The 453,436-nt window shown below is 61.4% G+C and carries 424 protein-coding genes, 3 tRNA genes, 2 other RNA genes, 3 pseudogenes and 1 riboswitch (2 of these 433 running past the window's edge); of the genes and pseudogenes, 238 read left to right on the top strand and 194 right to left on the bottom strand.

Features of this window, described 5'->3' with window-relative positions:
- From fixJ to GH983_RS24555, 3 genes are all read right to left on the bottom strand, one after another.
- Nucleotides 1-235, bottom strand: the start of a protein-coding gene (gene fixJ, locus GH983_RS11245) for a response regulator FixJ (protein ID WP_069041063.1). Its footprint begins 377 nt before the window's first position; only the first 235 of its 612 coding nucleotides appear in the window; its start codon is at nt 233-235; the stop codon falls past the left edge of the window.
- Nucleotides 225-1,322 carry a PAS domain S-box protein gene (locus GH983_RS11240; RefSeq protein ID WP_371418337.1) on the bottom strand — a complete coding sequence of 366 codons (1,098 nt, stop codon included), beginning with the start codon at nt 1,320-1,322 and terminating at the stop codon, nt 225-227. The genes fixJ and GH983_RS11240 overlap by 11 nt, the downstream gene beginning before the upstream one ends.
- Nucleotides 1,323-1,405: 83 nt before the next feature.
- A complete protein-coding gene (locus GH983_RS24555; RefSeq protein ID WP_371418336.1) occupies nt 1,406-1,831 on the bottom strand; it encodes a hypothetical protein in 426 nt (141 codons plus the stop codon).
- A 345-nt stretch (nt 1,832-2,176) separates the two neighbouring features.
- Here GH983_RS24555 and rnk point away from each other — a divergent pair, with 345 nt between their 5' ends.
- From rnk to GH983_RS11225, 3 genes are all read left to right on the top strand, one after another.
- Entirely contained in the window at nt 2,177-2,596 is a 420-nt protein-coding gene (gene rnk / locus GH983_RS11235) for a nucleoside diphosphate kinase regulator (RefSeq protein ID WP_069041064.1), read from the top strand.
- A gap of 140 nt (nt 2,597-2,736) precedes the next feature.
- Nucleotides 2,737-3,276 (top strand): hypothetical protein, encoded by a 540-nt coding sequence (locus GH983_RS11230; RefSeq protein WP_069041065.1) that lies wholly within the window; start codon nt 2,737-2,739, stop codon nt 3,274-3,276.
- A 68-nt stretch (nt 3,277-3,344) separates the two neighbouring features.
- Nucleotides 3,345-4,262, top strand: coding sequence for a DMT family transporter (locus GH983_RS11225; RefSeq protein ID WP_069041066.1), 918 nt, complete (start codon nt 3,345-3,347; stop codon nt 4,260-4,262).
- 275 nt (nt 4,263-4,537) lie between these two features.
- Here GH983_RS11225 and GH983_RS11220 read toward each other — a convergent pair whose 3' ends face one another.
- On the bottom strand, nt 4,538-4,867 hold the full coding sequence (locus GH983_RS11220; RefSeq protein WP_069041067.1) for a helix-turn-helix domain-containing protein: 330 nt from the start codon (nt 4,865-4,867) through the stop codon (nt 4,538-4,540).
- A gap of 125 nt (nt 4,868-4,992) precedes the next feature.
- On the opposite strand from GH983_RS11220, the gene GH983_RS11215 reads away from it, so the two are divergent.
- Nucleotides 4,993-5,883, top strand: a complete 891-nt coding sequence (locus GH983_RS11215; RefSeq protein ID WP_069041068.1) for a LysR family transcriptional regulator — start codon at nt 4,993-4,995, stop codon at nt 5,881-5,883.
- Nucleotides 5,884-6,195: 312 nt separating this feature from the next.
- Here GH983_RS11215 and GH983_RS11210 read toward each other — a convergent pair whose 3' ends face one another.
- Both GH983_RS11210 and GH983_RS11205 read right to left on the bottom strand, forming a co-directional pair.
- The gene (locus GH983_RS11210) at nt 6,196-7,797 is read right to left on the bottom strand and encodes a type IV secretory system conjugative DNA transfer family protein (protein WP_069041069.1); all 1,602 of its coding nucleotides are present in this window, start codon (nt 7,795-7,797) and stop codon (nt 6,196-6,198) included.
- Between the two features lie 2 nt (nt 7,798-7,799).
- Nucleotides 7,800-8,111, bottom strand: a complete 312-nt coding sequence (locus GH983_RS11205; RefSeq protein WP_069041070.1) for a mobilization protein — start codon at nt 8,109-8,111, stop codon at nt 7,800-7,802.
- Nucleotides 8,112-8,313: 202 nt separating this feature from the next.
- Between GH983_RS11205 and traA the strand changes: the two genes are divergently transcribed.
- The gene (traA, locus tag GH983_RS11200) at nt 8,314-11,751 is read left to right on the top strand and encodes a Ti-type conjugative transfer relaxase TraA (protein ID WP_069041071.1); all 3,438 of its coding nucleotides are present in this window, start codon (nt 8,314-8,316) and stop codon (nt 11,749-11,751) included.
- Nucleotides 11,752-11,883: 132 nt separating this feature from the next.
- On the opposite strand, the gene GH983_RS11195 is transcribed toward traA, so the two are convergent.
- The 4 genes from GH983_RS11195 to GH983_RS11180 are packed head-to-tail and all read right to left on the bottom strand — an operon-like array spanning nt 11,884 to nt 15,293.
- Complete coding sequence (locus GH983_RS11195) at nt 11,884-13,122, bottom strand: ABC transporter substrate-binding protein (RefSeq protein ID WP_236759399.1); 1,239 nt, start codon at nt 13,120-13,122, stop codon at nt 11,884-11,886.
- Between the two features lie 46 nt (nt 13,123-13,168).
- Nucleotides 13,169-14,215, bottom strand: a complete 1,047-nt coding sequence (locus GH983_RS11190) for an aldo/keto reductase (RefSeq protein ID WP_069041072.1) — start codon at nt 14,213-14,215, stop codon at nt 13,169-13,171.
- A gap of 1 nt (nt 14,216) precedes the next feature.
- Nucleotides 14,217-14,567, bottom strand: a complete 351-nt coding sequence (locus tag GH983_RS11185) for a TIGR04076 family protein (RefSeq protein ID WP_069041073.1) — start codon at nt 14,565-14,567, stop codon at nt 14,217-14,219.
- Between the two features lie 12 nt (nt 14,568-14,579).
- Nucleotides 14,580-15,293 carry a GntR family transcriptional regulator gene (locus GH983_RS11180; protein ID WP_069041074.1) on the bottom strand — a complete coding sequence of 238 codons (714 nt, stop codon included), beginning with the start codon at nt 15,291-15,293 and terminating at the stop codon, nt 14,580-14,582.
- A gap of 95 nt (nt 15,294-15,388) precedes the next feature.
- On the opposite strand from GH983_RS11180, the gene GH983_RS11175 reads away from it, so the two are divergent.
- Genes GH983_RS11175 through GH983_RS11155 form a run of 5 tightly spaced genes read left to right on the top strand, consistent with a single transcriptional unit; the run spans nt 15,389 to nt 20,288 of the window.
- Nucleotides 15,389-16,201 carry an ABC transporter ATP-binding protein gene (locus GH983_RS11175; protein ID WP_069041075.1) on the top strand — a complete coding sequence of 271 codons (813 nt, stop codon included), beginning with the start codon at nt 15,389-15,391 and terminating at the stop codon, nt 16,199-16,201.
- Nucleotides 16,198-16,944: an ABC transporter ATP-binding protein gene (locus tag GH983_RS11170; protein WP_069041076.1), complete on the top strand. Its 747-nt coding sequence runs from the start codon at nt 16,198-16,200 to the stop codon at nt 16,942-16,944. The genes GH983_RS11175 and GH983_RS11170 overlap by 4 nt, the downstream gene beginning before the upstream one ends.
- The gene (locus tag GH983_RS11165) at nt 16,941-17,852 is read left to right on the top strand and encodes a branched-chain amino acid ABC transporter permease (protein ID WP_069041077.1); all 912 of its coding nucleotides are present in this window, start codon (nt 16,941-16,943) and stop codon (nt 17,850-17,852) included. The genes GH983_RS11170 and GH983_RS11165 overlap by 4 nt, the downstream gene beginning before the upstream one ends.
- Entirely contained in the window at nt 17,849-18,808 is a 960-nt protein-coding gene (locus GH983_RS11160; protein ID WP_069041078.1) for a branched-chain amino acid ABC transporter permease, read from the top strand. Before GH983_RS11165 ends, GH983_RS11160 begins: the two co-directional genes overlap by 4 nt.
- Before the next feature lie 10 nt (nt 18,809-18,818).
- Nucleotides 18,819-20,288, top strand: a complete 1,470-nt coding sequence (locus GH983_RS11155; protein ID WP_069041079.1) for an aldo/keto reductase — start codon at nt 18,819-18,821, stop codon at nt 20,286-20,288.
- A 230-nt stretch (nt 20,289-20,518) separates the two neighbouring features.
- Here GH983_RS11155 and GH983_RS11150 read toward each other — a convergent pair whose 3' ends face one another.
- The gene (locus GH983_RS11150) at nt 20,519-21,265 is read right to left on the bottom strand and encodes a hypothetical protein (protein WP_069041080.1); all 747 of its coding nucleotides are present in this window, start codon (nt 21,263-21,265) and stop codon (nt 20,519-20,521) included.
- A 517-nt stretch (nt 21,266-21,782) separates the two neighbouring features.
- Here GH983_RS11150 and GH983_RS11145 point away from each other — a divergent pair.
- Entirely contained in the window at nt 21,783-22,478 is a 696-nt protein-coding gene (locus GH983_RS11145) for a hypothetical protein (RefSeq protein WP_069041081.1), read from the top strand.
- A 23-nt stretch (nt 22,479-22,501) separates the two neighbouring features.
- Here GH983_RS11145 and GH983_RS11140 read toward each other — a convergent pair whose 3' ends face one another.
- From GH983_RS11140 to GH983_RS11130, 3 genes are read right to left on the bottom strand one after another with little or no spacing between them, the layout of a single operon-like run.
- The gene (locus tag GH983_RS11140; protein WP_150127363.1) at nt 22,502-23,560 is read right to left on the bottom strand and encodes a trypsin-like peptidase domain-containing protein; all 1,059 of its coding nucleotides are present in this window, start codon (nt 23,558-23,560) and stop codon (nt 22,502-22,504) included.
- Between the two features lie 7 nt (nt 23,561-23,567).
- The gene (locus tag GH983_RS11135) at nt 23,568-24,542 is read right to left on the bottom strand and encodes a hypothetical protein (RefSeq protein ID WP_069041083.1); all 975 of its coding nucleotides are present in this window, start codon (nt 24,540-24,542) and stop codon (nt 23,568-23,570) included.
- On the bottom strand, nt 24,532-25,266 hold the full coding sequence (locus tag GH983_RS11130) for a hypothetical protein (protein WP_069041084.1): 735 nt from the start codon (nt 25,264-25,266) through the stop codon (nt 24,532-24,534). The genes GH983_RS11135 and GH983_RS11130 overlap by 11 nt, the downstream gene beginning before the upstream one ends.
- Before the next feature lie 222 nt (nt 25,267-25,488).
- Between GH983_RS11130 and GH983_RS11125 the strand changes: the two genes are divergently transcribed.
- The 3 genes and pseudogenes from GH983_RS11125 to xerC all read left to right on the top strand — a co-directional run.
- The gene (locus GH983_RS11125) at nt 25,489-25,866 is read left to right on the top strand and encodes a hypothetical protein (RefSeq protein ID WP_069041085.1); all 378 of its coding nucleotides are present in this window, start codon (nt 25,489-25,491) and stop codon (nt 25,864-25,866) included.
- Between the two features lie 295 nt (nt 25,867-26,161).
- Nucleotides 26,162-26,431 carry an AlpA family transcriptional regulator gene (locus GH983_RS11120; RefSeq protein ID WP_083229527.1) on the top strand — a complete coding sequence of 90 codons (270 nt, stop codon included), beginning with the start codon at nt 26,162-26,164 and terminating at the stop codon, nt 26,429-26,431.
- A pseudogene (gene xerC / locus GH983_RS24550) lies at nt 26,328-27,374 on the top strand (tyrosine recombinase XerC); the annotation flags it as partial. The gene GH983_RS11120 and the pseudogene xerC, both read left to right, overlap by 104 nt.
- A 200-nt stretch (nt 27,375-27,574) precedes the next feature.
- On the opposite strand, the gene GH983_RS11110 reads toward xerC, so the two are convergent.
- A tRNA-Ile gene (locus GH983_RS11110) sits at nt 27,575-27,650 on the bottom strand.
- Between the two features lie 193 nt (nt 27,651-27,843).
- Here GH983_RS11110 and GH983_RS11105 point away from each other — a divergent pair.
- Nucleotides 27,844-28,587, top strand: coding sequence for an SIMPL domain-containing protein (locus GH983_RS11105; protein ID WP_153762441.1), 744 nt, complete (start codon nt 27,844-27,846; stop codon nt 28,585-28,587).
- 73 nt (nt 28,588-28,660) lie between these two features.
- Here the strand turns inward: GH983_RS11105 and GH983_RS11100 are convergent, their stop codons facing one another.
- A complete protein-coding gene (locus GH983_RS11100) occupies nt 28,661-29,917 on the bottom strand; it encodes an AGE family epimerase/isomerase (RefSeq protein ID WP_153762440.1) in 1,257 nt (418 codons plus the stop codon).
- A 157-nt stretch (nt 29,918-30,074) separates the two neighbouring features.
- On the opposite strand from GH983_RS11100, the gene metH reads away from it, so the two are divergent.
- Nucleotides 30,075-33,836 (top strand): methionine synthase, encoded by a 3,762-nt coding sequence (gene metH / locus GH983_RS11095; protein ID WP_153762439.1) that lies wholly within the window; start codon nt 30,075-30,077, stop codon nt 33,834-33,836.
- Nucleotides 33,837-33,850: 14 nt separating this feature from the next.
- On the opposite strand, the gene GH983_RS11090 is transcribed toward metH, so the two are convergent.
- The 10 genes from GH983_RS11090 to GH983_RS11045 all read right to left on the bottom strand — a co-directional run bounded on the left by GH983_RS11090 (nt 33,851) and on the right by GH983_RS11045 (nt 43,649).
- Entirely contained in the window at nt 33,851-34,513 is a 663-nt protein-coding gene (locus GH983_RS11090) for a hypothetical protein (RefSeq protein ID WP_153762438.1), read from the bottom strand.
- 260 nt (nt 34,514-34,773) lie between these two features.
- A complete protein-coding gene (locus tag GH983_RS11085; protein ID WP_153762437.1) occupies nt 34,774-35,304 on the bottom strand; it encodes a GNAT family N-acetyltransferase in 531 nt (176 codons plus the stop codon).
- A 74-nt stretch (nt 35,305-35,378) separates the two neighbouring features.
- Nucleotides 35,379-36,248, bottom strand: a complete 870-nt coding sequence (locus tag GH983_RS11080) for a hypothetical protein (RefSeq protein WP_153762436.1) — start codon at nt 36,246-36,248, stop codon at nt 35,379-35,381.
- A 74-nt stretch (nt 36,249-36,322) separates the two neighbouring features.
- Nucleotides 36,323-37,480, bottom strand: coding sequence for a PotD/PotF family extracellular solute-binding protein (locus GH983_RS11075; protein WP_054151630.1), 1,158 nt, complete (start codon nt 37,478-37,480; stop codon nt 36,323-36,325).
- A gap of 102 nt (nt 37,481-37,582) precedes the next feature.
- Nucleotides 37,583-38,626: a zinc-dependent alcohol dehydrogenase family protein gene (locus GH983_RS11070; RefSeq protein WP_054151631.1), complete on the bottom strand. Its 1,044-nt coding sequence runs from the start codon at nt 38,624-38,626 to the stop codon at nt 37,583-37,585.
- Between the two features lie 74 nt (nt 38,627-38,700).
- On the bottom strand, nt 38,701-39,753 hold the full coding sequence (locus GH983_RS11065; protein WP_054151632.1) for an ABC transporter ATP-binding protein: 1,053 nt from the start codon (nt 39,751-39,753) through the stop codon (nt 38,701-38,703).
- Nucleotides 39,754-39,765: 12 nt separating this feature from the next.
- Nucleotides 39,766-40,548 carry an iron ABC transporter permease gene (locus tag GH983_RS11060; protein ID WP_054151633.1) on the bottom strand — a complete coding sequence of 261 codons (783 nt, stop codon included), beginning with the start codon at nt 40,546-40,548 and terminating at the stop codon, nt 39,766-39,768.
- Nucleotides 40,545-41,435, bottom strand: coding sequence for an ABC transporter permease subunit (locus GH983_RS11055; RefSeq protein ID WP_006728769.1), 891 nt, complete (start codon nt 41,433-41,435; stop codon nt 40,545-40,547). Before GH983_RS11055 ends, GH983_RS11060 begins: the two co-directional genes overlap by 4 nt.
- Before the next feature lie 98 nt (nt 41,436-41,533).
- Nucleotides 41,534-42,592 (bottom strand): ABC transporter substrate-binding protein, encoded by a 1,059-nt coding sequence (locus GH983_RS11050; RefSeq protein ID WP_371418486.1) that lies wholly within the window; start codon nt 42,590-42,592, stop codon nt 41,534-41,536.
- A gap of 181 nt (nt 42,593-42,773) precedes the next feature.
- Nucleotides 42,774-43,649 (bottom strand): MurR/RpiR family transcriptional regulator, encoded by an 876-nt coding sequence (locus GH983_RS11045; RefSeq protein WP_371418485.1) that lies wholly within the window; start codon nt 43,647-43,649, stop codon nt 42,774-42,776.
- A 184-nt stretch (nt 43,650-43,833) separates the two neighbouring features.
- Between GH983_RS11045 and GH983_RS11040 the strand changes: the two genes are divergently transcribed.
- The 8 genes from GH983_RS11040 (at nt 43,834) to GH983_RS11005 (ending at nt 52,785) form a co-directional block, all read left to right on the top strand.
- Nucleotides 43,834-44,604 (top strand): N-formylglutamate amidohydrolase, encoded by a 771-nt coding sequence (locus tag GH983_RS11040; protein ID WP_054151636.1) that lies wholly within the window; start codon nt 43,834-43,836, stop codon nt 44,602-44,604.
- A gap of 105 nt (nt 44,605-44,709) precedes the next feature.
- Entirely contained in the window at nt 44,710-45,219 is a 510-nt protein-coding gene (locus GH983_RS11035) for a TRAP transporter small permease subunit (protein ID WP_054151637.1), read from the top strand.
- Nucleotides 45,216-46,565, top strand: coding sequence for a TRAP transporter large permease subunit (locus tag GH983_RS11030; protein ID WP_069041093.1), 1,350 nt, complete (start codon nt 45,216-45,218; stop codon nt 46,563-46,565). Before GH983_RS11035 ends, GH983_RS11030 begins: the two co-directional genes overlap by 4 nt.
- A gap of 105 nt (nt 46,566-46,670) precedes the next feature.
- The gene (locus GH983_RS11025; RefSeq protein ID WP_054151639.1) at nt 46,671-47,711 is read left to right on the top strand and encodes a TRAP transporter substrate-binding protein; all 1,041 of its coding nucleotides are present in this window, start codon (nt 46,671-46,673) and stop codon (nt 47,709-47,711) included.
- Nucleotides 47,712-47,798: 87 nt separating this feature from the next.
- Nucleotides 47,799-49,166, top strand: coding sequence for a glutamine synthetase family protein (locus GH983_RS11020; protein WP_153762435.1), 1,368 nt, complete (start codon nt 47,799-47,801; stop codon nt 49,164-49,166).
- Between the two features lie 104 nt (nt 49,167-49,270).
- The gene (locus GH983_RS11015) at nt 49,271-50,656 is read left to right on the top strand and encodes an aldehyde dehydrogenase family protein (protein ID WP_153762434.1); all 1,386 of its coding nucleotides are present in this window, start codon (nt 49,271-49,273) and stop codon (nt 50,654-50,656) included.
- Nucleotides 50,653-51,798, top strand: coding sequence for an iron-containing alcohol dehydrogenase (locus tag GH983_RS11010; protein WP_054151642.1), 1,146 nt, complete (start codon nt 50,653-50,655; stop codon nt 51,796-51,798). The genes GH983_RS11015 and GH983_RS11010 overlap by 4 nt, the downstream gene beginning before the upstream one ends.
- A 267-nt stretch (nt 51,799-52,065) precedes the next feature.
- Nucleotides 52,066-52,785 (top strand): ParA family protein, encoded by a 720-nt coding sequence (locus tag GH983_RS11005; protein WP_054151643.1) that lies wholly within the window; start codon nt 52,066-52,068, stop codon nt 52,783-52,785.
- 17 nt (nt 52,786-52,802) lie between these two features.
- Here the strand turns inward: GH983_RS11005 and GH983_RS11000 are convergent, their stop codons facing one another.
- Nucleotides 52,803-53,444 (bottom strand): alpha/beta hydrolase, encoded by a 642-nt coding sequence (locus tag GH983_RS11000; RefSeq protein WP_153762433.1) that lies wholly within the window; start codon nt 53,442-53,444, stop codon nt 52,803-52,805.
- Nucleotides 53,434-54,789: a L,D-transpeptidase gene (locus tag GH983_RS10995; protein WP_069041095.1), complete on the bottom strand. Its 1,356-nt coding sequence runs from the start codon at nt 54,787-54,789 to the stop codon at nt 53,434-53,436. Before GH983_RS10995 ends, GH983_RS11000 begins: the two co-directional genes overlap by 11 nt.
- 187 nt (nt 54,790-54,976) lie before the next feature.
- Here GH983_RS10995 and GH983_RS10990 point away from each other — a divergent pair, with 187 nt between their 5' ends.
- The 4 genes from GH983_RS10990 (at nt 54,977) to GH983_RS10975 (ending at nt 57,102) form a co-directional block, all read left to right on the top strand.
- Nucleotides 54,977-55,429: a MarR family winged helix-turn-helix transcriptional regulator gene (locus GH983_RS10990; RefSeq protein WP_246727543.1), complete on the top strand. Its 453-nt coding sequence runs from the start codon at nt 54,977-54,979 to the stop codon at nt 55,427-55,429.
- Nucleotides 55,426-56,253, top strand: coding sequence for a DUF4432 family protein (locus GH983_RS10985; protein WP_153762432.1), 828 nt, complete (start codon nt 55,426-55,428; stop codon nt 56,251-56,253). The genes GH983_RS10990 and GH983_RS10985 overlap by 4 nt, the downstream gene beginning before the upstream one ends.
- An 86-nt stretch (nt 56,254-56,339) precedes the next feature.
- Nucleotides 56,340-56,678, top strand: a complete 339-nt coding sequence (locus GH983_RS10980; protein WP_153762431.1) for a TIGR01244 family sulfur transferase — start codon at nt 56,340-56,342, stop codon at nt 56,676-56,678.
- An 82-nt stretch (nt 56,679-56,760) separates the two neighbouring features.
- Nucleotides 56,761-57,102 (top strand): RidA family protein, encoded by a 342-nt coding sequence (locus GH983_RS10975; protein ID WP_153762430.1) that lies wholly within the window; start codon nt 56,761-56,763, stop codon nt 57,100-57,102.
- A gap of 82 nt (nt 57,103-57,184) precedes the next feature.
- Here the strand turns inward: GH983_RS10975 and GH983_RS10970 are convergent, their stop codons facing one another.
- Nucleotides 57,185-58,120 carry a DMT family transporter gene (locus tag GH983_RS10970; RefSeq protein WP_153762429.1) on the bottom strand — a complete coding sequence of 312 codons (936 nt, stop codon included), beginning with the start codon at nt 58,118-58,120 and terminating at the stop codon, nt 57,185-57,187.
- Between the two features lie 114 nt (nt 58,121-58,234).
- Between GH983_RS10970 and GH983_RS10965 the strand changes: the two genes are divergently transcribed.
- On the top strand, nt 58,235-58,819 hold the full coding sequence (locus GH983_RS10965) for a bifunctional transcriptional activator/DNA repair enzyme AdaA (protein WP_069043768.1): 585 nt from the start codon (nt 58,235-58,237) through the stop codon (nt 58,817-58,819).
- An 84-nt stretch (nt 58,820-58,903) separates the two neighbouring features.
- Here GH983_RS10965 and GH983_RS10960 read toward each other — a convergent pair whose 3' ends face one another.
- The 3 genes from GH983_RS10960 to GH983_RS10950 all read right to left on the bottom strand — a co-directional run bounded on the left by GH983_RS10960 (nt 58,904) and on the right by GH983_RS10950 (nt 62,839).
- Complete coding sequence (locus GH983_RS10960) at nt 58,904-60,556, bottom strand: thiamine pyrophosphate-binding protein (protein WP_153762428.1); 1,653 nt, start codon at nt 60,554-60,556, stop codon at nt 58,904-58,906.
- Nucleotides 60,553-61,752, bottom strand: a complete 1,200-nt coding sequence (locus GH983_RS10955; RefSeq protein ID WP_153762427.1) for a CaiB/BaiF CoA-transferase family protein — start codon at nt 61,750-61,752, stop codon at nt 60,553-60,555. Before GH983_RS10955 ends, GH983_RS10960 begins: the two co-directional genes overlap by 4 nt.
- Before the next feature lie 160 nt (nt 61,753-61,912).
- Nucleotides 61,913-62,839: an alpha/beta hydrolase gene (locus GH983_RS10950; RefSeq protein ID WP_153762426.1), complete on the bottom strand. Its 927-nt coding sequence runs from the start codon at nt 62,837-62,839 to the stop codon at nt 61,913-61,915.
- Nucleotides 62,840-63,085: 246 nt separating this feature from the next.
- Between GH983_RS10950 and ettA the strand changes: the two genes are divergently transcribed.
- The 4 genes from ettA (at nt 63,086) to metF (ending at nt 69,348) form a co-directional block, all read left to right on the top strand.
- Nucleotides 63,086-64,735, top strand: a complete 1,650-nt coding sequence (ettA, locus tag GH983_RS10945) for an energy-dependent translational throttle protein EttA (RefSeq protein ID WP_054151653.1) — start codon at nt 63,086-63,088, stop codon at nt 64,733-64,735.
- 242 nt (nt 64,736-64,977) lie between these two features.
- Nucleotides 64,978-67,263 carry a methyl-accepting chemotaxis protein gene (locus tag GH983_RS10940; protein ID WP_246727541.1) on the top strand — a complete coding sequence of 762 codons (2,286 nt, stop codon included), beginning with the start codon at nt 64,978-64,980 and terminating at the stop codon, nt 67,261-67,263.
- 168 nt (nt 67,264-67,431) lie between these two features.
- Nucleotides 67,432-68,439 (top strand): metalloregulator ArsR/SmtB family transcription factor, encoded by a 1,008-nt coding sequence (locus tag GH983_RS10935; RefSeq protein WP_069041102.1) that lies wholly within the window; start codon nt 67,432-67,434, stop codon nt 68,437-68,439.
- The gene (metF, locus tag GH983_RS10930) at nt 68,440-69,348 is read left to right on the top strand and encodes a methylenetetrahydrofolate reductase [NAD(P)H] (RefSeq protein ID WP_194842818.1); all 909 of its coding nucleotides are present in this window, start codon (nt 68,440-68,442) and stop codon (nt 69,346-69,348) included.
- Between the two features lie 510 nt (nt 69,349-69,858).
- Here the strand turns inward: metF and GH983_RS10925 are convergent.
- The 4 genes from GH983_RS10925 to GH983_RS10910 all read right to left on the bottom strand — a co-directional run bounded on the left by GH983_RS10925 (nt 69,859) and on the right by GH983_RS10910 (nt 73,970).
- Nucleotides 69,859-71,046 (bottom strand): lytic murein transglycosylase, encoded by a 1,188-nt coding sequence (locus GH983_RS10925; RefSeq protein WP_153762425.1) that lies wholly within the window; start codon nt 71,044-71,046, stop codon nt 69,859-69,861.
- 98 nt (nt 71,047-71,144) lie between these two features.
- Nucleotides 71,145-71,924 (bottom strand): GH25 family lysozyme, encoded by a 780-nt coding sequence (locus GH983_RS10920; RefSeq protein WP_153762424.1) that lies wholly within the window; start codon nt 71,922-71,924, stop codon nt 71,145-71,147.
- A 130-nt stretch (nt 71,925-72,054) separates the two neighbouring features.
- Complete coding sequence (locus tag GH983_RS10915) at nt 72,055-72,723, bottom strand: class I SAM-dependent methyltransferase (protein ID WP_153762423.1); 669 nt, start codon at nt 72,721-72,723, stop codon at nt 72,055-72,057.
- Nucleotides 72,720-73,970 (bottom strand): DUF3419 family protein, encoded by a 1,251-nt coding sequence (locus GH983_RS10910; RefSeq protein ID WP_153762422.1) that lies wholly within the window; start codon nt 73,968-73,970, stop codon nt 72,720-72,722. The genes GH983_RS10915 and GH983_RS10910 overlap by 4 nt, the downstream gene beginning before the upstream one ends.
- A gap of 140 nt (nt 73,971-74,110) precedes the next feature.
- Here GH983_RS10910 and GH983_RS10905 point away from each other — a divergent pair, with 140 nt between their 5' ends.
- Both GH983_RS10905 and GH983_RS10900 read left to right on the top strand, forming a co-directional pair.
- Entirely contained in the window at nt 74,111-75,679 is a 1,569-nt protein-coding gene (locus GH983_RS10905; RefSeq protein ID WP_194842817.1) for a bifunctional diguanylate cyclase/phosphodiesterase, read from the top strand.
- A gap of 90 nt (nt 75,680-75,769) precedes the next feature.
- Complete coding sequence (locus GH983_RS10900; protein WP_153762420.1) at nt 75,770-77,137, top strand: serine hydrolase; 1,368 nt, start codon at nt 75,770-75,772, stop codon at nt 77,135-77,137.
- A gap of 9 nt (nt 77,138-77,146) precedes the next feature.
- On the opposite strand, the gene GH983_RS10895 is transcribed toward GH983_RS10900, so the two are convergent.
- From GH983_RS10895 to GH983_RS10885, 3 genes are all read right to left on the bottom strand, one after another.
- The gene (locus tag GH983_RS10895; protein ID WP_153762419.1) at nt 77,147-78,112 is read right to left on the bottom strand and encodes a lytic transglycosylase domain-containing protein; all 966 of its coding nucleotides are present in this window, start codon (nt 78,110-78,112) and stop codon (nt 77,147-77,149) included.
- Between the two features lie 133 nt (nt 78,113-78,245).
- Nucleotides 78,246-78,881: a LysE family translocator gene (locus GH983_RS10890; RefSeq protein WP_153762418.1), complete on the bottom strand. Its 636-nt coding sequence runs from the start codon at nt 78,879-78,881 to the stop codon at nt 78,246-78,248.
- A 45-nt stretch (nt 78,882-78,926) separates the two neighbouring features.
- The gene (locus GH983_RS10885; protein ID WP_153762417.1) at nt 78,927-80,141 is read right to left on the bottom strand and encodes a pyrophosphate--fructose-6-phosphate 1-phosphotransferase; all 1,215 of its coding nucleotides are present in this window, start codon (nt 80,139-80,141) and stop codon (nt 78,927-78,929) included.
- A gap of 319 nt (nt 80,142-80,460) precedes the next feature.
- Here GH983_RS10885 and GH983_RS10880 point away from each other — a divergent pair, with 319 nt between their 5' ends.
- The 28 genes from GH983_RS10880 to ligA all read left to right on the top strand — a co-directional run bounded on the left by GH983_RS10880 (nt 80,461) and on the right by ligA (nt 113,420).
- Nucleotides 80,461-81,198, top strand: a complete 738-nt coding sequence (locus GH983_RS10880) for a DnaJ family molecular chaperone (protein WP_153762416.1) — start codon at nt 80,461-80,463, stop codon at nt 81,196-81,198.
- Nucleotides 81,195-81,956, top strand: coding sequence for an N-acetylmuramoyl-L-alanine amidase (locus GH983_RS10875; RefSeq protein WP_153762415.1), 762 nt, complete (start codon nt 81,195-81,197; stop codon nt 81,954-81,956). The genes GH983_RS10880 and GH983_RS10875 overlap by 4 nt, the downstream gene beginning before the upstream one ends.
- 258 nt (nt 81,957-82,214) lie before the next feature.
- Nucleotides 82,215-82,739, top strand: a complete 525-nt coding sequence (locus GH983_RS10870) for a lytic transglycosylase domain-containing protein (protein ID WP_054151667.1) — start codon at nt 82,215-82,217, stop codon at nt 82,737-82,739.
- 85 nt (nt 82,740-82,824) lie between these two features.
- Nucleotides 82,825-84,015 (top strand): FAD-binding oxidoreductase, encoded by a 1,191-nt coding sequence (locus tag GH983_RS10865; protein WP_153762414.1) that lies wholly within the window; start codon nt 82,825-82,827, stop codon nt 84,013-84,015.
- A 79-nt stretch (nt 84,016-84,094) separates the two neighbouring features.
- Nucleotides 84,095-84,493: RNase P RNA component class A (gene rnpB / locus GH983_RS10860), an RNA gene on the top strand.
- A 382-nt stretch (nt 84,494-84,875) separates the two neighbouring features.
- Complete coding sequence (gene mraZ / locus GH983_RS10855; protein WP_153763597.1) at nt 84,876-85,313, top strand: division/cell wall cluster transcriptional repressor MraZ; 438 nt, start codon at nt 84,876-84,878, stop codon at nt 85,311-85,313.
- 17 nt (nt 85,314-85,330) lie between these two features.
- The gene (gene rsmH, locus GH983_RS10850; RefSeq protein WP_054151670.1) at nt 85,331-86,356 is read left to right on the top strand and encodes a 16S rRNA (cytosine(1402)-N(4))-methyltransferase RsmH; all 1,026 of its coding nucleotides are present in this window, start codon (nt 85,331-85,333) and stop codon (nt 86,354-86,356) included.
- Between the two features lie 2 nt (nt 86,357-86,358).
- Nucleotides 86,359-86,745, top strand: a complete 387-nt coding sequence (locus GH983_RS10845; RefSeq protein ID WP_153762413.1) for a hypothetical protein — start codon at nt 86,359-86,361, stop codon at nt 86,743-86,745.
- Nucleotides 86,745-88,490, top strand: a complete 1,746-nt coding sequence (locus GH983_RS10840) for a penicillin-binding protein 2 (RefSeq protein WP_153762412.1) — start codon at nt 86,745-86,747, stop codon at nt 88,488-88,490. The genes GH983_RS10845 and GH983_RS10840 overlap by 1 nt, the downstream gene beginning before the upstream one ends.
- Nucleotides 88,491-88,549: 59 nt before the next feature.
- On the top strand, nt 88,550-90,004 hold the full coding sequence (locus GH983_RS10835) for a UDP-N-acetylmuramoyl-L-alanyl-D-glutamate--2,6-diaminopimelate ligase (RefSeq protein ID WP_153762411.1): 1,455 nt from the start codon (nt 88,550-88,552) through the stop codon (nt 90,002-90,004).
- Nucleotides 90,001-91,434 (top strand): UDP-N-acetylmuramoylalanyl-D-glutamyl-2,6-diaminopimelate--D-alanyl-D-alanine ligase, encoded by a 1,434-nt coding sequence (locus tag GH983_RS10830; protein WP_054151674.1) that lies wholly within the window; start codon nt 90,001-90,003, stop codon nt 91,432-91,434. The genes GH983_RS10835 and GH983_RS10830 overlap by 4 nt, the downstream gene beginning before the upstream one ends.
- Nucleotides 91,435-91,458: 24 nt before the next feature.
- Nucleotides 91,459-92,559, top strand: coding sequence for a phospho-N-acetylmuramoyl-pentapeptide-transferase (mraY, locus tag GH983_RS10825; protein WP_153762410.1), 1,101 nt, complete (start codon nt 91,459-91,461; stop codon nt 92,557-92,559).
- Nucleotides 92,560-92,566: 7 nt separating this feature from the next.
- Nucleotides 92,567-93,976, top strand: coding sequence for a UDP-N-acetylmuramoyl-L-alanine--D-glutamate ligase (gene murD / locus GH983_RS10820; RefSeq protein ID WP_153762409.1), 1,410 nt, complete (start codon nt 92,567-92,569; stop codon nt 93,974-93,976).
- 1 nt (nt 93,977) lies between these two features.
- A complete protein-coding gene (gene ftsW / locus GH983_RS10815) occupies nt 93,978-95,132 on the top strand; it encodes a putative lipid II flippase FtsW (RefSeq protein ID WP_054151676.1) in 1,155 nt (384 codons plus the stop codon).
- Between the two features lie 6 nt (nt 95,133-95,138).
- A complete protein-coding gene (gene murG, locus GH983_RS10810; protein ID WP_069041118.1) occupies nt 95,139-96,260 on the top strand; it encodes an undecaprenyldiphospho-muramoylpentapeptide beta-N-acetylglucosaminyltransferase in 1,122 nt (373 codons plus the stop codon).
- Entirely contained in the window at nt 96,257-97,669 is a 1,413-nt protein-coding gene (gene murC / locus GH983_RS10805) for a UDP-N-acetylmuramate--L-alanine ligase (RefSeq protein ID WP_153762408.1), read from the top strand. The genes murG and murC overlap by 4 nt, the downstream gene beginning before the upstream one ends.
- Nucleotides 97,670-98,644, top strand: a complete 975-nt coding sequence (gene murB, locus GH983_RS10800; RefSeq protein WP_153762407.1) for a UDP-N-acetylmuramate dehydrogenase — start codon at nt 97,670-97,672, stop codon at nt 98,642-98,644.
- A 69-nt stretch (nt 98,645-98,713) separates the two neighbouring features.
- The gene (locus GH983_RS10795) at nt 98,714-99,568 is read left to right on the top strand and encodes a GGDEF domain-containing protein (protein WP_153762406.1); all 855 of its coding nucleotides are present in this window, start codon (nt 98,714-98,716) and stop codon (nt 99,566-99,568) included.
- Nucleotides 99,569-99,773: 205 nt separating this feature from the next.
- Entirely contained in the window at nt 99,774-100,700 is a 927-nt protein-coding gene (locus GH983_RS10790; protein WP_153762405.1) for a D-alanine--D-alanine ligase, read from the top strand.
- Nucleotides 100,688-101,620: a cell division protein FtsQ/DivIB gene (locus tag GH983_RS10785; protein ID WP_371418466.1), complete on the top strand. Its 933-nt coding sequence runs from the start codon at nt 100,688-100,690 to the stop codon at nt 101,618-101,620. The genes GH983_RS10790 and GH983_RS10785 overlap by 13 nt, the downstream gene beginning before the upstream one ends.
- A complete protein-coding gene (gene ftsA / locus GH983_RS10780) occupies nt 101,617-102,948 on the top strand; it encodes a cell division protein FtsA (protein WP_054151683.1) in 1,332 nt (443 codons plus the stop codon). The genes GH983_RS10785 and ftsA overlap by 4 nt, the downstream gene beginning before the upstream one ends.
- A 96-nt stretch (nt 102,949-103,044) precedes the next feature.
- The gene (gene ftsZ / locus GH983_RS10775; protein ID WP_153762404.1) at nt 103,045-104,793 is read left to right on the top strand and encodes a cell division protein FtsZ; all 1,749 of its coding nucleotides are present in this window, start codon (nt 103,045-103,047) and stop codon (nt 104,791-104,793) included.
- Between the two features lie 261 nt (nt 104,794-105,054).
- Nucleotides 105,055-106,011, top strand: coding sequence for a UDP-3-O-acyl-N-acetylglucosamine deacetylase (lpxC, locus tag GH983_RS10770; protein ID WP_153762403.1), 957 nt, complete (start codon nt 105,055-105,057; stop codon nt 106,009-106,011).
- A 279-nt stretch (nt 106,012-106,290) separates the two neighbouring features.
- Nucleotides 106,291-107,097: an outer membrane protein assembly factor BamD gene (locus tag GH983_RS10765; protein ID WP_371418484.1), complete on the top strand. Its 807-nt coding sequence runs from the start codon at nt 106,291-106,293 to the stop codon at nt 107,095-107,097.
- A gap of 33 nt (nt 107,098-107,130) precedes the next feature.
- Nucleotides 107,131-108,804 carry a DNA repair protein RecN gene (gene recN, locus GH983_RS10760; protein WP_153762402.1) on the top strand — a complete coding sequence of 558 codons (1,674 nt, stop codon included), beginning with the start codon at nt 107,131-107,133 and terminating at the stop codon, nt 108,802-108,804.
- Nucleotides 108,805-108,862: 58 nt separating this feature from the next.
- Nucleotides 108,863-110,311 (top strand): cardiolipin synthase, encoded by a 1,449-nt coding sequence (gene cls, locus GH983_RS10755; protein ID WP_153762401.1) that lies wholly within the window; start codon nt 108,863-108,865, stop codon nt 110,309-110,311.
- 76 nt (nt 110,312-110,387) lie between these two features.
- Nucleotides 110,388-111,200: an endonuclease/exonuclease/phosphatase family protein gene (locus GH983_RS10750; RefSeq protein WP_153763595.1), complete on the top strand. Its 813-nt coding sequence runs from the start codon at nt 110,388-110,390 to the stop codon at nt 111,198-111,200.
- A gap of 63 nt (nt 111,201-111,263) precedes the next feature.
- A complete protein-coding gene (gene ligA, locus GH983_RS10745; protein ID WP_153762400.1) occupies nt 111,264-113,420 on the top strand; it encodes an NAD-dependent DNA ligase LigA in 2,157 nt (718 codons plus the stop codon).
- 2 nt (nt 113,421-113,422) lie between these two features.
- On the opposite strand, the gene GH983_RS10740 is transcribed toward ligA, so the two are convergent.
- The 5 genes from GH983_RS10740 to GH983_RS10720 form a co-directional block, all read right to left on the bottom strand.
- Nucleotides 113,423-114,271 carry a GGDEF domain-containing protein gene (locus GH983_RS10740; RefSeq protein WP_069041128.1) on the bottom strand — a complete coding sequence of 283 codons (849 nt, stop codon included), beginning with the start codon at nt 114,269-114,271 and terminating at the stop codon, nt 113,423-113,425.
- A 249-nt stretch (nt 114,272-114,520) separates the two neighbouring features.
- Nucleotides 114,521-114,931 carry a hypothetical protein gene (locus tag GH983_RS10735; protein ID WP_069041129.1) on the bottom strand — a complete coding sequence of 137 codons (411 nt, stop codon included), beginning with the start codon at nt 114,929-114,931 and terminating at the stop codon, nt 114,521-114,523.
- 11 nt (nt 114,932-114,942) lie between these two features.
- Nucleotides 114,943-115,812, bottom strand: a complete 870-nt coding sequence (locus GH983_RS10730) for a TIGR02587 family membrane protein (RefSeq protein ID WP_054151692.1) — start codon at nt 115,810-115,812, stop codon at nt 114,943-114,945.
- Between the two features lie 143 nt (nt 115,813-115,955).
- Nucleotides 115,956-118,067 carry a DEAD/DEAH box helicase gene (locus tag GH983_RS10725; protein ID WP_153762399.1) on the bottom strand — a complete coding sequence of 704 codons (2,112 nt, stop codon included), beginning with the start codon at nt 118,065-118,067 and terminating at the stop codon, nt 115,956-115,958.
- Nucleotides 118,068-118,235: 168 nt separating this feature from the next.
- A complete protein-coding gene (locus GH983_RS10720) occupies nt 118,236-118,769 on the bottom strand; it encodes a GNAT family N-acetyltransferase (RefSeq protein WP_153762398.1) in 534 nt (177 codons plus the stop codon).
- 247 nt (nt 118,770-119,016) lie between these two features.
- On the opposite strand from GH983_RS10720, the gene GH983_RS10715 reads away from it, so the two are divergent.
- Together GH983_RS10715 and GH983_RS10710 are read left to right on the top strand one after the other, a co-directional pair.
- Entirely contained in the window at nt 119,017-119,658 is a 642-nt protein-coding gene (locus GH983_RS10715) for a 3'-5' exonuclease (RefSeq protein ID WP_153762397.1), read from the top strand.
- A gap of 43 nt (nt 119,659-119,701) precedes the next feature.
- Nucleotides 119,702-120,190, top strand: a complete 489-nt coding sequence (locus GH983_RS10710) for a CreA family protein (RefSeq protein ID WP_153762396.1) — start codon at nt 119,702-119,704, stop codon at nt 120,188-120,190.
- A 210-nt stretch (nt 120,191-120,400) separates the two neighbouring features.
- Here GH983_RS10710 and GH983_RS10705 read toward each other — a convergent pair whose 3' ends face one another.
- From GH983_RS10705 to GH983_RS10690, 4 genes are all read right to left on the bottom strand, one after another.
- Complete coding sequence (locus GH983_RS10705) at nt 120,401-120,760, bottom strand: hypothetical protein (RefSeq protein ID WP_054151696.1); 360 nt, start codon at nt 120,758-120,760, stop codon at nt 120,401-120,403.
- Between the two features lie 219 nt (nt 120,761-120,979).
- The gene (locus tag GH983_RS10700) at nt 120,980-121,444 is read right to left on the bottom strand and encodes a chemotaxis protein CheW (RefSeq protein ID WP_006725961.1); all 465 of its coding nucleotides are present in this window, start codon (nt 121,442-121,444) and stop codon (nt 120,980-120,982) included.
- A gap of 2 nt (nt 121,445-121,446) precedes the next feature.
- Complete coding sequence (locus tag GH983_RS10695; RefSeq protein WP_153762395.1) at nt 121,447-123,414, bottom strand: methyl-accepting chemotaxis protein; 1,968 nt, start codon at nt 123,412-123,414, stop codon at nt 121,447-121,449.
- A 194-nt stretch (nt 123,415-123,608) separates the two neighbouring features.
- The gene (locus GH983_RS10690; RefSeq protein WP_153762394.1) at nt 123,609-124,397 is read right to left on the bottom strand and encodes a DUF2189 domain-containing protein; all 789 of its coding nucleotides are present in this window, start codon (nt 124,395-124,397) and stop codon (nt 123,609-123,611) included.
- Nucleotides 124,398-124,448: 51 nt separating this feature from the next.
- Between GH983_RS10690 and GH983_RS10685 the strand changes: the two genes are divergently transcribed.
- From GH983_RS10685 to GH983_RS10675, 3 genes are all read left to right on the top strand, one after another.
- The gene (locus GH983_RS10685) at nt 124,449-124,691 is read left to right on the top strand and encodes a hypothetical protein (protein WP_153762393.1); all 243 of its coding nucleotides are present in this window, start codon (nt 124,449-124,451) and stop codon (nt 124,689-124,691) included.
- A gap of 119 nt (nt 124,692-124,810) precedes the next feature.
- Complete coding sequence (locus GH983_RS10680; RefSeq protein WP_069041137.1) at nt 124,811-125,410, top strand: SCO family protein; 600 nt, start codon at nt 124,811-124,813, stop codon at nt 125,408-125,410.
- Nucleotides 125,411-125,496: 86 nt separating this feature from the next.
- Nucleotides 125,497-126,381, top strand: coding sequence for a 50S ribosomal protein L11 methyltransferase (locus GH983_RS10675; protein WP_153762392.1), 885 nt, complete (start codon nt 125,497-125,499; stop codon nt 126,379-126,381).
- 153 nt (nt 126,382-126,534) lie between these two features.
- Here GH983_RS10675 and GH983_RS24105 read toward each other — a convergent pair whose 3' ends face one another.
- Nucleotides 126,535-126,708 (bottom strand): hypothetical protein, encoded by a 174-nt coding sequence (locus GH983_RS24105; RefSeq protein WP_006725966.1) that lies wholly within the window; start codon nt 126,706-126,708, stop codon nt 126,535-126,537.
- Between the two features lie 264 nt (nt 126,709-126,972).
- Between GH983_RS24105 and GH983_RS10670 the strand changes: the two genes are divergently transcribed.
- Nucleotides 126,973-128,808 (top strand): aminopeptidase P family protein, encoded by a 1,836-nt coding sequence (locus GH983_RS10670; protein ID WP_153762391.1) that lies wholly within the window; start codon nt 126,973-126,975, stop codon nt 128,806-128,808.
- A 3-nt stretch (nt 128,809-128,811) separates the two neighbouring features.
- On the opposite strand, the gene GH983_RS10665 is transcribed toward GH983_RS10670, so the two are convergent.
- Together GH983_RS10665 and GH983_RS10660 are read right to left on the bottom strand one after the other, a co-directional pair.
- On the bottom strand, nt 128,812-129,123 hold the full coding sequence (locus GH983_RS10665) for an AzlD family protein (protein ID WP_054151704.1): 312 nt from the start codon (nt 129,121-129,123) through the stop codon (nt 128,812-128,814).
- Nucleotides 129,120-129,830, bottom strand: a complete 711-nt coding sequence (locus GH983_RS10660) for an AzlC family ABC transporter permease (RefSeq protein WP_153762390.1) — start codon at nt 129,828-129,830, stop codon at nt 129,120-129,122. Before GH983_RS10660 ends, GH983_RS10665 begins: the two co-directional genes overlap by 4 nt.
- Before the next feature lie 170 nt (nt 129,831-130,000).
- Between GH983_RS10660 and GH983_RS10655 the strand changes: the two genes are divergently transcribed.
- On the top strand, nt 130,001-130,249 hold the full coding sequence (locus GH983_RS10655; RefSeq protein ID WP_153762389.1) for a DUF2164 domain-containing protein: 249 nt from the start codon (nt 130,001-130,003) through the stop codon (nt 130,247-130,249).
- On the opposite strand, the gene panB is transcribed toward GH983_RS10655, so the two are convergent.
- The 3 genes from panB to pncA all read right to left on the bottom strand — a co-directional run bounded on the left by panB (nt 130,250) and on the right by pncA (nt 132,668).
- Nucleotides 130,250-131,077, bottom strand: a complete 828-nt coding sequence (gene panB, locus GH983_RS10650; protein WP_054151707.1) for a 3-methyl-2-oxobutanoate hydroxymethyltransferase — start codon at nt 131,075-131,077, stop codon at nt 130,250-130,252.
- A gap of 2 nt (nt 131,078-131,079) precedes the next feature.
- Nucleotides 131,080-131,952 (bottom strand): pantoate--beta-alanine ligase, encoded by an 873-nt coding sequence (panC, locus tag GH983_RS10645; RefSeq protein ID WP_153762388.1) that lies wholly within the window; start codon nt 131,950-131,952, stop codon nt 131,080-131,082.
- A gap of 89 nt (nt 131,953-132,041) precedes the next feature.
- On the bottom strand, nt 132,042-132,668 hold the full coding sequence (pncA, locus tag GH983_RS10640; protein ID WP_153762387.1) for a bifunctional nicotinamidase/pyrazinamidase: 627 nt from the start codon (nt 132,666-132,668) through the stop codon (nt 132,042-132,044).
- Between the two features lie 192 nt (nt 132,669-132,860).
- Between pncA and GH983_RS10635 the strand changes: the two genes are divergently transcribed.
- The 3 genes from GH983_RS10635 (at nt 132,861) to GH983_RS10625 (ending at nt 136,337) form a co-directional block, all read left to right on the top strand.
- A complete protein-coding gene (locus GH983_RS10635; RefSeq protein ID WP_153762386.1) occupies nt 132,861-135,200 on the top strand; it encodes a glucose/quinate/shikimate family membrane-bound PQQ-dependent dehydrogenase in 2,340 nt (779 codons plus the stop codon).
- A gap of 140 nt (nt 135,201-135,340) precedes the next feature.
- The gene (locus GH983_RS10630) at nt 135,341-135,622 is read left to right on the top strand and encodes a DUF6074 family protein (RefSeq protein ID WP_153762385.1); all 282 of its coding nucleotides are present in this window, start codon (nt 135,341-135,343) and stop codon (nt 135,620-135,622) included.
- A 115-nt stretch (nt 135,623-135,737) separates the two neighbouring features.
- Nucleotides 135,738-136,337 (top strand): thymidine kinase, encoded by a 600-nt coding sequence (locus tag GH983_RS10625; protein ID WP_054151712.1) that lies wholly within the window; start codon nt 135,738-135,740, stop codon nt 136,335-136,337.
- A 39-nt stretch (nt 136,338-136,376) separates the two neighbouring features.
- On the opposite strand, the gene GH983_RS10620 is transcribed toward GH983_RS10625, so the two are convergent.
- On the bottom strand, nt 136,377-137,159 hold the full coding sequence (locus GH983_RS10620; RefSeq protein ID WP_069041144.1) for a glycosyltransferase family 25 protein: 783 nt from the start codon (nt 137,157-137,159) through the stop codon (nt 136,377-136,379).
- A gap of 76 nt (nt 137,160-137,235) precedes the next feature.
- The gene (locus GH983_RS10615; protein WP_153762384.1) at nt 137,236-139,713 is read right to left on the bottom strand and encodes an ATP-dependent helicase; all 2,478 of its coding nucleotides are present in this window, start codon (nt 139,711-139,713) and stop codon (nt 137,236-137,238) included.
- A 279-nt stretch (nt 139,714-139,992) separates the two neighbouring features.
- On the opposite strand from GH983_RS10615, the gene GH983_RS10610 reads away from it, so the two are divergent.
- From GH983_RS10610 to GH983_RS10595, 4 genes are all read left to right on the top strand, one after another.
- Entirely contained in the window at nt 139,993-141,213 is a 1,221-nt protein-coding gene (locus tag GH983_RS10610; RefSeq protein WP_153762383.1) for an efflux RND transporter periplasmic adaptor subunit, read from the top strand.
- Nucleotides 141,210-144,359, top strand: coding sequence for an efflux RND transporter permease subunit (locus tag GH983_RS10605; protein ID WP_153762382.1), 3,150 nt, complete (start codon nt 141,210-141,212; stop codon nt 144,357-144,359). Before GH983_RS10610 ends, GH983_RS10605 begins: the two co-directional genes overlap by 4 nt.
- A gap of 117 nt (nt 144,360-144,476) precedes the next feature.
- Nucleotides 144,477-145,886: an FAD-binding oxidoreductase gene (locus GH983_RS10600; RefSeq protein ID WP_153762381.1), complete on the top strand. Its 1,410-nt coding sequence runs from the start codon at nt 144,477-144,479 to the stop codon at nt 145,884-145,886.
- A 73-nt stretch (nt 145,887-145,959) separates the two neighbouring features.
- Complete coding sequence (locus tag GH983_RS10595) at nt 145,960-149,694, top strand: AsmA-like C-terminal region-containing protein (protein WP_153762380.1); 3,735 nt, start codon at nt 145,960-145,962, stop codon at nt 149,692-149,694.
- Here the strand turns inward: GH983_RS10595 and GH983_RS10590 are convergent.
- The 4 genes from GH983_RS10590 to ssrA all read right to left on the bottom strand — a co-directional run bounded on the left by GH983_RS10590 (nt 149,687) and on the right by ssrA (nt 151,335).
- Entirely contained in the window at nt 149,687-149,965 is a 279-nt protein-coding gene (locus GH983_RS10590) for a ribbon-helix-helix domain-containing protein (RefSeq protein ID WP_153763594.1), read from the bottom strand. The two genes, GH983_RS10595 and GH983_RS10590, sit on opposite strands and share 8 nt — an antisense overlap.
- Before the next feature lie 62 nt (nt 149,966-150,027).
- A complete protein-coding gene (locus tag GH983_RS10585) occupies nt 150,028-150,216 on the bottom strand; it encodes a DUF4169 family protein (protein WP_054151719.1) in 189 nt (62 codons plus the stop codon).
- Between the two features lie 54 nt (nt 150,217-150,270).
- A complete protein-coding gene (locus GH983_RS10580) occupies nt 150,271-150,774 on the bottom strand; it encodes an SspB family protein (protein ID WP_069041150.1) in 504 nt (167 codons plus the stop codon).
- Nucleotides 150,775-150,958: 184 nt separating this feature from the next.
- Nucleotides 150,959-151,335: a transfer-messenger RNA gene (gene ssrA / locus GH983_RS10575) on the bottom strand.
- Nucleotides 151,336-151,463: 128 nt separating this feature from the next.
- On the opposite strand from ssrA, the gene GH983_RS10570 reads away from it, so the two are divergent.
- The 6 genes from GH983_RS10570 to GH983_RS10545 all read left to right on the top strand — a co-directional run bounded on the left by GH983_RS10570 (nt 151,464) and on the right by GH983_RS10545 (nt 156,947).
- The gene (locus GH983_RS10570) at nt 151,464-152,258 is read left to right on the top strand and encodes a thymidylate synthase (protein ID WP_153763593.1); all 795 of its coding nucleotides are present in this window, start codon (nt 151,464-151,466) and stop codon (nt 152,256-152,258) included.
- A 24-nt stretch (nt 152,259-152,282) separates the two neighbouring features.
- Entirely contained in the window at nt 152,283-152,804 is a 522-nt protein-coding gene (locus tag GH983_RS10565) for a dihydrofolate reductase (RefSeq protein WP_153762379.1), read from the top strand.
- A 152-nt stretch (nt 152,805-152,956) separates the two neighbouring features.
- Entirely contained in the window at nt 152,957-154,093 is a 1,137-nt protein-coding gene (gene hflK / locus GH983_RS10560) for an FtsH protease activity modulator HflK (protein ID WP_054151723.1), read from the top strand.
- A 1-nt stretch (nt 154,094) separates the two neighbouring features.
- On the top strand, nt 154,095-155,051 hold the full coding sequence (gene hflC / locus GH983_RS10555; RefSeq protein WP_054151724.1) for a protease modulator HflC: 957 nt from the start codon (nt 154,095-154,097) through the stop codon (nt 155,049-155,051).
- Nucleotides 155,052-155,055: 4 nt separating this feature from the next.
- Nucleotides 155,056-155,241, top strand: a complete 186-nt coding sequence (locus GH983_RS10550) for a DUF2065 domain-containing protein (RefSeq protein ID WP_054151725.1) — start codon at nt 155,056-155,058, stop codon at nt 155,239-155,241.
- Nucleotides 155,242-155,351: 110 nt separating this feature from the next.
- Nucleotides 155,352-156,947 carry a Do family serine endopeptidase gene (locus tag GH983_RS10545; protein ID WP_153762378.1) on the top strand — a complete coding sequence of 532 codons (1,596 nt, stop codon included), beginning with the start codon at nt 155,352-155,354 and terminating at the stop codon, nt 156,945-156,947.
- Nucleotide 156,948: 1 nt separating this feature from the next.
- Here the strand turns inward: GH983_RS10545 and GH983_RS10540 are convergent, their stop codons facing one another.
- Genes GH983_RS10540 through serB form a run of 3 tightly spaced genes read right to left on the bottom strand, consistent with a single transcriptional unit; the run spans nt 156,949 to nt 160,836 of the window.
- Nucleotides 156,949-159,324 carry a bifunctional diguanylate cyclase/phosphodiesterase gene (locus GH983_RS10540; RefSeq protein ID WP_153762377.1) on the bottom strand — a complete coding sequence of 792 codons (2,376 nt, stop codon included), beginning with the start codon at nt 159,322-159,324 and terminating at the stop codon, nt 156,949-156,951.
- 48 nt (nt 159,325-159,372) lie between these two features.
- Nucleotides 159,373-159,936: a GNAT family N-acetyltransferase gene (locus GH983_RS10535; protein WP_069043774.1), complete on the bottom strand. Its 564-nt coding sequence runs from the start codon at nt 159,934-159,936 to the stop codon at nt 159,373-159,375.
- Between the two features lie 9 nt (nt 159,937-159,945).
- Nucleotides 159,946-160,836, bottom strand: a complete 891-nt coding sequence (gene serB / locus GH983_RS10530) for a phosphoserine phosphatase SerB (RefSeq protein ID WP_153762376.1) — start codon at nt 160,834-160,836, stop codon at nt 159,946-159,948.
- On the opposite strand from serB, the gene miaA reads away from it, so the two are divergent.
- Entirely contained in the window at nt 160,835-161,749 is a 915-nt protein-coding gene (miaA, locus tag GH983_RS10525) for a tRNA (adenosine(37)-N6)-dimethylallyltransferase MiaA (protein WP_153763592.1), read from the top strand. The two genes, serB and miaA, sit on opposite strands and share 2 nt — an antisense overlap.
- A gap of 3 nt (nt 161,750-161,752) precedes the next feature.
- On the opposite strand, the gene GH983_RS10520 is transcribed toward miaA, so the two are convergent.
- Nucleotides 161,753-163,879 (bottom strand): ATP-binding protein, encoded by a 2,127-nt coding sequence (locus tag GH983_RS10520; RefSeq protein ID WP_153762375.1) that lies wholly within the window; start codon nt 163,877-163,879, stop codon nt 161,753-161,755.
- A gap of 345 nt (nt 163,880-164,224) precedes the next feature.
- On the opposite strand from GH983_RS10520, the gene GH983_RS10515 reads away from it, so the two are divergent.
- Together GH983_RS10515 and ilvN are read left to right on the top strand one after the other, a co-directional pair.
- Nucleotides 164,225-166,003 (top strand): acetolactate synthase 3 large subunit, encoded by a 1,779-nt coding sequence (locus GH983_RS10515; protein ID WP_054151730.1) that lies wholly within the window; start codon nt 164,225-164,227, stop codon nt 166,001-166,003.
- Between the two features lie 17 nt (nt 166,004-166,020).
- A complete protein-coding gene (ilvN, locus tag GH983_RS10510; protein WP_054151731.1) occupies nt 166,021-166,593 on the top strand; it encodes an acetolactate synthase small subunit in 573 nt (190 codons plus the stop codon).
- A gap of 356 nt (nt 166,594-166,949) precedes the next feature.
- On the opposite strand, the pseudogene GH983_RS24305 reads toward ilvN, so the two are convergent.
- Together GH983_RS24305 and GH983_RS10500 are read right to left on the bottom strand one after the other, a co-directional pair.
- Nucleotides 166,950-167,198, bottom strand: a pseudogene (locus tag GH983_RS24305) (metalloregulator ArsR/SmtB family transcription factor); the annotation flags it as partial.
- 162 nt (nt 167,199-167,360) lie between these two features.
- On the bottom strand, nt 167,361-168,206 hold the full coding sequence (locus GH983_RS10500) for an aldo/keto reductase (protein WP_153762374.1): 846 nt from the start codon (nt 168,204-168,206) through the stop codon (nt 167,361-167,363).
- Between the two features lie 156 nt (nt 168,207-168,362).
- Here GH983_RS10500 and GH983_RS10495 point away from each other — a divergent pair, with 156 nt between their 5' ends.
- From GH983_RS10495 to GH983_RS10475, 5 genes are all read left to right on the top strand, one after another.
- A complete protein-coding gene (locus GH983_RS10495; protein ID WP_153762373.1) occupies nt 168,363-168,956 on the top strand; it encodes a LysE family translocator in 594 nt (197 codons plus the stop codon).
- Nucleotides 168,957-168,965: 9 nt separating this feature from the next.
- On the top strand, nt 168,966-169,616 hold the full coding sequence (gene nthA, locus GH983_RS10490; protein ID WP_153762372.1) for a nitrile hydratase subunit alpha: 651 nt from the start codon (nt 168,966-168,968) through the stop codon (nt 169,614-169,616).
- Nucleotides 169,613-170,272, top strand: coding sequence for a nitrile hydratase subunit beta (nthB, locus tag GH983_RS10485; RefSeq protein ID WP_153762371.1), 660 nt, complete (start codon nt 169,613-169,615; stop codon nt 170,270-170,272). The genes nthA and nthB overlap by 4 nt, the downstream gene beginning before the upstream one ends.
- Nucleotides 170,259-170,633 carry a nitrile hydratase accessory protein gene (locus GH983_RS10480; RefSeq protein ID WP_153762370.1) on the top strand — a complete coding sequence of 125 codons (375 nt, stop codon included), beginning with the start codon at nt 170,259-170,261 and terminating at the stop codon, nt 170,631-170,633. Before nthB ends, GH983_RS10480 begins: the two co-directional genes overlap by 14 nt.
- A gap of 73 nt (nt 170,634-170,706) precedes the next feature.
- Nucleotides 170,707-171,837, top strand: coding sequence for an ATP-dependent RecD-like DNA helicase (locus GH983_RS10475; protein ID WP_153762369.1), 1,131 nt, complete (start codon nt 170,707-170,709; stop codon nt 171,835-171,837).
- Nucleotides 171,838-171,852: 15 nt separating this feature from the next.
- On the opposite strand, the gene GH983_RS10470 is transcribed toward GH983_RS10475, so the two are convergent.
- The 3 genes from GH983_RS10470 to GH983_RS10460 form a co-directional block, all read right to left on the bottom strand.
- Nucleotides 171,853-172,365: a DUF4405 domain-containing protein gene (locus GH983_RS10470; protein ID WP_153762368.1), complete on the bottom strand. Its 513-nt coding sequence runs from the start codon at nt 172,363-172,365 to the stop codon at nt 171,853-171,855.
- A gap of 106 nt (nt 172,366-172,471) precedes the next feature.
- Nucleotides 172,472-173,158: a MerR family transcriptional regulator gene (locus GH983_RS10465; protein ID WP_054151739.1), complete on the bottom strand. Its 687-nt coding sequence runs from the start codon at nt 173,156-173,158 to the stop codon at nt 172,472-172,474.
- A 181-nt stretch (nt 173,159-173,339) separates the two neighbouring features.
- Nucleotides 173,340-174,317 (bottom strand): hypothetical protein, encoded by a 978-nt coding sequence (locus tag GH983_RS10460; protein WP_153762367.1) that lies wholly within the window; start codon nt 174,315-174,317, stop codon nt 173,340-173,342.
- 243 nt (nt 174,318-174,560) lie between these two features.
- Here GH983_RS10460 and GH983_RS10455 point away from each other — a divergent pair, with 243 nt between their 5' ends.
- A complete protein-coding gene (locus tag GH983_RS10455) occupies nt 174,561-175,313 on the top strand; it encodes a pyridoxine 5'-phosphate synthase (protein ID WP_153762366.1) in 753 nt (250 codons plus the stop codon).
- Nucleotides 175,314-175,327: 14 nt separating this feature from the next.
- Here the strand turns inward: GH983_RS10455 and GH983_RS10450 are convergent, their stop codons facing one another.
- Nucleotides 175,328-176,041 carry an aspartate/glutamate racemase family protein gene (locus tag GH983_RS10450; RefSeq protein WP_069041166.1) on the bottom strand — a complete coding sequence of 238 codons (714 nt, stop codon included), beginning with the start codon at nt 176,039-176,041 and terminating at the stop codon, nt 175,328-175,330.
- Nucleotides 176,042-176,205: 164 nt separating this feature from the next.
- Here GH983_RS10450 and GH983_RS10445 point away from each other — a divergent pair, with 164 nt between their 5' ends.
- On the top strand, nt 176,206-176,670 hold the full coding sequence (locus GH983_RS10445; RefSeq protein WP_054151742.1) for an Lrp/AsnC family transcriptional regulator: 465 nt from the start codon (nt 176,206-176,208) through the stop codon (nt 176,668-176,670).
- Here GH983_RS10445 and GH983_RS10440 read toward each other — a convergent pair whose 3' ends face one another.
- The 6 genes from GH983_RS10440 to GH983_RS10415 form a co-directional block, all read right to left on the bottom strand.
- Complete coding sequence (locus GH983_RS10440) at nt 176,671-177,057, bottom strand: DUF4087 domain-containing protein (RefSeq protein ID WP_069041168.1); 387 nt, start codon at nt 177,055-177,057, stop codon at nt 176,671-176,673.
- Between the two features lie 132 nt (nt 177,058-177,189).
- Nucleotides 177,190-177,438: a hypothetical protein gene (locus tag GH983_RS10435; RefSeq protein ID WP_069041169.1), complete on the bottom strand. Its 249-nt coding sequence runs from the start codon at nt 177,436-177,438 to the stop codon at nt 177,190-177,192.
- 101 nt (nt 177,439-177,539) lie between these two features.
- The gene (locus GH983_RS10430; protein WP_153761720.1) at nt 177,540-177,788 is read right to left on the bottom strand and encodes a hypothetical protein; all 249 of its coding nucleotides are present in this window, start codon (nt 177,786-177,788) and stop codon (nt 177,540-177,542) included.
- A gap of 101 nt (nt 177,789-177,889) precedes the next feature.
- Nucleotides 177,890-178,138, bottom strand: coding sequence for a hypothetical protein (locus tag GH983_RS10425; protein WP_069041904.1), 249 nt, complete (start codon nt 178,136-178,138; stop codon nt 177,890-177,892).
- A gap of 114 nt (nt 178,139-178,252) precedes the next feature.
- Complete coding sequence (locus GH983_RS10420) at nt 178,253-178,501, bottom strand: hypothetical protein (RefSeq protein ID WP_054151764.1); 249 nt, start codon at nt 178,499-178,501, stop codon at nt 178,253-178,255.
- 103 nt (nt 178,502-178,604) lie between these two features.
- Complete coding sequence (locus tag GH983_RS10415) at nt 178,605-178,844, bottom strand: hypothetical protein (protein ID WP_054151765.1); 240 nt, start codon at nt 178,842-178,844, stop codon at nt 178,605-178,607.
- A gap of 404 nt (nt 178,845-179,248) precedes the next feature.
- Here GH983_RS10415 and GH983_RS10410 point away from each other — a divergent pair, with 404 nt between their 5' ends.
- The gene (locus GH983_RS10410; protein WP_153762365.1) at nt 179,249-179,935 is read left to right on the top strand and encodes a TetR/AcrR family transcriptional regulator; all 687 of its coding nucleotides are present in this window, start codon (nt 179,249-179,251) and stop codon (nt 179,933-179,935) included.
- A 23-nt stretch (nt 179,936-179,958) separates the two neighbouring features.
- A complete protein-coding gene (ilvC, locus tag GH983_RS10405) occupies nt 179,959-180,978 on the top strand; it encodes a ketol-acid reductoisomerase (RefSeq protein ID WP_054151077.1) in 1,020 nt (339 codons plus the stop codon).
- 73 nt (nt 180,979-181,051) lie between these two features.
- Here ilvC and GH983_RS10400 read toward each other — a convergent pair whose 3' ends face one another.
- Complete coding sequence (locus GH983_RS10400; RefSeq protein WP_153762364.1) at nt 181,052-182,239, bottom strand: GGDEF domain-containing protein; 1,188 nt, start codon at nt 182,237-182,239, stop codon at nt 181,052-181,054.
- Nucleotides 182,240-182,440: 201 nt separating this feature from the next.
- Here GH983_RS10400 and GH983_RS10395 point away from each other — a divergent pair, with 201 nt between their 5' ends.
- From GH983_RS10395 to GH983_RS10375, 5 genes are all read left to right on the top strand, one after another.
- A complete protein-coding gene (locus tag GH983_RS10395; protein WP_153762363.1) occupies nt 182,441-183,664 on the top strand; it encodes a PLP-dependent aminotransferase family protein in 1,224 nt (407 codons plus the stop codon).
- A gap of 99 nt (nt 183,665-183,763) precedes the next feature.
- Nucleotides 183,764-184,873, top strand: a complete 1,110-nt coding sequence (locus tag GH983_RS10390; protein ID WP_069043777.1) for an endonuclease/exonuclease/phosphatase family protein — start codon at nt 183,764-183,766, stop codon at nt 184,871-184,873.
- Nucleotides 184,870-185,607, top strand: a complete 738-nt coding sequence (locus tag GH983_RS10385) for an NUDIX hydrolase (protein WP_153762362.1) — start codon at nt 184,870-184,872, stop codon at nt 185,605-185,607. Before GH983_RS10390 ends, GH983_RS10385 begins: the two co-directional genes overlap by 4 nt.
- Nucleotides 185,608-185,683: 76 nt before the next feature.
- Nucleotides 185,684-186,601: a PhzF family phenazine biosynthesis protein gene (locus GH983_RS10380; protein WP_153762361.1), complete on the top strand. Its 918-nt coding sequence runs from the start codon at nt 185,684-185,686 to the stop codon at nt 186,599-186,601.
- A 149-nt stretch (nt 186,602-186,750) separates the two neighbouring features.
- A tRNA-Lys gene (locus GH983_RS10375) sits at nt 186,751-186,826 on the top strand.
- Between the two features lie 319 nt (nt 186,827-187,145).
- On the opposite strand, the gene GH983_RS10370 is transcribed toward GH983_RS10375, so the two are convergent.
- Genes GH983_RS10370 through GH983_RS10360 form a run of 3 tightly spaced genes read right to left on the bottom strand, consistent with a single transcriptional unit; the run spans nt 187,146 to nt 189,906 of the window.
- The gene (locus GH983_RS10370; protein ID WP_153762360.1) at nt 187,146-187,937 is read right to left on the bottom strand and encodes a heme ABC transporter ATP-binding protein; all 792 of its coding nucleotides are present in this window, start codon (nt 187,935-187,937) and stop codon (nt 187,146-187,148) included.
- On the bottom strand, nt 187,937-189,007 hold the full coding sequence (locus GH983_RS10365; protein ID WP_371418483.1) for a FecCD family ABC transporter permease: 1,071 nt from the start codon (nt 189,005-189,007) through the stop codon (nt 187,937-187,939). The genes GH983_RS10370 and GH983_RS10365 overlap by 1 nt, the downstream gene beginning before the upstream one ends.
- A 20-nt stretch (nt 189,008-189,027) precedes the next feature.
- A complete protein-coding gene (locus GH983_RS10360) occupies nt 189,028-189,906 on the bottom strand; it encodes a hemin ABC transporter substrate-binding protein (RefSeq protein WP_153763591.1) in 879 nt (292 codons plus the stop codon).
- A gap of 248 nt (nt 189,907-190,154) precedes the next feature.
- On the opposite strand from GH983_RS10360, the gene GH983_RS10355 reads away from it, so the two are divergent.
- The 8 genes from GH983_RS10355 (at nt 190,155) to GH983_RS10320 (ending at nt 198,264) form a co-directional block, all read left to right on the top strand.
- The gene (locus tag GH983_RS10355) at nt 190,155-190,499 is read left to right on the top strand and encodes an antibiotic biosynthesis monooxygenase (protein ID WP_054151069.1); all 345 of its coding nucleotides are present in this window, start codon (nt 190,155-190,157) and stop codon (nt 190,497-190,499) included.
- Between the two features lie 7 nt (nt 190,500-190,506).
- On the top strand, nt 190,507-191,025 hold the full coding sequence (hutX, locus tag GH983_RS10350) for a heme utilization cystosolic carrier protein HutX (protein WP_153762358.1): 519 nt from the start codon (nt 190,507-190,509) through the stop codon (nt 191,023-191,025).
- Nucleotides 191,026-191,145: 120 nt separating this feature from the next.
- Nucleotides 191,146-193,734 (top strand): mechanosensitive ion channel family protein, encoded by a 2,589-nt coding sequence (locus GH983_RS10345; RefSeq protein ID WP_153762357.1) that lies wholly within the window; start codon nt 191,146-191,148, stop codon nt 193,732-193,734.
- A 110-nt stretch (nt 193,735-193,844) separates the two neighbouring features.
- The gene (locus GH983_RS10340; RefSeq protein ID WP_054151066.1) at nt 193,845-194,117 is read left to right on the top strand and encodes a hypothetical protein; all 273 of its coding nucleotides are present in this window, start codon (nt 193,845-193,847) and stop codon (nt 194,115-194,117) included.
- 151 nt (nt 194,118-194,268) lie between these two features.
- Nucleotides 194,269-195,093 (top strand): response regulator, encoded by an 825-nt coding sequence (locus GH983_RS10335; RefSeq protein ID WP_054151065.1) that lies wholly within the window; start codon nt 194,269-194,271, stop codon nt 195,091-195,093.
- A gap of 193 nt (nt 195,094-195,286) precedes the next feature.
- Entirely contained in the window at nt 195,287-196,501 is a 1,215-nt protein-coding gene (locus GH983_RS10330; protein WP_371418482.1) for a diguanylate cyclase, read from the top strand.
- A 78-nt stretch (nt 196,502-196,579) separates the two neighbouring features.
- On the top strand, nt 196,580-197,506 hold the full coding sequence (locus GH983_RS10325; RefSeq protein WP_153762355.1) for an ABC transporter ATP-binding protein: 927 nt from the start codon (nt 196,580-196,582) through the stop codon (nt 197,504-197,506).
- Complete coding sequence (locus GH983_RS10320) at nt 197,503-198,264, top strand: ABC transporter permease (RefSeq protein ID WP_153762354.1); 762 nt, start codon at nt 197,503-197,505, stop codon at nt 198,262-198,264. Before GH983_RS10325 ends, GH983_RS10320 begins: the two co-directional genes overlap by 4 nt.
- A 9-nt stretch (nt 198,265-198,273) precedes the next feature.
- Here the strand turns inward: GH983_RS10320 and GH983_RS10315 are convergent, their stop codons facing one another.
- Genes GH983_RS10315 through GH983_RS10305 form a run of 3 tightly spaced genes read right to left on the bottom strand, consistent with a single transcriptional unit; the run spans nt 198,274 to nt 200,014 of the window.
- Nucleotides 198,274-198,975 carry a TIGR02281 family clan AA aspartic protease gene (locus GH983_RS10315; protein ID WP_153762353.1) on the bottom strand — a complete coding sequence of 234 codons (702 nt, stop codon included), beginning with the start codon at nt 198,973-198,975 and terminating at the stop codon, nt 198,274-198,276.
- Nucleotides 198,972-199,193 (bottom strand): DUF1289 domain-containing protein, encoded by a 222-nt coding sequence (locus tag GH983_RS10310; protein WP_054151060.1) that lies wholly within the window; start codon nt 199,191-199,193, stop codon nt 198,972-198,974. The genes GH983_RS10315 and GH983_RS10310 overlap by 4 nt, the downstream gene beginning before the upstream one ends.
- Before the next feature lie 35 nt (nt 199,194-199,228).
- Nucleotides 199,229-200,014: an adenosylcobinamide-GDP ribazoletransferase gene (locus GH983_RS10305; RefSeq protein ID WP_153762352.1), complete on the bottom strand. Its 786-nt coding sequence runs from the start codon at nt 200,012-200,014 to the stop codon at nt 199,229-199,231.
- A 124-nt stretch (nt 200,015-200,138) separates the two neighbouring features.
- Between GH983_RS10305 and cobT the strand changes: the two genes are divergently transcribed.
- Complete coding sequence (cobT, locus tag GH983_RS10300) at nt 200,139-201,161, top strand: nicotinate-nucleotide--dimethylbenzimidazole phosphoribosyltransferase (protein ID WP_069041187.1); 1,023 nt, start codon at nt 200,139-200,141, stop codon at nt 201,159-201,161.
- On the top strand, nt 201,154-201,576 hold the full coding sequence (locus GH983_RS10295; protein WP_054151058.1) for a diacylglycerol kinase: 423 nt from the start codon (nt 201,154-201,156) through the stop codon (nt 201,574-201,576). Before cobT ends, GH983_RS10295 begins: the two co-directional genes overlap by 8 nt.
- On the opposite strand, the gene GH983_RS10290 is transcribed toward GH983_RS10295, so the two are convergent.
- Complete coding sequence (locus GH983_RS10290; RefSeq protein WP_054151057.1) at nt 201,577-203,112, bottom strand: HAMP domain-containing sensor histidine kinase; 1,536 nt, start codon at nt 203,110-203,112, stop codon at nt 201,577-201,579.
- A 118-nt stretch (nt 203,113-203,230) separates the two neighbouring features.
- On the opposite strand from GH983_RS10290, the gene GH983_RS10285 reads away from it, so the two are divergent.
- From GH983_RS10285 to GH983_RS10275, 3 genes are all read left to right on the top strand, one after another.
- Entirely contained in the window at nt 203,231-203,797 is a 567-nt protein-coding gene (locus GH983_RS10285) for a thermonuclease family protein (RefSeq protein ID WP_069043779.1), read from the top strand.
- A 44-nt stretch (nt 203,798-203,841) separates the two neighbouring features.
- Nucleotides 203,842-204,486 (top strand): uracil-DNA glycosylase family protein, encoded by a 645-nt coding sequence (locus GH983_RS10280; RefSeq protein WP_069043780.1) that lies wholly within the window; start codon nt 203,842-203,844, stop codon nt 204,484-204,486.
- Between the two features lie 66 nt (nt 204,487-204,552).
- Nucleotides 204,553-205,041 (top strand): Lrp/AsnC family transcriptional regulator, encoded by a 489-nt coding sequence (locus GH983_RS10275; RefSeq protein WP_054151055.1) that lies wholly within the window; start codon nt 204,553-204,555, stop codon nt 205,039-205,041.
- A gap of 13 nt (nt 205,042-205,054) precedes the next feature.
- On the opposite strand, the gene GH983_RS10270 is transcribed toward GH983_RS10275, so the two are convergent.
- The 4 genes from GH983_RS10270 to GH983_RS10255 all read right to left on the bottom strand — a co-directional run bounded on the left by GH983_RS10270 (nt 205,055) and on the right by GH983_RS10255 (nt 209,159).
- The gene (locus GH983_RS10270) at nt 205,055-205,741 is read right to left on the bottom strand and encodes a DNA alkylation repair protein (protein ID WP_069041189.1); all 687 of its coding nucleotides are present in this window, start codon (nt 205,739-205,741) and stop codon (nt 205,055-205,057) included.
- Nucleotides 205,738-206,610: an NAD(P)-dependent oxidoreductase gene (locus GH983_RS10265; protein ID WP_153762351.1), complete on the bottom strand. Its 873-nt coding sequence runs from the start codon at nt 206,608-206,610 to the stop codon at nt 205,738-205,740. Before GH983_RS10265 ends, GH983_RS10270 begins: the two co-directional genes overlap by 4 nt.
- A gap of 71 nt (nt 206,611-206,681) precedes the next feature.
- Nucleotides 206,682-208,247 (bottom strand): hypothetical protein, encoded by a 1,566-nt coding sequence (locus GH983_RS10260; protein WP_153762350.1) that lies wholly within the window; start codon nt 208,245-208,247, stop codon nt 206,682-206,684.
- A gap of 93 nt (nt 208,248-208,340) precedes the next feature.
- On the bottom strand, nt 208,341-209,159 hold the full coding sequence (locus GH983_RS10255; RefSeq protein WP_153762349.1) for a class I SAM-dependent methyltransferase: 819 nt from the start codon (nt 209,157-209,159) through the stop codon (nt 208,341-208,343).
- A gap of 126 nt (nt 209,160-209,285) precedes the next feature.
- Between GH983_RS10255 and GH983_RS10250 the strand changes: the two genes are divergently transcribed.
- Complete coding sequence (locus GH983_RS10250; RefSeq protein ID WP_054151050.1) at nt 209,286-210,023, top strand: DUF2270 domain-containing protein; 738 nt, start codon at nt 209,286-209,288, stop codon at nt 210,021-210,023.
- A gap of 2 nt (nt 210,024-210,025) precedes the next feature.
- Here GH983_RS10250 and GH983_RS10245 read toward each other — a convergent pair whose 3' ends face one another.
- The 4 genes from GH983_RS10245 to GH983_RS10230 all read right to left on the bottom strand — a co-directional run bounded on the left by GH983_RS10245 (nt 210,026) and on the right by GH983_RS10230 (nt 212,983).
- Nucleotides 210,026-210,292, bottom strand: a complete 267-nt coding sequence (locus GH983_RS10245) for an usg protein (protein ID WP_054151049.1) — start codon at nt 210,290-210,292, stop codon at nt 210,026-210,028.
- Between the two features lie 175 nt (nt 210,293-210,467).
- Nucleotides 210,468-211,298 carry an ABC transporter permease gene (locus GH983_RS10240; RefSeq protein ID WP_153762348.1) on the bottom strand — a complete coding sequence of 277 codons (831 nt, stop codon included), beginning with the start codon at nt 211,296-211,298 and terminating at the stop codon, nt 210,468-210,470.
- The gene (locus GH983_RS10235) at nt 211,295-212,098 is read right to left on the bottom strand and encodes an ABC transporter permease (protein ID WP_054151047.1); all 804 of its coding nucleotides are present in this window, start codon (nt 212,096-212,098) and stop codon (nt 211,295-211,297) included. The genes GH983_RS10240 and GH983_RS10235 overlap by 4 nt, the downstream gene beginning before the upstream one ends.
- 111 nt (nt 212,099-212,209) lie before the next feature.
- Nucleotides 212,210-212,983 (bottom strand): ABC transporter substrate-binding protein, encoded by a 774-nt coding sequence (locus tag GH983_RS10230; protein WP_054151046.1) that lies wholly within the window; start codon nt 212,981-212,983, stop codon nt 212,210-212,212.
- Between the two features lie 360 nt (nt 212,984-213,343).
- Between GH983_RS10230 and GH983_RS10225 the strand changes: the two genes are divergently transcribed.
- Nucleotides 213,344-215,677: an OmpA family protein gene (locus GH983_RS10225; protein ID WP_153762347.1), complete on the top strand. Its 2,334-nt coding sequence runs from the start codon at nt 213,344-213,346 to the stop codon at nt 215,675-215,677.
- Between the two features lie 66 nt (nt 215,678-215,743).
- Here GH983_RS10225 and mobB read toward each other — a convergent pair whose 3' ends face one another.
- From mobB to GH983_RS10205, 4 genes are read right to left on the bottom strand one after another with little or no spacing between them, the layout of a single operon-like run.
- Nucleotides 215,744-216,265: a molybdopterin-guanine dinucleotide biosynthesis protein B gene (mobB, locus tag GH983_RS10220; protein WP_069041198.1), complete on the bottom strand. Its 522-nt coding sequence runs from the start codon at nt 216,263-216,265 to the stop codon at nt 215,744-215,746.
- Nucleotides 216,262-216,888, bottom strand: coding sequence for a molybdenum cofactor guanylyltransferase MobA (gene mobA, locus GH983_RS10215; RefSeq protein ID WP_069041199.1), 627 nt, complete (start codon nt 216,886-216,888; stop codon nt 216,262-216,264). The genes mobB and mobA overlap by 4 nt, the downstream gene beginning before the upstream one ends.
- Nucleotides 216,889-216,892: 4 nt before the next feature.
- Entirely contained in the window at nt 216,893-218,098 is a 1,206-nt protein-coding gene (locus GH983_RS10210; RefSeq protein ID WP_069041200.1) for a multidrug effflux MFS transporter, read from the bottom strand.
- Nucleotides 218,099-218,127: 29 nt separating this feature from the next.
- The gene (locus GH983_RS10205) at nt 218,128-219,033 is read right to left on the bottom strand and encodes a DMT family transporter (RefSeq protein WP_153762346.1); all 906 of its coding nucleotides are present in this window, start codon (nt 219,031-219,033) and stop codon (nt 218,128-218,130) included.
- A gap of 229 nt (nt 219,034-219,262) precedes the next feature.
- Here GH983_RS10205 and GH983_RS10200 point away from each other — a divergent pair, with 229 nt between their 5' ends.
- The gene (locus tag GH983_RS10200; protein WP_194842815.1) at nt 219,263-221,797 is read left to right on the top strand and encodes a methyl-accepting chemotaxis protein; all 2,535 of its coding nucleotides are present in this window, start codon (nt 219,263-219,265) and stop codon (nt 221,795-221,797) included.
- A 24-nt stretch (nt 221,798-221,821) separates the two neighbouring features.
- Here the strand turns inward: GH983_RS10200 and moaA are convergent, their stop codons facing one another.
- Nucleotides 221,822-222,808 (bottom strand): GTP 3',8-cyclase MoaA, encoded by a 987-nt coding sequence (gene moaA, locus GH983_RS10195; RefSeq protein ID WP_246727560.1) that lies wholly within the window; start codon nt 222,806-222,808, stop codon nt 221,822-221,824.
- Between the two features lie 205 nt (nt 222,809-223,013).
- On the opposite strand from moaA, the gene GH983_RS10190 reads away from it, so the two are divergent.
- On the top strand, nt 223,014-223,376 hold the full coding sequence (locus GH983_RS10190) for a gamma-butyrobetaine hydroxylase-like domain-containing protein (RefSeq protein ID WP_153762343.1): 363 nt from the start codon (nt 223,014-223,016) through the stop codon (nt 223,374-223,376).
- On the opposite strand, the gene GH983_RS10185 is transcribed toward GH983_RS10190, so the two are convergent.
- A complete protein-coding gene (locus GH983_RS10185; RefSeq protein WP_054151039.1) occupies nt 223,357-223,848 on the bottom strand; it encodes a MarR family winged helix-turn-helix transcriptional regulator in 492 nt (163 codons plus the stop codon). The two genes, GH983_RS10190 and GH983_RS10185, sit on opposite strands and share 20 nt — an antisense overlap.
- Before the next feature lie 48 nt (nt 223,849-223,896).
- Between GH983_RS10185 and GH983_RS10180 the strand changes: the two genes are divergently transcribed.
- Complete coding sequence (locus GH983_RS10180; RefSeq protein ID WP_153762342.1) at nt 223,897-224,823, top strand: alpha/beta hydrolase; 927 nt, start codon at nt 223,897-223,899, stop codon at nt 224,821-224,823.
- A 67-nt stretch (nt 224,824-224,890) separates the two neighbouring features.
- Nucleotides 224,891-225,499, top strand: coding sequence for a pyridoxamine 5'-phosphate oxidase family protein (locus tag GH983_RS10175; RefSeq protein WP_153762341.1), 609 nt, complete (start codon nt 224,891-224,893; stop codon nt 225,497-225,499).
- 13 nt (nt 225,500-225,512) lie between these two features.
- Here the strand turns inward: GH983_RS10175 and GH983_RS10170 are convergent, their stop codons facing one another.
- A complete protein-coding gene (locus GH983_RS10170; protein WP_054151036.1) occupies nt 225,513-226,577 on the bottom strand; it encodes a GGDEF domain-containing protein in 1,065 nt (354 codons plus the stop codon).
- Nucleotides 226,578-226,794: 217 nt separating this feature from the next.
- The gene (locus GH983_RS10165; protein ID WP_153762340.1) at nt 226,795-228,402 is read right to left on the bottom strand and encodes a fumarate hydratase; all 1,608 of its coding nucleotides are present in this window, start codon (nt 228,400-228,402) and stop codon (nt 226,795-226,797) included.
- A gap of 167 nt (nt 228,403-228,569) precedes the next feature.
- Between GH983_RS10165 and GH983_RS10160 the strand changes: the two genes are divergently transcribed.
- Nucleotides 228,570-229,442: a GGDEF domain-containing protein gene (locus GH983_RS10160; RefSeq protein ID WP_153762339.1), complete on the top strand. Its 873-nt coding sequence runs from the start codon at nt 228,570-228,572 to the stop codon at nt 229,440-229,442.
- Nucleotides 229,443-229,490: 48 nt separating this feature from the next.
- Here GH983_RS10160 and fumC read toward each other — a convergent pair whose 3' ends face one another.
- Nucleotides 229,491-230,879 (bottom strand): class II fumarate hydratase, encoded by a 1,389-nt coding sequence (gene fumC / locus GH983_RS10155; RefSeq protein ID WP_054151033.1) that lies wholly within the window; start codon nt 230,877-230,879, stop codon nt 229,491-229,493.
- A 448-nt stretch (nt 230,880-231,327) separates the two neighbouring features.
- Between fumC and GH983_RS10150 the strand changes: the two genes are divergently transcribed.
- A complete protein-coding gene (locus GH983_RS10150) occupies nt 231,328-233,199 on the top strand; it encodes a murein L,D-transpeptidase (RefSeq protein WP_153762338.1) in 1,872 nt (623 codons plus the stop codon).
- 67 nt (nt 233,200-233,266) lie between these two features.
- Here GH983_RS10150 and GH983_RS10145 read toward each other — a convergent pair whose 3' ends face one another.
- A complete protein-coding gene (locus GH983_RS10145) occupies nt 233,267-233,938 on the bottom strand; it encodes an HAD family hydrolase (RefSeq protein ID WP_153762337.1) in 672 nt (223 codons plus the stop codon).
- A gap of 146 nt (nt 233,939-234,084) precedes the next feature.
- On the opposite strand from GH983_RS10145, the gene rpiA reads away from it, so the two are divergent.
- The 3 genes from rpiA to gor all read left to right on the top strand — a co-directional run bounded on the left by rpiA (nt 234,085) and on the right by gor (nt 236,847).
- The gene (rpiA, locus tag GH983_RS10140; RefSeq protein WP_153762336.1) at nt 234,085-234,786 is read left to right on the top strand and encodes a ribose-5-phosphate isomerase RpiA; all 702 of its coding nucleotides are present in this window, start codon (nt 234,085-234,087) and stop codon (nt 234,784-234,786) included.
- 17 nt (nt 234,787-234,803) lie between these two features.
- Nucleotides 234,804-235,343: a DUF2059 domain-containing protein gene (locus GH983_RS10135; RefSeq protein ID WP_054151029.1), complete on the top strand. Its 540-nt coding sequence runs from the start codon at nt 234,804-234,806 to the stop codon at nt 235,341-235,343.
- Nucleotides 235,344-235,458: 115 nt separating this feature from the next.
- Nucleotides 235,459-236,847, top strand: a complete 1,389-nt coding sequence (gor, locus tag GH983_RS10130; protein WP_069041208.1) for a glutathione-disulfide reductase — start codon at nt 235,459-235,461, stop codon at nt 236,845-236,847.
- Between the two features lie 444 nt (nt 236,848-237,291).
- Here gor and GH983_RS10125 read toward each other — a convergent pair whose 3' ends face one another.
- The gene (locus GH983_RS10125; protein ID WP_153762335.1) at nt 237,292-238,149 is read right to left on the bottom strand and encodes an alpha/beta fold hydrolase; all 858 of its coding nucleotides are present in this window, start codon (nt 238,147-238,149) and stop codon (nt 237,292-237,294) included.
- Nucleotides 238,150-238,390: 241 nt separating this feature from the next.
- Between GH983_RS10125 and GH983_RS10120 the strand changes: the two genes are divergently transcribed.
- Nucleotides 238,391-239,767: a class II 3-deoxy-7-phosphoheptulonate synthase gene (locus tag GH983_RS10120; protein ID WP_054151026.1), complete on the top strand. Its 1,377-nt coding sequence runs from the start codon at nt 238,391-238,393 to the stop codon at nt 239,765-239,767.
- A gap of 82 nt (nt 239,768-239,849) precedes the next feature.
- Complete coding sequence (locus GH983_RS10115; RefSeq protein WP_153762334.1) at nt 239,850-240,245, top strand: GFA family protein; 396 nt, start codon at nt 239,850-239,852, stop codon at nt 240,243-240,245.
- Nucleotides 240,246-240,251: 6 nt separating this feature from the next.
- Here the strand turns inward: GH983_RS10115 and GH983_RS10110 are convergent, their stop codons facing one another.
- Together GH983_RS10110 and GH983_RS10105 are read right to left on the bottom strand one after the other, a co-directional pair.
- The gene (locus GH983_RS10110) at nt 240,252-241,148 is read right to left on the bottom strand and encodes a hypothetical protein (RefSeq protein ID WP_069041211.1); all 897 of its coding nucleotides are present in this window, start codon (nt 241,146-241,148) and stop codon (nt 240,252-240,254) included.
- A gap of 203 nt (nt 241,149-241,351) precedes the next feature.
- Nucleotides 241,352-243,313, bottom strand: a complete 1,962-nt coding sequence (locus tag GH983_RS10105) for an LTA synthase family protein (protein ID WP_194842814.1) — start codon at nt 243,311-243,313, stop codon at nt 241,352-241,354.
- A gap of 170 nt (nt 243,314-243,483) precedes the next feature.
- On the opposite strand from GH983_RS10105, the gene GH983_RS10100 reads away from it, so the two are divergent.
- The 4 genes from GH983_RS10100 (at nt 243,484) to bluB (ending at nt 247,365) form a co-directional block, all read left to right on the top strand.
- Nucleotides 243,484-245,163, top strand: coding sequence for an NAD+ synthase (locus GH983_RS10100; RefSeq protein WP_153762333.1), 1,680 nt, complete (start codon nt 243,484-243,486; stop codon nt 245,161-245,163).
- 2 nt (nt 245,164-245,165) lie between these two features.
- On the top strand, nt 245,166-245,501 hold the full coding sequence (locus GH983_RS10095; RefSeq protein WP_069041214.1) for a hypothetical protein: 336 nt from the start codon (nt 245,166-245,168) through the stop codon (nt 245,499-245,501).
- A gap of 19 nt (nt 245,502-245,520) precedes the next feature.
- Nucleotides 245,521-246,357, top strand: a complete 837-nt coding sequence (locus GH983_RS10090) for a TolB family protein (RefSeq protein ID WP_153763589.1) — start codon at nt 245,521-245,523, stop codon at nt 246,355-246,357.
- Between the two features lie 39 nt (nt 246,358-246,396).
- Nucleotides 246,397-246,587: riboswitch (cobalamin riboswitch) on the top strand.
- A gap of 40 nt (nt 246,588-246,627) precedes the next feature.
- The gene (gene bluB / locus GH983_RS10085) at nt 246,628-247,365 is read left to right on the top strand and encodes a 5,6-dimethylbenzimidazole synthase (RefSeq protein ID WP_153762332.1); all 738 of its coding nucleotides are present in this window, start codon (nt 246,628-246,630) and stop codon (nt 247,363-247,365) included.
- Here the strand turns inward: bluB and GH983_RS10080 are convergent.
- The 4 genes from GH983_RS10080 to GH983_RS10065 form a co-directional block, all read right to left on the bottom strand.
- Nucleotides 247,322-248,491 (bottom strand): DUF2865 domain-containing protein, encoded by a 1,170-nt coding sequence (locus GH983_RS10080; RefSeq protein WP_153762331.1) that lies wholly within the window; start codon nt 248,489-248,491, stop codon nt 247,322-247,324. The genes bluB and GH983_RS10080 overlap by 44 nt on opposite strands.
- 15 nt (nt 248,492-248,506) lie before the next feature.
- Entirely contained in the window at nt 248,507-249,148 is a 642-nt protein-coding gene (locus GH983_RS10075; RefSeq protein ID WP_153762330.1) for an acyl-homoserine-lactone synthase, read from the bottom strand.
- A 121-nt stretch (nt 249,149-249,269) separates the two neighbouring features.
- Nucleotides 249,270-249,977 (bottom strand): helix-turn-helix domain-containing protein, encoded by a 708-nt coding sequence (locus GH983_RS10070; protein WP_150127367.1) that lies wholly within the window; start codon nt 249,975-249,977, stop codon nt 249,270-249,272.
- A 115-nt stretch (nt 249,978-250,092) separates the two neighbouring features.
- Nucleotides 250,093-252,408 carry an NADP-dependent malic enzyme gene (locus GH983_RS10065; protein WP_054151017.1) on the bottom strand — a complete coding sequence of 772 codons (2,316 nt, stop codon included), beginning with the start codon at nt 252,406-252,408 and terminating at the stop codon, nt 250,093-250,095.
- Between the two features lie 199 nt (nt 252,409-252,607).
- On the opposite strand from GH983_RS10065, the gene GH983_RS10060 reads away from it, so the two are divergent.
- From GH983_RS10060 to GH983_RS10040, 5 genes are all read left to right on the top strand, one after another.
- On the top strand, nt 252,608-253,465 hold the full coding sequence (locus tag GH983_RS10060; protein ID WP_153762329.1) for a UDP-2,3-diacylglucosamine diphosphatase: 858 nt from the start codon (nt 252,608-252,610) through the stop codon (nt 253,463-253,465).
- Nucleotides 253,466-253,636: 171 nt separating this feature from the next.
- Entirely contained in the window at nt 253,637-254,788 is a 1,152-nt protein-coding gene (locus GH983_RS10055) for an ABC transporter permease (protein ID WP_150127369.1), read from the top strand.
- A gap of 10 nt (nt 254,789-254,798) precedes the next feature.
- The gene (locus tag GH983_RS10050) at nt 254,799-255,608 is read left to right on the top strand and encodes an ABC transporter ATP-binding protein (RefSeq protein ID WP_153762328.1); all 810 of its coding nucleotides are present in this window, start codon (nt 254,799-254,801) and stop codon (nt 255,606-255,608) included.
- 3 nt (nt 255,609-255,611) lie between these two features.
- Nucleotides 255,612-256,985 (top strand): MlaD family protein, encoded by a 1,374-nt coding sequence (locus GH983_RS10045; protein ID WP_054151013.1) that lies wholly within the window; start codon nt 255,612-255,614, stop codon nt 256,983-256,985.
- 26 nt (nt 256,986-257,011) lie between these two features.
- A complete protein-coding gene (locus GH983_RS10040; RefSeq protein WP_371418481.1) occupies nt 257,012-257,647 on the top strand; it encodes an ABC-type transport auxiliary lipoprotein family protein in 636 nt (211 codons plus the stop codon).
- A 113-nt stretch (nt 257,648-257,760) separates the two neighbouring features.
- Here the strand turns inward: GH983_RS10040 and GH983_RS10035 are convergent, their stop codons facing one another.
- A complete protein-coding gene (locus tag GH983_RS10035) occupies nt 257,761-263,613 on the bottom strand; it encodes a hypothetical protein (protein ID WP_153762326.1) in 5,853 nt (1,950 codons plus the stop codon).
- A 473-nt stretch (nt 263,614-264,086) separates the two neighbouring features.
- On the opposite strand from GH983_RS10035, the gene GH983_RS10030 reads away from it, so the two are divergent.
- Together GH983_RS10030 and GH983_RS10025 are read left to right on the top strand one after the other, a co-directional pair.
- On the top strand, nt 264,087-264,461 hold the full coding sequence (locus GH983_RS10030; protein ID WP_054151011.1) for a hypothetical protein: 375 nt from the start codon (nt 264,087-264,089) through the stop codon (nt 264,459-264,461).
- 118 nt (nt 264,462-264,579) lie between these two features.
- Nucleotides 264,580-264,900, top strand: a complete 321-nt coding sequence (locus tag GH983_RS10025; RefSeq protein WP_054151010.1) for a 2Fe-2S iron-sulfur cluster-binding protein — start codon at nt 264,580-264,582, stop codon at nt 264,898-264,900.
- 292 nt (nt 264,901-265,192) lie between these two features.
- Here the strand turns inward: GH983_RS10025 and GH983_RS10020 are convergent, their stop codons facing one another.
- Nucleotides 265,193-265,819 carry a DUF922 domain-containing Zn-dependent protease gene (locus GH983_RS10020; protein ID WP_153762325.1) on the bottom strand — a complete coding sequence of 209 codons (627 nt, stop codon included), beginning with the start codon at nt 265,817-265,819 and terminating at the stop codon, nt 265,193-265,195.
- Between the two features lie 178 nt (nt 265,820-265,997).
- Here GH983_RS10020 and folP point away from each other — a divergent pair, with 178 nt between their 5' ends.
- The 3 genes from folP to folK are packed head-to-tail and all read left to right on the top strand — an operon-like array spanning nt 265,998 to nt 267,671.
- A complete protein-coding gene (gene folP, locus GH983_RS10015; RefSeq protein ID WP_371418454.1) occupies nt 265,998-266,798 on the top strand; it encodes a dihydropteroate synthase in 801 nt (266 codons plus the stop codon).
- Entirely contained in the window at nt 266,795-267,166 is a 372-nt protein-coding gene (folB, locus tag GH983_RS10010) for a dihydroneopterin aldolase (RefSeq protein WP_054151007.1), read from the top strand. The genes folP and folB overlap by 4 nt, the downstream gene beginning before the upstream one ends.
- Nucleotides 267,167-267,224: 58 nt before the next feature.
- Entirely contained in the window at nt 267,225-267,671 is a 447-nt protein-coding gene (gene folK / locus GH983_RS10005) for a 2-amino-4-hydroxy-6-hydroxymethyldihydropteridine diphosphokinase (RefSeq protein ID WP_245280902.1), read from the top strand.
- 27 nt (nt 267,672-267,698) lie between these two features.
- On the opposite strand, the gene GH983_RS10000 is transcribed toward folK, so the two are convergent.
- From GH983_RS10000 to GH983_RS09985, 4 genes are all read right to left on the bottom strand, one after another.
- The gene (locus GH983_RS10000; RefSeq protein ID WP_054151005.1) at nt 267,699-268,241 is read right to left on the bottom strand and encodes a hypothetical protein; all 543 of its coding nucleotides are present in this window, start codon (nt 268,239-268,241) and stop codon (nt 267,699-267,701) included.
- 141 nt (nt 268,242-268,382) lie between these two features.
- The gene (locus GH983_RS09995) at nt 268,383-269,483 is read right to left on the bottom strand and encodes a YcjF family protein (protein WP_153762323.1); all 1,101 of its coding nucleotides are present in this window, start codon (nt 269,481-269,483) and stop codon (nt 268,383-268,385) included.
- Nucleotides 269,480-270,952 (bottom strand): YcjX family protein, encoded by a 1,473-nt coding sequence (locus GH983_RS09990; RefSeq protein ID WP_153762322.1) that lies wholly within the window; start codon nt 270,950-270,952, stop codon nt 269,480-269,482. The genes GH983_RS09995 and GH983_RS09990 overlap by 4 nt, the downstream gene beginning before the upstream one ends.
- Before the next feature lie 130 nt (nt 270,953-271,082).
- Nucleotides 271,083-271,577 (bottom strand): histidine phosphatase family protein, encoded by a 495-nt coding sequence (locus tag GH983_RS09985; RefSeq protein WP_076397573.1) that lies wholly within the window; start codon nt 271,575-271,577, stop codon nt 271,083-271,085.
- Between the two features lie 275 nt (nt 271,578-271,852).
- Here GH983_RS09985 and dksA point away from each other — a divergent pair, with 275 nt between their 5' ends.
- Nucleotides 271,853-272,272, top strand: coding sequence for an RNA polymerase-binding protein DksA (gene dksA / locus GH983_RS09980; protein WP_006726101.1), 420 nt, complete (start codon nt 271,853-271,855; stop codon nt 272,270-272,272).
- 98 nt (nt 272,273-272,370) lie between these two features.
- Here the strand turns inward: dksA and GH983_RS09975 are convergent, their stop codons facing one another.
- Nucleotides 272,371-273,837 (bottom strand): flagellar biosynthetic protein FliO, encoded by a 1,467-nt coding sequence (locus tag GH983_RS09975; protein WP_194842813.1) that lies wholly within the window; start codon nt 273,835-273,837, stop codon nt 272,371-272,373.
- Nucleotides 273,838-274,091: 254 nt separating this feature from the next.
- Between GH983_RS09975 and cckA the strand changes: the two genes are divergently transcribed.
- The gene (gene cckA / locus GH983_RS09970; protein WP_153762320.1) at nt 274,092-276,713 is read left to right on the top strand and encodes a cell cycle histidine kinase CckA; all 2,622 of its coding nucleotides are present in this window, start codon (nt 274,092-274,094) and stop codon (nt 276,711-276,713) included.
- Between the two features lie 91 nt (nt 276,714-276,804).
- Here the strand turns inward: cckA and GH983_RS09965 are convergent, their stop codons facing one another.
- Both GH983_RS09965 and GH983_RS09960 read right to left on the bottom strand, forming a co-directional pair.
- Entirely contained in the window at nt 276,805-277,731 is a 927-nt protein-coding gene (locus GH983_RS09965) for a pseudouridine-5'-phosphate glycosidase (RefSeq protein ID WP_153762319.1), read from the bottom strand.
- 29 nt (nt 277,732-277,760) lie between these two features.
- Nucleotides 277,761-278,705, bottom strand: coding sequence for a carbohydrate kinase family protein (locus GH983_RS09960; RefSeq protein WP_153762318.1), 945 nt, complete (start codon nt 278,703-278,705; stop codon nt 277,761-277,763).
- Nucleotides 278,706-278,947: 242 nt separating this feature from the next.
- Between GH983_RS09960 and recA the strand changes: the two genes are divergently transcribed.
- From recA to GH983_RS09945, 3 genes are all read left to right on the top strand, one after another.
- Complete coding sequence (gene recA / locus GH983_RS09955; protein ID WP_054149777.1) at nt 278,948-280,036, top strand: recombinase RecA; 1,089 nt, start codon at nt 278,948-278,950, stop codon at nt 280,034-280,036.
- A 152-nt stretch (nt 280,037-280,188) separates the two neighbouring features.
- A complete protein-coding gene (gene alaS, locus GH983_RS09950; RefSeq protein WP_153762317.1) occupies nt 280,189-282,846 on the top strand; it encodes an alanine--tRNA ligase in 2,658 nt (885 codons plus the stop codon).
- A gap of 137 nt (nt 282,847-282,983) precedes the next feature.
- Nucleotides 282,984-284,234 carry a diguanylate cyclase gene (locus GH983_RS09945; protein ID WP_246727538.1) on the top strand — a complete coding sequence of 417 codons (1,251 nt, stop codon included), beginning with the start codon at nt 282,984-282,986 and terminating at the stop codon, nt 284,232-284,234.
- A 5-nt stretch (nt 284,235-284,239) separates the two neighbouring features.
- Here GH983_RS09945 and GH983_RS09940 read toward each other — a convergent pair whose 3' ends face one another.
- Nucleotides 284,240-285,874 carry a SulP family inorganic anion transporter gene (locus GH983_RS09940; RefSeq protein ID WP_153762316.1) on the bottom strand — a complete coding sequence of 545 codons (1,635 nt, stop codon included), beginning with the start codon at nt 285,872-285,874 and terminating at the stop codon, nt 284,240-284,242.
- 206 nt (nt 285,875-286,080) lie between these two features.
- On the opposite strand from GH983_RS09940, the gene GH983_RS09935 reads away from it, so the two are divergent.
- Nucleotides 286,081-286,605: a hypothetical protein gene (locus tag GH983_RS09935; protein WP_153762315.1), complete on the top strand. Its 525-nt coding sequence runs from the start codon at nt 286,081-286,083 to the stop codon at nt 286,603-286,605.
- A 33-nt stretch (nt 286,606-286,638) separates the two neighbouring features.
- Here the strand turns inward: GH983_RS09935 and GH983_RS09930 are convergent, their stop codons facing one another.
- Nucleotides 286,639-287,853 carry an NADP-dependent isocitrate dehydrogenase gene (locus tag GH983_RS09930; protein ID WP_153762314.1) on the bottom strand — a complete coding sequence of 405 codons (1,215 nt, stop codon included), beginning with the start codon at nt 287,851-287,853 and terminating at the stop codon, nt 286,639-286,641.
- 220 nt (nt 287,854-288,073) lie between these two features.
- Between GH983_RS09930 and GH983_RS09925 the strand changes: the two genes are divergently transcribed.
- The 5 genes from GH983_RS09925 to GH983_RS09905 all read left to right on the top strand — a co-directional run bounded on the left by GH983_RS09925 (nt 288,074) and on the right by GH983_RS09905 (nt 292,254).
- Nucleotides 288,074-288,592: a hypothetical protein gene (locus tag GH983_RS09925; RefSeq protein ID WP_069041234.1), complete on the top strand. Its 519-nt coding sequence runs from the start codon at nt 288,074-288,076 to the stop codon at nt 288,590-288,592.
- Nucleotides 288,589-289,176, top strand: coding sequence for a hypothetical protein (locus GH983_RS09920; protein ID WP_153762313.1), 588 nt, complete (start codon nt 288,589-288,591; stop codon nt 289,174-289,176). The genes GH983_RS09925 and GH983_RS09920 overlap by 4 nt, the downstream gene beginning before the upstream one ends.
- 67 nt (nt 289,177-289,243) lie before the next feature.
- A complete protein-coding gene (locus GH983_RS09915) occupies nt 289,244-290,077 on the top strand; it encodes an RNA methyltransferase (protein ID WP_153762312.1) in 834 nt (277 codons plus the stop codon).
- Nucleotides 290,055-290,885 (top strand): glutamate racemase, encoded by an 831-nt coding sequence (gene murI, locus GH983_RS09910; RefSeq protein ID WP_153762311.1) that lies wholly within the window; start codon nt 290,055-290,057, stop codon nt 290,883-290,885. Before GH983_RS09915 ends, murI begins: the two co-directional genes overlap by 23 nt.
- A 142-nt stretch (nt 290,886-291,027) precedes the next feature.
- Complete coding sequence (locus GH983_RS09905) at nt 291,028-292,254, top strand: hemolysin family protein (protein ID WP_054149793.1); 1,227 nt, start codon at nt 291,028-291,030, stop codon at nt 292,252-292,254.
- A 244-nt stretch (nt 292,255-292,498) separates the two neighbouring features.
- Here the strand turns inward: GH983_RS09905 and GH983_RS09900 are convergent, their stop codons facing one another.
- Nucleotides 292,499-292,792 carry a hypothetical protein gene (locus GH983_RS09900; protein WP_153762310.1) on the bottom strand — a complete coding sequence of 98 codons (294 nt, stop codon included), beginning with the start codon at nt 292,790-292,792 and terminating at the stop codon, nt 292,499-292,501.
- Between the two features lie 248 nt (nt 292,793-293,040).
- On the opposite strand from GH983_RS09900, the gene GH983_RS09895 reads away from it, so the two are divergent.
- Both GH983_RS09895 and GH983_RS09890 read left to right on the top strand, forming a co-directional pair.
- On the top strand, nt 293,041-294,177 hold the full coding sequence (locus GH983_RS09895) for an MFS transporter (protein WP_153762309.1): 1,137 nt from the start codon (nt 293,041-293,043) through the stop codon (nt 294,175-294,177).
- A 100-nt stretch (nt 294,178-294,277) separates the two neighbouring features.
- Nucleotides 294,278-295,798, top strand: a complete 1,521-nt coding sequence (locus tag GH983_RS09890) for an ATP-binding protein (protein WP_194842812.1) — start codon at nt 294,278-294,280, stop codon at nt 295,796-295,798.
- A gap of 27 nt (nt 295,799-295,825) precedes the next feature.
- Here the strand turns inward: GH983_RS09890 and pepT are convergent, their stop codons facing one another.
- Both pepT and GH983_RS09880 read right to left on the bottom strand, forming a co-directional pair.
- Nucleotides 295,826-297,061, bottom strand: coding sequence for a peptidase T (gene pepT / locus GH983_RS09885; protein WP_153762307.1), 1,236 nt, complete (start codon nt 297,059-297,061; stop codon nt 295,826-295,828).
- 29 nt (nt 297,062-297,090) lie between these two features.
- A complete protein-coding gene (locus tag GH983_RS09880; protein WP_153762306.1) occupies nt 297,091-297,912 on the bottom strand; it encodes a D-alanyl-D-alanine carboxypeptidase family protein in 822 nt (273 codons plus the stop codon).
- Between the two features lie 354 nt (nt 297,913-298,266).
- Here GH983_RS09880 and rpsD point away from each other — a divergent pair, with 354 nt between their 5' ends.
- From rpsD to GH983_RS09850, 6 genes are all read left to right on the top strand, one after another.
- Nucleotides 298,267-298,884, top strand: coding sequence for a 30S ribosomal protein S4 (gene rpsD / locus GH983_RS09875; RefSeq protein WP_006726124.1), 618 nt, complete (start codon nt 298,267-298,269; stop codon nt 298,882-298,884).
- A gap of 113 nt (nt 298,885-298,997) precedes the next feature.
- The gene (locus GH983_RS09870) at nt 298,998-299,924 is read left to right on the top strand and encodes a glutaminase (protein WP_069041242.1); all 927 of its coding nucleotides are present in this window, start codon (nt 298,998-299,000) and stop codon (nt 299,922-299,924) included.
- Nucleotides 299,925-299,982: 58 nt separating this feature from the next.
- Nucleotides 299,983-300,882 carry a tRNA 2-thiocytidine(32) synthetase TtcA gene (gene ttcA, locus GH983_RS09865; protein ID WP_153762305.1) on the top strand — a complete coding sequence of 300 codons (900 nt, stop codon included), beginning with the start codon at nt 299,983-299,985 and terminating at the stop codon, nt 300,880-300,882.
- Between the two features lie 137 nt (nt 300,883-301,019).
- A complete protein-coding gene (locus GH983_RS09860; protein WP_153762304.1) occupies nt 301,020-301,850 on the top strand; it encodes an inositol monophosphatase in 831 nt (276 codons plus the stop codon).
- Nucleotides 301,851-302,059: 209 nt separating this feature from the next.
- A complete protein-coding gene (locus GH983_RS09855; RefSeq protein ID WP_153762303.1) occupies nt 302,060-303,265 on the top strand; it encodes an alpha/beta fold hydrolase in 1,206 nt (401 codons plus the stop codon).
- Complete coding sequence (locus GH983_RS09850; protein WP_054149760.1) at nt 303,262-303,843, top strand: protein-S-isoprenylcysteine O-methyltransferase; 582 nt, start codon at nt 303,262-303,264, stop codon at nt 303,841-303,843. Before GH983_RS09855 ends, GH983_RS09850 begins: the two co-directional genes overlap by 4 nt.
- A 5-nt stretch (nt 303,844-303,848) precedes the next feature.
- On the opposite strand, the gene GH983_RS09845 is transcribed toward GH983_RS09850, so the two are convergent.
- Nucleotides 303,849-304,466, bottom strand: coding sequence for a thioesterase domain-containing protein (locus GH983_RS09845; protein ID WP_054149759.1), 618 nt, complete (start codon nt 304,464-304,466; stop codon nt 303,849-303,851).
- A 179-nt stretch (nt 304,467-304,645) separates the two neighbouring features.
- Between GH983_RS09845 and GH983_RS09840 the strand changes: the two genes are divergently transcribed.
- A complete protein-coding gene (locus GH983_RS09840) occupies nt 304,646-305,473 on the top strand; it encodes an inositol monophosphatase family protein (RefSeq protein WP_054149758.1) in 828 nt (275 codons plus the stop codon).
- 55 nt (nt 305,474-305,528) lie between these two features.
- Here the strand turns inward: GH983_RS09840 and GH983_RS09835 are convergent, their stop codons facing one another.
- The 3 genes from GH983_RS09835 to GH983_RS09825 form a co-directional block, all read right to left on the bottom strand.
- Complete coding sequence (locus tag GH983_RS09835; RefSeq protein ID WP_069041244.1) at nt 305,529-306,734, bottom strand: multidrug effflux MFS transporter; 1,206 nt, start codon at nt 306,732-306,734, stop codon at nt 305,529-305,531.
- A gap of 130 nt (nt 306,735-306,864) precedes the next feature.
- On the bottom strand, nt 306,865-307,197 hold the full coding sequence (grxD, locus tag GH983_RS09830; protein ID WP_054149756.1) for a Grx4 family monothiol glutaredoxin: 333 nt from the start codon (nt 307,195-307,197) through the stop codon (nt 306,865-306,867).
- A 107-nt stretch (nt 307,198-307,304) separates the two neighbouring features.
- Nucleotides 307,305-307,535, bottom strand: coding sequence for a hypothetical protein (locus tag GH983_RS09825; RefSeq protein WP_153762302.1), 231 nt, complete (start codon nt 307,533-307,535; stop codon nt 307,305-307,307).
- Between the two features lie 122 nt (nt 307,536-307,657).
- On the opposite strand from GH983_RS09825, the gene GH983_RS09820 reads away from it, so the two are divergent.
- Complete coding sequence (locus tag GH983_RS09820; RefSeq protein WP_153762301.1) at nt 307,658-308,815, top strand: hypothetical protein; 1,158 nt, start codon at nt 307,658-307,660, stop codon at nt 308,813-308,815.
- A gap of 58 nt (nt 308,816-308,873) precedes the next feature.
- Here the strand turns inward: GH983_RS09820 and GH983_RS09815 are convergent, their stop codons facing one another.
- The 3 genes from GH983_RS09815 to GH983_RS09805 all read right to left on the bottom strand — a co-directional run bounded on the left by GH983_RS09815 (nt 308,874) and on the right by GH983_RS09805 (nt 313,011).
- On the bottom strand, nt 308,874-309,107 hold the full coding sequence (locus GH983_RS09815; RefSeq protein ID WP_054149753.1) for a BolA/IbaG family iron-sulfur metabolism protein: 234 nt from the start codon (nt 309,105-309,107) through the stop codon (nt 308,874-308,876).
- 114 nt (nt 309,108-309,221) lie between these two features.
- A complete protein-coding gene (gene purL, locus GH983_RS09810) occupies nt 309,222-311,444 on the bottom strand; it encodes a phosphoribosylformylglycinamidine synthase subunit PurL (RefSeq protein ID WP_153762300.1) in 2,223 nt (740 codons plus the stop codon).
- 148 nt (nt 311,445-311,592) lie between these two features.
- The gene (locus GH983_RS09805) at nt 311,593-313,011 is read right to left on the bottom strand and encodes a PLP-dependent aminotransferase family protein (protein ID WP_153762299.1); all 1,419 of its coding nucleotides are present in this window, start codon (nt 313,009-313,011) and stop codon (nt 311,593-311,595) included.
- A gap of 132 nt (nt 313,012-313,143) precedes the next feature.
- On the opposite strand from GH983_RS09805, the gene GH983_RS09800 reads away from it, so the two are divergent.
- A complete protein-coding gene (locus GH983_RS09800; RefSeq protein ID WP_210251772.1) occupies nt 313,144-313,353 on the top strand; it encodes a DUF1127 domain-containing protein in 210 nt (69 codons plus the stop codon).
- Here the strand turns inward: GH983_RS09800 and GH983_RS09795 are convergent, their stop codons facing one another.
- The 5 genes from GH983_RS09795 to purC form a co-directional block, all read right to left on the bottom strand.
- The gene (locus tag GH983_RS09795) at nt 313,354-313,740 is read right to left on the bottom strand and encodes a hypothetical protein (protein ID WP_153762298.1); all 387 of its coding nucleotides are present in this window, start codon (nt 313,738-313,740) and stop codon (nt 313,354-313,356) included.
- A 61-nt stretch (nt 313,741-313,801) separates the two neighbouring features.
- Nucleotides 313,802-314,473, bottom strand: coding sequence for a phosphoribosylformylglycinamidine synthase subunit PurQ (purQ, locus tag GH983_RS09790; protein ID WP_153762297.1), 672 nt, complete (start codon nt 314,471-314,473; stop codon nt 313,802-313,804).
- Nucleotides 314,470-314,727: a hypothetical protein gene (locus tag GH983_RS09785; RefSeq protein ID WP_069041249.1), complete on the bottom strand. Its 258-nt coding sequence runs from the start codon at nt 314,725-314,727 to the stop codon at nt 314,470-314,472. The genes purQ and GH983_RS09785 overlap by 4 nt, the downstream gene beginning before the upstream one ends.
- 19 nt (nt 314,728-314,746) lie before the next feature.
- Nucleotides 314,747-314,989: a phosphoribosylformylglycinamidine synthase subunit PurS gene (gene purS / locus GH983_RS09780; protein WP_069041250.1), complete on the bottom strand. Its 243-nt coding sequence runs from the start codon at nt 314,987-314,989 to the stop codon at nt 314,747-314,749.
- 18 nt (nt 314,990-315,007) lie between these two features.
- Entirely contained in the window at nt 315,008-315,772 is a 765-nt protein-coding gene (gene purC / locus GH983_RS09775; RefSeq protein WP_054149745.1) for a phosphoribosylaminoimidazolesuccinocarboxamide synthase, read from the bottom strand.
- Between the two features lie 243 nt (nt 315,773-316,015).
- On the opposite strand from purC, the gene GH983_RS09770 reads away from it, so the two are divergent.
- Complete coding sequence (locus tag GH983_RS09770) at nt 316,016-316,330, top strand: DUF1476 domain-containing protein (RefSeq protein ID WP_054149744.1); 315 nt, start codon at nt 316,016-316,018, stop codon at nt 316,328-316,330.
- Between the two features lie 38 nt (nt 316,331-316,368).
- Here GH983_RS09770 and GH983_RS09765 read toward each other — a convergent pair whose 3' ends face one another.
- On the bottom strand, nt 316,369-318,882 hold the full coding sequence (locus tag GH983_RS09765) for an EAL domain-containing protein (RefSeq protein ID WP_153762296.1): 2,514 nt from the start codon (nt 318,880-318,882) through the stop codon (nt 316,369-316,371).
- Nucleotides 318,883-319,015: 133 nt separating this feature from the next.
- Complete coding sequence (locus GH983_RS09760; RefSeq protein ID WP_054149742.1) at nt 319,016-319,570, bottom strand: alpha/beta hydrolase; 555 nt, start codon at nt 319,568-319,570, stop codon at nt 319,016-319,018.
- Nucleotides 319,571-319,737: 167 nt separating this feature from the next.
- On the opposite strand from GH983_RS09760, the gene GH983_RS09755 reads away from it, so the two are divergent.
- Both GH983_RS09755 and GH983_RS09750 read left to right on the top strand, forming a co-directional pair.
- Entirely contained in the window at nt 319,738-321,396 is a 1,659-nt protein-coding gene (locus tag GH983_RS09755; RefSeq protein WP_153762295.1) for a tannase/feruloyl esterase family alpha/beta hydrolase, read from the top strand.
- A 245-nt stretch (nt 321,397-321,641) separates the two neighbouring features.
- Nucleotides 321,642-322,433 carry a DUF2189 domain-containing protein gene (locus GH983_RS09750; RefSeq protein ID WP_069041253.1) on the top strand — a complete coding sequence of 264 codons (792 nt, stop codon included), beginning with the start codon at nt 321,642-321,644 and terminating at the stop codon, nt 322,431-322,433.
- A gap of 10 nt (nt 322,434-322,443) precedes the next feature.
- On the opposite strand, the gene GH983_RS09745 is transcribed toward GH983_RS09750, so the two are convergent.
- The 5 genes from GH983_RS09745 to rpe all read right to left on the bottom strand — a co-directional run bounded on the left by GH983_RS09745 (nt 322,444) and on the right by rpe (nt 326,058).
- The gene (locus GH983_RS09745; protein ID WP_153762294.1) at nt 322,444-322,740 is read right to left on the bottom strand and encodes a hypothetical protein; all 297 of its coding nucleotides are present in this window, start codon (nt 322,738-322,740) and stop codon (nt 322,444-322,446) included.
- Between the two features lie 79 nt (nt 322,741-322,819).
- On the bottom strand, nt 322,820-324,121 hold the full coding sequence (gene purB, locus GH983_RS09740) for an adenylosuccinate lyase (protein ID WP_069041255.1): 1,302 nt from the start codon (nt 324,119-324,121) through the stop codon (nt 322,820-322,822).
- A 64-nt stretch (nt 324,122-324,185) separates the two neighbouring features.
- Nucleotides 324,186-324,665, bottom strand: a complete 480-nt coding sequence (locus tag GH983_RS09735) for a hypothetical protein (protein ID WP_153762293.1) — start codon at nt 324,663-324,665, stop codon at nt 324,186-324,188.
- A complete protein-coding gene (locus GH983_RS09730) occupies nt 324,665-325,384 on the bottom strand; it encodes a DUF2259 domain-containing protein (RefSeq protein ID WP_153762292.1) in 720 nt (239 codons plus the stop codon). The genes GH983_RS09735 and GH983_RS09730 overlap by 1 nt, the downstream gene beginning before the upstream one ends.
- Nucleotides 325,381-326,058, bottom strand: a complete 678-nt coding sequence (gene rpe, locus GH983_RS09725) for a ribulose-phosphate 3-epimerase (RefSeq protein WP_054149791.1) — start codon at nt 326,056-326,058, stop codon at nt 325,381-325,383. Before rpe ends, GH983_RS09730 begins: the two co-directional genes overlap by 4 nt.
- Nucleotides 326,059-326,268: 210 nt before the next feature.
- Here rpe and GH983_RS09720 point away from each other — a divergent pair, with 210 nt between their 5' ends.
- Entirely contained in the window at nt 326,269-327,033 is a 765-nt protein-coding gene (locus tag GH983_RS09720; protein WP_054149790.1) for an SDR family NAD(P)-dependent oxidoreductase, read from the top strand.
- 6 nt (nt 327,034-327,039) lie between these two features.
- On the opposite strand, the gene GH983_RS09715 is transcribed toward GH983_RS09720, so the two are convergent.
- The gene (locus GH983_RS09715; RefSeq protein ID WP_153762291.1) at nt 327,040-328,134 is read right to left on the bottom strand and encodes a branched-chain amino acid ABC transporter substrate-binding protein; all 1,095 of its coding nucleotides are present in this window, start codon (nt 328,132-328,134) and stop codon (nt 327,040-327,042) included.
- A gap of 165 nt (nt 328,135-328,299) precedes the next feature.
- On the opposite strand from GH983_RS09715, the gene GH983_RS09710 reads away from it, so the two are divergent.
- From GH983_RS09710 to GH983_RS09680, 7 genes and pseudogenes are all read left to right on the top strand, one after another.
- Nucleotides 328,300-328,785: a flavin reductase gene (locus GH983_RS09710; protein WP_069041258.1), complete on the top strand. Its 486-nt coding sequence runs from the start codon at nt 328,300-328,302 to the stop codon at nt 328,783-328,785.
- 26 nt (nt 328,786-328,811) lie between these two features.
- Nucleotides 328,812-329,744, top strand: a complete 933-nt coding sequence (locus GH983_RS09705; RefSeq protein WP_153762290.1) for a MoxR family ATPase — start codon at nt 328,812-328,814, stop codon at nt 329,742-329,744.
- Nucleotide 329,745: 1 nt separating this feature from the next.
- Nucleotides 329,746-331,020: a VWA domain-containing protein gene (locus GH983_RS09700; RefSeq protein ID WP_153762289.1), complete on the top strand. Its 1,275-nt coding sequence runs from the start codon at nt 329,746-329,748 to the stop codon at nt 331,018-331,020.
- Complete coding sequence (locus GH983_RS09695; protein WP_069043790.1) at nt 331,020-331,349, top strand: XdhC family protein; 330 nt, start codon at nt 331,020-331,022, stop codon at nt 331,347-331,349. Before GH983_RS09700 ends, GH983_RS09695 begins: the two co-directional genes overlap by 1 nt.
- A complete protein-coding gene (locus tag GH983_RS09690) occupies nt 331,349-332,065 on the top strand; it encodes an XdhC family protein (protein ID WP_153762288.1) in 717 nt (238 codons plus the stop codon). Before GH983_RS09695 ends, GH983_RS09690 begins: the two co-directional genes overlap by 1 nt.
- Nucleotides 332,062-333,705, top strand: coding sequence for an NTP transferase domain-containing protein (locus GH983_RS09685; protein WP_153762287.1), 1,644 nt, complete (start codon nt 332,062-332,064; stop codon nt 333,703-333,705). The genes GH983_RS09690 and GH983_RS09685 overlap by 4 nt, the downstream gene beginning before the upstream one ends.
- Nucleotides 333,706-333,707: 2 nt before the next feature.
- Nucleotides 333,708-334,053 (top strand): annotated as a pseudogene (locus GH983_RS09680) (TfoX/Sxy family protein).
- Here GH983_RS09680 and GH983_RS09675 read toward each other — a convergent pair.
- The 5 genes from GH983_RS09675 to bcp all read right to left on the bottom strand — a co-directional run bounded on the left by GH983_RS09675 (nt 334,041) and on the right by bcp (nt 338,941).
- Complete coding sequence (locus tag GH983_RS09675; protein ID WP_054149729.1) at nt 334,041-334,448, bottom strand: NUDIX domain-containing protein; 408 nt, start codon at nt 334,446-334,448, stop codon at nt 334,041-334,043. The pseudogene GH983_RS09680 and the gene GH983_RS09675 overlap by 13 nt on opposite strands.
- A gap of 5 nt (nt 334,449-334,453) precedes the next feature.
- Nucleotides 334,454-335,956 carry a DEAD/DEAH box helicase gene (locus tag GH983_RS09670; protein WP_054149728.1) on the bottom strand — a complete coding sequence of 501 codons (1,503 nt, stop codon included), beginning with the start codon at nt 335,954-335,956 and terminating at the stop codon, nt 334,454-334,456.
- A gap of 227 nt (nt 335,957-336,183) precedes the next feature.
- Nucleotides 336,184-337,494 carry a peptidoglycan DD-metalloendopeptidase family protein gene (locus tag GH983_RS09665; protein WP_054149787.1) on the bottom strand — a complete coding sequence of 437 codons (1,311 nt, stop codon included), beginning with the start codon at nt 337,492-337,494 and terminating at the stop codon, nt 336,184-336,186.
- A 132-nt stretch (nt 337,495-337,626) separates the two neighbouring features.
- The gene (locus GH983_RS09660) at nt 337,627-338,472 is read right to left on the bottom strand and encodes a ferritin-like domain-containing protein (protein WP_069041264.1); all 846 of its coding nucleotides are present in this window, start codon (nt 338,470-338,472) and stop codon (nt 337,627-337,629) included.
- Nucleotide 338,473: 1 nt separating this feature from the next.
- The gene (bcp, locus tag GH983_RS09655) at nt 338,474-338,941 is read right to left on the bottom strand and encodes a thioredoxin-dependent thiol peroxidase (protein WP_069041265.1); all 468 of its coding nucleotides are present in this window, start codon (nt 338,939-338,941) and stop codon (nt 338,474-338,476) included.
- Nucleotides 338,942-339,063: 122 nt separating this feature from the next.
- Between bcp and GH983_RS09650 the strand changes: the two genes are divergently transcribed.
- Nucleotides 339,064-342,477, top strand: coding sequence for a DUF3971 domain-containing protein (locus GH983_RS09650; protein ID WP_153762286.1), 3,414 nt, complete (start codon nt 339,064-339,066; stop codon nt 342,475-342,477).
- A gap of 12 nt (nt 342,478-342,489) precedes the next feature.
- Here GH983_RS09650 and GH983_RS09645 read toward each other — a convergent pair whose 3' ends face one another.
- Together GH983_RS09645 and GH983_RS09640 are read right to left on the bottom strand one after the other, a co-directional pair.
- Nucleotides 342,490-343,182, bottom strand: a complete 693-nt coding sequence (locus GH983_RS09645) for a cobalt-precorrin-6A reductase (RefSeq protein ID WP_153762285.1) — start codon at nt 343,180-343,182, stop codon at nt 342,490-342,492.
- On the bottom strand, nt 343,172-344,308 hold the full coding sequence (locus tag GH983_RS09640; protein WP_153762284.1) for a cobalt-precorrin-5B (C(1))-methyltransferase: 1,137 nt from the start codon (nt 344,306-344,308) through the stop codon (nt 343,172-343,174). Before GH983_RS09640 ends, GH983_RS09645 begins: the two co-directional genes overlap by 11 nt.
- A gap of 107 nt (nt 344,309-344,415) precedes the next feature.
- Between GH983_RS09640 and cobA the strand changes: the two genes are divergently transcribed.
- Genes cobA through cbiB form a run of 4 tightly spaced genes read left to right on the top strand, consistent with a single transcriptional unit; the run spans nt 344,416 to nt 348,546 of the window.
- Nucleotides 344,416-345,273 (top strand): uroporphyrinogen-III C-methyltransferase, encoded by an 858-nt coding sequence (cobA, locus tag GH983_RS09635; protein ID WP_194842811.1) that lies wholly within the window; start codon nt 344,416-344,418, stop codon nt 345,271-345,273.
- On the top strand, nt 345,270-346,571 hold the full coding sequence (locus GH983_RS09630) for a cobyrinate a,c-diamide synthase (protein ID WP_153762283.1): 1,302 nt from the start codon (nt 345,270-345,272) through the stop codon (nt 346,569-346,571). Before cobA ends, GH983_RS09630 begins: the two co-directional genes overlap by 4 nt.
- Nucleotides 346,568-347,572, top strand: a complete 1,005-nt coding sequence (gene cobD / locus GH983_RS09625) for a threonine-phosphate decarboxylase CobD (protein ID WP_153762282.1) — start codon at nt 346,568-346,570, stop codon at nt 347,570-347,572. Before GH983_RS09630 ends, cobD begins: the two co-directional genes overlap by 4 nt.
- Nucleotides 347,569-348,546 carry an adenosylcobinamide-phosphate synthase CbiB gene (gene cbiB, locus GH983_RS09620; protein ID WP_153762281.1) on the top strand — a complete coding sequence of 326 codons (978 nt, stop codon included), beginning with the start codon at nt 347,569-347,571 and terminating at the stop codon, nt 348,544-348,546. Before cobD ends, cbiB begins: the two co-directional genes overlap by 4 nt.
- Nucleotides 348,547-348,606: 60 nt before the next feature.
- On the opposite strand, the gene GH983_RS09615 is transcribed toward cbiB, so the two are convergent.
- Entirely contained in the window at nt 348,607-349,332 is a 726-nt protein-coding gene (locus tag GH983_RS09615; RefSeq protein WP_054149719.1) for a Crp/Fnr family transcriptional regulator, read from the bottom strand.
- A gap of 189 nt (nt 349,333-349,521) precedes the next feature.
- Here GH983_RS09615 and hemN point away from each other — a divergent pair, with 189 nt between their 5' ends.
- From hemN to GH983_RS09575, 8 genes are all read left to right on the top strand, one after another.
- A complete protein-coding gene (gene hemN / locus GH983_RS09610; protein ID WP_069041272.1) occupies nt 349,522-350,871 on the top strand; it encodes an oxygen-independent coproporphyrinogen III oxidase in 1,350 nt (449 codons plus the stop codon).
- Nucleotides 350,872-350,976: 105 nt separating this feature from the next.
- The gene (locus tag GH983_RS09605) at nt 350,977-351,255 is read left to right on the top strand and encodes an acyl carrier protein (protein WP_003502893.1); all 279 of its coding nucleotides are present in this window, start codon (nt 350,977-350,979) and stop codon (nt 351,253-351,255) included.
- A 27-nt stretch (nt 351,256-351,282) separates the two neighbouring features.
- Nucleotides 351,283-351,756, top strand: a complete 474-nt coding sequence (locus GH983_RS09600; RefSeq protein ID WP_054149717.1) for a 3-hydroxyacyl-ACP dehydratase FabZ family protein — start codon at nt 351,283-351,285, stop codon at nt 351,754-351,756.
- A gap of 101 nt (nt 351,757-351,857) precedes the next feature.
- Nucleotides 351,858-353,063, top strand: coding sequence for a beta-ketoacyl-ACP synthase (locus tag GH983_RS09595; RefSeq protein WP_069041273.1), 1,206 nt, complete (start codon nt 351,858-351,860; stop codon nt 353,061-353,063).
- Between the two features lie 12 nt (nt 353,064-353,075).
- Nucleotides 353,076-354,365, top strand: a complete 1,290-nt coding sequence (locus tag GH983_RS09590) for a beta-ketoacyl-ACP synthase (RefSeq protein WP_054149715.1) — start codon at nt 353,076-353,078, stop codon at nt 354,363-354,365.
- A gap of 171 nt (nt 354,366-354,536) precedes the next feature.
- Nucleotides 354,537-355,565: a zinc-binding dehydrogenase gene (locus tag GH983_RS09585; RefSeq protein ID WP_006726181.1), complete on the top strand. Its 1,029-nt coding sequence runs from the start codon at nt 354,537-354,539 to the stop codon at nt 355,563-355,565.
- A gap of 10 nt (nt 355,566-355,575) precedes the next feature.
- A complete protein-coding gene (locus GH983_RS09580; RefSeq protein ID WP_371418479.1) occupies nt 355,576-356,499 on the top strand; it encodes a lipid A biosynthesis lauroyl acyltransferase in 924 nt (307 codons plus the stop codon).
- A 234-nt stretch (nt 356,500-356,733) separates the two neighbouring features.
- Nucleotides 356,734-357,465 (top strand): PAS domain-containing protein, encoded by a 732-nt coding sequence (locus tag GH983_RS09575; protein WP_153762280.1) that lies wholly within the window; start codon nt 356,734-356,736, stop codon nt 357,463-357,465.
- A 57-nt stretch (nt 357,466-357,522) separates the two neighbouring features.
- Here GH983_RS09575 and GH983_RS09570 read toward each other — a convergent pair whose 3' ends face one another.
- On the bottom strand, nt 357,523-358,020 hold the full coding sequence (locus GH983_RS09570) for a hemerythrin domain-containing protein (RefSeq protein ID WP_054149712.1): 498 nt from the start codon (nt 358,018-358,020) through the stop codon (nt 357,523-357,525).
- Between the two features lie 276 nt (nt 358,021-358,296).
- Here GH983_RS09570 and ccoN point away from each other — a divergent pair, with 276 nt between their 5' ends.
- The 11 genes from ccoN to GH983_RS09515 all read left to right on the top strand — a co-directional run bounded on the left by ccoN (nt 358,297) and on the right by GH983_RS09515 (nt 370,165).
- Nucleotides 358,297-359,940, top strand: a complete 1,644-nt coding sequence (ccoN, locus tag GH983_RS09565) for a cytochrome-c oxidase, cbb3-type subunit I (RefSeq protein WP_054149711.1) — start codon at nt 358,297-358,299, stop codon at nt 359,938-359,940.
- 14 nt (nt 359,941-359,954) lie between these two features.
- The gene (gene ccoO / locus GH983_RS09560) at nt 359,955-360,686 is read left to right on the top strand and encodes a cytochrome-c oxidase, cbb3-type subunit II (protein ID WP_153762279.1); all 732 of its coding nucleotides are present in this window, start codon (nt 359,955-359,957) and stop codon (nt 360,684-360,686) included.
- Nucleotides 360,687-360,696: 10 nt separating this feature from the next.
- Nucleotides 360,697-360,849, top strand: a complete 153-nt coding sequence (locus tag GH983_RS09555; protein ID WP_054149709.1) for a CcoQ/FixQ family Cbb3-type cytochrome c oxidase assembly chaperone — start codon at nt 360,697-360,699, stop codon at nt 360,847-360,849.
- Nucleotides 360,850-360,852: 3 nt separating this feature from the next.
- Nucleotides 360,853-361,719 carry a cytochrome-c oxidase, cbb3-type subunit III gene (ccoP, locus tag GH983_RS09550; protein WP_153762278.1) on the top strand — a complete coding sequence of 289 codons (867 nt, stop codon included), beginning with the start codon at nt 360,853-360,855 and terminating at the stop codon, nt 361,717-361,719.
- A gap of 167 nt (nt 361,720-361,886) precedes the next feature.
- The gene (gene ccoG / locus GH983_RS09545) at nt 361,887-363,473 is read left to right on the top strand and encodes a cytochrome c oxidase accessory protein CcoG (protein ID WP_153762277.1); all 1,587 of its coding nucleotides are present in this window, start codon (nt 361,887-361,889) and stop codon (nt 363,471-363,473) included.
- Nucleotides 363,470-363,958: a FixH family protein gene (locus GH983_RS09540; RefSeq protein ID WP_069041280.1), complete on the top strand. Its 489-nt coding sequence runs from the start codon at nt 363,470-363,472 to the stop codon at nt 363,956-363,958. Before ccoG ends, GH983_RS09540 begins: the two co-directional genes overlap by 4 nt.
- Before the next feature lie 2 nt (nt 363,959-363,960).
- Nucleotides 363,961-366,270: a cation-translocating P-type ATPase gene (locus GH983_RS09535; protein WP_153763585.1), complete on the top strand. Its 2,310-nt coding sequence runs from the start codon at nt 363,961-363,963 to the stop codon at nt 366,268-366,270.
- On the top strand, nt 366,267-366,422 hold the full coding sequence (gene ccoS, locus GH983_RS09530; RefSeq protein ID WP_006726192.1) for a cbb3-type cytochrome oxidase assembly protein CcoS: 156 nt from the start codon (nt 366,267-366,269) through the stop codon (nt 366,420-366,422). The genes GH983_RS09535 and ccoS overlap by 4 nt, the downstream gene beginning before the upstream one ends.
- Nucleotides 366,423-366,518: 96 nt before the next feature.
- On the top strand, nt 366,519-367,940 hold the full coding sequence (gndA, locus tag GH983_RS09525; RefSeq protein WP_054149784.1) for an NADP-dependent phosphogluconate dehydrogenase: 1,422 nt from the start codon (nt 366,519-366,521) through the stop codon (nt 367,938-367,940).
- Between the two features lie 75 nt (nt 367,941-368,015).
- Nucleotides 368,016-368,867: an MBL fold metallo-hydrolase gene (locus tag GH983_RS09520; protein ID WP_153762276.1), complete on the top strand. Its 852-nt coding sequence runs from the start codon at nt 368,016-368,018 to the stop codon at nt 368,865-368,867.
- Nucleotides 368,868-368,986: 119 nt separating this feature from the next.
- Nucleotides 368,987-370,165 (top strand): diguanylate cyclase, encoded by a 1,179-nt coding sequence (locus GH983_RS09515; protein ID WP_153762275.1) that lies wholly within the window; start codon nt 368,987-368,989, stop codon nt 370,163-370,165.
- A gap of 39 nt (nt 370,166-370,204) precedes the next feature.
- Here the strand turns inward: GH983_RS09515 and GH983_RS09510 are convergent, their stop codons facing one another.
- Nucleotides 370,205-371,242, bottom strand: a complete 1,038-nt coding sequence (locus GH983_RS09510; protein ID WP_054149702.1) for a LacI family transcriptional regulator — start codon at nt 371,240-371,242, stop codon at nt 370,205-370,207.
- A gap of 449 nt (nt 371,243-371,691) precedes the next feature.
- On the opposite strand from GH983_RS09510, the gene GH983_RS09505 reads away from it, so the two are divergent.
- The 9 genes from GH983_RS09505 (at nt 371,692) to GH983_RS09465 (ending at nt 383,583) form a co-directional block, all read left to right on the top strand.
- Complete coding sequence (locus tag GH983_RS09505; protein ID WP_054149701.1) at nt 371,692-372,927, top strand: ABC transporter substrate-binding protein; 1,236 nt, start codon at nt 371,692-371,694, stop codon at nt 372,925-372,927.
- A 165-nt stretch (nt 372,928-373,092) separates the two neighbouring features.
- On the top strand, nt 373,093-373,995 hold the full coding sequence (locus GH983_RS09500) for a carbohydrate ABC transporter permease (protein ID WP_054149700.1): 903 nt from the start codon (nt 373,093-373,095) through the stop codon (nt 373,993-373,995).
- Nucleotides 373,988-374,947, top strand: coding sequence for a carbohydrate ABC transporter permease (locus GH983_RS09495; RefSeq protein WP_054149699.1), 960 nt, complete (start codon nt 373,988-373,990; stop codon nt 374,945-374,947). The genes GH983_RS09500 and GH983_RS09495 overlap by 8 nt, the downstream gene beginning before the upstream one ends.
- 4 nt (nt 374,948-374,951) lie before the next feature.
- Complete coding sequence (locus GH983_RS09490) at nt 374,952-376,040, top strand: ABC transporter ATP-binding protein (protein ID WP_153762274.1); 1,089 nt, start codon at nt 374,952-374,954, stop codon at nt 376,038-376,040.
- 63 nt (nt 376,041-376,103) lie between these two features.
- Nucleotides 376,104-378,563 carry a glycoside hydrolase family 2 protein gene (locus tag GH983_RS09485; RefSeq protein WP_153762273.1) on the top strand — a complete coding sequence of 820 codons (2,460 nt, stop codon included), beginning with the start codon at nt 376,104-376,106 and terminating at the stop codon, nt 378,561-378,563.
- A gap of 63 nt (nt 378,564-378,626) precedes the next feature.
- Entirely contained in the window at nt 378,627-379,388 is a 762-nt protein-coding gene (locus GH983_RS09480; RefSeq protein WP_153762272.1) for a sugar phosphate isomerase/epimerase, read from the top strand.
- A 28-nt stretch (nt 379,389-379,416) separates the two neighbouring features.
- On the top strand, nt 379,417-380,550 hold the full coding sequence (locus GH983_RS09475) for a Gfo/Idh/MocA family protein (RefSeq protein WP_153762271.1): 1,134 nt from the start codon (nt 379,417-379,419) through the stop codon (nt 380,548-380,550).
- A 172-nt stretch (nt 380,551-380,722) separates the two neighbouring features.
- Nucleotides 380,723-381,775: an L-glyceraldehyde 3-phosphate reductase gene (mgrA, locus tag GH983_RS09470; RefSeq protein ID WP_153762270.1), complete on the top strand. Its 1,053-nt coding sequence runs from the start codon at nt 380,723-380,725 to the stop codon at nt 381,773-381,775.
- Nucleotides 381,776-381,975: 200 nt separating this feature from the next.
- Nucleotides 381,976-383,583 carry a glycoside hydrolase family 43 protein gene (locus tag GH983_RS09465; protein ID WP_153762269.1) on the top strand — a complete coding sequence of 536 codons (1,608 nt, stop codon included), beginning with the start codon at nt 381,976-381,978 and terminating at the stop codon, nt 383,581-383,583.
- Between the two features lie 107 nt (nt 383,584-383,690).
- Here GH983_RS09465 and GH983_RS09460 read toward each other — a convergent pair whose 3' ends face one another.
- The 8 genes from GH983_RS09460 to GH983_RS09425 form a co-directional block, all read right to left on the bottom strand.
- The gene (locus tag GH983_RS09460; protein WP_153762268.1) at nt 383,691-383,960 is read right to left on the bottom strand and encodes a hypothetical protein; all 270 of its coding nucleotides are present in this window, start codon (nt 383,958-383,960) and stop codon (nt 383,691-383,693) included.
- A 48-nt stretch (nt 383,961-384,008) separates the two neighbouring features.
- Nucleotides 384,009-384,842 carry an S-formylglutathione hydrolase gene (fghA, locus tag GH983_RS09455; RefSeq protein WP_153762267.1) on the bottom strand — a complete coding sequence of 278 codons (834 nt, stop codon included), beginning with the start codon at nt 384,840-384,842 and terminating at the stop codon, nt 384,009-384,011.
- 33 nt (nt 384,843-384,875) lie between these two features.
- Nucleotides 384,876-385,322 carry a YaiI/YqxD family protein gene (locus GH983_RS09450; RefSeq protein ID WP_153762266.1) on the bottom strand — a complete coding sequence of 149 codons (447 nt, stop codon included), beginning with the start codon at nt 385,320-385,322 and terminating at the stop codon, nt 384,876-384,878.
- A gap of 3 nt (nt 385,323-385,325) precedes the next feature.
- A complete protein-coding gene (locus GH983_RS09445; RefSeq protein WP_194842810.1) occupies nt 385,326-385,778 on the bottom strand; it encodes a GNAT family N-acetyltransferase in 453 nt (150 codons plus the stop codon).
- On the bottom strand, nt 385,778-386,905 hold the full coding sequence (locus tag GH983_RS09440; protein ID WP_153762264.1) for an S-(hydroxymethyl)glutathione dehydrogenase/class III alcohol dehydrogenase: 1,128 nt from the start codon (nt 386,903-386,905) through the stop codon (nt 385,778-385,780). The genes GH983_RS09445 and GH983_RS09440 overlap by 1 nt, the downstream gene beginning before the upstream one ends.
- A gap of 100 nt (nt 386,906-387,005) precedes the next feature.
- Entirely contained in the window at nt 387,006-387,623 is a 618-nt protein-coding gene (locus tag GH983_RS09435; RefSeq protein WP_153762263.1) for a GNAT family N-acetyltransferase, read from the bottom strand.
- Between the two features lie 57 nt (nt 387,624-387,680).
- A complete protein-coding gene (locus GH983_RS09430; protein ID WP_153762262.1) occupies nt 387,681-388,952 on the bottom strand; it encodes a hypothetical protein in 1,272 nt (423 codons plus the stop codon).
- Nucleotides 388,953-389,052: 100 nt separating this feature from the next.
- Nucleotides 389,053-389,985, bottom strand: a complete 933-nt coding sequence (locus GH983_RS09425; protein WP_054149686.1) for a DMT family transporter — start codon at nt 389,983-389,985, stop codon at nt 389,053-389,055.
- Between the two features lie 277 nt (nt 389,986-390,262).
- Between GH983_RS09425 and GH983_RS09420 the strand changes: the two genes are divergently transcribed.
- A complete protein-coding gene (locus tag GH983_RS09420; protein ID WP_153762261.1) occupies nt 390,263-390,700 on the top strand; it encodes a helix-turn-helix domain-containing protein in 438 nt (145 codons plus the stop codon).
- Nucleotides 390,701-390,704: 4 nt separating this feature from the next.
- On the opposite strand, the gene lipB is transcribed toward GH983_RS09420, so the two are convergent.
- Nucleotides 390,705-391,421 (bottom strand): lipoyl(octanoyl) transferase LipB, encoded by a 717-nt coding sequence (lipB, locus tag GH983_RS09415; RefSeq protein WP_054149684.1) that lies wholly within the window; start codon nt 391,419-391,421, stop codon nt 390,705-390,707.
- Between the two features lie 214 nt (nt 391,422-391,635).
- Between lipB and GH983_RS09410 the strand changes: the two genes are divergently transcribed.
- The 4 genes from GH983_RS09410 to GH983_RS09395 all read left to right on the top strand — a co-directional run bounded on the left by GH983_RS09410 (nt 391,636) and on the right by GH983_RS09395 (nt 395,445).
- A tRNA-Leu gene (locus tag GH983_RS09410) sits at nt 391,636-391,720 on the top strand.
- Nucleotides 391,721-392,145: 425 nt separating this feature from the next.
- Nucleotides 392,146-393,708, top strand: coding sequence for an alginate export family protein (locus GH983_RS09405; RefSeq protein ID WP_194842809.1), 1,563 nt, complete (start codon nt 392,146-392,148; stop codon nt 393,706-393,708).
- Between the two features lie 29 nt (nt 393,709-393,737).
- Complete coding sequence (locus GH983_RS09400) at nt 393,738-394,760, top strand: SDR family NAD(P)-dependent oxidoreductase (RefSeq protein WP_083229533.1); 1,023 nt, start codon at nt 393,738-393,740, stop codon at nt 394,758-394,760.
- A 106-nt stretch (nt 394,761-394,866) separates the two neighbouring features.
- Nucleotides 394,867-395,445: an HdeD family acid-resistance protein gene (locus GH983_RS09395; protein ID WP_069041295.1), complete on the top strand. Its 579-nt coding sequence runs from the start codon at nt 394,867-394,869 to the stop codon at nt 395,443-395,445.
- A 9-nt stretch (nt 395,446-395,454) separates the two neighbouring features.
- Here GH983_RS09395 and GH983_RS09390 read toward each other — a convergent pair whose 3' ends face one another.
- Together GH983_RS09390 and GH983_RS09385 are read right to left on the bottom strand one after the other, a co-directional pair.
- Nucleotides 395,455-395,955: a BON domain-containing protein gene (locus GH983_RS09390; protein ID WP_153762259.1), complete on the bottom strand. Its 501-nt coding sequence runs from the start codon at nt 395,953-395,955 to the stop codon at nt 395,455-395,457.
- 65 nt (nt 395,956-396,020) lie between these two features.
- Nucleotides 396,021-396,515 (bottom strand): peptide deformylase, encoded by a 495-nt coding sequence (locus GH983_RS09385; RefSeq protein ID WP_153762258.1) that lies wholly within the window; start codon nt 396,513-396,515, stop codon nt 396,021-396,023.
- 180 nt (nt 396,516-396,695) lie between these two features.
- Between GH983_RS09385 and mgtE the strand changes: the two genes are divergently transcribed.
- Nucleotides 396,696-398,108 (top strand): magnesium transporter, encoded by a 1,413-nt coding sequence (gene mgtE / locus GH983_RS09380; RefSeq protein ID WP_153762257.1) that lies wholly within the window; start codon nt 396,696-396,698, stop codon nt 398,106-398,108.
- 108 nt (nt 398,109-398,216) lie between these two features.
- A complete protein-coding gene (locus GH983_RS09375; protein ID WP_054149681.1) occupies nt 398,217-398,609 on the top strand; it encodes a MerR family DNA-binding transcriptional regulator in 393 nt (130 codons plus the stop codon).
- Between the two features lie 24 nt (nt 398,610-398,633).
- On the opposite strand, the gene GH983_RS09370 is transcribed toward GH983_RS09375, so the two are convergent.
- From GH983_RS09370 to GH983_RS09360, 3 genes are all read right to left on the bottom strand, one after another.
- The gene (locus GH983_RS09370) at nt 398,634-399,110 is read right to left on the bottom strand and encodes an isoprenylcysteine carboxylmethyltransferase family protein (protein WP_153762256.1); all 477 of its coding nucleotides are present in this window, start codon (nt 399,108-399,110) and stop codon (nt 398,634-398,636) included.
- A gap of 70 nt (nt 399,111-399,180) precedes the next feature.
- Nucleotides 399,181-400,194, bottom strand: a complete 1,014-nt coding sequence (locus GH983_RS09365; protein WP_153762255.1) for a heparan-alpha-glucosaminide N-acetyltransferase — start codon at nt 400,192-400,194, stop codon at nt 399,181-399,183.
- 69 nt (nt 400,195-400,263) lie between these two features.
- Complete coding sequence (locus GH983_RS09360; RefSeq protein ID WP_054149678.1) at nt 400,264-400,956, bottom strand: DUF599 domain-containing protein; 693 nt, start codon at nt 400,954-400,956, stop codon at nt 400,264-400,266.
- Nucleotides 400,957-401,553: 597 nt separating this feature from the next.
- Between GH983_RS09360 and GH983_RS09355 the strand changes: the two genes are divergently transcribed.
- The 4 genes from GH983_RS09355 (at nt 401,554) to GH983_RS09340 (ending at nt 405,627) form a co-directional block, all read left to right on the top strand.
- Nucleotides 401,554-402,954 (top strand): L-serine ammonia-lyase, encoded by a 1,401-nt coding sequence (locus GH983_RS09355; protein ID WP_153762254.1) that lies wholly within the window; start codon nt 401,554-401,556, stop codon nt 402,952-402,954.
- 270 nt (nt 402,955-403,224) lie between these two features.
- On the top strand, nt 403,225-403,662 hold the full coding sequence (locus GH983_RS09350) for a DUF1489 family protein (RefSeq protein WP_153762253.1): 438 nt from the start codon (nt 403,225-403,227) through the stop codon (nt 403,660-403,662).
- A 126-nt stretch (nt 403,663-403,788) separates the two neighbouring features.
- Nucleotides 403,789-404,877, top strand: a complete 1,089-nt coding sequence (locus GH983_RS09345; protein WP_153762252.1) for a DUF1176 domain-containing protein — start codon at nt 403,789-403,791, stop codon at nt 404,875-404,877.
- Nucleotides 404,878-405,009: 132 nt separating this feature from the next.
- The gene (locus GH983_RS09340; RefSeq protein ID WP_153762251.1) at nt 405,010-405,627 is read left to right on the top strand and encodes a tyrosine-protein phosphatase; all 618 of its coding nucleotides are present in this window, start codon (nt 405,010-405,012) and stop codon (nt 405,625-405,627) included.
- Between the two features lie 394 nt (nt 405,628-406,021).
- Here GH983_RS09340 and GH983_RS09335 read toward each other — a convergent pair whose 3' ends face one another.
- On the bottom strand, nt 406,022-406,600 hold the full coding sequence (locus GH983_RS09335; protein ID WP_153762250.1) for a hypothetical protein: 579 nt from the start codon (nt 406,598-406,600) through the stop codon (nt 406,022-406,024).
- 625 nt (nt 406,601-407,225) lie between these two features.
- On the opposite strand from GH983_RS09335, the gene dusA reads away from it, so the two are divergent.
- Nucleotides 407,226-408,212 (top strand): tRNA dihydrouridine(20/20a) synthase DusA, encoded by a 987-nt coding sequence (dusA, locus tag GH983_RS09330; protein WP_246727557.1) that lies wholly within the window; start codon nt 407,226-407,228, stop codon nt 408,210-408,212.
- A gap of 77 nt (nt 408,213-408,289) precedes the next feature.
- Here the strand turns inward: dusA and GH983_RS09325 are convergent, their stop codons facing one another.
- Nucleotides 408,290-408,502, bottom strand: coding sequence for a cold-shock protein (locus GH983_RS09325; RefSeq protein WP_006724570.1), 213 nt, complete (start codon nt 408,500-408,502; stop codon nt 408,290-408,292).
- A gap of 460 nt (nt 408,503-408,962) precedes the next feature.
- On the opposite strand from GH983_RS09325, the gene GH983_RS09320 reads away from it, so the two are divergent.
- Nucleotides 408,963-409,589: a J domain-containing protein gene (locus tag GH983_RS09320; RefSeq protein WP_153762249.1), complete on the top strand. Its 627-nt coding sequence runs from the start codon at nt 408,963-408,965 to the stop codon at nt 409,587-409,589.
- 304 nt (nt 409,590-409,893) lie between these two features.
- On the top strand, nt 409,894-410,187 hold the full coding sequence (locus tag GH983_RS09315) for a DUF6074 family protein (RefSeq protein ID WP_054149656.1): 294 nt from the start codon (nt 409,894-409,896) through the stop codon (nt 410,185-410,187).
- Between the two features lie 98 nt (nt 410,188-410,285).
- Here the strand turns inward: GH983_RS09315 and GH983_RS09310 are convergent, their stop codons facing one another.
- The 5 genes from GH983_RS09310 to GH983_RS09290 all read right to left on the bottom strand — a co-directional run bounded on the left by GH983_RS09310 (nt 410,286) and on the right by GH983_RS09290 (nt 420,471).
- Nucleotides 410,286-410,786 (bottom strand): hypothetical protein, encoded by a 501-nt coding sequence (locus GH983_RS09310; protein WP_153762248.1) that lies wholly within the window; start codon nt 410,784-410,786, stop codon nt 410,286-410,288.
- Nucleotides 410,787-412,409: 1,623 nt separating this feature from the next.
- A complete protein-coding gene (locus GH983_RS09305; RefSeq protein ID WP_153762247.1) occupies nt 412,410-413,867 on the bottom strand; it encodes a hypothetical protein in 1,458 nt (485 codons plus the stop codon).
- A 457-nt stretch (nt 413,868-414,324) separates the two neighbouring features.
- Nucleotides 414,325-417,357 carry an excinuclease ABC subunit UvrB gene (uvrB, locus tag GH983_RS09300; RefSeq protein ID WP_153762246.1) on the bottom strand — a complete coding sequence of 1,011 codons (3,033 nt, stop codon included), beginning with the start codon at nt 417,355-417,357 and terminating at the stop codon, nt 414,325-414,327.
- 117 nt (nt 417,358-417,474) lie between these two features.
- Entirely contained in the window at nt 417,475-418,395 is a 921-nt protein-coding gene (locus tag GH983_RS09295) for an HNH endonuclease (protein ID WP_153762245.1), read from the bottom strand.
- 66 nt (nt 418,396-418,461) lie between these two features.
- The gene (locus tag GH983_RS09290; RefSeq protein WP_245280914.1) at nt 418,462-420,471 is read right to left on the bottom strand and encodes a bifunctional diguanylate cyclase/phosphodiesterase; all 2,010 of its coding nucleotides are present in this window, start codon (nt 420,469-420,471) and stop codon (nt 418,462-418,464) included.
- Nucleotides 420,472-420,793: 322 nt separating this feature from the next.
- On the opposite strand from GH983_RS09290, the gene GH983_RS09285 reads away from it, so the two are divergent.
- Complete coding sequence (locus GH983_RS09285; RefSeq protein WP_153762244.1) at nt 420,794-421,144, top strand: DMT family protein; 351 nt, start codon at nt 420,794-420,796, stop codon at nt 421,142-421,144.
- A gap of 61 nt (nt 421,145-421,205) precedes the next feature.
- On the opposite strand, the gene GH983_RS09280 is transcribed toward GH983_RS09285, so the two are convergent.
- Entirely contained in the window at nt 421,206-421,643 is a 438-nt protein-coding gene (locus tag GH983_RS09280) for an excinuclease ABC subunit A (protein WP_153762243.1), read from the bottom strand.
- A gap of 148 nt (nt 421,644-421,791) precedes the next feature.
- On the opposite strand from GH983_RS09280, the gene GH983_RS09275 reads away from it, so the two are divergent.
- The gene (locus GH983_RS09275) at nt 421,792-422,559 is read left to right on the top strand and encodes a helix-turn-helix domain-containing protein (RefSeq protein ID WP_194842807.1); all 768 of its coding nucleotides are present in this window, start codon (nt 421,792-421,794) and stop codon (nt 422,557-422,559) included.
- A gap of 6 nt (nt 422,560-422,565) precedes the next feature.
- Here the strand turns inward: GH983_RS09275 and GH983_RS09270 are convergent, their stop codons facing one another.
- Nucleotides 422,566-422,955 (bottom strand): acyl-CoA thioesterase, encoded by a 390-nt coding sequence (locus tag GH983_RS09270; RefSeq protein WP_082347838.1) that lies wholly within the window; start codon nt 422,953-422,955, stop codon nt 422,566-422,568.
- Nucleotides 422,956-423,133: 178 nt separating this feature from the next.
- On the opposite strand from GH983_RS09270, the gene GH983_RS09265 reads away from it, so the two are divergent.
- The 4 genes from GH983_RS09265 (at nt 423,134) to GH983_RS09250 (ending at nt 428,899) form a co-directional block, all read left to right on the top strand.
- A complete protein-coding gene (locus GH983_RS09265) occupies nt 423,134-424,948 on the top strand; it encodes a methyl-accepting chemotaxis protein (RefSeq protein WP_054151375.1) in 1,815 nt (604 codons plus the stop codon).
- A gap of 164 nt (nt 424,949-425,112) precedes the next feature.
- Nucleotides 425,113-425,913 (top strand): hypothetical protein, encoded by an 801-nt coding sequence (locus tag GH983_RS09260; protein WP_069041307.1) that lies wholly within the window; start codon nt 425,113-425,115, stop codon nt 425,911-425,913.
- A gap of 423 nt (nt 425,914-426,336) precedes the next feature.
- Complete coding sequence (locus GH983_RS09255) at nt 426,337-427,155, top strand: sulfite exporter TauE/SafE family protein (RefSeq protein ID WP_153762241.1); 819 nt, start codon at nt 426,337-426,339, stop codon at nt 427,153-427,155.
- Between the two features lie 220 nt (nt 427,156-427,375).
- Nucleotides 427,376-428,899, top strand: a complete 1,524-nt coding sequence (locus tag GH983_RS09250) for a P-loop NTPase fold protein (protein ID WP_194842806.1) — start codon at nt 427,376-427,378, stop codon at nt 428,897-428,899.
- A 429-nt stretch (nt 428,900-429,328) separates the two neighbouring features.
- Here the strand turns inward: GH983_RS09250 and GH983_RS09245 are convergent, their stop codons facing one another.
- Complete coding sequence (locus GH983_RS09245; protein ID WP_006727769.1) at nt 429,329-430,354, bottom strand: GlxA family transcriptional regulator; 1,026 nt, start codon at nt 430,352-430,354, stop codon at nt 429,329-429,331.
- A 345-nt stretch (nt 430,355-430,699) separates the two neighbouring features.
- Nucleotides 430,700-430,978 (bottom strand): hypothetical protein, encoded by a 279-nt coding sequence (locus GH983_RS09240; protein WP_153762239.1) that lies wholly within the window; start codon nt 430,976-430,978, stop codon nt 430,700-430,702.
- Between GH983_RS09240 and GH983_RS24100 the strand changes: the two genes are divergently transcribed.
- The 3 genes from GH983_RS24100 to GH983_RS09225 all read left to right on the top strand — a co-directional run bounded on the left by GH983_RS24100 (nt 430,971) and on the right by GH983_RS09225 (nt 432,779).
- Nucleotides 430,971-431,330 carry a hypothetical protein gene (locus tag GH983_RS24100; protein ID WP_194842805.1) on the top strand — a complete coding sequence of 120 codons (360 nt, stop codon included), beginning with the start codon at nt 430,971-430,973 and terminating at the stop codon, nt 431,328-431,330. The two genes, GH983_RS09240 and GH983_RS24100, sit on opposite strands and share 8 nt — an antisense overlap.
- A 39-nt stretch (nt 431,331-431,369) precedes the next feature.
- Nucleotides 431,370-432,266: a LysR family transcriptional regulator gene (locus GH983_RS09230; RefSeq protein WP_153762237.1), complete on the top strand. Its 897-nt coding sequence runs from the start codon at nt 431,370-431,372 to the stop codon at nt 432,264-432,266.
- Nucleotides 432,267-432,341: 75 nt separating this feature from the next.
- Nucleotides 432,342-432,779: a thioesterase family protein gene (locus tag GH983_RS09225; RefSeq protein WP_153762236.1), complete on the top strand. Its 438-nt coding sequence runs from the start codon at nt 432,342-432,344 to the stop codon at nt 432,777-432,779.
- Between the two features lie 4 nt (nt 432,780-432,783).
- Here GH983_RS09225 and GH983_RS09220 read toward each other — a convergent pair whose 3' ends face one another.
- On the bottom strand, nt 432,784-433,413 hold the full coding sequence (locus tag GH983_RS09220) for a histidine phosphatase family protein (RefSeq protein WP_153762235.1): 630 nt from the start codon (nt 433,411-433,413) through the stop codon (nt 432,784-432,786).
- A gap of 44 nt (nt 433,414-433,457) precedes the next feature.
- Nucleotides 433,458-434,183, bottom strand: coding sequence for a pyridoxamine 5'-phosphate oxidase family protein (locus tag GH983_RS09215; protein WP_194842804.1), 726 nt, complete (start codon nt 434,181-434,183; stop codon nt 433,458-433,460).
- A gap of 64 nt (nt 434,184-434,247) precedes the next feature.
- Between GH983_RS09215 and GH983_RS09210 the strand changes: the two genes are divergently transcribed.
- Nucleotides 434,248-435,699 (top strand): PLP-dependent aminotransferase family protein, encoded by a 1,452-nt coding sequence (locus GH983_RS09210; RefSeq protein ID WP_153762233.1) that lies wholly within the window; start codon nt 434,248-434,250, stop codon nt 435,697-435,699.
- Here GH983_RS09210 and GH983_RS09205 read toward each other — a convergent pair.
- Nucleotides 435,637-436,263, bottom strand: a complete 627-nt coding sequence (locus GH983_RS09205) for a TetR/AcrR family transcriptional regulator (protein WP_153762232.1) — start codon at nt 436,261-436,263, stop codon at nt 435,637-435,639. The two genes, GH983_RS09210 and GH983_RS09205, sit on opposite strands and share 63 nt — an antisense overlap.
- A gap of 98 nt (nt 436,264-436,361) precedes the next feature.
- Here GH983_RS09205 and GH983_RS09200 point away from each other — a divergent pair, with 98 nt between their 5' ends.
- Nucleotides 436,362-436,958: an NAD(P)H-dependent oxidoreductase gene (locus GH983_RS09200; protein WP_153762231.1), complete on the top strand. Its 597-nt coding sequence runs from the start codon at nt 436,362-436,364 to the stop codon at nt 436,956-436,958.
- A 418-nt stretch (nt 436,959-437,376) separates the two neighbouring features.
- Here the strand turns inward: GH983_RS09200 and GH983_RS09195 are convergent, their stop codons facing one another.
- Nucleotides 437,377-438,123 carry a YafY family protein gene (locus GH983_RS09195; protein ID WP_246727537.1) on the bottom strand — a complete coding sequence of 249 codons (747 nt, stop codon included), beginning with the start codon at nt 438,121-438,123 and terminating at the stop codon, nt 437,377-437,379.
- A gap of 89 nt (nt 438,124-438,212) precedes the next feature.
- Here GH983_RS09195 and GH983_RS09190 point away from each other — a divergent pair, with 89 nt between their 5' ends.
- Nucleotides 438,213-438,662 (top strand): nuclear transport factor 2 family protein, encoded by a 450-nt coding sequence (locus GH983_RS09190; protein ID WP_153762229.1) that lies wholly within the window; start codon nt 438,213-438,215, stop codon nt 438,660-438,662.
- A 591-nt stretch (nt 438,663-439,253) separates the two neighbouring features.
- Here the strand turns inward: GH983_RS09190 and GH983_RS09185 are convergent.
- The 7 genes from GH983_RS09185 to GH983_RS09155 form a co-directional block, all read right to left on the bottom strand.
- Complete coding sequence (locus tag GH983_RS09185) at nt 439,254-441,287, bottom strand: ASKHA domain-containing protein (protein ID WP_153762228.1); 2,034 nt, start codon at nt 441,285-441,287, stop codon at nt 439,254-439,256.
- Between the two features lie 110 nt (nt 441,288-441,397).
- Nucleotides 441,398-442,372: a methyltetrahydrofolate cobalamin methyltransferase gene (locus GH983_RS09180; RefSeq protein WP_069041319.1), complete on the bottom strand. Its 975-nt coding sequence runs from the start codon at nt 442,370-442,372 to the stop codon at nt 441,398-441,400.
- 69 nt (nt 442,373-442,441) lie between these two features.
- Nucleotides 442,442-443,539 (bottom strand): methylenetetrahydrofolate reductase, encoded by a 1,098-nt coding sequence (locus GH983_RS09175; protein ID WP_153762227.1) that lies wholly within the window; start codon nt 443,537-443,539, stop codon nt 442,442-442,444.
- 2 nt (nt 443,540-443,541) lie between these two features.
- Nucleotides 443,542-444,141, bottom strand: coding sequence for a methylenetetrahydrofolate reductase C-terminal domain-containing protein (locus GH983_RS09170; protein WP_153762226.1), 600 nt, complete (start codon nt 444,139-444,141; stop codon nt 443,542-443,544).
- Nucleotides 444,134-444,436 (bottom strand): virulence factor, encoded by a 303-nt coding sequence (locus tag GH983_RS09165; protein ID WP_006727754.1) that lies wholly within the window; start codon nt 444,434-444,436, stop codon nt 444,134-444,136. Before GH983_RS09165 ends, GH983_RS09170 begins: the two co-directional genes overlap by 8 nt.
- 108 nt (nt 444,437-444,544) lie before the next feature.
- Nucleotides 444,545-445,330, bottom strand: coding sequence for a formyl transferase (locus tag GH983_RS09160; protein WP_153763583.1), 786 nt, complete (start codon nt 445,328-445,330; stop codon nt 444,545-444,547).
- A gap of 2 nt (nt 445,331-445,332) precedes the next feature.
- A complete protein-coding gene (locus tag GH983_RS09155; protein WP_153762225.1) occupies nt 445,333-445,980 on the bottom strand; it encodes an exopolysaccharide biosynthesis protein in 648 nt (215 codons plus the stop codon).
- Nucleotides 445,981-446,258: 278 nt separating this feature from the next.
- On the opposite strand from GH983_RS09155, the gene GH983_RS09150 reads away from it, so the two are divergent.
- Entirely contained in the window at nt 446,259-446,372 is a 114-nt protein-coding gene (locus GH983_RS09150) for an entericidin (RefSeq protein ID WP_150127522.1), read from the top strand.
- A gap of 27 nt (nt 446,373-446,399) precedes the next feature.
- On the opposite strand, the gene GH983_RS09145 is transcribed toward GH983_RS09150, so the two are convergent.
- Entirely contained in the window at nt 446,400-447,026 is a 627-nt protein-coding gene (locus GH983_RS09145; protein WP_153762224.1) for a DUF1638 domain-containing protein, read from the bottom strand.
- Nucleotides 447,027-447,064: 38 nt separating this feature from the next.
- On the opposite strand from GH983_RS09145, the gene GH983_RS09140 reads away from it, so the two are divergent.
- Nucleotides 447,065-447,226 carry a hypothetical protein gene (locus GH983_RS09140; RefSeq protein WP_054151314.1) on the top strand — a complete coding sequence of 54 codons (162 nt, stop codon included), beginning with the start codon at nt 447,065-447,067 and terminating at the stop codon, nt 447,224-447,226.
- 50 nt (nt 447,227-447,276) lie between these two features.
- Nucleotides 447,277-447,411, top strand: coding sequence for a hypothetical protein (locus tag GH983_RS24475; RefSeq protein ID WP_256367284.1), 135 nt, complete (start codon nt 447,277-447,279; stop codon nt 447,409-447,411).
- 24 nt (nt 447,412-447,435) lie between these two features.
- Here the strand turns inward: GH983_RS24475 and GH983_RS09135 are convergent, their stop codons facing one another.
- Entirely contained in the window at nt 447,436-448,137 is a 702-nt protein-coding gene (locus GH983_RS09135) for a B12-binding domain-containing protein (protein WP_054151315.1), read from the bottom strand.
- A gap of 271 nt (nt 448,138-448,408) precedes the next feature.
- Between GH983_RS09135 and GH983_RS09130 the strand changes: the two genes are divergently transcribed.
- From GH983_RS09130 to GH983_RS09120, 3 genes are all read left to right on the top strand, one after another.
- Nucleotides 448,409-449,974 (top strand): trimethylamine methyltransferase family protein, encoded by a 1,566-nt coding sequence (locus tag GH983_RS09130; RefSeq protein ID WP_069043801.1) that lies wholly within the window; start codon nt 448,409-448,411, stop codon nt 449,972-449,974.
- Between the two features lie 98 nt (nt 449,975-450,072).
- The gene (locus GH983_RS09125; protein WP_153762223.1) at nt 450,073-450,777 is read left to right on the top strand and encodes a 4Fe-4S dicluster domain-containing protein; all 705 of its coding nucleotides are present in this window, start codon (nt 450,073-450,075) and stop codon (nt 450,775-450,777) included.
- A gap of 94 nt (nt 450,778-450,871) precedes the next feature.
- Nucleotides 450,872-451,615 carry a phosphodiester glycosidase family protein gene (locus GH983_RS09120; RefSeq protein ID WP_246727535.1) on the top strand — a complete coding sequence of 248 codons (744 nt, stop codon included), beginning with the start codon at nt 450,872-450,874 and terminating at the stop codon, nt 451,613-451,615.
- 8 nt (nt 451,616-451,623) lie between these two features.
- Here the strand turns inward: GH983_RS09120 and GH983_RS09115 are convergent, their stop codons facing one another.
- From GH983_RS09115 to GH983_RS09105, 3 genes are all read right to left on the bottom strand, one after another.
- On the bottom strand, nt 451,624-451,965 hold the full coding sequence (locus GH983_RS09115) for a hypothetical protein (RefSeq protein ID WP_150127382.1): 342 nt from the start codon (nt 451,963-451,965) through the stop codon (nt 451,624-451,626).
- A gap of 122 nt (nt 451,966-452,087) precedes the next feature.
- Entirely contained in the window at nt 452,088-453,293 is a 1,206-nt protein-coding gene (locus GH983_RS09110) for an ABC transporter permease (protein WP_054151319.1), read from the bottom strand.
- Nucleotides 453,283-453,436, bottom strand: partial view of an ABC transporter ATP-binding protein gene (locus tag GH983_RS09105; RefSeq protein ID WP_054151320.1) — the final stretch only. 563 nt of this gene lie beyond the right edge of the window; the window shows 154 of its 717 coding nt (coding positions 564-717); its start codon lies beyond the right edge, outside the window — the gene reads right to left on this strand; it ends in the stop codon at nt 453,283-453,285. Before GH983_RS09105 ends, GH983_RS09110 begins: the two co-directional genes overlap by 11 nt.

Genomic DNA, 453,436 nt, shown 5'->3' with positions numbered 1-453,436 from the left:
GTATCGGCGGCGATATGCTCGAGATTTTGCGCACCAGATCGAGGCCGCTCATGTCCGGCATGCGCATGTCGGTGACCAGCACGGCGTTGCGAAGGCTCGGGGCGATTTCCGAAAAGGCGGTTGCGGACACATGAAGCCTCACGCCGAAACCGTTCACCGTGAGCATGAAGCCCAGCGATTTGCGAAGTGCCTCTTCGTCGTCAACGATATGGACGGTGAAGTCATCAGGCTGCATTCTGGTCCTCGTCGTGCTGGATAAGGGTGAAACAGAAGGAGGCACCGCCAAGCTCGCTCTTGGAAACGGTCATCTCGCCGCCATGGGCCTCGACGATGCGCCTGGAAATCGACAACCCGATCCCCATGCCTCCTGCCTTTGTCGTCGTGAACGGCTTGAAGATATCCTGGGCAACCTCTGGAGCAATTCCGGGACCGGAATCCTCGACCGTCACGGTCAGGAGCCCCATTTTGTCGGAACAGACGCTGACCCGGATTTCCTTTTTCTCGGTTTGCTTCATCGCCTCGATCGCATTGCGCATGAGGTTGGTCAGCACCTGCTGAATCTGGATCCGGTCGACGAAGACCTGGTCGTTGTCCGAAGTGAAATCGAACACGGTGCGCACGCCCTTTTCCCGCGAGCCGACGAGAGCGAGCGCTCCGGCCTCTTCGACGAGTTGGCGCAGGCTCTCCGTCCGCTTTTCCGTCTCGCCTTTGGTAACGAACTCGCGCAAGTGTCGAATGATCTGCCCGGCGCGAATGCTCTGTTCGCCCGCTTCCAGCAATGCGTCGCGGACCTGGATGTCGCGGTCGCCAACCGCGTTTTGCAGCGGGCGCGCGCAGCCATGTACGTAGTTGGCGATGGCCGACAATGGCTGGTTCAACTCGTGCGCCAGCGTCGACGCCATCTCTCCCATCTCGTTCAATCGGCCGAGCCTTGCGAGCTCGGTCTGGATCTCCTGTAGGCGGGCGGCGGATTCTTCTCGCTCCGTGAGGTCGCGAACGAACCCGGTGAAGAACCGCTTTCCGCCACGTTTGATCTCGCCTACCGCGAGCTTCATCGGAAAGGTCGAGCCATCCTTACGCTGGCCGACCACAACGCGGTCGACGCCGATGATCCTCTTTTCGCCCGTTGCCATGTAGCGACGCATGTAGCCATCGTGCTCGACGCGGTAGGGCTTAGGCATCAGCAGCTTCAGGTTCTGACCGATTGCTTCGGCTTCGGAATAGCCAAACTGGCGGACGGCTGCGGAGTTGAACGAGATGATGATTCCGTTTTCGTCACTGACGATGGTGGCATCGAGAACCGTGTCGAGGATAGACCCCATCCGGGCCTCGCGATCATCCAGCGCTTCCCTGAGCCCTGCTAGGGTCTCCCGATCCTCGTCTCTTCGTTTGGCAAACCAGACGATCAACGTCGCCAGGACGGCGAACGCGACTGCTTGGGCAATGACGATTTCCGAGCCTGATGAATGCACATTGAGAAGCCAAAGGGCGAGGCCGAAGACAGCCGCGAGCAAAGCCGGACCCGCGCCCCGATCATAGCTGTGGCGATGACCGGGATCGGCACGAGCAGGGAGAGCGCTTGCGAAGCGGCGGCGCCCATGACGAAAAGCGGCACGCCGACGATCGCGACCGTTCCGAGAACAGCAACGACATAACCCCAGGAATTGGGGAGCAATCGTCTTTCATTTCGTTGCACGTCGTCCATTTCGCCCCTGATTTCGCACACAATCAGCCAAAACAATGCAGATGGCGCAATGATCTGCGCTAATTCCGCTCGATTCGACATACGTACATGGGAAGCTAGCCCTTGTGTCCAATTGATAGAAGTCAAAAAGCTCCGAGGTCGAGTTCGTCCCCACAGATGGTCTGTTTCTTCGGCATCAGATCGCCCGCGCTGTGATACTGGCTAGGCGGCAACCGGCCTTGCTTGACTTCCGTGTCCGAGCCGGCCATCTTTCGTGCATGTTGATCGAACGCTTCCATAACATCCGCACACGGATGTGCCTCATCGCAGGCATCTGACCCCCGGCCAATCGCGTCGCGATAAGGTCGTGGGGCAGGGGTAGCGGTCCCCGCGAGGGGACAATGGGCTACGAAGCGACATTCAATACCAGTTTTTTGTTTCAGAGCGGTGCGCCGGATGCGCGGCCGCGCGTCTTGTACAGGAGGCCCGAGCATGGCTCTCGCAAAGAAACGGCAGCGCAAGCCGGCAATCATCCTCACCCGGACCGATCATGAAAGGCTTTACCGTCTCGCGGAGGCCTATGCCGGCCGGAATCCTGATGTTTCCGAGGAGCTTCTTAGCGAGCTCGATCGTGCGCGTATCGTTCAGGACACCAAGATAGGTGCCAATGTCGCACGCATGGGATCCAGGATCCGCTTCACCAGCGATCTCGGAGAAGATCGCAGCGTCACGCTGGTCTTCCCGGCTCAAGCGGATATTGCGGCTGACAAGATCTCCATCCTGACGCCAATCGGAGCGGCACTGATCGGTCTTTCGACTGGTCAGTCCATCGATTGGGTGGCACGTGACGGGCGTCTGCACCGCCTCCATGTCGAAGAGGTCGCATCCCCTGCAGTGATCGATCCGGCATGATGTTGCCTGCATTTTCCCGCCTCGCAATCCGGGGAGGTTGTCTCATCGCAGGATAGCCTCCCCTGCGCGATGTTCGTGCAGGGGTATCTCCCGCTCATGTCGATGGACGCGCTGGCGACAGCGCGATGGAGAACTGCGAAATGTCGAACGACACTTACATTCTGACCACAAAGGATTTCACCATACTCGAAGCCTTGTGTGACAACTGGCAGGGCCGCAATGATCGGCTCGTCGCGCTTTGCCGGCGCAAGATCCAAAAGGCCATCGTCGTGTTCCGCGACGATCTTCCGGGGGATGTCGCCAGCATCAACAGCCGTGTCCGCTTTCGCGCCCATGCCGGCGAGAGCGATATCCGCGTGATCTCGACCGGCCAGGCAACTGGCCCGGTCGGCCTGTTCCTGCCCATCACGACACCGCGTGGCCTCGCTCTGCTCGGACTTCGCGCAGGCCAGAAGATCGAGTTTGAAAACTCGAATGGTCTCGCGGAGACCATGTTGCTGGAAGCAGTCGAATACCAGCCCGAGGCATCGCGGCGGGAACGGCAGATGATTGGTCAGGAGGCGGGCACGAGCTTGCAGCGACCGCACTTGCGTCTCGTGCCGGGCGGCATGGATGGACGTCACGATCAACTTGTCGGTGCTTCGGACAGTCCCGACGATCCGGGTCCTTCGGCGGCCTGACTGCCATTCCATCAATCTCTCGGACGCGTGCTCTTCCCGCGCACGCGTCCGACCTGAAAGAACCGAGCATGCAGAAAATCAAGCAGTTTCAACATTCCGATTTCATCCAGGGGCTCATCTGGATGGCCCTGGGCATGATCTCTTTCGTAGGTATGTCCGTCGGATCGCGAGAGCTTGCCAGCACACTGTCGATCGAACAGGTGCTTTTCTTTCGCGCGCTGATCGGCCTTTGTGTAATCGTCGCCTTCGGCCGGATGCTGCTGCCGGAACTGCGTCATGCAAAGCTCTTCAAACTGCATATCGCGCGCAACCTCGTGCATTTCATGGCCCAGTATCTCTGGACGATCGGCGTCGTCATGCTGCCGCTCGCTTCCGTGTTCGCGCTGGAATTCACCATGCCGATCTGGGTTGCCCTATTTGCCTTCTTGTTTCTGCGCGAGAAGATGACGAGGCCAAGGATCTTCGCAACGATCAGCGGCTTCATCGGGGTGCTTGTCATCATCCGTCCCGGTATCGCGATGGCCGACCCGGCTGCAGGTCTCGTGCTGATTGCCGCCGCCGGTTACGGGCTCTCTCTGATTTTCGTCAAAAGACTGACGCGCGACGTCTCACCGGCTGCGATCGTAGTCTGGATGATCGTCATCCAGTTGCCACTCGGCCTCGTGGCTTCGCTGACCGACTGGCGGCCGGTGCATGTGGCGGATATCCCCTGGATGGTGGTTGCCGGCCTCGGAGCTCTCTGTGCCCATTACTGCCAGGCGCAAGCGCTGAAGCGCCTCGACGCTTCCGTTGCCATGCCGATTGATTTCCTGCGCGTGCCGATGGCGGCCGTCGTCGGCTCCTATGCCTATGGCGAGGCGATCGACCTCTGGGTTTTCCTTGGCGGTGCCATCATCGTGCTGGCCAACTATCGCACGGTCATGACGGAACGACGCGCCGGATCAGGATCGCTTTCCGCCAGCCCGACTCCTCCAGGATCAGCGTGAATGCCTGGTCTTGGCACCCTGTGAAGGGACCGCCGACACCATGGCGGACCTTTTCCCTGCGAACCAAAGAAACTGAATGTAGTGACGTGAAACCAGCCAGTGTGTAGAATAGCCGGTGGAGCAAACTGGCTTCTTTGGTTCCATAATTATGCTTATGACATTTTTCTGGATTTATTAATTTATATCAATGACTTGGCTTGAGATAACTGCGGGGGCCGTGTCCGTTCAGTTGTCCCAAATCTCTGCTAGTCCGAATGCCTATAGACGATCCGCACTTAGCGTTTGCTCGCAGATACCGCTTCCGCTTGGATGACCAGCAGTTCAAGTTCTCGCATATTCATACCATTAGAAGCGTTCACAAAACGATCGATTAGGCCAATCGTCTCTGGGGCCGCGGCATCTGCAGATGGCACACCCAGTAGCCAGTTAGGTGTCGTCCCGAGCGCCTCGGCGATTCTTACAAGAGTAGCTAAATCCGGCTCGCGTCTCCCAGACACATAGTGTCCAAAACGGCGCTCATCCAAACCCGAACGTCTAGCTGCCTCCGCGTTGGAAATGCCCAACTGTTTAGCGCGCTCACGAAGCTTATTTGCCAAGAGATCCATGGGAACAATATGTTCCCCAATCACACAGCTCCGACCATGAACGATACGGAGTGACAAGAGAACAAAATGTAGTTATGGTGTGGCCTGCCGTTCATTTCCACTTGCGCGAGCGCAGGAGCTGCCCGATGGAACTCCGCCAACTCTCCTATTTTGTCGCGGTTGCCGAGGAGCTCCACTTCGGTCGTGCCGCCATGCGGGTAAATATTGCCCAGCCGGCACTGAGCACACAGGTCCAGGCGTTGGAAAAGGGGCTTGGAGTGCAGTTGCTGACGCGCTCGACGCGCAAGGTCGAACTGACGCGGGCAGGGGAGGTGTTCTATGATCGCTGCATCAGAATGCTGGGAGAACTGGATCTGTCGGCGGAGATGGCCCGGGCTGCAGCGGGCAGAACCATGCGGGAGATCAGGATCGGCACGATCTATCCGGCAACGACTGGCGTACTCCCGGCATTCCTTGCCCGGATCGGCCGGAAGTTTCCCGACATCCGTCTGCATGTCTCGAATGGTTCGACATCAGAAATCATCCGGCAGCTGGAATGCGGCAAGCTGAATCTCGGCTTTATTCGACCGGTCGAGAACATCGGCTCGCTGCGCTTCTTCTCGATCGCCCATGAGCGGTACCTGCTGGCCGTGCCGATGGGAAACCCACTTGCCTCGAAGCACGAGGTGACGATCGAGGATCTGAGGGCCGAGAAGATCATCGCCTTCAAACGACAGAACCTGTCCTTCACCGAGCGCTATTTCGCCGAGACCTTCGACGAGCACGGGCTGAATGACAATATCGCCTATACCTGTGATGACACCTTCTCGCTGATCTCGCTTGTCTCCTCAGGTCTTGGCGTCGGCTTTGCGCCAGAATGGACGGCAGATCTGCCGGGCAGGGACGTGGTGCTGAAGAAGGTGACGGGGATCGATCTGAAGATCGGGCTTGGTGTCGCTTGGAGCAAGGATGATCCGACGGCCGCCCGTGATGACATCATCGATATTGCCCGGACGCTGGGAAGGCCGGGCAGGTGAGGGACGTGGTGTGGGCTACTGCGCTCACTTAGCCCACTGCCTCCTTGAAGCGGAACGCAATGGCCGGGCGAAGTCGGTCCCGCCTGACCCCAATTGGGGGTCGCTATGCTCAGGCTCCTGCGGCTTCGCTTCTTCCGGCCCTGACGTGACGAGAATTCCCGCGTTCGCGCCCTGCGGTCGCCGCTATGCTGAACGCTCCGATGTTCTTCATTGTTTGACCCGGATCTCGCGCAAGCGCGGCTTTGATCCGGGTCGGTCTCGGGCGTCGGGTGCGGTCTGCTCGCTATGTGCGCTTCGTGCGGAGTTTGTTGCTCAAGACGGGTCGAAGAGAGTGCGAAACTCTGGATCTGCGTAGTAGCGGATCTTCCGCGCGAGTGCCGGTCTCTGCCCCCTGTTGAGCAGGATCATTGCTTCGTCGGGGAGCCGCATGATCTCATCCGGAGTCATCAGGTCACGGGCAACGATATGCTCGCTCGATGTGATGCTGGGCGGCTTCCACGGCAGGTTGGGACTGTTCCAGGATTGCGTGACGTGCCGTTCGTCCATCCGGCCGATGGTTCTTGCCATCAGGCTTGCCGTCTCGATGTCGTTGACGCCGAACACCTGTAGCACGCTGGCATTGGAGAGGAAGGTGCCAGCTCGCGGTCCATAGGTCGCACGCAGCTGATGCATGTCCTGCAGGATTGGCCAGAGCTGGACGCCGTAGCCTGCCATCAGGCCCATGGCCCGTTCGACAGGTGCGAGATGTCCGAGGGCCGCGAACTCGTCGAGCAGATAGAGCACAGGCTTTGCCGGTGTTGTCGGATCGCGCGCCATGTCGGTCAGGCTCTGGGTGACGAGCAGTCGGAGCCATCTCGAATAGGTCGACAGCCGATCCGGCGGCAGGACCATGAAGACGGTTGCGGGTTCATGCTTCAGGTCGGCAAAGCGGAAATCCGATCGTTTCAGCACTTCCACCATGCGCGGACTGTCGAGGAAGTGCGTGTGGCGTTGAGCGGCCGAGAATACGCCGGCCGCCTCCCTGTCTGCCTTGCCGAGATGGCGATTGGCAGCCCGGGCAATCAGGCCATTTGCTTCCGGTATCTGCTGCATTTCCTTTAGCAGATCTGTGAACCGATGCGGGTCGGCGGTGAGATGGCGGCGGAGCGTTCCAAGATGCCGCTCGTCGGGTGGCGCTGTTGCAACGATCATCAGCATCAGTCCTGCGATCAGCGCCTTTGCCTCCTCGTTCCAGTGTGCTTCTCCTGCCATGCCCGGTTCATCGAAGACGAGGGCATCGGCAAGCGTTCCTGCATCCTCAGCGAGATCGACACTGTCGGGATCAAGACGGTCGAGAGGATTGAAGGCAGAGGTGTTGAAGGCTGTGACGGCGAAGGGATCGAGTACGTAGACCGGGCCGAAGCTCAGCCGGGCGCGTGCCGTGATCCTCGCATTCTCGCCCTTCGGGTCGATGCAGATGACCGAGCGCTCAGAGGTCAGGAGATTGGGAATGATCGTGCCCACCCCCTTGCCGGTTCTGGTCGGTGCCATGGTGAGGAGATGGCCCGGTCCATCATGGTGCAGCAGCTTTCCAGAGTGCAGGTCCCGACCGATCAGCAGCCCATCAGTGCCCCTGGTCAGCCTGTTCAGCTCCTTGGGCGTTGCCCATTCCGCCGTGCCATGGATCCATGAGGCACGAGCCCGGGCGAGGAAGGGAATGAGAAGTCCGATGGTCGCCGCAATCAGGGGCACATACTTCAGCACATCGGGCAGATTGCTGCTCAGCCAACCACGCTCTTCGCCGGGTTCTGCATTGTGCTGGATGACGACATCGATGCCGAGAATGATGCCGACCACGAGATAACCGAGGAACAGGTAGATCACGGCAAGCTTGATGCCGATTGCCAGCAGGCGAAGGCGCGTGAACAGGGTCATGGCTACTCCTCCCCGTCGGCCAGCTCGTTCGGCTTCTCCTGTTGCTCCAGCTTCTCGAGCTCAAGGATATCGTCGAGCAGCTGCCGGTCATTGTCGCGGGTGAGGAAGCCCGGCAGTTCGGCCCTCAGCCATTCATCGAGCCGGCCGTTGAGGTATCGCTCCGGCTGCCGTTCGATCCGGTCGAGCACAAGCGCTCCGATCAGGATCTTGCGTCTTGTGTCACGGGCTCTCTGCTCTTTGCCCAATCGCGCCACCAGTACCTGCTTGCGGGCTTCGAGCTGTCTCAGTCTTTCCTGAATGCTGCGTCTCGCCATCGCCTCGTCCTTTCGAAACAAGACTTAATTCGACGCGGAAGGGCAAAATCGCACAAGGTACAAATCTGTTGCCGTGAGCGACACGCGGCGAAGCTGCATCCCGGTGGCTTATGAGCGAAGCGAAGAAAGCAACAAGGGCGCACTTACGAGTTGCGGCGCAACTCAGTGCTCAGGTGACCCCGCGACGTGCTGGAGACTGCGAATGGCGATCTACCATTGCAGCATGAAGCCGGTGAGCCGCTCGGGCGGCCGCAGTGCCGTGGCCGCAATCGCCTATCGAACGGCAAGCCGGATCGTCAACGAGCGCGACGGCCTGGTGCATGACTTCACAGCCAAGGCCGGCGTCGTGCATGTGGAGATCGTACTTCCCGAGGGCTCGGAGGCGAGGTGGGCGCTCGACAGATCTGTGCTGTGGAATGCGGTTGAGTTTGCCGAGAAGCGCAAGGATGCGCGGCTGGCGCGGGAGTTCGAGGTGGCGCTTCCGCATGAGCTGAATGCGGGAGAGAGGTTGACGCTGGTTCGTGCCTTTGCCCGTGATCTTGCAGACCGACATGGGGCAGCCGTCGACTTTGCCATTCATGCGCCCGGCGGCGACAGCGACATCCGCAACAGCCATGCCCATGTGATGATGACGACGCGCAAAGTCGAGGCATCAGGACTTGGCGAGAAGACGCTGATCGAGCGGGAGAACAAATGGCTGCTGAACCACGACCTGCCGACGGCGCAGATGCAGTTGCGGGAAATCCGCCACGCCTGGGAGACGCATGCCAACCGGGCACTGATGCTGGCAGGCCATGAGGTGAGGATCGATCATCGCTCGCATCTGGAGCGTGGGCTGGAGATCGAGCCGACCGAGCGCATGGGTGTGCATGCCTCCGAGATCGACCGGCGGGGAGGATCTGTCTCCCGCACACGGATCGATGCGGAAGCGGCACGGCGCAATGCCGAGCTGATCCGCGAGAAACCGGAGCAGGTGCTGACCCTCATCACCGGCGAGAAGAGCGTCTTCGATCGATACGATGTCGCGAGGGCACTCCACCGCTACATCGACGATGCCGGCCAGTTCCGCAATGCGTTCGCCGCGGTGATGGGCTCGAAGGCCCTGGTAGAACTGCGCAAGGAGACGGGTGGTGAGCTTGCCCGCTATACGACACGCGAGATGCTGGAGATCGAGCACGCCATGGCCGTGCGTGCGGATCGCATGAGCCGCCACTCACCTTCGCAGGCCGGCTCGCACGCATCCCGTAATGGGAGTGGCCATGGCGTCGACCGACATCATGTCGACCGTGCCTTGAGGCTACAGGACGAGGCCATCAGGGCAATGACAGATGGCTCGAGCTCGCGGACAGTTGAACGGCAAATGCGAACTGTCCCTTGGGTCACGTCCCGCTACACTCCCCCAGGAGGACTGAGCGAAGAGCAGCGGCTTGCGGTCCGGCATGTCACCGGTCCCGAGCGCATTGCCGCGGTCATCGGCTTTGCAGGCGCCGGCAAGTCGACCATGCTGGCAGCAGCGCTGACAGCCTGGGAAGCACAAGGTTACCGCGTTCATGGAGCAGCTCTTGCCGGCAAGGCGGCGGAAGGGTTGGAGGAATCCTCCGGCATAACCTCCCGCACGCTCGCCTCCTGGGAGCACAGCTGGCAGGCGGGCAGGGCGGAGCTCCAGTCCGGTGACATCCTCGTCATTGACGAGGCGGGCATGGTCGGTAGCAGACAGCTCGGACGGTTCGTCGAGGAGGTCGAGCGTCGCGGCGCAAAACTGGTGCTGGTCGGCGATCACGAACAGCTGCAGGCGATTGGGGCGGGGTCTCCGTTCCGGGCGATTGCAGAGCGGATCGGTGCGGTAGAACTCTCGGAGATCCGCCGGCAGAAAGAGGAGTGGCAGCGGCAGGCCTCGATTGCCTTTGCCACCCATCGGACAGGCGAGGGATTGTCCGCCTATGCCGAACGCGACCAGGTGCGCTTTGCCGAAAACCGGGAGGGTGCACGCGAAGCGCTGATGCGGGATTATCTCGCCGATCGGGATGCACGGCCGGAGGGTTCACGCGTTGCCTTGGCGCATCGGCGTATCGATGTCCGGGCCATCAACGATGCGGTTCGATCAGCATTGCAGGCGCGGGGAGATCTGGCGAAAGCTGCTCTGGGAGACTTCGTGCAAGGCATCCGTGAAGGTCAAGGGCAGGGGGCTGACAGCGTCAACCGGGAGATCGTCTATCAGACGAATGACGGCAAGCGCGGCTTTGCGCCAAGTGACCGCATCGTGCTCCTGGAGAACAACCGGGATCTTGGCGTGAAGAACGGGATGCTGGGAACGGTGACGGCCGTCGAGCCTGACGCACTACAGTTAAGGCTCGACGGCGCAGGGCAGAATGCTGCCCGTGTCATCTCGATACCGGTCAGAAGTTACCAGAGCTTTGACCATGGCTACGCAACGACGATTCACAAGGCTCAAGGGGCCACGGTTGATCGTGCCTTCGTCATGGCATCCGCCACCATGGATCGGCATCTGACCTATGTCGCAATGACCAGGCACCGGGAGGCAGTCACGCTTTATGCCGGCCGCAATGAGCTGAAGGAAATGAAGACACTCTCCGCCAGTCTTGGTCGATCCGGCGCCAAGGAGACGGTGCTTGACTACACCGATGCGTTCGCTGCCCGGCGCGGGCTTGGGGAGGGCATTGGTGTCACGAGTGAGATCGTGATGGGCCCAACGCCACAACGGGATGCGGCACAGCGGGCTGACGATCGGATGGCGGCTCACTACGGCGCTTTGGGTGAGCGCGTTCGCCCGCCCGCCGATCGGCAGCCCTTCGAGGAGACTGCAAGGGCAGAGATAGGGCAGGCGCATCGGACGGAGAATGGTCCGTCAGCCGATGCGCAAGACGGCAAGGTCCAGCCGCTTGTGCCGGTGATCACCCACTATGCCCAGACGATCGAGGAGGTGGCGTTGGCAGAGGTATCGCGGCATCTCGAACAGGTACTCGGTGGTGTGCGCTCACTTGGGCGCGGTGTGTTTGCCAATCCAGAACAATTTGCCGGACTGGTCGCAAAGACGCTCCGTGAACGCAACGGTGATGTCGCTGATCTGGCTGACGCGGTGGCGAAAAGTCCGGAGGCATTCGGTGCGCTGCTTGGCAAGGCTGGGCTCCTGGGCGAAAATCGGGAGCGCAGGCAAGCGCGTCAACTGGCAGGCCCGTTAGGTGCCCATGTCGGACGCGCGTCACGCCACTGGACGAGGCGATATGAGGAGGCGGTGAAGTCCGAACAGTGGAAGCGGGAGAAACAGGATGTGATCGAGGTGCCGGGCTTAAGCGCCCAGAGTGAGAAGATACTCAGGCAGTTGGATGGACTCGAGCGTGCGAAGAAGCCTGCGTTTCTGGAGAAGCTTGTCGGGATGCCGGAGGGGCGGCGGGCGCTTGAGGAGGCGGAGGCGGTCGCCGATGCGATGAGGCAGCGGTTTGGAACCGACGATCTGCGCCATAAGGACCTAATCGAGCTGACGAGGAGACAGGCAGAGAGGAGGGATTTGGCACGGCTGGCCGAGATGGCGCGAATTACGCATCAGGCGAAGGAGGCCGCCAATACCAGGAAATATGAACTGGTTAGAAGTCAGATTAAAGGACTTTCGATGGGCATTTGAATGTCTCAGCCGCCCGGATATGACTGGCGGCTGAGAGTGATCGACATCCGTCTTGGCTTCGATCTTTATTGACTTGCTTCTATTCGTTGGCGGGCGTCGACTGCCCGCCCATTTCTTTGCTCGCCTTGGTGGCTACTTCGCCAGACTAGCCTTGATTTCTGCCACTTCCGACGATTCCATCTGGCCCACGGTTGTTACCTCGCCATCGGTGATCTTCCAGAGCCTGAACGGACCAGTGATGTCGCCATACTGGTCGAAGCTCACAGGGCCGATGACGCCTTCATATTTGATCGGCTTGCCGTCCTTGAGCAGGCCGAGCGCCTTCTCGAATTCCGCCTTGCCAGCGTATATCGGCGTGCCGCCAGGCGCTGTGACATCCGAAATCGCGGTCTTGATCGCGTCCTTGTCGGCCTTGCCAGCCTTGGCGATGGCGAGCGCAACAATGGCACCGGCATCGTAGGACCGATCGGCCGCCGGGGCAGACGGTTCAATCCCACCGGAGAATTCCGCGTAATTGGCGTTGAAGTATTCGGTCGATGTCGTCGGCGTCGTTCCCGACGATGTGCCGTAGGCCTCGTTCAGATATTGTGGGCCGACGCTGGCGATGAAGTCCTTGGAGTTCATGCCGTCGTTGAACAGGAATTTCTGCACGCCGCCGCCAGAAATCCAGGCGCGGGCAATCGTTGCACCGTCAACCGGTGTAGAAATGAGGTAAAGCGCGTCCGGTTCGCCTTCCATGGCGACCGAAGCCTCCGAGGAATAGCTCGCCTGCTTTTCGTTATACGGTGTCGTCGAGGTGATCGTGCCACCGAGCTTGGTGTAAGCGGCGGTGAACTCCCGCATCAGATTGTTGCCGAAGTCGTTGTTGACGTGAATGATGGCGATCTTCTTCATGCCCTGATCGAGCGCGTATTTGGCGGCAGCCGTTCCCTGCAGCGCGTCCGAGGTGATGGTGCGGAAGAAGACGCCATTGGTTTTGCCGTCACGACCAAGGGCTGTCAGCGTCGGTGAGGAGGATGCAGGCGAAACCTGCACGACGCCTGCTGGTGCCGTGACCGAGGTCAGGATCGGGATCGAGACGGAAGAAATGATGCCGCCGATGATAACAGGCACCTTCTTGATGTTGACGAGCTGTGTGGCCTGATCCACGGCGACATTGCCCTGGCTCTGGCTGTCGCGTGTGTCCATGACGAGCTTGCAGCCGTCAACGCCGCCCGCCTCGTTGAAGTCACGGAAGGCCATCTCGACTGATTTCGCGCCGGCCTTGCCATACTCGCCGGCAGGGCCGGTCAGTTCCATGACGACGCCGACCGTGATGTCGCATTCTTGTGCCGCTGCAGGTGCTGCACCGATTGCAAAGCCCGCGAGCATGGTGGACGCGAGGACGAGGCGTTTCATCTGATTTCCCTTGTTCATGTCATTCCCCTTTGTTGAGATTATATTTCATGATGCTGCCGTGGCGCCCGCTGCGGTCCCGCTCGAGCGTATAGACGTCGCCTTCCAGTTCGCGGGCGCCGGCCAGGGCGGTGTCGATCTCCGCGAGATCGGCGTCCGAGAGGACGACATTGGAGATGGCGAGGTTGGAGGCGAGGTGATCGCGATTGCGCGCGCCGACGATGACTGAGGTCACGCCTGGCCGGCGGAGCATGGCGGCACTGGCAATCGTTGCGATGTCGGTTGCATGGCGGTCCGCCACCTTGCGAAGCGTTGACAGCAGTACCTGGAACAGTTCCCAGCCACCGAGGTCATCGATGATCAGCTTGTACTTTGTCAGCGAGCGGTTCTCGAGCGGATGCTCCGGTTCGGCCTGGCCGAGCCAGCGGTCGGAGAGGAAGCCGCCGGCGACCGTGCCATAGCAGAACAGCGCGAAGTCGTGGCGGGCCGCGAGTTCCACCATGCGCTTTTCCGGGCGACGGTCGAGCAGCGAATATTGCAGTTGCAGCGAGGTCAACGGGATTCCGCCATCAAGGATTGCCGTGACATGGTCGCTGTCGAAATTTGTGGCACTGATCTTGTCGATCCGACCGTCTTGCTGAAGCTCCTTCAGCCAGCCGAGGGTGTCGAGCCAGGCAGGCATCTCGTAGTCCCACCAGTGAAACTGGACGAGATCCAGGCGCTCCATGTTCAGCCGCTTGCGCGACGTGTCGATCACGCCTTCCACATAGGCCTTCGTGATCGTCGGCAGGACGCCAAGATCGGGTACGAACTTGGTATGGACGCGAATGCGATCGAGGGCCGCCTGGCCCCGCATGTCGCGGTAACGCAGCCGGAAGCGCCCGATCAGGTCTTCCACGCCGGTGTAGATGTCTGCGCAGTCGAAGGTGGTGATGCCGGCGTCGGCGAAGGCCATCATGTCTTCAATGGCCATCTCCTCATCGATGGCACCATGGCCACCGGCAAGCTGCCATCCGCCGCGAATGACGCGGGAGATCTCGTAACCGGGGGCGATGGAGATACGCTGCATGTTACTCTTTTCCTTCGAGGGGCACGGCTGTCGTGGCGGCATGGCTGAAACGGCGAAGGCCCGTGCGCCGAATTCGCAATCGGGTGGAGCAATTGGGATCTGGACAGGCGATGTCCGCATCCGTCGTCATCCAGTCATGCGCATGGGTCGGGCGCTGCTTGGCGGCCAGCAAGGGAAGGACGGAGGCGAGGGAGTAAATCGATATTCCCTGTCCCGGCGGAAGATAGAGCATTTCACCCTGAAGCTCGAAATAGTCGCCGGGCTTGGCGCCGCAGTAGACGGTACCATTTTCGGGGACCACCACCTCGACACGCAGGTCAAAGAGCTCGAATGTGTCGTCCGTTCCGCTCATCAGTGTCTTCCCTCACGCCGCTTCTTCGCCGGCGTCGAGACGCCCTCGCACGAGATCGAACGAGCGCCCGATGTCATTGGAAAGTGCGTTGACCGCAGCCTCTTCGTCGCGCGCCTCGAGTGCCTCGATGAGTGTCCAGTGATGGTTCGTCGCAGCCAATCCGCCTTGTTCGTCGTGGATATGGGCGGCGGCCCGAACCACCGGGCCGGACTGGAGCCAGAGGCTTTCCACCATCGGGATCAGGACACGTGAGGAGGCGGCGCGATAGATCTGGAAATGGAAGCGATGGTTGATTTCAGAGGTGACTGGGCCGACGTCTTGGCCATGCCGCTCGAAAGCTGCCTCGCAATCCCGGTTGATCTGTTTCAGGCTTTCGATGTCTTCCGCCGTCAACCTGTCACAGGCGAGCGCCACCAGACGCCCCTCGATGAGGATGCGGGCACGCTCCAGGTCATCGAGGCGTTCGCGGGTGATCAGCGGGACCCTGACTGAGCGATTGGGCAGGGCTTCCAGCGCCTGTTCGGATACAAGCCGGCCGAGCGCTTCCCGCACCGGCATAGTGCTCGTCTTGAGCCGATCTGCCATGTCGACGATCCGCAGCATGTCGCCTGCGGCAAAGCCGCCGTTGATCAGCGTACGGCGCAGCTGGTCGTAGACGCGGTCCTGCAAAGTCTCGCGGCCGACAGGCGTGAGGAAGTCGTCCGATTGGCCAATCGTGTCCGTCATCCCGCCTCCAAGCCTCCCGGAAATATCGGTTGATTTTCGCGTCCACGTAAAGTTTGATCAAACATCACGGATCAAATCAAGGCTCATTTTTGAAGATGGCTGCCGCCCATTCCCAACCATCACGATCGTTTCAGAGTGCCGCAGCACCGCCTGCCATCGAAGCACGGCATCTGACGAAATATTTCGATGGGCTGACCGTAGTCTCCGACATGTCGCTCCATCTCGCTCGGGGCGAGATCCTGGGCCTGATCGGCCCGAATGGTGCGGGCAAGACCACCATGTTCAATCTGCTGGCAGGCAGCCTCAAGCCCAGTTCTGGCGAGATCTGGGTCGAGGGTCTTGAAGTCTCCAGCCAAGCGCCGGAGCAGCGCATCGCCCATGGAGTCGCACGGACTTTCCAGATCCCACGCCCTTTTCTGGAAATGAGCGTGCTTGAGAACCTGTTGGTTGGGGCGCAAAAGCAGACGGGCGAAGGCCTGTTTGCCAATTTCCTCAAAGCTGGTCTGGTGCGTCGCGAAGAAAAGGCAGCACTTGAGAAAGCGTATGCGATCCTGGAGTTCGTCACGCTTTCGCGGCTTGCCCATGAGCCCGCACGCGTGCTGTCCGGCGGGCAGCGCAAGCTTCTGGAACTCGCGCGCGTTCTGATGGCCGACCCGCAGGTGATCCTCCTCGACGAGCCGGCCGCGGGGGTAAACCCCGCTTTGCTTGAAGTGATCATGGAGCGGGTGGTGGCGTTGAATGCTGAGGGCAAGTCTATCCTGCTCATCGAGCACAACATGGACATGGTATCGAGGCTGTGCTCGAGGGTGGTGGCCATGGCGCTTGGCAAGCTGCTTGCCGAGGGCGCGCCAGCTGACGTTGCCGCTAATCCTGCAGTCGTCGAAGCCTATCTTGGCGGTGGCGCATGACCGATCCGGTTCTCAACACTGCAGCGCTGGTCGCTGGCTATGAGCCGGACCTTCCCATTGTTCGCGGCGTGGATTTTTCCGTCGCACAGGGCGAACTCGTGATCCTCTTGGGGCCGAACGGCGCTGGCAAATCCACTTTCGTCAAGGCGATCGCTGGCATGGTGCCGGTGCATTCGGGTCGAATTCATCTGGCAGGCCGGGACATCACGGATGTCGCTCCGCACCGTAAACTGGCCGAAGGTCTGGCCTTCGTCCCACAGACGGACAATGTCTTTGCCAGCATGAGCATTCTGGAAAACCTCCAGATCGCCGTGGCGCTCCTGCCGAAATCAGAGCGTAACCTTGCAATCGAGACGATGCTGACCCGATTTCCGGATCTTGCCGTAAAGCCGAAACGGCTGGCCGGCGCGCTCTCCGGCGGTCAGCGACAAATGCTGGCAGTGGCGCGCGCTCTTGCGCTCAATCCGCCGGTTCTCATCCTCGACGAACCATCTGCAGGGCTGTCGCCAAAGATCGTCGGCGAGGTCTTTTCAATGTTGAAGCGCATCAATGGTGAGGGTGTGACGATCGTTCTGGTCGAGCAGAACGTCAAGGCGGCCATGGCGATTGCCGATCGCGCTGTCATTCTGGCCGAAGGGCAGATCCGCCACGAGGGGACGCCTGCCGATCTCGCCGATGATCCCCTCATCGGCAAGATCTATCTCGGCACGACTGGTCGCGCAGCCAGTGAGGTAGCGCGATGAACCCGCAATTCCTGATGGACGGACTGATTGCTGGCGCAATTATTGGCCTCGGCGCGGTCGGTGTGACGCTCACCTATTCGATCCTGCGCTTCTCGAATTTTGCGCATGGAGAACTTCTGTCCTGGGGTGCCTATCTCGCACTCGGCATCAGCAGTGCGCTTGGCGTCCTGGCAGCGGGGCTGACCATCCCGATTGGGCCTTTTTCCTTTGGCTGGTCGCTTCCGATCGCAGCGGTGCTCGCCGTCGCATTGACGGGGCTCCTGGCGCTTGCCGTGGACGCAGCACTATTTTCGAGCTTCCGACGACGCGGCAGCGCCATCATCATTATGGTCATGGCAAGCTTTGGCGCGTCGCTTGCTCTGCGCAGCCTGCTCGAATTCCTGTTCACCTCAAAGCCCGCCTATTTTAGCCAGGCGCTGCAGATTGCCATGAAGCTGGGTCTTGGTCTCAGAGCAACGCCGGACCAGCTGGCCATGCTGGCCGTGGCGTTGGTCTCTGTCATCACAGTTCATCTCGTCATGACGCGGACGGATATCGGCCGGGCCATGCGCGCGGTCAGCGAGAATCCCGGCCTTGCCGGTATCGCCGGCATCGATGTCCGCCGGGTCATACGAACGGCTTGGTTCCTGGGCGCCGCACTCGCCTGCATAGCTGGCATCATGAGCGGCCTGATCATCCAGATCCGCCCCTATCTCGGGCATGACCTTCTGCTGCCCCTGTTTGCGGCTGCCATTCTTGGCGGTATTGGCTCGGTTCCAGGCGCTATGATCGCCGGCCTGTTCATCGGCCTTTCCGAAGCCTTTACGGTCCAGCTTATCGGGGCTGAATGGCGGGCGGCGGTATCCTTTGCCATCCTGATTGCGGTTCTTCTCGTCCGCCCCCGCGGCCTGTTCGGAAAATCGACATGAGCATCGACCTTATCGCCTATGGCGCCTTCTTCCTGACCATGGCCTTCACCTATGCAATCATCTGCCTGGGGCTGAATGTTCAGTGGGGCATGACGGGTTTGTTCAATGTCGGTATCGCCGCCTTCGTCGCGGTCGGTGCCTATACCTCGGCCATTCTGACTACACCTGAAACGGCAGAGCGCTTTGGCGGCTTTGGCATGCCGATTTTCGTTGGGTGGTTGGGGGCTGCCGTCGTCTCGGGAGCGCTTTCCTGGGCCGTTGGTGCGCTGACGATCCGGTTGAGATCCGACTACCTTGCCATCGCAACCTTCGGCGTCGCCGTCACCGTCCAGCTCTGCATGCTCAACCTGCAGAGCGTCACTGGGGGGGCCTTCGGGATCGGCTTCATTCCACGCCCCTTCGCCGATCTGCAGGGCAATGCGCTGCTCTTTAGTCTCGCCAATTGCGGACTTATGGCCCTTGTCGTGCTGGGCCTCTATCTCGGGCTGCAGCATTTGTCGCGCAGCCCATGGGGCCGCGTCTTGCGGGCGATCCGTGAAGACGAGGTGGCCGCCCAGGCGCTTGGCAAACGGCCCGTCCGCTTTCGCCTGCAGGCGTTCACCGTCGGCGGCGCCATTATGGGCCTAGCAGGGGCCGCCCAGGCACATTTCATCGGCTTTATCGCGCCCGACAACTATATGCCGGTTCTCACCTTCCAGGTCTGGGCCATGTTGATTGTCGGCGGCTCCGGCAACAATCGCGGCGCCATTGCCGGGGCCATTCTCGTCTGGGGGCTCTGGGCTCTCACGGCCGCTGCCGTCTCCGCCTTCGTACCGCCCGAGGAACAGGCACGGGCCGCCGCCTTGCAGATTGTCGCCATCGGCGTCGGGCTATGCCTCATGCTTCTACTGCGCCCGCGCGGCCTGTTCGGCGAGGTGAGCCCGCTCGCACGCCTGAGCCGTAACAAACCATCCTGACCATCGAGGAATGATCCCCGTGTCCCAGCATCCCGAACGCATCAATCTCACCCCGGACCTGTCGATCAGCCGTCTCGTCTGCGGCCTCTGGCAGGTTGCCGATATCGAAAAGAATGGCGCTACGGTCGATCCGGAGCAGGGGGCTGATGCCCTTCAGGCCTATGCGGAGGCCGGGTTCGACAGTTTCGACATGGCCGATCATTACGGATCGGCGGAGATCATCACTGGCCATCTCCTGAAACGCTATGGCGCTGGTGAGAAGAAACCGGTGGCCTTCACCAAATGGTGTCCCGAGCCCGGTCCGATGACGCGCGATGTGGTGCGCCGGGGCGTGGAGGACAGGCTTAATCGACTTGGCGTCGACAAGGTCGACCTTCTGCAATTCCATTGGTGGACCTTCGAACACCCGGCGTGGCTCGATGCCCTGCATGAAATGCAGGCGATGAAGGAGGAGGGACTGATTGGCGCCCTTGGCCTCACCAATTTTGATGCAGCCCATCTCAATCTCGCACTGTCAGACGGGATCGAGATTGCCAGCAATCAGGTCTCCTTCTCCCTGATCGACAGGCGGGCTGCGGACGATTTGTCCGCACTCTGCCTGAGGCGGGACGTAAAGCTTCTAGCCTATGGTACGCTCTGTGGCGGCTTCCTGTCAGAGAAGTGGCTGGATAAACCGGAGCCTGCGTCCATCCCCGACTGGAGCCGCTCGAAATACAAGCGCTTCATCGATACGGCCGGCGGATGGGCCGTCTACCAGGATATTCTGCGGGCAGCATCCGTGATTGCCCGCAAGCACGGCGTCTCGATGTCCAACGTGGCCAGCCGCTGGGTTCTCGAACATCCGGCCGTTGCCGCCACGATCATCGGGGCACGGCTCGGTGAAAACGAGCATCGCGATGACAATCTGAAGGTCTTCAGCTTCAAACTGGATGGTGATGATCGGGCTCTGCTCGACGGAGCCTTTGCAAAAGCTAAACCTATTCCCGGCGATTGCGGTGATGAGTATCGAAAGCCGCCATTCCTGACGGCATCTGGTGACCTTAGTCATCACCTCGATGCGATCCCGTCTGTCTACAAGTCGGTTCCCGTGCCGGGGCGCGAGGATCGCTTCCGTGTATCCTCCGGTAGCATCTGGGAGCCGCTTGCCGGTTACAGCCGGGCCGTGCGGGTTGGCGATCGAATTCTGGTATCAGGGACCACGGCGACTCACGGAAGTAACCGTTGTGTGGCACCCGGCGATCCGGGCGCTCAGGCGACCTATATTCTCGACAAGATTGCAGCATCCATTTCCGCGCTTGGCGGAAAGATGGATGATGTCGTTCGCACGCGCATCTATCTCAAGGATGCGTCACAATGGGAGCCGGTCTCGCGTGCCCATGGCCGTTTCTTTTCCGAGGTTCTTCCGGCGAATACCTTGATCGAGGCTGGCGCTCTGGTCGGCGATTATGAAGTCGAGATTGAAGCAGAAGCTGTAGTTTAGCCGAAGGCATGGAAACTGGATATTTCTGCCGGTAAAAATCAAAACTTCGACATATCCCTAGCGCTTTGATTCGCACGCACAGTTGATGACCTCAAAGTACGTGGACATGGACAGCAACGTGACGCATGTCCATTTCCCTGAGATGATCGTGTGCCGAATCTGACGGGGTAGTTGGTTGTGCCCGCGACTCTGTCGCCCTTGGGCGCCGAGGCAAGCAAAAGTGGGTGCAATCAATCGCCCAAGCTGACGAATTTCAGTGTGGAGTTCCCGTTGTTTTTGTAGCCGATCACCCTGCAGCCGTTCTTCTCGCGAATGGGGGCGGGACCTTGCAGTATTAGCGTATGCCAACCTTCGTGGCGTCCTGAAACGCGATAAGGGGCGGGCTCGCATCCCTTCTTGAACACATACGCAGTTCCTTCCACCACCGACTTTTCGTCGTAAACGTCCCAGGGGCGGTCAGCCTTGAACAGGAGGGTTCGTGGTTTGACGGTACCCGCTATGGCCGGCTTTGGTGCCCTGTAAAGGATTGTGCCGGCCTCAGGATCGACGTCCATCTCGGAACCGTTGTGGTCGAAAACAGATCGGTAGTCGATCAGATGTTGCACGTCCGAGGTGTAGTACTGGTCAAGCGGCTGAGGGCCGCAGATTTGTATCATGGTGCCGGACGAATAAAGGCGTCCGTCGGCAAGGATAGCCAGGTAGAAGCCGTAGTTGCCATAGGGGTCCATGGCGACCGGTCCGCCCAAACTCTTGTCGTAGACCGCATCAACGGACCAACTACAATTCTGTCCGTTGCCTTCAACCGAGAACTTGATCTCGACTGTCTTGCGCGACTTCATGTCATCGATATCCAACCGGCAAATTTGTTCTTCTCCGCACGGTCGCGACCATCCGCCTCTGAATTCTTCTCGTGTCGCGGCATTTGCGGCCGGGATAAGCAGAGAAAAAGCGATCAGGGAAGAGTATGCGAGCTTCATGAAATACCATTCTCTTCAGTGAGGCGCGGCGGAAAGTCTGGATTTCGTGCCGAGCCAACAGTCTATAACATGGGCACGTCGAGTTCCTTTGATGATGCAACCTCGCTGTTTCGTTTCGATTAAGTTGCTCGCTAAAAAGCTATGGGTTCAGCTGAGGACCTCTCCGTGGTGAGACTGTACGTTGCGCTCGGCCGAACATCGACTGCGGGTCGGGAAAGCGGATTTGAGCGCGCAAGAAGCACCAGCTCATGCGCATCTGCCGCGCGTCAGACGTTGCACGCCGTATACTGGAGCAGTCTGGGCCTGTCAGTTGAAATGGCCTGAACGGTGTAGCGGTTCGTTTGAAGCATTGGGGTGAAATGATCTGACGCAGCCTTAGGAGATCTGCCGTTAATCTGGCCTCAGAGCGCGCGTGATGTCCGGCGGGTCCAAGGCGTGTACGAGCAAATCGCGCAGGGACTTAACCCTAGGTTATCAAACGCTTGATAATGCTGTGACGTAATCTAGGAGCTCCCCAATGACATTTTTCTCCAAGTTGTTCGTCTCTGCAGCACTTTGTTCGTTGTCGATATCAAGCCCGGTGTTTGCGGATGCAACTGCCCGCTACGGTGAACTTCAGGCGGTCATTGATGCAATCAACGATCCCGATCCGGTGATGAGGTTGGCCCAGCTAGATGAGATCCTCAAAAAAGGCGACGCCACCGAGGTTCAGCTCGCAATCCGCACAGCATTCTCAGTCGAAGATCCGAACGTTCGCTCGCTGGCGCTTCGTGCACATTTTGCTGGTTTCAACACCTTTGTCATCACGGCTTCTCTCCCTAAGAAAATGCAGGACGCGGTCGATAGTGGTGACAAGAAAGTAATAGACGAAGTTGGAAAAAGTGATCTTGTGAGATATTTCAATGAGCGTGGGTACCAATTTAGTTTAGCATCTGATTATCCGGGAAGTAATTCGCTTGAGTTTAAAGTTAAACTTTTGAATGATAGGGAGCAATCTGAAGATTTTCGTGGCTCCGGAAATATTCGAGGTGGATTGATTACGGTGGTTGTTCCATTTAATTTCCAGGCTCAAACAAAAATTTGTAGCTTTGAATTCGATGATTACGATGGATTTACTATTCACGGGTTTGGTAGCTGCAATATAGAGAAAGGCTTTTTGTTTCCGGTCGTTTTGCACCTTTTTGATAGCGATAAGCCTGTGAGCAAGGACTAGAGAAATTTTCGGGTATTTGGCGGCTATCGATCGTCGCTGAATGGCTCAATACTGTTGATCATATAATTTGCTGTTTTAGGGCCGGTTAGCGTCAGTCGAAGGCGTGACACACGTCTGGTTGACATGCCGCATATGGTTTCGTCTGATAGCTCGCAGCGCGTACCCGGAACGAACCCCTGTCCGTCTGTGTCCGTTTCAACGATCAGCGCACCTTGACCTGACAGCCCCTGTCCGCTCAAGCGTATGCCGCTGATGTTGGATAGCCGATCCATCTCGACAAGCAGCGTCACACGATCGTCTGTCGGCGATAGATAAAGCGGGGATCTCTCCGCAAGGAAGGCGCCGATGCTGCTGTCGCGTTTCGAGATGCGTCCCTTAGTAAGCATCAGGCTCTGAAATGGGAGGTTGTGCTGTATCTGGGGCTTCACGCCGCCTGAGATCTTCTGCAGTTCGACAGCAATCTGATCATAGCGCAAGGCGACACCGATACCTTCGTCCGGATCGACCTCGTACAGCATCGCTATCGGTCTGCCGTTGTTCATGATCGTGCCGCCGCTCATCCCTTTTTGCAGCGATGCCCCAGCATCAGTGGCTGACAGTGCTATGATCTTGCCACCTTCGCTGTCTCGTGACAAAGCGCGAAAGGCAACGGTGATCGATTGCCGTTCCGTCGGCGTCGTGATTTCCAGCGTCGCCTGCTTGATGCGATCGATGATGGGCTGAAGCGGCGTCGCTTGGACCCGGTCTCTGCTACACGGCTCCTGCGTGATCGGCCCGCCGACAGTCAGAAACGCCAGGTCTAGATCTGCATCTAACGCAGGCACAGGATTTGCCGTTGGATGAAGACGGCCGAAACTGTCGAGCAAGTCCGGGGTCGTCAGCGTTCCATCAGCCGCTTCAATCACATGCCTGGGGGTTGCGATGCGGCAGTTTCCCGAGCCATCCAGGAACAGCCATCCTTGGCCGAAAGTGTCATCTCCTCGGGATAGCATCACTGTTTCCGCAGTCGCTGAAACTTGCGATAGTGAAAGCGCGAGGCCTACCAAGGCAGTGGTGCAGAGTTGGCGGGTGTTGGTTGTCATCTTTCTCTCAGCCTTCACCGATTTTGGGCCCGGCAGTATCCTTGCTCTCATCTTCGGCCTTACTGATTGCTGATGATGCAGACCTAATTAGCTCAATGGCGAACGGCCAAAGTGCAAACATGAAAATGAAGAACAGCTGAATTTTCAGGAAGCCGGGGTCGTTCAGCGCTTGAACGAACAAGCCAAGGTCAATTCTGCTGCTGTCAGCGCGCGCCCCGGGGGGAGTCAGGCGCAGTTCTCGTGACTCAGTGGATACTGATAGGGAAAAACCCGGATCCGTCTCATTCACTTCTATGAAGCCGAACATGGCGGCTTCGGCATCGTCGTTCCCTGGAACGCCTTGTCTAACGTTCGTTTCAATCAAACTGCCTGGCGGTACAGCCATCCCCTCGATGGCGGCGTAAAGAGAGCCGCCATCGCCAAGCAGAGGGAGGTTCAGGGTGCGACCAAAAACGTCGAGAGATCCAGAAACAAGGATCGGTCCTGGTCCGTCGCCACGCATTGAGAAGGGCGATCCAATCTGACCCGGCCCCCAGACGGGAAAGCGCTCCGCTTGGAGTGTGCCACATTCTTCGTTATCTCGAAAAAGTAGCAACTCGCCGTCGAACGGTACAACATTGCCCTGGGGGCTGCGAAGCTCGCCTCGGCCCTCAATAGTTATTTGAAGGGGGCCGTTTTCAGTGCGCAAATATGTTACTTGAGCACCGACGCCAGGTAGAAATGCGCCTTCAAAGCACTGGTTCTCCCGGCTCTCATCATCAGGCCAAGTGCTTACCTTTAAGCCTCGCGCGTAGATGATTGCGAGTTCAGGATTGAAGACGCTGAACGAGACGATTTCGGTGTTTGCCTTGATCGATGTCAGCGTTGTCGAGTTGGCAGAGAACCAGAACAATGCGGAGGTGGCCGCCGTTGCGAGCAATGCCGCCACGCCGAACGATGCAGCAATCGGATTGCGGCAGAGACGCTTGAATCTAGTCAACATGAATTGCGTAACGTTGTTCGGTCGCCTGTCCGGTCAATCCCTTCACGCCGATGACGAGCTTGACTGGCTTGCCTCTGGCCGCTGCTGGGATCGCAACTTGACAGATGTGGGAGTAAGTCACACGCGGACCGCCTGCAGGTTTCTTGCAGCTTCCAGATTGGAGGACGCTATGGTCCTCCGCCTCAAGTCTCGCCAGCACCTTGCTCTGGCTGACGTTGACATGCGCCAGCAGCAACTGCTCTTCATCGCTTTGGCCAATGATTCCCGGAACATAAATTTTTTCGGCTGTCTCCGCGCAGTCGGTTGCAACTGTCGCAAGCATGAGGAGACTATTTGCGCCGTAGAGGTCCAGCTGTTCTTGATACTTGGTTGGGATTGGCACCCTTGGCGGCACGCTGAATAGTCCTGTCGCACGATACATGTTGGCCGCCCAGTAGCGCCCATCGTCAGACGTCAATCGGACGCAAAGTGTTTGCGGTGCTGCATCATCTCTTCGAATAAATGCAACCTTGAGGTCTTTGAAAGCCCCAGTTGGCAGGCCACTGACATAAGACAGGCCAGAGAGAAACTGTCCGTTGACTTGAGTGTTGCCGGCGTAGCGCTCAGTGAAGCCGGGCGCATTCGCCAGTTCTAGAACTGGCGTCGGTTCGCTTGCATGTGAGATCCCGGCATAGGCGAAAAGTGCTGAGACGAGAACTGAAGGAAGTCTGGGCGATAAATGCATCTGGAACTCCGGCGAGGGATGTAGCGTCGCTCACTAGGCGCTAATTTTCGCTTAAGGACCCTTATCGGTTGTGATGCATACGCAAACATTTCAGGGCCTTGGCGATCATATCGGTTGTTCGCCGGACATTTTTCGTCTCGGCGTTTGCCGTTCGGGAAGACCACTTTAAGGATCTGCGCGGTATCCGTGGTGTGAGTGGAAGCTTTGTCGAGGAGCGCGCTTTTGAACGCCACGGAAGAAGAGGCCAAACGGCTTCGCGCTATGAATATCAGTGTGCCTGACATTTCGCGTCAGACGGGGCTTTCCGTGTTCAAGGTCTATGAAGTGACCGAGAGCCGCGACGTGGCAGTTAGAAAAATGGCTCGCCTGCATTTCCTCCGTGGGACAGGATGGCCATGGGATGAGAAGGCCTGCGATCCCGACAGCCAGAGGCCTCCATCTGGGGATCGACCGTTGGACGCTGCCCGAGCAATCATTGACCTTTTGCGCGGAACTTCTTTGGATAACCCAATCCGTATGGCATTAGATCAACTTGGCGACGATGAACGCATGCAGATGCTCGAAATCATGCGTTATCTTATCGCAGATGCAGCGAAGTAGGAGCGGTCCTGCGTCTAGGCCCGCATTGGTCTTCCGACCTTTTCTCCGTAGTGCAACGTGCCTCGAAGGCTGCGTTCAATAGAACGCGAAGGCTCAACGGGGGCGGGGCAGACAAGAGCTGCCGGGATTTCAATCACGACAAATTTGTCTGTTTACGGGCCGGGTAATGCAACCGATTATTGCCGTTTGCGACCGCTTGAAGGCGCCCTTGCTCGTCGTTGGGCAATTCCAACATGAGCGGTCGCGCTTTGATCCGATTGCCCTGTTTGAAATCGAGTAAAGCTGGAGACTTAGGATGAAGACCCATGTTTCTCGTAGTTCAGATCCGCCTCTTCTGCGTTTCGCCGTTGGCAGGCTGGAAGCTTCTAAACTCCTTGATGTGTCGCCCGGCACTTTCGACAATTGGGTTAGGCAGGGATTGATGCCAAAAGGGGTCAAGATTGGAAGTTTACGCCGCTGGGATGCTGGCCAGCTTCGGGCGTGCTGGTACGACCTTGTTGATGCGCACCAGGAAGGAGACGTCGAAGATGACCTCGAAAACCCCTTCGACAAGACGGTTGGGTAGAGCCAGCACGCCGTTTCGCTATTGCAATCGCGATGTCGACCGGTTTGGCAACGAGCGCTACTACGTCCGGATTCCAGGCTTGTCGAAATACCGGATGACGGCGCCATATCTCGATGAGCGAGGCAGCATTACGGTAGCCTTCGCTGAAGAGTATCATCGCGTTATTGCCGGCGATCGTGGCAGCAGGCCATTGCCTCCAAAGCGTGTTCAAGAGGGGACGGTTCTCTGGCTGGTGGAGACCTACTACCGGTCAAAGCTTTTCCAGACCTATTCGGCTGCGACGAAGAACGACAAGAAGAGTGTCCTTAACCGCTACTGCGCGCTTGTCGGAGACCTGCCGTTCAAGAAGATGCGGAAGTCGGACGTTGAGGCAAGCCAGATGAAGCGCAGTCAGACGCCTGGAGCCGCCGACAAACTCGTCAAGTATCTGAAGGCTTTGTTCAATTGGGCGATCAAGGAAGGTATCGCGACCTTCAACCCCGCGGAAGGCGTAACAAAAATTCATAAATCAGACGGTTTCCATTCGTGGAGCGAGATCGAACTTGATCGGTTTCGCACCGTCTATCCACTTGGGACGACGGCGAGATTGGCATTCGAGCTGATGGTGAACCTCGGTGTCAGGCGATCGGACCTTGTAAAGCTTGGTTGGCGCAACCTGTTTCGCGATCGCATCGAGTTCGTGCCGCAAAAGGGCGCGGGCAAATATGCGCAGTTTTTGAGCTTGCCGGTCACCGCAGAGCTCAACGATGCTTTGAATACCATCACTCATGACAAGCCGACCTTCCTGGTTACGGAATACGGCAAGCCGTTCATGTCCAACGGTTTCGGCAACAAGATGCGCCAATGGTGCGATGAAGCCGGGCTACCGGAATGCTCGTCTCACGGACTTCGAAAAGCTTCGGCCACAATCCTTGCAGAAGCGGGTGCCACTGAACATCAGCTCATGGCCATTTTCGGCTGGTCCGATTCGAAGATGGCTCAGCACTACACGAAAACAGCGCAGTCGAAGCGCGTTATCGATGCTGGTTTTGAGCGGCGGAGAAGCTACGTGGCCCGGCGGAATGTCCCACTTTCGGCGGGTCGGGAATTCAGTGAGACAATACAAGGAGAAAATGATGCAAAAACAATGCTGGAAAGCAGAAGTGGTGGGCCCGGAGGGACTCGAACCCCCAACCAAGCGGTTATGAGCCGCCGGCTCTAACCATTGAGCTACAGGCCCAGCCCGGCGTGATGCCGTCGGGCGGGTTATGGTCACCCCGCACCGGTCACGGGCTCTAACGCAATTTCAGGTATGCGACAAGCCTCTGCCGCATTGGCTTCACAATCACGCGTCATCACAGATGTCGGAAGGGCATCTGTGCCGGGTGAGACGAAGAGGTCCGCCGGCGCTGCGGGACACAAGGAAACATTTCATGCTGAAATTTACACGCGCGCTCGTCATGGCCACGGCTCTGTCGGGTTCGGTTCTCTCGAGCGGCTTTGTTGCCCAAGCCGTGGCTGCTGAGGGCGAGCGTCGCGAGGCGACGATCATGGTCTCGGGTGAGGGTGAGGCTGCGATCGCGCCCGATATGGCCGTCATTTCGCTTTCCGTCGTTCGCGACGCAGAGACTGCTGGCGAGGCGCTCTCGGCCAACAGTGCTGCCATGAGCGAGGTGCTGGCAGATCTCAAGGCGCAAGGGATTGCCGAGAAGGACCTGCAGACCACGGATTTCTCGATCCAGCCTAAATACAAGCAGGAAACCAGAACCGATGGCACCTACGAGGCGCCCGTGATCGTCGGCTATACCGTCAGCAACGGTTTGACCGTTCGGGTGCGTGACCTTGCCAAGCTCGGTGAGATCATCGATCGGTCGGTAAAGCTCGGCGTCAACCAGGGTGGCGGCATCACCTTCACCAATGATGATCCGGAGACGGCGATCGAGGTAGCGCGCAAGCAGGCGGTCGAGAAGGCCGCCGCCAAGGCGAAGACGCTGACGGAGGCCGCCGGCGTCAAACTCGGCCGTGTCGTTGAGATCTCGGAGAATTTCGCCCGACCGATGCCGCAGATGTATGCCGCGGCGCCGATGGCGAAGATGGCGGACGAGTCGGTGCCGATCGCATCCGGCGAAAACCTCTATACGGTGACCGTCAACGTCACCTATGCGATCGAGCAGTAAGCGCCAACGCTGTTGCGAGAATGAGAAAGGGCCGGTCTTCCGGCCCTTTTGTCTTTGCTGCATTCGCCGACGGTCAGACGTCGAGCGGGTGTTCCGAAATCATCTTGGTCAGGCTGCCGTCGGCCGGGAAAAGCGGGATCAGGCAGGCCTGCAGGGCGTGGTAGATGTCGCCCTTGCCGGGGAAGAGGCTGTTGCACGGCTTGCCGTCCTCGGTCAGTTCCTCGTGCCAACCGCCGAACTCGCGGTCGAGGCTGTTGCCGGCGATGTAGTTCCAGATCTTTCGGTAGCTCTCCTCGTGGAAGTCGCTTTCCTGATGCTGGTTGAGGAAGTGGGCAGCCGCTGCCCCTTCGCAGAGCGGCCACCAGAGCTTTGCGCGCTTGTCGGGGGCATTTTCCCAGTCGAGCGTATAGAAGAAGCCGCCCTTGTCCTTGTCCCAGCCGAGCGCCATGGACTGGAAGAACAGGCCGCGTGCCGCCCCCGGCATCCAGGTCTGTCGCTTGCCGCCGAGTACCCAGAGCTGCAGGATGAGGCGGGCCCATTCCAGCCAGTGGCCGGGCGTGGTGCCGGCCGGGCGGAACATTTCGTTCGGATGATAGTAGTTGCGGTCGACCACCCAGTTTTTATCGAAATGCTCAGCGACGCGGAAGGCTTCTTCGCGGGCGCGGCGGTTGATGATCAGGTCGGCGATGCGCTCGGCCTTTTCGAGGTAATGCCTCTCACCGGTCGCCTCAAAGGCAGCCATCAGGCTTTCGGTCAGATGCATGTTGGAGTTCTGGCCGCGATAACCGGGCACCGGCTGCCAGTCGCGTGAGAATTCTTCCGCGATGGCCCCGTGCTCGTCTTCCCAGAATTTTTCGTCGATCACCTCTGTGATGTCGGCGAGCATGGCCTCAGCGAGCGGATGGCCGGCGCATTTGGCCGAGGCGGCCGCGAGCAGGACGAAGGCGTGGCCGTAGCCTTGCTTCGTGTCGTCGGCGGCGCCTGTGTCATCAGCCTGCCAGAAGTAACCACCATTCTTTTCGTCGCGGTGGCGCTCCCAGAGATAACGCATGCCGTGATCGACGATGTCGGCCGAACCCGGCCGGCCGAGCAGGTGGCCGATGGCGTAACAATGCACCATGCGGGCGCTGGCATGGATGCCACGCGCGGGGTTGTCGAGGCTGAGCGGCTTGCCGTCGCGCGACAGGTCGTAGAAGCCGCCTTTTGGGTTGATGGCCGGGCCAGTGAAGAAACCGAAGAGCTCGTCGGCGCGTGCCAGCAGCCATCTGCGATGATAGGGGCGGGCGCTCCAGGGGGTGGACGGCAGCAGCTGTGATTGATTTTCCGACATTTCTTCCTCCCTGAAAGCAGCGTTGCAGCCTCTATAGCCGATCACCGACGCCGCTTCCACCGCCTGGCCTTTGTCACGCACAAGTGGATCAATTGTTGACATAAAGATATCTTTATGTGATTTGGGCGTGTCGCATACGCAATAGGAGAGTTCGCAGATGCTCGATCAACTGTTCGGCCGCGAGGGCGCAAACCGTGACGGGGCGGAGATCCTGAAGGCGCTCAACCAAGCAGCGCGCGAGCGTATCCTGATCCTCGATGGCGCGATGGGTACCGAAATCCAGGGTCTTGGCCTGACGGAAGACGACTTTCGCGGCGAACGCTTCCTCGGTTGCGCCTGCCATCAGCAGGGCAATAACGACCTCCTGATCCTCACCCAGCCTGATGCCATCGAAGACATCCATTTCCGCTATGCGATGGCGGGTGCGGATATTCTTGAAACCAACACCTTTTCGTCGACGCGGATTGCCCAGGCCGATTACGAGATGGAAGGGGCGGTCTACGACCTCAACCGCCATGGTGCGGAACTCGTGCGCCGGGCGGCCTGGCGCGCCGAGCGGGAGGACGGCAAGCGGCGTTTCGTGGCCGGTGCCATCGGGCCGACCAATCGTACGGCGTCGATCTCGCCCGACGTAAACAATCCCGGCTACCGTGCCGTCTCCTTCGACGATCTTCGCCTTGCCTATGGCGAGCAGATCGACGGCTTGATCGATGGTGGTGCCGATCTCATCCTGATCGAGACGATCTTCGATACGCTGAACGCCAAGGCTGCGATCTTTGCCTGCGAGGAGCGCTTCCTCGCCAAGGGCATTCGCCTGCCTGTGATGATCTCGGGCACGATCACCGATCTTTCAGGCCGGACGCTCTCCGGCCAGACGCCGACGGCCTTCTGGAATTCGGTGCGCCATGCCAAGCCGTTTGCGGTGGGCCTCAACTGCGCGCTCGGCGCTGATGCGATGCGGCCGCATCTGCAGGAATTGTCCGGTGTCGCCGACACCTTCATTTCGGCCTATCCGAATGCCGGTCTGCCGAATGAGTTTGGTCAATATGACCAGAGCCCGGAAGAGATGGCGGAGCTCGTTGCCGGTTTTGCCGAAGAGGGCATCGTCAATGTGGTCGGTGGCTGCTGCGGGTCCACGCCTGCGCATATCGCCGCCATTGCCGAGGCCGTGAAGGGCAGGGTGCCGCGCGCGCCTGCCGAGCATCGGCCGTTCATGTCGCTCTCGGGGCTCGAGCCCTTCGAGCTGACCAAGGACATTCCCTTCGTCAATGTCGGCGAGCGGACGAATGTCACCGGTTCTGCCAAGTTCCGCAAGCTGATCACGGCTGGTGATTATTCCGCAGCGCTCGTCGTCGCGCGCGACCAGGTGGAGAATGGCGCGCAGATCATCGACATCAACATGGATGAGGGCCTGATCGATTCGGAAAAGGCCATGGTCGAGTTCCTCAACCTGATCGCGGCCGAGCCTGACATTGCCAAGGTGCCAGTGATGATCGACTCGTCGAAGTTCCCGATCATTGAGGCCGGCCTCAAATGCGTGCAGGGCAAGGCGGTGGTGAATTCCATCTCGCTCAAGGAGGGCGAGGAGAATTTCGTCGCCCAGGGCAAACTGATCCGCAACTACGGTGCTGCCGTCGTCGTCATGGCCTTCGACGAGAAAGGCCAGGCGGATACCTACGAGCGCAAGGTGGAGATTTGCCGCCGCGCCTATCGGATCCTGACGGAAGAGGCGGGCTTTGCGCCCGAAGACATCATCTTCGACCCGAATGTCTTTGCGGTTGCGACAGGGATCGAGGAGCACGACAATTACGGCGTCGACTTCATCGAGGCGACGCGGACGATCCGGCAGGAAATGCCGCTGGTGCATATCTCCGGCGGGGTGTCGAACCTCTCCTTCTCCTTCCGGGGCAACGAGCCGGTGCGCGAGGCGATGCATGCCGTCTTCCTTTACCACGCCATCCAGGCGGGCATGGACATGGGCATCGTCAATGCCGGCCAGCTCGCGGTCTATGAGAGCATCGACAAGGATCTGCGCGAGGCCTGCGAAGACGTGGTGCTGAACCGCCGCAAGGACGGGACCGAGCGGCTGCTGGAGATTGCCGAACGCTATCGCGGCACCGGCGAGGCCAAGACCCGCACGCAGGACATGACGTGGCGCGAATGGCCGGTCGAAAAGCGGCTGGAGCATGCGCTTGTCAACGGCATCACCGAATTCATCGACATCGACACGGAAGAGGCGCGCCAAAAGGCCGACCGTCCGCTGCATGTCATCGAGGGGCCGCTGATGGCGGGCATGAATGTCGTCGGCGACCTCTTTGGCGCTGGCAAGATGTTCCTGCCGCAGGTGGTGAAATCGGCCCGCGTCATGAAGCAGGCTGTGGCGGTGCTGCTGCCCTACATGGAAGAAGAGAAGCGCCTGAATGGCGGCACTGGTGAGCGCCAGGCGGCAGGCAAGGTGCTGATGGCGACCGTCAAGGGCGATGTGCATGACATCGGCAAGAACATCGTCGGCGTCGTTCTCGCCTGCAACAATTACGAGATCATCGATCTTGGCGTCATGGTGCCGGCCACCAAGATCCTCGAAGTGGCGAAAGCCGAGAATGTCGATGTCATCGGTCTCTCCGGCCTGATCACGCCCTCGCTCGACGAGATGGTGCATGTGGCCTCCGAGATGCAGCGGCAGGGGTTCAATATTCCGCTTTTGATCGGTGGCGCGACGACGAGCCGGGTGCACACCGCCGTCAAAATCCATCCGCAGTACAGAGCGGGGCAGGCGATCTATGTCACTGATGCCAGCCGCGCCGTCGGCGTCGTCTCCGCGCTGCTCGCCGAAGATGGCAACGAGACCTATGTCGAGGGCATCAAGGGCGAATATGCCAAGGTGGCCGAGGCCCATGCGCGGGCGGAAGCCGAGAAGCAGCGCCAGCCGCTGGCGTCTGCCCGGGAGAATGCGGTCAAGGTCGACTGGAGCGCTTACAAGCCGACCAAGCCGAGCTTTACGGGCACCAAGGTGTTTGAGACCTATGACCTCGCCGAACTCGCCCGCTATATCGACTGGACGCCCTTCTTCCAGACCTGGGAGCTGAAGGGGCGCTATCCTGCGATCCTCGAGGACGAGAAGCAGGGCGAGGCGGCGCGACAGCTGTTTGCCGACGCGCAGGCGATGCTCAAAAAGATCATTGCGGAAAACTGGTTCCGGCCGCGTGCGGTCATCGGCTTCTGGCCGGCCAATGCTGTTGGTGATGATATCCGTCTGTTCACGGACGATAGCCGCAAGGAAGAACTCGCAACCTTCTTCACGCTGCGTCAGCAGATCGCCAAACGCGAGGGCCGGGCCAATGTGGCGCTCAGCGATTTCGTCGCGCCTCTAGAGACCGGCGTTCCGGATTATGTCGGCGGCTTCGTCGTCACCGCCGGTATCGAGGAAGTGGCGATTGCTGAACGTTTCGAGCGGGCCAACGACGATTATTCCTCGATCCTGGTCAAAGCGCTGGCCGACCGGTTTGCGGAAGCCTTTGCGGAGCGCATGCACGAACAGGTGCGCCGCGAGTTCTGGGGCTATGCGCCCGACGAGGCCTTCGCGCCCGAGGAGCTGATCTCGGAGACCTATGCCGGCATCCGGCCGGCGCCCGGCTATCCGGCCCAGCCCGACCATACGGAAAAGGTGACGCTGTTCTCGCTGCTCGATGCCACCGCTGCGACCGGCGTGACGCTGACCGAAAGCTATGCCATGTGGCCCGGCTCCTCAGTCTCGGGCCTCTATATCGGCCATCCCGACAGCTACTATTTCGGCGTTGCAAAGGTCGAGCGAGACCAGGTCGAGGACTATGCGGCGCGCAAGGGCATGGATGTGCGCGAGGTCGAGCGCTGGTTGGGGCCGGTGTTGAATTATGTGCCGAAGGCGGTGGCTGCAGAGTGATTGCGGGCGTCCGCTCAGATGTGGAAGGCTGGAGCGCGCAGAACGTTCAAGGGATTGAGATTGTCGATGGCATGAAGTGCGGATTGCATGACCTCTCTGGAGCTACCGGCAGTTCGCTCGTCGGTGGCCTGCAGGTCGTTCTCCCGGATGAGGTCCTCCAAGGACAGATCCAGTAGCGCCCGTGCTTGGTAGATTGCCGAGCGGAAGGTATCGAGGGTGTCCTGGTCGCGCTCCGTCAGAGTAGCGATGGAGGCGTTTTCAACAGGCGATGCCGTTGACGGAGGCTCTGAACTCACAATGCCATTGGTGACGGCAGTGGAACCTGGATCTCTCTGTGCGGTCTCCATGCTGTCGCGAACGAGCTCGGTATAGTCTGTCGCTGCGTTTCCAAGCTCCTTCCCGATGGCCGCTGCACGTTGCGCCAGAAAGGCCGGCGAGACGGAGAACTGACGGAGGATCCGCATTTCCTCCTTAGCCCGATCGAGGCGGTCTTCCGCGATCTTGCGACGTGTCTCGGTCAGCGCTTCTTCCAGGCCGGAAAGCAGATTGTGATCAGGCTCGGAGCCTGTTGCGTGGACGGCAACCTCGCCCCCGCCGGTCTTCAGCTCTTGTGTCTGAACGCGATCCGTTTTTCTGGCTTCCAACCGGCTTGCCGAGGCACTTTCAATGCTGATCACCGGGGCGGCCTCACTCGATTTCCTCAACACGTTCGAAAATTCAAGCGAAGTATGCACGCAGAAGATTGATTTAGCTTTACCGTTAGTTGCCTGCGTGCGGCCGTCTCTTTGTGGCTGCGTCTTCTTCTCCTCGCTTGCGGGGAGAAGGAGCCCGAAGGGTGAGGCGCAACTCGTTGCGCCGGGAATGAAGGGCTCATCCTTTCCTTCACCTTCCTCACAAACCGATTCCGAATCAGGCGGTAAGTTATTGAGGCAGATTCCTAATTGCCTTCGCGCCTGCTGCCTTTAGCCTGCCTGAGAGCAAAGGCTTCTTTACGGCTGATATAGACGAGATTTCTCTCTTCAGTCTCGGATGCCTGGGGGACCGCTCCAATCCTTTTCGCGACCGCGATGGAGGCGAGGTTCTCAGGGTGAATGACGTGGATTGCTTCGGTCCAGCCAAGTTCCTCAAACGCCCAGATAAGGCAGGCTGTCGCAGCCTCCGTCGCATATCCTCTTCCCCAGACGGTGCGATGAAACGCCCATCCGATTTCTCGCCCGGGCCAGCCGGGCGGGTACCATGCACCAGCGCGACCGACCCATCGGCCAGACGCTTTCTCGATGACGGAGAAATTACTGTATCCTTGGATGCTCCAGGCACCTGCAAAGAGGCACAGATTGCGCCAAGCTCCAGCCTCATCCTGCGGTCCGCCAATGAAACGCGTCACTTTCGGATCAGAGAGGAATGCTGTCCATGCCGAGCGATCCGAAGTGTTGGGCGGGCGCAGAAGAAGGCGTTCGGTTTCTATCATGTGGCGCCGCCTCGTTCCGGCCCGGACGTGCGTTTAGCTTTCCTTTGTCACAACAGGATGACCGTTCATTGCCTTTACGCCTCCAGCCTCAGCAGGATCGCTGTCGTGTCGTCGCTCTGCTTGTAACGCGGATATTTCAATCCGTCCGGGTCCACCTCACGCTCCATATGCCGCAGTTCTGACACCAGCGATTTCAGCCCTGTCGTCGCGGCGCGCTGGATGAGCGTGGCGGGGTCGTAGAGCTTGTAGAGAGCCACAAGATCGGCGAGGCCGTCGGAGCAGAGGAGGGCGGTGGCGCCGCCGCCGTAAACGGGGACGTCGACCAGAGCGAGGTGATCGGCGGCTTCGGGGACCACGCCGAAGGTCCAGGTCGAGCCACTTGGCGTGTTCTGCAAGGCGCGACCACGACGCAGGTCTTCCAGCGTCTGCGGGTCGTCATTGGCGACCCCGGCCGCGCCGATGCCGCCGAGGCGGGCGATGTGCTCTGCCGCCCGATGTTGCTCCCATTCATAGGCGCCTCGGATCGGGATGACGAAGTCGGATTGTCCGTTGTCATGCAGGATGTACATGCAGCTGTCGCCGAGGCCGAACCACCGGAGGCCTGATGACGTTGCCTGCAGGGCGGTCAGGCTGCAGAGCGGCCAGGCGTAGCGCGGCTGGTCGCCAGCCATTGTCGTGAATGTATCACGCGCCTCTTCTGAGACCTCTCGCAGGACAGCTTTCGGATCGGCGCCGCCATCGAGGCGTTCAGCGAAGCGGAGTGCTGCGAATTCCGCGATCCAGGCGGCGTCCGAGCCGAAGCCATCCATGAACTGGCGGTCGCCAAGGCCTGTCGCGCCGTCGATGACGAAAGCGGCATGCCTGTTGTAGCCGAGGCGATCCTCGTTTGGTCTCGTGTCTTTGCCGGGGTCTGAAATGGTGTCGATGATGGAAATCTGTGGCATGAAGGCCTCGCGCTGAAAACGTCGTGCCGGAGGTATCCGGCGCGTTTCGTGCCTAGCATGGCAGGAGGTTGGCGTCAGCCGCGGGCGGCGCGAAAGCGGCTCATGATCTCGGCGCGGGTCGGGTCCGTCATTGCGACGGCCAATCCGAATTCGAGCGGTGAAAGTCTCGCTTCATCCGGATAGATGATCTCGTCCGCGAGGATCTCTTCCGGCAGAAGCGCACGGACGCGTCGATCGGTTACCGTGCCGCCATGGACGATGTGCTCGCGGGCTGCGATCTCCGGGTCGAGCAGGTGGTTGATCAGGGCATGGGCGCCCGGCTTGTTATGTGCTTTGGCCGGGATCGCGTAATAGTCCGTCCAGATCTCGCCGCCATCGGTCGCGATGGAATAGGCGATCTCTGGCACATCTCGGTGCATCTGCGAGGCGTCATTGCTCCAGCACATGGTCATCCAGGCCTCGCCGGTGCGCATGGCAGGCTGATAATCACTGTCGACCGCCAGCAGATGCGGCCTGACCTCAATAAGCAGCTTTTCAGCGCTTTGCAGTTCAACTGGGTCAAGTGAGTTGAAGTTGTGGCCGAGGGCGACCAGAGCATTGCCGATGGCGGTCAGCTGGTAGTCATGCACGATGGTCCTGCCCGAAGCCTCCGTCATGGCGATATCGAAGAAATCGCGCCAGGTCTGCACCGGCTCAAGTTCACGGCTGTTGTAGGCAATGCCAGTCGTACCGGCGTTCTTTGGCACGCCATAGATCGCGCCTGCCCGGACGCCGGGCTTCATGAAGCGATCGGCATGCGCGGCCAGATCAAAATTCGGAAGGCGCCGGAGTTCAAGGGGCTCGAGCATGTCTCGTTGCACATAGGGCGCGATCGCATACTGGGTGGGTACGATGATGTCCCAGACCCTTCCTCTTTCAAGGGCCAGCAAGGTGCCCTCGTTGGAACCGATGATCGAAACGTCGACCTCGACGCCGTAGCGGGACGTGAAGTTCTCGAAGGTCGTGGGATCATGGTAGTTCGGCCAGGTCGCGAGTGAAACCTTCTTGCCGAGCGGCGAACCTTCCGACGTTGCCACGCTGGTCCTGCGGCTTCCTCCAATGACGAGGGCGGCCATTCCGAGCCCGGTGACAGCAAGAAAATGACGACGCGTGACGGAGCCACGTTTCAGGCGCATGAACTCTGCCATGAAACCCTTGGCGTCAATCTCCGTCGATGTCTTCCTGGCGGCCATGGCTGCTCTCGATCCGTTGCCGGTTTCGTGCCGCCGAATTTCACCACAAACGGGTTAACGCTATCACACCATAAGATGAAAACTGCTTGCGCGCCTGGGTTCTTACACCATGCGATCGATGATGCTGATGCCGTTTTCGCGGAAGCTGTCCATGGTGGCGAGCGCAGGGGCCGCTTCCGAAAGGGTGATGCGACGGCCGATCAGGCGATCGGGTGAGAGCTTGCCGGAGAGGATCATGCGCAGCATGGCATCATAGCGCCAGGACTGCATTCCGTGGCTGCCATAGATCTCGAGTTCGTGGGCAATGACGCGCGCCATCGGGATTGCCGGTGTCGCGTGATCTGCCAGCATCAGCCCGACCTGAACATGGCGACCGCGTCGGCGAAGGTTGAGGATCGAGTTGCAGCAGGTCTGGGGATGGCCGAGCGCATCGACCGAGACATGCGCGCCGCCGCCGGTCACATCACGCACTGCTTCGGAGACATCGGCAACCGAGCGGCTGTCGATGGTGACGGATGCGCCGAGCGCCTTGGCGAGTGCCAGCTTGTCCTCGGCGATGTCGATGGCGACGACATTGGCGCCAAGCGCTGCACCGATCATGATGGCCGAGAGGCCAACACCGCCGCAACCATGGACCGCCAGCCACTCACCACCCTGGAGCCGGCCCTGGTCGACCACGGCCCGGAAAGAGGTGGCAAAGCGGCAGCCGAGGCTTGCCGCCGTCTCGTAGCTGATCTCTTCCGGCAGATGCACGAGGTTCTGGTCGGCATAATCGATTGCCACATATTCGGCAAACGAGCCCCAATGGGTGAAGCCCGGCTGGAACTGTTCCTCGCAAACCTGCTGGTTGCCGGAGCGGCATTCCATGCAGTGGCCGCAACCGGAGACAAAGGGCACTGTCACGCGGTCGCCGACCTTGAACCGGCGCACGTCACGGCCGACAGCCGAGATCGTGCCAGCCAGTTCGTGGCCGGGGACATGGGGAAGGCGGATATCGGGATCGTGGCCCATCCAGCCGTGCCAGTCGCTGCGGCAGAGGCCTGTCGCCTTGACGGAGATGACCACACCGGCATTGGTCGGCGTCGGATCGGGCAGGGTGCGGATTTCGGGTGCTGCACCGAATGCTTCAAAATACATCGCCCGCATGGGATATCCTCCAGATGCGAATGCCGCCCTTGCGGACGGCATTCCGACACAATTGCCCTTGGACGTCGTTTGCCTTAGTCGGCGAGCAGGATCAAGGCAGTCGGGTCGATCTTCACGCCCACGGTATCGCCAACGGTCGGCGGTCTGGTGCCGGGGTCGTTGAAGGTGTCGAAGGACAGTGTCTTGCCACCAACATCGATGCGTGTGCGGATAACCGAGCCGAGGAACTGGCTCGATGTAACCTGGCCCCGCACCGTGGCTTCATCCGCTCCTGCGAGCGTGCCGGCCTCCGGTCGCATGGCGAGCTGGATGGTTTGGCCGTTCGCCGTGGGGATCGTCTCCTTGATCGCCAGCGTCTTGTCCCCGATCTGCACGATGCCGGCGCCCTGATCGGCGACGACGGCATCCAGCACATTGAGCGTGCCGACGAAGGAGGCGACGAAGCGGGTCGTCGGGCGGTTGTAGATCTCGAAGGGCGTGCCGATCTGGTCGGCCTTGCCGGCATTCATGACGACGATGCGGTCGGATATCGACAGCGCCTCTTCCTGGTCATGGGTAACGAAGACAGTGGTTATGCCGAGCTTCTGCTGGATCTGGCGGATTTCTTCGCGCAGCGACACGCGGATCTTTGCGTCGAGCGCCGAAAGCGGTTCGTCCAGGAGCAGGACCTGGGGTTTGGGGGCAAGCGCGCGGGCGAGTGCGACGCGCTGCTGCTGTCCGCCAGACAGCTGGTAGGGGTAGCGCTCGGCCAGATGTTCGAGGTGAATGAGGGAGAGCATCTCCTTCACGCGCGCCTCGATATCGGCTTTCGGCATGCCGGCGATCTTCAGGCCAAAGGCGACGTTGTCGAAGACGTTCATGTTGGGAAACAGCGCATAGGCCTGGAAGACCATGCCGATGTTGCGCTGGTTTGGCTTCAGGTTCGTCTGGTCCTTGCCATCGACGACGATGGAGCCGGCCGACGGGGTCTCGAAACCGGCCACCATCCGCAGCACGGTGGTCTTGCCGCAGCCCGACGGGCCAAGGAAGGAGACGAATTCGCCCTTGTCGATCGCCATGTTGAAGTCGTGCACGACCTGCGTTGCACCGAAGGATTTCTTGAGGTTGTTTAGGGTCAGAAAGCTCATGAATTGATGTCCTCAAGCCTGGCGGGGGGCTGTTTTCTGGAGGCGGGAGACGAGCTGCATCAGGCCGAGGCAGCCCCAAGTGATGCAAAACGCGATCACGGCGAGAGCCGCCGGCTCATAGGCCCTGTTGGCGCCGAGCAGCTGCATGTAGGGGCCAAAGGCTGGCTTGTTGAGAAGGGCGGCCATCGTGAATTCGCCCATGACGATGGCGAAGGTGACGAAGGCGCCCGACATGACGGCGACGGAGACATTCGGCAGGATGATGCGGCCGATGATCGTCGCCCAACCCGCTCCGAGGCTCTGGGCTGCCTCCGTCAGGGTGGCGACGTCGATGGTTCTCAAGCCCGTATCAACCGCGCGGTACATGTAGGGCAGGCCGAGCGTGGCATAACCGAACATGAGCAGCATGTTCGTGCCGGTGGAGGAGCCGGTCAGCGGCAGCCAGCTCGAGGTGTTATAGAGGCGGATATAGCCGAACACGACGACGATCGCTGGGATCACGAGCGGCAGCAGCGTGACGAATTCGATGTACGGGCGAAGGCCGGGCATCTTCAGCCGCACCCAATAGGCCGTGGGTACGATCAGGAATACGCCGAAGATGATGGTCGTCAGAGCCATCGTCACAGAATAGCTGAAGGTTTCCTGGAAGCGCGGATCGGCCAGAACCTTGGCATAGGCATCGAAGGAATACTCGCCGCGGCGCATTTTCAGCGAGAAGTTCGTCATGCCGATCAGCGGCAGGATGAAATAGAGAAGGCCGAAGATCAGCGCGGCCCAAGCCCAGAGACGTTTCATTTCATCCACCTTTCGCTGCGGGCGCGCAGCCAGATGTAGAGGCCATTGGCAATTCCGGTGACGACGATCATGCCAAAGGCGAGCGCGTAGCCGAGATGGGGGTCGCCCAGGACGTCGCCGCGGATCTGGGCGAAGAGCAGGATCGGCACGATATTCAGCGAAGAGCCGGTCAGTGCGATCGCGGTTGCGACAGCGCCGAACGCATTTGCGAAGAGCAGCGCCATGGTGCCGAGGATCGAGGGCAAAAGAATCGGGAAGGCCACGAGCCGCCAGTATTGCGCATTGGTCGCGCCGAGGATCGAGGCCGCCTCGCGCCATTCGCGCTTCAGGCCGTCGAGTGCCGGCGCGATGATCAGGATCATCAGCGGGATCTGGAAGAAGAGATAGGTGATCGTCAGTCCCCAGAAGGACAGGAGATTGAAGCCGAGAAGGCGCAGATCGATGCCAAGCTGGGTCTTGAGGAAGACGGTCAACATACCGACAGGGCCGAGCGTCGCGAGGAAGGCGAAGGCGAGCGGCACGCCGGCGAAGTTCGAGGCAACGCCGGAAAATGTCAGCAGCGGGCTGCGGATCCAGGCAGGCAGTCCGCCGAGAATGACCGCGGCGGCCACGCCGAATCCGATCAGGCAGCCGAGAATTGCCGAGGCGAGACTGATCTTGATGGAGATCCAGTAGGCGGCCATGATCGAGGGGGTGAACAGGCCAAGCACATTGTCGAAGGTGAACGAGCCGTCCGGACGCTGAAATGCGCCGATGACGATCTTCATCGTCGGCATGATCAGGAAGAGAATCACGAAAGCTGCAAAGGGCAAGACCCCGAGCCAGTGAAGTGGAAGTTTCGTTCGTGGCCGTGCCTGATGGCCCGGGCTCACCGCCTCTGTCGACATTCGATCTGCCCCTCTGTCCGTGTTTCGACGGATCTTCTTAAAATGCGAGCGCCGCCCCGACCTTAGAAAAGATCGGGGCGGCACATCAAGGTCTCGACTTACTGAACGTTGGCGCCGACGACGCTGTCCCAGCCCGCCGTAACGGCAGCCTTGTTGGCGTCGACTTCTTCGAGCGTCGGGAAGTAGGCCTTTTCGTAGGACTCAGCCGGCGGCAGGGCGTCGAGAAGGTCCTGCGGAACCTTGCCGGCCTTGACCATGGCGTTGAAGCGGGCCGGGTGGCAGTAACCCTTCAGCCAGCCGAGCTGACCTTCGTCGGAATACAGGTGTTCCATCCACAGCTTGGCTGCATTCGGGTGCGGTGCATAGGCAGAGATGCCCTGAACGTAGACGCCAGCGAGAACGCCCTTGTCCGGAACGACGACTTCGACCGGCGGGTTGCCGGCCAGCGTGTCACGAGCGGCGAGCGCGTTGTAGTCCCACATGACGACGATCGGGGTCGCGCCCTGGGCGAGCGTGCCGGACTTGCCGATGACAGGCACGAAGTTGCCGGCCTTGTTCATTTCGGCAAAGTAGTTCAGGCCTGCTTCACCGGCGTCCTTGCCGGCAGCTGCACCGGTTGCCATGCCGGCGGCGAGAACGCCGAGGATAGCCTGGTTGGAGGCGCGCGGGTCACCGGCGAGAGCGACCTGGCCTGCATATTCCGGCTTCAGAAGATCGGCCCAGTCCTTCGGCGTGTTGGCGACGAGGTCCTTGTTCACCAGGAGCGACATGACGCCGTAGTAGTCGCCGTACCAGTAGCCTTCAGCGTCCTTGATGTTATCAGGGATTTCGTCCCAGGTGGAGACCTTGTACGGCTGAAGCAGGCCTTCGGCCTTCATCTGCGGGCCGAAGGCGAGACCGACGTCAACGACGTCAGGAGCCTGCGGGCCCTTGTTGTCCTTGTTTGCCTTGATGGCTTCGACTTCGTCGGCCGAGCCGGCATCCGGGTTCAGTTCGTTGACGGTGATTTCCGGATACTTCGCCTTGAAGGCGGCGATGACTTCGCCGTAGCCGCACCAGTCGTGGGGCAGGGCGATGGTGGTCAGCATGCCTTCCTTCTTGGCAGCTTCGATGAGCTCGGCGCTCGGCTCGGCATAGGCGACGGCCGAGCTCGTCATGACCAGCGCGGTCGTGAGCGACAGGAATTTGCGAAGATTGGTTGTCACTGTAGTTCTCCTCTTGTGTTGGAAGCGATGCGGTTCACTTATGTGGCCTTTGTTATGGTTATGTGACGGATATCGGCCTTGCCTGGTCTATCGATATTGGCCCGTATCCTGAACGATCCTCCGGTTTCTTCTCTCAGCCATGTCGGGGCTTTCGGAACAGGCGTGCCTGTTCGAATAGTCCTTCGAGGGTGTTCATTCGCTCGCGCGTCTCGTCCCAGGACGAGCTCTGCACGGCCTCGATCAGGGCTTCGACGACAAACAGCGTCACGACGGAGCTGTCCCATGCCGACGGCGCCTCGATATGGAGCTTGAAACAGTGGCGGGCATGCTGTGCCACCGGCGACATCCACTGGTCTGTAAACACGATGATCTGCACGCCGTTGGCGCGCGCGACCTCCGCGAGCGTCGTCAGATCCGCCTCGTAGCGCCTGATGTCGAAGATCACGAGCACGTCGCCATCCTGCATATTGAGGACGTGCTGCGGCCATGAACTGGCATTCGATGACATCAAGGTCGTCCGGGGACGGATGACCTGCATATGGGTGAAGAAGTATTCGGCAAGCGCCCCCGTGATGCGTCCGCCGACGAAATAGATGCTGCGATGGCGGTCGCCGATCAGGCGGGCGGCTTCATCGAAGGTCGCCGTGCGCAGTTCTCCCAGCGAGTTGCGCAGATTGGCCATCACGGCTTCTGCAAAGCGATTGAGGATATGGCGATTGGGGGCGTTGGCGGCCCAACGATCGTGCTTGGCGATCGGGTTTGAGATCGTCGCCTCAAGCTCCTGGTGGAGATGCGCCTGGAATTCCGGATAACCCTTGTAGCCGAGCTTCTGCACCATGCGGGCGACTGTCGGGGTCGAGACGCCGGCATTCTCGGCAACGGTGGTGATGCTGCCCAGTCCGGAGACGGGGTAGTTCTGCAGCAGGCTTTCTGCCAGCTGCCGTTCGGCACGCGTCAGCCCGTCGAAATGGGCATGTATCACGTCCGACACCGTGGTCGACGCATTCATCAAGAACCGATTGACTCCCCTCAAGCCAGTCTGTCGCCAGCTTTTTTCGGATTAAGCCTCGCTGTCACAATTGAGTCAACTGGCCATTGAAGAGAATTTTTCAGTAGCGGATTGACAGACGCTTAACCGTGAAGAATTCTCTTCGAAAATAAGTTGGGCCAACGAGCCCTGGGGAACAATCAGCATGCTCTTGAGGTCGGGGATCCTGACAGCGTCGGACGGTGAGGTGGTTGCAGTCGATAATGCGACGGCGGCGAGCGGTCTCGTCTTTGTCTGCGAGCACGCATCTGCCGTGTTGCCGCCATCGGCAGGTGATCTTGGTCTTTCACCGGAGGCACTGTCCAGCCATATCGCCTGGGATCCGGGCGCTCTGGAGATCGCCCAGCGCCTGTCGACCTCGCTCAACGGCCTGCTCGTCCACCAGCGTTTCTCGCGACTGATCTATGACTGCAATCGTCCGCCGGAATCGCCGGCGGCCATGCCGGAAAAGAGCGAGATCTACGCGATCCCGGGAAATCTGAACCTCAGCCCGGCGGAGCGTTATGCGCGGACGGCGGCGCTCTACGTCCCCTTCCACGACCGGATTGCTGCCGAGATTGCGCGGGTCGCCGGGGAGGGCGGCAAGCCCGTCATCGTCACCGTGCATACGTTTACGCCGGTCTATTTTGGCAAACCGCGCGAGGTCGAGATCGGCATCCTCCACGATACCGACAGTCGCCTGGCGGATGCCATGCTTGAGGCCGCGGCCGGTGGTCCTTACCGTGTTGAGCGCAACTCGCCATACGGACCCGAAGACGGCGTGACCCATACGCTGCGTCTGCATGCGCTGCCGCAAGGCTTCGCCAATGTGATGATCGAGGTGCGCAACGACCTGGTTCGCGATGAAGCAGGCCTCAAGGCCATCTCCACCTATCTCGCGGACTTGATTTCAGGAGCGCTCGAAAGGGTCGCATAACTATTCAAAACGCTGAGCAAACCAAAAATCAATGAGGGAACGGATGCCGGCATACGAGATCATGAGACGAAGACCGCTTATGCGGTCCGGGCAGGCGGTAGACTGATGCCGCAAGCCCTGAAAACCTACGTGCGTATCGTCGATGCCTTCAATCGCCGCGTCGGCCGGATCGTCATGTATGGCGTCTTCGTCATGATGGGCATCTTGCTCTATTCGTCCATCTCCAAAGGCCTGTTCCTGCCAGCGCACTGGACGCTGGAAATGGCGCAGTTCGTCATGGCAGGCTATTATCTCTTGGGTGGCGCCTATTCGCTGCAACTCGACAGCCATGTGCGTATGGACCTGCTCTACGGTCGCTGGTCGCCGAAGACCAAGGCGATCGTCGACGTGATCACGATCATGATGCTGTTCGTCTACCTGTTCTTCCTGCTCTGGGGCGGTGTCTCGAGCACCACCTACGCACTGCAATATGGTGAAACCAGCTATTCTTCCTGGTCGCCCTACATGGCTCCCGTGAAGATTGTCATGGTTGTCGGTATCTTCCTCACCTTCCTGCAGGCGACCTCGATCTTCATCAAGGACCTTGCCATTGCCATGGGGAGGCCGCTTGCATGACTGAGTTCCTCAGCTACGAAATGATCGCGCTCCTGATGTTCTCATCGATGATGATGTCGATGCTGACAGGGCAGCGTGTGTTTGCGACCATCGGCTTCGTCGGCGTCGTGGCGGCTGCCGTGCTCTGGGGCAATGGCGGCTTCGAGATGGGCTTCTCGGCCGGCATGAAGCTGATGAAGTGGTATCCGCTGCTGACGCTGCCGCTCTTCATCTACATGGGCTATATGCTGTCGGAATCCGGCATCGCAGAGGACCTCTACAAGGCTTTCCATGTCTGGTTCGGTGGCATGCCGGGCGGTCTGGCGGTCGGCACGATCGGGTTGATGGTCGTGATCTCGGCGATGAACGGCCTATCCGTCGCGGGCATGGCGATCGGGGCGTCTATCGCGCTGCCCGAACTGCTGCGCCGCGGCTACGACAAGATCATGGTCTCCGGCGTCATCCAGGCCGGCAGTTCGCTCGGCATTCTGATCCCACCGAGTGTGGTGCTGGTACTTTACGGCATGATTGCCCGCCAGCCGGTGAGCCAGCTCTGGCTTGCAGGCGTCTTCCCCGGACTGATGCTTGCGACGATGTTCTGCCTCTACATCATCATCCGCTGCCGTCTCAATCCGGCGTTGGGTCCGGCCCTTCCCAAGGAAGAGCGTGACATGCCGATGCGCGAGAAGCTCAAGCTCTTGCAGGCGGGCATCCTGCCGTTCCTCATATTCTTCCTGATGATGGGTCTCTTCCTGATGGGCATCACCAGCCTCGTCGAGAGTTCGGCGGTCGGTGCGCTCGGGGCTCTCTTTGCGGCCTGGTACAAGGGACGGCTCACCAAGGCGGTCTGGAACCGGGTGCTTGAGCAGACGCTCGGCATTTCCTGCATGTTCATGTGGATCATTCTGGCAGCCCTCTGCTTCGGCGCCGTCTTCGACGGACTGGGTGCGGTCAGGGCGATCGAAAAGCTACTGGTCAATGACATCGGTCTGACCCCTTGGCAGATCCTGATCATGATGCAGCTGTCGTTCCTGGTGATGGGGGCCTTCCTCGACGATACGGCCATGCTGGTCATCGTCGCGCCGCTTTACATTCCGCTCGTCGGCAAGCTGGATCTGGGCATCGAAAACCCGCTGATCTGGTATGGCGTGCTCTACACGATCACCTGCCAGATTGCCTATATGACACCGCCCTTCGGTTATAATCTTTTCCTGATGAAGGCGATGGCGCCACCCGATTTCAGGCTGATAGATATCTATCGGTCGGTGATCCCGTTCGTCCTGATCATGATGCTCGGCATGGTGATCATCATGATCTTTCCACAGATCGCGACATGGCTGCCGAGCCAGATCTATCTCAGAGGTTAGCGTTCGAATGAAAAGAGGCCCGGCAAACGGGCCCGGCACAAGGACTACCCGCCGGACCTCAGGTCCTGCGGGCTTCAAAAGAAACGAAGAACAGAGGGAAACAACATGACCAACAGCAGACGTTCATTCCTGAAGACGGCCGCCATGGCGACCCCTGCCGTTCTGGCAGCCCCTTATGTCAAGGCACAGAACGCCAAGATCACCTGGCGCCTGCAGACCTATGCCGGTGCAGCACTCGCCGAATTCGTCATCCGGCCATCGGTTGACGCCTTCAACAAGGCGGCAAACGGCGAGATGGAAATCCAGCTCTTCACGGCAGACCAGCTGGTACCGACCGGCGAACTCTTCCGCGCCATGCAGGCCGGCACGATCGACGCTGTCCAGTCCGACGACGATTCGATGAACTCGCCTGTCGATATCAAGGTGTTCGGCGGCTACTTCCCGTTCGCCTCGCGCTACAGCCTCGACGTGCCGACGCTGTTCTACGAATATGGTCTCGCCGAGATCTGGGATGAGGCCTATACGGAAGTCGGCGTGAAGTGGCTTTCGGCCGGGGCCTGGGATCCGTGCAACTTCGCCACCAACAAGCCGATTACCAAGCTCGATGATCTCAAGGGCCTGCGCGTCTTCACCTTCCCGACGGCCGGCCAGTTCCTGTCGCAGTTCGGCGTCGTGCCGGTCACCATTCCGTTCGAAGACGTACCGGTTGCCATGCAGACGGGCGAAATCGACGCGATCGCCTGGTCGGGGATCACGGAAGTCTTCACCTCGGGCTGGGTTGATGTCACCAAGTACTTCCTGACCAACAATGTCTCCGGCGGCTGGGCAGGCTCGTTCTTTGCCAATGCCGACCGCTGGAACGAAGTCCCGCCGCACCTGCAGACCCTCTGGCAGATGTGCATGGATAGTTCCCACTACAAGCGCCTGCACTGGTACTGGGGCGGCGAAGCGCGTCTGCGTGCCGAAGGCGGTCGCCTCGAGCTCACCAGCATTCCGGATGCCGAATGGAAGACGGTCGAGGATGCGGCTCGCGTGTTCTGGGAAGAGGTTGCCAAGCAGACACCGCGCACCGGCAAGGTCGTCGAAATCCTGAAGAAGTATAATGGCGATATGGAAAAGGCCGGCAAGCCCTACCGTTACGGCTGATTGAACCGACATGGCGATCCGGCTTCGGCCGGGTCGCCTCCACAAAACAAGACGGCATAAACCAATCGCTGCCCTGGGAACACCGAGATGACCACGTACACATTCGAAGAGTTGAAAAAAGACGTCGCAGAAGGGCGCATCGACACGGTTCTGGCGTGTCAGGTGGACATGCAGGGTCGTTTGATGGGCAAGCGCTTCCAGGCGGAGTTCTTTGTCGAAAGCGCCTGGAAGGAAACGCATAGCTGCAACTATCTGCTCGCCACCGACATGGAGATGGAAACCGTCTCCGGTTACAAGGCGACGAGCTGGGAGAAAGGCTACGGCGACTACACCATGAAGCCCGATCTTTCGACGCTCCGCCGCATTCCATGGCTTGAGGGTACAGCGCTTGTTCTTTGCGACATGCTCGACCACGCAACCCACGCCGAGGTGCCGCACTCCCCGCGCGCCATCCTGAAGAAGCAGGTTGCCCGGCTGGAGGCCATGGGCATGAAGGCCTTCATGGCCACCGAACTCGAATTCTTCCTCTTCGACCAGACCTATGATGAGGCGCGGCTTTCAGGCTATCGCGACCTGAAAATGGTCTCGGGCTATAACGAGGACTACCACATCTTCCAGACAACCAAGGAAGAGGGCGTCATGCGGGCGATCCGCAAGGGTCTGCAGGGGGCGGGCATCCCGGTCGAAAACTCCAAGGGCGAGGCATCCGCCGGTCAGGAAGAGATCAATGTCCGCTATGCCGACGCGCTCACCATGGCCGACCGGCACGTGATCATCAAGAATGGCTGCAAGGAGATTGCCTGGTCGAAGGGCAAGGCGATCACCTTCCTTGCCAAGTGGCATTACAATGCCGCAGGCTCCTCGTCGCATATCCACCAGTCGCTGTGGTCTGCCGATGGCAAGACGCCACTGTTCTTTGACGAGAACGGTCAATACGGCATGTCGGAGGTGATGCGGCATTACATGGCGGGGCTGCTCGCCCATGCCGGCGAGTTCACCTATTTCCTTGCGCCCTATATCAATTCCTACAAGCGCTTCGTCGCCGGCACCTTTGCGCCGACCAAGGCGATCTGGTCGAAGGACAACCGGACTGCTGGCTACCGCCTGTGCGGCGAAGCGAGCAAGGGTATCCGCGTCGAGTGCCGCGTCGGTGGCTCTGACCTCAACCCGTATCTTGCCATGGCGGCGCTTCTGGCCGCCGGCATTGACGGGATCGAAAAGAAGATGGCGCTGGAGCCGGAATTTTCTGGTGATGCCTATGGTGCGCAGGGCGCGCGTGAAATTCCAAGGACGCTCAGGGCGGCTGCAGAGACGCTTCGTGGCTCGGCCATGCTGCGGGCAGCTTTCGGCGATGACGTCGTCGATCACTACGTTCGCGCAGCGGAGTGGGAACAAGAGGAATACGATCGCCGGATCACGGATTGGGAGGTCGCGCGCGGCTTCGAGCGGGCGTGACCAAAGGCGGCCTTGAGCCCGCCACGATCCCCGGCGTATGGGTGGAAACAAGGACAGCGGCTGCGGCCGCTGTCATCTCGTTCTAGAACAACAGGAAGACGATCATGACCATGATCCAATGCATTTCGCCGATCGACGGATCGGTTTACGCCGAGCGACCGGCCATGTCCCTGGAAGCGGCGACCGAGGCTGTGGCCCGCGCCCGTAAGGCGCAGAAGGCCTGGGCGCGCCGGCCGCTTGAGGACCGCGTTCAGCTGGTGCTGAAGGGCGTTGCCCGCCTCAACGAGATGGCGGACGAAGTGGTGCCGGAACTGGCCCATATGATGGGCCGTCCGGTGCGCTACGGCGGCGAATACAAGGGCTTCAACGAGCGCTCCAACTATGTCGCGGCGATTGCAGCCGACTCGCTTGCGCCACTGGTCGTGGAAGCAAGTGACAGTTTCGAGCGCCGCATCGAGCGCGAGCCGCATGGCGTGGTCTTCGTCATCGCGCCGTGGAACTACCCTTACATGACCGCGATCAACACGATCGCGCCGGCGCTGATGGCGGGCAACACCGTCGTCATCAAGCATGCGACCCAGACGCTGCTGGTCGGCGAGCGCATGGTGCGCGCCTTTGTCGAAGCGGGTGTTCCCGATGATGTCTTCATCAACCTCTTCCTCGACCACGCTACGACCTCGGCGCTGATCGCGGCTGGCAATTTCAACTTCATCAACTTCACCGGTTCGGTCGAAGGCGGGCGTTCCATCGAACGGGCCGCTGCCGGCACTTTTGCCGGTCTCGGCCTGGAGCTCGGCGGCAAGGACCCCGGTTACGTCATGGAAGACGCCGACCTGGAGGCTGCCGTCGATACGCTGATGGATGGCGCCACCTACAATTCCGGCCAGTGCTGCTGCGGCATCGAGCGCATCTATGTGCATGAGAGCCTCTACGACGCCTTCGTCGAGAAGTCGGTCGCCTGGGTGTCGAACTACAAGCTAGGCAATCCGCTGGATGCCGAAACAACGCTCGGGCCGATGGCCAACAAGCGCTTCGCCAAGGTGGTGCGCGAGCAGATCGCCGATGCCGTGTCGAAGGGTGCCAAGGCGCTGGTCGATCCGAAGCTTTTCCCGGCCGATGACGGCGGCGCCTATATCATGCCGCAGATCCTCGTGAACGTCGATCATTCCATGGCCTTCATGAAGGACGAGACCTTTGGTCCGGCCGTCGGCATCATGAAGGTGAAGAGCGACGACGAGGCGCTCGGTTTGATGAACGACAGCCCCTATGGTCTGACCGCCTCGCTCTGGACGCAGGATCCGGAGCGCGCCGCCCGCATCGGCCGCGAGATCGAGACCGGCACCGTGTTCATGAACCGCGCCGATTACCTCGACCCGGCGCTTTGCTGGACCGGCGTCAAGGAAACCGGCAAGGGCGGCTCGCTCTCCGTGCTCGGCTTCCAGAACCTTACCCGTCCGAAATCCTACCACCTGAAGAAAGTCACGAAATGAACATCGTCGCCAATTGGAGCTATCCCACCGCCATCAAGATGGGACGTGGCCGCATCAAGGAACTGGCGGACGCCTGCAAATCGCTCGGCATGAAGAAGCCGTTGCTGATCACCGACCGGGGCCTCGCACCGATGGCGATCACCCAGACTGCGCTCGACGTGCTGGAAGAAGCCGGTCTCGGTCGCGCGCTCTTTGCCGATGTCGATCCGAACCCGAATGAGAAGAATCTCGAAGCCGGCATCAAGGCTTACAAGGATGGCGGTCACGACGGCGTTGTCGCCTTTGGCGGCGGCTCGGGCCTCGACCTTGGCAAGTGCGTGGCCTTCATGGCCGGCCAGACACGGCCGGTCTGGGACTTCGAGGATATCGGCGACTGGTGGACCCGTGCGAATTCCGATGCGATCGCCCCGATCGTCGCCGTGCCGACCACGGCCGGCACCGGTTCGGAAGTCGGTCGTGCCTCGGTCATCACCAATTCCGTGACGCATGTGAAGAAGATCATCTTCCATCCGAAGTTCCTGCCCGGCGTTGTCATCTGCGACCCGGAACTGACCGTCGGCATGCCGAAGATGATCACGGCCGGCACCGGCATGGATGCCTTCGCGCATTGCCTGGAAGCCTATTCCTCGCCCTTCTATCATCCGATGAGCCAGGGCATCGCGCTCGAAGGCATGCGTCTCGTCAAGGAATTCCTGCCGCGTGCCTACAAGGACGGCACTGACCTCGAAGCCCGAACCAACATGATGTCGGCGGCTGCCATGGGCGCCGTCGCCTTCCAGAAGGGGCTCGGCGCAATCCATGCGCTGTCGCATCCGATCGGGGCCGTCTACAACACCCATCACGGCATGACGAACGCCGTTGTCATGCCGCCGGTCCTGAAGTTCAACCGTCACGTCATTGAGGAGCGGATTGAGCGGGCGGCTGCCTATCTCGGCATTGCGGGAGGGTTTGATGGCTTCTACGACTATGTGCTCGCCCTGCGCGCCGAACTCAACGTCCCGGCCAACCTGACGGCCATGGGCATTGCCAATGACCGGATCGATGAGCTCTCGGCCATGGCGATCGAGGATCCCAGCGCCGGCGGCAATCCGGTCAAGATGACGCTCGAAAACACCAAGCAGCTCTTCGCCGACTGCTTCTGATCTCACGCGTCGCTCGCTTGAAAGGCCCCGGCATGTCGTGCCGGGGCCTCTGCAGCCATGCTGTCGGGTCGAGCTTCTGCCTGCCCATTCCTATCAGCGAATATACTAGGCATTTCCGTCGCTTCTCCCCAATAAGGGGGAGGGGGACCTCGCACGCGTTTCCAGTTTGTTAACCATGTTTGCGCCATGATGACAGCATGTGGCACCGATGACGCAGGTTGCCAAAGAGCGATGAGCCGCTCGGATCTGACCTCCCAAGGAAACAGCATGCCAGTCATTTCTTTTGCCAATGCCAAGGGTGGTGCCGGCAAGACCACCGCAGCCCTTCTTCTCGCCACCGAACTGGCCCATCAGGGATACCGCGTCGCCATCCTTGATGCCGATCCTCAGCGCTGGATCACCCAGTGGCACGAGATCTCGGGTCCGCAGCGCAACATCGAGGTGGTCTCCGAGGTTACGGTCGCTTCCGTGCAAGGACATATCCGCGAGTTGTCGCGCAGCAACGACTACATCATCATGGATCTGGCCGGTGCGCGCGACGCCATGGTGACGACTGCGATCGGTCTCTCCGATCACGTGATGATCCCTGTCCAGGGTTGCGCCATGGACGCCAAGGGCGGCGCGCAGATCCTCGACCTCATCAAGCTGATGCAGGATGCCGGCAACCTCGTCATTCCACATTCGGTCGTGCTCACGCGCGTCACCTCGATGGTGACCACGCGCGCACTTCTGACGATCAAGGGGCTTCTGGCGGCTCGTGGCGTCAATGTCATCAACACGCCGATTGCTGAACGCAGTGCTTACCGCGAGATCTTCGACTGTGGTGGCACGCTGTATTCGATGGATACGGCGAAGATCAGCAATCTCGACAAGGCTCAGGACAATGCCAAGGCCTTCGCTTCCGAGGTCATGCGCCTGTTGCCGGTCAAGGTGATCCGCTCCAGCGAGCCGCGTCGCCTGTTCCGTCTGGTGCGCTCAGCCGCCTGATAACCCCAAATTCGACACTACAACCCGCGTTTGGCAAGCCAAGCGCGGGTTAACATTCTGTCGCCACCTTCAGGGTCAAAGCCATGGCTGCATGCCAGCTCGTGCCATTCGACCGCAGCACCGGCGGCCCTCAGCTGGTCGACAACCCCGACTGCGTCTAATCGTTCGCGCCTTTCGTCATTTTCTCCCGATACGAGAAGGAATGGTGTTCCGGCAAGATCGGGAAAGCAGTTCTGGGTGAAGGGCTTTTCTGGGCGAAGCAATACGGCGCCTGACAGCAAGGCCGTGTGACGTGCAGTCAGGGCTGCTGCCATTATCGCGCCGCTCGAAAAGCCGATCAGCAGGGCCGGCTCTCCATGCCTCTGCCCGATGATCAAGAGCAGTTGCGACAGTTCTGCAGCCCTGTCGGTAAGGTTCACCTCATCAATCGACCTGTCCGTCCGTCTTCTGAAGAACGTGAACGACGCATCTGATGGCTCGCGACCTCGCGGACAGTACGTCGGATGAGCGGGTGCTGCCTCCCTGGCAAAGTCCAGAAGTGAGAATTCATCCTGGTTGCTGCCATGCAGAAACACTAACGGTTGGTGACGGCTCTCGCCCTCGCGGAAGAGTGTCGGGAAGCCCGCAAACTCGCGAGCGCCTGAGCTGTCACTCGACAAATTCCACCGTCACGCCCGACTTGACCATCTTTGCCAGTTCCGTCGCATCCCAGTTGGTGAGGCGAATGCAGCCGTGGCTCTGGGTGCGGCCGATCTTGGAGGGCTCGGGGGTTCCGTGGATGCCGTAGGTCGGCTTCGACAGCGCCAGCCAGACCGTGCCGACGGGGCCGTTCGGCCCTGGCGGGATCTGCAGGACTTGGGTGTTGTTGCCCTGCTGGAAATTGATCTTCGGATTGTAGGTGTAGCCCGGGTTGAGCGCGATGCGTTCGATCGTGACGGTGCCCGACGGGGAGGGTGTATCGGCCGAGCCGATGCTGGCCGGGTAAGCGGCGATCAGGCCGCCATCCTCGCCATAGGCGAAGACCTGCTTCAGACCCTTGTTGGCGACGATGCGTGCCACGTTACCCTTCTTGTACGGGCCGGGCTCCACCACCTTGATCGTCGTGCCCGGGATCGAGAAGTCGACGCCGGGATTCAGTTCGCGCAGATAGCCCTCATCCATGTGGAAACGCTCGGCGAGCATCTCCGCCGTCGAGGTGTAGGACAGGGCCGGAAGCTGTGCCTTGTGTGCGTAGTCGTCGGGGATCGACGCGACAAAGGGGCCGGCGGCATCGCCGGCGGTGATCGTGTAGCTCTTGATCGCGAGGCCGCCGGAGAGACGCAGGCGCTCCAGGATGTCGTCGGCATTGTTCGGGTCGAGCGTTTCGCCGGTCATTTGCTCCCAGGCGACGATCGCCTTGTTGACGTTCTGGCCCATCTTGCCGTCGATGACGCCGGGCGAAATGCCTTCACGATCGAGGAACGCCTGGAGGGCGGTGATCTCCAGGCGGGAGAGATTGCTCTTGACCGGGATTTCAGGCGTCACCGTGCGGGCAGGGGCCGTGTCGGCAGGTGCGGGCAGATCCGGGCCGCCATACGGCATGTCCTGGGGCAGGCCGTCGAGCGGCAGGCTGTCACGCGGGTCGACGTCGGGGATCGATGCGGTCGTGACGTCGTCGTCCCAGCCACGCGGCGCAGGTGCGGGTTCGGAATAGGGATCGTAGACGCCGGGCAGGCCTCGGTTTCCGCCACGCTGGCGGGGAGGATAATAGCTTTCCGCCGGAATCTCGGTTGCGACCAGATTGCCCATGCGGTCGATCAGCACCGTGCGGCCCATTCGGTCTCGGCTGATCATGACTTCGCCGGCTTCCGGCACATAGTCGAGGATATCGCCCTCCGGCGAGACGAGCAGCATCTGGGCGTTGCGACCGTCATAGACCGATTGTGCCGAGGCTAGGCTCACAGATGTGAGAGAGGCGGCGGCCAAAACCGCAAGTATCAAGCTAGATTTCCTGAAGTCGAACACGATTCGGTTTCCTCGTCTGAGCCGGCGACAAACGCGATAAATTTGACACTAATGTGGAAAAGGTGAATTCATAATGAATTGAGAGTTAACTCGCTGTGGGGGCGGAAGAGATAACCGGGCTGGATGCAGGGTCGCAGCGCCGGGTTGAGGGGGGACAATGCAGGATAGACTGAGGATGGAGGCATTTATGCCCTTTCGGCTTTTACGCGTGGCCGAAAGCGTTGACCACGGCTTCATGCAGTTCTGCGGCCCGGAAGACGAGTTGTCATGGTCCGAATGGCAGGTTCTCTGGTCGCTCGGCGAACACACGCCGACAACGGCGAAGGCCATCTCCTCCCATTCGGGTCTTTCCAAGACAAAAATCAGTCGTGCCGTGAAGGTCCTAGAGGACAAAGGATATCTCATTCGCAAAAAGGATCGATCGGACCGGCGCTTTGAACTTCTGTCGTTAACGCTCAAGGGGCAGCACAGGTTCGAACGGCTCGCGGACGAGGCTGGGGCTTTCCAGCAGTGGCTTGAGCGCAGTGTCAACATCGCCTATCTCTCCTCGCTCGACAGCGGGCTCATCGGCCTGGAGGATCTCATCTCCACCGGTCACCTCAGGGCCCCGCAACGGCAGGCCGAGGAACCTCTTGCATGATCACTTTTTCCGGTCCCAGGGGACCGCGTCTGGCACTGGACGAAAGCTCGGTATTCGATATCGGCTCGTGCATCGTCGAGGGCGTCGATCTGTCACCCGGCCGTGCGATCCCTGATGACGGCGATCCGCGGATTGACCATTCGCTGGAAGGGTTCCTGTTTACCTGCGGGCCCGACCATATCCGTCACCGCGAACCGATCGCCGGTACGGACCGGCACTATCCTCTGCACGGCTCCTTTTCAGCCAACCCGGCGCATTCGATAGAGATGGCGGTCGAGGGAGAGGATCTCGTGGCGCGGGCCGTGGTCGATGTGACACTCGCGGCTGGCGGCCACGCGCAGTTGCGGCGGCAGTGGCGCCTGAAGGCCGAGAGCGGCGAGGTGCAGCTTTCGGATACGGTCGCCAATGTCGGCGAAACCGCCTTTCCGGCCTTTCTGATGTATCACATGAATCTGGGCGCGAAGCACTTCGACGACGAAACGCAGCTCGAAGGGGCGATGCTCGACGGCGGTGGTTTTCCCTGGACCTTCGGCGAAGCGGAGGGTGGCATCTTCTGCGTACCCGCTGGTCATGGCGGCTGGGCAGAACTGCGTCTGGGGCCGATCGCGACGATCGGCGGCAAGCGGCTGAAGGTCCGTTTCCGAACCGATACACTGCCGCATCTGCAGGTGTGGAGAAACCAGAGGCTGCCTGCCCATGTGCTCGGCATCGAGCCGGTCTCGCATCGCTGGAAGGGGCGTGCCGAGCTCGAGGCGGCGGGCGAATTCAATATCCTGCAGCCGGGCGAAAGCCGGGACTACGGACTTGCATTTTCCTTCGTCTGACGACCGATCGGTGCTCCCCCTACGATTGACGCTCAGGGATGCCCGTCGTAGATGTTTGGCCCTAAGGAAATTGACGAGGAGCCCCGATGAACATCCGCCAGATCAACGAGGAATATTCGGTCAGCGGCCAGATCACGGTCGACGAGGTCGACGAGATCAAGGCGCTCGGCTTCAAGTCGATCGTCTGCCATCGCCCGGATGGTGAAGAATTCGGCCAGCCTGAATTTGCAGCCGTTGCCAAGCGCGCGGAAGAACTCGGCCTCAAGATCAAGCATGTGCCCGTCGGGCCGAGTGGTGTCACGCCGGATGCCGTCGCCGACATGGTCGATGCGCTCGAAGAATTCGAACGTCCGATGCTCGGCTATTGCCGCTCCGGTGCCCGTTCGAACGCAACCTACGAACACGCACAGCGCCAGCGCGGCTGACGCGTCTTTTCCATTATCCTTGGCCGGACGTTCGCGTCCGGCCTGTCTGTTTTCTAAACCAGCCTCAAGCAGGAGTTATCCCATGAGCATCAAGCGTATCGAGCCCGGCAAGCGCATGAGCGGCGCCGTCGTCCACGGCAACACCGTTTACCTCGCCGGCCAGGTTGGTGAAGGCTCTACCGTGACCGAGCAGTCGAAGTCGGCGCTCGCCGAAGTCGACCGCCTGCTGGCCGCCGCCGGTTCGGACAAGTCGAAGATCCTGGAGACGATCATCTATCTCTCCGACATGTCGACCTTCGGCGAAATGAATGCCGTCTGGGAAGGCTGGATCGATCCGGCCAACCCGCCGGCCCGCGCCACCAGCGGTGCGCCGCTCGCGACGCCGGACTATCTGGTCGAGTTCATCGTCACAGCTGCTGTCTGATTTTTCAGGGCAACGCACAGAATGCGAAAGGCCGGGAGCGATCCCGGCCTTTTTTTCGTTTTCTCCGCCGGTTGCTCAGGGCTCACGGGCTGGCGGACTTGTGTCTCCTGGCAAGGAGCCAGCGATATAGGCGCCCGTCGATGGAGAGCAATCCGAGCGCGATCAGGCCCATTCCAGCGAAATGGTTGGGTGCCAGCCTTTCGCCGAGGAACAGATAGCCGAGCAGGATGGCGCTGACGGGAATGAGCAGGGTGACGAGGGAACTGTTGATCGCTCCACCGACCGCGAGGATGTGGAAGAAGAGGATGTATGCAAGCGCCGTGGAGAGTAGCCCGAGGCCGAGAAGCGCAGCGATGGTCGTCATTCCCGGCATCGGCAGATGCCATGGGCTATCGACCAGGGCGACCACGGGCATCATCATCAGCGTCGTCGCCGATACCTGGCCGAATGCACTGGTTGCCGGCGAGATGCCCATGCGCCGGAAGCGCCGGCCGAATACGCCAGCAAAGCCATAGGACAGGGCTGCGCCAAGGCAGGCGAGGAGGGGCAGGAGCGGAATGGCCTCTGTCTTCACGTGGTTTCCGGCCATCAGCACTGCGACACCCAAGAACCCAAGGGCGATGCCGACGAGCTTGTTGCGCGTGATGCCTTCGTCCGATGTCAGAACATGCGCGACGAGGATCGAGAAGATCGGAGTGGTCGCGTTGAGGATCGAGGCGAGACCGCTGGCGATCTGGGTCTGCCCCCAGAAGAGAAGCGTGAAGGGGATGAGATTGTTGAGGAGACCCATGCCCAGGAAAGCGGTCCAGATGGTGGCGTCTGCGGGGATGGGCTGGCGGCGTATGCGCAGATAGATAAACAGAGCCAATGCCGCGATCGCCACGCGGGCCAGAACCACCGTGAGCGGCGGAAGCTCGGAGAGGGCGACTTTGGAAAAGAAGAAGGAGCCGCCCCACAGCACGGACAGTGTCAGGAGGAGAGCCCAGTCTGTGAGGCCCATGGATTGGTTCGTCTGCATGCGATGGTTCCAGCTTTGATCTGATGGACATGAGTGGCGCGCCGAACCGCGATTTGCTCGCCGGATTCGGACTCTGTCCTTTTGAGGGGCCGAACGCTGATGTACTCTCTGATCATGAGCCTCGATATCCACCAATGTGAACAGGCATGGCTTGCGCGTGATCCCGAGTTTGACGGCCGGTTCTTCATCGGCGTTCGAACGACCGGGATCTATTGCCGTTGTGTCTGCCCGGTGCGCCAGCCTTATCGCTGCAATATCGAATTCCTGCCGAGTGCGGCGGCGGCCGAACTTGCGGGCTATCGCCCCTGCCTGCGCTGCCGGCCGGAAACGGCGCCGTTCAGCCCGGCGTGGAAGGGCAGTGCTGCCATCGTCGAAAGGGCAGCAAGACTGATCCGCGAGGAAGGCGCACTCGATGCACCCGGCGCGACCGTCGAGGTGCTTGCTGCCCGGGTTGGCGTCGGCGGGCGACATCTGACGCGGCTGTTTCAAAAGCATCTCGGCGCAAGCCCGCTGCAGGTGGCAAAAACGGCGCGTGTTCAGCGCGCCAAGCGCCTGCTGACCGGTACGGATATGACGATCACTGAGATTGCGCTGCAGGCGGGGTTTGGAAGCGTCAGGCGGTTCAATGCCGTCTTTCAGGAGGTGTACAAACGACCGCCGACGGCGATCAAACGGAGTTCGTCGCCACGCCCCTCGTGATCGCCTCTGTCGCGCCGTGACCTCTGGCCGAACAGAAAAATGGCCGGGGACGAGCCGGCCATCTTGTTTTGATTCAACCGCCTGTCAGGCTTTGTTGCGAATTTGAGTCAAAGTCCGTGTCGGCGTGATCGCCTCCGGGTCGAGCTTGATCTCGATGATCGAAGGCTTGCCGGAGGCGCGGGCGCGCAGGAAGGCGGGGGCGAAATCCTCCGTCTTCTCGACGGTTTCGCCGTGGCCGCCATAGGCCTTGGCCAGGGCTGCAAAATCGGGGTTGGTCAGGTCAGTGGCGCTGACGCGGCCCGGATATTCGCGCTCCTGGTGCATGCGGATCGTGCCGTACATGCTGTTGTTGATAACGAGCGTGATGATCGGCAGGTCGTAACGGATGGCGGTCGCGAATTCCTGGCCATGCATCATGAAGCAGCCGTCACCGGCAAAGCAGATGACCTCACGCTCCGGGAAGAGCTGCTTGGCAGCGACGGCTGCCGGCAGGCCATAGCCCATGGAGCCGGAGGTCGGGGCGGCCTGGGTGTTGAAGGCCTGGAAACGGTGGAAGCGGTGCAGCCAGGTGGCATAGTTGCCGGCGCCATTGGTGAAGATCGCATCCTTCGGCGTGTTGGCCTCGATCCACTCCATGACCGGCCCCATCTGGACGGCGCCGGGGCCGGCCTTCGGCGGTGTCGACCAGGCGACATAAGCGGCGTGCATGGTAACTGTGCGCTCGGCCCATACAGGGGCGGCGGGTGCATCGAGCGATGCGAGTGCTGCGACGAATTCCTCAGGCGCGGCACAGATCGCCAGATCGGCGCGGTAGACCCGGCCAAGCTCGGACGGATCCGGATGGATGTGGACGAGCGTCTGCGCCGGGTAGGGGATGTCCATCAGGGTATAGGAGGAGGACGGCATTTCCGAGAAACGTCCGCCGAGCAGGATCAGGAGGTCTGCCTCCTTCACTTCCCTGGCGAGCGCCGGATTGATGCCGATGCCGACATCGCCGGCATAGGACGGATGCAGGTGATCAAACAACATCTGGCGGCGGAAGGAGCAGCCGACCGGCAGCTTGAACTTTTCCGCAAAGGCCTGGATGCCGGCAACGGATGCCTCACTCCAGCGCGTGCCGCCGAGAACCACCATCGGGCGCTTCGCGGTCTTCAGCAGTTCGCCGAGGGCGGCGATCTGGCTCTGGCCGGGATGGGCCTCTACGGCCGTGTAGGGCTTTGCTTCCGGGGCCTCGACTTCGTCGAGCAGCATGTCTTCTGGCAGCGTCAGCACGACCGGGCCGGGACGGCCTGAGGTGGCGACGGCGAAGGCGCGGGTGACGAATTCTGGGATACGGCGGGCGTCATCGATCTCGCCGACCCATTTGGCGAACTCGGTGAAGGCGCGGCGGTATTCGACTTCCTGGAAGGCTTCGCGCTCCTTCATGTCGCGACCGATCTGACCGATGAAGAGGATCATCGGGATCGAATCCTGCTTGGCGACATGCAGTCCGGCAGACGCGTTGGTCGCGCCCGGACCACGGGTCACCATGCAGATGCCGGGTTTGCCGGTGAGGCGACCCCAGGTGTCGGCCATCATCGCCGCGCCGCCTTCCTGGCGGCAGACCAGCGTCTCGATGCCGCTGTCCTTCAGCGCGTCGAGCACGGCCAGAAAGCTTTCGCCGGGAACGCAGGACACGCGCTCGACGCCGTTGGCCTTCAAGGCTTCGACTACAAGGGCTCCGCCGGTTCTCTTCATTTGATCTTCCTTTCCAGCTCGGCCAGTTCGGCCAGAATGTCTTCGCCATGCTCGCCAATGCGCGGGCTCGGGCGCTCGTAGCGCAGGGGTGTCTCGGAGAGCACGATCGGCGTGCGCACGCTTGGGATGACCGTGCCCTTGTCGTCGGTCAAATCGATCTTGAGGCCGCGGGCCTGGACCTGCGGGTCGGCGAACATTTCCTCGATCGAGTTGATCGGTCCCGCGGGCACGGCATTCGCCTCACAGGCGGACAGCAGATCGCGCTTCTGCCATTTCTCTGTTTCTGCGGTGACGATGCGGCGGACCTCGACCTTGTTGGCGACACGGGCCTTGTTGGTGGCGAAACGTTCGTCTTCAGTGGCTGTGGGGATACCGAGGATGGTGCAAAGACGCTTGAACTGGCCGTCATTGCCGACGGCGAGGATCAGGTGGCCGTCTGATGTCGGCACGACTTCATAAGGGCTGATGTTCGGATGGGCATTGCCGAGGCGTGTCGGCGGCTTGCCGGAGATCAGGTAATTCATGTTCTGGTTGGCGAGCACCGCCGACATCACGTCGAGCAGGGCCATGTCGACGAACTGGCCCTGACCTGTTTTCATAACGTGGATAAGGGCGGCCTGGATCGCGGTCACCGCATAGATGCCGGTGAAGATGTCGGCGATCGCGACACCTGCCTTCATCGGTTCGCCGTCCTTTTCGCCTGTTATCGACATGAAGCCGGACATGCCCTGGACGATGTAGTCGTAGCCGGCGAAATCGGCATAGGGGCCGTTCTGGCCAAAGCCGGTGATCGAGCAGTAGACGAGCTTCGGGTTGATCGCTTTCAGGCTCGCGTAATCTAGACCGTATTTCTCAAGGCCGCCGCGCTTGAAGTTCTCGATGACGACATCGGCCGAGGCGCAGAGGCGGCGGACGATTGCCTGGCCTTCCTCGGTCTTCAAGTCGACGGCAATCGAGCGCTTGTTGCGGTTGGTGGAGTGGTAATAGGCCGCCGAGAGGTTTTCGCCATCGGCGCCCTCGACGAAGGGCGGACCCCAGGCGCGGGTGTCGTCTCCACCATCAGGGTTTTCGACCTTGATCACGTCGGCACCGAGATCGGCGAGCATCTGGCCTGCCCATGGGCCTGCGAGTACGCGGGCCAGTTCGATCACGCGGATGCCGGTGAGCGGGGCAGGGGATGATGGCTTGGGCGTCATTGCGCGATCCTGTGCGGCGTCGTCAGGTTCGGCGATCCGACAAAATTGGATCTCCTGCCATGACAAGAACTGCTATCGACAGAGCTATATCGCCCCATTTTGCCATTCGCACCTGATATTCTCTCATGGCATCATTCCGTTTCGGCAAGATCTGGCCAGATCAAGGGCTGAGATTGCCGAGCCAGGCGAGGAAATCGGCGATCGCCTTTTCGCGACCGATCTCGTTCAGCGTCTCATGGCGCATGCCGTCATAGACCGTGGTTTCGACATCCGTCATGCCGACATCGAGCATGCGTTGGCCGAGCCAGCGTATCTCGCGGCCCATATTGGTTGCGGGGTCCTCAGCGCCGCCGACCAGATAGACGGGGAGGCGTTGCGGCAGGCGCTCAAGACGTTCGGGGGCGGCGCCTGCGAAAGTCAGGCGAAAGATATCGCGCCACATGGAGACGCTGGCATCGAAGCCGCAGAGCGGATCGGCGATATAGGCGTCGACCTCGCGCGCGTCATGCGAGAGCCAGTCGAATGGCGTCCGATGGCCCTTGATTGCGCGGCCCCAGGCAACGAAGGTCGCCTTTGGCAGGACTAGTGACGGGACGTCGGAGCCCTTCAGCATCTGCTCAAGAGAAAGCACGGCTTGGGCGAAGCGTCCGGCAAGGCCGGGATTGAAGTTGGAATTCCAGATCGTCAGTCCATGGAAGGCTTGTGGATGTTCATTAGCGACGTTGAGCGCGATCAGGCCGCCCATGGAGTGACCGAAGAGGATGACCGGAAGCCCCGGATAGGTTTCAACGGCAAGCTCGCGCATGGCCATGACATCGGCGATCACCTTTTCGGCCCCGTTGCGGCGCGCGAATATCCCGAGTTGAGCGTCCGGTGCCGTCGTCTCGCCGTGTCCGCGGTGATCATGGGCAAAGACGTGGTAGCCATGGGCGGCCAGAGCCGAGGCGAACCCCTCGTAGCGCCGCGAATGTTCTGCCAGGCCATGGCAGATGAGGACGATACCGCGCGGCGCGATCGTCGATGGCTGGTGGTGGTAGGCAAGACGGGCGCCTGATGGCGATTGGTGAAAGGCAAGATCTGAAAACATTTGGTTCCCCCGATGGCGCGATAGGAGGTCATTTCTCTGCCATGCGCAATAGCGTCAGTGGCTTGACGCCGGATGCGCGAACAAGCCGGCGAGTAGCGACCCCGGCCGGCGAGGCGGGGATGTGGAATGATCTGAAACTTGCGAGAACTGCTGTATTTCTCGGCAGTTTTTTGTGCGCCGCATTGCCCCAAGGACGCAATTCGCCTACATAGCGGCAAATTCCCATTCCCGCCGGAGCAAGACCCCATGGCACGCCAGTTCATCTATCACATGTCGGGACTTAGCAAGTCCTACGGCGCAAAGAAGATTCTCGAGAACATCCACCTCTCGTTCTATCCCGATGCCAAGATCGGTATCCTCGGTCCGAACGGTGCGGGTAAGTCGACCGTGCTGCGCATCATCGCCGGTCAGGACAAGGAATACACCGGTGAAGCCTGGCTCGCCGAAGGTGCGACCGTCGGTTATCTCGAGCAGGAACCGCATCTCGATCCGGCGAAGAATGCGTTCGAGAACGTCATGGAAGGCGTGGCCGACAAGCAGGCCGTGCTCGACCGTTACAACGAACTGATGATGAACTATTCCGACGAGACCGCCGACGAAGGCGCGAAGCTCCAGGACATCATCGACAGCCAGAACCTCTGGGATCTCGAACAGCAGGTCGAAATGGCGATGGAAGCGCTGCGCTGCCCGCCAAAGGACGCCGACGTCACCTTGCTTTCCGGTGGTGAACGCCGCCGCATCGCGCTTTGCCGTCTGCTGCTCTCGCAGCCGGACCTGCTTTTGCTCGACGAACCGACCAACCACTTGGACGCCGAGACGATCGCCTGGCTTGAAAAGCACCTGCGCGACTACCCGGGCGCCGTGATGATGATCACCCACGATCGCTACTTCCTCGACAACGTCACCGGCTGGATCCTCGAACTCGACCGCGGCCGTGGCATTCCGTACGAAGGCAACTATTCGGCTTACCTGCAGGCGAAAGCCAAGCGCATGCTTCAGGAAAACCGCGAAGAGGCCGGCCGCCAGAAGGCGATCTCGCGCGAACAGGAATGGATTGCATCCAGCCCGAAGGCCCGTCAGGCCAAGTCCAAGGCCCGTATCAAGGCCTATGAACAGCTGGTTGATGCGGCTGAAGGCATTCGTCCCGGTGATGCGCAGATCATCATTCCGGTCTCCGAGCGTCTCGGCCAGGTCGTCATCGAACTCGACGGCATCACCAAGGGCTTTGAAGGCCGCACGCTGATCAACGACCTGTCGATCAAGCTGCCGCCGGGCGGCATCGTCGGCATCATCGGCCCGAACGGCGCCGGCAAGTCGACGCTGTTCAAGATGATCACCGGTCAGGAAAAGCCGGATGCCGGTTCGATCCGCGTCGGTGATACTGTCCATCTCGGTTATGTTGACCAGAGCCGCGATGCGCTGGATGGTTCGAAGACCGTCTGGGAAGAAATTTCGGGCGGTGCCGAAATCATCAAGCTCGGCAAGTTCGACATGAACTCCCGCGCTTACTGCGGCGCCTTCAACTTCAAGGGCGGCGATCAGCAGCAGAAGGTCGGCAACCTTTCCGGAGGTCAGCGCAACCGCGTGCATCTGGCCAAGATGTTGAAGGCCGGCGGCAACGTTCTTCTGCTCGACGAACCGACCAACGACCTCGACACGGAAACGCTGGGCGCGCTGGAAACGGCACTCGAGAACTTCGCCGGCTGCGCCATCATCATCAGCCACGATCGCATGTTCCTCGACCGTCTGGCGACGCATATCCTCGCCTTCGAAGGTGATGGCCATGTCGAATGGTTCGAGGGCAACTTCGAAGACTACGAGCAGGACAAGATCCGCCGCCTTGGCCCGGATGCGCTCAACCCGGGCAGCCAGGCTTACAAGCGCCTGACGCGCTAAATCGAGACAGGCTTTCCCTGTTGCTCGTCAAACTGGTTCAATGTGGCTCGCAATCTCTGCGGGCCACATTTCGTTTGGCCTGTCCATCGTCGCATCGAGTGCAAGACGTTCGTGTATCACGATAAACTGAATTTAAACAGTTTGTGTACCATACCAGTTCCGGGAGCCGCGCATCAGGCGCAGTGGGGAATTGGCAGAAGACGACATCAGGTCCGCCTTCTCTGTCTGGAGGGAACTGACAGGTGTCTATCCTGGGAAAAATTTCGTTTCAAAAAGCGCTGACCCTGATCGCTTTGGTGCCGTTGCTGGCCGTCACCGGTCTTGGTGGCGCGGCTGGCTATAACAGCTATCTGGAGTATCAGAAGCTCACACGCGCAGCGGCGCTCGCAGAGCTCGCCTATCAAGGCGGCGAGCTGATGATGATCATGCCGCTGGAGACGGCGCCGAATCGCATGGAGATCCGCAAACAATCGGATGCGATCTATCAGGCCATGATGGATCAGATGGCCGAGCTCGACCGGATGGGATACGGCGATCCGATCACCCTGCAGCTCCGGGCCAATCTGGAGAAGATGTATGCCCGGATGCCGGAGTATCGACAGAAACTCGATGCCGGCGACAAGGATCCGATCCTGCCGCTGCGTTACGCCCAGCCAGTCGCCGCAGCCGGACTTGAACTGACGCTCAGAACGGCGAACCTCACCGAGGATCTGACGCTCTCGTCCGACATCCGTGCGCATCATGCGCTGATGAAGGTCAATGAAGCCTATCTCGGTCTCAATCGCATGGGCCAGTTCTACATCGACAACGGCGCCTTCGGGAAAGCCGAGCTTGTCCGGTTCAGCGCGCTGCAGAGCCAGCTACGGACCTTCGACGGTCCCTTCCGTGAGCTTGCGCGCCCGGATGTGATCAGCCGCTTCTATTCCTTCTTCGATACGGCAGAGGGCAGGCAGATCAACGAAACGCTCCAGGCGATGGAAAGCCTCGAGGATTACGCTGGGGCGCGTGATCCGAAGCCTTTCACCGAAAGCATGGCGAAGCGCCGTGACTTTGCGGCCGCGATCATCCGCGACAACGCCACGGCGTTCCTCGAGGCGATCAATGATCGTCTGGCCGATGCGCGCTTCAGCATGATTTCCGTCATCGTCGGTCTTTCCAGCTTCATCCTGCTGGTCGTGGCCTTCAGCGTCTCCATCACCCGCACGTTGTCCCGTTCCATTGGGCGTGTCAGCAGTTCGATGATCGGACTGGCCAATGGCGATACGCTGCAGTCCATCCCCTTCACCGAGCGCACTGACGAGATCGGGGCGATGGCCCGGTCTGTCGAGGTCTTCCGTGAGGCTGCCATTCGCAATGCCGAGCTGGAAGCCGAAGCATCCGAAAGTCGGGTTCGCAGCGAGCGCGAGCGTGCCGAGATGCAGGCGCGTGCTGAGGCCGATGCCGAGGAACGCCTGACAAAGGCAACCGGCACGCTGGCCGCAGGTCTCAAGCGGCTGGCATCGGGCGATCTGCTTTGCGAGATCGAGGAGGAGTTTGCCCCTCAGTTCGAAGCTCTGCGTCACGACTTCAACACGTCGGTGCAACAGCTGCGTGGCGTTCTGGTCTCGGTCGGCCGCTCGGCCCATGCCGTCAGCGGTGGTTCCGGCGAGATCTCACATGCCTCCGACGATCTGGCCAAGCGCACGGAACAACAGGCAGCTTCGCTCGAGGAGACCGCAGCGGCGCTCGAAGAGATCACCTCCAACGTGACGGCCACGTCGCGGCGGACCGGAGAAGCGCGCGACATCGTGCGAAACACCCGCAGCCGTGCGGAACAGTCCGGTGTGGTGGTCGGAAACGCGGTCACTGCGATGGAGCGCATCGAGCATGCCTCCAAGCAGATCAGCCAGATCATCGGCGTGATCGATGAGATCGCCTTCCAGACGAACCTCCTGGCGCTCAATGCCGGCGTCGAGGCCGCGCGTGCGGGTGAGGCGGGCAAGGGCTTTGCGGTCGTGGCGCAGGAGGTTCGCGAGCTCGCGCAGCGTTCGGCGAATGCGGCGAAGGAAATCAAGGCCCTCATCGGGAATTCCGAAGTCGCTGTCAGCGAAGGCGTGAAACTGGTCAACGAGACCGGCGACGGCCTGACGGCGATCGCCGGCCTGGTTCAGGCGATCAACGAGCATATGGATGCCATCGCCTCTGCCGCGCAGGAACAGTCGGTCGGTCTCGGCGAGGTCAATCAGGCAGTCAACCACATGGACCAGGCGACCCAGAAGAATGCGGCCATGGTGGAGGAGATGAACGCGGCGTCCGCGGGTCTCGCTCAGGAGGCCGCAAGCCTTGCGGAGCTGTTGCAGCGTTTCCGGACGGGGCAGGGCGTGGCCTCGGCTGCTCAGGTTTCGCGCCAGACGCGTTCGATGGCTCCGGTATCGCCGCAACCAGCACGCTCTGCTGTTCCGGCCGCACAGCAGGCTGCTCCCCGTCGAGTGACACCCGCTGTGTCCGGCAATACCGCGCTCGCAAGCGAGAGCTGGGAAGAGTTCTGAGGCTTCTGTCAGTCGCTTGACGAGTGTCTCACTGATATCGCGACGGCCGCCTGAAGAGGCGGCCGTTTTCCTTTTCACCGTCAAGCTAGCGGTGGCCGCGGATTAAGGCTTGCATCACATCGAAAAAGGACATAAAGATATCTTTATGTCGTTATTGCGGTGGTGTGAATGAGACTCGGTGTCGATACTCTTGTGGAATTGCTGAAGGCGGCGGGTGAACCAACCCGCCTGCGTCTCCTCACGCTTCTGTCTGCGGGCGATCTCACGGTCACCGATCTTACCGAAATTCTCGGTCAGTCGCAGCCACGAATCTCCCGTCATCTGAAGTTGCTCGCGGAAGCCGATCTGATTGATCGCTATCAGGAGGGCGCGTGGGCCTATTTTCGGCTGAAGCAGGAAGGCTCGGGCGCGGCACTGGTTCGACTGTTGCTGGATGCTGCCGAGGAGAGCGATCCTGTCCTCCAGCGTGACCGGGATCGCCTGGCCAGCGTCAAGCGGGCGAGGGCTGAGAAGGCGCAGGCCTATTTCAGTCGCAACGCTTCCGAATGGGATGAGCTTCGCCGGCTGCATGTTAATGATGCCGATGTAGAAGCGGCTCTGCTGCGGATCGTTGGAACCGACGCGGTCGAATCCATGCTCGACCTCGGCACAGGCACTGGCCGTATCCTGCAACTGCTTTCGCCACGCTACCGCCGCGCAATCGGGATCGATGCCAGCCGCGACATGCTGGCGGTCGCCCGCTCCAACCTCGACAAAGAAGGCATCCTGTCCGCCAGCGTGCGTCATGGTGACATCCTGAACCTGCCGCTCGATGCCGGCGACTACGACCTTGTCACGATCCATCAGGTTCTGCACTTCCTTGAGGAGCCGGAACTGGCTCTCGCCGAGGCTGCGCGCATGCTGAAGCCGGGTGGTCGGCTCGCGATCATCGATCTCGCACCCCATGCCCATGAATATCTCCGGGACGAGCACGCCCATGTGCGCCTCGGCTTCTCCCATGGCGTCATGGCCGAATGGCTCGACCGCCAGGGTTTGGCCGTCGAGGACGTCATCGATCTGCCGCCGGAAACTGCGGCGGGGCGCGGGCTCACCGTGACCATCTGGCTTGCCCGGCGCGGGAGCGCTGCGGGCAGGGCCACTTCAGTACAACCCCTTGCCTTGACCGGGAGCAGATAGATGACCATGCCCGAACGGCCGATCGCCAAGACCCCTGATGCGCGGATCTCCTTCGAGTTCTTCCCGCCCAAGTCGCCCGATATGGAGGATCAGCTCTGGCAGGCGGTGAAGGCCCTGCAGCCTTACCAGCCCGATTTCGTTTCGGTGACCTATGGTGCCGGCGGTACAACGCGCGAGCCGACCCTTGCGACCGTCAAGCGGTTGATTGCCGAGACCCCGCTTGCCACTGCTTCGCATCTCACCTGTGTGGGTGCGACGCGTGACGAGGTGCGCGCGGTCGTCGAAGAGTTTCAGGCCGCCGGCGTTCGCCACTTCGTGGCGCTGCGTGGCGACCCACAAGGGGGCGTCGGCAGCCGCTATGCGCCGCATCCGGGTGGCTTCGTCAATGCTGCCGACCTCGTCTCCGGTCTGCGTGACCTCGGCGATTTCGAGATCTCCGTCTCCGCCTATCCCGAGCGCCATCCGGAAAGCGAAAACGACGACGTCGATCTCGACATGCTCAAGCAGAAGGTGGATGCGGGAGCAACGCGCGCGCTGACGCAGTTCTTCTTCGACAACGATATCTTCGAGCGCTACCTGGGACGTGTCCGCGCGGCGGGGATCACCATCCCGATCGTGCCCGGCATCATGCCGATACAGAACCTGACGCAGCTGAAGCGTTTCGCTTCTATGTGTGGCGCCAGCACCCCGTCGTTTCTCGACGAGCGCTTCCAGGGGACCGAGGGCGATGCTCAGGCGCGTGCCGCCGTTGCGGCCGACATTGCGGCGGAACAGATCGCCGATCTCGCGCGTCGCGGTATCGAGGAGTTTCACATCTACACGATGAACCGGGCGCCGCTGACCATTGCGACCCTGGACCGGCTCGGCATCACGGCGAAGGCCGCCAAGGTTTCCAGCGCTGCTGCTTGATCTGAGGTCGCCGTCGGCATGAGAAAAGGCGCATGACGGTCCGTGTCATGCGCCTTTTATTCGTTTTGAAATCATATCTGCTGGAGAGGCCTAACTAGGCCAACTCATGGGTTTCAGTTACTCAGACCCGTGTCAGATAAACAGCATCGTTGCGATGAAAACAAACGCTGCACCGACGATCAGGACATTAATTGAATTAGTCAGTCCCATGTGTGCCTCCTTGCGTTGACCGTTAGATATTATGTCTGATTTGTGTCGGCGCAAGGGTAAATCTGTGCTGCGCTGCGTCATTCTGCAGTGGATAACGTATGCCTAACATTCGATAAGCTATTCGTTTCAACGACTTGCTTCAGGTCTCGCGCTATTAATGAAGTTTAATTTCCGTGAGCGTTTGTAGGGCCGACTCAAGGCGCTGAAATCCTCAGCATCACCAGATCGACAGTTGCTCGAAACAAAAAAGCCGGGGCGTGGAGGCGCCCCGGCTCGATCATGTGGTCTTTGATGCGGATATCAGAGTGCGGCCAGCAGTGCCGGTGTCGGCCAGCCATCGGCGGGTAGGCCGACTCGCTGCTGCTCCTTCTGCACCGCGACGCGCGTGCCGGCACCGAGGATGCCGTCGATCTTGCCGACGTCGTGGCCAAGGCCCTGCAGCTTGGTTTGCAGCGCCATCATCTGGTCGGTGTCGAGGCCCGGTTCCGGATTGCCCTTCTGATAGACAGGCGCGCCGCCAAAGCGGGTGGCAAAATAGGCCGCCGAAGTCGTGTAGATGAAGGACTGATTCCATTCGAGATAGATGTTGAAGTTGGGATAGGTGATGAAGGCCGGTCCCTTGCGGCCCTGCGGCAGGATCAGCGAGGCTGGCAGGGCAGAGAAAGCTGTCTCGCCATCGCGAGGCTGAACGCCGAGCGCAAACCACTCACCTGCCGTCATCGTGCCGCCAAGGCCCGACTTCTCGAAGGGCAGGTTTTCCGGAATGCTGACTTCCTGGATCCAAGGTTCGCCGCGCTTGAAGCCGAGATGCTGAATGAAGCGCGCAGCCGTGAGAAGGGCGTCAGGGCTGCTCTGCTTGACGTTCACATGGTTGTCGCCATCGCCATCCACGCCAAAGGCGATGATGTCTTCAGGGAGCATTTGCACCTGGCCAATTTCGCCGGCCCAGGCTCCGGTGTTGGTCGCAGGGTCGAGATCGCCGTGCTCGACCATCTTGATGAGCGCCAGTAGTTGCGGGCGGAAAAGTTCCGGACGGCGGCAGTCATGGGCGAGCGTGACCAGCGCGTTGCGGGTGTTGAAGTCGCCCTGCACGGCGCCAAAGTCTGTCTCCTTGGCCCAGAAGGCGGTGATGACGCCGGCCGGTACGCCATATTCCTGTTCGGCGCGTGCGAAGACATCGGCGTATTCCCTGATCTTCTTAAGGCCGGTGTCGAGGCGCGCCTGACTGCCGGTGCGGCTCGAGAATTCCAGGAAGGTCTGGCGGAAAACGCCCTGCGAACGGTCGCGCGAGAGAACCTTCTGGTCGATGGCCGCACCCGCGAGCGCCTTGTCGGCAATCTCTGGAGGCGAGCCCGCGGCAATGGCTTCCGCCTTCACGCCTTCGAGGAAGGTCGCGAGATCGCCGCCGCATTGCTGCTGCGCCTGGGCGAAACCGGCTGAGGCAAGAATGAGGGCGAGAGGGAGCGCATGACGCAGGGCTTTGTTCATCGATCAGTCCTTCGGGTTGCGTGCCGCCGCAGGCCGCGTTTGCGCCGGCATGCGATGGCATGGGTTTGTTTCTCAGAGCCTCTAGGCTCCGTTTGCGATCATTTCGAGACGGCAGCGACCCAGTTCTGCCAGTTCTTCTGGGTGCCGGCGAAAACGTTGATATCGGTTTCGCCGCGGATGCCGGGAATGACGCCTGTCGACGTGTATTGCCAGAAGGACCAACGCCGTTCCGGATAAATCACGCTTGGATGCTGCGCGACGGCCCGGACCCAGAAGTGATGATCCTTGAACGCGCCCTCTAGGTTGTCGCGGTGGAAATCGACGGAGGTGTAGATGATCGGACGCTTGCCGAAATGGGCCTCTATGCGCTGCATGAAGCGCTGCATTTCGCTGCGCACCGTTGCGGGATCCGGCCGCAGGCGACAGGTCGGGGAGGTCGGGTTCCACTCGACGTCGAGCACCGGTGGCAGGAGGTTGGCATCGCGCGGCACGTTCTTGATGAACCAGTCGGCCTGCTCGTCGGCCGTCGAACAGAAATAGTAGAAGTGGTAAGCAGCGTGCGGGATCCCGGCATCGCTCGCGCCCTTCCAGTATTCGTGGAAGCGTGGATCAAGCATGTCCTTGCCTTCCGTCGCCTTGATGAAGACGAAGGATACGCCCGACTTTTTCACCTGGCGCCAGTCGACGTCGCCGTTCCATTTGGAGACGTCGATGCCATGCACCTCGTGACGATGCGGTGTCTTGCCATCGAAATGCTGGGGATCGGTGTCCTGGAAACGCGGAGAGAGGGAGGCTGTTTCCAACAGGTCGTAAGAGCTCGCGGTGCAGCCTGAAACTGCAAGGCAAAGCGGGAGAAGAAGTGTGGGAAGCCACCGCATCGAGGGTCCGTGATCTCATGATTAAGGCAAGTTGCCCCACAAGGTGCAACAACGACACGCGTGGGAGCCGACCGTTGTCGCCCATCATCGTCAAATCCGGAATAGATGCAATCTTGCTTGCGCGAGGCCGTCAGCGGGTGAGGACGGCGTGCCAGGCATAGCCACGCCAGAGGGGCTCGAATCGCAACTGCAAGCCCTTTGCCGCCGCCCGCTCTTCGAGAACGCTTTTCAAGTCCGGGCGGGGGCTGACGTGGAAGCGTGCGAGCCAGGCCTGCAGACCCTTCTGAAACCACTGGGGCAGGCGCTCCTGCTGGCCGAAGTCGATGATGTGCAGGGATCCCTCAGGGGCGAGCGCCTCGACGCCCCGGTCAATGGCCGCCTGCCAGTCGGGAATCATCGACAGGGCATAGGAGATCATCACCCGGTCAAAATGCGGCTGTCCGAAATCGGCGGCGCAAAATGTCGTGGCATCGGCGACCTCAAGCCTTGGGCGTGATGCCTTGCCCTCGAACTTAGCCTGGGCTGTTGCGAGCATCTCTGCCGATATGTCGAGGCCAAAGAGGTTTGCATGCGGAAAGTGCCGCCGGGCAAGGGCAAGGTTGCGACCCGTGCCGCAGCCGATTTCCAGGAGTGAGCCGCCGTTTTGCAGATCGAGACCTGCGATCATGTGGTCTCGACCGAGCAGGTAGTATTTCCGCGTCAGGTCGTAGATATGCCGCTGATAGCGATACATCTGGTTCATGCGGTCCGCGTGGTCCTGGCTGGTGGTGGCAGCGAGGGCGGCAGGGCTCTCGCTCATGCGGGCCGCTTCTCATAGATGTGGAAGCCACCATAGATGGCGGAGCGGTCCTGAGTGTTCAGGGTATGCGAGCGTTCGGGCTGATAATGCCACTGGTCGAGCAGGGCGGGTGCGAGCTTTCCGTCCAGGATGCTGTCTTCCGCCGCGGTGCGGAAGATGACGCGGGCGCCTTCAGAGGCGGTACGCGTGATTTCGGTCCACAGCTCGTTCAGCTGTCGCTCGTTCATCCAGTCCTGTGCGTCGAGCAGCACGTAGCGATCGACGCTGCCGGCTGGCTTTTTCGCCAGGAGTTCGGTGAAATTGGCGTGGTGAACGGTCACGCGATCCGCTGTGTCCCGGATGGCGCGGTAGTGCTGTTCCTGCAGATAGGTGGGCAGAACGCCTTCTTCCGGCTTCGGATAGCGGCGGAGAAATGCCTGCCAGGCGAAATAGTTGTCGCGCAGCAGAAAATGGCAGCAGAGCTTTTCCAGGCGGTGGCGCAGCACGGGAGCGATCGTCCCGTCGTTGGCCAGCGATGCGAGCTCGTCATATTGCTGCGGTGGGATGCCAAGGCCGAAGAGCGAACTCTTGCGGCGGGTCAGCCAGCGAATGAGCGGCTTGTCGAACAGCGGTGCGATGCGGCTGTCGAAAAACATCCGCTGTTCGCGCAAGGAGCGGGTTTCGGCAAGTTCTTCCAGGCGAACGCCATGGCTGCGGGCGATCAGGTGGCCGACGGTGATGAACCGCCCAAGAAGGCCGGTGCGGTAGATGTTGCGGTTGAAGACGGAAATTCGTTTGCGACCCGTCAAGCCGCGCGCTTCCCAGTGGCGCAGAGTCGCTGTGTCCAGGTTGGGCGCGATGTGGCGGTCATACATCCGGACATTGGTGCTGACGCCCTTTTCGCCAAGCAGGCGACGGACGGAGGCGTGGTCGGGCAGGTGGCGGAAGGCGGCAAGCTTCAGACGGTTGAGGGCGATATGGTTCGGGTTCAGGTCGACCACATCGATCGAGGCCGGGCGACGGCTGAGATAGGCGAGCATGTTGCAGCCGCCCGAGCCGATGGTGACGATGCGATGGCCTTCGGAAAGATCCATGGCCTGCATGTCGACCTCCGGATCCTCCCAGATCTGCGCATAGACGAGGCCGGAAAACAGCAGGCCGAAAAGCCGTTCCGAAAGGCCCGCCGGCGAAAGGGCGGCATGTTGCAGCAATGCACCCTTCAGCTTCTCGTTTCCGCGAAATCCGGCATCGGGTGCAAGCTCAGTCATGTCGATCCGCCCTCTTGTTGGGTTTCACGGCGTGTAGCGCCCGGGTGCTACAGTTTGATGACGTCGTTGACGGCGCGGCGGTAACCGAATTTCAATGCATTTTATACAAATTGTCCTCAGTTATTTTAGGGGTGTTTAACATGATGTTAAGTGAAATCCCGTTTGGGAGGCGACTGCGCTACGGTCTTGCGGGGTTTCTGGGCGGCGCTGCGGCTCCGGCAGCCATGGCTCTACCCGTTGTGGTGCAGTCCGGTTTTGTCGGTCTTTCCACAGCTTTTCTGAGTGAATGGTCCTCACTTGCGGCCATCAGCCTGCCGCTTGTCGGCGCCGCAGTCGGTTGGCGAATCGCCTCCTGGGAGGCCATGCTGCATGAGCGCATCAGTCGCCTCGAAGGTGGTGCGACGGCGCTTGAGGCTGCCTCACGTTTCGATCGTCTAACCGGGCTTGGAAACCGCCAGGCGCTGAATGAGGCACTCGAAGCCCTGCTGGCGGCACGTGGTCCTTCCGGCGGTACGCTTCTGCTCATCGATCTCGACCGCTTCAAATATGTCAACGACACGCTGGGACATGCGGCTGGCGACGCACTGTTGGTCGTCGTGGCCGAGCGTCTGCGCCAGGCTTCGGGCGAGGGTGCGCAGTTGTTTCGTCTCGGGGCCGACGAGTTCGCGGTCATCCTACCGCAAGCACTGCGCCGCCCGGTGGCAGAGTTCGTCTGCCTGGCGATCGAAGACGCGCTCGCCCGCCCCTTCGAACTGGAGCAGGGCCGCGTCATGGCCGGGCTTAGCATCGGGGCGACGCTCATCTCGCCCGAGGACCGGAACGTCACGGCCTTGTTGCAGCGAGCGGACCTTGCCCTCTATCGCGCCAAGGAGGTCTTCGGCCCCGCCCATGCCTTCTACGATGAAAGTCTCGCCCGTGAAGTGCGGGAAGGCCTCGAGCTCGAGCGCGACCTTGCGCGCGGCTTCGTCGACGGGGAATTCTATCTTGAATACCAGCCGATTGTTGCCGTGGAGAATGGCGACGTGCGATCGCTGGAGGCGCTTCTGCGCTGGCGCCATCCGACGAGAGGATTGATCACGCCTGACATCTTCATCCCTCTCGCAGAGAAGACCGGCATCATTCAGGTGATCGGCAAATGGGTCGTGCAACAGGCTTGCGCCGCAGCCGTAACCTGGCCGGAACCGACGGGCGTCAGCGTCAACGTGTCGGGCGACCAGTTCAAGGATCCGAACTTCGTGACGCATATCCTCGATTGTCTGGTGGATACCGGGCTGGCGCCCGAGCGGCTGACGATCGAAGTGACAGAGGCGGTCTTTTCCGTCGATATCGATCTTGTTTGCCGCAGTCTCGCCGAGCTTCGCTCGAGCGGCGTGCGCATCGCGCTCGACGATTTCGGCACCGGCTTCTCGTCGATCAACAATCTGCGGCTCTTCCCGCTCGACGAACTGAAGATCGACCGCTCGTTTGCGAAACAGATGCTCGAGACCAGCCAGGGTGCGAAACTCGTTGACCTGATGCACAAGCTGTCGGAGACCTTCCAGATCCGGACCACCATCGAGGGCATCGAGACGAACAGCCAGTTGGATTTCGTCAAGCGCCTCGGCATCGGCGAGGCTCAAGGGTTCCTGTTTTCAAGACCCGTTGCAGCTGCGGAGGCGCTCAACTACCTGCAGGCCCGGCTCGCGCAACGCGCAGCGCCCGTCGGTTGAAAGTCGCGGGATAACTTCAGACACGCGGCCTGCTCATCTTTCGCCTGTCATCCATTCCTGCTTCGATAGCGGCAACAGGAGGAGAGGCTTATGCGGAGACTGATGAAGTGGGGCGCACGGGTGGCGGTGGCCCTGGTCGGCATCGTTGCTGTGGCCGCAGCCTGGATCGTCGCATTTCCGCCCGAACTTCTCAGGGTCGGCACCGGCTATGCCGCCAAGATCGTCTGCTCGAACGTGTTCATAGCCGGTCGCGACGCCGACGAAGTGCTGCGCGACGATGTGCAGGCCCCCGGGCACCCCTTGCTCAAACTCGTGCGCGCCGAGGTCGATCTCGAACAGGGCCTGGTGAAAACAGCCTTGCTCGGTGTCGTCGCACCATCGGCCGCACTGCATCGCACCGGCCTGGGCTGTGCTGCAGTCAACGAATCCGAGATCGACGCGGCAAGACGCCTGTCTGCTCCGCCGGCCGAAGCGGGCTCAGTCGACACGGCCCGGGCCTGGCCGGATGGTGACGCAGTGGCGCAGAACGATCCGCGGCTCCAGGCCATGCTTTCCGATCCCGACCTTCTCGGGCCGAGTGCTCGTGCAGTCGTCGTCGTGAAGGACGGCCGGATCGTCGGTGAAGCCTATGGTCCCGGTTTCAATGCGGAAACACCGCTTCTGGGTTGGTCCATGACGAAGACGGTGACGGCCGCGCTGGTCGGCATCCTCAAGGGGGAGGGACGGGTCGACGAGAATGCGACGAACCTCTTTGGCGAATGGAACGGTGACAGCCGCGCCGAGATCTCGCTTTCGGATCTACTCGCCATGCAAAGCGGTCTCAGTTTCAATGAGAGCTATGGCGACGTGACTGACGTGACGCGCATGCTCTATCTCGAACGCGATATGGGTGCCTATGCGGCGTCGCTGCCTGCGGCGGCAGGGCCGGGCACGCGTTTCAATTACTCCTCCGGAGAAACGGTGCTGATCTCGCGTTACTGGATGTCGCGGTTTTCGAACCGGGAGGCGGCGCTCGCCTACCCGCGGGCAGCCTTGTTCGATGTGATCGGTATGCGCAGCGCGGTGCTCGAAGCGGATGCGACCGGTACTTTTGTCGGCGGTTCCTATCTGTACGCGACGGCCCGCGACTGGGCACGGTTCGGTCTCTTGATTGCGGAGAACGGACGCTGGTCCGGCCGTCAGCTCGTCGATCCGTCCGTCATGGCACGCGTCTATGAACCGGCTGCTGCGTCCAACGGCGCCTATACGAGAGGGCAGGCCTGGCAGAATGGTCCCGGAGACAAGGACAGCAATTTTTCGCTGCCCGATGAGACGCTCTGGATGCTCGGCCATGACGGACAGTCGATTGCCGTCATTCCGTCTGAGAGACTGGTGGTCGTCCGGCTCGGGCTTACACCGCGCCGCCTCGACTACAGACCGCAGAGGCTCCTGCAGGCCATACGTGATGGCCTAAGCTGACGAGACGGATTACTGCATCAGATGCAGCAGGCCCTTGCGCTTGGCATCGTAATAGTAGCCACGAGAATAGAGGCGGACAGCCTGGTCGTGATCATTGTCGGCGACGACCCATGCGCCCTTCAGATACTTGACCGCATATTTGATGTTGGTTTCGGCATCGAACAGTCCGTCGGCTGGGCCGTCGTAACCCATCGCCTTCGCCGTGTTGTAGCGGATCTGCATCAGGCCGTAATTGCCCTTGCTATAGGCGGCCGGATTGTAGCGGCTTTCCCGGTGCACGACGCGGTGGACGAGATCAATCGGGATTTCGTGGAGCCGTGAATATTTCTCGATAAGCGCGTTGAGACGCGTAGGGCCGACCGTATCCGGCTTCCGGCCCGCATTGGGTGCTGGTGGTTCGCCCGGAGGCGACACGTCGAAGGGGTCGCCGAAGCTGGTGAGCGCCGTCGCGCGCAGGGGGGCTGCATAAGCCAGGACGACGGGAGCCTGTCCCGTCGTTGGCGCCGTCGCGGCTGCCGGTGCAGGTGTTGCACTTGCGCCAACGCCAGGAGGGGTGAGCGTCGCTTCGGTCGAAGCTGCCGCAGCCGTCATCTGCTGGCTCCCTGCGGCAACAGGCGTCGTTACCATGGCCAGTGCATCGGTGGCTGCTGTCTGCGGCGTGGTGGGGGAGAGAGCCGAGGCCTTCAAGGCCGGGATCGGCGCTGCGGTTTCCGTGCCGGGAATGAGTGGTGCAGGGCCCGGGTTTGCGGCTGCGAGCTCGGCCTGCGTCATCAACGACGCCTGGGCCCCGGCTGTGCCATTCGTGGCGGCCTCGGCAGCCATGGCAGCCTGCATTTCCGGAGACTTCGGATTGGCGACCGGTGCGGCAGCGAGATCTGCCTTCACGCTTTCATCGATCGCGGTGCATCCACCCAGTCCAGCCAACAGTAAGGCAGCCATGCAGAGAGCGATGCCGCGGTCAGTTCTGACGTTCATGCCACTATCCGTTACGAGATGCACGCGAGGTCACCGGCAAATCAGCCGACTATTCGTTTCCGTTTCTTAATCTATGCCCAGCATTGCGGCAAGCTTGCGACCTCGGGGGCATTTCGCAGACGCGTCCCGCGGCTCAGGCCGCGATCTTTCGATAGCCGGCCGTAACCGCCTTTGCCGCAATCAGGACGGTGCGGCCGGAACGGTTCACAGTACGGCGAACTGCATGTTTCCTAACGATTTTTCGGACGCGTTCGGGAAACAGTGCATAGACGATGCAGGACAAGGCCGAGAGGGCAACGAAGGTGGCGCCAAGCGCGATCGCCTGGGGAATGAACGGAGCGGCCGGCGTCAGGAATTGCGGCAGAAGTGCGGCAACGAGCAGGCTGCTGCGCGGGTCGCGGGATTCGCTTTCGAAGCAATGCGCGATGACGCGAAGCGGCTTCTCCTCCGGCAGATTGTCGTTGTCGGCTACCGGTTCGATGCCGGCAGGCGCACGCGCGAGGCCAAGCCCGAAGAGCATCAGCCAGAACAGGCCGATCCACTGGAAGATCGAAAACGTCAGCGTCGACAGGGAGATCAGGCCCCATGAGATGGCGAGTGTCGCTGCGACCGAAACGGCGGTGCCGAGTGCAACGCCCGTTCCCGTCGCGAAGACGCTCTTGCGGCCATGGGCCAGCGCATAGGACAGAACCATGCGCTTGGACCGGCCGGGCACGACCAGAAGGGCCGCGGCGACGACTGCGAACAGGATCCAGGTAGAATGGGGCATGACACTCACTCCTCCAGGAGAGGAAGCCAGCTTTCGGCGGTCAGGTCAATGGATGGGGCGGTACTTCTGCCCGAGATAGTCCATCACTTCTTTGAACCACGGCGTGCCGAGGTCGAAAGGCTTGCCACCCTTGATCCGCGGGAACTCGATGGTCCGCAGGCGTCCGCCCTGATCTTCATCGTGACCGGTCACGCCCGACACCTTGTTCAGACCGCTTTCGACCGCGAGATCGACCATGCTCTGGATGAGGCGAAGGTCTTCGTAGTTGGCGGGGGCAGAGCGGGCGTAGTAGCCTGATTTCTGCACCATCGAGCGATCGGCATCGAGCAGCTTGGCAAAGTGCTTCTGGAACCAGTTGCCGACATTGATCGTGTCGAGCTTCACATGGCCGAAGGCGTCACGCTTGATTTCCTCGCCGGCCGCCTCCCGGTCGGCGACGATCTCGTCCATGCAGGCTCCTTCCGAAACGAAGAGCGTGACGAAGCCGGTCCGGTCCATGATGTCCTTCAGGCGGGCGGCTTCGCCCTCCATGTCGAAATGGGTCTCGGGAAGATAGAGGCCGTCGATGTTCTTCAGCTCCTGGTTCATCATGAAGCCTTCGATGTATTCATTGTGCTGCGTGCGCTGCATGTAGGCGCGGGCGGTGGCTGCTGTCAGCCAGCCGCAGTGGCGGCCCATGACCTCATGAATGACCAGCGTGCGTGGCGAAGCGCTCTGTTCGTTGGAAACATGGTCGAAGAATCGGGCGCCGACTTCGGCGGCCGTCCAGGCGCCGAGCGTCTGCTTGATCGGGTAGACGTCGTTGTCGACGGTCTTGGGCATGCCGACGACCGTCAGGTCGTAGCCGTTGGCGCCGAGATAGGCGGCGAGGTCGGCAGCGGTTGTGTTAGTATCGTCACCGCCAATGGTGTGAAGGATCGTGACGCCATCTGCCGCGAGCCGTTCGGCTGCGACGCGGAGCGGATTCTGGTCTTCCCTGACCAGGCCGCGCTTCACGCAATCGGCGACATTGGTAAGCTTGACGCGGCTGTTGCCGATCGGCGATCCACCATAGCGATGCAGCACATGCGCCTTCTCGCGCATTTCCTTGGTTATCTCGATCTTGTAGTCCATCAGCAGGCCGCGAAAGCCGGACTTGTAGGCGATGAGCTCGATTTCGGGTGCGATGTCGGTGTAGCGCTCGATCAATCCGCCGACAGCGGACGAGAGACAGGGCGCGAGGCCCCCGGCGGTCAACATCGCGACTTTCTGCTTGGCCATCGATCCTCCTCGGACGCTTCATCGCCCGTGCAACTTGGGTGTTCAGGTGGCAAATGGATGCGATAGGCGCGGCGGCCTGTAAAGCCAAAAAATCAAGGAAATCGGGCATTTCGCAACCATGCGAGCTTCAAATCCGAATATAATCGTTTCAATCGCGGCCGGGTGACGGGATGGCTTCTGTGGATAATCGATTGGAGCCCGTGCCGGGCGTTGGGGCAGTGCGAGTTCAGCGAAATGGATTCAAGATGAAGAAACTTTAATCCTCGCTATTGGGCCCGGCTCCTTGCTTTTTCTGGGTATATTTGGTCAAGCTTTCAACATGATCTTCGATTTTGCCTGCGAACAAATATCGTCATTCTGGGACCGGTTGCTCGGCGCGATCGGTGATGCGGCTGGCAATGTGATCGGCAGTATCGTCGAGGCCGTGCGCACGGCCTTCGAAGGCGATCCGGAAACGCGCCGTCGCGTGTCCTTCTCGGTTGCCATCATCGCGCTCTCCGCGAAGATGGCGAAGGCCGATGGCGTCGTCTCGAATGCCGAAGTCGAAGCATTCCGCAAGATCTTCGAGTTTCCGCCGGAAGAGGCCCGCAATGTGGCCCGGCTTTACAATCTCGCCCGCCAGGACGTCGCGGGTTTCGAGACCTATGCGAAGAACCTCGCAGGCATGTGCCGGACCTGCGACGAGTATTGCCCGGTGCTCGAGGATATCATCGACGCCCTGTTCCACATCGCCAAGGCGGACGGCCTCGTGCACGAGAAGGAACTCGCCTTCCTGTCGCGCATCGCCGAGATCTTCTCAATCTCGGAAGAACGGTTCGCGATGATCACCGAACGGCATATCCATCTCGACGGCGATCCTTATGGGGTTCTCGGCGTGCAGCCGTCCGACGATTTTGCGACGATTCGCAAGAAGTACAGGGCGCTGGCGGCCGAACATCATCCCGACCGACTGCATGCGCGCGGCATTCCGACGGAATTCCACAGCGTCGCCAACCATCGCATGGCCAAGTTCAACGAGGCCTATTCGGCGATCGAGAAGGCGCGCCGGGCGGCATGAGTTCGTTCACCGGGGATTTCAAGCGCGCGGAGGTCTGTCCTTCGCCCAATCACGGCGAACGCGTCGGCGTCGATCGCCCGGATATTCTCCTTTTGCACTATACGGGCATGCCTTCCGCCGAGGGCGCGCAGGCTTGGCTTTGTGCGCCGGAAAGCCAGGTCTCCAGCCATTATCTGGTGCATGAGGACGGCCGCGTGGTTCAGATGGTGCCGGAAGAGCGGCGTGCCTGGCATGCGGGCAAGAGCATTTGGGGCGGCGAGACCGATATCAACTCCCGCTCGATCGGCATCGAAATCGCCAATGCCGGACACCCGGGCGGCCTTCCGGACTTTCCCGAAAAGCAGATCGAATCCGTCATCGAATTGTGTCTCGAATGCGTCAAACGGCATGGTATTGCCCCTGAAAGGGTGCTTGCCCACTCCGATGTGGCCCCCATTCGCAAGGTCGATCCGGGTGAAAATTTCCCCTGGGATCGGCTGCATCGGGCAGGGGTCGGACACTGGGTTGAGCCTGGTCCGATCGGCGGTGGTCGCTTCTTCCAACGCGGTGACCGGGGGCAACCCGTCGAGGCGCTGCAGTCGATGCTGTCGCTTTATGGTTACGGTCTTGAGATTACAGGCGAATTCTGCGCTCAGACGGAAGGCGTGGTCGCCGCATTCCAACGACATTTCCGGCAAGCCAAGGTTGATGGGGTTGCCGACAGCTCGACCATCGAGACCCTGCACAGGCTGCTGACCAGCCTGCCGCGTTTCGGCTGATCCAATCCCATCCCACGGTGTTTTCGGACCAAGGAAATCAACGCCTCTGGCGACGATTTGTTGCGGTGCCACAGGAATTCCTCATTGGGCGGCTCTAAAGGACGGGCTGAACAGCGCCGATGGTTCGCAGACGGACCTGGCGCAAACATCAACTTGAGAGACCCGGAACTGGCGGCCTGACAGGGGCTCGCGGCGCTTAACTGCGCCCGCTTTGACGCGCGTGGATACCGGTGGCTCGACTGGAGACTGAACCTTCTCATGACACGACGACTTGTTGCTGCCGCGGCATGCATTGCAATGCTTTTGACCAACGCCCAGTCCGCGCTTGCCGGCAGCGAGGAGCGCCGCTTCAAAAAGCCCCTCAAGACGATCACTCGCGACGCCGGTTATCCGGCAGCGCCTTCCTTCTCGAAAAGCCCCTACAGCGCGATCATCACCAAATATGCGAAGAGCTACGGCGTCCCGGTCGATCTGGCCCATGCCGTCGTTCGCGTCGAGAGCAATTTCAATCCCAAGGCGCGTGGCAGTGCCGGCGAAGTAGGGCTGATGCAGATCAAGCCGGCGACGGCGCGAGCCATGGGCTATCGCGGCAAGACCAAGGGGCTCTACGATCCGGAGACCAACATCCGCTACGGCATGAAGTATCTCTCGATGGCCCATGAACTGGGGGGCGGCGAGACCTGTGGCACCATCCTGCGCTACAATGCCGGCCATGGCGCCAAGCGCATGAACCCGATCTCCAAGCGCTATTGCGGCAAGGTTATCGCCTTGATCGGAAACTGAGAAAGAGCTGTGCCCTTGCCGTTCCTGTCACTGGACACGGGGACTTGCCATGCTATCACCGGACGCAACGTAAGGATGGTGACGCATGATTGAGCGGTTCAAGTCGATAGTCGTTGGTCGAGGCATGATGGGTGCTGCGGCGGCCCGGTACCTGGCACTTTCGGGAGAGGGCGTCGCCGTCATCGGTCCCGACGAGCCGAAGGACTGGTCGAGCCATCACGGTGTTTTTGCGAGCCACTACGACGAGGCCCGGATTACCCGGACGATCGATTCGAACCCCATCTGGGCCCGGCTCGCCAATCGCTCGATCGCGCGCTACGGCCAGATCGCTGCGGAAAGCGGCATCGCGTTTTATGATGAGGTCGGATGCCTGATCGTCGGGCCGAAGCGAGGCGGGCGCGATCCCTATGTCGGCCAGGTCGAGGCTGCCGCACGAGAGCTCGGGGTGTCCGTCGAAATGCTGTCAGACGCTGCGCTCAAGTCGCGGTTTCGCTATTTCGATTTCGGCTCCGATTGCGAGGGTGTCTACGAGCAGCGCAATGCGGGTTACGTCAATCCGCGTCGGCTCGTCGAGGCGCAGAGCCTGCTTGCGGAGAAAGCCGGTGCCAGGGTGATTCGTCAGACGGTGGTTTCCGTCCGGGAGGAGGGCGGTCTTGCCATCGTCACCACCGATGATGGCGCGGTCTACTCGGCCGAGCGCGTGCTGATCGCGGCCGGCGGCTTCTCGATCAACGAAAACCTGTTGCCGCGTCCCGTCGACCTTAAGGTCTATGCGCGTACTGTCGCCTTCTTCGAGGTCCCGGATGAGGATCTTGCCACCTATTCCGGCATGCCGTCACTCATCCATCAGCCGGCTGATCCCACCGACCACATCTATCTTCTGCCGCCGGTGCGCTATCCCGACGGCAAGACCTATCTCAAGATCGGCGGGGATCCTGACGATCTGCAACTCGAGACGGAGCCGGAGATTCGGGCCTGGTTCAGGCGGGGTGGTCGACTGACCACGCGCGATCACCTGCATCGGATCATCACCGGCCTCGTGCCGACCCTGGCCGATGCGCCGATTTCAATGGCGGCCTGTGTGACCTCGTTCACCCCGGAGAACTATCCGTCGATCGGTTTTGCGAGTGAGCATATTGCAGTACTCACGGGCGGCTGTGGCGCGGCGGCCAAGAGCTCCGACGAGATCGGGCGGCTGGGTGCAGAGCTTCTCCAGCACGGCCGAATCATCGACGAGGCCTATGGCGACGTGTTCCGGCCGGTCTTCAGAGACTGATTCACCAAAAGCGCCCAAGTGGTCCTCGATGCTCGCTTTTCGATGGCAATCGGGCAAAGGGTCGGTTAAGGACGCCTTGCCAGTTGGCTGGGCAGCCGCGCTTTACCAATGCCGAAAGGCGGTAAGGTGAGGAAAGTCCGGGCTCCACGGAAACACGGTGCCGGATAACGTCCGGCGAGGGCGACCTCAGGGAAAGTGCCACAGAAAGCAAACCGCCTCGCTTGCGAGGTCAGGGTGAAAGGGTGGGGTAAGAGCCCACCGCGTCGCTGGCAACAGGGACGGCACGGCAAACCCCACCGGGAGCAAGACCGAATAGGGATGACGCGGGTGGTGCGAAAGCACCGCTACAGCCTGTTTCCGGGCCAGTCATCCGGGTGGGTTGCGCGAGGCAGCGTGTAAACGCTGTCCCAGATGAATGGCTGCCACGTTCCGGGAAACCGGGGCCATACAGAACCCGGCTTACAGGCCAACTGGCAAATTTCCCCTTTTTCGACTTTTCGGCGAAGCACCTGAAATTTCAGGTGGAACGGCCTCGGGTTCGGCGAATCACATTTGCGGCAACGATTGTCGAATTGCGCACCGAAAACAGCAGTTTCTAACCATTCGTTAAGCTTAACCGCCTATCAATGTTTGAATCGCGGAAGAGGTTCATCCCGGCCGTTCCCATTGACGCCCATATTGTCCCATGGTATCCCAATTGCATGCCGTTGCGGGGGTCGTTTCATCCCCGAAATCTCGTGAAGCAGGTGCTTCCTCTCGCATTTCAGGCGGGTGTGTTGCGGGTTCGACGGTTGGCGTAATCAGGTGTGTTCCGGGGTCTCTGATCGACCCTGCATCCAAGGGGAGGCCGGTTGTCAGTGATGGGCCGCTTCCTGTCCAACGCGACAAACAGGATCGATGCGAAGGGGCGGGTTTCCGTCCCTGCGGCGTTTCGTGCCGTGCTGGTGCAGCGCGGAATTCAGGAGCTTTATTGTCTCCAGGATTTCGTCTATCCGGCGGTCAACATCGGTGGTCCGGATCTGCTCGAGCGGTACGAGCGGAAGATGGCAGCCGAGGATCCCTTTGCGTTGGAGGCAAACGAGATGTCGCTGCTGCTTCATGGTGGCGGCGTCTTTGCGCGACTCGATGCCGAAGGGCGATTGGCGGTGACGGATTTCATCCGGGATTTCACGGGGATTTCCTCGGAGGTCTGTTTCGTCGGTCGGTCGGATCATTTTCAAGTGTGGCAACCGCAGGCGTTTCACGAGGCGCAGGCGAGAGCCAGAGAGGTGGTCAGGCAGCGAGGCCTGCGCACCTAGAAAGACGGAGAAACGGAATGGCGGCGAACTTTGGCGAAGGTTTTTCCGATGCCGATGGCGGACCAGTTCGCCACATTCCGGTTCTTCTTTCCGAAGTCCTGAAGGCTCTCGAGCCCGAGGCTGGCAAAGTCATCCTTGATGGGACCTTCGGTGCAGGTGGTTACACCTCCGCCATCCTGGTCAAGGGCGCCGACGTCATTGCGCTCGACCGCGACCCGAACGCAATTGCCGGCGGCAAGGCGCTCGTCGAGGCCAGCGGTGAGCGGCTGACCCTTCATCATACGGAATTCTCCAATCTTGCTGAGTTTGCTCCCGACGAGGGTCTCGACGGTGTGGTGCTCGATATCGGCGTCTCCTCCATGCAGATCGACGAGGCCGAGCGCGGCTTCTCGTTCCAGCGCAACGGGCCGCTCGACATGCGCATGGCGGTCTCCGGTGTTTCGGCCGCTGATGTCGTCAATCGTGCCAAGGTGTCTGATCTGATCCGCATCTTCGGCTTCCTCGGCGAAGAGAAGCATGCAGGGCGTATTGCGCGCGCCATCGAAAAGCGCCGCGCGATCGAGCCTTTCCAGACGACGCGTGATCTCGCCAACCTCATCGAGACAGTCAATCCGCGCAAGGCCAAGGACAAGATCCATCCGGCGACGCGCGTTTTCCAGGCGCTGCGCATCTACGTCAATGACGAACTCGGCGAGTTGGCGCAGGCGCTGTTTGCCGCCGAGCGTTCGCTGAAACCGGGCGGTCGCCTGGTGGTGGTAACCTTCCATTCGCTGGAGGACCGGATCGTCAAGAAGTTCTTCTCCGAGCGGTCCGGCAAGGCGTCAGGTTCGCGCCATCTTCCCATGGTGGAAGCGCGGCCGGCAACCTTCGAGCCGGTCGGCAAGGGCATGGTGGCGGCGAGCGAGGAGGAGGCGGAGATCAATCCCCGCGCCCGTTCCGCGAAGCTGCGCGCCGGCATCCGCACCTCGGCGCCCGCCGAGCGGGCCGACATGTCGATCTTCGATCTGCCCGACCTCGCCACTCTCGAAAAGATCGGAGGCTGACAGTGCTGAGAACCTTCGACTTCCTGATGATCGGAGCCATGCTGGCCGCAGCCACGGTGACCTACCAGATCAAGCACAACACGGATAACAAGGCAGCGGAAGTCCGTCGCCTTGAGGCCGAGATCAAGCTGGAGAAGGACACCATCGACCTGCTCAAGGCCGATAGGGCACTGCTCACCCAGCCGAACAGGCTTGAACGCCTGGTTCAGGCCTATGCCGCCGAGTTGCAGCTTGTGCCGACCGAGCCGAGCCAGCTGGCGCAGCCGATGGAGCTTCCCATGCTCAAGGAGTTGGTGCCTTTGCCGGAAGGCGAAGAGGGAACCGTGAGTGCGACAGCACCCTCAGATCCCATCAAGGACCTCATCACGACAGGATCGGTGGACCGCTGATGACCTTTCTTTCGCGAATCATGCTGTTGAAGAGCCAGGCGCATTTCTCGACCGATGTGCAGCGTGGCGGTGCCGTCGTGAACGGAGCGACCTTCAAGGGGACCGGCAAGCGCAAGTCGGAAATGGCCAAGACCCGCGTCGGGCTGATGATCGCGACCTTTTGCGTCGCCTATGCCGTGATCGGTGGGCGTCTCGTGCAATACGGTCATGCGCAGCCTGAGACCGTGTCCAGCATCCTGCCGGCCGACCGGCTGATGGCCTCGCGCCCCGACATTCTCGATCGCAATGGTGAAGTGCTCGCCACCGATATCCGCACCGTCTCGCTGTTTGCCGAGCCCCACAAGATCGTCGATGCGGACGAGGCGGTCGAACGCCTGTCGACCGTTTTGAAGGACCTTGATGTCCGGGACACGTATCGCAAGCTTTCGTCGAATTCGCGTTTCCAGTGGTTGCGCCGGCAACTGACCCCGAAGCAGCAGAGCCAGATCCTGGCGCTCGGCATTCCCGGCATCGGCTTCCGGCCTGAGAAGCGACGCTTCTATCCGGGCGGCGCGACTGCCTCGCATATCGTCGGCTACGTCAATATCGACAATCGCGGCATGGCCGGGATGGAGCGCTATATCGACAATCAGGGCATGGCGGATCTGAGAGCGCTTGGCATGACCAGCGATGCGCCGCTGGAACCGGTCCGGCTGTCGGTGGACATCCGTGTCCAGAACATCTTGCGTGATGCGCTCGTCAACGCTGTTGCAAAATACGAAGCGATCGCCGCCGGAGCCGTGGTTCTCGACGTTCACACCGGTGAAGTGGTCGCCATGTCATCGATTCCCGATTTCGACCCGAATCGGCCTCAGGAAGGGGCCGAAGAAGGCTGGATGAACCGGATGACGAACGGCACCTTCGAGATGGGGTCGACCTTCAAGACGTTCACGACGGCCATGGCGCTCGATTCGGGCAAAGTGACCATGAATGACAGTTTCGATGCCCGTTATCCGATCCGCATCGGCCGGTTCACCATCAAGGATTTCCATGGAAAGCACCGAGTGCTGACCGTGCCTGAGATATTCCAGTATTCTTCGAACATCGGAACGGCCCGCATGGCCGAAGCCGTCGGGACCGCCGGCCATCAGGAATTCCTGACACGCTTGGGTCTCCTGACCAGACTGGAAACCGAACTGCCGGAAGTGAAGGCACCGTCGCAGCCGCGGGAATGGAAGCAGATCAACTCGATCACCATTTCCTTCGGCCACGGCGTCTCGACCACGCCGCTGCAGACTGCGGTTGGAGCCGCGGCGCTGGTCAACGGTGGAAAGCTTCTGCCGCCCACCTTCCTGACCCGCGACCGCGAGCAGGCCGATCAGATTGCCCAGGTCGTGGTGAAGAAACAGACCAGCGATGATATCCGGCATCTGTTCTGGATGAACGGCAAGGCTGGTTCCGGCAAGTATGCGCTTGTTGATGGCTTCAATGTCGGCGGCAAGACCGGCACGGCCGAGAAAGTCATCAATGGCCGCTATTCCGACGATCAGAATTTCAACTCGTATGTCGGCGCCTTCCCGATGGATGATCCGAAATATCTTGTGCTGAGCTTCATCGACGCGCCGAAGACGGGCGAGGGTGGTGGTCGGACCGCCGGTCTTACCGCCGCACCCATCGTCGGCGAGATCATCCGCAGAAGCGCCGCAATTCTTGGTGTAGAACCCAAATACGGGGAAGACGGCTCAGCGTTGCTCGTCTCTTATTGATCAGATCGACTACAGGCGGGGCGATTCGCGTAACTTGCCCCTCAAGGATGGACTGCAAAATGCTTTTGGGTGCACTGGCTGGCGAGGAGTTTGGGGAACAGGTGGCAGCCAGTGGTGCTGCAGGCGTCGAGGTTCGTGGACTTTCAGCCGATAGCCGCAAGGTCGAACCGGGCACCGTGTTCTTCGCTCTGTCCGGCTCCAGGGCGGACGGTTCGGCCTATGTAGCCCAGGCGGTCGAAAAGGGTGCCGTGGCTGTTGTCGCATCGCATGCGCTCGACGCCACTGTACCTGTCGTCATCGTCGATAATCCTCGCCGGTTCCTCGCGCTTGCCGCAGCCCGCCTCGTCGGGCGCCAGCCTGAGACGATGGTCGCGGTGACCGGCACGGCGGGAAAAACGTCCGTCGCTTCCTTTACCCGTCAGATCTGGGCCGAGGCCGGCCATGCCGCCGCCCAGATCGGCACCACAGGCGTCATCTCGCCGAACCGCAACGACTACGGCTCGCTGACCACGCCCGATCCGCTCGCACTCCACACGCTTCTCGGCGAACTCGCCGATGAGGGCGTCACGCATGCGGCAATGGAAGCGTCCAGCCACGGCCTCGATCAGAGCCGTCTCGACGGCGTGGTGCTGTCGGCCGCGGGTTTCACCAATCTCGGCCGTGACCACATGGACTACCATCCGACCATGGAAGATTACATGGCGGCGAAGATGCGGCTCTTCGAAACGCTGCTGCCGAAGGGCGCCCCTGCAGTCATCTTCGCTGATGATGCCTGGTCTGACGAGGCGATCCGGGTCGCCAAGGCCTGCGGCCACGATGTGCGCACGGTTGGCCGCAAGGGTGATTTCCTCAGCCTGAAGCGGGTCGAGCATTTCCGCCACAAGCAGGTCGCCGAAGTGCATCATGCGGGCGAAATCTTCGAAGTTCACATTCCTTTGGCCGGCGATTTCCAGATCGCCAATGCGCTGGTTTCAGCCGGTCTTGCCATTTCGACCGGCGTTGCCCCGGCCGTGGCGCTGAAGGCGCTGGAGCATCTCAAGGGGGCCTCCGGCCGTCTCGAACTGGTCGGTCAGACCAAGGCTGGCGCGCTCGCTTATGTCGACTATGCGCACAAGCCGGAAGCGTTGGAAAACGTGCTGACCTCGGTGCGCCCCTTTACGACCGGTCGTGTGATCGTCGTATTCGGCTGCGGCGGAGATCGCGACAAGGGCAAGCGGCCGATCATGGGCGAGATCGCCTCGCGGCTTGCCGACATCGCCATCGTCACCGACGACAATCCGCGCTCGGAAGTGCCCGCGACCATCCGCTCCGAGATCATGGCGGCAACGCCCAGGGGGATCGAGATCGGTGATCGCGCCCAGGCCATTCGCGCCGGTGTGGCTATGCTCTCCACGGGCGATACGCTGATCGTGGCGGGCAAGGGGCATGAGGAAGGACAGACCGTCGGTTCCGAGACGCATCCGTTCTCGGACCACCAGGAAGTCCGCAAAGCCTTGGGGGAGTTCGACCGTTGACATTGCTTTGGACCGCGCGTGAAATGGTTGTCGCCATGGGCGGCCGGCCTTTCGGCAATCTGCCGGAAGGTGTGACCGGCATTTCGATCGACAGTCGGACGATTACGCCTGGCGAAGCATTCTTCGCCATCAAGGGCGACCGCGTCGATGGTCATAACTATGCCAGTATCGCCATCGCCAACGGGGCTGCCCTGCTCGTCGTCAGCGAAGCCAAGCTGCCGGCGCTCGGTCGGCTGACTATCCCGATGATCGTGGTCGAAGACGTTCTCGTCGGCCTGCAGAAGCTCGGCATGGCCGCCCGCGATCGCACGCCTGCGACCGTCATTGCGGTCACCGGCTCCGTCGGCAAGACGACGACCAAGGAGATGCTGCGCGTAACACTTGCGCCATCCGGCAAGGTGCATGCCTCCGTCGCGTCCTTCAACAACCATTGGGGCGTGCCGCTGACGCTCGCCCGCATGCCGATCGACACCCGTTACGGCGTGTTCGAGCTGGGCATGAATCATTCCGGCGAGATCGGGCCGCTGTCTCGCATGGTGCGTCCGGACGTGGCGGTCATCACGACGATCGCGCCGGCACATCTCGGCAATTTCGCCAGCGTCGACGAGATCGCGGACGCCAAGGCCGAGATCTTCGAGGGTGTCGTCAATGGTGGGGATGCGATCCTCAACCGCGACAATCCCTACTACGAACGCCTTGAGCAGGCGGCGCTCGCCCAGGGTGTCGAAAACATCCACAGCTTCGGTCAGCATGCCAAGGCCGAGTTCCGGCTGGCGGAATTCGATGGTGCTGCCGAACTTTCCACCGTCTGGGTGTCCTTCGGTGGCGAGACGCGTGAAGTGACGATCGGAGCGCCGGGCCGGCATCTCGCAGAGAATGCCATGGCGGTTCTGGCAGCCGTATCGCTGGTTGGCGCGGACATTGATGCGGCAATCGAAGCCCTGGAAAACCTCGCTCCGGTCAAGGGGCGCGGTGAACGCCACAGGCTGCAGATGCCCGATGGCATCCTGACGCTGATCGACGAGAGCTACAATGCCAACCCCGCGTCGATGCGGGCCGCCATTGCCGTGCTTGCCTCTTCCCAGCCGACAGGCGAGGGGCGGCGGATCGCCGTGCTCGGTGACATGTTGGAGATGGGCGAATTCGCGCCCTCCGTTCATGCGGAGCTCGCAGGTCCTCTGCTGGCCGCCGGGATCGAACATGTCTGGCTCGCAGGCCCGGAAATGGTGGCGCTGCGCGACGCCCTGCCGGAAACGGTTCACGTCGTCTATCTCGAAACCACGCAGGAGCTCGCGAATTTCGTCAGCGCCGAGGTCCGCGCGGGCGATGTCGTGATGGTCAAATCTTCTCTCGGCATCGGTTTCGGCAAGATCGTTTCGGCTCTGCTTGACAAGCATCCGGCATTCACCGACACGGAGCGCCACTTTTAATCCGGGCTTTTGGAAAGGGCTCCAATGCTGATCTGGCTTGTGGAACTGGCGGATAACCTTCAGTTTTTCAATCTCTTCCGTTACATCACCTTCCGCACCGGGGCTGCTCTCCTCACCTCGGCGCTGGTGGTTTTCCTGTTCGGCCCGGCCATCATCTCGTCCCTGCGCGTGCGCCAGGGTAAGGGACAGCCTATCCGCGCCGACGGACCACAAACCCATTTTAAGAAGGCGGGAACGCCGACGATGGGCGGGTTGATGATCCTGGCCGGCATCGTCGTGTCGTCACTGCTCTGGGCTGATCTCTCCAACGTCTATGTCGTCGCCACACTGCTGGTGACGCTCGGCTTTGGCGCAATCGGCTTTTATGACGACTATCTCAAGGTGACCAAGCAGACGGAGAAGGGCTTCTCCGGCAAGGCGCGCCTCGGCATCGAATTCGTGATTGCGGGCATCGCCGTCTATTTCATGATGTCGACGGCGCTGAGTTCCGGGCCTCAAGGCTCAACCTTCGGATCCTCGATCGCCTTTCCCTTCTTCAAGGACTTCCTGATCGATCTCGGGATCTTCTTCGTGCTGTTCGGCGGTTTCGTCATCGTCGGCGCCGGCAATGCGGTCAACCTGACGGACGGTCTCGACGGTCTTGCCATCGTGCCTGTGATGATCGCTGCTGCCTCCTTCGGCGTGATCGCATATCTCGCCGGCAATGCGGTGTTCTCCAACTACCTGCAGATCAATTTCACGCCGGGCACGGGCGAACTTGCGGTGGTGCTCGGTGCCGTGATCGGTGCAGGGCTCGGTTTCCTGTGGTTCAACGCCCCACCGGCTGCCATTTTCATGGGAGATACGGGTTCGCTTGCCCTTGGTGGCCTGATCGGCTCCGTCGCTGTTGCCACCAAGCATGAGATCGTCATGGCGATCATCGGCGGCCTCTTCGTCATGGAAACGCTTTCGGTGATCATCCAGGTCGGTTACTTCAAGCTGACGGGCAGGCGCGTCTTCCTGATGGCGCCGATCCACCATCATTTCGAAAAACTCGGCTGGACCGAGAGCCAGGTGGTCATCCGCTTCTGGATCATCGCGGTTGGCCTTGCCATGCTCGGCCTTTCCACCCTCAAGCTGCGGTGAGGCGGCGATGATCGCGGCCAACACATTCAAGGGCAAGACCGTCGCGCTGTTCGGGCTCGGCGGATCCGGTCTCGCCACGGCGAAGGCTCTTCAGGCCGGTGGCGCAAATGTCATTGCCTGGGACGACAATCCCGACAGCGTTGCGCGGGCTGAAGCCGAAGGTGTACCGACCCGGGACTTGCGCGAGATCGACTGGTCGTCGGTCGCATCTTTCGTGCTCTCGCCCGGCGTACCGCTCACCCACCCGAAGCCGCATTGGACGGTCGGTTTTGCCCGCAATGCCGGCGTTGAGATTATCGGCGATGTCGAGATCTTCGTGCGGGAACGGCGGGCTCAGGCGCCGGATGGCCCATTCATCGCGATCACAGGTACCAACGGCAAGTCGACGACCACCGCTCTCATCGCCCATATTCTTCAGGCGAGTGGCCGCGACACCCAGCTTGGCGGTAATATCGGCCGTGCGGTTCTGACGCTCGATCCACCGAAGGACGGCCGTTTCTTCGTCGTTGAGTGCTCGTCCTATCAGATCGACCTTGCCCCGACGCTGAACCCGACTGCCGGCATCCTGCTCAACCTGACGCCCGATCATCTCGATCGCCACGGCACGATGCAGCATTATGCCGAGGTGAAAGAGCGTCTTGTCGCCGGAGCGAAGACTGCGATCGTCGGGACCGATGACAGCTATTGCGAGCTGATCGGCGACCGTGTCGAACGTGCCGGGACCAAGGTCATCCGGATCTCGAAGCGGCAGCCGCTCGCCGATGGCCTCTATGCCGACGGCTCGCGCATCATGCGGGCCGAGAACGGAGCATCTGCTCCTCTGGTCGATCTCGATGGGATCCAGACGCTGCGTGGCAGCCACAATGCCCAGAATGCCTGCGCCGCGATTGCCGCCTGCCTGGCAGCAGGCGTCTCGGAAGACGAGATCCGCAAGGGCCTTCAGAGCTTCCCCGGCCTCAAGCATCGCATGCAGCCGGTCGGGCGGCGACGTCACGTAGTTTTCGTCAACGACAGCAAGGCGACCAATGCGGATGCTGCAGCACCCGCCCTTTCCAGCTATGAGCGGATCTACTGGATTGCCGGCGGTCTGCCCAAGGAAGGCGGCATCGCAAGCCTCGCACCACTCTTCCCGCGCATCGTGAAGGCCTATCTGATCGGCGAGGCTGCTTCCGCCTTTGCGGCACAGCTCGGCGACCGCGTGGCCTACGAGATCTCGGACCACCTCGAGCGCGCCGTGGCGCATGCCGCTGATGATGCCGATCGGGATGGCGAAGCTTCGGCCGTGATGCTCTCACCGGCTTGCGCAAGCTTCGACCAGTACAAGAATTTCGAGGTCCGCGGCGACGCCTTTGTTTCGCATGTCGCAGATCTGGACGGAGTGACGATGCTGATCGACCTGCCGACAGGAGGCAAATGAGATGGTAAGCCGCGTAGAGAGAGGACCTGTCGCAGACTGGTTCTGGACGATCGACCGTCTGTTCCTGATCACCTTCGTTCTCCTGATGGGGATCGGGTTGATGCTCTCTTTCGCAGCCTCGCCGGCGGTTGCCGAACGTCTCAATCTCGACAGCTTCCACTTCGTCAAGCGTCATGCCTTTTTCATGCTGCCGGCACTCGGGGTGATGATCGGACTGTCCTTCCTGTCGCCACGACAGGTCAGGCGGATGGCCATGCTGATCCTTGCGGCCTCGCTCATCATGATGGTGCTGGTGCTTTTCATCGGTCTCGAGGTCAAGGGCGGCCGCCGCTGGCTGTCTTTGGGCTCCATGTCGATCCAGCCGTCGGAATTCATGAAGCCGGCCTTTGTCGTGATCTGCGCCTGGTTGTTTGCCGAACATGCGCGCCAGCCTGAGATCCCGGGCAATCTCTTTGCCATTCTGCTCTTCGGAATTGCCGCAGCCCTCCTGATCGCCCAGCCTGACCTCGGGCAGACCATCCTGATTGGCAGCGTATGGGGGGCGATGTTCTTCATGGCCGGCATGCCCTGGCTCTGGATCGTCGTGCTCGGCGTACTCGGCGGTGCAGGCTTCTTCGGGGCCTATCTGACGCTGCCGCACGTCGCCGGACGAATAGACCGGTTTCTGACCGGCGAGGGCGATACCTTCCAGGTCGATACCGCCCGCGAAGCGATCATTCGTGGCGACTGGTTTGGCCAGGGGCCGGGCGAGGGTATCGTCAAGCGCATCATTCCCGACAGCCATACCGACTTCATCTTCTCGGTCGCTGCGGAAGAATTCGGCATCGTCTTCTGCATGGCGCTGGTCGCGATCTTCGCCTTTCTTGTTCTGCGCGGCCTCAGCCATGCCTACAAGGAGCGCAACGACTTCAACCGTCTCGCCGTGTCCGGTCTCGTTCTGCTCCTCGGCGTCCAGTCGATGATCAATATCGGCGTCAATCTCGAACTTCTGCCGGCCAAGGGCATGACGCTGCCGCTCATCTCCTATGGCGGATCGTCGATGACGGCGATCTGTGTCACGGCCGGCTTCATCCTGGCGCTGACCCGCCGCCGTCCGGAAAAGCGCGCCCAGGAGCGCAGCCTGTTCCGTTCGGTCGCGGGCGTGCCTGCGGAGTAAAGCGTAATGACCAAGGGTATCGTCTTTCTCGCCGCCGGGGGAACCGGCGGCCATCTCTTTCCGGCCGAAGCGCTGGCGCATGAATTGAAGGCGCGCGGCTATGGCGTGCATCTGGTGACCGACCGGCGTGCCGAACGTTACGCCGGAAGCTTCCCGGCCGATGAGATCCACACCGTTTCGTCTGCGACGATCGCTTCGAAGAACCCGGTCGCCGTGGTCAAGGCGTTTCTCTCGCTGTGGCGCGGTTATCGCGAGGCGCGAGCTCTGGTGTCACGCCTGAAGCCGAAGGCCGTTATCGGCTTCGGCGGATACCCGACCGTGCCGCCACTTTTCGCGGCCTCCGGTCTCGGCGTTCCGACGGCGGTGCATGAGCAGAATGCCGTGATGGGACGGGCAAACAAGCTGCTTGCCTCGCGAGTGCGGGCGATCGCTGGTGGTTTTCTGTCACCTGACGGCGAACACAAGGCCAAGATGGTGCTGACCGGCAATCCGGTACGCCCGGCCGTCATCGGGGCCGCCGCCCAGCCCTATGTCGCGTCCGGCGCCGGCGAAACCTTCAACCTCGTGGTCTTCGGTGGAAGCCAGGGCGCGCAGTTCTTCTCCGACGCTATTCCGGGCGCCATCCGGCTTCTCCCCGACGCGCTGCGTCAGCGCCTCGTGGTGACCCAGCAGGCCAGGCCCGAAGACCGCCAGAAGGTCATCGATAGCTATGCGACGCTTGGCATTCGCGCTGATGTCGCGCCCTTTTTCACCGACATGGCGGAGCGTATGGCAACGGCCCATCTCGTGATCTGCCGCTCTGGCGCGTCTACGGTCTCCGAACTCGCGGTGATCGGTCGCCCGAGCGTGCTTGTTCCCTATCCGCATGCACTCGACCACGACCAGGCGGCGAATGCCGCAGCACTCGCGGCGCAGGGCGGCGCGCAGGTGATCGCCCAGTCGGCGCTTTCTGCCGAGCGCATTGCTGACCTTCTGACGACGGCGATGGAGGGCCCGGAGCGGCTCGCAACCATGGCGGCGGCCGCGAAAAGCACGGGCAAGCCCGACGCTGCCGGCTTGCTCGCAGACCTCGTAGAGGCTATTGCCGCCGGCAAGGGCATTGCCCAGTCGAAGGGAGCCACACAATGAAAATGCCGAAAACCATCGGCCTCGTCCATTTCATCGGGATCGGCGGCATCGGGATGAGCGGGATTGCCGAGGTGCTGCACAATCTCGGACACAAGGTGCAAGGGTCTGACCAGGCCGAGAGCGCCAATGTTCAGCGTCTCCGCGCCAAGGGCATCGAAGTCTTTGTCGGCCACAAGGCCGAGAACCTCGGTGATGCCGAAGTCGTCGTCGTCTCGACCGCGATCAAGAAGAACAATCCGGAACTGATTGCCGCCCGCGAGAAGCTCTTGCCGATTGTCCGGCGTGCCGAAATGCTCGCCGAGCTCATGCGCTTCCGCAACGCGATCGCAATCGGCGGCACGCATGGCAAGACGACGACGACCTCGATGGTTGCCGCTCTCTTGGAAGCTGGCAATCTCGACCCGACCGTCATCAATGGCGGCATCATCAATGCCTATGGCACCAATGCCCGCATGGGTGAGGGTGAGTGGATGGTGGTCGAGGCTGATGAGTCCGACGGTACCTTCCTGAAGCTTCCGGCCGATGTCGCTGTTGTCACCAATATCGACCCTGAACATCTCGACCATTACGGCACCTTCGACAATGCGCGGGCGGCTTTCCGCCAGTTTGTCGAGAACGTCCCGTTCTATGGCTTCGGGGTGATGTGCCTCGACCATCCGGAAGTTCAGGCGCTGGTGAGCAAGATCGAGGACCGCAAGGTCATCACTTATGGCGAGAACCCGCAGGCCGATGTGCGCTTCTCGAATGTGCGCCTCGACGGCATCCGTTCGATCTTCGACGTGGAAATCCGCCGTCGTCGTACCGGCCGGGTTTTCAATTTCAAGGATCTGGTGCTGCCAATGCCCGGGCGGCACAATATCTCCAATGCCTGCGCCGCAATTGCTGTCGCGAACCGCCTCGAAATTTCGGAAGAGAGTATCCGCAAGGGACTTGCCGGCTTCGGCGGCGTCAAGCGGCGCTTCACGCTGACGGGCGTATCGAATGGCGTGCAGGTGTTCGACGATTACGGCCATCACCCGGTGGAGATCAAGGCTGTGCTCAGAGCGGCCCGCGAAGCCTGCCAGGGGCGGATCATTGCGGTGCATCAGCCGCATCGCTATTCGCGACTTGCCAGCCTCTTCGACGACTTCGCTAACTGCTTCAACGATGCCGACACGATCTTCCTCTCGCCGGTCTATGCAGCCGGTGAGGATCCGATCGAGGGTATCGATTCAGAAACGCTGGTATCGCGCATCAAGTCAGGCGGTCATCGCGACGCGCGTTACTTGGCCGCGCCGGATCAGCTCGCCTCTCTCGTTGCAGGCATTGCACAACCGGGTGATTTCGTGGTCCTGTTGGGGGCCGGCAACATTACCCAGTGGGCTGCTGCCTTGCCGACGGAACTAGATGCAATTGCGGGAAAGTCTTGAATGAAACAGGTGGATGGGGAAAAGCTTCTGGCGTCGCTCGGCCCGGGGGTCAACGATCTCAAGGGGCGGTTGACGCCTGATGCGCCAATGGACCGGGTGACCTGGTTCCAGGCCGGCGGGCTGGCGGAGCTGATGTTCCAGCCGCATGACGTCGAGGACCTCACCAGTTTCCTGAAGCTTCTGCCGGAAGAGGTGCCGCTGACCGTAATCGGCGTCGGATCGAACCTTCTGGTGCGCGATGGTGGCATTCCCGGTGTTGTTGTTCGCCTGTCTGCCAAGGGTTTCGGACAGGTGGAGCTGGCGGGCGAGAACCGCATCCGTGCCGGAGCGATCTGCCCGGACAAGCACATCGCCGCCATGGCGATGGACAACAATATCGGCGGATTCCACTTCTACTACGGTATTCCCGGTTCGATCGGCGGCGCGATCCGCATGAATGCGGGCGCCAATGGCGGTGACACGGCCGGCCGGTTGATCGAGGTCGAGGCCGTCGATCGCAAGGGCAATGTGCATGTCCTGTCGAATGCCGACATGGGCTACAGCTATCGCCATTCGGCCGCGTCCGAAGGCCTGATCTTTACCAGCGCGCTCTTCGAAGGCTATCCGGAAGAGAAGGCGAAGATCCGCGCAGACATGGATGCGGTTCGTCACCATCGCGAGACGGTACAGCCGGTCAAGGAAAAGACCGGTGGCTCGACGTTCAAGAACCCCGAGGGCCATTCGGCCTGGGAGTTGATTGACGAGGCAGGCTGCCGCGGTCTGATGATCGGCGGGGCGCAGATGTCGTCGCTCCACTGCAATTTCATGATCAATGTCGGCCATGCGACGGGTTACGATCTCGAATATCTCGGCGAGACCGTTCGCCAGCGGGTCTTCGAAACCTCCGGCATCAAGCTTGAATGGGAAATCAAACGCCTCGGCATTTTCATGCCCGGTCGCGAAGTGAAGCCGTTCATGGGCGTCGCCGAGGCCTAAGCCTTCGGCCTCTTTCCTACGAAGTTTTAACGTCGCTCGGTTAAGCTCCCCGAAGGTTCGGGGAGTTTCATGTTTGATCTGGTGCATGTCTGGGTAATCCGGCAGCTCACGCTTGGCGAGTTTTCCTCGCGGCAGGCGGTGCTGTGGAAGGCCGTGGCCATGGCAGCCAAGATTGCCGTGTTTGCCTATGGCCTCAACGTCTTGAGTCACTTCATCCTCGTCGGTCTCGGGCTTCTGCCATATCCTCTGGGGCCGGCGCTGGTCGTCGCGACCATGCTGACGCCGCCCGTCTCCTTCATCGTCGCCGTGATTGCCTATTCGGTTGTCGGCCTTGCAATCTATGACCTTGGCGTATCGCGCCAGCGTTTCGAGACATTGAGCCGAACCGACATGCTGTCCGGTCTGATGAATCGTCGGGCATTCCTCGACACGTTCGAGGCCGCGCGTGGGCCGGTGGCTCTGATCCTGCTCGATATCGATCGTTTCAAGTTGGTCAATGACACTCTCGGTCACAAAGCGGGTGACGACGTCATCGTGCAAACGGCGAACTGCCTGACGAATGTCCTCGGCCCGGATGAGGCCATTGCCCGCATCGGCGGCGAGGAGTTTGCCGTCCTCTTGACCGGGCAGGGGACGGAGCGAGCGATGGAGATCGCCGAAGCGATCCGCGCATCTGTCGAAGGCATGGGTTTGGAAATTTCAGGGCGGCCTGTTTCGATTTCCGTGTCTGCCGGGGTCTCCGACGGCGTCGCCGAACTCGGCTTCAGCGAGCTGTTTTCAGGCGCCGACCGCGCCCTTTATCTCGCCAAGGCCAGCGGGCGGAACCGAATCGTGCATGCGAAAGAGCTCCCTGTGTTACCTTTCGCAGCTCCGGTTTCTGACGATGGTCAATCCGCCGTGAACCTGTCGCGGCTCAGCGCCTGATTGATTTCATCCGTTAACTTTCTCTTTTTTTTCATCGGCTTCGACCGATAACCTCAAGTCTTTGTTTGGCTTGCAGGGCAGGCGCTTTCGCGACCAAATTAACGAAAGTAAACGGTTCATTAACCTTAATGTTGTTCAACTGATCTGACAAAGCCGGATCAGTCGGTGCGATTGCCGGTCGAATTTTAGATTTTGCGAGGCGTAGATGAGTGGCAAGCATGTCGCGGTTTTGATGGGTGGATTGTCCTCCGAGCGGCCTGTGAGCTTGTCCTCTGGCAGCGCCTGTGCTTCGGCTCTCGAGGGTGAGGGCTTCAAGGTCACGCGCGTTGATGTCGGTCGCGATATCGGTCGTGTTCTCGAAGATCTGAAGCCGGATGTCGCCTTCAATGCGCTGCATGGTCCCTATGGCGAAGATGGCACCATTCAGGGCGTGCTTGAATATCTCGAAATCCCCTACACCCATTCCGGCGTGCTTGCGTCGGCGCTTGCAATGGACAAGAAGCAGGCGAAGATCGTGGCTGCGCAGGCCGGTATTCCTGTCGCCGAAGCCATGGTCATCAACCGCTTCGACGTCGGCAATACGCATCCAATGGCGCCGCCCTATGTCGTGAAGCCGGTTCGTGAGGGGTCGAGCTTCGGTGTCGTCATCGTCCGTGAGGACATGGCGCACCCGCCGCAGATCCTGACGTCAAGTGAATGGCGTTACGGCGATCTCGTGATGGTCGAGCGTTATGTGGCGGGTCGCGAACTGACGTGCGGCGTGATGGATGGCAAGGTGCTCGGCGTCACCGAGATCGTGCCGCTCGGCAACAGCTTCTATGATTACGACTCCAAGTATGCGGCGGGTGGTTCGGAGCACGTGCTTCCTGCGCAAATTTCACCGAAAATTTACCAAAAAATACAATCATTAGCGCTGAAGGCACATCAGGCGCTCGGGTGTCGCGGAGTGAGTCGGTCCGACTTCCGCTATGACGATCGCTTCTCCGAGGATGGTGATCTGATTTGGCTGGAGCTTAACAACCAGCCGGGCATGACCCCCACTTCGTTGCTGCCTGAAATGGCTGCCCTTGCGGGCTACAGCTTTGGTGAATTCGTACGTTGGATGGTGGAGGACGCTTCTTGTTCTCGTTGAGCGGCAACAAATTGGTGGGTGGGTCCGGCGTGTATCCGGCTGCGCCGATTGCGTCGGGTGAGACGAAGGTGCTGCCGCGTCCGCTGCGCCGCCTGGTGCGATTTGTGCTTGCCTTGTGCTCGGGCCGTATCGCGCTGCCGCGCCATCTCGGCAAGGTCAGTCTGGTGGCGTTCTATGGTTTGGTCAGTCTGCATGGAGCTGTGGTCGGTGGCCACGGCCCGATCGTCATGCAGACCGTTACGGCGTCGGCTGGTTTTGCGGTCGAAGATGTTCGGGTCTCCGGCAATCAGCATACGTCGGAAATCGATATCCTGCAGCTGCTCGGTCTTGATGGGTCGACCAGCCTGCTCGGCCTCGACATTGCTGCTGCGCGCCAGGCGCTCTCCGAGCTCCCCTGGGTCGAATCGGCCGAGGTCCGCAAGGTCTATCCGTCGACCGTCGAAGTTGTTCTGCGTGAGCGTCAGGCCTATGGCATCTGGCAGCACGGTAATGATCTCTCGCTTATCGAGCGGTCCGGTTCGGTGATCGCGCCGCTGCGTGACAACAAGTTCGCATCGCTGCCGCTCTTCGTCGGTCGCGATGCCGAAACCGCAGCTGCAGCCATCGATGAGGAATTCTCCCAGTGGCCGGCGATTGCCTCGCGGGTAAAGGCCTTCGTACGTGTTGGTGGCCGTCGCTGGGATGTTCACCTGGAAAACGGCATTGTCGTTCGCCTGCCGGAAGAGAACGTCCCGGGTGCCCTCGCACTGCTCAACCGTTTTGACGTCGAGCAGCAGGTTCTGTCGCGCGACATCGCAGTCGTTGATCTGCGGCTGCCCGATCGTGTCGCCGTTCGGCTGACCGTCGGCGCGCAGGAGCGCCGTACGGTTGCCCTCGAAGAGCGTCGCAAGGCTCTGAAGAAACTGGAGCAGAAGATATGAGCATCTTCGGTGGCTCTTCCTTTGGTTTTCCGCGCACCAAGCCGCTTTCGTCGAAGCGGGCGCATGTTGTGTCGGTGCTCGATATCGGCTCGACCAAGGTGGTCTGCATCATCGCGCGCCTCACACCGCGCCGCGAGTCTGCTGTCCTGCCGGGTCGTACGCACAATGTTGAGGTCATCGGTCTCGGTCATCAGCGCTCGCACGGCATCAAGTCCGGCGTGATTGCCGATCTGGACGCTGTTGAAAATGTCGTGCGCTTGGCCGTCGATGCTGCCGAGCGCATGGCAGGCCTCACCGTGGAGAGCCTGATTGTCAACGTTTCTGCCGGTCGCATCGGTTCCGACGTCTACACCGCGTCCATCGATCTCGGTGGCCAGGAAGTCGAATCCGGCGATCTGCGCAAGGTGCTGATTGCCGCCGGTCAGCAGTCCCAGGGCAATGACCGTGCCGTCCTGCATTCGCTTCCCACAGGCTTTTCTCTTGACGGAGAGCGGGGAATCCGTGATCCACTTGGAATGTATGGCGACGTTCTCGGCGTCGACATGCATGTGGTCACGGCCGAACGTGCAGCGCTTCGCAATCTGGAGCTCTGCATCAACAGGGCTCATCTGACCGTCGAGGGCGTGGTTGCCACGCCTTATGCCAGCGGCCTTGCAGCCCTGGTCGACGACGAGGTGGAGCTCGGTTGCGCGGCGATCGACATGGGCGGTGGCATGACCACCATCTCTGTCTTCGCCGAAGGCAAGCTGATCCATACGGACGCCATCGGGATTGGTGGTCACCATGTGACGACCGATCTGGCGCGCGGGCTTTCGACCCGTATCGAGGATGCGGAACGTCTGAAGGTCGTTCACGGTTCGGCTGTCGCCAACGGCGCCGATGATCGTGAGGTCGTGTCCGTTCCACCGATCGGCGAAGACGATCGTGATCAGCCGACCCAGGTATCGAAGGCACTTGTGACCCGGATCATCAGCGCGCGGATCGAGGAAACCCTCGAGATGCTGCGCGACCGGATTCAGAAGTCGGGCTTCTCGCCGGTGGTTGGCAAGCGCGTGGTTCTGACCGGTGGTGCCTGCCAGCTCACCGGCATGCCGGAAGCGGCCCGCCGCATTCTGGCCCGGAACGTGCGTATCGGTCGTCCGATGGGTGTGTCCGGCCTCCCGGCCGCGGCCAAGGGACCGGCCTTCTCGACGGCTGTCGGGCTGACGATCTATCCGCAGATGGCGGATCAGGAAACACATGCCGGGCAGGGCGGGTTGTTCTCGCCCTTCGGCAACGGAAACAGCCGCTTCGCCCGCATGGGCCAATGGCTGAAAGAGAGTTTTTGAGTTTACCCGGCCGGACACAAGGTTCGGCCAAGGGAAATCTGTTGAAATGACATGGCCGGCTTGGCGATGCGGCCGGAAAAAGAAGGAACGGGTACCATGACCATCAAGCTGCAGAAGCCAGATATTACTGAGCTGAAGCCCCGCATCACCGTCTTCGGTGTCGGTGGCGGTGGCGGCAACGCCGTCAACAACATGATCACCGCTGGTCTGCAGGGCGTCGATTTCGTCGTTGCCAACACGGATGCCCAGGCGCTGACCATGACCAAGGCCGAGCGCATCATCCAGCTCGGCGTCAATGTCACCGAGGGTCTCGGCGCAGGATCGCAGCCGGAAGTCGGTCGCGCTGCCGCTGAAGAATGCATCGACGAGATCATCGACCATCTCAATGGTACCCACATGTGCTTCGTCACCGCCGGCATGGGCGGTGGTACCGGTACCGGTGCCGCTCCGGTTGTCGCCCAGGCTGCCCGCAACAAGGGCATCCTGACCGTTGGCGTCGTCACCAAGCCGTTCCACTTCGAAGGTGCGCGCCGCATGCGGCTTGCCGAATCCGGCATCGAAGAACTGCAGAAGTCGGTCGACACGCTGATCGTCATCCCGAACCAGAACCTCTTCCGCATCGCCAACGACCGCACTACCTTCGCCGACGCCTTCGCGATGGCCGACCAGGTGCTCTATTCCGGCGTTGCCTGCATCACCGACCTGATGGTCAAGGAAGGCCTGATCAACCTCGACTTCGCGGACGTTCGCTCCGTGATGCGCGAGATGGGCCGCGCGATGATGGGCACCGGCGAAGCATCGGGTGAAGGCCGCGCAATGCAGGCTGCCGAAGCCGCCATTGCCAACCCGCTGCTCGACGAAACTTCGATGAAGGGCGCTCAGGGCCTGTTGATCTCGATCACCGGCGGTCGTGACCTGACCCTGTTCGAAGTCGACGAAGCTGCGACCCGTATTCGCGAAGAAGTCGACCCGGACGCCAACATCATCCTTGGTGCCACCTTCGACGAAGCGCTCGAAGGCATCATCCGCGTGTCTGTCGTTGCCACCGGTATCGACCGTGCAGCACTTGCCTCCAAGGGCTTCGAAGCCGCTCCGCTGGCAAAGCCCGCTATGCGTCCCTCCGCGGCCGTTGCTCCGGCACCGGCCGCATATCAGCCTGCAATGACGCAGGCCCCCAAGCCGACCATGGATCCGGTCGCAGACACCATTCGTTCGGCTGAAGCAGCCATGGAACGGGAACTCGAAATCGCAACTGCCCGCCAGCCGATCATGAGCCAGCCGCAGCCCGCTTCGCAGCAGGAATTCCGTCCGGCAAGCCGTCTGTTCGCTTCGCCGGCTCCGGAAGCAGCTCCCGCTCCGCAGATGGTCCAGCCGGTTGCTCCGGCTCCCGTCATGAGCCAGCCGGCACCGGTGATGCAGCAGCCCGCTCCGGTCATGCAGGCGCCGGTCGCTCCGGCACCTGTCATGACAGAGCCGCGCATGGCAGCTGAGCCCGTCCGCATGCCGAAGGTGGAAGACTTCCCGCCGGTGCTGCGCGCCGAGATCGACCACCGCGCCCAGCCGGCAGCACCCGCTGCCCAGGACGAGCGCGGCCCGATGGGTCTCTTAAAGCGGATAACCAATTCGCTCGGTCGTCAGGCTGACGAAGAGACTGTCATGGGTGACATGACCGGTTCTGCGCCGGCTGCTCCGTCGCAGCAGCGTCGTCCGCTGTCGGCCGAAGCCAGCCTCTACGCTCCGCGTCGTGGCCAGCTCGACGATCAGGGCCGTGCCACGCCGGCACGCGCCACCAGCGAAGACGATCAGCTTGAAATCCCTGCTTTCCTGCGTCGCCAGACGAGCTAAGGAAAGCACGACTCACCTTCGAGAAACCCGGGTCGAGAGGCCCGGGTTTTTTGCGTCTCACACTTTGTGACAACACGTCGAATTCTTGAGGATAATCAAGGGACTGCCTTCGTTACAAAGCGAAAGAATCAGTGATTTGGCTCACGTCCCGGTCACACGTATGTATGTGATCGAACACAGGGCCTATCAGCCCTTTGACAAGAGATTGCGACGGGAAGCAAACGATCCACCGCCTCGTCGCTTCATTTTAAGGCTATCGGAATGGCAATTGCTTTGCTCGGATTTCAGACCACGATCGCAGCGTCTCTCACGCTGACGGGTATCGGGGTTCATTCCGGCCGCGAGGTCTCCATCACCCTCCAGCCGGCTGAAGCCGGTACAGGTATCGTGTTCGTCCGCCAACACGATGACGGTTCTACCAGTGAGTATCGCGCAGTGTCTGCGCATGTCGGCAATACCGATCTCTGCACCGTGCTCGGCACCAATCCGACGCGGTCCGTTGCCACGATCGAACATGTCATGGCCGCATTTTATGCGCTTGGTCTCGACAATGTCGTCGTCGAAGTCGATGGCGCTGAAATGCCGATCATGGATGGCAGCTCGGAAGTCTTCATCGATGCGATCGAACAGGTCGGCATCACCAATCTCGGCGTCAAGCGCCGCTACATTCGCGTCACCAAGCCGGTTCGCATCGAGGCCGGTGCGTCATGGTCCGAGTTCCGCCCCTATGACGGCACGCGTTTCGAGGTCGAAATCGATTTCGACAGCAAGCTGATTGGCCGACAGAAGTGGGAAGGCGACCTGACGGCCGAAACCTTCAAGACCGAATTGTCGCGCGCGCGCACCTTCGGCTTTATGCGCGATGTCGAGCGCCTCTGGGCTGCGGGCTTCGCTCTGGGCTCTTCGCTTGAAAACTCTGTCGTCATTTCGGACGACGATACCGTGATCAATGTCGAAGGCCTGCGCTACGAGAAGGACGAATTCGTCCGTCACAAGACGCTCGATGCCGTGGGTGACCTCGCTCTCGCCGGTGCCCAGTTCATCGGCTGCTACCGTTCCTATCGCGGTGGTCACAAGATGAATGCGAATGCACTGAAGGCATTGCTCAGCGACCCGACCGCCTATGAGGTCGTGGAAGCGCCGAGCCGCAGCCACCAGGTTCGCGCCCGGGAATTCGTTCCGGTTCAGGTTTCGGAATTCGCGCCCTGGTCGGCGTAAGTATAAGACAGGTCAATCAAAGTTCAACGCCGGCTTCTTCCTGAAGGCCGGCGTTTTGCTGAGCAGGCAAGGATAAAGGCAGAATGGCACTTTCTGGGTGCCCTGCCACAAAAATGCGTTAAAGTCACATCACTGCGTTGCCCTAGTGCCGCTTTTGTGGCTAGAAACGCCAGTTGAAGGCGACGGTTTTCAAGCGGCGCTGCAATCGGGATCTTTCGAATGAATCAAGTGGGATCGGTCGTTGTGAAGAATGCCGTGCGTATTGCGGGCCTGAGCGTGATGTTGTCTTTCGGCGCCGTGCTCGCGGGATGCCAAAGCGACCCTGATATCGACATCAGCAAGCTCGCTGCCGAGACCGAGCCGCCGGAAGTGCTCTACAATCAGGGCCTTGCCAACATCAAGGCTGGCAACATGAGCGAAGCGTCCCGCAAGTTTGACGCGGTCGACGCCCAGAACCCGTTCTCTGAATGGTCGCGCAAGGCACTCGTCATGAGCACCTTCACGAAATACCGCCTTGGCCGCTATGCCGACGCGATTGCGACCGGCAACCGCTACCTGAGCCTCTATCCGAAGTCCGAGGATGCGGCTTACGCGCAGTATCTCGTCGGTCTGTCCTACTGGAAGCAGATTTCCAACGTCACGCAGGATCAGCGCAATTCGGTCAAGACGATCGAAGCGATGCAGCGCGTCGTCAACGACTTCCCCGATTCGGAATATGTCGATGACGCACAGGCGAAGATGCGCTTCGCGCGTGACCAGCTCGCCGGCAAGGAAATGCAGGTTGGACGCTACTATCTGGAGCGTAAGGAATATCTCGCAGCCGTCTCGCGCTTCCGCGTCGTCGTCGAGCAGTATCCGAACACCAACCAGATCGAAGAAGCTCTCGCCCGTCTGGTCGAGTCCTACTACGCGATGGGCGTGGTTTCGGAGGCTCAGGCTGCGGCGGCGGTGCTCGGACACAACTATCCGGACAGCCAGTGGTATGCCGACAGCTATGCGCTGTTGCAGAGAGGCGGTCTCGAACCGCGTGAGAATTCCGGTTCGTGGATCACCCGCGCCGGTCGCAGGCTGCTGATCGGGACCTGATGGTCTTAAGTCACGAAGTGAGAAACTGAGCCTATGCTGGTCCAGCTGTCGATCCGCGATATCGTTCTGATCGAGCGGCTGGATCTTGCCTTCGAGACCGGTCTATCCGTGCTGACAGGGGAAACCGGGGCCGGAAAATCCATTCTTCTCGACAGCCTCTCGCTGGCCCTTGGTGGCCGCGGCGACGGTTCGCTCGTGCGCCATGGCGAGGACAAGGGGCAGGTCACTGCCGTCTTCGATGTCGGCGGCAGCCATCCGGCCCGGACACTGCTGAAGGGGAATGGCGTCGATGACGACGGCGACCTCATCTTCCGCCGCGTGCAATCCGCCGATGGCCGCACCCGTGCCTATATCAATGATCAGCCTGTCAGCGTGCAGCTGATGCGCCAGGTCGGCCAGTTGCTGGTCGAGATCCATGGCCAGCACGACGATCGTGCGCTGATCGACACGAATGCCCACCGCATGCTGCTCGACGCCTTCGCCGGTCTGACCGACGAAGCGCTGGAGCTCGGGGACAGCTATCGCCGCTGGCGTGAGGCCGAGCGGGCCTACAAGACCCACAAGGCGAAGGTTGAGGCGGCCGCACGCGAAGCCGATTACCTGCGGGCCTCCGTCGAGGAGCTGGAGGGTCTCTCGCCGCTTGATGGCGAGGAGGACGAGCTCGCCGAGCGGCGCTCCGCCATGCAGAAATCCGAACGCATCGCCGGCGATATCGCCGAGGCCTCCGAATTCCTGAATGGCAATGCCTCGCCAGTACCGCATATCGCATCCCTGATGCGCCGACTGGAGCGCAAGAGCCACGAGGCTCCTGGACTGCTGGAAGAGACCGTGCAGCTGCTTGGCACGGCCCTCGACACGCTGTCTGCAGCGCAGATGGAAGTCGAAGCCGCCTTGCGCCGCACGGAGTTCGATCCGCGCGAGCTGGAGCGCGTCGAGGAGCGTCTGTTTGCGCTTCGCGCGGCGGGCCGGAAATATTCGGTTGCCGTGGCAGATCTCCCGGCACTTGCCGAAAAGATGGTGGCCGATCTCGCCGATCTCGATGCCGGAGAAGAGCGGCTTGGCCAGTTGGAGGCAGCCGTCCTCGAAACCCGGGCGCATTACGACCATCTGGCGCTGCAACTGTCCGGCAAACGGCAGAACGCCGCCCAGGCGCTTGCCGATGCCGTCATGCAGGAACTGCCTGCGTTGAAGCTTGAGCGTGCGCGCTTCATGGTCGAGGTCTCAGCCGACGCCGACAATGCGACTGCGGACGGTATCGACACGGTCGAGTTCCACGTCCAGACCAACCCCGGCACCCGACCAGGCCCGATCATGAAGGTGGCCTCAGGCGGTGAGCTCTCCCGCTTCCTGCTGGCACTCAAGGTGGCGCTTGCCGATCGCGGTTCGGCGCCCACGCTTGTCTTCGACGAGATCGACACCGGGGTCGGCGGTGCGGTGGCCGATGCCATCGGTCAGCGGCTGAAGCGCCTGTCTGCCAAGGTTCAGGTGCTGTCCGTCACCCATGCGCCGCAGGTTGCGGCTCGCGCTTCTGCGCATTTCCTCATCTCCAAGGGACCGACCGGCGATGCGGGGGACAAGATCGCGACCCGGGTTGCCATCATGGAGCCGGAGCATCGGAAGGAAGAGATCGCCCGCATGCTTGCCGGCGCTTCCGTCACCGATGAGGCGCGGGCGGCAGCCGCCAAACTGCTTGCCGCCGGCGAGTGAGCCACATCCATCCGGCCGTGGTTGCCTTCCACCCTGAAACCTGTTTCGTTGCCGCATCATGATGGACCTGATCCAGATCTACTGGGCCGAAACCCTTGCCGTTCTGTCAGTCGTTTTCGGCACGGTGGCGGCCACCCATGCGGCGATGACGAAACGCGAGGTGCGCTCGGCGCTCGGCTGGGTGGGCATCATCATCCTGTCGCCGCTGGTGGGCGCAATGATCTACGCGGTCGCGGGCATCAACCGCATCCGTCGCGCAACGCTGATCTCCAGACGCGCGCTCGAACTCGACGAGATCTGGCGCAGCCTTTCGCTCTACAGCATCGACCGCGAAACCGTGGCCGCCCAGTTCGGTGATCGATTCGGACCGATGAAACTGCTCGGTGACAGGGTAACCCGGCATCCTCTGTCGTCGGGCAACCATATCGCGATGCTCTCGACCGGGGAGGAGACCTTCGATGCCATGTGCCAGGCAATCGAAGCCGCGCAACACAGCATCATCCTCGAAACCTACATCTTCGATCGCGATGTCGTCGGCCGACGCGTGGCCGACTGCCTGATCGCCGCGCATCAGCGTGGTGTCGCCGTCCGGGTGATCGTCGATGCCGTCGGTGCGCGTTACAGCGTACCCAGCATCATCGGCTATCTCGAAGAGGGGGGCGTTCCGGTCGCCGTCTTCAACGGGCAGGTCATCATGGGCCTGCGGCTGCCTTACGCCAATCTGCGGACGCACCGGAAAATCCTGGTGACGGACGGGGCCACCGCTTTTGTCGGCGGCATGAATATCCGTGCGGGTTTCACCGGGCCGGATGGCGCGCGCGACACGCATTTTCGGGTGACCGGACCTGTTGTCGCCGACATTCTGGCGGTTGCTGCCGAAGACTGGCACTTCGAGACCGGCGAAGTGCTGCTGGGGCCGGAATGGGGCGTCCGGCTCGATGAGGCGGTGCCGGGGGCAGGGACCGCTGTTCGGGCGGTGGTATCCGGCCCTGACACTCATATCGAGACGAATCATCGGCTTCTGCTCGGCGCTTTTTCCGTGGCCCAACGGTCGATCCGGATCGTCTCTCCATACTTTCTGCCCGACACGACATTTATTGCGGCACTGAACACGGCTGCCCGTCGGGGCGTTCAGGTGGACGTGATCGTGCCCTCGCAGAACAATCTGGCGATCGTTGCGCGTGCAATGATGGGGCAGTTCGACCAGATCCTGCGCGAAGGGTGCCGGGTGCATCTGGCGGATGGTCCATTCGATCATTCGAAGCTGATGGTCATCGATCGGCAATGGTGTTTCATTGGCTCGTCCAATCTCGATTCGCGTTCGCTGCGGCTCAATTTCGAAATCGATCTCGAGGTCTATGATCGCGATCTTGCGGCGCAGATCGAAGACCGGATCGATCGCAGCCTGTCCAGCGCCGGGCAGGTCACTCTTGATACACTCCGCACACGATCTCTGCCCAATCGGATGATTGATCGCTTGTTCTGGCTCGGATCGCCCTATCTTTGATCGAGGACGGCGTTTAGTGCGTGGCCTCAACCGCAACCGGCCCCCGGCCCAACCGACGACGGATGCAACAGGTGTGATGAAGAAGACTAAGCCGAGCCTCGCCCGCACGATGGTGACATCCATTCGCAATCGCAGATGGCGTCCAGCGGAGCGGGTGGTCCAGGCACAGGTCGATGGTTCGTTGACCGTCGCTTCCTACAATGTGCACAAATGCGTCGGCACAGACGGCCGATTTGATCCCGAGCGCATTATCGACGTTATCAGGGAAATCGGTCCGGACGTGATCGCACTGCAGGAGGCAGACCAGCGTTTCGGCGAGCGCTCCGGGCTTCTCGATCTCAATCGGCTGCGGCTGGAGACAGGCCTTCTGCCGGTACCGGTACTCACCGGGCCGAAGTCGCATGGATGGCGGGGCAATGTGCTGCTGTTTCGCGAAGGGATTGTGCGTGACGTGCATCAGGTGGCACTGCCCGGTCTTGAGCCGCGGGGCGCTCTGGTGGCCGAAATCGATATTGAAGGCCGGGCCGGGCTGCGTGTGATTGCGGCGCATCTTGGATTGTTGCGCTGGGCGCGCCGCCAGCAGGCGGATGTCATTCTCGATCTCTTGCAGAACCGCGCCGAGCGGGCCACGCTCTTGATGGGGGATTTCAACGAGTGGCGGCTGGGGCCCGGCTCGGCGCTGACACGGCTTGAGCCGGTTTTTGGGCCGTTACCGCCACCAATCCCGAGTTTTCCCGCTCGTCTGCCGGTTCTCTCGCTCGACCGGATCATGGCGAACCGGTCTGGCCTGATCGCCGATCTGACGGCCCATGATACACCTCTTGCTCGCCTTGCTTCCGATCATCTGCCGCTGACGGCAAGGCTCGATCTCAGCAAGGTGGAGGAGTGAGCGCACGCTCTTTTCATTCGCCGATTTTCCGCTAAACCCGACTGAAGAAATGCGGAGGTTGCCATGGCTTTTAAGACCATTCCTGTCGAGACCTTGACCGAGGAACAGGCGAAGGCCGAATTGCAACGGCTGGCAAGCGAGATTGCCCATCATGACGCGCTTTATCATGGCAAGGATAAGCCGGAGATTTCGGACGCGGATTATGACGCGCTGAAGCGGCGCAATGATGCGATCGAAGCGCAGTTTCCGCAGCTGGTGCGGACCGATAGTCCCTCGCAGCGTGTCGGTGCGGCCCCTGCCGGCATCTTCGCGCAGGTCGTTCATGCCCGCCCGATGCTGTCGCTCGACAACACCTTTTCCGACGAGGACGTCCAGGACTTCGTGTCCTCGGTCTATCGCTTCCTCGGCCAGCTGCCGGACAATTCCATTGCCTTCACCGCCGAACCAAAGATCGACGGGCTCTCCATGTCGCTGCGCTACGAGAACCGTAAACTGGTAACGGCCGCGACCCGCGGCGACGGGACGACGGGCGAAAACGTCACCGCCAATATCCTGACGATCAAGGAAATCCCGACCGAGCTGCCTGCGGATGCTCCTGATGTCGTCGAGGTGCGCGGCGAAGTTTATATGGCGAAATCCGACTTCCTGGCGCTCAATGCGCAGATGGAGGCCGAGGGCCGGCAGACCTACGTCAATCCGCGCAACACGGCTTCCGGTTCACTGCGTCAACTCGATCCGAAGGTGACGGCCAGCCGCAAGCTGCGCTTCTTTGCCTATGCCTGGGGCGAGATGAGCCAGATGCCGGCAGAGACGCAATGGGAGATGGTGCAGGTCTTCGGCCGTTGGGGTTTCCCGATCAATCCGCTGACGCAGCGTCTGACGTCGATTTCGTCCATACTCGACCATTACCGCGAGATCGGGCTGCAGCGTCCAGATCTCGACTACGATATCGACGGTGTCGTCTACAAGGTCGACCGGCTCGATCTTCAGGCGCGCCTCGGTTTTCGGTCCCGATCGCCGCGCTGGGCGACGGCGCACAAGTTCCCGGCGGAGCAGGCCTTCACCACGGTCGAAGCCATCGACATCCAGGTGGGCCGCACGGGTGCGCTGACGCCTGTCGCGCGTCTGACGCCGATCACCGTCGGAGGCGTCGTCGTGACCAACGCGACGCTGCATAACGAGGACTACATCAAGGGCATCGGCAATTCCGGCGACCGCATCCGGCCTGACGACCATGACATTCGTATCGGCGATACCGTGATCGTCCAGCGCGCCGGAGATGTCATCCCTCAGGTGCTCGACGTGGTGCTGGAAAAGCGGCCAGAAGACTCGGCGCCCTATGTCTTCCCGAAGACCTGCCCGGTCTGTGGCAGCCATGCTGTGCGGGAGAAGAACGAGAAGACGGGCAAGCTTGATTCTGTCACGCGCTGCACCGGCGGTTTCGTCTGCCGTGCGCAGGCTGTTGAGCACATCAAGCACTTCGTCTCGCGCAATGCCTTCGACATCGAAGGGCTCGGGACGAAGCAGGTCGACTTCTTCTTCGAAAGCGACGATCCGGCGCTGATGATCCGCACGGCGCCCGACATCTTCACGCTGAAGGCACGTCAGGACCAGTCGCTGACGAAACTTGAAAACATCGATGGGTTTGGTCGTGTCAGCGTGCGCAAGCTGTTCGAGGCGATCGATGCCCGGCGCGAGATCGCGCTCCACCGCTTGATTTTCGCGCTCGGCATCCGCCATGTCGGCGAGACCACGGCGAAGCTTCTGGCGCGCTCCTATGGCAGCTACGCAGCCTTTGCGGAAGCCATGCAGGCGGCAGCGCCAAAGTTTGGCGACGCCTGGAACGAGTTGAACAGCATCGATGGGATCGGCGAGGTGGTCGCCGCCTCGATCGTCGAGTTCTTCAAGGAGCCGCGCAATCTCGAAGTCGTGCAGCGCCTTCTGAGTGAAGTGACGCCCGTGGACGCCGAGGCGCCGGTCGCAAGCGACAGTCCCGTGGCTGGCAAGACCGTCGTCTTCACCGGATCGCTGGAGCGCTTCACGCGTGACGAGGCGAAGGCCCGGGCAGAAGGGCTCGGAGCCAAGGTTGCGGGCTCCGTGTCGAAGAAGACGGATTATGTGGTCGCGGGGCCGGGTGCCGGCTCCAAGCTCGACAAGGCCCGTGAGCTCGGCGTCCAGGTGATGACCGAAGACGAGTGGTTGGCGCTGATCGGCGGCTGAGGTCAGGCTGCGGTAATCGCCGTTTCCGCAAGGTCGAGCCGAACGGGTTCCGGCTGATAGGGCGTGCGCGGCAGATCGCGTTCGAGCACGATCCTGTTGCGGCCGGACGACTTCGCGAGATAAAGCGCCTGATCGGCTGCGGCGTAGACAGCCGTGAAATCGCGAAGCGGTGTGATGTCGGCCAAGCCGCCGGATATGGTGACGGCGATCGACTGGTGCATGGACTCGACCAGACGGTTGGCAATGTTTCGCCGTAGCTTTTCCGCCATCGCGATGACATCGGCAAACTCGGCATCCCGAAAGAGGATGGCGAACTCTTCCCCGCCGATACGCGCGACGAGATGGGCGGGTCCGGTGATTTCGCAGAGCGTTCTTGCTACCGAGACAATCACGTCGTCGCCGGCCAGATGGCCATAGCGGTCATTGATCTGCTTGAAACGGTCGATGTCCAGGATCAGCAGATGCCCGCGCTCAACCTGAGAGAGATCATCGATGAAGGCGCGGCGATTGAGAAGGCCGGACAGCATGTCGGTTCGGCTCAACTGGCGGAACTCGAGCCGTGTTCTGGCGAGGTGAATGACCGCATAGCCCATGTAGAGCGAGCAGAGCATCGTCAGGACGAAGGATACAATCATGGCGATGCCGCAGCCGATTGCCAGATCGCGCAACAACGGGTTGAGCAAGACATCGAAGGCATGCAGGACAAGCAAGATGCCTGCGACCATGAAGCAGGCGATGATCGAGTTACGGATCGACAGTCTGGTCGCAAAGCGGATTACCGCATCCCAGTTGTCGAATTCTGTGAGCCCAATATCGCGGATGACCCACGCTTCAATCCGTTGCTTCAACATAGGTTTTGACCATACAGAATGACTTGAAACGAAAATCGATCAGTCGACGCGAGAGCTTATCTGCCGCCGTCTGCTGTCATGAAATATGTTTGCTCGCAAACATTGCGACCGTCTTACGTCAAGGTGCCGAATGCAACCCTGGCCGTAAAGAGTTCATTTTCATTTATACTAGTATTAATCCCCTAAAAATTAAGGTTCGATGAATCCAAAACCCTGGATTGCATATGGCCGCGTGCCGATCCGAGACGTTCACGGCTCAGTGAAACCGGATGGGACAACCTGCAGCTGATGGAGAGACGGATTGTTGACGAAAAGCAGACCGCCCCGGGAAGTCGACCCGGCAGCGACGTAGTCGAAGGTCATTCCCGCTTCCTCGACCAGCTCAGGTCCGTCGAGGAGCGCCGCCTTTATTTCCACCGCAGCGGCCGCCTGATCACCTGAATTGCGTACCTCGATCATGACGCGCCAGCCGGAGAGCTGGGGATCAATGGCGAGGATCAGGACGGCAAGCTCCGGTGGGCGATCGTCGCTCGTCATCGCTTCGAATGCCATCCAGCCGATCACCGCCACGACAATGGTGGTTGCCGCAAGGCCGGTGAGCCATTCCACCCAATGCGGGCGTATTGGGTCGGTCGCTTTGCTGGCATTGTCACGGGTCATGTCGGGCCTCCTTAAAGAATAAGTCTGGCGGCGGCCGCGCCGATCGCTGCCGGAAAGCCGAGCACGACCAGCGTCAGAAGGGCCTCTGCCATGCCGAGGTCATCCAGCCGACCGAAGGTCCAGAGGCTGTAGAGGCTGACGGCGAGGGCGACAACGTAACCGGGGATGGTGAACCTGACAAAGGCATGCCAGACCGGCGTTTCCTCCTGAAGACTGTGGCCGCCCTTGAAGGCGAGCGCATAAACGAAGCCATGCATCAGCATCATCGACAGTGCCATGAGGGCAAGCGCATGCCAGATGGTCATTTTGTAGGCGAGAAGGATCATCTCCTCTGTCGGGGCCAGATTGAGCGACAGGAAAAGTGCACCCACGGCCATCATGAAGAGCTCGGTGAGGTAGCCGGTATTGGCCTCCTGGCTTGGATCGGCACCGTCCTGCTCGTCATCGGCATCCTCGTCCTGCATGCTGAGCTGGCTTCGGCCGAGCAATGCACCGATGCTTGCCGGTACTGCCTGTAGTGCCACCATTCCGACCCATTCGCGCGGCGCCATATCGAGCGTGATCACCCCGAGCAGCACAAGGATCAGCGCACTGGCGGCGACGCCCATGCCATAGGCGACGATCGCGTCGCGGGCCGATTCGCGCCATGTGGCGGTCCGTTCGAAGCCGATGCGGTGGGAAAGTCCGACGAGGAGAGGCAGGTTGAGGACCAGCAGCAGAAGAAGTCGCTCTCGGTCCATGTAGAAGCCGAGGAACCACATCTCCATGGTCATCAGCATGGGGATGGAGAAGAGAAGGGCACCGGCAAGCCCGCGTGCAAGGCCGACGAGAAACCGGCTTACCCGTGCCGATTCGTGACGTTCATCTGCGACTTCTGCCATTGTTCCACCGTCCCTTGCCGCGCAGGGAATGCGCAAATGGGGGTGGTTGTTCCGTCTGGCGGGAGGTTGACCGGCTGCCGTGAGGCAACCGGTTCATGTCTGGCAGGAGCGTTGCATGTACACGTCCTGCGGCCAGGGGCCGATCAGCCCTTCGGCTTGAAGGTCTTTTTCTTGGGGCCTGCCGATGGGCCACGGTCGTCGAACTTGCCCTTGGGCTTGCCGGCGCCGGTGAAGGCGGGCTTGTCGCCCTTCGGCTTGCCGGCCCAGTCGGGCTTGGCAGGCTTGTCCCAGGAATTCGACGCACCCTTCGGCTTCTTCTTGAAACCGGGCTTGTCGTCGCTCCAGTCGGGACGCTTCGGCTTGGGCGCGTCGCCCCAGACTTCCGAGTCCGTCACCGCCATGGCGTCGCGCGGTGGCCGGGCAGGGCCGTCTTCCTTGCGGGCGTAGGGCTTCTTGTCGCCGAACGGCTTCTTTTCACCATAGGGTGCCTTGTCGCCATAGGCCTTCTTCTCGCCATAGGGCTTCTTGTCACCATAAGGCTTCTTGTCGCCAAAGGGCTTGCGATCGCCTTCCTCGCGCGGTGGGCGGGGGGCGCGCTCCTTCGGAGCCGCGTTGAAGTCCGGCATGCCGGGGAGCTGTGACAGCGTAATGCCGCGCTCAAGCGCCTTGTTCGGGCCAAGCGCGCCCAGGAACGTGTCGAGCGCGCTTTCAGCGATCTCGACGAAGGTTTCCTCCGGCTGCATCTTGATCGCGCCGATCTCGTTCTTGGTGATGTTGCCGTTGCGGCAGAGCATCGGGATCAGCCAGCGCGGCTCGGCATTCTGGCGGCGGCCGACGGAAACGGAGAACCAGACGCTGGCGCCAAAATCGCCACGCGGCTTGGTCGCCGAGTTGGCCGGGTTGGCATAGTCCGGCTCCTTGCGGGCCTTGCCGGCTTCGAGGCTGACGGGGATCAGATCTTCGGGTGCCGAACGCTTGCCGCGCTGCAAACGCAGGAAGGCAGCGGCCACCTGTTCGGCGCCGTGGGTCGCGATCAGCGATGCGATCATCGGTGCTTCGTCTTCGGTGATCACTTCCGTCAGCATGGGATCGCCCATCAGGCGTTCATCGTCGCGGGCCTGAACTTCGTCGGCGGAGGGCGGAAGCGCCCAGGTCGGGCGAACATTGGCGCCGCCAAGCAGGCGCTCGGCCTTGCGACGGGCACTGTTCGGCACGATCAGCGCCGAGACGCCCTTGTTGCCGGCGCGGCCTGTGCGGCCAGAACGGTGCAAAAGGGTTTCGGAATTGGTCGGCAGGTCCGCATGGATGACGAGCTCGAGGCCCGGCAGGTCGATGCCGCGGGCGGCAACATCGGTCGCGATGCAGACGCGCGCACGGCCATCGCGCATGGCCTGCAGCGCATGGGTGCGTTCATTCTGCGAAAGCTCGCCTGACAGCGCCACGACCGAAAAGCCGCGGTTGTGCAGGCGTGAGGTCAGGTGGTTGACGGCAGCACGGGTGGAGCAAAAGACAATGGCGTTGCGGGCTTCATAGAAGCGCAGCACGTTGATGATCGCATTCTCGCGATCGGGATTGGCGACGGCGAGCGCACGATACTCGATGTCGACATGCTGCTTCTGTTCGGACACGGCCTCGATGCGGCGTGCGTCGCGCTGGTAGCTCTTGGCGAGGTCAGCGATCGAGCGCGGCACAGTTGCCGAGAACATCAGCGTGCGTCGATCGTCGGGCGATTCTTCCAGGATGAATTCGAGGTCTTCGCGGAAGCCGAGATCGAGCATCTCGTCGGCTTCGTCGAGCACGACGACACGCATCTGGGACAGATCGAGCGCGCGGCGGGTAATGTGGTCGCGCAGGCGTCCCGGGGTGCCGACGATGATATGGGCACCGCGCTCTAGTGCGCGGCGCTCATTGCGAATGTCCATGCCGCCGACGCAGGAACCGATGATGGCGCCGGTCTCGGCAAAGAGCCACTCCAGTTCGCGCATGACCTGCATGGCCAGTTCTCGGGTCGGTGCGATTGCGAGAGCCAGCGGTGCGCCGGCGCGCTCGAAACGACCGCCTTCCGGCAGCAGCGTCGGGGCCATGGCGAGACCGAAGGCAACCGTCTTGCCGGAGCCCGTTTGGGCGGAGACGAGCGCGTCGCGACCTTCCAGCTCGGGGTCGATCATGGCCTGCTGCACGGGTGTCAGGGTATCGTAGCCGCGCTTGCGCAAGGCCTCAGCGATCGCCGGAACGATGGCGTCGAAATCAGTCATGGAGTGGTCTTTCGAATGTGATGGATGATGCGGGCCAAAGCACCGCGCCCGCCGATTGCGGGTATGTTGGCGCTGTTCCTACCCGTCTCGACCCAGAAAGTCGAGGGGCAGGGAACGAAAACGCTGCGCTATGGTGAACCATAGGCCTCGCACCACCCGGACACGTCATCAGCGAAGCCGCGCCATGGCCAAGGCCTCGACATAGGCTCCGCCGCGAAAAGCGTAGTCCGCCATCCTCCCTTCCATGGTAAAGCCGAAGCTCTCATAGAGGGCGATCGCGGCGGAATTGTCCGCATAAACGGTCAGTTCAAGGCGTCGCAGGTTCAGCCAGTCATCGGCGATGCCGACGGCTTCGCCGAGGAGCGCGCGCCCGATCCCGCGTCGCGTAAAGTCGTCATGCACGCCCATGCCGAGCGTTGCGACATGGGCACGCCTGCCTTTTGCCGGCGACAAACCGATATCGCCGACCACCGTGCCGTCGAATAAGGCCACGAGGTATCGGGCATCGCCGGACTGCTGTTCTATGCCGCGCCTGATTTCCTCGACGCTGTGATAGGGGAGGCGCATGGTGCCCCAGCGGTAGCCTTGCAGATTGTGCAGGTCGGCGATCGCGGCGGCGTCGACTTGAGATCGCGCACGGATCATCAGGCCTTCTGGCCAGGGATGCTCCTCGCGGGAAGCGACGGGATGTGATTGCGGCATTCTTGCTCTCCATGTCGTGGGCGGGAGAGCGAACCGGACGCCTGCTCAACCGCAGGGCGTTCGGGATAAGTAGGTTCTACAGACGCGACCTGACCCGGACACCCTTGCAAAGGGGGATCACATGAAGGGTCATAGAGGTGGTCGAGTAAGTTTTAGCCATAGGCATATGATGGAGAGGGCGTAGGCGTCGGTCAAGAGCGACGCCCGGACCCTTGTCCGAATCCGCTTGAGGTTTTAAGGCTTTCGAATGTCCACCACCCAATTCTCCGGCAAGACGATTGCCATCGACTTCGAGACCGCGACCGAGGCGCGTGCCAGTGCCTGCTCCATCGGCCTCGCCTTTATCGAGAACGGCCGTGTCGTGCGCGTCGAGGAGCGCCTGATCCGGCCGCCGGAGAACCGCTATTCGCCCTTCAACGTCGCCATTCACGGCATCCGTCCCGAACATACGGCCAATGCGCCCGAGTTTCCCGATGTGATGGCAGAGTTCGCCGGTGACTTCGAGGGCGCGCGTATGATCGCCCACAATGCCTCCTTCGATTTTTCGGTGCTCAGGGCCTGCCTCGATTTTTCGGGACTGGAGTATCCGGAGCTGTCCTATCTGTGCAGCGTCAAGCTCGCCCAGCGCCACTGGCCCTCGCTCGGATCGCACCGGCTGAACGTGCTGGCCGCGCATCTCGGCTTCAGCTTCCTGCACCACAATGCCGCCGAAGATGCGCGCATCTGCGCCGAAGCCTGCCTTGCCATGGCTTTGGAGGCCGAGGTTGAAGACCTCTTCGATCTCGCTGTGACGCTCGGGCTCAATCCGGGGCGTTTGCACCGGCATGGCTATGATGCCTGCTCCTTTGCCCGCAAGCCGAAGAAGAAATCGCTCGCCTTGCAAGCGTGACCGGGCATCCTATCTTCAGGGATATCACGAAGGAGTGAAGTCCATGTCGATTCGCAAAGCCGCCGCCGCTGCCGCCATTCTCGCCTCGACGGCGATCCCCGCATCGTCCGAAGTCGTCGGCAAGGTCGGCGTGGACTGGGTCGGCAATGACATCGTCATCGAAGCGATGACCGATCCCGCAGTGAAGGGCGTTACCTGCCACGTCACCTATTTCGATCGCTCGATTATAGATCGGCTGTCCAAAGGCAACTGGTTCGAGGATCCCTCGAACAACTCGATTGCCTGCCGCCAGACTGGACCGATCGAAATCGGCGATATCGATCTTTCGGAGGATGGCGAAGAGGTCTTCCGGGAGGGGCTCTCGATCATCTGGAAGTCGCTCGTCGTCAATCGCATCTACGACAAGAAGAACGATACGCTGATCTATCTTGCCCATTCGCGACAGGTTGTGGAAGGCTCGGCCAAGATGGCGATCTCGACCGTGCCGCTCTTCAATCAGACGGTCGTCTGGACATCGGGCAAGCCGAACTGACAGACCAGTTTTGGGGAGAATCGGGATCGGCATGCCCGGTGTGACATCTGTCACTTCAACGGTGCGATGCAGTGGGTCATTCATTTTGAACCGGCTCCGCGTCACCCCCAATTTCGCAGCCGGACGGAGAGCATCCTGTTCAACTCTCCACACAAAGACGCCCTGGAGCCTTGCGGATCCAGGGCGTTATTGAACGTTACGTAAGCGAGCTTACTTAACGTAGACGACCTTGCCACCGTTTGCGGCCGTCTCGACGTCGATGACGTTCATGGTTTCGATGCTCTTTTCCTGCAGAGCTGCCATGATAGCCGGATCAGCGCTTGCTTCAGCCTGCGCTTCAGACAGGGCGCTCTGGTCGTTGACCATGGCTTCGAGGCGCGTATGCTGCTGACGGTTCTGATCATTGTTCAGGCTGTCAAGGTAAACGATGTTCACGCCTTCAGCCATCGTCGTGGAATTGGTGGTGGTCGTCGTGTCGACCATCGGTGTAGCGGTCTGCGCGAGAGCAACGCCCGAGACAGAGGCGATAGACATAGCACCGGCGAGCGCGAGCTTTACTGCATTATTCATGATGTTTCTCCTTGGTTTCTTTTCAGAAACTTCCGCGTCGTCGGAAGTCATGGAGAAACGTCAAAATGCCGCGACGGTTCCGTATTTGGTAAAATAAGTGTTGACTATAACTTGTAGTCCCGCTCGCCCAGGCGGATATCCAGCGGGCCTGTCTGCTGCGCAAACGGGAACGAGCCCCGACAATGTCGAGGCTCCTTCCTGGGAAGAAATAAGATTTGATCAGGCGGCCTGAGCGAGCTCGTCGGCGATAACGGTGTCGAGGTTGAGGAAGCAGACCATCGACTTCTCAAGTGCGACGATGCCGCGGCAGAAGGCGCGCTGGGCTTCCGGGATGATTTCCGGTGCCGGCTGCAGGTCTTCACTCTTGATCGTCATCATGTCCGAGACCTGTTCGACCAGGAGACCGACCAGCTTGCCGGCGATGTCGGTGACGATGATCGCTGCGCGTTCCGACGGTTCGGTCATCTTCATGCCGAGACGGCAGGCCATGTCGATGACCGGGATGACGGCGCCGCGCAGGTTGATCAGGCCGAGAACGTAAGGGGGGGTATGCGGCATCGGGGTGACCGGTGCCCAGCCGCGGATTTCGCGGATGGCCATGATGTCGATGCAGAATTCCTGATCGCCGAGGTGGAAGGATACGATTTCCAGATAGGCGCCCGACTGTTTGATGGCATTACTCATGTTCAGAACTCTTCCCAGTGTTCCTGTGCTGCGGCAGCAGAGGCTGTTGCCGTGGCGGTACGGTTGAACGATCCCGCAACCTTGTTCATCAGCGCCCGTGCGGGAGACGGTCTCTGAGGGGAGGCGGCGCGCGCAGCCTCCTGATATTGGTCATGAGCAGCCTCGCCCAAGTTCACCTTGAACTGTCCGACAAGTCGCGAAAGGTTTTCCGCGTCACTTGCCAGCGTGTGGCTCGCCGCATTGGTCTGCTCCACCATCGCGGCATTCTGTTGCGTGACCTGGTCCATCTGGCTGACGGCCGAATTGATCTCGCTCAGTCCAACTGATTGTTCTCTCGCGCTGGTAACGATTGCCTTAACGTGCTCGTTAATTCGTAAAACATCTTCGCCAATCCGGTGCAGCGCCTGTCCGGTCGCCGTCACCAGCTCCACCCCGGAGCGCACTTCGTCGTTGGAACGGGTGACCAGGGTCTTGATGTCGCGCGCCGCATCGGCAGCGCGTCCGGCCAATGCCCGGACTTCCTGCGCCACGACGGCGAAGCCCTTGCCGGCGTCGCCGGCACGGGCCGCCTCGACGCCCGCGTTCAGGGCAAGAAGGTTGGTCTGGAAGGCGATCTCATCGATGACGTTGATGATCTTGCCGATTTCGTCGGTCGCATCCTCGATGCGGTTCATCGCGGACATGGCGTCATTGACGACTGCGCCGGATTTTTCGGCGTAGTCCTTCGCATTGTCGACCATATGGCTGGCTTCTTCGGCCCGGTCGGTTGCGCTCTTGACGGTTTCGGTGATCTCGGAGAGGGCGGCGGACGTTTCCTCGAGCGAGGCGGCCTGCTGCTCGGTGCGACGCGCAAGATCGTCTGCGGCGCTCTTCATCTGCTGGCCGTTGGCGCGAATCGAGCTGCTGTTGGTCGCGATCTCGGTCATGACCCGCTTGAGGTTGATGGCCACTTCGTTGAAATCGATCCTGAGCCGCTCGAGATCCTGCGGGAAGGGGCCGGCGATGGTTGCGCAGAGATCACCCTGAGACAGGCGGGTCAGTCCTTCGCCGAGCGCGTCGACCGCGAGCTTGAGGGCGCGTGTATCGGCTTCCATGGTTGCCGTGCGGCTCTCGCGCTCAGCCTCGTTCTGCCGCCGCTGGGAAAGGCTTGCTTCCTCCAGGTCATGCTTTTCGATAGCCGCCTTGCGGAAGATATCGGCCGAACGGGCCATGCCGCCGATTTCGTCATGCCGGTCAGTCCCGGCGACTTCCGTCTGGTAGTCGCCATCCGTGATGCGTTGCATGCTCGTACGAACGAGCCGGATGCCGTTGGCAATCGAGTTGCCGTGAATGAGCTGGAGTGCGATCACCGAGAAGAAGGCGATACTGCCCAGCCCAAGCTGGAAGGTCAGCGCCTGATTGCTTCGGCGTGTCGCCTCGTTGACATAGTCCTCGACCAGATTGCCACCGAGGGCCGAGAGGTTGTTGAGCACGTTGCCCAGACGCTCGCCCGCACCGTCGATCGCATCGTCGATGGCGGCGTATTCTTCTTCCGGCGCGCCGGTCTCGACCATGCGTTTCAGGTCGACCTGGATGGCTTGCGCGACGGCATTCAGGTCGGCTTCGTAGCTAGCCACTTCGCCCGGCGAACCGGCTTCTGCAGCGACAGAAGCAAGGACGGACGCACCATCCTGAAGGAGCGCGACAGCGGCGTTGATGATCTCGACACGCTCCGGCTGGATGCTTCCTTCCCCGCTGTCGATGATCGTGTCCATGGCCGCCAGCACCATGTTGGCATTGGCCAGGCGCATCTCGTTGATGCGCTCGACTTCATTCTTGATCTCGATTGAGTCGTGGATTGCGGTCGATATGCGTGCGTTCTGGTACCAACCGACTGCCAGCATCGAGCCGATGCCCAGCACTGCCGCGGCGCCCAGCGTCATAAGGCGCTGTTTGACGGACAGGTCTTTACCCGTGATGAGATTGACCATGAAACTCCCCAGCCCTTGTCCCGACTGCCCCTGCACGCCGGTGACGTGTCATGCGCAATCCGGAGAGGAGTATCCCGGCGGACGATCATGTCCGCTTGGCTCATTTGAGCCAAAACGCCGATGCAGAATCTCTAATATTAGTTAATCAGGAACTAATAATGCAGCCAGCGGTCGAATTCTTTGTGTCTCGCGAGTTAGGTGGCTGTGATTGCGCGACGATAAAGGTGCCATGTCGCGTGTCCTGCGACCGGCAAGACGACCAGCAACCCGAGAAAAAGCGGCGCCATGGCGAGTATGGCCAAGGCGGCAATGATTAGTCCGAAGACGAGCATGGGGGCTGCGTTCTCGATCACCGTGCGCATGCTGGTCAGCATGGCGGTGACGAAATCCACATCGTGATCGAGAAGCAGCGGCATCGAGATGACCGTGGCGCTGAAGAGGATCATTGCAAGGACTGCTCCAACCACAGTGCCCACGGCGAGGAAGAGCAGACCTTCCGGGGTGGTGAGCACGACATTGACGAATGCGTCGAGGGTTGCGGGAACGCGGAAGCCGAGGAACAGCGCCATCAAGAGGCGAACCTGGTAGATCCAGATCCAGAAGATGAAGAGTACGACGAAGGCCATCCAGGACAGTTGCCGCTCGCGTTGGCGAAAGACTTCAGCGAGGATCGCCTTCCAACTGACGGGTTCGCCAAGCCTGTGCCGGCGGCTGATCTCGTAGAGACCAACGGCAATGAACGGTCCGATCAGCGGGAAGCCGATCGCGACCGGAATGATCATCCATGGCAGGTGGTAGTAAGTAAGCATCACGGCGATGAAGATGCCGCCTGCCGCATAGATTGCACCAAAGAACAGGCCGTAGGCGGGATAGGTGCGAAAGTCACTCCACCCGTCGGAAAAGGCGGCACGGATATCGCTCATGCGCAGCCGGTTGATCTGCAGCTTCGGCAGAGAGCCCCGATCGAGTGCCTGCTGTTCCATGCGTCCCTCCCAAGACATGCGGTGCTGCGACAATCTGTCAGAAACTACCACGTGTGTTCCTTGATATCCGTCAAATCGCAAGGCCCGGAGTTCAAATTCTCGCGTTTCATCCTGAAGGAACTGCGCTATCATGGCGTCATGTCCGATTTCGCGCGCTCACAGAAATGGTTGCCTCTGACCGCCCTCATGCTTGCAGGGACGTTGTTCACTGTGACTGTCTTCCTGGGCTGGCTGCACTATGGCTCGGACATCTTCCTAAGCTTGATCGAATCCGGTCTGGCCTATTGCTTCTAGCCATCGTGGTCCGTGACAAATCAGCGCTCGTTCCAGCATTTACAGCGAGTTGAATTGCCTTCTTTCGCCGGGAGGCTTATCCGGCTGGGCGAGAAGTTCGATTTCAAGGGAATGCCATCATGAAAACGGTCAGGGTCATCTTGTGGGCGGCGGTGGTCGTCATGGCGGGTGTTCTCGGCTGGCTGACCTACTCGGTCACGCAGTCGGATCAGAAGACAGCGGAGGCGCCCTTCGGCGTGCCGTTTGAGCTCGTCGACCAGAACGGCCAGCCGATCACCGAACAGGCGTTCCGCGGCAAGCCGACGGCGCTTTTCTTCGGCTTCACCCATTGCCCGGAAGTCTGCCCGACAACGCTTTTCGAGCTGGATGGCTGGTTGAAGCAGGTCGATCCCGACGCCAAGGGTCTGCAGGCTTATTTCGTGACTGTTGATCCCGAGCGGGATACACCGGAGATCCTCGGCCGTTATGTCTCCAACGTCACGGATCGGGTGAAGGCGATTGCTGGGGAACCCGACAAGGTCGCAGAGGTCGTCAGGGGGTTCCGGGTCTACGCGAAGAAGGTCCCGCTCGATGAGGCACAGCCCGATGGTGACTACACGATGGATCATACTGCTTCGATTTTCCTGCTCGATGCCGAGGGGCGCTTCAAGGGCACGATCGCCTATGGCGAGAACCCGGATACGGCCGTCAAGAAGCTTGAAAACCTGATGAAGGGCTGATCTCAGCTGCTTCGCCGGAGGTTGCCATGGCGTCATTTGCGTTGTACCGCAACGCCTGACCGCCCAGACCTTCGAGGAAGACGACCGTGAGCGAAATTCGCCTCTATGTGAGCACCACCGAAAAAAACGCCAACCGGATCCTCGATCTGATGAGCTTTGCTTTCGGCGAAGAGGATTTCGCGATCGCGACCACCGAGGTCGATGAGAAGGCGGATGTCTGGGAAGCGTCCATCTATATGATGGCGGACCAGGAAGAGGAGGTCAGGCCACGTGTCGAGGACCTGCTCGCCGAGGAATTCTCCGATGCGACGATCGTGCGGGAGGTTATCCCGGACATCGACTGGATCGCCAAATCGCTCGAGGGATTGAAGCCGGTGCGCGCCGGTCGCTTCCTGGTGCATGGTTCCCATGACCGGGACAAAGTGCAGATGCATGATGTCGCGATCGAGATCGACGCTGGCCAGGCCTTCGGGACAGGTCATCACGGCACAACGGCAGGCTGCCTGGAAGTCATCGAGAAGGTGGTTCGCTCTCGCAAGGTCCGCAATGCGCTAGACCTGGGTACGGGCAGTGGCGTGCTGGCAATCGCCGTGCGCAAACTGCTCCCGGTACCGGTGCTGGCGACGGACATCGATCCGATCGCCGTCCGCGTCGCCAAGGAGAACGCGCATCGCAACCAGATCGTCGAGGGTATCGACTTCCGCACGGCGCCCGGGTTTCACTCGACGGCTTTTCGCGAGCATGGTCCGTTCGATCTCGTCATTGCCAACATTCTCGCGAGGCCGCTGATCAAGATGGCACCGCAGCTGGTCGCCCATCTCGCGCCGGGTGGCTCCGTGATCCTCTCCGGTATCCTTGCCGAGCAGCGCTGGAAGGTGATTGCGGCCTATAGCGGCCAGGGCCTGTCGCATGTGAAGACGATCTGGCGCAATGGCTGGGTGACGATCCACTTCACGCAAGGGAAGGGCTGACTCCTTACGTCAGCCAACGAAGAATACAAAAAAAAGGCGGCCCGCAAGGAGCCGCCTTTTTGGCATCGGCATCATGCCGCGCCGAGGTCCGCGAGCGTGGGAGGAGCGCTCAAGCGGATGCTAGACTGTACGGACGTTCAGACCGTCAAGTGATCAGATGATCGAGTGCTGGTGCGGACGACGGCGCAGTTCCTCGCGCTTCAGGCCCATGGCCTCCAGCGATGCGTCATCGAGCGACAGGAGAGCGCCCGTCGTATAGAGATCGGCACGGCGCTGGCGTGCCTCGACGAGATTGTTGAGGGCGGTGCGCAGGAAAGACTTGGCCATCTCTCGGTTCCTTTTCCGTTGTGGACGCTGGTTTGTCGCGTCCTCGATGACCCTGATATAGTCTGTACTCGCTTGTTCAGTCAGAGGGGCTAAAGCACGGGAGACTTGCGAATGCTGCATAGCAGCATAAGCTCTGCCTGAATTTGCGGCATAACAATAGCTGCTGACGCGCATATGCTGCGAAAGCGTGCGGCGGTGGTGGTGGGGGCGATGCGGCCTTGCTATAAGCCCTGACAGATTCCGAAACCCATCGCGAGCCATGCCATGTTTCAGTCCTTTGAGGTCAAGTCCACGCCGCATCACGGCAAGTCCAGGATCGCAGCCCTTCGCGCGCTGTTTGCCGAACTTCAGATCGATGGACTGCTCGTGCCGCGCTCGGATGAGTATCTCGGAGAATATGTGCCTGAGTCCGCTGAGCGTCTCGCCTGGGCGACGGGCTTCACCGGTTCCGCCGGCATGTTGATGGTAACCGAAACGCTCGCCGTCGTTTTCGTCGACGGCCGCTATGTCACGCAGCTTGCCCAGCAGGTGGATGCATCGGTGTTCACGCCGGGCGACCTCGTCGGCGAGCCGCCGCACAAGTGGATCGAAAACCGCGCATCGAAGGGTTTCCGCCTCGGCATCGACCCCTGGACCCATACGGGAGCGGAAGTCCGCCGGCTGGAGAAGGCGTTGGCCGACAAGGGCGGCAGTCTGGTGTTCCTGCCATTCAATCCCGTCGATCGCCTCTGGACCGACCGTCCGGCCGAGCCCAAGGGCGCGGTGATGATCCAGGCGCTGAACCAGGCCGGTGTTTCTGCCGCCGACAAGCTGAAAACCATTGCCGCCGATCTCCGCGACAAGAACCTGGCGGCTGTGCTGATTGCCGATCCCTCGTCGGTGGCCTGGATCTTCAACCTGCGGGGTAGTGACGTGCCGCATACGCCGCATCCGCTTTCGCGTGCGATCATCAAGGCAGACGGTTCGGCCGAACTCTTTCTCGACAGTGCAAAGACCAATCTCGAAGTGGAAAGCTATCTGCGCGATCTCTGCGCGCAGGTGGATCCGGCGGTTCTGGCCGAACACATCGAGCGAGTGGCGCGTGACGGTGCGCGCATTCTGGTCGATCCTGACCTCACGCCCTACGCCCTTTCGCGGATGATCCGCGAGAGCGGTGGCGAGGTCGTTGAGGGCAACGACCCGGCGAAGCTCGGTCGGGCGGTCAAGAACATGGTCGAGCTCAACGGTTCGGCGGCCGCACACCTGCAGGACGGTGTGGCGATGGTCGAGTTCCTTCACTGGTTCAACGAACAGCCGCATGGCAGCCTGACGGAAACTGCGGCGGCGCAGAAGCTCGAAGCGGTGCGCGCAGCGGTTGGCGAGCGGATGCAGAACCCCCTCAAGGACATTTCCTTCGACACGATCTCCGGTGCCGGCGAGAACGCCGCCATCATGCACTACCGTGTCACCACCGAAAGCGACCGACAGATCCGTTCGGCCGAGATGTTCCTGATCGATTCGGGCGCGCAGTATGTGAACGGAACCACCGACATCACCCGCACGCTCGCTGTCGGCGAGGTTCCGGCGGAGCAAAAGCGCTTCTTCACGCTGGCGCTCAAGGGGATGATCGCGATCAGCACGGCGCGTTTCCCCAAGGGCACGCGTGGTTGCGATCTCGATCCCCTGGCGCGTATCGCTCTCTGGAAGGCCGGAGCCGACTTCGCCCATGGCACGGGCCATGGCGTCGGTTCCTATCTCTCGGTGCATGAGGGGCCGCAGAGGATTGCCCGGCTTTCGACCCAGGAGTTGCTGCCCGGCATGATCCTGTCGAACGAGCCCGGCTACTATCGTCCCGGCAGTTTCGGTATTCGTATCGAAAACCTGATCTATGTGCGCGAGGCCGAGGCGATCGAAGGTGGTGATCAGCCGATGCTCGGCTTCGAGACGCTCACCTTTGTGCCGATCGACCGTGCGCTCATAGTCGAGGACCTGCTGACGCGCGACGAGTTGCAGTGGCTGGATGCCTATCATGCCAAGACGCGCGCAGAGCTCTTGCCGTTGATCCGGGACGCTTCGACCCGGGAGTGGCTGGAACAGGCAACGGCGCCCTTTGGGCGCTGAGCGTCAGCCGACGAACTGACGCATCAGCATGACGGCGGCCCAACCGCCGATCAGCATCGGGATTGCACCGAAGCGCAAGCCGATCAGGAAGGCCGCCGCCATGGCGACCTTCACGTCGATCTCGCCATAGAAGAAGGCTGGCGCGACAAGGGTCGTCAAAACCGCTGCCGGAACCGCGTTCAGCGCCGCCTCAAGTCGGGGCGGCATGTGCTTCAAGCGCTTCACCAGAATATAGCCGCCAATGCGGGTCGCGAAGGTCGCAGCGGCGGCGGCCGCGATCAACAGCGTCATGTAGGGCGTGAAGAGTGTGCTCATCGGCTCGCCTCCTCGCGCTCGACCGGAGGTTCGGGCAGCGGCAGCAGGGCCGCGAGCAGGACGCCGGCGAGTGCCCCGACACTGATGTGCCAGGGTGAGCCGATCAGATGCTGGGCAATGATGGAGACCACCGCACTGACCGCCACGATCAGCAGGAAATTGCCGCGCTTGCGGAATCCGAGCACCAGGCCGAGGAAGTAGATCGGCAGCAGGACGTCGATGCCCCAGTCTGCCGGGTCGCCCATCGCCTTGCCGACCAGTCCGCCAACGGCTGTCATGGCGACCCAGGGCACATAGATCATCGCACCGAAACCAAGATACCAGGGGAAGGACACGCCGCGGCCACTTTCGCCACGCGCGAGCGTTTCGGCGAATTGCGGATCGGTGAGCAGGAAGAAGCTCAGCATTTTCTGGGGCAGCGTGAAATGATCCATGAAGGGCGTGATCGCGGCCGAATAGAGGATGTGCCGGAAGTTCACGGCGAGGATCGACAGGACCACGACCCACATGGGCACGGCCTGGCCGAAGAGCTCGATGCCGACCAACTGACTTGCGCCGGCATAAACGGTCGCGCTCATCAGGGCGGCCTCGGCGACCGTCTGGCCGTTTGCCACTGCCACGGCGCCAAACAGCACGGCGAAAGGCCCCGCTGATATTATGACGGGGAGGGCCTTCAATGCACCCACGGTGAACTCTGATCGGGACATGGCGCAGTTTCTCACGTTTCTCTGCTGGCTAGCCGCTGTCGGCTTGTCCGACAAACCAATTCCGCTGATGGAACGACCATCGGCATTGATGAATGGGCCTTGCCACATAAAGTTGGGCGGGGTCTTGTCGAAAAGTCGCGGCGAGCACGGCCGGTCAGGGAGGGCATGGGATGGAAAAGGATCTGATCAGCCGCGAAGACAAAGAGCGGCTTCTGCAGAAGGTGCAGCACCATCTTTCTGAAGAGGCGGAGGTCGAGATCGGTCGATTCGAGGTCGAGTCGCTGGTCGATCTGGTCGCCCGCCTCATCGGAACGCACTACTACAACAAGGGCCTGCGCGATGCGCAGGCGCTGCTTGCCCGACAGGTCGACCAGGTCAACGATGCGCTCTACGAAATGGAGCGCATCCCGGAGACGTGACTACTTCTTCGGCCGGATCTGGAATGTGTGTTCCTGGCCAGGGAAGATGCGCTCCTTGACCTCAGCCGCGTAGTCGCTTGCGGCTTTCTCGATCACCTCGGCAAGTTCGCTGTAGTGCTTGACGAAACGCGGCTTGAACTCATTGAAAAGGCCCAGCATGTCATCGGAGACGAGGATCTGGCCGTCGCAGGCCGGCGAGGCGCCGATGCCGATGGTTGCTGCCTTCACCGTGGTGGTGATCTCGCGGGCGAGCGGCTCGACAGTGCCTTCGATCACCATGGCGAAGGCGCCGGCTTCATCGATCGCCTTGGCGTCGCGGCGGATCTTGTCCTGCTCGACTTCGCTATGCCCCTTCGAGCGATAGCCGCCCGACGTATTCACCTGCTGCGGCATCAGGCCGATGTGGCCGAAGACCGGCACGCCGCGGCTGACGAGGAATTCGACGGTTTCCGCCATTTCCGCGCCGCCCTCGAGCTTCACGCCGTCGCAGCCGGTCTCCTTCATAAGGCGGACAGCATTGCGGAAGGCCTGTTCCTTGCTCTCCTGGTAGGAGCCGAAGGGAAGGTCGACGATGACGCAAGCACGCGACACGCCGCGCATGACGGCCTGCCCGTGGGCGACCATCATGTCCATTGTGACGCCGACGGTGGTGTCCATGCCATAGAGTACCATGCCGAGGCTGTCTCCGACGAGCAGCAGGTCGCAGTGGCGGTCGAGGATGCGGGCGATGGGGGTCGTGTAGGCGGTCAGCGACACGATCGGCCTGACGCCTTTAAGGGCGGTGATGTCGGCCGGGGTGAAACGCTTCTGGCGGGGTGGTGTGCTCATGTTCAGGCGGCCTCCATGCCGGTGGCGGCCGCTTGGCCGATGATGCGGTTATCGAGAAGCTTTGTTTTGCCGAAGCGCACGTAAAGAAGCACGAGGGCGGTCTCCTTGACCGTCTCGATGCGCTCGAGCGTGCGCGGATCGCGGATGGCTACCACCTCCGGCTCTGCCAGCGGTTCCGTCTGCAGAAACTCGACGAGTTTGGCTTCCAGGGTCGCGACGTCGCGGATGCCGGTCAGCAGAAGCCTTTCGGCTTCCGCGAGAGTCTTCGGCACGATCACCGCTGCGGCGCGTTCGGCGGGCGAGAGATAGACATTGCGCGAGGAGCAGGCGAGGCCATCGGATTCGCGGACCGTTGGCACGGGTACGACGCGCACCGGCTGGGCCAGATCTTCGACCATCTTCTGAATGATGGTGACCTGCTGGTAGTCCTTCTCGCCGAAATAGGCGGCATCCGGCTGGACGATGTTGAAGAGCTTGGTGACCACGGTCGCGACACCGGCGAAGTGGCCCGGACGAGCCTCGCCTTCGAGCTCCGAGCCGAGTTTCGGCAGATCGACAGCCGTCTGCATCGGTTCGGGATACATGTCTTCCACGCCCGGCGCGAAGAGATAGTCGACGCCGGCCTGTTCCAGCATGGCGCTGTCACGGGCAAGGTCGCGTGGATACTTCGCCAGATCCTCGTTTTTGCCGAACTGAAGCGGATTGACGAAGATCGAGACGACCGTGACGTCGTTTTCGGACTTGGCGCGGCCGACCAGGCTCAGGTGACCCTGATGCAGATAACCCATGGTCGGCACGAAGCCGATGGTCTGGCCGGCGCGGCGGCGGGGCGCGAGCTTCTGTCGCAAAGCGGCGATCGTGGTGACGACTTCCATGACCGGCGTCCTCCCTGTCTTCTCACTGGCTCGGCTCTAGCGCTTGCCGTCAAAAAAGGCAATCGCACGAATCCTTTGCAGAAACTTCCTCAGAAACCGATTCGGCTGCTGTCGATGATCTCGACGTCCGCCTCGCGCATGGCCTCGATTGCGTCCTCCACGCCCTTCGCATCGATACCACGGCAACCATCGGCGATCAGGCGGACCTTGACGCCCGGCAGCATGTCCACGGCATCAAGAGCTGAAAACTTCACGCAGTAGTCTGTGGCCAGTCCCATGACGTGGAGTTCGGTCACAGCCTTTGCCTTCAGCCAGTCGGCCAGACCGGTGAGTGCGGCTTTGTCATTGTCGCGGAAGGCGGAATAACTGTCCACGGCGGGGTTCTCGCCCTTGCGCTGGACGAAATCGATGCGGTCTGTGTCGAGATCGGGGTGAAAGTCCGCGTCCTGCGTGCCCTGCACGCAATGGTCCGGCCACATCACCTGCGGCTGCCCGGAGAGTTCGCCCATGTCGAAGGGCTTCTTGCCCGGATGCTGGGAAGCGAAGCTGCCGTGGTTTGCAGGGTGCCAATCCTGCGAGGCAACGACCAGATCATAAGTGCCGTTTGCCATCAGGCGGTTTGCCACGGACACGACTGCGTCGCCGTCTTCAACCGGCAGATTGCCGCCCGGGCAAAAACCGTTCTGGATGTCGATAAGCAGCAGGGCCTTGGTCATGATCGCACTCCCATTCTTGTGCGGCGCAAGATGGCAATCGATAGCGGCGGGATCAAGAGCATTCCACGGTTTCCGAAGAGGTTTCAGAAAATGGAACAATCACGCTTTTGCCACGTTCGGCCTTGGTGATTGTTGTCTTTACCTCAAAAGGTCAGGGCCAATTTTCCATCTCGCATTACGATTGGAACCGGTATGTTTCTCACTATCACCGCTGTCATATTCGGCGTGCTGGGCCTGGTGCTCGGCATCGGTGGCGCACAGCTCTTGCTGCTCGGCGGCAGCCCTTATTTCCTGATCGCCGGCCTTGTTTTTCTCGGGACGGCCTTGCTGCTTGTCCTGCGCAGGGTCGAGGCTCTCTGGCTTTACGGCCTTTTCATTCTTGGCAGCCTCGTCTGGGCGCTGTCCGAAGTCGGGCTCGACTGGTGGCAGCTTGGACCGAGAGGTGGACTGATCGTCGTTCTCGGCCTCTGGCTGATGCTTCCGGCGGTTCGCCGGCAATTGGGGCCGGCCCATCGCCGTGGCCGTGTGGCGGCGGGTCTCCTGCCGGTCGCCGTGCCCGTGCTGATTGCGACGGTGGTCGCTGTCATTTCGCTGTTTACCAACTCGTATGACCGCGATGGTCGGCTTCCGACCGAACAGGTGGCGGCAGCGCCGGCGCTTGGTGGTGACGTGCCCGACGCTGACTGGCACCAGTATGGTCGCACACCCTACGGGCAGCGCTATTCGCCGCTGACCCAGATCGATACCGAAAACGTTCAGGATCTGAAGATCGCCTGGACCTATCAGACGGGTGACGTCAAGCTGCCGGAGGATGTTGGCGAGACGACCTATCAGGTCACTCCGCTCAAGGTCGACGATACGCTCTACCTCTGCACGCCGCACAATTGGGCGATCGCAGTGGATGCCGAGACTGGGCAGGAAAAGTGGAAGTTCGATCCGAATGCCGGCCTCGAACCCGACCGCCAGCACCAGACCTGCCGCGGTGTCACCTACTACCGCGATCCGACAGCCGTTGAAGGCACTGTTTGTGCCGAACGCGTTTACCTGCCGACCTCGGACGCGCGTCTGATCGCGCTGGATGCCGGAACCGGCGCCATCTGCGAGAATTTCGCCAATGGCGGCACGCTGCGTCTCGAGCAGAACATGCCCTACAATCCGGCCGGTTACTACTACTCGACGTCGCCGCCCGTCATTGCTGTGGGCAAGATCATCATTGGGGGTGCCGTCAACGACAATTACTCAACGCAGTCGCCGTCCGGCGTGATCCGCGCCTTCGATGTCAACACGGGCGAACTGGTTTGGAACTGGGACAGCGGCAACCCGACGGAAACTGCTCCGATCGGCCCCGACGAGGCCTACACGCCGAATTCTCCGAATAGCTGGTCGATCTTCTCGGTCGATGAAGCACTCGGCCTCGTCTATATCCCGCTCGGCAATCAGGTTCCTGACCAGCTCGGCATGGGGCGCAGCGAGAGTGTGGAGAAATACTCGTCTTCGATCGTCGCGCTCGACGTCAACACGGGACAGGATCGCTGGGTGCGCCAGACCGTGCATCACGATCTGTGGGACATGGACGTGCCGGCACAGCCCGTGCTTCTGGATTTGACGAATGCCGAGGGTGCGGTGACACCCGCGCTAATTGGCCCAACGAAGCAGGGTGACATCTATGTGCTGGACCGCCGGACGGGCGAGCCGATCATTCCGGTGCGCGAGATCCCGGCACCGGGTGGTGCGATCCCCGAAGACTTCACTGCGCCGACCCAACCGATCTCGGATCTGACCTTCCGTCCGCCGACACTCACTGAAAGCAACATGTGGGGCCTGACGATCATCGACCAGATGATGTGCCGCATCCAGTTTCATCAGCTGAAATACGAGGGTCAGTACACGCCGCCTTCGCTGGAAGGGACACTCGTCTATCCCGGCAATTTCGGCACCTTCAACTGGGGTTCGGTCGCCGTCGATCCGGAGCGCCAGGTGATGTTCGGCATGCCGACCTATCTCGCCTTTACATCGAAGCTGGTTCCGCGTTCCGACATTCCGCCGAAGGAAGAAGGCGCAACAGGGTCCGAGCAGGGACTGAATCGCAACGAGGGCGCACCTTACGGCGTCGTCATGGGGCCGTTCCTGTCGCCGCTCGGCATTCCATGCCAGGCGCCGCCGTGGGGCACCATTGCCGGCGTCGACTTGCGGTCGGGCGATATCGCCTATCAGAAGCGCAATGGTACGATTTACGACATGACGCCGCTGCCGCTGCCCTTTAAGGTCGGGGTGCCCGGTATTGGTGGTCCGATGATCACCAAGGGCGGCGTGGTGTTCCTCGGTGCAGCCGTCGACAACTACCTGCGTGCCTATGACCTGACGACCGGCGAGCAGCTTTGGGAGATCCGCCTGCCAGCTGGTGGCCAGGCGACCCCGATGACCTATGCACTCGACAACGGCAAGCAGTATGTCGTGATGGTCGCTGGCGGTCATGGCTCGGTGGGCACGGATCCGGGCGACTATATCATCGCCTACACGCTGCCCGATTGACCATGGTTCAATAGCCTTGAACCCGCCCGCGATCGCGGGCGGGTTCACTTTCGGCACACTTCAGCGTGTCTGGCCTTGCTGCGAAACGGAACGTTAACCATGTGATTCTACACACATGTCGTAACGTGAGGATGTTTCGCATGAGTAGCCAAGCCATGAACGGCCAGTCCAACCCGACGACAATCGCCTTCTTTCCGCTCGCGAGCCGCCGGGATCTGGTGCGCCGTTCCGCGATCGAACTCGACCGCCTGAATGGCTATGCCGCGACGGAATTCTGGAAGACGACATGCCGCCGGCTCGGCAGCGAACTTCTCGAACTCGGTTGCCCGGAAGACGAGATGCGGGCCGAAATCATGGACTTCCAGGCGGCCGTCCAGGTCGAACTGATGTGGCTGCATCGCGAGGAAGCCGCGCAGGGCTGAGTGGCCCGAGGTCAGGCGCGATACTTCCTGTTGGCAACGCTGGCCGGTGCTTGTCCGCCATCTCATCTCTCCGGTATGACGGCGCCAGCATCACTCCAGTTCGAGCAGCGCAGCCTTGGCCAAACTTCATTTCATCTATGCCACCATGAATGCTGGCAAATCGACGCTTCTTTTGCAGGCTGCGTACAACTACCGCGAACGCGGCATGCGGGTGGCGATGCTGATCAGCGCGCTGGACAATCGCGCGGGCAAGGGCTTCATCGGGTCGCGGATCGGGTTAAAGGCCGAGGCCGATGCCTTTGGTCAGGAAGAAGATCTCTTCGCAGCAATCAAGGCCGATCACGAGACTTCACCGCTCTCCTGCGTCTTCATCGACGAGGCACAGTTCATGACGACGGATCAGGTCTGGCAGCTTGCACGGGTCGTCGATGTGCTCGACCTCCCGGTAATGGCCTATGGTCTCAGAACGGATTTCCGCGGTGAACTTTTCCCCGGCTCCAAGGCGCTGCTCGCGATTGCCGACGAACTCACCGAGGCCCGTTCCATCTGCCATTGCGGCCGCAAGGCGACCATGGTCGTTCGCGTCGGCGAAGACGGCAAGGCACAGCGGGACGGTGCGCAGGTGCTGATCGGTGGAAACGAGACCTACACCTCTCTCTGCCGCCGTCATTGGCAATTGGCCTTCGCCGCGGAAGAAGTTACCGCCAGCAAGTGAGCATTTGCAGCGTCAGCCGTTCCGGTTGACCAGCTTCTGTCAGCCGTTCCGGTTGACCAGCTTCTGCCAGAGCAGCAGTCCGCCGCGCGCCAGAACCCGGCTCAGCTCCAGATAGGCCCGGTAGGGCAGAACCGTGAGATAACGCCAGCGCGGCAGCTTGTGGGCGTTGATGTTGCCCTGGATCTGCGATTCGAAATCGGAATCCTGGCTCGCCACCAATGGGCTGACGAAGGCGCCCTTCAGACCTGATAGATATTCGAGATCGAAGGCGATGTCATAGGCAAGGCGCATCGGCACCAGTTTCTCCGCAATCCAGCGGGCGGCCTTGCGGTTGATCATGTAGGCGCCCGAGCCCTTCTCACGGGTGAGGGCAATTGCCAGCGAGCGACGGTCCGTCAGCTTGCGATAGGGGAATTTCCGGCCGCTGCTGACTGTGGTGAGGCGCAAAATGTCCCAGGCGTCGGCATTCTTCGCTGCAGCATCGATCGTTTCGAGAAAGTCCGGCTCGAATGTCACGTCGTCTTCGAGGATGAGGCAAAGATCCGCGTCGGAGGCGAGAAAGCGGCGTGCGCAATCGACATGGCTCAGATAGCAGCCGACCTCGCCGTGTTTCAGGCGACGGCCATGCAGCAGCTTGTAGGAGAGTTCGGAGAATTCCGGAATCGGGAAGTTGAGGTTGCGCCCGATCACCGCCGGGACACGCTCCGCGACGATGCCGGCGGCAGCCGTCTCGCGGTTCATCACCTCCATGCGATCTTCCGCGCCGTCCATGTTGATCAGGTAGACGGCGAGGTTCAGGCGGCTTTCCGGAAGGACTTGCAAAGCTGTCTCCAATGACAGGGTCGAACAGCCTGCCTTCTGCGCAATCCGCACGAAAGCGTCAATAGTGCCTGTCGTCTCAGGCCTTCTCGACGAAACCGTCGAGCACGCGCTTCTGGCCGGCGCGGTCGAAATCGATGGTCAGCTTGTTGCCTTCGATGGCCGAGATATTGCCGTTGCCGAACTTGATATGAAAAACGCGGTCGCCCACGGAAAAGCGTGACGGTTCCGATGTCGTGGACTTGGCGACGAGTTCGCCATCGATCGTCTTCGCGCGTGGTCCGCTTTCGCCGTAGCCGATGCGCTCGACCGCATGGCCGGAGCGGTTGCCCCAGTTGTCGCGTGTGGCGTCGGTCTTGTTGGCTTGGGCGCGCTTCCAGCCTGGCGTCGAATAGCTGTTCTGGAAGGGCTCCTGCTTGTCGAAGCGGGACTGGCCATAGGGGGTGCGGCCATAGCCGCCATAGGAGGTCTCGGCTTCGGCGACCTCGACATGGGCGGGCGGCAGCTCTTCGAGGAAGCGCGAGGGCAGGGTGGATTGCCAGAGGCCGTGAATGCGGCGGTTCGAGACAAACCAGATGTGGCAACGGCGCTTGGCGCGAGTGATGCCGACATAAGCGAGCCGGCGCTCTTCCTCGAGGCCTGAGCGTCCGCCTTCGTCCAGCGCGCGCTGATGGGGAAACAAGCCTTCTTCCCAGCCGGGCAAGAAGACGGTCTCGAATTCCAGGCCCTTGGCCGAATGCAGCGTCATGATCGACACGGCGTCGAGGTTCTCGTTGGTCTCGGCATCCATGACCAGCGAAACATGTTCGAGGAAGCCGCGCAGGCTCTCGAAGGCTTCCATCGAGCGGATGAGTTCCTTCAGGTTTTCCAGACGTCCCGGTGCCTCGGCCGACTTGTCGTTCTGCCACATGGCCGTATAGCCGCTCTCGTCGAGGATCTGCTCGGCAAGTTCGGTATGCGGCGTGTTTTCGAGCAGGGTCTGCCAGCGGCGGAAATCGGTGACGACGTCGAAGAGCGCCTTGCGGGCCTTGGGCTTCAGCTCGTCGGTTTCGATGATGTCTGCTGCTGCCGCGAGCATCGGAATGTCGCGGGCGCGGGCATAGTCGTGCAGATTGCGGATCGTGGTGTCGCCGAGACCGCGCTTCGGCGTGTTGACGATGCGCTCGAAGGCGAGGTCGTCGGCCGGCTGGCAGACGAGGCGGAAGTAGGCCATGGCATCGCGGATTTCGAGGCGCTCATAGAAGCGCGGGCCGCCGATGACGCGGTAATTGAGACCCAGCGTGACGAAGCGATCTTCGAATTCGCGCATCTGGAAGGAAGCGCGGACCAGGATCGCCATGTTGTTCAGCGGATGCTGGTTGCGCTGCAGCTGTTCGATCTCTTCACCGACGGCGCGGGCTTCCTCTTCAGAATCCCAGGCGGCATGGACGACGACCTTGTCGTCGTTGGGATCGACGCGGTCAGTAAAGAGGGTCTTGCCGAGGCGGCCCTCATTGTGCGCGATCAGAAAACCTGCGGCACCGAGGATATGCTCGGTCGAACGGTAGTTTCGCTCGAGCTTGATGACCTTGGCGCCGGGGAAATCCTTCTCGAAGCGGAGGATGTTGTCGACTTCGGCGCCGCGCCAGCCATAGATCGACTGGTCGTCATCGCCGACGCAGCAGACATTCTGCGGCACGCCCGGCGGGCGCTGGGCGAGCAACCTGAGCCACATATACTGGGCGGTGTTGGTGTCCTGATACTCGTCGACCAGCACGTATTTGAAGCGCTGGTGGTATTCCTTCAGGACATCAGGGTTCGCCTTGAACATGCGGATCGGATGCAGGAGCAGGTCGCCGAAATCGCAGGCATTCAGGGTCTTCAGACGGTTCTGATAGGCGATATAGAGCTCGCGGCCCTTGCCGTTGGCGAAGGCGCGGGCGTCGCCCTCGGGAATCTGGCTTGGGTCGAGACCCTTGTTCTTCCAGCCGTCGATCATCTGGGCAAATTGCTTGGCCGGCCAGCGCTTGTCGTCCAAACCTTCAGCCTGGATGATCTGCTTGATCAGGCGCACGACATCATCGGTATCCAGGATGGTGAAGTCGGAGCGTAGGTCAACCAGTTCAGCGTGGCGGCGCAAGAGCTTGACGCCGATCGAGTGGAAGGTGCCGAGCCAGGGCATGCCTTCGACGGCGCCGCCGACAAGATGGCCGATACGCTCCTTCATCTCGCGGGCAGCCTTGTTGGTGAAGGTCACCGCCAGGATCTGGCTCGGGAAGGCCTTGCCGGTTGCCAGGATATGGGCAATGCGGGTGGTGAGCACGCGGGTCTTGCCGGTGCCGGCGCCTGCGAGCACGAGTACCGGACCATCGACGGTTTCGACGGCTTCACGCTGTTCCGGGTTCAGGCCGGAGAGATAATCGGGCGCACGAGCCTGATCACGGGCAGCCATAGCGCGGGCCGCAATGCCAAGGCCACCGGCAGCAGGAGCGCCAGAAGTGGGGGCAGGGGACGCGGCAGGCTTGCGCGGTGCGGGTTCTTCGTCGAAGAAGGGAATGTCGTCGAAACCGTTACTCATGCGGCTCAATGTAGTGATTCGGGTCGGAAAGGCCAGTGACGGCGTTCTGGTTTTATTCCTTGCGCCGTGTTGCGCACGGATTTCGGCAGGCTTCAGGCTGTGGGATGTGCTAGGCTCCTGGCCGAACGGTTTCGCCCGGCATGCAGGGGTTGCGGGATCACGGCGGCGTGAAAAGACGCGAGATTACAAATCAGTAAGCTTGACGTTCTGGCATTGCCACTGACTGTTTGCGCCCGATACTTAACCGCTGACATTCCGTTTTACATTTTGGAGCCTTGCATGCCGGTTTGGAAGCAACTCGCCATCAGTTTCGCCGTTCTTTTCGTCGGTCTCTGTTCCCTCGTCTATTTTTCACCCGGGGTGGGGCAGGCGCTCGTTTCCATGGGGGTGCCCGCTTCGGCCGTGGCGCTGGTGTCGGGCACGGCAGAAGGTGAAGGGCAGGGACAGCGGGGCCAGGGGCAGGGCGGGCAGCAGGCTCAGTCCGGTGGCCAGGGCCAGGGCGGGCAGGGCCAAGGAAACCGGCGTGGCGGCGGCAATCAGGCCATTCTCGTGGCTACACAGCCAGTCGCCATGGGTGTCGTCAACGACCGCCTGAGCGCCATCGGCGACGGGGAGGCGATCGAGGCGGTGACTGTCATGCCGCAGGCGTCCGGAACCCTCGACCAGATCCTCGTGTCTTCCGGCCAGAAGGTCAGCAAGGGTGACCTCATCGCCCGGCTCGATCGTGAGGAGCAGGTCATCCTGCGCGATCAGGCGGCCGTTGCGCTTCGCAGTGCGAAGGAGAAGGCCGAATCCTACCGCAATCTTCAGAGCTTCTCGCGGCTCGACGTGCTCGACGCGCAAATTGCCGAAGAGCAGGCGCAGCTGCAATTGACCACCGCCGAACTCAACCTGAAGCGCCGCGACATCGTGGCGCCGATCGATGGTGTGATCGGTATCGTTGGCGTCAGTGTCGGCGACAATGTCACGAATACGACAGCCATCGTCTCTCTCGACAATCGCAGCCAGCTGCTCGTCGATTTCTGGGCTCCCGAACGTTTCGTCGCGGCCGTGCGGCCGGGCATGCCGGTCGAAGCCAAGTCCGTCTCGCGTCCAGGCCAGGTTTTCCAAGGCACGGTCGAAGCGGTCGATAGCCGCGTGGATCAGGCGAGCCGCACGATCCGCATTCGCGCCAAGATCGACAATCCCGACGATGTGCTGCGCGCCGGCATGTCGTTTGCTGTTGCGATGCGGTTTCCCGGTGACAGCTATGCGGCCGTAAACCCGCTCGCGGTGCAATGGGACGGTGAGGGCTCCTTCGTCTGGCAAATTGTCGACAACAAGTCCGTGAAGACGCGCGTGACGATCGTGCAGCGCAATTCTGACCAAATCCTCGTCGAAGCACCGCTCAAGGAAGGCGACGTGGTCGCCGTCGAAGGGCTCCAGCGTGTGCGTGAGGGTGGGACCGTCGAAATTGCCGGCGAAACCCGCGCCGATGCCGAGGAGGTTGCTGTTCGATGAGCGCGAGTGAGAACGGTTCCGAACAGTCCGGGCGCAGCTTTACCGCCCTTTTCGTGCGCCGCCCGGTTCTGGCGGCGGTGCTGAATACACTGCTTGTCGTTGCAGGTCTGGCTGCCCTTGCCGGCATCGAAATCCGCGAATTGCCTGACGTCGACCAGCCTGTCATCACGGTCAGCACGGACTATGACGGTGCTTCCGCGCAGACCATGGACCAGGAGGTGACGCGCATCATCGAGGGCGCAGTCGCCCGCGTCAGCGGCCTCAAATCCATGTCGTCGCGCTCCCAGTTCGGCGAGAGCCGTACGACGCTCGAGTTCAGCGACAATGTCGACTTGGCCGTCGCCGCAAACGACGTGCGCGATGCGCTCGGTCGGGTGCGCAACCAGTTGCCCGACGACACGGACGAACCGCGCATCGTCAAGGCGGACGCTGATTCGCAGCCGATCATGCGGCTCGCCGTGACCTCCACCACGCTCTCGATGGAAGACCTGACGCTGCTGGTGGACAACGAGATCTCGGACCGGCTGGCCGCCGTCGAGGGCGTCGCCGACGTCCAGATCTATGGTGATCAGGAAAAGGTTTTCCGCATTGACGTCAATCAGGCGGCACTCGCCAGCCGTGGCTTGAGTGTGGCCAGCCTTGCATCCGCCTTGCAGAACTCCTCGCTCGACGTTCCCGCCGGTTCGCTCGAATCACAGACGCAGGACATCGTTGTGCGGGCGACCGCCAGCCTCGCCACGGTCGACGATTTCGAGAATGTGTTGATCGGTGAGCGCGTGCGGTTGCGCGACGTGGCGACCGTGACGCTCGGGCCCGACGATGGCTCGACCTCGCTGCGTTCCAATGGTGTGCAGGGTGTCGGTCTCGGCATTATCCGTCAGGCGCAGTCCAACACGCTGAACATCTCCGCCGGCGTCCATGGTGCCGTCGAGGGCATGGCGAGCGCCCTGCCGGAGGGTACGCGGGTTATCGTCACCAGCGACGATGCGGTCTTCATTCAGGGCGCTCTACACGAGGTTGAGATCGCGCTCGGGCTCTCCGCCGCAATCGTGCTTGTGGTCCTCTTTCTGTTCCTGCGCGACTGGCGCGCGACGTTGATCCCGGCGCTCACCATGCCCGTCGCTCTGATCGGCACGCTGGCTGCGATCTATATGGTCGGCTTCTCGATCAACATTCTCACACTGCTCGCAATCGTTCTCGCGACCGGCCTCGTCGTGGACGACGCGATCGTCGTTCTCGAAAACATCGTCCGCCGCCGGGCTGAGGGCATGGGGCCGCGCGCGGCTGCAGTGCTCGGAACACAGGAAGTTTTCTTTGCGGTCCTTGCGACCACGGCCACACTCGCTGCAGTCTTCGTGCCTTTGTCCTTCCTGCCGGGCCAGCTCGGTGGTCTCTTCCGCGAATTCGGCTTCGTGCTGGCCTTTGCGGTTCTGCTCTCGTCGGTCACGGCGCTTACCTTGTGTCCGATGATGGCATCGCGCATGCTCAAACGGGAAGCCGATGACGACCGGGGATTGCTCGGTGCTTTCGGCAAGCGCTTTGCCGGCTTTTATGGCCGAACGCTTCGTGCCTGCCTTTCAAATCCGTTGATCGTCTGCGTCGTTGCTGCGGTGTTCTCCGGCGCCGCCTACCTCGCGTTTACGTCAATCCAGAGCGAGATCACGCCCCGCGAAGACCGCTCGGTTGTGCTGATGCGGCTTTCCACCCCGCAGGGGTCGAGCCTTGCCTATACGCGTGATCAGGTGCAGCGGGTGGAGGAGAACCTGAAGCCGCTCCGTGACAGCGGGGAGATTGTCAGCATATTCTCGATCTCCGGTCAGGGCTCATCCAACAGCGCCTTCATGGTGATGACGCTGGCACCCTGGTCGGAGCGTGAACGCAGTCAGAACCAGATCGTTCAGGACGTCAACGCCGCCGCCGCTCTGGTGCCGGCGCTGCGTGGCAATGTGTTCCAGACCAACAGCCTCAGAATCCGTGGTGCCGGCAGCGGCCTGCAGATGGCGGTCGTCGGTTCGAACCATGAAACGCTGGCAGCATCGGCTCTGCAGATCGTCGAGCAGTTGCGTGACCGTCCGGAGTTCCAGACACCGCGTCTCGACAATGAGCCGACCCAGGCACAGATCTCGGTGACGATCGACCGCGAACGGGCCTCCGATCTTGGCATAGATATCGGCGCCATCGGCACGTCGTTGCAGGCGCTGCTCGAGGGACGTTCGGTCACCGATGTCTTTGTCGATGGTAATTCGATCCCGGTTCGCCTTGTGTCGAGCACGCAGCCGATCAATGACCCGACGGATCTGGAAAACATCTTCCTCACTACATCCGACGGTCGCGTCGTTCCGATGTCGACGATTGCCTCGCTCCAGGAGAATGCCGTCTCGCCGACGCTGAACAGAGATCAGCAGCTCGCCTCGGTGTCCTTCTCGGCAGGCCTTGGCGACGGCGTTGCGCTCGGAGATGCTGTCGAGATGGTGACACAGATTGCGCAGCCATTGCTGCCGCCAGGCTCGCGCCTGATCCCGCTGTCCGAAGCGGCGACGCTGGAGGAGAACAGCTATGGCATGGCGCTGACCTTCGGCTTCGCGATCGCGATCATTTTCCTGGTGCTCGCCGCGCAGTTCGAAAGCGTTGTGTCTTCGCTGATCATCATGGCGACGGTGCCGCTCGGGCTTGCCTGTGCCGTCTTTGCGCTTGTTGTCACTGGCTCGACGCTGAACGTCTATAGTCAGATCGGCCTTGTGCTACTCGTTGGCGTCATGGCGAAAAACGGCATCCTGATCGTCGAATTTGCCAACCAGTTGCGTGACAGGGGGCTATCCGTTCGCGAGGCGATCGAAACGGCCTGCACCATCCGTCTTCGTCCCGTGATGATGACGATGATCGCAACCGTGCTCGGTGGCGTGCCGCTGGTGCTGGCGCAGGGCGCCGGTGCGGAGGCGCGCATCGCGCTCGGTTGGGTGATCGTCGGCGGTCTCGGCTTTGCGACCCTCGTGACGCTCTACATCACGCCGGTCGCCTATCTCCTGCTTGCCCGCTTCTCCAAGCCGCATGCCCAGGAAGAGGCGCGCCTGAAGACGGAACTCGAGGATGCCACGCTGAAGATCGCCAATGATCGCGGCGTGCCGCCGAGGGTTGCGGCCGAGTAACAGGAAGAGCGTGCCTGTGCGGCTGTCTGACGACTGGACAATCTCCGAGCCCTATCCCATAGCAGGGACGCACCGATTTCCCGGTGCGTCCCAAGGCTATTATTCGGGAGGTCGCGGATGGCCCGCAAGGATGTGATCGACGGCAAACGCAATGAAGAAGGCATCGCTCTGGCCTTGCCGCTCCTCAAGCAGCGTTTCGGGGAGCGCTTCCAGACAGGTCAGTCGTTTCGCGACCAGCACAGCCACACCACCACCTATCTGCCGTCACAACGACCGGATGGGGTCGTCTTCGCCGAAAGCAGCGAGGATGTTCGAGAGGTCGTGCGGATCTGCGCCACGCATCGCGTGCCGGTCGTGCCCTTCGGCACGGGCTCCTCTCTGGAGGGGCAGGTGAACGCACCTTGCGGCGGCATATCGATCGATTTCAGCCGCATGAACCGGATCCTCGCGGTCAATGCCGAAGATCTGGATTGCACGGTCGAGCCCGGCGTGACGCGCGAGGATCTCAACACCTATCTGCGCGACACCGGTCTCTTCTTCCCCATCGATCCGGGCGCGAATGCGTCGCTCGGCGGCATGGCTGCAACGCGTGCATCCGGTACCAATGCGGTGCGTTATGGCACGATGAAGGACAATGTGCTGGCGCTGACGGTGGTGACGGCCGATGGTGAGGAGATCCGCACCGCGCAGCGGGCCCGCAAGTCGTCGGCCGGCTATGATCTGACCCGGCTGTTCGTCGGTTCGGAAGGCACGCTCGGGGTGATCACCTCGGTTACGCTCAGGCTCCAAGGCATTCCGGCGAAGATCAGCGGCGGTGTCGTGGCTTTCCCGACGCTCGAAGACGCATGCAATGCCGTGATCATGACGATCCAGATGGGCATCCCCGTGGCGCGCATCGAACTCCTGGACGAGATGCAGATCCGCGCCTGCAACGCTTATTCGAAGCTTTCCTATGCCGAGCGTCCGACCTTGTTCGTCGAGTTCCATGGCACGGAAGAGACCGTGGCGCTCCAGGCAGAACAGTTCGGCGAGATCGCGGCCGAGTTCGGCGGTGGAGAATTTGCCTATACCGCCAATGCGGAAGAGCGAAATCAGCTTTGGAAGGCGCGCCACAATGCCTATTGGGCAAGCCGGGCACTGGCGCCGGAACTTTCGGCCCTGTCGACGGATGTTTGCGTGCCGATTTCGCGTCTCGCGGAATGCGTGGCCGCGACGCAGGCTGATATTCGCGAACATGGCTTTCTGGCCCCGATTGTCGGTCATGCCGGAGATGGCAATTTCCACGTCCTGCTGTTGTTCAACGACAAGGACGCCGCTGATGTCGAGAAGGCCGAAGCCTTTCTGGAGCGGCTGAACGGGCGGGCACTTGCCATGGAAGGCACCTGCACCGGCGAACATGGGGTCGGACAGGGCAAGATCAGCTATCTGGAGCAGGAACTGGCCTCCGCACTGCCGGCGATGCGCGCCGTCAAGGCTGGGCTCGATCCTGACAATATCTTCAATCCCGGCAAGATCTTTCGGCTGTGACTGCAAGAGCTTGCGGGTTGCCCCTGCGGTGAATTGCGTTACCTTCGGGCCGTAATCAAGGGAGTGGCATTCGGTGCTCGGACGCATACTGGTAACGCTTGGCGGCCTGCTCGTGGTTGCGCTTTTTGCAGCGCTGCTTGCGCCGTTGTTCGTCGATTGGACCAATTTCCGCCGTGACTTCGAGGATCAGGCGAGCCAGTTGCTCGGCAAGAAGGTCGTGGTCAATGGCGAGGTTTCGGCACGGCTCTTACCGTTCCCGTCCGTCACCATGGAGGATGTCACTGTCGGGACCGACGTGGACGGTACGCCGCTCGTCAGGATCGCCCGCTTCTCGCTCGATGCGGAGCTCGCGCCCTTCCTGTCTGGCGAGGCGCGCATCTTCGACATGCGCATCGAGGAGCCGAAGGCGCGTATCCGGCTTTTGCCTGATGGGACGCTTGACTGGTTGCGCGGCAGCAGACCCAGCATTCCGGCGCGCACGGTCGTTCTGGAGAAGGTCTCCGTCACCGGCGGTAGTGTCGAGTTCATCGATGAGCAGTCGGGGCGAAATCGCATGCTCACCGAGTTGGACGCTGCTCTTTCGGCGCGAACGCTTGCGGGCCCCTGGTCGGTCGAGGGCAGGGCGGTATTGGACGGAGAAGCGGCGCAGTTCGGCCTGACGACCTCGGAGTTTTCGAGCGTTGCCCTGCCGCTTCGCCTGCGGATCGAACCTGAAGCGCGTCCCTTCGACCTGATGCTCGAAGGCGAACTGGCGCTGGAAGAGGGAAAGCCGCAGTATGCCGGAAGCTTCTCGTCCACCTGGAAAGTCGCGACACCTGCGGAGGCGCTGGAGCCGGGGCAGACACCTGTGCCGGCACCTCGGATGCGCGGCGAGTTCAAGCTTGCCAATGACAGCATCACGGTTCCGAGCTACCGCCTTGAACTCGGCGAGGTCGTCGACCCTTATGTGATCTCGGGCGAAGCCAAGCTCGACACCGGTGCCAATCCGGAGTTCCTGCTGACGGCCGAGGGCCAGCAGGTCGACGTCAACAGGCTGGCAGCCGATGGTAGCCGGGCCAAGACCTCGCGCAATGGCAGCGTGTCGGTCCAGCAGCGCCTGGCGCTCTTGCTCGCCAGCGCTGCAGAGATCCCGATCCCCAAGGTTCCTGGCCGTGCCACGCTGCGCCTGCCGGCGATTGTCGCGGGCGATACCGTGTTTCGCGACCTGCAGCTCGACGTCCGCCCCGCAGGCAACGGCTGGGCCGTGGAAAAGGCCGTCGGCCTTTTGCCGGGCCGCACTCAGGTCGAGGCGAGCGGCCGGCTGACGCTCGTCGGCACGCCATCTTTCGAAGGTAATCTCCTGATCGCATCGACCCAGCCGTCAGGCCTCGCCACTTGGATTGCGGGGCGCGTCGATCCGTCGATCCGAGGCCTTTCCTCGGCCGGATTTTCGGCCTCGGTCAATCTGACGCCCGAACTGCAACGGTTCGAAAACCTGGAGCTTGCGATCGGCGCGGAGCCTCTGAAGGGAAGGATCGAGCGAGAATCGCCCATCGGTCAAGCGGCGAGCCTCTCCATCGATCTGACGGGAGACGGTCTTGATCTCGATGCGGCTCGGGCGATCGTCGCCCTGGTCGTTGGCGAGGATGCCGAACAGCGGCTGCTCGCCGAACGGGTCGCGACCCGTCTGAAGCTCGGCACCCTGCGCGCGTTCGGTGTCAGCGCGGAAGATGTCGAAGCGATCGCCACATACGAGGCGGGGCAGCTTTCGATCGAGCGGTTCAATCTGGGTAGCGTTGCGGGCAGCGCGATCCGGGTGAGCGGTGCGCTGAGAGAGACAGAGACTACTCCAGTAGGTGAAGCGGAGATCGGTTTCGTCTCTGACGACCCAGGCCCGTTCCTTGCACTGCTGCGGGAACGCCTGCCGGCCAACGCTTTGGTCGATCGCTTAGCCCAGAGCGCGCAATGGTATGCCGACACTGACGTCAAGGGCAGGTTGCAGGTGACGGAGGCGGGTGCCATGACGCTCGGCCTGACTGGCCGCGTCAACCAGACAGCGCTTGCCGCGACAGCCGAGGCTGACGAGATCTCTGCGTTTTTGGGCGGCGGGCAGCGCAGTGTAGAAATCCGGCTGGAGAACGAAGAGGCACAGGTCCTGCTCGGGCAGGCAGGTTTTGATCCGCTGCCTTGGACCACCGGTGAAGGTGGTGTCTTGACCTTGACGGTGAATGCCGCAGGTGAAGGCAATGCCGATGCCGTCGTCAGATTTGCCGGGCCTGTCACCACGCTCGAGGCAACGGCGCAGCTGACGGCTATGGACACGCCTGGCATGCTGGATGGCAAGTGGGATGTGCAGCTCGATAGCCAGGACATCGGCCCCTATCTGATGGCGCTTGGTCTCAGCCTTCCCGACGCGGCAACCGGTCTGCCGCTCAAAGGAGAGACGCAATTCTCGCTTGGCGATGATCAGCTTGCGATCGAAAGCATGACGGGCACGATCGGTGGACAAACGGTCGAGGCTGAGTTGCAGGTGAACCTGACGGGATCCGTTCCGTCGATTGCCGGCACTGTGAGCCTCGATCAACTCGATCTCGACTGGCTTGCGGCGACCATGATCGGCCCGCTCACGGATCCGGTTGATGGCGCCTTATCGGAGGCGGCTCTTGGCGTCGTCAGCTTGCCCTTCGATCTCGATCTCGGCCTGACCGTCAAGCAATTCTGGCCAGGTGCGGCAGAGGCCATGACGGATGTGTCCGGAACGCTGCGCAACAAGGCCGGTGAACTAAGCTTCGATGACATTGCTGGTGACTGGCTAGGCGGCAAGGCCAAGGGTCGGATCTCGGTGGCCAACACCGACGGAAACGGCTTCCTGCAAGCCCGCCTCGATCTCGAGGGGGGCGATGTGCTGAGAACGGTCAATTCACTTCGCATCGGACGCGGAATGACCGAGGCCGAAACGCCCGCCGGCCGCATGGATGTGACGCTGGTTGCCGAAGGCGCCGGCAAGACGCCGGCTGAGTTGATCGGTACGGCCAGTGGCTCTGGCGAGGCGCGGTTCAACAGCCTCACGCTCGACCGGCTGCAGCTCGACATCATGCCGGCACTTATTGCCGAGGTGGATGCTTTGGGAACGGAGATCAGTGAGGACAAGGTTCGGGATATCACCGATCGTCTGATCGAGGATGGCCGAACGGAACTGAGGGGATTGGTCATGCCCTTTGCCTTGTCAGACGGTACGCTGCGCATTCAGGCGGCGAGCCACCAGGCGGATGCGGCCAAGCTCGACGGTGCGCTCAGGCTCGATCTGCGATCCGGCCTGCTCGACGGGGAAATCGGTGTCGCCCTGAACGCCGGAGAGGCCGCCATGGAGGGGGGAGAGCCGAATTTCCGGCTTCTCTTCCAGGGTGACGCGCTCTCGCTCAGTCAGTCACTTGACGTTACGGAACTTACCAATTTTGTCTCTCTGCGCGCCTTCGAGGCCGAGCGGCGGAGGGTTGAGGCGCTGCAGGCAAGCGTTCTCGAAAAACAGAGGCTGAGGCGTGAGGCGGCACTTGCGCGGTCGCGTGCCGAAGAGCGGGCGCGGGCAGAAGCGGAACGCCTGCGGCTGGAAGAGGAAGCGCGGCTCAAGGCGGAAGCGGAAGCGGAAGCCCAGGCTGCGCAAGAGGCCGAAGCAGTTGCTCAACCTGAGGCGCCGGCGGCCACACCGGTGGAGCCCCTGACGACGGACACGGTGCCCGTTGCACCAGTTTTGCCGGTCTCACCGGAAGAGCGCGTGATCCGTCAGCCCTTGCCAGAGATGCGGTTCGAGGGACTGCCTGGGGTCAACTGACCGGATTGCGTTGGAAGTTCGCCTCTGCCGGTCGTCCCAAGACCTTCTCCTCCGCCTCCTCAACCGCCTGCTTGAACTCTCGCAACACGAACAGGCGGAGGGCAGAGGAGAGGTTCGAGTCGAGCGGCCGGCTTTCGTCGATTTCGGCGATCAGGGCAGCAAAGCTCAAACCGCGTTTCCTGGCGATGGTCTTCAACTCGTCGAGGAAGGGATCTTCGACCGAAAAACTGGTGCGGTGTCCGTGCAGGGTGATCGAGCGTTTGCGGATCATGGCGGTCACCGTCTGGATGTTCGAGGTATGGCCGTCCCGATGCGCCCAGGCATCTTTTCGGATCAATCCTGCTCGGGCTTCTCGATCCGCCCCTGTTCGTGCTGCCGGGCTGCCTTGTCGTTGCGTGCCTTGGTCAGCGATTTTTCCGCTTTGGTTCTGCCATGGCTTATGCGGTTCTGTTCGGCCACGCTCTCCCGCTCGTCGCGGGCTTTCGCCTTGCGGAACTGACGGAGATTGACGATGTCGGCCATGGTCTCAACTCCACGGGAAAAGGCCGGGCAGGGGCCCGGCCGTTCGTCATCTATTCACTGCTTCTTTCGGAAAGCGTCGAGCGAAACGACGGAGCCTTCCTTCTTTTCTTCCGTCTTTCCGGCTTCCGTCTCTTCCGTCTTGGCGACGGCTTCCAGCGGGTAGGCGGTGATCTCGGCCTCGCCTTCCTCCTCGTCCGCCAGCGGCACGTCGAATTCGAGTTCGAAGTTCACCGAGGGGTCGTAGAATCCACGGATGGCGTTGAAGGGCACCACGAGCTTTTCCGGTGTGTCGGAGAAAGAGAGGCCGATCTCGAAGAGGCTGTCGGTTACCTTCAGGTCCCAGAACTGGTGCTGGACAACGATCGTCATCTGCTCGGCATATTTCGCCTTGAGATGCTGGGAGATCCGTACGCCCGGCGCGCCGGTCAGGAAGGTGATGAAGAAGTGATGGTCACCCGGCAGGCGCCCCGTCGCGGCAACCTCGGCCAAGACCTTGCGGATCACGCCACGGAGTGCGTCCTGGGCCAGAATGTCGTAGCGAATATGGTCGTGCCCCATCAGATCCCTGCTTTCGTTATCATGCCGATTTTCAGCGGCTTATGCCACGACGCGGCGGCGCGGAAAAGCCCCGGCGCGTGAAACTGGTTCGCGCAATGTACATCAAATCTCTGCCTGCTGGTAGCAGCGAAATCCGAAGCAAAGTCATGGGGAAAGACTGAGGGTTATTTGTGCGTAGGAGGTAGGTGAAGGCTTCTGTTGCCAGGTGCCTTCGGACCCCGCCTTAAGGGGCTAACCCTAAGGACTTAGAGCGGGTTTCCCGCACCGCCATTAGGCAGCGAGAGCGTAACCCTTAGCGTTGTTGTCGTTTGCAACTACACTTGTGACCCGATAACGGCGGTATCATGCCGAGCAAAAGTTCGATCTTTACGCCCTTGTCGATCCTATTTCGCCCCCATCAAAAGCCGGTCTGAAGAAATATCAGATCCGACCGGTTTTTGGTGGAGGCGCCGGGTACCGCCCCCGGGTCCAATAGGTTTATTACACCGACCGTTTATTGCCATAGCCGGAGCAAGCCCCGGCAAAGGTGATATAGGTGTTTCCGATCCCGATGAAAAGAGGGCCGGCGCATAATCGGCCGGGGAGGCTGCTGCTGCCGCCGCTCTGGCGGGGATAACAGCGCATGCCGCATTGGTTTGGGGCGCATGCGGCGATATGATGTGGGTGACAACGACTCGATGAATGGACCCATGCACCAGTATCACGACCTTCTGCGCCATGTTCTGGAGACCGGCAGCGATCGCGGTGACCGCACCGGGACCGGCACCCGGTCTGTCTTCGGCTACCAGATGCGCTTCGACCTCGGCGACGGCTTTCCGGTCATCACCACCAAGCGGCTGCATCTGAAGTCGATCATCCATGAGCTCCTCTGGTTCCTCAAGGGTGACACGAATATCGGCTATCTCAAGGAAAACGGCGTCAGCATCTGGGACGAGTGGGCCGATGAAAACGGCAATCTCGGGCCGGTCTATGGCGCCCAGTGGCGCTCCTGGCCGGATTACGAGGGCGGCCAGATCGACCAGATCGCGCGCCTGATCGAGGGGATCAAGACCAATCCGAATTCGCGCCGTCACATCGTTTCGGCCTGGAACCCGGCGCTGGTCGATGACATGGCGCTGCCGCCGTGCCACTGCCTGTTCCAGTTCTACGTCGCCGATGGCCGGCTCTCCTGCCAGCTCTACCAGCGCTCCGCCGACATCTTCCTCGGGGTGCCGTTCAACATTGCTTCCTATGCGCTTCTGACGATGATGGTCGCGCAGGTGACGGGTCTGGAGCCGGGCGATTTCGTGCATACGCTCGGGGATGCCCATCTCTATGCCAATCACTTCGATCAGGCGAAGCTGCAGCTGATGCGGACGCCGAAGGCGCTGCCGGTCATGAAGCTCAATCCGGAGGTCAAGGACTTGTTCTCGTTCACGTACGAGGACTTCACGCTGATCGGCTACGAGGCGGATGCCAGCATCAAGGCGCCGATCGCCGTCTGAGGCGAAGCAAAGGCAGAACAGGGCATGCATCCCATCAAGATCGTCATCATCGTGGCCGTTGCGGAAAACGGGATCATTGGCCGCGATGGCGATATGCCCTGGAAGCTGTCGACGGATCTGAAGCGCTTCAAGGCGCTCAGCATGGGCAAGCCGCTGGTGATGGGCCGCAAGACCTTCGAATCCGTCGGGTCGAAGCCGTTGCCCGGGCGACCGCACATCATCGTCAGCCGCAGCCAGCGTTTCGACATGACCGGCGTGGAAACCGTGACGAGCCTCGACGAGGCCCTCGAACGGGGACGCCAGATCGCTGCGGAGACCGGTGTCGATGAGCTCTGCGTGGTCGGCGGCGGCGAGATCTATCGCCAGGCACTGGAGCTTGCCGACATCCTGCATGTCACGCATGTGGAGACTGTCGTTGCGGGAGACACGTCATTTCCATCCATCGATCCCGCAAGGTTCGAACTGATCGAGGAAACGGCAGTTCCTGCCGGCGAGAAGGACAACTACCCGACCCGCTACGCGATATACCGTCGCAGGGGCGCCTGATAACGCAAAATTTGCCCTTTCCGAAGAAGAAGTTGCCCCCCTCGCGTTGAAAGCAGTGACCGCGATACCTATAACCCTCTGGAACCTCATGCATGTCGGCCGATCGGCCAGCGGGCGGGGGACTTGGGAGCTTTTACAGCAAAGAGGTATTGATGCCCTGGAGCAATCAAAACGGCGGCGGCGGCGGTCCATGGGGCGGCGGCGGTGGCGGCGGTAACAATCAGGGCCCCTGGGGGCAGGGGCCAAACCGGCCGCGTGGAAACGGCGGCGGCGGCGGTGGCGGCAACCAGCCCCCGGATCTGGAGGATCTGATCCGCCGAGGTCAGGATCGACTGAAAAACATCGTGCCCGGCGGGTTCAACGGCGGTGCATTTGTGATCGTCGGTATCGTGCTGGTCGCCTTCTGGGCGATGCAGGCCGTCTACACGGTTCAGCCGGACGAGCGCGGCGTGGAACTTCGCTTCGGTAAGCCGAAGGAAGAAATTGCAATGCCGGGCCTGCATTTCCATCTCTGGCCGATCGAAGCGGTCGAGATCGTCAAGGTCACCGAACAGCAGCAGAACGTCGGCAGCCGCCCGACATCGAACAATCCCGGCGCCGGCCTGATGCTTAGCGGCGATCAGAACATCGTAAGCGTCCAGTTCTCGGTGCTCTACACCGTGTCGGATCCGCAGTCCTATCTGTTCAACCTCGAAGATCCGACGCAGACACTGCAGCAGGTGTCCGAAAGCGCCATGCGTGAGGTGGTCGGTCGTCGTCCTGCCCAGGACGTCTTCCGCGACAACCGCGAAGAGATCTCGACGCAGGTTCGCGACATCATCCAGGGTACCATGGACACCTATGGCGCCGGCATCGCGATCAACGCGGTTCCGATCGAAGATGCGGCACCGCCGCGTGAAGTGGCCGAAGCCTTCGAAGAAGTGCAGCGCGCCCAGCAGGATGAAGATCGTTTCGTCGAAGAAGCCAACCAGTACGCCAACCAGCGTCTCGGTCAGGCCCGAGGCCAGGCAGCACAGATCCGCGAAGAGGCAGCCGCCTACAAGGATCAGGTCGTCAAGGAAGCAGAGGGTGAGGCGCAGCGCTTCATTTCGATCTACGACGAATATGTGAAGGCGCCTGATGTGACGCGCCAGCGTATCTACCTGGAGACCATGGAGAACGTCCTGCGCAATTCGAACAAGGTGATCATGGGCGATCAGCAGGGTGTCGTACCGTACCTGCCGCTCAATGAACTCATGCGCCAGCCGGGCAACCAAACGACCGGCCAGTCTACGACGGGAGGGAACTGACATGCAGAACCGTCTTCCCTATTTCCTCGTCGCCCTCGGCGTCGCATTGTTCTTCGTCTACTCGTCGATCTTCGTGGTCAACGAGCGTGAACAGGCGATCGTTCTGCGCTTCGGTCAGATCCAGGACGTGAAGAGCGAGCCGGGCATCTATTTCAAGCTGCCCTTTGCCTTCATCGATGCTGATCGTGTCCAGTATGTCGAGGATCGCGCGCTTCGCTTCGATCTGCCTGACATCCGTGTTCAGGTCCGTGGCGGTGCGTTTTATGAAGTCGATGCATTTGCCGTCTATCGCATCAGCGATGCCCGCCGTTTCCGTGAAACGGTGTCGGCGGACCGCGAAGCTGCCGAATCGCGTCTTCGCACCCGTCTCGATGCAGCGCTCCGCCGCGTCTACGGTTTGCGGAACTTCGATGCGGCGCTTTCCGAAGAGCGTGGTTCGATGATGTCCGACGTTCGCAACGATCTCCAGGCGGCGGCTGAAAGCCTCGGTCTGCAGGTCACTGACGTTCGCATTCGTCGTACCGACCTGACGCAGGAAGTCTCGCAGCAGACCTTCGAGCGGATGAAGGCTGAGCGTTTGGCCGAAGCAGAATTCATCCGCGCCCGCGGTAACGAAGAAAGCCAGCGTCGCCGGGCTATCGCCGACCGTCAGGTCGTCGAACTCCAGGCCGAAGCGCAGCGCGATTCGGAAATCCTGCGCGGTGAGGGCGATGCCCAGCGAAACAACATCTTCGCTGACGCGTTCCAGCGGGACCCGAGCTTCTTCGAGTTCTATCGCTCGATGCGCGCCTATGTTGCTTCCATGAGCAACCAGGGCACGACGATGGTGCTGTCGCCCGACAGCGACTTCTTCCGCTTCTTCAACAGCGGAGCAGGCACGGGCAACTCGGCGACACCGACACCCGCACCAGCGGTTGCCCCGCAACCGGCTACGCCGCCGGCGCCTGCCGGCAACTGACACCATGGACGACCTGCTCGCAGGGATCGCCATATTCATGATCATCGAGGGGCTGGCCTATGCGCTGGCCCCTCGTTTTCTTGTGCGCATGGCCCGGCTCCTGCCGCAGATCCCGGAGGATCAGCTGCGTCTGCTCGGCCTCACCGCGATTACCACGGGCGTGGCAATCGCGTGGTGGGTGCGCGGCTGACAAGATCTGGTCGCAAGTCGAGGTTAGATCTCTTCCGGCAATTGTGATTTTCCCTCAGCCCATTCCGCCTTATGTTCACTACGACCCCAGACAAGCCAGTGAGGAAGCCGATGATGAAACCTGCCCGCGCGTCGCGAATGATTCTTTCGGCGCTTCTCACGGGGACGGCCCTGATCGTCGGCACCGTGAGTGCACCGAACCCGGTGGTCGCCCAGCAAGGGCCTCAATCCGTTGCCGATCTCGCAGGCGGCCTGCTCGGCGCCGTTGTCAATATCTCGACGTCGCAAAGCGTTGCCGACGAGGGCGATGGTCCGCTTCCGCAGGTTCCGGAGGGCTCGCCCTTTCAGGAATTGTTCGAGGATTTCTATCGGAATCGCGAAGGCGGCGGGACCAACAACAAGGTGAATTCACTGGGGTCCGGCTTTGTGATCGACCCGACTGGTTTCATCGTCACCAACAATCACGTGATCGAAAACGCCGATGACATCGAGGTCATTTTCTCCGACGGTTCGAAGCTCAAGGCGACGCTGGTCGGCACCGACACGAAGACCGACCTTTCCGTTCTCAAGGTCGAGCCGCCGCAGCCGCTGACATCGGTGAAGTTTGGCGATTCCAAGACAATGCGAATCGGCGACTGGGTCATGGCCATCGGCAATCCGTTCGGCCTCGGGGGCTCGGTGACCGTCGGCATCATCTCGGCAAGCGGCCGCAACATCAATGCCGGCCCCTATGACAATTTCATCCAGACGGATGCGGCGATCAACAAGGGGAATTCCGGTGGACCGTTGTTCAACATGAACGGCGAGGTCATCGGCATCAACACCGCGATTATATCGCCGAGCGGCGGCTCGATCGGCATCGGCTTTGCCGTGCCGACGGAATTGGCTGAAAACATCGTCAATCAATTGATCGAGTTCGGCGAAACGCGTCGTGGCTGGCTTGGGGTTCGCATCCAGCCGGTTTCCGACGAGGTGGCGCAGAGCCTGAACATCGACCGAGCCCGCGGCGCGCTGATCAGCGGCATCGTCGAGGGTGGCCCTGTCGCCAACGGGCCGATCCAGGTCGGTGACATCATCACCACCTTCAATGGACGGGCGATTTCCGAAACACGCGACCTGACCCGTATCGTTGCCGAAAGTCCGATCGGTGAACCGCTCGACGTTGTGATTCTGCGGGACGGGCAGGAGCAGTCGGTGAAGGTGACCCTTGGGCGTCTTGATGATGACGAGGTCGCAAGCAACGAGACGGATCCCGAAACCACCGTCGAGCCCAATGAGGAGGGCACGGCACCCGATGGCGATCAACAGGCGCCTGCAGAGCCTCCGGCCGGCGAGAAGGCCCCTGACGGAAACGAGCAGGGCGTGCCTCCGGCTGCGCCCGATCAGGCACAGCAGAGCGCGCCCGTGACGGAAGGCTTGATCGGTGTGGAGTTGACGGCACTTACCGATGCGAACCGTCTGAGCTTCTCGATTGCCGAAGGTGTCGAAGGCGTTCTCATCACCCGCGTGCTTCCCGGCTCCAAGGCCGAAGGCAAGGGGCTGAAGGTCGGCGAGGTGATCGTGGAGGTCGCCCAGGAATTCATGAAGACGCCGCAGCAGGTTGCGGAAAAGCTCACCAACATCAAAGGCGAGGGGCGTCGCAGCGGCTATCTGATGATCGCCGACAAGGACGGCAATCTCCGTCTGGTGGCGGTCCCGCTGGAATAGCTCAGGCGTAGAGCCTCTCGACCGAGGTGCTGTTCTGCCTCAGATATTCCTCGAACTGGTCGACCGGCATCGGTCGGCCGGCGAGGAAGCCCTGGATCTCGCCGCAGCTCATTTGCCGAAGCAGGTCGAACTGACCCCGGGTTTCGACCCCTTCTGCGGCGACGCTCATGCGCAGATCGCGCGCCAGGCGAATGACGGAGTCGACGATGGCGCGGCTGTCGGCATTGGTCTCAAGGTCGGATATGAACGACTGGTCGATCTTCAATTTGTCAAAGCGATACTGGCGCAGGTAGCTCAAGGATGAGAAGCCCGTGCCGAAGTCATCGAGCGCTATGCGAAGCCCGAGCCTTGCAAGGGAGGCAAGGGTCTGTTCGACCCCGATCGTGGTTTCCATCAGCAGACTTTCCGTCACCTCCAGTTCGAGACGGTGAGCGGGCAGGCGGTTCTGCTTCAGCGCGCTTTCAACGAGTGGCAAGAGCCCCGGGCTCAGAAACTGGCGTGAGGACAGATTGACTGCCACGCGGATGTGGTCCGGCCAGTTGACGGCGTGCTTGCAGGCCTGGCGCAGAACCCAGCTGCCGATTGCGCCGATCTGGCCGGATTCTTCGGCGATCGGGATGAATTCGCCAGGGCTGATGGGGCCGAGCGTCGGATGGTTCCAGCGCAGCAATGCCTCGGCACAGACCACCTGCCGGCTCTGGGCGTCGACGAGCGGCTGGAAGTTGACGGTCAGGCTCTCCTGGGCAACTGCAAGCGCGAGTTCCTGTTCGATCAGATTGCGGCGTCGCGCAGCGGCATCCAGCGAGCTATCGAAGAAGCGGTAACGGTTGCGTCCGTCTGTCTTGGCCCGATAAAGGGCAAGATCGGCGTTGCGCATCAACTGGTCCGGATCGGTGCCGTCGATCGGAGCGCAGGCGATGCCGATGCTGACGCCGACATGGGCCGTGCCGCAGCCAAGACTGATCGGTTTGCCAAGCTTTTCGATGATGCGGGAGGCGAGGCCCGCAGCGCTTTGCGGATCGTCGCCAGACATATGGAGGATCGCAAATTCGTCGCCGCCGATGCGCGCCAGGGTGTCCGTCTCACCGCGGATCTGGCTCAGAATGCTGGCAATGGCGCGCAGCAGTTCGTCGCCGCCGGCATGGCCGAAATTGTCGTTGATGTGCTTGAAACGATCGAGATCTAGCAGCAGGACCGAGAAAGGGTCGCCGAAGCGCTGATAACGCGATACCGCGCGTTCGAAATCTTCGGAAAGGAGAACCCGGTTGCCGACTTCCGTCAACGGATCATGCCGGGCCATGTGTTCGATGCGCAGACGGCTTTCGCGGCTTGCCGTGACATCGCGACCTACTCCGCGATAGCCGCAGAACTGCCCTTCCTCGTCCTGTATTGCCTTTGCCGTCAAGGACCAGATCGCCAGTTCCCCTCCCAGTTCGACACAGATATCCTGATCACGGAAGGACTGTCTCGTCTCCAGACAGGTGATGAAGTTCTCCCTGCAGTCCATGCCCTCGATCCCGACGGCTGCGAAGGGCATGATCGCGGCGAGCGGCTTGCCGATCACCATGGCTTCGGGGACCTGCATCTGTTCGTAGAAACGGTTGGAGGCGCGAACCAGGTTGATATCTTCGTCGGTGCCCCACAACCAGTCCGCCGCATTCTCTTCGAAGTCGTTCAGCAAGAGATTGATGACGTCTCGCTGTTCGTCGGCTGCAAGTTTGGCCCGGACGCGCTCCGTGAGGCTTCGGCAGACCGCGAGCGACGAGCGGATGATGATCGCGGCGAAGATCAGGTAGAGGACGAAGAGATAGGCGCCGACAATGGTCGGATCGCGGGAGAGGGCGATCGCGGCCCCGACGGCAACGGTGCCGCAAAAGACGATCGATGCTGGCGGGATGGTCGCCAGGGCGAAGCCGCCGCCGCCGGCCATGCCGACTGTGAGCGCGATCAGGACCATGCGTTGCGTTTCGTCGGCTGTGTGGTAGGCGGCCACATCGAGGGCTGCCCAGAGGCCGCTCAGGATCGCGGCATAAATGATCGCGCGAACTGTTCCGCGCAGGCTTGCCCGCTCGCGCATGCCGCGTTTGCGATTGCGCCACCAGGAAAGGGTTGTAAAGGCCACGACAGTCAGGATCAGGCCGCAGATCACATAGACTTCGGTCGCGGACGGGCTGCCGTAAAAGGCAAATACTGTAAGGACCGCGTTGCAGAGGTTGGCCGCCATCATCCACGGCGTACTGGTGCCGACGACCGACAGTCGGACTGCGCGGATACGTTCTGCCTCTTCCGCCGTCTGGTCACCTTCACCAAGGCGCAGGAAGCGGTCGTACAGGTTCGCAATCGGTGCCGCGACATACGCGGAAAACATCTTCTGCATACGGAAGTTCGTAGCAGATACATTTTAAGTCTCAGTAAATTAGGAATATCACCTTGTTCGGATCTCGATGGATTCGAACTGTGTTCTGAACAATACATGCCGCTTTAGGTGCGGATGCGTTTCGGGGACCTTGGGATGATCGAAATCCTGGCCTATCAGACGCTGCATGCCGATCCTTTGCATGACAGCGATCGAGCGATGATTGCGGTCCACGGCAAAGGCATGGACGTCGGGCAAGCGGAGGTCGGCGCGCGCGTATTCAATCAGTCGAGATGCCGCTTCGGTAACGTAGCCTCGACCCCAGAAGCGGGTGGCCAGCCGCCAGCCGATCTCGATTGCTCCCTCGGGCAGGATGCCGGGAAGGTCCACGGGTGAGAGGCCGCAGAAGCCCATCGCTTCGTTGGTTACACGATCGGTCAGCGCGTAGAAGCCAAGACCCGTTTCGCTGATCATGTCCCGGTTCCGGTCGAACAGGATGTCGCATTCGGCATGGCTGCGGCGGAGCGGGAAGAACTCCATGACTTTTTCGTCGCGGTTGATCTCGTAGAACAGGTTGCGATCCTCGTCCTGCCAGTTGCGCAGGATCAGCCTCTCCGTCTCGACGATCAGCATGATCAACCCTTATTCGGTCACGAAGTCCGACTTGCGGTAGCCCTGCAGGTAGAGAAGCGCGGTGAGATCGCCGTGGTCGATGCGGATCTTCGCCTCGGCGGCTACGGCCGGCTTGGCATGCAAAGCGACGCCGGAGCCGGCGATGCCGAGCATGCCCAGATCGTTGGCGCCGTCGCCGACGGCAATTGTCTCGTTCGGGCTGATGCCGAGACGGCCTGCGATGTCGAGCAGGGAATCCACCTTGGCCTGCTTGCCGAGGATCGGTTCGGCAACCTCGCCGGTCAGGACGCCGTCCTGCTCGATCAAGATGTTGGCGCGGTTCTCATCGAAACCGAGCATGGTGGCGATCGGTCCGGTAAAGACGGTGAAGCCACCGGAGACGAGTGCGGTGTAGCCGCCTTTCGCCTTCATCGTCGCAATCAGTTCCTTGCCGCCCGGCGTCAGCGTAATGCGCTTTTCAATGACCTCGCCGACGACCGAGATCGGCAAGCCCTTCAGCAGCGCCACGCGCTCGCGCAGGGCGGGCTCGAAGGCGATCTCGCCGTTCATGGCCCGAGCCGTGATCTGGGAGACCTTGTCCTTCAGACCGACTTCGGCTGCCAGTTCGTCGATGCATTCCTGGCCGATCATCGTCGAATCCATGTCGGCGATCAGGAAGGACTTGCGGCGGGTATCGGCATCCTGGACCGCGACATCGACAGGCTGACCCTCCAGCGCCTGCCGCAGGGCGCGCTCGGCCTCGATCGGATCAGTGCCATCGGGAAGGGGTATGTCGCAGGCGATCCCGTCGGCCAGCCAGTAGAGGCGCGAGGACGCGACGGCCTCGGTGGCCTTTTCGGCGATGGCCCGGCTCAGAACAGGGTTTGACGGATTGGCGACAAGCGTGGCAACCAAGGCCATGATGGAAGATCCTGACAAGAACAACGACGCGATCCTGATAACCGGGCCGACCGCCAGCGGCAAGTCTGCGCTCGCGCTTCAATTCGCCCGCCGCCATAACGGAGTCGTCATCAATGCCGACAGTATGCAGGTCTACGACACGCTACGCGTCGTCACTGCCCGCCCGGGCGAGGCAGAGATGGGTGGCGTGCGGCACGAGCTCTATGGTCATGTCCCGGCCGGCCGGACCTATTCGACCGGCGACTGGTTGCGTGAAGCGGGTGCGCTGGTCGAACAGTTGAAGCACGAGAAGCGTCTTCCGGTGTTCGTCGGCGGCACCGGGCTCTACTTCAAGGCGCTGACCGGTGGGCTTTCGGAGATGCCCGCAATCCCGGCCGACCTGCGGGCGGAGATCCGCCAGCGGCTTCAAACCGAGGGTGCCGATGCGTTGCATCGGGAATTGGTTGAGGTAGATCCGGCGATGGCGCAGCGCCTCAGTCCGGGCGATGGTCAAAGGATCGTGCGGGCGCTCGAGGTGTTCCGGGCGACAGGACGGTCGATCGCCGAGTTTCAGAAGCAGTCCGGACCGCAGCTGGTCGATCCGGATCGCGCCCGCAAGCTCGTGGTCCTGCCAGATCGCACGGTGCTGCACGACCGGATCAACAGGCGCTTCGAGCTGATGATGGATGAGGGGGCGATCGAGGAGGTCGAAGCGCTTCTGTCGCTTGGCCTGAAGCCGGAGATGCCTGCCATGAAGGCGATCGGCGTGGCGCAAATCGCCGAAATGCTTGCCGGCCGGATCAGCCGACACGAGGCGGTCGATCGCGCGTCTGCAGCGACGCGCCAATACGCAAAGCGCCAGATGACCTGGTTCCGTAACCAGATGGATGAAAGCTGGGAAAGGGTCGACCCGGCAGTTTTCCGGATCGGCTGACGTTTAGTCGCGCTTGTAGAGGCTCGATAGCGGCTTTTTCAGAATGCTCTCGCGCAGGGAGGAACCACCTTCGCGGCGCAAGGGCTGGGAGCCGAAAGTTGCCGATGGGGGATCGGCAGCTGCGGTATGAGCCGGAGCCGGGGCTTCCATGCGTTGGCGAGGCGCATCGTCGCTACCAGAACGGGGCAGCATGTCCGGACGGTAGGGCTCGATCGTCGGCGTCTCCGAGGCTGGCAATGCCTGTCGCTGCGGCGGCGTCTCGAAAGGCTGACGCGTCACGGGTGACGGTGATGTCATCGGGAAAGAGGCTGCGGTCGGTCGCGCCGGTGGCTGTGGGGCAGGCGACGGGCGCAACGTTTCGAAGGCTCCGTCGTCGTCGAACTCTTCATCGTCATAGAGGCCTTCCGGCGCAGACGGCATGCCGCCGAAAGTGGTCTCGAAGCTCTGCTGGAAGGCTGAGATGTCCGGCCCGGCTATGGCACGCATACGACCGACAATGGTGCGGAGATCGACGGTGTCAGGCGTTTCTTCGGTCTGTTTGGCGTTGACGCCGTTGGCTTTCGGCAGCGCCGACTCCGCCACACGGGTGAAGCGCATGCGCATGGGAACGGCGATCGCCTCACCGAAGGCGATGGCTTCGCCGTTGCCGATCGAGGAAATGAAGCTGGTGGTCGAGATCGAACTGTCGGGGATGGCCGAGCGGATGATCTCCTGGTCGCGGTCGTTGGCAAGGCGCATGGCAAACAGCGTCGAGCACTGCGACAGGATCGTCTGGTCGAGTTCGCCCGGGCGCTGGGTGATTACACCCAGCGAGACGCCGTATTTCCGGCCTTCCTTGGCGATGCGGGCGATGGCCTGGCGCGTCGGGAAGAAGCCGAGAGTGGGGTCGGCAGGCACGTAGCGGTGGGCCTCTTCGCAGACGACGAGCATGTGGATCGCGCCGTTCGACCAGAGCGCCAGTTCGAAGGCCATGCGGCAGAGAACCGAAGCAACCGAGTTGACGACTTCCGACGGTATGCCGGCAAGCTGGAAGGTCGAGATCGGGCGGTCGTCACCCGGGATGCGGAAGATATGCGCGATCGTCTCCATGATCGTGTCGCTGATCGTATTGTTGGAGAACATGAAGTGATAGCGCGGGTCGTTGACCGCCGACATGATGCGCATTTTCAGCGAGCGCAGGAATGGTTTTTCGCCGCGACCTTCGAGGCGTCCGATGCGCTCGTCGATGAGCGCGAGCAGGTCGGCGATGCGGTAGGGCACCGGTGTGTCGGCGGTCATCGAGCTCTTGTCGGCCATGCGCCGCATCAGGGCACTCTCGTTGCCACGGAAGGCGCGTTTGGCTTCGGGCATCAGGTCGCGCAGGATGTCGAGTTCTTCGGCAACTGGAGGGCGGCCGCGGAACAGGACCTCGGCAAATTCGTCGAGGCGCATGAGCCAGAAGGGCAGGTCGAGCGTGTCGGTGTCGATGACGACGGCAAGCTCGGGGAAGGCGGCGGCAAATTCGTTATGCGGATCGAGAATGAGGATGCGCAGCTTCGGATCGCTTTCGATCGCCTTGCGCAAGAGCAGCGAAACGGCGGTCGATTTGCCAACGCCGGTCGAGCCGACCACGGCGAAGTGCTTCGACAGCATGGACGGGACATGGATCGTTGCGTCGATCGTTTCGTCCTGGGTGAGCTTGCCGATGACTGCTGTGTCGCCGAGGCGGGTGTCGTAGATGCGCAGAAGATCGGCCGCACGAATGCGGTGGGCGATGGCTCCGAGATAGGGATAGCGCGAGATGCCGGTCGAGAAGAGTTCCTGGCCGTCTTCGTGAACGTAGACTTCGCCGAGCAGTTCGACCTCGATGAGAAACTGGTTGTCAGCCCCTTCGCCCCAGTCCTTGCCCTCCGTCTGCATGGAATAGGCGAGTGCTACGACGCGGTTCTTGCCAACGGTGATCGAGATCAGACGACCGACGGACCAGAGCTCCGTGAGATCCGTGCCGCCGTCTTCGGCGACGGCTGCAATCGTTGCACGCGCGCCGTTGCAGGCGACGACGCGTCCGAGCATCCGGTTGCCAGGCCGCATGCCATCGCGGCGGTCTTGATCTCCGGCTGCGCCGGACTTGCGAAGATCATCATTCAACAAGCGCATTCTCCCTGCTGGCGCAAGCTTATGGGGGCGCGCTTAAAATTTCGTGTAACGCATTAGGCTGGCGGTGATGATTTATCATTGTCTGCGCAACAAACTTTCGCTTTGGCGTCGGAAATTTTGCAAAAGATGCGTTGACGCTTGCGGGCTTTCTGGCTAACACTTCGACCCATGAAAAACTCGGTTGCACTTATCGTGGTGGGACGGCGCATGGGCAGGATGGTGTAACCATCCGGCGATAGCCACCCATGCGCTAGATGACAGGCTCCTCAAGGGGCCTTTTTTTATGCCCTAAACCGGGTTATCAGCCCCAAAAACCAAGAAGGCAGATGGAAACACAGCATGACGGGTAAAGACAATCAGATGACCGGCGCCGAGATCGTCCTGCGCGCGCTCAAGGATAACGGTGTCGAACATATCTTCGGCTATCCCGGCGGCGCCGTGCTTCCGATCTATGACGAGATCTTCCAGCAGGAAGACATCCAGCACATCCTCGTGCGCCACGAGCAGGGTGCCGGCCACGCAGCTGAGGGATATGCGCGCTCGACCGGCAAGGTCGGCGTCATGCTGGTCACGTCAGGTCCTGGCGCCACCAATGCGGTGACGCCGCTGCAGGATGCTTTGATGGACAGCGTTCCGCTCGTCTGCATCTCCGGCCAGGTTCCGACCTCGCTGATCGGTTCGGATGCCTTCCAGGAATGCGATACCGTCGGCATCACGCGTCCCTGCACCAAGCACAACTGGCTGGTCAAGGACGTCAACCAGCTGGCCTCGATCATCCATGAAGCCTTCCGGATCGCCCAGACGGGCCGTCCGGGTCCGGTCCTCGTCGATATCCCGAAGGACATCCAGTTCGCCACCGGCACCTACACTCCGCCGGATGCGCACAAGGCGCTGAAGAGCTACCAGCCAAAGGTTTCGGGCGATGCCCGCGCCATCCAGGCTGCCGTCGAGCTGATGGCGACGGCTCGCCGTCCGATCATCTATTCGGGTGGCGGCGTCATCAATTCCGGTCCGGAAGCCACCAAGCTGCTGCGTGAACTGGTCGGTCTCACCGACTTCCCGATCACCTCGACGCTCATGGGGCTCGGCTGCTATCCGGCTTCGGGCAAGAACTGGCTTGGCATGCTCGGCATGCATGGTTCCTACGAAGCAAACATGGCGATGCATGACTGCGACGTCATGGTCTGCATCGGTGCGCGCTTCGATGACCGCATCACCGGCCGTCTGAACGCATTCTCGCCGAACTCGAAGAAGATCCACATCGACATCGATCCGTCGTCTATCAACAAGAATGTCCGCGTCGACGTACCAATCACAGGCGATGTCGGTCGCGTTCTCGAAGACATGGTCCGCGCCTGGCGCGCCCTGCCGAAGAAGCCTGAGGCGTCGCAGACGGCCGAATGGAATGCCAGCATTGCCAAGTGGCGGGCTCGCAACTCCTTCGCCTACACGCCGTCCAAGGACGTCATCATGCCGCAATATGCGCTGCAGCGGCTTTATGAGCTGACCAAGCATCGCGACACCTACATCACGACGGAAGTCGGCCAGCACCAGATGTGGGCGGCCCAGTATATCGGCTTCGAGCAGCCGAACCGCTGGATGACCTCGGGTGGCCTCGGCACGATGGGTTACGGCCTGCCGGCCGCAATCGGCGTCCAGGTCGCACATCCCGACGCATTGGTCATCGATGTCGCGGGCGATGCCTCGATCCAGATGTGCATTCAGGAAATGTCCTGCGCCATCCAGTACGAGCTGCCGGTCAAGATCTTCATCCTCAATAACCAGTACATGGGCATGGTGCGCCAGTGGCAGCAGCTGCTGCACGGCAACCGCCTGTCGAGCTCCTATACGGAAGCCATGCCTGACTTCGTCAAGCTGGCGGAAGCCTATGGCGCGGTTGGCATCCGTTGCGAAAAGCCCGACGATCTCGACGGTGCCATCCAGGAGATGGTCGACGTGAAGAAGCCTGTCATCTTCGACTGCCGTGTCGCCAATCTCGCCAACTGCTTCCCGATGATCCCGTCGGGCAAGGCCCATAACGAAATGCTGCTGCCGGACGAGGCGACCGACGAAGCGGTTGCCACTGCCATTGATGCCAAGGGCCGTCAGCTCGTCTGACCGGGAGGAAAAAGATCATGAACGCTCATCTTCAGCCGACCGGTTCGGCCTATTTCATCGCCAAGGAAACCTCCGCCATCGAGAGCCATACGCTCTCGGTGCTCGTCGACAACGAGCCCGGCGTTCTCGCCCGCGTCATCGGCCTGTTCTCCGGTCGCGGCTACAACATCGAGAGCCTGACGGTCTCGGAGACCGAGCACGAGGCGCATCTGTCGCGCATCACGATCGTGACGCGTGGAACGCCTGGTGTGCTTGAGCAGATCAAGGCGCAGCTTGAGCGCATCGTGCCAGTGCACCGCGTCCTCGACCTGACGGTTCGCGCTAAGGAGCTCGGCCAGGAGCGGCCGATCGAGCGTGAGGTGGCGCTGGTGAAGGTCGTTTCGACCGGTGAAATGCGTGCCGAGACGCTTCGGCTTGCCGATGCCTTCCAGGCGAAGGTCGTGGATGCGACGGTCGACCATTTCATCTTTGAGATCACCGGCAAGTCATCGAAGATCGACCAGTTCGTCTCGATCATGAAGCCGCTCGGGCTCAACGAGATCTGCCGCACCGGCATTGCTGCGATGAACCGCGGCCCGCAGGGCATGTAAGGAATTCGGTAATTCCCGAAGTGAAAAGGGCGGCCTCGCGGTCGCCCTTTTTTGTTGCCGGCCTTTCAGTTCATGCCGAGGAGATCGAGAAGGCCCATTTGTTGCGGCGCCGGGGGCGGATCGGCCTCTGCCTTCTTCGGCTTTTCCTTGGCCGGTTTGTCGCTCGCCGGCTTCATCTTGGCTTTCTTCTCGGCCTTCGTTACCGATGGGGCGGTCTCGGCTGCGTCGTTCTTCTTCTTGGCAGACTTTTTCGGCGGCGCTGGCACATCCGCTGCCGCTTCCACTTCGGCCTCGTCGTCTGGTGCCGTGGTCGTGGTCAGCATGGCAGTCAGTGCATGCCGCAGGGCCGCTGGCCTCAGGCTGTAGTGGATATACTGGCCCTTCTTCTCACCTTCGATCAGTTCGGCATTTTCGAGGATCGAGAGATGCTGGGAGATCGAAGGCTTGGCCATGTCGAAGCGGGCGGCGATCTCGCCGGCGGTCAGCGTCGACTGGGCGAGGTGCACCAGCATCATGCGGCGTGGATCGGAGGCGAGTGCGTGGAAGACGCGGGACGAGATCTTGTCCATTGCCGGATGTATTTCGGTTTTTCCGCGCTTTGCCATGTGGTCCCTCAGTCGTGCGGCTCTTTCTCCGCAATTCTCGAATTAGGCAATCTCCTAATTTCCTGAGGGGCTGGCGTAAAGTGCTGGAAATGCTGGGCCTGTGGATAGATCGCGATTTTCCGATGCATGGGAGAGGATCGGGCGCCCTGCTTTCTCTCCCCTTTACAACATCGCCAGCGCTACTTTCCGGGACGGTGGCGGGAAGGCCACGTCCAGACGCGCCCAGTCTTCATCGGAGATGTCGAGATCGACCGCCTCGCGATTTTCCTGCAGGCGGCGCAGGTTCGAGGTCTTCGGGATCGGGATCACGCTTTCGCGCTCCAGCAGGAAGGCGAGCGCGACCTGTGCCGGAGTCGCCTGATAGGCCTTGGCGATGTGGATCAGTTCAGCGTGCTGGAGGATGCGGCCCTGCTCGATCGGCGAATAGGCCATGACCGGGATCTGGTGCTCCTGGCACCAGGGCAGGAGGTCGAATTCGATGCCGCGGCGGGAAAGATTGTAGAGGACCTGATTGACGGCACAGTTCTCGCCATCGGCCACCGAGAACAGTTCCTCCATGTCATCTAGGTCGAAATTCGAGACGCCCCAGGCGCGAATTCTGCCCGCAGCTTTCAGTTCTTCCATCGCCGCAACCGTGTCTTCGAGTGGGTGTTCTCCCCGCCAGTGCAACAGATAGAGATCGAGATGATCGCTCCCCAACCGGTCGAGGCTGGCATGGCAGGCCTTGATCGTGCCGTCGTAGCTGGCATTCCAGGGCAGGACCTTGGAGACGAGAAAGGCGTCTTCGCGCCGATCCTTCAGCGCTTCGCCGACAATGCGTTCGGCGCCGCCATCGCCATACATTTCGGCCGTGTCGATCACGGTCATGCCAAGGTCCAGTGCCAGCCTGATGGCATCGACTTCGGCTTTCGCGGCGGATCGATCCTCGCCCATCATCCATGTGCCGAAGCCGAGGCTCGGGACCTCTGCGCCGCCCGGCAGGGTGACAGTCGGTATGGTGTCATGCATGGTGGAGCTCCTCGGGGCGGGCTGTGCGAAGGATAGCGAGGCGGTCCCGCGAGGCAAGCGACAAAGTCCCGCTCCTTCGTGTCACCATAACAAGAATGGTGATGGCGTGGGCTCAAAGGACAGATAGGCTGACATAAAAATCCGGGAGAAACATCCATGTCGGCCGATACGCTTCTGGCGCTTGTGGTCTTTGCCTTCGCGACCTCGATCACCCCGGGGCCGAACAACATGATGCTGTTTGCGTCGGGGGTGAACTTCGGCTTCCGCCGGACCATTCCGCATATGCTCGGCATCGGTGCCGGATTCTTCTCGCTGCTGATCGGTGTCGGCCTCGGTCTCGGCGCTATTCTTTCGGCCTATCCACCTGCCTTCATCGCGCTCAAGGTTGCCGGCGGGCTCTATCTCCTCTGGATCGCGTGGAAAATCGGTTCGTCACGCACGATGGGTGAGGGTGAGGCCAAGGCACGACCGATGAGCTTCCTGGGGGCTGCCGCCTTCCAGTGGGTCAATCCGAAAGCCTGGGTGATGGCCGTAACCGCCATGGCGGTCTATCCTAACCCGGAGCATTATGCTCTGACTGTCGGGATCGTCGCGCTGGTCTTCGCGGCCGTCAATGTTCCCAGTGTATCCACCTGGGCGGGCTTCGGCTCGGCTCTTCGGGAATGGTTGTCGGTCCCGGTGCGGCTCAAATGGTTCAACATCACCATGGCCTTGCTGCTGGTGCTGAGCCTTTGGCCCATGCTCAACTAGGAAACTTCGATGTCTGGTCACCACCATGAAGATCATGATCATCATCACGGGCATGATCACCACCATGACAACCAGTATTCCGACATGGAGGCCCGCGTGCGGGCGCTCGAGACTTTGCTGACGGAAAAGGGCCTGATCGATCCCGGGGCGATCGACGCCATCGTCGAGACCTATGAGACGAAGGTGGGACCGAGGAATGGCGCGCGGGTGGTGGCGAAGTCCTGGGTCGATCCCGAGTTCGCCGACTGGCTGACGCGCGATGCGACGGCGGCGATCGCGAGCCTCGGCTATACGGGCCGGCAGGGCGAGCATATGCGCGCCGTCTTCAACACCCCCGACACCCACAATCTCGTCGTCTGCACGCTGTGCTCCTGTTACCCGTGGTCGGTGCTTGGTCTGCCGCCGGTCTGGTACAAGGCGCCGGCCTATCGGTCCCGAGCAGTAATCGATCCGCGCGGTGTGCTTGCCGAATTCGGGGTGACCTTGCCGGAGGAGATGCAGATCCGCGTCTGGGATTCCACGGCGGAGCTTCGCTATCTCGTAGTGCCCTTGCGTCCTGCAGGGACGGAAGGGTTGGACGAAGAGGCACTCGCCAAGCTCGTGACGCGCGACTCGATGATCGGCACTGGTCTCGCGTTGTCGTCGGAGGTCCTGTCATGAACGGGCCGCATGATCTTGGCGGGCAGATGGGCTTCGGTCCGGTCGCGCCTGAGAAAGGCGAACCCTACTTCCATGCAGAATGGGAGAAGCGGGCGCTCGGCATCACGCTCTCCTGCGGCGCGTTCGGTGCCTGGTCCATCGACGAGAGCCGGCATGCGCGCGAGAATATTCCGCCGGCGAGTTATCTGGCGGCGAGCTATTACGAAGTGTGGATACGCGGGATCGACATGCTGCTCGAGCGGCATGGTTTTGCCACCGCCGAAGAGCTGGCAACAGGGCAGCACGCGGAGCTGGGCCGAGCGCCGAAGCGCGTCCTGAAGGCCGAGATGGTCGAAGGTGTGCTGGCCCGTGGCGGACCTTGCGACCGGCCCGTCGAGACCGAGCCGAAGTTTGCCGTCGGTGACCGGGTGCGGACGAAGAATTTCCATCCGACCGGCCACACGCGTCTACCCCGCTATGCCCGGGCGAAAACGGGTGTGGTCGAGGCCGTCCAAGGCAGCTTCGTTTTCCCTGATGATAATGCCCATGGACGGGGCGAGAACCCGCAATGGGTCTATACGGTCGTGTTCACGGGAGAGGAGATCTGGGGCAAGGGCGCGGATCCGACTCTGACCATCTCGATCGATGCATGGGAGAGCTATCTTGAGCGTGTGTGACACGGTGACCGATCTGGCGGCATCGCCGGGCCTGCCGCGCTCGACCGAAGGCGCGCCCGTCTTCGCCGAACCCTGGCACGCGCAGGCCTTTGCCATGACCGTGCATCTGCACGCACGTGGCGTGTTCAGCTGGACCGAATGGGCGGACAGCCTGTCTGCCGAAGTCCACAGACCGGAGCGGGCGACTGACGGTTCCGACTATTTCGACGCCTGGGTCGCAGCATTGGCCGGGCTGCTGGAGCGCAAGGGGCTGGCCGATCGCGATACCGTCGAGGCCTTGCGCGAAAGCTGGCAGCGGGCGGCCGAGGCGACGCCGCATGGTACGCCCATCGAGCTCGCCAATGATCCGCTCAAGGGCTGATGTCCACGATTTGTTCTGACTTTCCCGGCTTTGGCCTTGCATCGGGCCAACGAATCCGCGCATGACCTAGGTCATGCAATTCGCGCCCCAGCAAGACGAGGCCCTCAAGGCCGTTTCGAAATGGCTGAAGGAGGGGAAGACCCCCGTCTTCCGTCTGTTCGGCTATGCCGGTACGGGCAAGACGACGCTCGCCAAACATTTTGCCGAGCATGTCGATGGCGAGGTGCTGTTTGCCGCCTTCACCGGCAAGGCGGCGCAGGTTCTGCGCTCGCGTGGCGCCTCGAATGCCAAGACCATCCATTCGCTGATTTATCGCCCGCGCGGCGAGGAGGCGGTGGAGGACGAGGAAACCGGCAAGACCTCGATTGCGCCAATGTTCTCGATCAACCGCCAGAGCCCGGTCGCCAAGGCGGCACTCATTGTCATCGACGAATGCTCGATGGTCGATGAGGCGCTGGGACGCGACCTGATGAGCTTCGGCACGCCGATCCTGGTGCTGGGTGATCCCGGCCAGTTGCCACCTGTTTCCGGCGGCGGATTCTTCACCGATCAGGAGCCGGACTATCTGCTGACAGATATCCATCGCCAGGCGCGCGACAATCCGATCATCCAGCTTGCCATGCATATCCGTGAGGGCAAGGAGATCATGTATGGCGATTACGGCGATACTGCACGCGTGATCTCGAAGAACCAGGTGACGCAGGATCTTGTGCTGGGGGCGGATCAGGTTCTGGTCGGCACCAACAAGACACGGCGGCGCTACAATATGCGGCTGCGCGAGTTGAAAGGCTTCACCGTCGACTATCCGCAGGCCGGCGACAAGCTCGTATGCCTTAGGAACGATCAGGTGAAGGGCCTGCTCAACGGCTCGCTCTGGCAGGTTATGACGTCGTCGCGCGAGACGGTGAAGCCCGGCATCAATCTCCTGATCAAGCCAGAAGACGACGACATGGATCGCGGGGCAGCCAAGATCAAGCTGCTCAAGGACGCCTTCGCGGATATCGAGACGGAGATACCTTGGTCGACGCGCAAGCGTTACGACGAGTTCGACTACGGCTATGCATTGACAGTGCACAAGGCCCAGGGCTCACAGTGGAACGATGTTGTCTTGTTCGACGAGAGCTGGGCGTTTCGCGATACACGCGAGCGCTGGCTCTATACCGCCGTGACCCGCGCGGCAGAGACGCTCACCATCGTCAGATGAGCGCTCCTGACTAGGTCACTTCGCCTTGAGGGCGGTCAGCGTCGCCATCAGCTCCACGTTGTCCTTGCCGGACGCCTCGGCGATCTCCGACAGGCTCGTAGCGCCATCCGCTGCCGCAAAGCCCTTCTGTTTCAGCCCATCGACCACTTCGGCTTCAGATCTTCCGAGCAGAGGTGCAACCTCACCCGGCGTGCCGGCTGCGATGATATTGATCATGGCAAAAGCCGGATTTCCACCGCTACCGCTTGCCGAACCTGTGATGGCAGGCCAGGCGAAGGCGAGGCCGGTGACCAGACAGAGGCCGAGCGACAGGGTCATCGGCAGGCGCTTGAAATAGGCGAGGAACGGGCGCCAGTTTTTCCAGACATGCAGGACGAAAGGCAGAATGAGAACAAGGCTCAGCCATTCATGCATCTCGCGGAAGGCGGTCGTGCCGTAGTGAAAGAACAGGGCTATCCCGGAGATCAGTGAGATCAGGAACAGGCCGGTGGTGAAGGGGGTTGCATAACGGGACAGGATACTCGGCATGGGGCGACCTCAGTCTTTGGGTATGACCCGCTCCTAGCTCCAGCTGCAGCCGCTGTCCCGTTAAACTTCCTCCACTATTGATGATGGACAAGACCAGGGCTGGTCTTCAATTGGCGACCAAACCGAGAAGAACGGCTTTCGCCACGGCCTGGAAGCGGTTTTGCGCTTGGAGTTTGCCGACGATGCTCGCCTCCACGGTACTGACCTCTTCGGTTTTCAGTTCGAGCGTCCGCGCGATCCGGATCGGCGTATAGCCTTCGACCATCAACTGCAGGCAGCGGGCTTCCGTCTCGGTCAGGGTTGGCCCCTTCTGTTCCGTGTTCAACTGACCGGCTTCGACCTCTTCGTGGTCGAGCAGGGCATTGAGTTGCTGGAGCTGACGGTGGACCGTCGAAAGGTTTGACGCCAGTTCACGGCGACGGCCGAGCAGGGCTTCCTCAAGAATCAGGTTTGCTTCGCTTGTCGAGGTGGCGGTCGAGAGTGTTTCGAACAGGTCCTGGATGAGCGAGACCGACATGCCGACCTCTCGGCACACATTGATCAGCGCCATCCGGGCGATTTCATCGCATCCGTAGACCCGCATCAGGCCCATGCGTCGGGCGGTGAGCAGGCCCTTTTCCTCGTAGAAATGCAGCGTTCGGTGGGTGACGCCGAAGAACTCTGCCATTTCGGCAATCGCGACCGGCTCTTTCGGTGGGGTTCTCGTCTGGACGAGGTCCGGCAAGAGAAATGCCTTGTTAGGCTGACTGGATACGCTGGTGATCGGTTGCAGATGGTGTGTTCCGTGCGGCATGTACCCCTCCATGTTCAGTGCCAACGCGTCTGCTGAAGCCGATAGTTCCTCTTTTGCTGTGCTGTCTCGCTGACCCCGCTGCATCTCGAATCGCCGTCTGATTGAAGATTATAGTATATTTGAAATCCTTAAAATAAGTTTTCGCAAAAGGGAATTGCGCCTCATGTCTGGAACGCGTGGCTCAGCGTGGCAGGGAGGAAAGGGCGATCAGCCTCGTCATCTCGGTGATGATCTCGCTGCTCTGGCCGAGGCCGGCCCATTGCTGCTGGGACTGACGGGCAGTGATATAGCTCGCATCCGAACGCTCCAGCGTATAGCGATAGGTGGCGTCGAGGCACTGCATCTGTCCCGTCGATAGATCGTTCTTGTGGCAGAAGCGATAGATCGAACCCGGTATCGTGAGGTTTGCTCCGGCAAAGCCGTTCGCCAGCGCACCGATTTCCAGACTGTCGCCGGAAGTCTCGCAGACGCCCATGCTGATCGGCACCTCGCTGCCGGAGCGGAGATGGCGCAGGCCGAGTTTGAGCTCGGTGCCGAGACTATGCGCCTTCAATTCGAAATGGAGGGGATGCGGTGCTCCGCCTTCGAAACTGGGTTTTTCACTCGGGCCGGCGATGCAGACCGCCCAGAGCCTCGTGCTCCAGAGCCGGGTCGCATTGACGAAGATCGAGGCGATGAGATCGTCGCCGTCCGGGCGGCGGATGAAAAGCCTTGGAATTGAGGCCTTGTCGTCGGCGAGAGCAGGGCTCTCGACATCAGCGAAGGTGGTCTCGATCAATTCGAGGTCGCGCTCACGGACCATGCTGGCTTGCGATGCGACGCGGTCGTAGACCGGAACATAACCGCCGAGCGGAATGCGAATGCGTAGCGGATCATCGCGGCCCTCGCAGGCATAGAACTGGTTCAGCAGCTTGCGCAACTTTCCGGCCTGGACACGGACCAGCGGATCTGTGCCCGGATCGAAGCCGTGATTGCGGCTGAACACATCGATGCCGATCGTGTAGCCTTTCAACTGATGCGACAGGCCGAGTTGCTCCATCTCGACGATGAATTTGAGGAAGGAGCGCAGCCTCTCTGAGCGTGCGAATGTCCTGCTCCGCAACACCCGCTGCAGAGCGTCCGAAACCTGCTCGCCATCGATCCCGGTTTCCGTCAACATGCTTGCTCCAACCGCCGCAGGGGACGCCTGCGCCGTCATCCGATAGTGCGCATTGTGCGATCCGTCACAATCGAGACCTGACTAAAGGATGGGGGCCAGGCGTCAATACCTTAAAGTCTAGGGGGTGGACGCGATTGCCATTCATCAATTTCCCGCATCGGAGCATTTGCGATTCTCGTTGGCCTTCGATACCGCGATGCCGTAAGGATGCCCCAGACCTCTTCATCGCCGGATCATGCCGCCATGCCTGCCAAGCTTTCCGTCAACCTCAATGCCATCGCCATGCTTCGCAACCGCCGGGATCTTCCCTGGCCTGACGTGGCCGGTCTCGGCCGTATTGCCCTTGCTGCTGGTGCCAGTGGCCTGACGGTGCATCCACGCCCGGATCAGCGGCATATCCGCTTCAGCGATCTGCCGGTGCTGCGGGCTCTGATCGACGACGCGTTCCCCACGGCCGAGTTCAACATCGAAGGTTATCCGAGCGAGGATTTCCTGGCGCTCTGCGAGGCAACCGAGCCGGAGCAGGTCACCCTGGTGCCTGATGACCCATCGCAGGCGACGTCCGACCATGGCTGGGACCTTGTCGCGCATCAGGATTTTCTCAAGCGTGTCGTGTCGCGGCTTCGCGCCAAGGGCATGCGGGTGTCGCTCTTTGTTGATGGCGATGGGCGGTCCGAACCGATGGCGCTTGCAAAGGCGACCGGTGCCGAGCGCGTCGAGCTCTATACCGGCCCCTATGGCGGTTGCTACGACAATCCGGATGAGGCTCTGCGCCAGGTCGAACTGCTCGGATTGACGGCAGATGCCGCCCGCGCCGAGGGGCTCGACGTCAATGCCGGGCACGACCTGACGGTTGCCAACCTGCCGCTTCTGGTCAAGCGCATCCCGCATCTTGCCGAAGTCTCGATCGGTCACGGCCTGACCGCCGATGCCCTGGAATACGGTATGGCCGAAACCGTCCGGCGGTTCTGCCGCGCCTGCGGCCAGACGATCTGAACGCAGGCCACTAATCAGGCAGCCCGGATGTCGCGATCGCCTTGCAGTGCGAAGGTAACGGCCGCTTCGGCATGGATGGTCGTCGAGTCGTAGCCGGGCAGCTGAAGTGTCGTCGGGTCGAGGATGAGGCAGATCTCCGTGCAGCCGAGGATAACGCTGTCGGCACCTTCAGCCTTGGCCTGTTCGATGATTCCGTTCAGCTTGTCGCGTGACGTGTCGAGAACCCGGCCCGCGCAGAGCTCTTCGAAGATGACATCATGGGTGACGGTCCGCCCTTCCGCATCCGGCACCATGATCTCGATGCCGTGGCGCTTCATGCGCTCGGCGTAAAACGGTTGTTCCATGGTGTAGCGTGTTGCGAGCAGCAGCGGGCGTTTTGCGCCGCCGGCCTTCAATGCATGGGCGGTTTCATCGATGATGTTGATGAGTGGTACGTCGATCCGTGCCTGCACCTCGTCGGCGACGAGATGCATGGTGTTGGTGCAGATCAGAACGCAGTCCGCGCCGGCCTTTTCCAGGCCTGTTGCGACGTCGCCCAGACGCTTCGCGGCAAGGTCCCAGCGGCCGGCCTTCTGCAGTGCGACGATCTCCGCAAAGTTCACCGAGTGCATCAGGACCTCTGCCGAAGTGAGGCCGCCGAGGCGGGCGCGGACGGCCTCGTTGACCTGGCGGTAATAGACCGCCGAACTTTCGAAACTCATCCCGCCAATCAAGCCAATCGTCTTCATGTCTCGTCTCCGTCATTTGATGCGAAGATGATGATGCGAATTCGGCGCAATTGGGTTGCAATGATCGGATAGAGAACAGCCCTTGGCGCATGGCAGTTGGCGCGATATGAGGGGATCGCGCAGATTATTTGCGCATTCATGGGTTTGGGCCGGGGAGATGTGGCGTGATTGACGAAAGAGACAGGAAGATTCTCGATCTGCTGCAGCAGGATGCGAGCATTGCGGTTGCGGATCTCGCTGAGCGCGTGGCCTTGTCAACGTCTGCCTGCTCGCGGCGGATCCAGAAGCTGGAGGAGCAGGGCTATATCGCCCGGCGCATCGTCGTCCTCGATCGCGAGAGAATCGGTGTGCCGACCACGGTCTATGCCCTGGTGAAGACAGCCCATCATGCCGACGACTGGATCGAGGAGTTTCGCCGCGCGATCAGCGATATCTCGGAGATTGTCGAAGCCCATCGATTGACGGGGCATTACGACTATATCCTGAAGCTGGTGCTGCCGCGCGTCGAGCATTACGACGTCGTCTATCGCCGGCTGGTGAAGCGCGTCGAACTCTTTGACGTTTCGGCATCAATCTCTATGGAAATTCTCAAGCAGGGGCTGGCCGTTCCTGTCGATTACGCGCGGTGATTATTCCGGCGAGGGCAGGGCCTTGTCGGCGCGGCATTGGCTGATCGGCAACTGCTTCACGGCGTAGATGGCCGAGATCCTGCCGAGGAAGCTGTCACCAAAATCGCTGCTGCGCTCGGTTTCAGCCTCGATACAGCCGCAGGCATAGCCATAGTAGCCGTTCGTCTGGACGAAATCCCCTGTGGTGAAATCAGGCATGTTCTCCATGCCGAGCGGCTCGATCTCGGAGCCTTGCGTCATCAGTATCCATGAGCCTTCGCCATCATCGAGCCAGTAATTTCCGGGGGTCGGATTCTGTATCCAGCCGCAGCGGTTTTCCTTGGCGGAGAGGGCCGAGGTTCCGGCAAGTGTCAGGGCAAGGCAGATGAGGAGGTGTTTGGTGCGCATGGTGTTTTCCTAGATTTCGCCGCACCATACCCATCACCTTTGGCGCTGGGAATGACCAAGTCTGGACACTATCGCAAATGCAAAAAAAAGGCCCCGGGACTGATGCCCCGAGGCCCACCACGCACCCTTGGATCAGGAAGCGTTGGAAACTGTGCGGGTGACGAGGGTCACCGTCTGGTCGGCATTGACCTTGTAGACTTCGTTCACGTCACGACCACTGCCGTCTGAGAAGGTGTGGAAGAAGGTCGAACCAACAGGTGCCTTTTCCAGCTGAACGTTTGCGTTGTCATAGGTGATCGAGCCCGGGATCGGCTGGACGGAAGCGAAGGCTGCCGAACCGGCTGCGAGGGTGATCAGGGCTGCAGAGATGATGGTCTTCATGGTTATATTCCTTTGTGCGTTGGGTTGGCGGCGGCTCAGTGTCAGAGGGGGAGGGGCCGAGTCTGCCGCCGAAGGGTGTCGCGTCTTGGGAGGCGCGCTGATTACGAAGCGTTGGAGATCGTGCGGGTGACGAGGGTCACCGACTGGTCGGCGTTGACCTTGTAGACTTCGTTGACGTCACGACCGCTGCCGTCTGAGAAGGTGTGGAAGAAGGTCGAACCAACAGGTGCCTTTTCCAGCTGAACGTTTGCGTTGTCATAGGTGATCGAGCCCGGGATCGGCTGGACGGAAGCGAAGGCGGCCGAACCGGCTGCGAGGGTGATCAGGGCTGCAGAGATGATGGTCTTCATGGTTATATTCCTTGTGTAGCGTTGGGTTGGCGGCGGCTCAGTGGCAGTGGGGGAGGGGCCGAGCCTGCCGCCGAAGGGTTTTGCGTCCTGGGAGACGCTGATTACGAAGCGTTGGAGATCTGGCGGTTAACGAGGGTCACCGACTTGTCGGCATTGACCTTGTAGACTTCGCTGACGTCATGGCCGCTGCCGTCAGTGAAGTTGTGGAAGAAGGTCGAACCGGCCGGGGCCTTTTCCAGCTGAACATTGGCATTGTCATAAGTGATCGAGCCCGGGATCGGCTGGACGGAGGCGAAAGCGGAGGTGCCGGCAGCGAGGGCGATGAGGGCTGCAGAGATGATGGTCTTCATGGTCGTATTCCTTGTGTAGCGTTTTGTGGGCGGCGGCTCGGGGCGGTGGAGAGGGTCGAGCCTGCCGCTGGAGGTCTTCACGTCTTGGGAGGCGTGTTGGGTTGAACGCTTCGATTACGAAGCGTTGGAGATCTGACGATCGACCAGGGTTACCGTCTGGTCGGCGTTGACCTTGTAGACTTCGCGAACGTCGCGGCCGTCACCGTTGGAGAAGGTGTGGAAGAAGGTCGAACCAACAGGTGCCTTCTCGAGCTGAACATTGGCGTTGTCATAGGTGATCGAGCCCGGGATCGGCTGAACGGAAGCGAAAGCGGCCGAGCCGGCTGCGAGGGTGATGAGGGCGGCAGAGATGATGGTCTTCATGGTCATAGTTCCTTATCTTGAATTGAGCTCAGCCTCAGGCGTTCAGCTCTAGATTGTATTGATGGGTAGCATCTACCCGTGATGGGGATCGTCTTGCGTGCCGTCAGTCGTTCGCCATGGAACGGGAGACGATGGAGACGGTCCGGTCTGCATTCACCTTGTAGATCTCATGGACTTCCGTGCCGTTGAGATGGAAGGTGTGGAAGAAGTTCGAACCGGCGGGGGCCTGTTCGAGCCTTGGCTGCGCACCGCCATAGGTGATTGAGCCTGGGACTGGCTCGATCGCGAAAGCGGCCGAAGCGGCTGCGATGGTGGTCAGGAGTGCTGCTGCGATGGTCTTCATAGTGTGTAAGCCTTTAGAACCTTGCTTTATCGAACTGCTCGGTTCGATGAGATGTATTTGGCGTATGGCGCTGGAGAAATCAATACCCCTTTGCGCACAATCGAACTGATTGGTTCGGTGAGAGTACCCGGTATCACGGAGGATACTTGAAGGGTGAGGTGAGGAAAAACAGCGGGTTAGGCTGCAAATGCACCGTCATTTAACTATGACATACAACGATTATTTTTTGTCACAATCACCCTTTTGTGACAACTTGGTGGGGTGAAAGGGGAGGGGGTGATGCTCAAAACAGGATCTCCTTCCTGAGGCATCTGCTTGCTTTTTTCGCAAATTCATTCTTGACCCGCCCGCCTCCGCGGTACATAAAGCGTGCGAACCGTACCGTACGGTACCAGGAGCCGGCCATGTCCATCGACAATCAGACCTCGGAATTCACGCCGCGTCAGAACGCCGTTCTGGCGGAGGCTCTGCGTCTCCTCGTGGAGGGCGGCGACAAGGCAGTCACCACGGCCGGTCTGGCGCGCGCTGCCAATTGCTCCAAGGAAAGCCTCTACAAATGGTTCGGCGACCGCGATGGTCTGCTGTCAGCGATGATTTCCTATCAAGCCAGCAAGGTACGGACGTTTGAGCGGCCGGGTGAGCGCCTGACTGTTGCCACCCTTACAGATCATCTGGAGGTCTTTGCCCAGGATCTGCTCGAGGTTCTCGCCGGCGATGTTTCGCTCGCCCTCAACCGGCTGGCCATCGGCCAGTCGAGCCGTGACGGTTCGAAGCTCGGCACGTTGCTTCTGGAGCGTGGTCGGCGCCAGATCGATCGCCGGGCAAGGGCGCTGCTCGATGCCGGCCAGCGAGACGGCCTGTTGCGTTTCGGCGATGGCGAGGACGCGTACCGTACCCTTTACGGCCTGATCGTCAGCGATCTGCATGTCCGCATGCTGCTCGGCGAGGCGCCGCAGACCCACAAATTCGGCGCCCGGGCGGCGAAGGCGGTTTCCGCCTTTCTCGCTCTCTACGGGACCGACCGCGTACTGGCGGGCCTGGATGGGGCATCCCGTTCCGGCTCTCCGATCAACAACATCCACCACAACTGAAAAGCATAGGGAAGGACACTACAATGCGCGTCTATTACGATCGTGATGCCGACTTGAACCTGATCAAGTCGAAGAAGGTTGCCATCATCGGCTACGGTTCGCAGGGCCGCGCCCATGCGCTGAACCTCAAGGATTCGGGCGCCCAGAACCTCGTCGTTGCCCTGAAGGCCGGTTCGCCGACCATCAAGAAGGCTGAAGCCGATGGTCTCAAGGTCATGACGGTTGCCGAAGCTGCCGCCTGGGCCGACCTGATGATGATGGCGACCCCGGACGAACTCCAGGCCGACATCTACAAGGCCGACATCGCACCGAACATCCGCGACGGCGCCGCCATCGCATTCGCGCACGGCCTGAACGTCCATTTCGGCCTCATTGAGCCGAAGTCGACCGTCGACGTTGTCATGATCGCTCCGAAGGGCCCCGGCCACACGGTTCGCGGCGAATACCAGAAGGGCGGCGGCGTTCCCTGCCTCGTAGCAATCCATCACAACGGTTCGGGCAACGCGCTTGAACTCGCTCTCTCCTACGCCTGTGGCGTTGGCGGCGGCCGTTCGGGCATCATCGAAACCTCCTTCAAGGAAGAGTGCGAAACCGACCTCTTCGGCGAACAGGTCGTTCTCTGCGGCGGCCTCGTCGAGCTGATCCGCGCTGGCTTCGAGACGCTGGTCGAAGGCGGCTACGCGCCTGAAATGGCCTATTTCGAGTGCCTGCACGAAGTGAAGCTGATCGTCGACCTGATCTATGAAGGCGGCATCGCCAACATGAACTACTCGATCTCCAACACCGCCGAGTGGGGCGAATACGTCACCGGTCCGCGCATCATCACGGCTGAAACCAAGGCTGAAATGAAGCGCGTGCTGCACGACATCCAGACCGGCAAGTTCACCTCGGACTGGATGCAGGAATACCGTGCCGGTGCTGCCCGCTTCAAGGGTATCCGCCGCATGAACGACAGCCACCAGATCGAAGAAGTCGGTGCCAAGCTGCGCGGCATGATGCCGTGGATCGCCAAGAACCAGCTGGTCGACAAGGCCCGCAACTGATCTTCATCTTCAGGGATGAATGAGAGGCCGGAGAGGGAAACTTCTCCGGCTTTTTCGTATCCGTGTGGCGTGCTCAGGCGGAGCCCACGAGCCTTTCCTCATGGTCGGTGTCAAAGACCCTGTTCCTGCCGCAGGCCTTGGCATCGTATAGCCTGCGATCGGCAAGGGCGATCAGGCTGCGCTCATCGTCTTCAGGGCCAGCGGTTGCCAAGCCGATGCTGACAGTCAGGTCCGCTGATCCACCATCGGCCGTCGGCAGGAACAGGGACGCGACGCGTTTGCGCAGATCTTCCGCGAAGACAGCCGGCTGCAGCGCATGATTGCCCTGCAGGACGACGGCGAATTCTTCTCCGCCATAGCGTGCAGCCGTGCCGTCGACGTCCCGCATGCATGCAGCGATCACTTCCGCCACCACCTGAAGTGCAGCGTCCCCGGCCTGGTGGCCCCGGGTGTCGTTGAAGAGTTTGAAGTGGTCGATGTCGATCAGGAGCAGCGCCAGAGGTTCGCGGTCATTGCGGTATCGACCGAGACGATGGCTTAACTGCACGTCGAAGCCACGCCTGTTGCCAAGGCCCGTCAGGGCGTCGGTCTCGGCATGACGGCGCAATTGCTCGTTGGCATAGGTGAGTTTCTCGTTGCTTTCGGCCAGGGCTGCCACCAGCGTTCGGGTCTTCGTCTCTGCCGCCAGGCGTCTCTCGTCCATGGCGATCAGCCGGATCATGTAGCTGGCGAGAAAGCCGACATAGGCGAGGCAGATCGGAACCATGATCCAGTTGCCCTCGCGGACCGCGACCAGGTTGATCGCGGCGATCATCACGAAAATGACCAGCAGAGTAGAACGGGGCGCCATATAGGCGCGTGCCGCACTCGATTGGAGGATGCCGCAACCGATGGCGAGGATGACCACCTGCGTGTCGGGGCTGCCGCCGCTATAGAGGATGGCAAGTGAAGCGCCCCAGGCGACGCCCGAAAGGACCGAGACAAGGGTGAATCGCTTGAGCCATTTCTGCGCCGTGTCGGATGGATGCCGTCGCCGGAAGCCAAGGTCGGCAACCCCTCGCATGATCACCTGCAGGGAGAGGATCGCAAACACGACCAGGACCTCGAACGTCCGACCCTCCATATATGGGAGGATGGCGGCCGACAGGATCGCGATGGCTGCGACGATGTGGGGGAATACATGGAAGAGAGTGCTCAGATGCTCCCAGGGCGGATCCGCTTCATTGTCGATGCCGACCATCGGCAGGGTAAGCTTTTGCATCGGCAAGTGGCGGATCCTTTCACTGTTGCGGAGACTATAGAGCGAATCATCTCGCGTTTTAGGCTTGCCTGAAGAAACAGCAGCAACATGGTTGCCAAACTGTAAAGTGCCGCGGCCAACCTCGATAGGTCAGCATTGTTGACCTATCGAGGTTTTCATGGTCTGCTGCCTCAGATAACAACAAGTCTTGAGGAAACACCGATGCTGAACTGGGATCATGTCTTTGCCACGCGTTCGTCCCGCATGCGCGCCTCCGAAATTCGAGAGCTCCTGAAGCTCCTCGACAAGCCTGACATCATCTCGTTTGCAGGCGGCATTCCCGATCCGGCACTTTTTCCCGAACGGGAGTTTGCCGAGGCTTATGCCGGCCTGTTTGCCGATGGAAAGGCCGGCGGCGCGCTGCAGTATTCGGTGTCTGAGGGGTATCTGCCGCTGCGTGCCTGGTTGAAGGAGGAAATGGGGCGGTTGGGCATCGCCTGCGAGCTCGACAACATCTTCATCACGTCAGGCTCGCAACAGGCGCTCGACTATCTCGGGAAGCTGTTTCTGTCGCCCGGCGACACGGCGCTTGTGACCTGGCCGACCTATCTCGGCGCGTTGCAGGCCTTCAATGCCTACGAGCCTGCCTATGATCAGCTGTCGATCGGAAACCGGACGCCCGAGAGCTACAGGGCGGAGGCGGCGACGCAGGGGAGTGCCGTGAAGTTTGCCTATCTCTCCACCGATTTCGCCAATCCGACGGGTCAGACTGTCAGCCTTGAGGAGCGGCACCAGATCCTGGCGTTGGCCGACGAGCTCGACATTCCGGTGATCGAAGACGCGGCCTATCAACATCTGCGCTATGACGGCGAGGCCATCGCGCCCATCCTTGCGCTCGACATTGCCCGCAGCGGCGGCATCGACGCCTGCCGGACCATCTATTGCGGCAGCTTTTCCAAGACGCTGGCACCGGGTCTGCGCGTCGGCTATGTCGTGGCTGCCAAGCCGGTCATCCGCAAGCTGGTTTTGATGAAGCAGGCGGCGGATCTGCATTCCTCGACGATCAACCAGATGGTCGTGGCCGAGGTGGCCGCAAAGCACTTTCCGGCACAGATTGCGAAGATACGGGCAGCCTATGTGGCGCGCCGCGATGTCATGCTGGCGGCGCTGGAAAAATACATGCCTGATGGAACCGAATGGACGCGGCCCGAGGGCGGGATGTTCGTCTGGGTCACGCTACCGGAGGGTATGGACGGCGCGGAGTTGCTGGCGCGATCGGTCGAGACGGAAAAGGTGGCTTTCGTGCCGGGCCAAGCCTTCTTTGCCGATCGTTCCGGTGCCAATACGATCCGGCTTTCCTATTCCTGCGCCAACGAAGCGATGATCGAGGAGGGCATTCGTCGTCTGGGCCGGCTCGTCGGGCATGCGCTGGCCCAGGCGGCCTGACGGCTTTAGGCGCGCCTGCTTTGGGTTGCGGATACGGAAGGGGCGTGATTGACTGCCGTCGATCCGCCGCTTTCGCAACCGACCTCCCGTCAGGTGTTCATGTCCATTCGCATCGCGACCTTCAACATCGAAAACCTGATCGCCCGCTTCGATTTCACCGGCTATCGCAACCAGCTGAAATCCGATCGGGTGTTGAAGCTGTTCGACATCAAGTCGGAAGCCGACTACCAGCGGCTCGAAGCGGCGCGGGTCGTATCCTCCACCGACGACACCCGGCAGCTCTCGGCGCTGGCGATTGCCGACACCAATGCCGACATCCTGTGCCTGCAGGAGGTCGACAACATGGAGGCGCTCAAGGCCTTCGAATACGGCTATCTCTTCCGCATGATCGGCTCGGGTTATCGGCAGAAATATCTGGTCGAGGGTAATGACAGCCGCGGCATCGACGTTGCCGTGCTGATGCGGGAGAAGACCCGCGACGGTCAGCCGATCGAGCTGCGCGACGTCACCAGCCATGCAGCGCTCACCTATCACGATCTCGGCCTCTATCATCCGGGGCTCGGGGAGCGGATCCGGCCAGATGACCGGATCTTCAAACGCGACTGCCTGGAACTCGACCTGCGCGTTGGTGGTCGGCCACTGACGGTCTATGTGGTGCATTTCAAGTCGATGACCAATGGCCGTGATGGAATGGATGGCCGCACCTCGACCATGCCGATCCGCGAGGCCGAGGCAAAGGCGGTACGGCACATCATCGAGAATCGTTTCGGGTCAGAGAGTGCTTCGCGGCACAACTTCGTGATCTGCGGCGACATGAACGACTATCAGGAGCGCATCGACGTGATCGGCGATCGGCGCTCGGGCTATGACTACGTCCACCGGCCGGACCTGCCGAGTGCCCTCGATGTGTTCTCACATGACGGTTTTGCCGAAAACCCCATGCTGCGGCGGGACCCGCTCGATCGCTGGACGCTCTATCATTCGCGCGGACCCGAAGAGCAGCACCTGTGTCAGCTCGACTATATCTGGCTTTCCAAAGGGCTCGCACAGGCCAATCCGCAGGCGCTACCAGAGGTCATCCGCAACGGTCAGCCATTCCGCACACCCTTTCCGCCGGGGCAGGAGGTCGAACGCTATCCGCGTACCGGATGGGACCGGCCCAAGGCATCCGACCACTGCCCGATTGCCATCACCTTGCATCTGCCATGAGCGATCTCTTGACTGACGAGGTTGGCCTGCCGACCGATGGCAGCCTGTATCCGGTTCGCTCGCTGGCGCTCAGGGTGGCAGCCGATCCGCATCCGCTGGACCTCACTCAGAGCACTGCCATCTCTGCCAACTGGGAGCGTGAGGTGACGGCGAACCCGGCACTCTTCAACGGCCGGATGATCCTGCAGCGTCAGATCCGCTATCGCGATGGGCATCTTGAGGCACTCGGCCATGTGTCGAATTTTGCCACCTTCCTCTGGTGGCGGCGCCAGCCGGAGCTTGCCGGTGCCTGTCACCTGTTCGGCTATCCCGTCATCGTCTCATCCGACGGGGCGCTGGTCGCGGTCGAGATGGCGCCGCACACCGCCAATCCCGGACAGGTCTATTTTGCGGCGGGCTCGCTCGACTTGTCCGATGTCGTTGACGGGGCCTGCGACATCGAGGGCAACATGCGGCGCGAGGTGATGGAGGAGACAGGGCTCGATCTTGATCTGGCGCATGCCGATCCTGTGCTTTACGCCAGCTATCGCTCGCGACGCCTCACCTTGGCACGCGTCTTCACGTTTTCGGAGACGGCGGAGGCTCTTGCCGATCGGATCGACGCCTTTGCCCGCGATTGTTCGGAGCCGGAAATCTCCCGTGCGATCGTGATCCGCTCTGGCGATCCTGCAGCGCAGCGTTACGGGGCCGCGATGCTGCCGATTCTCGGCTGGTATTTTCAGGATCGAGGATGATCGGGGCTCGGCTTGCCTTGCCGTTTCGCCTCGGGCAGTGTGTGCCGCGAGCGTGACCTTCAACGGAGATAGGCCCGTGGCGAGACAGTATGCCATCTATGACGTGTTCACCGACCGCAAACTGGCGGGCAATCCGCTCGCTGTGATCTTCGACGGTGCCGGCCTGTCCGACGAGATGATGCAAACAATTGCCGGAGAGATGAACCTCTCGGAGACCGTTTTCGTCCAGCCCGCCGATCACGCATCGCACACCGCCCGGATCCGGATCTTTACCCCTGGCCGAGAACTGCCCTTTGCCGGGCACCCGACGGTGGGTAGCGCGATTGCGCTGGCCGAGCGCGCCTATAGCGGCGAGACCGCCAACATGGATCTCGTTTCCGTGCTGGAGGAGACGATTGGTCCTGTGCGCTGTGCCGTCCGGGTCAGGCCGGGGGAGGCAAGCTTCGCCGAATTCGACCTGCCGCGCCTATCGAGCCGCCATGAGTTGCAATTGGATCGGCAGGGGCTTGCCGATGCGTTGTCCGTCAAGGCCAGCGCCATAGGGTTTGAAAACCATGTGCCGATGGTGTGGAGTGCCGGCGTCCCGTTTCTTCTCGTGCCTCTGCACGATGTGGCGACGATCGAGAGCGTCGAATTCGAGCCGCAACTGTGGGAACGCGTGGCGCCGATGAGCGAGGGACGGCTGACGTCAGCTTACATCTATTGTCGCGGCGGGGTGCATCATGCCGCAAAATTCCATGCGCGGATGTTCTCGCCCGATATGGGCATTCACGAGGATCCCGCGACTGGGTCTGCCGTGGCAGCGCTTTCAGGCGCCATCCATCATTTCGACGCACTGCCGGACGGTCATCACCCGATGATGATCGAGCAGGGTGTGGAGATGGGACGCCCTTCCTACATTCACCTGCATATCGATGTGAAAGACGGCGCGGTCTCGCGGGCGCGGATCGGTGGTCAGGCCGTCCGCTTGGCCACGGGCATGCTGGATCTCTGAAAACATTGGGTATTTCCAGGTTTTTGAAATTTTTTTGACCAAACGGCCAAGAATTTTTGCAGCGGCGCTAGACAAGGTCGCAGATCCTGTTTATACGCCCGGTCACGCCACCAGAAACGGGGCGGACGAGACCGGAAACGGTGTCAGGCGGGTGATTAGCTCAGTTGGTAGAGCAGCTGACTCTTAATCAGCGGGTCGTAGGTTCGAGCCCTACATCACCCACCATTTTCTTCTTCAAAACAATATGTTGGCCTTATGCGCAGTTCTGCGCACCTCGGGTTTGTTGGTGTCTTCAGGGCGTGCCTGGATGGCGATAATCAACCTGACTGGTCGTTCGGCAAGCCCTTCCTGCCGAGTCACAAACCAGCTTAGCCGGCTATCAAAAAGTCGCTGGAAAAAGCGGGCGGACATCTGTCGCTCTGGTCGCCGATGTTCGCTAGGCGTTCTCACGCCTGGTCGCGTGTGTTCCTGGTTCGTTGCGGTTTTTTGTGCGCGTTCGTTGGTTTTGCCCTGTGGATAACTGTGGACAACCGAGGTAGCCGGCTCAGCGTGTCGCGTTGAAGCGGGCCTGGGGCAAGACATAGGGTATCGCCTCGCTCGGCAGCCGTCCGACACTGCCAGCAATGCCGTAGACATGCGCGATGGTCCCATCGTCGATGGTTTCCTTCGGGTGGCCTTCCCGGATGAGTTTGCCGTGGTGAAGGACGGCCAAATGATCTGCGAATTCGGCGGCAAGGTTGAGGTCGTGCAGAATGGCCAGGACGACACCGCCGCGTCGGGCAAAGTCACGGGCGAGCTCAAGAACCGAGATCTGGTGACCGATATCGAGGCTTGCCGTCGGCTCGTCGAGGAAGATCGCGCGCGGACGACCGTCAAGAACAGGCTCGGGCATCTGTGCCAGCACGCGGGCCAGCTGCACGCGCTGTTGTTCGCCACCTGATAGCGCGTTGTAGCTGCGCCCCTCAAAGCCACTCAGCCCCACACGGATGAGCGCCTGGCGTCCCGCAAGATTCGGATCGCGGCTGCCATGCGCAACGGCGCCCATGCGCACCACCTCAAGCGCCGTGAAGGGGAAGGATAGTGCTGTGGATTGCGGCAGCACTGCCCGCTCTCGGGCGAGCTCCACGGGGCTCAGCGAGGCGATACGCCGGTCCTGGTAAAGGATGTCGCCGTGGTCGGGGCGCATCTCGCCAGAAAGGGTCTTCAAGAGGGTGGACTTGCCCGCCCCGTTGGGGCCGATGATCACGGTGACCTTGCCCGCTTCCAGATGGAGGCTGACCTTGTCGACGAGAACGCGTCCACCGCGGCTGATCGTGATGTCGTGTGCGCGGATCATTACAAACCCTCCATGGCCTGGCGGCCCTGTTTGCCGAGCAGAAGCATCAGGAAGACGGGCGCGCCGAGGATCGCGGTGATGATGCCGATCGGCAGTTCTGCCGGTGCGGCGATGGTGCGGGCGACCGTATCAGCGAGAAGCAGCAAGGCTGCCCCGCCGAGCGCTGAAGCCGGCAGCAGGAAGCGATGCGACGGACCGATCGCGAGACGCAGCAGATGCGGCACGACGATGCCGATGAAGCCAATCGAGCCGGCAGCGGCGACGGTTGCGCCACAGGCGGCTGCCACGGCGAGGATCGTCAGACGCTTCAGCCGCTGCACGGGCACGCCCATGTGGAAGGCTGCGGCGTCACCGAGGATCAGTGCGTCGAGGCCGCGTGCGACGAAGGGGATGATCGCCAGCACGAAGACAACGAAGGGCAGGATGGCGATGATCTTGTCCGTCGTCGCGCCGCTCAATGAGCCGAGAGACCAGAAAGTGATGTCGCGCAGCGCCCGGTCATCGGCGATGAAGATCAGGAGGCCGGTGGCAGCCCCTGTCATGGCGGCGATCGCGATCCCCGAGAGGATCAGGGCTGTCGTCGATGTCTGGCCGTTACGGGTGGCGATGACGTAGAGCAGGAAAGTGTTGCCGAGACCACCGAGGAAGGCCATCAGCGGCAGAAACTGTTCGCCGAACACGACCTGCAACGGAAATAGCAGTGTGGGCCCAAGCACGATGGCGATCACGGCGGCAAGTGCTGCCCCGGAAGTGACCCCGACGATGCCGGGGTCGGCCAGCGGATTGCGGAAGAGGCCCTGCATCATGGCGCCGGAGACACCCAGTGCTGCGCCGATCAGGAGGCCCATGCCGGTGCGTGGCAGGCGCACAGCTTCCAGGATGATCAGGTTCTGCTGGTCCATGCTCGCATGATCGCCGGTCACATAGGCGATCAGATGCGGCAGGCCGACGCCGGTTGGACCGATCACGATCGAAACGAAGACGGCGATCGCCAGCAGAACTGCCAGCAGGGCAACGACGATAAACCCGAGAGCGGAGCGATCTCCGTCACGCCTGCCGAGGGTCGACATCAGGGCCAGCGTGTTCACGATTACTGCCCTTCCGGATAGAGCATGGCGTTCAGGTCACGGGCGGCGTCGGCAGCACGCGGTCCAAGACCGAGGAGATAGAGGCCGTCCATGGTGAGGAAGGCCTTGTTCGCGCCGGCCGGGGTTGCTGCAAGGGCGGGGAGTTCAAAGGCCTTTTCGGCCGTCAGATGCTGGGCGCCGCCGCTCATCACGAGGATAACGTCGGGGGCTGCGGCAATCACCGCTTCATCGGTCAGCGGCTTGTAACCGGAGATCGTGGACACGGCGTTCTCGCCACCGGCCAGCCGGATCATCGCGTCTGCAGAGCTCTCACTGCCGGCCGCCATGACGCGTCCATTGGCGAGGGAGAGAGCGAACAGGACTTTCTTCTTCGGCCCTGTTGCCGCCTTCACCTTGTCTTCAATGGCTTTGAGGCTGGCCTCGACCGACTTTGCCAGTTCGTCTGCCTTTTCCGCGCGCCCGATTGCCTGGCCGATGGCGCGGATCTTTGCTGGGATAGCCGATGTTTCAGGGGGCGAGGGGATGCTGACGAAGCTGAGGCCGCTCGCCTTGAGGATGTTGATCGAATCGATAGGGCCGGCACCGGCTTCCGCGATGATCAGATCGGGTCTTTGGGAGAGGACACCTTCTGCCGAGACCTGGCGAACATAGCCGATATCAGGCTTGGAGCTTGCCTCCGGCGGATAAAGGCTCGTCGTGTCGACGGCGACCACCCTGTCCCCCTCGCCGAGCGCATAGATGATCTCCGTCACGGTGCCGCCAATCGCGACGATCCGCTCGGCATCCTTGGCCCCTGCCGTCTGCGGCAGAACAAGCGTCAAAGAAAGCGAGAAGGCGAGGGCGGAGAGGAGCTTTCGGCGGGATGGGCGAAGGGACAACATGGATGTGCTCGAACCTATGATCCGGGCGCCCGGAGGCAGGCACAAAGCCGTCTCCGGATCGCCGATAATGAGAATACGCATGTGCGGGGAACTCCCGACATTTAACTTGACTGTGCTACACAAGTTTAAATAGGAAGGCAACAGAGCGCGGTCGTTCCAGAACGCCGGTTTTCGAGGTAAACTCGCCAGCCGAGCGCATGCCCGATCGCGACGATCAGATCTTGTCTTGCAAAGAGGGAAGCAGACCCATGTACATCGCCATGAACCGTTTTCGCGTCGTCCCGGGCTTCGAGGAAGCCTTCGAGAACCAGTGGAAGGCCCGCGAAGGCCGACTGGCCGAAATGCCGGGTTACATCGAATTCCACATGCTGAAGGGTCCGAAGGCCGAAGACCATACGCTGTATGCCTCGCATACCGTGTGGGAGACCCATGGCCATTTCGTCGCCTGGACCAAGTCTGAGCAGTTCCGCGCCGCCCATGCACGCGCTGGCGAGAGCAAGGTTCAATATCTCTCCGGTCCGCATTTTGAGGGCTTCGACGTCATCATCCACGAAGACCGCTCGGGCAAGCGCTCGGCTTCGGAAGCTGCGTGAGGCCTAGATGGACACGTTGACGCAAAGCCACGGCGAAAGACGCGAGCGGGCGCTGGCGGCGCTCGCCGAAAAGCCTGACGGTGTCATCGAACAGATCGCCGCCAAGGCCGAGGTGACACCTGCCGACGTGCTCGCCATCCTCCCGGAAGGGGCCGCTGTGCTGGTGCCTTCCGAGAAGTGGGAGCCGATCTGGAAGGACCTCACATCCTGGGGCGAGATCCTGATGATCGTCCACACCGAAGACATCGTGCTCGAAGTCGAGGGCAGTCTGCCCGAAGGCAGCGAGGGGCATGGCTGGTTCAACATCCATGGCGACAGTCCGATCGGCGGTCACATCCGCAAGGAACGTTGCGACTCGATCGCTTTCGTCGATCGCGGCTTCCATGGGCGCCGGTCTTGTTCTGTCTGGTTCATGAATGCCGACGGAAAGGCTATGTTCAAGGTCTTCGTCCGTCGCGACAAGGAGCGCAATCTCCTGGAAGATCAGGTCGCGCGTTTCGAAGCTTTGCGACAGACTTTCGCCTGACGCATGAATTTTGCCCGCCGGTCCATCAGGGGCGGCGGGTTCTTCCATTAAGCCCTTCTTTCTTTTGCCTTTAACTGGATCTATTGTCCTGCGGCTTTCATCCACGCACTGGACCACGTTTTGATCCGATTCCGTTCGATTTCTTTCGCCGTCGCCCTCAGCCTGCTGGCGGCGGGTTCTTCTTTCCTGCTTACGCCAAGTGTTGTCCTGGCACAGGACACCGATGCCACGCCGGCGGTGACTGAGCCGGCCCCGGTTGACGCGCCAGAGGGACCGCAGCTGCAGCCGGAAACATCGGCGCCGGCTGCTGCCCCGGTCGCGCCGCCGCCGCAACGTGACGAGCAGATCGTCGCCGCCGAGAAGCGCGTCGAGGAAGCGCGAGCGCGCCTGACCGGCCTGCGCGATCAGGTCGAGAAAAACCTCCAGGAAGACGGCGTCCTTGCAGATCTCAAGGTTCAGTCCGATGCTCTCGGGCGGGAAGCGCTTGCGATTACCGTCGATTTGCGTCCGCGGATCGATGCCATTCAGGGTCGGTTGACGGAACTGGGCGAGCCACCCGCCGATGGGCAGCCGGCCGAAAGCGCGAGCGTCGCTGAGGAGAGGTCGCGGCTCAATGCCGCGCGGGCGGAAGTCAATGCGCTCACCGGCCAGGCCGAGGATCTGTCGATCGAGGCGAAGACGCTGTCCGATCGGGTCTCGGACACGCGTCGGGCACTGTTTACCAGCCGGCTGCTCGAGCATACCGAAATCAATGGAAGTGTGCTCGAGGAGGCGCTCCAGTCTTTCTCCGCCGATGCGGCGCGGGTTCAGCGCAGCATCACGAGCTGGCTGAGCTTCGTCATCAAGTTCAAGGCCTTGCAGTTGGCCATTGCAGTATTTCTATCGATGGCCTTGGCTTCGCTGATCCTGTTTGTCGAGTACCGTCTGTTCGGACGGATCAACAGGCGCGATCCGACCAACGAAGCCCCCTCCTATCTCAGCCGCTTCTCGGTCGCCTTCTTCTCGACGATCCTGCCGTCTCTGGCACTGAGCTTCTTTCTGGCTTCCACCTATTTCCTGCTCGATACGTTCAATGTGCTGAGAACCGACATCGCTCCGATCGTTGCATCGGTCTTTGCATTGATCGGTCTTGTCTTTTTCGTCATGGCCATTTCAAGAGCGGTGCTTGCGCCCGCGGCGCCTAACTGGCGGTTGGTCAAGCTTTCAAATAAGGGAGCGCGCGACCTCAGTATCGCAATCTTCCTGATGGCGCTCGTCAACGGCCTCGATTACGTCGTGTCCGTCATTAACGAGAGCTACAGCTCGCCAGTCGTGCTGACGGTGATGCGCAGCTTTGCCTCCTCCGTGGTCATCGGCCTGCTGCTGTTCTTCGTGTCCTTCCTGCGGCCGGTGCTCGCCGAGTCAGGCGATCCCGCTGTCCGGGGACGGCCCTGGCCACGGGCGGTGGCGATCACGCTTCGGATTGTCGGCGCCGTCCTGATCCTCGCTGCTGCCATCGGCTATGTCGGGCTCGCGCGTTTCCTCGCGACCCAGATCGTTCTCACGGGCGCGGTTCTGGCGACGATGTATATCGGCATCCTGACCGGCAAGGCGATTTCCGCTCCCAATCAGTTCGGTGAAACCAGGGTCGGTCGGTTCATCGGCCGCCGTTTCCGCCTCTCGGCTGTCGTGCTGGACCAGAGCGGTATCGGCGCCGGTCTGGTCATCTACGCCTTTGCGCTCGTGACCGGCATTCCGCTCATCCTGATGTCCTGGGGGTTCCAGCCGCGCGATCTGCAGCTCTGGCTCTTCAACCTCTTTACCGAGATCAATGTCGGCACGATCCGCATCTCGATCTTCGGAATTCTCGGCGGTATCCTGCTTTTCGCTGCCGGCCTGTTCGTGACGCGCTGGTTCCAGAAGTGGCTGGACGGCAATGTCATGGCGCGCAGCCATATCGACGTCGGCGTGCGCAATTCGGTGAAGACCGGTGTCGGTTATCTCGGTACCGGCATTGCCGGCATCATCGGCATTTCCGCAGCCGGTATCGATCTCTCCAGCCTGGCGCTTGTTGCCGGTGCCCTGTCTCTCGGTATCGGCTTTGGCCTGCAGAACATCGTTTCCAACTTCGTCTCCGGCCTGATTCTGCTGGTCGAGCGACCCTTCAAGGTCGGCGACCACGTGATCACCGGGGTCAATGAAGGCATTGTCAAGCGAATCTCGGTCCGTGCGACCGAAATCGAGACCTTCCGGCGCCAGTCGATCATCGTGCCGAATTCCGAGCTCATCAACTCGCCGCTCGGCAACTGGACGCATCGCAACCGCATGCAGCGCTCCGAAGTGCCGGTCAGCGTGGCCTATGATGCCGATCCGCAGGAGGTGATTGACGTGTTGCTGGCCGTGGTCAACGAGCGGACCGACGTCTTGCGCAATCCCGAACCGCATGTCGAGTTCTTGCGCTTCGGAGCATCCTCGCTCGATTTCGAACTTCGTTTCCACCTCGGTGACATCGCCGACGGTCTGCGGGTGCGCAACGAAGTCCGTATCGAAATCCTCAGACGCTTCCGCGCCCGCGACATCGTCATGCCTTACCCGCATCAGGACGTCATGCTTCATCTCCAGGAGCATGACCGGCAAGCTCTTGTCCGGCGCAAGAAACGGGCGGACGATCGTCCCGAGGTGGCGGAGGAATTGTCTCCGGACCCGGATGATGACAAACTCCTGCCATGAACGCCGCATTCAGCCGCCATTCAGGCAAAATGGGGCACAAGAGGGGCAGGAGCGGTCGGAAATGTACCGGGCGCGATTGAGAGGACGGAGCCTTTGGCTCCGCTATCGGCATGAAGCAGTTCTATGCGCAGCTGGTTGTCGTGGTGGTGAGCAGCTTGTTGGCGGGGCCGACACTGGCAGCCTCGGTGCTGAACACCGGCAGCTCCGCCGTGGTTATCGTCGTGGTCGAAGAAGGCACACGAACCGAGATTTCGCTCGATGCCGGGGGCTCCGACACGATCTGCGCATCCGGGTGTTTCCTTACGCTGCCCAACGGAGACCGGATCGGGCTCGCCGGTGATGAAACCGTCGAAATCAAGGATGGTATCGCCACCATCAAGTGAACGGCTTTGACGCTGCTCGCCGAGATACCTGGATATTCTTGAATGCTTAACTATGCGGGAGTGTTGATACGGGCCAAGTGCCTGAGTTAACGCTTCCGCAAAGGGCCTTTGTTAGATGTCTTACAAATAAACAAGACAGTGAAGGCTGGTCATGGCAGTTCTCGGCATTTCTGGAATGCAGTATTCGGGAGAGACTTTTCCCGACGTTCGGATTGTTCTCGGTGAGGACTCCAATGTCTTCACGCAGATGATCAGTCAGCGCCTGAAGGAGCTGATGGGTGTCGACATCGAGATATGCCGCACGTTCGAGGACTTGCAGATGGCCAATGAGCTGTCGCAGGAGCCGGTGGTGCTGGCGATCTCGAACATCAACCTGCCGGGCGCCGAAAACGGCGAAGCGCTGGAATACCTGATCGACTGCAACATCCCGACCGTGGTCTTCACAGGGACTTTCCAGGACGAGATGCGCGAAAAGCTGCTCGCCAAGGACATCGTCGACTATATCCTCAAGGACAATGTCTTTGCCGTCGAAATGCTGGCGGAGTCGGTCTATCGCTTCCTGACCAACCACCGTCACCACGTTTTGATCGTCGATGACAGCCCGACCGCACGCGCTCTTCTGTCGAGCCGCCTGCGCCGCTACAATTTCCGCGTCAGCCTCGCCGAGAGTGGCGCCAAGGCGATAGAGATCCTGAAGGCCAATTCGGATATCGGCCTCGTGGTCACAGACTACAACATGCCCGATATCGACGGGTTCGAACTGACGCGACGCATCCGTTCGGTGCGCGGGTCGCATGAACTGCGAATCATCGGCGTCTCGTCGTCGACCAACCGACTGCTGTCGGCACGCTTCCTGAAGGTTGGCGGAAACGACTTCATGCTGCGTCCCTTCATCGACGAAGAGTTCTATTGCCGCGTGAACCAGAACCTGGACACGCTCGTTCAGATTAAAGCTGCGCAAGCCCGCAAAAAATAGGTGCGACTTATAATTAAGGTCGCTAGTGTTCTGCCGAGGGAGGAGGTCGCTTGTTGAGCGATCTCGGGAATTCGGTGGATATTTTATGTATTTTTCTGAGCAGTTTGACACCAAGCCCGCTGTCGTGGGTTCAAAACGCGCGGAGCAGGGCCGAGTCCTGATCATCGAGGATTCCCGCGCGGTCTCCCAGGTGATGCGTCACCGATTGGAAAACGACTTCTTCTGTCAGGTGACCCAATGCGCCTCGGCAGACGTCTTTCGCAACGTGATGCGCGGCGGTGAGAAGTTCGACGTCGCAGTCGTCGATTTGAACCTGCCCGGTGCATCGGACGGCGAAATTCTTGATGCCGTGATCGCTCAAGGAATTCCGGCGGTCGTGTTCACTGCCGACTTCAATCGTGACCTGCGCGAGCGTCTGCTGCAGAAAGGCGTTGCCGATTACCACGTCAAGAACAATGAAGGCGCGATCGACCTCGTCGTCTCGTCGGTCCTGCGCCTCCTTGGCAATCGACAGGTCGGCGTGCTCGTCGTCGACGACCTGCCTTCGGCCCGGGCCATGCTGGCCGATCTCCTGCGTGTGCAGAAGTTCCAAGTCTACGAGGCGTCGACCGGATATCAGGCCATGGATATCCTGACGCGGCAGCCGCATATCGAGCTCGTGATTACCGATTACAACATGCCTGACATGGACGGCTATGAACTGACGCGACGAATCCGTCGCGACCACAATAGCGACCGTCTGAGGATCATCGGCATTTCCTCGTCCGCCGACCGCCTCTTGTCGGCAAGCTTCCTGAAGGCCGGCGCGAATGACTTTGTCTATCGTCCCTATGTCATCGAGGAGTTGCAGTGCCGTATCCAGCACAATATCGAAACGCTTGCGCAGCTCAGGCAGCTCCGCGTGGCCGCGTTCAGCGATTATCTGACAGGTCTTCCCAATCGTCGCTACTTTTTCGACGAGGGGCCGTCGCAAGTGGCAGGACGTCTCGAGCGGCGCGAGCCATGCTGCATCGCTATGCTCGACATTGATCATTTCAAGAAGCTCAACGACACCTATGGCCATGAAATCGGCGACCGGGTTCTGCAGGCGGTCGGTGCCAAGCTCGCGCGCCGGCTCGACGGCAGCGGTCACCTCATGGCCCGGCTCGGTGGCGAGGAGTTCAGTGTCTTGATGCTGGGCCTCGATGTCGAAAAGGGATCAGCGCTCTGCGAGACATTGCGGCGCGAGATCGAGAGCCTGCGAGTGGCACTCGACGACCAGGATATCAACGTGACCATCTCGATCGGGCTTGCGGAAATCGCCGGACGGGAGAGTTTCAGCAATTATCTCGCAGCGGCCGACCAGTTGCTTTACCTCGCGAAGAGCTACGGCCGGAACCGTGTCTATTCCGAGACCATGCTTTCCTGACCTGAATTCCATTGCGCTCTGGTCGTGCCGCGGGCGTATGCCCATATGTGTGCGACCATCCGCAGCCCGGAGAGTCAAATGCCTCCCATTATTTCTATCAGTTCTCTCTCCAAGACCTATTCCAACGGTTTCAAGGCGCTCGACAGCGTCAGTTTCGACATTGAAGAAGGCGAGATCCTCGCACTTCTCGGTCCCAACGGCGCCGGCAAGACGACGCTGATCTCGATCATCTGCGGCATGACCAATCCCAGTGGCGGGCAGGTGACGGTCTCCGGTCATGACGTGGTCAAGGACTTTCGCAAGACCCGGGCCGAGATCGGTCTGGTGCCGCAGGAACTGACGACCGACATGTTCGAGACGGTGTTCAACACAGTCAGTTTCTCGCGGGGCCTGCACGGCAAGAAGCCCGATCCCGCCTATATCGACCAGATCCTTAGGGATCTCAGCCTCTACGAGAAACGCGACAATGCGCTTCGCGAATTGTCGGGTGGCATGAAGCGGCGGGTGTTGATCGCCAAGGCGCTGTCGCACCAGCCGCGCATCCTCTTCCTCGACGAGCCCACCGCCGGCGTCGACGTGGCATTGCGCAAGGACATGTGGCAACTCGTCGAACGCCTGCGCAAGACGGGTGTGACCATCATCCTCACAACCCACTACATCGAGGAGGCGCAGGGCATCGCAGATCGTGTGGGCGTCATCAATCGTGGCAAGCTGCTGCTGGTCGAGGAGAAGAATGCGCTGATGCGCAAGCTCGGGCGCAAGCAATTGACCATCGTGCTCACCGAACCCATCCAGGCGATACCGGCAGACCTCGCCGGCTATTCGCTCTCACTCGGCGAAGACGGACGCGAACTCGTCTACGACTATGAACTTGGAAGCGAAGACGGTGAGATTGCCCGGCTTTTGGCTGCGATCGATGCCGCCGGCCTGAAATTTAGCGATGTCTCCACGCGCCAGACGTCTCTGGAAGACATTTTCGTCTCGCTGATCGGAGAGGCTGCATGAACATCGAAGCGATCAAGTCCATCTATGTCTACGAGATGGCACGGATGCGCCGCACACTGCTGCAGAGCGTGATCTCGCCCGTCCTGTCCACAGCGCTCTATTTCATCGTCTTCGGGGCAGCCGTTGGCTCGCGCATGGAAGAGATCGGCGGCGTCTCCTATGGCGCCTTCATCACGCCCGGCCTGATCATGCTGGCGCTGATCACCCAATGCGTGTCGAATGGTTCGGCGGGCATCTATTTCCCGAAGTTCACCGGCACGATTTATGAAATCCTCTCGGCGCCGGTGGCGATGACGGAGATACTGATCGGCTATGTCGGAGCTGCCGCCACGAAGGGCATGATGATTGGCCTCATCATCCTGGCAACGGCCATGTTCTTCGTCGATCTCGAAATTGCCCATCCCGCGCTCATGCTGTTCTTCATGGTGCTGACATCGATCACATTCAGCCTCGCCGGCTTCATCATCGGCATTCTGGCGAAGAACTTCGAGCAATTGAGCCTCGTGCCGTCGCTGGTCGTGCCGCCGCTCACCTTCCTGGGCGGTACCTTCTACTCGATCGACATGCTTCCGCCGTTCTGGCAGGCTGTCAGCCATCTCAATCCGGTGCTCTATCTGGTGAGCGGTTTCCGCTGGAGCTTCTTCGAGGTGTCGGATGTGCATCCGCTCATCAGCCTCGGCATGATCGGCATTTTTCTCGCCGCATGCCTCGGTTTCCTCGCCTGGATCTTCAAGACGGGCTACAAGCTCCGACCCTGAAGCGATCCGTCAATCACGCAGCCTGAGTTCGTCGGTCTGCATCTGCATGGAACTCAGCGTCGAGAGAAAACTCATGCCGAGAAGGCTCTGGTCGAGCAGGCCTTCTTCGAGCACGACGGCATCCACGTTTGTTCGAACGATGGGGCCGAGCCGCATTTCGGGAATGCGCAAGGGGGCTGCGGAGGCGCGGCCGTTGGCGGTAAGCACCGTGCGGGTGAAGCTAAGCTCGCCGGGATCGATGCCCATCAGCATGGCGTCCTCGTAACGCAGTGCGACGGAACTCGCTCCGGTGTCGATCAGCACGGGTACTGCGACGGCTCCAATCTCGACCGTGGTCTCGAAATGCCCACCGAGCGCCTTGTGCAGGATCACTTCGGCGGAACCATCCGCTGTCGTGACTGTAATGGCCCGACCCGGGATCAGGCCTGCGAGAACACGCTCGCCAACGCTGCGAAAATCGCCGCGATAGAGATAGCCGGTGACGAGGACGAGAGCGATCAGTACCCAGATCGCCATCTGGCGCAGGCTCTGGCCCATATTGCGCCGGCCGACCAGAATCCCGGCTGAGATCATCAGCAGGATTGGTAGCGCCACGACCAGGCGGCCGAAGGCTTCGTTGTCCAGGCCGAAGCTCTGGCCGCTATCGTGGTTCATCACGAGAATGACGAGGCCGACCGCAAGAATGGCGATGCCGATAACAAACCGCATCAGCCGCCCTCGCGTTCGCGCACCAGTCGCGTTCGGCGCGTTTCGCGGCGGGGCTTGCGCTCGACGTTTTCGAGGCGCGCGGGCAGTTCAGCCATGATCGATCGCCGCTCGAGGCCGGTATAGCTCGTCCACAGGCCGATCTCTTCGCGCGTTCGGCCGCATCCGAAGCAGTAGCCGGTCTTGTCATCGATCGAACAGATCAGAATGCAGGGAGATTCCATCGCGAGCCCTTTGGTTTCGCTCCTATATCGGTCGCTCAGAGAATGATGGCAAGGGCCACGAGGAAGGCGATCTCGCAGAGTTGTTGACTGGCGCCGATCGTGTCGCCGGTATGCCCCTCGATGCGCCTGCGGCAGTGGCGCGTGAAGGCCGCCACGATGCCGGCCGCAAACAGGCCGGCGGCAAACCACGCGTGGAACGGGAGGGCAAGGAGGCCGATGCCGGCCGTCAATACGCCACCGAGAAAGAGGGCTATGCGCGTCGCCTCCGGATCAGGGGCGCCGGCCGATCCAGCCACGCCATCCGGCCGAGCCGAGGGCAGGGCGGACCAGTGCCAGACCATCAGGCTTCGGCTGAGGTTTGCTGCAGCCAGCCAGGCAAGGGCCATGGCAAGCGGTGGTAGGGTTTCGATCAGGATCGCGAGCGCCGCGACACGGAGCGCGATCGACAGGATCAGCGCCAGCGCACCATAGGTGCCAATGCGGCTATCCTTCATGATCGCCAGCGCCTTCTCGCGGCTGCGACCACCTCCGAGCCCGTCCGCGGTGTCTGACAGGCCGTCCTCGTGCAGGGCGCCGGTCAGCATGACCTGCAGCCCGATACCTATCAGAGCCACAAGCACCGGGTCGACACCGGAGGCCGACAGGAGTGCCATGATCGAGGCAGCGGGGAGGGCGATGATCAGGCCAGCCAGCGGGAAACCGGCGACCGTGCGGCTAAGGCTTCCGTCATGGCCTGCAAAGAAGCGATCCGGTACCGACAGGCGGCTGAGGAAGGAAATGGCACGCGCCGTTTCCGTGACTAGGTTCTCGACGACCTGCATGGTTCCTTTCCGTTTTGTCCTCGACCGACTGCGTCGCTTTTTTGAGTTGAGCGGTGCGGGTCCGGTCTTTAAGAGAGAGGCCACAAAGCCTGATTTGCTGGAAGAATACAAGGAAGCCCGACCCATGAGCGTTACCGGCCTGCCATTCGACGATTTTCGCACGCTATTGCGTGACCTGCCGGGACCCAGCACTGCGGCGCTCGTGGCGGCGCGCGAACGCGACAAGCAGCTGACCAAGCCGCCGGGCGCGCTTGGACGGCTCGAAGAGATTGCCATGTGGCTTGCCGCCTGGAGTGGACGGGCCCCTGCGGTCAATCGTCCACTGGTCGCGATCTTCGCCGGCAATCACGGGGTTACCAAGCATGGCATCACGCCGTTCCCGCCATCGGTTACCCAGCAGATGGTCGAGAATTTTGCAGCTGGCGGCGCTGCCATCAACCAGATCTGCGTGACGCATGATCTCGGCCTGAAGATCTTTGACCTCGCGCTCGACTACCCGACGGGCGATATCACCTGTGAAGCGGCATTGTCGGAGCGCGATTGCGCCGCGACCATGGCCTTCGGCATGGAGGCGATTGCCGGCGGAACCGATCTTCTTTGCATCGGTGAAATGGGCATCGGCAACACGACGATTGCGGCCGCGATCAATCTCGCGCTCTATGGCGGCGAGGCAGAGGACTGGGTCGGTCCGGGCACTGGCTCGGAAGGCGACGTTTTGGCGCGCAAGGTGGCCGCCGTCAAGCAGGCGGTCGAGTTCCACCGGGAACATCTGTCCGATCCGCTGGAAGTGTTGCGACGCCTCGGCGGTCGCGAAATCGCGGCAATGGCCGGCGCGATCCTCGCAGCCCGTATGGAAAAGATCCCGGTCCTGATCGACGGCTATGTGGCAACCGCCGCTGCCTCGATCCTGAAGGCGGCCAATCCTTCCGCGCTCGATCACTGCCTGATCGGCCACGTTTCGGGCGAGCCTGGTCATCTGCGCGCAATCGAACGCCTCGGCAAGACGCCGCTTCTGGCGCTTGGCATGCGGCTCGGTGAAGGCACTGGAGCCGCCCTCGCGGCCGGCATCGTCAAGGCTGCGGCGGCGTGCCATTCCGGCATGGCAACCTTCGAACAGGCTGGGGTATCCAACAAGTCGCATGAGTGATCGCACATCAAAGCCCGGCGATGCGGAGCCGCTCGCCTCTAAAGTCATCAAGAAGAAGACAGGTATCGCGCATCTCTTTGCCGCCGCTCAGTATTCGGCTCAGGGATTTCGACGTCTGATACAGGAAGCGGCCTTCCGGCATGAGCTTCTGGCATTTGTCGGCGGTCTGGTCGTGTTCGTTCTCGTCGGTGCGAGCCTCTTTGAATTCCTCGGCTTCGTCGTTTTGATGATGCTGATGTTTTCGGTGGAGGCGCTCAACACCGCGATCGAAGAACTGGTCGACCGCATCTCGCCGGAGATCTCGACGGTCGGCCGCAATGCCAAGGATCTAGGATCCTTTGCTGTCTTCTGCCTGATCATGGCCAATGGCGCCTTTGCTGCTTACGTCGTCATCAGCCGGCTGTTTCTCGCCTGATCAGGCGAATTGCCGGCGGCGCGGTTCGATGGCTTTGACTTCCGAGACAGCCGGCAGGCTTTCGAGCACGCGGCTCGATGGCAGGATGGCGATGACTTCCGTGCCTTCCCTGAGCTTCGACTTCAGCTTGAATTCGCCGCCATGCTTGGCGAGGATCGCCTGGACGATGGGCAGGCCGAGCCCCGTGCCCTGTTCGGCACTCTTGATCGCAATCGAGCCCTGACCGAAGGCGGAGAGGACGACGGGGATTTCGTTTTCCGGAATGCCCGGGCCGTTGTCCTTGATCGAGATGTATTGTCCGCCGCCGGCGGTCCAGCCGGCCTTGACCATGATCTCGCCGCCCTGAGGCGTGAATTTCACCGCATTCGACAAGAGATTCAGGATCACCTGGCGCAAAGCCTTTTCGTCAGCCCAGAGCGACGGCAGTGCCTTTTCGAATTGCTGGTCGATGCGGATGTTCTTCGATTTGGCGCGCAGCTGGATCATGCCGATGCAGTCTTCGGCGACCTCCAGGAGAGACACGCTTTCTTCGCTCAGCTCGTATTTGCCGGCCTCGATCCGCGACAGGTCGAGGATCTCGTTGATCAGTTCGAGCAGATGGCTTCCCGAGCGGTGGATGTCTCCAGCATATTCCTTGTAAAGCGGGTTGTTCAGCGGCCCGAGCACTTCCGTCGCCATGACCTCGGAAAAGCCGAGGATGGCGTTGAGCGGGGTGCGCAGTTCGTGGGACATGGAGGCGAGGAAGCGCGACTTTGCCATATTGGCCTCTTCGGCCCGACGCCTTGCCTCATCGGACAGGGACTTGGCGACTTCCAGTTCGGCGATCAGGTCGTCCTTTTCCGTCTGGAAGGACAGAAGCTTGAGATTGGCCTGATGCAGTCGGTTGGTGATGTAGATGAAGAAGATCAGCGCCGTGGTGAAAACCGCCGTCAGGCCGATGTCGAGGATATTCCGGCCGGTGATCGACACGACGGTCAGCGCGGCCACCGTGGGCAGGAAGCCGAACAGCACGGCCTGACGCAAAAGCATGCTGGCCATGGCCGTAATGGAAAGGGCCACCAGCAGCACGGCACCCTTGTAGAAGGTGAAGGCGGTCGGGTTGCAGGTGTCGCAGTCCTGCAGGACGAAGATCGCCCAGGACAGTCCCATGGCTGCCTGCGCGGCCAGCAGGATGCGACGCCATCTGATCTGGTTTTCCGGCGAGATTTCGGTCTTGGATGCGCGCCTGACGATCAGGATGCCGATTGCATGCATCGTGAGCGCAAAGAGGCCCCAGATGATGAAATGCGGCTGCGCAGTGAAATAGGCACCGGAGGCCGCGATCAGTAGGATCGTGATCGGGATGACGGCCGCACCCTGCAGGCAGGCGCCGACATGCATCGCGAGGATCTCTGCATCGAAGGCCGGGGAGGTGCCCGGGCCCGTCTGAAGACGTTCGCGGGTGGTCCGGACAGCGCGCGTCGTTGCCCTGTTGCGATTGTGTCGCGTCAGGTCGAGAACGTTTTTGTCCGCCGATGTATCTACGCCGTTACTCATTGCGTTGCAGTCTTCCGCGCCTTGGTGAACCCTAGCGGGGAAATCTTAAGAAGATCCTGTCTTGGAAGGTTTTGTTTGCCATGTGTAAAAAGGATCTGTTGTTGAAGTGGGTGGAAATGTGACGAGACACGTTCGGCGCCTGCGCGACCTGGTGCTAGGGCTCGCCATCCTGGCGCTCGCATTGCTTGTCATCGCCAAGCTCGAGAACGAACAGGCGCTGCGCTTTTCCGGCTTGTTCTCAGTGATCGATGGCGACACGCTCATCGCAGACGGCGAGCGGCTGCGCATCGAAGGGATCGATGCACCCGAACTTTCTCAGGTTTGCAAGGCGGCGGATGGGGCACCCTATGCCTGCGGCGAGGAGGCGCGCCGTGCCCTGATTGCGCTCGTGTCCGGGCGTGGCTTCGAATGCACAGGTACACGCCGTGATCGTTACGGCCGGTTGCTCGTGGTCTGCAAGCGGGGCCTCGACGATCTCGGGGAGATACTCGTGCGGACCGGGTCTGTCGTTGCCGATGGACGTTACCTTGCGAGTGAGACAGAGGCCCGACGGGCAGGCGAGGGGATCTGGCGGGGCGATTTCGAGCGCCCAGCCGACTGGCGACGACAGCGACAGATCGATGAAGCGGAACTCACGGGTTGGGTCGAGGCGTTACCGCCGCGATGGCTGACACATTGGTTTTGAGGACGAAAGAGAGAATGGCCGCTGACAATCCTTCGCTGCCGAGCATGCCCCGCGGTGACGTGCCGCCGACGATCGACGCCTTGTCGAGCGCAATCGCCCGCTGTCGCATTTGTCGCGATTGTCCGGCCGGAGGTCCCGAGCGGCGGATGCCGCATGAACCGCGACCGGTCGCCTGGCTTTCGGCGACAGCACGGGTGCTGATTGCCGGGCAGGCGCCGGGGCTTCGGGTGCATGAGACGGGCATCCCCTTCAACGACGCCTCCGGTGACCGCCTGCGCCAATGGTTGGGCATTGATCGCGACACCTTCTATGATCGCAGCAAGCTGGCGATTGCGCCGATGGGCTTCTGTTTTCCCGGCTATGACGAGAACGGACACGATCTGCCGCCGCGCCGGGAATGTGCGCCGCATTGGCGACAGACGGTGATGGATGCCATGCCGCGGGTCGAGCTCATTCTCGCCATCGGGCAATATGCGCAGGCCTGGCATCTTGGACGGCTGCGCCGCAAGACCATGACCGAGACGGTGACCCATTGGCGGGACTTCCTTCTCGCCAATCGCGAGGGGCCACGCGTCTTGCCCCTTCCCCATCCGAGCTGGCGAAACACGGCCTGGCTGAAACGTCACCCCTGGTTCGAGGCCGAGGTGCTGCCGGTGCTGCGACGAGAGGTTTCCTTGTTGATAGCTTGAAATGATTTTCCATAATTTTTATCAAATCGGCTATATCAAGAAAAATCAGTTTTTATAGGGTTTGCCATGGACCGCCTCGATCGCAAAATTCTCCGTATTCTTCAGGAAGATTCGACGCTGGCCGTTGCCGATCTCGCCAAAAAGGTCGGGTTGTCCACGACGCCTTGCTGGCGCCGCATCCAGAAGATGGAAGAGGACGGTGTCATCCGTCGGCGCGTGGCCTTGCTCGATCCGGCCAAGGTCAACACGAAGGTAACGGTGTTCGTCTCGATCCGCACGTCCAGTCACTCGATCGAATGGCTGAAGCGGTTCTCCGAGGTGGTGTCCGAGTTTCCGGAAGTCGTCGAGTTCTACCGCATGAGTGGCGATGTCGACTATCTGCTGCGCGTCGTCGTGCCTGACATCGCGGCCTATGATGCCTTCTACAAGCGCATGATCGCCAAGATCGAGATCCGTGACGTGTCCTCTGCCTTTGCCATGGAGCGGATCAAATACACGACCGAGTTGCCGCTCGACTACATGGTCCTCGACAATAATAAAGCCGGCGAAGAATAGACCGCGGTGGCGATTACCTGAGCTTCGCGATCCGCTTGGGGTCGCGCATTTCCCGCAAGGCATCCTTGCCGATCCAGCGGGCTGTGGCATCGCTCTTTCCCGCCAGTTTTTGAGCCACAAGGACCGCACCCGTGTGGCAGGCGCGGCTGCGCTTGCCCGTGTTGCGCAAGGCCCAGTTCACAGCCTTCTTGACGAAGTTGCGGGGATCGGTGGCGTGCCGCTCAATCAATGGCAGCCATTCGAGGAACGTCGCGTCCGGCTCATTCCGGTTGTGAACAGTCGCGCCCGCGATCATGGCGAAGGCGCTTCTGCGGATGAACTCCCGGTCGTCGGCGGCGAAGTCTTCAACCAGTTTGCGCCAGCCGGGCGTCCCGGTCAGCAGGTCGGCCGCCGCGTCGACGATTTCCCACGAGTTGAATTCGTCGGCGAGCCGCCGGATGTCGTCCGATGACAGCAGCGTCGGAACGAAAGTCCAGATCGCCAGCAGGCGCGCTTCTCGTATGCCGGATGCCCAGAGGTCTTTCGCGCGCGCCTGATTCGGGCCGATCACCTTGGCCATCTGCCGCAAAGCGGGATTGCCGATGCCAAGGGCATCCTCGGTGACAATCCCGTAGCGCGCCAAGCCGGCTATGTTCTCCTCCGACCGCATCGAGCGCAAGTATGCGATGATCTCGGCTGCGGTGGAGGAGGGGCCGATCATTTTGTTTCGAGCCGGGCCAGCAGGGAAGATGTGTCCCAGCGGTTGCCGCCGAGTTTCTGCACCTCGCCGTAGAACTGATCGACGAGCGCCGTGACCGGCAGGTTCGCACCGTTGCGGCGCGCTTCCGAGAGCACGATGTCGAGGTCCTTGCGCATCCAGTCGACGGCAAAACCGAATTCGTATTTGCCCTGGTTCATGGTCTTGTGGCGGTTTTCCATCTGCCAGGAGCCGGCAGCCCCCTTGGAGATGACCTCTATCACCTTTTCGATGTCGAGGCCGGCCTTCTTGCCGAAATGCACGCCCTCGGCCAGGCCCTGGACGAGGCCTGCAATGCAGATCTGGTTGACCATCTTGGTCAACTGGCCAGCGCCGGCGGGGCCCATCAGGCCGACCATGCGGGCAAAGGAGTCGATGATCGGCTTGGCGGCCTCGAAGGTGTCCGGTTCGCCGCCGCACATCACGGTGAGCACGCCGTTTTCCGCACCTGCCTGGCCGCCCGAAACCGGGGCGTCGATGAAGCCGCAGCCTTTGGCCGCGGTGGCTTCGGCGAGTTCGCGTGCAACCTCGGCGGAGGCGGTGGTGTTGTCAATCAGGATCGCGCCCGGCTTCATGGCGGCAATCACGCCGTTTTCGCCCAACGTGACCGAACGCAGGTCGTCGTCATTGCCAACGCAGGTGAAGACGAATTCTGCGCCCTCTGCGGCCTCAGCCGGGGTCAATCCATGGTTGCCACCGAACTTCGCCACCCAGTCCTCGGCCTTGGCCGTCGTGCGGTTATAGACCTTTACCTCGTGGCCACCCTTGACCTTCAGGTGTCCTGCCATGGGAAAACCCATCACGCCCAAACCGATGAATGCGACCTTTGCCATTTCGTCTCTCCTGCCTTGCGGTATGAGACATGCATAGTCGAAGCTCCGTGGCCTTGAAAGGCCTTCTACTATTATCGGGCAGTGTCGGGGGCAGCCGCTTTCCGACGGATCTCATCGTCCGGGGTCAGTTCAAGGCTCATCTTGCCCAGACGGCTTGATATCTCGTTCCACAATCGCCGTAGACGGCGAACATGGAGGTCGTCGCCGATCCAGTCCATCAGATGCTCGATGGCGCGCGAGGACATCTCCGGCGTTTCACTGATGGTCGTCAGTGCCCAGATGCTGAATTCCCGCGCATCGACTTCCTTGATCTGCCCGTCTGCACCGGGAATCAGGAATTTTGCCGTACTCGTTTCCTGAACGTGCTTCATCGGCCCGGTCGGGGCCAGAAGAACTGCTGCATAGATGCGGTCAAAGGCATCGATCGCCTTTTCTTCCGTTGAGGTGTCGCTGTTACGGTTCTGTTTCAGGGCCCGTTCCAGGTCGAAGATCGTGCGGACGTTGAACTGGCGCAACAGCAGAAAACGATCGAGACCGACGACGCAGCACAGTTGGGCTTGGGCGATCCAGTCGACCGTCTGGTAGATGCCGAAGGGTGTTTCGATGTGCAGCATGATCGGGTTGTAGGTGGCGAGTGATTGCACATCGGAGATGCCGCATTCTTCCAACCGGAAGCGCGTGAAGAAATCGATGCCGTCGATCGCATCGAGCGGCACGACCCTTGTCCACTCGATGAAGCGGTTGTCGGATTGCTTGATCCAGTTGATCTGGCTCCCGACCTTGACGAGGATGAACTGCAGCACGCTGCCGGGCAGCAGGCCGAAGGCCAAGCCAAGCAAGATCCAGAGAGAGGACAGCTCGGTGACGGGCGCGGTTCTCTCGATGCTGATCACCTCCTGGACCGCACTGAGATCCGGCAAGGCTCGATAGAGTGCGGCCGAGGCAAGCACCGAGATCACGATCATCGCCGCCTGTCTGATCATCGTGTAGCCGTTCAGATCGAAGACCGCGAGCGCCTGGATGAGATAGCGCAGAGAGGACAGGTAGGCGCCGACAAATGTAATCGCTGCGACAGTCAGGACGTTTTCGGCGAGCTGCCTGAGGTCGGTTGCGGCGGTATCTGCCGCAAAATTCATTCCTCCGACGGTGAGGAGGTTGAAGGTCGGAATGCTTGGGCAGTCCCCGGTCGGTGCAAGACATCCAAAGCCTGAGAGGGTCAGCGTAAACCCGGCAAAGACGACCAGCGAATAGGGAAGGGCCGCGACGAGCAGTCTCATGTCACCGCGATTGAGGAAAAACCGTGTCTGTGAGATCGTCTCGTTGATCTCGGTGATGATGTCTTCCGGAGATCGTCCTGTGTGATGCGAGCTCGCGTCACCGTTCTCGCCATTGCCTCTCACATCGGCGGCATATTTGGTCCGGACAAACTCGAAGGAGGGGCTCGTCGCATCCTCAGCCTGATCGACGACCGGAAAGGTTTTGACGTAGTCCCGGATGAGGCGCAAACGCCGCAACCTGATCTCGTATCGCCCGAAGATCAAGGCGAAGACGGTCACCAGAGAGATTACAAACGCTAAGATAAGCGTCCAGATGACGGGCCCGCTCCCGCCAAGCGCAGTGGCAACTTCTGTTTGCATGACTTCCCCCTTTTTGTCAGGGGAAGCCTAGGGATCGGGCGCTTCTTGGCTACTAATCGTATGCAGCCCTGGGTGGAAAATACATCCTTGGGTTTAGGTTGTGGTCTTTTTCGCGACGACCAGATGCCCTGGCGACGGGTTGCCGTCCTGCATGCGTACGTTGATGTCGGTGATCTCGACCACTTCGAAGCCTGTCGCGGCCAGTCGTTCACGCACATAGGTCTCGGAATGTACGAAGCGCTGGTGCGGGCCGACCATGAAGGGCCTCCCGGCCATGATGTCGTCCGGCATCGTTTCGGACGAGAAGACGAAGATCCCGCCGTCGCTCATGTTCTCGGCAGCGCCAAAGAAAAGCGGTTCGAGGGCGCCGAGATAGGGCAGCACGTCGGTTGCGGTCACGAGGTCGAAGGGTTCGTCGTCATTGTCCTCGAGGAAATCCTCGAGTTCGGCCACATAGAGGGTCTCGTAGAGATCCTTTTCATGGGCGATCTCGACCATCTTTTCGGAAATGTCGATCCCGGTCATGTCGTCCACCACGTCGCGCAGCGCGCCGCCGGTCAGGCCTGTGCCACAGCCGAGGTCGAGAAGGCGCTTGAACGGGCCGAGACCGAGCGACTGCAGGCGCTGGCGGACCATCATCGGCACGGTGTAGCCGAGCTGTTCGACGAGAATGTCCTCGAAGGCATCGGCATGCTGGTCGAAGAGCGTCTCGACATAGGCGTCGGGTGCTTTGGGCGGGGCTTCGCCGCGGCCAAGTGCAGCAATACGGACCGATGCGCCGCCGTGGTCATCGGGGTCGATCGCCAGCACTTCCTCATAGGCCTTGACAGCTGCGTCGATATCGCCTGCCTTCTCAAGGGTGAGTGCGCGGTTATAGGCTTCTGCCAGGGCTTCTTCGTCGATCTTGGCCATGTAAGGCTCCTGTTATCGCGGCCGCTCATCGGGCCTTTGCCGGTCGTCTAACGGGTCAGGCCGAGCTTGGCAATGCAAACGGAACACTGCGGGGGCTCTTGGTGTTTCCTGATCAGGGAGCTAAGCATGGAACAAACGTCTGAGGATAAGTCCGGCATCCTGCCGCTGGAGAGCGCAGAGCCCGCGCGCCTCGCACCGGCCCTGCCGGCGAGTTCGGCCGAGAAGGCCAACATGATCATCCACTATTATCGGGGCGAGATCGGTCGTATGACGAGCTGGCGCGACCGGATAGACCGAACGACGAACTGGTCTATGACGGTCGTGGCGGGCCTTTTGTCCGTTTCGCTGTCAACGCCGTCGTCGCATCATGGCGTGGTGCTGTTCGCCATGCTTCTGGTCTCGGTCTTCCTCTTTATCGAGGCGCGCCGCTATCGCTTCTTCGATGTCTACCGGGCGCGGGTCCGCCAGCTCGAGCGGCACTATTTCTCCCAGGCGCTCTGCCCGCAGGCCGAATTGAAACCCGATTGGGCGGCGGCGATCGCGGCCAGCCTTCGACGGCCCGTCTTCCTGATGGCGTACCGCGAAGCACTCTTCCGTCGTATCCGGCGAAACTACATCTGGATGTATCTCATTCTGCTTCTCGCCTGGGCGCTGAAAATCTCCAGCCCGAAGCTGCAACAGAACGAGGCGCCCGCCGAGTTCGTCAGCAGCTTGTCCCAAATCGTCCAGAACGCCCATCTTGGACCGCTGCATGGCGGCATCGTGCTGGCGCTGGTCGGCGCCATCTATATCGCGCTGCTCCTCGCCATCCTATACCGGGAGCCGAAAGATGGGGAAATTGCCCATGGCGAGGTGCATGTCTGATCTCAGTGCAGAATGAACTCGCCCTTCAGAGAACGCCATTCGCTGGCCGCGATCATCCTCTTGTGCACATAGGTCACCGAGTGGAGCGGGCCTTCGATCTTGTCCTGCCAGAAGCGCAGGAAGCCGCGCATCTCCGGAAAGTCCGGAGCCAGATCGTAATGCTGCCAGATATAGGTCTGCAGCAGGGAAGGATGATCGGGCAGGCGGTAGAGGATCTGGGCGGTTGTCAGCCCGTAACCCTTCAGCATCAGTTCCATTTCGCTGTTCATGTGCCGACGTTCCCCGTGTTCTCGTGGAAGACGGATCGACGCGGGCGGTGTCATCGCTTCCGCGACCGACCGGGGCCGCGACCGACGCGGGCCCTGACATGATGGAAACATCTGTTGGTGAAGGAAGTGCTAATAAAGGCGGTTGGCGACCCAAGGCGGGGTCGCCAACCGATGGTCAGCGTTTCAGGTGACGGGTCAGGCGCGCCTCGATCGCACCCCATGCGTGGCGCAGCGCCTCGACGATGGCGAGATAGAAGATCGCCGCCCAGAGATAGGTCTGGTAGTCGAAGGTGCGCGAGAAGGCGTAGCGGGTCTGGCCCATGAGATCGAGAACGGTGACGACTGCGACGACGGCCGAGCCCTTGATCATGAAGATGATCTCGTTGCCATATGGGCGAAGGGCGACGATCAGGGCCTGCGGCAGGATGATCTTCCAGAAGGTAATCGACGTGGGCAGGCCGAGAGACTTGGCACCTTCCGTCTGACCACGCGGTACGCTTTGGATCGCACCGCGCAGGATTTCCGCCTGATAGGCTGCCGTGTTCAGCGTCATGGCAAACAGCGCGCAATACCAGGCCTCGCGGAAGAACCACCAGAGGCCGATCGCTTCGATCTGCGGACGGAATGAGCCGAGGCCATAATAGATCAGGAAGATCTGCAACAGCATCGGCGTGCTGCGGAAGACATAGACATAGGCGTAGGCGACCGTGTTCAGGATTGGGTTCCGCGCCATGCGGGCGAAGGTGACGGGAAGGGAAAGGAGCGCGCCGAGGGTGATCGACCCGAAGGTCAGCATCAGGGTGGTGGCGAGACCGTCCAGGTACCGCCAGCCATAGCGCTCGATCTTTGCCGGATCCCAGCTCGATGCGAGGTACCAGACAAGTGCGAGCCCGAGAACAGCCCAGAGAGTGAGGATTCCATAACCCGCGACGCGGGCCAGGTTGATACGGCTTGCCTTCACCGGTGGCGCCGGGCGGGCAGGGATCATCTCCAATGCGTGGGTCATCGGCTCGCCTCCGCGCGGTTTGCCCAGCGTGCGATGGCGTTCAGGCCGATCGAGGAGACTGTGGCAAGCACGAGATAGAGAAGGCAGGCAATCCCGTAGAACATGAAGGCTTCCTTGGTCACGCGCGCCGCAACACCCGTCTGCCGCACGATGTCTGCCAGGCCGATGACCGAGACGAGCGCCGTATCCTTCAGGAGCACCAGCCAGAGATTGCTGAGGCCCGGGAGGGCGATGCGGATCAACTGGGGCACGATGATCAGCCACATGGTCTTGCGCCTCGACAGGCCGACCGCGCTACCGGCCTCGTACTGACCGCGCGGGATGGCCTGGAACGCCGACAGCAGAACTTCCGAGGCATAGGACGAGAAGACGACCGAAAGGGCGATCATGCCGGCCACGAAGGCATTGATCTCGACGCGTTGGTCGATCCCGAGCCAGGTCAGGACGGACTGGACGAGAATCTGGAAGCCGAAATAGACGATGAAGAGTGTCAGGAGTTCGGGCAGCCCGCGAAAGATGGTCGTGTAGACGCCGGTCGCAGCCCGCAGGCTCCATTCACCCGATTGGCGCGCCAGCGCAATCAGGAAGCCGAGGGCAAGTCCGACGGGCAGGGTCGCAAGTGCCAGCGAGATCGTTACCTTGACGCCGAAGGCGATCTCGTCGCCCCAGCCGGTGTCGCCGCAGCCGACAAGCGTATCGGTCGCCAACAGCCGGAAGAGCCCGACGGGACCACAGAGCGGATCGAACGTGTAATTGATCCAGTCCCAGATCGAGCCGAGCGCGGAAGACAATCCGCCCATGCCATTCCCCCTTGGCGGTTTTTCCCGCCTTTTTCATGTCGTTGCAGTTCAAATGCAAAATGGCGGAAGTGTTCGACTTCCGCCACTTGGTTTTATCGGTCTATCCCGGGATCACTCGCCGTAAACGTCGAAATCGAAATACTTCTTGTTGATTTCTTCGTACTTGCCATTGGCACGGATGCCGGCGATCGCTGCGGTGAACTTGTCGGCCAGCTCTGTCTCGCCCTTGCGGACGGCGATACCAGCGCCATCGCCGTTGATTTCGACATCAACCGGAAGCGGCGTCAGGATCTTGCAGCAGGCGCCGGCTTCGGTCTTCAGCCATTCCGAGAGAACAACGATATCGTCGACGACGGCGTCAACGCGGCCGCCTTCGAGGTCGAGCTTGTATTCGTCAGCGGTCGGGTAGAGCTTCAGTTCGCTGTCCGCCATATGCTTTTCCGCATAGTTGGCATGCGTGGTCGAAGACTGGGCGCCGATCGTCTTGCCAGCGAGGCCGGCTACGTCGGTGATGGTCGAATCCTTCGGCACGGCAACGGCCGGCGGAGTGTTGTAGTACTTCTTGGAGAAGTCGACCTTCTCCAGACGTTCCGGGGTGATCGACATGGATGCGATGATGGCGTCGAACTTCTTGGCCTGAAGGGCTGGAATGATGCCGTCCCAATCCTGGGTGACGAATTCGCAGGTGACCTTCATCTCCTCGCAAAGCGCCTTGGCGATGTCGATGTCGAAACCAGACAGCGAGCCGTCGGCTTCAAGGTTGTTGAAGGGCGGATAGGCGCCTTCGGTGCCGATGATCAGCTTTTCCTGCGCCATGGCCGAACCGGCAAAGAGCGAAAGGGCAGCGATCGATGCTGCGGCCAGAAAACGTGTCGGAATACGCATGAGATCCTCTCTGTTGGGTGGACGCCGTTTGTTGTTTTGAGGCGGCTGTCCGTGATCGTGTGGTATGGTCGACCACACTTGGGCCCAATATTCGTCTGGTTTCCCAGCCGAAATCAACTACAAACCGCGTGATCGACAAAATTTGCCCCCTTAATTCCACCAGGGGCCACGGAAGACATTTTTTTGTTCAGCCCGGTGTTGTCTGGTGGAGCAAAAGCCGCTCCAACTCGTTCAGCCACGGTTAATTATGAGAAATCTAGTTTGGCAGCAGCTTCGGTTCGCACAATCGAGCACGCATTCAACAGCACGGACCCGGATGACACTGTCACCGGCCCGTGCGTAGGGAAGGAAACGCAAGGTATGTTCAACAAGAGATTGCTCAACACAGTGGCAATCCCGGTCCTGTCTGTCGCGGTACTGGCGAAGCCTGTCGCTGCGTCTGTCACCGGACATCCAGAACGCCAGACGCAGACGCGACAGGCTGAAGAACAGCTGATCCAGCTGGCCCAGGCCGTCACCTGCACGGATGGCTCGGAAGCGCCTGATGCTGAGACGTGCGCTGCCCGCGATGCCCAGGCGGCGGCTGAGGAAGAAGCACGCCGCCAGGCCGAAGCGGAAGCTCAGGCTGCCGCCGAGGCGGAGGCGCAGCGTCAGGCTGAGGCAGAAGCCCAGGCAGCCGCTGAGGCGGAAGCTCAGCGTCAGGCTGAAGCCGAGGCTCAGGCCGCTGCCGAAGCAGAAGCTCAGCGTCAGGCCGAAGCCGAAGCTCAGGCAGCCGCCGAGGCGGAGGCACAGCGTCAGGCCGAAGCGGAAGCTCAGGCCGCCGCCGAGGCAGAAGTCCAGCGTCAGGCCGAAGCGGAAGCTCAGGCCGCCGCCGAGGCAGAGGCTCAGGCAGCAGCAGCAGAAGCAGAAGCAGAAGCCCAGGCCGCTGCAGAAGCGGAAGCTCAGCGTCAGGCCGAAGCAGAAGCTCAGGCTGCCGCAGAGGCCGAAGCCCAGCAGCAGGCTGAAGAAGCGCAACCTGTCGAGGAACCGCAGGCCGTGACCTGTGCCGATGGTTCGCAGGCAGCCTCAGAATCTGAATGCCTGGCTCCCGCAACCGAGCCGACCGAGGAGCCGCAGCCCGCTGAAGAACAGCCAGCCGAAGAGCAGCAGCCGACCGAGGAAGAGGCAGCTCCCCAACAGACCGACGAGCAGGCTCCTGCCGCCGAAGAAGAGCTGCGCCCCGGTCAGGACGCTGCAGGCGAACAGCCGGCGACCGAAGGCGAAGTGCCTGCCAATCAGGCTGAACAGCCGGCCGACCAGCAGCCCGTGGAAGAGCAGGCAACCGGTGAGGACGTACCAGCCGAAGGCCAGCCGGAAGGCGAGCAAGTGCTCGTTCCTGCCGTAGAACCGCCGGCTGATCAGCCGGTGCAGGAGATCACCGACACCCGCACGACCGAAGAGAAGGAAGCCATCGCCGAGGATCCGTCCCAGACGTCCGAGACGGTCGTTCTGCCGGTTGAAAACGGTGCAGCCGTCCTCGACAGCGACAAGGATGCCGACAACACGGGCGGCGAGGGTGTGCGTGAGCAGCGCAACGAATTGCGTGCCCAGGAAGATGTGGCGCCGCCGCCGGAAACCGATGCTGAGGCTCAGGTCGAAACGACCGCCGCCGATCAGGAGACGATGCAGGCGACGATTGCCGAGCAGGGCACGACGCTTGATGCTGCGCCGACCTTCGAAGTGCCGACAACCGTCGTCAACAACGTGTCGAACAGCACGGTGACCAACAATGTCACCAATAACGTCACCAACAACACGATCGTGCAGAACAACGTGGTCAATCAGGTCACAGAGGTCCGGGTCATCGAGCAGATCGATAACCGCACGGTCATCAATGTCGGCGACCGGATCGTTGTTCGTGGCGACGACCGCGAACGTCTGCGCTACGATGCCGAGGAGACCTATTACGAGCAGCTCCCGCGTGGCCGCACGCGTGAGACCATCGAGCGTGCCGACGGCAGCAAGCTGGTGACGGTGTACAACCGTTACGGTGACATCATCATCCGTTCGCGCATTTCTCCGCGCGGTCGGGAATATGTACTGATGTATTCGCCGGAAGCCGACAGAGAACGTCCGACCATGTATGTCGACGTCGGTCTGTCCTTGCCGCCGATGCGTCTGACCATTCCGGTCAGCGACTACATCGTCAGCACAACGCGTTCGCCGGACCGGGACTACTATGAGTTCCTCGGCCAGCCGCCGGTCGAGCGTGTCGAGCGCGTCTATTCGATCGACGAAGTGAAGTCGTCGGCGCGTATCCGCGACAAGGTTCGTCGTATCGACCTCGATACGATTACCTTCCCGTCGGGTTCTGCCGAGGTGCCGCTGGAACAGGCTCGTACCCTGCGCAAGGTTGCCCAGGCGATTGAGCAACTGCTCGAAAAGGATCCGGGCGAAGTCTTCCTGATCGAAGGCCATACGGACGCCGTCGGTTCGGATCGTTCGAACCTCGTCCTTTCCGACCGGCGTGCAGAAACCGTCGCGAACCTACTGACCGAAGTTTACGGCATCCCGCCGGAAAACATGTCGGTCCAGGGCTACGGCGAGCGCTTCCTGAAGATCCGCACGGAAGCGGCCGAACAGCAGAACCGTCGCGTCGCGATCCGCCGCGTGACCACGCTGGTCCGCCCGGCCGGTGTGTCGAGCAACGATTGATCGACCAACTGACGAAACGAAGAAGGCCGCCGGAGCGATCCGGCGGCCTTTTCTGTCGGGGGTATGTCAGGACAGCGGTGGCAGCTCCGTGACCGAGGCGATGAAGTCGGCAATCGCCGTGGTGTCGTCGAGGTCGAAGACCGGCAGATCGGTGTCCTCGACGCGGTGATCAGCCGCGATCGCGCGGATGTGCGGATCCGTTGGTGCCAGAGGTTCTCGGTTGGCGGATGCTTCCCGACGCGCTTCGATCTTCGGGACGGGCTCTCGCTTGTAGCCTTCGATCAGCACGAGGTCGCAGGGGCCGATGCGGGCGAGGATTTCCTCGAAACTCGGTTCGGGAGCGCCACGCAGCTCGTGCATGATGGCATAACGGGTTCCGGACACGATGACGACCTCGTGGGCGCCGGCCTCGCGGTGCCGATAGCTGTCGGCACCGACCTTGTCGATGTCGAAGTCATGATGGGCGTGTTTGATGGTCGAGATCTTGTAGCCGCGCCGGGTGAATTCCTCAACCAGCCGCACGGCAAGCCCGGTTTTTCCGGAATTTTTCCAGCCGGCAATGCCGAAAATGCGCGGGGTTTTGGTCATCTTGAACCCTGATCGACGATGGCCTCGGCGATTGCGAGGTCGTCGGGCGTATTGATGTTGAAGAAGGGGTCGACTGGACCAAAGGGCCCTTCGTAGGGGTCGAAATCCACAACCTCCACCGGGTGGCGGGCGACGTAGTCGAAGACGCGGCGATGCTTCGGGTCATCAAGCCAATGTTCGAGATCCTCTGCCAAAGCGACCGGCCAGAGCGCCGTGATCGGATGGGTGCGGCCGTTGCTGGCTGCCAGCACGATCACTTCGCTTCTCGCGACTTCTGCCAGGCGCATCACCAGATCGCTGGGCAGGAAGGGCGTGTCGCAGGGGGTGGTCAGGAGATGCGTCGCCGCATCAGGTAATTCGGTAAATCGCTTCATGCCTGCCAGCACTCCAGCGAGAGGACCGGGCCGGTCGGGACGCGTGTCCGGGATCAGCGGGAGACGCGCTGCAAGCGGATGTCCTTCAGAAGCGTTGAGGTAGACTGCGGAAGCCTGCGGCTGCAACCGTTCGGCCACCCTTAGGGCTAGCGGTATCGCTCGCAGTTTCAGTTCCGCCTTGTCTGCGCCCATTCGGCGTGACAGGCCGCCAGCGAGAATGACGGCGGGAGGTCGGAACTCGTGCGTCATAGGCTCACCGCTCTTCCCCTGGCGCAAAGCGCAGGAAAACGACCGCGACAAGTGCCAGAATGCAGCAGGCGAGCATGACGAGAAGCAAGGGCATGGCGCCGGTTTCGACCGACAGGATTCGGGATGCAAGCCAGGAGACGAAGGCGCCGCCGCCCATGGTGATCGCGCCACCGAGCCCGGAAGCCGAGCCCGCGAGTTCCGGCCGGACGCTGACGATGCCGGCATTGGTGCTCGGCAGGGAGAGGCCATTGCCGAAGCCGACCACGACCTGCGGGGCGAAGAAGGCTAGATAGGAGACATATCCCTGGGCAAGCAAGATGATCGGAATGGCGGCGCCGACCAGGGCGACCACGCCGCCGACCAGCATCATCATGTCTATGCCTGCGCGGCGAGCGAAACGTCCGGACAGATAGTTGCCGGCGATATATCCAGATGCGATGAACATGAATTGCAGGCCGAGCATGCTGGGCGTCAGGTCCATCAGTGTGCCGCCGACGAAGGGTGCACCGCCGAGAAAGGCGAAGAAGGCGCCAGACGTGAAGGTGCCGGCCATGGTGTAGCCCCAGAAGCGGGGGGACGCGAGAAGCCGTGGCCAGGCCCGGAACTGCTCGGAAAAACTGCCGCTCTTCTGGCGGTTGGTCTCGCCGAGATCGCGGTAGACGAGCAACAGGACGGCAAGTGCTGCAATCAGGATGGCTGCGAAATTCGAGCGCCAGCCGAAATTGTCGCTGAGCACGCCGCCGAGCGTCGGGCCGACCATCGGGATGAGCGTCATGCCCATGGTCACATAACCGATCATCGAGGCCGCTTCGTCCATGGGGACCATGTCGCGGATGATGGCGCGGGAGAGAACGAGACCCGCGACCACAGCCGTCTGGATCATCCGGGCGAATGTCAGGACCTCGATCGAACTTGCCAGCAGGCAGACCAGCGAGGAAACGATCAGGATCAGCAATGCGCCGATCATCACCGGTCGCCGGCCATAGCGATCCGACAGAGGGCCGATGACTAGCTGCACCAGCGCGGTCATCGCAATATAGCCTGAGACCAGGACCTGCACACGGTCGTAGTCGACGCGCAAATCGAGGGCCATGGCCGGCAGCGCCGGCAGAAAGATGTTCATTGTCAGGGCCGACAATCCGGCAATCGCCACGAGACTGACGATATGCGGGGCCGTGGTCCTGTCGAAAAAGCGAGACTGTTGCTGCACGCTCAAATGTCCTTGCACTGCAAACGAGATCAGCCCGGGGAGGCCGGATCGGCGCGGCGGGCGAGGGCCGCCTTCCGCTTGCTCTCGCGATAGAATGTGTAGAGGCCGGAGCCGATGACAATGGCAGCGCCGACGACCATCCAGACATCCGGCACTTCGCCGAAGAAGAGCATACCGAGCAGAACCGCCCAGAGCAGGCTGGTGTAGCGGAAGGGCGCGATGAAGGAGATCTCGCCAGTGCGCATGGCCATGATGATCGCCTGATAGCCGGCAAACAGGAAGACCGAGGCAAAGGCGAGCTTGCCGAGCGCGCTGCCGGACATCGGTTGCCAGCCACCAAAGGCTGGAATGAGCAGCAGGCCGGCAAAGGAGATGGAGGCTGCGGTGAAAAGGGTGACCGAGAGCGACGAGATGCGCGGATCGATCCGGCGGGTGACGAGATCACGGCCGGCTGCGGTGATCACGCAGAAGACGATGTAGAGCGAGGCGAGCCTAAAGCCCTCAGGGCCTGGCTGGATGATGACGAGCACGCCGATGAAGCCGAGACCGATCGCCGTCCATCGACGCCAGCCCACGGGCTCCTTGTAGAACAAGGCGGCGCCAAGGGTCACGGCCAAAGGCAGAGACTGCAGGATCGCCGAGGCATTGGCCAGCGGCACCTGGCCGAGTGCTGCGAGAAAGGCGACGGCTGCGACCGTCTCGAAGGTGATGCGCAACAGGATCAGCGGCTGCAGGATGTTCTTGATGTGGTCGAGCGCACCCATGCGGCGCGCAACGATATAGACCAGAACCGCGGTAAATGCGCCGCGCACGAACATGATCTGCGCCACGGTCAGTTCAGCGGTTACCGATTTCGTCAGAGCGTCGTTGAAGGTGAAGCCCGCCATCGAGATCGCCATCAGAAGGGCGCCTCGGGTGTTCTCGGATAATGCCATGCTCGATTCCCGTGCGTACCCGCCGGTTCTAGACCAAGGAGCACGCGCGAGAAACCTTATTCCCGCTGTTATGGCCCTGAAACGATGCTGCAGTGCCAAAAACGCGGTATCCGGTTAACCTTTGCTCAAACTCCCGAAGACAAGCTCGCCGATGGAACTGCATGAGGCGGCTCCTTTCCTTCGATCCTGCGCGATGACCTCGCGGGATTTCGGCCTTCCCGAGGGTCTCATGAGTTTTATTGATCGTCTCCTGCAAAGTCGCAGGATCGTCACCAAAGTTTTGCTTTTTGTTGTTCCTCTCGTTCTGCTCATGGCCGGTGTCGGCCTCCTGGGCTATTGGACTGCGACCACCCTCAACGGGCATATGACCGTCACGCGTGCCACGATCGGCAATATCAGTGATCTGGAAAAGCTGCAGCAGGGCCTGCAGGAGTTCAGCCTCGATCCGACAGAGGAGAGCAGGGCGGCTCTTCTTTCGGCCATCGACAGCCAGGACAGGGGGCTCGGCGTGCTGAATGGCGTGCTCGCCAAGCAGGCTCAGACCGTCGACCTGTCGGCACTGACGCAGTTGCCGGTCCAGATGCGGGCTCAGACTTCAACCTTGTGGGACAACAAGACCGCGCGCGAGGAACTGGATTCTGGCCTGAACGCGGCCGTTGCCGCCTTGCAGGCGGAGGGCCAGCAGATCGTCAAGCAGGTCGATTTCGTCCGCGACGATCTTGCCGGCAAGGAGCGCTTCGCCAAGGAATTGCTGTTCGACGCCTCCGCCTTCAAGTCGCTGCTTGATCGTCTCGGCAAATTGCGTGTCGGCGTGCAGATGGCCTTCACACCGGAAGAACAGCTCGACGAAGCGAAACTCTATCTCGCTCCGATGCAGAAGGATCTGGCCAAGGCGAACGAGATCGCCTCCGAAAAGGGCAAAGTCCTTGTTGGCGAGGTCGGTGCCGCAATCGGCAAGATCGAAACGATCCTTGCCCTATCCAACCCGGTTGATGCCAAGGCCCGGGAACTCGGCCTTGTGCTGTCCGAACTCGTTGAGATCGAGCAGAAGATCACGTTGCAGGCCGCCAAAAACAGCGATGTCGCCGCCGACCGTTTCGTCAGCCTCGACAGACTCGTTGCCGAACAGAAGGAGCTGATGGCCCTCGTCGATACCGCAGCACTCGGAGTGGCGACCATCGAGTTGCGGGTGCAGCAGATGCTGGGTTCGCTCGACGACGACCGCCGCATCGTCGTCATCCGCGAAATGGACGCTCTTCAATCTGTCGCCGGCCGGATCTCTGAACTTGGCGCCAAGAACAGTGCACTGCGCGACTTCCCCCAAAAGATTGCACCGCATCTGGCGGCAATCACGGAGATGTCCCAGGCTAGGCTCGACGCCGGGCGTAGCTGGCAGAACGAGCGACTGGCCGCCAATGCGGCCGTTTCTGCCGCCATGGAATCGCTGCGAAATTTCGTCGCCCAAGCCCAGGAAATCGGCCGCGAGGACAGCGAACGGTCGGCGACGATTTCCGTGATCACCATGGTCGTCGGCACCCTGCTTGCGATCATCGGCGGTCTGATGCTGGTCGAGACACTGCGTGCGCCGCTGAAGCGGATCACCGGCGTGATGTCGCGACTGGCGAGCGGCGACCTGTCCGTCCCGATCGAGGGCCGCAATCGCGGCGACGAAATCGGCGATATGGTGCGGTCGGTCACCGTTTTCCGTGATGCGGCGCTCGAAAACCGGCGACTGGAAGAAGAGGCTGAAGCTGCGCGCACGCGCTCGGAGCAGGAAAGCGCGCAGCGTGCCCAGGACCGGGCCCGCGTCGAGGCCGACCAGCGGTCGGCGCTCGAAGCGCTGTCCTCGGTGCTTGAGGCACTTGCCAACGGCCAGCTCAACGTCTCCATGCGTGACGACCTGCCGGCCGATTTCGTCGCCATGGCCTCGACATACAACCAGGCGGTCGAAGCACTGCGTGCGACGCTCGAAGAGGTTCGCGCGGCGAGCGTCGACATCAATGCCGGAACGGAGAACCTTGCGGTGTCTGCCGATGATCTTGCTCGCCGGACCGAACAGCAGGCGGCGGCGCTTGAGGAAAGCGTGAGGGCGCTCTCGCATCTGAGCGATGTCGTACGCTCAACAGCCGACGGGGCAGGGCGTACCGCCCAGTCCGTGCAGTCGGCGCGTGATCACGCCCGCCAGTCCGGCGTGGTGGTCAAAAAGGCGGTTGAGGCCATGGCTGAAATCAGCCGTTCCTCTGAGAAGATCTCGACCATCATCGGCGTCATCGACGAGATCGCCTTCCAGACGAATCTGCTGGCACTGAATGCGGGTGTCGAAGCGGCTCGGGCCGGCGAGGCTGGTCGTGGCTTTGCTGTCGTCGCGCAGGAAGTGCGTGACCTTGCTCAGCGCTGCGCCAATGCGGCGAAGGAGATCAAGACGCTGATCTCAGTCAGCGGCAATCAGGTCAAGTCGGGTGTCGAACTCGTCGAGAACACCGGTGTCGCTCTGCAGTCGATCATCGATCAGGTCGAAGAGGTGCAGTCGCTGGTGGAACGCATTTCGGCGGCGACCCGTGAGCAGTCGACCGGCATTAGCGAGGTGACGTCTGCCGTGCGAGATGTCGAGCTGATTACCCAGCAGAACGCCGCCATGGTTGAGGAGAACAATGCCGAGATCCAGGGGCTGCGCCAGCGCGTCGATATCCTGATGCACAAGATCTCGCGCTTCCGCACTGACACTGAGCGCGGTGCGCCACAGGCTTATCGCCGCTCGGCGTAACTGTGAAGAGCAAGCCGGCGGCACTCAGCCGCCGGTGACGCTCATGTGGCGGGCCACCGCTGGTTTGCGGTGGTTGCGATCGATGATGAAGTCGTGGCCCTTGGGCTTGCGCGAAATCGCTTCGTCGATCGCGGCAGAAAGATAGGCATCGTCGTCGGAGGCGCGCAGTGCGGTACGCAGGTCTGCGGCATCATCCTGACCGAGGCACATGTAGAGCGTGCCGGTGCAGGTCAGCCGGACACGGTTGCAGCTTTCGCAGAAATTGTGGGTGAGCGGCGTGATGAAGCCGAGGCGCCCGCCGGTTTCCTTCACCTCGACATAACGGGCGGGGCCGCCGGTGCGGTAGGGAATTTCGTCGAGGGTAAACTGTTCTTCGAGCCTCTGACGCACGAGGGAGAGCGGCAGATACTGGTCTGTCCGATCCTCGCCGGTCTCGCCCATGGGCATGGTCTCGATCAGCGTCAGATCCATGCCTTCGCCATGGGCGAAGCGCAGCAGCTCCGGGATCTCGTGTTCATTGAAATCCTTCAAAGCGACAGCGTTGAGTTTGATGCCGATGCCGGCGGCCTGGGCCGCGCGAATGCCTTCAAGCACCTTGTCGAGTTCGCCCCAGCGGGTGATTTCCTTGAATTTTGCAGGATCAAGCGTGTCAATGGACACGTTGATGCGGCGAACGCCGCAATCCGCAAGCTCTGCGGCATGGCGGGCGAGCTGCGAGCCGTTGGTGGTGAGGGTCAGTTCGTCCAGACCGCTGCCGAGATGGCGGGAGAGGCCGCGTACGAGATGCATGATGTTCTTGCGCACCAGCGGTTCGCCGCCTGTCAGGCGTAGCTTGCGCACGCCCTTGGCGATGAAGGCGGAACAGAGCCGGTCGAGCTCTTCCAGTGTCAGGAGATCCTTTTTCGGCAGGAAGGTCATGTTTTCCGCCATGCAATAGGTGCAGCGGAAATCGCATCGATCGGTGACAGAGACGCGCAAGTAGGTAACCGACCGGCCAAAGGGGTCGATCATCGGGCTTGCTTGGTCAACGAGCGGTTCTGCATGGCGCCAATCGGCGGGGCTATGATCCAAAAAACTCTCCCGGGTGTTTGGATCAATGTGGTGCCAAGCCTTGCAGGCGTCAAGTTGACACCGGCCCGTTGCATCAATTCGGATTGCAAACGGCGCGGGATCGACCTAGGTCTGCGCCAACTGCCTGGAACACTGCGAGGACTGCATGACCGAGATCTGGCCGACTGAACTGAAGGTGTCCAAGGACAGGCGCCTGCTGACCGTGAGCTTCAATGACGGTGTCACAGCTGTGCTTCCTGCCGAGATGCTGCGCGTGCTGTCGCCCTCGGCAGAAGTCCAGGGTCATGGTCCGGGCCAGAAAGTCACCGTGCCGGGCAAGCGCAATGTCGCAATCCGGCAGATGGTGCCGACAGGCAATTATGCCGTTCGCATCGCCTTTGACGACGGCCATGATACCGGCATCTTCACCTGGATCTATCTGCGCGAACTCGGTGAGAGCGGCGGCGAAAAGTTCGCGGCTTACGAACAGGAACTGGCAGAGAAGAAACTCAGCCGCGATCCTCGCTGAGGTCAGGATCGACCAGAACGTCGGACGAGAGCATGCGCTGGATCAGGAGGTCCATCGTCTCGGCGAGGCGTTGGCAGTCGTCGAGCGGCGTTGCAGACAGTGTCCGCTCGATGAGTTCCGTCTGGATCTGCATCGCCTTCTCGCTCAGGCTCCGGCCCTCTTCCGTCAGGAAAAGTCTCAGCACCCGCTTGTCCCGCTGGTCGGCCCTGCGCTCGAGAAGCCCGCGCTTTTCCATCTGCGGCAACAGCATGCTCATATTGGAGCGACCAACCAGAAGCTTGCGGGCGAGTTCCTGCTGGGAAATCCCCTCGAACCGGTAGAGATTGACCAGGATATCCAGGTGCGGTGGCTTGATGTCGAGCGGAGCGAGCGCGCGTGCGAGTGCCTGCTGCATCAGCTGGCAGGCGCGCGCTACCGATATCCAACTGCGAAAACGAGGATGGTCCCAGGGGAAGGCTTGCTTTTCGTTCATTCTTGTACTTTGTTGTTCAGCATTGAACATTATGATGGGATTCCGACTATGCCATCCTTTCCTCTCAAGGTCACCCGCCTGGCTTTCGCGCAGCTGGAGAAGGTCTCGCCGACCGTTGCCGGCCGGATTGCCTTCGAGCTTTTCTGTCGAACCCCGAGCCGCCGCCCGAAAGGCGAAAAGGCACGGCAGGTCTTCATCGCCGGACGCAGTCGGCTGCGTCAGGCCTCGACCGTTCGTCTGGCGCTGACGCGCGGCATGGCCGCCGCCCACCATCTCAGCTCGCAGTCGGGGAGCGGTTCTGCCCCAAGGTTTCTTGTGGTCCACGGCTGGGGCTCGCGTGCGGAGTATCTCTCCGAAATGGCGCTCGGATTGCGTGAAACGGGTGCCGAAGTGGTGGTCCTTGACCTGCCGGGGCACGGTGCGTCCAGCGGCCGCCGGCTCGACCTCAAGATTGCAGCCGAAGCCATCGTTGCCGCCGAGCGCCATTTCGGGCGGTTCGATGGCGTCGTCGGCCACTCTTTCGGTGGTGCCGCCGTCATGATGGCGGCAGGGCGCGTGTTTCCGGAACTGCAGCCGCTAAATGCGCCCAGGATCGCGCTGATCGGCTCACCTTCCAGCATGGGCGAGGTGTTCAACGGTTTTGCTGCCATGGTGGGGCTTGGGCGTGGCAGCGTCGGCGCCATGCGCAATCGGGCCATGGATCTGGTCGGCGCGCAGGTCGAAGATCTTGATGGTGTCGCGGTCGCACGACGCATCGATCGGCCGCTGCTTGTGGTGCATGCCGAAGACGACAAAGAGGTCAATGTCGGCCATGCGCAGCGCTATATCGGCGTGTCGCCGCATATCCGCCATCTCTGGGCCAATGGCCATGGACATCGAAGGATCGTCAGCGCGCCGGAGGTCATCGCCGCGGTTGCTTCCTTCCTCGCCGGCGCAGAGGGCGTGTCGAGGGCCGGGGACCGCAAGGTGTCATAGAACTGTCATTGCTCTTGCCTAACCCGGGGCTGCCGCTAGGCTCGGCGGTCGGAGTGAGGAGTTCGGCATGACAGTGATAACGACGGTCGAGGACTTGAAGGCGATTTATGGCGAGGCAGGAGAGGCCTCGACCGCCAAGGTGACTGCCTCTTTGACCTCGGCTTACAGGACGATGATCGAGCGCTCGCCCTTCGTGGCGCTCGCGACCGTCGGTCCGGAGGGCCTTGATTGCTCGCCCCGCGGCGATCGCGGCGCGGTGGTGCGGATAGAAGACGACCGGACGCTCGCGCTTCCGGACTGGCGCGGCAATAATCGCGTGGATTCGCTTTTGAACATCGTGCGGGACCCTCGCATTGCACTGATGTTTCTCATTCCGGGCTCGGACAGTGTCATGCGGATCAACGGCCGGGCTGTGGTTTCGGTCGCGCCCGAACTTCTGGAAAGCTTTGAGATGGATGGACGCCATCCGCGAAGCGTCGTCGTGGTGACGATCGAGGAGGCATACTTCCAGTGTGCGCGGGCCGTCATGCGGGCGGAGCTGTGGAATGCCGAAAGGCAGGTCGCGGCCAACGATCTGCCGACGCCTGGTGACATGCTGAAGGCTGCAAAGCAGGACTTCGATCGCGATACCTATGATCGCGAATGGCCTGACCGTGCAGTGAAGACGATGTGGTGATCTCCGGAAGGGATCACCGTTTGTAGATCAGCCAGCTCTTGGTGAAGTCCTTCTTCATCCCGTCTTCATAGGGCTTCGTCCGGTTCCTGCCGGCATTCTTGGCGCAGTAGAGGGCGATGTCGGACTTCGCGTAAAGTTCGCCGGCATCTTCAGCATCTGCGGCCATGGCGAACCCGAGCGATATGGTGATCGGGCCGTAATTGACGCCGGTCTTGGAGTTCTTGAACGGCGTCGTTTCAAGCGCAATGCGGACACGTTCGCAGGTCTGGAAGATTTCCTCTGCGGTGTTGCCCTCGATGATGATCGCGAACTCTTCGCCACCTGTGCGGGCGACGAAGCAGTCCTTGCGGACATTGCTGCGGATCACGGTGGCAACTGTTGCGAGGATCTTGTCGCCGACCGGATGGCCGTAGGCGTCGTTGACCTTCTTGAAGTTATCGATGTCGGCGAGCACCAGAGCCGCCAGCGGTCTGGCATCGCTCGTGTAGACGGCGGCGAGCTTTTCGTCGAAGGCGCGACGATTGGCAATGCGCGTCAGGGAATCGGTGTTGGCAATTCGCTTGTATTCGTCGAGTTCGCGACGGACTTCGTCCATCTCCTTCGACCGTTCAGACATCTGCACGACGGTTTGTTCGCCATGCGCCATGGTCGAGCCTGTGGCTTCCGTCAGGATGTTGATGGCGCTGCGCAGGATGTCGGTGCTGTTCGTGCTCTTCGAGTTGATCCGGTGATAGGTTTCGCCGAGGAGCCGGTTGTAGCTTTGCAGTGATGTCTGTTCCTGCTGCAGCAGGCGCAACAGTCCATCCAGCTCGCCGATCAGCTTCGAATGGGCGTTCTCGATGGCGCGGCCCTGATGATTGCCGAAATACTGCTCTCCGAGCGCGTCGAGCTCGTCCTGCGTGGCACGGCTACCAAGTGCTGCCAGCTCGCGGGTGAGAGACGGATTGGAGCCGATATAGGCTTCATAGAACAGTTCATAATTGCGCGGGATCGGGGCGACCCCCATCGAGCGCATTGCGTATGTGATCTGTGCCGCAACGTCAGGTACCTGCGTCTTTGGCGGTGTTGCCGTGCTCATTCGGCCAACTCCAATTGTGGTCACTCGAGACATTCAAGGGTCCAAAGATTCAATTAGCGGCAAATGATTTGAAAATGTTTAATCTTCTCGCCATGAGAAGTGACGGGCGCGAAATGAGCGCTTAGCGCCCACTTTCACAACATCTTGTAAAACAAGCGGTAATTTACCGTTGCGGAGGTTTCCCTCCGCAACGTGCGAGCATTGTTTTCGACGAATTTCAGCCGAGATTGAATTCCTGGAAGAAATCGTTGCCCTTGTCGTCGGTGACGATGAAGGCCGGAAAGTCTTCGACTTCGATCTTCCAGACGGCCTCCATGCCGAGTTCAGGATACTCCAGAACCTCGACCTTCTTGATGCAGTCCTGGGCGAGACGGGCGGCAGGGCCGCCGATCGATCCCAGGTAGAAGCCGCCGTGGGTCTTGCAGGCCTCGCGCACGGCGCGCGAACGGTTGCCCTTGGCCAGCATCACCATAGAACCGCCGAAGGACTGGAACTGGTCGACGTAACTGTCCATGCGGCCGGCGGTGGTCGGGCCGAAGGAGCCGGAGGCGTAGCCGGTCGGGGTCTTGGCCGGACCGGCATAATAAACCGGATGGTTTTTCATGTAGTCCGGCATGCCTTCGCCTTTTTCCAGGCGGTCGCGGATCTTCGAATGGGCGAGGTCACGGGCGACGATGATCGTGCCGGTCAGCGACAGGCGCGTCTTGACCGGATGCTTGGTCAATTCGGCGAGGATCGCGCTCATCGGCTGGTTGAGGTCGATCTTGACGACCGACGCGGAGAGGGCGGTGTCGTCGATCTCGGGCAAGTATTTCGACGGATCTGTCTCGAGCTGCTCGATGTAGATACCGTCCCGGGTGATCTTGCCCTTGGCCTGACGGTCGGCGGAACAGCTGACGCCGAGGCCGATCGGCAGCGACGCGCCGTGGCGGGGCAGGCGGATGACACGGACGTCATGACAGAAATACTTGCCGCCGAACTGAGCGCCCACGCCCAGAGACTGGGTGAGCTTGTGGATTTCCTTTTCCATCTCCAGATCGCGGAAGGCGTGGCCGCTCTCCGAGCCTTCGGTCGGCAGGTCGTCGAGATAGCGCGCCGAGGCGAGCTTGACGGTCTTCAGCGTCATCTCGGCGGAGAGGCCGCCGATGACGATTGCCAGATGGTAGGGGGGACAGGCTGCCGTACCCAGCGTCAGGATCTTCTCCTTGAGGAAGTCGATCATCCGGTCATGGGTCAGAAGCGACGGCGTTCCCTGATACAGGAAGGTCTTGTTGGCCGAACCGCCGCCCTTCGCCATAAATAAGAACTTGTAGGCGTCCTCGCCCTCTTCATAAAGATCGATTTGGGCGGGCAGGTTGGTCTTGGTGTTCTTTTCCTCGAACATCTTGATCGGTGCGAGCTGCGAATAACGCAGGTTGCGGCGCTCATAGGCGTCACGCACGCCCTCGGCCAGTGCGGCGTAATCCTGCCCGTCCGTCCAGACGCGGCGGCCCTTCTTGCCCATCACAATTGCGGTGCCTGTGTCTTGGCACATCGGCAGAATGCCACCGGCGGCGATGTTGGCATTCTTCAGGAGGTCAAAGGCGACGAAGCGATCATTGTCGGTTGCCTCAGCATCTTCGAGGATGGAGGCGAGCTGCTTCAGGTGGCCGGGGCGTAGGAGGTGGTTGATATCCGAGAGTGCGGTTTCGGCGAGCAGGCGCAAGCCCTCGGGCTCGACCGTCAGGATATCCTGACCCTTGAAGGTTTCGACAGAGACGTAGTCGGACGTGATCTTGCGGTAGGGGGTCGTGTCTTCGCCAATTGGGAACAGATCGTCTGCCATCACGGGGCCTTTCGTGGCATCAGCTTGGAGTTTGCGGTGGTTTAAGCGTTAGCCCTTAAGATTTCAATGCGCCGAAAGCCGAAGGCTCAAGCGTTGACAGGGCGGCCGCGTATCTGAAAAACCCCGGCCCGGACACGCGTTGCGTGCGTTGGATTCGGAGGTGCATCATGGGCTTGAATGTAACGCAGGGAACGAGCTGGCGACGATCGATCGTCGTCAAGATTTTTCTGGTCTGCTTCGTCTGCATCCATATCCCGTTGATCGCCTTGCTGCTCAACTTCGGCACTGGCGCGAGTTCGAACGCGCTGTCCGTCGGCCTTGTCGTTCTGGTGGCAACGCTGATCGGTACGATTGCCTGCCTCGCAACGATGTGGTGGCTGACGCTACCGCTGCGAAACCTCGCGAGCGCAATCAGCCAATACCGCGCCGGCGGCACCTTCACCGAGGAAAAGCTGAGTAAACACGGCGAAGACGAGATTTCGGTGGTCACGCGGGCCGTCTGCGGCATGGTCGGGGAGATTTCGGCACTTGCGGAACGGGTGAACGGACAGCCGGCACTTGATCCGCTGACCGGTCTCTTGAACGCCAGCGCCGCTTACGCGGTGCCGCTACCGCACCTTCCCGGTCAAGTCGACGGTGGCATCGACATCATCGTCGTAGTCTTCGAACTGGAGACGATCGAGGCCCTGAGTGCCAGGCATGGACGCGAGTTGGCCGATCTGGCGCTCGTGGCCGTCGGCGATCTGGTGCGCCAACATTTTGCGCCTCGACAGATTGCTGCACGCATGTCGGGAACGACCTTCATGCTGCTTTTTGCCGATGACGCGCCCGCCGTGGTCCATGCCTGCTGCGAGGCCATTCGGAGAAGCGTCGAGCAACTTGAAGTCGGCCCGCTCTCTCCGGGCAGCCTCAAGCTGACCTTTGGCCTTGCTCCACGCCGGGGTGATGAAGCAATGGCCGACCTCCTGCACAGAGCGGACATGGCGCTTTTCAGAGCCAAGGATACGCTTCGCACCGGACTGGAGACATTGAAGCCCTGAAGGCGAGGGGCTCGTACCCCTCGCGTCTTGCGGACCTGATGACAGGCGTCACTGCGGTCCGATCATCAGCTCCGGCCGCACATATTGGTCGAATTCCTCGTTGGTGAGATAGCCGCCGCCGACGGCCTCCTCGCGCAGAGTGGTGCCGTTCTTGTGGGCTGTCTTGGCGATCTTGGCGCAGAGGTCGTAACCGAGCTTGCCGTTGAGCGCCGTCACCAGCATCAGCGAATTCTCGACGCCCTTGCGGATGTTGTCCTCGCGGGCCTCGATGCCGACGACGCAATTGTCGGTGAAGGAGACGGCGGCATCGCCCAGAAGCTGGACCGATTGCAGGAAGTTGTAGGCCATCATCGGATTGTAGACGTTGAGCTCGAAATGGCCCTGGCTGCCGGCGAAGGTGATGGCCGTCTGGTTGCCGAAGATGTGGGCGCAGACCTGGGTGAGGGCCTCCGACTGGGTCGGATTGACCTTGCCCGGCATGATCGACGAGCCGGGCTCGTTTTCCGGCAGCGCCAGTTCGCCGAGACCGGCGCGGGGACCCGAGCCGAGGAAGCGGATGTCGTTGGCTATCTTGAAGAGAGCTGCGGCGGCTGCATTGATCGCGCCATGGGCAAAGACCATGGCGTCATGGGCTGCCAGCGCTTCGAACTTGTTCGGTGCGGTGATGAAGGGCAGGCCGGTGATCTTGGAGATTTCGTCCGCCACCTTCTCGGCAAAGCCGATCGGGGCGTTCAGGCCCGTGCCAACGGCCGTGCCGCCCTGGGCGAGTTCGTAGAGGCCGGGCAGGGTGATTTCGATGCGCTTGATCGATGAGGCGACCTGAGCGGCATAACCGCCAAATTCCTGACCAAGTGTCAGAGGCGTCGCATCCTGCGTGTGCGTACGGCCGATCTTGATGATGTGCGCAAAGGCTTTCGCCTTGGCATCCAGCGCGGCGTGAAGGTGCTTGAGCGCCGGCAGCAGATGATGGACGACATGTTCTGCCGCCGCGATATGCATGGCCGTCGGATAGGTGTCGTTCGACGATTGGCTCATGTTGACATGATCGTTGGGGTGAACAGGCTTTTTCGAGCCCATCTCGCCACCCAGCATCTCGATGGCGCGGTTCGAGATCACCTCATTGGCATTCATGTTCGATTGCGTGCCGGAGCCCGTCTGCCAGACCACAAGCGGAAAGTGATCGTTGAGCTTTCCGTCGATCACCTCCTGGGCCGCGGTGACGATCGCATCGCCGAGAGCAGGATCGAGCTTTCCGAGCGCCATATTGGCGCGCGCGGCCGCCTGCTTGACGATCCCCAGCGCTCGCACGATCGGCAGCGGCTGCTTCTCCCAGCCGATCTTGAAGTTGCCGAGCGACCGCTCAGCCTGTGCGCCCCAATAGCGGTCGGAGGCGACCTCGATCGGGCCGAAAGTGTCGGTTTCTGTGCGATGGGCCATGGGTTTTCCTGCCTGTGAGATGGTGGGTCTGGCTGGTAACGGAGCGGTGCTTTGCATTTAGGGAGCGACGCATGTGATGCAAGCCGATGAACATAAGTAGACAAATCATGTCAAGTAATCTGTGGTGCCGCTCACGCATGCCTGATGTCGGGCGGCTGTGTCCTTTCCGGCACGTCTCACGACTATTTGTCCGCGGCTTGAAAGGGTTCGTCCGTCGTCTCTGTGCGGGATTTGTTAACGTCAATCAAAATTTAACGAATATTTCCATTTAGTTTGCGCTGAGGCGATGGCGGAAATCGCCGGTCGGGTCACGCAAAGTTGAGGCCGACGGGTGAACCCGCATGACATTGTCCAACTTTTCAATGAAATGCCGATCCGCTAGTGATCCGCGCATGGCCAAACGCGCCGCGAGTCCTTTTGTGACTCGGACCGGGAGATGGAACAGAGAATGACGAGAAACAGGAAATTCGCAGTCACCGCACTTCTTGCTGCGACGACTGCGGTCGGAACTCTTCCGGGCGATGCTGCCGCCACCACGCTTCTCGATCTTCTCCGGGGTGGGCCCGGACGCCAGGCAAAGGAGCAGGCAGCTCCCGCCTCGCTGGAGAGCCAGGCCCAGGGCGGCCTCGAAATGGGCGATCCCGAGCCGCTGCCGAAAATCGCCGGCCCGCGTTACTATACTTACAAGCCCGAGGCGCAGCGCGCGATCAAGATCACGCTGCCGGTGACGGAAGCGGCAGCCGGATCGACTGAAGCACCTTCCGCAGAAGTGCTTGGCGCCCGCCGTTTTCTGTCCGATGTCTCCGTCCGCGCTACGGATGAAGTCGCCAAGACCGTTGAGGCCTACTACGGCAACCCCAACAAGCCGCTGATCTGGACCAGTGAAGACGGTATTTCCGAGCGCGGTCGCGCCATGATGCCGGCGCTCGCAAGCGCCGACACGGTCGGTCTGTCGCCGGACGATTACCTTGTGGCGATGCCGGCCGAGACCGCCGACCCGACGGATCCCGAAAAACGCCAGCGCGAACTGATGGCCTTCGAGGTTGCTCTGTCCGCCAAGGTTCTCACCTACGTCCAGGACACCACGCGCGGCCGGATCGATCCGAACAAGATCTCCGGCTACTACGATTTCAAGCGCAAGGGCGTGAACGTTGCGCCCGTGCTCGACATGCTGCGCATGAGCCCTGACGTCGCGGCCTATCTGCGCAACCGCGATCCGAAGAGCCCGCAATTCGTGGCACTGCGCGACGAGCTCGCGCGACTGAAGGCCGAGGATGCTAAGGCCGACACGCAGACCATCACCATTGCGCCCGGCACGCTTCTCAAGCCTGGCCAGAGCAAGCCGGAGACGGCGCAGGTCATTGGCGCCCTGAAGCAGGTCGCTTCGGACGCGGTTCTCACGCAGCATGCTGCGACGCTGACAGCCTATACCGGGACGCCGGAATACACCCCCGAACTTGTTGCCCTGGTCGAGCAATTCCAGGAAGAGAAGGGCTTGAAGCCGGACGGTGTCGTTGGTCCTGCAACGATCCGGGCAATGACCGGTCACACCAATGCCGAGAAGATCGCCAAGCTGCAGGTCGCCATGGAGGCGATCCGTTGGCTGCCGGCCGATCTCGGTTCGCGTCACGTCTTCATCAACGCACCGGCCTTCGAGGCGACCTATGTCAACGAGGGCAAGGAGCAGCTGTCGATGCGGGTGGTTGTCGGTTCGAAGGCGAACCAGACCTATTTCTTCCAGGATCAGATCCAGACCGTCGAGTTCAATCCCTATTGGGGCGTGCCGAAGTCGATCATTGTCAACGAGATGCTGCCGAAGCTCCGGGCCGATCCGTCCTATCTCGATCGTCTCGGCTATGAGGTTTCCTATGGTGGCCGTAAAGTGGCCTCAAGCCAGGTCGACTGGAACGCCACCCATGCGGTCGATGTGCGCCAGCCGCCGGGCGGTGACAATGCGCTGGGCGAACTCAAGATCCTGTTCCCGAACGAACACGCCATCTACATGCACGACACCCCGTCGAAGAGCTACTTCAACAGGGACATGCGCGCGCTGAGCCATGGTTGCGTGCGTCTCTCCGAGCCGCGAGTGATGGCGGCAGCCGTCATGGGCACGACCGTCGAGGAGATTGGCAAGCAGATCGCATCGGGACAGAACCGTGCCGTGCAGGTGCCGGAGAAGATCCCGGTCTACGTCTCCTACTTCACGGCCTGGCCGAACAAGGATGGCGTGATCGAGTACTTCGATGACGTCTATAGCCGCGACGACTTTACGGGCAAGGCGTTCAAGGCGACGACCGACGCGCGTGCGCCGCGCGTCTGAGTTTGCGATCGGATTTGTGGCATGACGGATGGCGGCCCCTCGGTCCGCCATTTGCATTTTGGCCGTGTCAGTCAACCAGCTGTTCGACGAGTTCGACCGTGAGTTCGTCGAAATGGCTGATGATGCGCGAGGCGCCGAGCTCTTTCACCGGTACGTCCGAATAGCCGAAGGGCACCGCGATCGAGGGGATGTTGCCATTGCGGGCGGCCATGATGTCGTTGATGCTGTCACCGATCATCAGGACCTTGCCTGGCTGACCGCCGGCACGCTCGACCGTCGCAAGAATATGCGCCGGATCCGGTTTGCGAAAGGCGAAGGTGTCGCCGCCGGTGATCGTGGCGAAATAGGCTGTTAGTTCCAGACGCTCGAGGAGCGGGAGCGCCAGTCGCTCCATCTTGTTGGTGCAGACAGCGAGAATATAGCCAGCAGCCTTCATTCGCTCGAGTGCCTCGATCAGCCCGGGATAGGGGCGGCTCTTGCCCGGCATGCCGACTTCATAGTGGGTGATGAAGCGGTCGAGCAGGGCAGGGATCTCATCTTCTGCAATCGGTGCGCCGCGCAGGGAAAAAGCGCGCTGGATCATCACGCGCGCGCCCTGGCCGACCAGATGCGTCAGGTCCTCGTAGCTCACGGGTGCGAGATCGCGGGCCGCGATCGTGTGGTTCAGGCTTTCAACGAGATCGGGTGCGGTGTCGATCAGGGTACCGTCGAGGTCGAAAACGATGGTCGTGGTGGTCAAGCCGGCTCTCCCGAGACAATTCCAATGTGTTCGCGGGTTATGGGAAATCCTCTGAAAAGGCAATGTCGCATGGCGATGCAGGGCTTTCACTCGGTCGAGGAGGCGTGTAAACAGCTTCCAACGAAACGGACGGGAGCTTTCGGCGCATGGACGCCCGCGAAATGAAGATCAAGGCCGCAGCCGCGGCGCTGGAGCATGTTGAAGACGGCATGCGTCTTGGGATCGGAACCGGTTCTACGGCCGAGGAATTTGTTCGCCTGCTGGCCGAGAAGGTCGCCGGTGGGTTGAAGGTGCAGGGTGTGCCGACCTCCGAGCGTACGGCGCGTCTCTGCCTCGAACTCGGCGTTCCGCTGAAGTCGCTCGACGAGTTGCCCGAGCTCGATCTGACCATCGATGGCGCTGATGAAATCGATCCGCAGTTCCGTCTGATCAAGGGTGGTGGCGGTGCGCTGCTGCGTGAGAAGATCGTCGCTGCGGCTTCGACACGGATGATCGTGATTGCCGACGAAACCAAGCTGGTCGACACGCTTGGGGCGTTCCCGCTGCCGATCGAGATCAACCCGTTCGGCCAGGCATCGACCGTCTTGGCCATCGAACGTCTGGCATCCGAACTGGGCCTGTCCGGACCGATGAAGCTCAGGACCCGGTCGGATGAAAGCCTGTACATGACGGATGGCGGTCACCTCATTCTGGACGCATCTTTTGGCCGCATTCCTGATGCAGACGCACTGGCAAGCCGGCTCAATCAAATCCCCGGCGTGGTGGAACACGGCCTTTTCATAAACCTGGCATCGCTTGCAATCATCGCCGGACCGGCAGGTGCGCGAGTGCTGGAGCCGAAGAACTAACAGGAGCATAGAATTTCATGATCAGCTTTACGCGTATGGGCCGCTTCGCCTCGATCGCCGTGATTGCCGGTAGCGTCATGCTGGGTGCGGTCTCCGCCAAGGCCCAGGATGTGCCGGCAGAGCATCTGCAGGCTGCACGCGAGGCGATCAGCGCACTCGGCGTGACCGATCGCTTCGATGCCATCCTGCCGAACATCGTCGACCGGCTGACCGCCCAGCTCATCCAGGCCTATCCGAATCTGCAGGACGTCATCTCGGCGAAGGTCGAAGAGGAAGCCCTCAAGCTCGCCGCGCGCCGTGCCGATCTGGAGCGTGAAGCAGCCGTCGTTTACGCGAATGCCTTCACCGCTGCGGAACTGAACGAGATCTCCGCCTTCTACGGCAGCGAAACGGGCAAGAAGCTTCTCAAGGATGGTCCGATCGCCACCCGCGAACTGCTGAAGGCCGCGGATATCTGGACTGCCGGTATTGCACGCGATCTGGAACAGCAGGCGAATGATTCGCTGCTTGCCGAGGTCCAGGCAGAACAGCCTGCCGCTGAAGCGGCGCAGCCGTAAGTCGACCAGCGTTGATTTTTAAGCCCGGGCGAAAACCCGGGCTTTTCTTTTTGTGCTCTCGCCTCCTATATCAGGCGCAGTTGCAGCAAGAGCCCGACCGGGCAGGAGATCCCCCATGAGCCAATTCGACTATGACCTCTTCGTCATCGGTGGCGGCTCCGGCGGGGTGCGCAGTGCGCGGGTCGCGGCATCCCTCGGCAAAAAGGTTGCAATCGCAGAAGAGTACCGGTTTGGCGGCACCTGCGTGATCCGGGGCTGCGTGCCGAAGAAGCTGTTCGTTTATGCGTCGCAGTTCCACGAACATTTCGAAGATGCCGCGGGCTACGGCTGGACCGTCGGAGAAAGCCGGTTCGACTGGCCGTCGCTGATTGCGGCCAAGGACAAGGAGATAGCGCGCCTCGAAGGCCTCTATCGCAAGGGGCTGGATAACGCCGGCGTCGAAATCCTGGAGACGCGCGCCGAATTGACCGGGCCGCATAGCGTTCGTCTGGTGAAGTCCGGCAAGGAGGTGACCGCCGAGCGCATCGTCGTGGCCGTTGGTGGTGCCGCCAATCCCCATGCCGCACTTCCTGGCCACGAATTCTGCATTTCCTCCAATGAGGCCTTCCATCTGGAGGCGCTGCCGCGATCGATCCTGATCGCCGGCGGCGGTTATATTGCGGTGGAGTTTGCCAACATCTTCCACGGGCTTGGTGTCGAGACGACGCTGATCTATCGCGGGGCGGAAATCCTCAGCCGCTTTGACCTGGACATGCGGCGCGGCTTGCACGAGGCGATGGAAGCCAAGGGTATTCGCATCATCTGCCATGACCACATCCAGAAGGTGTCGAAGTCAGCCGCCGGCAATCTGGAAGTCGAGACGATCAACAATGGTCGGCTTGTCGTGGAGCAGGTGATGCTGGCGCTCGGCCGCGATCCGAACACGACGGGCCTTGGGCTCGAAGCTGCGGGTGTGGAGACCAACGAGCGCGGTGCGATCGTGGTCGACAGATATTCCCGCACCAATGTGCCGAGCGTCTTCGCGCTCGGCGACGTCACGGATCGTGTCCAGTTGACCCCCGTCGCCATTCACGAAGCGATGTGTTTCATCGAGACGGAGTACAAGAACAATCCGACGTCGCCTGACCACGAACTGATTGCCACCGCCGTCTTCTCGCAGCCGGAAATCGGAACGGTTGGCCTCTCCGAAGAAGCCGCGGCGAAGAAGTTCGAGGAGATCGAGGTCTATCGAGCGCAGTTCCGCCCGATGAAGGCGACGCTGTCGGGGCGCGCCGAGAAGATGATCATGAAGCTGATCGTCAATGCGGCCGATCGCAAGGTTGTCGGCGCGCACATTCTTGGACACGACGCCGGCGAGATGGCGCAGCTTCTCGGCATCACGCTGAAGGCCGGCTGCACCAAGGATGACTTCGACCGGACCATGGCGGTTCATCCGACGGCAGCGGAAGAACTTGTAACCATGTACACGCCGAGCTACCGGATCAGGAACGGCGAACGGGTCTGATCCGTCGCCGCTCTCACGCTCGGCAGGCATTGCGGGCCTCGAAAAGGCCCGCCTTCGCCACTCAAAGTTTCGAGATGAGATCCAGGCCCAGAACGGGTGCCGACAGGGCGGCGAGGCTCAGGAGAGAGAGCAGGATGATCCGCAGTCTGCGGCTCTTTCGGGTTTGTATGCCAGTCCAATCATACGCCATCACACGATCCTCATGATCAACGCGGGAAGCCGAAACTTCCCGAACACCACGCTACGCCCCCGGGTGGCCGAGGTAGAGGTCGAGGCTTGCGTGAGGCTTGCCTCCGACCGGATCCATGAACGACTGCTTAACTCACAGTCCCTTCAGACATTACATGCTGGCATCAATGATTTGCTTTGCAAGGAAATGCTGATGCGGCGACGGGATTGCCCCTGTGAATCATGTGGGTAACGATGGTGCGGTGCAGCAGTTGCTCAACGTTTCAACCAGTCGATTGCCGGCTGCCACAATGTGTCTTTGAAGGCTGATCGGAAGAAGCCAAGGTGTCCGACGCGGCCGCCAGCTTCCTCCGGCGAAATCCAGCGGATCTCCGTCGGAGCACGGTTGTAGTATTTGAGCAGCGCCTGCTGCGCTTTCGGCGTGCCCCAGGGATCGTCGGTCAGGCCGATCGCGAGGATCGGGGTCTCGACTTCCGCAAAGCGGCGGGCGGCATCCATCGTCGGGTCGGCGAAGAAGTATTCGGGATGTCTGCCCCAGCGCGCCCATTCCCGGAAGATGGTGCCTGGCAGGGTCTGGCCAAGGCCGATCTGGCCTGGGACCCTGCCGAGCAGCGTTGCCAGGGGAACGCCGACGAGGTTCATCTGGCTGAAGACACGAAAGCGCGGCTTTGTGTTGCCCCAGTAGCCCGTCATTGTCGCCACCATCAGATAGCGGGAGAAGCGCTTCGAGCGCCCGCCAAGGGCAAGCACCTGTCCGCCGAAGGACTGGCCGATGCCGACGAGCGGGTGATCAGGTGCTTCCAGTTCAAGCCGATGCAGGGCGGCGGGCATGTCGAAATGAGCCCAGTCGCGCATCAGCAAAGGACGTTTCCAGTGGCGCGGAGCCTGTGAGCCGGCGACCCCGCGATAGTCGTAGGTCAGTGCGGCTCTGAAACCGTGATGGCTTACGAGGTGTTCGGCGAAGCGGGCGTAAAACCCGCGGGGTACGGCGGCGGCCGATGAGATGAGAGCCAGCGGACCATTGCCGCTGCCGCGCATCAATGTGCCGTGCAGGGGGAAATGATCCGTGGTTTCGAACTGGATCTCGGATTTTTCCATCAAGTGTTGCGTCATGCCGAACCTCCCGTTCCGGATGTCAACTCAGATCTTACGTTTACGTTCATGTCATATCAAGCGCAGGGCTAGGTTCGTCCGGATGAGGCGACTTTTCCTCATGTGGACGATGTCCGCCCCCGGTGTCCCACCCTTCGAAAGTCCCTAAACTACGGCTTTGCAAGCGGAGATTAACCGTTTATAAGCCCCCATCCGATGCGGCCGGGAGGTTGCCGCAGTTAGTTTCAGACAGGTGAAGACCATGGCGCAGAATTGGACCCCGAGCAGCTGGAGACAGAAGCCCATCAAGCAGGTTCCGGCTTATCCGGACCTCGATGCATTGAAGGCTGCCGAGCAGCAGCTCTCGACCTATCCGCCGCTGGTCTTTGCGGGTGAAGCCCGTCGCCTGAAGAAGTCGCTTGCCCAGGTCGCCGAAGGCGAGGCATTCCTGCTGCAGGGCGGCGACTGCGCCGAGAGCTTCGCCGAGCATGGCGCCGACAATATCCGCGACTTCTTCCGCGCCTTCCTGCAGATGGCCGTTGTCCTGACCTTCGGTGCGCAGCTGCCGGTGGTCAAGGTCGGTCGTATCGCCGGCCAGTTTGCCAAGCCGCGCTCGTCCGACATGGAAAAGATTGGCGACGTCGAGCTTCCGAGCTACCGTGGCGACATCATCAACGGCATCGAGTTCACCGAGGACGCACGCATTCCGAGCCCGGAACGGCAGCTGATGGCCTATCGTCAGTCGGCCGCGACGCTCAACCTGCTGCGCGCTTTCGCCATGGGTGGCTATGCCAACCTCGAAAACGTCCATCAGTGGATGCTCGGCTTCATCAAGGACAGCCCGCAGGCCGAGCGTTACCGCAAGCTCGCCGATCGCATCTCTGAAACGATGGACTTCATGAAGGCCGTCGGCATCACCTCGGAAAACAATCCGAGCCTGCGCGAAACCGATTTCTTCACCAGCCACGAAGCGCTGCTTCTCGGCTACGAGGAAGCACTGACGCGCGTCGATTCCACCTCGGGCGACTGGTATGCCACATCCGGCCACATGATCTGGATCGGCGACCGTACCCGCCAGGCCGACCATGCGCATCTGGAATACTGCCGCGGCATCAAGAACCCGATCGGTTTGAAATGCGGCCCATCGCTGCAGGCGGACGATCTCTTGAACCTGATCGACATCCTGAACCCGCAGAACGAGGCCGGTCGCCTGACGCTGATCTGCCGTTTCGGTCACGACAAGGTTGCCGAGCACCTGCCGCGTCTTATCCGTGCTGTCGAGCGCGAAGGCCGCAAGGTCGTGTGGTCCTGCGATCCGATGCATGGCAACACGATCACGCTCAACAACTACAAGACCCGCCCGTTCGAGCGGATCCTGTCGGAAGTCGAGAGCTTCTTCCAGATCCACCGTGCGGAAGGCTCGCATCCGGGCGGCATCCATATCGAGATGACCGGCAAGGACGTGACCGAATGCACCGGCGGCGCGCGCGCGGTCACCGGCAACGATCTTGCGGACCGTTACCACACCCATTGCGACCCGCGCCTCAATGCCGACCAGGCGCTGGAGCTGGCCTTCCTGCTCGCCGAGCGGATGAAGAGTGGCCGCGACGAAAAGCGGATGATGGTTGCGAACGGCTGAAGCATAGGTTCAGCTTTCCGAGTTTGACGACCGGGCGGGCTTCCACGAAGCTCGCCCGGTTCTCGTTTCGGAGGTGGATAACATGCAAGACAAGACAGGGCGTTGCCTGTGCGGCGCAGTGACGATCACGGTTCGCGGAAAACTTGGTCCGGTCAGCTATTGTCACTGCTCGCAGTGCCGGAGACAGACCGGGCTCTACTACGCGACGACCGATGCCCTGATCACAGACGTCGAGATCACGGGGCGCGATAGCATAGGGACCTTTCGTGCAAGCGCCGACGCGGAGCGGGCCTTCTGCCGCCAGTGTGGCTCGGCACTCTACTGGAAGGGTGATGGAGAGGGCAGGATTTCGCTCCTGGCCGGCCTTTTCCCCAACCCGACGGAGTTCGAAGGCGGCTACCACATCTTCTGCGCCGACAAGGGCGACTTCTACGAGATCAATGACGGACTGCCGCAATATGCTGCGAGCCGCGACTGAGCGTCGTCAGGCTGCGGCGGAGTCGGCGTCTGCTGTCTCGATCCCGAGTTCCGCCAGGGCCTTGTGGTAGGAGAGATCGACGGCGGCGAATTTGGCGGATTGCCAGCCGAAATAATCCTCGACGAAGCGGCTGCTGAGCATCAGATCACCCCGGCGTCGCGGCTGTTCCCAATGCAGCAGGTTCTCGGTCTCGGCCTTTTTGAACATGCGTTTCAGGTTGGTGGTCGAAACCTGATAGGTCTCGCTGAGATCCGTGAGGCTGACCGGGCCGCAGGAATGGGCCTCGGCCGTGCGGTTCACGTCGTCCAGGCGAGAGATCAGATCGTGCAGTATGATGCCGCCGAGATCAGACCACAGGAAATGGCCGATCGTATCCGGCGGATCGCGCCAAATCGGATCGCCCACCATAAGCTCAGCGCCGATCGGCTGGGCGATCAGGAAAATCCGCTCTTCCGCATGCGATGTCATTTCCCGGTTTCCGCCATCGAGGCGGTCTAGGCAGGCGAGGTGCCCGTTGAACCAGCTTCTCAGGCCATTCAGGCTGAGTTCCGTCGGTTCGAGGACGCGCACGCGCTTGTCGGGCACTTCGGGAACATCCCGCAAGAACTTGTAGGCGACCAGCTCGGCGAGGTAGCCAGTTGCCGTGTTGCGGCTGGCTGCGCCAAGGCGCATGACCGTTTCGACGAAACGAGTGGCCGTCAAACCCGACAGCGGATCATCAGGCGTGCGCCGCAGTGCCAGCGCAAAGACCGACTGCGTCATCAGCCACTTGCGATGCGATGCCTTGAGACGCGACATGCGCGGTGTGCGCATGTGGATCGCAATCAGGTGCTGGGCAATCTGTTTTTCGATGGCCGGGTAAAGCTGATGTGCAAATATTTCGGCGCGCGTCAAAAACGGCATGGCAATGGCTCGTCTCTAAACTATGAGTGCCAACAAAGGGTCCGGCTACACACGCAATCCGGACACGACAGCATTCGCAATACTGTCAAGAACTCTGATTTGTCGAACAAAAAAAGTCTATGGCCGAAATCGGGGGGCTCTGCAATAGCAGTTCCCCGTCAAACTCTCTTTATGGATAATTGTGATCGCAAGTAACGGCCGACTTAGCTGCTGGGCTGAAGTCTACCCGACTGTTCCGGGAAGAAACGATCCATACCGTAGCCTTCGCCGAACATCACGTCATGCTGAAGCAGGCGATAGTCGCGGATTAGCGGATCGATCCGGCCCGAAAGGGCCCAATCGGCCTGGGCCTTGTTGTTACGGCCAATCAGCTGATGGCGGTCGATGACGGCGTAACGTTCGGCCACACGACCGAGCATGCCGGTGTAATAGGGATGGCGGTAACCTGCCATACGCACGATGTAATAGGGCAGCTGCGACGGGCTGACGGAGCCGATATCCTTCTGGACGCCACGCTTCGACGACCAGACGACCAGCGGCGTCTCATGCTCGCGCTTCATCGTCTCGACCGACGCCTTGCGGGTCGCCACCACATTCGCCATGTAGCCGCTTTCTGTATAGACCTCGTTCAGCGGTGGCAGATGGTCGCCGAACAGCACAATGATCGTTTCGCGGCGCCGCTTCTTTGCCCAGTCCATCAGATCCTTGAGGCTCTGGTCGGCTTCCTTCACACCCTGCGTGTAGGTCTCCAGTGCGCTCACGTTGTGCTCGGACAGGGTGGGTGCGTCCACGCCGATCGTATTCTTTGCATAGCGGTTGCGCTCGTAAGGGCCGTGGCCCTGCAGCGTGACGGCAAAGAAGAAGAAGGGCTCGTCCGTGTTGTCGGCCTCCTTGATGATGTAGCTTGTCAGCGCGTCGTCGGACGCAAAGATGCCCCGCTTGTCCATGGCCGGCATCGTTTCTTCCGAATGGAACTGGCGGAAGCCCAGCGACTGGTAGACGTTGTTGCGGTTCCAGAACCAGCCCTGGAAGGGGTGGAAGGCCTTCGTCACATAGCCCTTGGATTCAAAGAAGGTCGCAAGCGAGGGGACCGGGCGGCGGATATACTGCTGATAGGGGATGCTGCCATAGGGCAGGAAGGCGTTCGAGAAACCGGTCAAGGCCTCGAATTCGACATTGGCGGTCATACCGCCGAATTCCGGCGAGAAGACGTGGCCGGATTGGCTCTGACGGATGGTCGGCATCGGATCCGCCGAATAGCGGATGCTGCTCATGCGGGTCGGATCCCAGAGGGATTCGCTCATCACGACGATGACATCGGCCTGACGGCCGGAGAAGAAGGAGGCCGGCAGCAGATCGGTCTGCATGTCGGTGATTGCGACCTTGCTGTAGCCGTCGGGTGCTGCGACGTTGGCCATCGGTACGTTGAAGGCGAATGCAAGCAGGAAGCCGTTGTGGCGATAGTTTTCTTTCTGGTCCCACATCATCGGCACGATGTTCAGCCGATCACGCAATGCCGAGAAGGTCATTGGATCCATCAGCGACGCGAAGCCGGCGAGCAGCGGAATGGCAAGAGCAGCCCGAACTCCGCGGCATGTCAGGTTGAGGCGTGGGAAGACCTTCCGGCTCTTCCAGATCAGCGCGACAAAGGCCGCAACGGCAACAAAGCCGCCAATTGCGAGTGCGACTGCCTTCATCGGTTCTGCGGCGACCATAGCCGGCAGGAGCTGCAGGATCTGGCGACCAAAGAGAAGGTCGCTGGGAAAGAGCGGATCCGACAGGAAGAGCTGTTTCTGGCCGGAGAAAAAGGCCGGCAGGAGTGCCAGCGGGGCGACGAGAAGTGTCGACTGATAAGCCTTGCCAATGATGGCATCTGCAAAGGCGAGTATCAGGAATACGATGCCGACCGCCACCAGACCCGGACGGCTCGACTCCGTCATGTAGTCAACCACATCGACCATGGTGCCTCGCGCCAGGATCTCGCTCAGCAAGACAATGGCGACGGCGATCAGTGCGGTGTTGATCAGCTGGATTGCGAGCTGGACGATTGCGGAGCTGCCGTATTCGCGTTCGCGCACCGCGCCAAAGGCGCTGACAATTGTTGCGACTCGCGATTTCGGGCTCGTTTGGACCACGTCTAACTCCAGATCATGGGAGGGTGTCATCAAAGGTTCGCATAGGTGTCACATAAGCGTCATGAATGCTACATGAACCACGACATATGAGCTTAAGTTCCCGGTGTTTTCCGCGGTTTGGTTAGTGTCGGGCTCGCCTGCAGTCCGCCTTCGAAAGAAGCGACGTTGCGATCCGTGCGACGAGCCGCTAAATCGGTGTCATGAGCGAAACAAAGAAGATCTCCGACGTCCTGCGCATTGCGGTGGCACAGTTCAATCCTGTTGTCGGCGATGTCGTCGGCAATCTTGCCAAGGCCCGTGCGGCTCGTGCGGACGCTGCCGGGCAGGGGGCTGACCTCGTCTTGCTGACGGAGCTCTTCATTTCCGGCTATCCGCCCGAAGATCTCGTCCTGAAACCGTCCTTCCTGAAAGCCTGCCTGCAGGCTGTAGAAGCGCTCGCGGCTGATACCGCCGATGGCGGACCGGGCGTCATTGTCGGCTTTCCGCGTCAGGGTGAGAAGGGACGGCACAACTCCGTCGCTATCCTCGATGGCGGCAAGATCCTCGCCTTCCGCGACAAGATCGATCTTCCGAACTATGGCGAATTCGACGAGAAGCGGGTGTTTACCGAAGGCGAGATGCCGGGACCGGTCAATTTCCGCGGTGTGCGGATCGGCGTGCCGATCTGCGAAGAGATCTGGAACGATCTCGGCGTCTGCGAGACGCTGGCCGAGACGGGGGCCGAAATCCTGCTCGTGCCGAACGGCTCGCCCTATTATCGTGGCAAGGTGGATATCCGTCATCAGGTGGCGCTCCGCCAGGTGATCGAGACCGGCCTGCCGCTGATCTTCGCCAACCAGCTCGGTGGTCAGGACGAACTGGTCTTCGATGGTGCAAGCTTCGCCTTCAACGGTGACAAGTCGCTCGCCTTCCAGATGAGCCAGTTCGAGGAGACGCTGTCTGTCACGACCTGGAAGCGGACCGCGGATGGCTGGCGTTGCGATCAGGGGCCGATGTCGCGCATTCCGGAAAAGGAAGAGGCCGACTATCGCGCCTGCGTGCTCGGCTTTCGCGATTATGTTAACAAGAACGGCTTCAAGAGCGTCGTGCTCGGGCTTTCGGGTGGCATCGATTCCGCCATCTGTGCGGCGATCGCCGTGGATGCGCTCGGCGAGGAGCGGGTGCGCACGATCATGCTGCCTTACCGCTATACCTCGCAGGAGAGCTTCTCCGATGCCGAGGCCTGCGCCAAGGCGCTGGGCTGCCACTATGACATCGTGCCGATCCAGGAACCGGTCGAAGGTTTCCTCTCGTCGCTTTCCGACATGTTCGAGGGGACCGAGAGCGGCATTACCGAAGAGAACCTGCAGAGCCGGACGCGTGGCACGATCCTGATGGCGATCTCCAACAAGTTCGGCTCGATGGTGGTGACGACCGGCAACAAGTCCGAGATGTCGGTGGGTTATGCCACGCTCTACGGCGACATGAATGGCGGCTTCAATCCGATCAAGGACCTCTACAAGATGCAGGTCTATGCGCTCTCGGCCTGGCGCAACGAAAACGTGCCGCCCGGTGCGCTTGGTCCGTCCGGCGAGGTGATCCCTGCGAATATCCTGTCGAAGGCGCCGTCTGCGGAACTGCGCCCGAACCAGACCGACCAGGATTCCCTGCCGCCCTATCCGGTGCTTGACGACATTCTCGAATGCCTCGTCGAAAAAGAGATGGGTGTCGACGAGATCGTCGCGCGCGGCCATGACATTGCGACCGTTCACCGGGTCGAGCATCTGCTCTATCTCGCCGAATACAAGCGTCGCCAGTCGGCGCCGGGCGTGAAGATCACCAAGAAGAACTTCGGACGTGATCGCCGCTATCCGATCACGAACCGGTTCCGGGATCGCTGAGCGTGTCGATAGAGGATATCGATGCCTTGGCTGCTTTGCCTGATTTCACGGCGGAGGAGCGCAGCTATATCTTTGCTGTCGGAGCGCATGACAATCAGGATAGCGGGCTGTACCGGACGCTCTCGGGCGCCGCCTATTTCCTGCCCTCGATCGCGATTGGCTGCTACGGCCTGTGGGACGGGAGCTACAAGATGCTCGGCATCGGGTTTCTCACGCTGAACGTCAGCCTGATCTGGGGTTTCTACACCGAATGGCGCAGTGCTCATGTTGAGCAGACGGGCCGGGCGATCTTCGCCAAACTGCGCCAGGCGATGGAAAATCGCTCGACCGCAGACTGACTTTTCCAAGGAGACCATGATGCGCAGTTCGGTCGAGATCTACGATATGACGACCCGTGAATGCGAGGTCGTCTGGCAGACGGATGACCTCGTCGAGGCGCCCAACTGGTCGCGCGATGGCGAGTTTCTGGTCATCAACGGCGATGGTCTTCTTTATGCGTTGCCGCTCGACGAAGACGATCCCGAACCGGAGCTGATCGACACGGGTTTTGCCGTGCGGCTCAACAACGATCATGGGATCTCGCCCGATGGCGCCTCGATCGCGTTTTCCGATCATACGCTTTTCGGCAAGTCCTGCATCTACCTGCTGGGTGATGGTGACGACGAGCCGCGCCAGGTCACCGACAAAATGCCGTCCTACTGGCACGGCTGGTCGCCGGACGGTAAGGAGCTTGCCTATTGCGGCGAGCGCAACGGCGCCTTCGATATCTATACCATCTCGACCAAGGGCGGGGTCGAGCGGCGGCTGACCAACGGCGAAGGGCACAATGATGGTCCTGATTACTCGCCTGATGGTCAGTGGATCTATTTCAACTCCAGCCGTACCGGCGCCATGCAGATCTGGCGCATGCGCATCGATGGCAGCGACCTGCAGCAGCTGACCTCAGACGGTTATGGTGACTGGTTCCCGCATCCTTCGCCGGATGGGAAGAAGATACTCTTCCTCTCCTACGATGCCGATGTCGAAGGTCATCCGCGCGACAAGCAGGTGCGACTTCGGCTGATGGACGCCGATGGCGGCAATGTCGAAACACTTATCGAGTTCTTCGGCGGTCAGGGCTCGATCAATGTGCCGAACTGGGCGCCGGACGGATCAGCTTTCGCCTTTGTCCGCTACTTCCCGGTCGAGGCTTGAGCCTGTCGCATTCCACTCTGTCCTGCGGCTGGTTCTTGCGGTATTGATCCTACGTCAGGTGCTTGCCGTTAGGTGAGAGAATCGGGAAGCCGGCGAAAATCCGGCACGTGCCCAACGCTGTGAGGCGGACATGATGCGCGAGGGGAAACCCGGCCACTGGAGCAATCCGGGAAGGCGCGCATCCTGGATGATGCCCAGTCAGAAGACCGGCCTGGCGAGATAGACCTTTCCCGCATGGACGGCGGGTGGTTGCGCATTGTGGGGATTACGATGCACGACAGACCGAACGAGTTCCTCGTCCGGACGGCGCCCTTCGCCGATCAGGACAAACAGGCCGTCTACCGAGCCATTCACACGCGACGCGACGTCCGCGACCAGTTTCGCTCTGATCCGCTGCCGGATGATCTGGTGCGGCGATTGCTCGAAGCGGCGCATGCCGCGCCCTCCGTGGGCTTCATGCAGCCCTGGAGTTTCCTGCTGATCCGCTCTGCTCGAAAGCGCGAGGCCATCTGGCAAGCGTTTCTGCGGGCGAACGAGGAGGCAGAGGCAATGTTTCCGGTCGAGCAGCGGGACGCCTATCGATCCCTGAAACTGGAAGGCATCCGCAAGGCGCTGCTCAACATCTGCGTCACCTGTGATCCCGATCGTGCGGGACCCGTCGTGCTCGGACGCACCCATGATGTCAGGATGGACGCCTTCTCGACTGTCTGCGCCATCCAGAATCTCTGGCTCGCAGCACGTGCAGAAGGGGTCGGGCTTGGATGGGTCAGCATCTTCCACGAGGCCGAGGTGAAGGCGCTCCTTGGCATCCCGGAGCGGATCCAGATCATTGGCTACCTCTGCCTCGGCTATGTCGACGAACTCTATGCGACGCCGGAGCTTGAGGTGAAGGGATGGCGCAAGCGATTGCCGCTCGACGATTTGATCTTCGAGGAAAGCTGGGGCCAGATCGGGGAACGGCCGATCACTCCTGCAGCGGCTGTGGACCTGACGTCGCCGGGTTCCTGAGGTCGATCGTGCCCTTGTCGGAGGGGAGGAAGGCCGGGCCGACGCGGCGTACGTTGAGGCTGGCCTCATCCAGCACGCGCTCCGTGGCAGGCACCGTCGCTGACGCAGCCTCCCGTTTTCCCGGTGCAACTTCGATGACGGACGACTGGTAGTCCGGTACGGCCGGACGCGGCGTCATGCGTTGGTAGTATTGCTGCAGGTTGCAGGCGCAGGCGGGTTCCGCGTCGCTGCGTCGGTTGCGGTAGAGGAAGGCATTGGGCAGATCGCGATAGGGGCGGCCGCTGACTGCCGAGATCATGTCCACGGTCTCGCTGCGCTCCGGCGCGTGGAAAAACAGCTCCGTTTCCGTGCCCGGACACATCTGCTGGCATTGCGCCGCATCGCGGCCGAAGTTCATCGCCGAGGTCTGTGACGAGATCGGGAAGAAACCGCCATCGCAGGTGCGCACACACAGCGTGCGGACATTGCCGCTGGGCATCATGCTCATCGGCGGGGGCGGCGCTGAGTAGGCGGCTTCGGCTGCCCGGTCCGGGCGATAGGGTTCCGCCAGCGTGTCGAGGTAGGGGATGCGCTCGGCCTCCTCCGGATAAGCCGCTTGATCCGGTCCACAGCCATTCGCCTCAAGTGCTGTGACGAGGGCGGCGCGCGCATCTTCTACGCGGCTTTCGCGCAGATCCAAAAGCCTTGCTGCCAGGATGTCGCGATTGGCCTCCATGCGGGAGATTGCCGATGCCAGATCGCTGCAGTCATTGCCGCCATCGGGACGGATCCGGACGATGGACGAGGTCAGGCATCGCAGCCGCCGCTGATCCTGGCGCGCCTTGCGCAGTTCGAGGTTCTGCTGGGCTATGGCGCTGGCATAGCTGTTGATTTCAGGCGACTGTCCGCCCTGTTCGACCAGAACCAGCCTGTCGCGCAGCCGCTCGCAGAGCGCCGAGGCCTCAGCCTCGTTCGGCAGCGCGCTGCCGAGGGCGATCAGCAAAGCAATGGAACTGACTATCCTGCTCGGCACATCCGGATCCCAGTTGTCGTTTGCAGGGCGGAGGACGACCCTAGTGACATCAGGATAGCCGAGTGCCGGCCAAATGAAAATGACGGATGACGTGGCGGAGGCGCGAGCGGCCATCCGCCACGTCTCGCGTCAGGCGGCCTGCGCTGCCGTCAGGGTCATCGGCGCTTCGAGCACGCTGCCGTCGATTGCTGCCACCGCCTTCATTCGATCGAGCAGATCCTGCGACACCTCCCAGGAGATTGCGACCGCCTGGACCACACCAATCCGCTGAGGTTCACCGATCCGAATGCCCGGGCACCCCATACGTTTGAACATGCGTTCCAGGAAAACATCGGTGACGGTAACGATATGGCTGAGACCGGATGTAAGGCCCAGCTCGCCCACCCCGCACATCAGTTCGGCCGCCGCGATCGTCACCTGGTTGCTTGCCCGGTCTTGAGAAATCTCCGGATCGATGCAGAAGCGGCTGGATTCCCAGACTGCTGCGCTGCGGATCTGCGGTCCATCACCGAGGAGGACGGGAAAGGTGTCGTCGAGCATGTTGGGGCCGAGCGTCGGCAGCAGGCGCAATGACCCGCGCAGTTTTCCCTCGTCGCCATAGGAGAGGACATAGAGAGGATTGGCGCGATCATAGTCGTCGATTTCCCAGGCGTCGCGCACCTGGACGTCCCAACCCAACAGGTCATGGAAGACCCGCTTTCTCAACCTGTGCATGGCGTCGATATCGGCGGGAAACTGATTGCGACGGGTGCCGTTGATGATCCTGATCATGCTTTGCTCCTTCTTGCAGAACGGAACAGGCAGCATGCGTTTCCCAGGAAAATTCTAAAACTGGCGGTGGCGCCAGCTTTCGGAAATGCAATCTATGATATTGTAGAGGGATTTCTCCTTGTCATGGGGATTCTGGCTCGACGAGCCGCGGGATCAGGCCGCGCCAGACTGCTTCCGCGACGGCCTGGGCATTGTTGACGACGTCGAGCTTCTGCCGCGCATTGGCCATGAAATGCCGGATGGTTCGTTCGGAGATGCCGAGGATGACGGCTGTTTCCCAATAGCTCTTGCCGGCTGCGATCCATGCCAGTGTTTCGCGTTCTCGACGGGTGAGAGGACGGGCGCGGGCCGCTTCCAGCTGTGCATCGGTCGATGCTCTGGCGAGGCGCGCGTTCAACAAGGTGCCGAGGCTCAGCATGTCGCGGTCATGGGCGCGGCGCCAGGCCGCCAGGCCCTCCGCAGTGGCGTTCAACTCGACCAGCAGACAGCTTTGCCGTCCCGGCAGGGGGTAGCCGACGATCCGGTGGTCGCGATTTGCGCTGCGCTGCCATGCCTTGAGCTCGACAGGTTGAAGCCCTGGCAAGAGGCTGGCGATCTGTTCAAAAGCCGCTTTGCGGTTGAGTGAGCGGGCGAGGTGAAGGGAATTTCGTCGGTGGCTGTCGTGAATGTTGTGGGCGCGCAGGCGTGCGCTAGCGATCAATCCACCGAGATAGGTGATGCGGCCCGTCCGGTAAGCGCTCTGAAGCCTTGACAGGAAGTCTCCGGGATCAAGCGTCTCCTGCCGCTCCAGCAACTCCAAGAGATCGAAATACGTGCCTGAGAGCCCCATCAACAATACCCGAGATTTCAAGGGGCGCAGTGTCGGGGCTACAGCTTTGGCTTGTCCAGATGGCAAATTTCGTGAAAGCGAGCGGCAAACCTGATCGCCGCTCGCAAAAGCTTTTTCAGACCGCCGGCTGCGAAGCCTCGACGACGGCAAGCGCCGCCATGTTGACGACGCCGCGCGACGTGACCGAGGTGGACAGCACGTGGGCGGGCAGGGCGGCGCCGAGGAGGATCGGGCCTACATGCAGCGCGTCCATCATCATGCGGACGATGCCGAGCGATATATTCGCGGCATCGAGGTTCGGGAAGACGAGCAGGTTTGCTTCGCCGGTCAGCGTGCTGTCCGGCATGGCGCGCTTGCGCAGAACTTCCGACAGCGCCGAACCGCCCTGCATTTCGCCGTCGACCTCCAGATCAGGGGCGCCAGCGCGGATGATTTCCAGCGCCCGGCGCATCTTCGAGGCGCTGGCGGACGGCCGCGAACCGAAGTTCGAATGCGACAGGAGGGCTGCCTTGGGTGCAATGCCGAAGCGACGGATTTCCTGGGCCGCCAGCATCGTCATTTCGGCGATCTCTTCCGCACTCGGATCGTCGGTGACGAAGGTGTCGGTGAAGAAGATTGCACCGCGCTGCGAGATCAGAAGGCTCAAGCCCGAATAGTCGCGTACACCGGCGCGCTTTCCGATGATCTGGCGAACGTCGCGCACGTGGCGGTCGAAACGGCCTTCTACGCCGCAGATCAACGCATCTGCGTCACCGCGTTTCACAGCCAGGGCACCAATCACGGTGGTGTTGGTGCGCACGATCGTGCGAGCCGCTTCCGGGTTGATGCCGGCGCGGCCGACGAGGGCGAAGTAGTCGTCGACATAGTCGCGGTAGCGCGGATCGTCTTCCGGGTTGACCAGTTGGAAATCGGTGCCCGGGCGGATGCGCAGGCCATAGCGCTTCAGGCGGGTCTCGATGATCTGCGGGCGGCCGATCAGGATCGGTTCGCCGATGCCGTCTTCGAGCAGCACCTGGGCGGCACGCAGCACGCGCTCGTCTTCACCTTCGGAGAAGATCACACGCTTTTTGGACGCAGTCTTCGCTGCCGCGAAGATCGGCTTCATCACGAAGCCGGAGCGGAAGACGAAGCGGTTCAACTGGTCGAGATAGGTGTCGAAATCGGCAATCGGGCGGCGAGCGACGCCGCTGTCTGCCGCGGCCTTGGCGACAGCAGGTGCGATGCGCAGGATGAGACGCGGATCAAACGGCGAGGGGATGAGATAATCCGGACCAAAGGTCGGCGTTTCCCCGGTATAGGCCTTGGCCGCGACTTCCGAGACTTCTTCGCGGGCGAGCGCTGCGATCGCACGCACCGCCGCCATCTTCATCTCTTCGTTGATGGTGGTTGCGCCACAGTCGAGCGCGCCGCGGAAGATATAGGGGAAGCACAGGACGTTGTTGACCTGGTTCGGGAAATCCGAGCGGCCGGTGCAGATCATCGCGTCCGGACGGGCGGCGCGCGCCTCTTCCGGCATGATCTCGGGCTTCGGGTTGGCCAGGGCCATGATCAGGGGCTTCGGTGCCATGCGGGCCAGCAGTTCCGGCTTCAGGACGCCGGCTGCCGAGAGGCCGAGGAAGACGTCGGCCTCGTCGATGCTTTCGGAAAGCGCGCGCTTTTCGGTTTCCTGGGCGTAGACTTCCTTCCAGGGATCCATCAGCTCGTTGCGGCCCTTATAGACGAGACCCTCGATGTCGTGCACCCAGATATTCTCGCGCTTGGCACCGAGGATCACCAGGAGGTTGAGGCAGGCAAGGGCGGCTGCACCGGCACCCGAGGCGACGATCTTGACGTCCGCAATGGTCTTGCCGGCCAGTTCCAGACCGTTCAGGATAGCGGCCGCAACGATGATCGCGGTTCCGTGCTGGTCGTCGTGAAAGACCGGGATGTTCATCTTGGCGCGGAGCTGGTCTTCGACCTGGAAACATTCCGGTGCCTTGATGTCTTCGAGGTTGATACCGCCAAAGGTCGGCTCAAGAGCCGAAATGGTCGAGACCATGTCGTCGACACCGGGTGCATCGATTTCGATGTCGAAAACGTCGATGCCGGCGAACTTCTTGAAGAGGACGGCCTTGCCTTCCATGACAGGCTTGGAGGCGAGCGGTCCGATATTGCCGAGGCCGAGAACGGCCGTACCGTTGGAGATGACGGCGACGAGGTTGGAGCGCGCCGTATAGTCATCGGCTGCTGCCGGATCGTCCTTGATGGCGAGACAGGGGGCGGCGACGCCGGGCGAATAGGCAAGCGCCAGGTCGCGCTGGTTGCCGAGCGGCTTGGTGGCCTGGATCTCCAGTTTCCCGGGACGGGGATAGCGGTGATAGAAAAGCGCCTGCTCGTCGAGATCAGCGGTCGGGTTTGCAACTTGCGGCTTGTTCTTGTCCTGAGAAGTCATCGGTTCACCGGCAATTCCTGTCTTCACTTACTCCTTGTCGTCATACACGAATTGGCTGCGAGTGGTAGACTTTAGTTCCGCGATCCCCTGTCTGCGGAATGCGTGCCGGAACCGGCGATCCGCCGCGAATCTCCCGATGTCATCTTCCTGAAACACGAGTCTGATTAAGCGCTCATCAGACAGCGATGAGGACCGTGCCGTGGAAGACGACAGCGAAACACGCCATTTCAGGACCCTGTTCATCTCGGACGTTCACCTCGGATCGAAAGCCGCCAAGACCGACTTTCTCCTGGATTTTCTGCGCACGCACGAGGCCGACACCATCATCCTGGTCGGTGATATCGTCGACGGCTGGCGTCTAAAGCGCAGCTGGTACTGGCCGCAGTCCTGCAATGACGTCGTGCAGAAACTGCTGCGCAAGGCCCGCAAAGGCACGCGCATCGTTTATATTCCCGGCAATCACGATGAGTTCATGCGCGACTTCCCGGGCATCCATTTCGGTGGCATCGAAGTTGCGCAGCGGATCGTGCACGAGATGGCCGACGGCAAGAAATATCTGGTTCTGCATGGCGACGAATTCGACGTTGTGGTTCGCAACGCCCGCCTGCTCGCCTATCTCGGCGACTGGGCCTATGACACAGCGATTGCGATCAATGTCATGCTGGCGGCCGTCCGCCGTCGTCTCGGCATGCCCTACTGGTCTTTCTCCGCCTGGGCCAAGTTGCAGGTCAAACATGCGGTGAACTTCATCGGCGAATTCCAGCGGGTGGTGGCCGACGAGGCTCGTCGCGCCGAGGTTGACGGTGTCATCTGCGGCCACATCCATCATGCTGTCATGCAAGACATCGACGGGATCCACTACGTCAACACGGGCGACTGGGTCGAAAGCTGCACGGCGATCGCCGAGCACCCGGATGGCCGTCTGGAGCTGATTTCCTGGGGTCACAAGATCAGCGAAGCACCAGCGGCCAGCAAGCGTGCGAACAAACTCGTCCCCATCCTGCTGCCGAAACCGATTGCCGAAACGACCCAGGACGACGGGATACGCGCGGCCTGAACCACAGCTCTGTTGCAAAGCGGTCATGACGCCCCGCAATCGGGTTGGAAAACGCAATTAACGGTTTGCAAAGGATTTCTTCGCAGGCGGCGATGGTTATAGTGTGCAGCCATCTGTCACGTGATTTGCGAACCCGGATCCCCCGGCGCGAATTTGGAAGTTGTCGCCACCTTGAGTTCGGTTGAGCAAGAAGACGCCCGTATTGAGATCGATGAGCAGCCGGACGGAAACGCCCGGCTGATCCGGCTTGCCGGTCGCTGGAAGAACAACAGCCTCAGCGCGATGATCAAATCCGCCGGCCCGTTGGTCGATTCTCCGGTCGTGCAGCGAGAGACGATCGATCTCAGTGCCGTAAGCGACATGGACACGGCCGGCGCATGGCTGGTTCGACGCTTCATCACCGAACGGCGCGAGCGCGGCGGTTCGATCGAGATCGTCGGCGGATCCCCCGGCATGCGCGAGTTGATCGAAGCCCTTCCTGAGCACGTCACTGCTCCGGAAAAGCCCGTCGATCACCGCACCCGTTTCGAGCGCATCTTCGAACCTGTCGGGAAAGTCACACTCAGCCTTTGGGGCGATCTGATCGCCATGATGTTCGTGCTCGGATCTGCCGTCCGCGGCGCGCAAACCAAGGCTGGGCGTGGTTCCGGGGTGTCTCCGGCCTCCGTGGTCAACCAGCTTGACCACATGGGGGTGAGGGCGGTGCCGATCATCGTCCTCATGTCCTTCCTGATCGGCGCGATCATCGCTCAGCAGGGCGCATTCCAGTTGCGCTATTTCGGAGCGGAAGTTTTCGTCGTCGATCTCGTCGGCATCCTGCAGCTGCGCGAAATCGGGGTGCTGCTCACCGCGATCATGATCGCGGGTCGTTCCGGCAGCGCCATCACGGCTGAAATTGGTTCGATGAAGATGCGTGAGGAAATCGATGCCCTGAAGGTCATCGGCCTCAATCCGATCGGGGTGCTGGTCTTTCCGCGACTTGTTGCGCTGACGATTGCACTGCCCCTGCTGACGATCGTCGCCAACTTCTCGGCGCTCTACGGCGCAGCGGTCGTGGTCTGGGCCTATTCCGGCATCACATTCGATGTCTTCATCACCCGCCTTCACGAGGCGGTCGATTATTCGACGCTTGCGACCGGCATGATCAAGGCACCGTTCATGGCGCTGATCATCGGCATCATCGCGGCTGTCGAAGGCATGAAGGTGGGCGGCAGCGCCGAATCTCTCGGACGCCATGTGACAGCATCCGTGGTCAAATCGATCTTCGTTGTCATTCTCGTGGACGGGCTGTTTGCCATGTTCTACGCCGCGATCGATTTTTGAGGAGGGCCAGATGAACACCGGACCCTCCCAGGACCGCGAGGTCATCCTGTCGGTGAAAGATCTGACGGTCGGCTTCGGCGAGAAGATCGTTCTCGACAAGCTGAACCTCGACATCTACCGCGGCGAGATCCTCGGCTTCGTCGGAGCATCCGGCGCGGGCAAGTCCGTTCTGATGCGCACTGTGTTGCGCCTCCTGCCGCGTCGTTCCGGCAAGATCGAGATCCTCGGCGCGGATTACGATGCGGTCGACGATCTGCAGCGCATGACGCTCGACACACGCCTGGGGGTTCTTTTCCAGCACGGCGCCCTATTTTCCTCACTGACTGTGAAGGAAAACATCCAGTTGCCTATGCGTGAATATCTGGATCTGCCGCAATGGCTGATGGATGAGCTTGCCTATCTCAAGATCGAGCTGGTCGGCCTCCATCCCGATGCTGCGGACAAATATCCATCCGAACTCTCGGGCGGCATGATCAAGCGTGCGGCACTGGCGCGTGCACTGGCGCTCGATCCGGATCTCGTCTTCCTCGACGAACCAACCTCCGGTCTCGATCCGATCGGGGCTGCCGAATTCGATGAATTGATCGCGCAGCTGCGCGACACCCTTGGATTGACCGTCTATATGGTGACCCACGATCTCGACAGCCTCTTCTCCGTCTGCGACCGTATTGCGGTCCTCGGGCAGAAGAAGGTTCTGGTCGAGGGGACGCTGGACGATATGCTCGCCTTCGATGATGCGTGGGTGCAATCCTATTTCCGGGGCAAGCGTGCCCGTTCCATTCCCCGGCCGGAGCAATCCGCCGGACATCCGGTAGAGTGAGCCATGGAAACCAAAGCCAATTACGCGATCGTCGGTTTTTTCACGATGCTGGTCATCGGGGCCGCCTTCGGGTTTGTCTATTGGATGGCGGAATATGGAAGGGGCGGAGAGATGGCGCCGCTTGCGATCCGCATCCCGGGCTCGGCCAACGGTCTGAGCATCGGCTCGCCCGTGCGCTTCAACGGCATCTCCGTCGGTTCGGTCCGCAATCTCTACATCGACAACGAGGACCCGAACTTCTCTGTCGCCTTCACAGAGGTGCGGGCTGATGCACCCGTGACGTCGGGCACGAAGGCTGTTCTGGAAATTCAGGGGCTGACCGGTGCGGCTTATGTCGAGCTTTCCGGCGGAGGTCCAGGTTCCGGTGACGCGATCCTGAAGCGGGCACTCGATACCGGGGAGCCGGCCATTCTGATCGCCGACCAGTCGAGCGTGACCAATCTGCTTTCGACGGCAGACCGCATCTTGCAGCGCGCAGACGGCGCTGTTGCCGAGCTGCAGGGGTTCATCGAGGATGCGCGGGGACCGCTGACCAACACGGTGCGCAACGCGGAAACCTTTTCGAAATCGCTCGCAGACAATGCCCAGGGCATCGATGAATTCCTGAAGAGCGTCAGCGCCCTTTCCGATTCCGTCTCGGGCCTGTCCGGCCGCCTCGACTCGACATTGTCCGCCGCCGAAGATCTGTTCAGAGCACTCAACTCCGACAAAATCGATCAGATCCTGACCAATACCGAGGAGGCGACGGCAAGCTTCGCGCAGGCCTCTAAGAGCATCGGGCCTGCGATCGACAGCTTCCGCGAGACGGCCACCACCTTCCAGCGCTTCGGCAACAATGCCGATCAGACGCTTGAGAAGGTCTCCAGGCTGATCGATGCAGTAGACAGCCAGAAGATTGGCCGCGTGGTCGACGACGTCTCTGTCGCGACTGCCGATGCGCGTCAGGCCATTGCCGGCTTCCGGGATCTGTCAAACAGCATTACCGGCCGCAAGGACGATATTGACCGGGCGATCGACGACTTCACGCAGCTTGCGAACCGTCTGAACACCTCGTCCCAGCAGGTCGACGGGATCCTTAGGAAGGTTGATGCGTTCCTTGGCTCAGGTGATGCAAATTCGCTCAGCGTGGAAGCCCGCAAGACGCTCGAGGCCATCCGCATGACGGCCGAGAACCTCAACGCCCAGATTGGACCGATTGCCGCCAACCTGCAGCGCTTCTCGGCGACGGGTCTGCGCGATATCCAGACGCTGGTGAACGATACCCGCAACACCGTTCGCGGCCTGAACGACGCGATCACCAATTTCGACCAGGATCCGCAGCGCCTGCTCTTCGGCGGCGACACGGTCAAGGAATTCGATGGACGGACACGCCGATGACGAGCAGCACCGAAAAGGACAACAGCATGGACGGGATCGGCGTGAAGGGGGTGGCGGGCATGGCTCGGTTCCGGCGGCTGCTTCTGGCCTCTGTGCTCGTGCCTGGCCTCGGCCTTGGCCTTGCGGCCTGTGGCTCTAAAGCGAACAACGACACATTCGATCTGACCGCTTCCGTGAGCGAGGTGGCGACATCTTCCAGCGCCCGCAACCGCCAGCTTCTGGTGGCCGATCCTTCGGCGCTCAAGGCGCTCGACAGCGAGCAGATCCTGGTGCGCGTATCCGGTGCCGAAATCCGCTATCTGTCACAGTCGCAGTGGAGCGATCGGCTCACGCGGGTCGTTCAGTCGAAACTCGTGGTCGCCTTCGAAAATTCCGGGCGCCTCGGTGGCGTTGGACGGCCGGGGCAGGGACTGGCGATCGACTTCCAGCTGATCACAGATGTGCGCGCCTTCGAAATTTCAGCCGAGGGAACAGATCGCGGGGTCGTCGAGATATCGGCTAAGCTGCTCAACGATCGCAATGGCACCGTCAAGGCGCAGCGGGTCTTCCGCGCCGAAGTGCCGTCCTCCGGTTCCGACAACGCAGCTTACGTGGCGGCACTCGACCGTGCTTTCGCCCGCGTCACGGCTGACATCGTCGCGTGGACGCTGCAATCGATCTGACCGACGACAATTCCCATTCCGTCGAGCAAAAGAAAACCCCGGATCAAGCAATTTGAACCGGGGTTTTTCCGTCTGTGAAGAGCCGGATGACCGGCTCCTTTATTGGTTAGCTATCAGCTGAAACGGCCTGCCGCATGGGCGAGCATTGTGTAGACCTTGCCCGTGTCCGAGGTCAGGTAGGACTGGGTGATCGACTTGTCGCGGTCGGTGCGGGCAACGTCCGAAAGCAGTTTCTCGAAATCGGCGATGTAGCGATCCACGGCAACCCGGAATTCCGGCTCGCGGTCATACTTGCGCTTGATCTCGTCAAAGGTCTGCTGGCCTTTCAGTGTGTAGAGGCGACGGGTGAAGATGTCGCGCTCGCCGCGCTGGTAGCGGCGCCATAGGTCGACCGAGGCGTCGTGGTCGATGGCGCGGGCGATATCGACAGAGAGCGAGTTCAGCGATTCGACCATGTGACGCGGATTGCGGGTGTCACCCTGGCGGGCCGTCTGGCCTTCGGCCACCGGGCGCTGCGGTGCAGGGGCCGGGGCCGGGCGGGTCGGAGCCGTTTCCTGCGGCTCCTCACGCGAGGCGCCTCGCAGCAGATCGCTGATCCAGCCACCGCCTTCGGCGCGCGTCGTGGCCGTGCTCTGCTGGCCGTAGGCTTCGGTTGCGCCGAGGCTGCCGCGAAGCCCGAGGGTTTCGGTCTGGCGCGCCGGCGGCTGTGGCTGCGGTGCGGCGGGTGCGGCGGCCGGCTGGCGGCGTACCGGTTCAGGCTGGGCTTCGGCCAGGCGACGTGCAACCGGCTCGGAGATTTCCAGCGTCTGGCTGGTTCGGCCGACGAGCTGTGAGATGTCCTGCAGGGCTTTGATCTGCTCGGAGACGGCGCGGCGCATCTGGGCGGCGCTTTCCTTGGCTTCCTCGGGCAGGTCGAAGGCACCACGCTTCAGCTCGTTGCGGGTCAGGTCGAGTTCCTTGCGGATATCGACTGCCGAGCGGCGGATCTCGTCGGTGGCGCCGGTGAAGCGGGCAACAGCCTCGCTGACGGCTTCCTGCATGGCCTGACGCAGGGCAGCGGCTGCCCCTTCCGACTTGCGGCCGGCTTCGCCAAGCAGGTGGTCGATGTCGCTGAGCGAGACTGCCAGTCCGCCGCGCAGGCGGTTTGCCAGTTCGCCTGAACGCTTCTCGGCCTCGGTCAGCGTCTTGTCGATGGAAACCTGTGCTTCCTGTTCGGCTGACAGGAGGGCATTGCGCATGTTGGCGGCGGTGATCTGCGCCCTTTTCTCGGTCTCGCCGAGCATCTGTCCCACGTCGGAGAACGAGGCCTGGACGCTGTCACGCATGGAGGCAGCCGTCGACTGGGCGCGCTTTTCGGTCTCGCCGAGGATCTGGCCGATATCGGAGAAGGAGGCCTGCACGCTCTGGCGCAGGTTGCCGGCCATCTGGCCGGAGCGCTGCTCGGCGCGATCGAAGGCGGTCTCGACCATCTTGCCGAGGGTCTGCATCGTCGTTTCGATCTCTTCCGAGCGCTTGACGAGGCCGATGGAGAGATCGCGGAGAGCCTGCTGGCGTTCCTCAAGCGTGCCCACGAGGTTGGACTGGGCGGCCGACAGAAGCTCGGAGGCCTTGCCCAGCACCTGGGTGTGGTCGCCGAAGCGGCTGACGATCGACGATACCTGCTGTAGCGTCTCGCCGGAGACGGCGGTGAGGCGGCCGAGCTTGTCGTCGAGCAGGCGGTTCGAGGTCGACAGCATGTCGGTTGCCTGGTTCGCCGTTTCGCTGAAACGGTTTGCCGTTGCGCCGAGGCGGCTGTCGAGCGAGCCGATGCTCTGCACCGCCTGATCGATCATCGTGGACAGGCCGACATTGCTATCGCCGAGGCGCTCGATGAGCTGCGAGGCACTGGCAACCAGGTTCTGCTCGGCGGTGCCGAGGGTTGCAACAGCGCGGTCGGTGCGCTGGCTGATCGCGTCGACGAGGGCTGCGTTTTCGGCGCGCAGGCGCTCTGCGCTCTGTTCTGCTGCGGCGGCAATCTGCTCGGCGGCTGCACGGCCGGTCTCGGCATAGGAGGCGACCACGGGGGCTGCCTTCTCGTCGATGAGGCGCGACAGTTCGGCCGAGCGCGTCGAAAGCATGGAGTTCAGCTCGCGGGTCCGGTCGTCGAGCACCGAGCGGATCGAATTGCCGCGGGCTTCCAGTGCCTTTTCCACCGCATTCATGGTGGTGGCGAATTCCTGCGTGTTGCCGGAGATCGCGTCGCGGATGGAGTTGCCGCGAGCCTCAAGTGCCTGCTCTGCCGCATTCATGGCAGCAGCGAGTTCCTGAGTGTTGCCGGAGATCGCGTCTCGGATTGCGGCGGCGCGCTGTTCCAGCGTGGTGCTCACTTCGCCGAGAGTGCCAGAAAGGTTGGCAACCTGGGCGCTGACCAGGGCTTCTGCCTGGTTCACCTTGTTGCTGATGACATCGCCGGCCTGCGAGAAGGTTTCGGCGATCGTCGCGGCCTGTCCGGCGAGGCGGTTCTGGGTGTCGGTGATGCGCCGCGCGAGGTCCTCCGAGCGCTCCTCGACCGTGCGATTGAGTTCGGCGCTGCGTTCGCCGATCTGCTCGGCAAACTGCGAGGTGGTGGCCGCCAGGCGGTCGACCGAGCGCTGAGCCTCGGCATCGAGGTCGCGGGCAGCGTCGGTGACGGCGCTGCGCAGTGCGGTTGCGAGACCGGCTGCCTTGCCTTCGATGGTGCGATTGACGTTTTCGAGGCCGATATTGAGGGCACGGTCCATGGTCGCCAGACGCTCTTCGATGACCGGCGTGCGGGTGTCGAAGGTTTCGGCGACGCGGGTGGTGCCTTCATCGAGGACCTGGGCGACGCGCATGCTGGCTTCTGCGCCGACACGTTCGATCGTCGCGACCTTGTCGTCGAGGCGTGAAGCGAACTTTTCGCCGGCATCGTTGACGCGGGCGTCGACACCATCGAGGCCATTGCGCAGACGGTCTTCCAGCGTCCCGAGGCTCTGCTCGATGCGGGTGCTGGTTTCGTCAAGGCGGCTGGTCATGCCGGATACGGATTGTTCGACCGTGCCCGAGAAGCCCTGCGCCGAGCGGGTGATATCATCTGCGGCGTCGCGGATCTGCTCGGTCAATGCGCCAGCGGTGCCACGCAGGCGCTCGTCCAGCGCACGGCTCGATTCGTCGATCGCCTTGCGCAGGCTTTCCTCGTGATCCTCAAGGCTCATTTCGAGCATGCCGGCGCTTGCTGCAACGGAGGCGCCGATCGAAGTCGCATGTTCGCCGAGGCTCAAATCCAGCGCATCGCGCGCGTCGCCGATCGCCGCCGTGATCGCCTGTGTCCGGTCGTCGAGCGTGGCGCGGATCCGGTCATGCGTGTTGACGAGACGGTCGTCGATCGCGTTGACGCCCTGGTCGATCGTCTGCGCGATCCGGTCGGTGTTCTCGCCGAGCGTGGTTGCCAGCGCGCCGGTCGCGGCATCGAGGCTGGAGCGCAGATAGGCGCCGGTCTCGGCAATGCGGCCGTCGATGTCGTTGACGCCGGACTTCAGCGTTTCGGCGATCTGGCTCGCATTGTCGGCAACGGTATTCGAAATCGTGCTCGAGGCGGTCGTGAGCAGGGTATCCAGCTGCTGCTGGCTCGCACCCAGTCTGGTTTCGAGCTCGGAGATGCCGTTGGTGACGGTTTCCGCGATCTGGCCCGAGGCTTGGCCAAGGCTACGCTCGATGTCGCCGGTGGCGTCTTCCAGCGTAGAGGTGAGGTAGGAGGTATGGCTGGCAAGCGAAAGTTCCAACCGCTCCTGGTTTTCGCCATAGGCATTGCGGATAGTCTCTGCCTTTTCGCTGAAGGCTGCGTCGATGCGACGGTCGGCATCGGCGACCGTCTCGATGATCGCGGAGGCGCGCTGGGTCAGTGTCTCGTCGATCCGGCGCTGGCTGTCGTTGAGGGTCTCGGAGAGATCCTGGGTGCGGGCGGTCAGCGTCAGGTCGAGTTCGAGGCTCTTGGTGTTGAGAGCATCGATCAACTGCTCGCTCTGACCTTCGACCAGGCTCGCGATGCCGCGCGCCTTGGTGTCGAGGGTTTCGGCGAAACGGTCCTGGTTGGTTTCAAGCGCGTTGACGATGTGCTCGGCTCGGGTCGAGAGCGTCTGCTCGAAGCGCGACTGGTTGTCGGTCAGCGCGTTGTAGAGCGAGCCACTGCGCTCTTCCATCACCTGGTCGATCCGCTTCTGGGCGTTTTCCAGGCTTTCGGTGAGTGCCGCCGCGCGTGCCGACATCGCTTCCGCAATTTCCTGGGCGCGGTCGGACATGGAGCTATCAAGCATTTCCTGGCTGGTGCTCAGGGTCATTGCAAGCGCAAGCGACTGATCGGTCAGCGTTCCGCCGAGACGCTCGATGCTTGAACTCAGAATGCCAGTGATGGAATCCGTTCCGCCGTTCACCGTTTCGTTGATGCGGGCGAGGCTTTCCATCAGCTTGGAATCGAGCGAGCCCGAGCGCTGGTCGAAGGCGCTGGCGAACTCGGCGACCCGCTGGTCGAATGTTGCGTTGATCTGGCCGATTGTGGTCTGGAAGCGATCCTCGAACAGGCCCGAACGCAGGTCGAGATCGACGATGGCATCGTCGGCGCTGGCCTGAAGGCTCTGGCGGAAGCTGCGGCCACGCTCGTCGAGCGAGCTGTTGAGGCGTCCCAGCACGTCGTCGAGCGATGAGGTGATCGCGCTTTCGCTGCCCTTCAGTGTCTCGGCGATGTCACGGGTACGCTCGACAAGCGTTTCGTTCAGCTGGCGGGCACGCTCGTTGAGGGCCGCGTTCAGCTTCTCCGTGTTGGCGTCAAGCGTTGAAGCTCGGGTCGCGAATTCACCGAGAAGTTCGCGACCGCGTTCGCTGAGCGTTGACGTCAGCGACTTGAGCTGGGTGTCGAACTCGCTGGACAGAGACATGCCGGACGCGGCCAGTGTCTGGACCATGTTTTCTGTCTTGTGCGCGAGCAGGGAGCCGAGTGCGGTTACGGCCGCATCGGACTTTTCCATGATCGTTGCCGCGCGCATGTCGATCATCGAGGCGAACGCCTCGCCCGACGTCTGCAGGCGGACGGAAATCTCTTCGGTCGCCAGCGACAGCTCTTCCTTGAGCTGCTCATGGGCGCCGACGATAGAGGAACGGATGCGCTCGGCGTGGTTGACGATCGCGTCGCGCTCGGCGCCAAGTTCGTGGACCAGGCCGCGGACGCGCAGTTCGTTATCGGTGTAGCTGCGTTCGAGCGCCGTTACCTCGGAATGAACGAGCGTTTCAAGCTCCGTTGCGCGCGCAATGGTGCGTTCGATGCCTTCGTTCATCGCCGAGACTTCGCGGCGCACCGCCTGGCCGACGGTCATGATGCGTTCGGAGGCGATCGTTTCGGGTTCGGCCAGACGAAGTGCCACTTCCGCCATCGAGCGGGCGGCGTTGCGCAGGTCATGGGCGCGGGCCATCATGATGGCGAAGGCGAAGAACAGCATGATCGGCAGGAAGGTGCCGACGACGATGGCGACCACGCCCGGCATGGCGACAACGTCGGCAATCGATCCAGCCTGCCAGATCGCGCCACCGTAGAGCAGTTGGGTCAGGCCGAGGGCGCCGAGGACCCAGAGTGCCGAAACGACAGCAGCATTGCGCAGTGCAGAGGTCAGCGACGCGCCGTCCAGAGACTTCAGTATGGCGGAGGGTGTACGCCGAGAGCCGTCATTGGCTGGAGCGAAGGCTGGCGCCTTGGGGGCAGGTTCGGGATTGAGTTCACCGGCGCGGGCGGAGCGCCGCTCGATCGTCTTCTTCGCGGCGGAACGCGGGATACTATCGGACACATTTGCCTCCGGGGCGCGTGCTTGAGACCGTGCCTTGGGTGGCGCGGCGGCTTCCTCACCGTCGAAATCGATGCTCAGGGCCGCCTCGAGTGCCTGGAACGCGTTCTCGTCAATCGAGTCGGTCTTCTTGTTCGCCATAGGGTTACGCCTCGTTACCGCTTACTCTCGGGAGGACGGACTGAAGCGGCGATGCCGCTCATCGCCATGCCGTATCCGGACCTCACCGTTTACCTGAAACCCCGCCTGCCGCCACGCCAGACGAAATCCCTTCTTTTCACAGTGCGGCCGCTGACAGCCGGCGTTCCCGCCGGAAGTTCTAGCACCGACTGGCTTGCAGGCAAAGTTCACGCACCTTTGCCCAATCAACCGTATCGTACTGACACATTTGGTCATCCGTTACAATTAATGCGCTTTCGCGGTGCCTGGTCCCGCAGCTCTTGTTAACAGTATTTCAATCAAGGTTGCGGCTGAAAAGCCAGTCTGCGTCGGGGTTTGATTTGCATTAACCATACCTCAAGCTTTTTGCCGCCATCCCCGGCATTTTTAACGGCATGCCCATGTGGTGGCCGCAAACTGGCGGCAGCAAATAACAAGAAATCAGGATCAAGGGCATGGCAGCAGCAGTCAATATCGCATTCGAGGCTCCGGACAACCTGCATGGCCTCACCCCTGCGCAACAGCGTCCGATCGACCTCGTGCATCTGGCGACGCAGACGAAGGGCGACAAGGCCGTCGAGAGCGAGATCCTGCAGATCTTCGCACGTCAGGCCCGCGGTTGCCTGGTGGCGCTCTCCAGTGGTCGCAGCAAGGTCGAGGTCAAGGCGGCCGCCAATCGCCTTCGCAATGCCGCGATGGCCGTTGGCGCCCTGCGGGTCGCGACGGCTGCAGATCTGATCGAAACCAGGGGTGCCGATGCGGATGCGCTTGCGTCCGTCGCGGCTGCCGTGCTCGAAGCCGAGCACTTCATCCTGAAGTTGGCCCGCTGAGCCGCACACCATCGCGACGCGAAGCGATCCCTTGATCGCTTCGCCGTGAGTTGACTGACTTTCCGATTTGGGAGATGACTTCGCCGGTTTTCACAAGGCGAAGTCTGGACAGGAACTCATGGCAAACATCAGCATCATCGCATTTGACGGCACACGTTTTGACATCGCGGCAGCCGACGGCTCCACGGTCATGGAAAACGCCGTCCGCAACTCGGTCCCCGGGATCGATGCCGAATGTGGCGGTGCCTGCGCCTGTGCCACCTGTCATGTCTATGTCGACGATTCCTGGTCAGAAAAGGTCGGCCAGCCGTCGGCCATGGAAGAGGACATGCTGGACTTCGCCGTCGACGTCCGTCCGACCTCGCGACTTTCCTGTCAGATCAAGGTGACGGCGGCCCTGGAGGGGTTGGTCGTTCACGTGCCCGAGCGCCAGGGCTGAGCACTTCTGTCAGCGCTACCCGCCCAAAAAAGCCCCGCTTTCGTTTTCACGAAAGCGGGGCAAGGGGGCGCATCGCCAACCAGGCGAGGGAGGAAGCACCTGTGGCACCAGGACGCGCCGGGAGAACGGGGAAATCGGTTACGCTCATGCAACGTATTCGATGACACTTATATTTCAGATTTGTATCAAGGGCCACGCCGAGAAATAGCCGGTTATTCACAGGCCATGTCGCAAGCTTCGTGCAAGCCGAAGCCTTGCAGCAACACTTCCCCTCGGAAGTCAGGGGTGATTTCTACGGATTTTCCTGGCTTTCGCGACGGTAGCGCAGGATCCGCAGCATGCGATCCTGGAAATTCTTCGCTTCAACACGATCGAATCGCATCTGTGCCGCGTCATGGGATGCAGTCACGTCGTCGGTGACGACAGCGACCCGATCCTGCAGGATCTCGCAATTGCGTTCCGGTCGCAGCTTCATCAGCCTCTGTTCGAGCAGCTTTGCATGCTGGCGCGCGATTTCGGCATGACGCTCCTCGTGCCGCTTGATGTCGGCCGACAGTGCGTCCCACAACAGCGCCATCTCGGTGGATGCGCGTTTGCGGTTCTTCCAGCGCGGCAGGATGAGCTTTGTTTCGACAGTGACGCGCACATCATCGATTGCGCAACGGGTTCCGCGTCGTGTGTAGGTGAGGTCGCCGCCGAAGCGTATCTGGGTGGCGCCGGGGTGGCGACTTCCGCTCGCCTGGGTGAAGGGCCCTTTGCGCGACAGTTCCGCATCGAGTTCGGCTGCCGTGCGGCCGCCGATCTGAAAGTAGGTAATGGACTTCTGGACGACGACGTCCGCGCTGGCCGAAAGCGGCAGGGATATGCCGGTCAGGACCGCCATGATCACGGCAGCCCGAAGACGGCGGGAGTGCTTCATTCTTTTTTCCGCAATGTTGTATTCGCCGCGCCCTTGGGGCATAGCCAACCCGGTCTGCACTATCGCAGCTTCATGCTTTTCCGTCGAGGGGTTCGAAGGTCGGGTGGCCATAGTTGAGCATACAATTTGGCGCGTAGGGCACGGTCGCACACTCGACCTCGTCGAGCGCGGCGCACTCATGGCCATCGTCAATGTGACGCCGGATTCCTTTTCCGACGGCGGTTTGCACAATACCGTCGATGCGGCCGTCCGGCATGCGCTGGCGTGTGTCAACCAAGGTGCCGAGATCCTCGACATCGGAGGTGAATCGACGCGCCCGGGTGCGACGGATGTCAGCGTCGAAGAGGAAATCAGCCGCGTTGTCCCGGTGATCGCAGCGCTCCGTGAGCAGACTGACGCGCTCATTTCCATCGATACCTATCGAGCGGCCACCGCAAAAGCGGCCGTCGAGGCCGGCGCGCATATCATCAACGACGTGCATGGCCTGCAGCGGGAAGCCGAGATTGCGAAGGTCGCGGCAGAACATGGCTCCGGGCTTTGCATCATGCATACCGGCCGCGGCCGCGAGAAACTGGCCGATGCGATTGCCGATCAGCGGCACTTTCTCGAGCACTCGCTTGCGATTGCCGCGCAGGCCGGTGTTGCGTTGGAAACAATCGTGCTCGATCCGGGTTTTGGTTTCGCCAAGGAAAGCCCGGAGGAGAACATGGAGCTCATCGCCCGCTTCGAGGAACTGCACGACTTCGGTCTGCCGCTGTTGGCGGGGACGTCGCGCAAACGCTTTCTCGGTGCGCTGACCGGCCGGGATGCCGCCGACCGGGATGTGGCAACTGCGGCGACGACTGTTGCGCTGCGCTTGAAGGGCGCCTCCGTTTTCCGGGTGCACAATGTCGCGATCAACCGGGATGCCCTGATCATGGCCGATGCTATGCTCGCAACCGAGCGGCGGATTGCTGCGAGGAAGGATAAGACTGCATGAGCGGTGTTTTCACCATCACCCTGAAGAATTGCGCTTTCTTCGCCCATCACGGCGTTTTCCCGGAGGAGGGGGTGCTTGGACAGCGTTTCTTCGTCGATGCGGAGTTCGACGTGGACGCTATTGCTGCCGCAGAGACCGATACGCTCGACGGGACCGTGCATTATGGCATTGCCTTTGAGGTGATCCGCGACATCGTCACCGGCAGCCGCCGGCAGTTGATCGAGGCGCTGGCGCTGGCCATTGCGCGCGGACTGCTCGACCGTTTCCCCGAAATGCTGCGCTGCCGGATTACGGTGCGCAAGCCGAGCGCGCCGATCGCCGGCATCCTCGACCATGTGCAGGTGAGCGTTGAACAAGTCAGAAGTTAAGCGCTGGCAGGCCGCCACACTGGGTCTCGGTGGCAATGTCGGCGATCCCGTCACGGCGATGGCCGAAGCGCTGCGCCGGCTCGACCAGCGGTCCGATTGCCGCGTGACCTCCGTGTCGAGGCTCTATCGCACGCCTCCCTGGGGCAAGACGGATCAGGCCGATTTCTACAATGCCTGTGCAGCGGTCGAGACGCTTCTCGAGCCGCAGGAACTGCTCGCCGCCTGTCTTGAGATCGAGCGGACAATGAAACGCGTGCGCGTCGAGCGCTGGGGGCCGCGGACCATCGATATCGACATTCTGACCTTTGCTGGGCGCATGATCGATGCCGAGCATCTGAAGATCCCGCATCCGCGCATGACCGAGCGCGCTTTCGTGCTGATGCCGCTCGCCGATATCGATCCGCAGCTTCCGGTCAAGGATCGGGTGGTCGCTGACTGGCTCGCGGATGTCGATCGGACGGGTATTGCCGTTGCAAACGAAAACCGCGCCTGGTGGCGCGGTTGAACCTCTAGCCGAAGGTTAACTGGCAGATCAGTCGTTCTCGGCCATGGCGGTTGCCTGACGGTTCAGCTTGAGGCCGATGACAGGGATCATCCGGTCTTCTACCTTCACTGAAATGGTGATGTTCATTGCATCGCCCTCTTCCAGGCGCGCGACCATGGCACCGTTCAGCTTGGCGCGATTGATGCCCATGACAGCGCGGTTGCCGGTGACCTGGCCCGATACGATGTCGAGGCCCTTGCCGTCTGCGCCGTCCAGGAACTGGCCCTTGTAGCTGCCGCCGGCCTGAGAAATGACGGCCGACATCGGCTGGCTGAACATGCCGACGCGGCAGGTGCCGTCCAGCTTCAGCCCGGTTTCCTTGCCCTCGGCCGGCAGGCCGATGAGATTGCAGGTGAACTTGGTGCCCTTGTATTTGCCGGCAACGATCTCGCCCGGGCCCTTCCAGGATCCGGCGACGGATTCGAAGAAGCGCTTGTCGCGCGAAGCAGCATCAGCGACCGTGACCGGCACGAGTGCGGCAACGGCAAGGATCGCGGCGCAACGGCCGAATGTCGAGGAGCGAGAGAACATCGATTTGCCTTGGTACGAGAAACCAGAAACCCCGCGAAGACCCTAGCGGAAAAATGGTTAATGCATCCTTGCCAATACCCTCAAATCGGGTGCTCGACAATCGGCAAAACACACTGGTTTCCCGGGTGTGGCCCGTCTGCCTCACCCGGCCCTGGTTTCATCCTTGCCCGTCATCGACGGCGTCAGGTCACCGATGAAGTCGCCGATGCCGGGGCGCTTGGCTGCGCGAAACGGCAAGGGCCGGCAGAGATCCATGGCGGCGATGCCGATCCTGGCCGTCATCAGGCCGTTGATAACCCCTTCACCGAGGCGGGTCGACAGCCGCGCCGCGAGGCCATGACCGAGAACCTGCTGTGCAAGGCCATCGCCGATAGCGATGGAGCCGGTGACCGCGAGGTGGGCAAAGACGTCGCGGAGCAGCCGCAGCATGCCGAGCGAGCCGGGGCGTCCGCCATAGAGATCCGCCATGCTGCGGACGAGGCGAACCACTTCGAAGAGAACATAGGCGAGGTCGACCACCGCGCGAGGGCTGACGGCCGTGACGACCGAAACCCGCTTGGCCGAATTCAGGATGAGAGCCCGCGCCTTGATATCGAGGGGTGACAGCAGTTCCCGTTCGGCAAGTTCGATCAGCTGCGGTGCATCGATGATGTCGTCCTCGACGGCGGCGAGCGTCTTCTGACCGCGTGCGGTCTCGGCGCGATGTGCGACGAGTGCGGTCAATTTCTTCACCACCGTGGCTGCCTGCTTGCGCTTGCCGCTCTCGGCTGCTGCTTCCGCCTCAACCTTGAGGTCTTGCACAGTATCGAGGCGCCAGAGCCCAACCAACTCGCGTCCGACGGCGACAATCAAGGCCAGAAGCCCGATGGCCAGTGCGCCTATCGCGAGGTAGCCGAGCCAGTCTGCCCGGGCGAAGAGATCCGAGATCAGGCGGTCAACCCAAAGGCCGAAGGCGAGCGACAGGAGGAGCCCGAAGGCTCCGGTCGCAAGCTTGGCGAAGGAGAAACGTTTGCGGCGCGATGCAGCGACGGGCACTTCGGTCAGGGTCTCGGTTGCGGCGATGAAGGGGTCCTGGTCGTCAGGCACGATGACAACGTCGCCGGCAAAGCTGCGCGGCGTACGATTTTCGGCCGTGCGGGTGCGTGGTGCCTCGGGCTCGACGGTGAAGGACGCCGGCCGCCTCTGGGGGGCAGAGTGGGATGACGAAGACGGGCCGGTCGGAGGTACGGTCGGTTTCTTCATGCGAGACGGTCTCCGAGCAGGAATTGCAGCGCCCGGTCGAGGCGGATATGCGGCACGGACAAGGTGATACCCTGCTTCTCATCGAGTTCGGGCGGCCTGAAACGCACGATGCTGAGATCGGGCAGGGCGGCGGAGGCGTCGTTTTCATCGACCGAGCGGAAGTAGGCTTCCGGATCACGCGGCAGATCGCCGGGAAACACTGCCGTCTTGCGTTTGCCGTCGAAGAGTTCGTCGCCGATGCGCTCGCCGGCCATGGGGGTGCCCACGATAACAGGGAGGTCGTGGCCGTCCTGCTTCACATTCGCTTCACGGGTCGCTCGCACGGAGGCCAGCGCCATGACCTCGATGCCGGCGCCGCTCATGCCGATCGTCTTGATGGCGCGGTTGACAAGGCGTCTCGTCAGAACCTCGAGACGGTCATGGCTTTCATGGTGCAGATGGTCCGCCTTGGTGGCGGCAACCAGCACCCGGTCGATCCGGCGGCGTACGAGGGCTGTCAACATATTGTTCGATCCTGCGCGGAAGCAGGCGAGCACGTCGCCGAGCGCACGTTCGAGATCCTGGACCGCTTCCGGGCCGCGGTTGATTGCCTGGAGGGCATCGACCAGCACGATCTGGCGGTCGAGGCGGGCAAAGTGTTCGCGGAAAAAGGGTTTAACCACGACGGACTTGTAGGCTTCAAAGCGGCGTTCCATCATCGCCCGCAGCGAACCCTTCGGCGCTCGGCCTTCCGGCAAAACGGGGAGCGGGGCAAAGGTCAGGGCCGGCGAGCCGTCGAGGTCGCCCGGCATCAGGAAGCGCCCCGGCGGAAGCGTCGAAAGGGAGCGCTCATCCGATTTGCAGAGCCGCAGATAGGTGGTGAAGGCTTCGGCCAGCCGTTTTGCCACCATTTCGTCGGCCGGCCCATCGGGATCCACCGCAGCTGCGAGCGCCAGCCATTCCTGCGCCAGTTCCGCGCGAACGCCGGAGGCGGCGAGGTTGACCGTGTTTTCGGAAAATGTCCTGTAGTCCTGCCCCAGCAAGGGCAGGTCGAGAAGCCATTCACCGGGATAGTCGACGATGTCGATCGACAGCTTTCCCGAAGACAGCATCCGGTTCCAGGTGCTGGCGCTCTTGTATTCGATCGTCAGGCGCAATTCCGAGATCGCACGGGTCGAGTCCGGCCACACCCGCTCCTCCACCAGTGCGCGGATGTGATCCTCGTATTGGAAGCGCGGCACAGCGTCATCGGGTTGCTCCTGAAGTGCAGCACCGATCATGCGCCCGGAACGGAGCGGCTCGAACAACGGCAAGCGACCGCCATGCAGGAGATTGTGAACCAGCGACGAGATGAAGACCGTCTTGCCCGCCCGCGACAGTCCGGTCACGCCGAGCCGGATGGTCGGATTGACCAGGTGGGCAGCGCGGTCGGCGAGATTGTCGAATGCGATCGCGGCTTCGTCGGTCAGGCTGGTGAGGGAAGGGGGCAAGGCATCGTCCTGCAGAGACTGTGGCGGGTATGGCTTGTCGGCGGCACGCGGCCGTCAACGCCATTTCACTACATATAGGCGGGGCGTGCAGCGCAAAAAAGAGGCGACCTATGCGTCTCGGCTGATCTGGTCAGCCGACGAGAAAGTCCCGAAGCGCATAGGCTTCCTCGCTGATGGCGTCGATCACCGCGAGGCCAGAGGTCGGATAGCCCTCTGGCACGGTGCGGGCCATGACGTCGTTTCCGCACAGACGTGCAAAGACTTCCTCAATGGCCGGGTTGTGGCCGACGAGCATCAGGGCCTCGACGCCACGGATCGAGCTGACGATTTCGAGATAGGCCTCGGCGGGTGCATTGTAGAGCGCGTCGACATGGCGAAACTCGACGAGGCCGGAGAAGACGCGGTTGATCGCCTCTGCCGTCTGTCGGCAACGCTTGGCGGTCGAACATATCACCAGATCTGGGCGATAGCCCCTGTCGGCTGCTGTTTCTGCCAGGATCTCCGCTTCGGCGAAGCCGGCATCCGAAAGGCTGCGGTCGAAATCGCGACCGCCGGGCTCGGCCCAGCCGGATTTCGCGTGACGCAGCAGATAGATGCGCTGGGGAAGCTGAATGGAGGGCGTCATCCTTGAGGTATCCACATGCGATGGAGCTTGAGAATTGACCTACCGGTTCTTGTGCCTTGCCGTCAACCATGCCGCATTGAACCCAGTATCAGCCTATCGCGGTGGAAGGGTATGTATCGGCCGTCTGGATGCAAGCAATTTATGCTTAAAAAATAGAAGTTTAGATGAAAAATGTAACAGATTTAAAAATGGCTTTGAAACAGTCAGAAGGCTTGAACCGGTTGCCTTGAAAGGATATACACCCGCCCATTGAGATGTTCTTCAGGAGAATCGCGTTGAGTGAGAAGATCAATCTTAGCAATTATGTGCTCTCGGAGGACGAAGAGTTCATGAACGCCAATCAGCGGGCCTATTTCAGGGCAAAGCTGATCGCCTGGAAAAACGACATCCTGCGCGAAGCGCGTGAGACGCTCGACCATCTGGCTGAAGAGAGCGCCAATCATCCTGATCTTGCAGACCGGGCTTCCTCGGAAACCGACAGAGCCATCGAACTGCGAGCCCGTGATCGGCAGCGCAAGCTGATTTCCAAGATCGACGCGGCACTGCAGCGGATCGATGACGGGACTTACGGCTACTGCGAAGAGACCGGTGAGCCGATCGGTCTGAAGCGTCTGGATGCCCGCCCGATTGCGACGCTGTCGATCGAGGCACAGGAACGGCACGAGCGCCGCGAAAAAGTCTATCGCGACGAGTGAGGTCGTAGCCTCAGGTAAATCTTCCGAACGAGTTCAGACCCGCCATTGGCGGGTCTTTTCGATTTTGCTGCATGCTTTGATGCCAGAGCCGTAACCCGTCACGGATTTCGGCTGGCCGACATCTCGCCGAAGATCCGGGCAATCTCGTTCTGCAGATTGGGTTCGGGAGCCGGCTGTGGGGCGTTGGGTGTTGCGGCAGTTGCGCGATTTGCTTCCGACAAAATGGCGGCAATCGGCGGGCGCGGGCGGTCGGCGCGGGTTTCTGGCAGGATCTGCGGCGTTTGAGGCGCCGGCTGCGGCGCCGGGTCCGTGGCCAGATGCAGAGCCATTTCTTCTTCGAGGACGCGCTCGAAATCGCTCATGTCGCGCGCTTCGGGTTCGGCCGGTACGCCAGAAGCCTCGCTTTCGACCTGCGGTTCAAAACGTTCCGGTTCCACGAGACGGGAGGTTGCGGGAGCTTGAGCCGGCACAAGAACCCGTTGGCGTGCCGCTTCCAGCAGATCTGCTGCGGCGGGCGCATCGATGACGGTGGGCGCTGCCGCTTGCGGTCCGACCTTGATGTCCTCGACCTTCGGGGCATCAAGCTCGTTCCTCATGATCGGCTCGACCGGCTCAACCCTGAAAGCTTCAATCGGAGGCGTGCCGCTCGTCTTGGCCTCCGAGGGGCTGTCACCCCTGTCGAGCATCGGCTCATTGCGGCGCATGACCTGTTCGACGGCGGCAGAAGCGGTTGCGGTTGGCGCAGGTGCGACCATCATCGGCTCAAGGCTTGCGGTCGGCTGGGTTGCTGACGGCTCGACAGGCGGTTCAGGGCGCGCGATCGGTTCCATTGCGGGCGACTGGACCCGAACGGGAGGCGCCATCTCCGGGCCTCTTGCGGTGGTCACGGCCGCAGCCGCTATGGGTGCCGCTGCGGCGGCCGCAACTGCTGCCACCGGGGCTGCTGTCACCACGTTCTCGACGGCAGGTTCGGGGCCGCGCATAGGTGCCGCTGGCTGACGACGCTGCTCGACCACAGGCGTGGGCGCGGGCGCGGGCTGGGGATCGGCCGGCGGAGAAACGGTTGCGGGCCGGGGCGTTTCCGCGGCCACAGGGCGTCTGGCCGGCGCTTCTGCTGCGCCATTGGCCACAATGGCAGGCGATGCCACCGCGGGGGATGCGATGGCCGGTGCGGCCGGTTCGGTCGCGACGAGCGCCGGTTGAGCAGCGGGTTTGGGTAAATCCTGCTGCTCGGCCAAAGCCTGGGGCTGGATTGGTCTTGCGCTGAGATAGGGACGTTCGTCGCCGATACCGCTTTCGATCACGATGTCGGTCGGGCCACCGATCATCACGAGATGCTCGACATTGTCGCGGCGGACCAGCACGATCCTGCGGCGAGTGTCGACGGCTGCGGCATCAAGCACTTGCAGCCGGGGCTGGCGGTTGCGGCCGCCACGCACAAAAGGCGAGGGAGCCCGGTTGCGCAGAATCCAGAGCACGATGAACAGGCAGAGCAGAGCGAGGCTGACGCCGAGTGCCGCCACGAGAAAACGATTGCCATAGGCCGAGATCAGGTCATCCAGCATGTGCGTGCTCCTTTTGACTGGCTTTCTGGCAGAAGACGGCCCTTTCCGCAATCTTGCGTGCGACCGCGCCCCTGTCGCCGGGGGCGGAAGGTCGGGCACGATCGGCCAGGATTGCGGCATTCCTGTGGGGGAGCGGCTGGGCGGAGCCGTATGGCCCTTTCTTTGCTTTTTGCAGCTACGGCATATTGATAAACAGGTGGGAGCGCCGATTCTCGCTAGGTCGGATCTTCCGTGCGCTTAGGCAAGAGGCATCAATGACACGAAAGCAGTATGATCGAGATGGAGACGGCCCGCTGGTCGATCGCCGTAATGGCGTCGGTATGGCGTTGCGCATCCTGCTGCTCGCCCTTGCCCTGATCGCGGCGTCCGCCGCCTTCATCTTTTTCCGCGACCAGCTCGACAATCAGGTTGTGCTTGGCGTTCTCGGCATCCTTGCGATGATGGGGATCTTCTTCATCGTGTCTGCGGTGATCGGTTTCATCGAGGTCATGCCGCAGTCGAACAGCGACACGCTTGCGCGCCGTTTCCTCGCAAGCCAGCCGGATGGCACGCTGATTACCGACAGCGAAGGCCGCATTGTCTTCGCCAACGTGGCCTACGGCACGATGACCGGCGCGCGCAAGCCAACGGAGGTGCAGACGCTCGAAGCGCTGCTATCGCGTTACCGGGAATCGAGCGAGGCGCTCTACCGCCTGACCAATGGTCTTCGCGAGGGGCGCGACAGCTACGAGGAGTTCCGGCTGCTGAAGCCGCTCGGCAACCAGACGGTCAACGGCTCGGGTGCACACTGGTACCGGCTGAAGGCGCGGTTGTTGTCGGGTGAAGGACGTGGCAAGCCGCTGCATGTCTGGCAGATTTCGGACATCACCGCCGAACGTGACGATCAGGAGCGCTTCTTCAAGGAATTGCAGCACGCGATCGATTATCTCGACCATGCCCCCGCCGGTTTCTTCTCCGCCGGCCGCAAGGGCGAGATCTATTATCTCAACGCGACGCTCGCCGAATGGCTGGGTGTCGATCTCACCCAGTTCAATCCGGGCTCGATGACGATCTCGGATCTCGTGGCCGGGGAAGGCATGGCGCTGATCGATTCGGTGCAGGCCGAACCGGGCCAGGCTCGCACGGAAACCCTCGACCTCGATCTCAGGCGCGTGAACGGCCAGAGCCTGCCTGTGCGCCTCGTGCACCGCGTCCGCGCCGCCCGCGATGGTGCGCCCGGCGAGAGCCGGTCGATCGTGCTTGCGCGGAGCCAGAGCGAGAACGGCGACCAGTCCGATTCGGTCGCTTCGATGCGCTTCACCCGCTTCTTCAACAATACGCCGATGGCGATCGCCTCTGTCGACGGCGAGGGCCGGATCCTGAGGACCAACGCCCCGTTCATGAAACTCTTTGCCGATATCATCTCGCGGGACGAGATCGAACGACACGGGCTGATCGAGGTGGTTCTGCACGAGAGCGAACGTGAAGGCTTCCGGGGCGCGCTCGCCGCCGCCATGGACCGACAGGTGGACATCTCGCCGATCGACAGCCGCCATCCGACAAATGACAGCAGGCATTTCCGCTTCTACGTGAACGCCGTGATCGACCAGAGCGACGAGGCGCCGGAAGAGGCGGCCATCGTTTATGCCGTCGATGTGACCGACCAGAAGGCGCTTGAGGCGCAGATGGCACAGACGCAGAAGATGAATGCGGTGGGAACACTCGCCGGTGGCATCGCGCATGACTTCAACAACGTGCTGACGGCCATTCTTCTGTCCTCCGACCACCTGCTTCTGCAGGCGCGGCCTTCGGATGCAAGCTTCGCCGACCTCATGGAGATCAAGCGCAACGCTAATCGTGCGGCGGTGCTTGTGCGCCAGCTGCTTGCCTTCTCGCGCAAGCAGACAATGCGGCCGAGTGTCTTGAACCTCACCGATGTGATCGGCGACCTCAGAATGCTGGTCGATCGATTGATTTCAGGCACGAACGTCAAGCTCAAGGTCGAATACGGTCGCGATCTGTGGCCGGTGAAAACAGACCTGTCGCAGTTCGAGCAGGTTCTCATCAACCTCTGCGTCAATGCGCGCGATGCGATGCCCGATGGTGGTTCGATCACCGTTTCGACACACAACATAACTGCCGAGCAGGCCGAAGGCTTTGGTTATCGCGGTCTGCCGTCGGAAGATATGGTGCTGGTCGAGGTTGCCGATACCGGCACCGGTATTGCGCCCGAGATCATGGACAAGATCTTCGAGCCCTTCTTCACGACGAAGGAAGTCGGCAAGGGTACGGGCCTCGGGCTTGCAATGGTCTACGGCATCGTCAAGCAGTCCGGGGGCTACATCTATCCCGAGTCCGAGGTCGGCAAGGGGACGACTTTCCGCATCTTCCTGCCGCGCCACGTGCCCGAGGTTCAGCCGGTGGCCGAAGGCCAGGTCCTGGCCTCCGTCAGCGGTGACACGATCACGGTTGCGACGGCCAGTGCCAAGGCTGAGTCGCAGGATGCTCCTGATCTCACAGGCAAGTCGGCCGTCGTTCTTCTCGTCGAGGATGAGGAGGCCGTTCGGCGCGGCGGTAAGCGCATGCTTGAGACGCGCGGCTATACCGTGCATGAGGCCGGCTCCGGCGTCGAGGCGCTTGACATCATGGAAGAGCTCGACGGGGCGGTAGACATCGTCGTCTCCGACGTCGTAATGCCCGAGATGGACGGCCCCACCCTGCTCACCGAGCTGCGCAAGAAATATCCGGATCTGAAGTTCATCTTCGTGTCGGGTTATGCCGAGGACGCCTTTGCCCGCAATCTGCCGGCCGACGCCAAGTTCGGCTTCCTGCCGAAGCCCTTCTCGCTCAAGCAGCTGGCCGTCGCCGTGCGTGAAATGCTGGATGGCGAAGGCTGAGGGCGTTTGTAGAGTTATGGAGTGTGCTTGAAACAAAGAACCCGCCGGATCGCTCCGGCGGGTTCTTTTCTTGTCACGTGATGCTTGGCTGTCAGCCGTTCATGGCGACGGCGATCTTGGCTGCCAGGCGGGCATTGTTCTCGACCAGCGCAATATTGGTCTTCAGCGAGCGACCGCCGGTCAGGTGGAAGATGTTGTCGAGCAGGTATGGTGTCACCGCCTTGCCGGCGATCTCGTCGCGTTCGGCATTGGCAAGCGCCCGGCTGATGTAGATTTCCATCTCCTCGCGCGGGATCTCGTCGCCTTCCGGAACCGGATTGGCGATCAGCATGCCGCCATCGATGCCGAGCTGGTCGCGCATCTTCTGGAAATTGGCGATCGCGGCCGGGCTCTGCAGGTTGAGCAGGCTCTTCAGGCCCGAGCTGCGCGACCAGAAGGCGGGGAAGTCTTCGCTGTCATAGGTGACGACCGGAACGCCGCGCGTTTCCAGAACTTCCAAGGTCTTCGGAATGTCGAGGATCGCCTTCGGGCCGGCCGAAACGACGATCACTGCCGTGCGCGCCAGTTCTTCGAGGTCGGCGGAGATGTCGAAGCTTTCTTCGGCGCCACGGTGCACGCCGCCAATGCCGCCGGTTGCAAAGACATGGATACCGGCGCGGTAGGCGGCGATCATCGTTGCTGCAACGGTCGTCGCACCGTTGCGCCGCTCGGCGATCGCAAAGGCGAGATCGGCGCGCGAGAGCTTCATCACATGCTCCATCTGCGCCAGCGCCTCGAGTTCTGCCGGTTCCAGGCCGATATGCAGCACGCCCTTGATGACGGCGATGGTCGCGGGCACGGCGCCCTGCTGGCGCACGATGTCTTCGACGCTGCGGGCCATCTGCAGATTGCCCGGATAGGGCATGCCATGGGTGATGATCGTCGATTCAAGTGCGACGATCGGTGCACCGCGCTGCTTGGCGGCGCTGACTTCGCTCGAATAGGTGATGGGCAGAAGGGGCGATATGGAACGGGTCATGGGGGATCTTCCGTTAGAAATTCAGGGTCTCATGACAGGAAACGGGCCGGCGCGACAAGAGCCATCTGACGTGCAAGCTTTTCCGGGGAGAGATTTTCATCGGTCGCATTGGGACAGGCGAGCGTGATCGCGGCACTTGCCGTGCCATGGCGGAGCGCTTCGTCCAGTTTCGCGCCGGACAGGCGGGCATGCAGGAAACCGGCGGCGAAGGCATCGCCGGCCCCGGTGACGTCGGCGATCTGCTCGAGCGGCTTCGGCTCTATCACGGCGACGCTGCTCTCATCGAAGACGACGGTTGGGCCGCTGCCGCTTGTGACGCTGCCACCGCGCAAGCCCTTGGCGCGCAACAGGTCCGGCCAGTCCTCCGGCCGCTCGGGGCGCTGACCGGCAATCGCTTCAGCCTCAGCACCATTCATGAAAAGATGGGTGAGCAAGGGCAGGGCGCGCGCGAATTTCACCACCTTGGCAGGCGAAATCGCGATGGCCGACAGCCCCTTGCCGGCCGCATGGCAGGTCGCCGCCAGTACAGTCAATGTGTCTGCCGGCAGGTTGGCGTCGGCCAGAACATGATCTGCCTCGGTCAGGCTGTCGCGCAGCGACCGCGCCCGCATCCGCCGCGCTGAAAAGGCGTCATACAGTGCCATGTCGGCAAGGGCGATGACCAGATTGCCGTCGCGCTCCAGGATGGCCGTGTAGCTCGGGGTCGCGCGATCGAGGAACATCACGGGCTGGTCGTCGAGACCGGCGCGTTCGGCTGCATCCGCCACCATCTGGCCTGCCGCATCGCCGCCGCGTGGCGCAATCAGGCGGACCGAGCGGCCCAAGCGGGAGAGATTGCAGGCCGCGTTGAAGACGCCGCCGCCCACCTCCTCGAACCATTGGCCGGGATTGCTGGCGCCCGGCTTCGTCTCTGCAAAAATGCGGCCGCGTCGGTCGATATGGGCGCCGCCGATCGCCAGGATTTCGATCGTCATGGGCATGCCTCCAGCATCGTCGAAACACGAATCGAACCGCTACCCGGCCGCGTTGACTTAGCAGCTACGCCCGCCACGCGCGGACTCGTGCAGGCGCGCGGAACATCATTCGAACACGCTCTCGAAAACGATTGAGATTCAACCGCTTGGCTTGCTCTTGCAAAATGAGAACAAAAAGAGTACATATTCCCCATCGGCGGCTTCATTGCCTATGCGGCCTCAATAACCTAAAGGTGGATCAAATGGCACAGAATTCTTTGCGGCTTGTAGAGGACAAATCGGTGGATAAAAGCAAGGCATTGGAAGCGGCGCTCTCGCAGATCGAACGGTCGTTCGGCAAGGGCTCGATCATGAAACTCGGCGCGAACGAGAGCGTGGTCGAAGTCGAGACGGTCTCGACGGGGTCGCTCAGCCTCGATATCGCGCTCGGCATTGGCGGCCTGCCGAAGGGGCGCATCATTGAAATTTACGGGCCTGAAAGCTCGGGTAAGACGACGCTTGCGCTGCAGACTATCGCCGAAGCGCAGAAGAAGGGCGGCATCTGCGCCTTCGTCGATGCCGAACATGCGCTTGATCCTATCTATGCCCGCAAGCTCGGCGTCGATCTGCAGAACCTCCTGATTTCGCAGCCGGACACCGGCGAGCAGGCACTTGAAATCACCGATACGCTGGTGCGCTCAGGCGCGATCGACGTGCTCGTGGTCGACTCGGTCGCTGCGCTGACGCCGCGTGCGGAAATCGAAGGCGAAATGGGCGACAGCCTGCCGGGCATGCAGGCTCGCCTGATGAGCCAGGCGCTGCGCAAGCTGACGGCCTCGATCTCCAAGTCGAAGACGATGGTCATCTTCATCAACCAGATCCGCATGAAGATCGGCGTCATGTTCGGCTCGCCGGAAACGACGACCGGCGGTAACGCGCTGAAGTTCTACGCCTCCGTGCGTCTCGACATTCGCCGTATCGGTGCTGTCAAGGATCGCGAAGAGGTCGTCGGCAACCAGACCCGCGTCAAGGTCGTCAAGAACAAGATGGCGCCGCCCTTCAAACAGGTCGAATTCGACATCATGTATGGCGAAGGCGTCTCCAAGACCGGTGAGCTCGTCGATCTCGGCGTCAAGGCGGGCATTGTCGAGAAATCGGGGGCCTGGTTCTCCTATAACAGCCAGCGTCTCGGCCAGGGGCGTGAGAACGCGAAGCTCTTCCTGCGCGACAATCCTGCGGTGTCCCAGGAAATCGAGATGGCGCTGCGCCAGAATGCCGGACTGATCGCGGAGAAATTCCTTCAGAACGGTGGGCCCGACGCCAACGACGGTGATGTTGCCGACGACGCGTAAACTGCCCTCCATTTTCGACTATCGTGTCGGCCGCGTTTCCTTCGAGACGCGGCCGGTTTTCGTTTCGGCTGCTGGACAGGGATGAAGCCGGGCGATAAAAGCCATTGATTTTGCAAATTGGCCGGCTTCCCGGCCTGAATGAAGGGCGTGACATGAGCGGTGTAAACGACATCCGGTCGACTTTTCTCGATTACTTCAAGACGAACGGTCACGAGGTCGTTTCCTCCAGCCCGCTGGTGCCGCGCAACGACCCAACGCTGATGTTCACCAATGCCGGCATGGTGCAGTTCAAGAACGTCTTCACGGGTCTTGAGCAGCGCCCCTACTCGACGGCTGCGACCGCGCAGAAATGTGTGCGCGCCGGCGGCAAGCACAACGACCTGGACAATGTCGGCTACACCGCGCGCCACCACACCTTCTTCGAAATGCTCGGCAATTTCTCCTTTGGCGACTATTTCAAGGAACGTGCCATCGAGCTTGCCTGGAACCTGATCACCAAGGAATTCGGCATCGACCGCAACCGCCTGCTGGTCACTGTCTACCATACGGATGATGAGGCCCATGGCCTCTGGAAGAAGATTGCCGGCCTCTCGGACGACAAGATCATCCGCATCCCGACCAGCGACAATTTCTGGGCGATGGGTGATACCGGCCCCTGCGGTCCATGCTCGGAAATCTTCTACGATCATGGCGACCACATCTGGGGTGGCCCTCCGGGGTCGCCGGAAGAAGACGGCGACCGGTTCATCGAAATCTGGAACCTCGTCTTCATGCAGTATGAGCAGGTGACGAAGGAAGAGCGCATCGACCTGCCGCGGCCGTCGATCGACACCGGCATGGGTCTCGAGCGCGTTGCGGCCCTCCTGCAGGGCAAACACGACAACTACGACATCGACCTGTTCCGCGCATTGATCGACGCCTCCGTCGATCTCACCGGCGTGAAGGCCGAAGGCGAGCGTCGCGCGAGCCACCGCGTCATCGCCGACCACCTTCGCTCGTCAGCCTTCCTGATCGCCGACGGTGTATTGCCGTCGAACGAAGGTCGAGGCTACGTGCTGCGCCGCATCATGCGCCGTGCGATGCGTCACGCGCAGCTGCTCGGCGCGAAGGACCCGGTCATCTACAAGTTGCTGCCGGTCCTCGTGCAGCAGATGGGCCGCGCCTATCCGGAACTGGTGCGCGCCGAGGCGTTGATCTCCGAGACGCTCAAGCTCGAGGAAACCCGCTTCCGCAAGACCCTGGAGCGCGGCCTGACGCTGCTGTCCGATGCGACGGCTACCCTCGACAAGGGCGACAGCCTCGACGGCGAGACCGCCTTCAAGCTCTACGACACCTATGGCTTCCCGCTCGACCTGACCCAGGACGCGCTGCGCGGCCGGGGTATCGGCGTTGACCTCACCGGCTTCAACGATGCCATGCAGCGCCAGAAGGCCGAAGCCCGTGCCAGCTGGGCGGGCTCCGGTGACAAGGCCCAGGAGACCGTCTGGTTCGAGCTCAAGGAAAAGTTCGGCGCAACCGAATTCTTGGGTTACAGCTCGGAGACCGCCGAAGGCCAGGTTCTGGCCGTCGTCAAGGATGGCAAGGTCATCGAGCAGGCGAGCGCCGGTGACGAGGTGCAGATCGTCGTCAATCAGACGCCGTTCTACGGGGAGTCCGGTGGCCAGATGGGCGATACCGGCGAGATCGTCGGCGAAGGCTTTTCGCTTGCCGTCAGCGACACGCAGAAGAAGGGCGAGGGCGTCTTCGTGCATGTCGCGACCGTCCAGAACGGCGTGGTCAAGGCCGGCGGCGCGGTCCAGCTGAACGTCGATCATGCCCGTCGCTCGCGGTTGCGCTCGAACCATTCCGCTACCCACCTTCTGCATGAGGCACTGCGCGAGGTGCTCGGCACGCATGTCGCCCAGAAGGGTTCGCTCGTTGCACCCGAGCGCCTGCGTTTCGACATCTCGCATCCGAAGCCGATCTCGGCCGACGAGCTGAAGGTGGTCGAGGAGATGGCAAACGAGATCATCATCCAGAATGCACCAGTCACCACCCGCCTGATGGCGGTTGACGATGCGATTGCCGAGGGCGCCATGGCGCTGTTCGGTGAAAAGTATGGCGACGAGGTTCGCGTCGTATCGATGGGAACGGCGCTGCGTGGCGAGAAGGTCGGCAAGTCCTATTCGACCGAGCTTTGCGGCGGTACGCATGTGTCGGCGACGGGCGATATCGGGCTGGTTCGTCTGGTCGGCGAAAGCGCCGTGGGTGCCGGTGTGCGCCGCATCGAAGCGCTGACGGGTGAGGCGGCGCGCGCCTATCTCGCCGAGCAGGACGAGCGCGTGAAGACGCTCGCTTCGACGCTCAAGGTTCAGCCGACTGACGTCGTCGCCCGTGTCGAGGCCCTCGTCGACGAGCGCCGCAAGCTCGAGAAAGAGCTTGCGGATGCCAAGCGCAAGCTCGCCATGGGTGGCGGCGCATCGGGCGGTGCCGAGGCACCGAAGCAGGTGAACGGCATCAATTTCATCGGCCGCATCCTGGCTGGCATCGACGCCAAGGATCTAAAGGGCATGGCTGATGAGGCGAAGGCCGATCTCGCGACCGCTGTCGTCGTCCTGATCGCAGTTGCCGAAGATGGCAAGGCGAGCGCCGTGGTCTCCGTCACGCCTGACCTGACCGACCGCTTCAGCGCTGTCGATCTGGTGCGCGTGGCCTCTGCCGCGCTCGGCGGCAAGGGCGGCGGCGGACGTCCCGATATGGCCCAGGCCGGTGGTCCGGATGGTTCGGAGGCCGAGGCAGCGATTGCTGCAGTGGAGGCAGCACTTGCCTGATCTGATTGCATTTGCGGGATGATCGAGGCCGGGCTTTGCCCGGCCTTTTTCGTTTGAGATTATCGGGATTTACCAATTACTTTTCAATTTCCTTCAGCCTTGCGTGCTAAGCCAAAGTCCTCTTTGAGGTTCGCGACTTGGCCCAAGTTTTCCACATTCCGACGCTTACCGTTTGCCTGGCGGGAACGCTGATCATGGTGTCGGGCTTTCTGACCCTGCTCTGGACCCATGAGCGGGACAACCGAGCCCTGGGTTTCTGGGCGCTGGGTTTCTCGGCCGGTGCGCTCGGCATGGTTCTGGTCAGCCTTCGCGACCTGGCCCCGCCGTTCATCGCGCTTGGTCTCGGCAATGGGCTTGGGATTTTCAGTCTTGGCCTGATCTGGCTCGGCTGCCTTGCCTTCGAGGGCGAAACCAGAAAGGGAGCTGGTTTGGTTGCGGCGGCGGGCGGTATCGTCTGGCTGTCGCTTTTTGCCGTGCCGACATTTGGCGCAGACTTGGGCGTCCGCATTTTCGTCGCCTCCGTCCTCTATTCGGGCTATTCGTTCCTGATCATGCCGGTCCTGTTTCGGGGGCAGCGTCGCGAACCTCTTCCCGCTCGCATGCTCGCGCTCATCGCCTTTGGAACGCATGGGGCCGCCTATCTCATCCGTATCCCGATGCAGTTCGTCGAGCCGGTGCAGCTCGTCGCCGGGCATGCGCCATTCTGGTATGGCGCCATGACATTCGGCTTCTTCCTCCAGGGGCTGGTTGCCGCATTGGCGATCTTTGCCATGGTGCATGAACGGGCCACACGCCGATACAAGATCGCCTCCGAAACCGATGCTCTGACCCTCTTGCGCAACAGACGGGCGTTTATCGACGCCATCACCCGGGCGCGTGCCGATATGGGCGGTTCAGCGCAAGGTGCGGTGCTTGCAGTTGTTGATGCGGATCATTTCAAGCAGGTCAACGATACTTACGGCCACGCCGCAGGCGATACGGTTCTGATGCAACTCGGCCGCCTCTTAACACGTGAGGTTCCCGAGGCTGGCATCGTCGGGCGTCTGGGTGGCGAAGAATTCGGTGTCTATCTGCCGGCCAGTGTCGTGCTGCGTCAGCCGGATCTCTTGGATGTTCTGCGTATCCATGTCAGCAGCATGATCGTCCACCATGAGGTTCTGCTACCGACGATAACCGTCAGCATCGGCGCGGCGTCGCTACCCTCCGGGCCTCTCGATTTCCCCCGTGCCCTGGCGCTTGCCGACAAGGCGCTCTACGTTTCGAAGAAGGCCGGGCGCAACCGGGTGACCTGGGGCGGCTTGGACTGTCCTGCGGAGAGCCAGCACCATCCCCAGGCGACGGAAACTTCCCCCGAAGCGGCTTCCGCCGAATCAAGGTCCGCAGCCTGATCGGTTCAGTCGTGACCTTGCGCCGGGCCATTGGCGAGGGTTTCGCGTGCTTCTGCGAGTGTTTTCACGAAGTGGACGCCCGTTTCCGGGATTTCCTGATGATGCAGCATCGTCTTCAACTCGCTGCGTTCCGTGACAACATAAACCTCGACGCCGTGGCGGATGGCCTTGCGGATCACGCTCGCCAGTAGATTGACACCTGAGGTGTCGACGAAGCGGATCCCGGTGCAGTCGAGTACAAGGTTGCGATGGTCGTCCCCGATGCGGTCGAGCACCGCGCCGGCCGCTGCCACGGCGCCGAAGAAGAAGGCGCCGTCCAGGCGATAGGTGACCGTCGCCGTGTCCGTTGCGTCCAGCGGTTTTTCCGGCCCTTCGGCGGTCACGCGAATGTTCTTCGACATGTGGTGGATGAACTGCAGCGCGGCCAGCGAAAAGCCGACCACGATGCCTTCGGTCAGGTCGCGGAAGACGACGAGCAGGAAGGTGACGGCGAGGATTAGTGCTTCGCCGCGCGAGGAGCGCACGAGGGCGGCAATCGCCGATTTCTCAACCATGTTCCAGGATACGACGGCGAGCACGCCCGCGAGTGCTGCCAGCGGGATATAGGCGGCAAGCGGGGCGGCGACCAGCATGAAGGCAAGCAGGAAGGCCGCATGCAACATGCCGGAGACGGGGCTCGTGGCGCCGGCCCGCACATTGGTCGCGGTGCGCGCGATCGTGCCTGTCACACAGATGCCGCCGAAGAGCGCCGAGCCGATATTGGCAACGCCCTGTGCCAGCAGTTCCGTGTTCGACCGATGGCGCCGTCCGGTCATGCCGTCCGCAACGACTGCGGAAAGAAGCGATTCGATCGCGCCCAGGAGCGCAAACGCGATGGCATCCGGGAGAACGGCGATCGCCAGTTCGGGCGTGATGGTCGGTAGGGAAGGCAGAGGCAGGCCGGACGGAATGCCACCGAACTTCGAGCCGATCGTTGCGACCGGCAACTGCAGCAGTGCAGCGGCGAGCGAGGCGACGATGACCGCAATCAACAGGCCCGGCCATGTTGGCCGGACCCGGCGCAGGACAAGGATGATGGCAATGGTGAGAGCCGCGATTGCTGCGGCTGAGGGGGAGAAGGCCGGAAGGGCGGCGACAATCGCTTCGAGTTTGTCGGCCAGAGGGCCGGGTTCGCCACCAGGGAATGTCAGGCCCAGCAGTTCGCCGATCTGGCTTGCGAAGATGATCACGGCAATGCCGGCCGTAAAGCCGACGGTCACCGGATAGGGGATGAACTTGATGTAGTCGCCGAGCCTCAGCAGGCCGCAGGCGATCAGCATCAGTCCGGCCATGGCGGTTGCGAGCAGCAGGCCGTCGATTCCGTGGGTGGCAACAGTTGTGCTGACCAGAACGATAAAGGCACCGGCCGGTCCGCCGATCTGGTGGCGGCTGCCGCCCAGAAGCGAGACGAGGAAACCACCGATGATCGCAGTATAAAGCCCACGGTCCGGCGTCACGCCGGAGGCGATCGCAATGGCCATGGAAAGCGGCAGGGCCACGATGGCAACGGTCAATCCTGCCAGCGCATCCGCCTTGAGGCGGCCAAGGCCGTAGCCTTCGCGAAATACGCTGATGGTTTTGGGCAGGATGACGTCAGTCATGGTGGTCGCGCTTGCCGGATGGGGGCGTGGCCGGCCCCTCCCGCCACACCTGTCATTCTATTGGACGCTGAGTCCCGACTTTTGACAACATGGCCAAAGGGATAGTGTCGGTGCGCTGCGCTAGCGGCTCCCAGCGAACGCTGACCGACAGCTGCTGCCAAACCGGTTCTGTTCGCCGTCGCGAATCTTGCCTATGGTGATCGTTGATGAAGACCGAGACAACATATCCCACCCTGATCGTCTATCCGCGCCGGGGCTTTGCCGTCCTCTGGGCGGCGACATCCGCAATCGTCATGTCCGTGGCCTTCGGCGGATTGCTGGCCAGCCTGCTCGGGAGCGGCTGGGCCAGTCCCATGGTGCTGGTCTATCTCGCGCTCGTGGCGCTTGCACTCTTCGGTCTTCGAAGAGGCTGGCAGGGGATTGCAGGGGCGATGCGGCCCTTGGTCGAGCTCAACAACGAAGAACTGATCGACTATCGCACCGATCGGCGGATCGCCTGGGCATCCATGGTCGAACTGGCGCAGCGGCGCGTCGAAGGGCGCTGGGTGATCGATATCGACCATCTTGACGAGGATGAACCCGAGCGGCTGGAGACCTACGCGCTCCCGCTTTCGGGCTATCACATGACCGGCCGCAGGCTCGGTGCGGAAATCCGCAAGCGCTTCGACGAGGTCGATCAGGGCGAGGATCTTGCTGATCCAGAATTGGAAAACCCGGCCACGTTGCCGTGACCGGGTTCTGAATGTTCAAACCTTGGCTGCCGATCAGGCGGCCATGGCCTTCTTCAGGTTCTCGTCAACCTTGTCGAGGAAGGCTGTCGTGGAGAGCCACGGCTGGTCCGGACCGATGAGCAGGGCCAGGTCCTTGGTCATGAAGCCAGCCTCAACCGTGTCGATGCAGACCTTTTCCAGCGTCGTGGCGAAGTTGGCCAGCTCGGTGTTGTCGTCCAGCTTGGCGCGGTGGGCGAGGCCACGGGTCCAGGCGAAGATCGAGGCGATCGAGTTGGTCGAGGTTTCCTGACCCTTCTGGTGCTGGCGGTAGTGGCGCGTGACCGTACCGTGGGCAGCTTCGGCTTCGACCGTGCGGCCATCGGGCGACAGCAGAACCGAGGTCATCAGACCGAGCGAGCCAAACCCTTGCGCAACCGTATCCGACTGCACGTCACCGTCGTAGTTTTTGCAGGCCCAGACGTAACCGCCAGACCACTTCAGAGCCGAGGCGACCATGTCGTCGATCAGGCGGTGTTCGTAAACGATGCCGATTTCCTCGAACTTCGCCTTGAACTCGGCCTGGTAGACTTCTTCGAAGATGTCCTTGAAGCGACCATCATAGGCCTTGAGGATCGTGTTCTTGGTCGACAGGTAGACCGGCCACTTGCGCATCAGGCCGTACATCATCGAGGCTCGAGCGAATTCGCGGATCGATTCGTCGAGGTTGTACATCGCCATGGCAACGCCGGCGCCCGGTGCGTTGTAGACTTCCTTCTCGATCACTTCGCCGTCTTCACCGACGAACTTGATCGTCAGCTTGCCCTTGCCCGGGAACTTGAAGTCGGTCGCCTTGTACTGGTCGCCAAAGGCGTGACGGCCGACGACGATCGGCTTGGTCCAGCCGGGAACGAGGCGGGGGACGTTCTTGCAGATGATCGGCTCGCGGAAAATCACGCCGCCCAGGATGTTGCGGATAGTGCCGTTCGGGCTCTTCCACATTTCCTTGAGGTTGAATTCCTTGACGCGCTGCTCATCAGGGGTGATCGTCGCGCACTTGATGCCGACGCCGTGCTTCTTGATGGCTTGGGCGGCGTCGATGGTCACCTGGTCGTTGGTGGCGTCGCGGTTCTCGACGGACAGGTCGTAATATTCGATGTCGAGATCCAGGTAGGGCAGGATCAGCTTGTCCTTGATGAACTGCCAGATGATGCGGGTCATCTCATCGCCGTCGAGATCGACGACCGGGTTGGCTACCTTGATCTTGGTCATGAATATCCTCACGAGTTTTTGCCTGACGCGCAGGCGCGGGGAGGGCGCTCTGCCGATGGCCTGCCTATAACATTCTCTCGTTACAAGGCAAACAGCAGAGGCCACCTTCGGGGAAAATCTCGCTCAGACTTTTGGCGTGCGTTTTCGTCCCAAACTTGGTCCTGATGGCGCGCACGCTTTCAGTTAGAACGGCGGCAGAGAGAGCCTCGGGAGAGTTTTCATGAAGAGCACCTGGATCGTATTGCTGCTGATGCTGTCGTCGGGCACTGCAATGGCAGCGGATGTCACAGCGCCCGTCCGCGAAGTGGTGGAGGCGACCGCCCGGAATTGGGCCGAGGGCACCACTGGCCAGGAAGAGGAGGTCTTCTCGAAGGACCGGCTGTCTCGCGTGTTCAGCAAGGACTTCGCATCGGCCTTCGAGGCGGCTTCGAAGAACCCGCCCTATGACATTCCCGAAGGAGAGACCACGGGCTTCCCCTTCGACTATGACCCGATCGCGCAGGGACAGGATGGATGTCCCTTCGAAGACATCAGGATCGAGGATGACGGCGACGGGCAGGTAACCGCCCTGTTCGACAACCGTTCCTGTTTTGGTGGCGGCGATGCGCCGGATACCGTCTTGATCTTCCACGTCGTCGAGGAGGGCGGTCGCCCTGTCATCGACGACATCTATCCCGTCGAGAACGGGCAGTCCGGCAGTTCGATCAAGCAGGACCTGAAGCGGCAGGGTGGCCTGTGAACCGCCTCCGCTCCGTCGGCCTCACCGCCGTTGCCGCAATGGTGGGCTTAATTCCGGCAAAGACGGTCCTGGCAGCCAATCCGCTCGAACCGGTGCGGATCGTGATGAGCGTCGCTGGATGGAAAGACAAGGATGCGCCCAAGGTGGAGGCGTCCGGCTATTTCGATGATCGCCTGCTCGCCACGATCTACAGCGCAAGCTTTGTCGACGTCTATCGTCTCGCCGAGAAGACGGACGCCTTGCAGGATGGCAGCGGCTACATGCTCGGCTATGACGTGGTCATTGGCGGCCAGGACAGTTGCGAATTGAGGGATGTCCGCATCGAGGCCCGGGCGGAGCGGGATGGGGTTACCCCCGTCGACGTCTATTTCGATGCCGTCTCCTGCTTCGGCCATGCGCCTGATCTCTCTCGGCCACAGACGGTTTTCCATGTCGTCGAGGAAGACGGTCGCTACGTGATCGACAACCTGTGGAGCGATAGCGACCGCGAGGGTGCGCTCGAAAGCTCGGTCAAGGCGGAATTCGCTGCCATGACCAAGGCCTATCTCGATTTCCGGCTGACGGGATCTTGGCCCAAAGAGTAGGCCCTCCTCTTTGCCTGCGGGGCATTTTGTGCCAAGGGGTGCGCGAAATAGCTTTGAGGGAAACGTAATGGCAGGGACGAACAGTGAGCGCGTTCTGCTGGCCGAGGGGCCGGCAATCATTCTGGTGGAGCCGCAACTCGGCGAAAACATCGGCATGGTGGCGCGCGCCATGGCCAATTTTGGCCTGGTTGAACTGCGTCTCGTCAATCCGCGTGACGGTTGGCCGTCCGATAAGGCCCGTGCCGCGGCCTCCAAGGCCGATCATGTCATTGACGGCACAGTCGTCTATGACACGCTTGAGGAGGCTATCGCAGACCTGAACTTCGTCTACGCGACGACTGCTCGATTTCGCGACGGCTTCAAGCCTGTCCGCTCCCCGGTAACGGCGGCGGAGACGCTCCGAGCCAGGTTCCGCACCGGTGAAAAGACCGGCATCCTCTTCGGTCGCGAAAAGTCCGGCCTGTCTAACGAGGAAGTGGCGCTTGCCGACGAGATCGTCACCTTTCCCGTCAATCCTGCCTTCGCCTCGCTGAACATCGCCCAGGCCGTTCTGCTCATGTCCTACGAGTGGATGAAATCCGGCATGGAGGATGTGCATGGGGTGCCCTTTGACGCGCCGGAACAGCCGCCAGCGACCAAGGAGCAGGTCATCGGCCTGTTCGAACATCTGGAAGAAGCGCTCGATGCGCGCAACTACTTCCATCCGGTCCACAAAAAGGCCAGGATGATCGAGAACCTGCGAGCCGTGTTCAGCAGACGTGCTTTCACCGGTCCGGAGATCCATGTGGTCCGCGGTGTCATCAGTTCGCTCGACCGTTTTGCACGACCGGGCCAGAGGCCGCCTGCGGGAAAGAGCGAGAGCGAGGCTGAGGCTCAGCATGACGACAACCGGGACGCCTGATCTCAAGCCGATCCTGGTCTTCGATTCCGGGATTGGCGGTCTCACCGTCTTGCGCGAAGCGCGGCTGCTGATGCCGGAACGTGGCTTCATCTATGTCGCCGACGATGCCGGCTTTCCCTATGGTGGCTGGGAGGAAGAGCCACTCAAGGCGCGCATTGCCCTGCTGTTCGAAGAGCTTTTCGACCGCTACGATCCAGACGCCGTAATTGTCGCCTGCAATACGGCGTTCACGCTTGCCGGCGCCGATCTCAGGCATCGCTTCCCTGACATGCGCTTCATCGGTACGGTGCCGGCGATCAAGCCTGCTGCGGAACGCACGCGATCCGGGCTTGTCTCGGTTCTGGCGACGCCGGGCACTGTCAAGCGGGCCTATACCCGCGATCTGATACAGTCTTTCGCCTCGCAATGCCATGTGCGGCTCGTCGGCTCCGAAAACCTCGCGCGCATGGCGGAAGCTTATATCCGTGGCGAAACCCTCGATGATGCGGATGTTCTGGCAGAAATCGCGCCGTGTTTCGTCGACAGGGAAGGCTTGCGGACAGACATCGTGGTGCTCGCCTGCACCCATTATCCCTTCCTCGCCAATGTCTTTCGCAGGCTTGCGCCCTGGCCGGTGGACTGGCTCGATCCGGCGGAAGCGATCGCGCGTCAGGCGCGGCGGCTTGTCCCGCTCGTCGAAGGGGCCGAGCATCCCGACAATTTCGATTTTGCGGTCTTTACGTCCGGTAGCCAGGATTTCGCCACCAGACGCCTGATGCAGGGCATGGGATTGGCCGTGAAGGCCCTCGACACGCCATTTTTCCGCTGATCTCCCTTTGGGACCTGAGGTGCGCCGTGTTACCTATGAGGCGTTGCCGGACGCTCAGCCGGTGTAGAGGAGCTTAGCCCCTTAGTTGTTTACCGAAATTGCGATTGTTCTCTTTCTGACCGTGCTCAACGGCGTTCTCGCCATGTCGGAGCTTGCGGTCGTTTCTGCCCGTCCTGCGCGCCTCAAGGTGCTTGCGGAACAGGGCAGCCGGGGAGCCGAAACGGCGCTCAAGCTTCAGAGTGACCCCGGTCGTTTTCTGTCCACCGTGCAGATCGGCATCACGCTCGTCGGCGTCCTGTCCGGCGCTTTCTCGGGCGCCACGCTCGGTGCGCGGCTTTCCAGCTGGCTGCAGTTGCAGGGGTTTTCAATTGTCGTCTCCGATGCGCTCGGCGTCGGTACGGTGGTCGTTCTCATCACCTATCTGTCGCTGATCGTCGGCGAACTGGTCCCGAAACAGGTCGCACTGCGCAACGCCGAAGGTGTTGCTGCACGTGTCGCCATCGCGATGTCGGTCCTATCGAGGGTTGCTGCGCCGCTCGTCTGGCTGCTGGACGGGTCGGGCAAGCTGGTGCTTGCCCTTCTCGGACAGAGTGGTGCTGGAGGTGGCAAGGTGACGGATGAGGAAATCCGTACAGTGTTGGCCGAGGCCCACAGCGCCGGTGTCATCGAAACCAGCGAATCCGCCATGCTCTCTGGCGTCATGCGGCTCGCCGATCGGCAGGCACGTGGCCTGATGACGCCGCGTCGCGACGTGCAGATCCTCGATATCGGGGACACGGTGGAGGAAGTCCGCCTGAAGCTGCGCGAGATCCCCCATTCGCGCATCCCGGTGCGCAGTGGCGATTCCGACGAGATTGTCGGCGTGCTCTTCACCAGGAAACTGTACGAGCAGATTGCCGAAGGCGGCGCTCTCAATCTGCCGGACCTCATCAGCGAAGTGCCCGTAGTCTCTGATCTGGCCAAGGCGTCCGACATCATCGAATCCCTGCGCCGTACCGCTCTGCATATGGTCCTCGTCTATGACGAATACGGCCATTTCGAAGGCATCATCACTTCCGGCGACATTCTCGAAGCCATTACCGGTGCCTTCAGTCAGGACGAGACGGAAGAGCAGGCGATGGTGCAGCGCGAGGACGGCTCCTATCTGGTGGCCGGCTGGACCCCCGTCGACGAGTTCATCGACATCATCCGTGTGCCGATCGATCCGGATCCGGATTACACGACCGTTGCCGGCTTCGTACTGGACGAATTGAAGCGGATCCCCGAACTCGGCGAGAGTTTCGTCAAGGGCGACTGGCGTTTCGAGGTGATTGACCTCGATGGCCGCCGGATCGACAAGCTCCTCGTTTCCCGCGCCGTCGAGGTTTAAAGTCGACGGACGCCCTGCGACAATTTGTTGCATAAGTGCAACGGCTCGCCGCAAGTTCTGCAATCTCGAATTGCGCGCTTGCGGCGCGCTTTTTGGCGTGGCATGTTCCCAGCATCCGCAACACAAACAACAGGAGGCGACAGATGACTCAATTTTTCATGCGTATGCGCCTCTCTGGCGGATCGGTGTCACCGGCTTTCGTGGGATTTTCTGCGACCTGCCGCTACACCCGATGACTGTCTGATCAGTCATTTTCCCTGCCTTTTTCGGCGTTTTTCCACCATCTGACGTGACTTGCCGCCTGCGCGTATGAATGCGTTCGCGTGTCTGCATCACGTCGCTTTTCATCATCGAAAGGACCTGGGCGCATCCGCGTTTCCGGGACGGACAAGTCATGCACAAAAATCAATCCATAGTTGAATTGCCGCTGGCCGAGCGGATGGACGAACTTCTTGAGCGTTTCGGCTCCTGGCGGCTGTTGGCCGCTCTGGTCGGGGCGAGCTGGAGGCGGCGGCAGATCCGCAATCTGGCGTCTCATCTGTCGCCCCAGCTGCGGCGCGACATCGGGCTCCCGGAAGAGGACGAGGCGTGGAGGAGACCGAGAAGCCTCGTCCTCTGGGATTTCCGTGTCTGAGGCAAGGAATAACGGTTCAGGCGACTGAGCCGTTATTCCTCTTTTGCCGGCAAGAAGACCAGTCGACGCAGTGGTCTTCTTTCCAAACCGGTGCCGCTCGCTGACAGTTGGGATCCACGTGATTCCCTGCCATACCTCCCTCCGGTTCGTTGATGTCCCCCAAACTCACCATCATGGTAGCCTTCTTCTTGCAGCCGATTGCCTTTGGCAGCTGGCTGCCGCAGATCCCCGGCGTTCAGGAGCGGCTGTCGCTCGGCCCTGCCGAACTCGCCATGGCATTGCTCGGACTGCCTACCGGTATCCTCTTGATGCTGCCCTTTGCCGGGCAATTGGTTGGGCGTGTTGGTAGCCGCAACACGCTGATCTTCGGGTTTCCGGTGTTTCTGGCGCTCGTGCCGCTGCCTGTGGCTGCCCCCGGTCTCGCCTCGCTGTTCTTCCTGCTCGTGCTTCTCGGGATCGGCCTTTCGACGATCGAACTCGGGCTCAATGTCGAGGCGGATGTGATCGAAAAGCGCGGCACGGCGTCGATCATGAACCGTTGCCACGGTTTCTGGAGCCTCGGCATCATGATGGGTAGCCTCGTCGGTGCCGGTTTCCTTGCGTTTCAGACATCGTCCTTCGTGGCGATCGGTCTGCTGTCGCTCGTTCTGGTCCCGATTTCAGTGATGGTTTGTCGCGCACTGCCAGTCCACGAGGCTCCCGTGACCGAAGCGCAGCCTCGCTCGTCGTGGCGGCGCCCAAGCCCCGGTATTCTCGGCATCAGTCTCTTCGTCTTTGGCATCACGATGACGGAAGGGGCGGTGGCCGACTGGTCCGCCGTCTACCTCAAGGATGTGTTCGCGACGTCCGGCATGGCAACCGGCATGGGTTACGTCGTCTTCGCCCTGATGGTCTCGGTCGGGCGATTTGTCGGTGATGGTGCAAAGGAGCGGTTCGGTTCGGTCATGCTTGCGCGGGTCTGCCTCGTATTCGCGCTTTCCGGCATGGTGCTGGTCGTCATGGCGCCGGTCACGCCGCTGGTATATCTGGGGCTCGCCTGCGTCGGGCTCGGCGTCTCAGTCGGGTTCCCGCTCGCGGTCACGGCGGCCGCCGATCTCGGCGACCGTCCGGCGGCCGAGAATGTTGCGATCTTGAGCTTCATTGCGCTTCTCGGCTTCCTGGTTGGGCCGCCAATGATCGGTTTCGTCGCCGAGGTGCTCGATCTGCGTAGCGGGCTTGCCACGCTGCTGCCGGCACTGCTACTCAGCATTCTGCTTGCAGGACTGTTGCGTCCGCGCCGGGGCGCCTGAGAACGCGCAGTTCCCTGTGGGTTTCGCGGATGCGCCCCACACGCAAGCGTGCAAGTCTGTTAGGGACTTGAGATCAACACATGATTTGAGGATGCCGTCATTGAAGGTCGGAATCGATATGGGAACGGTGCAGGGGGGACAGCCTGCCAAGCTCGATATCGAGGAGCTTCTCGCCACGCGCCTTTTGGTGCAGGGCAATTCGGGCTCGGGCAAGTCGCATCTGCTGCGCCGCCTGTTGGAGCAGTCTGCCCAGTGGGTGCAGCAGGTGATCATCGACCCCGAGGGTGACTTCGTCACGCTTTCCGACAAGTATGGCCATGTGGTCGTGGATGGCGAGCGCACTGAAGCCGAACTTGCCGGTATCGCCGACCGCATCCGCCGCCACCGTGTTTCCTGCGTGCTGACGCTGGAAGGTCTCGATGTCGAGCAGCAGATGCGCGCCGCCGGCGCCTTCCTGAACGGTCTCTTTGATGCCGATCGCGAATTCTGGTATCCGGTGCTGGTCGTCGTCGACGAAGCGCAGATGTTTGCACCGGCCGTCGGCGGTGACGTCTCGGAAGACGCGCGCAAGATGTCGCTCGGCGCGATGACCAACCTGATGTGCCGCGGCCGTAAGCGAGGGCTTGCGGGTGTCATCGCGACGCAGCGTCTGGCAAAGCTTGCGAAGAACGTTGCGGCCGAAGCCTCCAACTTCCTGATGGGCCGCACCTTCCTCGATATCGACATGGCGCGTGCAGCCGACCTGCTCGGCATGGACCGTCGCCAGGCGGAGATGTTCCGCGATCTGCAGCGCGGCAATTTCGTGGCGCTTGGTCCTGCCATGTCGCGTCGTCCGCTGCCGATCGTCATTGGGGCGGTAGAAACTTCGGCGCGTTCGTCATCGCCCATGCTCATGCCACTGCCGGATGCGCCACAGGATGTCGAAGACCTGATCTTCACGCCGGACCCGGAAGAGTTCACACGACCGATCGTGCGGCGTGCACCACCGGCGCCGCGTCCGACGACGGATATTCTGGCCGAACTCTCCCGCTCGACGCCGGCTTCACTGGCTCCCTCCTCGAGTGAGACGCCCAGCCGTGGCGCGGAAATGTCGGCCGAGGAGCGTGAGGACCGGCTATCCGCCGTGCTTGCCGAAATCCTCGGCGATCCGCAGGCCGCTTACCGGACCGACAGCGTGCTCTACCAGGAGTTCCTGGTGCGCGCCCGCATGCGCCGCGTGTCCGGCCCGCCCATGCCGATGGGAGAATTCCGCCGTCGTGTCGCAATCGCCCGTGCCGGTGTGGACGAGGAGACAGCGGCGAGCGAGGGCTGGCAGACGGCACTGTCGCTGTCCGTCCGCGTTTCCGACGATTTGCAGGGCGTGTTCCTGCTGCTTGCCAAGGCGGCGCTTCGCAATGAGGAGTGCCCCTCGGACCAACGCATTGCGAGAGCCTACGGCACCCATTCGGCGCGCCGTGCCCGGCGTCTTCTCGGCTATTTCGAGGAGCAGGGGCTGGTCGTCGTGCACACCGACTTTTCCGGCAAGCGCATCGTCGCCTTCCCTGATCTCGAAGCCGAGACGCAGCCCGGCGATCCGAACCAGGTGGATGCCGAGGAGCGGACGCCATCGGCTGCCGAGTGAGAGCCTGGCGGCTCTTTACCGGGTGGCTTAGGCCGCCCGCTCTTCCCAGACCCGGACGAGAGCGACAATCGTCTCCACGGCCTTTTCCATGTCCTGAACGCTCACCCATTCGAGCGGTGAGTGATAGGCGTGGCCGCCGGTGTAGATGTTGGGGCAGGGCAGGCCCATGAAGGAGAGGCGCGAGCCGTCGGTGCCGCCACGAATGCTGTGGCGGACGGGTTCCAGTCCGACGCGGCGCACGGCTTCCTCGAGATTGTCCATGATCTCCGGATGGCGGTCGAGGACTTGCCGCATGTTGCGATACTGGTGCCTGACCGTGAGCGTGTGGTTCGAGCCCGGATAGGTTGCCATGACCTCCTGGGTGATCTTCTCCAGTAGCTCTTCCTTCTCTTCCAGGCCGACTTCAGTGAAGTCTCTGATAATGAGCTGCAGTCTGGCGCTTTCCATGCTGCCGGAGATGTCGACCGGGTGGATGAAGCCCTGGCGTCCGTCGGTGGTCTCCGGTGCGATGTCACGCGGCAGGCGGGCGACGATGTCGCTTGCGGCCTTGATGGCGTTCTCCATCTTGCCCTTGGCATAGCCTGGATGCATGGCGACGCCGGTGATCTCGATCGCCACACCATCGGCGGAAAAGGTCTCGTTTTCGATCTCGCCGACCGTCGAGCCATCGAGCGTATAGGCGAAGCGGGCGCCGAGCTTCTCAAGGTCGACCTTGTCGGCGCCACGGCCGATTTCCTCATCTGTCGTGAAGAGGATCTTGATCGTGCCGTGCCTGATGTCGGGGTTGGCCATGAGATGAGCGGCTGCCGTCATGATCTCGGCCACACCTGCCTTGTCGTCCGCGCCGAGCAGCGTCGTGCCGTCGGTGGTGACGATGTCGTTGCCGATCTGGTTCTTCAACTGCGGATGGGAGGCGACGCGGATCACCTGGCTGGTGTCGCCGGTCAGCGTGATGTCGCCGCCCTGGTAGTTGCGCACCAGCTGCGGCTTGACGTTCGTGCCGGTGAAGTCGGGCGCCGTGTCCATGTGGCTGCAGAAGCAGATGACCGGCACGTCCCTGGCCGTGTTGGACGGGATCGTCGCATAGACATTGCCGTGTTCGTCGAGATGGGCGTCGGTGAGACCAAGCGCCAGGAGTTCGGTGACCAAAACGCGCCCGAGATCCTTCTGCTTTTCCGTCGAGGGCTGGCTGTCGGAGGCCGGATCGGACTGGGTGTCGATGACGACATAGCGGAGGAAGCGGTCGAGAACGGTGTCGGTCATGGCAATGGCTTTCTTGGGGCTTCCTGCCGTCACTGGCTGGCTTTGGTTCCGAAGTGACGGCCGAACAGCGTGATCATTTCCTGCGTGCGAGCATTGGCGCTGTCAGCACCCAGAACCACGCCGATCAGGCGGCGGTCACCCTGGCTTGCCGATGTCACGATGTTGTAGCCCGAGGCATTGGTGAAGCCGGTCTTGATCCCTTCGGCGCCCGGATACTGCACCAGGAAGGCGTTGTGACCGCGAAATTTCATGCTGCGGAAGGTCATGCCGCGCGAGGCGAACAGCTTGTACTCTTCGGGGAAGTCCCGCAGCAGCGCCAGACCCAGACGCGCCATGTCGGTAGCTGTCGTCACCTGACGCGGGTCGGGCAGGCCTGAGGGATTGGTAAAGACCGTGCTGGTCATGCCGAGCTCGCGGGCTTTCGACGTCATCATCTGGCCAAAGGCTTCCTCGGAGCCTGCCAGCGATTCGGCAACCGCGGTTGCTGCGTCATTCGTCGAAAGCACGACCATGCCCATGACCGCTTCCTGCACGCTGATCGTGTTGCCGGCTCCGACTGCGAACTTGTAGGGCTCCTTGCCGTTTGCATTCTCGGACATCACGAGGCGCTCGGCCCACTTCAATCGTCCGGAATGCAAAGCCTCGAAGGTCAGATAGAGCGTCATCATCTTCGTCAGCGATGCCGGATAGAGAACCATATCGGCATTCTCAGCCTCGAGGATCGCACCGGTGCCAGCGTCGATCAGGATATGGGCATGACCGGGTTTCTGGACTTCGGCCGCTGCCGGCGCAGACATCGAAAGCGTTACAGCGAGGGCGAGCAGGATACGGCGGGACAGGTCTGTCATCATCGAGGAAGAGACTTCTTTCATGGAGGATGGTATGGGGGATAGCGAACTTCTCTGCCTCTGTCAGCCTTTGCAGGCGCTATCGCCCGGTTTTCCGCCATAGAATGGGCCAATGCTGCAGTCACTCTTTCGTCACACACGCTCCTGATAACGTGTTGACATTTCTCACGCACCCCACTAATGACGCCCCAACGCCGGGCCGAAACGCCCGGTGTTTGTTTTGACATGTCCCGTGGTTTTCTCCGTTCGCTGACGTGAGAATCCTGTCGGAGCCTCGGAAACGGAGGCTCAGAGGAGGGCGTGTTTCCTTAAGCGGCTTGGTAACAAACCGCTGTAACCTGTTGAGAGGAAATACGGATGAGCAAGCGCGCATCTTCCAAGTACAAAATTGACCGCCGTATGGGCGAAAACATCTGGGGCCGTCCGAAGTCCCCGGTGAACCGCCGCGAATACGGCCCGGGCCAGCACGGCCAGCGCCGCAAGGGTAAGCTTTCGGACTTCGGCGTGCAGCTGCGCGCCAAGCAGAAGCTCAAGGGCTACTACGGCGATATCCGCGAGAAGCAGTTCCGCGCCACCTACGACGAAGCCAACCGTCGCAAGGGTGACACCGGCGAAAACCTGATCGGCCTGCTCGAGTCGCGTCTGGACGCCATCGTCTACCGCGCCAAGTTCGTACCGACGGTCTTTGCTGCCCGCCAGTTCGTCAACCACGGCCACGTCACCGTCAACGGCGTTCGCGTCAACATCGGTTCGTACCGCTGCAAGGCCGGCGACGTCATCGAAGTTCGCCAGAAGTCGAAGCAGATGGTCACGGTTCTGGAATCCGTATCGCTCGCTGAGCGTGACGTTCCTGACTACATCGAAGTCGACCACAACAAGATGGTTGCCACCTTCGTTCGCGTTCCTGGCCTTTCGGATGTTCCGTATGCGGTCATCATGGAACCGAACCTGGTCGTCGAATTCTACTCGCGCTAATTGCCCGCGAGACGGATTTGTGGAAAGCCGCCCTTCGGGGCGGCTTTTTCTGTTTGCAGTGCAGCGTTCACCGGGAAAGATGACGGGGTACGAACGCGGGTAAGGGGAACGACATGGATCTGCAGCTGATCGCCGACGAGATTGTCAGTGCGCTCGAACCGCGCCTTGGCGAGGGCAAGGTGGCCGACTACATTCCCGAGCTCGCGCGTGTCGATCCGAAGCAGTTCGGGATCGCGATCACCACCGTCGACGGGAAAACCTTCAAGGCCGGCCATGCCGATACGGCCTTTTCGATCCAGAGCATTTCCAAGGTCTTCATGCTGACGCTGGCGCTCGGCAAGGCGGGCGAATCGATCTGGAAGCGGGTGGGGCGCGAGCCGTCCGGCTCCTCTTTCAATTCCATCGTCCAGCTCGAACACGAGCACGGCATCCCGCGTAACCCCTTCATCAATGCCGGTGCGATCGTCGTCACCGACATGGTGCTTGCCGGCCATGCACCGCGCGAGGCCATCGGCGAATATCTGCGCTTCATGCGCTATCTCGCCGATGACGAGACGCTGTCGATCGACGAGAAGGTGGCCCAGTCGGAGCAGCGCACCGGTTACCGCAATTTTGCGCTCGCCAATTTCATGCGCGGCTTCGGCAATCTGCAGCATCCGGTCGAACACACGCTCGGGGTCTATTTCCACCAATGCGCGCTGGCGCTGTCCTGCGTCCAGCTTTCCCATGCAGGCTTGTTTCTCGCCAATCGCGGCACCAATCCGCTGAGCGGCTTTTCTGTCGTCTCGCCGAAGCGGGCGCGCCGCATCAACGCCTTGATGCTGATGTGCGGCCATTACGACGGCTCGGGCGATTTCGCCTATCATGTCGGTCTGCCGGGCAAGTCGGGCGTCGGCGGTGGCATCCTTGCCGTTGCTCCGGGCAAGGCGTCGATCGCCGTCTGGTCGCCCGGGCTGAACAAGGTCGGCAATTCGGCGCTCGGCTCGGCAGCGCTTGAAATGCTCGCCACCCGCACGGGCTGGTCCGTCTTCGGGACTTGATCTTGCCGGTCGCAAAGGGCATTGGAGAGCCGAACAGCCGCCGAGGCCGGAGCCGAAGATGAACCTCGTCAACATGATCGACAGTCAGAATGCCGCCGCGCTTGAAAGCGAGGACGAGCTTGATCTCTCGACGGTGCATCCGGTCTTCACTAGGGCACCGCGCTCGGTCTCGTTCAACAAGCTGCGCAAGCGGCTGATCCGCCAGGTGCGCCAGGCAATGTCTGACTTCGACATGCTCAAAGGTCAGAAGCGGTGGCTGGTCGGTCTGTCGGGAGGCAAGGACAGCTACGGCCTGCTGGCGATCCTGCTCGATCTGCAATGGCGTGGCCTGCTGCCGGTCGAACTGATCGCCTGCAACCTCGACCAGGGGCAGCCGAATTTTCCCAAGCATGTCCTGCCCGAATATCTAGCCTCAATCGGTGTGAAACATCGCATCGAGTATCGCGATACCTATTCGATCGTGAAGGAGAAGGTCCCCAGCGGCGGGACCTATTGCTCGCTCTGTTCTCGGCTGAGACGCGGCAATCTCTACCGGATCGCCCGCGAAGAAGGTTGCGATGCGCTGGTGCTCGGCCATCACCGCGAGGACATTCTCGAAACCTTCTTCATGAACTTCTTCCATGGCGGCCGCCTCTCGGCCATGCCGGCCAAGCTGTTGAACGACGAGAAGGATCTCTTCGTGCTGCGTCCGCTGGCTTACGCCGCGGAAGAGGACATGGCGCGTTTTGCGCAGGCCATGGAATTCCCGATCATTCCCTGCGACCTCTGCGGATCGCAGGACGGTCTGCAGCGCAATGCGATGAAGGAGATGCTGGCTGGTATCGAAGCGAAGATGCCCGGTCGCAAGGATGCGATGCTGCGCGCGCTTGCCCATGTCGATCCCTCGCATCTGCTCGACCCGAAGCTCTTCGATTTTGCCGGGCTCGCTGTCATGACGCCGTCACAGACGGACGGCTAAGAACGACCACCTTCAACCTCAAGACCCCAAGACAGATCTTCATGCAAGGGCTCCAAGGAATGCCAAGTGGCGATCCGCGAGAGCTCGACGTATGTCTGTCATTCTGGCGTCCAGGCAGTGCAAGACGGACCAAGTGCATGATTTTTCGCGACAGTGATCTCTTCGATATCCTCGACCTTGTCAGGACGGCCGGGCAGAGGGAAATCCTTCCGAGGTTCCGCCGCTTCGATGCGCCCGATATCGTCGAAAAGAAGTCCTCGATCGATCTTGTAACCGATGCGGATCTCAAGACCGAGGCCTATCTCACTGCAGAGATTCTAAAGCGATGGCCGGAGGCGCTGGTCGTCGGAGAGGAGGCCTGTGAAAGCAATCCGGCGCTCGTATCCGCTCTGCCCGATGCAGACCTGGCGTTTGTCATCGACCCCGTGGACGGGACCTTCAATTTTCAGGCTGGTTTGCCGGTCTTCGGGACTAACCTTGCCGTGGTCAAAAGGGGCGAGACGATCGCGGCATTGATCCATGACTGCGTGCTCGCTGACACGCTGGTCGCGAGCAAGGGTGCGGGCGCGCGCTGGCTGAGGGCCGACGGCACTGTGGCCGCGATCCGGGTTGCCGCGGCGACGGAACTTTCGATGATGGTGGGCACGATATCGATCAATGACATCGGTCAGGAAGAGCGTCGGCGTATCGCCGGCAATCTGGCGCAAACCAGGATGGCCTTTGCCTATAACTGCTCGGCCTACGAATACTGGCTTGTCGCAACCGGCAAGGTTCACTTCATCGGGCACCACAAGCTGATGCCGTGGGATCATCTTGCTGGCGTTCTTCTGCATGAGGAAGCCGGTGGCGTGACGAGGAGGTTTGACGGCTCGCCTTATCTGCCCGGGCAAACGACCGGTGGCATTCTCAGTGCACCGGATGCCGATAGCTGGGAGATGATCCTGTCGAGAGTGGTTCTTGCGAGCTAGGACGATTTGCGATGGGTCGTTGGCGGGCTGCCTCCGGGTGGCTCGATCGGCAGGTCCCAGGTCTGTCGCAAACAAGACACAGGAAATGTCAGTATTTCCGGAAGTGCTTGTGACTTTGGCTGGACTGTGTCGGAGCCTTCTTGCACATTGCGGGTCAACGAAGATCCTTGAGCCTTGCTCTAGGTTTCGAGCAGTGCGTAGGAGTAGGAATGTCTGAGGTCGCTCAGCCTTCGGTGTCGAGACGTGCCGTGTTTCTCGTCGGAGGATATGAACGCAACGATGCTGCAGGCTTCTTTCGGCGCATCGGCCGCGAAATGGAGCGCTTCTGCAAGTGCTGGTCGGTCGAAGCCAAGCTGGGGGTACCGGTCGAAGCGACCGGCACCATGGCAATGACTGCGGTGGCCGATTATCGCGGGCCCGACGGTGCCTGCCGATCCGAGATCACTTTTTTGAGTTTCGACGATATCGTCAAGCATGATGGGGCCAGACCGTTCATCTCGCGGCTCTTTGCCTATCTCATTGCGTTCATCGACTATGTCGTCTCTGGAACGATGTTCCGCTTCTTTGCCACCAACTGGCGCTTCGCACTCTATTTCCTCTATCCGCTGGTCATGCTGGGGCTGTTCGTCTGGTTCGGGACGATCGCTTACCGTCTCGTGGACTGGATCGGGCTTCCCGGTGACCCGCTTCTGCCGGGACTTGCCGGCCTTGCTGTCATCTATGCTCTCGGGCGTTCTGTCGGCCGCCGCTATTTCGTCTACCATCTCATGGATCTCTGGTCGTTCAGCCGCGAGCACCTCCATTGCCGGCGCCCCGGCATGGATCAGCGGATCGATGCCTGGGCCGCGTTGATTTCGCAGCGCATGGCGCAATCGGCCTATGACGAAGTCCTGCTTGTCGGGCATTCGACAGGTGGCGCTCTCATCCTCGATGTCGCTCACCAACTGGCCGAGAGGCTGCTGGCTGAGGGCAGGCCCGTCGACTTCCAGCTGGTCACTGTCGGCTCGACATCGCTCAAGGTTGCTCTGCACCCCGCAGCATCACGGGCACGTGCCCGCCTGGAGGCACTTGCCCGTCATCACTGCATCCGCTGGACGGAGTTCCAGGCGCTGACGGACATCATCAACTTCTACAAATGCGATCCTTACACCCGTGCTGGCCTCAATCATCAGCGGGCTGATCAGTTCCCGCGGCAGTTCCAGGTGCGCATTCGCGACATGCTCGAACGCGACGCCTACAAGCGCGTGAAGAAGAACTTCTTCCGCGTTCACTATCAGTTTATTTCGGCCAATAGCCGCCCGTATTTCTACGATTTCTTCATGATCTGCTGTGGCACCCGGCCGATCGAAGCCGTAAGAGGCGATAGGCTGCCGCTATCGGCAGAGGCAGGCAAGACGGTAGAGGCGACTTCATGATCCGCATTTCCTTCATCCTCTGGGCCCTGATGCTGGTGACCTGGTGCGGCATGCGTTATCCGGCTATGCGTCGGGCGCGGCGGCAGAAGACGGCGGTCGACAAGCGCACGCCGCTCGACATTTCATTGCTCGTCTTCTGCACGTTCGGGCTGGTTGTGATGCCGGTTCTCTGGCGGCTGGAAGTCCTTGGAGGGCTGGCCGATCGCGGGCAGGGGGGGGTGACCCTTGTCCTCGGGACGCTCTCCGGGATCGCCTTTCTCTGGCTCTTCCGCCGCAGCCACAAGGATCTCGGCAAGAACTGGTCGGTGACGCTGGAAGTGCGCGAAGGACACCAGCTGGTCACCGGCGGTGTCTACGCCTATGTGCGTCACCCGATGTATGCCTCCTTCCTGCTCTGGGGCGTGACCCAGGCGCTGCTCATTCCCAACTGGATTGCAGGCCTTGCCGGACTGGTCGCCGTCTTTGCCCTCTATGCCGTCCGTCAGTCGCGCGAGGAGGCGATGATGCGGGACACCTTCGGCGCCGAATACGACGCCTATTGCGCCCGCACCAAGCGGCTGGTTCCCGGCATATTCTGAGCGCCTCAGCGACGACGAAGCGCCTGCTTGATTTCCTTGATCGACCGCTCGTGCAGCTTCGGGTTCTTGTCGATGTTGAAATGGCCGATGCCACTGATCGCCGTTTCGCCCTGGCGCAGGTTGATGTTGGCGAGTTCGCCCTTGAAGCCGGGCGCGGGCAGGACGGGTGACCAGAGGTTTTCGCCACCGGTGTAGAAGTTTAGCGTCTTCTTGACGTTGGCGGGCACCGGCCCCTTGCCGGTCGGATCGAAGCTCAGGATCAGAGCGACCGGGATCTTCATTGGCTGCAAGGCGCGTGCAACTGAAAAGGTCATGTCGGCCCCGAGCGAATGCCCGACCAAGACTATCGGGCGGGCACCCTTCGAGGCGCGGTAGCGATCGGCAATCCTGCGTGCAAAGGTCTGAGCATTCGGGAGAGACATCACCTGCGCGTTGACGCCATCCGCCTTCAGCTGCTGCCCCAGGGTATTCAGACCCGTCGAGAAAATATCGGCAAATCCGCGAAACAGGTAAACCTGGCCATTCGGCTGCTGCGGCTTTCGGGGCTTTGCGGCTTCGGCGGGCAGTACGGAGGCTGCGAGAAAGAGAGATGCGTGGGAGAGGAGGGTGCGCCTGGAAATCATGTCTGAAGGACATCCTCGAAAATGGAGTGCTTTCGGATTCATGCATGATTTGACGAGCCTGACAACCGACATGCCGGGCCATCGGCCCTGTACTTCGCCCTTGTCGGCAGGCTAGAACGGGCGCACCCCGGACGGCGCCAGATTTCGCGCCTCTCTTTCACGGATCAGAAAGGCCACTCATGACCGCGACCATCGATATCGCCGCCCTTGCAAATCTCCTGCAGGAGGCTGCCGTCGAAGAGATCCTGCCGCGCTTCCGCAATCTCGGCGACGGTGATGTCAGGATGAAGACCGAAGCGATCGACCTGGTGACAGAAGCGGACGAGGCTGCCGAGCGTGTCATCCGCAAGGGGATCGAGGCTATCATGCCTGATGCCCTGTTCGTCGGCGAGGAATCGGTCGCGGCCGATCCGGCGCTTCTCGATCGACTGAAGGGCGCCGAGCTTGCCGTCGTGGTCGATCCGATCGACGGGACCTTCAACTTCGCATCGGGGCTAACACTGTTCGGCATGATCCTCGCCGTGGTGTCCAAGGGCGAAACCATCGGCGGCGTCATCTACGACCCGATCGGTAACGACTGGGCGCTGGTAGAGAAGGGATCGGGTGCCTGGATCTATCGGCCAGATGGCAGCCAGGAGCAGATGCAGGTGCGGCCCAGCGGCCCGCTCGAACAGATGATCGGGATCGCCAATACCGGTTTCTTCGATATCGAGACTCGCCGAAAGATCCTGTCCAATCTCGCAGAGGTCCGTCTCTTCACCAGCTATCGCTGTGCCGCCCATGAATACCGGCTGCTCGGCCAGGGGCATATGGATTTTGCCATGTACAACAAGCTGATGCCCTGGGACCACCTCGCCGGCGCGCTGATGATGCAGGAGGCGGGCGCCCATGTCGCGCGCTTCGATGGTTCGCCCTACCTGCCGCATCATACGTCGGGCGGACTGCTCGTGGCCTCCGATGCCGACGCCTGGCAGGAGTTGCGCGAACGCATCTTCACCGTCGACTGATCAGGAAAAAGGCCCGGCGATGACCGGGCCTTTCGCTTTTCTGAGGTGTCTTGGATCAGACCGGCTTGTTGTGGGCCTGGAACAGCCGACCCTTCTCGCCGATCAGCACGAAGATCAGACCGATCACCGAGACCACGAAGAAGCCTGTGACCATCGGCAGTGCGGTGCCATCGAAAGCCTGGCCAATGGCCGCGCCGATGATCGAGCCGCCGATCGTGCCCATGAAGCCTAGAACCGACGACGCGGTGCCCGCGACATGGCCGAGGGGCTCCATGGCCAGCGAGTTGAAGTTCGAACCGATCCAGCCGAACTGGAACATCGCCAGCGAGAAGAAGGTGATGAACAGGAAGAAGGGCATCGGCTGGGGGCCGAGTACCTGCACCACCAGCCAGATCAGGTTGATCGCGATGAAGCCGAGCAGCGAGCCATGCGAGAGCTTGCGCATCCCGAAGCGGCCGACCAGCTTGGCATTGACGAAGGACGACAGTGCCATGAACAGGGCCACTGCCGCGAAGGCGACCGGGAACCAGACGCCCAGACCATAAATGCCGACATAGACCTGTTGGGCGGAATTGATGAAGCCGAACAGCGCGCCGAAGATGAAGGTGCTGGCGATGGTGTAACACAGCGCCACACGGTCGGTGAGGACGATGCGGAAGCCGTCGAAGATCACCTTCACGGTGAAAGGACGGACATCTGCGGGCGCCAGCGTCTCCGGCAGGCGGACATACATCCACACGCCGACGATCACCGCGATTACCGCCATGAAGACGAAGATCCAGTGCCAGTCGCCGAACAGCATGATCACCTGACCTGTGCCGGGAGCGACGACCGGAATGACCATGAAGACCATCATGATCAGCGACATGACTTCCGCCATCTGGCGGCCACCGAAAACGTCACGGACAATCGAGACCGTGATGACGCGGGTTGCAGCCGAGCCGATGCCCTGGATGAAGCGCAGGATCAGCAGTGATTCGAAGGAGGGAACAAAGACGACGGCAAGCGACGACACGACGTAGATCGCCAGGCCGATGATCATCGGAATGCGCCGCCCGAAGCGGTCGGCGATCGGGCCGTAAAAGAGCTGGGCGAAGCCGAATCCGATCAGGTAGGCGGAAACGACATACTGGCGATGATTTTCGTTTTCGACATTCAGAGCCGCGCCAATTTCCTGGAGACCCGGCAGCATGATGTCGATCGCAAGCGCGTTGAGCGCCATGAGGAATGCCATCAGCGCTATGAATTCGGCACGTCCCATTCCCCCAAGTGTCTTGGGAGGGGACTGTAATGAATCTGACATGAATAATGACCTTAGAACGGCATGAAGGCGTTGCTTGGGACAACGCCTTCATGCCTGGAGATTTTTTGAAGCCTTGCGGCTGATGTTGTCAGGCAGCGCCGCGGACGGCGATGCCCTGATCTTCGAAATGCTTCTGCAGTTCGCCCGCCTGGAACATCTCGCGAACGATATCACAACCGCCGACAAACTCACCCTTGATGTAGAGCTGCGGGATCGTCGGCCAGTTGGAATACTGCTTGATTCCTTCGCGGATTTCCATGTCGGCCAGCACGTTCACGCCCTTGTAGTCCACGCCGAGGTAGTCAAGAATCTGAACAACCTGACCGGAGAAACCACACTGCGGAAACTGCGGGCTGCCCTTCATGAACAGGACGACATCGTTGGTCTTGACTTCGTTGTCGATGAATTCGTGGGCGCTCATAGCATTCTTCCTTTTCACATGCCGTTCAAGGCGGCAGCTTCGATCTGCCGTAGAAATAGCAACACGGCTTTACTTTTGCCAGTGGCCTCTTTGTGACAGCGCCGGAATTAACGGCTGCGTTGGCGGCTGCGCTTGGCAGCCGTGCGGCGACGGCTCACTTGCTTGCGGGCAGGGGCTTTGACACGTTTCGTCGTCTTGCGGACATAGCGGCCCGTGGTCGCGGAGCGCGCCTGGCGCTTGCGCCTGCGCGTGGTGCCCTTGCGGGTCGACTTCTTGAGAATCTCCTTCAGCACGCCCTCTACGACGTCCTTGACGATGTTGCCGATCAGATCCGCCATCTTTACTCCCCCACGCCCTCGAATTCACCGGGTTTTTGTTCCCTCTGCTCTTTAAATCAGCGCAATTCTCGTCTAGCAAGCGCCACCTGCGGCGGCGAGCCGTCTATCAAGTGACCGTCTCAATGATCCAAAGCCGCATCGTGCTGCATTTTCCGGGCTTCGAACCCCTCGACGCCGAAGCCCATCGACAGCGCTACAAGCGTTCGTCAGCGCAAGCCTCGGCCGTCTGGCAGGTGCGATTTAATGTCGGGGACCTCGTGGTTGACGGGCAGGGTGCACATTTCGCGGTGAATGCCCATGGGGACAGTTATGCGGTCCGGTCGCAGATCCATGTCTTCGACCATAATGCCCTGATTTCGGCCATGCGGGCAGAGCCGCTCTGGATGCAGATTGCGAAAGGCTTCAAGGCGGGCTTTGACGTGGTGCGGCAGGGCGGTGCCTGGCGCTATTTCCGCAACGCCTGGCGCTTTGGTCTGTTCTTTCTTTTCCCCTTCCTGTTCGTGGCCGCGGGCCTCGCGCTTGCGGTGAACATCGCGGCCATTCCCTCTACCTTCGAGCTCTCCGCCTGGTGGTTCCTGCTGGCACTTCCTGCCGGCTATCTCGTCTTCCGCCACGGGGTCATTCCGTTTTCGGACCGGTACCACGTCCTGCATCTGCTCGCAGACTGGCGCCTCGCTGTGGCGGTCGCGGAAAATCGCCGAGAGATCGATGCCTTCATCGAACGGGCAGCAGACGAGGCGGCTTCTGCCTTGGAAGGCCCAGCTGACGAAATTCTTGTTACATCCCATAGCATGGGTGCGAATTTCGCCATCTCCGTGGTGGCCCGGCTTCTCGAAAGGTCTCCAGGCGCGCTCCAAGGGCGACGGCTCGTCTTCGTTACCTTGGGCGGTGCCGCCCTGCAGTGCAGCCTTCTGTCGTCTGCGTCCGTCCTCAGGCAACGGATCGGCGCGCTCGCGCGCCATCCATCCGTCGACTGGTTCGATATCCAGTGTCTCACGGACCCGATCCATCTCTATAAATGCCACACCGTTGCGCTGTCGGGACATGCAAACGCGCCGCAGCCCAAGCTTGTCTTTATCCGCTTCAAGCATGCGCTCTCTGCGGAGCGCTATCAGAAGAACCGCCGCGACTTCTTGAGAATGCACCGGCAATATGTGCTGGGACCGGATCAGCCGAGCGGTTTCGACTTCACGCTGATGACGGCGGGACCGTTGCAGGCGCGTTCGTTCGAAGCGCTGGAATCGGCAAAGCCCCCGAAACTCGAAGCCTTCGCAATATAAAAAGGCCCGCCACTGATAGGGCAGGCCTTTGGCAGTGTCTCGATCGGGTCGGCTTAAATCAATCAGGGATGCTCGTCTGCAATGCCAGCGCATGCAGCACACCGCCCATATTGCCCTTCAATGCGTCGTAGACCATCTGGTGCTGCTGGACGCGGCTCTTGCCCCGGAAGGCTTCGGCGACGACCTCGGCGGCATAGTGATCGCCGTCTCCCGCGAGGTCACGGATAACGACCTTGGCTCCCGGAATGCCGGCCTTGATCATGTCTTCGATGTCGCCTGGTTTCATCGGCATGTAATGGATCCCTCATGCAAATCAGCTATGCGAGAACTATCGTGCATTCGCAGAAGCGATTCAATGGGGCAGGCAGCGCCTACCCCATGCTCCACAGGCATGTGATCGCAGGCTTCAGGCCAGTTCGCCGTCCATAAGCGCCGGGAACCAGGCTTCGTGGGCCGTCTTGAGGTCCTCGACCGCGACAGGCTTGGCATCGCCGAGCACGACGTTCGAACCGCCAGTGCGGCCGATCCAGGGGCAGAAGACGCCTGCGGCTTCGGCGCGGACCTGGACCTGATCGACATTGGCTTCGGTGACTGTCAGGACATAGCGGCCCTGGTCTTCGCCATAGAAGACGGCGATCGGGTTCGCATCGTTCAAGGCGTTGATATGCGCACCGATGCCGGAGGCCATGGCCATTTCGGCTACGGCCAGGCCAAGGCCGCCCGAAGAGCAGTCGTGTACCGCAGTCGCAAGACCGTCCTGGATCAGGCCGCGGACGAAATCGCCGACCTTCTTTTCATGCGCGAGATCGACATGCGGGGCAGGGCCATCGGTGCGGCCATGGATGTCGCGCAGATAGACGGACTGGCCGAGATGCAAGCCCCAGCCGGACGGAGCGCCGGCCAGTAGGATCGCCTCGCCCTGAGCGGCGAAGCGGATGCGGGCCATCTTCTTCCAGTCCTTCATCAAGCCGACGCCGGCAATCGTCGGTGTCGGCAGAATGCCTTGGCCATTCGTCTCGTTGTAGAGCGAGACATTGCCCGAGACGATCGGGAAGTCGAGCGCAAGGCAGGCTTCGCCGATGCCTTTGATGGCGAAGACGAGCTGGCCCATGATTTCAGGGCGCTCAGGATTGCCGAAGTTCAGGTTGTCGGTCGCGGCGAGCGGGAGGGCACCGGTCGCAGTGATGTTGCGCCAGCATTCGGCAACCGCCTGCTTGCCGCCTTCGAAAGGATCCGCCTCGACGTAACGCGGGGTAACGTCCGAGGAGAAGGCGAGCGCCTTGGAGGCATGGCCTTCGACGCGGATGACGCCGGCATCGCCGCCCGGCAGCTGCAGGGAATTGCCCTGGATCAGCGTGTCATACTGCTCATAGACCCAGCGACGCGAGGAGTTGTTGGCGGAGCCGACGAGCTTCAGCAGGGCGTCTGCGACGTCGCCGGCCGGGATGTCGTTTTCGGCAAGCGGGGCAGGCGTCTTCGGCTCGATCCACGGACGGTCGTATTCCGGGGCTTCGTCGCCGAGTTCCTTGATCGGCAGGTTTGCGACTTCCTCGCCCTGGTGCAGAACGCGGAAGCGCAGGTCGTCGGTGGTGTAGCCGACGATCGCGAAATCGAGGCCCCATTTGACGAAGATCGCCTTGGCGACTTCTTCCTTGGAGGGTTCGAGTACCATGAGCATGCGCTCCTGGCTTTCCGACAGCATCATTTCATAGGCCGTCATGCGCTGTTCGCGCACCGGCACCTTGTCGAGATGCAGCTCGATGCCGAGGTCGCCCTTGGCGCCCATTTCGACAGCCGAGCAGGTCAGGCCGGCCGCACCCATGTCCTGGATGGCGATGACGGCGCCAGTCTTCATCAGCTCAAGGCAGGCTTCGAGCAGGCACTTCTCGGTGAAGGGGTCGCCGACCTGCACGGTCGGGCGCTTCTCTTCGATCGATTCGTCGAATTCCGCCGACGCCATGGTCGCACCGCCAACGCCGTCGCGGCCGGTCTTTGCGCCGAGATAAACGACGGGAAGGCCGACGCCCTTGGCTTCCGAGAGGAAGATGCCGTCTGCCTTGGCGAGGCCAGCGGCGAATGCGTTCACCAGGATGTTGCCGTTGTAGCGCGCGTCGAATTCGACTTCACCGCCGACCGTCGGCACGCCGAAGGAATTGCCGTAACCGCCGACACCGGCCACGACGCCGGCCACCAGATGTTTGGTCTTCGGATGATCAGGCGCGCCGAAGCGCAGGGCGTTCATGGCGGCGACCGGACGGGCGCCCATGGTGAAGACGTCGCGCAGGATGCCGCCGACGCCGGTTGCCGCGCCCTGATAGGGCTCAATGTAGGACGGGTGGTTGTGGCTCTCCATCTTGAAGACCACGACGTCACCGTCATCGATATCGACGACACCCGCGTTTTCGCCAGGACCCTGGATGACACGCGGACCCTTGGTCGGCAGTGTCTTCAGCCACTTCTTCGAGGACTTGTACGAGCAGTGCTCGTTCCACATCGCCGAGAAGATGCCGAGCTCGGTGAAGGTCGGCTCGCGTCCGATCAGGTTCAGGATGCGATCGTATTCGTCCGGCTTCAGGCCGTGGCTTGCGATCAATTCTGCGGTGATGGGACGGGAGTTGGAAACGGTCATCTGGCTCTCAGGGCAACGGGAGATCGGTGGGAGATCGGTTTCGAGGCAGGCTATAACCCAAGCCTGCGCCCGGCGCACCTGGAAAATGCGCGTAATCAAGCCTTTCCTGCCGGTTTCGGGAGGCATATGCCCTCTGTGTTCCCGACCGTCAGACGATGGCGCTGGTGCCGAGCGGCGACTGGTCGAGGATGCGGCGGACCGTCTTGAGGCCTTCGATCGATATGGCGCGATCCCGGCCCTCGCTGAAGCCAACGCGGACATGGTGATAGACCCGCGAAGAGCGGGCTGGCTTGAACTCGTCCTCATCGTCGATCAGCACGTCTGCATCGAGCACGGCCTGCTTGAATGTGCCGGACATCCAGGGTTCGGGAAGCTTCAGCCAGAAGAAGGGCAGGCGCGGATGGGAGCGGAAATCCTTGCCGGCAAAAAGCTCGCGGACCACGGTCTCCCGTTCGCCGATCTCGGCGAGCACCTTGCCGCGTATTTCGGCGGCGGCACCCGACAGCACCAGCCGGGCCGAGAGTTCGGCGAGCAGAAAAGGCAGACCGCCGCTTACCATCTTCTGGGTCACGCGCACGCGCTGGCTCATATGCGGCGGACAGGCCACCCAGCCGCCGCGCACGCCGGCCGCCACGCATTTCGACAAGCCGTTGAGCAGGAATGTCCGGTCAGGTGCCAGTTCCGCCAAAAGCGGGATCTCGTCTGCGATCATGCCACCATAGAGATAATCCTCGATCAGCCAGACATTGTACTTGCGGGCGATGTCGACGATGTCCTTACGGCGGGAGAGCGGCAGGCAGGCGAGCGTCGGGTTCTGGCCCGAGGACATGATGAAGGCTGCCTTGGGGTGTTCGCGGGCGCAGACGCGTTCGAAATCCTCGGGAAGAATGCCGTCCTGATCCGAATCGACCAGCGCGATCTGGCGGCCCATGAGGTTGGCGCTGCGCGACACCTGCGAATAGGTGAGGTGCTCGCAGACGATCCGGTCACCGGCGCCGCTGACTGCGGCGACAACGGCATTGATGCCAGCATGCACGCCAAGCTGCGGCAGGACCTGCTCGGCCTCCGGCTGCCAGCTACCCGAAGCGAGCCATTGCCGACCCGCCTCCAGCCAATCGGGAGAGAGTGTGCGGGTATAGCTCGAAATCTCGCCCGGATGGGCCGTGGCGATCTCCGCCATGATCCGGCCGACCGTCTCGGCCTGACCGACGTCTATCGCCGCCGTGGTGTCGAAGCGCAGTTTGCCCGGCGGCGGAACCATCGCCCGGGTGCCGCCATAATTGATCGTCACCGGGTCGCGGGCCGAAAGCTCGTTGCCGCCGCTGCTCGCCTGGACATAGGTGCCGCGGCCAACCTCGCCGGTCACCAGTCCGCGCTCTCGAAGCAAAGCGTAGGCGCGCGAGATTGTCCCTATTGTCACCCCAACATCATAGGCGAGATCGCGCTGCGGCGGCAGCTTCGCTCCATGGGGGAGGGTGCCTGATTTTATGGCGCTTTCCGCATCATCCGCAATGCGTATGTAAAGCGGACCAGTGCCGGTATCGAGTGAGGGGAGCCAATTTGTCATGAGGACAATTCTATAGATTGTCACCCTCTTCCAGTCAATTCATAGAGAATTCCTAGAAGAGAAAAACCAGGATTTGCCGCCATGGTGACAATAGATACAATGCCGTCGAGCGACTCCCGTCAAAAGATCGCTTTGCCGATCCGCAACGAGGCGTCGTCGCCATTGAGCAGTCTTGCCAGAATGCTCAAGCTGTGGTGGCGGGTGCGGAAGACGCGTGTGCAGCTTTCGCAATTGACGGAAGAGCAATTGCGCGATGTCGGACTGTCGCCTGATATGGCCGAGCGGGAAATCAGGAAGTCGCGGCTGCTTTTGATCGATCGGTGTTTTCAGCCGCCCATGTGATCAGCAGTCATTCCTGCCGTTGGCCCATCGAACGACGTCCTGGCGAATCCGCGGCGCGACATCCTCGTTCAGGAGTGGGCCGAATGCGTCAAGGCGAGGGGGCTTTCCTTCCGCCTGAACCACCAGCACGGGGCGGTCGTCGCGTGATCCCTTGCGCACCAAAAGGATCCGTGGACGACCGGAGAAAGAGCTGAGTTCAGGGGAAAGCTGGTAGGTCTTGAACGCGGCGTCCCCGGACTTGAACCAGCAGCGGTTCGCAGCGACCGCGACCCTTTCCATGATGTCGAGGGCAGACTGACCGCTTGCCGGTGGGCGTGGTGCCTCGGGCTTGCAGGCGGCAAGGCCGGCTGCTGCAAGGAGGACAACGGAGAAGGCGAGGCGGCGCATGGGCAAACTTTCGGCTGACTGCCGCCTTCCCTTATATATCCGTGGTTAAGCGAAGCTTACTTCAGGCCGCGATGACGTCGAGCGCCGAGGCGAAGATGCCGCGACCGTCATTGCCGCCGTGGGCAGCCTCGATCAGGTTTTCCGGGTGTGGCATCATGCCGAGAACGTTGCCGCGTGCGTTGATGACACCGGCGATGTCGTTCATCGAGCCGTTCGGATTGGTGCCGTCGGCATAGCGGAACACCACCTGGCCATTGCCCTCGATCGTCTTCAGCGTCTCGGCATCGGCGAAGTAGTTGCCGTCGTGGTGCGCGACCGGGCAGCGGATGATCTGGCCCTTGGCATAGGCGCGGGTGAAGTCGGTATCGGCGTTCACCACTTCCAGCTTGATTTCCTTGCAGACGAACTTCAGCGAAGTGTTGCGCATCAGGGCGCCCGGCAGCATGCCGGCTTCGACCAGGATCTGGAAGCCGTTGCAGACGCCGATAACCTTGACGCCCTTCTCGGCCTTTTCCTTGATCGCCTGCATCACGGGCATGCGGGCGGCAATCGCGCCGCAGCGCAGATAGTCGCCATAGGAGAAGCCGCCGGGGATGACGATCAGGTCGACATCCGGGATCTCGGTCTCGGTCTGCCAGATCGTCACAGGCGCGTGGCCGGAGATCTTGGTGAGGGCCGCGATCATGTCGCGGTCACGGTTGAGGCCTGGGAGCTGGACGACGGCTGATTTCATGGCTGTGGCTCGAACCTTGCTTGGGCTTCCTGGAACTCGCGCAGTTCCAGACGATTGTCGATCCGGTCTAACCGGCTTTCGAAGTGTCCGACGGTTGCGCGCAGGTTGTTGACGTCGCCCTGCAGCGCATGCAGTTGCGCGCGCATTGTCTGATTATCCGCGCGCAACTCGCTGATGGCAAAGTCCACCTTGTCAAATCTCTGATGGAGCTTCTTCAGAAGCTCAAACATCAATTCGCTGGTGACGTCAGCCATCGCGCATCTCCTACAACCCTCAGGCGATGGAGATAGTATAGTTCTCGATGACCGTGTTGGCGAGGAGCTTCTCGCACATCGCCTTCAGGTCGCTTTCAGCCTTGGCCTTGTCTTCGCCTGCAAGCTCGAGATCGAAGACCTTGCCCTGGCGGATCTGGCCAACGCCGTCAAAGCCGAGCGCGCCGAGCGCGCCTTCGATGGCCTTGCCCTGAGGGTCAAGTACGCCGTTTTTCAGGGTTACGGTGACGCGTGCCTTGATCACTGATCTCTTCTCCAAAGCTTACTTGACGAGAACCGGGCCAGTGCCGCGCACCGGTTCGTTTTCATTCATGATGCCGAGACGACGGGCGACTTCCTGATAGGCTTCAAGCAGCCCACCCAGATCCTGGCGGAAGCGGTCCTTGTCGAGCTTCTCGCGGGTCTCGATGTCCCACAGACGGCAGCTGTCCGGCGAGATTTCATCGGCCAGGATGATGCGCATCATGTCGCCTTCATAGAGGCGGCCGCATTCGATCTTGAAGTCGACGAGCTGGATGCCGATCCCGAGGAAGAGGCCTGAGAGGAAGTCGTTGACGCGGATGGCGAGCGCCATGATGTCGTCGAGCTCTGCAGGGTTCGCCCAGCCAAATGCCGTGATGTGCTCTTCGGAGACCATGGGGTCACCGAGCGCGTCCGACTTGTAATAGAACTCGATGATCGAGCGCGGCAGCACGATGCCTTCCTCGATGCCGAGGCGGGTCGAGAGCGAGCCGGCGGCGACATTGCGCACGACGATCTCGAGCGGGATGATCTCGACTTCCTTGATCAGCTGCTCGCGCATGTTCATGCGGCGAATGAAATGGGTCGGGATGCCAATCTTGTTCAGATGCGTGAAGACGTATTCGGAGATGCGGTTGTTCAGAACGCCTTTCCCGTCGATGACTTCATGCTTCTTCTTGTTGAATGCCGTTGCATCGTCCTTGAAGAACTGGATCAGCGTGCCGGGCTCGGGACCTTCATAGAGGATCTTTGCCTTGCCCTCGTAAACGCGGCGGCGACGGTTCATGGGTGGTTTTCTCTATTGTTGGCATCCCGGCGCGCCTGGCGCGGATGCAGTGGATCGGTCTTTGAAGCGGTCCCTTAACGGAAAACCTTCGTTTTCACAATGCGCAGATCACCCCTTCCTGCCAAAACGTCGCGCTGCCAACGACTCATCCGGACTCGCGGAAGTTTGCATTGCACTTTGTACTCCCTTTTGATTAATGGGGAAACGAAACCGCACGATGGCGGCACAAAATGGGAGATCGATATGAGCGGCATCAGTGATCGCGAAAAGGCCTTCGAAAACAAGTTCGCACACGACCAGGAGCTTCGCTTCAAGGCGGAAGCCCGCCGCAACAAGCTGGTGGGTCTGTGGGCAGCCGGCCTGCTCGGCAAGACCGACCCGGACGCCTATGCGAAGGAAGTCATCGCTGCCGATTTCGAAGAGGCTGGCGACGAGGACGTGATCCGCAAGGTCATGGGTGATCTGACGGCCGGTGGCGTGTCGATCACCGACGAAGAGCTGCGCACGAAAATGGTCGAGTTCCTCGGTCAGGCCATCGACCAGATCCAGAACAGCTGATCAAACGATCCGCGACTGCAACGACAATCCGCCCGGGCTCAGCCTTGGGCGGATTTTCTGTTTCTGAGCCGTTCGGAGACATCACTGAAGCTGGCCGGCCAGGCAAGGCCGTAGCCCTGCAGGATATCGCAGCCGAGCCGGGCGAGGATGCGGGCATGCTCCTCGGTCTCCACCCCTTCGGCCGTCACCTTGATGCCGAGCGAGCGGGCGATCTGGATGATAGACTTGACCAGGATGCGCTGCTCCTGGCTGTCGGGCACGTCCTCGATCAGTTGCCGGTCTATCTTCAGTGTGGTCGGTTTGAGGTTCAAAAGCCCGACGATCGATGCATGTCCGGTGCCGAAATCGTCGATCTCGATGTCGATCGCCAGGCGTCGCAGCATGTCGAGGTTGCTCATGACGGCAGAGTCCTGACGGTCGAGGAAGACGCTCTCCAGAAGTTCGAACGACACCGTGCCCGGCTTGATGTCGAGATCGGCGAGGCCACGTGCCAGGTCGGGGTCCGTCAGCCGGCGGGCGGAGACGTTCACGGAGATCTTCGGCGGAGCGATGCCCTCCTGGCGCCAGGCGTCCAGGTCGCGAAGCGCCTTTTCAAGGATCAGGCCGTCGATCTGGGCGAGGATGCCATACTCTTCAGCAATCGGAAGGAACTTGTCGGGGCCGAGGATGCCGCGGGTTGGGTGGCGCCAGCGTGCGAGGCACTCCGCCCCGGCAACGGCCCGCGTGCGTGCGTCGAACTGCAGCTGGTAGTGGGGGAAGATCTCATCGTTCTCCAGCGCCCGCAGCAGTTCGCTGGAGAGACGGTTGGTATCGGCGAGCAAGGTTCGGCTTGCCTGGACATAGAATTCGTAGCGGTTGCGACCGAGATTTTTCGCCTTGTAGAGTGCAATATCGGCATTCTGCAGCAATTGCTTCGGGTCGATGTCGCGGGTCAGGGTATGCGCGATACCGATGCTTGCGCCAAATCGGCATTCCTGGCCATTGTACCAGGCCGGTTGCCGCATCTGGGCTATGATGCGGTTGGCGATGGCGATGAGAGTGGGTGTTGCGCCGTCGTGGTCGAGGAGAACGACGAACTCGTCTCCACCGATTCGCGCGGCAAAGTCGGTGATCCGGATGTTTTCGCGCAGGATGCGGGCCGCCAGCATCAGCATGGCGTCGCCGGCGCCGTGACCGAGTGTGTCGTTGATCTGCTTGAAGCGGTCGAGGTCGATGTGCAGGATCGCGATGCCGGATCCGAGCGCGCCCTTGCCGGCGCGCCATTCTTCGAGCTTTTCCTCGAGGTAGCGTCGGTTCGGCAAGCCCGTAAGGTAGTCGTGCAGGGCCGACTGCTCGGCCTCCAGTCTTGTCCGCTCAAGCTCCGCATTGCGTGCTTCGGCGAGCATCTTCTGCTGCTCGAGTTCCTGTCTGAGGCGCTGATCCTCGGTCACGTCCCAGTTCACGCCGATCATCTTCAGCCGGCCGTCGTGGTCCATGAAGGGGAGGCTGTTGGAGCGGATATAGCGTGTGCTGCCGTCCCGGGCGGTGATCCGGTAATTGTCAGTGAACGGTTTCAGTTCGGCAATCTTTGTCGCGACGTAAGCCAGCGTCCGGGCACGGTCTTCCGGATGAAGCTTGCTCTCCCAGAAACCGCCGATCTGGACTTCGCAATCGTTTTCGACCTCGAAGATGCGGCGCATCCCTTCGTCCCATTCGCTGGTGCCGGCGTCGAAATCCGTTTCGAAGATGCCGATACCCGAGATGTCGATTGCGAGCTTCAGGCGGCGGGAGAGCCCCTCCAGCCATTCTTCCTGCTGCTTGCGGGCGCTGATATCGGTGTCGGTGCCGATGATGCGGGCGGGCTTGTCGTTTTCGTCGCGCTCTACGCAGGCGCCACGGCACTCGATCCAGACATAGTGACCGTCCCGATGGAGTTCCCGGTACTGGAAGACGCTGTAATCCGGGTCGCCCGCGTTTTGCCGTTCGATGCAATGCACGACGCGCTCACGATCCTGAGGATGCACGAGTTCCAGCCATTCCTCCATCGTTGGCGGGAAAGTGTCGTGCGGTCCCAGTCCCCGGATCTTGCGCCAGACGTCGGAGTAATAGAGTTCGCCCGAACTGCGTTGATCCCAGACACCCAAGATCGAGCCGACCAGCGCGTGGTTCCAGCGGCTTTCGCGCTCTTGCACCTCATGCAACTGTCGGCGAAGGGCTGTCACGTCCGTCATCTGGAGCAGTACGGAACCGACCCTGGAGTCTGCTGAGGCTTGGCTTGCCAGCGTGACGATGAAATGTCGGGCGTCGCCGCCCGGCGTCGAAATTTCCAGTGTCGACGGAGCCCCGTCCATCCGCCGGCCAAGGGCCAGCAGCAATTTGGCGGCGTCGGCGCCCTGCAGGTGTCTGGCGAGATTGTCGCCGGGCGCAACGGCCTCCCCGAGGGCCGCGCCCAGAGCCTTGTTCATCGTCCGGATTATGCCGTCGGGATCGAGCCAGGCCGCCGGGAAGGGAAGGCAGGCGATGTCGATACCATCCGCGCCGGGAGTAGAGGGAGAGGCCGCGTGTGGGCGCAAAATCAGGCTCCTCGCTTCACATGATTGCAAGGAGTCTATGAGTACCCGCTTAAGAAGGGCTTAAACTGGTCCTGAAGATGCCAGGATTAACCCAACGTTTGCATCTCTTCGGATTGGACGCTTGCTCTCGAACTCAGGCCTGCAGGCGGCCGATGAACTGCGCGAAGACCATCGTGCCTTCCGGCCATGGTCCGTGCCCGGATTCGGCGTTGATGTGACCCGATTCGCCTGCATCGATCAGGAACGAGCCCCAGGCATTGGCGATATCCTCTGCATGGGCATATTCGCCGAAGGGATCATTCCGGCTCGCGATCAGGAGAGATGGAAAGGGCAGGGTCAGGCGCGGATATGGCCCGAAAGTCATCAGGTGCTTGGGCCGGATCTCGGGATTGGAAACGTCGGGCGCGGCGACGAGAAAGGCGCCGGCGACCTTGTTCTTCATCTCCGGGATCGCATGCACGATCGCGGGCACGCCAAGCGAATGCCCGACGAGTACGACCGGCTTGGTGGCCGCGTTTACCTCTTCGGCCACGCGGGCGACCCAGTCTTCGCGCACGGGCTTTGACCATTCCGCCTGTTCCACGCGCCGCGCCGTCGATAGCTTGCCCTCCCACCGGGTTTGCCAGTGGTCGGGGCCGGAATTGGTGTAGCCGGGAACGATCAGGATTTCTGCGTCTGAAACTTTCATGGTCCCTATCTGCTGTCCCGCATGGTCGTCGTCAAGATTATGCCTCCTCGAAGGCTCGATAAAAATAATACGCAACACATACTAGTTCGATCTTGTGGGCGGTGTTACGATCGCATCGTGCCCGGATCGGGAGGAGATCGATCGGGGCTGTTATCGGGAGGAATTTCATGAAGCACGTCCATTTGACGGCGGCGGCACTGCTGCTGCTCGGCCTTGATCCGTCTGCCGCGCGCGCTGCTATCGCTTGCGCCGACCTCGCCAAAACAGAGAACACGCCCGCCGACGTAATAATCACCGAGGCTGTCGAAACGCTTCCGAGCGAGGAGGTTTCCGTCGCCCATTGCCTGATCAGGGGCAAGACGCCCGACAGGCAGGGGATCGATGGCAAGACCTATGCGATCCGCTTCGAGTTGCGGCTGCCGGTCGAATGGAACGAGCGTTTCGTTCACCAGTTCAATGGCGGGAATGACGGCGCTGTCGTTCCGGCGCTTGGTCCGCTTCTCGGAGGTCGCAAGAGTGACACGGCGCTTGCGCGGGGTTACGCCGTTGTTTCGAGCGATGCCGGTCATGACGGCAAGGCCAATCCGGACCGGGGTCTGGCCGGCGGAGCGGCCTTCGGCTTTGATCCGCAGGCGCGCCGTGACTATGGCTACGGCGCCGTCGCGACCCTGCAGCCGATCGCCGAGCAGATCGTCGAGAAGCATTACGGCAAGCCGATCGCCTATCGCTATGGGATTGGCAGCTCAAATGGCGGTCGGCACGGCATGATGGCGGCGGAGCGGATGCCCGAGGTCTTCGACGGATTGCTGGTCGGTTATCCCGGTTTCAACCTTCCGAAGGCGGCGATCCAGCACGCGCTCGACATCCAGGCCTGGTCGACCGTCGATCCCGATATTGCGAAGGCTTTCAGTCGCGATGACCTCAAGACCGTGGCGGATGGCGTGCTGGCCGCCTGCGACAGTCTCGACGGTGTTCCGGACGGCATCGTCGCGGATGCCGACGCTTGCGAAACGACATTTGAGATCGAGACCCTTGCCTGCGCGAGCGGGGCCAATACTGGCTGCCTTCGTACGGAGCAGATCGAGGCGCTCAAGACATCCATTGCCGGGCCTAGGGATGCCGAGGGCAGGGCGCTCTATACGCACTGGATCTTCGATACCGGCATAGCCTCGTCCAACTGGCGCACCTGGAAGCTCGAAAGCCCGATCGAACCCTGGGCCAAGAGGCCGATCATCGGGGTGATGGGGGCAGCCTCCCTGGCCCAGGTCTTCACGACACCGCCGACGGAAGTGGGCGGCACTCCGGACGAGTTGATCGCTTTCCTGCGCGATTTCGACGTTGCGCGCGACGGTGCGAGGATCGCGGCCGCCGACGAGACCTTTACCGAGTCGGCCATGGACTTCATGGTGCCGCCCGGTGCCGATAATCCCCGGCTCGACGCCTTCCGGGAGGCGGGCCACAAGATGCTCGTCTTCCACGGCAATTCCGACCCGGTTTTCTCGGTCGTCGATACGGTCTACTGGTACAAGAAGCTCGATGCCAACCATGATGGCAGGGCGTCGGATTTCGTGAAGCTCTACCGCATCCCGGGAATGCCGCATGGGGCGAGTGGTCCTAGCTTCAACGACTTCGATTTCTTCACGCCGCTCGTCGACTGGGTCGAGCAGGGCAAGGCGCCTTCCGGCGTTGCGGCAGGAATAACGGAAGACAATACGGAAGCGGCTTCGCTCGAGGGCACGCGCTTCCTCTATTGCCCCTATCCTGCCGTGACGCGTGCGGGCGCCGATCCAGCCGCCGACGGCGAGGGCCGCTATACCTGCCGTTGACGGTCCGGCCCCGGCAGCGGCAGTGCCGATCTGCCGGGGCTGTCACGCCTTCGTGCGCAAGTTGCGCAGGACATGGCAAATGTTAGCTGATACACTAATTAGCTCAGGACAAAGTGCGTCGCATGTTTCTTGAAGCATACGATGTCCCTGTTTACGGCGCGTTGTCGCGACCGCTCCGGCCCCGACGCCGCCCACGCATTTCACTTTGCAGCTTACAGACCCTGTTGCTCGAGGAGGAAGTGAGAATGTCGACATTTCATGTGATGACCGGTGCGACCGGCACGATTGTCAGGCCTACGGTACGGCAGATCGCTGTGTCCGATGTCTTTGCAGCACTGCGTGAAGGTTATGAGGATTTTCGTGAAAAGCCTTCCCACTATGCCTTCGTGGCGCTGATTTATCCGATTGCCGGCGCAATCATGATAGGTTGGAGTTCAGGCGTCGAACTGCTGCCGATGGTTTATCCGCTGCTGGCCGGCTTCGCGCTTGTCGGCCCGCTTCTGGCGCTCGGGCTCATGGAAATCAGCCGTCGCCGCGAACTCGGCCAGCCTGCCAACTGGTCCGACGTGCTCAGCCTCTTCAAGTCGCCATCATTGCCTGCGCTTCTGATGATGAGCCTCTACCTGCTGACGCTCTTCATGGTCTGGCTGGTGGTGTCGCGCGGGCTCTATCTCTCGCTGATCGGTGACTATCCGTCGCCGGGCCTCTTTGCCTTCGCGGGCGGCATTCTCGACCATCCGAATGCCCTGGCCTTCCTGTTCTGGAGCAATGGCTTCGGCTTCGTTCTTGCGCTGCTCGCGCTCGTGATCAGCATCGTCGCGTTTCCTATGTTGCTCGACCGCGATTGCGGCGCCGCCTCGGCAGTCTCGACCTCGGTCAGGGCAAGCCTTGCCAATCCTGTGCCGGTCGCCGTCTGGGGCCTGATGGTCGCTGGACTGCTGGCGATCGGGATGGCGACGCTGATGGTCGGGCTCGTGATCATCGTGCCGGTGCTTGGCCATGCGACCTGGCACTTCTATCGCCGGCTGGTGGTCTGATCCTCGACCCTTATGCGCCGCCGACGGCATAGGCGGCGAGCGCCGCCAAGGATAAGACGAGAGGCAGCAGGCGCTCGCCTCTCGTTCGCGCGTTGGTGATCAAGGCCATCATCGCAGATGCAACCAAAGCGGCCGCAAGCAGTAGCGTGCGAACCAGCGCGCGGCTGCCATCAGTCTCGATCCCGGAGGGGTCGATGGTCGGATCAAGCCCCGGCATCCAGTCGTATCGGTCGCCGCTCAGCAGCAAAATGCCCGAGATGGCAAGGATAGCGGTTGTCGAAAGAAAGAGGCGTGACAGGCGCGCCATGCTTCACTCCTCCCCAATCAAAACGGGCGCGAATGTCTCCGCGCCCGTCTCGTTATGTCCGATGTCCGTTCGCCGGGTATCAGCCGAAGACGCGGGCAAAGATCGTGTCGACATGCTTGGTATGGTAGCCGAGGTCGAACTTTTCGCGAATGTCTTCTTCCGAAAGCGCTGCGCGCACCTCTTCATCACCCAGAAGTTCCTCGAGGAAGTCGGCGCCTTTTTCCCACACCTTCATCGCGTTGCGCTGCACGAGCCGGTAGCTGTCCTCGCGCGAAACGCCGGCTTGCGTGAGCGCGAGCAGAACGCGCTGGCTCATCACCAGGCCCTTGAACTTGTTCATGTTCTTCAACATGTTTTCGGGGTAGATGACGAGCTTTTCGATGACGCCGGCCAGACGGTTGAGCGCAAAATCAAGCGTGATCGTGGTGTCGGGGCCGATGGCGCGCTCGACGCTCGAATGGCTGATGTCGCGCTCGTGCCAGAGGGCGACGTTCTCCATCGCCGGAACGACCGACATGCGCACGAGGCGGGCGAGGCCTGTCAGGTTCTCGGTCAGAACCGGGTTGCGCTTGTGCGGCATGGCGGACGAGCCCTTCTGGCCCGGCGAGAAGAACTCTTCGGCTTCCAGCACTTCCGTGCGCTGCATGTGGCGGATTTCGATCGCGACGTTCTCGATCGAGGACGCGATGACGCCAAGCGTGGCGAAGAACATCGCATGGCGGTCGCGCGGGATGACCTGGGTCGAGATCGGCTCCGGCACGAGGCCGAGCTTGGCGCAGACATGTTCTTCGACGCGCGGGTCGATATTGGCGAAGGTGCCGACGGCGCCGGAGATCGCGCCGGTCGCGACTTCCGCACGGGCATTTACGAGGCGGTCACGGTTGCGGGCCATTTCGGCATAGAAGCGGGCGAAGGTCAGGCCCATCGTTGTCGGCTCGGCATGGATGCCGTGGCTGCGGCCGATGCGGACCGTATCCTTGTGTTCGAAGGCGCGGGCCTTCAGCGCTGCCAGAACCCGATCCATGTCGGCGATCAGGATGTCGGCGGCGCGGACCAGCTGAATGTTGAGGGTCGTGTCGAGCACGTCCGACGAGGTCATGCCCTGGTGCACGAAGCGGCTATCCGGGCCAATGAACTCGGCGAGATGCGTCAGGAAGGCGATGACGTCGTGCTTGGTGACGGCCTCGATCTCGTCGATGCGGGCGACGTCGAATTCGGCCGGACCACCCTTTTCCCAGATGGTGCGTGCGGATTCCTGTGGGATCACGCCGAGGTCAGCGAGCGCGTCGCAGGCATGGGCCTCGATCTCGAACCAGATGCGGAATTTGGTTTCGGGGGACCAGATGGCGACCATTTCCGGCCGGGAGTAACGCGGGATCATCGGGCTCGTCTTTCGTTGGACATGGGAAAATGCTGGCCCCCCTTAGCAAAGTGGGGCGGCAAGCTCAACGGCTGCGGCGGGCCATCACCATGCTGAGCACCAGAAGCATGGCCAACCCGGCCGGCAGCAGGTGGCGCAGCCCGAGCACGGCGAACTGGTAGAGGGCGGATGCTGTGGTGAAAATCTGCTGATAAACCCAGATGCGCGAGGGGAATGGTGCGTGCCAGTGGGCATAGAAGCTTCGATATTGCAGGGCATAGATCCCTGAGATCGCACCGACCGTGACGACGCCGAGCAGCAAAAGCCAGGCGGCCAGAACGGTCTGCTGCCCTCCGCGCTTTTCGACCACGTGGATCAGGGGCAGGGCGACGAGCCAGCCGATCAGACCGCCGGCAGCGTAGATCAGGGTCAAGGCCAGGTCATGACTGCTTGTCGCGCGTCCGAAGAAATGGACGGAAAGCTGAAAGCTTGCCGCCATGGCCAGAGCCCAGGCAAGCGAACCGCCCATCCACAACTGCACCGACGGCAGCGGGCGGCGCGGCATCAGGGCTTCACCGGGACGGCCAGCCAGCGCAGATTGTTGCCCTCGAAGCCAAGGGATGCCACTTGGACCATGATCATGTGCGGTCCGTTCGAGCCGTAGCCTGGGGTGACGACACCGCCGACGGCGTAAGCACTCGGGCAATTGCGGCTCTTCGGAATGGATTTGTCGCGGTACACCTCGCGCCGCACCTCGGGTTTTGCATCATCGGCGATCGAGAGCGCAAAGCCGCGCACATTGACGTTCAGGTTGACACAGAGATCCTCGCCCTTGGCCTCGAATTGTTCGAGGCTCTCGCGGTACACTCCTTCCGATACATAGAAGCTCGGATAAGCCTGGTAGCGTAATTCATCGGTTTTGCCAGCGAGTTCGCCGATCGGTGCCATGGCCACCAGATGCCCGGGGTCGTCACCGATTTTGCGTTCATCGAGGATGGCCTTCGCCTGTTTCAGGCTCTCCCGTCGTGCTTCACCGATGGGGGCTTCCTCCCGCTTGATCAGAACGCTGACCGGCGTGCCCGGAACATACTGGTCCGTTTCGGTGTCGATCACCTGAATTTCGGCATAGGCGAAGCCGGAGCCATCCTGCTCGCCGAACTGCTCGAAGGCGAAGAACTTGCCGTCAGGCGAGAAACCCAGGGGACGCATTTCCGCCACGTCTCCGGCTGAGGCCGCAGAGGCCGTCAGAAGCGCGAGCGCGATGGCAGATAGCTGCAGTTTCAAGCCCGACCTCCCTCGGCTGCCTTTCGCAGACTGTCGACCGTCTTGCGGTAGTCGTCAACGCCCTTGCCCTTGAAGATCGCCGAGCCGGCAACCAGCGCATTGGCGCCGGCCTTGGCGATTTCGGCGGCATTGTCGGCGGTGACGCCGCCATCGACCTCGAGGTCGATCGGGCGGTTGCCGATCAGGGCCTTCGCCTTGGCGATTTTGTCCGTCATCGCCGGAATGTACTTCTGGCCGCCGAAGCCCGGGTTGACGCTCATGATCAGGATCAGGTCGAGATCATCCATCACATGCTCGAGGACCGAAAGCGGCGTTGCCGGATTGAGCGAAACGCCGGCCTTCTTGCCGAGCGCCCGGATGGTCTGCAGCGAGCGGTGCAGGTGCGGGCCGGCTTCCGCATGCACCGTGATGATGTCGCAGCCGGCATCAGCGAAGGCGGCGAGATAGGGATCGGCCGGCGCGATCATCAGGTGGCAGTCGAAGACCGCCTTGGTCCAGGGGCGCAGTGCCTTGATGATTGCGGGGCCGAAGGAGATGTTCGGGACGAAATGGCCGTCCATCACGTCGAGATGCACCCATTCTGCGCCGGCGTCGACGACGTCGCGCACTTCTTCTCCGAGGCGGGAGAAGTCGGCAGCCAGAATGGAAGGCGAGATCAGGAGAGGGCGGGTCATCGGAAGCTCCTCGCGGGCCAGGGATCGATCGATGCCGTCGCGGACGAGAGGCGCGGGCACCAGCTGTTGATGGCGGTCCGCATAGCATCGGCGCCCTTGAGCGGCAACCATGCCTTCGGATGAGACGCCTGTCATCGGCATGGCTGGCCTTGACGATTGCTGCCCGGCGCTGCATCCCTCGGCAAAAGCATAGCCATCCGGGAGGACGTCGTGGCCAAATTTGCAATCATCACCGGCGGAAGCTCCGGCATCGGCCGTCATCTGGTGTCGGCCTTTGTGCGCGAAGGATATGACGTCGCCTTTACCCATCTCGGTCAGCCGGATGCCGCAGCGGAGGTCGAGAAGGATGTGTCTGCGCTTGGTGGTCGCGCGATCGGTCGGGAATGCGAGGTGGCCAACAGCGCTGACATCGAAGCATTCCTGGACGAGGTGATCGCCTGGGCGGGACAGGTGCCGGACGTGCTCGTCAACAATGCCGGCATCCAGACCTGGGCCTCGATGCTTGAGCTTTCCGAAGAGCGCTGGGACGCCGTCATCAGCACCAATCTCAAGGGCACCTTCCTCAACAGTCAGCGTGTGGCGCGCCGCATGGTCGAGGCGGGCAAGGGCGGGTCGATCATCAATCTCGGTTCCGGCTGCAACAAGCAGGCCTTTCCGAAACTGGTCGACTATACTGCATCGAAGGGCGGCATCGAGCAGCTGACCAAAGTGTCGGCCGTCGAGCTCGGGCCGCATCAGATCCGCGTCAATTGCGTGGCACCCGGTGCGATCGAAACGGCACGCACCCAGGCCGAGGCTCCCGATTATGCGAAGACCTGGGGCGATGTGACGCCTCTGCGTCGTGTCGGCACGCCGGAAGACATTGCAGGACCGGTCCTTTTCCTCGCCGGTCCGCAATCGGCTTTTGTGACCGGCCAGACGATCTGGGTGGATGGCGGCGTGTTCAGCCAGGCCTTCTGGCCCTACCGCGACTGATCGCGGTTACTGCGATGGTTCGGACACGGGCACGAATGCGTTGTCCTGCCATTTCAGCAAGCGATAGGGGTTCTCGGTCAGCTCGTGATCCTCACCGAAGGTGATCGGGCCGATCACCGTCTCGAAGGTCGTGCCGATCAGTGCATCCGTGACGGGTGTGCCCATGGCGGACGAGATGCCCCAGGAATCTGCGAGCATGGTGACGGCCGCATGGGCCGGCAGAACATAGCCCTCTGGAGCTATCCCTGCGGCCTCGAAATCGCCGATCAGCGCCGGAGCCGATGGCCCCTGCGGTGTCTCCACGAGACCGACCGCGAGCACGCCATCTTCCAGTGGAACTGGTTCATCTGCCGCCCGCATGGCTTCGCCGCCGAGAAGCGTCAGTGACAGGTCTTCAGCCTTGGCGTCACGGGCGATGATCGAGACATCGTTGCGATCGCCACCGACAAAGACATGGCTGATGCCGGCCGTCTTGAGCCGACGGACCAGTGTCAGCTGCTGCTCCTGACCCGGTCGGAAGGTGTCAATGAAGGCGGGTTTCAGGCCGCGTTCTTCGAGCGTGATCCGGATCGCCTCGGTCAGTTCTCGGCCGCGGATCGTGCCGTCTTCCAGCAGAGCCACCGGTTCGCCTGGCCAATCACGCAGGATGACCTGAGAGAGCTTGCCGGATTCCTGATCGCCATTGGGTGCGAGACGGAACAGCGGCCAGCCGGCCTTTACCGCATCCTCCATCAGCCCTTTCCAGCGGACCGACAGTGTCAGTGCGGGAAGGTTGGCATCTGCCAGAACGGGCAGGCCCTCCTTCAAGGTTTCGCTGCAGAGAAAGCCGACCGCTGCCTTCACCCCGGCCGCCGTGATCGCTTCGGCCACCGCCTGGCCGCTGCCTTCGGTGCAGGGCTCGTCGATCTCGACAATGCTGATTGATAGTCCTTCTGCGGCCAGCGCCGCGCCCTCGCGCACCTGGTCGCCGAGCACGGCGAAGCTACCGGCCGTCGGGGCGACCACGGCAAGTTTCAGCTCCGCAGCCGACGATGCGGGCACGCTGAGCAAGAGCAAAGCGGGGAGCGAAAGCCAGGTTGTGAAAGGGCGTGCGTGGGTCATGGCACGATCCTAGCCGAACGCGCAGGCAATTGGAAATGCTGGCTTTACGCCGGGCAATGCGGTGCATCACCGAAATCGTGATGGTGTTGTGGAAAAGATAAGGGCTGCGGCCCATATTGCGGTGTCTTGAGGGCAAGCTTCCAAGGGGGAAACGTGAGTTTGAGCATGCAAGTTCTGGATCCAGCCGTTTATCGCGAGGCCATGAGCCATTATGCGGGGCATGTGCAGATCGTGACGACGGAGCACCAAGGCATCCGGCGCGGGGTTACGATCACCGCCGCCTGCTCGGTGTCCGACAGCCCGCCCATGGTGCTTGCCTGCCTCAACAACAGCAATGCGAGCAATGCCGTGCTTTTCGAGAGTGGGCATTTCGCCTTGAATACGCTGGGCGCCCATCACCAGGATCTGGCGAATGCCTTTGCAGGGTTCGGCAAACTCTCTGCCGAAGACCGGTTTGCCCAGGCTGAATGGCAGGTGATGGAAACCGGGTCGCCGGTGCTTGTCGATGCGATCGTCGCCTTCGACTGTGTCGTGACCGACCGCAAGGTGACGAATACCCACACGATCCTTTTCGGCGAGGTGAAGGCGGTGCATTTCGGTCAGCGTGAGCCGTCGCTCATCTATCTGGACCGGGGCTATCACACGCTATAGACTTCCCCTCGAACATGGGAGGAGACATGGCAGAGACCTCGGGAAAGGTGCTGCCGGAGACGATCGATGGCATAATCGATCTGCTTTCGGCTGAGGATTATCTGGCCGGCAGGCCGCTGGCGACGGTGCTATTTCTCGCGCTCAAGATGAAACGGCCGCTTTTCCTGGAAGGGGAAGCCGGTGTCGGCAAGACCGAAGTCGCCAAGGTGCTGGCCAAGGCGCTCGACCGCCCGCTGATCCGCCTGCAGTGCTACGAAGGCCTCGATGTGGCCTCCGCAGTCTACGAGTGGAACTACCCGGCACAGATGCTGGAAATCCGCATGGCTGAAGCCTCCGGCGTCTCGGATCGAACCCGGCTCGAGGGCGACATTTTTTCCGAGCGCTATCTGATCCGCCGTCCGGTCCTTCAGGCGCTGCAAGGCGAACCGGGACGCGCGCCGGTTTTCCTGATCGACGAACTCGACCGCACTGACGAGGCCTTCGAGGCTTTCCTGCTGGAAGTCCTCTCGGATTTCCAGGTGACCATCCCCGAATTCGGGACGGTGAAGGCCTCCGAGCCGCCGATCGTCATCGTCACGTCGAACCGCACCCGCGAGGTGCATGACGCGCTGAAGCGCCGGTGCCTCTACCATTGGGTCGACTATCCGGCCGCTGCCGACGAACTGGTGATCATCCGCCGCAAGGTGAAGGGTTGCAACGAACAGCTCTCCCGGCAGATCGTCGCCTATGTGCAGAAACTCAGGACCATCGACCTGTTCAAGAACCCCGGCATCGCCGAGACCATCGACTGGGCAACGGCGCTTACCGAACTCGACCGGTTGGCGCTCGATCCGGAGACGATCGCCGATACGCTCGGCACGCTTTTGAAGTACCAGGAAGACATCGCCCGCATCCAGGGCAGCGAGGGCGAGAAGCTGCTCTCGGAGGTCAAGGCCGAACTCCTGGCGAAGGCCGGCTGAGATGGAAAGCTTCGGGCCGCATCCCGCCAATGGACGTGACGGAATCGTTGTGCCGCCACCGGTTAAGGGCGACGGGCGGCTCGCCGACAATATCGTGCATTTTGCGCGTGTCTTGCGAAAGGCTGGCCTGAAGCCCGGCCCCGGTGCCGTGATCGACGCCATCGAGGCGATCGACGCGATCGGCATCGGCTCGCGCATCGAGTTCCATGCGGCGCTCTCGGCGATCTTCGTCAAACGCCACGAGGATCAGCCGGTTTTCGACGAGGCCTTTTCGATCTTCTGGCGCTCACGGGATCTCGTCGGCAAGATGATCGCGCTGATGTCGCCGGTGGCGGCGATCGGAGAGCGGCAGAAGCCGAAGGCCGGCGGAGCGCGTGTCAGCGATGCTTTGTTTGCCGACAGAAAACGCGAGCCGAAGCCACGCGACGAGCCGGATGTCGAGATCGATGCTCGGCTCACGGTTTCGGGCCAGGAGGTCTTTCGCCGGCTTGATTTCGGGCAGATGACGGCGAGCGAACTGAAGGAGGCGCGGCGTGCCATTGAACGCTTGGCCATGCCGCTCGATCTCGTTCAAACGCGCCGTTACCGGATGTCGCCACGCGGGCGCATCATCGATCCGCGCGCCAGCATGCGCCAGTCGCTGCGGACTGGCGGCGACCTGATGCTGCCCAAGTTTCGAGAGCGCCGGCAACAGCCGCCGCCGCTCGTCATCCTCGCGGACATTTCCGGTTCGATGAGCCAGTATACCCGCATCTTCCTGCATTTCCTGCATGTTCTGACCGAACGTCGCCGCCGGGTGCATACCTTCCTCTTTGGTACGCGGCTGACCAATGTGACGAGGCAACTCCGTCACCGAGATCCGGACGAGGCGATTGCGCAATGCACAGACGCCGTGGCCGACTGGTCGGGCGGTACGCGGATCGGCGAAACGCTCAGGCTCTTCAACCGCCATTGGGGCCGTCGCGTTCTGGGGCAGGGTGCCGTTGTTCTCCTGATCACCGACGGGCTGGAGCGGGACGAGGTCGATATGCTTGCCCGCGAGACCGACCGGCTACATCGTTCGTGTAGGCGCCTCGTCTGGCTCAATCCGCTGCTGCGCTTTGCCGGTTTCGAAGCGCGCGCGCGGGGGGTGCGCGCAATGCTGCCGCATGTCGACGAGTTGCGGTCAGTCCATAATCTGGAAGCGCTTTCGGATCTCGTCCAATCTCTTTCCGGGGCGCCGGATCGGAACTGCGATCCCCGGCGTTACCTCGCTTCAGACAGGAGCCAGCCATGATGACCACCGAAGCCGTTCTGCGCGATCCGCTCGAAATTGCCGAAAGCTGGTTCGCCGAGGGACGATCCGTCGCGATCGCGACCGTGATCGAGACCTGGGGCTCGGCGCCGCGCCCGATCGGCAGCCATCTTGTCATCGATGGCGAGGGCAATTTCGAGGGCTCGGTGTCCGGTGGCTGTGTCGAAGGGGCTGTCATCACGGAGGCGCTCGACGTAATCGAGAGCGGGACGCCGAAGATGCTCGAATTCGGCGTGGCCGACGAGACCGCCTGGCGGGTGGGGCTGTCCTGCGGCGGCCGCATCCGCGTGCAGGTCGAGAGGCTCGGCTGATGGAGATTTCGACGCTTGCGGCTCTGAACGCCGCGAAACGTGACCGTCTCGGCGCCGTGCTGGTGAGCGACCTCGACACGGGCGTCTCGCAACTAATCACCGAGGATCAGGTTGCGACCGATGCCCTGGGGCAGGGGATCCGGGCGCGTCTTCTCTCCGGCAAGTCGGGCACTGCCGAGATCGCGGGCAAGATCCTGTTCCTGAACGTGCATCTGCCGCCGCCGCGGATCGTCGTGATCGGCGCCGTGCACATCAGCCAGGCACTGGCGCCGATGGCGGCGTTATCAGGCTTTGCCGTCACCATCATCGATCCGCGCACAGCCTTCGCAACGCCCGAGCGCTTCGCCGGTATCGATCTACGGGCTGACTGGCCGGACGAGGTCTTTGCCGGGATGCCGCTCGACCGCTATTCCGCCATGGTGGCCGTCACCCATGATCCGAAGATCGACGATCCCGGCCTGATCGCGGCGCTGCAGGCGCGCTGCTTCTATGTCGGTGCGCTTGGCTCCCGCAAGACGCATGCGAAGCGCGTCGAGCGCTTGACGGCGGGCGGTCTGGATGCCGAGACCATTGCCGCCATCCGGGCCCCGATCGGCATCGATATCGGCGCTGCCACACCGGCCGAAATCGCGGTCGCGATCCTCGCCGATGTCATCCAGTCGCTGCGCCTGCGTAGTGTCGGGGCGGCCTTCGGCTCCCATGAGGCATCGCCGTGAAGTTCGGGCCGATCCTGACACCAGAAGCTGAGGGTGCGATCCTTGCGCATTCCCAGCCACTCGCCTCCGGCAAACTGCCGAAGGGACACCGCCTGCAGACGGCGGATCTCGTTCGCTTGCAGGCAGAGGGGGTGACGACCGTCATTGCCTGCCGGCTGGAACCGGGCGACCTGATGGAAGACGAAGCGGCCGACCGGTTGAGCGCTTCAATAGAGCCCAGAGGCCTGACCCGCAGTCCGGCCTCGACCGGGCGTGTGAATTTCTATGCCTCTGCAAACGGTCTCTTTCGCGCGAACAGGACGTTGGTCGACCGCTTCAACGCCGTCGATCCCGCGATCACGCTCGCCTGTCTCGCTGATCGGCGGGACGTGCGGGCCGGTGATCTCGTCGCGACCGTGAAGATCATCCCGCTGGCCGTGGCCGGTGCACGTGTTGCAGAAGCTGCTGCCCTCCTGCAGGCGGTCATCGCCTTTGAGGTCGCGCCCTATTGTCGCCACCGGGTACATCTCGTCGCGACCCATCTGCCGTCCCTGAAACCGTCTGTCATGGACAAGACGACCCGCGTGCTTGAAGCCCGGCTTGCGCCCTCGGCGAGCCGACTTGCATCTGAACACCGGGTCCCGCATCGGGCTGACGCCGTGGCGGACGCCATCCGCGCCTCGCTTAACGACAGAACTGCCGTGGAAGACGGTCCGCCGCTCATCGTCGTCTTTGGTGCCTCGGCCGTGGCAGATGCCGATGACGTGATACCCTCCGCCATCCGCCTTGCCGGTGGCGTGGTCGATCAGGTCGGCCTGCCCGTGGATCCTGGCAATCTGCTGGTTCTCGGTCATGTGGGCGATGTCCCCGTCATCGGTGCGCCAGGCTGCGCCCGCTCGCCGAAGGAAAATGGTTTTGACTGGGTCCTGAATGGCATTCTCGCCGGTCAACCGCCCGACCGCATGGAAATGGCGGGCTGGGGCGTCGGTGGTCTGCTGATGGAGATCCCGAGCCGTCCGCTGCCGCGTCTAAGTGCCACGAAGGACGTCGATCCGGCGGCCTTTGGCCTCGTGGTGCTTGCCGCAGGGCGGGCAAGCCGGATGGGCGAGGGTGGTCGCCATAAGCTGCTCGCCGAGTTCGAGGGCGAGCCGCTCGTACGACGCTCCGTGCGTCAGGCAATCGAGGCCGGCGTCGGTGCTGTTACGGTCATCACCGGCCATCGCGGCGGCGAGGTTGCCGAGGCGCTTGCAGGGTTCGCTGTTGAAGTGCTAGAAAATGAACACTTTTTGACCGGTATGGCGAGTTCGCTGAAGGCGGGACTTGCCTCGGTCGAGGCCAAGGGGCTGCCTGGCATGATGGTGCTGCTGGCTGACATGCCGAACGTCTCCAGCGCGGATATCGCAGCACTTGCAAGCGCTTACGGTAAATCCGGCGGCAAGGCGATTGTGCGCGCCGTTTCCGATGGCCAGCGCGGCAATCCCGTCATTTTGCCCGCAGCAACCTTCGAGGCCTTGAAGACGCTTGAAGGCGATATCGGCGCCCGGCCTGTGATCGAAAGCGCGGGGCTTGCCGTCATCGATGTCGAGATCGGCCCCGCTGCCCGTCTTGATGTCGATACGCCCGAGGCCATTCTGGCAGCCGGCGGGATCCTGAAGGATTGATCATGGACAATGCGGCGATTGAGGAGATGTTCGAGGCGGTCGGGCCGGTATCGATCCGTCGAATGTTCGGCGGCAAGGAAGGGCATTTATGCGCGCGGCATCATCTTCGCACTCGAGCTGCGCGGCGAACTGATGCTGAAGGGTGACGACGAGAGTGCGCCCTTGCTCGAAGAAGCCGGCGCCCGGCGCTGGTGCTACGAGGGTCGAAGCGGCAAGCCTGTCGCCATGCCCTATTGGACGATCCCCGACGAAGCGCTCGACGACCCCGACATCATGGCGAAATGGGCGCGTATCGCGCTCGATGCCGCGATGCGGGTTACTGAGCGTGAGGCCGCTCAGCGCAGATAGGTCAGAACCGTCTGGGTGAAGGCGGAAAGCGGCTGCGGCAGGTCATCCAGATCAAACCAGCTGATTTCCGAAAGCTTGTCCGGTTCGGTCAGTTGTGGATCGCCGGATGTGTCGTCGGTGACGTAGAGCAGCGAGATCCAGTGCTGGCGGTCCGCCTCGATCAATTGTTCGGTAATGCCGAGATAGCGGATCGGACCGATCGAGAGCCCCGTTTCTTCCTCGGCCTCACGGCGCGCGGCGATCTCGGCACGCTCCATGTGATCGACCTTGCCGCCGACGATGTTCCAGTGGCCGGCTTCCGGCGCCTTCATGCGCTTGCACAAAAGCAGTTTGCCATCCCGGAGGATGGCAAGACCAACCCCGAGACCGGGGAAATCGATACCGGGCTGACCCACAGGGATCAGGCCTTGGCGGCAGCGACGATCAGCATGAAGGCCGGGATGTCATCGCCGAAGCCAACGGGCGTCGGGCCGTCGTCATGGTCGTTATGACGGTTGCGGCGGCGATCACGATTGTCGTCGTTTGCCGGATAAGGATTGTTGCGGTTGTTGCGCGGGTTCTGATCGCGGCGCTTGTCCGTTTTGCGTTCTGTCGCCACCGGCTCCACCTTGATCGCTTCCACTTTCACCGCTTCCATCACCTGTTGTTCCTCTGCCGGTTTGACATACTCGCTGCGCGTATCGGATTTATGACCGCCGCGCCGCTCACGACCCTTGTCGCGGCCGCGTTTTCCACGGCTTTCGTCATGGCTCTCGGCCGGCGCCGGAAGGGCCGACAGGTCGCCATCAAGCCATTCGATCTTCTGATCGATGAGCTTTTCGATGGCATCGAGGAACTTGGTGTCGCTGCGCGTAACCAGGGTAAAGGCCGCGCCTGAGCGTCCGGCACGACCGGTACGGCCAATGCGGTGGACATAGTCTTCGGCGTGGATCGGAACGTCGAAATTGAAGACATGGCTGACATCGGGGATGTCGAGGCCGCGGGCGGCGACGTCAGAGGCGACGAGCAGCGTGATCGCGTTGGCCTTGAAGCCTGCCAGCATGGTCGTACGAGAGCGCTGGTCCATGTCGCCATGCAGCGCGCCCACCGAGAAGCCGTGGCGCTCGAGCGACCGGAAGAGGTCGGCGACATCCTTCTTGCGGTTGCAGAAGATGATCGCGTTCTTCAGGTCGTCCTGGGCGCGGATGAGGTCTCGCAGCTTCGAACGCTTCTCGTAATCTTTGTTGTGGCATGCGACGAGGCGCTGCGTCACCGTCTTCGCCGTCGATGACGGCGGAGCGACTTCGATTCGCTCTGGATTCTGCAGAAACTGGTCGGCCAGCTTCTGGATTTCTGGCGGCATGGTTGCCGAGAAGAACAGCGTCTGACGCGTGAACGGGATCATCTTGGCGATGCGCTCGATATCGGGGATGAAGCCCATGTCGAGCATTCGGTCGGCTTCGTCGATCACGAGGATCTCGACGCCTGTCATCAGAAGCTTGCCGCGCTCACAATGGTCGAGCAGGCGGCCTGGTGTGCAGATCAGGACGTCGGCACCACGTTCCAGTTTGCGATCCTGCTCATCGAACGACACGCCACCAATCAGCAGCGCCACGTTCAACTTGTGATTCCGTCCGTACTTCTCGAAGTTCTCGGCGACCTGGGCTGCCAATTCGCGCGTCGGCTCCAGAATGAGCGTGCGCGGCATGCGAGCCCTGGCGCGGCCCTTCTCGAGCAGCGTCAACATGGGGAGAACGAAGCCTGCCGTCTTGCCGGTGCCTGTCTGGGCGATGCCGAGAATGTCACGCCGCTGCAGGGCCGGCGGAATTGCGCCTGCCTGGATCGGGGTCGGAATGGTGTAGCCGGCATCGGTGACGGCAGAAAGGACTTTTTGGCTCAGGCCAAGGTCAGCAAAAGTGGTCAAAGGGAAGTAGTTTCCGTTCCTGTTCTCGCGAACATCGCTCAATAGCCCGGAAGATCGGGCAACAATGGTTGCGGCGAATAGAAGGAAACTGCCGGAAAGTCAAGGAAACGGGCGGATTTACCCCTACAAAGGCTTAATGATCACGATTAATTGGCTTGCAACGTCATGGTTATCCGCAAACCGGAGCCCTGCTGACGGAAAACCTGCTGCGAATCGTCCTGTCGCCGTCAATTGATCAGCGGCGTCAGCTTCATTCCGGCATTGAGAAAACGCATGGGATCGACAGGGTCGCCATTGCGCCGGACCTCGTAGTGCAGATGCGGGCCGGTCGACCGTCCCGTCGAGCCTGCCAGGCCGAGAATCTGCCCGGTTTCGACAGTGTCGCCCTCGCTCACCAGAATGCGGGACATGTGCCCGTAACGGGTGGAGAGGCCGAGGCCGTGATCGATTTCGACCATGTTGCCATAGCCGCCCGAAAAGCTTGCGGTGACGATCTTGCCTGCCCCGGTGGAGCGGATTTCCGTGCCCGTCGGAGCGCGGAAATCGATGCCGGCATGCATGGCAAGTCCGCCGAAGAAGGGATCCGGACGGTTGCCGAATCGGCTGGTGATTTCCCTGCCAGGGGCGGGGTTTGCAAAGGGCAGGCGCTTGGCTGTGTCGCGAACCGTTTCCAGCCGCGTGAGGGCGACATCCAGCGCATTCAGCGAAGCGTTGAAATCGCGGTCTGACTGCGGCGCCAGATAAGGGCCACCGACGGCGTCGGTTGCCGGCAGTGCAGCCTGTTCGTCGATCGGCACGCCCTGACGCCTGAGGATCGCGGCAATCTCGTCGGCGGTCTGCGAGGCGCCGTTCGCCAGTTCCTCGATTCGTTGCAGCTGTTCGGCCTCGATCTCCTTCAGCGACAGCGTCATGTTCGAAAAGAGGCGGTCGGCGCGATCGGCGACATTTTCGCCGGTCATCGGCACGTAACCAAGCGCGAGTGCCGGCCTATGCGGGACCTCAGTCTTGGGTTCTGGTGCTGTTTCGCCGAGCAGGGCGGCGAAGGCCTGTGTGCCCGTTGAGAAGGAAGCCTGATCCTTGCCATCGACCACTGGCTTCTCGGCGGGCAGGGGGCCATCCGTCGGCAAAGCGTCAGGCTCACTCCCCGTCTGCAGAAGCGCGTCGATCCGGCCATGGCGGGAGGTGAGAGCCATCTGCTGCTCGAGCAGTTTCTCGACCTTTTCCTCGACCACCTGCTGGTCGAGCAATTGGCGCGAGGTGACACGGTCTACCTGGGCGCGCAGTGCTGCGATCCGGTCTTCATATTCATGCTGCATGCGCGCCTGGCGCGCCATGGTGGCGCCAATCAGGTTGTCGCGCAGGACGAGGTAGGTCGTGGCGCCGAGGTAGCCGATCGCCATGGTGCCGAGAAAACAGACTGTGAGCGCCACCATCCAGGGACGGATCGTCATGTGCCGGATGCGGTCGCCGCTCGCCAAGATGACGATATGCTGCTCCCTGCGCTTTCCGAAGACCTGGCTGTTCGAACCCGTCGTCACGCTGTCCCCCAATAAAGTCGGGCGCGCCTCGCGTAGCGTCATGCCCGATATCGGCGAGTCGCCTGTCCGATCCGCCGTTAGCAATTACGCATAATTAGGGTTAATGAAGCGTTAGGCGCTTGGAATTGCGTGTCAAGCCGACGAGTTGTTCTTGGAGGACAGCGACCGGTAGAAGGATGGCGTCAGGCCCGCTTCGGCGCGTGCGACATCGTTGAAAGGCGCCTTCAGCTGGCCGCGGAAATTGGCGCGCACCAGGTCCTGAAACGCCCGTGCGGGGTCACGCTTTTCGCGGGCGCAAAGGAAGCGGAACCACTTTGCGCCGACGGCCACATGGCCTTTTTCGTCTTCGTAGATGACCTTCAGCACGTCGGCGCTTTCGAGATCGCCCGTTTCGCGCATCTTGTCCTGCAGCGACGGCGTAACATCGAGGCCGCGGGCTTCGAGGATGAGCGGCACCACCGCAAGGCGGGCCGTGAGGTCGTTCTTCGTCGAGTGCGCCGCCTGCCAGAGCCCGTCATGGGCGGGCATGTCGCCATAATCTGCACCGAGCGCCCGCATGCGGTCGCGCACCAGCCGGAAATGCTTGGCCTCCTCATAGGCCACCTTCATCCAGCCGTCGAAGAAGGATTGCGGCACCGGTTCGGTGGCAAAGCGGGCGACGATGTCGAGCGCGAGGTCAACGGCATTGAGCTCGATATGGGCGAGCGCATGCAAAAGGGCGACGCGGCCGGGCAGGGTGTGCAGCGAGCGTTTCCCGACCGCCTTTGGCGGCACGAGCTCGGGTTTTGCCGGGCGGCCCGGCCGATCGGGAAGCGGCGGATCGAGCGGCGAGCGCAGCGACAGGCGGCGCTCATGCCAGCGCATCGCTGCGGTTTGTGCGAGCGCCGTCTTCTCGTCGAGGTCGGCGCTCAGGATTGCGAGGGTGGCAGCGCCGCGAAGGGAATGGAATGCCGTCTCGGGCTGCGTCCTCTCCAGCATGTCAAAGCGCCTGCGCGGCCTTCAACACGGCCTCTGCATGGCCGGGGACCTTCACCTTGCGCCAGACGTCGGCTACCTTGCCGGACTTGTCGATCAGGAAGGTCGAGCGTTCCACGCCCATATAGGTCTTGCCGTACATGCTCTTTTCCTTCCAGACGCCATAGGCTTCCAGTGCCTTGTGCTCCTCGTCAGCGGCCAGCACCACCGAAAGGTTGTGTTTGGCGGCAAACTTGTCATGGCTCTTCACCGAATCAGGCGACACACCGATGACGGTCGCGCCGAGCTTTGCGAACTCCTCGGTCAGACCCGAGAAGTCGACCGCTTCGGTCGTGCAGCCGCTGGTGTCGTCCTTCGGGTAGAAATAGAGAATCACCGGCTTTCCGGCGAAATCGGAAAGAGAAACGGTGCCGCCGCCATTGCGGGGCAGGGAGAAATCGGGGGCCATGTCCCCGGCAGTCAAATCCGTCATGGGATAACCTTTCTTTTGCCCGTTTTGTGGGTGAATGTGGGCGCCTTCGATATATAGTCCGCTCCGCAGTCGTCCAGAGCGACTTGTTAGCGGCATCGATCGACGGAGACAATCACCAGGATATGTCGGAGATCCGGGGCGAAAAGCTACGGTTTCGCAAGCGGGACATTGTGCCGCTGCATGCTCTTCCGTCTGCCCAGGCCGAGGATCCCCTCATCGTGCATTGTCCGCCGCCGAAGCGATCGTTGTTTCGGCGCCTGTTGCGGGTGCTGGCCGGCTTCGCGGGGCTCTGGGTCGTCGTGTTCTTTGCGGTCTATGCCGTGGTCGAAAGCGGCACCCTCGATGCCGCCCTTGCGCAACGAGCGCAGGCCGTCCTGAACAATGCCCTCGGACCGCAGTTCACCGCCAAAATCGGCGGCACGGAAGTGCGCTTCTCCAACGGTATGGAATTGTCCGTCGAGGCGCGGGACGTCACTTTACACGAACAGGCCGGCGGCGAGCGGGTCGCCCTGACGAATTCGGTCCGATTCATCCTTGAGCCCTTGGCGCTTCTCGGCGGTCGGTTCTCCATACGCGAGATCGTCAGCGAGGGCATCGATCTCGATGCGACGGTGCTGCCGAAGGGTGAGCGTGTCGACATCTCGGATTGGCGGATCGATCATATTCCGGCCCGGTTGGCAGATGCCTTTGCCGAACTCGACCGGCTGCAGGGTTTCATTGCCCGCGGCGGTCTCGACCGCATGCGCCTTGCCGGACTGGAGATCGCCTCCACGAGTACAAGTGGGCGGCCGATGACGCTTGCGATCGACGACATCGTGCTGGAGCGCGGGGATGACGGTTCCCTTTCGATCTTCGGCGCGGTTGCAGTCAACGGGCAACAAACGGAACTGACGGCGCTGACCACGAATGTCGACGGCCGTGCCGATTCGCTGACGATGCGGGTTGCCGATGTGCGGGTGACCCCGTTCCTGCTGCGGCGTTCCAGCACGGGCGAAGCGCGCCAGGGCATCGACGGCTCGGCCGAATTGCTGCTGAATGCTCGGCGCGAGGCGCCGGATCAGGATGCCAGCGTCTCGCTCGGCATCAACATGCAGAAAGCCGGCTTCTACTCCGACGGCCAACGCCAGGAGATCACCGACGCTCGTCTCAGGCTTTCCTACGACTTTTCCAAGGATACGATAGAACTTGCCGATTCGACTGCCCGATTCGACCAAACCATCTTTCCGCTCTCCGGCGGCCTGATCGATCTCGATCGGCTGCCGGAAGGCAGCAGTTTCGGCAAGGGTTTCGGCATCGATCTTGTGGTCACCGATGGCCGAGCAAATGTGCCGCGCGCCGGCGAAGCACCGTTTCCCTTCTTCCTGAAGGGCTATGGTCGCTACCTGGTCGAAGAGAACCGCCTGCAACTCGATACGCTCGACGTTTCCACGCCGTCGGGCAACATGCGCGGCAAGCTTCAGGTGGGCTTCGGTGGAACGGGGCCGGAGATCCGGTTCAACGCCGTGGTCGAGAACATGCGCACCACCGTGGTGAAGCAGTTGTGGCCCTACTGGATTGCCTCCAAGCCGCGCGAATGGGTTCTCGGAAACCTCTATGGCGGCCTGATCCCCAAGGGGACGATCGACGTCTTCATTCCGCAGAACCGCCTGTCGATCGACCCGAAGCCGGTGCGGCTTGATGCCGACGAACTGAAGATCGGTTTCGATCTGGAAGACGCGCGCCTTAACCTGACCGGCGAACTGCCGCCGCTTCGCGACGTCTACGGCCGCTTCGACATGGTGGGCGAGCGGGTGGATGTCGCCATCCGCTCAGCGGGTTCCTTCTTCCCGTCGGGCCGCATGGTCAAGCTGGAGAGCGGTCGTCTGGTGCTGCAGGACGCCTATGAGAAACCTCTGATGGCGGATATCGATCTCGATATTGCAGGCGCTGCGGATGCCGTGGCCGAACTCGTTTCCTTCAAGCCTATCGAAGCGCTAAAGGTCGTCGACTTCCAGCCCTCGGACTTCTCGGGCAAGGTTCGCGGGCAGGCGAAGATCCGGCTCGGTCTGGTGCCGGATCAGTCGCCGCCCGATCCGAGCTGGACGGCTGAAGTCGCGCTCAACGATGTGGATGTGGCCAAACCCTTCGACGGGCGTCAGATCGCCGATGTCACCGGATCCCTGTCTGTCGATCGCGACAAGGCCATGCTCGATGCATCAGCGAAGATCGACGACGTCCCGATGGAGGTGAAGCTCACCGAACCGGTGCGTCGCGGCGATGGTGCCGTAGCCCGCGAACAGGTCGTAAGGGCGACACTTGACAACGCAGCCCGCGAAAAGCTCGCGCCGGGGCTCGGCGAGATCGTCAACGGGGCGATCAAGCTGGAGCTGCGCCGGCTCGACGATACGACACAGGCCGTGTCCGTGGATCTCCGATCCGCGACGCTGACCATTCCCTGGGTGGGTTGGTCGAAGGGGCAAGGCATTGGCGCGACCGCCAAGTTCGAGTTGACCAAAGACGGAAAGCTGTCGCTGATCCGCAAGTTCGCTCTGGATGGTGAGGGCTTTGGCGCCTCCGGCGACATGAGCATTGATGATACCGGGCTTGTTGCGGCCAATCTGTCGCGCGTCCGCCTGTCGCCGGAAGACGAGGTGGCGCTGACCGTCCGTCTCAGCAAGGGCGTCTATTCGGTTGTGGCTAACGGCCGCGCCTTCGACGCTCGCTCTCTGATCTCCACCCTGCAGCGACCGTCCGGCGAGGGCGGCGATACGAATGCGGCGCGGACTTCGCTCAAGATCGCAGGACGCTTCGACCGCGTGGTCGGCTTCAGCGGCGAGCAATTGTCTGGTGTTTCGATCATCTATGGGGCGAGCAGGGGCCGCGTTAATGCCGTGGATTTTTCCGGTGTTACGGGCAGCGGTCAGGCACTGGTCGCCAAACTGCGTCAGCCCGAAGCAATGAGGGAACTCTCCGTCACCACCAGCGATGCCGGTGCCGTCCTGCGCTTTCTCGATGCCTACAAACGGCTTGGCGGCGGCCTTGCCAACCTGCGCTTGACGGAAACCCGCGACGGTGCCTGGAGCGGCAATCTCGATCTGCGCAACTTCCAGGTCGAGAACGAAGAGCGGCTTCAGACGATCGTCTCCGCGCCGACCGGCGCCGGCGGACGCAGTCTCAACAATGCCGTCCGCAGCGATATCGATGTGAGATCTGCCCGCTTCCAGCGCGCTTTTGCCCGGCTTGCGCTGGTCGGCGGTACGCTCAGCGTCGAAAACGGTATCGTGCGCGGCGAGCAGGTGGGCGCGACCTTCCAGGGGATCGTCCGCGATCAGGCCGGACGGATCGACCTCACCGGCACCTTCATGCCGGCCTATGGGCTCAATCGACTGTTCGCCGAACTGCCGGTGATCGGTGCCATCCTCGGCAATGGGCGCGACCGCGGCCTGCTCGGTATCACCTTCAAGTTGACCGGACCGACAATGAAGCCGAATCTGGTGATCAACCCGCTGTCGATCATTGCGCCGGGCGTCTTCCGCCAGATCTTCGAGTTCCGCTGAGCCGCAAGCTGTTCAGTCGCGTTCGAGCATCACGACGGGCATGGCGAGGCGTCGTGCTGCAAGGATCTTGGCATAGCCGGCGGGACCACCAGAATTGCGGCAGACGAGATGCGTGACGCCATGTGCCGTCAAGAGGTCTGCCTCGCGGTCGGGATCGCTTTCCGGTTTGCCAAGGACGAGGGTGTAATCCGCGAAGGCGAGCAGCGTTTCCGGCGCATCGACCATTCGGATCACGAATCGGCAGTCGTCCCGCCCGACGAAAACGTCGAGATATTGTCGGCCAAGCGCGAGGAAGACCGTCGCGTGCAATGGCAATGCCTCGGCCGCCGCCTCGAGTGTGGTTACGCTCCTCCAGCGGTCACCCGGCTGTTTCTGCCAGCGAGGGCGCAGCCGCTGTTCGAGAGGCACGCCTGAGATCGCCGCAGCCTTGATCGCATTCTCGCTGATCCGCCGCGCGAAGGGATGGGTGGCGTCGATCATCCGGTCGAATCCCTCCGTCTTCAAATAGACCGCCAGACCTTCCGGCCCTCCGAATCCTCCGATGCGCACTGCGCCCGCAGGCAGGATTGGGTCAACCGTTCGCCCCGCCAGCGAGGTGGTGACAAGATGGCCTTCGACCACGAGCCTTTCCGCCAGAAGACGGGCCTCGGCCGTGCCGCCAAGGATCAGGATTTTCTGCGGCGCATCCTCCGGTTCAGCTCGCATGGGCGATGATCGCTCCCTTGCGATCGGTGACGATGATGTCCACCACAACGCCACTGTCGCGCAGCACTCCCTCGGCCGTGCGTTTCGCCGCCTCGGCCACAGATGCGGCGATTGCGATCCCTTCTTGTGTCATGATCTCAAGTACTTCCATCGCGGTATTCGCGTTTTCGACGGCACTGCGAGCAGAATCTTTGAGGATATGACTGCAAGGCATTGAAAGAAAAATTTTATTATCGATTTGGCTGCGTGAGGAATGCAGGTCGAGAGCCCCCTGGGCCAGTTTCGTCATCTTGGCAAAGCCGCCAGCGATCGTCAGCTTGGGGACTGGGTGGGCACGCAGGTATTTCAGCAATCCGCCGGCGAAGTCGCCCATGTCGATCAGGGCGCCGTCCGGCAGGTTGTGAAAGATCTGGGCCGCTTTTTCCGATGTCGAACCGGTCGCGCCGAGCAGATGGGTCAGGCCTTCGGCGCGGGCGACGTCGATGCCGCGGTGGATCGAATGAATCCAGGCAGCGCACGAGAAGGGATGCACGATGCCCGTCGTGCCAAGAATTGAGATCCCACCGAGAATGCCGAGCCGAGGGTTCCAGGTGCTTTCTGCGATCTGTGCGCCGCCGGGAACGGAGATCGTCACCTCGAGATCCGGCGCGATCCCATATGCTGCAGCAATCGCTTCGATCTCCGCCGTCATCATGGCGCGGGGTACCGGATTGATCGCCGGTTCTCCGACGGCAATCGGAAGGCCCGCTTTGGTGACGGTGCCGACCCCGTCGCCAGCCACAAAGCGGATGCCGCTTCCGGGAGGTAGGCGGGTCACTGTCGCGATTACGGTGGCGCCATGGGTCACATCCGGATCATCACCGGCATCCTTGACGATGCCCGCATAGGCGCTCTCGCCGTCGAAACCTTCGCGGGCGAGGGCGAAGGCCGGCGTTTCGCCTTTCGGCAGTGTGATCGAGACGGGGTCTGGAAAGTTGCGCGTCAGAAGAGCCGTGAATGCCGCCTTGGTTGCCGCCGTCGCACAGGCTCCCGTCGTCCAACCATTGCGCAAGGGGGTGCCTTCCGGCTTTTCAAGCCGGTGGCCCTCGGCCCCATTTCTTCCAGCCTGTTTTTCGACGTCACTCATGGCTCGCTTATAGGCGAGCCGGCGGACTTGAGGAAGGCGTATGGGCGAAGGTTTGGGGCGGAAAGAGCCATGGCGGAATTGCAATTTTGCCGCACGAGGCCTAGACCATGACCATGAGTGACACGATGCGTCTAGCCCTGCCCATGAGCCTGCCGGCCCTCGAGTCCGGCCATGTGTGGCTGGCCGGCGCCGGCCCCGGGGATCCGGGCCTCTTGACGCTGCTGGCGGCCAAGGCGCTGTCGGAAGCCGATGTCATCGTACATGACGCTCTGGTGAACGACGACTGCCTGAAGCTCGCGCGCAGTGGCGCCATTCTCGAATATGCAGGCAAACGCGGTGGGAAGCCGTCGGCCAAGCAGCGCGATATATCGTTGCGTCTTGTCGAACTCGCAAAGGCCGGCCACCGCGTCCTCAGACTGAAAGGCGGCGATCCCTTCGTCTTCGGGCGTGGCGGCGAAGAGGCGCTGACGCTCATCGAATATGGTGTGCCCTTCCGCATCGTTCCGGGGATCACGGCGGGGATCGGCGGGCTTGCCTATGCCGGGATCCCGGTCACCCACCGCGAAGTCAACCATGCCGTGACATTCCTCACCGGCCATGATTCCTCCGGCGTCGTGCCCGATCGAATCGACTGGGCCGCCATCGGCCGCGGCTCACCCGTCATCGTCATGTATATGGCGATGAAACACATGGGCCAGATCGCCGCCAATCTGATGGCCGCCGGACGCCGGGCAGACGAGGCCGTGGCCTTCGTCTGCAATGCCGCGACCCCGGAACAGACCGTGCTCGAAACCACACTGGGACGCGCCGAAGCGGACATGCTTGCCGCGGGGATCGAACCGCCGGCGATCGTTGTCATCGGTGAGGTCGTGCGTCTGAGGCCTTCGCTCGACTGGCTGGGCGCCCTCTCGGGCCGCAAGCTTCTGCCCGATCCCTTCGCCGTGGAGCGGAAAGACACGGCATGAGCGGATTGCTGATCGCCGCGCCGGCTTCCGGTTCGGGCAAGACAGTGGTGACGCTCGGCTTGATGCGGGCGTTGAAGCGTCGCGGTCTAGTGGTCGCGCCCGGCAAGGCCGGTCCGGACTATATTGATCCCGCCTTTCATACGGCTGCGAGTGGTACACCCTGCTTCAACTTCGATCCCTGGGCCATGCGCCCGTCGTTTCTCCACGCACAGGCCGCTCAGACATCACCTGATGCCTTGCTGGTCATCGAGGCGATGATGGGGCTCTTCGATGGCGCGGCCGATGGAATGGGAAGTGCAGGGGATCTCTCGAGCCTTCTGTCCCTGCCTGTTGTGCTGGTTGTCGATTGCGCTCGTACATCGCAATCCGTCGCGGCTGTCGCAACGGGCTTTGCCCGATTTCGCGCTGACGTGCGGGTCGCCGGCGTCTTCCTCAACCGCGTCGGCAGCGACCGCCATGAAGCCATGTTGCGCGCCGCAATGGCCAAGACCGAGGTGCCGGTGCTGGGTTGCCTCAGGAGTGACCCGCAGCTTTCCCTGCCGGAGCGGCATCTCGGTCTGGTGCAGGCCGGCGAACATGCTGCTCTCGAGAACTTCATCGAGCGAGCGGCCGATGCGATCGATGCGGGGATCGATATGGGCGCACTGCTTTCAATCGTCCAGGCAGCGCCTCGCAGAGAAAGCGCGCCGGTGCGCGGCATCGCCCCGCTCGGTCAGCACATCGCCGTCGCCCGCGATCTCGCCTTCGCCTTTTCCTATCCGTATCTCCTGGAGGGCTGGCGGGAGCAAGGCGCGACGCTCTCCTTCTTTTCGCCGCTCGCCGACGAAGGCCCCTCGTCAGATGCCGATGCGATCTACCTGCCGGGCGGATATCCCGAATTGCATGCCGGGAGATTGGCCACTGCTGACGGCTTCCGCTCGTCAATGATGGGAGCGGCGGACCGGGGAGCGCGGATCTATGGGGAATGCGGCGGCTATATGGTTCTGGGCGATGGGCTCGTCGACGCTGACGGCCATCGCCACCCCATGCTCGGCCTCTTGCCGCTGGTGACGAGCTATGCGGTCCGCAAACGGCATCTGGGTTATCGGCGGCTGAGATCGCTCGTGTCCGATCTGTTTGCAGGCAGTTATACCGGCCACGAATTCCACTATTCCACGGTTGTTGCGGAAGGGGCGGCGGACCGCCTGTTCGAGGCAGAGGACGCTCTCGGCGAACCGATCGGTGCCGTCGGGCTGAGGCGCGGGTCCGTTGCGGGGTCTTACATGCACCTCATCGACATTGCAGGAGAGAGAGCATGAGCGGGCCGATCCAGCATGGTGGCGGTCTCGCCGCTGCTTCAGCCCTTTACGGCGGGCGCATTGAAGACTGGCTCGACCTGTCGACCGGCATCAACCCCTGTCCGCCTGATCTGCCCGTGATCCCGATGCGGGCCTGGCATCGCTTGCCCGACCAGGAACGGGAGACGGCGGCGAGAGTGGCGGCGCAGCGCTTCTATCGCTCGCGCGATCAGCTGCCACTTCCGGTGCCGGGGACGCAATCGGTCATCCAGTTGTTGCCGCGCCTGGTGCCATCAGGTGCCCGGGTTGCAGTGGTCTCGCCAACCTATGGCGAATATGCGCGTGCCTTCACGCTTGCCGGGCTTGCCGTGGATGCTATCAGTGATCTCAATGAGATCAGCAAGGCGCATGGTCTTGTCGTGGTGGTCAATCCGAACAATCCGGACGGACGGCTCCACACACCGACCGAGCTTCGAGCGCTGGCCGGTGATCTCGCAGATCGGGGCGGGATGCTTGTGGTCGACGAGGCCTTCGGTGACATGCTGCCCGACCAGAGCCTTGCCGGCGATGACAGTGCGAACCTGATCGTCTTCCGCTCCTTCGGAAAATTCTTCGGCCTTGCCGGCATTCGCCTCGGATTTGTCATCGCCGCCGACGAAGTCGCAGCGCAATTTTCCGAATGGCTTGGACCTTGGGCCGTGTCCGGCCCGGCGCTCGTGCTTGCCGAGCGTTTGATGTCTTCCGATACCAGCCTCATTGCCCAGCAGATCCGAAGCCGCGCGCTTGCACTTCAGGAGATTCTGTCCGAAGCCGGCTTCACAGTCAGCGGTGGCACCGAGCTTTTCCAACTGGTCGAAGATGCGAGAGTCGGCGAATTGTACCGGCATCTCTGCAGCCGCCAGATCCTGACGCGCAAGTTCGACTACCGACCGGACTGGCTGCGTTTCGGCCTTGCCCCCGACGAGGCGGGCGATACGCGTCTCCGCGAGGCGCTCAGAACATTCCGGAGTTCGTCAGCATGAACCATCTGCTGCTCCTTCTTGCAGCCATCGTTCTCGACCGGGTCGTTGGCGATCCGCCATGGCTCTGGCAACGTGTGCCGCATCCGGTGGTGATCTTCGGCAAAGCGATCGATCTCTTCGAAAAGCGCCTGAACAGAACAAGTTTCACAGCCGAAGGTCGACGCTTGAATGGCGTCTTCACGATCGTGGCGCTGCTCGCCGCCTCGGCGGCCGTCGGCATGCTGCTTTCTGTCCTGTTCGACAATCTCGGCCTTGTCGGCATCATTCTCGAATTGATCATCGTCGCCGTTTTCCTCGCCCAGAAGAGCCTTGGCGACCATGTCCAGGCGGTGGCCGACGGTCTCTTGCGTGATGGTCTCGAGGGAGGTCGGCAAGCGGTTGCGATGATCGTCGGACGCGATCCGAAGACTCTCGACGAGGCCGGCGTTTCGCGCGCGGCGATCGAAAGCCTCTCCGAAAACTTTGCCGATGGTGTCGTTGCGCCGGCTTTCTGGTACGCGATTGCCGGCCTTCCCGGCATCCTCGCCTACAAGATGCTGAACACGGCTGATTCGATGATCGGCCACAAGAATGAGCGCTTCCTGCAATTCGGCTGGGCCTCCGCCAGGCTCGATGATCTCGCGAACTGGCCGGCTGCGCGGCTATCCGCCGGGTTCATCGCCCTGGCTACAGTCTTGAAACGCGGGGCAGGGGCCGGCCGTCGCTCGTTATCTGCGGCCCTGCGCGATAGTGGATTGCACCGCTCGCCGAATTCCGGCTGGCCGGAAGCTGCGATGGCGGGTGCACTCGATCTGCAGCTCGCCGGTCCGCGCGTCTACGGCGGCACCAGAGTGAGCGAGCCGATGATGCATGCATCCGGCCGCAGCGATGCCGGGCCTGCTGATATCCTTGCGGGAATCGGTGTTTTCTACGCAGCCTGCGGCGTCATGGCGGCATTAATCGCCCTGATATGGGCGATCTCGAAAATCATCTGACGTTTCGAGCTTAAATTGGCTGGCGGTGTGCCCCGGCTTCGCCTCTGACAGCACAACTGATCAGTCGATACCGGCTGCGTCGCGCAAGCGATCGAGCTTCGGCACGATGACGTGGCGGTTGTTCTCGATGACGATGATGCCATCCTTGCGCAGTTTGGTCATCTGGCGGCTGACGGTTTCGATGGTCAGCCCGAGGAAGTCGGCGATATCGGCACGCGACAGCGGCAGATCGAAGGTCTGTGTGCCCTCGCTTTCGGGGTCAATGTGAGTCGCGATCAGATAGAGGAAGCTCGCCACTTTCTCCTGGGCTGTCTTGCGGCCCAGCGTCAGCATCCAGTCGCGGGCCTCGTCCAGTTCCTTCAACGACTGGGAATGGAGCTTGCGCTCCATGTCGGGCACTTCGCCAACCATGCGGTCTACGATGTTGCGTGGGAAGGTGCAGATTTCCGTATCCGTTGCGGCTTCCGCCGTGATCGTGCTTTCGCCAAGGAACGGGCGGCCAAGGAAGTCGGGTGCAAATTGCAGGCCGACGATCTGCTGGCGGCCATCCGCCATCATCTTCGACAGCTTGATGACGCCCTTGAGGATGTTGCTGTAGCTTCCGACCTGTTCGCCCTGGCCGATAACCTCGTTACCGGCGTCGACCCGGCGGCGGATCGAATGCTTGTTCAGTTCGGTCAGTTGGGCGGAGGTCAGGACTGAGCACAGGCCGCCATGGCGCGCGTCGCAGGATCGACAAACGGCAGGAGCCTCACATTCCGGAAAATGTTTTCTGAAAGTGTCCATGGTCGTGCCATCCAATCAGACCGTCTCTGGACGCCATGCGTCCCTCGGTCAGTGCCCAATTCGGGCTTCTGAGTTTCAATAAACTCTACGTGAGAAATGTATCAGTAAATTGATCGATGTCAAAGGCCGGGACAAGAGACGGCGCTATCTTTGATCGCAGCTCGACACGTCTCAAGGCAGCGCAAAACCATGCAAAATTCCCTTCTGGCCAAATATTCCGGCGCTGTCCCTCGTTACACCAGCTATCCCACGGCGCCACATTTTCACGAAGGCATCGACTGCGGCAAATATGCGCAGTGGCTGCAGGCGATCACTGGACAGGAGCGCATCTCGCTCTACATCCACGTGCCCTATTGTGACCGGCTCTGTTGGTTCTGTGCCTGCCACACCAAGCATACGCTGAAATACGAGCCGATTGCGATCTATCTGGAATCGTTGAAAAAGGAGATTGCGGCCGTCGGCGCGCTGGTCAGTCGCGACGCTGCCGTGACGGCGGTTCATTTCGGTGGGGGGTCTCCCACGATGGTCCGGCCCGACGACATGATCGACCTGATGGCAGCACTCCGCTCGGCCTTCACCTTCGCCGAGGATGTCGAGATCAGCGTCGAGATGGATCCGAACGACCTCGATGAGCCGCGTTACGATGCACTCGCCGCCATCGGCATGACGCGCGCCAGTCTCGGCGTTCAGGACTTCCACCCTGAGGTGCAGAAGGCGATCAACCGTATCCAGACCTTTGAACACACGAAGTCGGTGGTCGAGGCTGTCCGCGCGCGCGGCGTGCATTCCGTCAATTGCGACATCCTCTATGGTCTTCCGCACCAGACCGAGGCGACTGTCGCCGAAACGGTGAAGGACATCCTTTCCCTTGCCCCCGATCGGATCGCGCTCTTCGGTTATGCGCATGTGCCGTGGATGAAGAAGCACCAGACGATGATCAAGGACGAGATTCTACCCGGGCTTGATGAGCGTTTCGCGCAGATGAACCTTGCCGCCTCGATGCTGGTTGCCGCCGGTTACGAGCCTATCGGCATCGACCATTTCGCGCTGCCCGACGACCGGATGGCGATTGCAGCGCGGGAAGGGCGGCTGCGGCGAAATTTTCAGGGCTATACCGACGATGCCGCCGAAGCGCTGATCGGGCTGGGCGCCTCCTCGATCGGTCAGTTGCCACAGGGCTATGTCCAGAACATGCCGGCGACCGGCGAGTATCAGCGCATGGCCGACGCCGGCGGACTGGCAGCCGTGCGCGGCATCGAGGTCAGCGAAGACGACAGGCTGCGGCGTCGGGTGATCGAGGAAATCATGTGCCGCTTCGCCATGTCCTTCTCGGAACTGCGGCAGGAGTTCGGTGATGCGGTCGATGCGATCGCAGCCGAGGCGAAGAGCTTTGCGCTATCCAACCAGGATCGAATCTGCCTCATCGAGGGTGATCGTTTCGTCATCACGGATGCCGGCCGGCCCTTCGCCCGGACGATTGCTGCCGTCTTCGACAGCTATCTCGCCAATGGAAAGGGACGCCATTCGATTGCTGTTTAAGCAACACTTCGGCTCCAAATTTCGCTGTCGCACAAAACCACCATTGGCATTTGACCGTGTTTTCCTTATGTGGAACCCAGAATTTAAGACACATGAGGTACTGGCGTGACCGCTACATTCGACAAAGTTGCCGACATCATTGCTGAGACCAGCGAAATCGACCGCGAGACGATTACGCCGGAAAGCCACACGATCGATGACCTTGGCATCGACAGCCTCGACTTCCTCGACATCGTCTTTGCGATCGACAAGGAATTCGGCATCAAGATCCCGCTCGAGCAGTGGACGCAGGAAGTCAACGAAGGCAAGGTTTCTACCGAAGAGTACTTCGTGCTGAAGAACCTCTGCGCCAAGATCGACGAACTTCGCGCCGCCAAGGGCTGACCCGCCCCCAAAGGAGCGGACATCGTCATGCTGCTTGAATATTTCCAGATGATTGACAAGGTCGAGAGCGTTGATCTCGGCCTTGGTCGTTTGAAGGCCACGTCGACCGTGCCGATGGAAAGCCCTGTCTTCGAAGGGCATTTCCCCGGTATGCCGCTGGTTCCTGGCGTGCTTTTGATTGAGACCATGGCGCAGGCCTCCGGCATGCTGTTGCTTGCCGTCAAGGACTTCGAAGCCATGCCTTTCCTGATGTCGGTCGATGGCGCGAAGATGCGTACCTTCGTCGAGCCCGGCGCCGTCCTCGATATCGAGGCGGAACTCGAGCATGACGGTTCGGGCTTTGCCGTCACCAAGGCGAAGATCACGAGCGGTGGCAAGAAGGTCTGCGACGCCCAGCTGAAGCTCCGCACCATGCCGTTCTCCGAGGTGCCGCTCGCGCCGATCGTGCGCAAACGCGCCGAAGAGGTTGGCCTGATGGCCGCGATGGCGGCCCAAGGCTGACACGCTTTCGGCCGCAAGGGCGCAATTCCTATTGACCTTGGGGCCTTATTCGGGAAAACCCGCATTTTACGTCGGTGAGCCTGCCGGCGAGAGGATTGCATATGGTCAAACAACCGAATGATGTGGTGATCACCGGCGTCGGGATCGTCACCTGCCACGGCACCGGCAAGGACGCGCATCTCGCGCTGCTCTCCGCAAAGACCGCACCTGAACCGGTGCTCGAGACCGAAAAGTTCGCGCCTTACGTCGTGCACAAGCTGCCCGAGATCGACTGGTCGCAGCAGATCGCCAAGCGTGGCGACCAGCGCCAGATGGAAAACTGGCAGCGCCTCGGCGTCTTTGCAGCTGGCCTCGCGCTCGACGACGCCGGCATGAAGGATGACGCAGACGCCTGCGGCACCATGGACCTGATCGTCGCCGCCGGCGGTGGCGAGCGTGACATCGCGGTCGACAGCCTGATCGTCGACGAGGCTTTGCAGCGCAACGACCGCGAAAAATTCCTGATCGAGAAACTGAAGACCGAGCTTCGTCCGACACTGTTCCTGGCGCAGCTTTCCAACCTGCTCGCCGGCAATATCTCTATCGTGCACAAGGTCACCGGTTCCTCGCGCACCTTCATGGGTGAAGAAGCGGCCGGTATCTCGGCGATCGCAACCGCATTTGCCCGCATCAAGGCCGGCCAGTCGACGCATACGCTGGTCGGTGGCGCCTTTGTTTCCGAGCGCCCCGACATCCTGCTTCTGGTCGAAGGTATCCGCGCCCATCAGACCGGACCTTGGCAGCCGCTCTGGTCGCGCGATGGTTCCTCGGGCGGTGGCATGATTCTCGGCACGGTCGGCGCCTTCCTGGTGCTGGAATCGCGTGAACATGCCGAAGCCCGTGGCGCGCATATCTATGCCGTGCTCGACGCTGTCGAAGGTGATCGCGGCAATCGCGATGAGGGCAAGCTCGAAGCGCGTCTGGGCCGCATGGTGCCGGAGGCCGAATCGCTGTCCGCTGCGGACACCGTCGTGTTCTCGGGTGCGTCCGGCCTCGCCGATCTTACGCAACGGGAGAAGGCTCACCTTGCGGAACGTTTCGCCGGCATGCCGGTGCGTGGCTATGCCGGTTCGATCGGCCATTCGGTCGAGGCGCAGTTCCCGGCAGGCCTTGCGCTCGCGGCGCTTGCCATCGACGCTGGCGCCAAGGTGCCTGCCTTCGACGCTGCGAACGAAGCGGCTCATGCCGGTCCTGCCAAACATGCCATCATCTCCACCGTCGGCTATGTGCGGGGCGAAGGCCTCGCCGTGCTCTCGGCGAATGCGTGAGGAACTAGATCCATGACCGACAGCCGTTTCAAGGATCATCTCGGCCGCCCGATCATCGCCGTCACTGGCATGGGCGTCATCACCTCGCTCGGCCAGGGGCTTTCCGACAACTGGTCGAAGCTGACGTCGGGACTATCCGGCATCCACTACATCAAGCGCTTCGACACCGAGGGCATGTCGACCCGAATCGGTGGCACGGTCGATTTCATCGCCGTGCCCGCCAACAATGCCGTCGAGCGCTCCTATGCGCTGGCTCGCGAAACGACCATCGAGGCTCTGGCCCAGGCCGGCATCAATGGCGACTTCAACGGTCCGCTATTCCTGGCCGCACCACCAGTCGAGCCGGAATGGCATGACCGCTTTGCGCTGGCCGAACGGGCTCCGGCCTCGACCCAGCCGGGCGACGCCTATGTCCGCTTTCTCGCGGCAATGCGCGAAAAGCCCGATCCGGTCTTCCTCGAAGCCGTGCAGTTCGGCTCGATCTCAGAGCGTCTTTCCGACAAGTTCGGCACGCGCGGTCTTCCGGTGACGCTGTCAACGGCCTGCGCTTCCGGTGCCACCGCCATCCAGCTTGGCGTCGAGGCGATCCGCCAGGGCCGCACGACACGCGCCCTGACGGTTGCGACCGACGGCTCGATCAGCCCGGAAGCCGTGATCCGCTTCTCGCTGCTCTCGGCGCTCTCGACCCAGAACGATCCGCCGGAAAAGGCATCGAAGCCATTCAGCAAGGAGCGCGATGGCTTCGTGATCGCCGAAGGGGCGGCAACCCTGGTGCTCGAATCGCTCGAAGCAGCCGTTGCCCGTGGCGCCAAGGTGCTCGGCATCATCAAGGGCTGCGGCGAGAAGGCCGATCATTTCCACCGCACGCGCTCGTCACCGGACGGCGGTCCCGCCATCGCCACGATCAAGGCAGCGCTTGTCGATGCAGGCCTGTCCGAGAATGCTATTGGCTACATCAACGCTCATGGCACATCGACGCCCGAGAATGACAAGATGGAATATGGCGCCATGCTGTCGGTCTTCGGCGACCGGTTGAAGGATGCTATTCCGGCTTCGTCGAACAAGTCGATGATCGGCCACACGCTGACGGCCGCCGGCGCGGTCGAGGCGGTGTTCTCGATCCAGACCATGCTGACCGGCACGGTGCCGCCAACCATCAACTACACGAACCCCGATCCCTCGATCGTGCTCGACGTGGTGCCGAACGTGAAGCGGGAGGCCTCGGTTTCGGCTGTGCTCTCGAACTCCTTCGGTTTCGGTGGTCAGAACGCCAGCCTTGTCATGACGCGGGAACCGGTCTAAGGCCTGCGCCAACAATTCGGGACGTCATCCTCGGCCTTCGAGCCGGGGATCCACGCACCTCGCAAGAACAACGAAGGTCGGCAGATGCCAGGGAGTAACCCCTGGTGTGACGATGAAAGCGTGACGACGCTTCATCCGCATCTGCCCGATAGGCCCTGAAGGAAACATGTCATGCGCGCATTGCAACTCGTCGAAGACCGCAAGCTTGAAATCGTCGACCTGCCGGAGCCGGATGCTCCGGGTCCAGGTGAGGTTACGCTGCGCGTCAAGGCCGTCGCGCTGAACCATATCGACGTCTGGGGCTGGCGCGGCATGGCATTCGCCAAGCGAAAGATGCCGCTTGTCATCGGTGCGGAAGCCTCCGGTGTCGTCGAGGCGATCGGTCCAGGCGTCGGCAATATCCTGCCTGGCCAGCTCGCCGCCGTCTATGGCGCGCGCACCTGCGGTCTCTGCAAGCCCTGCCGCGAAGGCCGTGACAATCTTTGCGAAAACGTCTCGGGGGTGCATGGCTTTCATCTCGACGGCTTTGCCCAGGAAAAGATCAACCTGCCGGCCCGCCTGCTCGTTCCGGCCCCTCCGGGCGTCGATGCGGTTGCCGCGGCTCTCGCCCCCGTTACCTTCGGCACCGTCGAGCACATGCTCTTCGACAATGCCAAGCTCCAGCCGGGTGAAACCATCCTCATCCATGCCGGCGGTTCCGGTATCGGCACGGCTGCCATCCAGCTTGCCAAGAAGATCGGCTGCACTGTGATCACCACCGTCGGCTCCGACGACAAGATCGAGCCGGCCAAGGCACTTGGCGCCGATCACGTCATCAACTATCGCACCGACCGCTTCGAAGGCATGGTCCGCAAGATCACCAAGAAGAAGGGCGTCGATGTCGTCTTCGAACATGTCGGCAAGGACACGTTTGCGGCATCGATGTTCTGCCTGAAGCGCGGCGGCCGCCTCGTGACCTGCGGCTCCACCTCTGGTGTCTCGACCGAAGTGAACCTGATGATGCTTTTCCAGCAGCAGCTCAAGCTCTTCGGCTCCTTCGGCTGCCGCATGGAAAACATGGCGGATGCCATGCAGAAGATGGCGCGCGGCCTCGTGCACCCCGTCATCGACACGCAGGTCTCTTTCGACGATATCGACAAGGCCCTTGCCCGCATGGAAGGCCGCCAGGTCTTTGGCAAGATCATCCTGAAGATGGACTGACCGCGTGCGGATGCTCGTCACCCGCATCGTTCTGGCGCTGCGCAAGTTCTATCAGTGGTCAGTCGCCCAGGCGGCCTTCGGCTTCCTGACGGCATTGAAGATCCTGCCGGCGGATGCCGCGATCAACTTTGCCGACCGGCTGATGCGCTGGGTCGGGCCGAAGACGAAGCGCCACCGGCTGATGCAGGTGAACCTGCGCAATGCGTTCCCCGAGAAGTCGGATGCCGAACGGGAGGAGATCGCGCTGGCGAGCTGGGGCCATATGGGCCGGCTTGCCGCCGAATATGTCTTCCTCGACCGTCTGTTCGACTTCGATCCGGAAAAGCCAGGCGAGGGCAGGGTAGAGGTGTCGGGCGTCGAGCAGTTTCTCGACCTGCGCGACAATCCGCGTCCCTTCATCGTGTTTACCGGCCATACCGCGAATTTCGAACTGCTGCCGGTCGCGGGTGCCGCCTTCGGGCTTTACGTCACCGTTCTCTTCCGGCCGCCGAACAACCCCTATATCGCCGAGAAGGTCTTCGACTTCCGCCGCAAGCGCATGGGCAAGCTCGTGCCGTCGCATGCTGGGTCCTCTTTCGCACTGGCCCGGCAGCTGGAGCAGGGGGGCGGCGTCGGCGTGCTCGTCGACCAGAAGTTCTGGAAGGGCGTCGAGACCCAGTTCTTCGGCCAGCCGGTCAAGACCAATCCGCTGCTTGCCAAGCTGACGCGTCAGTTCGACTGTGAAGTCTATCCGGCGCGTTGCATCCGCCTGCCCGGCAATCGTTTTCGTCTGGAGATCGAGCCGCGCATCTCGGTGCCGCGCAACGAGCGGGGCCAGGTGGACGTGAACGCCACCGCCCAGCTGCTCAACGACAAGGTCGAGGCCTGGGTTCGGGAATATCCGGAGCAGTGGCTCTGGTATCACGATCGCTGGGCGATCAAGGACAAGATCTGACGGTCTCTGCTTCAGGCTCGTCTGAAGGATAAATCGGAATGTGCGCGGAGCGTCGCGGCCGGTCGCCAGGCGCATTGTCGCCTATTCGTTTCATCTGATATTGCAGATATTTTTTGGGCTGCGATGCGCGTGAGTGCCCGTAGCGATTGAAGGTGACGCAACCTCATGTTACGGACGCCGAAAGTGGTGTGACGTAATCATTTCTTTTGTCACACCTGAGGGATGAGGTTGCTGATGTCTTTTGGCGAATTCCGTGATTCGAATCTGCGCGCAATGTTCGAAGCGGTTTCGTTGAAGAACCTTCAGTTGCAGCAGGCCATCCGCAATGGTGACGACCATCTCGTGCGCATGCTCGATCGCGAGATCGATCCGCTGATCGCAACGCTCGTCAACTACCGCGCCACGGATCTCGACGATGTCTATCTTCAGATGCGGCTTCTGACGAAGCTGCTGCGGGAGGATGCCGATGACGGGGCCTGCGTGCTGCGCCACGCCTCCATGCTGTCCTTGCTCGTCGAGCGCTATTTCGGTCCGAAACGCAGTGACCAGAGCCCAGCACCGCGGGTTTTCGACACACGCCAGCCGCGTGATGGTGACGATGAGCAGCTGAACGAGGCGATCCTCAACAACTTGCCGGAACGTGTGGCCGTGGTCACCCGCGACTGTCGGTATCTCTTCGCCAACACGGCCATGGCCAGTATGCTCGGCATGCGGCAGATCGAGCTGATTGGACGCAGCGTTTTCGATCTCGGCCTTGCGGCCGGCGGTCATGACTGGCTTCAGGATGCGCTCGATTCGGCCTTTGCAGGACGTTCGGGATCGTTTGTCGCCCGGATGTCGGCCGCAACCGTCACCGGCGACATGCCGGCTCGTTTCAGCCCGTTTCGGGCCGCAGACGGCAGCATTAGCGGTGCCATCCTGACGCTTGGGGAATGCGAGCCGGTCTATGGTGGCGTCGCCGCCTGATCAAGGCCGAGGCGCGCAGTACCAATCTGGCGGCAGGCTCTTGCCGCCCCGTTTTTCTCAATCCGTGACGCCCTGAAGCAGATGTTCTCGCTCGAAGGCGATGTGGCGTCTGATACCCTCGAAGAAGCCTCGCAACATGTAGCCGACGGCCTCCATGTTCACACGATCTCCGGATCCCAGCTTCAGCAGCGCATCCGTCAGTTCCTCGGCGAAGCACTCGTCCTCGCAATGCTCGAACTTTAGCCGCTCCAGCGTCGGTCCCAATGCGTCCGTCGCGTCGGGGCTCGACTGTAGCTGCGGAAACAGCACCGTCTCCTCGTAGTGATGTATGCCCTTGATGAGCGGGCCGAGCGCCTTTGCCGCATAGATGCATTTCTGCCGGTTGATGCTTGCCGGCAATGAGTCGGCGATCTCTTCCAGTTCCCGGCAGAGCGCGAGCTGTTCGGTGTGAGCGCGGTGAAGCCAGGCGAGGTCGCGCTTGCCTGCATCGAGCAGGCGGTTGCCCGTCCATGTGTCGCTCGCACTCCGCTTGCTGTTCTCGATATTCGTCAGCATGTCCGTTTTCTCCAACGGGGCTTTTCGCCGCGCGTAACCCCAGTGCTCCAAGACACGCACGAGCGGGCCTTGGCCCAAGCGATGTGCCGGCCTTGGTGTCCGAAGGTCGCAAACCCGATTGCAGCTTCGAGCCTCGCGAATTTTAGAGAGGCTTGCATTGACTTGGATCAAGGTGGCTGGGCGGCCCCAGTGCGATTGGTGCATTCGACGCGGGAGGCATTTCCCCAGGGTGAGGCCCCCGCGATGAGATCAGCAAGCCGTTGGGGGATACCAACAATGAACTATACGTTAGAGACACTGGTGATGGCGGTACTCGCCTTCGCCGCGCTGCTCGGGGTGGCTTTCGCCCATGACAGCCTCTTCGCGGCCCATATGTGGGTCGCCTTCTTCGTGCTCGCGGGGGGCACGATCATCATGCTGCGCCGGATGCAGTTTGCACCGACCACGGCATCCTCCTCCTCTTCCGGCCAGTCCAAGGCAAGCCAGTCGGAGTATTTCGACGACGTGGTGCGTTACGGCGTCATCGCCACCGTCTTCTGGGGCGTCGTCGGCTTCCTGGTCGGCGTTGTCGTCGCGCTGCAGATGGCCTATCCCCAGCTCTATATCGAGCCCTGGTTCACCTTCGGCCGCTTGCGTCCCCTCCACACCTCAGCCGTTATCTTTGCCTTCGGTGGCAATGCGCTGATCGCCACGTCGTTCTACGTCGTCCAGCGGACCTCGCGTGCACGTCTGTTTGGCGGCAATCTTGGCTGGTTCGTTTTCTGGGGATACCAGTTCTTCATCGTCATGGCGGCGACCGGCTATCTTCTGGGCATCACCCAGGGCCGCGAATATGCCGAACCGGAATGGTATGTGGACATCTGGCTGACCGTGGTCTGGGTCGCCTATCTGATCACTTTCATGGGTACGATCCTGAACCGCAAGGAGCCGCATATCTATGTGGCGAACTGGTTCTACCTGTCCTTCATCGTCACCATCGCGATGCTGCATATCGTCAACAATCTGGCGATGCCGGTCTCCTTCCTTGGCGTGAAGAGCTACTCGGCCTTCTCGGGCGTGCAGGATGCGCTGACCCAGTGGTGGTATGGCCATAACGCCGTCGGCTTCTTCCTGACGGCCGGGTTCCTCGGCATGATGTACTATTTCGTGCCCAAGCAGGCTGGTCGCCCTGTCTATTCCTACCGCCTGTCGATCATCCACTTCTGGGCGCTGATCTTCATGTATATCTGGGCAGGTCCTCACCACCTGCATTACACGGCTTTGCCTGACTGGGCGCAGACGCTCGGCATGGTGTTCTCGATCATGCTGTGGATGCCGTCCTGGGGTGGTATGATCAACGGCCTGATGACGCTGTCTGGCGCCTGGGACAAGATCCGCACCGATCCGATCATCCGCATGATGGTGATTGCCATTGCCTTCTACGGCATGTCGACCTTCGAAGGCCCGATGATGTCGATCAAGGCCGTCAACTCGCTCAGCCACTACACCGAATGGACCATCGGTCACGTTCACTCGGGCGCTCTCGGCTGGGTCGGCATGATCACCTTCGGCGCCATCTATTACCTGACGCCCAAGCTGTGGAACCGCAACCGCCTCTACTCGATGCGCATGGTCAACTGGCACTTCTGGCTCGCGACGCTCGGCATCGTGGTCTATGCCGCCGTGCTCTGGGTCGCCGGCATCCAGCAGGGTCTGATGTGGCGCGAATACGACGATCAGGGCTTCCTGGTCTACTCCTTCGCCGAATCGGTCGCTGCCATGCATCCCTACTACGTGCTGCGCACAATCGGCGGTGTCATGTATCTCCTGGGCGGCATCATCATGGCCTACAACGTCGCCATGACCATTCTCGGCTACGAGCGTCAGGAAGCACCGATCGCCGGAACGGTCGTGCCGGCTGCCGCGCAGCCTGCTGAATAAGAAGGAAGGCTCACATGTCCATTCTTGATAAACACACAATCCTCGAGAAGAACGCGAGCCTTCTCTTCCTCGGTTCGCTGGTGGTCGTGACCATCGGCGGTATCGTTGAAATCGCTCCGCTCTTCTATCTCGAGAACACGATCGAAAAGGTGGAGGGCATGCGGCCCTACTCGCCGCTCGAACTCGCGGGCCGCAACATCTACATCCGTGAAGGCTGCTATGTCTGTCACAGCCAGATGATCCGGCCGTTCAAGGACGAGGTCGAGCGCTACGGCCACTACAGCCTCGCAGCGGAATCGATGTACGACCATCCGTTCCAATGGGGATCGAAGCGAACCGGGCCTGACCTCGCGCGCGTCGGCGACCGCTATTCCAACGAGTGGCACGTCCAGCATCTCGTCAATCCACGCGACGTGGTGCCGGAATCGATCATGCCTGGCTATGCCTTCCTGAAGGAAACGCCGCTCAAGATCACGAGTATCGGCATGATGCTCCAGGCCAACCGCACCGTCACCGTCCCCTATACAGACGAGATGATTGCCGAGGCCGAAGCCGATCTCACGGCACAGGCTGATCCGAACGCCGATACGACAGGCCTGATGGAGCGCTATCCGAAGGCCAAGGTCGGTGATTTCGACGGCGATCCTGCCAAGCTGACAGAGATGGACGCGCTCGTCGCCTATCTGCAGATGCTCGGTACGCTGGTCGACTTCTCCACCTATGACGACGCAAGCGGTTACCGCTGAGGAGGACATCATGGAAACCTATACCGCCATGCGCCAATTCGCCGACAGCTGGGCTCTGCTTGCAATGACCCTGTTCTTCGTCGGCGTCGTCCTCTTCACATTCCGCCCGGGCGGCAAGAAATCTGCCGACGACGCGGCCAGCATCCCTCTCAAGGAGGATTGAACAATGGCAGACAAGAAACACATCGACGAGATCAGCGGCGTCGAGACCACCGGCCATGAGTGGGATGGCATTCGCGAGCTGAACAACCCGATGCCGCGCTGGTGGGTCTATACCTTCTACGCGACCATCGTCTGGGCGATCGGCTACACGATCATGTATCCGGCCTGGCCGCTCCTGACCGACAACACCAAGGGTCTGCTCGGCTATTCGAGCCGTGCAGAAGTCGCTCAGGAACTGGCGGCGGCGAAGTCTTCGCAGGCAGTCTATCTCGACAAGATCGCGACCCTGCCGCTCGAAGAGATCATCGCCGACAAGGAACTGACCCAGTTTGCCGTTGCCGGCGGTGCAGCCGCCTTCAAGGTCAACTGCTCGCCTTGCCATGGTTCGGGTGCTGCCGGTGGCGCCGGTTATCCGAACCTCAACGACGACGACTGGCTCTGGGGCGGTGATCTCGAAGCGATCCACACCTCGATCGCCCACGGTATCCGCTATGACCAGGATCCGGACACCCGGTTCTCCGAAATGCCGGCCTATGGCGACATTCTCGACGCCGATCAGATCAAGCAGGTGGCGGCTTACGTCGTCAGCCTGACCGGCACGCCCCTCGAGGCCTCGATGGTCGAGCCTGGCCAGCAGATCTATGCCGAAAACTGCGCAGCCTGCCATGGCGAAGATGCAAAGGGCGGGCGTGACTTCGGCGCGCCGAACCTCGCTGACGCCATCTGGCTGAAGGTCGATGGTGAAGCGCAGATTGCGGCCCAGATCCGTCAGCCGCGCCACGGCGCGATGCCCGGCTGGGGCCAGCGCCTGGGCGACACCACTGTCAAGCAGCTGACCGTCTACGTGCATCAGCTCGGCGGCGGCGAATAATCGACTTGTCCTCCGAAAGCTTGGGCCGCATCCGGTGATGCGGCCCTTTTCGTTTTATATTGCGAAAAACATATGTATTGCGACGCTTCGCCGCTGCTTGACTTAAGTCAAGGCGAGCTGGTCTGCGAGATGGGACAAGGCGAGCATCAGAAGAAGGTTCTCGTCCCATGAATATACTTTCCGAGCCACACCGAGCACCGGACGCGCCCGATGTCGAAAGACTCGACGCCGAGGCCGTGATGTCGGCCAAGAGCCGGGGTCCGCTCTATGAAGCTCGCAAGAAAATCTTTCCCAAGCGTGCCGAAGGTGCATTCCGCCGATTCAAGTGGATTATCATGGCGATCACGCTGGGCATTTATTACCTCACGCCCTGGCTCCGCTGGGATCGTGGCGAATTCGCCCCCGACCAGGCCGTGCTGATCGATATTGCCCACCGCCGCTTCTATTTCTTCTTCATCGAGATCTGGCCGCAGGAGTTCTTCTTCGTCGCAGGCCTGCTCGTCATGGCCGGGTTCGGCCTGTTTCTCGTCACCTCGGCCGTCGGCCGTGCCTGGTGCGGCTATACCTGTCCGCAGACGGTCTGGGTCGATCTCTTCCTCGTCGTCGAGCGTTTCATCGAGGGCGACCGCAATGCCCGCATCAAGCTTGAATCGGCGCCCTGGACCTTCGACAAGATCTGGAAGCGTGTCAGTAAACACGCGACCTGGATCCTGATCGGTGTGCTGACGGGTGGTGCCTGGATCTTCTATTTCGCCGATGCGCCTTCGCTTGCCATGGATTTTCTCACCGGCAACGCTGCTCCGATCGCCTATATCACTGTCGCCATCCTGACCGCCACAACTTACGTCTTCGGTGGCCTGATGCGCGAACAGGTCTGCATCTACATGTGCCCGTGGCCGCGCATCCAGGCCGCCATGCTCGACGAGAATTCGCTGGTCGTGACCTATAATGACTGGCGCGGCGAGCCCCGTACCCGCCATGCCAAGAAGGCGATTGCATCAGGCGAATCGGTCGGCGACTGCGTCGACTGCAATGCCTGCGTCGCCGTCTGTCCCATGGGCATCGATATCAGGGATGGCCAGCAGCTCGAATGCATCACCTGTGCGCTGTGCATCGACGCCTGTGACGGTGTCATGGACAAGATCGGCAAGCCGCGCGGACTGATCGCCTATGCCACCCTCGACGAGTATCAGTCGAACATGGCGCTCGCCACCAATGGCGGAGTAACTGCGATCGATCCGAAGATGGTGCGCAACGCCGATGGCAGTTTCTCCGACAAGATTCGCCATTTCGACTGGCGCGTGATTTTCCGCGCTCGCACGCTCCTCTACATGGCAGTTTGGACTGCCGTCGGTGTCGGCATGCTGGTTGCGCTTCTTGGTCGCGACCGACTGGAGGTCAACGTCCTGCATGATCGCAATCCGCAATTCGTGCTCGAATCCGATGGTTCGATCCGCAACGGCTATACAGTGCGCATTCTGAACATGATCGCCGTCCCGCGCGACATTGAGGTGTCGATCGAGGGATTGCCGGATGCCTCGATGAAGATCAACGGCATCAACCAGCCGCCGTCGCGTGCCTTCACGGTCTCGGTCGAGCCGGATGAAGCCACGACACTCAAGGTCTTCGTTACACTTGCCGGTGACAAGGTCACCGATGCCAACCAGAATTTCCAGTTCATCGCCCAGGATGCCGACGGCGACGAGCGGGACGTCTATGATGCAGTCTTCATGGGGCCGGGAGCCAGGAAATGAGCACTTACGCCAAGAAACCCTTCACCTTTACAGGCTGGCACATGCTGGCGATCATGCTGGCCTTCTTCGGTACGATCATCACGGTCAACTTCACCATGGCCTATCTCGCCACATCGACGTGGAGCGGTCTGGTGGTGAAGAACACCTATGTCGCCAGCCAGCAGTTCAACGGCAAGACTGCCGCGATCCGAGAGATGCTGGCAACCGGTATTGCGGGTGAACTCTCTGTCGATGCCAAGGGCATGCGCTACCGCCTGACATTGCCTGAAAACACCCCTGTCGTTGCCGATTCGGTCACCGCCCATTTCAAGCGTCCGGTCGGCACTGCCCAGGATTTCGAACTGCAACTGACGCCGGCCGGCGACGGCCTGTACCTCGCCGAGATGGACGTGCTTGCGGGCAGCTGGATCGTCGAGATTCAGGCGACCAAAGACGGTAAGATGATCATGCATGAGGCGAAGCGGATCACCGTTTCGGGAGAATGACGATGAGTTGCTGCGCGGCAGGGACCGAAGGGGCACTGGACATGGAGCGGGCAGGGGTCTCCCTGCCGTCGGCTGAAGAGCTGAAGCTCTGCAGCCGTGCGGTCGGGCCCGGCCTCTGGCAGGTCGACATGAGCGTGCCTGCAGTCCATTGCGGCACCTGCATCTCGACAGTAGAAGGTGTGCTCAAAGCCTTGCCGGAAGTCGAGCGGGCCCGCGTCAACCTCTCGACCAAGCGCGTTTCCGTGGTCTGGAAAGAGGCGGTCGACGGGATCGAGACCGATCCGGTGAACCTCGCGCGCGCCATCGCCACAACAGGCTATTCCGCGCATCTCTTCACAGCCGCAGAAGAAGCCTCTGACGCCTTGCGCAATCAGCTGGTCCGCGCGGTTGCCGTGTCGGGCTTCGCTGCCACGAACATCATGCTTCTGTCCGTGTCGGTCTGGTCGGGTGCAGATGCATCGACACGCGATCTCTTCCACTGGATCTCGGCGATGATCGCGGCCCCTGCGCTGATCTATGCCGGCCGCTTCTTCTACGAATCGGCCTGGAATGCGCTGAAGCACGGGCGCACCAATATGGATGTGCCGATCGCCATCGGGATCACGCTCTCCTATTTCGCTTCGTTGTGGGAGACCATCCATCACGGCGAACACGCCTATTTCGATGCGACGGCCTCGCTGCTCTTCTTCCTTTTGATCGGCCGCACGCTCGATCACATCATGCGTGACCGGGCGCGCTCCGCAATCAGCGGGCTTGCCCGCCTCAATCCGCGTGGTGCCATGGTGCTTTCCGACGATGGCTCGCGGGAGTATCGCGCGGTCGTTGAAATCCGCGTCGGCGATCAGGTGTCCATCGCTGCCGGCGACCGGATCCCGGTCGACGGTGTCGTCGTCTCCGGTGAGAGCGATCTCGACATGTCGATCGTCAATGGCGAAAGCGCACCTGTTTCGGTCCGCCCAGGCTCCGACGTCCAGGCGGGTACACTCAGCCTGACCGGCTCTTTGACGGTCAAGGCGACAGCAACGGCGCAGAACTCGTTCCTCTCAGAGATCATCCATTTGATGGAGGCAGCCGAAGGGGGCAGAGCACGATATCGGCGGATCGCTGACCGTGCAGCTCAGTATTATTCGCCGGTCGTGCACCTGCTCGCCATCATCGCCTTCATGGGCTGGGGGCTTTATGACGGCGACTGGAAACACGCGATGATGGTGGCGATCGCAGTCCTCATCATCACCTGCCCCTGTGCCCTTGGTCTCGCAGTCCCGGTCGTTCAGGTCGTCGCTGCTGGTCGGCTGTTCAAGGCCGGCGTGATGGTCAAGGACGGTTCCGCCATGGAGCGGCTCGCCGAAATCGAGGCCGTCGCCTTCGACAAGACCGGCACGCTGACACTGGGGCGCCCGAAGCTGGTGGACGTTGCCAAAATTGAGCCGATTGGCTTCGCTGTCGCCGCCGGTCTTGCCGCCCATTCCCGCCATCCGCTGTCGCGGGCGCTGTGGTCCGCTTATGGTGGCCAGCCGCGCGGATTCGACACCGTTCGTGAAGTGCCGGGCGCTGGCGTTGAGGCGGAGACGGTGGAGGGCGTTTGGCGTCTCGGCAATCGCCGCTTTGCCTGTGCGACCGAGGCGATCGATGTCAGCGACAAACCCTATTCCGAAGTCGTCCTCTCTCTCGACGGTATCGAACGCGCCACCTTCCTGTTCGAAGATACGCTCCGGCCACGGGCCCGTGCCTCGATCGAGACGCTGAAGAATGGTGGCCTCGAACTCGGCATCCTCTCGGGTGATCGTGCGCCTGTGGTGGCCAAGCTTGCCGCCGATCTCGGGATCACCAACTGGCGCGCTGGCCTCACGCCACGGGACAAGGCCGAAGCCTGCGCTGAGGCGTCCGCCCACGGCCAGCGCGTGCTGATGGTCGGCGACGGCATCAATGATGCTCCGGCGCTTTCTGCAGCCCATGTCTCCATGGCGCCGGCGACGGCTGCCGATGTCGGGCGCCAGGCAGCCGATTTCGTCTTCATGCGCGATGGGCTCGAAGCCGTGCCCTTCGCCATCGAGGCCTCGCGCCGGGCCGGGCGTCTGATCCGCGAGAACTTCGCGCTCGCCATCGGCTACAATGTTATTGCCGTGCCGATCGCGCTGCTCGGCTATGCGACCCCGCTGATTGCCGCGGTCGCCATGTCCACCTCGTCGATCATCGTGGTTGCCAATGCGCTCCGGCTCAACCGGCTTTCGCTCGATGAGCGGACATTGACGGAGCGCCCGGCCGCTGTCCTCTCGACGGGCGCCTCCGACAATGCGAGGATCGCCGCATGAACATGCTGATCTACCTCATCCCGATCGCACTCTTTCTCGGCGGGCTCGGTCTGTTCGCCTTCCTCTGGTCGCTGAAGAGCGGTCAGTACGAAGACCTCGACGGAGCGGCCTGGCGAGTGATCTCCGAGAAGGACGACCAGCCGGACGCTTGATACAGCGTTTACCGAACGGTCAAATTTCAGTCTTGCCGCATCCCTTCGCGAATGCGAGAAAGCCCCATCCATGAAATTGCATGCGGAGGCTTCATCGTGCAGCAGGCGGAAATCGGACTGATCGGTCTCGGAGTCATGGGCTCCAATCTGGCGCTCAACATTGCCGAGAAAGGCAACCGCATCGCGGTCTTCAACCGGACGCCTTCGCGCACGGATGAATTCCTCGGGGAAGCCGGCGATCTGGCCGGCCAGATCATCGGTTGCCATACGATCGAAGAGTTTGTCGCCGCCATCCGTCCGCCGCGCCCGATCATCATCATGATCAAGGCCGGCGAGGCCGTCGACCAGCAGATGGCAGCCCTTCTGCCGCATCTCGCCAAAAACGACATCATGATCGATGCCGGCAATGCCAATTTCCGCGACACGGTTGCGCGCTTCGAAAAGCTTGCCGGTACCGACGTCACTTTCATCGGCATGGGTGTGTCCGGTGGTGAGGAAGGCGCCCGCCACGGACCCTCGATCATGGTCGGCGGCACGGAAGAAAGCTGGAAGCGCGTCGAGCCGGTGCTGACCTCTATTGCCGCCAAGTTCAACGACGAGCCCTGCGTTGCCTGGCTCGGGACCGATGGCGCGGGCCATTTCGTCAAGACGATCCACAACGGTATCGAATATGCCGACATGCAGATGATCGCCGAGATCTACGGTATCCTGCGCGACGGCCTCAAGATGTCAGCCGCCGAAATCGGCGAGATCTTCGGTCAGTGGAACAAGGGCCGCCTCAACTCCTACCTGATCGAGATCACAGAGAAGGTTCTCAAGGCTACCGATCCGGAAACCGGCAAGCCGATGGTTGACGTGATTGTCGATGCCGCCGGCCAGAAGGGCACCGGCAAGTGGTCGGCCATCGAGGCGCAGAACCTCGCGGTCGCCGCATCCGGCATCGAGGCCGCGGTTGCCGGTCGCGTGCTTTCCTCGCTGCGTGAAGAGCGTATCGCTGCGGAAAAGCTCTTCGGCCTGCCGGGACTGACTGAGGCTCCCAAGGACAAGGCGGCCTTCATCGCCGATCTTGAGAATGCACTGCTTGCTGCCAAGATTGCGGCCTATGCGCAGGGCTTTGCCGTGATGTCCTCGGCCTCGGAGGAGTTCAACTGGTCGCTGCCCATGCCGACGATCGCCAAGATCTGGCGCGCCGGCTGCATCATCCGCTCGCAGTTCCTCGACGAGATCACCTCGGCCTTCACCAAGGATCCTGATGTGGCGAACCTCGTCGTCACGCCGGCCTTTGCCGCCATGGTCAAGGAAACCGACGGGGCACTTCGCCGCGTGGTTGCCCATGCCGTGCTGTCCGGCCTGCCGGTCCCGGCGCTGGCCTCGGCGCTCTCCTACTTCGACACCTATCGTCGCGGCCGTGGCACGGCGAACCTGATCCAGGCGCAGCGCGATTTCTTCGGCGCGCATGGTTTCGATCGTCTCGACGGCAAGGACATCCATCACGGCCCCTGGGCCGGCCAGTTCTGAGCGATCCCGCAACGTCTTGCAGTTCGAGGCCCGATATCCCGCGATGTCGGGCCTCTTTTTCATTGGGGGCAGATCATGACAGACAGGCTTACGCTTCTCGGCACCAAAGGCGGCCCCGCGATCCGTCCCGGCGGGCCCAATCCGACATCGATCCTGCTCGACCTGTCCGGGCGCCGTATCGTCATCGATTGCGGGCTCGGTGTGGCGCGGGGTCTGGTCGAGACCGGCATGTCGCTCAAGGAACTCGACCTCGTCTTCATCACCCATCTGCATTCCGACCATGTCCTGGAGCTCGGGCCGCTTATCCATACGGCCTGGACCACGGGGCTAGATCATTCCGTCACGGTCTATGGTCCTAAGGGTACGCTGAACGTCTGGACGGGATTTCTCGCCTCGCTCGCCTATGACATTGAAACTCGGATCGCCGACGAGGGGCGTCCGGATCTGGCGAGTCTGGTCGAAATTGTCGAATATGGTCCGGGCGAGATCTTCCGGGAGGGGGATCTGGTCGTTGAGGCCTTGCGCGTCGACCATCCTCCCGTGACGGACTGTTTTGCGCTGAAGGTCTCCGGTGCGGATAAGACGCTCGTCTTTTCCGCCGATACCGCGCCGTTCCCGCCGCTTGTCGACTTTGCCCGGGGGGCCGATATCCTCGTGCACGAGGCGATGCTGCCGGAAGGGCTGGACAGCATTGTCAGGCGGACCGGAAATGGTGCCCGTCTGCGCGAGCATCTCGTTGCCTCGCACAGTTTCGCTGCGGATGCGGCTCAGATTGCAACGAAGGCTGGCGTCGGCATGCTCGTCCTCAATCATCTCATTCCGGCCGATGATCCCGCCTTTACCGAGGACGACTGGCGGGCGGCCGTCGCGTCGCATTGGACCGGACCGCTCATCATCGGTCGTGATGGCTTCGCAATTGCCTTGTGAATGAAGGCGACGGCGCGCCGATTTTGGTAAAATCTTATGTTTTCGTTTACCTTGGAGTTAACGCCTGTCGCCTAGCGTGCCGGAGCGGTTAACGATTCCGCGCGTATTTCAGGCGATTCATGATGGTATCCGTTAATCTATCTACACTGGCGCTCGGCGCATTCGCAGTTCTGGCGGTCTTTGCTGCGCTTTATGCGCGACATTGGCGCGAGGAGCCGAATCGAAACGAATTCTTGCTGTTTGCCGCGGCATCCGGGCTTGCTGCGCTCGGTGCATTGCTCTCGGCCTTCTCGGATGGCGGCCACGGACTGATCACGGTTGTCCTTGCCCAGACGCTCATTCTGTCGGGCGCGGCACTTGCCTGGCAGGGCATGCGTGCTTTCGATCACCGGGCTCTTGATCTGAAGCTCGCCGCCGTGGGGCCGGTTGCCTTTTTCCTGTTCGCGGCGTCGGCGCCCCTTTTGCAGGACGACGTGACGGCCCGTTTTCTGGTCGCCGCCGTTGTCGGCGCGATCTATACCGGATTGGCTGCCTGGGAGCTGAAAGCGTCCGAAGTCGAAGAGCGACTTTCCAACCGTCCCTTTGCCTATCTCTGGTTTGCTGCCCTGTCCGTGGTTCTGCTCATCGCGGCTCTTGTGGCCTATGTCTGGCCGTTTAACGCCTCTGATGTCGTCGGCTCCGGACCTCTCTGGCTGACCGTCGTCGCGTTCGCGGCCTTCCTGCACGCGGTAGTCGCGCCGCTGTCGATCTTTCTTCTGGTGCGCGACCGCCTGCTGGTGGAACATCGCTGGTCGGCAGCGACCGATAACCTGACCGGCCTTGCCAATCGCTTCACCTTTCTCGACATGCTGCAGACGCTCTCGACCAAGGTGCGCGGCGAGGGGGCCTTCCTCTATGTCGATGTCGACCATGTGAAGCGGATCAACGACCAATACGGGCATTCCGGCGGTGACGAGGTCCTGAAGACCTGCGCTGAACTCATCCTACGGGAGTTGCCCGAGCATGCCCTGCTCGGCCGTCTGGCAGGCGCCGAGTTTGCCGCCTATGTGCCCTTCTGCAAGGTCGAGGAGGCCGAGAAGCTCGGCCACGTCATCCACGACAGCGTCGAGCAGCAGATGTTCTTCCTCGGTGGCGAACTCGTGCCGGTGACGGTCAGCGTCGGCGTGGCCCATGGCGCAATGCAGGTCACGGCGGACGAGCTCTTGAAGCGGGCGGACGCGGCGCTGCATACGGCCAAGGTCAACGGCCGCAATTCCGTGGTGGTCTGGGACGGCGGCCAGCGTCCGTCCTACGCCTGACCGAACTCAACGCGCAAAACGGGTTGTCCTTGGTCTGCGTTAGGACTGCTCCCAGCGCGGCTCGCTGATGCTCTGCAGCAGCCCAGGGTCGACGCCGTCGATCCGGGCGATGACCGCCTTGGCGAGCTCTCGGCCTGATTGCCGCACATCCTCGTAGACGGCGATAATCTCGGGACGTATCCAGTTGAGGATTGGTGTGCCCTGTTTGGCCACCAGGTCAATCTCTACGCCGACCCGCTTGCCTGCCGCTTCGATGCCGGCATTGGCGGCAATCGCGCTGCTGCCGGAAGAGGAGATCAAGCCGTCCGGCGCATCCGATCCTCGCATCAGATCCTCGACCGCCGCGCGGATCTGCCCGAGCGAGGCGTCGATGTTGATGTGTAGCGGCACTTCCTCCGCACCGAAGGCCTTCAGGCCGCGCATGAAGCCGTCGAAGGTGTGCTTGTAATAGGTCAGCTTGCTCGGGGGCGGCAGAAGTGCGATGCGCTTGCGGCCGCGCTTCACCAGCCGTTCGACCGCCTGGTAAGCGAATGTCTCGTTGTCGAAGTCGTGATAGGGATGCTCGATGCCCATGTCTGTGCGACCATGGGTGACGAAGGGCATGTTCTGCTCGGTGAGCAGTCGCACCCGGGCGTCATCCGGCTCGGTGCGTGAAATGATCACACCATCGGCAGACCCGGTCTCAAGGATGTAACGCACCGGCAGCATCGGATCCTTGGTATGCGCATGCGGCGTCACGACGATATGGTAGGGCGTACCGGCCAGCACCTCCGATATGCCGACGACCATCTGGTTGGAAAAGCCGAGGATTTCCTCGTCGATCCCAAGCACCAGCGCGATCACGTTGGTCTTGCCGGTCCTGAGGCGGACACCCGCGCGGTTCGGCTGATAGCCGAGCTGACGTGCGACCATGCGCACGCGTTCCTTGGTCTCCGCGCCGATGTCGGGCGCATCTTTCAGGGCGCGCGACACCGTTGTGATGCCGAGCCCGGTCATGAAGGCGATGGTCTTGAGCGTCGGCCGCTCTTTCGTCGCCACTGGGCGGTCCATCAGGCCGCTCCCCTGCTGATCTGTCATGTCGTCCCCGTCACTCGCACAAGTCACGCTTATAGTTGGCTTTTTCCTGCCTGCAAACCTGGAGACCGGCACCTCCTCCCGGTGCGGTGAAGGAAAAATCTGAAACGATACAGTCGATTTGTCGAGCCCTTTTCCATGCTGCGCTGCGAATGGGTGCAACCAAGACGGGAGATGGCGCGTTATTCTGTGGTTTCCGTCGGATATATGCGCTCCTGGACGCCCATGCAGCAAATTATTCTTGATTGGTCCGCAAGACATTGGAGCTGTAACGATACTTCTCATGCTGCTACGCAATATCCATCTCCCCCAAAGCGTTTTGAGCGACGCGCCTGAAGCACACGCCTGCGCTGAAATTTGGCTGTAATGGAAAATTTACAATCCGACAGGTTGCGCTCAAAAATTCTTTGACATAAGTTTTTCCGGCAACGTTTCAGTGAGGGAGGAGACTCATGAATTTTCGTAGCTTTGCGGCAGCTTTGGCCGCTACTGTTGTCATGCCGTTTGCGGCAGCGCAGGCCACCGATCTCGAAGTAACCCATTGGTGGACGTCGGGCGGTGAAGCCGCTGCTGTCGCCGAGCTTGCCAAGGCATTCGACGCCACCGGCAACAAATGGGTCGACGGTGCTATCGCCGGTTCCGGCGGTACCGCCCGCCCGATCATGATCAGCCGCATCACCGGTGGTGATCCGATGGCTGCAACCCAGTTCAACCACGGCCGCCAAGCCGAGGAACTGGCTGAAGCCGGTCTGATGAAGGACCTCACGGCCGTCGCCGAAAAGGAAGGCTGGAAGGACATCATCAAGCCGGCAAGCCTGCTTGAAAGCTGCACGATCGACGGCAAGGTTTACTGCGCCCCGGTCAACATCCACTCCTGGCAGTGGCTGTGGCTTTCGAACGGAGCATTCGAAAGTGCGGGCGTCGCCGTGCCGAAGAACTGGGACGAATTCGTCGCGGCAGCCCCCGCACTTGAAGCGAAGGGCATTATTCCGCTCGCCGTTGGTGGTCAGCCATGGCAGTCGGCTGGTGCCTTCGACGTTTTGATGGTCGCCATCGCTGGTAAGGAAACCTTCGAAAAGGTGTTCAAGGACAAGGATGCAGACGTTGCAGCCGGTCCTGAGATCGCCAAGGTGTTCGCCGCTGCCGACGATGCGCGCAAAATGTCCAAGGGCTCCAACGTTCAGGATTGGAACCAGGCTACCAATCTGGTCATCACCGGCAAGGCCGGCGGCCAGATCATGGGTGACTGGGCACAGGGCGAATTCGCTCTGGCCGGTCAGGTTGCCGGGAAGGACTATACCTGCCTTCCGGGCCTCGGCGTGAACGAGATCATCTCGACCGGCGGTGACGCATTCTACTTCCCCGTCCTCGATGACGAAGAAAAGTCTGCTGCCCAGGACGTTCTGGCTGCCACCCTGGTTGCACCCGCAACACAGGTTGCGTTCAACCTGAAGAAGGGCTCGCTGCCGGTTCGCGGTGACGTCGATCTCGCTGCTGCCAACGACTGCATGAAGAAGGGCCTCGACATTCTCGCCAAGGGCAATGTCATCCAGGGCACCGACCAGCTGCTTTCTGCCGACAGTCAGAAGCAGAAGGAAGATCTCTTCTCGGAGTTCTTCGCCAATCCGTCCATGACCGTCGAAGATGCGCAGAAGCGCTTCGCCGACATCATCGCTTCCGCTGATTAATCGCGGGTGACCTGTCCAGCCAGGGGCGACCCTGGCTGGACATAGGCCATTTTCGACCCGGGGTAGGGCGTCGAGCCCATGTGCCGGCTGCGTGCGGGAAGCGTGTGCGTTTCAGCGTGACGGCCTTGGTACGACACCCGTGTCCAGGACGAGGAGGACTGACCCATGGCGAGCCCGTCGCATGCTGGTCGACCCAACAAGCTGTTTCGCAATCTGAACGCCAAGATCGCGTCCATTCCAATGGTGCTGACCGCCATGGTCATCTTCCTTGGAGGGACAATCTGGACGGTCGTCTATTCCTTCACCAATTCGCGGCTTTTGCCGCGCGCCAACTTCATAGGCTTCGAGCAGTATGAACGTCTGTGGGATGCGCCGCGATGGATCATTTCGATCCAGAACCTGGCGATCTACGGGATACTCTCGCTGATCTTCTCGATCGTTATCGGGTTCCTACTGGCAGCGCTGATGGATCAGAAGATCCGTTTCGAAAACGCGTTCCGCACGATCTTTCTCTATCCCTTCGCGCTGTCCTTCATCGTCACCGGTCTCGTCTGGCAATGGATCCTCAACCCGGATTTCGGGGTGCAGTCGATCGTGCGGTCGTTGGGCTGGGAGACCTTCACCTTCAACCCGCTCTACAATTCGGAGATCGTCATCTACGGCATCCTGATCGCCGGTCTGTGGCAGGGCACGGGTCTCGTCATGTGTCTGCTGCTCGCGGGTCTGCGTGGCATCGACGAAGACATCTGGAAGGCCTCGCGCGTCGACGGCATTCCCATGTGGAAGACCTATCTCTTCATCATCATCCCGATGATGCGCCCTGTCTTCATCACCACGCTGGTCATCATCACATCCGGCATCGTCCGCCTCTACGACCTCGTCGTCGCCCAGACCAGCGGCGGCCCCGGTATCGCCTCCGAAGTCCCTGCCAAATACGTCTACGACTATATGTTCCAGGCACAGAATCTCGGCCAGGGCTTCGCCGCATCGACCATGATGCTGCTGACGGTCGCGATTATCATCATCCCCTGGGCCTATCTCGAATTCGGAGGAAAGAAGCGTGGCTAATCCCGGTTCTCTCAACGCTACCGCCGCCGGTTTCGACGCGGTCTCAAATCAGGTTGGCTCCGATCATGTAGGGTCGGGCCCACGCGGTGCCAAGCCGAAGCGCACCTTCTCGGGGCGCAACATCATGCTCTACGGGTCGCTGATCTTCTTTGCGATCTACTATCTGATCCCGCTCTACGTGATGATCGTGACGTCGCTGAAGGGCATGCCGGAGATCCGTCTCGGCAATATCTTCTCGCCACCGATGGAGATCACCTTCGAGCCGTGGGTCAAGGCCTGGGCAACCGCCTGCACCGGCCTGAATTGCGACGGCCTGTCGCGCGGGTTCTGGAATTCGGTCCGGATCACCGTGCCTTCGACGCTGATCTCGATCCTGATCGCCTCGGTCAATGGCTATGCACTCGCCAACTGGCGCTTCAAGGGTGCGGAACTGTTCTTCACGATCCTGATCATCGGCGCCTTCATTCCCTATCAGGTGATGATCTACCCGATCGTCATCGTGCTGCGCGAACTCGGCATCTACGGCACGCTTACCGGCCTTGTCGTCGTGCACACCATCTTCGGCATGCCGATCCTGACGCTCTTGTTCCGCAACTACTTCACCTCGCTGCCGGAAGAGCTGTTCAAGGCCGCCCGTATCGATGGGGCGGGGTTCTGGCAGATCTATCTCAGGATCATGCTGCCCATGTCGCTGCCGATCTTCGTCGTCGCCATGATCCTGCAGATCACCGGAATCTGGAACGACTTCCTGTTCGGCGTCGTGTTCACCCGACCGGAATACTACCCGATGACGGTCCAGCTCAACAACATCGTCAACTCGGTCCAGGGCGTGAAGGAATACAACGTCAACATGGCCGCAACACTTCTGACCGGCGCCGTGCCGCTCATCGTCTACTTCATTTCCGGACGCCTCTTCGTCCGGGGCATCGCCGCCGGCGCAGTCAAGGGTTAAGCTCATGTCGCATAGTGTATCGATCAAGGACCTCTCTTTGAGCTTCGGCGCCGTCAAGGTGCTGGAAAACCTCAATCTCGACATCGTCGACGGTGAGTTCATCGTTCTCCTGGGCTCATCCGGCTGCGGCAAGTCCACGTTGCTCAACTGCATCGCGGGACTGCTCGAGCCGACCGACGGGCAGATCTTCATCAAGGGCAAGAACGTCACCTGGGAAGAGCCCAAGGACCGTGGCATCGGCATGGTGTTCCAGTCCTATGCGCTCTATCCGCAGATGTCGGTGAAGAAGAACCTCTCCTTCGGCCTGCAGGTCGCCAAGATGCCGAAGGACGAGATCGAAAAGCGCGTCCAGCGCGCCGCCGACATCCTGCAGATTGGGCCGTTGCTCGACCGCAAGCCCTCGGCACTCTCCGGTGGTCAGCGTCAGCGCGTGGCGATCGGCCGTGCCCTGGTGCGCGACGTCGACGTCTTCCTGTTCGACGAGCCGCTTTCCAACCTCGACGCCAAGCTGCGTTCGGAACTGCGTGTCGAGATCAAGCGCCTGCATCACAGCCTCAAGAACACGATGATCTACGTCACGCACGACCAGATCGAGGCGCTGACGCTTGCCGACCGCATTGCGATCATGAAGAGCGGCGTCATCCAGCAGCTCGCCGATCCGAACACGATCTACAACCAGCCGCGAAACCTCTTCGTCGCCGGCTTCATCGGCTCGCCGTCGATGAATTTCCTGAATGGTGATCTCGTCAATGAAGGCGGCGAGGTCTTCTTCCGCACCCATGACGTTCTCTTCTCTTTGAAGGGATATCGCTCGGCGGAGCCTCTGACCGGCGGTCGCAAGGTGGTGCTCGGCGTGCGTCCGGAGCATATCAAGGTCGATGAAGAGGCTGGCATCGGCGAGTTGCACGAGGCGATCGTCGACATCGAGGAGCCGATGGGCGCCGACAACCTGCTCTGGCTCAAACATGCCGGCCACACCATGTCGGTCCGCATCGGCGGCACCCGTCGTTATGCGCCGGGCGCCAAGGTTCGCCTCGGCTTTGACATGGAAGTTGCCTCCCTTTTCGATGCGCAGACCGAAGAGCGCATCTGACACGTTCCCCCCTGCGTCCCGGCCTGTGACCGGGGCGCCTTTTTCTTCTGCAGGACTGTCGTCATGACCCAGAATGCCCACAACGGCGCCATCGATCTTCACGGCGAATGGCGTCTTTCGTCCGCCAACGGCGATCATCAGGCGGCGATCACGCTGCCGGGCGATGTGCATTCGGCGCTGCATGCCGCAGGCCTGATCCCCGATCCCTATTTCGGTCGGAACGAAGAGGTCGTGCAATGGGTTGCCGAGCGCGACTGGGTCATCGAACGTCAGGTCGTCGTTCCCGATATTTCCGGCAGCTGGTATCTCGACATCTACTATCTCGATACGGTCGCCGTCGTCTTCGTCAACGATGTGCCGGTGCTATCCGCCGACAACTGTTTCCGCCGCTATCGCCCCGATGTCAGCCACGCGCTGCAGCCGGGCGAAAACACCGTCCGCATCGTCTTCCATTCCAGCATCACCGCCGGCGCCGAACGGCAGGCCCGCCAGCCCTTCTATATTCCTTATTCGACCGCGAATTCCCCGATCCCCAACGGCAACATGCTGCGCAAGCCGCAATGTCATTTCGGCTGGGACTGGAACATCGCGATCGCGCCCCTTGGTGTCTATGGCACGCTGTCGCTGAAAAAGCTCGATCCGGCGCGCATCGAGCACGTGGAGACCGAGCAGGTCCATCACGCCGATGGTCGCGTCGAGCTCAAGGTTACCGCTACCATCCACTCTGTTGAGCCGGCCGTCGTGCCCGTGCATTTCTCGCTCGACGGTGAGCGTGTGCGCCTGGACGTCGGCATTGCCGCCGGCGAGACGAAGATCGTGCATGTCTTCGAGATCGAAAACCCGCGGCTCTGGTGGCCCTCCGGTTCCGGCGAGCAGGCGCTCTATACGCTGACTGTCGACCTGCCGAGCGAAACCGTGACCCGCCAGATCGGCCTTCGTACCGTCGAGCTGATCACCGATCCGGACGAGGCTGGCAGCCGCTTCGCGCTCAAGGTCAACGGTCGCGAGATCTTCTGCCGCGGCGCCAACTGGATCCCGGCGGATGCGCTGTTCTCCCGCTCGTCGGAGGAGAAGACCACGGACCTGCTGCAGTCGGCCGCCGACGCGCATATGAACATGATCCGCGTCTGGGGCGGAGGCTTCTACGAGCCGGACTGGTTCTACGATCTGTGCGACCGGCTCGGGCTGATGGTCTGGCAGGACTTCATGTTCTCTTGCAACCTCTATCCTTGCACCGATGACTTCCTCGACAATGTGGCCCACGAAGTCGAATACCAGGTCAAGCGTCTGTCGAGCCATGCCTCCATCGTTATCTGGTGCGGCGACAACGAGCTCGTTGGCGCGCTTACCTGGTTCCCGGAATCCCGCAACAACCGCGACCGCTATCTCGTCGCCTATGACCGCCTAAACCGTGTCATCGAGCAGGGTGTCAAGAAGACTTATCCCCAAGGCATCTGGTGGCCGTCGAGCCCGGCCTCCGGCTATCTCGACTACGGCGATGCATGGCATGCCGATGGCTCCGGCGACATGCATTACTGGTCGGTTTGGCACGAGAACAAGAGTTTTGATAATTACCGAAGCGTCAAACCACGCTTCTGCTCGGAGTTCGGCTTCCAGTCCTATACATCGCTGCCGATCATCGAAGGCTTTGCGGACAAGGCCGACATGAACATCGCTTCGCCGGTGATCGAGCTTCACCAGAAGAATGCCGGCGGCAATGAGCGGATCGCGGGCACCATGTTCCGCTATTTCCGTTTTCCCAAGGATTTCGCCAACTTCGTCTATCTGAGCCAAATCCAGCAGGGCCTCGCCATCAAGACGGCTGTCGAATACTGGCGCTCGCTGAAGCCCCATTGCATGGGCACCATCTACTGGCAGCTCAACGACACTTGGCCGGTTGCTTCCTGGTCCAGCCTCGACTACGGCGGCAGCTGGAAGGCGATGCATTACATGGTGCGCCGCTTCTTCCAACCGGTCGCGGTCGCCGCCATTCCCACAGAGGATGGCAGCAGCATTGCGCTCTCCATGGTCAACGATACGCTCGACACCGTCACAATCGACGCCAATCTCTTCGTTTTGACGCTGTCCGGCGATCGCATTCCGCTCAAAAGCGTGCAGGGCGATTGCGCCCCTGACGCCGCCGACGTGCTTGTTTCCCTCGATGCCAGCGAGATCCCGGCCGATGGCCTGCTTGCCTGGAGCTTTACGGTTTCGAACGGCATGACCGGGGAGGGGCATTTCATCAACGGCACCTACAAGGCGCTCGATCTTGAACCATCGCGTCTCGAAATCTCGGTCACGCCGACCGGCGACGGTGCGTTCGAGGTGGCTGTCACGTCCCAGGGCCTGGCGCTCTTCATCATGCTCGAAAGCGCGACCCCCGGCCGCTATTCCGACAACGCCTTTGATCTTTCGGCAGGAGAGAGCCGCCGCATCATCTTCAAACCGGACACACCGCTTGCCGCCGGCGCAGTGCCGGAGTTCCGGATCTACGATCTTTACAGCTGCCAGTCGGCAGACTGACAGCCATCATTTCTAAGGCCCTGGGCGCCCGATCCAGGACCAAACGAGGAGGAGACTACCCCCATGACCAAACTCGGCTTCCAGCTCTACAGCGCCCGCAATTTCCAGCCCTTCAGCGGCATCTATCCGAAGCTCCAGGCCGCCGGCTACAGTGAGGTCGAGGGTTACGGCGCCCTCTATGCATCGCTTGCCGACGGTGAGCTCGACGCCTTCCGCAAGGAACTCGACGACAACAGCCTGACCATGCCGACCGCCCATTTCGGCCTCGACATGATCGAGAACGATCCTGATCGTGTGATCAAGATCGCCAGGACGCTCGGTATTGAAGCCGTCTACTGCCCCTATCTGATGCCCGATCAGCGCCCGACGGATGCGGCCGGCTGGTTCGCCTTTGGCCAGCGCCTGCAGGCCGCCGGCAAGCCGCTGCGCGATGCCGGCCTTGTCTTCGGCTGGCACAATCACGACTTCGAATTTGCGGCCCTACCGGATGGATCGACGCCGCAGGAGCAGATCTTCGCCGGCGGTCCCGAGCTCGACTGGGAAGCCGATATCGCCTGGGTCATCCGTGGCGGTGCCGATCCCTTCTCCTGGATCGAAAGCTACGGCAAACGCATCAGTGCCGTGCATGTAAAGGATATCGCCCCCGCAGGTGAAAACACCGAGGAAGACGGCTGGGCGGATGTTGGCCATGGCACCGTCGACTGGAAGGGCCTGATCGCGGCGCTGAAGAGCACCCGCGTCAAGCATTTCGTCGTCGAGCACGATAATCCCAAGGATATCGACCGGCTGATCAGCCGTTCGATCGCTTCCTTCAAAACCTATTGAACCCATCGCAGCAAGCAGGACATTTCCCATGGCACGCGAACTCGGCGTCGGCATCATCGGATGCGGCAATATTTCCACCACCTACTTTTCGCTGGCGCCGCTGTTTCGCGGCTTGAAGGTCGTCGCATGCACCGACATCAATATGAGTGCGGCGCAGCTGCGCGCCGAAGAATACGGCGTGAAGGCGCAGACGATCGACGAACTTCTCGCCAATGACGAGGTCGACATCGTCGTCAACCTGACGATCCCGGATGCGCATTATCCCGTCTCCAAGCGTATCCTTGAAGCCGGAAAGCATGTCTATTCGGAAAAGCCGCTCGTGCTCTCACTGGAGCAGGGCGAAGACCTGCGTGCCATTGCCAAGTCCAAGGGCCTGTCGGTCGGCTGCGCACCCGATACCTTCCTTGGTGGCGCCCACCAGCTGGCGCGTGCCTATATCGACAAGGGCGGCATCGGCCGCGTCACCTCCGGCACCTGCCATGTGATGAGCCCCGGCATGGAAATGTGGCATCCGAACCCGGACTTCTTCTTCTTGCCCGGCGGCGGCCCGGTCCTCGACCTCGGCCCCTATTACATCGCCAACCTGATCAACCTGATCGGCCCCGTGAAGCGGGTGGCAGCCCTGACCTCCATGGCGAACGAGACCCGGACGATCACCAGCCAGCCGCGCAGTGGCGACGTCATCCCGGTCAAGACCCCGACCAACATCCACGCGCTCCTGGAATTCCAGAACGGCGCGACCATCACGCTGTCTGCCAGCTGGGATGTCTGGAGCCACCGCCACGCCAATATGGAACTCTACGGCACCGATGGCTCGCTCTACGTGCCCGATCCGAACTTCTTCGGCGGCGTCGTCGAGGCTTCCGGCCGCAACAAGGACATCCAGCCGCTCGAAGCCTGGGATCACCCCTTCGGTCGCAACAACCAGGAAAGCCCGCAAGGTCCTCGCGCCAACTACCGCACGGCCGGCCTTGCCGACATGGCGGGCGCGATCCTCGAAGGCCGCGATGCCCGCTGCTCGCTGGACCGCACGCTACACGGCGTCGATGTCATGGTGTCGATCCTGAAGTCCGGCGAGACGGGTGAATTCGTAACCCTGTCGACAACCTGCACCCAACCGGCGGCTCTGGGTATCGACGAAGCGCAGGCTCTGCTTAGATAAGGGTTGTGATGTTGTCTGCCCCTCATCCCCCTGCCGGGACCTTCTCCCCGCAGGCGGGGAGAAGGGGGCACGCGGCCGCCGCATCGGCCTTCTCCCCGTTTACGGGGAGAAGGTGGCGGCAGCCGGATGAGGGGCAACATCGCTCAACAGACCTTCCGGGAGAGAACCATCCATGACCTATACCCCCGCCGAAAACCGCTATGAGCGGATGACCTATAATCGCTGCGGCAAGAGCGGGCTGAAGCTGCCGGCGATCTCGCTCGGCCTCTGGCACAATTTCGGCAATGACACGCCGCATTCCACCAAGCAGGCGATCTGCCGTAGGGCTTTCGACCTCGGCATCACCCATTTCGACCTCGCCAACAATTACGGCCCGCCGGCCGGCTCTGCAGAAGAAGCCTTTGGCGAGATCCTCAAGACCGATTTCCGAGGCTACCGCGACGAACTGATCATCTCGTCCAAGGCCGGCTACAACATGTGGCCCGGTCCTTACGGCGAATGGGGTAGCCGCAAATATCTGATCGCCTCCTGCGACCAAAGCCTGAAGCGCATGGGCCTCGACTATGTCGACATCTTCTATTCGCACCGCTTCGATCCCGACACGCCGCTCGAGGAGACCTGCGGCGCGCTCGACCACATCGTCCGTTCGGGCAGGGCGCAATATGTCGGCATTTCCTCCTACAATTCCAAGCGCACCCGCGAAGCCCATGCCATCCTGAAAAGCCTTGGCACGCCGCTTCTCATCCACCAGCCCAGCTATTCGATGATCAATCGCTGGATCGAGGAAGACGGGCTGATCGACACGCTCGAAGACCTCGGCGTCGGTTCGATCGTCTTCTCGCCGCTCGCGCAGGGCATGCTGACCTCGAAATATCTCAACGGCATTCCGGAAGGCACCCGCGCCACGCAGGACAAGTCGCTTGACCCGGGCTTCCTCAACGAGCGCAATCTCGAAAACATCCGGGGCCTCAACAAGATCGCGGAAAAGCGCGGCCAGACGCTGGCGCAGATGGCGCTCGCCTGGGTGCTGCGCGGCGGCCATATCACCACCGCCCTGATCGGCGCGTCGAAGCCCTCTCAGGTCGAGGACTGCGTCAAGGCAATCGAAACGCCGCACTTCACCGCGGAAGAACTCGCCGAGATCGACGTTTTCGCCAAGGACGCCGACATCAACATCTGGGCAGCGTCCGCCGAGCGCAAGGGCCCGCCACGGAAGAAGAAGTAGAAACCTATCTCCCCCCTTGCGGGGGAGAACGGGATTTCAGCAGCTTAGCGTCAGCTAAGTGCTAGAAATCCCAAGAGAGGGGCTTGTCAGTCAGGCAGCCCCTCTCCTGAAAAATCTAGGGCTTGAGCCTTTGGCTAGACCCTGATTTTTCTTCCTCTCCTGCAGGGGGAGAGGTAACTGCGGAGGAGGAACCACACGTCATGATCATCAACCCCATCCTGCCGGGCTTCAATCCGGATCCGTCGATCTGCCGCGTGGGCGAAGACTACTACATCGCCACCTCCACCTTCGAATGGTACCCCGGCGTGCAGATCCATCATTCACGCGACCTCGTGAACTGGGACCTCGTGACCCGCCCGCTCAACCGCGCAAGCCAGCTCGACATGCGCGGCAATCCCGACAGCGGCGGCGTCTGGGCGCCGTGTTTGTCCTATGCGGACGGGTTGTTCTGGCTCGTCTATACCGACGTGAAGCGTTTCGAAGGTTCCTTCAAGGACGCACACAATTACATCGTCACCGCACCTTCGATCGAAGGGCCCTGGTCCGATCCCATCTATGTCAATTCCTCAGGCTTCGACCCCTCGCTCTTCCATGACGATGACGGCGCCAAGTGGTTCCTCAACATGCAGTGGAACCACCGCCCCGAAGCCCGCAACACCATCGGCCATGCCAAATTCGACGGCATCCTGCTGCAGGAATGGGACCCGAAGACGAAGACGCTCACCGGCCCGATCAGGAACATTTTCGAGGGCAGCAAACAGGGCCTGGTCGAAGGCCCGCATGTCTTCAAGCGGAATGGCTGGTACTACCTGACGACTGCCGAAGGCGGCACTGGATATGACCATGTCGTCACCATGGCCCGCTCGCGCGCCATCGAGGGTCCCTATGAGATGCACCCGAATACGCATCTCATCACCTCCAAGGATGACCCGGACGCAGATCTGCAACGCGCCGGTCACGGCCAATATGTCGAAACACCTGACGGTCAGTTCTATCACACCCATCTCTGCGGCCGCCCCATGCCGCCCAAGCGTCGCTGTACGCTCGGCCGCGAAACGGGCCTGCAGAAATGCGTCTGGAAGGAGGATGGCTGGCTCTATCTCGAACAGGGCGGCGTCGTGCCCGCCGTCGAGGTTCCAGCGCTTAATGGAGCTATCAAGCGCGAGGAACCGGTCGAGATTGTCAGGACGTTCGACAGCCCCGACTTACCTAGGGAATTCCAGTGGCTGCGCACTCCGCATCCGGAACGCCTGTTCAGCCTAAGCGAGCGGGCCGGGCGCTTGCGCCTTTTCGGCCGGGAAAGCATCGGTTCCTGGTTCGAACAGTCGCTGATTGCCCGCCGTCAGGAGCATCACCGCTTCCGTGTAGAAACGCGTCTCGAGTTTTCCCCCGAAACCTATCAGCAGGTCGCAGGCCTGACGCATTACTACAACCGCACCAAGTTTCACGCGCTCGGGATATCGACGGACGAAAAGCTTGGCCGCTCGCTTATCATCCTGTCCTGCCCAGGCGACTATCCCTCCGGCAACCTCACTTTCCCAATCGGCATGGGCCAATCGATCCCCGAGGGTGCCATCGATCTTGCTATGGAGATCACCGAGAACGATCTGCAATTCTCCTGGCGGATTGCAGGCGAGGGTGACTGGCAGCCCATCGGCCCCGTCCTCGACGCCGGCGTCGTTTCCGACGAGGGCGGTTTCGGCGAACACGGCTCGTTTACCGGGGCGTTTGCCGGCATGTTCTGTTTTGATGTGTCGGGGCAGGGCAAAGCGGCGGATTTCGAGCGGTTTGTCTATCGGCGGGGGTAAGGGGCGCGCTGACATACGCCGCCGTCATCCTCGGCCCTGCGCCGAGGATCTGCCGACGTCGCACATGCCGAGCATGGCGATCAGATTCTGGGCGGACAGCCTGTCGACTAGGTGGCGAAAAGGATTGCCAAGCCAAGTCTCAGCATCGAGACGGGATTGCTCAGGCCGAACATCACGAAGGCGACTACGGTCAGCAGCCCCCATGACAGCCAGTATGTTCGATAGTTTCCTGTGCGATAGCCGAGAACGCAGACCAGCAGGTTTGACGCCACGAGCAGCGAGCCCAACCAGATTGATCTAACGCCCATCATCGGTAGCAACTGAGCCAGGGCGGCGATAACCACCGCCGAAACGAACAACTGCCGGGTTTTGGTCATGGCCTGTGTTTCCCATCTGCGCGGAAATAGCCGGCTGAGTGAACGGTCTCACCCCAACCGCTGCGCATGCCACTTCAGATGATCCTCCATGAAGGTCGAGATGAAGTAGTAGGAGTGGTCATAGCGCTCATGCATGCGCAGCGTCAGGCCAATGTCCGTGCCCTTCACCGCCTCTTCGAATTTCCAGGGGGCGAGACCTGTCTCGAGGAAACTGTCGGCCTTGCCTTGATCAACAAGGAATTCCGGGAAGCGGGCGCCGTCTTCCACCAGTGCGCAGGCGTCGTATTCACGCCACTTCGCCCGGTCGGGGCCGAGATATTTCTCAAACGCATCCTGCGTCCAGTCCGCCGTCAGCGGATTGACGATCGGGGCGAAGGCTGAGCAACTCTTGAAGCGCTCAGGGTTCTTCAGCGCAATCGTCATGGCGCCATGGCCGCCCATGGAATGGCCGAAAATGCCCTGGCGGTCCATGTCTGCGCGGAACTGCTCGGCGATCAGGCTGGGAAGCTCTTCCGTGATGTAGGAATACATCTTGTAATGCTCGGCCCAGGGCGTTTCCGTGGCATTGAGATACATGCCCGCACCCTTGCCCATCTTCCAGTTGGTCAGCTCATCGGCCACGTCATTGCCGCGCGGGCTGGTGTCCGGGCAGACGACGATCAGGCCGAGCTCGGCGGCCATGCGGCGGTACTCGCCCTTTTCCATCACATTGGCATGGCTGCATGTCAGCCCTGAGAGATACCAGAGCACCGGCCGCTTTTCGGTGGTCGCCTGGGGGGGCACGAAGACGGCAAAGGTCATCTCGGTGCCGGTCGCCTCCGATGCGTGAGAGAAGACGCCCTGCATGCCGCCGAAGGCGGTGTTCTGGGAAAGGATATTCATGGGGATCTGTCCTTGTTCAGGCCCTTTCGGGGCTCATTTCTTCACCCGACGGCAAAGCCGGTCGAGCGTTTCGAGGAAGGCCGAACGGTCGCGCGGCGAAAAGGCGGCATTGTAGCCCTTGCTCTCGCCGGTCTCGCGCAAGTGTGCGCCAAGGTCGCGCATCGCCGTCGCCATGCCAATATTGGCCGTGTCGAAGATCCGTCCTGTCGGGCCGGTGACCATTGCACCGGCGGCGACGCATCGACCGGCCAGCGGCACATCGGCGGTCACGACGATGTCACCTTCGCTGCAGCGCTCGGCAATCCAGTCGTCAGCCGCATCGAAGGCGCCTGATACAATGACATTCTTCACCATCGGATCGCGCGATGGGCGAAGGCCGGAATTCGCAACAAAGGTCACCGGCAGATCATGCCGCTCGGCCACTTTCAGGATCTCCGGCTTCACCGGACAGGCATCGGCATCGACATAGATTTCGGGCATCGGCTATCCTTTCCGCAGCATATCCACATGCGGGATGCCATCCTCCAGATACTCCTCCGAGATCACCTCAAACCCCAGCGACCCATAGAATTTCTGCAGATGGCTCTGCGCCGAGATCTCGATCGGTTTACCCGGATGGCGCTTCTCGACCTCTGAAATCGCCTCGCGCATCAGCGCTTCGCCAAGCCGCTTGCCGCGATGATCAGGAGAGACCGCGACGCGGCCAATGCGCGGATGGTGCTCCGCCGAAGGCCGCCACAGCCTTGCGCAGGCGAGCAGGTCCTCGCCATCGAGCAGGCGAAGATGCAGGCAGTCCTTGTCGTTCCCGTCGAGCTCCGGATAGGGGCAGTGCTGCTCGACGACGAAGACGTCGACGCGCAGCTTCAGCATGTCGTAGAGGTCTGCGGCGGAGAACTCGTCGAGCCTCCGCACGTCGACAGTGTAAGGCGCAGACATCAATAGACCACGACGCCGCGGATCGATTCGCCCTTGTGCATCAGGTCAAAGCCCTTGTTGATGTCTTCGAGCGGCATGGTGTGGGTGATCATCGGGTCGATCTGGATCTTGCCCTCCATGTACCAGTCGACGATCTTCGGAACGTCGGTGCGGCCGCGCGCGCCGCCAAAGGCGGTGCCCATCCAGTTGCGGCCGGTGACCAGCTGGAACGGACGCGTCGAGATTTCCTGGCCGGCGCCGGCGACGCCGATGATGACGGACTTGCCCCAGCCGCGATGCGAGCTTTCCAGCGCCTGGCGCATCACCTTGGTATTGCCGGTGCAGTCGAAGGTGTAGTCCGCACCGCCGATCAGATCGTTGCCGCGTTTCGTCAGGTTGACAAGATAGGGCACGATGTCGTCGCCGACTTCCTTCGGGTTGACGAAATGCGTCATGCCGAATTTTTCGCCCCAGGCCTTGCGATCCGGGTTGATGTCGACGCCGATGATCATGTCGGCACCGGCCAGGCGCAGGCCCTGCAGCACGTTCAGACCAATGCCGCCGAGACCGAAGACGATGGCGGTCGAGCCGATCTCGACCTTGGCGGTGTTGATGACCGCACCGATGCCGGTCGTTACACCGCAACCGATGTAGCAGATCTTGTCGAAGGGCGCGTCCGGGTTGACCTTGGCAACGGCAATCTCGGGCAGAACGGTAAAGTTCGAGAACGTCGAGCAGCCCATGTAGTGGTGGATCTTGGCCTTGCCGATCGAGAATCGGCTCGTACCGTCAGGCATCACGCCCTGTCCCTGGGTTGTGCGGATCGAGGTGCAGAGATTGGTCTTGCGCGAGGTGCAGGAATAGCATTCGCGGCATTCCGGCGTGTAGAGCGGAATGACATGGTCGCCCTTCTTCACCGAGGTCACGCCCGGGCCGACATCAACCACGATGCCTGCACCTTCATGGCCGAGAATGGCCGGGAAGAGACCTTCCGGATCGGCGCCCGAGAGCGTGAAATCGTCGGTGTGACAGATCCCGGTGGCCTTCACCTCGATCAGCACTTCGCCGGCGCGCGGGCCTTCGAGTTGAACGGTCATGACCTCAAGCGGCTTTCCAGCCTGCACGGCGACGGCGGCGCGAACATCCATGGTTTTTCTCCTGACAAATCGTTGGTGGCGACTTTGGCACGCCTTCGCCATCCGGCTCAAGGCCCGAGCCGGATTTTCTCAAAAGTCTGATTTTTATCGTCTATTCGGCGGTGAGCACGGGGAAATGCGGGGCTGCATCTGGCCGCAGTTTACCCGTCTGTCTGGGATCCTCGAAAATCTCGACCATGCGTTTGTAGGGCTTGAAGCCGGAGCGCTGGTAGAAGGCGAGTGCCGCCGGATGGTCGAGATGGCAGGTGTGAACCCAGAAGCGTGATATCGGCTTTTCCCAGGCCGTGTCGATCGCGACATTCATCAGGATACGCCCGGCGCCGGAGCCAATCAGGCGCTGGTCGAGACCGAAAAAGGAGAGTTCGCATTCTGCGCCTTCGCGGAAGTCGAGTTCCAGCAGCCCGAGCTTTTCGCCGTTGCGCGTCAGCGCATGGATTTCAACGGCGGGATCTTCGATGATGGCCCTCAGCTTCTCGTCATCCATCACGGCGCGCGAGACCCAGAGCCAGTCCTCTCCCACGCGGCGGTAGAGCGCGCGGTAATCCTCAAGCGCCGGCGCGTTCCAGCGCTCCACCGTCAGCCCATCGGTCGGCGGATTGGGGCGAGGTGCTGGTCTTGTCGTCATTTCAAGGCAGGTGACGATGGTCGCGAGCATGTTCGGCGCGACGTCGTGATAGCCGGCGGGGAGGGGCTTTTGTTCGGTATCCATGCGGTCTCTTGGAGCTTGAGCGCCGCCGCATGTCAAGCGGGTGAAGCAGCGGCGGGATCAGGGAAACAGTCTGTCGCAGGCATAGATCACGGCGTAGACGTGGATGGCCAAGGCCGCATAGTAGCCGAAGCCGGTCATCAGGCGCTCCGGACCATTCATCGGCACGAGGGCCTCGCGGGGCTTTGCCGACTTCGTCCTGATCATGCCAAGCAGGGTGAAAAGTGCCACGCCGATCGTCAGTGCTGGTGCTGAAAGCCCAATTCTCCAGCCGGTCCAGGTCACCACGCCTGTCACCAGAAAACTGGTGAGCGCGAGGGCGCGTGGCGCTTGAAACACCTGTCGCAGCACCTGGCCGCCGTCAAAGCGGTAGGTCGGAAGAAGGTTCAGAAGATTGAAGGCGCCGAGAATCACCAGAAAGACCAGGATCGGGCCATCCATCGCCGTCGAATGGGGAATGTCCCCCGCCGATTGATGGGCAGCGACAAGGATCGGGACAAGCAGCGCCGAGAAGCCGGCCCCCATCAGGGCGCAGGTTGCGACCTCGAAATGGGTATTATAGGGGCGCCCGCCGATGGCCACGCCGCCCAGCAGCGGCACGAACAGCATGCGCGCCGTCGGATGGCCGAAGGCGCGGTAGGCCACCATGTGGCCGAGTTCATGCAGCAGGATGACGAGGGTCAGGAACACCGAGATCATCAGGCCCTGTGCGGTCAGGCCAAAAAATGGCCAGAGCAGAACGGTCGAGAACAGCACGAGTACGGTTTGCCAAAGCGGGTGTTCGAAATGCAGAAGGCCCGACGCCGGACTTTCCTCCACATGGTTCTGCAATGCGGAGAGTTCGCGGGCGAGGGCTATGCGCCGGAACAGATAAAAGGCGAGCCCGCGATAGTTGTCCGTCTGCTCGAAGGTGACCCGGCTGCCGAGGGGGGCACGTTCGACCTTGCGGCTTTCGCGATAGCCTTCCCAGAAGGTGTGGTCGAGCGTCGTGTCATTGACCACCCTCAGTTCGCAGGTGAAACAGCCGGCGGCCGTCATCGCGGTGCGGTCAACGATCATGGTTCGTCTGCTGGGATGCCCGTGACGATCGCTTTGCCGATAGGCGAATTCCACCAGGTCCGGTTTGCCATCGACAGGTTCGACGGCAATGACATTTGGATGCCAGGAGGTTTGGTCGCCAGCGGGACGGGTGATGTTCCACAGCTCTTCAGGACGCTCGCGGATGATACGGCTCACGCGGATGGTCCGCCGCCCAAGCGGTGCTGCCATCAGAAGCCACAGCAGGCCGAGATTGAAGGCGGCCAGAAACACTGCGGCCTGATACGTCGCCAAGAAGCTCTCCCGGTGCTGCGGATGAATGCGCCGAACCTAGGCGAGAACCCTTAGAATCCCGTGATTGAAATCATTCAAATGCCGTCGAACGGCCGGTCTTTCAGGCAATGTCCGCGACGGTCCGTGCCGGCGTTGTGCGTCTCTGTTCGCGCCAGAGAATGAAGAGACCCGATCCGACGATGATCAGGATGCCGAGCCATTTGGACGGTGTCGGAAATTCGTCAAACAGCAGGTAACCCAGCGCAACGGCGGCGATGATCTCGAAATACTGGAAGGGCGCGAGCACGGACAGCGTCGCCATGCGAAAGGCGCGGACGACGAGGAGATGGATGTAGCCGGAGATCGCGCCGAGCAGGACGAGCAGGACGAGGCCAAGCCATGAGGTCGGCAGCGACATCTCGAAGTCGACGCCGTCGGCAGCGGTGCCGAGCAACAGGGCGCCCCCCATGAAAATCGTGCCACCGATCCCGGCCATAGTCTGCATGGTCATCGGGGTGTCGGCCTCGCCGATCGCCCGGTTCAGGAACATGTAGAGCGCATAGAGAAAGGCGCAGGCGACAGGCAACAGGGCCTTCATGCCGAAAACTTCGTAGCTCGGCTGGATGACGATCATCGCACCGCCAAAGCCGACCGCGATCGCCAGCCAGCGGCGCCAGCCGACTTTTTCCTTGAGGAAGATGGCCGACATGGCCGTCAGAATGAAGGGCTCGACAAAGTAGATGGCGAAGACATCGGCGAGCGGCATGTATTTGACCGCCATGAAAAACATCAGGCTCGCGGCGCCATGGATCGCGCCGCGCAGCAGGTTCATCCACGGCCGTTTCGCCGAAAAGGCTGCCAGACCGTTGAGGGCGATCAGAACCGGCAGGACCGAGGCCAGCTGGAAGAAGAAGCGGTAAAAGGTTACCTGTCCCGGTGACATGCCTTCGACCGTCGCCATGTATTTGGCAATGGCATCCATCACCGGAAGCACGAGCATGCAGCCCGCCATGAGGACCATGCCGCGAAATGGACTGGAAGGCGTGGCGCTCATTGTCGGGACTCACCGGAGGACTTCGTGCTTGAGAGAACAAGCATGAGGCGCGCTCCGTGATCAAGCAAAGAAAATGCGGAACAAAAATTCGCTGGCAGCGTTTACGACGCGTTTGTACGCATCTCCAGGATGTCGCCGTGTGACGGGTTTTCACCTGTTGGTGGCGCCTGCGGAAAGATGCAGGATCATCATGTCGTCTAATGTAGCGATGTGAGATCGAGGTAGAAAGGACCGTCGCCCTCCGGGTCGACGTTTCCTCACGGTCAGGAGAAGTCGCATGCCCGCACGTAAGGTCTATCCCCGGATGACGGATTCGAGTGACGATACGCTTGGGGGCCGCCTGTCGGCTGCGCGCGACGCATCTGGCCTCTCACTTGCCGATGTCGCGAACCGCGTCGGTGTAAAGCGCGACAGCCTCTTGGCCTGGGAAGCGGATCGTGCCGAGCCGAGACCGTCAAACCTGATCGATCTCGCAGGCATTCTCGGTGTTTCGCCCATGTGGCTGATGACCGGCGTCGGTTCGGGCCCCATTCAGGAGGCCGGCGATCTGCCGCTCGAAGCGCTCAAGCTCGATCTTCAGCGCCTGACCGAGGCGCATCTCGAATGCGGCCGGCTGATCGAGAAGATTGCCCGACAGATCGAGACCTACGAGGAACGGCACGAAAGTCGCCGCGATTCCGGCGATCTCGACGGCCCGGTAATGGGACGCGCCTGAGGTCTCAACCTTCGTTCACCGTGGGCCCGAAGACGTCTTCGAACGCTTCGCGCAGGCGCATGTCGACATCTGCCATCATCACCGGCAGCCCGAGATCGACGAGGCTTGTCACACCATAGGCGGAGATGCCGCAGGGCACGATCCCGGTGAAGTGTGAGAGATCGGGATCGACATTGATCGACAGGCCGTGAAAACTCACCCAGCGGCGCAGGCGAATGCCGAGCGCTGCGATCTTGTCCTCGCTCATCGTGCCATCGGGCAGAACAGGCTTTTCCGGACGACGCACCCAGACGCCGACGCGGTCCTCGCGGCGCTCGCCCTTGACGTTCATGCTGTCGAGCGTGCGGATCACCACTTCCTCGAGGGCCGCCACATAGGCGCGGACATCCTGGCGCCGGCGCTTCAGGTCGAGCATCACATAGGCCACCCGCTGGCCCGGACCATGATAGGTGTATTCACCGCCGCGACCGGTCGCGAAAACCGGGAATCGTTCGGGCTCGATCAGGTCCTTGGAATCAGCACTGGTGCCGGCCGTATAAAGGGGAGGGTGCTCCACCAGCCAGACCAGTTCGTCGGCCTTTCCGTCGGCAATCAGAGCCACCTGATGCTCCATTTCGGCAACCGCATCCTCATAACCCACGAGACCGTCCGAGACTCGCCAACGCACCGAAGGTGAGCCTTCACGAGGGTGCATGGCATGGTCGAGATCTGTGCGAAGCATGAAAATTGCCTTGGGCTGTGGATTGGCGAAAAGCCTTGTTTTCCCTGTATTTGGCAAGAAAAGCCCCGGAGTTCAAGGGCGCCGGCCTCCCCCATGCAGGGGGCTTATCCACCGGTCATGACGAATTTTCAAAAATCTGTCACGGCGGGCTTGTGGACCCCCAAGGCTTTTGCTACATGCAGCCCCGCCGGAGCAATTCGGCGCCTACCACGATGCGGTCGTGGCGGAATTGGTAGACGCGCAGCGTTGAGGTCGCTGTGGGGCAACCCGTGGAAGTTCGAGTCTTCTCGACCGCACCAAAAAAGAACCCGGCCTTCGAGCCGGGTTTTTTGTTGCCCGCATGGCGGGCCGCCTGTTCGGCACCCAGCGGATGCCTCAGACATTCTCTTGTGTGCAACGCTAGTAGCGCGACAATTTCTTGTGTACGATTTTTACACTTTGCTAAATATTGGCATCGGCATAGTCTGATATTATATTATGTGCGAGGGGCGTTATGTATCAAACACTTGCCAGTGCCGGCGGGCTTGCTTCAGGCCGTATCCCGCGTTCGCTCTCGTTCGGCATATTCCCTCGCGTCCTCGGTCTTGCCTTGATGATCCTAGTCGGCCCGCTCGCGGCGAACCCTGGACTTGCGCAGACCCCGTCGTCCGACGAGGGTCGGCTTGTCGAGAGTGTTGATATCGTTCTCGCCAATCCCTCTGCAGATGCGGCAGCGAATGACCGGGTGATCGATGCGATCCGGCGCAATATCGGCCTGTTTCCAGGCGCATCCTTCAACCGTGCCGAATTGGAGATCGCGATTGCCCGGGCCAGCCGTCAGGCGACGGTGGCGTCGGCCGAACTCGAAGTCTCCTCCGGGCGCTCGGGTGGGGTCGCCCTGACGATCAATGCAACGCTCAGCGACCAGATTCTGCGCGCGGATCGGGGGTATTTGGTCAGTGGAGACACCAAGGATCTGCCCATCCTCTATGACAGCGAAGGGACCATCATCGTCGGGAAACTCGAGACCCTGACGATGCTCTATGGCAATGTCGATGCTTGGTATGGACGCCCCGACCTGTTCCTAAATGGAAATCCGTTGGCGTCTGGAAACATGGCCGGCAGCGGCGCAAGCGGATGGGGGGAAGGCTTCATCCATACGGGGCTCTATGGATTGACGCCGATTGGCGACGATATCTATGCCTATGGCGGCCTCAGCGGCATCGTCAGCGGGTCGGCGGGAACCGAGTTGTTCACCGATGAAAGCCGCGCACACTTTGGTGTCGAAGACGCCTATGTCGGTCTTGTCGGAGGTCAAACCTACGACTCGGGCGACCGGCTCGTGTGGAACGCCTCTGTCGGGCGCAAGCGCTATGCGATCGCCGACAGCATGATTATCGGAAACACCGCATCGAACGGCGATGAACGGGCTGCGCTGCAGTCCAATCCGCGCTGGGCGGCGGACATGCTGGTGCTGGGGCAGTTGCGCTACAACAACAGCCTGTTCGAGCTGTTCTACCTCGATCCCGACGAACTTCCCGTCGTCGATTCTCGCACGCGCATGGTTGGGCTGAATGTCGAGACGCCGGTGGGCGGCGGTTTCAAGCTCGGCGGCAGCTATATCAGAGTTCTGGAATCGAGCTCTTCCTATTTCGCCCAGACTGCGCCTAATCCCACCACGGCCAAACTGGGGCGCAAAGGGCTTGAGGTGTTCAATGCGCGCATTCGTTGGGATCAGCCGAATGGCGACTTCTTCGGCAATGCGGAATTCGCCCTGCAGCGCAACGACAATTTCGATATGCACGCGACAGCGCTGGCGGCCGAAATTGGCTACCAGTTTTCCGAGATAGCGTGGCAACCCGTCGTCAGCTATCGCTACGCCCAGTTTTCGGGTGACGATCCCGCCACCGCGCGTTTCGAACGCTGGGATCCGCTGCTGTCCGGCGGAAACGGCGAGCAATGGGTGCAGGGGATCAACCATTTCAAGGTGTTCCAGGATAGCAACCTGATCGCCCACCGTCTGCAATTGCGTTTGCGACCCACACCCATGGTCGAACTGGTGCCGCAATTCTGGGTCTTCAGGGCTGACAGCGCCACCAATCTCGGTGGCAACCCCGCTTTGTCATCACTAGGTTCGAAAGAACTCGGCTACGAGGCCAACCTGACGGCCAAGTGGTTCATCTCCCCCAAGGTGATGCTGCAGGGCCATGTTGCCGCGACTTTCCCGGGCGATGCGGTCAAGCAGGCGACCTCGGGTGGTGCCGATACTTGGTGGAGCGCGATGGCCTTCCTGCGCGTGGCGTTTTGAGTTTAACAATTTCCAAGGAGGATGCCGAAATGGACAGACGTGATTTGTTGAAGGGCGTGTCGCTTGCTGCCGGTGCGGTCGCAGCGAGCGCGGTCATTGATGGGGTCGCCGGTAACGAGGCCACTGCGCAGATGGGTGGCGGCCGAGCCGATGGCAACGCCGTTGTCGGCATTACGCCCACGCCTGAAGATTTCTTCATATCCAACCGCTTCGCGGGTCGAACCTTCATCGTGACCGGCTCGGCGCGCGGCATGGGCCAGGCAGCGGCGATCCGGCTTGCGCGCGAAGGCGCCAATGTCGTCGGCGTTGACTGGATCAAGGATCTCGGAGAGGCGACGCACAATTCAATTCTTGCCGGCGGCGGCAAGAGCGTTTTCGTGTTCGGTGACGTCGGCGATCCCGCCGTCTCGGAGCAGGCCGTTGCCCAGGCCGTATCGCAGTTTGGCAAGCTCGACGGGGCACTCAACAATGCGGGGGTGATGGACGGCGTCTACTCGGGTGATCCGATCAATTACGAGAAGCAGCGCGACCTGATCTTCGCGCCGATTCACGAGGCCGGCGACCTCTATTGGGACAATGTCTTCAAGACGAACGTGACCGGCGTGTTCTACAGCATGCGGGCGCAGTTGAAGCAGCTGGTCAAGCAGAGCGCCGGCGGAGCGATTGTCAATGTGGGCTCCATCGCCGGCATGACGGGGCTTTCCGGCAATCCGGCCTATGTGGCGAGTAAACATGCCGTCACCGGATTGACCCGGAATGCGGCGATCGACTACGCGCCCTACGGCATTCGTGTGAATTCGGTCAACATGGCGGCGACCGATACGCCGATGGTGGCGCGCGCCGGCGAACTGGTGGCGCTCGCGTCGCAGGCCGCGACCGGACCGACCATGGGGCGAATCAAGATCGACAGCATCCTCGCCTATACCGACAAGAAGCATCGTCCGGCGACTGTGGCCGAGCAGGTGAGCATGATGTTGTTCCTGCTGTCCGATGAGGCGTCCAATTTTACCGGCGGCATCTACGCGACCGACGGAGGCTGGACGGCCTATTGAACCGACCGTGCAAGGCGGCGTATCATCGGTTCAAGACCAATGATGCGCCGCCGGCCATCTTCGTCTGCATTCTTCCTGGCCGATGCCCGGCGAAAAGGAGCGGTCCATGACGATCTCACTGGATGCTGCAGCCCAAGTTTATCGTGAAGCGGTGCGCCAGTCCGTGCGCAAGCATGCGACGTTCCATCTCGTCGAGGCGGCACTGCTGGTGGTGACGGGCATCTTCGCGGCTTTGTTTCCGTTGGTCTCGTCCGCCGCGGCAGTTGTCACCTTCGGCTGGCTGATGGTGCTGACAGGCCTGATCCAGTGCCTTGGACTGATCAGTGCTCGCCACGCGCCGAATTTCTGGCTGCAGTTCACTTCCGCCGTGCTTGCGGTGCTGCTGGGTATCCTGCTGCTGCGCAATCTCGGCGAAGGCCTTCTGCTTCTCTCGCTGCTGATGGTGATCTTCCTCATGATCGAAGGGATTTCGAAGGTCGTCTTTGCGATGACGATCCGTCCCCTGCCAACCTGGGCCTGGACGCTGGTGAGCGGACTTTTGTCGATTGCACTTTCGCTGGTTCTGCTTGCGGCCATGCCGCTCGCCGCGCTATGGCTGATCGGCTTGATCCTCGGAATCAATCTGATCGCCATTGGTATGGCCCTCGGCGCTCTGGCATGGGCTGTTCGCCAAAGCGCCGCCTGAAAGGGCGGATTAATCCCCATCATCAGGAATGTGACTGTCGACGCCGAGCGTTGTGATGAAGTTCTTCACGTCGCTGACGCCGTTCACGCCGAGTACTTTCAACTCGACCATCCGGCGCTCCTCCGCCGTGTCGAGCGACCCGCGCAGCGTCACGGCATGGCCGTCCACATGGATGTCGAGACCGGCCAAAATGGTGTCATCAAGACCTTCAAGCGCGGTCGCGATATCGGATTCGAGCTGGTCATCGTCTTCTCGGCCATCCGTGGTCGGCAGTGCCGGTGTGGCGACATCAGGCTCGAAGCCATCGGCATTGACCGCGTCGATCCGAAAACCTTCGTTGCGGTCACGGTCGAAGTTGGCGCCGGTTTCGCCATAGCCGCGATTCTCGACCGGTGTCGCCGTCGCACCCGCGCCATCGGCATAGGGCCAGCCTTCGCCGATATTGCGCTGGTCGTAATCGCGGTAATCGTCTTCGCGGGAAAATTCGGTCTTGCGGTCGTCCTTGGCCATGGGAGGGCTCCTTTTCATCTCGTCTGACGGAGATAACGCCCGGCCACTGGCTTTGTTCGATGCCGTCAGCGCGTCGCCTTGTCCCATTTCTTCAACAGCCGCTCACGCTTCAGCCGCGAGAGCCTCATGATCCAGAAGATGCCGTCGAGCTGGTCGATCTCGTGCTGCATGCAGATCGCGGCAAAACCTTGCATCTCCTCCTCGACCACGGTCGCGTCCAGCGTCTGATAGCGGATCCTGACGGCCTCGGGTCGCGTGACCTCGTCGGTCATTCCCGGCATCGAGACACTGCCTTCAGTATGGGTCATCATGACATCGGCGGCCCAGAGGATTTCCGGGTTCACATAGTCGCGCCGCCCGCCAATTTCGGGGAGGTCGATCACCGTCAGTCTTTGCAGAATGCCGCAATGGGGTGCGGTGATGCCGACACCGGGGGCAGCCTTCATCGTTTCGTAGAGATCGTCGGCGAGGGTGGCGAGGTCAGCCCCGAAGTCGCTGACGGGCTCGGTGGTCGCCTTCAGGGCGGGGTCGGGATAGCGGCGGATGGTCAGGCGGGTCACGAAAAGCTCATGTCTTCAGGTGTGATGTGATTGTCGGCTGTGGCGGTCCGGCGACGCTAGCAGGCGCAGCATCGCTTTGCACTGACAACAGGAGATTTCCGCTATCTGCTTGTTGACTTGAGGGTTTTTGCGGCCATTCTCCGGGGCGTCCGAGTGTGGTGCCGCGAGTGAGAGGTTGGGATGACAGAGAACGAAGACGAAATTGTCAACCGTCCCGCGGCCGAAGAAAGCCACGACGACATCTATGACGACGAGGGATCTGTCCGTCAGGATTTCCTGACGTTGGTCGGGGCGGCGATCACTGATCGTGACGTGCTGTTTCTCCGGCAGAACGTCGCACGATTGCACGAATCGGAGCTCGGCGACCTGATCGAGGCGATCCAGCCCGATCAGCGTCTGGCAATGATCCGCCTGCTCGGCGACGACTTCGACATGACGGCGCTGACCGAGGTCGATGAAACGATCCGTATGCAGATCGTCGACCAGATGCCGAACGAGCAGATTGCTGCTGCCATCGGCGATCTCGATTCGGACGATGCCGTCTATATTCTCGAAGATCTCGACGACGAGGACCGCGAGGAGATCCTTGCCCAGCTGCCGTTCACCGAACGGGTGCGTCTGCGTCGTGCGCTCGACTATCCCGAAAGCTCGGCCGGCCGACGCATGCAGACCGAATTCGTTGCCGTGCCGCCCTTCTGGACGGTTGGGCAGACGATCGACTATATGCGCGACGAGGAAGACCTGCCGGAGAGCTTCACGCAGATCTTCGTTATCGATCCCACCTTCAAGCTGCTCGGCGCGGTCAATCTCGATGCGATCCTGCGCACCAAGCGCCAGGTGAAGATCGAGACCATCATGCATGCGACCAATCACCCGATCCCGGCCGAGATGGACCAGGAAGAGGCGGCCCAACTCTTCGAACAATACGACCTCCTGTCGGCCGCCGTCGTCGACGAGAACGAACGGCTGGTCGGCGTTCTCACCATCGACGACGTGGTCGACGTCATCCAGGAAGAGGCGGAAGAAGACCTGTTGCGCCTCGGCGGCGTCGGCGACGAAGAACTCTCCGACAGCATTGCCGAAACGTCTCGCTCGCGCGTGCCGTGGCTTGCGGTCAATCTGGTGACCGCCTTCATGGCGGCCTCGGTGATCTCGCTGTTCGAGGCGACCATCCAGGAGATCGTCGCGCTCGCCGTCCTGATGCCGATCGTCGCTGGCATGGGTGGCAATGCCGGTTCGCAGACGATGACGGTGACGGTGCGGGCGCTTGCGACCCGCAATCTCGACATCCACAACGCCTTCCGCGTCGTGCGCCGCGAGGCGGGCGTCGGGCTTTTGAACGGTCTGATCTTCGGCGTTTCGATCGGCGCCGTGGCGGGTTTCTGGTTTCAGGATCCCAATATCGGCGGCATCATTGCCACGGCGATGCTGATCAACATGATGGCGGCCGCCATCGCCGGGATCCTCATTCCCCTGTCGCTCGACCGCTTCGGCGCCGATCCTGCCGTCTCCTCGGCCGTCTTTGTCACAACCGTGACCGACATCACCGGCTTCTTCGCCTTTCTGGGGCTCGCGACCTGGTGGTTCATGTGACCGCCGACACAGGCAAGACTGCATAATCGCGCAAGAGGCGGTCAGGGCAATGCCGAAAAATTGACTTGTACGTAAAAGTCAATATCATGGTCATCCCTACAGGATCGGATGACCGTGAAGAAATACTATAGCATAACAGAGCTCACGCGAGAATTCGGTGTGTCAACGCGCACCCTGCGTTTCTACGAGGACGAGGGCCTGCTGCATCCGGAACGTCGTGGCCGGACGCGCCTCTACCGTGCCGCTGACCGCCGTTTCCTGCAGGAGATCCTGCGCGGCCGCCGTATCGGCTTCACGATCGCCGAAATCCGCGAAATCGTTCACGTCTACAAGGAGCCGCCGGGCGAAATCGGGCAGCTCAAGCTGATGATGAAGAAGATCGACGAGAAGCGCGACGAGCTTCGCCAGAAGCGCCGCGATATCGACGAGACGCTCTCGGAACTCGATCAGGCCGAAGAAGCCTGTCTCACCCGCCTGGTGGAAATCGGCGTCGGGACCTGATCCCGGGCCGGCAATCTCCCCGAATCAGATCCAGCGCCGCGTGCGCTTGCGGTAGCTTTCGTAATCGTAGCCGAAGCGGGCTTCGAGATGGCGTTCCTCCCTGGGGATCGCCAGGATCCGTGTCGCCAAAAGCGCCAAGAATGCCGCGATGAAGAAGCAGGCATTGCCGGTTATGAAGCCGAGCGCCACCGTGAACAGCGTATAGGCGAGATAGATCGGATTGCGGCTGAACCGAAACGGACCGCAGGTCACGAGATGGCGCGCACAGCCGGTATCGAAAACCGGGGTCTGTCGCTCCATCAGGGTGCGCACCGCCCAGATGTCGAGGGTAACGGCAAAGAGGCCGATACTGAATCCGATCGACGGCAGAAGGTAGGGAAGCGGCGAGGGGACCGGCGCCAGGGCAGTGAACCTGCCGGCCATGATCGCACCGATGATGCCCGCCAGATAAAGCAGTGGCGGCCAGGGATATCGCAGAGGCTTCGCGCGGTAGGCATTCATATTAGAATTCCCCCTTGTACCAAGTCGAGATGATGGAGGACCTATGGGGGCCTATCGTCGAGATTTGGTACTACGGCGCTGGCTGACTCCTGATGGTGCATTCCTCGGCCAGCGTCTGGATGCGTGTATTCTGCTCGTCCAAGTTTGCGCCAGACTGGACAGGGTCGAGGAGGTTTTCTGCCTGCAGGCGCTCCAGGGTGCAGCTGCAGAAACGCTCGCAGAGGCCCGCATCGTTGCCCTGCTGTGCACAACTTGCCTCGCAGCTCCCGATATAGGATGCGACAGGATCCAGGGCGGGCGGCGGTATGACGAAGCTCGCCAGATAGACGCCGGCAATCAGCACCGGTTGGTGTAGCAGATAGACGGTCAGCGAGTGGCGTCCGCCCCAGCGTAACCAGCGAGGCCCCGCCGGCAGCCGGTCGATCCAGCCGAGGCGGTTGCGATCGACCAGAAACCGTGCCGTGGCGATGCCGGTCAACAATGCGCCGATCCAGGGCAGGAGGGGCACATAGTCATTGGATCGGGGCAGGGTCTCCGAGATCCCGAGGAACCAGAACCAAGCCGAATCGAAGGCCGATGAGCGCAGGAATTCGGGGAGAGAAAACGCCACGACTGCCGAAAGCAGTGTCAAAATCGGCGGGACCCGGAGGAAGAGAAGGCCGATCAGGCTCGAGAGCGCGATGGCATGCAGAATCCCGAAAAAGATCCAGCTGTCGGGCGTGAACCAGTAGGTGGTAATGGAAATGGTGGCCGCTGCGGCGACGATCACGCCGAGACGCCGCAGGAAGGGGTCAAGCCTGAGCTTTGGATAATGGGCAAGCACGAGGCTGAAGCCCGCAAGGAATAGAAAGCTCGACGCGATCATGCGGGCGTAGAGACGCAGGAACCCTTGAGTAGATGTCCCGGGCGCGAGGTAACCGAAGAATTCCAGGTCCCAGCTGAAGTGATAGGTCGCCATGGCGATCAGGGCGAGCCCGCGCGCCGCATCAAGCGCCAAAAGGCGCGGTCGGGTCGCAACGGTTCGGGGCTCGGTCGGATCTGCCACTTGCTCTTCCTTAAGCTCTTCGACGGCGGACCTCGCCATCGTCACTATGGTTCGGCGGGGTCGGCACCAAAGACGGCGAATTCAAGGCTGCGGCCACCATGCCTGCCGTCACCTATCGCTCGTGTTGAGGAGGGCAAGGCGCGCCTCGGAGAAAAACTGGCGGCGCAGCAGCACGATGAAGACGAGTACCGTAGCGATCATGAAGACCCAGGGGCTGACGAACCAGCCGAGATAACCAATCGAATAGAAGATCGCTCTAAGTCCCATGTTGAAGTGGCTGGCAGCGATGATGTTCATGCGAATCGTTCGCTCGGCGGTTTGCATCGCCCGCTCAGGATCCTTTGCCGCTTCGTCCGCCATCGGGATCGCGCCGAAGAGAATGGTGCAGTAGTTGAACAGGCGATAGGACCAGCCGAACTTGAAGAAGGAATAGGCAAACAGTGCGATCAGGCCGCAGACCTTCAGCTCGAAGATCGCGCGCCCGCCCTGCACGATGTAGGGGATGTCCCTCAAGATGGCATCGACCTGCTCGGTCGCACCAAGAAGCGCGAAGCAGCCACCGATCGCGAAGATCGTCGTGGAGGCAAAGAAGGCTGTTCCGTTCTGCAATCCGCCCATGATCTGCGTGTCGATCATCTTCAGATCACGCTTCATCGAGTTCAGGATCCATTCGCGTCGGCGCTCGGCCATGGCCTTGGTGAGGCTCGTTCTCGACAGGATCTGCTGGTCGCCGGTGATGCGAGCATAAGCGAGCCAGAGCAGCAGAAAGAGCGCCATGGCGCAGTAGTCGACAATGGTCATATCGAGCGAATCCCAGGGGCAAGATCGGTTGGGGCATTATCCTGCCGTTCGGTTCATCCACAACGGAAATTAACCACCCGAAAGATATTGGCCCGAATTGGGGCAGGGTGGTTGCGGTTCTGATGTACGCAGCAAGCTGCTATCCCATTGAAATCTCGACAATCCATGCAAGCTGCGCATGCCTGCCTCCCATCTGGAGCCTTCCTTTTGCCATTTTTGCAGTTGCGAACCCGCTCCGATTTTAATAGATCAGGCGTCAGAAAGCGGTCGGGGGACGGCTTTCCCTGTGAATGTGATCTCACTCGGAGTTTTCATGGAAGGTAGTTTCCATAAGTCGTGCTGGGGTGTTACATTTCGTGCCTTGATGGGTTTCGCCGGCTTCATGTGCCTGGCTTACCTTTTTGGGTCGATCTGACACCCGCCACAGGCGATTGATCAAACAGCGCGGTCCTCACGGCCGCGCTGTTTGCGTTTCCGCAGTTCCGATCTCATCTCTCGTCATGTCGCGGCGGTGAAAGCCGATGTCGATTGCAAGGAGCATTCGTGCTACGCGATGCTCTAGCCTTTGCGCTTTCAATCCCGCATGCGAGGAGCTCCATGTTTCTTTCGGTTTTCGACGTGTTCAAGATCGGCGTCGGCCCCTCGAGTTCCCACACCATGGGTCCGATGACGGCGGCCAACCGGTTCCTCGACCTCATTCTCTCCGACCAGTGGCCGCGTCCGGCTGGCGCGCAAGTGGCAGCGCTCAAGGCCAGCCTGCATGGTTCGCTCGCCTATACCGGCATTGGTCACGGCACGGGCAATGCTGTCATCATCGGTTTGATGGGCGAAGCGCCTGATAGCATCGATCCCGATCGCATGGAGGGCATCATCGCCGAGGTCGAGCGATCCGGGCGCGTCACCCCTCCGGGTCACCCGGCTTATCATTTCCAGCCCAAGGACGATCTCGTCTACGACAAGAAGACGCCTCTGTCGGGCCATGCCAATGGCATGCGGCTCTCGGCCCTCGACAAGGATGGTCGCGTCCTGCTTACCCAGATCTACTACTCGATCGGCGGCGGTTTCGTGGTCACCGATACCGAGCTGCTCGCCATGCAGAAGCAGAAGAAGCAGGCCTCGTCGCAAAAAGTGCCCTATCCCTTTTCCTCGGCGAAGGAAATGCTGGCGATGGCCGCGGCTTCAGGGCTTTCGATTGCACAGATGAAGCGGGCCAACGAGGAGGTGGTGAGAAGCCGTGAGAATCTCGACGCCGGGCTCGACAAGCTCTGGGACGCGATGTCGAGCTGCATCGATCGTGGCCTGCGCCAGGAAGGCCAGCTACCGGGCGGTCTCAAGGTTCGCCGCCGGGCCAAATCGATCCACGACAAGCTGCAGGAAGAGTGGCGCTCCAACCGTCTCAATCCCGTTCTCGCCAATGACTGGCTCTCGGTCTATGCCATGGCCGTCAACGAGGAAAACGCCGCTGGTGGCCGCGTCGTAACCTCGCCAACCAATGGGGCGGCCGGTGTGGTGCCGGCGACTGTCCGCTATTACCTGCATTTCCATCCCGATGCCGATCAGGAGGGCATTCGCGACTATCTGCTGACGGCGGCTGCCATTGGTGGGATCATCAAGCACAATGCTTCGATCTCGGGCGCGGAAGTCGGCTGTCAGGGCGAAGTCGGCTCGGCCTCGGCCATGGCCGCAGCGGGTCTTGCCGCCGTTATGGGCGGCACGCCTGAGCAGATTGAAAATGCTGCCGAAATTGCGCTCGAACACCATCTCGGCATGACCTGCGACCCCGTGGCAGGCCTTGTCCAGGTGCCCTGCATCGAGCGCAATGCGCTTGGCGCCGTCAAAGCCGTCACCGCCGCCTCGCTCGCGCTCAAAGGCGACGGCGTGCATTTCGTGCCGCTCGATGCCTGTATCGAAACCATGCGCCAGACCGGCAACGACATGAGCGAGAAATACAAGGAAACCTCGCTCGGTGGGTTGGCCGTCAACGTCGTGGAATGTTGATGCGGGTAGGGGGCTGGCGTGGCGGCGGCTGTCTCGACACCTTCCCTCCGTCATCCTCGGGCTTGTCCCGAGGATCTGCCGCCGCTGCGATGTGTTCGGCGCCAGTGGTCTTTTCTTCCTGAACGTTCCGTCCTCGGCCTCTCTCAATAGATCCTCGGGACAAGCCCGAGGATGACGCCGTGTCCAGAAAAACACCGAAACTGTTGAGCACATCACCCCTGCGACACGCGGGCCCTTGACCCGCCAGTGGGACTGTCTATCTCGGGTGTCATGGCACTGCATCTCCTCAAGCTCTGCGTCGGAGCCGACTCCATCAATGATCTGCGCGACTGGGTCGCCGAACGCTGCCTCGTCGCGGTTGCGGCGGGCCTGGAGCCGCATTCTTCGCATGTTACCCGCATGGTGCCGAAGCGCATGGAGGAACTGCTCGATGGCGGTTCGCTCTACTGGATCATCAAGGGCCAGTTGTCTGCGCGGCAGAAGCTCCTTGATATCAAGACCTTCACCGGCGGCGACGGGATTACGCGCTGCGAGCTGATCCTCGGCCCCGAGGTCATCGAGGTGGCACCGGCGCCGCGCCGTCCGTTCCAGGGCTGGCGCTATCTGGATGCGGATGTCGCCCCGCGCGACCTTGCTGCCTCCGGCGCCGATATCGAGGACATGCCTGACGATCTCAAGCGGGAACTGGCCGAACTCGGCCTGCTTTGAGTTGTCCTTTTTGATCCGCATCAGGAGAAGGTTCCGGCTTGTGAGTGCCGGTCTCTGACGGTACCCTAAATTTTGGGTGGATTGCGCTGCCAGGGGGCAGGGCGCGGTCCGGGATCAGGGGGAACCATGCCGTCTTATAAAATGCCTTGTCTTGCGCTGGCGCTGGCTGTCGCCGCGTCGCATCCTGCTGTGGCGGAAGACTCGTCGATCGATCTGAAGCTCTTCGGCAAACACGAGATCGAGGGCGGCCTCAGCACCTGTCATCTCGCCTTCTGGCAGAGCAACAAGGATCCCGAGACCGACAAGTATGCCTATCTGATCTATATGCCCTTTGATCAGGACGGCGTGCCGTTGCAGGCGGTTGTCGAGATCGGCACGGAGAAGATTGCGCTGACGGAGAGCGCGCGCGGCGATTTCGATCCGCCGTCGCGGCTCGGTTACCGCCTCTTTTCCAGCATCGACCACGAGACGCATATGCTGGTTCGGATCGAAGAGGCTGTCGTGACCGGTTCGCTGCAGACGGTCGGCAAGGCAACCGTCACTGTGGTGCGGCCGGATCTCCCGCCCTTCGTTGCGGGCGCCAAGGGCGTCATCGGCTGCCCTGGCACATCGGCGCCCGAGACGGCTGCCGCTATTCCTTCTGAGCCCGTCTCCGACGAGGGTGCCGCCGCCGGCGGGCGGTCGCCCTATACCGGCCGCGTCGGGCTGCCGCTTGCCCCGCCTGTCCTTCTGGCATCGACAAGCGAGGTGCCGGATGCCGTTCGCCGCGAGATTGCGACCTATGCGCCGGATCAATGCAGCGAGCCGGAAACGCTTGCCTATCCCGGTCAGCGTTATGCCGTGAACGACAACTTCACTCTCTGGGAAGTACCGTGTTTCCTCGGCGCTTATCAGGGCACGAGCATCTTCGCGATTACCCAGAACCCGCCTGCCGACTGGGCGACGATGCTGAGCCTGCCCAATCCGCCAGCGCTTGAGGGCGAGAACAATGCCCAGATGATGAACCCGGAGGTCTTTGCCGAAAAGGGTCTGTTCATCTCGACATCGCTCGCGCGCGGCGAGGGGGATTGCGGCACCTATCAGGTCTTCCGCCTGATGGATGCGCCGGGCGAGACCCTTGAATTCCAGCTGATGGAGTATCGCGAGAAGGTGAATTGCGACGGCGTGCAGAGCGAGCCATCCGAATGGCCGCTGCAGTTCCAGCCCGGAGAATGAATAGCGCGGGTGCCCTCATGCTGGCCGGATCGCGGGATCTGCGACCAGGTCGGATACTTCGGCCATCGAAAGGTCCCAATTCGATTTCAGTCGTCGATGACAGTCAACCAGTCGGCCATGTGAGGAACTCTTTTGCGCGCCCATGATCTGCCGATCTCCGATAAGACGCCTCGGCGGACAGGAACCCTCGCGCGGCGGATCGCGCTGCGCCTTGGGCTTACCCTTGTCGGCCTCGCCGGCCTATTCGGTGCCTATGACGGCCTGCTGATCTTCTCGGGCAATTTTCACGAAATTGTGCCGGGCCAGTTCTATCGCTCAGCGCAGCTTTCCGGCGAACGCCTCGGCGCCGAGATCGATCGCTACGGGATCAAGACCGTGATCAATCTGCGGGGCGAAAGTCCGGACAGGGGATGGTATATCGACGAGGTTGCGGCGACGGCTGCGCATGGGGCAACCCATGTCGATTTCGGGATGTCCGCCAGCCGCGACCTGACGCCGGAGCGGACACAGGAATTGCTGACGCTGCTGAAAACCGCCAAGCAGCCGATCCTCGTGCATTGCATGTCCGGCGCTGACCGCACCGGGCTTGCCTCTGTGATCTTTCTTCAGCAAGTGGCCGGCATCGACGAAGAGCAGGCCGAGTGGCAGCTTTCGCCGATCTACGGCCACATCAACCTGCCCTTCCTTGCCGTCTATGCCATGGATGATACCTGGGAGAGCCTTGAAAAACTGATCGGTCTGGAAAGCTGACGCAGCCACCCCTGGGCGCGATCGGTCGGTGTCCTTTCGTCGCAAAGCATGCTATGGGCGCGGCCATGACGACAGAACCCGACTTTTTCACCCGCGCCATTCCCGGTCCCGTCCCCTATGGGCAGGCGGTATTTGCGGTTGCGCCCATGATCGACTGTACAGCGCGTTTTTAAGTCGTTGAAATCGTTGGTGTATTTATTTTCAGAAAGGCGATGGTGCAGTTCTGGTGCAGTTTGCGCCAATGGGCTGGTGCAGATTCAACCGATGGTGACGCGAGGCTGGGCGTGGCGGAGAATGTCTGAGGGGTAGCGGGCAGTGGCTGGAAAACCTGCCCGTTGAAGGGGATGTCACGGTGGGGCACTACTCAGGCTTGGGGGCTTGGTGCAGTTGACAGCTATTCATCTCTGGGGCGCGTCGAGATCCGAGAGTCCGGACGAGGCAGTCCCAGCGGCGTATAGAAGTAGCTCACCATCAGGGATGGCACGCCGGCGCTGGCAATCTCGACTAGGTCGAAATCTGCCGGGTCTTCGATCATCCCGGAGGTGCTGTGCGCGAGCCCCTTGTTCGTCATTCGAAACACACTGAGCAGAGCCCTTTCCGCTTCGTCCGCATCACCGCCGTACCTGCTTACCGCTACGCCAGGTGACAACATTGGGAGGGGGCCACTGGCGTTCTTGAAGTGCTCGACACCAATGTCACTGGGCCGACGCTTCTTGATTTGGCTGAGCGAGCCCTTCTCATCGCAGAGCCCCAAAAATTCCATCAGGGCTCGGCAATGGACCAGTCCGACTTCCAGCATCGGATTGGTGATGGCGTTCAGGTTGCCTTCAAGGGTTAGTTTGCCGTCGATGTGGACGGCTATGGGCGGGGCCGCCTGCCATTGCGACCTTATCGTCAGCGCCCAGTTGAGGGTGGCAACGGATTGCATTCGGTGATCGAGATGTCGAAGGTATTTCTCGGTATCGAAGGTCAAGGTCATGTCTCCCCGAAAGCCCGTCTCAAAAGCGCATACGCACGAGCGGTCTTTACCTTACAGCTCGGGCACTCATGCTGAGTTCTAAATGTTTTAGAGAGCCGCAGAGAATTTCTGCTTTTAACGCACCTTTCCCCGCATTCGCACACGCATTCCCAGCGAGGATAAATATCGCTGTACCTCAGAGATAGTCGCCGCAAGAGCACCAGCCTGCCTATTTTCATACCCGGCTTAAGGTAGACTTTAGGCCTCATGGCATCGCCCTCCCGATCTCGGACGCCAACTCCATCAGTTCGCGGTCTTCCACTTTCATCTTCCTAGGAGGGCGCTGCCCTCGTCCGTTGGTGTGATTGAAGTGTACCAGCGCCGGGTTCAGCTATTCAACTGTTTGTGGAATAGCGACGATTTCCTTGGTGCAGTTGCAAGCTCAGATCGCCATTGCCGTGGTGCAGTTCTTGGTGCAGTCCAAAAGTTACCCAGCGTCACGGCCAATGGATTCAAATGGTTGCCCGTGGTAGAGAGTGGCCCAAAATGGCCGTGGCGCAGCGTGGCCCTGCGTGGTGCAGTTGGAAAAACAGTGACAAATCAATATCTTAAAGGCGAAAAAGTCTTCGCCGTCGCACCTATGATCGACTGGACGGATAGGCATTGCCGGTTCTTCCACCGCCAGCTGTCGGCCAAGGCACTGCTCTATACCGAGATGGTGGTGGCTGACGCGATCATCCATGGGCCGCGCGAGAAATTGCTATCGTTCAACGAGGCGGAACATCCGGTGGCGCTGCAGATCGGTGGTTCGGATCCGCGAAAGCTGGTCGAGGCGGTGAATATTGCTGCTGATTACGGCTATGACGAGATCAACCTCAATGTTGGATGTCCCTCGGACCGGGTTCAGTCGGGGACGTTCGGGGCTTGTCTCATGCAGACGCCCGAGGTTGTCGAGGCTTGTGTCACGGCCATGAAAAAGGTGGCGACGGTGCCGGTTACTGTGAAGTGCCGGATCGGGGTGGACGAGCAGGAGCCGGCTCAGGTGCTGCCCGATTTCCTCGCCCGGATGATCGGGGCGGGGGCGGATGCGATTTGGATCCATGCCCGGAAGGCCTGGCTGAAGGGGCTTTCTCCAAAGGAAAACCGCGAGATCCCGCCGCTGGATTACGAGCTGGTCTACCGGATGAAGCGGGAAAACCCCGGTGTTTTCCTCGGCATCAATGGCGGGATCAGCGATCTCGATCAGGCCGTTGAGCATCTCTCCGTCATGGATGGGGTCATGCTGGGGCGGGCGAGTTATCACAATGCGACGCTTCTGACCGAGGTCGATGCCCGCATCTATGGCGAGGCGGCCGTTTCGGTTGATTGGGACCGGGTGCGTGATGTGATGATCGAATATGCGGAGCGGGTGATCGCATCCGGCGGGCGGCTCAACCATGTCACGCGGCATATGGTCGGGCTGTTCCAGGGCTATGCAGGGGCCCGGCGGTACCGGCAGATCCTGTCGTCGGAAGCGACGAAGCCGGGTGTCTCGCCACAACTCATCGCCGAGGCCTTTGCGGCGGTCGATATTGCTGGCGGGCCAAAAATACACGGCGCGTCCAGCACCTCTGCCGCTGCGGAATAATCTCTAGCGCTGCTTTTCGGCAAATCTTGGTCTGAAATCGAAAATGGCGTCCCGTGGGACGCCATTCGAAAGTCAGATCAGGCAGCCTGGATGTTGACGGCCTTGGGGCCCTTGCCCATGCGGTCCGGCTCGGTGTCGAAGGTGACCTGCTGGCCGTCCTGCAGGGTCTGGAGACCCGAGGCCTGGAGAGCGGAGATGTGGACGAACACGTCCTTCGCGCCGCCTTCCGGGGTGATGAAGCCGAAGCCCTTGTCCTGGTTGAAGAATTTTACGGTGCCCTTGGTGGCCATGGGGATAGTCCTTATTCCCGTGTTGTCGTCTGCGCCGCGGCCGGCTGACCGGAAGCGGCTGGTTGAAGTTCCGCCGAAACGGAACCGTCGAGGGATCGCGATAACGGGGAAAGAACGTCTACCGGCGGGAGAAGGCCCCCAATGACCGCGCGGGCGGTCGATACAAGTCAGTCCAGTCTCCGGGATCATTTGTGCCCGAACATAGAAAGAGGTAGGGACATTTCGGAATCTTGGCAAGTATGAAAAGTCACAGTCGGGCCGACAAAAGCGCGGCAACGGGCTGAAATCCTTGAGATTTAAAGGGTGGTACCGTTTCCATGCGCCCCGTCCTGCCCCCGATCCCCTTGGGCGGGCCGTGCGGATGGTGCGGATCGTGACCGGGGACAGAGGTTTGTTCCGTCTTGAAGCAGCCGCCATCCGGGTTTAGGGGAGAGGTGGCTGGGCACGGGAGTGGATGAGTATGGCAAAGACGGGTGCCGCAGTGATCGACCCTTACGAGGTCCTGGGCGTGGCCCGCGATGCCGACGAGGCCGCCATCAAGGCTGCCTATCGCAAGGTGGCGAAGACCGCCCATCCGGATGCCGGCGGCGATACGGAAGCCTTTGCGAAGATCTCCGCCTGCTACGAACTGCTGAAGGATCCCGTGCGCCGCCGCGTCTTCGACGACACCGGCTATGATCCGCAGCTGGCCGAGCCGGCCGACCTCAAGGGGCTGATGGTGCTGGAAACGCTGATCAACGACATGATCCTCGACGAGCGCGAACCGGGCTCGTTCGATCCGGTCGCGGGGCTGCGCCGCAAGCTGACCGACGACATCCTGAAAGCCCGCTTCCACATTCTTGAGCTGGAGCGCCACCGGGCGCGGGTGCGCAAGCATCTCGACCGGCTCGGCCGCCGCCCCGAGACCGATGTGCTCGGCTCGATGCTGCGGGCCCGGGCGCAATCGATCACCGATGCCATCAAGGCCTCCGATGTGCAGATCGCCGCGATCGAGCGGGCCTATTCCATGCTCGAGGGCTATTCCTACGAGATGGAGCCGCTGCCTGTGGAAGTCGAGACCGAGGAGCTGCCGAAGGCGGCTGAGTAGGGGCGGAACGTAAGCTCCGGCTGACCTTTTCCGGCCGAAAGCCTGACAAAACACAAATCTCGTGGAGAACCTGTCAACGCCTGTTGACAGTGACTTAGCGTTTTTTAGTATCGCGACATACTCCGGTGAACTGGCCCTTGTCGAAGACAGTATCGGCACTGTCACCCCAGTAGGACTGGCATGGCATGACATGGCATGGCATGGATCAGGTCCGCCGGGCGCTGCGCGCGTTTGCGCTGCCTCATCCTGATCCGTGAGCCCCTGGGAGGGGGTCCCCAGATACCAACAACTGGAGAAGGCACAGATGCATAGCGACGGCTTCGTATCGCAGGCGCGCGAGACGATCATACATTTCCCCCTTGCGCATCGTCGGCAACTCGTTCGCTCCGCCGCCTGTCGGCTGGATCAGCTGAACGGACAGGCGGCGACCGATTTCTGGAAAACGCTCTGCAGCCGGTTGAAAACCGAGCTGTTCGATACCGGCCAAACCTATGAGGATGTGCGCCGGGAGATCCTCGCCTTTCAAGCCGAGGTGCACCGGGAGCTGTTCCTGCTCTACGAGCCTAATGGCTGCGAGCGCAGTCTCGCGGCGACCTAGCGTCGCTTCCTCCCCCTTGCGATAGAAATGGCCTTGCGGCCTGTCTGCCGTGACGACGGCAGGCCGCGTCATGTCCTGTCGCAGGATGGGGGCCTGCCTCATGACGGCGCGGAGCCCGGATTTGCGCGTGGCTTTGTCTCCACCTTGGTGTGGCGCCAGATTCGGCGGCAGACGGCGGATAGTTGTGGGTTTGGGTCGCAGGCGGCCCAAGCGGCAAGCGCTGTCCGTTCGCTGTCCGGATGCGGGCCGGGGCGGGTGTGGATGCGCTCGACGATCGCCAACGCCTGGCGAAGGTTGTTGGCCGCCTCTCTGTCATCCGGCCAGATGCCGGGGGCGGTGCTGTCATCAAGAGGCGGAAGCAGGTCACTCGCCATGGCCAGGAACTGCCGGCGCGCCTCGGGTTTGGCGCGGAGGGCGCAGGGCGGCAGCCTTTCGTCTGCGGTGAGTGGATCTGCCGGGCGATGGGCTGTGCCGCTGCAGTGCCGGCTGCGGCGGCATTGGCGCCGCGGGCAGCGGAGTGGGATTCCGCGTTCGTCGAAGGTGTCGCGCAGCAGGCGCAGCTCCAGCGGTTCGGGGGCGGGGGTTCGTGGGTCTGGCATGTCGGGCTCCTTTCGGTTGTTAGGGAATTGGCGAAATAGGGAAGCAAGGAATGGGCGGGTGGGGTGCCTCTCCCCTTGTGGGAGAGGTTACAAAATCGAGGGCTTAGCCCGATCAGGGCTAAACCTCAGATTTTGTTGGTGAGGGGATCGGTGATGGTGGCACGACGAACGGACCCCCTCACTTGCGATTTCAGATGTTTAGGCGGCTTGCGCTCGCCTAATTCATCGAAATCGCTTTCTCCCCCACCAAGGGGGAGAGGGGCTCCGCGCTTGCGGCCCGCTCTCCACCCTCCAGGAACTGAACTGTCAAAAACCCCAAGCTTCGCCGCCGGTCGGGATCACCTCCCTCCGGGTGGGTCATGCTTGTTTCGGACGAGGCGCCAGAAGCAACCTGTCTAAGTAATGTATGTGGCTCCTTCCGGCGCCTCGTTCGGCGTCTTTTCCCGCTGCATGCGTCTCTCTGGCAAGGCGGCGACGGTCCTCGTCATCCTCGGGCTTGACCCGAGGACCGAGGATGACCGGGCGTAGGGTCCGGCTTGGCAGAGTCCTCCGTAGAGTGTTCTGCCAGAGCCTGGCCGGTGGCCCGGGAGGTTCCCGTCGGATGGTGCACCATTCCGACCGGGACCCTCGCCCGGGGGATGAGGTTGGATCATTTGCGATCCTCCGCCATCCCCGCCGTTTTATCCGCCCCGCTGTCTGGATGTTCGCGACGGCGTGGGCGCCTTGTCTGTGTGCCTCTGAGGCACGTCCTTCCGATCGGGGTATCCGGTGAGAGGCATCCGACCCCATCACCTTCGTTACCAGCCCCACGTCCAGAGGGAGACCGTTGCAGCGGGCCGGGGATTTGTGCCTGCGAGAGCACGCCACCCCGGCGCCGGCCCCGCTTCGCCTGACATCGCATCGCCAGGTGTATCCGAGGGCGGGACGGGGATTAGGGTAAGGGGGTGGAAATGGGTGGGGATGAAAAAACTTTGTTTTGTTGATTTTGTTGGGGAATCGGGCCGGGGCGTCCCCCTTTTTTTGGCGATTTGTGGCGGACTGGCGGGGGTATCTGGCCTTGGCACGCTTGTGTTTGGATCCTCGGGTCAAGCCCGAGGATGACGGAGTGTAGGGGAGCGACATGTATCCTCCACCACCGTTGAGATCGCACAACGCTCGAGGAGAATGCCTCCCCCGGGCTAGAGGTCGTCATCCTCGGGCTTGACCCGAGGATCCAGTCACAAGCCAAAGTCGGGTCCCATCTCCCTCCTTGCTGCGGAGACTTCGGAGCGGTGCCCGAAGGCCAGAAATCGATCCATTGAGTCGAATTGAGCGAACGGAGGCCTGAGCGCGACACCGCGCGAAGGCTGTGAGAGGAGTTGGCCCGATCCGGATGTCAAACCTCAGATTTCGCACGAGGGGGGGCTCGGTGAGGTGAGTGCCAACGGAACCGTGCCCCTCTCTAGGAAAATCTGAAGTTTAGGCGGCTTGCGCTCGCCTGAGCCTTCGATTTTCCGTCCTTCCTGGCTTGGGGGGGGGCGCGATTCGTGCGGAGGGGGCGGTGACTAACGGTGTGGGAAACGCAGACTGGTGCAACTTCCTCTGAGATTGGGCCGATAAGTCCTTGAGAATCGCCAATTGACTTCAAAATTTGTTGATTCCGAGGATTTTTTCGATCTGCTTGCGGCTGTTCTCCAGACCTCGTTTATCTCCCGGCGTTTTCGAAAGGGTGATGTTTTCAAGCCCGCCCATGCCTTTTACAGGTTCAAGTCGGATATGCTTATTGTCCGATTTCTCGATATACCCATGGCGTAGTAATAAGCTGCTTACTTCAGCAGTCATTCTTTTGGGGTCCCTAGATGCTCGTTTTAAGTCGTTGCAGAGCTCGCTTACGTCGTCTGAATACGAAGAATTTTTGATTATTTCTTCAAGTATATGCTTGCTTCTCTTATCTAATCCATCGCTGTCAGCGTGCTTTAAGCAAGATTGTACGGCGAGGCGTATTCTGTCTGAAATCTCGTTCGGATATATTTCTGGAGACATCAGTTCTATGAATTCTCTGCTTACGAGAAACTCTTCTCCCGGGCCCGAGCCTTGGGTTGTGGTTATTGGCCTTTCGAGAAGTTGATTTTCAAGATCATTTATCTTCTCATCTTTTGTTCGTATTTCTTCCTGGTAGATATATTCAATTTCTTCCGCTGTTAAGCGCGTTCGCTCTCTGTTTCGTTGATCAATTAAGCAAGCCTCTTGGAGATTGAGCCAATCCCACCCCAACACTGGCATCTGGGAGCGGACTGATGTCGCGGCAGCTCTTACGGATTGCGATAATTCGAACCGGTCTACGTCGTTTCCGCCAGAAAAGAAGCGACGCAATGTTCCGTAAGTTGGGGCGACTAGCGCGATGGTCCCACCATACGAGTTTTTGCCTGCCGTAGCATCGCGGAGTTTGAATGAGAACCCTCGAGAAGGTTCCACAACAACGTGCGCAACTCCACCAAGTTCATACGCTAGCTTCTCTATTGCAACTCTATCTAGCTGCCACTCATTTGGTTTCTTGGCTGATATGTAGACTATAGGAAGGAACTTGCTTGCCGTGGATTGAAATATGGAGGCAGCCCGTAGGACGTCTTGTTCGGATTCGCTCAGCCATACCGGCTTGTCCGATACCGGCAAGCTCTTGTCCGACGACTGCCAACTGTCACCAATTATTGCCTTAATCAAAAACGGCTTTTTGGGTACGTCAGTCCTAGCAGTCGGCCACTTGGCAAGACACTGCGTTTTGAAACTGATTAGGTTGAGGTCGTTAGAAGGAAAACTAAATCTCAGCACCGCTTCAGTGCGCCATAAGCGCCCGTTGTCGTCTGGAATGTCATGACGAAAACCGATCGCTTTATTGCTTCCGTCATCAGTTAGCTCACGAAATATCAGCTCTTCATGGTTCGCCGAGCGAATGTGAGCGTGGCTCTTGTCGAGGTCTTTGCTGTCAAATTCATCAAGCACTTTACTGAAATTGTTTCCGCGAAGCCATGCTATGACTTGCGATAGGAACGCGGCTTTATCCACGCTCGATTTTACCGGAAATTCTGTTGCAAAAAGTGACATGAAGCACCCCTCCGTTCGAACAGCAACTTATCCGAGAGTGTCATTATAGCAACGGTGTTTCTTGTTGCTAACAGTCGAAGTATCTTGTGGATGGGGCGCTGTTGGGCTTTCTCATTCAGAGTGGGCGCCTTGCACGTTACCTGAAAGTTCAGATGCGAAGAACGCCAAATTTCGGGCTCAATGAGGTCCTCGACGATGCTATATTTAGCAGTCGGTGGCCATAGTTGCTACATCCCCCACAACAACCCAACCATCAACACTACCATCACACCCCGCACCAGCCATCGCACGCTGCGGGAACGGCTGCGCGAGCCGGCGGTCATGTAACTGAGGATATCAGAGAGCAGGTTTGCCAGGTCTTGCATGGTTTCCGCTTGTGCCCCTCTCTTGGAATTTCTAGCACTTAGCTGCGCTAAGATGCTGAAATTCCATTCTCCCCCGCAAGGGGGGAGATGACCTAGCGCCCCGGCCGCCCCGTCTTGCCCTTCGTTCGGCCCTTGCGCTTCTGATCCGCCGGATCCTCGTAGGAGCCGGCGCCGGAGCGGGCGCGGATGATGGGGCGGGGGTCGTCGGGTTGCCCCTCATCCGCCCTTCGGGCACCTTCTCCCCGTGAACGGGGAGAAGGGGGAGCCTCCGGCTTCTCGGGTAGCTTGCCGGTCACCGGTTTCTCGGTGCGGCCGACGGTCATTTCGTCGAGGGTGTTCTTGCGGAAATAGGAGCTTTCCGGGCCGGATTTCGGCATGGGGACGGCGCCATCGGTGCCGGGGCCCATGTCGTCGATATGGGGTTTGGAGAAATAGCTGCCCTTGCCTTCCGGGGCGCCGGATTTGTTGCGGCCTGACGTGGAGATGTGGGGCTGCCCCTCATCCGCCCTACCGGGCACCTTCTCCCCGCCAGCGGGGAGAAGGGGAGTGCCGCGGCCCTTGCCGCCTTCGATATTCTTCGCTTCCTGCTTCGCGATCGGGTCGTCCATGGCGGCGAGTTCGACGGCCTTGAGGCGTTTGATTTCGTCGCGCAGGCGGGCGGCCTTTTCGAAGTCGAGATCGGCGGCAGCGTTGCGCATGTCTTTTTCCAGCGCGTTGAGATGGGCCTGGAGGTTGTTGCCGACGAGGTGGCCGCCATCGGCGAAGCCCTTGCCGGAGACGCCGGAGATGTCGGCGCGGACGTGGTCGCGTTCGTAGACGCTGTCGAGAATGTCGGAGATGCGGGCCTTGACGGACTCGGGCGTGATGCCGTGTTCGGTGTTGTAGGCGACCTGCTTTTCGCGGCGGCGCGAGGTCTCGTCCATGGCGCGCTGCATCGAGCCGGTAATCTGGTCGGCATAGAGGATGACCTTGCCGTCGACGTTTCGCGCGGCGCGGCCGATGGTCTGGACCAGCGAGGTTTCCGAGCGGAGGAAACCTTCCTTGTCCGCATCGAGGATGGCGACGAAGCCGCATTCGGGGATGTCGAGGCCTTCGCGCAAAAGGTTGATGCCGACGAGCACGTCGAAGGCGCCGAGGCGGAGATCGCGGATGATCTCGATGCGCTCCAGCGTGTCGATGTCGGAATGCATGTAGCGGACGCGCACGCCCTGTTCATGCAGGTATTCGGTGAGGTCTTCGGCCATGCGCTTGGTAAGCACGGTGACGAGGGTGCGGTAGCCCTTGAGCGCCGTTTCGCGGATTTCGCCGAGCACGTCGTCGACCTGGGATTTGGCCGGGCGGATCTCGACCGGCGGGTCGATGAGACCTGTGGGGCGGATGACCTGTTCGGCAAATACGCCGCCGGCTTCTTCCATTTCCCAGTTGCCGGGGGTGGCGGAGACGGCCACGGTCTGGGGGCGCATGGCGTCCCATTCCTCGAAGCGCAAGGGGCGGTTGTCCATGCAGGAGGGCAGGCGGAAGCCGTATTCGGCGAGTGTGGCCTTGCGGCGGAAGTCGCCGCGATACATGCCGCCGATCTGGGAGACGGAGACGTGGCTTTCGTCGATGAACAGCAGCGCGTTGTCGGGGATGTATTCGAAGAGGGTCGGTGGCGGCTCGCCGGGTTTGCGGCCGGTGAGGTAGCGCGAATAGTTCTCGATGCCGGCGCAGGAGCCGGTGGCTTCGAGCATTTCGATGTCGTATTTCGTCCGCTGTTCGAGGCGCTGGGCCTCCAGCAGGCGGCCGCCCTTTTCTAGCTCGGCGAGGCGCATTTTCAGCTCCTCCTTGATCGACTTGATGGCGCCGTTGAGGGCGGGTCTCGGCGTGACATAGTGGCTGTTGGCGTAGATCTTCACCGTTTTCATGTCGCCGGTCTTCTTGCCGGTGAGCGGGTCGAATTCGGTGATGCTCTCGATCTCGTCGCCGAACAGCGTGATGCGCCAGGCGGCATCTTCCAGGTGGGCGGGGAAGAGTTCGATCGTGTCGCCACGGACCCGGAAGGAGCCGCGGACGAAGTTGATGTCCTGGCGCTTGTATTGCTGGGCGACGAGGTCGGCCAAGAGCTGGCGCTGGTCGATGCGGTCGCCGACCGACATCTGGAAGGTCATGGCGGTGTAGGTTTCGACCGAGCCGATACCATAGATGCAGGAGACGGAGGCGACGATGATGCAGTCGTCACGCTCGAGGATGGCGCGGGTGGCGGCGTGGCGCATGCGGTCGATCTGTTCGTTGATCGAACTCTCCTTCTCGATGAAGGTATCCGAGCGCGGCACATAGGCTTCCGGCTGGTAGTAGTCGTAATAGGAGACGAAATATTCGACCGCATTGTCGGGGAAGAAGTTCTTGAACTCCGAATACAGCTGGGCGGCGAGCGTCTTGTTCGGCGCGAGGATGACAGCGGGGCGCTGGGTCGCCTCGATCACCTTGGCCATGGTGAAGGTCTTGCCGGAGCCGGTGACGCCGAGCAGGACCTGGGTGCGGTCGTCATTCTTCAGGCCCTCGACGAGGTCGCGGATGGCGGTCGGCTGGTCGCCGGCGGGTTCGAAGTCGGAGGCCATGCGGATCGGCACGCCGCCTTCGGACTTTTGCGGCCGGGCCGGGCGGTGCGGCATCCAGAGTTCGCCGTTCTTGAACAGCGGATTGCCGCTTTCGATCAGGGCGGTGAGGGCTTCGACGGTGGCGGTGACGGCGCCGGTGGCCAGGGATTCGGCTTCTTCGAGCGAGACATCCATGCCGGCGATCGGATTGAGGCCGGCGGCGGCGCGGGTCTTCGGGTCGTTGGAGGCGCCGATCGAGACACCGCGGGAGGTCTTGGAGGCGGTGGTGTTTTTGGCGGTAGCAGGCTTCGCCTTTTCCAGCGCGACCTTTTCCGCATGGCGGCGGGCCTCGATCTCGATCTTCTTGCGGTGCTTGCCGGCCTTCGAGGCGAGTTCGCGCTGGCTCTCGACGGTCGAGGCCTCGGCTTCCGCCTCCAATTGCTTCACCCAGTCGGAGACGGAGCCTGCGAGCGGCGCGCCTTCGAATGCGGTCTGCGGGGCTTCCTCGAAACTATCAGAGGGGGCGGAGGATTTGGGAGACTTGGCCATGGCCGGAATATGGAGAACCGCGCCGGCAAAGGGAAGGGGCGGGGCCAGGATAATCAGAACAAAAACGCAACAGGAAGAGGAGGTTGTTGCCAGCGTGGTGGCAGGAGGGAGAGGGCGTCAGTGCTTGAAGACGTTGTCGCGATGCCAGACGAGATAATGCGGGTGGGGACGCAGATGCGGGGCGGCCGGGACGCGTGCCTTGCCGTCCTTGACGAGCAGGTGGGAGATGTCCTCGTTCAACTGGCGGGACTGCAGGATGGTGAAGTCGTCTGCGAGTGACAGGAGGCCGCGATCGAACATCCAGTGGACGGTGCCTGAGAGGGCGATACCGTTTTGCACGGAATCGTTGCCGCCACGCTCTACGGGCACGATATGGGCTGCTTCCACTTCGGGCCGGCCTCCGCCGTTGATCAGGCGAAGGCCCGTGAAGGCGCAGGTGCGATCATAGACCCGACGGATATGCTGGCGGAATTTCGCATCCCGGAACGGACGATTGATCGTCTGCTGCAGGATCGGCCGTTCATAGCCGTCTGCGACATACTCGGCTTGCGCCGGCTCATCGACTTCGAAGTAGGTCAGGGGGTCGGCTGGCAGATGACTGTCTCCCGCCTGGTCGATCCTTTGCGGCCACTCATCGGGTTCGGACAGGCCGCTGTTCACCAGGGCAGCAAATTCACCGTCACTGATCACGCGAACTGCCTGGACGCTGCGCCCGGGATTGACGCTTCCATCGGGGCGTACCAACTGCCGCTCGAACCCGCCGTTTTCGCGGTAATCCAGTGGACGGTCAAAATCGATATAGTCAGCCAACCTGGCGTAATAGTGATCCGCAATCTCGTTGTCGTCGTCGATCGCCGTGACCCTGGCAAGGCCAGAGTAGTATCGGCTCGGCATGCCCGTCAGGGGGCCGTAATAGACGATCCAGTCACCCAGAGACTGCTGCATTCGGGAGAGGTACATTTTCGGGAAGTGATAAAGCTGTCCTCGGACATCCTTATAGCCGCTCCCGTCCTTGTGGTAGAAAATCGCCTTTGCCATGGCCGTCTCGACTCATTTCGCTTCGCCACTATGCAGCCGTATTCGGCGGACGCAACCGGCGTTCGATCACGCCACCGACAGATGTTTTGACCGTGTCTTGCGCTTGAGTGCGGTCGGCTGGTTCTCGGCGATCCAGGTGTCGAGGGCGTTTGCAGGCATGGGGCGGGCGAAGAGATAGCCCTGGGCGATGCTGCAGCCGAGGCGGGCGAGGATGGCGGCGTCTTCGGGTGTCTCGACGCCTTCGACGACGATGTCGAGGGAGAGGGACTGGCCGAGGCTGATCATGGCCGAGATCAGTTTCTGGTTGGTCTCGCTGCGGGCGACGTCCTTGACGAAGCTGCGGTCGATCTTCAGACGGTCGACCTTCAGGCCGATCAGATAGGCGAGGGATGAATGGCCCATGCCGAAATCATCGACGGCGAGCTTGTAACCATCCTGTTCGAGCTGCTTCAACTGCTCGTCGGCCAGTGCGGGATCGAGAATGGCCTCCTCGGTGATCTCTATCTCGAGTGCCGATGGCGCCACGCCATGGGCGCTAGTGACACGCTGCAGCATGCAAGGCACGGAATAGAGCGCAAATTCCCGCGGCGAAACGTTGAGCGCCACCGTCACGTCGCCGAGGTGGAAATCAGGCAGGCGGCGGGCGAGCAGGCAAGCATCGCGGGCGATACTTGCCGTGAGCTGTTCCGAGAGATGCACCGTGCGTGCGGCGTTGACGATTTCCGGTGGTGACACGAAGCCGAGCTGCGGATGCTGCCAGCGGACCAGCGCCTCGAAGCCGGTGATGCGGCGTGTCGTCAGGTCGACCTGGGGCTGGAACCAGGCGCCAATGGCGCCGCTCTGTATGGCGCGGTCGAGATCCTGCTCGATGATGCGCTTGCGCTCGGCATTGCGGCGCAGGTCGGGGTCGAACTCCCGCAGCTGGCGGCGATCGGCGCGCTTGGCGTCGTAGAGTGCCATGTCTGCGCAGGCGAGCAGTTCTTCGGCATTGTCTGCGTGATCTGGATAGGCCGCGAGGCCGACGCTCAGGCCGATGACGGACTGGCGCTGGTGCCAGTGAATCGGCCGGCGGCTGGCTTCGAGCACGGCGGCCGCATGGGTGCGGGCGCGATTCAAGGCATCCGGACCGCTGACGACCACGGCGAATTCATCGCCGCCAAGACGGGCGATCAGGCTGCCGTCCTCGACGAGCGATGCAAGGCGGGTGGCGATCTCACGCAGCAGCGCATCGCCGGCGCTATGGCCAAGCGTGTCGTTGATCGACTGGAAACGCTCGACGTCGAAGATCAGCAGGGCGACCTGTTCGTTGACAACGGCGGCCCTGGCGATGTCGCCGGCGAGGCGTCCGTGAAAGAACATGCGGTTGGCGAGGCCGGTCAGCGTGTCACGGTTGGCCAAGGCTTCGAGACGCGAGTTCTGACGAAGGATGTCGCTGTTGGCACGGGTCAGACTATCAGCGAGTGCGGTCGCCTCATGGCGGGCGACCTGGCTGTTGACGAACATACGCTCCGCCCAGAGGCTGCGGCGGATGAAAACGAAGATCATCAGGCTGAGGCAGACGCCGACCAGCACGTCATTGAAGCGCCAGTTGCCGATCAGATTGACCATCAGGGAGAGCAGAATCGGGATGGAGTAGTTCAAGGCGAGCGGCGTGTAGCCGATCTGCTTAACGACCGATCCGGCGGCCATGCCGCCCATCATCAAGAAGAGTGGGGCATGGCGCCCGAGCGGTTCGAAGTCGTCAATTGTCCAGGGCAGTGCGGCCCAGACGATGCCCGAGGCGAGCGCGCCGAGCGAGAGAATGGTCAGGCTGCTCTGCGGCGCCGACAACAGCTTGCCGCGCCGATTGAGCGCATTCATGGTATAGGCCCTGATGGCGACCACAATGATCGACACTACATACCAGGAGACGTTTGTCCAGCCTGCCTCGTTCTGAAGGTGCAGGATGAACAGGCAGACGGTGAGTGTGATGAGGTTCAAGACGAGTGTGGAGCGATAGCCGTCGGCGATGTCCGCCACCTGGGCTTGCAGCACTGCCGGCACTGTTCCGCCGCTTCGGCTCTCGTTCAACCACATAAAACAAAACCCATACCAATCGCAATAAAACATCAATAACAAGAGCGACTTAACGGGGTGTTATCGCGGCTCGCCGCAATTTAACTAGAAATCATCGGCAACTTTTTGGTGGTGCTTAAATGTGAGTTCGCGTCGCATTTGCCCGCTTTCACTCTGGCCTTCCAAGCCCTGATTTCGTCGCGCAGGTTGCAAAAGGCTACACGCAAGGGAACTCAGTGGCGGGCGAGAATGCACAGCCCATCGTCGAGACCATTTGATATGTAGATATGTGCAGGCGACTCATGGGTCGCCTGCATCTCCCCCTCCATCTCACGAGTTCTCCATGCCGAGCCTCTCTCCCGCCGCTCTCTGGCCGATCCTGCTTCTTTCCCTCTCGAACGTCTTCATGACATTCGCCTGGTACGGGCATCTCAAATACAAGACGTCCGCCCTCTGGATCGCGATCGTCGCGAGCTGGGGCATCGCCTTCTTCGAATATTGCCTGGCGGTTCCTGCCAACCGGATTGGTGCGGAGGTCTATTCGGCCGCGCAGTTGAAGACCATTCAGGAAGTCATCACGTTTATCGTCTTTTCCGGCTTCTCGGTGTTCTTCCTCAAGGAAAGCCTGACCATCAACCATGTGATCGGCTTTGCCCTGATCGCTGCCGGGGCTGCCTTCGTCTTTCGCGGATGAAAGGCGGCGCGGCCAAGTTCTGGTCGCGCCGTCTTCTGGCCGGTTTGGGGCCACCGTTTCTCTAGCTTGCGGTAGCGACGCGATCCGTGCCGATACGCCAGGCCGGAAGGACGATGGCAGCCAAGAGGAGAGTGTTGAGCAGGACGTTGACGCTCGCGCCGGATGCGAAGGAGCCGGTGCTGTCGACGAGATACCAGGCAAATGTCCCCTCGATCATCAATAAACGGGCAAGCTTTGGATCGGCCGGCAGCAGGCGGTCGATGATCAGCCACATCATGACGCCCCAGCCGACCATGACCCCGCCGCCTATGGCAGCGAGTACGCGGGCGGCCTGGGTATCTATGGGCTGGGCGCCGTCAAGCGGCCAGAACACCGCGTCGGCGAGGAGGGTTGCCGGCAGCGAAACGGCGGGGTGGGCGCCGAGGGCGACGAGCAGGCCCAGCAATACGATGAAGAGACTGGTGAGCTTCAGCCAGGTGGCGGCAAAATCACGGGACATTGGCAATTTTCCTTTCCGGTTGCGATGACGTGACCATGGCGGCCGGCCGGACGTGTCGCAATTACTCCGCAGGTAAGTGACGAGGCGCGCTGCATCTGCCAGAAGTTTTTGCAATTGCCGCTCGGAACGCTGCAGCATGGAGGATGTCATGACGGGTGATTTTGGTGGCCAGTTGCGCAACTGGCGCGGCAAGCGACGGATGAGCCAATTGCAGCTGGCGCTGGTTGCCGATGTCTCCGCGCGGCACATCGCCTTTCTTGAGACGGGACGGGCGAAGCCGAGCCGGCACATGGTTCTGCGGCTCGGCGAGGCGCTGGAGGTGCCGCGGGCCGAGCGCAACCTGATGCTGGATGCGGCAGGCTATCGCGCGGCCTATGCCCGCCGGCCGCTGGACAGCGCGACCATGGCACCTATCCGCAGGGCGATCAGCCACATGATTGCCGGGCATATGCCCTATCCGGCCTTTGTCTTCGATCGCTGCTGGACCGTGATGGATGCCAATGCGAGCGGTCATGCCATGTTGTCGGGCTTCGGTCTTACTGCCGGGGACAGCTTCATCGACTTCCTGCTGCAGCCCGGACAGGGCGCCGAACTGGTGGAGAACTGGCATGAGGTTGCCGGGCATCTGGCGGCCCGTTTCAGACTGGAAAGCGCTCATCTCGGTGGCGATTCGATGCTGGAGCGGGCAGCCGAGGCGCTGGCTTGCGAGGTGGGAGAGGGCGATCACGGCGCAAGCGGCGACCTGCCACCGGTTCTGGCGGTGCGCTTTCGCTTCGGTGGAATGGTCTATCCGATGTTCTCGACGATCACGCAGTTCGGCACGGCGGATGACATCGCGCTCGCGGATATCAAGATCGAAATGTTCTTCCCGTCGGATGACGCCTGCGAAGCTTTCTTCCTCAGCATGGCCGGCTGAGGCCGGTCAGGCCTGGGGCACCGGCGTCGGCTTGCCATCAGCATCGAGCGCGACCATGACGAAGGTCGCTTCGGTGACTTTTTCCATGACATGGGTCAGATAGCGCTGGGCCCAGGTCTCGACCTTGAGCGTCATGGATGTGCGGCCGACGCGGCTGATTTCCGTATAGACGCACAGCGTGTCGCCGATCTTGACCGGCATGGCAAACGCCATCTCCTGGACGGCAGCCGTGACGACGCGGCCTCGAGCACGCTCGGCCGCCCGGATGCCGCAGGCAAGGTCCATCTGGGCCATGACCCAGCCACCGAAGATATCGCCTGCCGCATTGGCGTCTGCCGGCATGGCAAGTGTTCTCAGGGTCAGTTCGCCGGTGGGTGTTTGCGTTGTACCGATCATCATTCTGTCGAGACTCCTGTGTGTGCTGCACAGAGAAGTACGCGGAGCAGCCGGTGCGCCACTACTAATATTCACATACAAAAAAGAACCCGTAACATTTTGTAAGACCGCATTTACGGAGTTTAGAACTGATAAATATCAAAATTTGGCATTCGAATCAAAGTTGGGGGTGGAAAGCATGAAATCGGTGTCTCTGTCTGTGCGGCTATACGCACTGGTCGCACTGGCTCTGGCGGTACTCGTGGGCACACTGACATACAGCCTCGTTCAATCGTATGACGCGCTGGTACACGAGCGTCGTCTGGGTCTGGCCCAAATCAACGATCAGGCGATCTCGATTTTCGACACGTATCACAAGCAGGAGCTCGACGGCACGCTGTCGCGCGAGGAGGCGCAGGCGCGGGCCAAGGAAGTCACCGGCGCGATGCGCTACAATCCTGACGGCTACTACTTCGTCATCGATATGCAGCCGGCCATGGTCATGCATCCGATCAAGCCGGAACTGAACGGCAAGGATCTGAGCCAGAACAAGGACCCGAACGGCAAGTTCCTGTTCGTCGAGTTCGTCAATACGGTCAAAGCTAGCAAGGAAGGCTTCGTCGACTATTACTGGCCGAAGCCTGGCTTCGAAGAGCCGGTCGAGAAGCTGTCTCATGTGATCGGCTACGAGCCATGGGGCTGGGTGGTCGGCACGGGCGTCTATTCTGATGACCTCGCAGTGCTCTTCCGCGGCACGGCGCTCCGCTATGGTGTCGTGATTGGTCTTGCGGGCATCGGCATGGTGTTCTTTGCCTATCTCGTTGTGCGCAGCATCGTGCATCCGATCAACCGCCTGAAGGGCGCAATGAACGACATCGCTGAGGAGCGCGTCGACGTTTCCATCGGTGACATCGAGCGTCGGGATGAGATCGGCGGCATGGCCAAGACGCTTGAGGTTCTGCGTGGCAGCGTGCGCGAACGCATCGAGCTGCGCGATCGCGAAGCGCAGCAGCAGGCTAATCTGAACGGCGAACGCGAGCGCAACGAGCTCAATCTGCGCACCTCTTCCGAGCGGCAGAACCATGCGATCAATGCGCTGGGTTCGGCGCTGGAGCGTCTGGCAGAAGGTGATCTCACCGTGCAGATCGGCGTCATCGGTTCGGAATACGAAAAGCTGCGCGACGACTTCAACCGCGCAGTGGAATCACTGGGCGGCGTCATTGCCGCGATCAACCAGACGAGTGACATCGTAACGTCCTCGGCCGGCAATATCAGCGAGGCGACCAACAACCTGTCGAAGCGCACCGAGCAGCAGGCGGCAGCCCTCGAAGAGACGGCGGCGGCCCTCGACGAGATCACCGCAACCGTTCGCACGGCGGCTGAACGCGCCAATGAGGCACGTCAGATGGTGGCCGAGACCAAGTCGAGCGCCAACCGCTCCGGCGAGATCGTGCGCAGCGCGGTCGATGCCATGGGCCGGATCGAGGGCTCTTCGCAGAAGATCAGCCAGATCATCTCCGTCATCGACGAAATCGCCTTCCAGACCAACCTGCTGGCACTGAACGCCGGCGTCGAGGCGGCGCGTGCCGGTGAAGCGGGTCGCGGCTTTGCGGTCGTGGCGCAGGAAGTGCGGGAACTGGCGCAGCGTTCGGCGAATGCGGCGAAGGAGATCAAGACGCTGATCAGCGCATCGGCTGCCGAAGTCGATACCGGCGTTGGCCTGGTGCGCTCGACCGGCGAGGCACTGATCGAGATCGAGGCCTTGGTCAACCGCGTCAACGAAAGCGTCAACACGATCGCGACCGCGGCGAAGGAACAGGCCACGGGCCTGGCCGAGATCAATACCTCGGTCAACCACATGGACCAGATGACGCAGCAGAATGCGGCGATGGTCGAGGAAACCTCGGCTGCCGGCCAGTCGCTGGCGGAAGAGAGCTACAACCTGCGCCAGCTGCTCTCGCGCCTCAAGGTGAACGCTGCGCAGGCGGCGGCCGGTCATCGCCGGGCGGCGTAAGCGTCAGGCTTGACGCACGGACAATCGACAGACCGGGGCCGGCGGAGCGATCTGCCGGCCCCTAATTTTTGCCCTGGATTCCTCAAGGTTTTCGTTCATGGCGCATTAAGCCGGGATCGCCTATGCTGTCTTTCGTTGTCCCATAAGGGGATATCGAGGGTGAAATGAGTGTTGCGTTTTCGTCCCTTGGCAGCCGGCTGACGGTTGCCGTCCTTTCGCTCCTTCTCGTCGCCGGTTGTTCCGGCAGCGACCGGATTCCTTTCGCTGACGTTGGAGGGCCGCGCGCCGGCGACCAGCTGATCGGCAAGGTCGATCGCAGCAAAGACGGGCGGGTGCTTGTCGGTCGCGTCGGCGACCCACGAGCGGAGGCGGCCGCCTATGCGCCGCCGGCAGGGGCTGCGAATGGCGGGGCGCAGGGGCTCGACTATCTCGATACACCTAACCTGGCTGACAGCGATGCGTCGCAGGCCGCGCCGATGATGGCGGCGGGCACTGAGGCGCCTGTTGACGCCCAGGACCAGACGATGAGCGCGATGGTGATCCCGGAAGGCGGCGTCAATATTGACGGCGCGCTCGGGATCGGGGCCGAGCCCGGGATTTCCGATGTCGCTTACGCGGATGCGACGAGCCCGGTCGGCGTGCAGCCGCATGTGGTGACGCAAGGCGGGGCTATGGCGATCGCCGAGGGCAATACCAGCCAGCCGGTGGTCGACGGGATCGGCTTCGACGAGCCGGCGCAGATCGTGACGGGGCCGAGCGGGGCGCAGCAGCCCGTGATGCAGGAAACGCAGGTGGCCGAGATGTCGGAGGAGGGCGGGATCCTGCCGCTTTCGGTGGATAGTGGCAATTCCGGCATTGATGATCCGGTCCCCGTTTCGAGCCGGCGGACAGCGGCGGCTTCGAAAGCGCGAGCGCCTGCGGGCAAGGATTGTTCGCTCTATCTCGACAAGCGGAACTGCCGCTGAGCCGCTCCTCAGCCCCTATCCTATTTTGCTAAATGCCTAATCTTTGTCTGGTAAGCGCTTGCTGACGTTCTGGCCCGGACCTCACCGGCGGGGGCGGGGGTGTGGTTGCCTGACCATGGTGCCTGGATTCTTTCGGAAGGCCCCTCCCAACCCACCCCCAAGGGGGAGGGTTAATCCGGCGGTGCGGTCATATTCGCTGCCGGGTGCCGGGTGCCGGGGCGATGGGCGATTGTGGGGGCAGGGAGGGGCGCGAGCCGTACCGCCTGAGGCTGTGGCAGGCTTGCGGGCGGGGCGGTGAGCGCCTAGAGGCTTGGACAGGGGTGGTTGGCCTTCCACCACAGTCAGTGTCGCGCGGGGCCCCGCGCTTGATCCTGCCGCTTTCCTCGCCGCCCGGCCGGGCGGTTTTATCTCCGGAGTGAGCCCATGCCGCCGATTGCCGATATCCTGTTTTTCGTCGCTCTTCTGGCGGCGGCCGGCGCCGTAGCGGGGCTGCTTGCCGGCGTCTTCGGGATTGGCGGGGGCGCGGTGCTGGTGCCGGTCTTCTACCAGGTCTTCGGCTATGCCGGGATCCCGGAAGAGGTGATCATGCATCTGGCTGTGGGAACCTCGACGGCGCTGATCGTGCCGACTTCGATCCGCTCGTTCCAGGCGCATCGCAAACGCGGGGCTGTTGATATGGACCTCCTCAAAGGCTGGACGATCGCGGTGCCGCTTGGCGCCCTTCTCGCCACCGTGGTCGCGGCTTACGTCTCGAGCGAAGGTCTTCGCCTGTTCTTCGCGGTGATGGGCCTGGTGCTTGCCGCCCGCATGCTCCTCCTCTCCAACCGGATGCATCTCGGCACGGAACTGCCGGGCCAGCCCTTCCGCTTCCTGACCGGATCGGCGATCGGGCTCTTTTCGGGGCTGATGGGGGTCGGCGGTGGGGTGTTCAACAACACCTTCATGACGCTATTTGGCAGGCCGATCCACCAGGCGGTGGCGACGTCGTCAGGTGTAGGGGTCTTGATCTCGATCCCGGCCTTTTTCGGCTTCATCTACGCTGGCTGGGGCGAGGCCGGCCTGCCGCCGTTTTCGACAGGCTTCGTCAACTGGATCGCCTTTGCGGTGATCTTCCCGATCGCCATGCTGGTCACGCCCTATGGCGCGCAGCTGGCGCACCGGCTCAACAAGCGGCAGCTGGAACTGGGTTTTGCGGTGTTTCTGCTGTTTGTGTCGGCGCGCTTTTTCTGGAGTTTGGTGTGAGGGGTGCTGGTTGATATTGCGGGCGTATGGAGAGGATGTGCGCTCCCAGGTAGGCTGTTGCCCGAAGAATAAATGCCAAACCGCCAGGACCAGCTTGAAAATCTGTCACTCGTCGTCAGGTTGCCAATTTTAATATGTGCGACTTGGCGTACTGCCAAACTAGGGTAGTATGCCGTCTGGTGTGCCTAAGATTACCGGTAATACTAAAAGAGGTGGGGCAGTGATCGCGGACGAAGATATTTGGTCCGATGACCTCTTGGATCGTAGAGGCGATGCGGAGTTTCTGATCTCATTCCTTTTGGGCCGCTATGAAGAAAGACGCCGAGCTAAAATATATGGCTCATATGTGCTCAATCTCAACTCTGGATGGGGGTTTGGGAAAAGTTTCTTCATGGAGCGCATCGGAAAGGAATTGCATAAGAGCCATCCTGTTGTTTTTATCAATGCTTGGAAGAACGATTTTTCTGATGATCCGTACACCATGATAGTCAGTGAGTTGGACTCTTTCTTCGCAAGTACAATCAATGCCGGCTCACCTGAAAAAACGTCAAAAATCGATAGGGCTCTGGATGTCCTGAAGACACACACGGGCCAGATTTTGTGGGCTGGCTTCAAGGGTGTTGCGACACAGACGGCGAAGCGTTATGCGGCTGACGCGGTGGAAAACATACGTGAGGTTGTGCAAGAGGCTTTGCCAGCTAACGTCCGGAGTAATGGTGATACATCAGAAGCGATCGATGCGGGAATGGCTGCAATCGGCACTGAACTTTCAAAGGTCCCTGAGAAGCTTCTAGACTCTTTCGCTCAGAATCTGATCGAACAGTACAAAGCAACAAAGAATAGCCAGGACCAATTTCGGCGGAGTCTTGAGGATGTGTTGCGGATATACGCTGCCAAAGAAGGATCGCTTCGCCTGCCGATGTTCGTCTTGATCGACGAACTGGATAGATGCAGGCCCCCTTATGCGATCGCTCTGCTCGAAAGGATTAAGCACCTATTTGATGTCGACGACATCATTTTCATTGTCGCCACAGATACGGAGCAGTTAAGCCACTCGATTCGAGGCGTCTACGGGGACGATTTCGACAGTACGAGATACCTCCAGCGTTTTTTCAGTCGCTCGTATTATCTTGCCGACCCCAAGCCGGCTGCTTTTATTGATGCATATATTAGGGCCACGGGTACTGACGTCTCCAAGTTGCGCGCGATAGCTAATCTAAATACGATCAACTACATCGCGGAGCTTTCCATTCGTTTGAAAATGAGCCTCAGGGAAATCGAGCGAGCAATGGATATCTTGTCGGGGCTAACCACGACTTGGCATCATAGTTTTCCCATCCAATTATCCGTAATGTTTCCCATGATTTACGGGTTTATTCAACAAGCGGACATTGTCGACCGAAGCGGAAACAGTTGGTATCGGCAAACGCTGAAAAGCATTGCCCCTTGGTCAATAACCCTTGAGAGGGAAGGGGTAATCGGCGCGGATGTGCAGCGGGTGGAGGCAAATCTCTGGTCGCTGGACTATTTTGACTCTGGCGGAAAACCGCTTCGCGCAGTCGTGAGGCAGAAGAGGGAAGAGATAAGAACGAGGAGGGGAGACAATGACATTTTTCTGCAAGAAACTCTCGACCAGTTCCAAACAGAGCTGAGTGCCCGATCTAGAGATGAGTTTCCGGATGAAAGTCCGTCGTTAATTAAGCAATATCCGGACATGATAATGCGCGCAGGAAGCCTCAGATAAATAGGGCGCCCTCTTTTACAACATCTGATTGTTGGCCGGAAGCCGCTTCTGCTCGCGTCTTTCAAGTGCATTTAGCAGTTGATTATTACCCTTCAAGCGCCTCACCGGTGGGGCCATGGTGTGTATCCGTCCGACACTGGTCAAGCATAGGATGCTCCGGGTGGAACCGCAGCCGCCAAGTGACCGCTATCAGCCCCCACCTGAGGCGGGGCGATACCAACTCTCGAAGGACGAGGGCGGGTGGCATCATCGGTCTCGGTCTCGATCCTTCGAGGCCCGCATTCTGCGGGCACCTCAGGATGAGTGGTGACGTGGGGCGCGGGCTGCTACTGTACGGTGCAGACGTAGTGCTCGGGAAAAGACCCGTCCCAAACCCTCCCCACAAGGGGGAGATCGGACCCCGCCAGGCTTGAGGTGTAGCCGGTGGTTTTACACCACCACCCCCGTCCGATTGCTCGACATCGTCAGCTTCCTCTCCGCGCGCTCCTGCTGGGGGGAGCGGTTGTAGAGTTCGCGGTAACACTTGGAGAAGTGGGAGGCGGAGACGAAGCCGCAGGCGACGGCGACTTCGACGACGGGCATGGAGGACTGGACCAGTAGGTGGCGGGCGCGGTCGAGGCGGATTTCGAGATAGTAGCGGGCCGGTGAGCGGCCCATTTCCTGCCTGAAGAGGCGCTCGATCTGGCGGCGGGAGAGGCCGGCGTCGTCGGCGATTTCCAGAAGCGACAGCGGTTCTGCGAGATTGGCTTCCATCAGCTCGATGATCTGCAGCACCTTGGAATTCTGCACGCCGAGGCGGGCGCGCAGCGGCAGGCGCTGGCGGTCGTTGGCGGAGCGGACGCGGTCGGTCAGGTGCTGTTCGCAGACGCGGTTGACGAGGCCTTCGCCGAAATCCTGGCCGATCAGGTTCAGCATCATGTCGAGCGAGGCTGTGCCGCCTGCGCAGGTGTAGAGATTGCCGTCGACTTCGTAGAGGTCGGCATAGACTTCGGCCTGGGGGAAGGTTTCGGAGAAGCCGGGCAGGTTTTCCCAGTGGATGGCGCAGCGCTTGCCATTCAACAGGCCGGCCTGGGCCAGCACATGGGCGCCCGTACAGAGGGAGCCGACGGCGACATTGCGGTTATAGGCCTCGCGCAGCCAGGCATTGACCGACTTGTTGTTGAACTCCTCGACATAGATGCCGGAACAGACAATCGCCATGTTCGGGCGGTTTTCGCCGCCGAGAAAGCGGCGCTCGTCGGCGAGCGAGGAATTCACCTCGATGCCGATGCCCGAGGAGGAATAGACCTTCTGGCCATCGACGGAGGCGAGGCGCCACTCATAGGCGGCATAACCCAGCATACGATTGGCGATGCGCAGCGTCTCGATGGCGCCGGCAAAGGGCAGAAGGGTGAAATGCGGGACGAGGAAGAAGACGATGGATCGCTTCTTGGTTTGCGGCTGTATCTTGCTCATGATGATGCCCAGTTGTCCTTGCTGCCGTTCCCTTGTTTTGCAGGCATGCTCCGCCTGAATCGATCGGCGCGATTGTCGTTTTACGACATTGTCATCCTATCGCGCGCCGCGCCCGCATCGGCAATTGCTAAAGAACGACATTTTCCGACTTTTTTCAGGCTGCGACGCCGTGAGCCAGGCGCCTGACGCGGCACGGCGGCAGGTAATTGAAAAACCTTGATTTCGCGGACCGGGGTGGTTTGGGCTGGGAGGCGGGCACTGCCCCGTTTGCGACGTGATGGGGCGGCTCCGTCGCAAACGGGTTGCCGGAGCGGCGCGAGGCGCCGCCGGGGTCGGTGGCGAGTGTCAGGGCGCGGTGTCGCCGGAAGGCCAGCCGAGGTCCTTGCGCAGGTCGAAGGGCAGGGCTTCGAGGGCGGCCGCGTCAAGACGCCGGCGGCGGTGATCGGCGAGGGCGCGGGACAGGGTCCGGATGAGGGTCACGAGGCGATCGGCGGCGTGGCTTGCGCGCTCGTCGAGCGTTCGGGCGGCGGCGGTCAGGCCGGCGCTGTCAGTGCGCGCGTTGAGCCGCGGGATCGTCCGGGAACTCGGCCGAGGCAAAGGGGTGTCGCAGCAAACCATGGTCATGGTTGTTATCCTCTTGGTGGTGGCCCGTCTTTCGCCTTGTTGGTTGGGCCAGAGCTCTGTTGTGATCGGCTTCGTTCCATCAATCAAACGAATGTTTATGATGTTTGTCATTCTGAAAGCTGATCAATTGGCGATGGCGAGTGAGGCCGATATCATCGCGCAGGGCGGGGCCGAGGATGGCGAGCGCCGCGCGGGTCTGCTCGCGCACGGCATGGCGGCGAGTGTTGCTGAGCAGCGTCTCAAGCTTCTGCTGGACGGTCTGGAAACCTTGCTGTGTCATGTGGCAATCCTCCTCTTTGCGGTCTGTGAGGAGAAGGATGCGCCCGGATTGACATTCAATCAAACGCAATAGTATCGTTCTCAAGTTCAATTTTGTTGAAGGTCAATCCTCATGACTCTCATGCTCCGCCAGCCGCTTCCGCTGCTCGACAACGATGTTCTCCGGACCTTCGTGGCAATCGCCGAGACCGGCAGTTTCACCACCGCCGCCGACCGGGTCTATCGCACGCCGTCGGCCGTCTCGATGCAGATCAAGAAGCTGGAGGAGCAGCTGAATGTGACGCTGTTCCTGCGCGATGCGCGCTCGGTGACGCTGACCGAAAGCGGCGAGGTGCTGCTTCCCTATGCGAGGCGCATGCTGGCGCTGTCGAACGAGGCGGTGGGGCGCTTCCGCATGCCGGAAATGAAGGGGGTCGTCAGGCTGGGTGCGCCCGATGATATCGGCGAGCGCTTCATGCCGACGATCCTGCGTCGCTTTGCCGAGCTCTATCCGCTGATCATGGTGGACCTGACGGTCGATACATCGGGTGCGCTTCGGCGTCGGCTTGCCGAGCAGCGGCTGGATCTGACACTGGTCAATTGCGCGCCGGGTCAGGTGGTGCATGAGGGCGAGGTGATCCACCAGGAGCAACTGGTCTGGGCAGGAGCCAAATGCGGCACGGCGCATATCCGCGATCCGCTGCCCGTGTCGATCTGGGAGGATGGCTGCTGCTGGCGGGCGGATGCGCTGGCCAGGCTCGACAAGGACAAGCGGCCCTATCGCATCGCCTATCTCTCGGCACACACGATGGCACAGCGGGCCGCCGTGATTGCCGATCTCGCGGTGGCGCCGCTTCCGCGCAGCTATCTCACCGACGACATGACGGCGCTTGGGGCCAAACACGGGCTGCCGGAACTCGGGTCTTTCGAGGTGCGGTTGCTTACCGGCAAGGAGACGAGTGAGACGATCCAGGCGGTGGCCGACAGCGTGCGTTATGCGTTTTCCGAGATGATCGGAATGGCGGCGTAAGCCTGCGCGATCGGTAAGCGGTTAGGGAATTGGCTAAGTAGCGAATAGCGAATAGCGAATAGGATTTGAGTTGATATGACGGATGACAAGCAGCCGGCGCCGCGGCTCGAGGATTTTGCGGGGCAGGCTTACGACAAGCTGCGTTATGGCGATACGGACCGGCAGGGGCATGTCAACAATGCCGTCTTTGCCACCTTCATGGAAACGGGGCGTGTGGAGCTGATCTACAACCCGCAAGATCCGCTGCTCGAGGACGGCTTTTCCTTCGTGCTGGCCAAGCTCGATATTGACTATATCGCCGAGGTTTTGTGGCCAGGCACGGTTGAGATCGGCACGCGGGTGACGCGTGTCGGGCGGTCGTCGGTCTCCATGCAACAGGCGGTGTTTCAGGCGGCCAAGCTCTGTGCCTCGGCCGAGACGGTGGTGGTGCATTTCGACCAGACGACGCGCAAGTCGCATCCGTTTTCGGAGGCGCAGCGGGTGAAGCTCGAGGGGTGGATTTCGGCGGCGTGAGGTGTCAGGCGATCCCGGCGAGGTGGGCTTTCTCGCCGAGCTGGATCACACTGCGGCTCTTCCACTGGGTGTTTTCCGCGAGATGGGTGATGCTGCCTGAGGGGACGGGGAAGCTGACCCGGCCGAGGCATTCGATCGGCATGCCGATCCACCAGGCGATGACGAAGGTCAGTGCGAAGCCGTGGGTAACGATGACAAGGGCGTCGGCTGGATCGGCCATCAGCGCATCCATGGCGCCGTAGATGCGGGTGCCGGTCTGGCGGCGGGTTTCGGCCCCCTCGATGCCGCCGGTGTCGTCGAGGCCGCCATCATCGGGCACCGGCAGGCGGCGAGCGTCGAGCCAGGCCTGGGGCTTTCCTTCCGCGACACCGTAGCTCATTTCGCGCAGGCCGGGCGTCAGGCGGGGCGTGAGGGAGAGGTGTCTGCCGATGATTTCGGCGGTCTCGCTGCAGCGCAGGAGGTCGGAGGAGACGAGGGCCGGGGTGTCTTCGGCGCAGAGTTCGGTGATGCGGGCGGCGATCGCGTCTGCCTGACGGCGGCCGAGATCGGTGAGCGCGGTATCATACCAGCCGCCGACGCGGCCTTCGACATGATGGACCGATTGCGGATGGGTGACGACGTAAAGGGTCTTCATGCGGGGCCTCGCTTTCGATGCGCGCCCCGCAGGAAGGGGCACGTTCAGCCCAGCTTTTCGTAGAGAGCCTGGCTCTCCGTCAAGACCTCGTCGAGGCGTCTGCCGGCTTCAAAGTGGGCGAGGTGGTCGGGGAAGGTCACACCTTCGGGCACCTTGGGGCAGATTTCGGGCAGGCCGAGCCGTGTCTCGACCGGGATGACGCCGGCCCAGACGCGGGCATCGACATCGGCGGGATCGTCGGAGACGCCGCCTGAGCGGACCTTTGCCGAGGCCTCCTCGATGCGCATGCCGACGACCATGGTGCCCTTGGCTTCCTGCGGGTCGTTTTCGCGCAAGACATCCGTGCGGCCGGGATAGAAGCGGTCGACGACGGCTTTCAGGGCATCTGCCTTCTCCTCCGGGTCGTCGATGATGTGGGCCGTGCCGAAACACATGGCGGAGCGGTAGTCGGCGGAATGGTGGAAGCCGGAGCGGGCGAGCACCAGGCCGTCGAGATGGGCAACGGTCAGGCAAACGGGGATGCCGGACTTCTGGCTCTTCAGCATGCGGCTCGCGGACGAACCGTGCCAGAACAGCCAGTCGCCGTCGCGCCAGTGGATGGTCGGCGTGCAATAGGGCTGGCCGTCAATGACATAGGCGACGTGACAGAGCAGGGCCGCATCGAGCACGGCATAGACGGCGTCGCGGTCATAGGCTGCGCGCTCATGCAGGCGTTTTGCCCGGTTGCGCGGGGTAACGGGGAAGGATTGTGGCTCGGGTCTCTCGTTCATGCTTGCCTCCTGACGGCTGATGCGGCAGGGATAGTCTGATAGATTGGTCCAAAGAAGATCCATAATGGCTAAAAATATCCGAACCAATTCCGACTGGTCTGCGAGCACGCCGATGCTGCCGGCGCAGGGGCCGCGGCGGCTGGCGCTCTATCGTTCGCTGCGCGGGCTGATCGAGAGCGGGCAGATGCGGCCCGGTGACAAGCTGCCGACGACGCGGGATATCGCCAAACGGTTTGGCGTGTCGCGTGGGGCGGCCGTTGCAGCCTATGAGATGTTGGTGGCCGACGGATTTGCCGAGGCTCGGGTGGGGGCGGGGACCTATGTGGCCGAGGCCGTGCCGCTGTTGCAGGCCGTGCCCGAGCCGCGGGTGATCGAGGTTCAAGAGGTGTCTGCGCCGCTGCCCGGCGCACTCGGTTGTTCGACGGCGGACGAGACGACGCTTCGCATCTTCCGCATGCTGATGAACCGGCATCTGACACAGCCCTCGGCGCGGCATTTCCACTACAACGATCCGGCGGGAAGTCATGCGCTCCGTGTTGAGGTCGCGGCCTATCTGAAGGCGGCGCGCGGGGTGGTGTGCGAGCCGGATCAGTTGATCATGACGGCGGGGACGCAGCAGGGGCTGGATCTGGCTGTCAGGGCGCTGCTGAAGCCCGGCGATCCGGTCTGGATCGAGGACCCCTGTTATGCAGCGGCGCGCGAATTGTTTGACGGCACGGGGATTGCCGTGACGCCGGTGCCTGTCGATGGCGAAGGGATCGATGTGGCCTCAGGGATTGCGGCGCGGCCGGATGCCAAGGCCGTCTATGTGACGCCGTCGCATCAGTATCCGCTGGGTGTGACGCTTTCCATGGCAAGGCGGCTTGCCCTGATCGACTGGGCGCGGGCCACGGGCGCCTATATCATCGAGGATGATTACGACAGCGAGTTCCGCTTTGCCGGCCCGCCCTTGAGCGCGCTTCAGGGCATCGATGGCGAGGGTCGGGTGATCTATTTGGGCACGTTTTCCAAGACTCTGCTGCCGGGGTTTCGGTTCGGCTATCTCGTGGTTCCCCGCCATTTGCGTGAGCGGGTGCTGACCATTCGCCGGCTAACGGACCGCTTCCCGTCGACGTTGGCGGAGGATGCGCTCACCGAATTCCTGCGTGACGGGCATTTTTCCGCGCATATCAAACGGGCGCGCAAGCGGGTGAAGGCGGCGCGGGATGCGCTCATCGAGGCGCTCCGCTGCGATCGGCTCGCGGTGACCGTGCCGGAACAGGGTTTGCATCTGGTGGCCGAGCTCGACGGGGCGGAAGACGATGTGGCGCTGGCGGCTGAGGCGCGGGCCGTTGGTTTCGGCGTCAAGGCGCTGTCGCCGCTTTATCATGGCGAGACGAAACGGCGCGGACTGGTGATCGGCTTTTCCGGCTTTGCGCCTGACGTGCTGGCGCAGGCGGCCCGGCGTTTCGTGTCAGGCCTTCAAGGCTCGCCCATGCGCGACGCCGTCGACCCAGATCGTCAGCATCTGAGATAAGAGCTGCTGCGGCGGCGCAGGGTTTGGCCGCGATTGCTTTAGCCCTTCTGACATTTCGAAGACGATCACCTCATGGAACAGCGCCTGGGCACCCCGGGCGTAAAGGCGTGCTTCGCCTGAGGTGAGAGAAGGATAGACGCGGGTGAAGAGGGCGGCGACCTGGTCTTCCACCTCGAAGCAGAGGCGCATGAAGGTCTCGGTATAGGGGCCGGTGACGATGGCCGCCTGGCTGAGATAGAGCTCGGCAAAGGCCGGCTCGCGGCAGAAATAGGTGAGCCAGGGGCTGAGCAAAGCGCCAATCTGGGTGTCGAGCATTGCTTCTGGATCGATGCCGACGCCCTTGCGGCCGGCTTCGGCCAGCTGTTCGATCTCGGTCAGGCCGAGGGCCGCCAGGAGATTGGTCTTGTCGCCGAAATGGGCAAAGACGCTGGATTTCGCGACTTTGGCGGCATTGGCGATCTGGTCGATGCTGGTCTGCTCGTAACCCTGACGGGAAAAGAGGTCTCGCGCGGCGGCCAGAATATGGTCCCTGGTCTGACGGCTGCGGGTTTGGCGAAGCTTCATGCGCGATTCCTTTTGGTCGAGCCTACGCCAAATATATGTTGACCACGGTCAATTTCACCTTCATAAAATGACCACGGTCAAAAATACGAGTATTCCTCATGTCCTTCCTGTCGCGCGATGCACAGCCCTCCCGGCTTCTTGTTCTCAATGGCAATCCGGCCAGGGATGCCCTGTGCGGCGCCATGGCGGAAAAGATCGCCGACGAGGCGCGGCGGCGCGGCCAGACGGTTCGGCTGGTGCACCTCGAGGATCTCGATTTCGACGCCAATCTTCGCCAAGGCTACCGCGCGCGCATGGAATGGGAACCGGATCTTCAGGCCTTTGCCGACAGCCTGACCTGGTGCGACCGGCTGGTGATCGTGCATCCGCTCTGGTGGGGATCGGCGCCGGCGCAACTCAAGGGGCTGCTCGACCGTGTCCTGATGCCCGGTTTCGGCTTTCAGTATATCGAGGGCAAGGCCTTCCCGAAGCCGCTGCTCGCTGGCCGCAAGGCTCGCATCGTCATCACCTCGGATACGCCGACCTTCTTTCTCAAATGGTTTTACGGCAATGGCTGGGTGAAGGTGCTGAGACGCCAGATCCTGGGCTTTTGCGGCTTCAAGGATCTGAAGGTGAAGTATTTCAGCCCGGTGCGCGGTGCAAAGCCCGAGGCCTTGGCGAAGATGGTGGAGGACGCGGCGGGGATTTTGGGGTGAGGGGAAGGGTCGATTTGGGGCCGGGAGGGGACGGGCGGGTTCTCGGAATGAGATGAGTTAAGCTGACATTCTACTCAGCGTTTTGTGCAACAAAACTAGGCGCGACGGCCGGAATGAAAGCGCATAGCGGTAAACATTTCGGCAAGGGGGCCTAGAGCAGGCCGCCCGGTTCTGAAGGCCCGGAAGAAGTAGCGGCCATAGATTGCGTGCAATCTCCATGGCCGCGTGCGACCTCATTGTCGCCGTTCGGATTGTTGCCTTGGCCGTCCGAAACTTGCCATTGGTTCGGTGCCGCCAAATGGTAGATCTGTAACCAATCCGGATTTGGGTTTCTATGGTTGGCCCTCCCTGGCGACCGCCTTTGAGTGTTCGTTCCACCGAGCCCATGCGTTAGTCTCTTACGCTAGAGGGCGCGGTCCTACCGTCGAGCTGTCTCTGCGGCTTGCCAGCCAATTCGGGCGCTTGGGGCATCAACTGCCGAGCATTTGACCGACAGGTTACTGCGTTCGAGCTCAACCGCATCTTTGAAACGCTTACCCTTTTCCGCCCGAAAGCGCTTGCCGGTACTGGTAGTGAAAGTGATCCGATCCAGGCGCAAATGCCGAAAGTCCTGGGCGGTCTCGCACCAGATTGTCACGAGCCAAGCATTCTCGAACAACGTTAACCCCAAGGGTCGCGCTTCTCTCGTCGACGGACGACCTTCAGAGTTCCGGTATCCGACAGTCAGTATCTCCTTGCAGGCAATCGCACGCCGCAGTGTGGCGAAGGTCGACGAGTTGCCATCACTGTTCATATGTCGGGAAGGGCCTGCCTCCAGCGCGGGTTCAATCATGTTGTCCTTTTGCGCATCGCCAAGCCCCGAGGAAATCTTGGCCGCCGCACGCTCCGCCGCCCCGTCGAGGACCGGCCCGGCGCGTTCGGAGACGAGTTTCAGCCCCAGAATGAGAGCGTCCAGTTCGTCGGACTCGAACCGCAGCGAAGGCAGAAAGTAACCCTTCTCCATGACATACCCCAGGCCGCCCTCGCCGCGGATCGGAGCGCCCATCGCCTGAAGGTCTGCAATGTCGCGATAGATGGACCGGACAGAGACGCGCAGGTCGACCGCCAGTGATGCCGCAGTAACAGGCGTGGAGCGCAGCCGCATGAAATCAAGCAGTCGGAACAAGCGAAATAAGCGCACCAGAAGGCCCCTGACAAAAACTGTCGCAGCCTAGCAGCAATGTCCGGCCATCGAAACTGAAATGGGAAAGACAAATGAAACTTTGGAACTTTGGCGCGGTCGCCCTGCTGACCGCAACACTTGCCACCCAAATCCACGCGGAGGAAGACATGGACCAGACGGCAATTCTCGAAACCATCTCAGCTATGACCACAGCCTTTGCAGCGGGCAACATCGATGGGGTTATGGCGACCTATGAACCTTCGGCCGTCGTGATCGCCCAACCGGGCCAGCCTGTCGCCGGCGATGCCGCCCTTCGCGCCATGTTCGCCGAATTCGTCGCAAGCGGCGTGAACTTTGCGTACGGCGCGCATGAGGTTGTCGTCGCAGGCGACACTGGTCTCCACCTGATGTCCTGGACCGCGTCCGGGCCGGACGGTCCGATGACATCGCTTTCGGTCGCCGTGCTGCACCGGCAGCCGGATGGAAGCTGGAAGATCGTGATTGACCATCCGTTCGGTGACGCCGTGATGGATCAGGAATAGAAAACAACGGGCTTCATGAAAAAAAAGACCGAAGGACCGGCGCTTGCGCCGGTCCAGAGAGAATTGGATTTGGGCGGCGACCGGTCGTGGCCCACGGGGAGACGCAGTGGGCGGATTGGCGTCCACCGGGACGACAACCGCCTTCAGGACGAGTGCTCGATAAGCTGACTTTGACCACCGGCTCGCTGCCAACCACGATCTACCGCGCAGGGTCGGGCCTATGATTGCGGGGCTTGATACCCTCCTCACTCACCGCATCGAGTATCCGCCTGCACTCAAGACGCCCTCAGGGTGGAAATTGCGCCGAAAGGCTGGCGATGCCTAAGTACGGCGGCTTGAATATATGCTGTTTGCAACGTAAATCCAGAAGCTGCGAGTCCCCTTTCCGCCCGGTTTACGCCTTGCGGCTGGTGGGGTGGACCGTCAGCTTTTGGAAGACCGAAAAGTCGGCTCGAACAGCCAAATGGAAGGCGCGAAGGCAACGAGACTTCCCCGCGGAGAATGGCCGCTTTCAGTGACGGCAAGCAACTGTGCTTGCGGCAGGATTGAAGGCGCAAAGCTGCCTCTCAAAACAGGAACGCACCCACCCTCCTACTCTCTCGACCTACGCCGCCTGCGCCCGCCACCCTCGCCATCGCCCTCCGACAACACCTTCCGCTCCGGCAGCGTCACGACGCTTGCGAGCTTCGGGAACGGGTCGACCTTGTTCGGCAGCGCCATGGCGTCGATGAAGAGTTGCTGGAAATGCGGCTCCAGCGCCGTTTCGATCTTTTCGATGCGGGTGACGGTTTCCTCGATTTCGCGGCGGTAGTCGCGGTTGAGGAGGGCCATCAGGGCGCCTGTGCCGGCGGCGTTGCCGACGGCCTTGACTTCATCGAGCCCGCAATCGGGGATGAGGCCGAGCACCATCGCGTATTTCGGATCGATGAAGGAGCCGAAGGCGCCGGCGAAGCGGATGGTGTCGACGGTTTCGACTTCGAGCTTTTCCATCAGGAGCTTGATGCCGGCATAAAGGGCTGCCTTGGCGAGCTGGATGGCGCGGACGTCGTTCTGCGTCACCGTGATCTTCTGGGCGCCGTCATGCAGCAGGTAGGAGAAGGTGCGGCCGTTTTCGAGAATTCTATGGCTTTTCGCGGCCATGCCGCCATCGACCACGCCGTCGGTGGAGATGACGCCGGAGAGATACATTTCGGCGACGACCTCGATGATGGCGGAGCCGCATATGCCGGTGATGCCGGTCTTTTCCGCGGCCTCGGCAAAACCCTCTTCATCGGACCACTGCTCGACACCGATGACCTTGAAGCGGGGTTCCAGTGTTTCCGGGTCGATGCGGACGCGCTCGATGGCGCCGGGGGCGGCGCGCTGGCCGCAGGAGATTTCAGCACCTTCGAAGGCGGGGCCCGTGGGGGAGGAGGCGGCTACCGTGCGTTCGCGGTTACCAAGGACGATTTCGGCATTGGTGCCGACATCGACCAGCAGCATCATCTTGTCCTGACGGTGCGGGCCTTCCGAGAGCGTGGCGCCGGCGGCATCCGCGCCGACATGGCCGGCGATGCAGGGCAGGCAATAGACGCGGGCGCCATGATTGATGGCAAGATCGATTTCGCGCGACCAGGTGTGCACGGCGCCGGAGACGGCGAGCGCAAAGGGTGCCTGGCCGAGTTCGGTCGGGTCGATGCCGAGGAAAAGGTGGTGCATGATCGGGTTGGCGACGAAGACAGCATCGAGGATGTCGTTGGGGTCGACACCCGCCTCTGCGCAGACCTTGACGGTGAGATCGTTGATGGCCTGACGCACGGCCTTGGTCATCGCCTCGCGGCCATCCGGGTTCATCATCACATAGGAGACGCGGCTCATCAGATCCTCGCCGAAGCGGATCTGCGGGTTCGACGTGCCCGAGGAGGCGATGACGCGGCCTGACAGAAGCGAGACGAGATGCATGGCGATCGTCGTCGAGCCGATGTCGCAGGCGATGCCATAGGCCTCGTTGTGCAGCCCCGGCCAGAGCGCGATCATGTTGGGGCGCGAGGTGTCGAGGTCGCGGTGGATGGCGGCGGTGACGCCCCAATTGCCCTTGCGCAAGGTCTTCTGGACATCCGGCAGGAGATGCTGAGCGACGAGGATGTCGTTGAAACCCCAGTCCTTTTCCAGCATCAGGTTCAGGCGGTCGAGATCGCCAAGCGGCTTATGCATGTCGGGTTCGTCAACCTCGACATAACATAGCTGGATGGCCGGATTGCGCGGGAAGGTGCGGTCGGTCGCGGCCTTGCGGATGACCTGGGCATTGACGACCGTATCCGGCGGCACGTCGACGACGAGATCGCCCTGGATGGTGGCCGAGCAGGAGAGGCGGCGGCCTTCCGGGATGGTGCGGACCTCGGCGTAACGCTTTTCCTTCGGGCCGACGGGCGAGATATGGTCGTTCGACGAGGTGATGCCGTGCTTGGCGAACTGGCCTTCCTGGACCTCGATCTGGCAACGCCCGCAGGTGGCGCGACCGCCGCAAACGCTCTCCACGTAGACGCCAAGCGTGCGCGCGGCTTCGAGCACTGTGGTGCCGATGGGGAAACGGCCACGCTTGCCGGAGGGCATGAAGAGGACGAGGGGATCGGTTGCGTCGGTCATTCTGGTCTTTCGGTTTCGAGGGACGTCTCCCTCATATGTTGTGCGGAGGTTTTACCCCCCTCTGTCACTGCGTGACATCTCCCCCGCATGGGGGGAGAGTGGTGCTTCGATCACTCCGTCGGTGCGCCACCGCCCACACGCGCGGCACGGCCGCCGCGGCGGCCGCCGCCGGTCGAGGCTGAGGCGGGGGATGCGGCCGGGGCTGCGTGGGCGCCGCCTTCGGCGGGCTTGTAGTCGCGGTAGGTCTTGATCCAGTTGTAGCAATTCTCGTCGGTGCCATTGAGGACATTGGCGGCGCGCACGGCTTCCATTTCCTGCGGGCGGCAGGGGTTCATGATGGCGGATGTCATGCCCGCACCGATGACCATCGGGATGAAGCCGGCATTGATGCCGTGACGATGCGGCAGGCCGAAGGAGATGTTGGAGAGGCCGCAGGTCGTGTTGACCTTGAGCTCTTCGCGCAGCCGCCGGACCAGCGCAAAGACCTGCAGGCCTGCCGAACCGATGGCGCCAATCGGCATGACCAGCGGGTCGACGACGATGTCATGCGGCTTGATGCCGTAATCCATGGCGCGCTCGACGATCTTCTTCGCGACGGCAAAGCGGACGTCCGGATCCTGGGAGATGCCGGTTTCGTCGTTGGAGATGGCAACGACCGGGACATTGTACTTGGCGCAGAGCGGCAGGATGGCTTCGAGCTTTTCCTCCTCGCCGGTGACCGAATTGACCAGCGGACGCCCCTTGGCGACCTTCAGGGCTGCCTCGATGGCGGCGGTGACGGAGCTATCGATCGCGAGCGGCACGTCGACGAGGCCCTGGACGATTTCCATGGTCTTGACCAGAAGGCCGGGCTCAGTCTCGTTCGGATTGACGGAGGTGACGCCGGCATTAACGTCGAGCATGGTGGCGCCCGCGGCGACCTGTTCCAGGGCATCCTTGATAACCGTGTCGAAATTGCCGGCCTGCATTTCGGCAGCAAGCTTCTTGCGACCCGTCGGGTTGATGCGCTCGCCGATGACGCAGAAGGGCTGGTCGAAACCGATGATGATTTCCTTGGTGGCGGATGCGACGATGGTGCGGGTCATTTCAGTCCTCCGGTCGGTGCCGGCTCTCGCACGGCGGGAATGGGGTGTGCCGGCAAGAGCCGGGGAAGATCAATGGGGCTGGGTATTGGCGGCAAGGCCTGCGAGCGTCTGCTGGTCCTGGACCGGATCAGCGCCGATTTCGCGCATACGCTGGGCAGCGATGTCGTCGGCGCGGCCGTGCTCGCGCTTCCACGGGCGGCGGCCCTTCAGGATGCCCGACTCATGGACGATTTCGGCGACATATTCCTCCTGGCGATAGGCCATGACATGCACGCCAGAGACGCCCTCGATCTCCTTCACCTCGTTGATGATGTCGATGCAGAGCTGCTTGCCTTCCTTCTTCTGGTCCTGTGCGCCTTCGAGGCGGGCGATCACATGGTCCGGAATGTGGATGCCCGGCACGTTGGAGCGGATCCACTTGGCCGTCTTGGCCGAGGCGAGCGGACCGACACCGACGAGGATGTAGCATTTATCGTGGAATCCGAGGTCGCGGACCTTCGCCATATAGTCGCGGAACATCGGCACGTCGAAGCAATACTGGCTCTGGACGAACTGGGCGCCGGCCTCGATCTTCTTGCCGAGGCGATAGGGGCGGAAGTCATAAGGCGGGGCAAAGGGGTTGATCGCGGCGCCGAGGAAGACCTTGGGCGGACTGGTCAGTTTGCGGCCGGACAGGAACTTCGATTCGTCGCGCATGGTGCGGACGGTCTCCAAGAGCGACATGCAGTCGAGGTCGAAAACGGGCTTCGCACCCGGCTGGTCGCCGGCCTGAACGCCATCACCCGTCAGGCACATGATGTTGGCGACTCCCATGGCGGCGGCCCCCAGCACGTCACCCTGGATGGCGATGCGGTTCTTGTCGCGGCAGGCGATCTGCATGATCGGCGCGTAACCCATGCGGGTCAGAAGCGCGCAGATGCCGACCGAGGACATGTGGCAATTGGCGCCGGAGGCATCGACTGCGTTGATGCCGTCGACCCAGCCGTCGAAAACCTTGGCGCGCTCATAGACGTCTTCCGGGTCGGCACTATCAGGCGGGTTGAGTTCGGCGGTGACGGCGAATTCGCCGCGGCGCAGGACGCGCTCCAGTCGGCCGAGCGAGGAATGGCCGGGCAGGGGATCGAGCGGCAGGTGGACCCCAAGCGGATTTTCATCGATATGGGCCATGCTCAGGCTTCCTTTGCCGTCTGTTTTTCCCGCTCGGCGGCGGCTTCCGCCGTGACGCGCAGCCAGGAGGATGTCTCGCGCAGCGACTGGTTGACCGGCTTCTGCACTTTCAGGATCGCGTCACCTGACACCATGTTGCGCGAGCCGTTCCAGGCCTGAACCCAGACGCAGGGCATGTCGGGCTCGACCTCGCAATTGCCGTTGGCGCGCACGCCGCCGCAGGGTCCGTTGCGCAGCTGTTTGGGACAGTTCATCGGGCAGGACATGCCGGTCGAAGACAAGACGCACTGGCCACACATGCGACAGTCGAAGAGCAAGCCCTTCACATTGCGCTCGACGAAGGTGACCGGGGTTTCAACCCTGTTGTAGCCGAGCTTCTTCCAGACCGGATGGAGAAAGAGGAAGGCATTGGCGAAGTTGCGGTAGAACCATTCGAGGAAACGCGAATTGCGCACGGCCCAGAGGCGGATCGTATAGGAGCGGCGGGCGCGGCGGTTGGGCGAAACGCCTGCCGGTGTGAACGCGCCAGTCTTTGCCTTGGCTGCGGGAGCGGCATTGCCCTTTTTTGGCGGGCCGGGATCCACGAGAACAGGTTCACCCATTGTCGCGGCCTCCGGCATGGACAAGCGCCACGAGGCGGGCCTTGTCGTAGGCGGCTTCTATTTCGGCGGCTGCCGTTTCGGCTTCGGCTTCGAGGTCGTCACCGACCGGAACCGGATCGGCCTTCCGCCAGTCGGCTAGATAGGCGTCGGTTTCCGCAGCGCCAGTGCGCATGGCGGCCATGTCGATGGCTTCGGTGAAGCGCAGGGAGAGCTCACGCTTGGCCGATTTGCGACCCTGCTTGACGATCACCTGAGCCGGAATATCCCGCCAGTAAACGACGATCTTGTCTGCCATGCCACTCTCTCCCTTTGGTGCCAGAATGCACGGGGGGCATTCGCCGGACTGCGCTCTTCACGACGTCGCTTGTCGCCAAAAACGACGCTGCCATGAGTCCTGATGTTTTTACCAGATTCGGCGCGTGAGACCGCACCAGATCCACGACCAGAGAGTGGGTGGGAAGCGCAGGGCGGACGGACCTTGCGGCTTGATGGGGGCGAGGCGACCGTTGAGCGCGTCGTCGATCGATTGGCGGGTGATGTCCAGAGCGGCAAGGGTCAGCAGAAGGGGATAGGTGGAGATGAAGTCTGATGATGCGGGTTTCGTGCGGACCTCGTAGAGCGTGCCGCCGGTATCCGTTCCGGCATCGACGAGATGCAGGGTGGCGCCGAAATTTTGCGGGTCGTTTTCGCGCAGCGACCAGTAGCCGCCCATCTGGCCGCGATAGTTCGGATTGATCCCGGCATGCAGGTTGATGACCGGGCAGGGCATGGCGGCGAGCTGACGCGCCGACATCAAGCGGGTCGATACGAGCAGGATGGCGCCGGGCTTCAACTGCTCGACGAGGACTTTCGTCTCCGGGGCGTTGATCGAGGTGACCGGATGGATCGGGACAGTGTCGGGCAGTGTGCGGTCCAGATCATGTTCGGCCAGCAGCGCCTCGACACGGCGATCCGCAAGGCGGCGCAGAAGGCGGGCGGCGATCATCGTGCCAAGCTGGCCGAGCGCTGCAATCCAGCCCAATCTCCGTGCGCGACGTCGAGTGATCTCGCCCTTTCCCTCTGGGTTTTCCAGGAGAACGTGGACATCCATGCCGGCCTTGGCGAGATGCTGGATGACAATAATGGGATTGAGCCCGCCGGCGGTCATGACGACTACGCGGCGGGATGCCGGTTCGGCTGCGTTCTCCATCATCATACGACGAACGAGACAACGGCTATGGCGGTGTAGACGACAAAGGCGGCGACGACGAGAGAAAGCACTCCGATCACACAGCCGGCGACGACACCGAGACCGTCACGCTGGGAATGGGCAAAGCCGAGGACTGCCAGCGCAAAGGCCGGAGGCCAGTTTCCGAGCGGGATCGGCAGGAAGACGACGATGGCGAGGATCAGCGCGAACACCCCGATAAGCCGTTCGGCAAAGCGGCTCTCGAACAGCCAGAAGCGTGGGACTACCAGCTTTTCGGCCCAGCGCATCCAGGGAACCAGACGCTTGACGATTGCCTCGAAGGTCTGCGGCTCGACGCCGTAATCGCTCACGACACGAGGAAAGAACACACGCCCGCCCGGAGAGGCCATCATCTGCCAGGCGACGAAGATCAAGGGTAGCCCCAGGATGAAGGTGGCACCCGGTGGCATCGGCACGAGATTCGGAAGCGCGAAGACCAGAAGGAAGGCGCCGAAGGAGCGGTCCTGCAGCGCGATCGCGATGTCGCGGATCGTCACCTTGCGGTCCGTCGTGCGGGCCAACCGGACCAGAAGATCCGAGAGGTTTTCGGGATGCTTGTGTTCACGCGCGGTGGCAAGACCTGCCACCCATGTTTCCGCCCTGTCGGTCATTCGTTTTCTCTTGGTTCTTTGTTGACCTGACTTGCAGTGTCGCAAGGGGAGATTACAGGGAAATTAAAGCGGATCGGTGACACGGTCACGCTTTTGCGAATGGTGAAGGGAGAGTGAAGAGCGATAGGTCGAGTTATCTGATCATCGACGTAAGCCGCTGCCTTGATTTTTCCGCATGTGCTGGGCACCTAAGACGTCGGATATCGATCAGACGGGGAATCAGGATGACTGTTTTTTCTCAGCGCTTTGCAGGTGTCGGCGCCCTCATCATCGCCATCATGTTCGGCCTTTCCTCTTGCGGCAACACCATCCGCGGGATTGGCAATGATCTCGGCAATGCGGTCGACGCGACGCAGGATGCCGGTCGCAGTGTGGCCAATTCGGTGCGCTGACGCAGAGGTCGCCCAAATTTGAGATGATCAGGCGGCCGGGGCGGCGCCCAGTGCTGCCGCAACCAGTTCAGGCTGGAGATCGCCGTAGCCTGTGAAGCGGTATTCGTAGTCCAGCTTCAGATAGTCTGCCGCCCATTTCGCCTTGGCTTGCAGTTCGGCGTCCTCGGTCTGGGCGAGGTAGACGATCTTAGTGTAATTGCCGAAGACCATGTCGCGCAGTTCGGGGTGCCGGTCGAGCTTCAGGGGTTCGATGACGAAGGCCTCGAACTGGCGGGTAATCAGATCGGTCAGGTAGAATGCGGTAAATTCGGTCTCGCATTCAGCGAGAAACTTCTCGGTGCCGGTGAAGAAGGCATAACAGTGAGGCCCAGACAGGCGCTCGATGCCTTCCTCGCGACAGATTCTGTCAACTTCGCCTTGAGTGCCGCATTCGGCATAACCAATGAAGATGTTGTCATGGCCGGCAGAGCGGGCTTCAGCGATCTTTTCGCGCAGTGCCGGAGCGATGCGGTCCGGCCAGACATGCCAGATGGCGGGCAGACATTCCAACGTCAGATGATCAAGGCCATTCAGGGCTTTGACGGCCAGAATCTCGCGGGCAATCGCTCCGCACGCAATCACGTGAACCTTTTTTGATTTGGCGCGTTGTTCCATCGCATTCCACTCGTCACCCATACAGAAGGTACATCAACATGATGGCGAAAAAACTGACAGCCGGCGCAGTCCTCGTTCTCACCGTCTTCGCACTGTCGTCCTGCGGCAATACGATCCGTGGCGTTGGCCAGGATGCCGCCAACACCGTCGACGCGACGCAGTCTGCGGGCCGCAACGTCGACGCTGCGGCTTCGCGCTAACCACCGAGGCCAGGCAAGGCCCTGAGCGGCGCTGTAACAGGAGAGGGAGCATGACGCTCACGACGATTGCAAAGGCCAGTGCCATCTACATGATGGCGGCCATCCTGTACGCCGGAGGGCATGTCGCGTGGCAATCCATGGCGAATGCCCCTCAGGACGACGTTTACGCAGAAGCCGGCCTCTAAGGCCGGCTTCTCTGTTTCTCAACCTCAGGCGCGAGCACCCATGCTGTTGTGCTTGCGGGAAATGAATTCCTTGGCCGTTTCAACGGCGACAGCGGCATCGCGGCAATAGGCGTCAGCACCGACAGCCTTGCCGAACTCCTCGTTGAGCGGCGCGCCGCCGACGAGCACGACATAATCGTCGCGAATGCCCTTTTCCTTCATCGTGTCGATCACGACCTTCATGTAGGGCATGGTCGTGGTCAAAAGTGCCGACATGCCGAGGATATCGGGCTTTTCGCGTTCCAGGGCTTCCAGATAGTTTTCAACCGGGTTGTTGATGCCGAGGTCGATGACGTCGAAGCCGGCGCCTTCCATCATCATGCCGACCAAGTTCTTGCCGATGTCATGGATGTCGCCCTTGACGGTGCCGATGACCATCTTGCCCTGCTTCGGTGCGCCGGTTGCGGCGAGCAGCGGGCGCAGGATCGTCATGCCTGATTTCATGGCGTTGGCGGACAGGAGAACTTCCGGCACGAAGAGAATGCCGTCGCGGAAGTCGATGCCGACGATGCGCATGCCTTCGACGAGTGCCTGGGTGAGGATGTCGTAGGGTGCCCAGCCACGGTCGAGCAGAATACGTGTCGCTTCCTCGATCTCTTCCTTGAGGCCATCATAGAGGTCGTCATGCATCTGCTGCACGAGCTCTTCATCGGAGAGTTCGGAAAGAATGATGTCGTCTTCGGCCATGGTGGTGCTTCCCGCTTCTTTTCAAACGCGATTCCGGTCGCGCCGGGCATGAGACTGCCCGATCGAAAGTTAAACCTCAAGTTCGTGAAAAACTCTTTTCGATTACGACGTGGCAACCCTGAAAAGCGACGGTCCGGGACTAGTACGCCCAAAAGGCGATGTCTGTGAGACGCAAGCGGTTGGCGCATAAAGGATGGTTTCACATGCGGATTGGAATAGCATAATGGAGGAGAGAAGCAGCGCGGACGAGCGCTCGAGCGAGGAAGCAGACATGGACGACATCACGGCAGAACCGGGAGCAGGCCGCCGCCAGCGCGGCGAAGGACGAGGGGCTGCGGCCCGCAGGGCATCGCGCAGCGGCGGCGGTGCCGGTCCGTCGATGCCCTATATCACCCGCAAGATCAAAACCTACGAGGTCCTCGACGAGGAAGGCCTGGAGCTGATCGAGCGCAATGCCGACACCGTTCTCGAAGAGATCGGCATCGAATTCCGTGAAGACGCAGAAGCGTTGGAGCTGTGGAGACAGGCTGGCGCCGACGTGAAGGGCGAACGCGTGCATTTCCCGAAGGGTTTGTGCCGCGAACTCTTGAAGACGGCCCCGTCGGAATTCACCTGGCATGCGCGCAATCCCGAGCGCAGCGTGCAGATCGGCGGCAATGCCACGGTGTTTGCGCCGGTCTATGGCTCGCCTTTCGTGCGCGATCTCGAAGGCGTTCGCCGTTATGCGACGCTCGAGGATTTCCGCAACTTCGTGAAGCTGGCCTATATGGCGCCGTCGATGCATTCGTCCGGCGGTACGGTTTGCGAACCGGTCGACATTCCGGTGAACAAGCGTCACCTCGACATGGTCTACAGCCACATTAAATATTCCGACAAGCCGTTCATGGGCTCGGTCACGGCACCGGAGCGGGCGGAAGATTCGGTGGCGATGGCCAAGCTCGTCTTCGGTGACGAGTTTGTCGAAAACAATTGCGTCATGCTGAACCTGATCAACGCCAACTCGCCGATGGTCTTCGACGAGACCATGCTCGGCGCGGCCAAGGTTTATGCCCGTCACGGTCAGGCTTCGGTCATCTCGCCCTTCATTCTGTCCGGCGCAATGAGCCCGGTCACTGTAGCAGGTACGCTGACGCAGATTCTTGCCGAAGTTCTGGCGGGTGCTTCCTTCACGCAGCTGATCCGTCCGGGTGCCCCGGTGCTGTTCGGCACGTTTGCCGCTTCGATCTCGATGCAGTCGGGTGCGCCGACCTTCGGTACGCCGGAGCCGGCTCTGGTGTCCTATGGAGCCGCCCAGCTCGCGCGGCGCATGGGTCTGCCCTTCCGTACGGGTGGCTCACTCTGTGCGTCGAAGGTTCCGGATGCGCAGGCAGCCCATGAGAGCGCCAATACGCTCAACATGACGTTGCTTGCCGGTGCCAATTTCGTCCTGCACGCGGCCGGGTGGCTCGAGGGCGGCCTTGCTGCCTGCTACGAGAAGTTCATGATCGACCAGGACCAGCTCGGCATGATGCAGAAGATGGCACAGGGCGTCGATCTGACCGAAGACGGTCAGGCGATGGATGCCATCCGCGAAGTGGGTCCGGGTGCGCACTATCTGGGCTGCGCCCATACGCAGGCGAATTTCCAGACGGCCTTCTACCGCTCGGCGCTCGCCGACAACAACTCTTTCGAGCAGTGGGAAATCGAAGGTCGCAAGCGGATCGAGGATCGCGCCAATGTGCTCTGCCGCTCCTGGCTCGACGCATACGAGGCGCCGGCGCTCGATCCTGATATCGACGAGGCGCTGCTTGCTTTCATCGCAAGCCGCAAGAATTCGATGCCTGACGCCTTCACTTGAAAGGGTCCCGTTGCCAGGGAGCAAGGCGGAGCCAACCAGGTTGCCGACATGATCCAAGAGGAGGTCTGGCGACCCCATTACAAGATCGAGGGGCCGCGATGAGCGGCCCTTCATTCGTTGCGCACAGTCTCGAGGCGCGGTTCGCTGCGCATGGACTTGCGCCGCGCGGACTTGTTCACTTCGGAGGGCAAGACGAGGCGCCGATGCTTGCCGACGGCGCGCCGGCAAAGGCCGCTCTCCTGATCGGGGTCATGGGTGGTGCAATGTGGCCGCATTTCGAGCGCTGGCGGATGGCGCAAGCCGACCATGGTGGCGCCGATCCGCTCGACCGATGGTCAAAGCTGGTGATCGATCAGGTCGCAGGCGAGATCGAGGCGGAAGCGTGCTATCCGTCAGATCCGCCTTACCAACCCTTCCAGCGCTGGGCGATGCGGGCCGAGGGACTGAAAGCATCGCCGCTCGGGATCCTGATCCATCCGCAGTTCGGTCTCTGGCACAGCTATCGTGGGGCGCTTCTGTTTCGCAACTGGGACGAAGCACAGGAGGAGCGGCCTGTGACCGGGCCGCAGCCCTGCGAGACCTGTCGCGACAAACCTTGCCTGTCGACATGCCCTGTCGGCGCCATCTCGCTGGACGGGTTCGATGTGGCGGCATGCCGCGCGCATCTGGCGAGCCCTGAAGGGCAGGGTGGTTGCATGGCGTCGGGTTGTCTCGCCCGCAATGCCTGTCCGGTTGGAGCCGACTATCGCTATCCGAATTTGCAGCTGAGCTTTCACATGCAGGCGCTGAATTTGCCGGGATGATGGGGCTGCCCCGGTTCTTGGGATTTTCAGGCAAATGGCCTTCACACCGCCCGGAATCAGCGCCAAGAAGCGGGCTCACGAACAAGGGGGCTGCGTGCGAAAACTCCTCTCCATTCTCGGTCTTCTGATCGGCTCGAGCCTGCCTACGCTGGCGCTAGCGGCCTGCGAGGACCTTATCGACGGGGATGCCCGCTATCTCGCCTGCCGGTTCGATCCTGGCCGCGAGGAGATCCGGCTGCATCTGGCCTCGCCCGAGGGGCAGGTCTATGGCGGGTTTGCCAGCCTGAGGCGCCAGCTCTGGGCCGAGCGGCGCGTGCTGACATTTGCCATGAATGCCGGCATGTATCACGACGATCTGTCGCCGGTCGGTTACTTCGCCGAATATGGCAAGGTGCTGAAACCGGCTGTCACGGGCGGTGGATGGGGAAATTTCCACCTGCTGCCGAATGGTGTCTTCCTGATGAAGGATGGCAAGGCGTCGGTGATCGAGACCAAGGCCTTCGTCGCCAGCGGATTGACGCCCGACTTCGGCACGCAGTCCGGCCCGATGCTTGTCATCGATGGCAGACTGCATCCGCGGTTTCTGGCCGATAGCGAAAGCTTCAAGATCCGCAACGGCATCGGCGTCGATGCCGAGGGGCAGGTGCACATGGTGGTGTCGCGGGTGCCGGTCCGGTTCTACGATTTCGCCCGCCTGTTTCGCGACAGGCTCGGTTGCGCAAACGCACTCTACCTCGACGGCACGATTTCAAGCGTGTTCATCGCCGAAGAAAAGCGGATGGACCGGCTGTTCCCCATGGGGCCGATCCTCTCGGTCAGCATGCCGATCCCGCAGTGAGACTGGGGTCAGACGGCGGCCTTGGGATAGGCGCGCTCGAGGCCTCCGGAACGATTGAGACCGGTGCGGAAGGCGGCAAATGCCGGGTGCTGGCTGGAACGGGCGGCCTCCATCAGGCGGATCTGCAGGCGAGCCGGGGCATTCGCGCCGATCCACTCGCCATTGCGCTCGAGCTTCAACGAATTCAGAAACCGGGATTCCGAGGCGATCTCGAGATAGACGTAGAGACCTTCAAGCAAGGCATCGTCCTGGGCCGGGTTTTCGAAGATGAGCTTCAGGAAGGCCTGGTCGGGCTCCTGCATCGAGGCGATCTTGGCGGCGACGGTGTCGCGGTCCGGAAAGGCGGACATGGGCTTACTCCCTCTGCTGGTCAAAATACTCATGAACGCATAGCCGGGCCACGCATCCATTAGGTCAAGCTACAGCATGCCAAGTTTGCCCCAAGCTGGTCGCGCAGTTCCGGGACCGGCCGTCATTCGTGGCGGAGCGCGTCGATCGGGTTCATCTGCGCGGCGCGGCGGGCGGGGAAATAGCCGAAGACCATGCCGATCGCTGCGGAAAAGGCGAAGGCGAGCAGGATGATCGAGGGGCTCGCGACAAAGGGGACCGACATCAGGGTTACGGCCGTATAGGCGATGCCAAGGCCAAGCGCGATGCCAACCACGCCGCCGAAGACGGACAGCGTGACCGCTTCGACGAGGAACTGCATCAGCACCTGGCGCTCGACTGCGCCAATCGCCAGCCTGATGCCGATCTCGCGCGTTCGCTCGGTGACGGACACCAGCATGATGTTCATGATGCCGATGCCGCCGACGAGCAGCGAGACGGCGGCGACCGCACCGAGCAGGCCCGTCATCAGCGTCGTGGTGCCGGTGAGCGTCGCTGCCATCTGGGTCATGTCGTTGACGGTGAAATCATCGTCGCGACCAGCAATAATCTTGCGGCGCTCGCGCAGCAGGCGTTCGACATCGGCCTGCACCTTTGCCGTGGATACGCCGTCTTCGGCCGAGAGCATGATGCTGGAGATATCCGTCGAGCCGCCGATGCGGCGCTGGAACACCTTGAGCGGCATCATCACGACATCATCCTGGTCGCTGCCCATGCCGCTTTGCCCCTTCTTGTCGAGAAGGCCGATCACCTGGCAGGCGACATTGCCGACGCGGATGGTCTGGTCGACGGCCGGGGTCGAGCCGAACAGCCTGGAGCGCACCGTCTCACCGATGATGCAGACGGCCTGTCCGCCGCGCTCTTCGGATGGCATGAAACTACGGCCGGAGGCGAGTTCCCAGTTCTGGGCCACGAGATAATCGTTACCCGAGCCGATGATCGTGGTCTGCCGGCTCTGGCCGCTGAAAACCACCGTCTGGCTGGACTGGTTGATGGCGGCCACGGCGCGCAGGCCCGGGATCTGCTCTCGTATCGCGTCGAGGTCCCGGATGGTGAACTTCTTGGCATCGGTTGCCGCGCGACCGGGGCCGAATTGGCCGGGGCGGACGAAGAGCAGGTTGGTGCCAAGCTTGGAGATTTCCGCCGTGACCTGAGCCGTGGTGCCGTTGCCGATCGTCACCATCGCGATGACGGCGGCGACGCCGATGACGACGCCGAGCACAGTGAGGAAGGAGCGCAACAGATTGCGGCGGATGGCGCGGAGTGCGAGCTTCAGGGTCTCAAAGAACATCGGCGACCACCGCTCCAGCATGGGTGTCGGACTGGATATGGCCATCGACGAAACGCAGCGTGCGCTTGGCATAGGCTGCAATATCGTCTTCGTGGGTGACCATGATGACGGTTATTCCGTGGTCACGGTTGAGGCCGGTGATC

This window comes from Agrobacterium sp. MA01 (assembly GCF_009650195.1).
Taxonomy (GTDB): domain Bacteria; phylum Pseudomonadota; class Alphaproteobacteria; order Rhizobiales; family Rhizobiaceae; genus Allorhizobium.
Note: the sequence above shows the minus strand (reverse complement) of the source record. Positions and strands in the feature narration are given on the sequence as shown.

Bases quoted from the DNA above. Each gene is read 5' to 3' on its own strand.
- GH983_RS11240 (WP_371418337.1), bottom strand. From the start codon at position 1,322: ATGGGGTCTATCCTCGACACGGTTCTCGATGCCACCATCGTCAGTGAC.
- rnk (WP_069041064.1), top strand. From the start codon at position 2,177: ATGGCTCTCGCAAAGAAACGGCAGCGCAAGCCGGCAATCATCCTCACC.
- GH983_RS11230 (WP_069041065.1), top strand. From the start codon at position 2,737: ATGTCGAACGACACTTACATTCTGACCACAAAGGATTTCACCATACTC.
- GH983_RS11225 (WP_069041066.1), top strand. From the start codon at position 3,345: ATGCAGAAAATCAAGCAGTTTCAACATTCCGATTTCATCCAGGGGCTC.
- GH983_RS11220 (WP_069041067.1), bottom strand. From the start codon at position 4,867: ATGGATCTCTTGGCAAATAAGCTTCGTGAGCGCGCTAAACAGTTGGGC.
- GH983_RS11215 (WP_069041068.1), top strand. From the start codon at position 4,993: ATGGAACTCCGCCAACTCTCCTATTTTGTCGCGGTTGCCGAGGAGCTC.
- GH983_RS11210 (WP_069041069.1), bottom strand. From the start codon at position 7,797: ATGACCCTGTTCACGCGCCTTCGCCTGCTGGCAATCGGCATCAAGCTT.
- GH983_RS11205 (WP_069041070.1), bottom strand. From the start codon at position 8,111: ATGGCGAGACGCAGCATTCAGGAAAGACTGAGACAGCTCGAAGCCCGC.
- traA (WP_069041071.1), top strand. From the start codon at position 8,314: ATGGCGATCTACCATTGCAGCATGAAGCCGGTGAGCCGCTCGGGCGGC.
- GH983_RS11195 (WP_236759399.1), bottom strand. From the start codon at position 13,122: ATGCTCGCGGGCTTTGCAATCGGTGCAGCACCTGCAGCGGCACAAGAA.
- GH983_RS11190 (WP_069041072.1), bottom strand. From the start codon at position 14,215: ATGCAGCGTATCTCCATCGCCCCCGGTTACGAGATCTCCCGCGTCATT.
- GH983_RS11185 (WP_069041073.1), bottom strand. From the start codon at position 14,567: ATGAGCGGAACGGACGACACATTCGAGCTCTTTGACCTGCGTGTCGAG.
- GH983_RS11180 (WP_069041074.1), bottom strand. From the start codon at position 15,293: ATGACGGACACGATTGGCCAATCGGACGACTTCCTCACGCCTGTCGGC.
- GH983_RS11175 (WP_069041075.1), top strand. From the start codon at position 15,389: ATGGCTGCCGCCCATTCCCAACCATCACGATCGTTTCAGAGTGCCGCA.
- GH983_RS11170 (WP_069041076.1), top strand. From the start codon at position 16,198: ATGACCGATCCGGTTCTCAACACTGCAGCGCTGGTCGCTGGCTATGAG.
- GH983_RS11165 (WP_069041077.1), top strand. From the start codon at position 16,941: ATGAACCCGCAATTCCTGATGGACGGACTGATTGCTGGCGCAATTATT.
- GH983_RS11160 (WP_069041078.1), top strand. From the start codon at position 17,849: ATGAGCATCGACCTTATCGCCTATGGCGCCTTCTTCCTGACCATGGCC.
- GH983_RS11155 (WP_069041079.1), top strand. From the start codon at position 18,819: ATGATCCCCGTGTCCCAGCATCCCGAACGCATCAATCTCACCCCGGAC.
- GH983_RS11150 (WP_069041080.1), bottom strand. From the start codon at position 21,265: ATGAAGCTCGCATACTCTTCCCTGATCGCTTTTTCTCTGCTTATCCCG.
- GH983_RS11145 (WP_069041081.1), top strand. From the start codon at position 21,783: ATGACATTTTTCTCCAAGTTGTTCGTCTCTGCAGCACTTTGTTCGTTG.
- GH983_RS11140 (WP_150127363.1), bottom strand. From the start codon at position 23,560: ATGACAACCAACACCCGCCAACTCTGCACCACTGCCTTGGTAGGCCTC.
- GH983_RS11135 (WP_069041083.1), bottom strand. From the start codon at position 24,542: ATGTTGACTAGATTCAAGCGTCTCTGCCGCAATCCGATTGCTGCATCG.
- GH983_RS11130 (WP_069041084.1), bottom strand. From the start codon at position 25,266: ATGCATTTATCGCCCAGACTTCCTTCAGTTCTCGTCTCAGCACTTTTC.
- GH983_RS11120 (WP_083229527.1), top strand. From the start codon at position 26,162: ATGAAGACCCATGTTTCTCGTAGTTCAGATCCGCCTCTTCTGCGTTTC.
- GH983_RS11105 (WP_153762441.1), top strand. From the start codon at position 27,844: ATGCTGAAATTTACACGCGCGCTCGTCATGGCCACGGCTCTGTCGGGT.
- GH983_RS11100 (WP_153762440.1), bottom strand. From the start codon at position 29,917: ATGTCGGAAAATCAATCACAGCTGCTGCCGTCCACCCCCTGGAGCGCC.
- metH (WP_153762439.1), top strand. From the start codon at position 30,075: ATGCTCGATCAACTGTTCGGCCGCGAGGGCGCAAACCGTGACGGGGCG.
- GH983_RS11085 (WP_153762437.1), bottom strand. From the start codon at position 35,304: ATGATAGAAACCGAACGCCTTCTTCTGCGCCCGCCCAACACTTCGGAT.
- GH983_RS11080 (WP_153762436.1), bottom strand. From the start codon at position 36,248: ATGCCACAGATTTCCATCATCGACACCATTTCAGACCCCGGCAAAGAC.
- GH983_RS11075 (WP_054151630.1), bottom strand. From the start codon at position 37,480: ATGGCCGCCAGGAAGACATCGACGGAGATTGACGCCAAGGGTTTCATG.
- GH983_RS11070 (WP_054151631.1), bottom strand. From the start codon at position 38,626: ATGCGGGCGATGTATTTTGAAGCATTCGGTGCAGCACCCGAAATCCGC.
- GH983_RS11065 (WP_054151632.1), bottom strand. From the start codon at position 39,753: ATGAGCTTTCTGACCCTAAACAACCTCAAGAAATCCTTCGGTGCAACG.
- GH983_RS11060 (WP_054151633.1), bottom strand. From the start codon at position 40,548: ATGAAACGTCTCTGGGCTTGGGCCGCGCTGATCTTCGGCCTTCTCTAT.
- GH983_RS11055 (WP_006728769.1), bottom strand. From the start codon at position 41,435: ATGTCGACAGAGGCGGTGAGCCCGGGCCATCAGGCACGGCCACGAACG.
- GH983_RS11050 (WP_371418486.1), bottom strand. From the start codon at position 42,592: ATGACGAGCTCGGCCGTCGCCTATGCCGAGCCGAGCGCCGAGCTCATC.
- GH983_RS11045 (WP_371418485.1), bottom strand. From the start codon at position 43,649: ATGAATGCGTCGACCACGGTGTCGGACGTGATACATGCCCATTTCGAC.
- GH983_RS11040 (WP_054151636.1), top strand. From the start codon at position 43,834: ATGCTCTTGAGGTCGGGGATCCTGACAGCGTCGGACGGTGAGGTGGTT.
- GH983_RS11035 (WP_054151637.1), top strand. From the start codon at position 44,710: ATGCCGCAAGCCCTGAAAACCTACGTGCGTATCGTCGATGCCTTCAAT.
- GH983_RS11030 (WP_069041093.1), top strand. From the start codon at position 45,216: ATGACTGAGTTCCTCAGCTACGAAATGATCGCGCTCCTGATGTTCTCA.
- GH983_RS11025 (WP_054151639.1), top strand. From the start codon at position 46,671: ATGACCAACAGCAGACGTTCATTCCTGAAGACGGCCGCCATGGCGACC.
- GH983_RS11020 (WP_153762435.1), top strand. From the start codon at position 47,799: ATGACCACGTACACATTCGAAGAGTTGAAAAAAGACGTCGCAGAAGGG.
- GH983_RS11015 (WP_153762434.1), top strand. From the start codon at position 49,271: ATGACCATGATCCAATGCATTTCGCCGATCGACGGATCGGTTTACGCC.
- GH983_RS11010 (WP_054151642.1), top strand. From the start codon at position 50,653: ATGAACATCGTCGCCAATTGGAGCTATCCCACCGCCATCAAGATGGGA.
- GH983_RS11005 (WP_054151643.1), top strand. From the start codon at position 52,066: ATGCCAGTCATTTCTTTTGCCAATGCCAAGGGTGGTGCCGGCAAGACC.
- GH983_RS10990 (WP_246727543.1), top strand. From the start codon at position 54,977: ATGCCCTTTCGGCTTTTACGCGTGGCCGAAAGCGTTGACCACGGCTTC.
- GH983_RS10985 (WP_153762432.1), top strand. From the start codon at position 55,426: ATGATCACTTTTTCCGGTCCCAGGGGACCGCGTCTGGCACTGGACGAA.
- GH983_RS10980 (WP_153762431.1), top strand. From the start codon at position 56,340: ATGAACATCCGCCAGATCAACGAGGAATATTCGGTCAGCGGCCAGATC.
- GH983_RS10975 (WP_153762430.1), top strand. From the start codon at position 56,761: ATGAGCATCAAGCGTATCGAGCCCGGCAAGCGCATGAGCGGCGCCGTC.
- GH983_RS10970 (WP_153762429.1), bottom strand. From the start codon at position 58,120: ATGCAGACGAACCAATCCATGGGCCTCACAGACTGGGCTCTCCTCCTG.
- GH983_RS10965 (WP_069043768.1), top strand. From the start codon at position 58,235: ATGAGCCTCGATATCCACCAATGTGAACAGGCATGGCTTGCGCGTGAT.
- GH983_RS10960 (WP_153762428.1), bottom strand. From the start codon at position 60,556: ATGAAGAGAACCGGCGGAGCCCTTGTAGTCGAAGCCTTGAAGGCCAAC.
- GH983_RS10955 (WP_153762427.1), bottom strand. From the start codon at position 61,752: ATGACGCCCAAGCCATCATCCCCTGCCCCGCTCACCGGCATCCGCGTG.
- GH983_RS10950 (WP_153762426.1), bottom strand. From the start codon at position 62,839: ATGTTTTCAGATCTTGCCTTTCACCAATCGCCATCAGGCGCCCGTCTT.
- ettA (WP_054151653.1), top strand. From the start codon at position 63,086: ATGGCACGCCAGTTCATCTATCACATGTCGGGACTTAGCAAGTCCTAC.
- GH983_RS10935 (WP_069041102.1), top strand. From the start codon at position 67,432: ATGAGACTCGGTGTCGATACTCTTGTGGAATTGCTGAAGGCGGCGGGT.
- metF (WP_194842818.1), top strand. From the start codon at position 68,440: ATGACCATGCCCGAACGGCCGATCGCCAAGACCCCTGATGCGCGGATC.
- GH983_RS10925 (WP_153762425.1), bottom strand. From the start codon at position 71,046: ATGAACAAAGCCCTGCGTCATGCGCTCCCTCTCGCCCTCATTCTTGCC.
- GH983_RS10920 (WP_153762424.1), bottom strand. From the start codon at position 71,924: ATGCGGTGGCTTCCCACACTTCTTCTCCCGCTTTGCCTTGCAGTTTCA.
- GH983_RS10915 (WP_153762423.1), bottom strand. From the start codon at position 72,723: ATGAGCGAGAGCCCTGCCGCCCTCGCTGCCACCACCAGCCAGGACCAC.
- GH983_RS10910 (WP_153762422.1), bottom strand. From the start codon at position 73,970: ATGACTGAGCTTGCACCCGATGCCGGATTTCGCGGAAACGAGAAGCTG.
- GH983_RS10905 (WP_194842817.1), top strand. From the start codon at position 74,111: ATGATGTTAAGTGAAATCCCGTTTGGGAGGCGACTGCGCTACGGTCTT.
- GH983_RS10900 (WP_153762420.1), top strand. From the start codon at position 75,770: ATGCGGAGACTGATGAAGTGGGGCGCACGGGTGGCGGTGGCCCTGGTC.
- GH983_RS10895 (WP_153762419.1), bottom strand. From the start codon at position 78,112: ATGAACGTCAGAACTGACCGCGGCATCGCTCTCTGCATGGCTGCCTTA.
- GH983_RS10890 (WP_153762418.1), bottom strand. From the start codon at position 78,881: ATGCCCCATTCTACCTGGATCCTGTTCGCAGTCGTCGCCGCGGCCCTT.
- GH983_RS10885 (WP_153762417.1), bottom strand. From the start codon at position 80,141: ATGGCCAAGCAGAAAGTCGCGATGTTGACCGCCGGGGGCCTCGCGCCC.
- GH983_RS10880 (WP_153762416.1), top strand. From the start codon at position 80,461: ATGATCTTCGATTTTGCCTGCGAACAAATATCGTCATTCTGGGACCGG.
- GH983_RS10875 (WP_153762415.1), top strand. From the start codon at position 81,195: ATGAGTTCGTTCACCGGGGATTTCAAGCGCGCGGAGGTCTGTCCTTCG.
- GH983_RS10870 (WP_054151667.1), top strand. From the start codon at position 82,215: ATGACACGACGACTTGTTGCTGCCGCGGCATGCATTGCAATGCTTTTG.
- GH983_RS10865 (WP_153762414.1), top strand. From the start codon at position 82,825: ATGATTGAGCGGTTCAAGTCGATAGTCGTTGGTCGAGGCATGATGGGT.
- mraZ (WP_153763597.1), top strand. From the start codon at position 84,876: ATGGGCCGCTTCCTGTCCAACGCGACAAACAGGATCGATGCGAAGGGG.
- rsmH (WP_054151670.1), top strand. From the start codon at position 85,331: ATGGCGGCGAACTTTGGCGAAGGTTTTTCCGATGCCGATGGCGGACCA.
- GH983_RS10840 (WP_153762412.1), top strand. From the start codon at position 86,745: ATGACCTTTCTTTCGCGAATCATGCTGTTGAAGAGCCAGGCGCATTTC.
- GH983_RS10835 (WP_153762411.1), top strand. From the start codon at position 88,550: ATGCTTTTGGGTGCACTGGCTGGCGAGGAGTTTGGGGAACAGGTGGCA.
- mraY (WP_153762410.1), top strand. From the start codon at position 91,459: ATGCTGATCTGGCTTGTGGAACTGGCGGATAACCTTCAGTTTTTCAAT.
- murD (WP_153762409.1), top strand. From the start codon at position 92,567: ATGATCGCGGCCAACACATTCAAGGGCAAGACCGTCGCGCTGTTCGGG.
- ftsW (WP_054151676.1), top strand. From the start codon at position 93,978: ATGGTAAGCCGCGTAGAGAGAGGACCTGTCGCAGACTGGTTCTGGACG.
- murG (WP_069041118.1), top strand. From the start codon at position 95,139: ATGACCAAGGGTATCGTCTTTCTCGCCGCCGGGGGAACCGGCGGCCAT.
- murC (WP_153762408.1), top strand. From the start codon at position 96,257: ATGAAAATGCCGAAAACCATCGGCCTCGTCCATTTCATCGGGATCGGC.
- murB (WP_153762407.1), top strand. From the start codon at position 97,670: ATGAAACAGGTGGATGGGGAAAAGCTTCTGGCGTCGCTCGGCCCGGGG.
- GH983_RS10795 (WP_153762406.1), top strand. From the start codon at position 98,714: ATGTTTGATCTGGTGCATGTCTGGGTAATCCGGCAGCTCACGCTTGGC.
- GH983_RS10790 (WP_153762405.1), top strand. From the start codon at position 99,774: ATGAGTGGCAAGCATGTCGCGGTTTTGATGGGTGGATTGTCCTCCGAG.
- ftsA (WP_054151683.1), top strand. From the start codon at position 101,617: ATGAGCATCTTCGGTGGCTCTTCCTTTGGTTTTCCGCGCACCAAGCCG.
- ftsZ (WP_153762404.1), top strand. From the start codon at position 103,045: ATGACCATCAAGCTGCAGAAGCCAGATATTACTGAGCTGAAGCCCCGC.
- lpxC (WP_153762403.1), top strand. From the start codon at position 105,055: ATGGCAATTGCTTTGCTCGGATTTCAGACCACGATCGCAGCGTCTCTC.
- GH983_RS10765 (WP_371418484.1), top strand. From the start codon at position 106,291: ATGTTGTCTTTCGGCGCCGTGCTCGCGGGATGCCAAAGCGACCCTGAT.
- recN (WP_153762402.1), top strand. From the start codon at position 107,131: ATGCTGGTCCAGCTGTCGATCCGCGATATCGTTCTGATCGAGCGGCTG.
- cls (WP_153762401.1), top strand. From the start codon at position 108,863: ATGATGGACCTGATCCAGATCTACTGGGCCGAAACCCTTGCCGTTCTG.
- GH983_RS10750 (WP_153763595.1), top strand. From the start codon at position 110,388: ATGAAGAAGACTAAGCCGAGCCTCGCCCGCACGATGGTGACATCCATT.
- ligA (WP_153762400.1), top strand. From the start codon at position 111,264: ATGGCTTTTAAGACCATTCCTGTCGAGACCTTGACCGAGGAACAGGCG.
- GH983_RS10740 (WP_069041128.1), bottom strand. From the start codon at position 114,271: ATGTTGAAGCAACGGATTGAAGCGTGGGTCATCCGCGATATTGGGCTC.
- GH983_RS10735 (WP_069041129.1), bottom strand. From the start codon at position 114,931: ATGACCCGTGACAATGCCAGCAAAGCGACCGACCCAATACGCCCGCAT.
- GH983_RS10730 (WP_054151692.1), bottom strand. From the start codon at position 115,812: ATGGCAGAAGTCGCAGATGAACGTCACGAATCGGCACGGGTAAGCCGG.
- GH983_RS10725 (WP_153762399.1), bottom strand. From the start codon at position 118,067: ATGACTGATTTCGACGCCATCGTTCCGGCGATCGCTGAGGCCTTGCGC.
- GH983_RS10720 (WP_153762398.1), bottom strand. From the start codon at position 118,769: ATGCCGCAATCACATCCCGTCGCTTCCCGCGAGGAGCATCCCTGGCCA.
- GH983_RS10715 (WP_153762397.1), top strand. From the start codon at position 119,017: ATGTCCACCACCCAATTCTCCGGCAAGACGATTGCCATCGACTTCGAG.
- GH983_RS10710 (WP_153762396.1), top strand. From the start codon at position 119,702: ATGTCGATTCGCAAAGCCGCCGCCGCTGCCGCCATTCTCGCCTCGACG.
- GH983_RS10705 (WP_054151696.1), bottom strand. From the start codon at position 120,760: ATGAATAATGCAGTAAAGCTCGCGCTCGCCGGTGCTATGTCTATCGCC.
- GH983_RS10700 (WP_006725961.1), bottom strand. From the start codon at position 121,444: ATGAGTAATGCCATCAAACAGTCGGGCGCCTATCTGGAAATCGTATCC.
- GH983_RS10695 (WP_153762395.1), bottom strand. From the start codon at position 123,414: ATGGTCAATCTCATCACGGGTAAAGACCTGTCCGTCAAACAGCGCCTT.
- GH983_RS10690 (WP_153762394.1), bottom strand. From the start codon at position 124,397: ATGGAACAGCAGGCACTCGATCGGGGCTCTCTGCCGAAGCTGCAGATC.
- GH983_RS10680 (WP_069041137.1), top strand. From the start codon at position 124,811: ATGAAAACGGTCAGGGTCATCTTGTGGGCGGCGGTGGTCGTCATGGCG.
- GH983_RS24105 (WP_006725966.1), bottom strand. From the start codon at position 126,708: ATGGCCAAGTCTTTCCTGCGCACCGCCCTCAACAATCTCGTCGAGGCA.
- GH983_RS10670 (WP_153762391.1), top strand. From the start codon at position 126,973: ATGTTTCAGTCCTTTGAGGTCAAGTCCACGCCGCATCACGGCAAGTCC.
- GH983_RS10665 (WP_054151704.1), bottom strand. From the start codon at position 129,123: ATGAGCACACTCTTCACGCCCTACATGACGCTGTTGATCGCGGCCGCC.
- GH983_RS10660 (WP_153762390.1), bottom strand. From the start codon at position 129,830: ATGTCCCGATCAGAGTTCACCGTGGGTGCATTGAAGGCCCTCCCCGTC.
- GH983_RS10655 (WP_153762389.1), top strand. From the start codon at position 130,001: ATGGAAAAGGATCTGATCAGCCGCGAAGACAAAGAGCGGCTTCTGCAG.
- panB (WP_054151707.1), bottom strand. From the start codon at position 131,077: ATGAGCACACCACCCCGCCAGAAGCGTTTCACCCCGGCCGACATCACC.
- panC (WP_153762388.1), bottom strand. From the start codon at position 131,952: ATGGAAGTCGTCACCACGATCGCCGCTTTGCGACAGAAGCTCGCGCCC.
- pncA (WP_153762387.1), bottom strand. From the start codon at position 132,668: ATGACCAAGGCCCTGCTGCTTATCGACATCCAGAACGGTTTTTGCCCG.
- GH983_RS10635 (WP_153762386.1), top strand. From the start codon at position 132,861: ATGTTTCTCACTATCACCGCTGTCATATTCGGCGTGCTGGGCCTGGTG.
- GH983_RS10630 (WP_153762385.1), top strand. From the start codon at position 135,341: ATGAGTAGCCAAGCCATGAACGGCCAGTCCAACCCGACGACAATCGCC.
- GH983_RS10615 (WP_153762384.1), bottom strand. From the start codon at position 139,713: ATGAGTAACGGTTTCGACGACATTCCCTTCTTCGACGAAGAACCCGCA.
- GH983_RS10610 (WP_153762383.1), top strand. From the start codon at position 139,993: ATGCCGGTTTGGAAGCAACTCGCCATCAGTTTCGCCGTTCTTTTCGTC.
- GH983_RS10605 (WP_153762382.1), top strand. From the start codon at position 141,210: ATGAGCGCGAGTGAGAACGGTTCCGAACAGTCCGGGCGCAGCTTTACC.
- GH983_RS10600 (WP_153762381.1), top strand. From the start codon at position 144,477: ATGGCCCGCAAGGATGTGATCGACGGCAAACGCAATGAAGAAGGCATC.
- GH983_RS10590 (WP_153763594.1), bottom strand. From the start codon at position 149,965: ATGATCCGCAAACGCTCGATCACCCTGCACGGACACCGCACCAGTTTT.
- GH983_RS10585 (WP_054151719.1), bottom strand. From the start codon at position 150,216: ATGGCCGACATCGTCAATCTCCGTCAGTTCCGCAAGGCGAAAGCCCGC.
- GH983_RS10580 (WP_069041150.1), bottom strand. From the start codon at position 150,774: ATGGGGCACGACCATATTCGCTACGACATTCTGGCCCAGGACGCACTC.
- GH983_RS10570 (WP_153763593.1), top strand. From the start codon at position 151,464: ATGCACCAGTATCACGACCTTCTGCGCCATGTTCTGGAGACCGGCAGC.
- GH983_RS10565 (WP_153762379.1), top strand. From the start codon at position 152,283: ATGCATCCCATCAAGATCGTCATCATCGTGGCCGTTGCGGAAAACGGG.
- hflK (WP_054151723.1), top strand. From the start codon at position 152,957: ATGCCCTGGAGCAATCAAAACGGCGGCGGCGGCGGTCCATGGGGCGGC.
- hflC (WP_054151724.1), top strand. From the start codon at position 154,095: ATGCAGAACCGTCTTCCCTATTTCCTCGTCGCCCTCGGCGTCGCATTG.
- GH983_RS10550 (WP_054151725.1), top strand. From the start codon at position 155,056: ATGGACGACCTGCTCGCAGGGATCGCCATATTCATGATCATCGAGGGG.
- GH983_RS10545 (WP_153762378.1), top strand. From the start codon at position 155,352: ATGATGAAACCTGCCCGCGCGTCGCGAATGATTCTTTCGGCGCTTCTC.
- GH983_RS10540 (WP_153762377.1), bottom strand. From the start codon at position 159,324: ATGCAGAAGATGTTTTCCGCGTATGTCGCGGCACCGATTGCGAACCTG.
- GH983_RS10535 (WP_069043774.1), bottom strand. From the start codon at position 159,936: ATGCTGATCGTCGAGACGGAGAGGCTGATCCTGCGCAACTGGCAGGAC.
- miaA (WP_153763592.1), top strand. From the start codon at position 160,835: ATGATGGAAGATCCTGACAAGAACAACGACGCGATCCTGATAACCGGG.
- serB (WP_153762376.1), bottom strand. From the start codon at position 160,836: ATGGCCTTGGTTGCCACGCTTGTCGCCAATCCGTCAAACCCTGTTCTG.
- GH983_RS10515 (WP_054151730.1), top strand. From the start codon at position 164,225: ATGACGGGTAAAGACAATCAGATGACCGGCGCCGAGATCGTCCTGCGC.
- ilvN (WP_054151731.1), top strand. From the start codon at position 166,021: ATGAACGCTCATCTTCAGCCGACCGGTTCGGCCTATTTCATCGCCAAG.
- GH983_RS10500 (WP_153762374.1), bottom strand. From the start codon at position 168,206: ATGCATGACACCATACCGACTGTCACCCTGCCGGGCGGCGCAGAGGTC.
- GH983_RS10495 (WP_153762373.1), top strand. From the start codon at position 168,363: ATGTCGGCCGATACGCTTCTGGCGCTTGTGGTCTTTGCCTTCGCGACC.
- nthA (WP_153762372.1), top strand. From the start codon at position 168,966: ATGTCTGGTCACCACCATGAAGATCATGATCATCATCACGGGCATGAT.
- nthB (WP_153762371.1), top strand. From the start codon at position 169,613: ATGAACGGGCCGCATGATCTTGGCGGGCAGATGGGCTTCGGTCCGGTC.
- GH983_RS10475 (WP_153762369.1), top strand. From the start codon at position 170,707: ATGCAATTCGCGCCCCAGCAAGACGAGGCCCTCAAGGCCGTTTCGAAA.
- GH983_RS10470 (WP_153762368.1), bottom strand. From the start codon at position 172,365: ATGCCGAGTATCCTGTCCCGTTATGCAACCCCCTTCACCACCGGCCTG.
- GH983_RS10465 (WP_054151739.1), bottom strand. From the start codon at position 173,158: ATGCCGCACGGAACACACCATCTGCAACCGATCACCAGCGTATCCAGT.
- GH983_RS10460 (WP_153762367.1), bottom strand. From the start codon at position 174,317: ATGTTGACGGAAACCGGGATCGATGGCGAGCAGGTTTCGGACGCTCTG.
- GH983_RS10455 (WP_153762366.1), top strand. From the start codon at position 174,561: ATGCCTGCCAAGCTTTCCGTCAACCTCAATGCCATCGCCATGCTTCGC.
- GH983_RS10450 (WP_069041166.1), bottom strand. From the start codon at position 176,041: ATGAAGACGATTGGCTTGATTGGCGGGATGAGTTTCGAAAGTTCGGCG.
- GH983_RS10440 (WP_069041168.1), bottom strand. From the start codon at position 177,057: ATGCGCACCAAACACCTCCTCATCTGCCTTGCCCTGACACTTGCCGGA.
- GH983_RS10435 (WP_069041169.1), bottom strand. From the start codon at position 177,438: ATGAAGACCATCATCTCTGCAGCCCTGATCACCCTCGCAGCCGGTTCG.
- GH983_RS10430 (WP_153761720.1), bottom strand. From the start codon at position 177,788: ATGAAGACCATCATCTCTGCAGCCCTGATCACCCTCGCAGCCGGTTCG.
- GH983_RS10425 (WP_069041904.1), bottom strand. From the start codon at position 178,138: ATGAAGACCATCATCTCTGCAGCCCTCATCGCCCTCGCTGCCGGCACC.
- GH983_RS10420 (WP_054151764.1), bottom strand. From the start codon at position 178,501: ATGAAGACCATCATCTCTGCCGCCCTCATCACCCTCGCAGCCGGCTCG.
- GH983_RS10415 (WP_054151765.1), bottom strand. From the start codon at position 178,844: ATGAAGACCATCGCAGCAGCACTCCTGACCACCATCGCAGCCGCTTCG.
- GH983_RS10410 (WP_153762365.1), top strand. From the start codon at position 179,249: ATGTCCATCGACAATCAGACCTCGGAATTCACGCCGCGTCAGAACGCC.
- ilvC (WP_054151077.1), top strand. From the start codon at position 179,959: ATGCGCGTCTATTACGATCGTGATGCCGACTTGAACCTGATCAAGTCG.
- GH983_RS10400 (WP_153762364.1), bottom strand. From the start codon at position 182,239: ATGCAAAAGCTTACCCTGCCGATGGTCGGCATCGACAATGAAGCGGAT.
- GH983_RS10395 (WP_153762363.1), top strand. From the start codon at position 182,441: ATGCTGAACTGGGATCATGTCTTTGCCACGCGTTCGTCCCGCATGCGC.
- GH983_RS10390 (WP_069043777.1), top strand. From the start codon at position 183,764: ATGTCCATTCGCATCGCGACCTTCAACATCGAAAACCTGATCGCCCGC.
- GH983_RS10385 (WP_153762362.1), top strand. From the start codon at position 184,870: ATGAGCGATCTCTTGACTGACGAGGTTGGCCTGCCGACCGATGGCAGC.
- GH983_RS10370 (WP_153762360.1), bottom strand. From the start codon at position 187,937: ATGATCCGCGCACACGACATCACGATCAGCCGCGGTGGACGCGTTCTC.
- GH983_RS10365 (WP_371418483.1), bottom strand. From the start codon at position 189,007: ATGTCGACCCTCGGCAGGCGTGACGGAGATCGCTCCGCTCTCGGGTTT.
- GH983_RS10360 (WP_153763591.1), bottom strand. From the start codon at position 189,906: ATGTTGTCCCTTCGCCCATCCCGCCGAAAGCTCCTCTCCGCCCTCGCC.
- GH983_RS10355 (WP_054151069.1), top strand. From the start codon at position 190,155: ATGTACATCGCCATGAACCGTTTTCGCGTCGTCCCGGGCTTCGAGGAA.
- hutX (WP_153762358.1), top strand. From the start codon at position 190,507: ATGGACACGTTGACGCAAAGCCACGGCGAAAGACGCGAGCGGGCGCTG.
- GH983_RS10340 (WP_054151066.1), top strand. From the start codon at position 193,845: ATGAAGCAGTTCTATGCGCAGCTGGTTGTCGTGGTGGTGAGCAGCTTG.
- GH983_RS10335 (WP_054151065.1), top strand. From the start codon at position 194,269: ATGGCAGTTCTCGGCATTTCTGGAATGCAGTATTCGGGAGAGACTTTT.
- GH983_RS10330 (WP_371418482.1), top strand. From the start codon at position 195,287: ATGCGTCACCGATTGGAAAACGACTTCTTCTGTCAGGTGACCCAATGC.
- GH983_RS10325 (WP_153762355.1), top strand. From the start codon at position 196,580: ATGCCTCCCATTATTTCTATCAGTTCTCTCTCCAAGACCTATTCCAAC.
- GH983_RS10320 (WP_153762354.1), top strand. From the start codon at position 197,503: ATGAACATCGAAGCGATCAAGTCCATCTATGTCTACGAGATGGCACGG.
- GH983_RS10310 (WP_054151060.1), bottom strand. From the start codon at position 199,193: ATGGAATCTCCCTGCATTCTGATCTGTTCGATCGATGACAAGACCGGC.
- GH983_RS10305 (WP_153762352.1), bottom strand. From the start codon at position 200,014: ATGCAGGTCGTCGAGAACCTAGTCACGGAAACGGCGCGTGCCATTTCC.
- cobT (WP_069041187.1), top strand. From the start codon at position 200,139: ATGAGCGTTACCGGCCTGCCATTCGACGATTTTCGCACGCTATTGCGT.
- GH983_RS10295 (WP_054151058.1), top strand. From the start codon at position 201,154: ATGAGTGATCGCACATCAAAGCCCGGCGATGCGGAGCCGCTCGCCTCT.
- GH983_RS10290 (WP_054151057.1), bottom strand. From the start codon at position 203,112: ATGAGTAACGGCGTAGATACATCGGCGGACAAAAACGTTCTCGACCTG.
- GH983_RS10280 (WP_069043780.1), top strand. From the start codon at position 203,842: ATGCCCCGCGGTGACGTGCCGCCGACGATCGACGCCTTGTCGAGCGCA.
- GH983_RS10275 (WP_054151055.1), top strand. From the start codon at position 204,553: ATGGACCGCCTCGATCGCAAAATTCTCCGTATTCTTCAGGAAGATTCG.
- GH983_RS10270 (WP_069041189.1), bottom strand. From the start codon at position 205,741: ATGATCGGCCCCTCCTCCACCGCAGCCGAGATCATCGCATACTTGCGC.
- GH983_RS10265 (WP_153762351.1), bottom strand. From the start codon at position 206,610: ATGGCAAAGGTCGCATTCATCGGTTTGGGCGTGATGGGTTTTCCCATG.
- GH983_RS10260 (WP_153762350.1), bottom strand. From the start codon at position 208,247: ATGCAAACAGAAGTTGCCACTGCGCTTGGCGGGAGCGGGCCCGTCATC.
- GH983_RS10255 (WP_153762349.1), bottom strand. From the start codon at position 209,159: ATGGCCAAGATCGACGAAGAAGCCCTGGCAGAAGCCTATAACCGCGCA.
- GH983_RS10250 (WP_054151050.1), top strand. From the start codon at position 209,286: ATGGAACAAACGTCTGAGGATAAGTCCGGCATCCTGCCGCTGGAGAGC.
- GH983_RS10245 (WP_054151049.1), bottom strand. From the start codon at position 210,292: ATGAACAGCGAAATGGAACTGATGCTGAAGGGTTACGGGCTGACAACC.
- GH983_RS10240 (WP_153762348.1), bottom strand. From the start codon at position 211,298: ATGACCCACGCATTGGAGATGATCCCTGCCCGCCCGGCGCCACCGGTG.
- GH983_RS10235 (WP_054151047.1), bottom strand. From the start codon at position 212,098: ATGGGCGGATTGTCTTCCGCGCTCGGCTCGATCTGGGACTGGATCAAT.
- GH983_RS10230 (WP_054151046.1), bottom strand. From the start codon at position 212,983: ATGCGTATTCCGACACGTTTTCTGGCCGCAGCATCGATCGCTGCCCTT.
- GH983_RS10225 (WP_153762347.1), top strand. From the start codon at position 213,344: ATGTTCAACAAGAGATTGCTCAACACAGTGGCAATCCCGGTCCTGTCT.
- mobB (WP_069041198.1), bottom strand. From the start codon at position 216,265: ATGACCAAAACCCCGCGCATTTTCGGCATTGCCGGCTGGAAAAATTCC.
- mobA (WP_069041199.1), bottom strand. From the start codon at position 216,888: ATGACGCACGAGTTCCGACCTCCCGCCGTCATTCTCGCTGGCGGCCTG.
- GH983_RS10205 (WP_153762346.1), bottom strand. From the start codon at position 219,033: ATGGCATTATCCGAGAACACCCGAGGCGCCCTTCTGATGGCGATCTCG.
- GH983_RS10200 (WP_194842815.1), top strand. From the start codon at position 219,263: ATGAGTTTTATTGATCGTCTCCTGCAAAGTCGCAGGATCGTCACCAAA.
- moaA (WP_246727560.1), bottom strand. From the start codon at position 222,808: ATGATCGACCCCTTTGGCCGGTCGGTTACCTACTTGCGCGTCTCTGTC.
- GH983_RS10190 (WP_153762343.1), top strand. From the start codon at position 223,014: ATGACCGAGATCTGGCCGACTGAACTGAAGGTGTCCAAGGACAGGCGC.
- GH983_RS10185 (WP_054151039.1), bottom strand. From the start codon at position 223,848: ATGAACGAAAAGCAAGCCTTCCCCTGGGACCATCCTCGTTTTCGCAGT.
- GH983_RS10180 (WP_153762342.1), top strand. From the start codon at position 223,897: ATGCCATCCTTTCCTCTCAAGGTCACCCGCCTGGCTTTCGCGCAGCTG.
- GH983_RS10175 (WP_153762341.1), top strand. From the start codon at position 224,891: ATGACAGTGATAACGACGGTCGAGGACTTGAAGGCGATTTATGGCGAG.
- GH983_RS10170 (WP_054151036.1), bottom strand. From the start codon at position 226,577: ATGAGCACGGCAACACCGCCAAAGACGCAGGTACCTGACGTTGCGGCA.
- GH983_RS10165 (WP_153762340.1), bottom strand. From the start codon at position 228,402: ATGGCAGACGATCTGTTCCCAATTGGCGAAGACACGACCCCCTACCGC.
- GH983_RS10160 (WP_153762339.1), top strand. From the start codon at position 228,570: ATGGGCTTGAATGTAACGCAGGGAACGAGCTGGCGACGATCGATCGTC.
- fumC (WP_054151033.1), bottom strand. From the start codon at position 230,879: ATGGCCCATCGCACAGAAACCGACACTTTCGGCCCGATCGAGGTCGCC.
- GH983_RS10150 (WP_153762338.1), top strand. From the start codon at position 231,328: ATGACGAGAAACAGGAAATTCGCAGTCACCGCACTTCTTGCTGCGACG.
- rpiA (WP_153762336.1), top strand. From the start codon at position 234,085: ATGGACGCCCGCGAAATGAAGATCAAGGCCGCAGCCGCGGCGCTGGAG.
- GH983_RS10135 (WP_054151029.1), top strand. From the start codon at position 234,804: ATGATCAGCTTTACGCGTATGGGCCGCTTCGCCTCGATCGCCGTGATT.
- gor (WP_069041208.1), top strand. From the start codon at position 235,459: ATGAGCCAATTCGACTATGACCTCTTCGTCATCGGTGGCGGCTCCGGC.
- GH983_RS10125 (WP_153762335.1), bottom strand. From the start codon at position 238,149: ATGACGCAACACTTGATGGAAAAATCCGAGATCCAGTTCGAAACCACG.
- GH983_RS10120 (WP_054151026.1), top strand. From the start codon at position 238,391: ATGGCGCAGAATTGGACCCCGAGCAGCTGGAGACAGAAGCCCATCAAG.
- GH983_RS10115 (WP_153762334.1), top strand. From the start codon at position 239,850: ATGCAAGACAAGACAGGGCGTTGCCTGTGCGGCGCAGTGACGATCACG.
- GH983_RS10110 (WP_069041211.1), bottom strand. From the start codon at position 241,148: ATGCCGTTTTTGACGCGCGCCGAAATATTTGCACATCAGCTTTACCCG.
- GH983_RS10105 (WP_194842814.1), bottom strand. From the start codon at position 243,313: ATGACACCCTCCCATGATCTGGAGTTAGACGTGGTCCAAACGAGCCCG.
- GH983_RS10100 (WP_153762333.1), top strand. From the start codon at position 243,484: ATGAGCGAAACAAAGAAGATCTCCGACGTCCTGCGCATTGCGGTGGCA.
- GH983_RS10090 (WP_153763589.1), top strand. From the start codon at position 245,521: ATGCGCAGTTCGGTCGAGATCTACGATATGACGACCCGTGAATGCGAG.
- bluB (WP_153762332.1), top strand. From the start codon at position 246,628: ATGCACGACAGACCGAACGAGTTCCTCGTCCGGACGGCGCCCTTCGCC.
- GH983_RS10080 (WP_153762331.1), bottom strand. From the start codon at position 248,491: ATGGCCGCTCGCGCCTCCGCCACGTCATCCGTCATTTTCATTTGGCCG.
- GH983_RS10075 (WP_153762330.1), bottom strand. From the start codon at position 249,148: ATGATCAGGATCATCAACGGCACCCGTCGCAATCAGTTTCCCGCCGAT.
- GH983_RS10070 (WP_150127367.1), bottom strand. From the start codon at position 249,977: ATGGGGCTCTCAGGCACGTATTTCGATCTCTTGGAGTTGCTGGAGCGG.
- GH983_RS10065 (WP_054151017.1), bottom strand. From the start codon at position 252,408: ATGACTTCTCAGGACAAGAACAAGCCGCAAGTTGCAAACCCGACCGCT.
- GH983_RS10050 (WP_153762328.1), top strand. From the start codon at position 254,799: ATGAACACCGGACCCTCCCAGGACCGCGAGGTCATCCTGTCGGTGAAA.
- GH983_RS10045 (WP_054151013.1), top strand. From the start codon at position 255,612: ATGGAAACCAAAGCCAATTACGCGATCGTCGGTTTTTTCACGATGCTG.
- GH983_RS10040 (WP_371418481.1), top strand. From the start codon at position 257,012: ATGGACGGGATCGGCGTGAAGGGGGTGGCGGGCATGGCTCGGTTCCGG.
- GH983_RS10035 (WP_153762326.1), bottom strand. From the start codon at position 263,613: ATGGCGAACAAGAAGACCGACTCGATTGACGAGAACGCGTTCCAGGCA.
- GH983_RS10030 (WP_054151011.1), top strand. From the start codon at position 264,087: ATGGCAGCAGCAGTCAATATCGCATTCGAGGCTCCGGACAACCTGCAT.
- GH983_RS10025 (WP_054151010.1), top strand. From the start codon at position 264,580: ATGGCAAACATCAGCATCATCGCATTTGACGGCACACGTTTTGACATC.
- GH983_RS10020 (WP_153762325.1), bottom strand. From the start codon at position 265,819: ATGAAGCACTCCCGCCGTCTTCGGGCTGCCGTGATCATGGCGGTCCTG.
- folP (WP_371418454.1), top strand. From the start codon at position 265,998: ATGGCCATCGTCAATGTGACGCCGGATTCCTTTTCCGACGGCGGTTTG.
- folB (WP_054151007.1), top strand. From the start codon at position 266,795: ATGAGCGGTGTTTTCACCATCACCCTGAAGAATTGCGCTTTCTTCGCC.
- folK (WP_245280902.1), top strand. From the start codon at position 267,225: ATGGCCGAAGCGCTGCGCCGGCTCGACCAGCGGTCCGATTGCCGCGTG.
- GH983_RS10000 (WP_054151005.1), bottom strand. From the start codon at position 268,241: ATGTTCTCTCGCTCCTCGACATTCGGCCGTTGCGCCGCGATCCTTGCC.
- GH983_RS09995 (WP_153762323.1), bottom strand. From the start codon at position 269,483: ATGAAGAAACCGACCGTACCTCCGACCGGCCCGTCTTCGTCATCCCAC.
- GH983_RS09985 (WP_076397573.1), bottom strand. From the start codon at position 271,577: ATGACGCCCTCCATTCAGCTTCCCCAGCGCATCTATCTGCTGCGTCAC.
- GH983_RS09975 (WP_194842813.1), bottom strand. From the start codon at position 273,837: ATGCTGGATGACCTGATCTCGGCCTATGGCAATCGTTTTCTCGTGGCG.
- cckA (WP_153762320.1), top strand. From the start codon at position 274,092: ATGACACGAAAGCAGTATGATCGAGATGGAGACGGCCCGCTGGTCGAT.
- GH983_RS09965 (WP_153762319.1), bottom strand. From the start codon at position 277,731: ATGACCCGTTCCATATCGCCCCTTCTGCCCATCACCTATTCGAGCGAA.
- GH983_RS09960 (WP_153762318.1), bottom strand. From the start codon at position 278,705: ATGACGATCGAAATCCTGGCGATCGGCGGCGCCCATATCGACCGACGC.
- recA (WP_054149777.1), top strand. From the start codon at position 278,948: ATGGCACAGAATTCTTTGCGGCTTGTAGAGGACAAATCGGTGGATAAA.
- alaS (WP_153762317.1), top strand. From the start codon at position 280,189: ATGAGCGGTGTAAACGACATCCGGTCGACTTTTCTCGATTACTTCAAG.
- GH983_RS09940 (WP_153762316.1), bottom strand. From the start codon at position 285,874: ATGACTGACGTCATCCTGCCCAAAACCATCAGCGTATTTCGCGAAGGC.
- GH983_RS09935 (WP_153762315.1), top strand. From the start codon at position 286,081: ATGAAGACCGAGACAACATATCCCACCCTGATCGTCTATCCGCGCCGG.
- GH983_RS09930 (WP_153762314.1), bottom strand. From the start codon at position 287,853: ATGACCAAGATCAAGGTAGCCAACCCGGTCGTCGATCTCGACGGCGAT.
- GH983_RS09925 (WP_069041234.1), top strand. From the start codon at position 288,074: ATGAAGAGCACCTGGATCGTATTGCTGCTGATGCTGTCGTCGGGCACT.
- GH983_RS09915 (WP_153762312.1), top strand. From the start codon at position 289,244: ATGGCAGGGACGAACAGTGAGCGCGTTCTGCTGGCCGAGGGGCCGGCA.
- murI (WP_153762311.1), top strand. From the start codon at position 290,055: ATGACGACAACCGGGACGCCTGATCTCAAGCCGATCCTGGTCTTCGAT.
- GH983_RS09905 (WP_054149793.1), top strand. From the start codon at position 291,028: ATGTCGGAGCTTGCGGTCGTTTCTGCCCGTCCTGCGCGCCTCAAGGTG.
- GH983_RS09900 (WP_153762310.1), bottom strand. From the start codon at position 292,792: ATGAGACGCCAGATTGCGGATCTGCCGCCGCCTCCAGCTCGCCCCGAC.
- GH983_RS09895 (WP_153762309.1), top strand. From the start codon at position 293,041: ATGTCCCCCAAACTCACCATCATGGTAGCCTTCTTCTTGCAGCCGATT.
- pepT (WP_153762307.1), bottom strand. From the start codon at position 297,061: ATGACCGACACCGTTCTCGACCGCTTCCTCCGCTATGTCGTCATCGAC.
- GH983_RS09880 (WP_153762306.1), bottom strand. From the start codon at position 297,912: ATGATGACAGACCTGTCCCGCCGTATCCTGCTCGCCCTCGCTGTAACG.
- rpsD (WP_006726124.1), top strand. From the start codon at position 298,267: ATGAGCAAGCGCGCATCTTCCAAGTACAAAATTGACCGCCGTATGGGC.
- GH983_RS09870 (WP_069041242.1), top strand. From the start codon at position 298,998: ATGGATCTGCAGCTGATCGCCGACGAGATTGTCAGTGCGCTCGAACCG.
- ttcA (WP_153762305.1), top strand. From the start codon at position 299,983: ATGAACCTCGTCAACATGATCGACAGTCAGAATGCCGCCGCGCTTGAA.
- GH983_RS09860 (WP_153762304.1), top strand. From the start codon at position 301,020: ATGATTTTTCGCGACAGTGATCTCTTCGATATCCTCGACCTTGTCAGG.
- GH983_RS09855 (WP_153762303.1), top strand. From the start codon at position 302,060: ATGTCTGAGGTCGCTCAGCCTTCGGTGTCGAGACGTGCCGTGTTTCTC.
- GH983_RS09850 (WP_054149760.1), top strand. From the start codon at position 303,262: ATGATCCGCATTTCCTTCATCCTCTGGGCCCTGATGCTGGTGACCTGG.
- GH983_RS09845 (WP_054149759.1), bottom strand. From the start codon at position 304,466: ATGATTTCCAGGCGCACCCTCCTCTCCCACGCATCTCTCTTTCTCGCA.
- GH983_RS09840 (WP_054149758.1), top strand. From the start codon at position 304,646: ATGACCGCGACCATCGATATCGCCGCCCTTGCAAATCTCCTGCAGGAG.
- GH983_RS09835 (WP_069041244.1), bottom strand. From the start codon at position 306,734: ATGGGACGTGCCGAATTCATAGCGCTGATGGCATTCCTCATGGCGCTC.
- grxD (WP_054149756.1), bottom strand. From the start codon at position 307,197: ATGAGCGCCCACGAATTCATCGACAACGAAGTCAAGACCAACGATGTC.
- GH983_RS09825 (WP_153762302.1), bottom strand. From the start codon at position 307,535: ATGGCGGATCTGATCGGCAACATCGTCAAGGACGTCGTAGAGGGCGTG.
- GH983_RS09820 (WP_153762301.1), top strand. From the start codon at position 307,658: ATGATCCAAAGCCGCATCGTGCTGCATTTTCCGGGCTTCGAACCCCTC.
- GH983_RS09815 (WP_054149753.1), bottom strand. From the start codon at position 309,107: ATGCCGATGAAACCAGGCGACATCGAAGACATGATCAAGGCCGGCATT.
- purL (WP_153762300.1), bottom strand. From the start codon at position 311,444: ATGACCGTTTCCAACTCCCGTCCCATCACCGCAGAATTGATCGCAAGC.
- GH983_RS09805 (WP_153762299.1), bottom strand. From the start codon at position 313,011: ATGACAAATTGGCTCCCCTCACTCGATACCGGCACTGGTCCGCTTTAC.
- GH983_RS09795 (WP_153762298.1), bottom strand. From the start codon at position 313,740: ATGCGCCGCCTCGCCTTCTCCGTTGTCCTCCTTGCAGCAGCCGGCCTT.
- purQ (WP_153762297.1), bottom strand. From the start codon at position 314,473: ATGAAATCAGCCGTCGTCCAGCTCCCAGGCCTCAACCGTGACCGCGAC.
- GH983_RS09785 (WP_069041249.1), bottom strand. From the start codon at position 314,727: ATGGCTGACGTCACCAGCGAATTGATGTTTGAGCTTCTGAAGAAGCTC.
- purC (WP_054149745.1), bottom strand. From the start codon at position 315,772: ATGAACCGTCGCCGCCGCGTTTACGAGGGCAAGGCAAAGATCCTCTAT.
- GH983_RS09770 (WP_054149744.1), top strand. From the start codon at position 316,016: ATGAGCGGCATCAGTGATCGCGAAAAGGCCTTCGAAAACAAGTTCGCA.
- GH983_RS09760 (WP_054149742.1), bottom strand. From the start codon at position 319,570: ATGAAAGTTTCAGACGCAGAAATCCTGATCGTTCCCGGCTACACCAAT.
- GH983_RS09755 (WP_153762295.1), top strand. From the start codon at position 319,738: ATGAAGCACGTCCATTTGACGGCGGCGGCACTGCTGCTGCTCGGCCTT.
- GH983_RS09750 (WP_069041253.1), top strand. From the start codon at position 321,642: ATGTCGACATTTCATGTGATGACCGGTGCGACCGGCACGATTGTCAGG.
- GH983_RS09745 (WP_153762294.1), bottom strand. From the start codon at position 322,740: ATGGCGCGCCTGTCACGCCTCTTTCTTTCGACAACCGCTATCCTTGCC.
- purB (WP_069041255.1), bottom strand. From the start codon at position 324,121: ATGATCCCGCGTTACTCCCGGCCGGAAATGGTCGCCATCTGGTCCCCC.
- GH983_RS09735 (WP_153762293.1), bottom strand. From the start codon at position 324,665: ATGCCGCGCCGCCCGCTGCCGTCGGTGCAGTTGTGGATGGGCGGTTCG.
- rpe (WP_054149791.1), bottom strand. From the start codon at position 326,058: ATGACCCGCCCTCTCCTGATCTCGCCTTCCATTCTGGCTGCCGACTTC.
- GH983_RS09715 (WP_153762291.1), bottom strand. From the start codon at position 328,134: ATGACCCACGCACGCCCTTTCACAACCTGGCTTTCGCTCCCCGCTTTG.
- GH983_RS09710 (WP_069041258.1), top strand. From the start codon at position 328,300: ATGCAAGTTCTGGATCCAGCCGTTTATCGCGAGGCCATGAGCCATTAT.
- GH983_RS09705 (WP_153762290.1), top strand. From the start codon at position 328,812: ATGGCAGAGACCTCGGGAAAGGTGCTGCCGGAGACGATCGATGGCATA.
- GH983_RS09700 (WP_153762289.1), top strand. From the start codon at position 329,746: ATGGAAAGCTTCGGGCCGCATCCCGCCAATGGACGTGACGGAATCGTT.
- GH983_RS09695 (WP_069043790.1), top strand. From the start codon at position 331,020: ATGACCACCGAAGCCGTTCTGCGCGATCCGCTCGAAATTGCCGAAAGC.
- GH983_RS09690 (WP_153762288.1), top strand. From the start codon at position 331,349: ATGGAGATTTCGACGCTTGCGGCTCTGAACGCCGCGAAACGTGACCGT.
- GH983_RS09660 (WP_069041264.1), bottom strand. From the start codon at position 338,472: ATGCTGGAGAGGACGCAGCCCGAGACGGCATTCCATTCCCTTCGCGGC.
- bcp (WP_069041265.1), bottom strand. From the start codon at position 338,941: ATGACGGATTTGACTGCCGGGGACATGGCCCCCGATTTCTCCCTGCCC.
- GH983_RS09650 (WP_153762286.1), top strand. From the start codon at position 339,064: ATGTCGGAGATCCGGGGCGAAAAGCTACGGTTTCGCAAGCGGGACATT.
- GH983_RS09645 (WP_153762285.1), bottom strand. From the start codon at position 343,182: ATGCGAGCTGAACCGGAGGATGCGCCGCAGAAAATCCTGATCCTTGGC.
- GH983_RS09640 (WP_153762284.1), bottom strand. From the start codon at position 344,308: ATGAGTGACGTCGAAAAACAGGCTGGAAGAAATGGGGCCGAGGGCCAC.
- cobA (WP_194842811.1), top strand. From the start codon at position 344,416: ATGACCATGAGTGACACGATGCGTCTAGCCCTGCCCATGAGCCTGCCG.
- GH983_RS09630 (WP_153762283.1), top strand. From the start codon at position 345,270: ATGAGCGGATTGCTGATCGCCGCGCCGGCTTCCGGTTCGGGCAAGACA.
- cobD (WP_153762282.1), top strand. From the start codon at position 346,568: ATGAGCGGGCCGATCCAGCATGGTGGCGGTCTCGCCGCTGCTTCAGCC.
- cbiB (WP_153762281.1), top strand. From the start codon at position 347,569: ATGAACCATCTGCTGCTCCTTCTTGCAGCCATCGTTCTCGACCGGGTC.
- GH983_RS09615 (WP_054149719.1), bottom strand. From the start codon at position 349,332: ATGGACACTTTCAGAAAACATTTTCCGGAATGTGAGGCTCCTGCCGTT.
- hemN (WP_069041272.1), top strand. From the start codon at position 349,522: ATGCAAAATTCCCTTCTGGCCAAATATTCCGGCGCTGTCCCTCGTTAC.
- GH983_RS09600 (WP_054149717.1), top strand. From the start codon at position 351,283: ATGCTGCTTGAATATTTCCAGATGATTGACAAGGTCGAGAGCGTTGAT.
- GH983_RS09595 (WP_069041273.1), top strand. From the start codon at position 351,858: ATGGTCAAACAACCGAATGATGTGGTGATCACCGGCGTCGGGATCGTC.
- GH983_RS09590 (WP_054149715.1), top strand. From the start codon at position 353,076: ATGACCGACAGCCGTTTCAAGGATCATCTCGGCCGCCCGATCATCGCC.
- GH983_RS09585 (WP_006726181.1), top strand. From the start codon at position 354,537: ATGCGCGCATTGCAACTCGTCGAAGACCGCAAGCTTGAAATCGTCGAC.
- GH983_RS09580 (WP_371418479.1), top strand. From the start codon at position 355,576: ATGCTCGTCACCCGCATCGTTCTGGCGCTGCGCAAGTTCTATCAGTGG.
- GH983_RS09575 (WP_153762280.1), top strand. From the start codon at position 356,734: ATGTCTTTTGGCGAATTCCGTGATTCGAATCTGCGCGCAATGTTCGAA.
- GH983_RS09570 (WP_054149712.1), bottom strand. From the start codon at position 358,020: ATGCTGACGAATATCGAGAACAGCAAGCGGAGTGCGAGCGACACATGG.
- ccoN (WP_054149711.1), top strand. From the start codon at position 358,297: ATGAACTATACGTTAGAGACACTGGTGATGGCGGTACTCGCCTTCGCC.
- ccoO (WP_153762279.1), top strand. From the start codon at position 359,955: ATGTCCATTCTTGATAAACACACAATCCTCGAGAAGAACGCGAGCCTT.
- GH983_RS09555 (WP_054149709.1), top strand. From the start codon at position 360,697: ATGGAAACCTATACCGCCATGCGCCAATTCGCCGACAGCTGGGCTCTG.
- ccoP (WP_153762278.1), top strand. From the start codon at position 360,853: ATGGCAGACAAGAAACACATCGACGAGATCAGCGGCGTCGAGACCACC.
- ccoG (WP_153762277.1), top strand. From the start codon at position 361,887: ATGAATATACTTTCCGAGCCACACCGAGCACCGGACGCGCCCGATGTC.
- GH983_RS09540 (WP_069041280.1), top strand. From the start codon at position 363,470: ATGAGCACTTACGCCAAGAAACCCTTCACCTTTACAGGCTGGCACATG.
- GH983_RS09535 (WP_153763585.1), top strand. From the start codon at position 363,961: ATGAGTTGCTGCGCGGCAGGGACCGAAGGGGCACTGGACATGGAGCGG.
- ccoS (WP_006726192.1), top strand. From the start codon at position 366,267: ATGAACATGCTGATCTACCTCATCCCGATCGCACTCTTTCTCGGCGGG.
- GH983_RS09520 (WP_153762276.1), top strand. From the start codon at position 368,016: ATGACAGACAGGCTTACGCTTCTCGGCACCAAAGGCGGCCCCGCGATC.
- GH983_RS09515 (WP_153762275.1), top strand. From the start codon at position 368,987: ATGATGGTATCCGTTAATCTATCTACACTGGCGCTCGGCGCATTCGCA.
- GH983_RS09510 (WP_054149702.1), bottom strand. From the start codon at position 371,242: ATGACAGATCAGCAGGGGAGCGGCCTGATGGACCGCCCAGTGGCGACG.
- GH983_RS09505 (WP_054149701.1), top strand. From the start codon at position 371,692: ATGAATTTTCGTAGCTTTGCGGCAGCTTTGGCCGCTACTGTTGTCATG.
- GH983_RS09500 (WP_054149700.1), top strand. From the start codon at position 373,093: ATGGCGAGCCCGTCGCATGCTGGTCGACCCAACAAGCTGTTTCGCAAT.
- GH983_RS09490 (WP_153762274.1), top strand. From the start codon at position 374,952: ATGTCGCATAGTGTATCGATCAAGGACCTCTCTTTGAGCTTCGGCGCC.
- GH983_RS09485 (WP_153762273.1), top strand. From the start codon at position 376,104: ATGACCCAGAATGCCCACAACGGCGCCATCGATCTTCACGGCGAATGG.
- GH983_RS09480 (WP_153762272.1), top strand. From the start codon at position 378,627: ATGACCAAACTCGGCTTCCAGCTCTACAGCGCCCGCAATTTCCAGCCC.
- GH983_RS09475 (WP_153762271.1), top strand. From the start codon at position 379,417: ATGGCACGCGAACTCGGCGTCGGCATCATCGGATGCGGCAATATTTCC.
- mgrA (WP_153762270.1), top strand. From the start codon at position 380,723: ATGACCTATACCCCCGCCGAAAACCGCTATGAGCGGATGACCTATAAT.
- GH983_RS09465 (WP_153762269.1), top strand. From the start codon at position 381,976: ATGATCATCAACCCCATCCTGCCGGGCTTCAATCCGGATCCGTCGATC.
- GH983_RS09460 (WP_153762268.1), bottom strand. From the start codon at position 383,960: ATGACCAAAACCCGGCAGTTGTTCGTTTCGGCGGTGGTTATCGCCGCC.
- fghA (WP_153762267.1), bottom strand. From the start codon at position 384,842: ATGAATATCCTTTCCCAGAACACCGCCTTCGGCGGCATGCAGGGCGTC.
- GH983_RS09450 (WP_153762266.1), bottom strand. From the start codon at position 385,322: ATGCCCGAAATCTATGTCGATGCCGATGCCTGTCCGGTGAAGCCGGAG.
- GH983_RS09445 (WP_194842810.1), bottom strand. From the start codon at position 385,778: ATGTCTGCGCCTTACACTGTCGACGTGCGGAGGCTCGACGAGTTCTCC.
- GH983_RS09440 (WP_153762264.1), bottom strand. From the start codon at position 386,905: ATGGATGTTCGCGCCGCCGTCGCCGTGCAGGCTGGAAAGCCGCTTGAG.
- GH983_RS09435 (WP_153762263.1), bottom strand. From the start codon at position 387,623: ATGGATACCGAACAAAAGCCCCTCCCCGCCGGCTATCACGACGTCGCG.
- GH983_RS09425 (WP_054149686.1), bottom strand. From the start codon at position 389,985: ATGAGCGCCACGCCTTCCAGTCCATTTCGCGGCATGGTCCTCATGGCG.
- GH983_RS09420 (WP_153762261.1), top strand. From the start codon at position 390,263: ATGCCCGCACGTAAGGTCTATCCCCGGATGACGGATTCGAGTGACGAT.
- lipB (WP_054149684.1), bottom strand. From the start codon at position 391,421: ATGCTTCGCACAGATCTCGACCATGCCATGCACCCTCGTGAAGGCTCA.
- GH983_RS09400 (WP_083229533.1), top strand. From the start codon at position 393,738: ATGGACAGACGTGATTTGTTGAAGGGCGTGTCGCTTGCTGCCGGTGCG.
- GH983_RS09395 (WP_069041295.1), top strand. From the start codon at position 394,867: ATGACGATCTCACTGGATGCTGCAGCCCAAGTTTATCGTGAAGCGGTG.
- GH983_RS09390 (WP_153762259.1), bottom strand. From the start codon at position 395,955: ATGGCCAAGGACGACCGCAAGACCGAATTTTCCCGCGAAGACGATTAC.
- mgtE (WP_153762257.1), top strand. From the start codon at position 396,696: ATGACAGAGAACGAAGACGAAATTGTCAACCGTCCCGCGGCCGAAGAA.
- GH983_RS09375 (WP_054149681.1), top strand. From the start codon at position 398,217: ATGACCGTGAAGAAATACTATAGCATAACAGAGCTCACGCGAGAATTC.
- GH983_RS09370 (WP_153762256.1), bottom strand. From the start codon at position 399,110: ATGAATGCCTACCGCGCGAAGCCTCTGCGATATCCCTGGCCGCCACTG.
- GH983_RS09365 (WP_153762255.1), bottom strand. From the start codon at position 400,194: ATGGCGAGGTCCGCCGTCGAAGAGCTTAAGGAAGAGCAAGTGGCAGAT.
- GH983_RS09360 (WP_054149678.1), bottom strand. From the start codon at position 400,956: ATGACCATTGTCGACTACTGCGCCATGGCGCTCTTTCTGCTGCTCTGG.
- GH983_RS09355 (WP_153762254.1), top strand. From the start codon at position 401,554: ATGTTTCTTTCGGTTTTCGACGTGTTCAAGATCGGCGTCGGCCCCTCG.
- GH983_RS09350 (WP_153762253.1), top strand. From the start codon at position 403,225: ATGGCACTGCATCTCCTCAAGCTCTGCGTCGGAGCCGACTCCATCAAT.
- GH983_RS09345 (WP_153762252.1), top strand. From the start codon at position 403,789: ATGCCGTCTTATAAAATGCCTTGTCTTGCGCTGGCGCTGGCTGTCGCC.
- dusA (WP_246727557.1), top strand. From the start codon at position 407,226: ATGATCGACTGGACGGATAGGCATTGCCGGTTCTTCCACCGCCAGCTG.
- GH983_RS09325 (WP_006724570.1), bottom strand. From the start codon at position 408,502: ATGGCCACCAAGGGCACCGTAAAATTCTTCAACCAGGACAAGGGCTTC.
- GH983_RS09320 (WP_153762249.1), top strand. From the start codon at position 408,963: ATGGCAAAGACGGGTGCCGCAGTGATCGACCCTTACGAGGTCCTGGGC.
- GH983_RS09315 (WP_054149656.1), top strand. From the start codon at position 409,894: ATGCATAGCGACGGCTTCGTATCGCAGGCGCGCGAGACGATCATACAT.
- GH983_RS09310 (WP_153762248.1), bottom strand. From the start codon at position 410,786: ATGCCAGACCCACGAACCCCCGCCCCCGAACCGCTGGAGCTGCGCCTG.
- GH983_RS09305 (WP_153762247.1), bottom strand. From the start codon at position 413,867: ATGTCACTTTTTGCAACAGAATTTCCGGTAAAATCGAGCGTGGATAAA.
- uvrB (WP_153762246.1), bottom strand. From the start codon at position 417,357: ATGGCCAAGTCTCCCAAATCCTCCGCCCCCTCTGATAGTTTCGAGGAA.
- GH983_RS09295 (WP_153762245.1), bottom strand. From the start codon at position 418,395: ATGGCAAAGGCGATTTTCTACCACAAGGACGGGAGCGGCTATAAGGAT.
- GH983_RS09290 (WP_245280914.1), bottom strand. From the start codon at position 420,471: ATGTGGTTGAACGAGAGCCGAAGCGGCGGAACAGTGCCGGCAGTGCTG.
- GH983_RS09285 (WP_153762244.1), top strand. From the start codon at position 420,794: ATGCCGAGCCTCTCTCCCGCCGCTCTCTGGCCGATCCTGCTTCTTTCC.
- GH983_RS09280 (WP_153762243.1), bottom strand. From the start codon at position 421,643: ATGTCCCGTGATTTTGCCGCCACCTGGCTGAAGCTCACCAGTCTCTTC.
- GH983_RS09275 (WP_194842807.1), top strand. From the start codon at position 421,792: ATGACGGGTGATTTTGGTGGCCAGTTGCGCAACTGGCGCGGCAAGCGA.
- GH983_RS09270 (WP_082347838.1), bottom strand. From the start codon at position 422,955: ATGATCGGTACAACGCAAACACCCACCGGCGAACTGACCCTGAGAACA.
- GH983_RS09265 (WP_054151375.1), top strand. From the start codon at position 423,134: ATGAAATCGGTGTCTCTGTCTGTGCGGCTATACGCACTGGTCGCACTG.
- GH983_RS09260 (WP_069041307.1), top strand. From the start codon at position 425,113: ATGAGTGTTGCGTTTTCGTCCCTTGGCAGCCGGCTGACGGTTGCCGTC.
- GH983_RS09255 (WP_153762241.1), top strand. From the start codon at position 426,337: ATGCCGCCGATTGCCGATATCCTGTTTTTCGTCGCTCTTCTGGCGGCG.
- GH983_RS09245 (WP_006727769.1), bottom strand. From the start codon at position 430,354: ATGAGCAAGATACAGCCGCAAACCAAGAAGCGATCCATCGTCTTCTTC.
- GH983_RS24100 (WP_194842805.1), top strand. From the start codon at position 430,971: ATGGTCATGGTTGTTATCCTCTTGGTGGTGGCCCGTCTTTCGCCTTGT.
- GH983_RS09240 (WP_153762239.1), bottom strand. From the start codon at position 430,978: ATGACCATGGTTTGCTGCGACACCCCTTTGCCTCGGCCGAGTTCCCGG.
- GH983_RS09230 (WP_153762237.1), top strand. From the start codon at position 431,370: ATGACTCTCATGCTCCGCCAGCCGCTTCCGCTGCTCGACAACGATGTT.
- GH983_RS09225 (WP_153762236.1), top strand. From the start codon at position 432,342: ATGACGGATGACAAGCAGCCGGCGCCGCGGCTCGAGGATTTTGCGGGG.
- GH983_RS09220 (WP_153762235.1), bottom strand. From the start codon at position 433,413: ATGAAGACCCTTTACGTCGTCACCCATCCGCAATCGGTCCATCATGTC.
- GH983_RS09215 (WP_194842804.1), bottom strand. From the start codon at position 434,183: ATGAACGAGAGACCCGAGCCACAATCCTTCCCCGTTACCCCGCGCAAC.
- GH983_RS09210 (WP_153762233.1), top strand. From the start codon at position 434,248: ATGGCTAAAAATATCCGAACCAATTCCGACTGGTCTGCGAGCACGCCG.
- GH983_RS09205 (WP_153762232.1), bottom strand. From the start codon at position 436,263: ATGAAGCTTCGCCAAACCCGCAGCCGTCAGACCAGGGACCATATTCTG.
- GH983_RS09200 (WP_153762231.1), top strand. From the start codon at position 436,362: ATGTCCTTCCTGTCGCGCGATGCACAGCCCTCCCGGCTTCTTGTTCTC.
- GH983_RS09190 (WP_153762229.1), top strand. From the start codon at position 438,213: ATGAAACTTTGGAACTTTGGCGCGGTCGCCCTGCTGACCGCAACACTT.
- GH983_RS09185 (WP_153762228.1), bottom strand. From the start codon at position 441,287: ATGACCGACGCAACCGATCCCCTCGTCCTCTTCATGCCCTCCGGCAAG.
- GH983_RS09180 (WP_069041319.1), bottom strand. From the start codon at position 442,372: ATGACCCGCACCATCGTCGCATCCGCCACCAAGGAAATCATCATCGGT.
- GH983_RS09175 (WP_153762227.1), bottom strand. From the start codon at position 443,539: ATGGCCCATATCGATGAAAATCCGCTTGGGGTCCACCTGCCGCTCGAT.
- GH983_RS09170 (WP_153762226.1), bottom strand. From the start codon at position 444,141: ATGGGTGAACCTGTTCTCGTGGATCCCGGCCCGCCAAAAAAGGGCAAT.
- GH983_RS09165 (WP_006727754.1), bottom strand. From the start codon at position 444,436: ATGGCAGACAAGATCGTCGTTTACTGGCGGGATATTCCGGCTCAGGTG.
- GH983_RS09160 (WP_153763583.1), bottom strand. From the start codon at position 445,330: ATGGAGAACGCAGCCGAACCGGCATCCCGCCGCGTAGTCGTCATGACC.
- GH983_RS09155 (WP_153762225.1), bottom strand. From the start codon at position 445,980: ATGACCGACAGGGCGGAAACATGGGTGGCAGGTCTTGCCACCGCGCGT.
- GH983_RS09150 (WP_150127522.1), top strand. From the start codon at position 446,259: ATGTTCGGCCTTTCCTCTTGCGGCAACACCATCCGCGGGATTGGCAAT.
- GH983_RS09145 (WP_153762224.1), bottom strand. From the start codon at position 447,026: ATGGAACAACGCGCCAAATCAAAAAAGGTTCACGTGATTGCGTGCGGA.
- GH983_RS09140 (WP_054151314.1), top strand. From the start codon at position 447,065: ATGATGGCGAAAAAACTGACAGCCGGCGCAGTCCTCGTTCTCACCGTC.
- GH983_RS24475 (WP_256367284.1), top strand. From the start codon at position 447,277: ATGACGCTCACGACGATTGCAAAGGCCAGTGCCATCTACATGATGGCG.
- GH983_RS09135 (WP_054151315.1), bottom strand. From the start codon at position 448,137: ATGGCCGAAGACGACATCATTCTTTCCGAACTCTCCGATGAAGAGCTC.
- GH983_RS09130 (WP_069043801.1), top strand. From the start codon at position 448,409: ATGGACGACATCACGGCAGAACCGGGAGCAGGCCGCCGCCAGCGCGGC.
- GH983_RS09125 (WP_153762223.1), top strand. From the start codon at position 450,073: ATGAGCGGCCCTTCATTCGTTGCGCACAGTCTCGAGGCGCGGTTCGCT.
- GH983_RS09115 (WP_150127382.1), bottom strand. From the start codon at position 451,965: ATGTCCGCCTTTCCGGACCGCGACACCGTCGCCGCCAAGATCGCCTCG.
- GH983_RS09110 (WP_054151319.1), bottom strand. From the start codon at position 453,293: ATGTTCTTTGAGACCCTGAAGCTCGCACTCCGCGCCATCCGCCGCAAT.